This window comes from Blastomonas sp. SL216, from assembly GCA_026625625.1.
GTDB lineage: Bacteria > Pseudomonadota > Alphaproteobacteria > Sphingomonadales > Sphingomonadaceae > Blastomonas.
The window spans coordinates 805,243-1,257,058 of the sequence record CP113055.1; the positions used below are offsets into that span (position 1 = coordinate 805,243).

Sequence of the window (451,816 nt, forward strand, 5' to 3'; positions counted from 1 at the left end):
CGGGATTGCCCGGAAAGACTTCGTTCAACACGGTGAAGGGCTGCGGCATCGGTCATCCTCTCGGCTTTGTTCTGCGCGGGAGGCTATATATTGACACATTTGATGTCAATATATCAGGCGTGTTCCTGAAGTACCCGCAGGAACGCCTCGCCATAGGCCTCGAGCTTGCGCGTGCCGATGCCCGATATGCGCGACATGGCGTCCAGGCTTTGCGGCATTCGTTCGGTCATCTCGCGCAGCGTACTGTCGTGGAATATGACATAGGGCGGCACGCCTGCCTCTTGTGCCAGATCGCGGCGACAGGCCCGCAAGGCCTCGAACAGCGGATTGCTCACCGGATTGGCAGCGTCCCCGCCGCGCTTGCCGCGCCGCGCGCGCCTGGGCGGCAGGACTAGGGGCAGCTGGACCTCATCGCGCAAGATAGCGCGCGCTTCCGGACCCAGCATCAGCCCGCCGTGCTCGTTGGTCGCCAGCGCATCGCGCACCTGCAGCGCCCGCGCGACCGGCTTGATCAGCAGCGCTTCCTCGCCATCGATTATGCCAAACACGGAGAGCCGGTCATGCCCGCGCTGCTGCACCTTGTCGGTGTTCTGGCCGCGCAGCACCGCCTCGACATGACCAAGGCCAAAGCTCTGGCCGGTGCGATAGACGGCAGATAGCAGCTTGCGCGCGGTCTGCGTCGCGTCGACACTGTCGGGCGGGCTCAGACAATTGTCGCAATTGCCGCATTGCTCTGGCGGAGTTTCGCCAAAATGGCGCAGCAGCACCGCGCGCCGGCAACCCCCGGTTTCGACCAGCGCGCCGAGTGCGGAGATACGGGTACGCTCGCCCGCCTGGCGTTCGGCCTCGATTTCGGCAATCCGCATCCGCGCGCGCGCAAAATCGTCAGCCGCCCAGAACAGATGCGCCTCGGCAGGCTCGCCATCGCGGCCCGCGCGGCCCGATTCCTGATAATAGCCCTCGATCGACTTGGGCAGCCCGGCATGGACGACAAAGCGCACATCGGGCTTGTCGATCCCCATGCCGAACGCGACGGTGGCGACCATCACCATGTCTTCGCTGGCGATGAACGCATCCTGGTTGGTGCGCCGCTCCTCGGGCGGCATTCCGGCATGATAGGCGCGCACCGGGCGGCGTCCGTCGCGGCCCAGTTGCTCGGCAAGCTTCTCGGTCCCGGCGCGGGTCTGGGCATAGACGATGCCGGGGCCCGGATTGCTGGCGACGAGATCGCCGATCTGCCGCACCAGCCCATCGCGCGGGTGCACGGAATAGCGGATATTGGGCCGGTCGAACCCGGCAATCACCATGCCTTCGGGCGTGATGCCGAGCTGCTTGAGAATATCCTCGCGCGTATGCGCATCGGCGGTGGCGGTGAGCGCCAGCCGGGGACAATTAGGATAGCTGTCGAGCAGCGGCCGCAGCAGACGGTAATCCGGACGGAAATCATGCCCCCATTCGGATACGCAATGCGCCTCGTCGATGGCGAACAAGGCAATCGGCGCGCAGGACAGGAGGCTGCGGAAGCCTTCCGAACTTGCGCGTTCGGGTGCGACATAGAGCAGGTCGAGCTCGCCCGCACGGAAGCGGTCCTGTGTCTGCTGCCAGTCGGCATCGACCGAGGTCAGGCTGGCCGCGCGGATGCCCAGCGCCTGCGCCGCGCGCAGCTGGTCGTGCATCAACGCAATCAGCGGCGAGATGACGACACAGCACCCATCCAGCGCGACGGCGGGGAGCTGGTAGCAGAGCGACTTGCCCGCCCCCGTGGGCATGATCGCCAGCGTATCCTGGCCCGCCAGCACGCGGCTCACCACCTGCTCCTGCACCCCGCGAAAGGCGGAAAAGCCGAAAGTTTCCTGCAGGACGTCTAGCGGGGCGCGGGTCATCCGCCCGCTCTTATGAGGGCGGGCCGATACAGGGAAGGGGGAAAAGGTCGCGCCAGCGCGCGATCAGGCCGCGTTGTCGATGCCCAGCTCGGTCAGCTTGCGGTACAATGTCGAGCGCCCGATGCCGAGACGGCGCGCAACTTCGGTCATCCGACCGCGATAATGGCCGATCGCCAGCCGGATCACGTCGGCCTCGATTTCTTCGAGGGGGCGCAGATTGCCGTCTTCGGCGTAGAGCGTAATGCCGATGCCGTCATGGCTGGCAGAGGCGCGGCGCGGCTCCTCCTCGCCCAGCATGTTGGTGAGCTGCGGAAATTCCGCGGTGGTCAGCGCATCGCCGTCGCAGAAGATCGCTGCGCGGAACAAGGCGTTCTGCAGCTGGCGCACATTGCCCGGCCAGTCATAGCTCGACAGCAGCGACAGTGCTTCGTCCGTAATGCCCAGTCCGCGCAGGCCCGGTTGTTCGGCAATGCGCGCCAGGAAATGGCGGACCAGTGCGGGAATGTCGCTCGACCGGTCGCGGAGCGCCGGGATGGTGATCTGGACGGGCGCGATGGCGAAATACAGGTCTTCGCGGAACGTGCCTTCTTCAACCATCGGCTTGAGCGGCATGTTGCTTGCGCAGATGAAGCGGACGTCGCAACGGAAGCTGTGTCGTGCGCCCAGCGGACGCACTTCGCCCGAACGGATCGCATCGGCGAGCTTGGCCTGCGATTCGAGCGGGAGCTGATCGACCTCGTCGATGAACAGCGTGCCGCCCTCGACCCGCTGGATGATGCCGAGATGCCGGTCGAATGCCCCGGGAAACGCGCCGCGTTCATGCCCGAACAGCTGCGATTCGATCTGGCCGCTCGAGGCCCCGGCACAGGTGACCAGGCGCAGCGCCAGCTTGGCACGCGGGCTTGATGCATGGATCGCGCGTGCAATCATCTCCTTGCCCGTGCCGCTTTCGCCTTCGATCAGCACCGGGGAGTGCGTGCGCGCGGACTTGGCGGCGACCGCCAGAGCCGCACGAAAACGCGGTGACGATCCGATCATTTCGTCGAAATCAAGCGGAGCTGCGATCTTCTCGGTCAGTGGGCGAAGCTCGTCCGCATCGTCCTTGCGCGCGGCGGCGTTGAGCGCGGCCACCAGCCGGTCGGGTGCGATCGGCTTGATGAGATAGTCGGTGGCACCTGCGCGCATCGCTTCCACCGCCAGCAGCGGCGAGGTGCTGGTGGTCAGCATCAGGATGGGCAGGGCAGGGCGGCGCGCCTTGAGTTCCTTGATCAATTCGGCTGCTTCGTCGCCCGGCACCCATTGGTCGAGGATGATCGCATCGAGCATCATCCCTTCCTGCGTGCCGAGCATGGCGATGGCGGTCTCCGAATCGTGCGCAAACACCGTCCGCCAGCCCGCCTTTGCGGCGAGCGCGGCGACAAGCCGGCATTGCGCCGGTTCGTTGTCGATCAGCATCACCCGGCGGATCTGCTGGTCTGCGTCTGTGCGTTCCTTGGCCATCACAGGCGCTTCTACCGGCATGTGGTAAAAACCCGATTAAAGCTAATAAAGTTAAGCTTGGCGGCTCCCTAGCGATTTGAAGCTTGCGGGATTGAGCGACACCCGGCATTCGGTTAAGGCGAACCGATATCAACTTCGGCACCAATAACGGGGAAGGCTCTGACCATGGCCAACGACACGTCCAACAACATCGAATATGCACGCCAGACCTATGAAGGGTTCATGGGCCTGCTGAAGACCGGAACGATCGTCGCATCGCTCGTGACGGTCTTCGTCGTCGTCCTCATCGCCAGCTGACCGGCGGCGGCATGAAGATCGCGGTCCTCAAGGAGCAGGCATCGGGCGAACGGCGCGTTTCGGCGAGCCCTGAAACCGTCAAGAAGTTCATCGGATTGGGAGCGACCGTGGCGGTGGAAGCCGGTGCGGGCGAATTTGCGTCGGTCTCCGACGCGGATTTCGCGGCTGCCGGTGCCAGCGTGGGTTCGCGCGCCGATGTTCTCGGCGATGCGGACATCATTTTCGGCGTCCAGGGTCCCGACCCTGCCAGCCTTGCAGGCGCAAAGCCCGGCGCGATGATCGCGGCCTCGCTGAACCCCTTTGGCGAGCGCGCACGCATCGACGCCTATGCGGCTGCGGGCTTCCAGGCCTTGGCGCTGGAATTCATGCCGCGCATCACCCGCGCCCAGTCGATGGACATCCTGTCCTCGCAATCGAACCTGGCCGGGTACAAGGCGGTGCTCGATGGCGCTGCAGAATATGGCAAGGCCTTCCCGATGATGATGACCGCCGCGGGCACCGTGTCCGCCGCCAAGGTGTTCATCATGGGCGTCGGCGTGGCCGGTTTGCAGGCGATCGCGACGGCTCGCCGTCTGGGCGCGCAGGTTTCTGCCACCGACGTGCGTTCGGCGACCAAGGAACAGATCCAGTCGCTGGGCGCCAAGCCGATCTTCGTCGAGAATGTCGCCGGTATCGAAGGTGAAGGCGCAGGTGGCTATGCCACCGAAATGTCCGATGAATACAAGGCGGCTCAGGCCGAACTGGTGTCTTCGCACATCGCCAAGCAGGATATCGTGATCACCACCGCGCTGATCCCGGGACGGCCTGCACCGCGGCTGATTTCCGACGCGCAGATTGCCAGCATGAAGCCGGGCAGCGTCATCGTCGATCTTGCGGTGGAGCAGGGCGGCAATGTCGAAGGTGCGGTCGCGGGCGAAGTGGTCGTCAAGCACGGCGTCAAGATCGTCGGCCATCGCAATGTGCCCTCGCGGCTTGCCACCGATGCCTCGGCGCTGTTCGCGCGCAACCTGTTCAACTTCTTCTCGGCCTTCTGGGACAAGGAAGCCAAGGCGCCCGTGTTCCCCGATGACGATGAAATCGTCCAGGGCGTCCGCGTGACCATGGGCGGCAAGGTCGTCAGCGAGAGGCTGCTGGCCTGACAATCGAACATCTGACCGGCCTGGCCCGGACCCCTCCCGCAGCACGGCAAGGCCGATCTGGCGGGGCGAATGGAGAATGTGAAGATGGACTTCATCTCAATCCTCTCGATTTTCGTGATGGCCTGTTTCGTGGGCTATTATGTCGTCTGGTCGGTGACGCCCGCGCTGCACACGCCGCTGATGGCGGTGACCAACGCGATCTCGTCGGTGATCATCGTCGGTGCGCTGGTGGCCAGCGCCGAGGCTGTGTCGCCGGTGGCGAAATATCTGGGGCTGCTCGCGGTGGTGTTTGCCGCGGTCAACATCTTCGGCGGTTTTGCCGTCACCGAGCGCATGCTTGCGATGTACAAGAAGAAGGAGCGCAAGTGATGGCTCTGGGGGCAGCAATGAACATCAACCGCCATTCTTTCCGCCAGCATCCGCTGACCTTCGCCGCCGCTGCGTGCAGCGCGCTGACCTCGGTGCCTGCGTTCGCCTCCGGCGGCGATGCCGCGCCAGTAAGCCCCTGGGTCTCACTGGCCTATCTCGTCGCGGGCGTGTTCTTCATCCTGGCGTTGCGCGGCCTTTCCAGCCCGGAAACGAGCCGCAGCGGCAACCGCTTCGGCATGATCGGCATGGGCATCGCGGTCATCACCACGCTGCTGACGCATCAGATCGCCAATATCGTCGAGATCCTGATCGCCATCGCGATCGGCGGCGTCGCCGGGTTCGTGATCGCGCGCAAGATCAAGATGACCGACATGCCGCAGCTGGTCGCGGCCTTCCACTCGCTCGTCGGCCTGGCCGCCGTGCTGGTGGCGCTCGCTGCATGGCTCAATCCTGAAGCGTTCGGCATTCTCGATGCCAACGGCCAGATCCTGATGGTCAGCCGTATCGAAATGGGCCTGGGTGTTGCCATCGGTGCGATCACCTTCTCCGGTTCGGTCATCGCGTTCCTGAAGCTCAACGGCAACATGTCGGGCGCGCCGATCATGCTGCCGGGCCGCCATGTCATCAACCTGGGCGTGCTTGCCGCGATCCTCGGCATGATCGCGGCCTATACCGTATCGCCCGAGGGCGGCGCAGGTGAAGGCTGGCTGTTCCTGGCAATCACCCTGCTGTCGTTCATCATCGGCTTCCTGCTGATCATTCCCATCGGCGGCGCGGACATGCCGGTCGTCGTCTCGATGCTCAACAGCTATTCGGGCTGGGCCGCCGCAGCGATGGGCTTCACCCTGTCGAACACCGCGATGATCATCACCGGTGCGCTGGTCGGCTCGTCGGGCGCGATCCTTTCGTACATCATGTGCAAGGCAATGAACCGCAGCTTCATCTCGGTGATCGCTGGCGGCTTCGGGGCAGAGGCGAGCGGCGGCGGCGATGGCGCGGCCAAGGTCGATCGCCCGTGGAAGCGCGGCAGCGCCGAAGACGCAGCCTATATGATGAAGCAGGCCGAAAGCGTGATCATCGTTCCCGGCTACGGCATGGCCGTCGCCCAGGCGCAGCACGCGCTGCGCGAAATGGGTGACATGCTCAAGAAGGAAGGCGTCAGCGTCAAATACGCCATCCACCCGGTGGCAGGCCGCATGCCCGGTCACATGAACGTGCTGCTCGCCGAAGCAAACGTGCCCTATGACGAGGTGTTCGAGCTCGAGGACATCAACAGCGAGTTTGCGCAGACCGACGTCGCGTTCATCATCGGTGCGAACGACGTCGTAAATCCGGCAGCGAAGACCGACAAGTCCTCGCCGATCTATGGCATGCCGGTGTTCGATGTGGACAAGGCCAAGACCGTGTTCTTCATCAAGCGCTCGATGGGCGGTGTCGGCTATGCCGGCGTCGATAACGATGTCTTCTACATGGATCAGACGATGATGCTGCTCGCTGACGCCAAGAAGATGGTCGAAGATATCGTCAAGAATCTGGGGCACTAAGCCGGATGCGCAAGATTGGCCTGATCGGTGGCATGAGCTGGGTTTCGACCGAAACCTATTACCGCCTGATCAATCGCGAGGTGCAGAAGCGCGCCGGATCGCTGTGCAGCGGTCCGATCGTTATCGAGAGCCTCAACTTCTGCGATCTTGCGCAGATCCGCACGGCAGAGGGCTGGGACCATGCCGCCGAGAAGCTGACGGCGGCCGCGCGCTCGCTGGAACAGGCGGGCGCGACCGCGATCCTGATCTGCGCCAATTCGATGCACAAGGTCTATGACCGGGTGCAGGGCGCGGTCAGCGTGCCGATCATCCATATCGCCGACTGCGTTGGTGAGAAGATGCAGGCCGATGGCATCAAGCGCGCCGCGATCATCGGTACGCGCAATGTGATGCTGGAAAGCTTCTACCGCCAGCGGCTGGTCAAGCATGGCATCGGCCTGCTCGCACCCGAGATGGAGCGAGTCGAGGAGATTGACCGGATCATCTACGAAGAGCTGATGGAAGGCCGGGTCGTGCGCGAATCCGAGCGGACGATGAAGACCTTCCTCACCAACATCGCCAAGGAAGACGTGCAGGCGGTGGTACTCGGCTGTACCGAGCTGGAGATGATCGTCGATACCAAGGCGAACGTGCTGCCGATCTACGACGGTACCGAGATTCACGCTCATGCCGCGGTCAATTGGATCCTGGGCGAGGCTTGATCTTTTAACCCATGTAGGCGAGGGCAATCCTGTTTTCCGGCGAAAGCCGGAATCCAGAATAATTTCGCACAATCTGACCCCTGGGCTCCGGCTTTCGCCGGAGAACGATTCGGCGCTTTTGGAGTCTTCCGATCAGCATGCACCCCCGCGCGCCTTATGCCAGTGACCCCTCACGTTCGCGCGGTCGGCAATATGCCGAGGGCGGGGCACCGACACGCGGTCCGCGCAGCGCATTCCAGCGCGACCGCGACCGGATCATCCATTCGATCAGCTTCCGCCGCCTGCGCCACAAGACGCAGGTTTTCGTCGCACCCGATGGCGATCATTACCGCGTCCGCCTGACCCACAGCCTTGAGGTGGCGCAGATCGGCCGCACCATCGCCCGTTCGCTGGGGCTGGACGAGGATCTGACCGAAGCCTTGTGCCTGGCGCACGATATCGGCCATCCGCCCTTTGGCCATGCGGGCGAGGATGCGCTGGAAGCGGCGATGACGGGGCAGGGCGGGTTCGATCACAACGCGCATACGCTGCGCGCGCTGCACGTTCTCGAATCGCCCTATCCGCGCTGGCAGGGGCTCAACCTCAGCTGGGAAGTGCTCGAAGGCCTGGCCAAGCATAATGGCCCGGTCACGCAGGCCCCCTGGGCGCTGGCGGAAATCGACGCCGGGTTCGACCTGGACCTGCGGCGCTTTTCGTCGCTCGAGGCGCAGGTGGCGGCGGTGGCGGACGACATCGCCTATGACAATCACGACATTGACGATGGCCTGCGCGCCGGTTTCCTGTCGTTCGACGACCTGCTCACTCTGCCCTCGGCGGCGCGGCAATGGGATGCCATCCGGACGCGCTTTGCCGATGTGCCCGAGGCTCGGCTGCAATCGGAGTTCGTGCGCGACCAGATCGGCCTGATGGTCAATGACGTCATCGCCGCGACCCAGGCGCGAATCGCCGCGCTGGGGATCGGCGATGGCGAGGATGTCCGCGCGGCGGGGCAGATGATCGCCGGTTTCTCGGAGGCGATGGCCGAACAGGAACGCGCTCTCAAGGCGTTCATGTACGCCCGGGTCTATCATCATCCCCGCCAGCTGGAAGCGGCAGAGCTCGCCAGACAGGTGATCTCGGCGCTGTTTGCCGCCTATCGCGATGATCCTTCGCTGCTGCCGGACGATTGGCGCGCGCGTCTGCCCCAAGATGAGCCTGACAAGAGCCGTCATATCGCCGATTTTCTGGCCGGCATGACCGATCGGTTCGCGCTGTCGCAGCATCGCCAGATATTCGGCGACGCGCCCGAGGGGCTCAGCCACGTTTGAACAGGATATTGTGCGGCGCAGCGCAATTTGATTGACAGCCCCGATGCGATTGCCCATTCCCAAGCCGTCGATGGGGAGCGATCCCCATGAGACGACACGGGAGAGTGCGGAGGCCAGCCTTCGCCACCGAAGGAGCAACCGCCCCGGAATCTCTCAGGTCATCGGGACCGTGTCGTTGATCGGCGCTCTGGAAAGCGGGTGGCCCCGAAAGGCCGCTCCACCGAAGGGGTAAATGGGAGGCTCAGCGCAGCCCATGAAAGCTCTCAGGTTCAAGTGACAGAGGGGGTTGGAAGCCGGGCAGGGCCTTGTGGGCCATGCGTGGTGATCCGACTCACCTTGCCGGAGTGCCCCAATGACCGATTCAATTGCCGATATGATGGAACGCGTTGCCGAACGGCTGTTGCCGCTCGACGCATGGCACCGCGCGCGCGGCGGCCGCATGGTGTCGTTTGCCGGATACCAAATGCCCGTTCAGTACGAAGGCGTGATGGCCGAGCATCTGTGGACCCGCGAACATGCAGGCCTGTTCGATGTCAGCCATATGGGCCAGGTTCTGCTGACCGGCGATGCGCCCGATGTCGCGCTGGAAGCCATCGTTCCGGGTGAAATCCAGAAGCTTGGCGTTAACCGCATGCGCTATTCGGTGCTGCTCAACGATGAGGGCGGCATTCTCGACGACCTCATGGTGACCCGGCGCGAGCGCGACCTGTATCTGGTCGTCAATGGCGCCTGCAAATATGACGATCTGGCGCATATGCGCGAGACTTTCCCCGACGAGGTGGTGATCACCCTGCTGGATGAGCGCGCGCTGTTCGCGCTGCAGGGTCCCCGGGCGGGCGAGGCTCTGGCCAGCCTGATCCCGGACGTTGCCTCGCTCTATTTCATGCAGGCCGGTGCCTTCACGCTCGACGGCATGTCGCTGTGGATCAGCCGCTCGGGCTATACCGGCGAGGATGGTTTTGAAATCAGCGTGGACTGCGATCACGCCGCCGAACTGGCGGACCGGTTGTGCGCGCTCGAGATGGTCAAGCCGATTGGCCTGGGTGCCCGCGATTCGCTGCGGCTTGAAGCTGGCCTGCCGCTTTATGGGCACGACCTTGATGAAACGGTGAGCCCGGTCGAGGGCGATCTCGCCTTCGCCATCAGCAAGCGCCGCCGCGCCGAGGGCGGCTTCGCCGGGGCTGAACGCATTCTGGAAGAACTGGAAGAAGGCACCGACCGCAAGCGCGTCGCGCTGACCGTCGAGGGCCGCCAGCCCGTGCGCGAAGGCGCAGAGCTCTATGTCGGTGACCGCATGGTCGGCAAGGTGACATCGGGCGGCTTTGCCCCCACGCTGGGCGCGCCGATCGCGATGGCGCTGGTCAAATCGGCCTTCGCCCCGCTCGACACTGCGCTGGAAGCCGAGGTGCGCGGCAAGCGCATCCCGGTCAAGGTGACGACGATGCCGTTCGTCCCGCACCGCTACCACCGCGCCAAAACCGCCTGATTATCTCACGTTCCGATGGAGTGACACCATGAGCCGCTATTTTACCGAAGAACATGAATGGGTTGAAGTCGAAGGCAAGATCGCCACGGTCGGCATCACCGAATATGCACAGCAGCAGCTGGGCGATGTGGTGTTTGTCGACGTGCCCGGTGAAGGCAAGCAGTTCGACAAGGGCGATGAAGCCGCTGTCGTGGAATCGGTCAAGGCTGCCAGCGATGTCTACAGCCCGGTGTCGGGCACGATCGTCGAAGGCAATGACGTGCTCGCCGACGAACCCGGCCTGGTCAATTCGGACCCCGAAGGCGATGGCTGGTTCTTCAAGCTGGAACTGACCGATGCGGGCGAACTCGACAATCTGATGGATGAGGCTGCGTACAAGAAGTTCGTCGCAGGTCTCTGATTCTTCACAATTCTCCTGAGCCAAGGACATAAGCCGCAATGCGCTATCTCCCCCTCAATACGCAGGATCGCAGCGCGATGCTCGCCACCGTTGGCGCAGCATCGATCGATGACCTGTTCATCGATATTCCCGAAGAAGCCCGTCTGACCGGTCCGATCCATGGCCTGCCCATGCATGCGCCTGAAATGGCGGTGGAACGGCATATGAAGGCGCTGGCGAGCCACAACCTGGTCGCCGGCGAGTTGCCCTTTTTCATGGGCGCAGGTGCCTATCGGCATCATGTCCCGGCTTCGGTCGATCACCTGATCCAGCGCGGCGAGTTCCTGACCGCCTACACGCCCTATCAGCCGGAAATCGCGCAGGGCACGCTGCAGATGCTGTTCGAGTTTCAGACTCAGGTCGCGCGCCTGCTGGGCTGCGATGTGGCAAATGCGTCGATGTACGACGGCTCGACCGCCTGCTGGGAAGCGATCAGCATGGCCCGCCGCATCACCAAGCGCGCCACCGCCCTGCTGTCGTCCGGCCTGCACCCGCATTATGTCGGTGTCGCAAAGACCATGGCGCGCTTCACCGGCGATGCGCTGGTGCACAGCGCCCCCAGCCTCAACGCAGACACCGATACTGCCGATCTGATCGCGCAGATCGACAAGAACACCAGCTGCGTCGTGGTGCAATATCCCGACATTCTGGGCCGGATTGATGACCTTTCGGCGCTGGCCAGCGCTGCACAGGCGGCAGGTGCGCTGCTCATTGCGGTGGTGACCGAGCCGGTCGCATTGGGTGCTCTGCGCAGCCCCGGCGAAATGGGCGCGGACATCGTGGTCGGCGAAGGCCAGTCGCTCGGCGTCGGGCTGCAGTTCGGCGGGCCCTATGTCGGCCTGTTCGGCTGCAAGCAGAAATATGTCCGCCAGATGCCCGGACGTCTGTGCGGCGAGACTGTGGACGCAGAGGGCAAGCGCGGGTTCGTGCTCACCCTGTCCACGCGCGAGCAGCATATCCGCCGCGAAAAGGCGACCAGCAACATCTGCACCAATAGCGGTCTGTGCGCGCTGGCGTTCAGCATCCACATGACCTTGCTGGGCGAAAAGGGTCTGCGCGGACTGGCCGAGATCAACCATGGCATGGCGGTGACGGCTGCAGACCGGTTGGCGAAGGTTCCCGGTGTCACGCTACTGAATTCCAGCTTCTTCAACGAGTTCACCCTCGTTCTTCCCAAGGATGCGCGCTCGGTCGTCCGTGCGCTCGCCGATCGGAAGATCCTGGGCGGTGTCTCGCTGGGCCGTCTGTATCCCGAGGATGCAGAGCTTGCCAACGGACTGGTCGTCGCGGTGACCGAAACCGCCACCCATGAAGATATCGAAGCCTTTGCCACGAACCTTGAGGAGCTGCTGGCATGAGCATGAACAACCAGGGCCGCCCGACCCGTCCGGTCGATGATGCGGTGGTATCGTCCGCCATGGCCACCAGCACCGGCAACCGTGCGCTGATGCTGGAAGAGGCGCTGATCTTCGAGATCGGCGACAGGGGCCGCACCGGCGTCGACCTGCCCGAAGCGCCGAAGGTGGCGTCGCGTCTCGGCGGGCTGGAGCGCAAGGCGGCTATCGGCCTGCCCGGCCTGTCCGAGCAGGAAACCGTGCGTCACTACACACGCCTCAGCCGCCAGAACTATGCGATCGACCTCGGCCTGTTCCCGCTGGGATCGTGCACGATGAAGCACAACCCGCGCCTCAACGAGAAGATGGCGCGCCTGCCTGGGTTTGCCGATATCCATCCGCTGCAGCCGATCCACACCGTGCAGGGTGCACTGGCGGTGATCGACGAGCTGGGCGATTGGCTGGTCAAGCTTACCGGCATGGCCGGCGTTGCCATGTCGCCCAAGGCCGGCGCGCATGGCGAGCTGTGCGGCATCCTGGCGATCCGTTCGGCGCTCGAGGCGCGCGGTGACAAGCGTTCGGTCATCCTGGTGCCCGAAAGCGCGCATGGCACCAACCCCGCCACCGCCGCATTCGTCGGCTATCAGGTCGAAGACATTCCCGCCAAGCCCGATGGCCGCGTTGATGTCGATGCGCTGAAGGCGCGGCTCGGTCCCGATGTTGCGGGTGTGATGATCACCAACCCCAATACCTGCGGCCTGTTCGAGCGCGATCTCAAGATCATCTCGGATGCGGTGCACGAGGCGGGCGGTTTCGTCTATTGCGACGGCGCGAACTTCAACGCGGTGGTTGGCAAGGTGCGCCCGGGCGATCTCGGCGTCGATGCCATGCACATCAACCTCCACAAGACCTTCTCCACCCCGCACGGTGGCGGCGGACCCGGTTCCGGCCCGGTGGTGTTCTCCGAAGCGCTGGCCCCGTTCGCGCCACTCCCCTTCGTGGAACGCGCCGATGATGGCAAGCTGGTGCTGATCGAGGAAGAGAGCATGGAGGACCATCACGCCTCCAGCTTTGGCCGCATGGTCGCCTTCCATGGCCAGATGGGCATGTTCACCCGCGCGCTGACCTATATCCTCAGCCACGGTGCCGACGGTCTGCTGCAGGTCGCCGAGGATGCGGTGCTCAACGCCAATTACGTGCTGCGCTCGCTGGAGGACGTGCTCGACGCGCCCTTCGGTGCAGCCGGGCCGTGCATGCACGAGGCGTTGTTCTCGGACAATGGCCTGGCAGAGGGCTTCTCGACGCTGGATATCGCCAAGGGCCTGATCGACGAGGGCTTCCACCCGATGACGGTCTATTTCCCGCTGGTCGTCCACGGCGCGATGCTGGTCGAGCCGACCGAGACCGAAAGCAAGGTTGCGCTGGATCAGTTCATCGGTGCGCTCCGCTCGGTGGCGCTGAGGGCCAAGCAGGGCGATCCGTCGCTGCACAGCGCGCCGCATTTTGCGCCGCGCCGTCGCCTCGACGAGACGCTTGCCGCGCGCAAGCCGGTGCTCGTCTGGACCGAACCGGTCATCGAACAGGCCGAAGCCGCAGAGTGATCCCTTCGGAACCCGCCCGGTCGCAAGCCGGGCGGGTTTTTCACATCCAGCGACGCACCTGCGCGCAGTAATCTTCAAACGCCTTGCCAAATTTGCCGCGCAAATACTTCTCTTCCTTGGCAATGACCGCACGATCGATGGCGATGAAGGCAAAGGGCACGAACGCCAGCACGCCCATGCTGGCATCCCAAAGAGCATAGCCGAACTGGATCATCAGCATCCCCAGATACATGGGATTGCGGCTGTGCCGATAGGGACCGCGCGCAATGATCGCCTGGCTGGGCGTCCAGGGTTCGGGGTTCTCGCCATAGGCCTTGAACAGGCCGAGCGAGACGATGATCAGCGCGATCCCGCCGATCATCAGCGCAAAGCCGACCCATTCGAGCGATCGCCCCATCGGTATGGGCGGCAGGCTTGCAAGGCGGTCGAGCAACAGGCCAAGCAGCAGAAAGCCTAGATAGACCAGCGGCGGCGGGAAGCCGACCGAAGGCGCGATGCTGGGGTCGATCCGGGGGAGTTGAGGTGGTTCGTCGTCCATGGCGGCCAAGCTGGCCTCTCCGACTACATGATGCAAGGCGTCAGATGATTGCTCTGGCCAAGGCTTCACGCCATGATGCTGTCATGACCGGACCCAAGCCATGGCTGATCGACGAGGCGGGCGAAGACGTGCGCCGCCATGCCCCTGCTACCTTGCGCAATCGCGATGCCATCACCGCGCTATTGCGGCAGGTCCTGCCAGAGAGCGGGACCGTGCTGGAAATCGCCAGCGGCAGCGGCGAGCATGTAGTGCATTTCGCACAGGCGTTCCCGCAGCTTGGCTGGCAGCCGAGCGATTGCGAGCCTGCGGCATTGCGGTCGATCGCGGCCTGGGCGGCAGAAGCGGGCGTCGCCAATATCCACCCGCCTGTGCTGATCGATGTCGAGCAGCCCGATTGGCCGGTGGGTGATATGGATGCGATCCTGTGCATCAACATGCTGCATATCAGCCCCTGGAGCGCGACGCTGGCGCTTTTCCGCCATTCTGCCGGCCTGCTCGGTCCTGACGCGCCGCTTTATATCTATGGGCCATTCATCCGTCATGACGTCATGACGGCAGAGAGCAACCTGGCGTTCGATGCGTCGCTCAAGGCGCGCAATCCCGCCTGGGGGCTGCGCGATGTGACCGAAGTTGACGCCATAGCTGCCGAAAATGGCCTTGTCCGGTCCGACCTGATCGAGATGCCCGCGAACAACCTGTCGCTGGTCTATCGCCGGGCCTGACGCAAATCTATTGTCAAGCGCGCGGCTTTCCGCCTAGCCTGCTCTCGACAGGGCAGGGCCGCAAAGGTCCGCCCCCATGCAAGCATTGTGGGAGAGAGACATGCTGGCCAGCACGACCAATGCGCGTACCGATCTTGGTTCGACCATCCGCTACTGGGCAGAGGAACGCCCCGATGCCATCGCGCTGGATGATGGCCTTGCCCGGATCAGCTATCGTCAGCTCGACGCACAGGCCGATCGCTACGCCCGCGCCTTTGTCGCTGCCGGGCTGGAGCCTGGCACGCGCATCGCCTGGCTGGGCAAGAATGCCAGCCTGTATTTTACGTTGCTGATCGCGGCGAGCCGCGCAGGCCTTGCCATGGTGCCGGTGGGCTGGCGCCTGGCGGTGCCCGAAGTGCGCTATATCCTCGCCGATACCGGGGCGGCCATGCTGGTCTGCCAGCCGTTCTCCGCCGAAACCGCCCAGGCCGCTGCCGAGGGGCTTGATAGCCTCGGGACCCTGCTCATCGATGAAGACGACAGCGCATCGGGTCTGCAGACGCTCGATGGCTGGGCCGAAGCGCAGGGCGATGCCGCGCTGCCGCAGGTCGATCCCGAACGCGGGGTGCTGCAGCTCTATACCTCAGGCACCACCGGTCACCCCAAGGGCGCGGTGCTCTGCAACCGCAACATGTTCGGGCTTCGGCCAATCATCGAGGCTTCGGATGTCGACTGGTACAAGGTCGGCAGCGAGGATTCGATGCTGGTCATCATGCCGGTGGCGCATATTGCCGGATCGGGCGTGGGCACGATTGCCTTTTACAATGGCTGTCGCGCGGTCATCCGCGCCGAGTTCTCGCCCGATGCAGTGCTCGATTGCGTGAGCGATGGCGTCACCCACATGTTCCTGGTGCCTACCGCGCTGCAGATGGTGGTCAATCATCCGCGCGCCGCATCGACCGACTGGTCGAAGCTCAAGCTGGTGATGTACGGCGCTGCACCCATTCCACTGGAACTGCTGCGCCAGTGCATGCAGGTCATGGGGGCCGAGTTCTGCCAGCAATATGGCATGACCGAAACGACCGGCACTTTCTGTGCGCTGCCGCCCGAGGATCATGATCCGCAGGGCAACCAGCGCATGCGCTCTGCCGGCAAGGCGCTTCCGGGCGTCGAGATCCGCATCATTGATGCCCAGGGCAATACCGTGCCCAATGGCACCATCGGCGAAATCGCCACGCGCTCGCCGCTCAACATGACCGGCTATTGGCGCAATGAAGCCAAGACGCGCGAGACGGTGGACGGCGAGGGCTGGCTGCGCACCGGCGATGCCGCCTATATGGACGATGACGGCTATGTCTATATCCAGGACCGGGTGAAGGACATGATCATCTCCGGCGGTGAGAATGTGTATCCGGCAGAGGTCGAGAATGCCATCTTCGGCCATCCCGATGTGCTGGAAGTCGCAGTGATCGGCATTCCTGACGAGAAATGGGGCGAGGCGGTCAAGGCCGTGGTCGTGCCCAAGCCGGGGCATGAGGTCGATTCCGCTTCGGTAATCGCCTGGGCGCGCGAGCGTATCGCGCCGTTCAAGGCGCCCAAGAGCATCGATGTCATTCCGGAGATGCCGCGCAATGCCACGGGCAAGATCCTGCGGCGTGAATTGCGTGCGCCTTATTGGGAGGGGCGCGAGCGCGCGGTGGGTTAGGCTCGCCGTTTCGCCAGCTTGTTCTCGCGCCAGGCGATGTACAGGCCCGATCCGATGATGAGCGGTGCCCCGATCCAGGTCGCGGGCACCGGCCAGTTGTCCCAGATGAACCAGCCGAGCAGCGCCGCCCAGATCAGGCTCGAATAGTCCATCGGCAGCACCACCGATATCGGCGCCAGGCGCAGCGACCAGGTAATGCCGAGTTGCGCGCCCGCGCCGAACAGGCCCATCAACGCGATCAAGCCCCAGGTGTGCGCGTCGTGCACCTGGCCGACGAACAGCATGGCGATGCCCAGCGGCACCATCGAGCTCAGCGAAAACCAGAACATCGTGGTGATCGGGTTTTCGGTTTCGCCGAGCTTGCGGATGATGATGCTGACAAAGGCCGTTACCGCGACTCCTGACAGCGAGACAATCGCACCGATCAGCGGGATATGGCCATCGCCCGGTTGCGCGACGATGACCACACCGATCAGCCCTGCAGCAATCGCGGTCCAGCGATGCACGCCAACCGTTTCCTGGAGCAACACGATCGACAGCAATGTGGCGACGATGGGAACCATGAAACCGATCGCGGTCGCCTCGGCAATTGGCAACAGGGCGAAGGACAGGAAGTTGAGCGACATCGCGACCATGCCGATCACCATTCGGCTGACATGCGCCCATGGCCGCTTCGTCTTGAGTGCGGCAAGGCCGGGCCCAGCGAGCGCAATCGGGATCAGCACGATGATGCCTGCCAATTGCCGGTAGAACACGCTCTCCAGCACATGCACGCCCCGATCCGAGGCGAGCTTCACGCAAGCGAACATCGCCGTGATCGACACGGCAGCGAACAGCCGAATGACGATGGCGGATAGCGACTGGTTCCGGTGCTCGGCAGGCGCGGGAGTCGGTTCGGGCAGATCCATCGGAGCCCTGCTAACAGCAGCAATCTCGCGCGTCATCCCGTCATAGAGCAAATTCGCTGCAAACTTCTGGCAGGATGCAAAGATTCCTGCATTTTCGCATCAAGCGTGGCCAAAAGGGCAGGGGTGACCACTCTGGCCAAAGCCGAGCAGTTCGATTAATCGCGAGGACAATCCGGCGGCATTTCCCGCCACAAAGCCACAGGACAACCATGACCGACCAGTTCGAGCTCACCGAAGATCAGCTTGCGATCCAGGAAGCGGCGCGCAAGTTCACCGCCGACCGGATCACGCCCTTTGCGGCGGAATGGGACGAGAAACACATCTTTCCGCGCGACACCATCAAGGAAGCTGCCGAACTCGGCTTTGCCTCGATCTATGTCAGCGAGGAAAGCGGCGGCATCGGCCTGGGCCGGCTGGAAGCGGCGTTGATCATGGAAGCAATGGCCTATGGCTGCCCGTCGACCAGCGCGTTCATCTCGATCCACAACATGGCCGCCTGGATGATCGACAGCTTCGCCTCGGACGAGCTCAAGGCGCGCTACCTGCCCGACCTGGTCACCATGGACAAGATCGCGAGCTATTGCCTGACCGAGCCGGGCTCCGGATCGGACGCCGCGGCGCTCAAGACCAAGGCGGTGCGCGATGGCGATCACTATGTGGTCAACGGCTCCAAGCAGTTCATCAGCGGCGCGGGCGCGAACGACGTCTATGTCACGATGGTCCGCACCGGCGAAGATGGTCCCAAGGGCATCAGCTGTCTGGTCATCGACAAGGACACGCCTGGCGTCAGCTTCGGTGCGAACGAGAAGAAGCTGGGCTGGCATAGCCAGCCGACCGCGCAGGTGATTTTCGAGGACGCGCGTATTCCGGTCGCTAACCGGGTGGGTGCCGAAGGCGATGGTTTCCGCTTCGCGATGATGGGGCTGGACGGTGGTCGCCTCAATATCGGCGCATGCTCGCTGGGCGGCGCGCAGCGCTGCCTGGATGAGGCGATTGCCTATACCCATGACCGCAAGCAGTTCGGCAAGCGGATCAGCGATTTCCAGAACACTCAGTTCATGCTCGCCGATATGGCCACCGATCTGGAGGCGGCGCGCGCGCTGCTCTATCTTGCCGCCGCCAAGGTCACCGCCAATGCGCCCGACAAGACCAAGTTCGCCGCCATGGCCAAGCGCCTGAGCACGGACAGCGGTTCGAAGATTGTGAACGATGCGCTGCAACTCTTTGGTGGTTACGGCTATTTGCAGGATTACCCGATCGAGCGTTTCTGGCGCGACCTGCGCGTTCATTCGATCCTGGAGGGCACCAACCAGGTGATGCGGATGATCGTCGCGCGCGAAATGCTGCGCCAGTAAGGGAAACGTCATGACCAGCGATATCCTCACCCGCGTCGAAGGACGCACCGGCATCATCAGCCTCAACCGCCCCGGTGCGATCCATGCGCTGACCACGCCGATGTGCCAGGCGATGACCGAGGCGCTGACCGGCTGGATGGCCGATCCCGCAATCGACGCGGTGATGATCGACCATGCCGAAGGCCGCGGCTTTTGCGCCGGCGGCGATATCCGCATGCTCGCGACCAGCGGCGCGGCGGATGGTGCAGAGGCGCGCGAGTTCTTCTTCATCGAATACCGCCTGAACCATCTGCTGTTCGTCTATCCCAAGCCTGTCATCGCGTTCATGGATGGCATCACCATGGGCGGCGGCGTGGGACTTGCGATGCCGTCGCGCTATCGCATCGCGACCGAGAACACGCGCTTCGCCATGCCGGAAACGGGCATCGGCCTGTTCCCCGATGTCGGCGGCGGCTGGTTCCTCTCGCGCCTGCCGGGCCGCGTCGGGCCGTTCCTCGCGCTGACAGGAGCGCGGCTCGATGGCGCGGAATGCCATGCGCTGGGCCTCGCGACGCATTATCTGCCCGCGCAAGCGCTGGCCGATGCCAAGCAGCGGATCGCTGCCGCGCCGCAGGATCTGGAAGCGATCCTCGCCGAGCTTGACGTGGCACCGCCGCCCGCGCGCATTCTGGGCAATCGCGAGCAGATCGACCGCCTGTTTGCATCGGATCGCTATGAAGACATTCTCGCGGCATTGACCGCCGATGGTTCGGAATGGAGCGAAAAGGAGCTCAAAACGCTCTCCACCAAGTCGCCCCAAACCTGCAAGGTGGCGCTGCGCCAGCTCAAGGAAGGCGCACAAATGCCTGATTTCGCGTCCGAAATGCGTCAGGAATATGCCATCGGTGCGCGCGTTGTGCAGATGCACGACTTTATCGAGGGCGTGCGCGCGCTGATCATCGAAAAGGACAATGCGCCGCGCTGGAATCCGCAGAACGCCGAGGGCGTCACCGATGCGCTGCTCGATACGATCTTTGCGCCGCTGCCTGAAGATCAGGCCTGGACCCCATTGGAGATTGCACGATGACCTATGAAACGCTTCTCGTCGAACAGCGCGGTGCCGTAACGCTGATCACGCTCAACCGTCCGCAGGCGCTCAACGCGCTGAACAGCCAGGTGCTGGCCGATCTCATCGCCGCATTGGGTGCGTTCGATGCCGATCCGTCACAGGGCTGCGCGGTGCTGACCGGCAGCGAAAAGGCCTTTGCCGCGGGCGCGGACATCAAGGAAATGGCAACGCAGAGCTTTGCCGACATGTACGGCGGCAATTTCTTCGCCGGCTATGACCGCGTCACCGCGACGCGCAAGCCGGTGATCGCTGCGGTCGCCGGCTATGCGCTCGGCGGTGGCTGCGAACTGGCGATGATGTGTGATTTCATCATTGCAGGCGATAATGCCAAGTTCGGCCAGCCCGAGATCAAGCTGGCCGTCACGCCGGGCATGGGCGGATCGCAGCGCATGGCGCGCGCGATCGGCAAGGCCAAGACCATGGACATGTGCCTGACGGGCCGGATGATGGACGCTGTCGAGGCCGAGCAATCGGGCCTGGTTGCGCGCGTCGTGCCGGTGGCCGATCTGGTCGATGAAGCGGTCAAGGCGGCTCAGACGATTGCGGGCATGGCCCCGCTCGCCACGCTGGCGGTCAAGGAAATGGTCAACGCTGCGTTCGAAACGACGCTGCAGCAGGGCGTGGTCTTCGAACGCCGCCTGTTCCACGGTCTGTTCGGCAGCGAGGACCAAAAGGAAGGCATGGCCGCTTTCGTCGAGAAGCGCTCCGGCAACTGGACCGGACGCTGACCGGGGCCCGCCTGCGGGCTCTTTAGCCGCACTTGCCCTGCAAGCGCATTGTGTTAGCCTCCCTCCCTCGGCGTGACCGGCTTCAGCCGGCGCGCGGTCCTTGGGAGGGGAATGGCCATGCGGCAATTGCAGGGGATGGACGCATCGTTCGTCGCATTGGAGCAGCGCAACGCGCCGATGCATATCGGCTCGATCCTGATCTACGATCCGTCGACCGCGCCGGGCGGGTTCGTGCGCTTCAAGGACATATTGAACTTCTTTGAATCGCGCATGCACCTGTCGCAGACCATGCGGCAGCGGCTGGTCAAGGTGCCGCTCAACCTCGATTATCCCTATTGGATCGAGGATCCGGATTTCGACCTTGAATATCATGTGCGTCATGTGGCGCTGCCCAAGCCGGGTGACTGGCGGCAATTGTGCATCCAGGCCGCACGTATCTTCTCGCGCCCGCTCGACCTGACGCGACCGCCCTGGGAATTCTGTGTCGTGGAAGGGCTCGACAATATCGAGGGCGTGCCCAAGGGCAGCTTCGCGATGATCACCAAGGTCCATCACGCCGCGATTGACGGCATGTCGGGCATCGACCTGATGGATGCGCTCCACACGCTGCGCCCTGAGGATCCGCCGCCACCGGCGTCCAGAGCGTGGCGGCCTGATCGCGTGCCCGATCCGGTTGGCCTGTTCCTGAAGGGCTATGCCCGCGCGTGGCTCAACCCGTGGCGGCAGACCGGCGTCATCGCCAAGGCCGCCCCCGGCCTGTACCGCGCCGCCAAGGGGCTGGTGACCAACGAATTCAGCCTCAACACCGCCATTGCCGCGCCGCGCACCAGATTCAACGTGCCGGTCTCCCCCAATCGCGTGGTCGAGGGGCGCACCTTCACCCTGGCCGATATCAAGGCGCTGCGTGCGCTTTCGCCTGGCTGCAAGATCAACGATGTGTTCCTCGCCATCATCGGCGGCGGTCTGCACCGCTATCTGACGGCACATGCAGAGCTGCCCGAGAGCAGCCTCACCGCCATGGCACCGATCTCGGTGCGGGCGGAGAAGGAAAAGAACACCATGGGCAACCAGGTGTCGGCGATGATCGTGCCGCTGGGCAGCCATATCGCCGATCCCGTCGAGCGCCTCGCCTATGTCCACGAGCAGACGCTGCGTTCCAAGGCGATGACCGATGCGCTCGGCGCGCGGCAGATGACCGAGATGAGCAAGGTGTCGCCTGCACTGTTCATGGCGCTGGGGGCACAGCTCTACACGCGGCTTGGGCTGGCCAATTACGTCAAGCCGCCCTTCAGCACGGTGGTGACCAACGTGCCGGGTCCGCCGGTGCCGATCTATTCGACCGGCGCGAAGATGATCAGCATGCACGGGCTGCTGTGCCTGACCGATGGCCTTGCGCTCGGGCATGTGGTGCAAAGCTATGTCGATCAGGCGACGATCGGCTTTACCGCCTGCCGCAAGGCGATGCCCGATCCGGAATTCTATTCCGAATGTCTGCAGGCCTCGTTCGAGGACCTGATGGCGGCGCTGGCGGCAGGGGTGTCGATCCCCGCCGACAAGCCCGCAGCCAAGCGGAAGGGCAAGAGCAAGGCCGCTGCTGCCGCCGCGTGATGGGGCTGGTATTCGCGGGCTGATGCTCCATATTGTGTGACAGATCGGAGACATTGATGACCGCCACCGCTACCCAGTCTGCCAAGCCGCCGCACCTGTTCTGGACCCTGGCAGAAGGCCGGGCCGTGGTCGAACTGGGCGCGTTCTATGCTTTTCGCGGCGCGCTCTCGATGCTGCCCAAGGGCGATGGCCATAGCGTGCTGGTGCTGCCGGGGTTCCTGGCCAGCGACCGGTCGACCAAGCCGATGCGCAATCTGCTGACCAGCCTGGGGTATGACGCGCATGGCTGGGACATGGGCCGCAATATCCGGATCGACAATGCGCGCGAGGCGCAGATGAACGATCTGCTCCACCGCATTCACGACCAGTCGGGCCGCAAGGTGTCGATCATCGGTTGGAGCCTGGGCGGCGTGTTCGCGCGCGAGATCGCCAAGAATGCACCCGACAAGGTCCGCCAGGTCATCTCGCTGGGCAGCCCGATTTCCAACGATCGCGGCCATACCAATGCCCGCCGCCTGTTCGAGCGGCTCAACGGACCCGAACCCGAGCCGCTGCAGCAGGGCCGCTTCCGCAATCTCGACGAGGCACCGCCCGTTCCGACGACGTCCATCCTGACGCGCACCGACGGCATCGTCGCCTGGCGCGGATCGGTTCAGAAGCCGGGACCGCAGACCGACAATATCGAGGTGCACGCCAGCCATTGCGGGCTCGGCGTCAACCCGATGGTGATGTACGCGATTGCGGACCGTCTGGCGCAGGGTGAAGACGCGTGGAAGCCGTTCGATCGCTCGGGCTGGCGCAGCATGCTGTTCGGTTCGGTCAAGGCTGATTGAGCTGCAGAAATAAGCGCGACGGCTAGCGCACCCGCGCCATCAGCTGTTCCGCCGCCAGCCGTCCGGTCTGTGCAGCGCCGTTCATATAGCCGGTGTGCGCATCTGACAGATGCTCGCCCGCAAACAGGATCGGGCCCGAGGGCAGCGGCGGGGTGACCTTGCCGTCTTCCTCCTCTATCCAGAAGTGCTGGGCAAAGCGGGTCAGCTGGCCCGGCAGGAAGCGCGAATAGGCGCCTTGCGCGAACGGGTCCCTGGCCCAGGCGGTGCGCCGGACGCTGCGCGCAGCAAGCCCCGGCACGGCAGGCGCAATCTCGCGTTCGCAGGCGCGCAGCATCGCTTCGGGCGACAAATCCATCAGGCTGGATGTCTGGTTGCCCCCAAAGAACCAGGTGAGCACGCCAGCAGGCACCGCATCCTGTCCGGCGCTGGCACCCCAGAACTCGCTGAACAGACCCGGGCTGCCCCCGGTCCGTACCGCCCAGGCGGCCCCGCCCGCGCCGACCTTTGCTTCCCACGGCCGCATAGCATAGCCCGCATTGATCTTCTCGTTGCGCCCGCAGCTTAGCTCGCGGGTCAGCGCCTGCCAGGCGGCGGGCAGGCTGGTGCCGAAATCGATGGTGCGCAGCACCTGTGCTGGCACGGTGATGATCACCCGGTCGGCGGTCACGACCGCGCCATTGGCAAAGCTCAGCTCCACCGCCTTGCCCTTGCGCCGCACGGTGGTCAGCGCTTGGCCGGTCTTGATCCGCTCCATCAGCGGCTCAGCCAGCGCGCGCGGAATGGTCGAGGAGCCGCCTGCCAGGCTGTAGCGCTCGTCGCTGCCGGAAATCAGCGCGACCCTGTCCTCGTTGATCGCGGGCAGGTTGAAGAACAGCTCGAGCGCCGAAACCTCGCCCGGTTCCGATCCGAATTCGGTGCGGATGGTCGCCTCGACCAGCGCGCGTGCCTTCGGGCTGGCGGCTGCGCCTGCCGCATCGAGATATTGCCGCACCGACATGCTGTCGAACCGGGTTCCATGGCGATCGAAATCGGCATCGACCGCAGCCGCGTCCTCGGCAATGCGCGCGGCGAGCGGCCTGAATTCGGCGATCAGATCGGCCTCCGTCAATTCCGCCCCATCGACCACGAACCGTTCGCTGGTCGGCATCGCGCCGCGATCGATCAGGCCGATATTGAAGCGCTCGGCCAGCGCCAGAATGTCGGCATGGTTGGTATTCACCAGATGCGCGCCATCCTCGATATACAGGCCCGGTTCGGGAAGCCCGTTCGAGGTCAGCACCCGTCCCCCGATACGCCCACGCGCCTCATAGATCGTGGCGTTGAAGCCAGCCGCCACCAGCCGATCGAGTGCCACCAGCCCGGCAAGTCCTGCGCCGATGATCGCGATGCGGCTGCGCTTGCTGATCGCGGCTTCGGCCGTGTCGATCAGGGCAGGGGAAAGCCCCATGGCCGCGATGCCGGCAAGCACCTGTCGTCGGTCGAGCCCTGGCCCCTGGCCCCCTGTGGTTTCCGGCGCAGCCTTGGCGAGCAGTCCCCAGACGATACCCGATCCGCGCATTGGCCATGTCTCCCCACCAGAGCCGCTACGGAACGGGAGGGTGATGCCAATGCGCCGATGCGTCAAGAATAATGGCGTTGGGTAACGCCAGGGGCTGGACTTTGCTGCGCCAGGCCCCAAATGACGCCCACATCAAGGAGCGCTCATGTTTCACAGTCTTTGGGGGCAACTCGCCCTTGTCATGTCGGCTCTCGCCGGAACCGCCGCCTTTGCCGATGCGCAGCGGATGCGCCGCAGCGATTTCGACCGTGTCGGGTTCATGCCCTGGACCGGCATTGCGATGATCTCAGTGATGGTGGCGGTGTTCGCCACCGCCTTTGCGCTGAAAGGCCTGTAGTTACAGACAGGCCTCGAGAAATGCCTGTTCGAAGCCGAACTGGCGCGCCTTTTCCAGCGTATAGGGGCGAAGACCGGTCGAGCGATATTCGCCGATGATCTTTCCGTCGCTGCCCTCGTCCATATATTCGAACTTGAACAGTTCCTGGGTGACGATCACCTCGCCCTCCATGCCGATCACTTCAGTGATATTGGTCACGCGGCGCGAACCATCGCGAAGACGCTTCACCTGAACGATAAGATCGACCGACTCGGCAATCTGGCGGCTGATCGCTTCCTTGGGGATCTTGATGTCGCCCATCAGGATCATGTTTTCCATACGGCCCAGGGCTTCGCGCGGGCTGTTGGCGTGGAGCGTACACATCGATCCGTCATGGCCGGTGTTCATCGCGGCGAGCAGGTCAAAGCACTCCGCGCCACGAATTTCGCCGAGGATGATGCGGTCAGGACGCATACGCAGCGCGTTCTTGACGAGGTCACCGATGCTGATCGCGCCCTTGCCTTCCAGGTTCGGCGGGCGCGTCTCGAGCGGCAGCCAGTGCGGCTGCTGCAGACGCAGTTCGGCCGCGTCTTCGATCGTCAGCACGCGCTCGCCCGGATCGATCATCTTCGACAGGGCATTGAGCATGGTCGTCTTACCCGAACCGGTACCGCCCGAGATGACGACGTTGAAGCGGCATGCACCGGCGATCTTGAGCGCGGTCGCCATCTTTTCCGACATCGCGCCCCAATCCTTCAGATTGTCGAGCGTGATCGGCTTTTCGGAAAACTTACGAATGGAGATCGCGGTGCCGCGCAGCGACAGCGGCGGGATGATGACGTTGACGCGGCTGCCGTCCTTGAGGCGGGCGTCGGCCAGCGGCGTGGTCTGGTCGATGCGGCGGCCAACCTGGTTGACGATGCGTTGCGCGATCTGCAGCAGATGCTCCTCATCGCGGAACTGGATCGGCGCAATCTGCAGCTTGCCCTTCTTTTCGATATAGGTCTGTTCCGGCCCGTTCACCATGATGTCGGTGATTTCCGGGTCGTTGAGCAACTCTTCAAGCGGGCCGAAGCCAAGCAGTTCGTCGATCAGCACCTTTTCCAGCGCGAACTGTTCGCGCCGGTTGAGGGTGAGCTTCAGTTCGGCGAGCACTTCCAGGATGATCGGGCGAAACTCTTCGGCCAGCTCATCCTTGGTCAGCGTGGCGGCGGCTTCCGGGTCAACGCGTTCCAGCAGGCGCGGCAGCACCTGTTCCTTGATCTTGTGGACCGAGGCTTCGAAACCTTCGACCTTGGGGCCGCTGTCCGCCACCGAATTGGCGCGATCGGACAACCGCGTCATCGCGTCGTTGAGCGCCGCGCTTTCGGGCGTCATGTCGATCATGTCCAGCGTGGGCAGATCGACCGAGTCGAGATCGGGGAACTGATCGCCGCCCATGTCGAGCGACAGGCCAAGCCGGGCTTCGGGAGTCGGCGCGCCTGCTGCGCCGCCCTTCATCGGGCGGGCGACACCGAAGCTCGGCCTGGCGCCGGGCCCTATCTGTCCAATCCCATTCCTTCTGCCAAACGCGCTCATGGTGACCGATTATCCCGGAATATGTCGCAGACAGCCGGTAGAAGCCGTCCAGATTGTGCATGGTGAATAGCCCGGAAACTTTGACAATGTCCTAACAGGCTGATCTGTCAGGCCGTTGTTGCGCCGGCGGATTCCCGATGGCGCTTGCATCCGTGCCGATATTGGGCATTAAGCCCGGCAAAAGTTAACAACACCCCAGCAGGCGCGACGACTTGGCCGAAAATGCGATGAATGCCGGTTCGACCGCGAAATCCCGTCAGGGTCTGGGGCAGGGCATGCTGTTTGCGCTGGCCGGTTTCGCGCTGCTGTCGTGCGGCGACGGGCTGATCAAGTCGGCCGCAGGGCAGTGGCCGGGCATGGCGGTGGCGGCGCTGCGCTTCACGCTGGGCGCGATCGGGCTGGGGCTGGTGCTGCTGGTGCGCGAAGGCCCCAAGGGCTTCCGGTTTCCGCGCCCCAGGGTGCAGCTCGCGCGGGGCTTTTTCCTCGCTGGCGCTACGGTCACCTTTTTCTCCAGCATCTTCCTGATGCCACTCGCGACCGCCACCTCGATCCAGTTCATGGCCCCGCTGCTGACCGCAGTCATTTCCTCGATCCTGTACAAGGAGAAGCTCAGCGCAGGGCGCTGGGTGGCGACATTGATCGCCTTTGTCGGGGTGATGATCGTGCTGCGGCCGAGCTTTGCCGATCTCGGCTGGGCGGCCCTGTTGCCGCTCGCGGCTGCGTTCGGGATGAGCGGGCTGATGATGAGCAACGCGCGCGCTGCCGGATCGGGCAGCGTTCTGCTGATGCAGTTCCTGGTCGCTGCGCTCGCAGCGCCGCTGCTGATCCTCTACGCGACGCTGGGCCATCTCTCGGGCGTGCCGTCGCTGCAGATCGGCTGGCCGAGTGCCTATGTGGTGTTCGTCTGCGCCACCGTCGCGGTCTCGGCCAGTTTCAGCCATATGTTCGTCTATCTTGCCACCGCGCGCAGCTCCGCTGCCACGGTTGCGCCGATGGTCTATGTGCAGATCATCGTGGCGATTGCGATTGGCGTTGTCTTCTACCGCGATTATCCTGACCTGGTCGCGCTGGCGGGGACCGGCGTGATCATCGCCAGCGGCATCTACCTGCTGCGCGATGGCCGCAAATAGGGAAGGGCGATCATGGCGCTGACGGGATGGATTATCGGTATGGCGATGCAGATGGCCAGCCTGCCTGCGGCTCCGCAGCTGCCGTGCTGGATCGAGGGGCGCTGGGTGTCCGAAGAGACCGAGGGGCGCTGGACCGAGGAAAACTGGACCGGCTGCCGCGCCGAAACGATGCTGGGGACGGGTCGTGGCGGGCGCGGCGATGCGGTCACCAGCTATGAGTTCATGCGGATTGCGCGCAACGAAAATGGCGACCTGATGTTCTACGGCGCGCCGTTCGGCAACCCTGCAGCCGCGTTCCGTGCGGTCAAGGCGGGACCGAAAGAGATCGTCTTCGTCAATCCCAACCACGAATATCCGCAGCGCATCCGCTACTGGATGGAAGGCGACATGCTGCTCGCCGAGGCGAGCATGCGCGATGGCAGCAAGCCCCAGGCCTGGCGGTACAAAAGGGTGACGTTGAAATAGGCGGGGCAGCCGGCTGCCGACCGGGCATGGCTGACCGGCGAAGGCTTAGCCCGAAACGCGCTCGGCCAGTATGGTGAGGCCCTTTTCGTTGACCTCGGCAAAGCCGCCCTCGATGGCGATGGTTTCCGGCTGCGCGCCTTCGCTCTTGTAGATCGACACAAGGCCGTCACGGACGGTCGACATCAGCGGCGCATGGCCTTCGAGCACGCCAAACTCGCCCTCTGCGCCGGGCACGACGACCATGTGGACCGCTTCAGAGCGAACCAGCTTTTCGGGGGTTACGAGTTCAAAATGCAGTGCCATTTCGATTGTCCTTCAAGCCCTCTCCCCTTGAGGGGAGAGGGTTGGGAGAGGGGAATACGCCATCCCCTCTCAACTTCAGCTAGCGAGCAGTCTCGCATGCCTTCGTATCTCTCCCCCGTGCGGGAGAGAGCATTGTCAGTTTAAGCAGCTTCAGCCAGCGACTTGGCCTTTTCCACGGCTTCGTCGATGCCGCCGACCATGTAGAAGGCTGCTTCGGGCAGGTGGTCATATTCGCCATCGACCACGGCCTTGAAGCTCTTCACGGTGTCTTCGAGCGAGACGAACTTGCCCGAGATGCCGGTGAACACTTCCGCAACGTGGAAGGGCTGCGACAGGAACTTCTGGATCTTGCGCGCACGCGCAACGGTGAGCTTGTCCTCTTCCGAAAGCTCGTCCATGCCCAGAATGGCGATGATGTCCTGCAGCGACTTGTACTTCTGCAGCGTCGACTGGACCGCACGGGCGGTTTCGTAGTGCTCCACGCCGACAACGCGGGGTTCCAGAACGCGGCTGGTCGAATCGAGCGGGTCAACCGCCGGATAGATGCCGAGTTCGGAGATCGCGCGGTTGAGCACGGTCGTCGCGTCAAGGTGAGCAAACGAGGTGGCAGGCGCAGGGTCGGTCAAGTCATCTGCGGGAACGTAGATGGCCTGCACCGAGGTGATCGAGCCCTTGTTGGTCGAGGTGATGCGTTCCTGCAGCTGGCCCATGTCGGTCGACAGGGTCGGCTGATAGCCCACGGCCGAAGGAATACGGCCGAGCAGAGCCGACACTTCCGAACCCGCCTGGGTGAAGCGGAAGATGTTGTCGACGAAGAACAGCACGTCCTGGCCTTCCTGGTCACGGAAATATTCCGCGATGGTCAGGCCCGACAGCGCGACGCGGGCGCGGGCGCCCGGGGGCTCGTTCATCTGGCCGTACACCAGAGCCACCTTGGAGCCTTCGCTGATCGCTTCGCCAGCTTCGTTCTTGGCGATAACGCCGGCGTCGAGGAATTCGTGATACAGGTCGTTACCCTCGCGGGTACGCTCACCCACGCCAGCGAACACCGAGGTACCGCCATGGCCCTTGGCGATGTTATTGATCAGTTCCTGGATGAGCACGGTCTTGCCTACGCCGGCGCCGCCGAACAGGCCGATCTTGCCGCCCTTGGCATAGGGAGCCAGCAGGTCGATGACCTTGATGCCGGTGACCAGAATTTCCGATTCGGTCGACTGATCGACGAATTCCGGAGCCTTGGCGTGGATAGGTGCCGATGCCTTGGCGTTGATCGGGCCACGCTCGTCGATCGGCTCGCCGACGACGTTCATGATGCGGCCCAGCGTTTCGGGGCCGACGGGCATGCGGATCTGCGCACCGGTGTCGGTGACGTTCTGGCCGCGGACCAGGCCGTCGGTGCCGTCCATGGCGATGGTGCGAACGGTGTTTTCACCCAGGTGCTGGGCGACTTCGAGCACCAGACGCTGGCCGTTGTTCACGGTTTCAAGCGCGTTCAGAATGGCGGGGATTTCGCCGTCAAAGGTCACGTCGACGACCGCGCCGATAACCTGGCTGATCTTGCCGATATTGTTGGTGGTTGCCATGAGCTGTTTCCTGCTTTCGGACGGTTAAAGGGCTTCGGCGCCCGAGATGATTTCAACGAGTTCGGTGGTGATCGCGGCCTGGCGGCTGCGGTTATATTCGATGGTGAGCCGGTTGATCAGATCGCCCGCGTTGCGCGTGGCGTTGTCCATCGCGGTCATCGATGCACCCTGTTCGGACGCTGCATTTTCCAGCAGCGCACCGAAAATCTGTGTCGTGACGTTGCGCGGCAGCAGCTCGGCAAGGATTTCTTCCTCATCGGGCTCATATTCCACCGCAGCATCGCTGGTCACAGCGCCGCCTGCCGGAATGGCGACAGGGATGATCTGACGGCCAACCGGTTCCTGCAGCAGTGCCGAACGGAACTTGGAATAGAACAGGTGGGCGACGTCGAATTCGCCCTTTTCGTACATCGCGATCAGCTCTGCCGAAATCGCCTGCGCTTCGGCAAAGCCCTGGTTCTTCAGCGCGGTGGTGTCGAAATAGCGCACGATCTGCTTGGGATATTCGCGGATGATCATGCCGCGGCCCTTGCGGCCGACGAGATAGAACAGCACGGTCTTGCCCGCTGCTTCCAGCTCGCGCGCCTTCAGCTTGGCGGCCTTGACGATGTTCGAGTTGAACGCGCCGCACAGGCCGCGATCCGACGACGTCACGATCAGCAGATGGACCTGGTCCTTGCCGGTACCGGCCAGCAGCTTCGGACTGGAATCGCTGATCGCGATCTTCGATCCCAGCGATGCCATCACGCGCTCAAGCCGCTCGGAATACGGGCGCGCAGCTTCTGCCGCGGCCTGCGCCTTGCGCAGCTTGGCGGATGCCACCATCTGCTTGGCCTTGGTGATCTTCTGGGTCGACTTGACCGAGGCGATCCGGCCCTTGAGTTCTTTCAGACTGGCCATGGTGTCCTAACTTCAAACCCTGTTCGGTCTCCCCCGTTCAACCGAGGGGCCATTTTCTGCCGTGTCAGCCCGCGCATCTGGCGGGCGATAGCCCCCTGCTTGCGCAGGGGACCAGCAGTTTACGCAAACGTCTTGGCAAATGCGTCCAGCGCAGCCTTCAGGCTGGCCTTGGCATCGTCACCCAGATCCTTGGTGTCGCGGATCGTGGTGAGCAGATCAGCATGATCGGTGCGCAGGAAGCTGAGCATCGCCGCTTCATATTCGTTCACCCGGTTCACCGGCAGTGCATCGAGATAACCGTTGGTGCCGGCGAAGATCGAGGCAGTCTGCTCTTCGAACGGCAGCGGGCTGAACTGCGGCTGCTTGAGCAGCTCGGTCAGGCGCTGGCCGCGGTTGAGCAGCTTCTGGGTCGATGCGTCGAGGTCCGAACCAAACTGCGCAAAGGCCGCCATTTCGCGGTACTGCGCCAGCTCAAGCTTGATCGAGCCCGAAACCTTCTTCATCGCCTTGGTCTGCGCCGCAGAACCCACGCGCGACACCGACAGACCGACGTTAATGGCCGGACGGATGCCCTGGTAGAACAAGTTGGTTTCGAGGAAGATCTGGCCGTCGGTGATCGAGATCACGTTGGTCGGAATATAGGCCGACACGTCGCCAGCCTGGGTTTCGATGATCGGCAGCGCGGTCAGCGAGCCCGAACCATTGTCCGAGTTCATCTTCGCGGCGCGTTCCAGCAGACGCGAGTGGAGATAGAACACGTCGCCGGGATAGGCTTCACGGCCCGGAGGACGACGCAGCAGCAGCGACATCTGACGATAGGCAACGGCCTGCTTCGACAGATCGTCATACACGATCAGGGCGTGCATGCCGTTGTCGCGGAAGAATTCGCCCATGGTGCAGCCGGTATACGGTGCCAGGAACTGCAGCGGAGCGGGCTCCGAAGCGGTGGCGGCGACGACGATGGTATATTCCATCGCGCCCGATTCCTCGAGCTGACGCACGATCTGCGCAACGGTCGAACGCTTCTGGCCGATGGCGACATAGATGCAGTACAGCTTCTTGCCCTCATCGTCGCCGGCATTGGCGCCCTTTTGGTTGATGAAGGTGTCGATGGCGACAGCGGTCTTGCCGGTCTGACGGTCACCGATGATCAGCTCGCGCTGGCCACGGCCGACGGGAACGAGTGCGTCGATCGCCTTGAGGCCGGTCTGCACGGGCTCGTGCACCGAGGTACGCGGGATGATGCCCGGCGCCTTGGTTTCGACGCGCATGCGCTTGTCTGCAACGATCGGGCCCTTGCCGTCGATCGGGTTGCCCAGACCGTCGACCACGCGGCCCAGCAGGCCCTTGCCGACGGGGACGTCCACGATGGTGCCGGTGCGCTTGACGACGTCACCTTCCTTGATCTCGGCGTCCGAGCCGAAGATCACGACGCCGACATTGTCGGCTTCGAGGTTCAGGGCCATGCCCTGCACGCCGTTGGAGAACTCGACCATTTCACCGGCCTGGACATTGTCCAGTCCGTGGATGCGCGCGATGCCGTCGCCGACGCTCAGCACGCTGCCCACTTCGGATACTTGCGCATCCGTGCCAAAATTGGCGATCTGATCCTTGATAACCTTGGAGATTTCTGCGGCACGAATGTCCATGAGAATGTTAGCCTTTCATCGCTTGGCTGAGCGTGTTGAGACGGGTCTTGATGCTGGAGTCGATCATCTGGCTGCCCATGCGGACAATCAGGCCGCCCAGGATGGACGGATCGACTTTCGCGGTGATCTTGATGCTGTGACCGGCACGGTCCTTCAGCTGCTTGCGGATTTCATCGAGCTGCGCTTCGGACAGCGGGAAGGCCGAGGTCACTTCGGCGGTCACTTCGCCGCGATGCGCCGCAACCAGCTGGTCGAACGCAGCGAGGATCTGCGAGAGCTGGCCAAGGCGACGATTGGTCGCCAGCACGCCCAGTAGATTGCCGGTCATCTTGTCGAGCTTCAGCGTGTCGCCAAGCGCAGCGACGATCTTTTCGGCAGCGGCGCGGCTGATCGTCTGGCTCTTGGTGAGCGTGGCGAAATCTTCCGACTCATTCAGCGCAGCGCGCAGCGTCGCAACGCTCGCTTCCACTTCGGCAAGCTGCTTGTCGTCACGCGCCAGCGAAAAAAGGGCAGAGGCGTAACGCCCTGCCAGACTGGCCTGTATCCCGCCGGAAATGTCCACGCGAATGCTTTCCCTTGCCATTATGATAATGCAGCAGGCGGATGCGGAAAGGCGCTGCCCTCCCTCACCTGTCGGCGCGGCGGTTAGCACTCATATTGCTGCATTGCAAGACAGGCGGCAAACATCGTTGCCAGGCCCGGTTGCCCCATAAAATCCGGGGATTTCTTTCGTCATCCTAAACGGAACGTTTACCAAATTTTCGCATCACCAAGGCATTGCTCGAGGGAAACAGTCCATCTTGGGCCAAGCATGGAATCGCCTTGCCGATGCAAAAAATCAAACATTTGCGCTCCGAATGGCTCAAGGGGTTTGCGGGCATGGGCGTCGATGCCAAGGTTCGCTTCAGCCTGACTGCCATGCTGGGCATGCTGGCGGCGCTGGCTTTTGCCGCCATCGCGGTGGTGGGTGTGACCCAATACATGACCCATCACCTGGTGACCGATCGCATCCAGCCAGTCATGCACATGCAATCCTTGGTGGATGGCTATCGCGAAAGCATGCGTCTGGCGACGAAAGTCCGTTGGGGCCTGGCCAGGGGCGAAGAGGCGCTTGCCGAACTGGACGGACGCGAGCGCGCCATCAGGGAAGACTGGGCGAGAATAGAGAACGGTGCCTTTGGTCAGGAATTTCCCGCAAGGATGGCTCAGTTGAACCAGGCCAAGGTTCCGGCGGATCAGGCGATCAAGGAACTGCGCGGACAGATCAAGGCTTTCATCAAGCAGGGGAGGCGGGTCGACCCCCCGATAGTCCTGCATCGCAAGATAGACCCGCTGCTGGCGCAGAGCCAGACTGCGGTTACAGAAATGCGCGGTTTGGCTCGCAAAACACTGATCCGCATGAATATTGTTCATATCGCAGGGTTGATCTTCTGTTCCCTGTTGATGCTGGCGGCTGGCTTTTTTGTGCGTTGGTGCATCGGCTATGCGTCGCGCGATTTCCTGGTTCCGCTGATGGCCCTGGCAAAATATGCCCTGCCTGAGCGGCGGGACAGCGTTCATGCCCATGATCTTGGCTTGCGGCGGCGCGACGAGATCGGCGCGATTGCCCGCGCGATCCACCGTTCGCATGGCAAGGCGGAGCGGGCCCTCAAGGCGGAGCAGGAGCGGCGCAAGGCGGAGCTGGAACTGCAACGCGAGCAGCTGCAATGGCAGGAGGAACGCCATCGCCGGGCGGAGACGATCGACGAACTTTTCGCCAGCTACGAGGCCAAGCTGTCGCTGCTGTCGGAGCAATTGACCAAGGCGGCCATCGGCATGCGCGAAGGCGCGCAGGACATGCAGCGCAACGCCGCACAGCACCAGATGTTCAGCCAGAATTTCGCCGACAGGGCGATCCGCGCAGCAGAATCGATGAAGGTGATCGACCGCCACGGACGCCGCCTGCAGGACACCGGCGGCGGTGTGCGCGAACTCGTCGCCGACAGCTCGCGCAACATTTACGATGCCCATCACGCCAGCCGGCTCAGCCGCGAGACCGCCGATCATCTGCACGAGGTAGCTGGCGAGATTTCAGGCATCCTGGCGATGATCACGCATATCGCCAAGCAGACCAATTTGCTGGCGCTCAACGCGACGATCGAGGCAGCCAGGGCAGGCGAGGCTGGCCGTGGATTTGCGGTTGTGGCGCAGGAGGTCAAGAATCTTGCCAGCCAGACGCAGGCCGCCGCAGCCTCGGTCGAACAGCGACTGGGCAGCATCGCCTCGATGACCCAGCAGGTGTCGCAGACGGTGATCTCGGTCGACGGGCATGTCGACATGATCCGGCACAATGCCGATCGGATCGACGAGGCCGTGTCCGAACAGCATGACGCGAGCCGCGATATCCTGGATGCCCTGCGATCGCTGATGACCAACAGCCAGCAGGTGATGGGCCAGGTCGCCGAGCTGACCGACAAGTCGAATCACGCGCATGTCTCCGCCGAAGCGTTGAGCCAGACGGCGGAGGACGTCGCGCGCCAGTCGCAGGAACTGCGCCAGCAGATGCAGCAGCTTGCGAAGGCCGTCCGCGCCGCCTGACGCTGCCTTTTCGGTTTTGAGCGCATGATCCGGGACGCCTGCGGAGCAGCCGCCGCTTAAGCTCGCGAACATCACCACCTTCCTGGAGATGTTCGATGACCTATCGCATTGCCGGCCTCGATGCCGATGCCTTTCAGCACCTGTTCGATCTGACCGATGCGGCATTGGCGGACCACGATGCCATCCGCGTGACGGCCACGCATGCACCCGGCTTTCCCTGCCGAATCTCGCTTCGTGATGCGCAAGTGGGCGAGCCGCTGGTCCTGGTCCACCATGTCAGCCATGATGTCGCCACCCCCTATCGCAGCGCCTATGCGATCTATGTCAGCAAGGCAGCCCAAGCCGAAGAGTTTCACGATGCCATCCCGCCGGTCATGCAGCACCGACCGCTTGGTCTGCGCGGTTTCGATGCAGCTGGCATGCTGCGCGGGGCACGGCTGGCGGCGGCGGGCGACGCGGATGCCGCCATCCGCGATCTGTTCGCCGACGCGGCCATAGCCTATATCCACGCGCATAATGCAGCGCATGGCTGCTTTGTCGCCAAGGTGGAACGGTCATGATCACGGAGCAAGCGCCAGACGAGGAGACGGCTTGGGCGGCTGTTCTGCGCCGCGACCGTGCGTTTGATGGCCATTTCGTGACCGGCGTGCTCAGCACGGGCATCTATTGCCGCCCATCCTGCGCAGCGCGGCATCCGGCCCGGGCGAATGTGCGCTTCTTTGCCGATGGATCGGCGGCGAAGGCGGCGGGGCTGCGCGCTTGCAAGCGCTGCCTGCCCGATGACGTGGCGCGCGACGAGAAGGCGGTGCTGGCGGCGATCCAGGCCATCCGGGCGAGTGAAGAGCCGCTCGCGCTGGCGGCGCTGGCGGCGGAATGCGGCTATTCGCCTGCACACTTCCAACGTGTGTTCACCCGCCATACCGGGCTTTCGCCTGCCGCCTATGCCCGCGCATTGCGGACCGAAAGGGCGCGCGATGCACTTTCGGACAGCGACCGCGTCGTCGATGCCATTTATCAGGCGGGGTTCAGCGCGCCCTCGCGGTTCTATGACGGAATGAAAGGACGGATGGGCATGCAAGCCTCGGCATGGAAGAAGGGCGGGCAGGGGGTGGTGATCCACTGGACGCAGAGCGAGACGTCGCTTGGCCGCATGCTCGTCGCCTGGACTGAACTCGGGGTCTGCCGCCTGTCGTTCGAGGAAGGCGCAGAGGCGCTGGCCATGCGCTTTCCCGCCGCGCAGTTGCAGGCCGCAGGTGAAGAGGCCGCGCAATTCGTCGCCGCCATCGTGGCCGAGGTGGAGAGCCCGCGCACCGGCGCGGACATTCCCGTCGATGTCCGGGGGACCGCTTTCCAGGAGGCAGTGTGGAAGGCGCTGTCCGAAATCCCGCCGGGCGAGACTCGCAGCTATGCGCAGATCGCTGCCAGTATCGGCAACCCGGCTGCGGTTCGCGCCGTGGGCTCTGCCTGCGGGGCCAATCCCGTCGCAGTGCTGATCCCGTGCCACCGCGCCTTGCGCACCGATGGCACGCTGGGCGGCTATGCCTATGGCTTGCCGATCAAGGTCGAACTGCTCAAGCGCGAGGCCGATTGACCGGACGTTCGCCCTATTCGGCGGGCTTGGCAGCCTTGGCGGTGCAGCTATAGGTCAGCACCTCATTGGGCTGGGCGGGCAGAGCCAGACGCAGCGCCTTCTGCATATCCTCCAGCTCCGCCATCCGGTCGGGCTCGGTCGTGCAGCTCTGGCTGGTATAGCGTGCGCGGATCTTGCGCGCGCTATCCATGGCGGTGAGACCAAGCTGGAAATTCTCGGTGCGGAACTCGCGCGTGTCCGGGTTGAACTGGTTGATCGCCACCAGCTGATCCTCGTTGCGCACGAACACGCGGGTCCAGCCATCGGCATCCTGGCCATATTGCGTGCGTCCGTTGACGCAGCCGCTGGCGGTCCAGGCAATCTCGACCGGCTCGGGGCTCGAGGCGCTGATCTTGCTGCGCTCGGGAACGATACGGCACATATAGGTACCATCGCTGCCGCCAGCGAGCGCGTCCTTGCCGCCCAGTTCCTTCTTGACCGCCGCCAGCGCCATTTCCTCGGCGCGATCGAAGCCGGGCCGCAGCACGAAACCGAGCACCGCGGTGACCGCCAGCACAGCGGTGATCCCGCCTGCGATCTTGCGCCGCTGCATGTCTTCGCGCTCATGCAGCGTCCAGGTGGCCGCGCCCGCGACTCCTGCCAGCACCAGCATCAATGCGGCAAAGAACAGGTGATTTTCGCGCGCACTGATCACCGCGTGTTCGGCATCACGCAGCGCCCGCTCTTCCAGATCGCGCCGCTCGGCCTTTTCGGCCTGCTGGCGCTCGCGCGCATCTTCGGCTGCCTGGGCAGAGCGCGCGCGTTCCTCGGCGGACAGCTCTGCTACCGACCGACAGGGAGAATCGGCGAGCTGATAATCGACCTTGGCCGACCGCAGGAAGCCGAACAGCTCGCGGTTTGAGACGGCAAAGCCATATTCGGCATCATTGCCATCGGATAGCGACCCGAAGCTGTTGACGCCCGCCACGCGCCCGCACAGATCGACCAGCGGACCGCCGCTATTGCCCTTGGCGAGCGCGGCGGTGTGCAGGATCGTATCGAAATCGCGCGTGGTGCGGCCCCCGGAAATCACGCCCGGTGTCTTGACCGGCGCCATGGGGGCCACGGTTTCGCGCGCGTCCAGGCCTTGCGCGCGGTCAACGGCGGCGGGATAGCCGATCGCCATCACCGATGCGCCATCGTCGAGCGGGGTCGAGAGCAGCGCCAGGCTGGGCAGGCGGCCCTTTTCCATCTGGATCAGCGCCAGATCGTTGCGCGGAGAAATGGCCACCAGCCTGCCGCCATAGGTGGTCGTGCCTTCGGACGGGATGATGCCGATGCGGATGCTGGCATCCTCGCGCAGGGGGGCGACGAGATGCGCATTGGTGATGATCTTGTCGGGCGCGACGGCAAAGCCGCTGCCATGGCCGACATAGAAGGTTTCGCCATCCTCTTCCGCCACCAGCACCACGCGCACGACCGACCGGCTGGCGGCCTGGATATCGGCGGGATCTGCGGTGAGAGGCGCTGCCATCAGCGCGGCGCAGGCGGTGATCAGCAGGGCGATAAGGCGCATGGGGTTCATGGGCCCCATCTCATAGCGTGGCCATCACACAAAGCTATAGGGATCGACATCCACCGCGACGCGCACCCCCGGTGCCCAGCGCATCGGCTGAAGCCATTCGCGGATGATGCGCTGCATCTCGACATTGCGCCGGGCATGGACCAGCAGGCGGAAGCGATGGCGCCCGCGCAGCAGCGAAAGCGGCGCAGGGGCAGGGCCGTAAACGGCAAAGCCATCGAGTTCCGGAGCGATGGCACCGGCCTGACGCGCTGCCTCCTGCGCTTCTGCCTGATCCTCGGACGAGATGATGATCGCGGCCAGACGGCCGAACGGCGGCACATTGGCGTCGCGCCGCGCCTGGGTTTCGGCGGCGTAAAAGGCCTCGCGGTCACCCTGGACGAGCGCATCGATCACCGGCGCATCGGGGTGGCGGGTCTGGATGAAGACTTCGCCCGGCTTGGCGGCACGGCCTGCGCGCCCTGCCACCTGCGCGATTTGTTGGAACGTGCGCTCGCCAGCGCGGAGGTCGCCGCCCTCGAGCCCGATATCGGCATCGATCACGCCCACCAGCGTCAGATCGGGAAAATGATAGCCCTTGGTGACAAGCTGCGTGCCGATGATGACATCGATCGCGCGCGCCTCGACCGCTGCGACGAATTCGGCTGCCTTGTCGGGCGACCAGATCGTGTCCGATGTCACGATGGCGCGGCGCGCCTGGGGCATCAGCGCTGCGACTTCATCGGCGATCCGCTCGACGCCGGGGCCGCAGGCGACCAGGCAATCGGTCTCGCCGCATTCGGGACAGGCGCTGGGCGAGGGTTCGGCATGGCCGCAATGGTGGCAGGCAAGACGGCCCGTCAGCCGATGGTCGACCATCCATGCGCTGCAGTTCGGGCATTTGAAGCGATGCCCGCAATTGCGGCACAAGGTCAGCGGGGCGTAGCCGCGCCGGTTGAGGAAGAGCAAAGTCTGCTCACCCCTCGCCAGCCGCTCCTGCATCGCCTCGAGCAGCGGCGGCGCGATCCACTGGCCGCGCGGGGGCGGGTCCTGGGTAAGGTCGATCAGGCTGATGCGCGGTAGTTGCGCCCCGCCATAGCGGTGCGTGAGGGTGAGCGGTTCGTAGCGACCTGCTTCGGCCATCACCCGGCTTTCGAGCGCGGGCGTGGCGCTCGACAGCACGACCGGGCAGCCTTCGAAGCGTCCGCGCATCACCGCAACGTCGCGCGCATTGTAGCGCACGCCGTCCTCCTGCTTGAAGCTGGTCTCGTGCGCCTCGTCGACGATGATGACGCCAAGGTCCGCATAAGGCAGGAACAGTGCCGAGCGTGCGCCGACGATGATCTTTGCATCCCCGCCGATGATCGCATTCCACGCCCGCCGCCGCTCGGTCTGCTTCAGGCCCGAATGCCAGGGGACGGGTGCAGCGCCGAAGCGTGCCTCGATGCGGGTGAGGAAGGGCTGGGTCAGCGCGATCTCGGGGAGCAGCAGCAGTGTTTGCCGCCCATGGCGCAGCGCCTCGGCCACCGCCTCGAAATAGACTTCGGTCTTGCCCGATCCGGTCACGCCATCGAGCAGGAACGGCACCGGCTCTGCCTGCCGCACCGCCTGAGCCAACCGGTCCGCTGCCTCGCGCTGTTCGTCGTTCAGCGCCGGGGTGATGTAATCGGGGTCGGGGCGGGGCCAGGGGCGGTCGGTCGGCACTTCGACCGCTTCGAATGCGCCCGACTGGACCAGCGAACGGATCACCCCTTCGGACACGCCGGCCATGGCCGCGAGTTCGCGCACCGTGGCCTGTGCATCGCCCAGCGTGTCGTACACGACCTGACGCTGCGGCGTCATGCGGGCAGGGGCTTCCCCGGTCAGCCGATATTCGGTGATCGAGCGGCCCGGCCCTAGCAGCGAGCCGCTGGGCAGCGCCATGCGGGCCACGGCCGCCGGGCTGGCGAGATAATAATCCGCCGTCCATTCGATGAGGCGGCGCAAGGCTGCCGAAAGCGGCGGCATGTCGTAACGGGCGACCACCGGACGCAGCCTGCTCGCCTCGATCTCTTCTGCGCCAAAGCTGCCCGAATCCCAGACGATCCCGTCAATCCGGCGCGGGCCCAGCGGCACCTGCACGACGCTGCCTGTGGGCAGGTCCATGCCCTGCGGCACGCTGTAATCGAACGGGCCAACGGCAGAATTGAACAGAAGGACACGGACGCGGGTCATGGTGCCATCCCACATAGGGAGTGCAGGGCGGCGCGTATAGGCGTGCGTTACTTCACCCAGCCAAGGCCGATGGTCTCGTAAATCTCGCGGTCTTCGTCCCAGCCTTCCTGCACCTTGACGTGGAGGAAGAGATGGACGTTGACGCCCAGCACGCGGGCGAGCTCCGCGCGCGCCTTTTCTCCGATTTCCCGGATGCGCGCACCGCCCTTGCCCAGAACTATCGCGCGCTGGGTGTCGCGCGCGACCAGGATCTGCTGGTGGATCTCGATCGATCCGTCCTTGCGCGTGAGGTACTTTTCCGGAACCACCGCGCTGGCATAAGGCAGCTCGGCATGCAGCTGGTTGAACAGCTGCTCGCGGGTGATTTCGGTGGCGAGCAGACGCTCGCTGGCATCGGAAACCTGATCTTCGGGGAAATGCCACTGGCCTTCGGGCATGGCGGCGGCGAGCCAGGCCTTGAGCTCCTCGATTCCGTCGCCGGTCAGCGCGCTGATGAAGAACACCTCGTCAAAGCCCCCCGCCGCGTGCAGGTGCTGGGCCTGGACGAGCAGCTTGTCCTTGGCGGCGATATCGACCTTGTTGAGCACCAGGATCTTGCGTTCGGGCCGCATCGCGACCTGTTCGACCAGACGTTCGAGCCGTTCGGAACGCTTGGCCTTGGCATCGACGACGAGCGCGATCACATCGGCCCCGTCCGATCCTTCCCAGGCGGCGTTGACCATCGCACGGTCGAAGCGGCGATCGGGATCGAAAATGCCCGGCGTATCAACCAGCATGATCTGCGCCGGACCAGCGAGCGCAATCCCCAGCAGCCGCGTCCGCGTGGTCTGCGCCTTGGGGCTGGTGATCGCCACCTTCTGCCCGACCAGCTGATTGACCAGCGTCGATTTGCCCGCATTGGGCGCGCCCAGCACGGCGACAAGGCCGCAGCGGGTGGGGTTGGTGTCTTCGCTCATCGTCCATGCTCCGCCAGAAACTGCTTTGCGGCCAGAGTTTCGGCCTCCTGCTTGCTGGTGCCGGTCGCCTCGGCGATGCCCAGCCCCTTGATCTCTACCTGCACCGTGAAGCGCAAATCATGGTCCGGCCCCGATTTGCGCAGCAGCGTGTAGACGGGCGTCTTGCGATTGCGCGCAGCGGCCCATTCCTGCAGCTCGGACTTGGGGTGACGCGGCGCTTCGCTGATCGCGTCGATCCGGTCCGACCAGTGCCGCTCGATAAAGCTGCGTGCCGCATCGATGCCCCCATCGATATACAATGCCCCTATCAGGGCCTCGACGACATCGCCCAATATGTTGGTGCTGCCCGCCCCGCCATCGTCGCGCGCCTGCTTGCCCAGCCGGATCAGCGGGCCGAGGTTGCTCGCCCGCGCGATTTGCGCGCAGCTTTCACGCGATACCAGCCGGTTGAGAAACGCCGACATCTGGCCTTCGGCGGCCTTGGGAAAGCGGGTGTACAGCAGGTCAGCCATCACCATGCCCAGCACCCGGTCGCCCAGAAACTCGAGCCGCTGATAATCGGGCGTGATGCCGGTGCTGCCATGAGTCATCGCCTGGATGAACAGAGCAGGTTGGCGCGGCTGGTAATCGGTGATGGGCAGCAGCGCCGAAAGGTCTACCTCTGCGCTCAAAACCCTTCCCCGATCCGGTCCCAGCGCGCGGCGGTGAACCAGGTCCAGGGCAGGAACCAGCTGGCAGAACCATCGGTCGAGAACACCGTCACCAGCGCGCGGCCGACCAGATATTTCTGCGGAACGATGCCGATGCCTTGCCCTTCGACTGCGGGGAACCGGCTGTCGAGGCTGTTGTCGCGATTGTCGCCCATCAGGAACATATGGCCTTGCGGCACGATGATCGCTTCGGTCGTATCGCGCGGTGCATCGATCAGGTCGAGCACGTTATAGCTCTTGCCATTGGGCAGCGTCTCGCGAAAGCGCGGATAGCTGCACACCGCCGTACCATCGGGCTGGGGCAGTTCGAAACTGCGGTCATAGCAGCGCGTGTTGGGCGAGACCGGAATGACGAAATCGGCGATCCGCTTCTTCTCGATCGGCTTGCCGTTCAGCCAGACCACGCCATCGCGCATCTGGATGGTGTCGCCGGGCAGGCCGATGACGCGCTTGATATAGTCGGCACTGGCGCCCGGGGGCGCCTTGAACACCACGACATCGCCGCGCTCGGGCTGGCTAGCAAAGACACGTCCGGGGATCAGCGGCAGGTTGAACGGCAGGCTGTAGCGCGAATAGCCATAGGACCATTTCGACACGAGCAGATAATCGCCCACGACCAGCCGCGGCTGCATCGATTCCGACGGAATGTTGAACGGCGAGACGATGAAGCTGCGCAGAATGAAGAAGAAGATCGCGAGCTTCACCAGAAACTGCAGAAAGTCCGCCGTTTCCGACTTGGGTTTGGGCGATGTGGCGGCGGCTTCGGTCATCTGCCTCCTTTGCTGACCGCGCTTTGCGGCGTCAAGCCCCATCAAGCGCCGGGAAAGCCTCTCGCCAAGCCCTTGCCGGGCCGCTAAACCCGGCCCCGCGCTATCAGCCTGAAAGGTTATCCATGTCCGTCAATGCCGAAACGATTTGGCAATCGATTGCAGAATTGCCCCGTCCGACACTGTCCACGTTGTTCGAAAACGATCTCGCGCGGGTCGATGGCCTGTCGCACCGTGTGCCGCTGGCGGGTACCGATATCCTGTTCGATTTCTCCAAGACCCACCTGGATTCGGCGCTGATCGGCCAGTTCGAGCAACTCGCCGCCGCGATGCATCTGGCGGGCATGCGCGATCAGTTCCTGTCGGGCGCCAAGATCAACACCAGCGAGGACCGGGCGTCCGAGCATCCCGCCGAGCGCGGCTATGGTGCCACGGATTCGGTCGAGAATGCGGCGCGGCTGCACGAGCGGATGGCAGCGCTGGTCGATGCCATCGACCAGGGTGTGTTCGGCGAGATCAAGCATGTGCTGCATATCGGCATCGGCGGATCGGCGCTGGGGCCCAAGCTGATCATCGATGCGCTGTGCCGCGACAGCGACCGTTATGACGTTGCCGTCGTCGCCAATGTCGATGGCGAAGCACTGTCCGAGGCGGTCGACCGCTTCGATCCCGCCAAGACGCTGGTGGCGATCGCATCCAAGACCTTCACCACCACCGAGACGCTGATGAATGCCGAAAGCGCGATCGACTGGTTGCGCGCCGGTGGGGTCGAAGACCCCTATGGCCAGCTTGTCGCGCTGACCGCAGCGCCCGAAAAGGCGGCCGAGTTCGGCATCGACGAGACCCGCATCCTGCCGTTTTCCGAAACGGTGGGTGGGCGCTATTCGGTCTGGTCTAGCATCGGCTTCCCGGTGGCGATGGCGCTGGGCAATCATGGTTTTGCCGAATTCCGCGCAGGCGCGCTCGCCATGGACCGGCATTTCGCCACCGCGCCGCTCGCGGCCAACATGCCGGTGCTCGCCGCCTTTGCCGACCTGTATTATGCGCAGATCCGCCAGTGCCAGACCCGCGCCGTCTTCGCCTATGACGAGCGGATGCGCCTGCTCCCCGATTATCTGCAGCAGCTCGAAATGGAGAGCAACGGCAAGGGCGTGCGCCGCGATGGCTCGCCGCTGGGCCGGGCGAGTGCGCCGATCACCTGGGGCGGGGTCGGCACCGACGCCCAGCACGCGGTGTTCCAGCTGCTCCACCAGGGCACGCATCTGGTCCCGGTCGAGTTCATTGCGTCGCGCCTCAGCGCGCACGAGTTCGACGAGGCGCATCACCGCGCACTGCTGACCAACTGCTTTGCGCAAGGCGCAGCGCTGATGCAGGGCAAGGCCAGCGACGATCCGCAGCGCAGCTATCCCGGCGACCGGCCTTCGATGACCATCCTGCTCGACAATGTCGATCCGCAGAGCCTGGGCGCGCTGATCGCCTTTTACGAACACCGCACCTTTGCCAACGCCATGCTGCTGGGCATCAATCCTTTTGACCAGTTCGGTGTTGAACTGGGCAAGGAAATCGCCAAATCCATGGGCAACCGCCAATCCGGCGATTTCGACCCTTCCACCGCTGCGCTGATCGAGGCGGCGGGCCTGTAAGGGGCACGATATTCAAAGTTCCCGGGAGTTTGATTGATGAGTGATTATGATTACGACCTGTTCGTCATCGGAGCAGGATCGGGCGGGGTGCGCGCATCGCGCATCGCTTCGTCCTATGGCGCGAAGGTCGCGGTGGCCGAGGAATATCGCGTCGGCGGCACCTGCGTCATCCGCGGCTGCGTGCCCAAGAAGCTGCTGGTCTATGGATCGCACTTCGCCGAGGACCTTGAAGATGCGCAGAATTACGGCTGGGAGATCGAGGGCACCAAGTTCAGCTGGCAGGTGCTGCGCGACCGCGTGCTGGGCGATGTCGACCGGTTGAATGCCGCGTACAAATCGACGCTCAACAATCATAACGTCACGATCATCGAGGAACGCGCGACGATCATCGCGCCGCACCGGGTGAAGCTGGCAAGCGGGCAGGAAATCAGCGCCAAGTATATCCTGGTAGCGGTCGGTGCTCGGCCCTATGTGCCCGAATTCCCCGGCTCAGAGCATTGCCTGACGTCGAACGAGATGTTCCATCTCGATGCCTTGCCGCGCCGTGCGGTTATCGCAGGCGGTGGCTATATCGCCAACGAGTTCGCCGGCATCCTCAACGGGCTGGGCACCCGCGTCACCGTGGTCAATCGCGGCGACACCATCCTGCGCGGTTATGATGAATCGTTGCGCGACCGGCTGCTGCAGATTTCGATGACCAAGGGCATCGAGTTCAAGTTCAAGGCGCCGTTCGAGAAGATCGAGAAGCGCGAGGACGGCACGCTCGACGTGTTCCTCAAGGGCCAGGACCCGATCAACACCGATATCGTGATGGTCGCGACCGGTCGCGTGCCCAATGTCGAAGGGCTGGGGCTCGAGCATGCCGGCATCACCACCGACGATCAGGGCGCGATCCCGGTCGACGAATACAGCAAGACCGTGTGCGACAGCATCTATGCGGTGGGCGACGTCACCAACCGGGTGCAGCTGACCCCGGTGGCGATCCGCGAAGGCCAAGCGTTCGCCGACACGGTGTTCGGCGGCACGCCCAGGACGGTGGACTATAACTGCATTCCCACCGCCGTGTTCTCGCAGCCGCCGATCGCCTCGGTGGGCCTCACCGAGGGCGAGGCGCGCAATCGCTATGGCAATATCCGCGTCTATTCGGCGGATTTCCGCCCGATGCGCAATGTCTTCGCGCACCGCGCCGAACGTGGCCTCTACAAGATGATCACCGAAGAGCCCTCGGGCAAGATCCTGGGGCTGCACATGATCGGCCCGGATTCGCCCGAGATCCTTCAGGCCGCAGCGATTGCGGTCAAGGCGGGGCTGACCAAGCAGGCGTTCGACGATACCGTTGCCCTGCACCCCAGCATGGCCGAAGAGCTTGTGCTGATGAAGTAAGCGCCGTTGCGCTTTTGATCGTTACCCGATCCGGTACGGCACCATGCCGCGCCGGTCGGGGTCGATCACCAGCGGTCGGTCGGTGGGCGGAAAGGCGCGCTGATCACAATTGTCGCGCGGGCAGGTGCGGCAGCTGATGCCGATCGGCGTCACTGCGCCTGCCGCCGCCGTGTCCAGCCCGTCGGCGTAGATGAAGTGCCGGGCATGCTCTACCTCGCATCCCAAGGCCACGGCATAGCGGCGCGGCTTGCGGCCATAGCTGCCCGAGGGCTTGACCAGTCCCTTGGCCATCGAGACATAACGCACGCCATCGGGCGTCTCGGCGAGCTGCACCAGGATACGGTCGGGGATCGCGGCGGCCTCGTGCACCACCCATAAGGGGCATGCACCGCCGAAGCGGGCGAATTGCAGCCGCGTCGCGCTGTGCCGCTTGGTGATGTTACCCGCCATGTCGACCCGGCAGAAGAACACCGGCAGGCCGCGCGCGCCGGGGCGTTGCAGCGTCGAGAGCCGGTGGCATGCCTGTTCGAAGCTGACCCCGAAGCGATGAGTCAGCTGGTCGATATCGTGCCGGCATGCCATCGCTGCCTCGCGAAAGCGCGCATAGGGCATCACCAATGCACCGGCGGCATAGTTGGCCAGGCCCACCGAGACAAGCTTCTGCGCCTGCTCGCTCTTCAGCTTGGCGTTGGCGGCGAGGATGGCGATGGCAAAGCGCATTTCCAGCGCCATCAGCCGGTGGGCGAGCATGAAATAGCGCGATTCGGGGGCAACGCCATCGGCCAGGTACAGGGTGCGGGTGGCTGCGTCGAACTGGCTGAGCGGCGCGTTGGGATCACCCGCACGCAGCGGCTTGACGCTGATGCCGTGGTCGCGCTGCAGCCGCGCGGCGAGGCCGTCGGGGTTCAGGTCTTCGCCCAGCTCGCCGGCAATCTCTTCGGCGGTCCGATCGAGCTGGTCGATATAATTGCCCGCCTCGTGGAACCAGTCGCGCACCTCTTCCCAGGGCAGGCGGGCATTGTGCTGGCCGGTGGCGGCGAGGCTGTCGTCGAGCATCGCCGAACGCTCCTGCGCCTGGCGATAGCCCTGGTAGAGGTTGGTGATGATGTGCGACAGCTCGGGATGGCTGTCGCGCAGCCGCGCAAAGCGCACCGGGTCCACCTCGATCCCGGCGAGCACCGGATCGTCGAGCAGCGTCTGCCAGTTGAGCGAAGGCCCGCCCTCGGGGGCGTCCTCCAGCTCGAAGGCGAAATGGCGTGACAGTGCGGTCAGCACCTGCGGCGTGATCGGCCGCTCGTCATTCTCGATCTGGCTGAGATAAGAGGTTGAAATGCCCAAAGCCTCGGCCATCGCGGCCTGGTTGAGACCCGAGTGGCGGCGGACGGCGCGGACGCGCTGGCCCGCATAAAGGCGTTTGCGGCGTGACATGGTCCTTGCGGACTAGTTTGCAAACTGGCGGTTTGCAAGTTCGCTATTTAACATTTGCTTGTGGGGGCAAAGGCTGGAAAAGAAGCCTCCCGAACTCACCACAAGAGGATGCGATGCAGGCCATATTGGAAGAACTGGCAGCCCGGCGCGACAAGGCGCATCTGGGCGGGGGCACCAAGCGGATCGAGGCGCAGCACGCCAAGGGCAAGCTGACCGCGCGCGAGCGGATCGACGTGCTGCTTGATCCGGGCAGCTTTGAAGAGCTCGACATGTATGTCGAACACAATTGCGTCGATTTCGGGATGCAGGATCAGATCATCCCCGGCGATGGCGTGGTCACCGGATCGGGTACGGTCAATGGCCGCCTGGTCTTCGTGTTCAGCCAGGACTTCACCGTGTTCGGCGGTTCGCTCTCCGAACGGCACGCGCAGAAGATCTGCAAGATCATGGACATGGCGCTGAAGGTCGGCGCACCGGTGATCGGCCTCAACGATTCCGGCGGCGCGCGCATCCAGGAAGGCGTGGCGTCGCTCGGCGGTTATGCCGAGGTGTTCCAGCGCAATGTGCTGGCATCGGGCGTCGTGCCGCAGCTTTCGGTGATCATGGGCCCCTGCGCAGGCGGCGCGGTGTACTCGCCCGCCATGACGGACTTCATCTTCATGGTGAAGGATTCGAGCTATATGTTCGTCACCGGTCCCGATGTGGTGAAGACCGTGACCAACGAGGTGGTGACGCAGGAAGAACTGGGCGGCGCGGTGACGCATACCGGCAAGTCGGGCGTCGCCGATGTCGCGTTCGACAATGACATCGAGGCACTGCTCGCCGCGCGCGACCTGATCGATTATCTGCCGCTGTCGAACCGCGAGGCATTGCCCGAGCGCCCGACCGCCGACCCGTTCGATCGGATCGAGAACAGCCTCGACACGCTGATCCCGGCCAACCCGAACATGCCCTATGACATGCACGAGCTGATCAGGAAGACGCTCGACGAAGGCGAGTTTTTCGAGATCCAGCCGACGCATGCGGGCAATATCATCACCGGCTTCGGCCGCATCGAGGGTCGCACCGTGGGCGTCGTCGCCAACCAGCCGATGGTGCTGGCAGGCTGTCTCGACATCAACTCGTCGAAAAAGGCCGCGCGCTTCGTGCGCTTCTGCGATTGCTTCGACATCCCGATCATCACCTTTGTCGATGTCCCCGGCTTCCTGCCCGGCGTGGCGCAGGAACATAGCGGTATCATCAAGCACGGTGCGAAACTGCTCTTCGCCTATGCCGAGGCGACCGTCCCGAAGATCACCGTGATCACCCGCAAGGCCTATGGCGGCGCGTATGACGTGATGGCCTCAAAGCATCTGCGCGGCGATTTGAACTACGCCTGGCCCACCGCCGAAATCGCGGTGATGGGCGCGAAGGGCGCGGTCGAGATCATCTTCCGCGGCAAGACGCCCGAAGAGATCGCCGAGCGCACCAAGGAATATGAAGCGCGCTTCGCCAACCCGTTCGTGGCGGCGAGCAAGGGGTTCATTGACGAGGTGATCATGCCGCACTCGACCCGGCGCAGGATTGCGCTGGGGCTTCGGAAGCTGCGGAACAAGCAGTTGGAGAACCCCTGGAAGAAGCATGACAACATTCCGTTGTGAGTGCGAAATATCGATCATTCTCCCGTCACCCTGAACTTGTTTCAGGGCCCATTTCGCCGGATTGAGCCAAAGCGCGAGACGAGAAATGGGTGCTGAAACAAGTTCAGCATGACGGAATTGGAGCAAGCGTGATGAAACTAGGCCGTCTCAACCATATTGGCGTCGCGACGCCCTCCATCGCGGACAGCATTGTCTTCTACCGCGATGTCATGGGTGCGACCAAGATTCATGATCCATTCGACCTGCCCGAGCAGGGGGTGAAGGTGTGCTTTGTCGATACGCCGGGCGCGGATGGCACGCTTAATGGCACTCAGATCGAATTGATCGAGCCGCTGCCGGGCAATGCCTCGATTGCGTCGTTCCTTGAGAAGAACCCGAACGGCGGGCAGCATCATGTCTGCTATGAGGTGCCCGATATTCACGCGGCCAAGGCGGAGTTCGAAGGCTTGGGCAAGCGCGTGCTGGGCGAGCCGCGCATCGGTGCGCATGGGACGTTGATTTTCTTCGTGCACCCCAGGGATATGGGCGGAGTGCTGACCGAGATTATGGAGACGCCGAAGCCGGGCGAGGGGCACTGATATTGCTCCTCCCCGCAACGCGGGGGAGGATAGGGGAGGTTGCCGACGTGTCGGCTACCGGACCTTGGAGAGGGGGCAGCCACCCTCTCCCAGCTTCGACTAGGTGCTTTCAGCACCAAGTCTGCGCAACCCTCTCCCGTCAAGGGAGAGGGAAGAATCACAGGAGAGAGTTGCGACCATGACCTACGAAACCATAAAACTCGACATCGCCGACCAGATTGCCACGATCACATTGAACGTGCCCGAGCGGCTCAATGCCTGTTCGCTGCCGATGGCGGGCGAGATCAACGATGCGCTCGACCGGCTCGGCGATGCGCGGGCGCTGGTGATCACCGGCGCGGGCAAGGGTTTCTGTTCGGGCGCAGACCTTTCCGGCGGGCGCGACAGTTCGATCTCGGGCGGGCAGGGCAGCTACAAGGCGCTGACCCAGCATTACAACCCGATGCTGCTCAAGCTGCACAGGCTGCACATCCCGACGATCAGCGCGGTCAACGGCCCCGCTGCCGGCGTCGGCTGCTCGATCGGTCTTGCGCCCGATTTCGTCGTGGCGAGCGAAAAGGCGTATTTCCTGCAGGCGTTCGTCAATATCGGCCTGGTGCCCGATGGCGGCGCGAGCTGGATGCTCACGCGCCTGATCGGCAAGGCCCGCGCGACCGAAATGATGATGCTGGGCGAAAAGATCCCCGCCGCCAAGGCGCATGACTGGGGCATGGTCTACAAGGTGGTCGAGCATGACAGCCTGATGGACGAGGCGATGGCGCTGGCCAAGCGGCTCGCCGCGATGCCCACCGTCGCGCTCGGCATCATGCGCAAGAACCTGGTCGAGGGGCTGGAATGCGATTTCCACACGGCTCTGGCGCGCGAGGCCGAGGGCCAGCGGATTGCAGGCGACACCAACGATGCACGCGAAGGCGCCATTGCCTTCCTGCAGAAGCGCAAGCCGAACTTCACCGGCAGCTGATCACACACACGGGAACCATGGAATGACCGATACACCCACCACCGCAGACTGGCAGGCGCTGGCCGACAAGGAGGTCAAGGGCAAGGACCTGACCTGGCAGACGCCCGAAGGCATTGCCGTCAAGCCGCTCTATACGGCGGAGGACGTATCGGTCGATCCCGGCCTGCCCGGCTTTGCGCCGTTCACTCGCGGCGTGCGCGCCAGCATGTACGCGGGCCGCCCTTGGACGATCCGGCAATATGCGGGTTTCTCGACCGCCGAGGAATCGAACGCCTTTTATCGCCGCAACCTGGCCGCCGGGCAGAAGGGGCTGTCGGTCGCGTTCGACCTTGCGACCCATCGCGGCTATGACAGCGATCATCCGCGCGTCACCGGCGATGTCGGCAAGGCCGGCGTGGCGATCGATACGGTCGAGGACATGAAGATCCTGTTCGACGGCATCCCGCTCGATCAGATGTCGGTCAGCATGACCATGAACGGTGCGGTGATCCCGATCCTCGCGTTCTTCATCGTCGCCGGCGAAGAGCAGGGCGTCGATCGCAAGCTGCTCGACGGGACCATCCAGAACGACATCCTCAAGGAGTTCATGGTCCGCAACACGTACATTTACCCGCCCGAGCCCTCGATGCGGATCATCTCGGACATTTTCGGCTATACCAGCCGCGAGATGCCCAAGTTCAACAGCATCTCGATCTCCGGCTATCACATGCAGGAAGCCGGCGCGACGCAGGTGCAGGAACTCGCCTTCACCATCGCCGACGGCATGGAATATGTGAAATACGGCGTCGCCTCGGGCCTCGACATCGACAAATTTGCAGGCCGTCTGAGCTTCTTCTTCGCCATCGGCATGAACTTCTTCATGGAAATTGCCAAGCTGCGCGCCGCGCGCGTGCTGTGGCACCGGGTGATGACCAGGCTGGGCGCGCAGGACGAACGCTCCAAGATGCTGCGCACGCACTGCCAGACCAGCGGCGTGTCGCTGACCGAGCAGGACCCCTATAACAACGTCATCCGCACCACGATCGAGGCGATGGCCGCGATGCTGGGCGGCACGCAATCGCTGCACACCAATGCGCTCGATGAAGCGATCGCGCTGCCTACCGATTTCTCGGCGCGCATCGCGCGGAACACGCAGATCGTCATCCAGGAAGAGACCGGGATGACCAAGGTCGTCGATCCGCTGGGCGGCAGCTATTATATTGAGAGCCTGACGCAGGAACTGGTCGACAAGGCGTGGGAGATCATCGAGCGGGTCGAGAGCGAAGGCGGCATGGCGAAAGCCGTGGCAGCAGGCTGGCCCAAGGCGATGATCGAGGAAGCCGCCGCCGGACGCCAGGCGCGCGTCGACCGCGGTGATGACGTGATCGTCGGAGTGAACAAGTATCGCCTCGCGAACGAGGATCTGCTCGAAACGCTGGAGGTCGACAACGCCAAGGTTCGCGAAGGCCAGATCGCGCGGATCAACGCGGTGAAGGCCTCGCGCAATGCGGCGGCGTGTCAGGCCGCGCTCGATGCCTTGCGTGAAGGCGCGAAGGGCAATGGCAACCTGCTCGCGCTCGCGGTGGACGCCGCCCGCGCCCGCGCAACGCTGGGCGAGATCAGCCAGGCGATGGAAGATGTGTTCGGCCGCTATGCCACGCGCCCGACCCCGGTCAAGGGCGTGTACAGCGCGCCGTACGAGGATGACAGCCGCTGGGCGCAGGTAGTCGATGGCGTAAAGGCTGTCGAGCGTCGCCTGGGCCGCAAACCCAAGCTGCTCGTCGCGAAGATGGGCCAGGACGGCCATGATCGCGGCGCGAACGTGATCGCATCGGCCTTTGGCGACATGGGCTTTGATGTCGTCTCGGGCCCGCTGTTCCAGACCCCCGATGAGACCGTCGTGCTGGCGCTCGAAACCGGCGTCGATGTCGTCGGCGCCTCTTCGCTTGCCGCCGGGCACAAGACGCTGGTCCCCGAGCTTATCAGGGGCCTGAAAGAAGCCGGACGGAACGACATCAAGGTGATTGCGGGCGGCGTTATCCCGCCTCAGGACTACGATTATCTGCGCGATGCCGGCGTCCAGGGCATCTACGGCCCCGGATCGAACGTCGTCGAATGCGCGGCCGATGTGCTGCGCTTGCTTGGCCATAACATGCCCCCTCTTCAGGAAGCTGCCGAATGACTGAAATGCGTACCGACTGGACCCGCGAGGAAATCACCGCGCTGTTCGATCTGCCCTTCAACGACCTGATGTTCGAGGCGCAGAGCGTGCACCGCGCGAATTTCCCGCGCAACGAGGTGCAGCTATCCACCCTGCTGTCGATCAAGACCGGCGGTTGCCCGGAGGATTGCGGTTATTGCAGCCAGTCCAAGGATGCCGATAGCGGCGTCAAGGCGACCAAGCTGATGGACGTGCAGGCGGTGTTGCAGGCCGCAGCCCAGGCCAAGGACCATGGCTCGGGCCGGTTCTGCATGGGCGCAGCCTGGCGCAACCCCAAGGACAAGGACATCCCCAAGCTCGCCGCCATGGTCAAGGGCGTGCGCGAGATGGGCATGGAAACCTGCATGACCTTGGGCATGCTCACCGCGAGCCAGGCCAAGCAGCTCGCCGATGCTGGGCTGGACTACTACAACCACAATATCGACACCGCGCCCGAGAACTACGCCAACGTCATCACCACCCGCACCTTTGAGGACCGGATGGAGACGCTGGACAATGTGCGTTCGGCGGGCATCAACGTGTGCTGCGGTGGCATCGTCGGCATGGGCGAGACCCGCGCCGACCGCATCGGCTTTATCCACGCGCTGGCGACCATGCCGCACCCCGAAAGCGTACCGATCAATGCGCTGGTGCCTGTCAAGGGCACGGTGCTGGGCGACATGCTCGCCGATACGCCGCTGGCGAAGATCGACGAGATCGAGTTTGTCCGCACGGTGGCGGTCGCGCGCATCACCATGCCGCGATCGATGGTGCGCCTGAGCGCGGGCCGCGAGAGCATGTCCGAAAGCTGCCAGGCCCTGTGCTTCATGGCGGGCGCGAACAGCATCTTCACCGGCGACAAGCTGCTGACGGCGCCCAATGCCGGCGACGACAAGGACAGCGCGCTGCTCTCCAAGCTGGGCATGAAGGCGATGGCCGCCCAGCCGCGTGGCCATCTGGAGGCTGCGGAGTGAAATCCGCTTCTCTTCTTCTTCGTCATGCTGAACTTGTTTCAGCACCCATCGTGCCCCAGCAGCCGAAGCTGCGTGGGGAGAAATGGGCCCTGAAGCAAGTTCAGGGTGACGATTTTTGTGGGGCAGGCGTGGCCGCGTGATCCGAACGTTCTTCACTTTGTTTTTGATCGCACTCGCCTGCGTGGCACCCGTCGCCGCGCAGCCGGTGCCGATCATCATTGGCGAGACGCACATTCTGGCATCGAAGCCGCTGGCGCAGGAGCGCGTCGTCAACGTCTATCTCCCCGCCGGTTACGCGACATCGGGCAAGAGTTATCCGGTGCTTTATCTGATCGACGGCGGGCTGGATCAGGACTTCCTGCATATCGCTGGCACCAGCGCGCTGGGTGCGCTTTGGGCGCGGTCGCAGGATGTGATCGTGGTCGGGATCGCCACCAAGGATCGCAGGCGCGAACTGACCGGGCCGACGCAGGACGCGGCGTTGCTCAAGCAATATCCGACTGCTGGCCAATCCGCCTTGTTCCGCGCGTTCATCCGCGACGAGGTCATGCCGTTGGTGGGCAAAAGCTATCGCACCTCAGGCCAGACCGGCGTGATCGGGGAATCGCTCGCCGGGCTGTTCATCGTCGAGACCTATTTGACCGAGCCCGACCTGTTCGATCATTACGCCGCGATCAGCCCCAGCCTGTGGTGGGATGACCAGAGGCTGGCCAAGGCGTCATCTGGCCTTCTGAATGCTCCGGCAGCCAAAGCGCATCGACTTTACCTGACGATCGCCAATGAAGGCCGCGAGATGCAGTCGGGCGTCGATCAGCTGGTCAAGGCGCTCACCGCCAACCCGAACGAAGGCCGCAGTTGGTGCTATGCACCGCACCAGCAGCTCACCCATGCCACCATTTACCACAGCGTCTCGCCTGAAGCATTGCAGTTCCTGTTTCCCGGTAGCGAGGCACCTGCACCGGACAGTGGATTCAATGTGCCATGTGTGACGGGGCACTGACGATGCGCAGTGTGACCGTCGCCCTTGCCGCCGCCGCTGCGATGATGGCTACATCGCCGGCGTTGGCGTGCTCGTTCAGCTGGGGACCGGGCCAGTCGCCAGCCGAAATCAGGAAACGGGCGGATGTCCGCAAGATCGAGGGCGTGTTCCGTTATGGCAGCGGGCAGGGCGTCCTCAACGAACAGGGCGAGCTTTATCGTGGCCGGATCACCGGGCGGGTCGAAGCGCGCACCGGCTGGGTCTGGAATACGATTCAGTTGTTTGACCAGCTGCTGGTCGAGTGCGCTGCATATCACAAGCCGGTGGCGGATGCGCGCGGCACCTTCTGGATTTCCCGCCATAAGTCTGACGGGCGCTACCATATGCTGTTGTGGGAGGGCGAATATCTGCCCCGCCGCAATGTTGAAACCATCCAACCAGATGAGAGTGAATGATGATCACCAAAATCCTGATTGCCAACCGGGGCGAGATCGCCTGCCGCGTCATCCGCACCGCTCGGCTTATGGGCATCAAGACGGTGGCCGTCTATTCGGACGCCGATGCGCGCAGCCCGCATGTCGAGATGGCGGACGAGGCCGTGCATATCGGCCCTTCGCCCGCCGCGCAGTCCTATCTGCTGGCTGACAAGATCATCGAGGCGTGCAAGGCGACCGGCGCGGATGCGGTGCATCCCGGCTATGGTTTCCTGTCCGAACGCACCAGTTTTGCAGAGGCGCTGAAGGCCGCCGGCATCACCTTTATCGGCCCACCTCCGGGCGCGATCGCCGCCATGGGCGACAAGATCGAATCCAAGAAGCTGGCTCTACAGGCGGGCGTCAACGTCGTCCCCGGCTTTGTCGGCGAGATCGAGGATACCGAGCATGCGGTGCGCATTGCCAGCGGGATCGGCTATCCGGTGATGATGAAGGCCTCGGCAGGGGGCGGCGGCAAGGGCATGCGCCTGGCCTATAGCGAGCAGGATGTGCGCGAAGGCTTCGAGGCGACCAAGCGCGAGGGTCTGAACAGCTTTGGCGATGACCGCGTGTTCATCGAGAAGTTCATCGAACAGCCGCGCCATATCGAAATCCAGGTGCTGGGCGATCAGCATGGCAATATCGTCTATCTGGGCGAACGCGAATGTTCGATCCAGCGCCGTCACCAGAAGGTGGTCGAAGAAGCCCCGTCGCCGTTCGTGACGCCCGAGATGCGCAAGAAGATGGGCGAGCAGGCAGTCGCACTGGCACGGGCCGTCGGTTATTACAGCGCGGGCACGGTCGAACTGATCGTCTCGGGCGCGGATACCACCGGCGACAGCTTCTACTTCCTTGAGATGAACACCCGGCTTCAGGTCGAGCATCCTGTCACCGAACTGGTCACAGGGGTCGATCTGGTCGAACAGATGATCCGCGTCGCCAATGGCGAGCCGCTCGCCTTCACCCAGGACGATATCAAGCTGACCGGCTGGGCGGTGGAAAACCGCGTCTATGCCGAAGACCCGTATCGCGGCTTCCTGCCCTCGATCGGGCGTCTGGTGCGCTACAATCCGCCCAAGCAGAAAAAGGGCGTGCGCGTCGATGACGGCGTGGAAGAGGGCGGCGAGGTCTCGATCCATTATGACCCGATGATCGCCAAGCTGATCACCTATGGCGAAACGCGGCTGGATGCGATCGATCGGCAGATCACCGCGATCGACCGGTTCGAGCTGGAAGGCCCGGGGCATAATCTCGATTTCGTCTCGGCGCTGATGCAGCACGAACGTTTCCGCTCGGGCAATATCACCACCGGTTTCATCGCCGAGGAATATCCGGACGGCTTTCACGGTGCCCCGGCTTCGCCCGAACTGCTCCGGCGTCTGGCCGCGATGGCGGCATTTATCGCGACTGCGCAAGCCGACCGCGCGCTGCGCGTCAGCGATCAGCTGGGCAACCGGCTCACCCCGCCGTCCGAATGGCGCGTGCGCAAGGGCGATATCGCGATGGAGGTCTCGGTCAGCGAGGACGCGATCGTCGTCGATGGCGAGGTGGTCGATCTGTCGATGGGCTATACCCCGGGCGACCGGCTCGCGGTGGCTGATTTCGGCGACGAGGAAGAGAGCGACGAACTGGCAGTGAAGGTGCAACGCACCCGCACCGGCTTTGCGCTCACTGCGCGCGGCGCGACCCACAGTTTCGAAGTGCTGCCTGGCCATATCGCGCAGCACGCCCGGCACATGATCGAGAAGGTGCCGCCTGATCTGTCGCGCTTCCTGCTTTGCCCGATGCCGGGCCTGCTGGTGAAACTGCACGTGGCCGAAGGCGAGAAGGTGCAGCCTGGCCAGCCGCTGGCGATCGTCGAGGCGATGAAGATGGAAAACATCCTGCGCGCCGAAAAGGCCGCAACGGTCAAGACGATCAGCGCGGCCGAAGGTGACAGCCTGGCGGTCGATGCGGTCATTCTGGAGCTGGAATAATCCGTTCACCGGATATGTGATCGCTGTCCGGTCAGGGAACGGGCTGGACAGTTGATTGCGCCGCAAATCCTCTCCATAGACTGACGCCCTAGGGACTGGATGGGGAGAGTGCTGGATGGCCGCAACGGCTGCAGCAGACGGGCAGGAGTTTGACGCAGGCCGTGACCGGCTGGTGATCGTCGCCTCCTCGCTCGGCACGGTATTCGAATGGTATGATTTCTTTGTCTACGGGATCCTGGCGACGCTGATCGGCCAGCTGTTCTTCCCGTCGGACAACCCCACGGCGGCGACGCTCGCTTCGCTGGCGATCTTCGGCGCAGGGTTCGGTGTGCGCCCGCTCGGCGCGGTGCTGTTTGGCTATCTGGGCGACAAGGTCGGACGCAAATACACGTTCCTTGTCACCATCTCGCTGATGGGCGGCGCGACCGCATCGATCGGCCTGCTGCCGACCTTTGCCACGGCGGGTATCTGGGCGGCGGCGCTGTTGCTGGTGCTGCGCTGCCTGCAGGGGCTGGCGCTGGGCGGCGAATATGGCGGCGCGGCGATTTATGTCGCCGAACATGCCCCGCCGGGCAAGCGCGGCCAGTATACCAGCTGGATCCAGGCCTCGGTGGCCGGGGGCTTCCTGCTCGCGGTGATCTGCGTGCTGGCCACGCGCAAGCTGATGAGCCCCGAGGATTTCAACGCCTGGGGCTGGCGCGTGCCTTTCCTGATCTCGATCCTGCTGCTCGCCATCTCGCTCTATATCCGCCTGAAGCTGTCCGAAAGCCCGGTCTTCCAGGCGATGAAGGCTGCGGGCGCGACGTCCAAGAACCCGTTCATGGACAGCCTGCGCTATCCGGGCAATATCAAGCGGGTGATGGTGGCGCTGTTCGGCGTCGCCGCGGGGCTGACGGTAATCTATTACACCTCGCAGTTCGGTACGCTGTATTTCCTCACCGGCACCGCGCGCGTCGCCGAAGAGGATGCGCTGGTCTATATGGCCGCAGGCGCCACGCTGGCCGCGCCGCTTTATGTGTTCTTCGGCTGGCTGTCCGACCGTGTCGGGCGCAAGCGGCTGCTGCTGATCGGTTATGGCCTCACCGTCGTGCTGCTGTTCCCGCTGTTCCACCTGATGGCGCAGGCGGCGAACCCGGCGCTGGAAGCCGCGACCAAAAGCTCGCCGGTCACGCTTGCCATGCCCGAATGCGCCTTCAACGCCCTGCAGCGGACCCAGACCACCGAATGCGCCAAGGCGCTCAATTTCCTCAGCAAGCGTGGCATCAGCTATACCAAGGTCGATGGCGACGCCGTGGTGCTCAGCGTCGGCAACGATGTCGTGCGCGGCTTTGACGACAAGGCCTATGTCGTGGCGCTCGAAAAGGCGGGCTATCCCGACAAGTCCGATCCGGCGCAGCGCACGCCATGGCTGATCATCCTGTCGGTGGCGCTGATGGTGGCCTTGTCGGCGATGACCTATGGCCAGGTCGCCGCGATCATGGTCGAGCTGTTTCCGGCCAAGATCCGCTACACCTCGATGTCGATCCCCTATCATATCGGCACCGGCTATTTTGGCGGCTTTCTGCCCTATATCTCGCAATATGTCGTCGCGCGGACGGGCGATGCCTATTCCGGACTGTGGTACACCATTGCAGTGGTGGTGATGGCGTTCATCGTGTCGCTGATCTGGCTGCCGGAAACATCAGGGCAGGACGATATTGGCTGAAGCCTCTCCAATGCTGGCGAATATGCGGCTGGTGCTCGATGGCGGGGCACTGGTCGCCAACTGGCGCACGCTGGATCAGCTGAGCGGCAGCGCTGGTGCCGGCGCAGCGGTGAAGGCCGATGGCTATGGCCTGGGTGCCCGCGAGGTTGTCCGGCGGCTGTCGGCGGCGGGCTGCCAGGACTTTTTCGTGGCGCATTGGGGCGAGGCGCAGGCGCTGACCGGATGGATCGATCCGGCACGATTGGCGGTACTGCATGGCATTGCACCGGCCGAGGAGGCTGCTGCGCTTGCTGGTCTGGCGGTTCCTGTGCTCAACAGCGCCGAGCAGGTTTCCCGCTGGAAAGCCGCTGGCGGCGGACGCTGCCATGTGATGATCGATACCGGCATGAGCAGGCTCGGCATCGACTGGCGCGACGATATCTCGGCGCTGTGTGCCGGGCTGGATGTCGACCTGTGCCTCAGCCACCTCGCCTCCGCCGATGAACCAAGCGCGCAGAACGAGGCGCAGCGCCAGCGGTTCGAGCAGGTGCGGCATCAGGTCAAGGCGCGGCGCTACAGCCTGGCGAACAGCGCCGGGATCGCGCTGGGCAATGGCTATCATTTCGACTGCACCCGGCCTGGTCTAGCGCTCTATGGCGGGGTGCCGTGCGATGCGCTGGCTGGCCATATCCGCCCCGTGATGCGGCTGGAGGCGCGCATTTTGCAGGTGCGCCAGGTGCGTGCGGGTGACAGCATCGGCTATGGTGCCACGTTCACGGCTGAACGCGACATGCGCACCGCGACGCTCTCTCTCGGCTATGCCGACGGTTTCAAGCGGGCCCTGTCCTCGATAGGTGCGTTTCGCAGCGGCGATGTGCATCTGCCGCTGCTGGGCCGGGTGTCGATGGACCTGACCTGTATCGATCTGACCGCAGCGCCGGAACTGGGCGAGGGCGACTGGATCGCTGCGGATGTCGTGCTGCCCGCTGTCGAGGCGGCCACCGGGATCAGCCAATATGAATGGCTCACCCAGATCGGCCGACGCTTCGACCGGATCTGGGTGGATTGAAAGGTTCCCCTGCCTTGGCGGGGGCGATAGATTACCGCTCGACGGTCAGCGCAATGCCCATGCCGCCACCGATGCACAGCGTGGCCAGGCCCTTTTTCGCATCGCGGCGGCCCATTTCGTAGAGCAGGGTGGTCAGCACGCGCGCACCGCTGGCGCCGATGGGGTGGCCGATGGCGATCGCGCCGCCATTGACGTTTACCTTGTCCGGATCCCAGCCCATTTCCTGCGTTACCGACAGCGCCTGCGCCGCAAAGGCTTCGTTCGATTCGATCAGGTCGAGGTCCTCGACGCTCCAGCCAGCCTTGGCGAGCGCGCGGCGGCTCGCCGAAACCGGGCCGATGCCCATGATCGACGGGTCGACGCCCATCGATGCCCAGCTGGCGATCCGCGCCAGCGGGGTCAGGCCGCGCTTGGCGGCGTCTTCCTCGCGCATCAGAACCAGCGCGGCGGCGCCATCGTTGAGGCCGCTGGCATTGGCGGCGGTAACCGTGCCGTCCTTCTTGAAGGCGGGCTTGAGGCCAGCAACGCTATCGTAGGTCGCGCCAGCGCGGATATATTCGTCCTGATCGACGATGGTATCGCCCTTGCGGCCCTTGATGGTGACCGGCGCGATCTCGTCGGCAAAGCGGCCCTCGGCGCGGGCAGCTTCGGCCAGGTTCTGCGAGCGAACGGCAAAGCGATCCTGGGCTTCGCGGCTGATCTGGTACTTTTCCGCCAGGTTTTCGGCGGTGATGCCCATGTGATATTGGTTGAACACATCGGTCAGGCCATCATAGACCATGGTGTCGACGAGCTTCAGGTCGCCCATCTTCTGCCCTGCGCGCAGCATCTGGCAGTGCGGCGACATCGACATGTTTTCCTGCCCGCCGGCGATCACGACATCGGCATCGCCATTGGCGATCGACTGGAAGGCCAGCGCCACCGCGCGCAGGCCCGATCCGCACACCTGGTTGACCCCATAGGCCGGCACTTCCTTGGGGACGCCTGCATTGATTGATGCCTGGCGCGCCGGGTTCTGGCCCTGGCCCGCCGTCAGCACTTGGCCCAGGATCACCTCGGATACCTCTTCGGAAGACAGGCCCGATTGCGCGAGCGCTGCCTCGATGGCGATCCGGCCAAGCTCGTGCGCAGGGGTGGAGGCATAAGCGCCCAGAAAGCTGCCGACCGGCGTGCGCTTGGCAGCAGTGATGACGATGCTCGACATGATCGCGTTCTCCGAAAAGGCTGGAAGGAATTGCTACGCTAGATAGAGCCTTCGTGTGACAATATCCACCGCCTCAGCATCGGCCACAGTATCTCGGGCGCGCTGCCGCCGATGACCATGCCGACATGGCCCGATGCCAGCACCTCGCGGCCTGGGACGTCGGGCGAACACGCCAGCGGGACGATCGCATCGCTGGCCGAGGCGAATTCCATGACCGGACCCTGCACCTGATCAAGCCCGATCCGCACGCCGCCGACGGTCCATTGCCCGCTGCCGGTCGTGTCATCGCGATAGAGTCCCTCGAAAAGCTGCTCGCCCAGCGCGAAGGGCAGGGGCTCGCCGCCATTGGCCCAATCCTCGACCGCGACAAATCGGCGCGCTGCGGCGCTGCCCTCGGGCATCGCGCCGAATTTGAGGTATTTTTCCATCAGCTTGTCGGGCGAGAGCGTCCAAAAACCGTGCTGCATGACTTCCATCGGTACGAGGCCCATAGCCTCGCATTGCGGACGGTGGTGCTGCCACATAGTGGTGAGCTCGGCGCGGCGCGGCGCCGGATAGCCGCTGAAATGCCAGGGGGTGGCAATCAGCGTCAGGCTGCGCACCGGGATGTGACAGGCCGCAGCGAGCGCGATCAGCCCGCCCAGGCAATAGCCGACCAGGTGCACAGGTTCGTCCAGCGTGCGCAGCATCGGCAGCAGCAGGTCGCTCGCCAGCCGGTCGATGCTGTGGTCGCGGTGTTCTGCCGTCGTCACGCCCCAATCGACCAGCGCCGATGACAGGCCGTGGGTCGCCAGCCAGCCCATCAGCGAACAATCGGCATCCATGTCGAGCACATGCGGCGCATTGATCGGCGAAGGGACGAAAACGATGCGCGGCGGGCTGCTGGCGGCCACCGATTCCGGCTCCAGCCCTGCTGCACTGCGCAACATCGCCTTGCCGTGTTGCAGCAAAACTGTCCCGGGCTGACGCACAAAGCTGCGATCGGCGCGCTGATAGCGGTCAAGCGCTTGCAAAAGCTGGACGAGGCGCTGCGGATCGTCCGCGAGCTGCTGACGCGCCAGCGCAAGGAAAAGTGGTAAAGGGCGGGGTGCATGTTGCGGTGCACTATGCTGCGGTGCTACAGTGCGGTGGGATTGAACGGGAGATGCACGCATGGCCAAGACAGGCACCTCGGATTCGGATGATGTCATCATCATCAAAAAATACGCCAACCGCCGTCTGTATAACACCCGGTCGTCCAGCTATATCACGCTCGATTATCTGGCCAAGCTGACGCGTGAAGGCAAGGATTTCCAGGTGGTGGACGCCAAGACCGGCGACGATATCACCCATAATATCCTCACCCAGATCATCATGGAGGAGGAATCGAGCGGTCAGCAGATGCTCCCCGTCGGCTTCCTGCGCGAGCTGATCTCGATGTACGGCAACTCGATGCAGTCGATGATCCCGCAATATCTCGAAGCGTCGATGGAGGCCTTCCGCAAGAACCAGGAAAAATTCCAGAGCGCGATGGAAGGCAGCATCAAGAACAGCCCGTTTGCGCAGCTGGCGCGGCAGAATCTGGCGATGTTCGAAGCGGCGTCCAGCGCCTTCAGCCCGCGCAAGGACAAGCAGGCAGGCCCGGCCCAGCCAGCCGCCGCATCGTCCGATGATGAAATCGCCGCGCTCAAGGCTCAGCTTTCGGCCATGCAGCGGAAGATCGACGATCTGGTTGAAAAGAAGTAACCGACCGCCAGCGCCCATCCTGTAAAACAGGTGATTGCCTGATGGTCCGCTTGGGCCTAGGCACGCGGGCCTTGTTTGTTTGCAGGACGTAAATTCACGTGAGCCAGAAAAACGCGCTGCCCGTCACCCGGCAGGAAGATTTTGCCGCCTGGTATCAGGCTGTCATCCAGGAAGCCGATCTCGCCGAGGAATCGGGTGTCCGCGGCTGCATGATCATGCGCCCTTGGGGCTATGGCATCTGGGAACGCATCCAGATGCTGCTGGACCGCAAGATCAAGGAAAGCGGCCACGAAAACTGCTATTTCCCGCTGTTCATTCCCTTGAGCTATTTCGCCAAGGAAGCCGAGCATGTCGAAGGCTTTGCCAAGGAAATGGCGGTCGTCACGCATCACCGGCTGAAGATGGAGGACGGCGCGCTGGTCGTCGATCCCGAGGCGAAGCTGGAAGAACCGCTGGTTGTGCGCCCGACATCGGAAACGGTGATCGGCACCGCCTTCTCGCGCTGGCTGCAGAGCTGGCGCGACCTGCCGATCATGGTCAACCAATGGGCCAATGTCGTGCGCTGGGAAATGCGCACCCGCATGTTCCTGCGCACGTCCGAATTCCTCTGGCAGGAAGGCCATACCGCGCACGAGAATGAAACGGATGCGATGGCCGAGACGCTGACCATCCTCGGCATGTACCGCGATTTTGCGCAAGGTCCGCTCGCCATGCCGGTGATCGCCGGCGAGAAGCCGGAGAACGAGCGTTTCCCCGGCGCAGTCGCCACCTATTCGATCGAAGCGATGATGCAGGACGGCAAGGCGCTGCAGGCCGGTACCTCGCATTATCTCGGCCAGAATTTCGCGCATGCGCAGAACATCCGCTTCCAGGACCGCGAGGGCCAGTTCCAGTTTGCGCACACCACCAGCTGGGGTGTCTCGACGCGTCTGGTCGGCGGCGTCATCATGACGCATGGCGACGACGATGGCCTGAAGGTGCCGCCGCAGATCGCGCCGCACCAGATCGTCATCGTGCCGATGCTGCGCGAAACGCCCGAGGATGAGGCGCTGCTCGCCTATTGCGCCAAGATCCGCACCGCGCTGATCGACGCATCGGCCTTTGGTGAGCCGCTGCGCGTATTGATCGACAAGAAGGCGGGCAAAGCCGGTCCCAAGCGCTGGGGCTGGGTCAAGAAGGGCGCGCCGATCATCCTCGAAATCGGTGGCCGCGATGCCGCCGGCGAACAGGTCACGATGCTGCGCCGCGACTCGCTCTATGGCGAGGATGGCAAGCTTGCCAACCAGGCGATGCACTGGGAATCGTTTGTCGCCCAGGCACCGGCGCTGCTCGACCAGATCCAGACGCTGATGTTCTGCTCGGCCAAGGCGCGGCTCGATGCGGAAATCCGTTCGGACATTACTGACATGGATGGGCTGAAGGCGCATTTCGACGACAGCAAATATCCCGGCTGGGTCGCAGTCGACTGGTGCCGCCCGACCGGCGAGGCGCTGGACAAGGTTGTCGAGCAGTTGAAGGCATTGAAGCTTACGATCCGCAATACGCCCGAAGGCTCGGCCCCGGCAGGCGCGACCTGCTTCTTCACCGGCGGTCCTGCGGTCGAGCGCGTGCTGCTCGCCCGGGCCTATTGAGCCCCAGGTGGCAGGCTCTCGCTCAACCAAGTCCAAGCCGGAACGTGCGGCGGCAGGCATGCCCAGCCGCGATGAGGTCCTGAAATTCCTGAGCGAGAGCCAGGACCCGGCGGGCAAGCGCGAGATTGCCAAGCATTTCCGCCTGCGCGGAGCGGAGAAGATCGCGCTCAAGGCGCTGCTCAAGGACATGGCCGATGAAGGCCTGATCGACAGCGCGCCTGGCCGCGCGTTCCACAAGATGGGCGGGCTGCCCAAGGTCACCGTGCTCAAGATCATCGAGGCGGATGGCCGCGAGCTGATTGCCATTCCCGACAACTGGCAGGCCGAGGGGCTGCCGGTGCCGCGCGTTCGCCTGTCCGAGCGCGGTCGTTCGGGCGCGCTGGCGGTGGGCGACCGCGTGCTGGCGCGCACCGAAGAGGCAGGCGGCGGCTATCGGGCGTTCGTGATGAAGAAGATGCACCGCGCCAGCGAGCAGTTGCTGGGCGTGGTCGAAAAGGGCGAGGGCCGCAAATTGTGGCTCAAGCCGGTGGACAAGCGTGTCCGCCGGATGGTGCCGATCTCCGACCCCGGCAATGCCGAGCCGGGCCAGCTGGTGCTGGCCGAGCAGCATGGCCAGCGCGATCGCATAAGCGCGAAAGTGACCGAGGTGCTGGGCGAGCCCTTTGCGCCGCGTTCGTTCAGCCTGATCGCGATCCACAAGTTCGGCATTCCCCATGACTTTCCGCCCGAAGCCATCGACGAGGCCCAGCGCGCCGCAAAGCTGCCGCTGTCCGCCGATCACCGTGAGGACCTGCGCCACCTGCCGATCGTCGCGATCGATCCGGTCGACGCGCGCGATCATGATGACGCGATCTGGGCAGTTCCGGACGAAGACCCCGCCAATGCGGGCGGCTATCGCGCTATCGTCGCGATTGCCGATGTGAGCTATTATGTCCGGCCCGGCGGCGCTATCGACCGCGCGGCGCGCAAGCGCGGCAACAGCGTGTACTTCCCGGACCGCGTGGTGCCGATGCTGCCCGCAGTGCTTTCGGCGGACATGTGTTCGCTCAAGGCCGGGCAGGACCGCGCCGCGATGGTCTGCCATCTGGTCATCGATGCGCACGGCAAGCTCAAGAGCTGGCGCTTCACCCGCGCGCTGGTCCGGCTGGCGGCCAACATCGCCTATGAAGATGCCCAGGCGGCAATCGACGGGGCAAAGCCCCACGAACTGACAGACACCGTTTTGCGCCCGCTCTGGGCGTGCTGGAAGCTGCTGTTCAAGGCGCGCGAAGCACGCGAGCCGCTCGACCTGGACCTGCCCGAACGGCGTATAGTGCTCGATGATGCAGGTCGTATCGTCAGCGTTGCCGTGCGCGAACGGCTCGATGCCCACCGGCTGGTCGAGGATTTCATGATCGCGGCCAATGTTGCCGCCGCAAAGGCGCTGGAAGCCAAGAAAGCACCCGTGGTCTATCGCGTCCACGAACCGCCCTCGCGGGAAAAGCTCGTCGCGCTCAAGGACTATCTCGAGACGTTCGAGATTTCGTTCGCGCTCGGGCAGGTCGTGCGCCCGGCGACATTCAACGCGATCCTGAGCAAGGTGCGCGACGAAACCGTCAAGCCGCTGGTGATGGAACAGGTTCTGCGCAGCCAGACCCAGGCTTATTATGGCCCGCGCAACATGGGGCACTTTGGCCTGTCGCTGGCTTCCTATGGTCATTTTACCAGCCCCATCCGTCGCTATGCCGATTTGCTGCTGCACCGCGCGCTGGTCGATGCGCACGGGCTGGAACAGCCGCCTGCACCCAAGCTGGACCTGCCGCCGACCACCGGGCTTGCCCAACAGGATGCCGCATCGCTCGACCGCATCTGCGAGCAGATCAGCGGGTTCGAGCGGCGCGCTATGGAGGCCGAGCGCGAGACGGTGGACCGCTATGTCGCTGCCTTCCTGGCGACCCGGGTCGGCGAAATCCACAAGGTGCGGATCACCGGCGTGCAGAATTTTGGCTTCTTCGCGACGATCGAGGAATTCGGCGGCGATGGTCTGGTCCCGGTTTCGACCCTGGGGGCGGAACGCTTCTGGTATGACGAAGCATCACAGACGCTGACCGGCGAAAGCAGCGGCGAGCAATATGCCGTCGGCCAGCGGCTGGAGCTCCGTCTGGCAGAGGCCGATCCCGTCACGGGTGCGATCAAGTTCGAACTTCCCCATGGAGGCAATTACATGCCGGGACCGCCGCCGCGCGGCAAACCGGGCGGTGGCCGTCCTGGTGGTCGCCCGCCAATCAAGCGGCGCGGGCGGCCTGCCAATATCCGTCACCAGAGCCGCTGACGCGGTCAGGACATCCGGTCGATCTGCTCGTCGGTAAGGCCACCGGGCACGATGGTGACGGGGCAGGGGAGTGCGCCGGCATCGGCTCCTGCAAAATGGGTGATCAGCGGCCCGGGCGCGCCGGTCGCCGCCGCCCCCAGCACCAGCATGGCGAGGTCCGGGCATTCCTGCATATAATTGCGGATCTCCTTGGTGGCATCGCCCATGCGCACGGTAATCATCGGGCGCTGGCCCATATCCTCGAACAGCGCGCCTGCCGCATCGGTGACCAGTGCCTCGGCGCGGCTGCGCGCCTCATCCTCGATCGTGGCCTGCACGCCACCCCAGGCGACGAAATCCTGCTTGGGCACCAGCGCCAGGATGTGGACCTGCCCCCCGGTATGCTGGGCGCGCCGCGAGGCAAAGCGCAGGGCGGTCAACGCCTCGCTCGTCTCATCCATGATGACCAGATATACCCGCATTTTTGTGCTGCCCCGTTTGCTGCGCGGCAGACTGCGCCAAAATGATAGGTGTGGCAAGGGTCTGCCCCCTTGACCCTACGGCTTGAAGCGTCGAGAACGGCCCCGGTCACTGAATCGGGGGAAGAACACCCAATGCCTATCAATCTGAAAATGCCCGCCCTCTCGCCCACGATGGAGGAAGGCACACTCGCCAAATGGCTGGTCAAGGAAGGCGATACCGTCGCATCCGGTGACCTGCTGGCCGAGATCGAGACCGACAAGGCGACCATGGAATTCGAAGCCGTGGACGAAGGCGTCATCGCCAAGATCCTGATCCCCGCTGGCACCGACAATGTGAAGGTCGGCGAGGTGATTGCGATCATCGCGGGCGAAGGCGAAGAGGTGGGTGATGCGCCTGCCGCTGCTGCGCCAGCACCGGCCCCGTCGCCTGCAGCTGCGCCTGCGGTCGAAGCCAAGGCCGCTCCGGCTCCGGCTCCCACGCCCGCTCCTGCTGCGGCTGCTGCTTCGCCGAGCGATGACCGGGTCAAGGCCAGCCCGCTCGCCAAGCGCATCGCCGCTGCCAAGGGTATCGACCTTGCGACTGTCAAGGGCACCGGCCCCGGCGGCCGCATCGTCAAGGCCGATGTCGAGGATATGGTGCCCGGTGAAGCCAAGCCCGCCGTCGCGCCGCAAGCCGCTGCACCCGCTGCTGCCCCTGCGCCGACGCCCGCGCCTGCCGCAGCAGCCGCGCCGTTCACCACCGACATTCCGCATGAAGCGTCCAAGCTGTCGAACATGCGCAAGACGATCGCGCGCCGCCTGACCGAGGCGAAGCAGACGATCCCGCACATCTATCTCACCGTCGATGTTCAGCTCGACAAGCTGCTGAAGCTGCGCGGCGAGCTCAACAAGGCGCTCGAGGCGCAGGGCGTGAAGCTTTCGGTCAACGATCTGCTGATCAAGGCGCTGGCCAAGAGCCTGATCCAGGTGCCCAAGTGCAACGTCACCTTCGCGGGCGACCAGCTGATCAGCTATCATCGCGCGGACATTTCGGTCGCAGTCAGCACGCCTGCGGGCCTGATCACCCCGATCATCGTCGGCGCGGAAACCAAGGCGGTGGGCGCGATCTCGACCGAGATGAAGGAACTCGCCGGCCGCGCCAAGGACGGCAAGTTGCAGCCTCACGAATATCAGGGTGGCACCGCCAGCCTGTCGAACATGGGCATGTTCGGCATCAAGCATTTCGAGGCCGTCATCAATCCGCCCCAGGGCATGATCATGGCCATCGGTGCGGGTGAAAAGCGCCCCTACATCGTCGACGACGCGCTCGGCATTGCCACGGTGATGAGCGCCACCGGCAGCTTCGACCACCGCGCCATCGACGGCGCCGACGGCGCGCAACTGATGGCGGCATTCAAGGATCTGTGCGAAAACCCGCTGGGGATGCTGGCATAGTTGAGCGGGCTCTATAGCCCCTCTCCCCTTGCGGGAGAGGGGGTGGGGAGAGGGGGCATGCGGGACGGTTCCAGTCAAGGCCAACAGCAGTTCCTGCGCACGCGTGCAAAGGCCATGCGCAGCGAACCGACTGATGCCGAACTGAAGCTCTGGCAAATTCTGCGCGGCAAACGTCTTTCGGGTTACAAGTTCAAGCGCCAGGTGCCGATCGATCGCTACATTGCCGATTTCGTGTGCTTCTCCCACAGGCTGATTATTGAGGCAGATGGCTCACAGCACGATGAAAGCCCGCATGACAGTGTTCGCGACGCCTATCTGCGCCACCAGGGTTTCGCCGTCCTGCGTTTCTGGAACTACGATATTCTCACCAACGATGAAGGCGTTGCAGACATGATCTTGGCAGAGATGGCACGGATTGAAGGTGGTCAGAGCTTGCTCCCCCTCTCCCCAACCCCTCTCCCGCGGGGGGAGAGGGGCTTTCAATGACCATCCTCACCTTCATCCTGCGCCGCCTGCTGCTGCCCACCTGCATTTCCACACTGGCCAGCCGGTTCATCTTCACGCTGTTCCAGGAAGGCTCGGCGGACCTGGGCGACATGTTTGTCGGCACCGAGGATGCCTATTACACCTTCATCATGGTGTTCGTGGTGCTGTGCTGCATGACTGCGGTCGCCTACGCGCTCGATCGCAGCCGCGCGCCGACCTGGCTGCGCGCGCCGTTGCTGATCGGCATCGCGGCGGAGAGCGGGTTCCTGCTCGTCCTGTTCCTGACCGAAGTTGTCGCCTATGCTGAGCTGGCATACGCGCCCGCTGTTGCCGCGGGCATCATATGGATGCTGTGCAATCTTGATCTGCTCAAGCGCGGCCAGAAACTGTCATCCTCCCCATCCGATAGCCCGTCTGCGGGCGTATCGACCCACTGAAGACCGGAAAGAAAGAGACCGCTCATGGCTGAAACCTTTGACCTCATCGTGCTGGGCTCCGGCCCTGGCGGCTATGTTTCGGCGATCCGTGCGGCGCAATTGGGCCTCAAGGTCGCGATTGTCGAGCGCGAGCGGCTGGGCGGCATCTGCCTCAACTGGGGCTGCATCCCCACCAAGGCGCTGCTGCGCACCTCGGAAATCTTCCACTACATGACCCATGCGGGCAATTACGGCCTCACCGCCGAGAAGGTCGGGTTTGAGCTCGAAAAGATCGTCGCGCGCAGCCGCGCCGTCTCCGGCCAGCTCAACGCAGGCGTCAAGGGCCTGATGAAAAAGAACAAGATCACCGTGGTCGAAGGCACCGGCAAGCTGACCGGCAAGGGCAAGCTGACCGTGACCCAGGGTGACCAGACCCGCGAGCTGGAGGCCAAGGAGATCATCGTCGCCACCGGAGCCCGCGCGCGTGACCTGCCGTTCGCCAAGGCCGATGGCAAGCACATCTGGACCTATCGCCACGCGATGACCCCGACCGAAATGCCCAGCAAGCTGCTGGTCATCGGATCGGGTGCGATTGGTGTCGAGTTCGCCAGCTTCTACAGCGACATGGGCGCCGAGGTGACCATCGTCGAGATGCTCGACCGCATCCTGCCGGTGGAAGACGCCGATGTCAGCGCGTTCATGGAAAAGGCGCTGAAGAAGCAGAAGATGACGATCCTGACCGGTGCAGGCGTCGAAGCGCTGGCCGATAACGGAAAGGGCGTCACCGCCAGGATCAAGACCAAGGACGGCAAGAGCGAGGAGCATCAATTCAGCCACGCCATCGTCGCGATCGGCATCGTGCCCAACACCGAGGATATCGGGCTGGAGGCGCTGGGCGTCGAGACGAACCGCGGCCATATCGTCGTCGACGGCTTCGGCCAGACCAACGTGCCCGGCATCCGCGCGATCGGCGATGTCACCGGCCCGCCCTGGCTGGCGCACAAGGCGAGCCACGAGGGGATCATCGCGGTCGAACATATCGCGGGCAAGAATCCGCACCCGTTCGAAACCTGGAACATCCCCGGATGCACCTATTCGCGCCCCCAGGTCGCCAGCGTTGGCCTCACCGAGGCCAAGGCCAAGGAAGCTGGGCACGAGGTCAAGGTCGGCAACTTCCCCTTCATCGGCAACGGCAAGGCGATCGCGCTGGGCGAGGCCGAAGGCTTCATCAAGACCGTGTTCGACGCCAAGACCGGCGAACTGCTGGGCGCGCACATGATCGGCGCGGAAGTGACCGAACTGATCCAGGGCTATGTCATCGCCCGCCAGCTCGAAACCACCGAGGAAGAGCTGATGCACACGGTCTTCGCGCATCCGACGCTGAGCGAGATGATGCACGAGGGTGTGTTGTCAGCTTATGGGAGGGCGATCCATTTTTGATGTGCCATGGAACGTGATTTTTGCTGCGTCATTCTGTGGTAAACCGACGGTGCATCCGGATCGGAGACAGTTGTTTCGTTGATTTTCGTAACAACGCTTGCCTTTTCTTAACAGCAAACAGATAATTTTATACTGTGCAGCTTTGGAAGGGCCCCTAGTGTTACCTGAATTTGGCTTGGGCGAAGTTCTACCTCCGTTTGTCGGAACCGATGTAACCGGGGGGGCGTTGCTTCCCCGATCGCCATATCCAGCTTCAATGTTTGAGCTAGTTCAACGATTTTGCACCTCTGCGCAGCGGGCTGCTATCCTGCGCGGGCTTCTAAGGTTTAGATCAGACCTTCGGTCGGATGGATTTAGTGAGGGCTTTCAATGGATTGATGGCAGCTTCGTGGAGCACTGTGAAGCATTTAGGGGTCGCCCTCCGAATGATGTGGATGTTGTCTCGCTTTTACGCCGACCTACCTGTGTTACCAGTGATGAGGCCTGGAACGATTTCGTAATGGCCCGGCGATCGACCATTTTCGATCCTAGTTGGACGAAGGCGAATTATCATTGTGACAACTATTTTGTAGATCTCGACATGGACCCCGTCTCAGTGGCTGAGCAGTCAGCTTACTGGATTGGTTTGTTCTCACATCAGAGGGATACCTTTCGATGGAAAGGCATGGTAAAACTGGAGTTTCTGCCAGAGGATGATGAGGGGGCATTTGCCTTAATTCAGGAGAGGGAAGCGACATGGTGACAAAGGTACACCTAGACGCCCTCAAGAGTGAGGCGGCCTCGGTCGAGGCGCTGCTCGCCCGCATTAGCGATAAAGACATCGTAAGCCGCCTCTCACTTGCCCACCGTCTGGAAGCGTTGCAACAGGAAATTACGGAGCACGCAAACGAGAATAGTACGCTCGCGGGTGTCGCCCTAATTTTTGATGGTGATCCTGTAACAGGCTCATCTTCAATAGACGCTGAATTCGCTGGAAAGACGCTTCAGAACTATCAAGAGCTTATTTCAAAGCAAGTTGCCTTTTCTGCGGGAATGTTGGGGCCTCGTGGGCCTGTTCCTATTGAGGCTCAAGAAGCCGCACGAATGCATGTCAAATCACTCATTCATGGGTCCTTCGGCTTCGTTCTCGAAGAAGCCCGTGCTGATGAGCCAGGTATGTTCGATTCACCTGTTAAAATCGCCATATCACAAATCTCCGATATCATGATTGACGTTGCAGCTACAAATCTTAATGCGTTCAATCATCGCCTTGAAGATATGGATTTTCGTGTATTTAACACGTTGAAGAAGTTTGTGAGTGTTATTTACAAGGCCCGAGCCACAGTAAGAGTTGCTGAGAGGGAACGCGAAGTCCGCTTCGATCTCGCAGGCTTGGGGCGAGCTTATGAGAGGCTGAGAGAAACCGATGTTTCGGAGACGGAAGAAATGGTGGAGGGTGAGCTGCTTGGGATAGTTCCCATTCAGCGGCGTTTTGAATTCCGTCGTGGAGACACATTTGAAGTCATTAAAGGGCGTGTTTCCCAGATGCTAAGTGCAGACTATCTCGAACGCCTAGAGCGTGACGGTATTATGGCTGGGCTACGTTGGAGAGCGACCATCCGAACCAAGTCGGTAGAACATCCCGATGGCCGACACGCGAGCAAAATGGATACGTTGATCGACCTCGTCCAAATTTAAGGGCACGTACGCGGAATATATATTGTTTGCGAGGGATGAGAGAGGGCAGGTCAATGCCCTCCCTCCGCTGCTAAGACGATCTCACCCTACCGTAACCCCCACCACGACCCACTTGCCATCCTCGCGGTCGAGCGTCACCGTTTCCACCGCCTGCTGCTTGTTCGCATAGACCGTGCGGAACTTGACGACTTCATAGCCTGCGGGCGGGGCGGGGAGTTTTTGCTGGCTGAGCAGGGTGCGCGAGACGGTGGCACCGTAGCGGGCGTGGACCTCTTCGGAGACCTGGGTCCAGACCTGCAGCGTGTTGAGCTTGCGGAAGGCGGTGCCGGTGGCGGCGTAGCTGGCTTGCCAGTTCTTCTGTTCGATCAGTGTAAGGAAGGCGCGGGCGGCGTTGACCACTTCGGGGTTCACCGGCTCCGACGTCGCATCCTGCCCCGCATCCTGAAATGCCACCTGGGTCGGGGCAAGGGTGCCGGTGCTGAGGGTGGCGGTGTTGAAGGGCAGGGTGGCGAGGGCCAGCAGGCCGAGGGCGAGGGTCATGAGAACTCCTGTGAGGATCGGAAAGCGGGCCCGCCGCTCCGCACCGGGGATCGGAGCTGTGTCCTGATCGGCGGTCGGTGCGCGGAGATCATCCCCGATTGCGTTGTCCCCCAGGTTTTCGGGGCCCGGCACCAGAGGCGCTTCGCCGCCTTCCGCCGCCAGCAGCAGGCGCGCGGCTTCGCGGCTGCTCGATACTGCCATCTTGCGCCGCGCGTCGCGCAGCCGCTCGTTGATCGTGTGCACCGACAGGTCGAGCGCGCGGGCGATCGACTTGGCGTCGTGCCCGCGCACGATCAGCCGCAGCGTCTGCTTTTCCTTCTCGGTCAGCGACCAGGGATCATCCGTCATCAGCGTTGCCATGGGACAAAGGTTAGGCCCGGCACGCCCGGGCAGCCACCCCCAAAAATTTGTGGCCGCAACGGCCCGCCCGGTTTCGCTTGCCTGGGGGCCATGTCGCTGTAATCGTTGCGCGCATCAATCCGGCAGGGGCCGGTCAGGGGACTATCATGAAGACATTTGCTCAGTTGATCTCGGCGGCGCTCGCCGCGTCGGCTCTCACGGTTTCGGCTTTGGCCGTTTCGGTCGCTGCGCAGGAGGCTCCCAAGCGGACGGTGATCACCGCGGCGAAGATGATCGATGTCGCCACCGGCAAGGTGACCGAGTTCCCCGCGATCTTCACCGAGAATGGCCGCATCACCGGAATCGCCGATGCGCGCACGGTGCGCTGGGGGGCGGACGTGAGCCATATCGACCTGTCGGGCAAGACGCTGTTGCCCGGGCTGATCGACATGCACGTGCATCTCGACAGCTCGCCCACCTATGGCGGCTATAACAGCCTGCAGTTCACCGACCGCTTCTGGAGCTTCGTTGCCGCCGCGAACGCGCGCGCGATGCTCGATGCCGGGTTCACCACGGTCCGCAATGTGGGCTCCGAAGGCTATAATGATGTCGCGCTGAAACAGGCGATCGGCGAGGGCTGGGCCGTGGGGCCGCGCGTTGTTCCTGCGGCGCATGCCTTGGGCGCGACCGGCGGGCATTGCGACCAGACCTATCTTCCTCCCTCGTTCGCGGCCAAATCGCCTGCGGTCGGCGACGGCCCGGTCGAGCTGCGCCAGAAGGTGCGCGAGCAGCGCAAGTACGGCGCTGAGGTGATCAAGGTCTGCGCCACCGGCGGGGTGTTCTCGCGCAATACCGAGCCGGGCCAGCAGCAGCTTTCCGAAGAGGAACTGCGCGCGATTGCCGATGAGGCGCATCAATGGGGCCTGCGCGTCGCGGCGCACGCGCATGGCGCGGCGGGCATCAAGGCGGCGATCCGCGCAGGGATCGACACTATCGAGCATGCGAGCCTGGTCGATGACGAGGGCATCCGCCTGGCGGCAGAGCGCAAGCAGCCGGTGTGGTTCTCGATGGATATCTTCAACACCGATTACACCCAGGCCGAAGGCGCGAAGAACGGTGTGATGGAAGACAATCTGCGCAAGGACCGCGAAGTCGCGCAGATCCAGCGCGACAATTTCCGCAAGGCGCACCGCGCGGGCGTGAAGATGGTGTTCGGCAGCGATGCAGGCGTGATGCCGCATGCCACGGCGGGCGGCCAGTTCAAGGTGATGGTCGAATATGGCATGACCCCGCTGGAGGCGATCCGCGCGGCGACGATGAACGCCGCCGAGGCGCTGGGCAAATCCACTGATGTCGGGGCGATTGCGGTGGGTCGCTATGCCGATATCATCGCGGTGGATGGCGATCCGCTGGCCGATGTCCGCGAGCTGGAAAGCGTCGATGCCGTGGTGCAGGGCGGTGTCCGGATTCGCTGACCATTTGTGCGGTAAATTGCCGCAACACTGGTGGAAATCCGCTTCCACGCGTTGAAGCGCAGTGCTAATTGCTGCGCACAATCTGCTTTCTGGGGAGAAGAGCATGAGTCTCACTGTTATGATCGCCATGGCGATGACCATGGCCGCTGCGGATCCTGTCGATACGGCGCGCAAGGACTTCAACGATTGCCTGACCAAGTTCACCAATGCGAGCCTGGACGCCAAGAAGCCGCAGTCTGACTTTACCAAGGAATCGGAAACGGCCTGCCCTGCGGAAAAGGCGAAGCTGATCGAGCTGATGGTCAAGTCCGAGATGCAATATGGCGGCAAGAAGGCCGAGGCCGAAAGCTATGCCAGCGAGGAAACGCAGATGATGATCGACAGCTTTGTCGGCAGCTATGGCGATTTCCTGGCCAGCAATTCGCGCCACGGCAAGTAACGCGGCCACCGCTGCCGGTGCGCGCGCTCTACCCGCCGATCGAACCCTATGCCAGCGGCATGCTGGATACCGGCGATGGCCATCAGGTCTATTGGGAACGGGTGGGCACGCCGGGCGCCAAGCCTGCGGTCTTCCTGCACGGTGGTCCGGGTGGCGGTTGCTCGCCCGACCACCGGCGGCTGTTCGATCCGGCGCTGTATGACGTGCTGCTGTTCGATCAGCGCGGCTGCGGACGTTCGACGCCGCACGCGTCGCTCCATGCCAACACCACCTGGCATCTGGTGGCCGATATCGAGCGGCTGCGCGATATGGTCGGCGCGCCCGACTGGCTGGTCTTCGGCGGCTCCTGGGGATCGACGCTTGCGCTGTCTTATGCCCAGACTCATCCGACCCGCGTTTCGCAGCTCGTGCTGCGCGGTATCTACATGTGCACAAAGGCAGAACTGGACTGGTTCTATCAGTTCGGCGTCTCGCAGATGTTCCCGGACAAATGGGAGCGGTTTACGGCGCTGATACCCGATGAGGAACGCGGCGACATGCTGGCGGCCTATCACCGGCGGTTGACCGGAGATGATCCGGAGCTGCAGGTCAAGGCGGCCCGGGCCTGGAGCCTGTTCGAGGGCGAAACCGTGACGCTGCTGCCTGATCAGAGGCTCAGCGAGCAGCATGACGACGGCCATTATGCGCTCGCCTTCGCGCGGATCGAGACGCATTATTTCGTCAACGCATGCTGGCTTGAGCCCGACCAGCTGCTGCGCAATGCGGCGCGGTTGAGCGGCATTCCCGGCGCCATCGTGCATGGCCGCTATGACATGCCATGTCCGGCGCATTACGCCTGGGCGTTGCACAAGGCGCTGCCGCATATGGACTTTCATCTGATCGAAGGCGCAGGCCATGCCTATTCGGAGCCCGGCATTCTGGATCAGCTGATTACCGCGACCGATCGTTATGCAGGCAAGGCCTGAGGCCTTGGCGCCACCCCGTCAGTTCCCGTGCTTGCGCACCAGTTCGCGCATGGCATCGTCGAGCCCTTCGAGCGTCAGCGGGTACATCCGGTCCTTCATCAGGTCCTTGATCATCCGCACCGACTGCGAATAGCCCCACTGGTTTTCGGGCACCGGATTGAGCCAGGCCGCTGCCGGATAGGTGTTGGTGACGCGCTGCATCCAGACCGCGCCGGCCTCATCGTTGAAATGCTCGACAGAGCCACCCGGATGGCTGATTTCATAGGGACTCATCGAGGCATCGCCGACGAAGATGACCTTATAGTCATGGCCATATTTGTGCAGGATATCCCAGGTGTTGGTCCGCTCGGTGAAGCGGCGGCGATTGTCCTTCCACACGCCTTCGTACAGGCAGTTGTGGAAATAGAAGAATTCGAGATTCTTGAACTCGGTCGTCGCGGCGGAGAACAGCTCCTCGCACAGCTTGATGAACGGGTCCATCGATCCGCCGACATCCAGGAACAGCAGCAGCTTGACCGCATTGTGCCGCTCGGGCCGCATGCGGATATCCAGCCAGCCCTGCCGCGCGGTGCCATCGATCGTGCCATCGATATCGAGCTCGTCGGCTGATCCTTCGCGGGCGAAGCGGCGCAGCCGGCGCAGCGCGACCTTGATGTTGCGCGTGCCCAGCTGCCGGGTCGAATCGAGATTCTGGTACTCGCGCTTTTCCCATACCTTGATGGCACGCTTGTGCTTGCTCTCGCCGCCGATGCGGACGCCTTCGGGGTTGAAGCCGGAATTGCCGAACGGGCTGGTACCGCCGGTGCCGATCCATTTGTTGCCGCCCTGATGGCGCTCTTCCTGCTCCTCGAGCCGCTTCTTCAGCGTCTCCATGATCTCTTCCCATGAACCCAGCGACTTGATCTTTTCCATCTCCTCTTCGGACAGGAACTTCTCGGCCACGGCCTTCAGCCAGTCTTCGGGAATGGTCGCCGAATCATTGCCCTGAAAGGTCATGTCGAGACCCTTGAACACCTTGGCGAACACCTGGTCGAACCGGTCGAGCAGCCCCTCATCCTTCACCAGCGTGGCGCGCGAGAGATAATAGAATTCCTCGGGGCTCTGTTGGATCACTTGGGCATGCAGCGCCTCGAGCAGCAGCAGATGTTCCTTGAGCGACACCGAAATTCCGGCGCTGCGCAATTCGTCCATGAATGAAAAGAACATCGGTTGTCCCTGCTGCTTTACGTTTCCGTCAGGTCAGACGATGCAGATCAGGCGGCTGTCTGGCAAGCGGGAACCTTCCGGACGGGGCATTTTACCCAAGATTAACCATGTGCCACTAACCCTTTGCGCTACCAGCCAGCCTGAAGGTCCTTGATGGAGCAGCATCGCATTATCCCGCCAGACAGCGATGCCGTCCAGCAGATGGCGGAAAGCTGTGGCGAGTCGGTCATCGGCGCTTCGCGGGTCGGCGGTATCGTCAGCGCCGTGCGCGGTCGCATGGCTTTGCTCGGCGAAAAGCGCTCCTATCTCGAACAGATCGCGCGCAATCTCTCGCAAGAGCAGGAACAGGTCGTCATCGCGACCGCTAGCGCCCAGCGGATGAGCCAGGAGGCCTATCGCAACCTCGCCGAAAGTTCGGAAACCATGCAGGTTTCCGCGCTGGAACTGCACGACCTGATCTCGCTGATCCAGGGACTGGGCGAGGATGTGAAGCGCTTTTCCCATGCGATGGACGATGTGATCCTGGCCAGTCGCACCATCGATGCCATCGCACGCTCTACCAACATGCTCGCGCTCAATGCGGCCATCGAGGCGGAACGGGCAGGGGCAGCGGGGGCAACCTTCGCGGTGGTCGCTGCAGAGGTCAAGAAACTGGCGCAGGATACCCGCCAGGTGACCGACCGGATTGCCGGCACGATGAATTCGCTGAGCACCGAGGCCGGGCATTTCATGGCACAGGTGGAAAAGGGCGTCGATCAGAGCCGCAGCGCGCAGCGGCACCTCGAAACCATCGACGCGGCTGTCCGCCAGGCAGGCGACATGATGCGCGAGGTCGCCAGCAAGGCCGATGCCATCGCCGATTCCAGCAACGGGGTACGATCGGATACCGGCGAACTGTGCGACAATCTGTTCGTGTTCATGGAGGATGTCGCCGGCTGCAGCAACCAGCTGGAGGACGCACTCGGCCAGACCAATGCGCTGGAGGGGCTGTCCAATGTCGTCTTCAACCAGCTGCTGCACACCGGCCTATCGCACCGCGACAATCCGTTCGTCGAACTCGCTGTTTCCACATGCGACGAGATCAAGGGTGTGATCGAAGCGGCGATCGATTCCGGGCAGCTGGCCGAGATCGACGTGTTTGATCGCGACTACCGCCCGCGCGGCGAGCCTGGGCTCGACCGGTTCGACATCCGCTTCAACGATTTTGCCGATGCCCGCATCCGCCCGATTCTCGACCGCTTCTGGGGCCAGGACAATCATACCTATGGCGCGGTGATCTCGAACGAGGACGGCTATCTGCCAACGCATATTTCCGAACGCTCGCACACCCCCACCGGGGACTTGCAGCACGATGCGGCGCATTGCCGCAACCGCAGGATCGTGCTGGACCATACCACCAGAGGCGCCATCGCGCACAAGCATGACCGCTATTATGCGGCGGTCTACCGCTTTGAACCGACCGCCAGCGACGGCTGCATATTGCGCAACATCTTCGTGCCGTTGTGGATCAAGGGCCGCTATTGGGGCAATTTCGAGCTGGCCTTTATCCGCTAGCAACGGTCAGCCATGGCCGATCCGCTCACGCGCGAACGCCGCAAATTTCGGGCCAGCATCATTGCGATTGTCGATGCCGCGAATGGTTCGGCGCGCGCCATCGTTGAGCGTGAAGACGATGCGATGGTCGAGGCCGCGCTTGGCATAGCAGACATCGCTGATGTCGCTCCACGGCACGGCGCGCAACAAGGTGGAGCCTTGGGGTGTTGCCCTGATCGCGACCTGATCCGCCCAGCGCCACGCGCTGCGAAACACCTCCCAGGCAAGATACAGAGCCAGCACCGCCAGCGGCACATTCACCCCCGCCAGCGTCATGTCCTGCGTCAGTTTCAAAATCCCGCCGCGCCGCGTATCGGCCATGTCCTGCGCCAATGAAGGATCAACGGCGGCAAAGCCGAACAGGACGCAGGCGACGATCATGAGCGGCAGAAGCCAGGCAATCAGCCCGGTTCGCCAGCGCAGCTCGGTGACCAAGCGATCAGCTGTTGCGGCGCGCCATGAAGGCCAGCCGTTCGAACAGCATCACGTCCTGCTCGTTCTTGAGCAGCGCGCCGTGCAGCGGCGGGATGGCCTTGCTGGGATCGCGCGATTGCAGCACTTCCAGCGGCATGTCCTCATGCAGCAGCAGCTTCAGCCAGTCGAGCAGCTCGCTGGTCGAGGGCTTCTTCTTGAGCCCGGGCACCTCGCGCACGTCGTAGAAAATCTCGAGCGCCTTCTGGACCAGGATCTTCTGGATGCCGGGGAAGTGCACGTCGATGATCGCCTGCATCGTCTCGCGATCGGGAAACTTGATATAATGGAAGAAGCAGCGGCGCAGGAACGCGTCGGGCAGTTCCTTCTCGTTGTTCGAGGTGATCACCACGATCGGGCGCTCCTGCGCCTTCACGAGCTCCTTGGTCTCGTAGACATAGAATTCCATCCGATCGAGCTCTTGCAGCAGATCGTTGGGGAACTCGATATCGGCCTTGTCGATCTCGTCGATCAGCAGCACGGGAAGCTGCGGCGCGGTGAACGCCTCCCACAGCTTGCCCTTCTTGATGTAATTGCCGATGTCATGGACGCGCTCGTCGCCAAGCTGGCCATCGCGCAAACGTGCGACCGCATCGTATTCGTAGAGGCCCTGCTGCGCCTTGGTGGTCGACTTGATGTTCCATTCAATCAGCGGGGCATTGGCGGCCGCAGCGATCTGATGCGCCAGCACGGTCTTGCCGGTGCCGGGCTCGCCCTTGACCAGAAGCGGGCGGCGCAATGTCACCGCAGCGTTCACCGCCACCTTCAGGTCGTCGGTTGCCACATAATCGCTGGTGCCTTCAAAACGCATGAGAATGGCCTTCCTGCCGCTGTTAACTGTTCGTTTAAGCGATAAGGGGCTTGATGCGGCTTGGCAAGCGGCGACAGCGATTGAGCTTTACGTTTACGTTTGCGTCAGTTCGCGAAGACGCGGCGGATGGCGCGGAAGGGTCAGAACCCGTCCTGGATGCGGCGCAGTTCCGCGCGCTCCGCCAGCATGTCCCAGAAATTGCCGTGCTGGACCAGCATCTGCGATGCACCAAAGCCCATGGCGCGACCGACCGAGCGGTCGGCACCGATCTCGGCTGCCAATTCGAGCGTTTCCTCGCGTGTGGGCAGGCTGCTGGGGCGGGGTTCGAGCCCGGTGCGCTGAGCGATCACGTCGAGCACGGCGCGAATGATGTGCCAGTCAAGCACCAGTGCAAAGGCCGCACCGAGTGCGCAGCCCTGCCGGTCCGATTGCGACAGCGCATTGAGCGCGCCGCGCAGATTGATGATTGCAGGCGTGCACTTGTCCTGGCCCGGCGTGCTGGTGATGGGGCCGGCAGCGACGGTCAGCTTGGTCAGCAGCGCCCGCTCTCCGACGAAGGCCTCGCAGGCGCGGGCCAGCCATTTGCCCACCTGGGGGTCGGCGCTGCGCGTGGCGGCATAATCGATCAGCCCCGGATAGCGGCCGTGCAACAGGCAGAGGAAATGCGCAGCATCAGCCAGATCGACTGCCTTTGCCGGTACGGCGCGGTCTGCCAGCCGGGCGACAAACGCGTGCGTATCGCTCATGCCCAGGGCGAGCGCGGCCTCCAGCGAGCGCGGCGGTGCCGCCTCTGGCTGTGCGCGGTCAAAAGCTCCAGGCTGGATGAACGACACTAGGTTGCAGCTCCGGTTGCAGGTGGACAAGGTGTGGCAGGCAGGCGCGCGGCCTGCCCCCACCAGCCTCCCTTAGCGGATCGTCCTAAAGAGAAGGTTTACGACTGCGGACTTGGTCGCATTATGCGCCGCGCCGGTGTTCCTCGTCGAGGAACCGAGCGACATCGTCCAGATCGACGTCATGCGCGACATAGGTCTGGCCAATGGCATGCAGCAGAAGAAAGGGCAGGGTGCCGCCGGTCATCTTCTTGTCGTGCCGCATGTGATCGACCAGCTCGGCCCCGCCCGCTGTCACGCCGGCGGCAGAGAGGCTGGTCGGCATGGCACAGGCCCCAAGATGACGGGCCACGCGCTGGGCATCGGCCGCATCGCACAGGCCGCGCCGCGCAGAATAGCGCAGCGCCAGCACCATGCCGACGCCGACCGCCTCGCCATGCAGCAGGCGCTCACCAAACCCGGTATCGGCCTCCAGCGCATGACCAAAAGTGTGGCCCAGGTTGAGCAATGCGCGCTTGTCCTTGGTCTCGCGCTCGTCCTCGCCGACGATACGCGCCTTGGCGGCGACCGAGGTGACGATGGCGTGCTCCAGCGCTGCCGGCTCCTGCTTCAGCACCTGGCCGCCATTCGCCTCGCACCAGTCGAAAAACGGCGCATCGTCGATCAGGCCGTATTTGACGACTTCGGCATAGCCGGCTCGCATTTCGCGCGCGGGCAGGGTGGCCAGCACCTGCGGATCGATCAGCACGAATTTGGGTTGATAGAAGGTGCCGACCAGGTTCTTGCCCGCGGCGGTATTGATGGCGGTTTTGCCGCCCACCGAACTGTCGACCTGCGCCAGCAGAGTGGTTGGGATCTGCACGAACTCGCAGCCGCGCTTGACGATCGAGGCGGCAAAGCCGGTCAGGTCGCCGATCATTCCGCCGCCCAGCGCGAATATGGTGTCGCTGCGCTCGACGCCCATCGCGAGCAGCCAGTCGATCAGCCGTGCCAGCTCCGCCCACCTCTTGCTCGCCTCACCAGCGGGCACCACATGCAGATGCGCTTCGACTCCGGCAGTGGCGAGCTGCGCCTCCACCTTCGGCCAATGGTGCTGGGCGACATGGGAATCGCTGACCCACAAGGTCCGCCCGCGCCGTGTCCAGGGCGCGACATGCTCTGCAACCTGGCCAAGCGCGCCGGCCTCGACAAGAATGTCATAGCTGCGCTGGCCCAGCGCGATGTTCAGGCGTGCCATTGGGCCAGTCCTTCCAATATTGACAATACGGTGCGGTTATGGGGACCATCCTTGCTGCGCACATGGACCTGCGCTTGGGCATAGATGGGGTTGCGCTGCTCGGCGAGCCGGGTCAGCACCTCTGCCGGATTGCCGTTGCGCAGCAATGGCCGGGTATTGCGGCGACTGACCCGTTCGACCAGCGTGCGGATATCGGCATCCAGCCAGATCGCCACCGCGCCTGACAGGATGAGCCCGCGTGTCTCGTCGTTCATGAACGCGCCGCCGCCGGTGGCGATGACGCGGGGCTGGCCATCGATCAGGCGCGAGATGACGCGGCGCTCTCCATCGCGGAAATAGGGTTCGCCAAAACGTTCGAATATCTCGGAGATCGTCATGTGCGCGGCTTTTTCGATCTCTTCGTCGGCGTCGACGAAACCAATCCCCAGATCATGCGCCAGACGTTTGCCCACGGTGGATTTGCCCACGCCCATCAGCCCCACCAGCACAAGGGGCCGGTCGAGCCATCGCATGATATCCCCGGCCAGCCGCGCAGGGTCTGATTTTCGGTTCTGCAGCATTGCCGTGCAGCCTATAAATGGGCTAGGCGATGGCGCAAGTTATCTTCAGTTGTGCAGGGAATATCCTGGCTATGGCCATTATCGGACAGAATTACGGGCGACGCAGGCGGCCGATCGGGCCCTTCATCCTGGTCGGGCTGGCCGTGGTTCTGGTCGCCCTGCTGGCGCTGGCCTGGTCGCGCGGCGGTGAGGTTCCCACCCAGCGCGTCGAAAAGTCGATCCCGCTGCCCGCAGCCGCCAAGAGCGGGGCCGGTGCAGGCTCTACCCAGTCCGAGGGCTGAAGACCATGCGGCGGAGGCTGGTTCTGGGCTGTGCAAGCCTGTTGGCGATAGCGTTCGTTTCCGCGCCGGTCATCGGTCAGAACGAGGCACCGGAATCGCTGCTGCCGCCCGGTTTCAACGATCCAGCGCCTGCGCCATCGCAATCCGAACCACCGCCGCCGCCCGAACCTGGCCGGACGGTGCAGCCGGTTCCGGGCGGTGCACTTCCGCTGCCTCCCTCGCCTTTGCCTTCACTGGCCGGCCAGGACGCGTCGACGGATCAGGAGTTGAGCGAGGAGCTCGCCAAGCTGCAGGAAGAGCTGGAGGCGCAGCTGGCGCTGACCCAGTCGCTGCCGCCGAGCGCGCGCCGGTCGCTTGACCTGATCGGTCCGCTGACCGAGGCGAATGGCGGTTTTGCTGCATCGTCGCTCGGTAATATCGGCGGTCAATATGCCCAGACCCTGGTGCGCAAGACCAGCGGGCGCATCGTCTCGCGCTGGGCGGCCATGGGCCTGCAGAAGCTGTTGCTGAGCGAACTGGCCACGCCGCAGGGGCTTAACGGTGCCAATTGGGCAGCCGAGCGGGCAGCGCTGCTGCTGCGGATCGGATCGGCCGATGGCGCGGTGCGCATGGTGCAGGCGATCGACCCTCCGGCGGCTACCCCGCGTCTGCTCAACGTCGCGCTCAGCAGCTATGTGGCGTCGGCCGACCCGCTGGGCATGTGTCCGCTGCTGCCGTTCGCGGGCGAAAGCGCCAAGGGCAATGAATGGCAGCTCGTCCGGGCCATCTGCTCGGGCTTTTCGGGCGAAGGCAGCTCTGCACGCGAGCAGATCGACCGTGCGCGCCGTCAGGGCGCGATGGACCGGATCGACGTGGTGCTGGCCGAGAAGATTGTCGGTGCCAGCATGAACGGCAGGCGTGCGGTGACGGTGCAATGGGATGACGTGGAGCAGCTCACCCGCTGGCGCTTCGGCCTGGCGCTGACCGCTGGGCTCGAACCGCCCGAAGCGCTCTATGCGCGTGCCGACCGCAATTTCCAGGCCTGGCGCGCGCGTGCGCCGATGGCACCGCTGGCCTCGCGCGTCCAGGCTGCCGATGTCGCAGCAGCCATGGGTGTGATGTCGAGCGCCGATATGGTCGATCTGTACGGCGCGACCTTTGACGATCCGGGCACCGAAGAGGCGCTGCGGGATCGCACCGCGTTGCTGCGCACCGCCTATGTCGCCAGCGACGTCGACGATCGGGTTCGCGCGATGCGCAGCCTTTGGAATCGCTCGGAAAATGCTTTCGTGCGCTATTCCGCGCATATTCTGACCGCGCATGCCGCAGCGCGCGTGGTGCCTTCCGAGGATCTGGTCGACTATGCCGACGACCTGATCGTCTCGATGATCTCGGCAGGGTTCGATACCAGCGCCGCCCGCTGGCGCCAGGTCACGCCGCAGGGCAGCCTGGGCTGGGCGGTGCTGTCGGTCGGGCTGCCCGCGCGCACGCAGCTTTCCGCATCGGATGTCAGCGAGTTTTTTGACAACGACCAGAGCACTGAAGCCCGCAAGAGCGCCTTTCTTGTGGCGGGGCTGGCCGGTCTTGGCCGTCTGAGCGCTGCCGACCGGGATTCGCTGGCCGATGATCTTGGCATCCGGTTTGGCGGGGAATCGCGCTGGAGCCGGGCTATCCGCGACGCCGCTTCGGCGGGCAATGACGGGCTCGTGACGCTGCTGGTCGGCATGGGCATGCAGGGCAATGACTGGTCGGCGATGACGCCGCGCCAGCTGTACCATGTCGTCGCTGCGCTGCGCACTGTGGGCCGGCAGGCCGAGGCCCGGATGATCGCTGCAGAAGCCGTCAGCCGCGCCTGATCGATGACTGGCGATGATGCCCGGCTGATCGATCGGTTCCTGGAGATGATGGCGGCGGAGCGGGGGGCTTCGGTCAACACGATCCTCGCCTATCGCCGCGACCTGGAACAGGCCTCCGAAGCCCTGGGCGGACGCCTTGCTGAGGCCGATGACGCGGCAAGGGCAACGCTCGATCATCACTGGCGGACGCTGGCGGCCAGCACGCTGGCCCGCAAAAGCTCCGCCCTGCGCGGCTTTTTCGCGTTTCTGAAAGACGAGGGCCTCGCTGATCAGGCGAGCAAGGCCAGTGCGATGCTGGCAAGGCCCAAGGTGCAGCGACCGCTGCCCAGGATCCTGAGCCACGAAGATATCGCGCGGATGTTCGCCTTGGCCGAGGAACGCGCGGCAGCGCCCGAGGCGCGTTCGTCCGACATCCGCCTGCTGGCGCTGATCGAGCTGCTCTATGGATCGGGCCTGCGCGCGAGCGAACTGGTCAGTCTCCCGCGCAGCGCCGCTCTGGCCGGTCGCCCGTTGCTTGCCATCACCGGCAAGGGCGGCAAGCAGAGGCTGATCCCCATATCGACGCGCGCGCGTGAGGCGCTGCAACGATGGCTGGCCGTCCCAGCATCGAATCCGCGCTGGCTGTTCCCTTCGCGCACGGGGCATATCAGCCGCATCCGGCTGTATCAGCTGATCAAGGAATTTGCCGCCAGCGCCGGAATCGATCCGACCAGGGTCAGTCCGCACGTGCTGCGCCATGCCTTTGCCACGCATCTGCTCGAGGGTGGGGCCGATCTGCGGACGTTGCAGACCTTTCTGGGCCATGCCGATATCGCCACCACGCAGATTTATACGCATGTCGACAGCCGCCGTCTGGTCGAGCTGGTCAATCGTCGCCATCCCCTGGCGCAGATGAATCTTGCCGACAGGCGGCGGCAGAGCTAGGCGGTTGTGTCATGAGCATGACAAGCTATCTGGAATTCGAAAAGCCGATCGCCGCGCTGGACGCGCGTATCGCCGAGCTGCGTGAAACCGCCGATACCGGCGAGATCGACATCGAGAGCGAGATCGAACGGCTGGCCGCCAAGTCGCGCAAGCTGCTGGCTTCCACCTATGCCGGGCTGACCCCGTGGCAGAAGACTCAGGTCGCGCGCCACCCGGCACGCCCGCATTTCAAGCATTATGTCGCGGGCATGTTCGACGATTTTCTGCCACTGGCGGGCGATCGCGCATTCGGCGATGACAAGGCGATCATGGGCGGTTTTGCGCGCATGGGCGAGCAGCGCGTCGTCGTGATCGGCCATGAAAAAGGCGACACGACCGAAAGCCGCATCCGCCACAATTTCGGCATGGGCAAGCCCGAAGGCTATCGCAAGGCGATCCGCCTGATGGACCTGGCCGATCGTTTCGGCCTTCCGGTCGTCACGCTGGTCGATACGTCGGGCGCATTTCCGGGCGTGCAGGCCGAGGAGCGCGGCCAGGCCGAAGCGATTGCGCGTTCGACCGAGCGCTGCCTGACATTGGGCGTGCCGATGGTCGCCGCGATCGTCGGTGAAGGCGGATCGGGCGGTGCGGTGGCGCTGGCCTCCGCCGAGCGCGTGCTGATGTTCGAACACGCCGTCTATTCGGTGATCTCGCCCGAAGGCTGCGCATCGATCCTGTGGCGCACGGCGGATCGCGCTGCCGATGCGGCCGAAGCCATGCAGGTGACGGCTGCGGACCTGAAGCGGCTCAACGTCATTGACCGGATCGTCAAGGAACCGGTGGGCGGTGCGCATCGCGACCAGGCTCAGGCGATTCAGGAGCTGGGCAAGGCCATCCGCGAGGAGCTGGAAGGCCTGAAGAAACTGAGCCCTGCAGAGCTGAAATCGGCGCGCGAAGCCCGCTTCCTGGCGATCGGCTCGCTCTGACGCTTCTGTAAAATCATCGCAACCGCTTGCACCTCCTGTCGTTGTGCGGGCATCGCCATTTGATCCTGCAGGCGCTTGACGGCATCATGCAGGCAAAGGGCGATACCCTGCGCAATGAGGAGAGCATGATGACGCTGCGTTTGAAGCAACTGGCGGTACTGGCAGTGGCGGGGGTGAGCGCAATCGCCCTGACCGGCGAAAGCATGGCACCCAGGGCCGAAGCGCTGGCGATGCAGGCGCAGGCGATCACTGCGCGTGAAAAAAGCCAGGGCGCTGAAGCGCATCCCAAGCTGCTCGAGGAATTCGGCGGGGCCTATCAGGTGCCGCAGACCAGCTATGTCGTGCAGGTCGGCAAGGGCATCGCCGTCCAGTCGGGCCTGGGCAACGCGCGCGACGATTTTACCGTGACGCTGCTCAACTCGCCGGTGAACAACGCCTTCGCGATTCCCGGCGGCTATGTCTATGTCACCCGCCAGCTGCTGGCGCTGATGAATGACGAGGCCGAGCTGGCCGGCGTTCTGGGCCATGAGGTCGGCCATGTCGCGGCGCGCCATTCCGAAAAGCGGCAAAAGGCGGCGCAACGCAACAGCATCATCGGCTTGCTCGGGCAGATCGGCGCAGCGGTTCTGCTCGGCGATGGCACCGCGGGCCAGCTGGGCCAGCAGCTTTTCGGTACCGGCAGCCAGCTGCTCACGCTCAAATACTCGCGCAAGCAGGAGGAAGAGGCGGACGATCTGGGCGTGCGCTATCTCAGCCAGGCCGGCTATGATCCGCAGGCACTGTCGTCGATGCTGGCGTCGCTCGCTGCGCAACAGGCCATCGACGCACGCGCACAGGGTGGTGACGCCCGGTCGGTACCGGAATGGGCGAGCACGCACCCCGATCCAGCGCGCCGCGTCAGCCGGGCCGCGACAATCGCGCAGAAATTCGGTGGAACTATGCGCAACCGCGATGCCTTTCTGAGCCGACTCGATGGGCTGCTCTACGGCGACGATCCCAAACAGGGCATGGTCCAGGGCAGGGAGTTCGTGCATCCGGAACTCGGCCTGAAATTCGCCGTCCCCCAGGGCTTCGGCATGCAGAATGGCACGAGCGCGGTGACGATCAGCGGTCAGTCCGCCCAGGCACAGTTCACGATGGGCAATTATAGCGGCGATCTGTCACGCTATGTCGATCAGGCCTTCGCCGCAATCGGCGGCAACCAGCGGATCGATTATGGGCAGATCCAGCGCACGACGGTCAATGGCCTGCCCGCCGCTTACGCAACGGCGCGGGTCACGGCCAATCGCCAGATGGTCGATGTGACGGTGTTCGCCTATCAGTTCGCCAATAACCGCGCCTATCATTTCGTGGCGCTGGCACCGGCGGGGCAAGGCGGGGTGTTCACGCCGATGTATCAGAGCGTCCAGCGACTGTCGGGCGCCGAGGCTGCGCAGATCAAGCCGCGCCGCGTGCGCATTGTCACCGTGCAGCGCGGCGACACTATTCAGCGGCTGTCGGCGCGCATGGCCTATGACGATCTGAAGGCGGAGCGCTTCATGGCGCTCAACGGGCTTGCAGCAAACAGCACCCTGACGCCCGGCCAGAAGGTCAAGGTCGTGACCTACTGACGCAAAAAGGGCCGACGGTTCCCCGCCGGCCCTTTCCAATAGGTTAGTGTCAAGTATCAGACGATACTTAGTTGCCCTTGGCCACTTCCGAGCCGACCTTGTTGAAGGTGCCCGACAGCTTGGTGCCCAGGCTGCTCATGGCAGTGATGGCGGCGACGGCGATGAGAGCGGCGATCAGGCCGTATTCGATGGCGGTCGCGCCCTTGTTGTTCTTGATCAGGTTACGAATCTTGGTCATGTCAGGTCTCCTTGAGCTATCTTCACTTCCCCGCTGGTTCCGGCTGGTTTCCGGTTGAGCCTCGTCGGGATACTTCAGATTGGTTTTGAATTGGTTAAGACGGATCGCGTATAAAAATTTCCGACAGTCAGCAGTTCAATTATTGTTCACTTCAGATCCCACCTTGTTCCACATCTTCGTCGATTCCGAAGCGACGCCCTGAATGGCCACCATCGCGGCGACCGCGATCAGGGCAGCAATCAGGCCATATTCGATGGCTGTCGCACCGGCTTTCGACTTCACAATCTTGACGAAGGTCTGGAGCATGGTGATCCCGAAGCTTGTGCGGGGCCCGTTCACCCCGGGACCCAAAATCGCCTGAAACTCTTGCCAATTCGTAAAAATCGGACCGCACTATGGAAATTTATCCGACACTTTTCCCCGTTGTGGCGGCATTGATGGCCGATGCCCAAGGGCGCATCCTGGTCCAGCAGCGCCCGGAGGGGACGGCGATGGCCGGGCTTTGGGAGTTTCCGGGCGGCAAGATCGAGCCCGGCGAGACCCCGGAAGCCGCGCTGGCGCGGGAGCTGGCGGAGGAACTGGGCATTGCGGTCGATCCCGCCGATTGCGTCCCGATGACCTTTGCCAGCGCAGCCCTGGGCAAGAAGCACCTGATGCTGCTGCTGTTCCGCTGCGTCCGCTGGCAGGGAGAGCCGCGCGCACTGCATGCCAGCGACCTGCGCTGGGCGACGGTCGATGCGCTTTACGATCTTCCGATGCCGCCTGCCGACCTGCCGCTGCTGCCCATCATCGCGCATATGCTGGGGCAGATCGGTCCGCGCGCATGAATCTTCTGCAAGCCACAAAAAGGTGTTGCCAAGCACAACGCCGCTGACTATTGGCAGCCCTCCAACGCGCCCGTAGCTCAGCTGGATAGAGCATCAGACTACGAATCTGAGGGTCGGACGTTCGAATCGTTCCGGGCGCGCCATTTTCCAAAAAGCATGATCAGGTGAACCAACCCGCATTGCGGGACCCGCTTCTGCGTGCGCTTGCGACATGGTCAGATGGTTTCATTTGACACCAGTTTGGCGGCTGGCTATCTTCCGGGCAAATCTGGAGATAGCAGGAGTGCGCGGTAATGGCTGATCTGTTCGAAAACCCCCTGGGCCTGGACGGCTTCGAATTCGTCGAGTTCTGCGCGCCGGAAAAGGGCCTGCTTGAGCCGGTCTTTACCGCGATGGGCTTCACCCGCATCGCGCAGCACCGGTCGAAGGATGTGCATCTGTGGCGTCAGGGCGATATCAACCTGATCGCCAATTACGAGCCCGCCAGCCCCGCTGCTTATTTCGCTGCCGAACATGGCCCCTCGGCCTGCGGCATGGGTTTCCGCGTGAATAATGCGCGCGCCGCCTACAAGGAAGCGCTGGAGCGCGGCGCGGAGCCGGTGGAAACGAAGACCGGCCCAATGGAACTGCGCCTGCCGGCCATCCGCGGCATCGGCGGCGCGATCATCTATCTGATCGATCGTTATGCCACGCTCGACAATCCCGATGCGCTGTCGATTTATGATATCGATTTCGAATATCTGCCCGGCGTTGACCGTTTCCCCGTGGGCGCGGGCTTCCGCATGATCGATCACCTCACGCACAATGTCTATGGCGGTCGCATGGACCATTGGGCGAAGTTCTACGAGCGCGTGTTCAACTTCCGCGAGATCCGCTTCTTCGACATCAAGGGCGAATATACCGGCCTGACCAGCCGCGCGATGACCGCGCCGGATGGCAAGATCCGTATTCCGCTGAACGAGGAAGGCGCCAAGGGCGGTGGCCAGATCGACGAGTTCCTGCGCGCCTATAATGGCGAGGGCATCCAGCATATCGCGTTCATCTGCGACGATCTGATTGCCTGTCTCGACCGCATCAAGGCGCTGGGCGCGCCGCTGATGACCCCGCCGCCGGGCACCTATTACGAGGCACTGGAAGAGCGTCTGCCGGGCCATGGCGAGCCGGTCGAGGAACTGCAGTCGCGCGGCATCCTGCTCGACGGATCAACCGAGAACAACGATCCGCGCCTGTTGCTGCAGATTTTCGGGCAGCCGCAGATCGGCCCGGTGTTCTTCGAATTCATCCAGCGCAAGAAGGATGAAGGCTTCGGCAACGGCAATTTCACGGCGCTGTTCAAGTCGATGGAAGAAGACCAGCTGCGCCGCGGCGTGCTGAAGGTCCAGGAACCGGCGGAATGACCGCGCCTTTCGCGCTCTCGCGCATCCACCATGTCGCCTATCGCTGCAAGGACGCGAAGGAGACGGTGGAATGGTATGAAAAGGTGCTGGGCATGACCTATACCAGCGCCTTTTCAGAGGATTACGTGCCGTCGACCGGCGCGTACGATCCGTATATGCACGTGTTCCTCGATTGCGGCGGCGGCAATGTGCTGGCGTTTTTCGAGCTGCCCGAGCAACCCGAGATGGGGCGTGATCCGAACACCCCGGCCTGGGTTCAGCATATCGCCTTCGAGGTCGCCGACCTCGATGCGCTGCTGGCGGCCAAGGCGCATATCGAGGGGCTGGGCATCGACGTGCTGGGGCCGACCTTTCACGGCATCTTTCGCTCGATCTATTTCTTCGACCCCAATGGCCACCGCGTCGAGCTGGCCTGCAATATCGGCAAGCCCGAACATTATGCCGAGCTCAAGCGCGTTGCACCGTTGATGCTGGACGAATGGAGCCAGACCAAAAAGGCCCCGCGCCATGCGGACTGGTTGCACAAGGATCCTGATGCGGCGTAAGGGTCCTGCCGATGACCTTTGAAGACCAGCTCGAACGCTATTTCGGCACGCGCGATCCCTCCGCCATCGCCCCGCAGGCGGTGCCGGCGGCGCTCGAGCGGATGCAGGTCGATCTGGGGCTGGCGACGGTGCCCGGTGAGCGCTTTGCCATCTGGTGCATGCTGTTCATGTTCGGCCAGGCCCCCGATATCGACGAAACCTTTGCCGACCGATCAGAGCGCGATCTGGCGCGCGATTTCATCGAGATGTCCGAACAGGCTGGGCAGGGGACTTGACCATGGCCGAGATCATCAATCTGCGCCAGGCGCGCAAGGCGGTGAAGCGCAAGCAGGTAGAAACCATAGCCGCTGCCAACCGCGCGAAATTCGGTCGCACCAAGGCGGAGCGTCTGGCGCAGGCGAACGAGCAGGAGCGGGCGGCGCGGTTGATCGAAGGCGCGCGGCGGGAAACCGACTGATGCGCTCGACATCCGATCAGGTCAGCGTCCGGCTCTATCATCTCGATGGCGAGGCCGAAGGCGGCGCGGCATCCACCCTGTTCTACGGCCCGCTCTCCGAAGCGCTGCGTCGGGCAGAGCTGGAGCCTGCAGAGGTGCAGGAAGGCCTGTTCATCGCGACCGACAATGATGTCGTGGCCTATCTCGACCTGATCGAGGGCTGAAGCTGCCCTGAGCCCAGGCGCAGAGGCTGCGACCGGTCCTGTCCACTGGCCTTGTCCAGGTTGCGTGTTTCCTAATCGTCCAGGATGAGGCATAGCTGCGGCCATGATTGCGTTCGGGCCGATGAGCATCACGCTGTTGATTTGCGCGGTGCAGGGTCTGCTGCTGGCGACATTGTTATGGCGTGCACCGGTCAACCGGGCGGCGAATCGCTGGCTGGCCTTGCTGATCGTCTCGGTGGCCGCGCTGATGACGCCGTATATCATTGGCTATGCCGGGTTCTACGAGCTCTGGCCCTGGCTCAGCTTTGCGCCCTTGTCGTATACGCTCGCCTTCGGGCCATTGCTTTACCTGTATGCATCGACGCTGACCGGCACCCGGCCGTCGATGGTGTGGCCGCACTTCGTGCCGGTGTCGGTGCAATTTTTGGCCTATGCGCTGGTGTTTCCGTTGCCGCTGCCGACCAAGAACTGGTGGAACACCGTGGCGCATGGCGTGTTCATCGATCCCGCGTTCGATGTCGCGGCGCTGATCAGCATCGCTGCTTATGGTGTGGCGGCCTATCTGCGCTACCGCGCCTATCGCGCCTGGCTGGGAGACAATCGAACCGACGGCGCGGTGTTCGAGCCCAGTTGGATTCGCAATTTTCTCGCCGCGCTCGCCTTGATGGCGGCGGTCTGGACGGGGTTTCTGGTCGCCAAGCAGATCGATCCGTCGCGCGACTATTTCGATCAGTTTCCGCTCTATATCGGGTTTTCGATGCTGGTGCTGTATCTTGGCATCGGTGGTTGGCGGCATTCGTCCATGGCCTTTCCGGCGATGATCGCGCCGCCGTCGCCCGAGCTATCAGAGCCAGCCGAGCCTGTGACACCGGGCCGCGATTGGGCTGGGCAGGGCAACACCTGGCTGGAGCGCATCGATGCCGAGCAATTGTGGCGCGATCCCGGGCTGACGCTCGCGGGACTGGCGCGCATCCTTGGCACCAACACCAGCTATCTGTCGCGTGGGCTGGGCGCGGCGGCGGGCGAGAATTTCAACGCGATCATTAATCGCCGCCGCGTCGCAGAGATGCAGCGGCTTCTCGCGGTCCCCGGTGAACAGCGCGACCTGCTGACCCTGGCCTTTGAGGTTGGGTTCAATTCCAAGGCCAGTTTCAACCGCGCCTTTCAGGATTTCGCCGGCACCAGCCCCAGCCAGTGGCGTCTCAAATCACAAAAATCGCTCGCCGCCTGATCATTGAGGCGCGCAGTTCTGCGATCCTGGCCAGAAGGGCGGTAACACCTGCCAACTGGAGCAACCCCATGAAAAGCCTCTATCTCGCCGCCGCCGCCCTGCTCGCCCTGCCGCTGCCGCTGGGCGCGACCACTGCCCAGTCTGCCCCTGCCGAGACACCTGCGGCACCGGTTTATGCTGTACGCATGCTGAGCGCCGAACAGGCGACCGGCGATGTCACCCTGCTGCGCCGCGCGCTGGAGACGGTCCATCCCGGCCTCTATCGGTACAGCAGCAAGTCCGATATCGACGCAGCCTTTGCGCAACTGGAAGCGTCGGCAAGCAAGCCGATCAGCGAGCTGGCGCTGCACGGCGAGATCGCGCGCTTGCTTGCGGCGATCCATTGCGATCACAGCAAGGCGGAAATGTCGGATGGGTTGAGCGCATTCCGCAATCAGAACCCCACCCACATGCCGCTGCGCTTCCAGCTGATCGAAGGGCGCATGATCGTGCTGTCGAACGACGGCCAGCCGGGTGCGCCGCCGGCAGGAAGCGAGATCCTTGGCATCAATGGCATGGCGGTACCGGCGTTGCTGCTCAAGCTTGCCCCGCTGGTGTCCTATGACGGCACCACGGATCAGGCGATTGCCGCCAAGCTGGCCGATGACAGCGACCTGATGGGCGATGATTTCAACGAGAACTATCCCGCGCTGTTCGGCTTTCCCTATAGCTGGCAGGTGGTGTGGAAGCCGGTTGGCGGCAGTGACAAGTCGACGGTTGTCCTGAAGCCGATCCGGTTCGCGCAATGGACCGCGCTGGCCGGACCCGGCGCGAAATATCGCAGCGAATTCTACAACGCGATCACATGGCGGCTGAATGGCAAGGTCGCGCGGCTGGGGATCGATACCTTCGTCAACTACCGCAACCCGGTGCAGGCCACGGCATTCCTCAGCGGCTTTTTCGCCGCGATGGCGGAGGCGGGCACCGAGCACCTCGTGCTGGACCTGCGCAAGAACGGCGGTGGTTCCGAGGACGTGTCGGTCGCGCTTGGGCGCTATCTTATCAACCGCCCCTTCACCTGGTCGCAGCCGATCCGCTACAAGGCCGTGCGCTATGGCGACCTGCCGCAGTATTTCGAGACCTGGGGCGACCGCGAGGCACGTTTCAACCCGCCTCTTGCAGCCTTTACCCGATCCAATGACGGTTGGTATGATCGCATACCGGTGCTCAGCGGAGCGCAGCTGAGCGATGCAGATACGACCTTTCAGCAGCAGCCCATCGGTGCGCTCGGGTTTTCGGGTCGAATTACGATCCTGAGCGGCCCGCGTAATGGATCGGGCGCAACGCGGACCATCGCCCAGCTGAAGGAAAAGGCGGGTGCCGTCGTGATCGGTGAAGACAGCGCCGGGAGCGCAGAAGGGCCGACTTCGGGCAGCATCTTCCTGATGAAGCTGCCTGAAAGCGGGATCAAGGTGCGCATCCCCGAAGCCTGGAACCGCACCGCAATCGCCAGTTTCACTCCGGGCAAAGGGGTCGCGGTTGACCAGCTGGTGGTCCCCACGCTTGCCGATTTCGAGGCAGGGCGCGATCGGACGATCGCCGTGGCCCAGGGGCTGCTCACCGCACCTGTCGATACCGGAGCGGCGGTGGCCAAGGCGCTGGCAGGCGATTGGAGCGGCACGCTCGACTACCGCGACTATTGCAAGGATAGCCGGGTGACGCTGCCCACCCAGATGCAAAGCGACGGCCGAATGCTCGCATGGACGTTCGATGATGGCCCGGGCAAGACCGTGCGCTCGTCCGAGACCTGGGTTTTCAGCGCATCCGGCCAATCGCTGATCATCACGGCGGGCAAGAACGCTCCCGAGCCATGGCGTGTTGCGGAATCGCGGGCTTCGGCGGATGGCGCTTCGTACACCCTGGTGCTCGAAGGCGAGAGCATCGAGAACGATCGCAAGGTGCTCGCCCGCAAGATCCTGACCCGCGACGGCAATCGGCTGCGCATCACCAAGCAGACCCGCGTTGCAGGCGAACCCTTTCTGATGCGGCAAAGCTATGAACTGCGGCAGTGAGGCTGGGCAGGCGAGGTCGCTGACCTGCGCGGCTGCCCGATCAGGCTAGCCTCTCGATTGTCCCGCAACATCCAGGATGCACCGCACGAACCCTTGCGGATCGTCCTCCTGGATGAAGTGGCTGCCGCTCAAGGTGCAGTGGTTCTGCCCCGCAGTCCCCGGCACACGGCCCACGAACAGTGCATCGCCGCCGCGCGTGATTGGATCGCGGTCGCTGAAGCAGCACAGGAAGGGCTTGGTCCACTGGTCCAGCACTTCCCACGCCTTCAGCTGATCGGGCACCGCGACATTGGGGCCCAGCGGCACGAAGCTGGGGAAGATGCGCGCGCCAGCCTTGTAGCTGCCATCGGGGAAGGGGGCGTCATAGGCGGCGATCTCGGCCTCGGAAAGCGTGCGTGCGGTGCCCCGGGCGATGATCTTGCCGATCGGGAAGATCGGGCTGTACTTGGAGAACGCCCGCCAGATGGCAAAGGCGCGCGGCGCGTCCTGGCCGGCGGGCAGGCCGCCATTGGACAGGACGACGCCGTTGAACCGCTCGGGCATTTCAGCGACAAGGCGCAGGCCGATCAGCGAGCCCCAGTCCTGGCAGGCGAGCGTGATGTTCTTGAGATCGAGCTTCTCGATCCAGCGGCGCATCCAGGCGACATGGCGGGCATAGCTATAGTCGCTCTTGCGCGCGAGCTTGTCCGATTTTCCAAAGCCGATCAGATCGGGCGCGAGCACGCGATAGCCGGCATTGGCAACAGGGCCGATCATGAAGCGGTAGAGATAGCTCCAGCTCGGCTCGCCGTGCATCATCAGCACGACCGGGGCATCGAGCGAGCCTTCGTCGACATAATGCACGCGCATCCTAGTGCCATCGTCCGGATCGGCAATCTCGGCATAATGCGGGGCGAATGGAAAGTCGGGAATCCCTGCAAACCGGCTGTCCGGCGTTCTCAAAACCCGCATAAACCCTCCGCTGCCATCATCTTATGGCATAGCGTATGACATATGATTGGTGCGCGCGCAACCGGGCGATGTTTACCAGTCAGGCTTGGCCGGTGCGAAAGGCTTCGCGCACGGCGTCGCTGCGCGAGTTCACCTCTAGCTTGCGGTAGATGGATTTGACATGCGTGCCGACGGTATGGGGCGAAATGCCCAGCGTGCGTGCAGCCTCCTTGTAGCTCTGCCCCTTGGCAAAGGCCTGAAGCAGTTCGGTTTCGCGTTGTGACAAGCGGTTTTCCGGATTGGTCGCAATCGGCCCTGGAGCCTCGGCTTCGGCGCGCAGAAAGCCGAGCAGATAGATGGCCGCTGCCGGGCTGACCGGTGCGCCGCCTTCCAGCGTGGCGGCGATGCCATCAAGGATGACCTGCGGCGTGCTGTCCTTGAGCAGATAGCCATCCGCGCCCGCCATGATGGCTTTGACCACGGTGTCGCGATCACCAAAGGTGCTGATGATCAGCGCCTTGGCCGATGTCTGCGCCTTGATCCTGGGCACCAGATCATAGCCTAGCCCATCGGGCAGGCCGATATCGAGCAGGAACAGGTCGGGCGACTGGGTGAGCAGCGCGTCGGCACTGGCGATATCGGGCGCCATCCCCAGAATTTGGTAGCTGGGCTCCATCGCGATGATGCCCTGAAAATACTGACGCACCATCGGATCGTCCTCGACAATGGCGATGCGCGCTGCGGGGCGTTCGGTTCCGGTCATGCGGTCTTATCCCCCGGAACCGATGCGATGCGAAGATACCATGATATGGGATGTCATTCGGCAGCCACCGTCCCGCGCATTGGCAGCGACAGGGTGATCCGCGTGCCTTTGCCGCCTGCGCCCGGTTCAACCGCGACATGGCCCTGCACCGATGCGGCGCGCAGCTGCATGTTGGTGAGGCCTCGTCCGGCCTCGCCGGTGGTGTTGATGCCCTTGCCATCATCGTCCACGGTCAGCACGAGCCCTTGACCCTCGCGCACCGCACGGACAGCGATGCGCGACCCGCCGGCATGTTTGAGCGCATTGGTCACAGCCTCCTGCAGCACGCGGAAGATCTGCAGCACGTCGCGCGGGCCGAAATCGGCGACGTCGGCGATGGCCGGGTCCTCGTGCCATTCAAAGGCGATTCCGGTCGCCTCGATCCGCGGCTGCACGCGCGCCTTGAAGGTGGCCAGCGCGGAGCTGAGCGATTCGCCGACCGAATCCATCGAATCGACCATCAGCCGCATCTCGTCGATCACCGATTGCAGGCCTTCGGCCACCACTGCCGGCTCCGCAACGCCGACGCGCGCGGAAAGCATGATCGACATGAGCTGGCTGCCCAGGCCGTCGTGCAGATCGCGCATGATGCGGCGGCGTTCCTCGTCGAGCGTCTGCTGACGGATCAGCGCCTGCTCGCGCTGCGCGGCTTCGGCGAGCTCCGCCTCGCGCTGTTCGACCTTGGCCTGCAGCATGGCGTTGAGCGCGCCCTGCGACTGGAAAAGCCGGAAATTGCGCGCCAGAAATGCTGCAGTCATCGCCAGCAGCAGGAAAACCGAGCTGTTGAGCAGATTGCCTTCGCCCAAGCCCCATTGCGGAAACCAGCTGCCAAAGGCATCGAACGCCAAGGCGGTCGCCATCACGGTCAACAGCACGCTCTCGATCAGCCTGTCTTCCTTCTGGCTCGCGAAATGCCAGATCAGCCGGGCGATGACGAAGATCGTCGATCCCATCAGATACCAGATCCAGATCGACGTGGGGGTATCGAACCCTTGCGGCATCGGCACGCGATAGATGTGCCACGCGATGACCGCCATCGTGGTGCCGTAGAGTGTCAGCATCACCGGTTGCAATCCCCGCATCGGTTGCCGCGTCCAGCTGTCGATGAAGCACAGCAAGGCTGTCGGGATGAACAGGTAGATTGCAAAGAATGCCAGCATTCGCCCCCAGCCATCGACGGGAGGATCGAGCCAGAGCGAATAGGTCATATAGGCGACGAAGGCAGCGCACAGCGCGCTGAGCCAGGCGGCAAAGCGCCAGTCATCCGAGCGGAAGATCATGATCGCGGCAAGCAGGCCCAACATCCCGAGCACCGCTGCCGAAAGACCGTAAAAGCCGTTGATGAGAAACAGCCGCCGCGAGCTGAACCGTTCGAGCGCGCCGAATTCAGAAATGATCGGCGGATAGATATCGGTATAGGGATAGCCGTTGCGTACGGTGACATAGTTGAGCTGGTTGACGCCCGGCCGCAACAGTCCGGCAGGAATACGCGTCAGGAACGTGGTCTGGCCATCGAACGAAACCCTGCCCGGCTGCATTCTGCCGCGGGCATAGAGCGTCGAGCCATTGACCGCCATCCGGTAGTTGTCGACCTGCAATGTGGAGATGATGCCCAGGCCATCGGCGGGGACCTTATCGACCTTGAAGGCGATGCGGACGCTGAATATCGCGGTGTCGCAGCAATGGGTCCAGGGCAATTCGATCGGCTTGTAGTCGCCCTTCGCAGCGGCCTCCAGCGTTGGTTCGGCAATGCGGGCAACGCTCGTTTCGACGATCTCCATCGGCGGCGGAGCCTGGCTTCGGTCTGCATGCAGCCGCGGATCGATCAACAGCCAGTAGATCAGTTGCACGCCGATGATCGCCAAGCCGAAAACGGCAAGCTGCCGCCAGTAAGCGCTACGCAAAGCCCCTTGCATCCATATTCCCCCCCCATTTTAAGGGAGGGATGCAACATATTCTTAACCGTGAAAAGGGGTAACGCGAAGGCCCATTTTTGCGCCATGCCAAGCACCGGTGGCGCATAAGGCCGGTTGGCGGGTCAGCAGCGCGGATTGCTTGTGCGTTGCAATGCTTGCATGAAGCGCAAGACAGATCACCAGACGGGTATGGGTCTTGGCAGGATATCACGTATCGCATGGCGGACTATATGATGCGAACGCTCAGCCAGGCTGCGCGAATGAGGGGGACAAAGATGAAGCAAATGCTGTTCTGGCCGCTGGCATCGGCTGCCCTTGTGCCGCTGCCGCTATGGGCGAATGATAGCCAGGCCAGTGTCACCATGGGTGGCCTCGTGCTCGAACAGAACGAGCAGATCAGCATGGACAGCGAGGACCTGTACCTGTCACTCGATCGCGTGCGCGTTCGCTACACCTATACCAACCATAGCGATAAGCCGGTCACGGTGCTTGTTGCCTTTCCGCTTCCTGATGTGCCGCTGGAAGGCAGCGATTCCGAATGGCTGGAGGCAGGCTATCCCGATTGGGATGTGATCGACATGCAGACGCTGGTCGATGGCCAGCCCGCGAAGCTGTCACGCATCGATATCGCCAGGGTGAACGGCAAGGACATTGGCAAAAGGCTGAAGGCGCTGGGATGGCCGGCTGTCCATTGGACCGATCCGGATTTCAACGCCCGCCTGAATGTGCTCTCGGCCGATCAGAAGGCTGCGCTGATCGCCGAAGGCCTCCTGACCACCGAATATGTCTTCGAAGGCGATGTCCGGCCGGCATGGACGGTGTCCACCAGCTTTGTCCGCACGCAGACATTCGCACCTGGCGTGCCGATCATCGTCGAACACAGCTATGCGCCGATGCTGGGCGGCACCGTGGGCAGCGGGCTTGGCCGTGATGCGCGGGTGGCCCCGGGTGGCCGGCTGGATCCGGAGAGCGATTATATCAAGCGCTATTGCGTCGATGATGCCTTCCTGCGCGGATTTGATCGCAAGCGTTATCTGCCTTCGGGCGAAGAGAACCCGAAGGTCTACCCGATGGAACAATGGATCGGCTATGCGCTCAAGCCCGGCGCCAACTGGAAGGGCAAGATCGGGCGCTTTCACCTCACTATCGACAAGGGCGAGCCCGAGCGGCTGGTCAGCCTGTGCATGGACGGGCTGCGCAAGGTGAGCCCGACCCGGTTCGAGGTCACCAAGACCGATTACGAGCCCGATCGCGATCTCGACCTGCTGTTTGTCTCCATGTCGCGGCTCGAAGGCGAACCGTAATGCCTGGCTATCCCATGATATGGGACCCATCCCGCATGGGATACCGCGCCTGAAGCGCCCCGTCTAATCCTGCTACCAGCAAACCGCATGGTAACAGGAGAAGACAATGCCCAAGACCCAAAACCGCAAGAAGCTGCTGATCGGCGCAGGCCTGTCGCTCGCCAATCTGGCGCTGATCGGCGGCATGGCCATGGCCACCATGAACATGCCTGCACAGGCGCAGGGCCAGAACCGCGAAACGATCGTCAAGCCGAACCGCGCGGTGGCGTGCCCCTCGGGCTGGCGCACCCCGGATGGCGATACCTCGCTTTGCGAACCCATGGGAACCACCGCACCCAAGATCTATGCCAAGAAGGAAAAGGAGACCTGCGCGGACGGCTATTACGAAGTCTATCGCCTGTGGTGCTCCACCAAGCGGCCCTGATCGGCTTTGTTCGGCGGGCTCTGGCTGGCGACCGGGCCATTGCCGTGCCGTCATGGCCTGCTCGGGCGGGGCAGCCGATCGTGCCCGCCGGGCTGCTCCTCCCGACCAAGGGATGTTGATAGCACTGGCCATTGCGACCCGTGCCAGTGCGATCAACCGGGAGCGCGGGACACCCCCCGCGCTCCCAAATGCATGCATGGGGCATGCCCGCATATGCACGCATGGCAGGTTCGCCGCTCTTTACAGGGCCGGATGCTGGTTTTGGACGAGCGATCACCCATATTCTGCAAGGCGGCGAACGCGTCCGGCCCGGTAACGCGGCCGAGACGCGGGGGGTGCCGATGCGGACAGGGAACAGCCAATGCCAAGATCGTCGATGCCACGACCGCCGGTTCACGCAGAAAGCCATCAGATCGCACGGATCGGGTGGCTGCGTGCCGCCGTTCTGGGCGCGAACGATGGCATTGTTTCCACCGCTAGCCTGATCCTGGGGGTAGCCGCATCCGGTGCGGACCGTCAGGCGCTGCTCGTCGCGGGCACGGCCGGGCTGGTCGCAGGCGCGATGTCGATGGCGGCGGGCGAATATGTTTCGGTCAGCAGTCAGTCCGACACCGAAGCGGCTGACCTCGCCCGCGAGCGCACCGAACTGGCCGAAGACCCCGAATTCGAACGCGCCGAGCTGGCCGCGATCTATGTCGGGCGCGGTGTCGATCCGGCAACGGCGGATGTGGTCGCGGCGCAGATGATGGCGCATGATGCACTTGGCAGCCATGCGCGCGACGAGCTGCATATCAACGACATAACCGCCGCGCGCCCGTTGCAGGCGGCGCTGGCATCGGCGCTCACCTTCACCGTCGGGGCGGCTCTGCCCTTGCTGCTCGCAGCGCTGCTGCCGATGAGCTGGATGGTTCTCGGCGAGGGCACGGGATCGATCCTGTTCCTGGCCCTGCTGGGCGCGGTGAGTGCCCGGGCGGGCGGGGCAGCTGCGGCAAGGCCTGTGATCCGCGTCGTCTTCTGGGGCGCGCTCGCCATGGCGCTGACTGCAGGCATTGGCCGCCTGGTGGGCACCGCGATCTGACGCGCTGACCGGTGCGATCTCGCTGCGGTTGCGGCGCGGTCCTGATCCTGCGCGTAGGGGATGCGCCGCGTTGGCGGCTTCATGACGGCCAACAGCACCGATTGTTGCAGCCCTGGCGGAAGAGGTGGTATGATTAAGTTAGGTGTATTTATTTGATCGATAATCGAAATAAAAATTCGTGATATTCCTTATCACGTTCAGTTCCCTGCGTATCAAAACGCCGTTCTCAGACCGTGCCTTTGCTATGCTAAAATACACTATTGGTAACGACGATTCTCTTATCCCGCCGGTGAGGCCTCCGGCTTCGGAATTATTGGGCGGCTCGCCTTCAGCGATCAGCGGCTGACATTGCTTTTCTCGATGTTGCGCAGTGTCCAACGATTATCTTGCTTTCGAACAATCGCCGGAGCGCCAGATCGGCAACCGGAAACACGGCTTCGCCATGCGCGAGCGTGCCCGAAGGAAACAACAGAAGATGCCAACTAGGGTATCGATCGCATGGCCGCCCCAGACGTCGTTTGCGGCGATGAGGGGGCTGTCACCCCCGCAAGGCAGCCTTTCGTATCCTTGTCGAAATAGGCGCGCACCAAGGCGGATCGCTGAGCGCCAATAGCGTCAATTTTGCAAATGATACTGCTTTCGGGTCGCTTTATCCCAAATCATGGCTCTTCAAAAACCAGGTGCAATTTTCGCCGCCTCTCTGGCAATCGAATGACGGTCCTTCTGGTGCCGGACGAAGATCGACGGAAAACAGCCCTCGATACAAGCAAACAGTATCGGCAGCTCTCGACCCATAGTCGGTCATTCCATGCGGCTGTCATCGCTATCCGCATTCGTCAAAAGCTGCCCCTGAGCGATCACCTGAGTGCACTGTGAACGAGCGCATCTAGAGATGCTTGACTGGGATCAGCCTCCGCATGGCGCGGCTTGCATAAACCTATTCGCGGAATGCCTCGTCGGCCACCCGTGTGATGGGGGTCAGGATGTAGCTCAGCACGCTGCGCTTGTCGCCGAGCAGGCTGACCGAGGCGACCATGCCCGAGCCGATCGGTAGCTTCTTGCCGCGTTTGTCGGTCAGCGCGGCGGCGCTGGTCACGACGCGGACGAGATAAAAGGACTCGCCCGTGCGTTCATCGATCACCGCATCGGGCGAGATGCTAGCAACCTTGCCCTCGAGCGAGCCGTAGATGGCCGAATCATAGGCGGTGACATCCACTTTCGCGCGCTGGTTGATATGCACGCTGCCGATATCCTGCGGGCGGACCCGGGCCTCGATCTGCAACTGGTCGCGCAGCGGCACGAGCTCGACCAGTGGCTGGCCCGGCGCGACGCTGCCGCCGATGGTGGTCACCAGCACGCGGTTGATGCGGCCCGCGACCGGCGCGCGCACGGTGGTGCGCAGCACCCGGTCCGCCAGTACAGGGGTTGAAGGGGTACGCGCGGCAAGTTCTGCCTGGACGCCTGCAAGCTCGGTCGCCGCGCGGGCGCGCCATTCCTGCCGGACGCGGTTGGCCTCGGCAGCCGCTTCCGAGGCGGCGGCGCGCGCGCGGCCCAGCGCCTCGGTCTGCGCCAGCGCTTCGCTTGCGGAGATGCGCGCGGCATTCTGCGCCTGGACCAGCGCCAGGCGCGGTTCGATTCCGCGCTCGACCAGCGGTCGGATCATCTCGAGCTCGCTCGCGGCGGCCTCGCGTGCGGACTGGCGCGCGGCAAGCATCGATTGCGCTTCCAGCACCGCGCGGCCCGCCTGTGCCTGGCGTGCCCCCGCCCCGGCGAGCAGGCTGGCGAGCTCGGCCATGCGCGCATCGTGCAATGCGCGCTCGATCCGTACCTGCGCCGTATCGGCCCCGGCAGGATAGACGGGCTCACGACCGTCCAACTCCGCCTCGAGCCGCGCGATCTTGGCCGAGAGCGCCGCCGTGGCCGCGCTGTTGCTGCCGAATTCGGCACGGGTCTGGGTGGGGTCGAGCTTCAGCAACACCTGCCCCGCCTTCACGTCCATGCCGCCGCGCACCAGAATCTGCGCGATCAGCCCGCCCTCGAGGTTGGAGATGATCTGCAACCGTGAACTTGGCACCACCCGGCCTTCGCCGCGCACGGTGCGATCAATTTCGGTAAACGCCGCCCAGAGCACGAAAATCGCAAGAAACGCCAGGATAGCCCAGAGAAGCAGGTTCGACGCTTTGGCCGGACGCAACCGGTCGAGTCGCTGTTCGATCGTCGTCTCGTCCATCGTCACACCGCCCGTACCGTCGGGGCGCTGCCCTGAACGGCTGATGCCGCGCCCGAGGCCGCGCCCGCCTTGTTCAGCACTTCGTCGCGCGGGCCGTCGGCGACGATCTTGCCGCCTTCCATGATGATGACACGATCGACCAGCCGCAGCATCGGCGGGCGATGGGTGATCAGCACCAGCGTCCGCTCGGCCAATTCGGCGGCGAGCCGCTTGATCAGCCGCGCCTCGGTCTGCACGTCCATGGCACTTGTCGGCTCATCGAACACCAGCAGCGGCGGCGATCCGGCGAGCGCGCGCGCCATCGCGATCGCCTGGCGCTGCCCGCCCGAAAGGCTCTCGCCGCGATCGGCGAGCACGAGGTCATAGCCATTGGCCATCACCCCGATGAAATCGTGCGCGCCAGAGACATGCGCCGCGCGCAGCATCTCGGCATCGTCGACGCTTTGGCGCCCCAGAATGATATTGTCGCGGATGCTGCCGCTCAGCAGCACGCTCTCCTGCAGTGCCACGCCCATCCGCGCGCGATAGGCGGCGGGGTCGATCTGCTTCATGTCAGTGCCATCGATCAGGACCAGCCCGTCGGCGGGCGCGTACAGCCCCATGATCAGCCGCGCGATGGTCGACTTGCCCGACCCCATGCGGCCCAGGATCGCGACCTTCTCGCCGGGGCGGATGCGCAGCGAGACATCGCTCAGCGCTGCTTCGGCCTGGCCGGGATAGCGGAAGCTGACGTTGCGCAGCTCGATCTGGCCTGTCACCTTTGGCGCGATGGCCTTTTCCGCCGGACCCTCGGGCGGGTGCTCGAGCATTGCGTTGATCTGCGCATAGGCGGTGCGCGCCTGGGTCAGCCGAGTCATCAGTTGCGCGATCTGGCCCAAAGGGGCAACCGCGCGCCCGGCGAGGATCGAACAGGCGATCAGCCCGCCCATCGTGAGGTTCTGGCTCGCGATCATGCCGACGCCCGAAACAACGACGCCAGCATAGCTGATCGTGTTGGCGATCACCGCGACATTGACCGCGAGGGTCGAGACCAGCCGCTGGTTGAGCGAGATATGCGAGTGCTTTTCCATCGCCGCCTGCCAGCGTGCGCCCAGCAGCGGCGCGGCATTGTTCGCCTTGACAGTCTCCAGCCCGCCGATCGCCTCGACCAGCACCGCCTGCTTTAGCTGCGCCTGCTGCATCGCGCGCGCAGAAAGCCGGTCGAGCGCGGGCTGGGCGAGCAGCGAGACGATGATGACCAGCGGCACCATCAGCATCGGCACGAAGACCAGCGGACCGCCGATGATCGCGATGACGGCAAGCGTCACCAGGATGAACGGCAGGTCGACCAGTGCGGTCAGCGTCATCGAGGCGAAGAAGTCGCGCAGGCTTTCGAGTTCGCGCATCATCGCGGCGAGCGATCCGGTCGAGCCTGAGCGCACGTCCATGCGGATCGCCAGCAGCCGGCGGAACACCGTGTCGCCGATCTCTTCGTCGATGCGGGCTCCTGCGATATCAGCAAAATAGGCGCGCAGGGTCCGCAGCACGAAATCGAAGATCACCACGATCGCCAGGCCGATGGTGAGCGCGATCAGCGACGAGGTCGCGTTGTTGGGCAGTACGCGGTCATAGACCGTCATCGTGAACATGGACGTGACGATGCCGAACAGGTTGATGACCGTCGCGGCGAGCGCAACCTTGGCATAGATCGCGCGGTTGCGCTGCATCGGTTCGGTCAGCCATCGGGCAAAGCGCGGGGGGCGTTCGACGATATTCACCGGACGGCCTCCCAGGTGGTGGGCGAGAGCCGGTCCAGCCCCAGGGCCGGGAGCAGCCCGCCGGTGCGCGCGAGCAGGACGTAGCGCGCCAGATCGAGATCGACAATGCCCTGGATATAGGCGGTAGCAGTGGCGAATAAGGCGTCCTCGGCGCTCAGCACGTCGAACAGCGATCCGCGCGCGACGCGGAAACGCTCGGTCAGCACATCGCGCGAGATACGCGTGGCGACATAATTGTTGCGCAGCGCGACCAGCTGCTCCTCGAGCGCGCGGACATCGGAGGCAGCGATGCTGGCCTCGCGCAGCGCCTCGTCGCGCACCCGGTCGGCGCGGGCGCCATCGGCCATGGCGCGGGCTGCCGCCTGGTCGGCGCGGGCATCGCCGCCGCCGAATAGCCGCAGTCGCACATTGAGCCGCGCGCGCACGTCGTAATCGATATCGGTCTCGAAAACGCCATAGCGTCCGGCGTCGACGCTGGCCGAAATGCTGGGCAGAAGGTCGGCGCGCAGCGCCTGGGCATCGCGGCGCGAGGCCTTGGCTTCGGCCTCGACCGCGCGCACCGCTGGCGTCGCCTCGATCGCCTGGGCGATGGTCTCGGCATCGGGAACGTGCACCGGCGTCGGCAGTGGGGCGCGTTCGATCCTTTCGGGCGGCACGCCGAGCAGCTCGGTAAAGCGCGCGACGGCCCCGGCCTCGGACCGGCGGAACCCTGCGAGCCTTGCCCTCGCCGCCGCGATTGTGCCGTCGATGCGGATCCGGTCGGCGCGGGCGGACACCCCTTGCGCAATGCGCTGATCGATCGCCTCGCCGAGCGAGACATGGCTGGCATCGAGCGCCTCGCCTAGCGCAACCAGCGTCCGCGCCGCGAACAGATCGTACCAGGCGGAGATCGCGCGCAGGCCGACATCCTCGGCGACGCCGGTAAAGCGCGCTTCGCTGCTCGTCACGCGCTCCTCGGCTGCAGCGATGCGATCGCCGCTCGCGCCGAAATCGATCAGCGGTTGGGTGAGCGAGATCAGCGCGTCTGTGCGTTGGCGCGCGCGCGAGCGTTCGATGATGTTCTGCGGATCGTTGGAAAATTCGCGGCTGAGCGTGCGGAAGCTCGAGATGGAGAGTTCGCCCGCCGGCAATTGACCCGCCTTGGCCAGCCTGCGCCCGGCGACTGCCTCAAGGTTGCGCGCCTCAGCCTCCGCAATCGCCGGGCTTTCCGTGGCGGCCTCCTGCAGCCGCTGCTTGAACAATGCCAGCCCGCCATCCTGCCGTTCGAGCGCGAGCAGCGGATCCGAATCCATGTCGATCGAAAGCGGATCCGATTCGGGGATAGGCAGCGCTGTCGGCTGGGCACAGGCTGGCTGGCCGGTCAGAACCAGCCCGATCAGTCCCGATGCCAGAAACACGCGCAATGCAAACCCTCGCTGCTTGAGGTCGTACGGAGCCAGGGTGCCGTCGGCCAGAGGGGGGCGTTGGCGCAATTCGATGGCGTTTTCATGACAACCAGGATCTGTCTCAAAAATGGACATGCAGCCGCCTTCATCCACAGAAATTTCGCCTATGCCATTAGATTTTCACGGAAGCGTCATGCAGGTTCTCTACGCCAGCGCGGCTTCGGGGTCTCGCCCCGCAAAAGGGGCGCGCCTGCCCGCCAGAAGAGGAAAGACCCATGCCCAGCCTGACCACCCTTGGCTCTGCCTTGAACCAGAATTTCGACACGCTGGCGAATTCCGGCACCAGCAGCGCGCTGCCCAGCGGCTGGTTCATCAGCGAATCGGGCACCAGCGCGACGGTGAACGGCCAATATGCAGCCGGGACCGGCTCGGGCAATGGCGGGGATACCTATAGCTTCGGCGCCGCCGGCAGCAGTGACCGCGCGCTGGGTTCGCTGCGCAGTGGCACCAACGCCCCCACCATCGGTGCGCAGTTCACCAACGACACCGGTGCCGTCATCTCTTCGCTGCAGATCGCCTATACCGGCGAACAGTGGCGTCTGGGCACCGCAGGCCGCGCCGACCGGCTCGATTTCCAGATCAGCTTCGACGCGACCAGCCTGACCACCGGCACCTGGATCGACGTCAACGCACTCGACTTCAGCTCGCCGGTCACGGCAGGAGGGCTTGGCGCGCTCGACGGCAACGCGGCGGCCAACCGCACCGCCGTTTCGGCAACCTATGACATTCTGGAAGGCATCCCCGCCGGCGCAACCTTCTGGATCCGCTGGGTGGATTCGGACGCCACCGGTGCCGATGACGGTCTGGGCATTGACGATTTCTCGATCACTCCGGTCGGCCAGGCCGCCAATCCGGGCACCTTCTCGGTCGCCTCGGCATCGGCCAGCGAAGCCCAGGGCTTTGTCGACCTGCTGGTCACCCGCACCGGCGGCAGCAGCGGCGCGGCAACGGTAAGCTACACGCTTGCCGGTCTCACCGCGACGGGGGGAACTGATTTCAACGCCACCGCAGGCACCATCAGCTTTGCCGATGGGGAAACGCAGCGCGCAATCCGCGTTGCGGTCACCAACGACACGCTGTTCGAGGGCGACGAGACCTTCGAGGTCACGCTGACCGGCACCACCGCCGGCACCATTGGTACTGCCACGGCTACCGGCACGATCATCAACGATGATGCCTCGCCGCTGCCGCCATCGCTCTCGATCGCCAATGCGAGCGTCACCGAAGGCAATAGCGGTGCCACCCAGATTCGTTTTGAAGTGACCCGCAGCGGCAGCGGCAGCGGCGAAGCCTCGGCGGACTATACGGTCAATTTCGGCAACGCCAGTGCAGCCGACTTTGTATCCGGCAGCGCCTTTGTCGGGCGCGTCACGCTGGTCGATGGTGAATGGGTCGATGTTATCACGCTCGATGTGCTTGGCGACACAGTTGTCGAGCCCGACGAGACCTTCACCATCACCTTGTCGAACGCCAATATGGGCACCCAGATCGGCACCGCGACGGCGACCGGTACGATCCTGAACGACGATGTCGCGCCCGCGCCCATCGCCAATGTGTTCGTCAACGAGATCAATTACGACACCGCCGGTGCCGATGTGAACGAGACGATCGAGGTCGCGGGTGCTGCGGGCACCAATCTCGCAGGCTGGCGCATCGTGCTGTACAACGGCAATGGCGGCGTCGCCTATGCCGCAACCGGCGGATCGGTGAACGGCATTGCACTGTCGGGTACCATTCCCGACCAGAACAATGGCTTCGGCACCCTGTCGTTCCCCGCACCGGGCATTCAGAACGGCGCGCCCGACGGCTTTGCGTTGGTCGACAATCTGGGCCGCGTCGTCCAGTTCCTGTCCTACGAAGGCACGTTCACCGCGACCAATGGTCCGGCTGCAGGCCTGACCAGCACCGATATCGGCGTCGCGCAGGATGGCGACCCGGTCGGCACCTCGCTGCAGCTTATCGGCACCGGATCGAGCTATGAGGATTTCACCTGGGCTACGGCGCAGACCAACACCTATGCCGGCGTGAATACCGGCCAGAGCTTCCTGTCGCCCAATGCGCCCGGTGAACTGCGCATTCTCGACACGTCGGTGGTCGAGGGCGATGCGGGCACCCGCAACCTGGTGTTCACCGTGCGCCGCGCCGGGGCCAGCGGTCTCACCACGACGGTCGATTACACGATCAACCTCGATGGCACCGCCAACGCAGCCGATCTCGGCAGCGGTGCCGTGCTCTCGGGCACGCTGACCTTCGCGCCTGGCGTCAGCAGCCAGCAGATTGTCGTTCCGGTTCAGGGTGACACGCTGGCCGAGCTGAACGAAACGCTGAGTGTGACGCTGGCCAATGCCAGCAACGCGACGATCATCGATGGCAGCGCCACCGGCACGATCACCAATGACGACCCGGTCGACCTGGCGATCTACACCATCCAGGGCCTCGGCCATCGTTCGGACTATGTCGGCCAGACCGTGATCACACGCGGTATCGTCACCGCGGTCGATGCCAATGGCTATTATCTGCAGGACGCGACCGGCGACGGCGATGCCCGCACCTCGGATGCGGTCTTCGTGTTCACCAACGGCGCGCCGGGCCGCAGCGTCGGCGATTCGGTCGAGGTGCGCGGCACCGTCGCCGAGTTCCTGCCCGGCAACAACACCACCAATCTCACGATCACCCAGATCAACCAGTCGGCCGCGACGCTGGTTTCGACCGGCAACGCCCTGCCGACCGCGACGCTGATCGGCGCTGGCGCCGGCGGCGTGCTGCCCCCGAGCGCGGTGTTCGATGACGACAATTTCCAGACCTATGACCCGCAGAACGACGCCGCCGATTTCTATGAATCGCTCGAAGGCATGCGCGTCACCATCGATGCTCCGCTGGTAACCGGCAACACCAACGAGTTCGGCGAGACCTTTGTCGTCGCCTCGGGCGGCACCGGTGCGACCGGCGTCAACAGCCGTGGCGGCATCACCATCTCGGGCGATGCCAACAATGTCGACGATTACAATCCCGAGCGTATCCAGATCGATGATAACACCAATCTGTTCGCGGGATTCAGCCCCAATTACACCCAGGGCGACGTGCTTTCGAACGTCACCGGCATCATCAGCTACAATTTCCAGTCCTACGAACTGCAGGTGACCGAGGCGGTGGCCGTGACGACCGATGCCGGTCCACTGACCCGTGAGACGACCAGTCTGTTCGGCACGCCCGACCGGTTGACCATCGCGACCTACAATGTCGAAAATCTCGACCCCAGCGACGGCGCGATCAAGTTCAACCTGCTCGCCAGCGACATCGTGTTCAACCTGCGCGCGCCCGACATCATCGCGCTGCAGGAAATCCAAGACGCCGATGGCGCCGGCAGCGGATCGAACCTGTCGGGCACCGTCACCGCCAATCTGATCATCGAGGCGATCAACGCCGCCGGTGGTCCGCAATATGCCTATGTCGAAGTGGCCCCGAGCGCGCCCAACACCACTGGGGGCGAGCCCAACGGCAATATCCGCAACGGTTACCTGTACCAGATCAACCGCGTCGATTATGTCGAGGGCAGCGCTGCGCTGGTGCCGGGTGCGGCGTTCAACAACAGCCGCTCGCCGCTAGCCGCGACTTTCACCTTCAACGAACAGACGATCACCACGATCAATGTGCACTCGACCTCGCGCGGAGGCAGCAGCCCGCTGTTCGGCGCGCAGCAGCCGCCGGTGAACGCTGGCGAGGGCGCGCGCATCGCCCAGTCCGAGGCGATCCGCGCCTATGTCACCAACATTCTGAGCAACAACCCTGGCGCGAATATCGCCGTGCTCGGCGATTTCAACGGCTTCTATTTCGAGGACTCGCTGGAACTGCTCGAAGCCGGCGGCATCCTGTCGAACATCCTGCGCGAACTGCCGGAAGCCGAACGGTTCAGCTATTACTTCGGCGGCAATGCGCAGGCGCTCGACAATTTCCTGGTGACTCCGGGACTGCTCGCCAATGTGATCGTCGATCCGGTGCACATCAATTCGGAACAGCCCGATGGCCCGAACCGCGTCTCCGATCACGATCCGCTGCTCGCCTCGTTCCTGCTGCCGCTGCCCAATGCCGCGCCGACCAACCTCGTGCTGGGTAATGCCAGCGTGGCTGAGAACAGCGCGGCGGGCACCGTGGTCGGCACACTGAGCGCCACCGACCGCGCCAGCGACACGCTGCGCTATGAACTGGTGGACAATGCCGGTGGCCGCTTCGCCGTCGATGCGGTGACCGGTATCGTCACCACGACCCGGGGCTTTGACTTCGAGGCAACCCCGAATTTCGCGATCACCGCCAAGGTGACAGATCAGGGTGGTCTCAGCACCGAAAAGGCCTTCCAGGTCGGCGTCACCAATGTCAACGAAGCGCCCGTCGCGGCGAATGACACCGTCTCGGTCAACGAGGATGGCACCACCGACAATCTGTGGTCGCTGCTGCTGGGCAACGATGCCGATCCCGATGCGGGCACCACGCTGACCATCTCTGCGGTCAATGACAGCCAGACGCTGGGCACGCTGGTGTTCGATCCGACGACGCAGAGCCTGCGCTATATCGCCGATGACGACAGCTTCGACGATCTCGCACCGGGCGAGGTGGTGACCGACCGCTTCACCTACACCGTGCGCGATGCCGGCGGCCTGACCAGCACGGCGACGGTCGAGGTTCGGGTCACCGGCATTGCCGATGGCATCACCCGCTATGGTTCGCTCTTCTCCGACATGCTCAACGGCACGGCAGGCGAAGACACGCTCTACGGCCTCACCGGCAACGACACGCTCAATGGCCTGGGCGGTCATGACGAATTGTGGGGCGGTCTAGGCAATGACAAGCTGTTCGGCGGCGATGGCAATGACCTGCTTTCCGGCGGGCTCGGCAATGACACGCTGAACGGCGGCATCGGCAACGACCGGCTGTCTGGCGATGGCGGCAACGACACGCTGACGGGCGGCGCCGGACGCGACAGCTTCACGTACAGCTTCTTCGCGGGCAACGATACCATCACCGACTTCAATACAGCGGAAGACTCGATCCTGCTCGATAGCGGAATCGACATCCTGCGCACCCGCGTGCGTGACGTGAACCGCGATGGTGTCAACGATCTCGAACTGACATTGTCATTCGGCGGATCGGTGACACTGCTGGGCGTCAGTGATTTCAGCGCGGTGAATGTGAGGCACGAGAACCTGCCCTTCTTCTCCGAAACGCTGTTCTGACGAAACCGATAGCCGGGTGGGCAGACCTTGCCCTCCCGGCACATTGCCCTGCCTGTGCTTCTACTGAAAGTCGCTATCCTGACGTCCGCTTTGTTCTGACGCAGTCGTTCGCTGATGTTGGCAGCGACGCCCACTTTTGGCGAAACCGGTCATTCAAGGAAGTGCTTTGGGTAGGCAGATTTGTCCCATGAACCGTCATTTCGCTTCCGGCAGCACGCGCCCCAGAGCCGGTTGTTCATGACAGCCACGATGAATGTGTGCTCCTGGCAGAAACTGCCTATTGAAAGCCCCGAAGTAGACGGTCAGCGAGGCGCCCTAAAGTCGGTCATAAGAGTTCATACGCGAACTCCCGAAAGCGGACTAGAAACGCCACAGCCATGTGCGTCGCGCGATGGTGATCGGACGTGCTAATGCTTAATTGCTGCGTCAACTTTTTGATGAACGCATGCAGCGGTCCGGGCGCAGTCCACCTCTCTCCCCTGGATTTTTGGCCGAGTTTTGGTCGGTGCGACCAAAAATTACTGCTGGCCGTCGCCTATAAAACTAAACGGTGCCCAAGCATCAGGATGTCTTGGGCAACAAGCAATGGGTTGCTAGGCCGAAGGGTATCGCGCTGCGGCGGCTGATTGATGCTTTGGCGGCGACTGGCGTGCACATCAAGGCGTCCAGTTTCGACGCGCTCGCGGTGCCGCCCGATTTGGACGCCAGTGACATTAGTTCGGTTTGCGCGTGTCTCTCAGAGATAACGTTCATCGAAATAAAGACCGCAAACCAGCCGCGGGTGAAGGCAGGGTTCGACGGCTTTTTCTTTGCTCTGACAGAGAACGAGATCGCTGCCGCAGATGCTCTCGGCGCGAGGCATCGGGTAAACCATTCCGAGTTTATAGATGAACGAAATGGTCTCTATCGACGTTATGGTCATGCGCGAAGTTCCAAATGTGTTGTCGATCCTGGTGAGGCCTACCCTGGATTGATCGACCGAACGCGTCCGTTTGCACGAAGCTTCCCAGCGTCATGGTAGCCATCTCAATGGATACCAAAGTCCGATTGGCAAATGCCAATAGCGGTGAAACCAATGGCCCTTCCGCGGCGAATAACGCTCCGTGGTGAGTGCAGGGGGAAGGTCATCGAGATGAGCATTGGCCAACCTTACGGGCCGCTGACCTGCTCGCTGTCGGCGAGTTCGGAATACATGGGTAGGCAATTGTCGTGCTGCTGATTGCTCTTGTTGCGTGTGCCTTTCTTGTCGGCTTGTCGATCGGAAGGGGCAGCACCTGTGCCGTAACAGCCGCCAAGGAGGTGGTGTTCAAACGGCATGGAACGATGCTCATAGGCTTCGTCTTGGCGGCCAGCGCGGCTGGGCTTGTGACCTATCCGTTGGGCTGGCTGTCAGGATCGACATTTCATGTCACGGCTGATGTCCCGGTTTCTGCGGCATTAGTCGTCGGCGCGGTGTTGATCGGCGTCGGGGCAGTGATTAACGACGCGTGCCTGCTGGGGACCCTAGCCCGCATCGGGCAGGGCGAAATCCACTTTCTCGCTTTGCCAGTGGGTTTGGCGCTGGGTTTCGGAATTGCCGATCAACAGGCCATTCTCGCTGCCGGAGTTCCAATCGAAAACCCGCATGCGATGCCCTCGCTTGCTGGCGGATTGATAGTGGCAGTGTTCGGCGGGTTGTTGATTGCAGGCTGGTGGTATCTGGGCCGTCAGCGCAAAGTGCGCCCTGACGCGCGCACGTGGTCGCGAGGCGTGATGGTGGTGATGGGAGTTTGCGGCGCTCTGCTTTTTGGCCTCGAACCGCATTGGTCCTATCCGGATGCGGTGCACGCTGCCGTTGCGCGCAACAGGATGGACCTGCATCTCGATATACGCGCGCTGGCCATCGCGCTGGCTCTTGTGGCTGGCTCGGTCTGCTCCGCTGCACTTTCCGGGGCATTCGTTCTGCAAAAGCCCACATTCGCCCTGATAGGGCGCTCGATCTTGGGCGGGGCAGTGATGGCCTTTGGCGGTACGCTGATTCCCGGCGGCAACGACAGCCTGCTCCTGGCCGCAATACCGAGCGGCACGCTCAGTGGTCTCGCTGCCTATGGCATCATGACTGTAACCGTACCTGCGGTCCTATGGCTTTCCCATGCCAGACGTTCTCCGGCGTTATTTCCCGCGCGTTAAAGGTGGATCCGGGCAGGCTCTTCGAGCCAGCAATCCTCCGAATCGAACTGCCATGTCATGCACCAGCGCTGGCAAGAAGACTGTCTGAAGCAAATTCGCGGCTTAGAAACTCGACAAGCGCACGGGTTCGTGCGGAGATGTAGCGGCCCGGCGGCAAGACGATGTGGATAGGCATGGGGACAGGCTCGTAACCGGGAAGCACGATTTCCAGGCTGCCATCCGCAATCTCGCTCTCGAAAAGCCAGCGGGCGTTGACTGCGATCCCGATTCCACCAAGCGCGGCTGCACGCAGCAAGTTCGGACTGTCCGCTCTCAGATTGCCGGAGATATCGACCGCTTGCCCCTCCCGAAATGTCCACCGCGTGCCAGCGCCCGACAGCGAGTAGGAGATGCAATTGTGCTGCTCCAGGTCAGAGGGGTGATTGGGGCGTCCGGCCTTGTCCAGATAGGCGGGCGAGGCCACGGCGATGCGACGCGCCAGACCGATCTTGCGCGCGACCAGGCGGCTGTCGGTTAGCTGGCCGACGCGGATCGCCAGATCGAGATTGTCGGCCACAAGGTTGAGGGCATGGTCCGAGGCGGTAAAATCGATCTCGATCTTGGGATTGTCCGCCAGAAAGCGCGTGAGCATTGGGATCACCCGGCTTTCGGCCAGCGTTAGAGGTGCGGTCATTCGCAGCACGCCCTCCACCTCTCCCGCAAGGCCAACAGAGGCTTCGGCAGCCTCTATCGCGTCCAGCACGCCTAGTGCCTTCTCGTACAGGCGAGCGCCATCGGTGGTCAGGATGACCGACCGTGTGGTGCGATTGAACAGCCGCGTCTTCAAGTGCGCTTCGAGTGCGGCGACATGCTTGGAAAGCGTGGACTGGCTGCTCCCGAGCCTGTCTGCTGCAGCGGAAAAGCTGCCTGCCTCGGTGACGGCCGCAAAACTCTTCATCCAGATCGAAATGTCTGCCATGCATCTTTACTCTAATCTTGGATGGGATCGCCACCCATGGCACGATTAAGTCCGTTGCCGACTAAATGAAAGTCTAATGGTTGCAATTGACGCTGGTCATTCGTTAGATCAATCTGTGCTGCAGCTGCGAGACGGACCGGTTGGCTGGCGGAAAATTGGGGTTTTTCCGACGTCGTGGCCTGGAGCACCTGACAATGGAAATGCATCAGGTTCGATATTTCCTGGCGGCCGCCCGGACGCTCAATTTCACGCGGGCAGCAGAAGAGTGCAATGTCACCCAGCCATCGTTGACGCGTGCCATTCAGAAGCTCGAAGAGGAGTTTGGCGGCCTGTTGTTCCGCCGCGAGCGCTCGCTCACCCATTTGACTGAGCTTGGCCGGCAGATGGTACCGCATCTGCAGCGTACCTATGATGCTGCCCAGGCGGCCAAGATGTTGGCGAAAGGAATCGGCAAGCAGACCCAGGCTCCCATGACGCTGGGCATCGCTGGAGCTATATCGCCGCAATTAGGTGTCGCGCTCAGTCAGGTGGCAGCAGCCCTGCCTGGCTTCGAGCTATCCGTGGTGAAAGCGGATGCCGCGGTCTTGCTGAAAGACATGTTCAAGGGCGAGATCGATGCCGCCGTGCTCCCTGAACCGCGAGACCTGCCAGAACGGATCGACACGATTGCGTTCGCACGGCAGCAGTTCACGATCATCGCGCCGCGCGATGGACCGCTAGCAGCACTGGACTATATCGGCTGGCAGGATCTGTTGCGGGTGCCGTGGATCGAATGCGACAGCGATGTCGTTAGCGAATTCCGCGATCTATGTACGATGGCCGGGGTCGAACCTGAGTTCCGCCATAGCGCACGACTTGACAGCGATCTGGCCGATCTTGTGGCAACCGGGCTCGGATGCGCGCTAGTTCCCGAGATGCAACCACTGCCAGACACCGTCCGTCGTATTGCCTTGGAAGGGTTCAAGATCGAGCGCATGATGGTGTTCGCCACAGTTTCGGGCCGGAAACGATCTGCGGCGACCGATGCACTGGCCCGCGCTATCCGGGCGCGGGGCTGGAACTGAAATCATTCATCTGACAAACGCTTTCAGGGTGTGCGGCGCAATGCCTCCACTGCTGCGATCACAACGGCTGGATCGGCGCGGACGCGAAAATCTGGATCTGCAAAAGCATAGCGAACAATGCCGTTGCGATCGATGACATAGGTTGCGGTGATCGGCAGGATGCGTCCGGAATTGCCGAAGATAGCTGCAAGGTCCAGCCCCGCATCGACGTATCTCCGGTGCAGGTCATCGCCGATAGGGAAGGCCAACCCGAGCAACATCGCCAACCCGTGGTCTACATCGCACAGCATCTGCGCACCTGGTGCTATCTCCTCGCGGAAGCGGTCTGCCAATCCGCCGGTTTCGGCACTGACGGCGACGAACCGGCCGCCTTGCGCTTCCAGCTGGGGCAGTGCATCGTGCCAGTCCGCAAGCTCCCGGGCGCAATAAGGGCACCAGCGCCCACGCAAAAAGCTCAGCACAAGGGGCCCGCGGCCGATTAGATCGGCCAACGAAACGTGGCGACCTTGGGTATCGGGCAGCATGAAATCAGGGAACGGCTGGTTCAGCCGAGGCGCGGTTGATCCCGCCTTCCGCGCGCGCAGCTGCGCAACCAGCGCATTGGTCGGTGCCTCCCAAAGATCGGAAGGCAAGGGCATGGACGGGTGGGGCTTCATGCCCTGCATCATGCACGCCTCGGCCGCTGATGCAAACAGGCCTTGGGCGCATGGGTTCTATAGCGATTGGCCATCATGCGGTCAGAAGATCATTCGACCCCGACCAGTACGCCTTCTGCGATCCAGCGGCCCAGCATGGCTCCGGCCAGGCTCGCAGCCGCATCGGCGTCATGGCTCCCCTCGGCCAAAGTCGCGCATATCTCGCCGAATGCCATACCGTCTGCCGCCATGACCAGCGCGCGATACTCGTTCGCGGCCACGGTGTGGAAGCGCGGCATCAGGGCGTGCCGCCAGACCGTGAGAATTGCATGCACATCGAGCAATTCTGCCGGGGGCGGTGCCGCCCCGCCAGTGTCGAGTGCATGCCACAGGGCGGCGACATTCGTGCCGATCTTGCGCCACGCGAGGGTCGGGGCAAGGCGCAGCACCGCATTGTCCCAGTCCACCCCTGCAAGGCTTCCCATATCCAGCTCTGGAGCATCCGGCCCATTGAAGGCGGTGCGCAAAGACCAATCGAGCCATGCCAGCTCGGCAACCTCAGGGTTGGACGGAAATAGCCGGCCAAGCGTTTGATCGAAGCTCAGACCATAGTCTGCAAGGGTCCAGCTTCTCGGAGCGTGGCCCGCAATATGCGACTGTGCGGCAGCATCGAAGCGGTCGTCGCCCAGCCAGGCATGCGTGCGCTCGAACACATCGCGTAGAGTGGCCATCAGTGTGGCGCGATAGGCATAATGATATACTGGCAAACCACGCTGCGCGGTCGGCGTCACGCTGCAGATGGTCTGGCTGCCGTCCCCGCGCAGAAATGCGCTGAAGTTGCGCTGCAGTTCGGCAAGGCTCATGCCGCCACGCTTTCCGTCGTCGCCGCAAGACGGCGTGCGATGTCGAGCTCGGCAAGCAGCTCTTCCAGCGGCGGAATGTCATCGTCACGCTCGATCATGACCGCAACATCGCCAAAGCGGTGGATCGCGCTCGCATAGAGCGCCCAGACCGGATCGGGCACAGCGTGGTCGTGCGTATCGATCAACAGTCCATCGCGCCCGGCGCTGTGCCCGGCCAGATGAATCTGGCGAACACGGTGAGCGGGGATGTCATTGATGTAGGCCAGCGCATCAAAGCCGTGGTTGGTCGCACTGACAAAGATGTTGTTGATGTCGAGCAACAGATAGCAACCGGTGCGCTCGGACAACTCGGTCAAGAACGTCCATTCGGGCATCACATCATCGGCAAAGGTGATATAACTCGAAGGGTTTTCGATCACCAGAGGCCGGCCTAGCAGGTCCTGCGCCAGCGCAATGTTTGCCGCCGCAATGTCCAGCGCTTCGTTCGTGTAAGGCAGAGGCAGCAGGTCATGCGAGTTGAAGTCTTCGATGCCCGTCCAGCACAGGTGATCGGACACCCACAAGGGGTCAATACGGTCGGCCAGCCTCCTGAGTCGTGCCAGATAGTCGGCGTTGAGCCCGTCAGCCGATCCGATCGACATAGAAACGCCGTGCATTGCGACCGGGTAGCGCTCGCGCACCTTGTCGAGCGTATGCAGCGGACGTCCGCCTGCACCCATGAAATTTTCGGAAATGACCTCGACGAAATCAACTTTGGCTTCACCCGACAGATACGCGGGATAGTGCGGCGTGCGCATTCCCAAGCCAAAGCCTCTGAACGGCGGAAGATCGGGCTGGGTCATGCGGCTGGGCTTTCCGGCGCTGGGGGGATGGGAGTTCTGCTAACGCAAAAGGCCCGGCAGTGCGGGGGGGCACCGTCCGGGCGTCTTGCTGCAACCCAGCTTACTTGGGTTCGGTCAGGCTTCCGCCCATGGCAGTGCACTTCTTGGCGGTCGTGGCGATAAAGCCGCTGCCCTTGCATTCGTTCTGGCCCTTGCACGAGGTCTTCGCGGTGGCGCAATCCGAAGTGCCCTTGCAGGTGTTGACGCCATAGCAATGGACCAGGTCCTTTGCGCCCTTGGCACCTTCTGCCGCATGGGCTGCAACGCCAAAGCCCGACATTGCCAGCATGGCAGCGGTCGCAGCTAGACTGATGGTTTTCTGAACGGTGGTCATGGAAATGTCTCCGGATAGTTCGTCTAAAGGGATGTGCCTGACTGGCAGGATAGTCTTCGTCCGGAGGGCCAGGCGAGTTACAGGCCCGGGCAAGCTTACCAGCGCAACAAATGCGGCCCGGCCAGCGCGCCGATGGCGCTGGCACCAGCGATGCCCAGCGAATACCAAAGCAGCACAAACCCTGCGGATGGCTCGCTACAAGCCAAGGCATAGATCGCGGCCGACAGAGCACCGGCTGCAAGGCCGCATACCGCCCCGGCCTGAGCCAAGTGTACCGGAGCCTGCCGGCGCACCGCCCAGCCGATTCCTACAATCAGTGGCAGCGACAGCGCAGTGATGCGCAATGAACAGGCCTGCCACGATGCGCCGAACCAAGCCATCGCTTCTGCCTGCGGTGGCGTGCTGCGCGACTGACCGAGAGCAATGGCCAGAACAATGAGTGCGACCATGCCGATCGGTGCAAGCAGCGGCTCTGCTGGCCTGCCAGGCCTTGCGAGCGATCGCATCGCTCGCAAGGCAATGGCAGCGATCGCCAGCATGCTGCCAAGCTTCACCGCGAGGGGGACGATGACAGACAAGTTGGCAAGGCCTTGCTGTACGCCCAGTGAAAACAGCAGGATGCCCATCGACGCAAGGCCGCCAAGACCGATGCCGCGTCCCAGCTGCTGCTCGAAGCTGGCCGTCTTCACCGGGGTCAGGTCGTCGCACAGCGCTTGAATAAGGGCCTGGTGGTTCATTGCGTTCTCATTTGTGGCTAGGCAGCGCAACGTCACCGCGCGGACCGAAAGGGACTTTCCCGTTGGCATGGCATTACGCGGGGTTTCGGTCTGCGGTTACAGAACGGGCTCCGAAAGCTGCTCGCCCATATCGCCGTGCTGGGCGTAACCGTAGCGATAAAGGCAGCGAATGGATTTGTGTGGCCGGAGCCCTGATCCGATCACCATGCGGCAGCCCCGGTTGCCCCCCGATCCTCCCCCAAGGCCGGGCTGTCGCATGATCGGATATGCCCCGGAAGGACCGCCATGATGCCGAGATTTGCACTTGCTTTGGCCGCAAGCGTCCTAGGCATGTCTGTTCCGGCGGCCGCTGCGGCGCAGTGCCCCGGCTCGATAGCCGTCCAGATTCTGGGCTCAGGAGGACCGATCGCAGAAGGCGCCCGCGCCGGATCATCCGCGATCATCTGGATCGATGGCAAGGCCGTCGCGCTGATCGATGCGGGCAGCGGCGCGTTTGTGCGATATGGAGAGGCCGGTGTGCGGTTCGAGGATCATCGCGTGATCGCGCTGACCCATTTCCACGCCGACCATGTCGCCGATCTGGGGGCGATCCTGAACAGCGGCAGCTTTTCGGACCGCAGCGAGGATTTGCCCATCCTCGGGCCGCAGGGCAGCGAGTATTTCCCCGGGGTCACCGAACATCTGAAGGCACTGTTCGATCCAAAATCAGGGGCGTTTCGCTATCTGTCCGGGTTTCTGGATGGCTCCGCCGGCAAGCCAAGGATTGTCCCAGTGGAAATCGCGTCCGAAGGTCAGGCACAGCCTTTTATCGATGCCGAGACCGGTCTCACTATCACACCTATTCCCGTGCAACACGGCGTGGTTCCCGCGCTTGCCTATCGAATCGAGGTTCGCGGCAAGATGATCGTGTTTGCCGGAGACCAGAATGAGTTCAGCGACGCGTTTATCGCTAACCTAGCAGGTCGCACGCCCGATCTGCTGATCGTCCACAACGTCATTCCCGAAGGCCAGGGCCAGCCGCGCGGCCTGCATCGTCCGCCATCATCTCTGGGCACGATGGCGGCCGCCATCGACCCGCGGCTGCTGGTGCTGTCGCACAACATGCAGCGCGCGCTGGTCCGGCAGCCCGAGGGTGAGGCCGCGATCCGGGCATCTTATGCCGGGCCCATGACCATTGCAGATGATCTTGCCTGCTACGCGCTTTGAAGAACGTCTGCGTCTGGCGCATTGGCAAAACCTGAAAGGCGGGCGAGGCCGCGATGAATGTTCACCTTGACCAGCGATTCTGATTGACCCGTCATGGCGGCCGCTTCTTCGATGCTGAACCCCTGGATCTTCACGAGTCGAATGACCGAAACTTGTGCAGGCTTCAGGCGGCCGAGCAATTCCTCCAGCACAATGGCGCTGGTCACGCATGCCTCGTGTCCATCCACCGATGGTTCGAACAGCTCGTCGTCCAATGAAACCGTGGGCTTGCGCCCCATGGCACGCAGCCGGTCAATCCACTTGTACCGCGCAATCGCTGCCAGCCACGGCCTGAAGGGGCGTCCAGGTTCGTAGGTATGCCGCCTCTGGTGCACTGCCATCAGGCATTCCTGGGTGGCATCATCGGCCATGCTCATCGGCAGACGGCGGAGAAAATAGCGTTGGAGCCATTGCTGGATCTCACCGAGCAACCGGTTGTACGCGCCGCCATGCCCCGCGAGCGCCGCTGTCATCAGCCGACCCCATTCGTCATCCTGCAGGGCAGCTGCATTGGGGGCGGCGGGCTGGCTGGCGATCGACATGGCAGGTCTCCGGACCGGCGCGAAAATGCCGCGCTGGGATGATCCGTTATTGTCCGGGCCGGTGCCTGCGTGAACGTATCAGGCAGGAATGAAATCGATACGTACCGCGCATGTAACAGGCAGGCAGCTATCGGCGAACTCCATCATGACGCTGATATGCGTCACTTTCCTGATCGCGCTCACAGGCTCGCAGACCCTGTGTCAAAGCGCTTCCTGTCATGCCCAAAAAGGATCGACGCCATGAAGAAGTCCAGCACGCTCGCCAATGCCGACAAAGCCCGTGCACTGCTTCCGGTGGCAGGGACCAGCCTTGCCTTCGTCATCCTCACTGTGCTGGGTGTTATCGGCGCGGCCGGGGTCGCGATGACGATGATGATGTAGCCGGACGCGAAATCGACGTCGGCCGGTCAGTTGGAACCACCGCCAGAGCCGAGTTCCTGTACCACCGAAATCACATCGAGCGGTTCTGCGCGAACACGAAAGTCCGGGTCGACAAAGGCATAGCGAACTACCCCTTGGGGATCGACAACGAAGGTCGCCGGAACCGGCAGAATGCCACTATCGGTGCCATAGATGTCGGCAAGGTCCAAGCCGGCCTGCAAATAGCGCTGCACCAGTTCAACCCCGGCATGGAAAGCCAGGCCGAGGTCCAGCGCTGCGCCATGATCGATATCGCACAACACCATGGCCTTGCCATCGAGCATTGACTCGATGCGGTCTGCACGCCCGGCAACCTCGCCGACGATGACGACCAGCCGCCCTCCAACCGCTTCCAGCGCAGCCAGGTTCTCGTTCCAGCTGTCCAACTCGCTGCGGCACCAGGGGCACCATCCGCCACGGATGAACGTGATGACCACGGGCCCATCCGCTTGGACTGCAGTCAGTTTCTGATAACGGCCAAGATGATCGGGCAAGACCAGGTCGGGGAAGTCCATCCCCAGCCCAGGCGCAGAATGGCCGGTTTCCAGCAGGATCAGCCGCCCCACAAAGGCATCGTAGAGGGCGTTCCATTCGGAATTTTCGAGCGTGCAGCTTTGCAGCTTTTCGTAAAGTCGCGTGGTCTGTTCCATTGACGGCTTATGCACTCGCCTGACGCACGGCGAAAGGGGCATGGGCGTATCTAGTCGATACACGGCGCGCATGGCAGTGTGCATCACGCCATGCATGGAACCGATGCGCAGGCGGCATTTTCCGCAGCTGACGGTGTGGACTAGCATGGCGTCATGCTCAAAATCTCCTCACCGCATCAGCCCGCTCGCAAGCCCCGGATCGTCATCGTCGGCGCAGGCTTCGGCGGCCTTTCAGTGATCAAAGGGCTCGGATCGGTCGATGCCGAAATCACGTTGATCGACCGTCAGAACCATCACCTGTTCCAGCCATTGCTGTATCAAGTGGCCACCGCTGCGCTGTCACCTGCAGATATTGCCGCACCCATTCGCAGCATCGTCAGGCGACATCGCCATATGCATGTGCTGCTCGACAGCGTTTGCGGCATTGACCGGGGCCGCCGCATGGTCCGGCTGCAAAGCGGGGCCACGGTGGATTACGACATTCTCGTGATCGCCACCGGCGCGCAGCACAGCTATTTCGGCAATGACCACTGGGCCGAATTCGCCCCGGGTATCAAGACGATCGACGACGCCACCAGGGTAAGGCGCAAGATTTTGCTGGCGCTGGAGAGCGCGGAAACCAACCGGCAGGAAAATGTCGCCGAACGGAAGGAGTTCCTGACGTTCGTGATCATCGGCGGTGGCCCCACCGGGGTGGAGATGGCGGGTGCGATCGCCGAGTTGACCCGCCATGCGACAGCGATGGAATTCCGTTATATCACCCCAAAATGCGTTCGCATCGTCCTGATCGAGGCGGGAAGTCGCCTGCTCGCAAGTTTTCCCGAAGACCTAGCCGACAGCGCACGGCGCTCGCTGGAGATGCTGGGAGTTGAGGTGCGCCTGGGCGGCCGGGTAAACCACATTGATGCCACAGGCGTTATCGTCGGCGACGACCGCATCAAGGCAGCCACCGTAATCTGGGCGGCTGGTGTGCAGGCCTCTCCCGCCGCGCAATGGCTGGAGGCCACTGCAGACAAGGCGGGCCGCGTGTGTGTCGAACCGGATATGAGCGTCACCGGCCATCCCGAGATATTCGTGATTGGCGATACCTCGGCGATTGCGCGCGACGATGGCCGCCCCGTGCCCGGTATCGCACCGGCCGCCAAGCAGCAGGGGCTGCATGTCGGGCGTACCATTGCCGCCCGGCTGGCTGGGCGGCACGAACCGGGGCGCTTTCGCTATCGCGATTTCGGCACATTGGCGACGATCGGGCGCAAACGGGCGGTGGTGGATTTTGGCTGGACCCGTCTGAAGGGTTTTTCTGCCTGGCTCCTCTGGTCGACCGCGCACCTCTATTTTCTGGTGGGCTTTCGCAACCGCTTTGTCGTCGGGATGACCTGGATGTGGAACTACCTCACGTTCGATCGCGGCGCTCGGCTGATCACTGGATTGACACCCGGTACGATGGCGTCCCCTCAGCCCCCCGTAATCACCCTTACTCCGGCTGCTGCGCCGCTTAAGGCCGTCAGCGCAGAAAGGTGACCATCGGCCAGGTCGCACCGGGCAAAGCTTACAGTCCCAGATCACTTAATCCGGGGTGATCGCCTGGCCGGGTTCCGGTGGGCCAAATGAACAGCCGCTCACCAGGCGCGATATTGTGTTCGTTGATGCTGGCGATGCGCCGTTCCATCAGACCGTCAGCATCGAACTGCCAGTTTTCATTGCCATAGGCACGGTACCAGTTTCCGCTGTCGTCGCGGTATTCGTAGGCAAACCGCACCGCGATCCGGTTTTCGGAATGCGCCCAGAGTTCCTTGATCAGCCGATAATCCAGCTCTCGCGCCCATTTGCGGGTGAGAAAGGCCGCAATCTCCTGTCTTCCGCCCAGGAATTCGGAACGGTTGCGCCATTGGCTCGCTGGCGTGTACGCCAAAGCCACCCGCGCCGGATCACGGCTGTTCCAGGCATCTTCTGCCAGCCGCACCTTCTGCACAGCGGTCTCATCGGAAAATGGAGGCAAGGGGGGACGGATCATGGCTTTGCTCCTTTCTGGCGTTTCAAGACGGTATTTTCTGCTTCCAGTTCGGCAATCCTCGTCTCCAGCCGGGCCAGTGCGGCGGAGACATCGCTGGCATTGATCTTTTGCGGGATGTGCTGCGGGCAATTGACGTCCCAGGCGGCGATGTCGAGGACCACTGCCTGTTCGCCTTTTGCACGATAGGCTGGCGGCATAAGCTGCGCGATCATTGCGGGGTCATCGCTGGTTGTCGCCCGACCCCAGATCTTGATGCGGCGCGGCCTGGCATAGTCCATCAGGATCAGGAATGCCTTGTCGTTGTCGGCAAGGTTCCCGGTGGAGATATATTGCCGGTTGCCGGTGTAGTCGGCCCAGCCGATGCGGGCGGAGCCAAGCACCCGTATAAACCCGGGCGGGCCTCCGCGGTGTTGGGCATAGGGCTGGCCCGCAGCATTTGTCGTGGCAAGAAACGCGGTGTCTACGCCGGTCAGAAACTCCGCCAATGTCTCGTCGACCTGCGTCCTGAAACCACCACGATCTTCCATCCTGGCATAGGCATCTCGTGATCCCCGCACAGACTGGATGGCCTTGATCGTGGGGGTGAAGGCGATGTCACTGGAAGCGGGCATGGCTAGATTTCCTTTCGGTTTCAGGACGCAGTCCAGTTTTTCGACCTCGTCAGTCGGCAAAGCTCGCCTTGATCTCGGCAGCAACGGTCGCGGCGTTCTCATCCAGGACGAAGTGACCGGCATCGAGCCAGACCAGCCGGGCCTGCGGCAGATCATCCAGAAAAGCCTCCGCGCCCGCTGCGATGAAGAACGGATCGTGCTTGCCCCACACGATCAGCGTCTTGGGGGCGTGCATGCGGAGCGCTTCGTGCCAGCTGTCATAGGCGGCAAGGTTGGTCTTGTAGTTTTCCAGCAGGTCCAGATGTGCCGCATCATGGCCCGGCCGGTCGAGCAAAGCCTGGTCACGGGTCCAGTTATCGGGGCTGATCGCTTCCACGTTCCGTGCGCCGACTTCATATTGAAACCGGGTTGTTTCGGCAGAAAGGAAGGCGCGTGCGCCCGCCTCGCTGGCTGAATCGCGCCGTTCCCACAGGGGCAGGAAAATCTGGGCGGGCGCTTCACCAACACCAGCCGTGTAGGCATTGGCATTCTGGAAAACCAAACCCGATACTGCGCCGGGGTTCTGCAGGAACAGACGCATGCCCACCGGGCCGCCGTAATCCTGCATGTACAGGATGTAGGCGCCGAGGCCGAGCTGTTCGAGCAATCCGCTGACATGGGCGGTCAGATTGTCGAAGCTGTATTCGAAGGCATCTGCGGCAGGAGCATCCGAATGCCCGAAACCGATATAGTCGGGTGCGATAACGTGAAACCGGTCCGCCAGCAGCGGGATCAGGTCGCGGAACATGAAGCTGCTTGCCGGAAAGCCGTGGAGCAGCACGATGGTCGGGTGCGATGGGTCGCCAGCTTCGCGGTAAAAGACCTGGCGGTGGTGGACTGTGGCAAATTTGTGAAGGGTCATGGTGGGGTTCCTAGAATAAATGGGGATCGATGGAGCAACAGGGCCTGACGGGGGCCTGACAGGGGAAGGCAGGCACCCCGCCGTCCGTTGTTGCCGCGATGCGAAGGATCAGGCCGCTTTGCGGGCTTCGACGACTGGAAAGTCGATCTCGGTTTGGAACACTTCGTTGAAGTAATTGGTCCAGGTGTTCAGTGCGACGTGCTGGACGATCTCGACGATTTGCGCATCGGTATAGCCAGCGAGCCTGACGGCAGCAAAATCGGCGTCGGCAATCTGTCCGCGCTGACGCGCAACTGTAGCGGCGAAACGGACGGCGGCATCGGCATTGGGGTCGTTCGAAGCGCCATTGCGGTTGGCAGTGATTTCGGCATCATCCAGGTGCGCCAGGTTGCGACCCAGATAGGTGTGCGCCGAGAGACAATAGGTGCAGCCGTTGATCTCGGCGACCGCCAGCGCAATCCTTTCGCGGGTCGCTGCGGGGAGGCTGCCCTTGGAGAGTGCACCAGCCATGGCGAGATGGCCGTCGAGCGCTTGCGGACTGTTGGCGATGGTGCGGAACATGTTGGGGGCGCTGCCCAGCTGCCTGGCAACCGAATTCAGGGCGGTATGCGAAGCGGCGGGGGCATCAGTTATGGTGGCAAACGTGGTGATGCGGGTCATGGTGGTGGCTCCTTCTGTCGGTTCAGGCCGGTTCGGCCGGTGGCACCGAAATAGACGCTTCCACATGTGCGCAGTAGTCGCTTATGTTGGCAGCCTCCCTTCCATAATATGGGAATCAAGATGGATCGCTTCGAAGCCATGCGCACGTTGATCGCCGCTGTCGATGCGGGTAGCCTTTCAGCTGCATCGCGGGCATCGAACACGCCGTTGGCCACTGTCAGCCGCCGCATCTCCGACCTCGAAGCGCATCTGGGCGCGCAGCTTCTGTTGCGGACGAGCCGCAAGCTGATCCTGACCGAGGCGGGCGAAGCCTATGTGGCGACGGTCCGCAAGCTGCTCGACGAGCTGGGCGATGCCGAGCGCATGGCAATCGGCGAATATCGCGCCCCACGTGGTGAATTGCTGATTACCGCGCCGATCATGTTCGGGAAACTGCACGTCGCGCCGCTCGTCCATGCGTTTCTGGCGGCCTATCCTGACGTCAGCGTTCGATTGGTTCTGGCAGATCACGTGATCGATCTTGTCGAGGCGCATATCGATGTCGCAATCCGCATCGGGACCTTGCCGGACAGCGATCTGGTCGCGCGGCAGGTGGGGAGGGTGGCGTGGACACTGGTCGCCAGCCCCGACTACCTCGCCGTCAGCCCTCCGCCGCTGAGGCCTTCAGATCTGATCGAACACAGCTGCATCGCATTTGAAGGGTTGCAGCGCCATCGCGACTGGGGCTTTGGCAGGGGCACAACGACCGAAATGGTGCAGATACGCCCTCGGCTGTCGATCAACACGGCCGATGCCGTGATCGCGGCAGCGCTTGGGCGCATGGGCATCGCGCGCGTGATGACCTACCAGGCAGCTTCAGCGGTGGATAATGGCCTGCTGATCCCGCTGCTCCGCGAGTTTGCCCCTGAGCCATTACCCGTCAGCCTGGTCCACCGGCCGCAGAGAAGCCAGCCGCTGAAGCAGCGTGCGTTTCTGGATTTCATTACGCCTCGTCTGCAGGCGACGCTGGAGCAGATCGAAAGGATCATGGCCTGATCAGATGTACGCGCGGCTGGCAGCGCCGCCTGGCTCTAGCCCAGGTGCGCATCGCCGCGTACCTCGTTGGCCAGGAAATCCGAAAAAGCCCTGACGCGCGGGGCCAGCAGACGCCTGGACGGCATCACCGCCTGTACCCGCCTTGGCGCAGCCTGGAAATCAGCGAGAACCTCCACGACCTCGCCGGTCGCCAGCTCCTTGCGGAAGAACCATGAGGGCGTGATGCTCGGGCCCATGCCCAGAAGCACGGCTTCGCGCAGGGCGTCGGAAGTACTCATCGTCAACCGACCATGGATTGGCACGGCGATAGGGCCGGTGGCGCTGTCGAACGTCCAGCTGCCCTGTTCGTGCAACCCAGTGAAGATCAGGCACGCATGCTGCGAGAGCTGGGAGGGATGTTCTGGCACGCCCGTTCGCTGCCAATAGTCGCGGTGCGCCACCACGATGCGGCGCGTCTGACCGATGTTGCGGACGATGAACCCTGCCTGCTCCACCGAGCCGATGCGGATAGCAAGATCGATGCCGTCTTCGACCAGATCGACAAACCGATCGGTCAGCGCCAGATCGATCTCGATTTCCGGATATTTCTCCATGAACCGGCCCAGCCTGGGCAGAAGTTCAAGTCTGCCGAACACGATCGATGCTGCAATGCGGACCCTGCCGCGGATGTCGCGCCCGCGCGCGACCAAGCTCGCCTCGACATCGTCAGCAGCGTCGAACAGCTTTTGGGCATGGCCATACACCATCTGCCCGTCCTCGGTGGCACGGACGCTGCGGGTCGATCGCTCCAGCAGCCGCGCCTGGTAGCGGTCTTCCAGCGCTGCGATCTGGCGACTGATGCTCGGCTGGGTGAGCCCCAATTCCGCAGCGGTGCGGGTGAAACTGCCGGTTTCCACGACACGCGCAAATATCCGCAACTGCTCAAGGATACCATTATTCATGCAATTGGCGTATCAATGATATTCAATAATGCAAGATTATCTTCATCTGCGTGCAGGGCTAGATCCTCTCCATCGGTACCGAATGGTTCGGCTGCCAGCACGATCGGAGAAGCCTCATGTCGCAGTTCACCATCCACACCCCCGCCAGCGCTCCTGAAGGCTCGCGCCCCATCCTGGGCAGCGTGCAGCAGGCGTGGGGCTTCGTTCCCAATCTGCACAACGTTCTCGCGGAAAGCCCGCAGGTACTGGAAGCCTATGCTGACACTTGGGCGTTGTTCGACAAGACCGCGTTTTCGCCGGTCGAACGGAACATCGTCTATCTGGCGATCATCTTCGAAAATGAATGCAGCTATTGCATGGCCGGGCATACCGGGCTCTCCAGGATGGCGGGCGTCAAGCAGGCCCATGTCGATGCCATGCGCGCCGGTACACCGCTCGACGATGCGAAGCTGGAAGCACTTCGCAAGTTCGCCCAGCAGGTCACCCGTCAGCGCGGTCATTTGTCCAGCGCCGATACTCAGGCGTTTCTCGATGCAGGATATGACAACCGCGCGATCCTCGATGTTATCCTTGCCGCCGCCGTCAAGCTAATCTCCAACTATACCAACCACTTCGCCGATACCCCGCTCGATGCCTTCATGGTCGGCAACGAATGGACGCCGCCGGTCTCGATCGCCCAGGCGGCCTGATCTGCTGTTGCGCTCATTCGCGCCCACCCCCTTTTCCCGGTGGCTAATGTTGCCCCAGAATCAGGTCACCGGGACACCGCTTGAATCGCTATGCCGCCTTGGAGACATCAAGATGATCGAAGTGTACGCCTTCGCCACGCCCAACAGTATCAAGGTACCAATTGCGCTTGAAGAAGCTGGCCTCGAATACACCCTTCACAGCGTAAACGTTCGCGCCGGGGATCAAAAGCTGCCAGGTTTTCTGGCCCTCAATCCCAATGCCAAGGTGCCTGTTCTGGTCGACCCACATGGTCCAGACGGCGACACGCTGTTGCTGACGGAGTCCGCCGCCATCCTGGTATATATCGCAGAAAAGTCGGGCCAGATGTTGCCCGCCATCGGTACCGAACGCGCTCGCGTGTTCGAGCAGTTGTTTTTTCACGCTTCGGCACTCAGTCCATCTTTCGGGCAGGCAGGCTATTTCCAGAGATTCGCACCCGAACCGATGCCACATGCCATCGGCAGATTTCTGGGTGAGGCGAACCGGCTCGTGGACCTACTTGAAGCCAAGCTCGAAAGGCACAGGTTTGTCGCCGGCGAGGAGATAACAATTGCCGACATCGCTCATTATGGCTGGCTTTGGCGACGTGAATTCATCGGCATCGATTTTGAGAATCGTCCCAATCTTGCGCGTTGGTTCGAGGCGCTGGCCGCCCGGCCTTCATTTCAGCGTGCCGAGCATCGGCTCAGCGCTCTGGCCCCCACATGACCCGGCCAAACATCATCACCGGTGCCTCAAAGAATATTGGTCTTACAGGCGGATGACGTGGCTTTTCATGCTGGGTAAATTTCCCTGCCAAGGCGATGACCCGCGCAGTCTGGGCGCTTGGGGGATACATCTTTAGCCAAGGGATCATCGCTCCTTGGCAGGAAACCACAACGGGCCCACCAGGATCAGGAGCACAGCGATGTTGAACAGCGCATTCACAGCAAAGCCCGAGGCAATCGACCCTAGGCTGTCGAGCACGAACCAGGCCAGCAGGCCGGCAAGGACGGCCTGGCGCACCGGTTCGGGCGCAACAGTATGGACCCGGGTCGCCAGGAACCAGATCATCACGCCCCAGCCGAGCAGAAAGCCCCCGGTCAACGCCGCAAGAAAGCGGGTGGTGGGGGTGGTGAATTGTTGCGCTCCGTCAACCGGCCAGGCCAGCACGTCCAACGACCAGCGCGCCGGCTCGGCGATGCTCTCCACGCTGCCAAGCGAAAAGATCGGGCCGAAGATGGCCACTGAAAAGGCGGTAAACTTCATCCAGGCCCGCTGCTGTGTCACAGTCATTGACCCACTCCGTCGGCTTGCACATTTCAGAAATGTAGTAGTCACTACATAAAAGCGCGCGGGAAGGGAAGGCTTTATGTGTGCGAGCGCTTCAGGTGAAACGCAGATGGCGCAAGGCCGCCTGCGCCGCGTCGGCCTCGTCGGTGCCGCCCGTCATGTCGAACAGGGCGATCCCGTCGACAAGTGCCAGCAACAGGGCCGCGTGGCGCCGGCGGTCGCTCCCCGGTTCGCCCTCAAGCCGCGCCTCCATCCATTCCATCAACTGCCGCAAGACGGACGTCGAAATGGCCTGGAAGGGGGGCTCCTGCCGCGCGGCCGCGGCGACCATCTCCAGCCACAACCGCATGATCGGCCGCATCGCCGGCGAGCGGATCAGTGTGCTGGTCTGCATCAGCAGTTGCTCTGCAGGCAGGCGATCGGCGGGCATCGCCAGATTGAGCGCACCGGTAAATTGCTCTGCGACACGGCCCAGCACCGCCGTCATGATGTCGATCTTGTCGGCAAAATAATAGAGCAGCATGCGATCACTGGTGCCTGCCGCCACTGCCAGCTGCTTTAGGCTTGTGCCAGCCAGGCCATTGCGCAGCACGTGATCGGCGAGGGCCTCTATCACTCGTTCGCGCTGAATTTTCTTGCTGGCCATCACAATCCTTGTAATAGACACTACATTTCTATAGACCTGATTCCGCAAGGGACGCAAGGCCTGCCGGGGTCTGGAGGGACCGTGGCAACATGAGGGGCAATTTGCAAATGCACTGTGTCACCGATGCATGCCGGACAGGATCAGACTGCGCGCGCCAGCCTATGGCTCCTGGCGAAACACGCTAGCCGTGCGGACCGCGGGCAAGGTCAGCGGCGTCGCCTGGATTGCTTCGGGGGAAGCGCGACCCTCTGTTCCCAGCCTGATGCTGATCCACGGAGCGGGCGGCAACAGCAGCGGCTGGTGGCAGCAATTCGAACGCTTCGCGCCGGCGCGGCATGTCATTGCGCTGGACCTGCCGGGCTTCGGACTTTCTGATCCGCCGCCAGCCGATGTAGGCATCGCCGACACACTCGCGCGCGGCGTGATTAATGTGCTTGCCGAGCAACAGGTTCAACGTGCAGATTTGGTGTGTCAGTCGCTTGGCGGATGGGCAGGGGTGCGGGCCGCAATGGCCCGACCGGATTTGATCAGCTCGCTTGTATTGTGCTGCACATTGGCGGGGATCGACCATCCGCCAGGTGTAGAGGCCTTCCGCAGTGCGGCCAAACAGATGGATACGCGCGGGCCTGCCGCGTTGGGCCTGCAGCCAGCGTTCGAGGCGGCGTATCCTGCAAAGGCCCGGCTCTACCGACAAATTGGTGCGGCCAATCCGCCGCCTGATCCGGCCTGGGGGGCCCAGTTGTTCGCACGCGATGCCCTTGTTCGCCCAGACCAGCTGGCAGACCTGACGATGCCCGTGACGCTGATCATGGGAGAAAATGACCCGATATGGCCGCCAGCCAGCCTTGCCGGGATGCTGGCCCCGGCCAGAGCACGCGAGATCATCCTGCCGGCCGCCGGGCATTCGCCCTATTTCGAGCATCCTGACGCGTTCAACGCCGTTTTGGCGGAGGTGCTCGGGATCGGCGCATCGTGATAGTCTGGCCAATCGATCCGGAATGGTGCGCTTAGGTATGGAGATGCATCAGGTCCGATATTTTCTGGCAGCGGTGCGAACACTCAACTTCACGCGCGCAGCGGAGGAGTGCAATGTCACGCAACCGTCGCTGACGCGCGCAATCCAGAAGCTGGAGGAGGAGTTTGGCGGGCCTTTGTTCCGGCGCGAGCGGTCCTTGACCCACTTGACCGAGCTGGGTCGCCAGATGGTGCCGCATTTGCAGCAAACCTTTGATGCGGCGCAGGCGGCCAAGCTGCTGGCAAAGGGCATCGGCACGCAATTGCATGCGCCTGTCACGCTGGGGCTGGCCGGGCCTGTATCTGATCAACTGGGAACAGCGCTCTCGCGAGTGGTTCAAGGCCTGCCGGGATTTCGGCTGTCGCTGGTCAAGGCCGATACCGCGGCGATCGTGCAGGGTCTGCTAAAGGGTGATATCGATGCTGCGATCCTGCCGGATCCGTGCAATCTGCCCGACCGGCTCAATACCTTCATCCTGTCACGCCAACAGCTGGCCGTCATTGCTCCGGCGACATCTGCGTTGGGAGGTCCGGAGCCAGCCAGGGTGCAGGATCTGGCGACAATGACCTGGATCGAAGCCGACCCCCATGTCGCTGCCGAGTTTTGCGCCCGGTGCAGCGAAATCGGCATAAGACCCGATTTTCGCCATCACGCAAACCTCGAGGTTGATCTGGTTGACCTGGTCGCAAACGGCCTCGGGTGCGCCTGGGTGCCTGCCGGGCTTGCACTGCCTGACAAGGTTCGTTCGGTTGCGGTTGCTGACATGTCGATTGCTCGCACGACGGTGTTTGCAACTGTTGCCGGACGAAGGCGGTCTGTGGCCACGGACACACTTGCGCGCGCCCTGCGTGTGCTGGCCTGAAGATCCTGAAACCAGGATCCCCTGATTAATCCAAGCGGGCCGATCATTTCGAACTTGTCTCGGCGCTGGCCTTGTAGGGTGCGGGTTAGTCCGTCTGATCGGCGGCTTTTGTCAGGAGCGGACCTTCATGATGACAGAGGCGAACGACCGAAACTGGATCGCTTTCTGCCGTTGCCGACTGCTAGATCGGGCGGTCGCTTTTTGCCAATCGCTACTCGCTATCTGCCATCCGGCAAACGAAGTCAGTCACAATTTCGGACTCGAACACACTCTAAATCAGATGGTTAGATGAATTTTGGGGGCATGATCGGGGGCAAAATCGACAATGTGAGCTGATTAAATGCTTGAATTCAATTACCTAAGATGGCTGTGAGGGTCCCGTAAGCGGCTTGTCGTTAACGATGATCAGCAGATCGAAGTCTGAGCGATAGCCTTTGGCCGTATGCGGCTCATCGACCCAGCCACCACGCGCATAGCTGCCGTAAAGGATGAGCTTCTCGATCCGGCGCTTCTTCTTCCACGTGTTGGTGGCGAGCGAGAGCGCGTCCTCGAACTCCTCGAAGATGATCTGCTTCACGCGCTCAAGCTCGCGCTGCTTGTTGGCAGGAAGATGGTCGAGGTCGGTTCGCATGGGCGGCGGCACCCGGTAGAGATGAAAGACGATTGGCAAGGTGGAAGCGGCATCACCAGCGCCAGTACTGCCAGCAGTCTGGTGGCTTCTCGGTCGGCATCTGCATTAGCACGGACAGGGCATTGACAAAATGCTGCTCGATCTGTTGCAGGGTCATGCCGTGCTTTGTTGCAGGCTGGCGGTAGCTCAGCTCATCGACGTGGATGCCGAGGAAGATTTCCCGGTCAAGCGGCTCCATCCGCTCGACCGCCTTCTCGAACTTGTGCAAGCGCCTGCGCTCTTGGCGCGACAGGCGGGACAACTCAGCTCTCCTTGTCGCAATAGGCGGCCCATTCGGCCATCATGATCCGGCGCTTCTCTAACAGATTGCCGCGTCGGCAGGCTGCCTCAGTCTTGTTGGCGACCATATGGGCAAGGGCAGCTTCCGCCACATCGCTGGGGTGGTTCGTCTCTTCGCTCACCCAGTCCCGGAACGATGATCGGAACCCGTGTGGGGTATAGGGCTGGAGCATCTCCTTCATGAGCTTGGACAGCCTCATGTCCGACAGTGGCCGATTGTTCTTGAAGCCGGGAAAATGTCGGTCTGGACGACGTGGGACACACAGGGATCCGAATCACCAGCGTAACCCGCAGGGAAGCTGGACTTCGGAACCGATCAGGGATGTTGTGGGATTAGTGCCTGGCGGAAGAGGTGGGATTCGAACCCACGGAGAGCTTGCACCCTCGCCGGTTTTCAAGACCGGTTCCTTAAACCACTCGGACACTCTTCCATTGGCTCCGCGCCGGGCGCGTTATGGGCGGGCCGGGCGTGCGGCGCGCTTGTTAGCCGAGGTGGTAAAATCTGGAAAGCGAAACTTGCGGTGGCGCGCCGCGCGTGGTTCAGCGCCGGTCAAGCGTGGCCATGGCGGGATGGGTGACCGATGTTCGCCCTTTCCCCCGCACCGCCTTGGTGGCACAACCGCCCTGGGAGTATCGCATGGATTTCAATACCGTAAACAGGTTTGCGCTGCGTTTGGGCGCGACCTTCAGCACCGTGGCTCTGCTCGCCTGCGGATCACCGAGCACCGCGCAGCGCGAGATCGTGCAGCCGCTGCCGGGGATCAATATCGAGGCACAGACCGGCTTTCGCGCCTATCTGGAGAGCGTTGCCACGCGCGCACGGCGCGAAGGCGTTTCGCAGCGCACCATTGATGCGGTGCTGCCGACGCTGAGCTTCGACGAGAGCGTCGCTGCGCTCGACCGGCGCTTCGCGCCGACGCCGGCGGGCCAGTCCTTCCCGTCCTTCGGCCCGGAAATGGCCAAGCGCATCAACGCGGCCAAGATCCGGCAGGGCAGGCAGGTCTATGCCGACGAGGCCGCCCGCCTTGTCGCGATCGAACAGAAGACCGGGGTGCCCGGATCGATCATGGTCGCGATCTTCGGGCACGAAACCAACTATGGCACGCTGCTCGGCAGCACCGATCTGCCTCGGGCGCTGGCAACGCTGGCCTATGAAGGCCGCAGGCGCGACCTGTTCGAGGGCGAGCTGATCGCGGTGCTCAAGATGGTCGACATGGGCGTGCCGCGCACGGTGCTGCGCGGCAGCTATGCCGGAGCCTTTGGCTATCCGCAGTTCCTGCCATCGGTCTATCTCAAGCTCGCCAAGGATGGTGACGGCGATGGCAAGGCGGAAATCTGGTCGAGCCGCGCCGATGCCTTTGCCTCGATCGCCAATTACATGGTGGCTGCCGGATGGCGGCGCGGTGAGCCCTGGGGCTTTGCCGTCTCGGTGCCCGCGACGCTCAATGTCGCGGCGATCGCCAGTCGCGAGCGGGTCGCCAAATGCGCCCGCGCGGTCGAGCGGCACAGCGAGTGGAAGACCATCCGCGAATGGAAGGCGCTGGGCGTGGCGCCTTATGGCGGCGTCTGGCCCAATGACGACAAGATCGAGGCATCGCTGCTGCTCACGCCGGGATTGGACGCGCAGGGCTATCTGCTGACGCGCAATTACCGTGCAATTCTCGACTATAACTGCTCCAACTATTACGCGATGTCGGTAGGGCTGCTGGCGGACGGCGTGCGCAACTAGACACCGGATAAAGGGGGAAGGCTGATGAGGACATGGATGATCGCAGGCGCGGGGCTCTCGCTGCTGGCGAGCGGCTGCGGCGGTGGCGGCAGCGTCAGCCGCAGCCTGGAAACCGCGCCCCCCAAACTGGCGGGCGGCGTCACCGATTATCCGGTCAAGCTCGGCGAACCCTATGTCATGGGCGGCAAGACCTATACGCCATCCGACGCCTTCAATTATGACGAGACCGGCTATGCCAGCTGGTATGGCCAGGAACTGGAAGGCCGCGCCACCGCCAATGGCGAGACCTTCGTCTCCGATGCGATCAGCGGCGCGCATCGCACCCTGCCGCTGCCCAGCTATGTCGAGGTGACCGCGCTCGATACCGGCAAGACCATATTGGTCCGCCTCAACGACCGTGGCCCCGCCACGCCCGACCGGCTGATCGACCTTTCGCAAGGGGCAGCGCGGCAACTGGGCGTGCTAGGGCAGGGCGCTTTCCCGGTGCGCGTGCGGCGAGTCAATCCGCCCGAAGCGGAACGCGCGATGCTGCGTCAGGGCCAGCCGGTCGCCGCGCGCATGGAAACGCCCGAATCGCTGCTTGTCCCGCTCCGGCGCAAGCTGGACGGCAAGCCCAGGCCAGCCAATGCAGCAGTTGCGGCAGAACCCGCATCGGTCCCGGCCAGCCCGGCGCCGGTCAAGCCCAGCGAAGGGCCAAAGGCCAAGCCCGCGCCCGCCAAGCCGGTGCCCGCCAAGCCTGTACCCACGGCTGCCGCCCCGAAATTGCCCGCGCCAACCCCGCGCACCCAGGGCGGCGATCGGTTCATCGTCGAAGGCGAGGACGGACGGCCCCGGATGGCGCAGAACAGCACCGGCGACAATCGCGCGACGCTGAACCCTGCTCCGGTGGCTCCAGCCAGTGGCGGCAGCTATTTTGTCCAGGTGGCGGCATTCTCCTCCAAGGCGCGCGCGGACGAGCTCGCCAAGCGGATTGGCGCCAAGACCGTGGGCAGCGCCGATGGCAAGGTCTACCGCGTCCGTTATGGCCCCTATCCCGATGCGAATGCTGCGCAAGAAGGGGTTACGCTTGCGCGGCGGAAGGGCTATCAGGGGGTACAGATTCAGCAGGACTCCGGTCGCTGACACAGACGGGCCAGCTAAAGGCCTGCGTCCCTGCAACACGCATAACATGGATAGTGCATGAAAACCCCGATTCTCGGTCTTACCCTGTTTTCGCTGCTGGCGACGCCGGTGGTGGCGGCTGCCCCCAGCTATGTTTCCGAAGCCCCGATCGCCTATATGACCGACCTGTCATCGGGCGCAGTGCTTTTTTCGCGCGATGCGGACAAGCAGATCCCGCCCGCCTCGATGGCCAAGATGATGACGGTCTATGTGGCGTTCGACCTGATCAAGAAGGGCGAACTCAAGCTGGACCAGACACTGCCGGTTTCGGCCGAGACCTGGACCAAGTGGAACAATCAGGGGTCGAGCATGTTCCTGGCGGTCGGCAGCAAGGTCACCGTCGCCGATCTGCTCGATGGCATCGTCACGCTGTCGGGCAATGATGCCTGTGTCGTGCTGGCAGAAGGCATTGGCGGGTCCGAAGAGGCGTTCGTCGACATGATGAACAAGAAGGCCAAGGAAATAGGCCTCAACAACAGCCGCTTCGGCAACAGCAATGGCTGGCCCGATGAGGGCGTGACCCAGGTGACCGCACGCGACCTGGCGACGCTGGCAACCGCGACGATCCGCAACCATCCCAAGCTGTACAAGCGCTTCTACAGCAAGGGCAGCTTCACCTGGAACGGCATCACCCAGCCCAACCGCGATCCGCTTCTGGGCAAGGTGCAGGGCGCCGACGGCCTGAAGACCGGCCATACCGATGAGGCGGGCTATGGCTTTACCGGATCGGCCGTACAAAATGGCCGCCGGCTGGTGATGGTCGTGGCCGGGCTGGACAGCTTCAATGGCCGGGTCAATGAATCGGTGCGGTTCATGAACTGGGGCTTCAAGGCGTGGAAATCGGTGCCGCTGTTCGCCAAGGGCAAGACCGTCGATACCGCGCCGGTGCAGCAGGGCGGCACCCGTGAGCTGCCGCTGGTCGCCCCGCGCGATCTGGCGCTGACGCTGCCGCGCACGTCGGATACCGACAAGGTGTCGCTCAAGGTCGTCTATCAGGGTCCGCTCAAGGCCCCGATCGCCAAGGGCCAGCAGGTCGCCAGCCTCATCGTCACCGCGCCCGACATGCAGCGCCAGGTAATGCCGCTGGTGGCGGGCGAAGCGGTCGAGGAGGCCGGCTTTTTCGGACGGATCTGGGCCGGAATTCTCTCCTTCTTCGGCGCCTGATCCGCGATGCGGGGGCGCTTCATCTCGATCGAGGGCGGCGAGGCGGTGGGTAAGTCGACCCAGATCCGCCTGCTGGCAGATTGGGTCGAGGCGCAGGGCCGCAGCGCGACGGTCACACGCGAGCCGGGCGGTACCGCCAGCGCCGAAGCCATTCGGGCGCTGCTGCTGGAAGGCGGTGCGGATCGCTGGAATGCGCGGAGCGAGGCGCTGCTCTTTGCCGCCGCGCGCGCCGATCATGTCGCCAGGCTGATCCGTCCGGCAGTGGATGCCGGAGGCTGGGTGATATCCGACCGTTTCGTCGACAGCAGCCGCGCCTATCAGGGCGTGGCAGGCGGGCTGGGCGATGACGCGATCATGGCGCTGCACCGGTTCGGGTCGCAAGGCTATCTGCCCGACATCACCTTGCTGCTGGAGCTCCCGGCAGACGAGGCCGCGCGCCGCGCCGAGTTGCGTGACGGGGCGCGCAGCGACCGCATCGGTGGCCGCGATGCCGCCTATCATGCCCAGGTCGTCGCGGCATTTCGAAGGTTTGCTGAAGCGGAGCCGGAGCGCTTCCGGATCATCGATGCCAGCGGCACAAGCGACGCCGTCCACGCGCGCATCGTCGCCGCGCTGCAACCGCTGATGGCATGACGTCATGAAGCCATCCACCGCACTCTGGAAAGGCCATGCGGAGCCAGAAGCCACGCTATTGCGGGCGTTTCAGGCGCGCAGGCTCCATCACGGCTGGCTGCTCGCCGGCCCTGAAGGCATTGGCAAGCGCAGCTTTGCCCTGGCGGCTGCGGCGCATCTGCTGACCCGGGGGCCGGATCAGGAAGGCGATCGGTTCGATGGCGATCTCGACAGCACATCGGGCCGCCTGCTGCTGCAGGGCAAGCATCCCGACTGCCATTATGTGACGCTGGGGCCCAAGGATGACAAGGAAGCGCGCAAGGCGGAAGACGGCAAGCCGTTCGAGGTCGCGCGCAACATCAAGGTCGACCAGATCCGCGCGCTGCAGAAGCGCCTGACAGTGCGCCCAAGCCTGGCCGACCGCCGCGTGATCATCTTCGATTCCGCCGATATGCTGGAGCGCAACGCCGCCAATGCGCTGCTCAAGAGCCTGGAAGAGCCGCCTGCGGATACCGTGTTCCTGCTGATTGCGCATAATCCCGGACGGCTGCTGCCGACGATCCGCTCGCGCTGCCTGGTGCTCGATTTTCCGGCCCTGAGCGATCCCGAAATGGCCGACGCCTTGCGCGCGGCGCGGCCCGAACTGCCCGAGGCAGAGATTGCCGCGCTTGTCCGCCTGGGCCAGGGCGCGCCGGGTCAGGCGCTCAGCTTTGCCGGGCTGGACATGGCCAGGATCGATGCCCTGCTCAGCGAGATCGCCGATCATGGCGATCATACCCACCGCGCGCGGCTGGCGCTGGGGACACTGGTCGCCAACAAGGCCAATCGCGATCGCTTCCAGGCGCTGCTCGCTTATGCTCCGCGCTTTGCCGCCCGGCGAATCCGCCTCTTGCGCGATGACCGCTTGCCCGGCGCGATCGCCGCATGGCGGGAAATCGGCGCGCTAGCCTCGCGCGCGGTGGTGCTCAACCTTGATGCATCGGCCGTGGCGTTTCAAATTGGCGGCTTGCTGGCGCGGCTGGCCCCGCCTAGATAGGCCCTCATCCAGTACGGCCAAACTTCCACACGAAACGGCAGACACGCACGCCATGGGCGAACCCTATTATATCACCACCGCGATCAGCTATCCCAACGGTCGCCCGCATATCGGCCATGCCTATGAGGCGATTGCCGCCGATGTCATCGCGCGCTTCCAGCGGCTGATGGGCCGCGACGTGCGCTTCCAGACCGGCACCGATGTGCATGGCCTGAAGATGCTGCAAAAGGCGCGCGAGCTGGACACCACACCGCGCGCGCTGGCAGATGAAATGTCGCAATATTTCAAGGAAATGTGCGACAGGCTTGATGTCAGCTATGATCGTTTCATCCAGACATCCGAAGACGATCACCACCGTGCCAGCCAGGCCATCTGGCAGGCGATGGAGGCCAATGGCGATCTGTATCTCGACCGCTATGAAGGCTGGTACTCGGTCCGCGACGAGGCCTATTATGCCGAGGATGAGCTGGTCGATGACGGGCAGGGGGGCAAGGTCTCTCCGCAGGGCACGCCGGTCGAATGGACGGTCGAGGAAAGCTGGTTCTTCCGGCTCGACCAGTATCAGGACAAGCTGCTTGCGCTGTACGAGGCACATCCCGAATTTCTCCAGCCCGACAGCCGCCGCAACGAGATAGTCAGCTTCGTCAAGTCGGGCCTGCGCCCGCTATCGGTCTCGCGCACCAGCTTCGACTGGGGCGTCAAGGTGCCCGGCAGCGACGGCCATGTGATGTATGTCTGGGTCGATGCGCTGACCAATTATCTCACCGGCCTGGGCTATCCCGATGCGGATAGCGCGCTGATGAAATACTGGCCTGCAGACCTGCACCTGATCGGCAAGGATATCGTCCGCTTCCATGCGGTCTACTGGCCCGCCTTTCTGATGAGCGCCAATATCCCGCTGCCCAAGCAGGTGTTCGGCCACGGCTTCCTGCTCAACAAGGGCGAGAAGATGTCCAAATCGGTTGGCAATGTCGTCGATCCGATGGCGCTGGCCGATGCGTTCGGCGTCGATCAGCTGCGCTATTTCCTGCTGCGCGAGGTCAGTTTCGGCCAGGATGGAAGCTATTCGCCCGAGGCCATTGCCCAGCGTGCGAATGCTGACCTTGCCAACAGTTTCGGAAATCTTGCGCAGCGGATCTTGAGCTTCATCGCCAAGAATCTCGACGGTTACCTGCCTGCTGTGCATGGCCACACGCCCGCCGATACGGCGCTGTTCGCAGTGCTGGAAGAGGCCTTGCAGCGCGACATGCCCAAGGCCTTTGCCGAGCTTGCGCTGTCGCAAGGGCTGGAGGCATGGATGCGCGCGGTGTTCGCCTGCAACGCCTATGTCGACGAACAGGCCCCCTGGGCGCTGAAAAAGACCGATCCCGAGCGGATGCAGACTGTGCTCGCGACGCTGTATATCGCGATTGCGCAGCTGGCGATCGCGATTTCTCCGGTCATTCCGGGCAGCGCCAAGGCCTTGCTCGACCATATAGGCGTGCCCGACGATGTGCGCAGCATCGCCGGCATGGGCAGCCACTGGTATTCGCCCCTGGCCGAAAGCGATTTCCGCATGGCCGTGCCCAAGCCGCTGTTCCCGCGCATCGAACTTCCGGCGGAAGACGCGGCCTGATGCTGGTCGATTCGCACTGCCACCTCAATTACAAGGGCATGGCCGAACAGCAGGCCGTGCTGCTAGAGCGCGCACGCGCATCGGGCGTCACGGCGATGCTCAACATCTCGACCCGCGCCAGCGAATGGGATGACGTCACCGCCACCGCGCACCGCGAGGCCGATGTCTGGGCTAGCATCGGCATTCATCCGCATGAAGCCGACGCGCATGCCGATATGGACACCGCCCGGCTAGTCGACCGCGCCGAGCGCGACGAGCGCGTCGTCGGCATCGGCGAAACCGGGCTCGATTATTATTACGACAAGTCGGATCGCGACGAGCAGCGCCGCTGTTTCCGCGCGCATATTGCGGCGTCCCGCGCAACCGGCCTGCCGCTGATCATCCACACCCGCGATGCCGAGGAGGACACGGCGGCAATCCTGGCCGAGGAAACGGGGAAGGGGGCCTTCCCCGCGCTGATCCACTGCTTCACGGCCAGCGCAGATTTCGCCGCCAAGGTCTTGGAAATGGGGCTTTCGATCTCGATTTCAGGCATTGTGACGTTCAAGAACGCCAAGGATCTGCAGGCCGTCGCGCGGGACATTCCGTCCGATAGGCTGCTCGTTGAAACCGACGCTCCGTTTCTCGCCCCGGTGCCGCATCGCGGAAAGCAGGGCGAGCCTGCCTTTGTCGCCGATACAGCGCGCTTCCTCGCCGAGCTGCGCGGCGAGAGCTATGAGCAGCTGTGCGAGACAACCTCTCGCAATTTCTACACTTTGTTCAACCGGGCGTTGCCGTGAAGGCGATCCTGCTCGGTACCGGAACCTCGGGCGGTGTTCCGCGGATCGGCAATGACTGGGGTGCGTGCGATCCTGCCAATCCGCGCAATCGGCGGACGCGCGTATCGATCATCGTCGAGCATCAAGGCCAGCGCATCCTGGTCGATACCTCGCCAGACCTGCGCCAGCAGCTGCTCACGCAGGAAGTCGACGCACTCGACGCGGTCATCTGGACGCACGACCATGCCGACCACACGCACGGCATCGATGACCTTCGCGCGCTTTATCATCGCACCCGCAAGCCCGTCGCCGGCTATGCAAAAGACTATACGCTGCAAAGTCTTGTCAGCCGTTTCGACTATGTGTTCGATGGTGGTGACGGCTATCCGGCAACCGTCGCCGCGACGGCGTTGGGCGACGAGCAGACGATCTGCGGGCTGACGGTCCGCACCGTCGACCAGCCACACGGATCGGTTCTGTCCACCGGATTGCGGTTCGATCACCACGACCTGTCGATCGTTTACGCGACCGATTTCAGCCATGTCACCGACGCGATGGTTAGGCTGTATTCCGGCTGCGATCTGCTGATCACCGACTGCCTGAGGCACGAAAAGCATCCGACCCATGCCAGCCTGCCGATGGCGCTCGATCTCGCCGAACGCTGCGGTGCGCGGCATACGGTGCTGACGCACATGGACAAGACGCTGGATTATGCCGCGCTGTGTCTCGAATTGCCCGGCGGCGTGGAGCCCGGTTATGACGGCCTGACCATCGACCTGGCGAGGCTTGCTGCATGAGCGAAGGCGATACCGCCAGCCTGGTCTACAGCCTGTTGCTGCTGGTCCTAGTAGGCAGCGCGCTGGTATCGCGGACCTTGCCAATCGGCCAGACGCTCAAGATGGCGTTGGGCTGGATCGGCATTTTCGCGCTGATCTTCCTGCTGGTCAGCTTCCGTCCGGAAATGAAGCTGATCTGGCAGCGCGTGACCGGCGAACTCGGGCTGGCCAGCGCACCGGCCATATCGGGAACGCCGATGACGATCCGCAAGAGCGATGATGGTCATTTCTGGGTCACGGCCGACCTCAATGGCCGCCCGGTCCGGTTTCTGATCGACAGCGGCGCTACATTCACCGCGCTATCGGCGGACGCGGCTCGTCAGGCCGGGGTCGAAGCGGACAGCCTGCGCCTCAAGACGGTCATCGAGACCGCCAATGGCACGGTCGAGGCCGAGCGCGGCACGATCGGGAAACTGGACGTTGGATCGTTGACGATGCGAGATCATGATGTCGTCATTTCGGATACCTTTGGTGATACCAACGTGCTGGGAATGAACTTCCTGTCGGACCTGGAAAGCTGGCGTGTCGAGGGAAGCAGCATGATCCTGACCCCGAGGCCCCAACGCACCGACTGACGCGCGCCGACTGATTTTATTTAACATAATATATATTATCGGACTTACAGATATGGCCAATCCGACCGATGAGACCACCCAGTCCACGCACTCCCCCGATGCAGCCGTGCCGCTCGACCGGCTGGTGGCAATCATGGCGCGGTTGCGCGACAAGGATCATGGCTGTCCATGGGATATCGAGCAGGATTTCTCCACGATCGCGCCTTACACGATCGAGGAAGCCTATGAGGTCGCCGATGCCATCGCGCGCGATGACATGGCAGCGCTCAAGGACGAACTCGGCGATCTTCTGCTCCAGGTCGTGTTCCACAGCCGCATGGCCGAGGAAGCTGGCCATTTCACTGTCGCCGACGTCATCGCATCGATCAGCGACAAGATGGTGCGGCGGCATCCGCACATCTTTGCAGACCAATCGGTCGAGAGCTGGGATTGGGAAGCGATCAAGGCGGCAGAACGCAGCGATGGCGGCGCTGAGAGCGCGATGGACGGCGTCGCGGTGGCGTTGCCCGCGCTGATGCGCGCGCAGAAGCTGCAGAAGCGCGCTGCACGCACCGGGTTCGATTGGCCCGATGTCATGGGTGCGGTCGAAAAGATCGGCGAGGAAATCGAGGAACTGCTCAATGCCGAAACCGAGGCGGATCGGGCCGAGGAAGCCGGCGATCTTTTGTTCGCAGCGGTCAACACGGTCCGGCATATGGGCGTGACTGCCGAGGACGCGCTGCGCGCCGCCAACGCCAAGTTCGAACGGCGTTTCCGCATGATGGAAGCGCTTGCCGGTCAGGGCTTTGCCGACTTGTCGCTCGAGGACAAGGAAGCGCTGTGGCAGCGCGCCAAGCGTGGCGAGGGCGCGCTATAGCGCCTGGAACCGGCCCCAGTCCTTGTCCGAGAGGCGCACCGAAAGTGCCACATCGTCCCCCTGCTCGCGGCTGTGCAGCACCTCCCCATGGGCATGCAGCCAGGCGATCCGCTGGCCATCATGGCGCGCGAGCGTGACATCGTGGACGCGGTGACCGATGACGAGCGCTGCTGAGGCTGCGCGCAGGAGTTCGCTCACGCCTTCGCCAGTCAGGGCGGATATCGGGCACACCTTGCGATCGCGCGGCGCGGTGTCGATCAATCGTTCGCGGGTCTCCGCGTCCAGCGCGTCCCATTTGTTCCAGGCTTCGATCAGCGGGATGGCCATCCCCTGCCCGGCCAGCACCGGATCCAGTTCCAACCCCAGATCGGCCAGGATCGTTTCGACCGATTGCGCCTGCATGTCTGCATCGGGATGCGACATATCCCGCACGTGAAGGATGAGATCGGCGGAAAGAACCTCTTCCAGCGTGGCGCGGAAGGCGGCGACCAGCTCGGTCGGCAGGTCCGAGACGAACCCCACGGTATCGGAGAGGATCACCTTCTCGACCCCATTGAGCCGGATCGCGCGCATGGTCGGGTCGAGTGTTGCAAACAGCAGGTCCTCGGCCATGACGCCTGCGTGCGTCAGCCGGTTGAACAGGGTCGATTTGCCCGCATTGGTATAGCCGACCAGCGCGATCACCGGCCAGGGCGCTTTTTGCCGCCGTTCGCGGTGCAGGCCGCGCGTGCGCTTGACCTGTTCGAGTTCGCGGCGCAGCTTGGCCATGCGATCGCGGATCATGCGGCGGTCAGCCTCGATCTGAGTCTCGCCAGGGCCACCCAAAAAGCCGAATCCGCCACGCTGGCGCTCGAGATGGGTCCAGCTGCGCACCAGCCGCCCCGCCTGATAGTCTAGATGCGCCAACTCGACCTGCAATCGGCCCTCGGCGGTTGCTGCGCGCTCGCCGAAGATTTCCAGGATCAGGCCGGTGCGGTCGATGACCTTGACCTTGAGACGCTCCTCGAGGTTGCGTTGCTGGATCGCGGACAGGCTGCCATCGACGATCAGCAGATCGGCCTTTTCGTCTTCCAGGCTATGCGCAATGATCTCGACCTGCCCTCCCCCGAACAGCGTCGCAGGCCGCGCGGTGCGGATGCGGAAGGCATGCGTCGCGCGCACTTGAATGCCGATGGCGAGCGCCAGACCGCGCGCTTCTTCAAGGCGCGCGTCGGCGTCCACCGATCCACGGCGTCCAAGATCCGGATAGGCGATCACGGCGCGCGCGCCGCGAGCGAATTCAAGAGTCTGCGGGTCGTTCAAACGTCAATTCAATCCTTGTCCGCCCCCGCAACCATGGCGTCAGTCATCATCGCCTTCGGCATCGCCCCAGTCACCGGTCAGGTCGACCGGTGCATTGGGCTGCACGGTCGAAACCGCGTGCTTATAAGCCAGCTGCGCCATGCCTTCGCGTTCCAGCAGCATGCAGAACAGGTCATAAGCGGCCACCTTGCCCTGCAGCATCACGCCGTTGATCAGGAACATGGTCACCGGCACGCCGGTTTCCTGAACCGTGCGCAGGAAGACTTCCTGCAGATTGCGGTTCTTTGCGCTCTTGGCCCCCATCAGGCCGGCGAACATGCCGAGATCGATCGGCTGCGCGGGCATCACGGTGGATATGGCGTGCTTGTACACCAGCTGCGACTGTCCGTCGCGCCGCAGCATCACGGAGAAATTGTCAAACCAGGTGACGATCCCCTGAAGCTTGACGCCCTTGACCAGAAACATGGTCACGGGAATTTTCGATTTTCTCAGGGAGTTGAGGAAAACATCCTGAATGTTCTGGGCCTTTTCGGTCATTTTTTGACCCCCGGTCTTGGTGGCGACGTTGCGCCACGGTTCATGAAAAGCCGGTGCGACACATCCCGCCCCGGCTGCGCTTGGAGGACGCGCCTTTATACATAGTGCGAATGCTGCACCGCGCCAATGGCCAGTTGTGGCTTTCTTGCGGTTTATCGCCTGGCAATCAGCGGTCGTGCAGTCCCAGCAGCTTGAGCTTGCGGTGCAGCGCCGAGCGTTCCATGCCGATGAACTCTGCCGTCTTCGAGATATTACCTGAAAAGCGGCGGATCTGGATCTTCAGATATTCGCGCTCGAAGCTCTCCCGCGCCTCGCGCAGCGGCACACCCATCAGGCTGGAAATGCCCGCCGCACGCCCGCCATCACCCTGCACCAGCTCGGGCGGCAGCATGTCGATATCGATCTGGCTGAGCCTTCCGCGCGGAGCGAGAATGATCGTCCGCTCGATGACATTGCGCAGCTGGCGGACATTGCCCGGCCAGTTGTAGCTCTGCAGCGCCGCCATCGCCTCGCTGCTCGTTTCAGGCGGGGTGATGCCGTGTTCGCTGGCAAAGCGCGCGACATAATGCTCGACCAGCGCTGGGATATCATCGCGCCTGTCGGTCAGTGCGGGGATTTCCACCGGGACAACGTTGAGCCGGTAGAACAGATCCTCGCGAAACCGTCCCTCGGCAATCTCGTTCTCCAGGTTGCGCGATGTCGCGGAGACGAAGCGGACATCGACCTTGATCGGCCGCGTCGAGCCAACCCGCGAAAAGCTCTGGTCGGTCAGCACGCGCAGGATCTTGGCCTGGGTGGATTCGGGCATGTCGGCCACTTCGTCGAGGAAAAGCGTGCCGCCATGCGCGCGCTCGAGCAGTCCGGGGGTCGCCATGCGCCCCTGATCCTCCTCGCCGAACAGTTCCTGCTCGAACCTGTCCGGTGTCATCCGCGCCGAATTGACCGTGATGAACGGGCCTGATGCGCGCCCGCTCCAGCTGTGCAACAGCCGCGCCGCCACTTCCTTGCCGACGCCTGCGGGACCGGTAATCAGCAGGCGGCTGCCGCTGTTGGCGACGCGCTTGAGCGTGGCTCGCACGGCATTGATCGCGCTCGAATTGCCGGTCAGCTCATCCGAAATGCCCAGCTTTTCGCGCAGCTGGGCATTCTCGCGCCGCAGCCGGGCGGTTTCGGTGCCGCGTGCGACCATGTGGATGAGCCGCTCTGCCTCGAACGGCTTTTCGATGAAATCCATCGCCCCGCGCGAGATGGCGGAAACGGCGGTGTCGATATTGCCGTGGCCGGAGAAAATGATCACCGGCAGGTCGGCATCGCGCGCCTTGATCTCGTCGAGCAGCTCCAGCCCGTCGAGCCGGCTGCCCTTGAGCCAGACATCGAGCAGCACCAGCGAAGGGCGGCGCTCGTCGATCGCGGCCAGGGCTTCGTCGCTCCCGCCAGCCGTCCGACAGTGATAGCCCTCGTCCTCCAGCACCCCGGATACCAGCTCGCGGATATCGCGCTCGTCATCAACGATCAGAATTTCCAAGGGCATGGCTTAATTGCTTTCCTCATCCTGAGCGGTTGGGCTCATCTCGCTTTTCGGGCGTGCCGCACGTGCGGTGATCGCCGCCAGCTTTTCGGATCCATGGCGCATCGCCTCTGATCCATTATCCTGCAGCGAACCTGCGTGGAGCAGCACCGTGTCCATCCTGATGGTCACGCGCGTGCCGCCCTGGTCATTGGGTTCGAAGGCCAGCTCGCCATAATGCTCCTCGACGATCTTCTTGACGATGGCGAGGCCCAGGCCGGTGCCTTTCTCGCGCGTCGTCATATAGGGCTCGACGATCCGGTCGCGGTCTGCGGGCAGGCCGATGCCGTTATCGTCGAGTGTCAGAATGACAAACGGTTCCTGACGCGAGACGGTTGCCGTAACCACGCCCTGATAGCCTTCCTGGCCCTGCTGCCGTGCTTCGATCGCTTCAACCGCGTTCTTGAGGATGTTGGTCACCGCCTGGCCGATCTGGCGGCGATCGCAGAACATGTCGCTGCCTTCGTGCGCGCCCTCGGCAGCAAAGCGGATGGCCGGGTGCGCGACCTCTTGCAGGAAGATGGCCTGACGCACGAGGTCGAAGAAATTCTCCTCGCGGAACACCGGCTTGGGCATCCGCGCGAACGACGAGAATTCATCAACCATGTTTCGCAGATCGCCGACCTGACGGACGATGGTGTCGGTCAGCTGGCCAAATGTCGCATCGTCTGCGCTGACCTTGCTGGCATAGCGGCGCTTGAGCCGCTCGGCGGCGAGCTGGATCGGGGTCAGCGGGTTCTTGATCTCATGCGCGATCCGCCGCGCCACGTCGGACCAGGCTGCCTGGCGCTGATCGACGAGCTGCTGGGTAATATCCTCGAAGGTGATCACGATGCCATGCGGCTCGCGCACCACGCGCACAGCCAGCGTCAGCAGATCGTTGCCGCGCGAATACTGGATGACGGCCTTCTCGGTCCCCTCGCCCACCAGCCGCGCAAAGGGCGGCGCGATGCTGGACAAGGTGCAGCCCAGGCAGCGCTCGACATTGACCTGCAACAGTCGCTGCGCGGTGCTGTTCATCAGCCGCAAAATGCCCATCGGATCGACCGATATGACCCCTGCGCTGACCGATTCCAGCACGGCCTCGGTGAACGCGCGCCGATCGTCGAGCTGGCTGTTGGCGCGGATCAGGGCAGAGGTCTGCTCGGCCAGCCTGCTCGCCATGCGGTTGAACGCCCGGCCGAGGACGCCGACCTCGTCGGTACGATTGGCGGTGTCGACACGGATCGCGAAATTGCCGGTGCTGATATCGCGCGCCGCGCCTGCCATATCGGTCAGCGGGCGCACCATCCGGTCGGCGAATTTCAGCGCCGCCCAGAGCGCGACCGCCACCAGCAGCAGCGATACGACGAACAGCGCGATGTTGAAGCGCACCTGCAGGTTCTGCGAGCGGGAAAAGAGCGCCTTGTAATCGGTGAGCACGGTCTGCGCGCGCTCCCACTGGCTGAGCGCCAGCTGGTTGGATGCGCGGGCAACATAGAGATAGATTTTCGCCTGGCGGTCGATCGGGGTCACCACCTCGATCCGGTCGGCTTCGGCAGAGACCACCGCTGTCTCGCCCTTGTCGAGCTGCTGGATGATGGCGGGGCTGACCCTATCCGAGGATGTCCGGTTGTCGGGATCGACGATCGCGGCGGTGCGCAGAACGCCGTCATTGCCCACCTCGACGATCGCCGATTCGTTCATCTTGCGCCCGGCGACCTGGAAGACATAGGCCTCGGCAAATTCGGGGCTGTCGATGCGCGCCTGTTGCAGATATTGGCGCAGGTCGCTCGCCATTGCGACCGTCTCTGCCGAAACGTCGCGCCGTCCCTCCTCGTAATAGCCGCGCGCCAGGTCATTGGCATTTTCCAGCATCGCGCGCGCGCGATCGGAGAACCAGAACTCGACGCCATATTGGAACAGCAGCGAAGTGATCACCACGACGAGCAGCATCGGGATCGACGATATCAGCGAGAACAGCGCCACGAACCGGACGTGGAGCTGCCCGGTCCCCTGCTCGCCGCTCGCATTGGCCCGGCTGATTGCAACGCGGCGCCCGATCAGTGCCAGCAACGCCATGGCGGGGACGAGATTGGCTACCAGCAGCGTTGCCGTCACCGGGGCAGGCACCATTGCCGCACGCCCCTGATAGCTGCCGACCAGCCACCACGACATGGCGATCATGCCGATCAGCAGCGCCACGCAGCCGATCTCCAGCGCCGGAAACAGGCTGCCACGGCGCATCATCACGGTGAAGCGGCGAGCGAGTCGACTCTTTCTGGCGGGGGGCAGTGCGACAGACGCGGGCATAGTGTTCAGTTTACAACAGTTGCGTTGCCAGAATACAAGAGCTTTCCTGTTATGACGCGAAGGTTACCGCAATTGGTAACCGTTTCAGCGCAGCTCGCCGCTGCCCAGCCCGTGCTCGACCAGCTTCTTGCGCAAGGTGTTGCGGTTGATGCCCAGCATCGCCGCGGCCTTGACCTGGTTGCCATCGCATCTGCGCATGATCGCCTGAAGCAGCGGAATCTCGAACGCCGCCAGTGCCTTGTCATAAACCAGGCCATGTTCGGGCCGCTCGGTCAGCAGGAAGCGGCTGACGGCCTGTTCGAAGTCGCTTTCCTCGCGCCGGGTCTCTCCGGTGCCCAGCGCCGGTTCGTCGAAAATGCCGCCCAGGGCATCGGCAGTGATCAGGTCATCGCGGCTCATGATCACGGCGCGGAACACAAGGTTGCGCAGTTCGCGCACGTTGCCGCGCCAGTTGCGCCGCTGCATCGCCGCGATCGCGCTGTCGTCGAAGCTCCGGCGTGGCAGCCCTTCGTGCACCGCCAGCGCCAGGAAATGATCGACGAGCGCGGGGATATCGCTCAACCGGTCGCGCAGCGGCGGCAGGTCGATCGGCACCACGTTGATCCGATAATACAGATCCTCGCGGAACAGCCCGGCTTCGATCAGCGGCCCGAACGGCTTGTTGGTGGCCGCGACGAAGCGCACGTCCAGCTCGATCTCGCGATGCCCACCGACCCGGGTGATGCGCCCGGTCTGCAACGTCCGCAACAGGCGGGTTTGCGCCTGCATCGGCATGTCGCCGATCTCGTCGAGAAACAGCGTGCCGCCATGCGCCTGTTCGAACTTGCCGATGGTCTGCGCGACGGCGCCCGTGAACGCGCCCTTTTCATGCCCGAACAGCTCGGATTCGATGAGCTCTGCCGGGATCGCCGCCATGTTGACCGCCACGAACGGCCCCTGCTTGCGATGGCCCAGCTGGTGGATCGCCTCTGCCACCAGCTCCTTGCCGGTGCCCGATTCGCCCAGGATCAATACTGACAGGTCGTTGCGCAGCACGCGCGTGATCATGCGGTAGACATTCTGCATCGGCGCGCTGCGGCCGACCAGCGGCAGCCCGCTATCGGCAGGGTCGGCATCGGCATTGCCCGATACATCGCCGCTGCGCGCAATCGCCTGCAGCACGGCGCGGATCAGTTCGTCGAGATCGAACGGCTTGGGGAAATACTCATAGGCCCCCGCTTCGCTCGCGCGCACCGCCGTATCGAGCGTGTTCTGGGCCGACAGCACGATGACTGGCGTGTCGGGATGACGATCGAGCACGGTGCCCAGCGTCGCGATGCCATCGCCGTCTTCCAGCATCACATCGGTGAGGATTGCGGCATAGCGCTTGTTCGCGATCAGCGCGTTGCGCCTGGCGATCGAGGTGCAATGGTCGACGCTGCAGCCCTCGGCCTCGAGCGCGGCCATGATCACCTGACCGATCGAACGGTCATCTTCGACCAGAAGAACCGATTTGGCCATGATGCGTCAGCCCTCCTGGGGTGCCAGCGGCAGGAACAGGCGGAAATGGGTGAGGCCCAGCGCCGTATCGCGGTCGTGCACGATCCGCCCGTTCATGTCGCGCACCAGTTTCTGCACCAGCGCGAGGCCAAGACCCTGGCCCGTCTTCTTGGTGGTGACGAAGGGCGAGAAAATGTCTTCGGCAATGGCGGTATCGATGCCCGGGCCGTTGTCGGTGACGCGGATTTCCACCGGCAGCCGGATATAGCGATCATCGCGCGACAGCCGCAGGCGCACGCCGCTGACGAACTTGGTGGTCAGCGTGATGCAGGCATCGTCCTGGCCCTCCATCGCCTCACGCGCATTGGTGATGAGGTTGAGCAGGATCTGCACAAGATTGTCGGCATCGGCGAGAACCGGCGGGATCGACGGATCGAACCGTTCGACAAACTGGACGGTATCGGGATGCGCGGTCTCGACGATCTCGCGCACCCGGCCCAGCGGTTCATAGATATTGCACGGCCGCATCGGGGCTGCGGTGCGCCGGGTGAGCGACTGCATCTGGTCGATCAGCAGCGCGATCCGGTCGACTTCCGCCGTGATCAAGCCGGACAGCCTGCGACCGGCGCCATCGAGCTGGCGTTCGATCAGCTGCGCGGCCCCCTTGATCGCGGCGAGCGGGTTCTTGATCTCGTGCGCCAGAATGTCGGGTCCGCGCACCGCAAAGCCTTCGGTCCCGGCCTCGCTGTCGAACAGCGGCGATCCTGCGCCCGATTCATTGAGCACCAGCAGCTGCCAGCCCTCGCCCTGCCCCACCGGGCTCAGCGAGATATCGACCTTGCGCACGCTGCTACGGCCAATCTGCACGCGCATGCCATGCGCTGCCAGATTGGTGTCGGGCTGGTTCAGCGCGGCTCCGATCCGCGCATCATCGAATTGCAGGAACTCGGCGAGCGGCCTGCCGACCAGGCGGCGCGCGCTCTGTTCGAGCAGGTTTTCAGCTGCGGCATTGGCCGCCGCGATCGTCCGGTCGGCATGCAGCATCAGCACCGCCATCGGCAGGCTTTGCAACTGCGCGGCGGCATCGGGCGCCGTGCCGGACATGGCCTCCATCAGGCAGCGGCGCGGCGCAGCCACGGGCGATAGAATTCGCCCAGCATGCTCAGGACCACATCCGGATTGTCGATCTGGTTCATCTTGTTGCGCAGCTCTGCAGAGCCGGGCAGTCCCTTGGTGTACCAGCCCAGATGCTTGCGCGCCATCTTGACGCCGGTTTCAGCGCCGTAATGGTCCAGCATCGCCTGATAATGCTCGACGATGACGCCATATTGTTCGTCGAGGTCAGGATCGGGCAGCGTCTCGCCAGTGCGCAGTGCATGCATCACCTGGCCCAGCAGCCAAGGCTTGCCATAGGCCCCGCGCCCGATCATCACGCCGTCGGCCCCGCTCAGCTCCAGCGCCTTGCGGGCATCGTCGATGCTGCAGATATCGCCATTGACGATCACCGGCAGCTTCACCGCCTGCTTGACGCTGGCGACGAACGCCCAGTCGGCGCTGCCCTTGTACATCTGGTTGCGGGTGCGGCCGTGCACCGTGATCATCTTCGCGCCCAGATCCTCGGCGATCCGCGCAAGCTCGGGCGCGTTCAGGCTGTCATGGCACCAGCCCATGCGCATCTTGACCGTGACCGGTACCTTGACCGCGTTGACCGTCGCTTCGATCAGCTTTGCCGCCAGCGGCAGGTCGCGCATCAGCGCGGAGCCGGCGTCGCCATTGACCACCTTCTTGACCGGGCAGCCCATGTTGATGTCGATGATGGCCGCGCCGCGATCCTCGTTGAGCTTGGCCGCTTCCGCCATCTCCTTGGGCCCGCACCCGGCGAGCTGCATCGATACGGGTTCCTCGACCGGATGCCAGGCGGCTTTCTGCAGCGACTGGCGCGTCTCGCGGATCATCGCCTGGCTGGCGATCATTTCGGTGACGTTGAGCCCCGATCCATAGCGGCGCACAAGCGTGCGGAACGGCATGTCGGTCACGCCGGTCATCGGCGCGAGCAGCACCGGTTCGTCGATCTGGAGCGGGCCGATCCGGATCGGCTTGAGCGCGGGAACATGGGTCATGGGGATATGATGCCTAATATTTAGGCAGCGCACATAATCGCAAAGCCGCTGGCGAGCAAGCGGCACTTGGTCTATGCGCCCTGCCCGATGAACGACACACTGTCCCGTCCTGGCGAGCCCGCCCCCCGCCGCACCGCGCTGATCGTCGCGGCAGGCAAGGGGCTGCGCGCCGGCGGCGATCTTCCCAAGCAATATGCGCTGCATCAGGGCAAACCGCTGCTGCGCCACAGTGTCGAAGCGTTTCAAGCATGGCAGCAGGATTGCGCCGTCGTCGTCGTGATTGGCGAAGGGCAGCAGGCTCTGGCCGAGCAGGCGCTGGCGGGACTTGCGGGCATCACCTTTGTCACCGGAGGCGAAGAGCGCAGCGACTCCGTGAGGCTCGGGCTGCTCGCCATCGCAGCGCTGGGCGGAACCGAGCGGGTGTTCATCCATGATGCCGCCCGCCCGCATCTGTCGTCCGCCGTTCTGAAACGGCTCGACAAAGCGCTGGCCGTCCACCCCGGCGCGGTGCCTGTCCTCCCGGTGGTCGACAGCCTGGCGCGCGGCCAGGCGGAGCTGATGGGTGCGAGCGTCGACCGTGCGGCGCTTTGGCGTATCCAGACCCCGCAGGCTTTCCGGTTCGATGCCATCCTCGCCGCGCATCTTGCCTGGCTACAGGGTGCCACTGCTACCGACGACAGTCAGATCGCGCGCGCCGCCGGGCTGGACGTGGCGCTGGTAGAGGGCGATGAAGCGCTCAAGAAGATCACTTTTGCCGAGGATTTCGCGATGGAGGCACCCCGCCCCGTGATGATGACCCGTACTGGCCTTGGCTATGACGTCCATCGCCTCGCCACCGGCGAGGAGCTCTGGCTGGGCGGCATCCGGATCGCGCACGACAAGGGCCTGGTCGGGCATAGCGATGCCGATGTCGCGCTCCACGCGATCACCGATGCGTTGCTAGGTGCGATGGCGCTGGGCGATATCGGCGAACATTTTCCGCCCAGCGACCCGCAATGGCGCGGCGCGGACTCGGCGCGCTTTCTTGAGCATGCCGGCTCGCTGGTGCGCGCCAAAGGCGGCGTGATCGCCAATATCGACCTTACCATCATCTGCGAGGCCCCCAAGATCGGCCCGCACAAGGCCGCGATCCAGCAACGGATCGCCCAAATCCTCGGCCTTCATGCCGATCAGGTGGGGGTCAAGGCCACCACGACCGAAAGGCTCGGCTTTACCGGGCGCGGCGAGGGCATTGCGGCCCAGGCCGTTGCCAGCGTCATGGCCCCCCTTCCCTCACCACCAGCACAGGATGAAAGCGCATGATCCGTTCCCTTCCCGGCCTTCGCATCCTCGCCGCACTCGCCGCCATCGGCACGCTGACCAGCCAGGCCGCTTATGCGGCCCAGGCCGGCAAGTGCCTGACCCCGGCTGAGGCGGAATCGGTTGCGGTCAGCGCGCTCCCCAATGCGCTTGCCAGTGCGCAAAAGGCGTGCACCCCGCATCTTCCGGCGCGGTCGGCACTGCGCAACGCCTCGACGCGCATCACGCAGGTGTATCAGCCAGCCGCCGACAAGGCCTGGCCGAGCGCCGGTCGTGCCTTCCTGTCGGCGTTCGAACTGCCCTTGCCCGAAGGGACCAGCCCGGATGTCGTGCGACCGCTCTTGCTCGCGACGATCAGCGCGCTGGTGGAGCAGGAGATCAAGCCCGAGGATTGCGGTACGGTCGACGAGTTCTACGCCGCATTGGAACCGTTGCCGCCCGCGAATGTAGGCAAGCTGCTGGTCGCGTTTCTGAAACTGGGCGATGACGGCAAGAAGCCGGGTCAGGCCAAGAGCAACCCGTTCACCCTCTGCGAGGATCCCAAACGATGAACAGCCTGTTGCCGCAATCGCTGACGGAGTTGGCCGCGAGGGTCGTCGCGGAAAATGCTGCTGCCGGACGCAAGGTCGCCCTGGCAGAAAGCTGTACCGGCGGGTTGGTCTGCGCGGCCATTACCGACATTCCGGGTAGCTCCGAAGTGCTCGAGCGCGGCTTTGTGACCTATTCGAACGAGGCCAAGATCGAATCGCTGGGGGTCAGTGCGGAGCTGATCGACACGTTCGGCGCGGTTTCGGTCGCCGTGGCCTGGGGCATGGCGCGCGGCGCGCTCAAGCATTCGGATGCGGATGTTGCAGTCGCGATTACCGGCATTGCCGGGCCCGGCGGCGGTACGGAAAGCAAGCCGGTCGGCACCGTCGTCTTTGCCTGCGCGCTGCGCGGTCAGAACGAGAATGACATCAGCGCCGAGCAGAAGAATTTCGATCCCTCGCTCAGCCGTGCCGAGATCCGTCAGGAAGCGGCGCTCGCGGCGCTGGAACTGTTGCTGCCGTAAAGCTCTGCCGCGCGCGTTTCGAACGCGCTGACCATCTTGCGGAAGGCGCGGTCGAAATACTGGCCGGCGAGCGATTCAAACAGCCGGTTCTTGAAATTGAACGATACGTAGAAATCGACCGTGCAGCCGCCCTGCCCATCGCTGGCAAACTGCCAGACATTTTCCAGGTTCTTGAGCGGCCCGTCGAGATATTCGACCTCGATCTTCTCGCCCGGCACCTTGCGCACCAGCGAGGTGAATTTCTCGCGCAACTGCTTGAAGCCCACCACCATATCGGCAACCATCTCGGTCGGGCTGTCCGACTTCACCCGGGTGGCAATCACCCAGGGCAGGAAATCGGCATAGTTTGCCACATCAGCGACCAGATCGTACATCTGATCGGGCCTGAAGGGCAGATGCCGGGTTTCGCGGTGCGAGGGCATCGTGCCTCAGCGTGCCGCCTGCTTGGCGAGCTTTGCCTCGCGCGCGGCGCGCATCTGGGCGAAATCTTCACCGGCATGATAGCTGGAGCGCGTCAGCGGGCTGGATGCGACCTGCAAAAAGCCCTTGGCGCGCGCGATGGCAGCATAGGCATCGAACGCCTTGGGGGTCACGAAATCGATCACCTTGGCATGGCGCGGGGTCGGCTGCAGATACTGGCCCATGGTGAGGAAATCGACATCGGCCGAGCGCATGTCGTCCATCACCTGGTGCACTTCCAGCCGCTCTTCGCCCAGGCCCAGCATGATGCCCGATTTGGTGAAGATCGACGGGTCGAGCCGCTTGACCATCTCCAGCAGCCGCAGCGAGGCATAATAGCGCGCGCCGGGCCGAATGGTCGGGTAGAGCCGGGGCACGGTTTCCAGATTGTGGTTGTACACATCGGGCCGCGCCGCGACGATCGCCTCGACCGCTGCTTCGTGCTTGTTGCGGAAATCGGGGGTCAGGATCTCGATCGTGGTGCTGGGCGTGGTGCGGCGGAGAGCCTCGATCACCTTGACGAACTGGCTCGCGCCGCCATCGGCCAGGTCATCGCGGTCGACCGACGTGATGACGATGTGCTCGAGCCCCATCGAGGCTGCGGCATCGGCGACATGCTGGGGTTCGTTCACATCGACCTTGCGCGGCATGCCGGTCTTGACGTTGCAGAACGCGCAAGCGCGAGTGCAGACATCGCCCAGGATCATCACCGTGGCATGCTTCTTGGTCCAGCACTCGCCGATATTCGGGCAAGCCGCCTCTTCGCACACCGTATTGAGATTGAGGTCCCGCATCAGCTTGCGAGTCTCGTTAAAGCCCTTGCTGGTCGGCGCTTTGACGCGAATCCAGTCGGGCTTGCGGACACGGGCCGGACGACCTTCTGGCGTCTCGATGGGAGTGATCTCGTTCATGCAGCGCGCTTTAGCGCAGGGGGAAGCGCACTTCCACTGGTAAAAAATTGGCCAGGGACTAGATCGGCTTTCCTGAATTGGATGAGGCCGGGCGATGAATGCGAACGACGATGTGATCGACGATCTGGATGCGGTGCGCGCTGACATATTCCGCAGGCTGGGCCGTGCCGCCAAGGATCGGCGCAGCGCGATGCACACGCCGGTTGTCGGCACCGTTCGGGCCGATGGCACGCCCAGCCAGCGCGTCATGGTGCTGCGCGCCTTCGATCCGGCTACCGCGACGCTGCGCTTCCACACCGATGCCCGCGCCGCCAAGGTCGATGAGCTGCGCGATGGTGCCCCTATCTCGGTGCTGGCCTATGATCCGGGCGCCAAGCGCCAGTTCCGCCTGTCCGGCACGGGCTTCATCGACGCAGCGGGAGAGACTGCCGACCGCGCCTGGTCCGCCTCCACGCTGTTCGCGCGCCGCTGTTATCTGGCCGATCCTGCGCCGGGTACGGTTTCGGAACACCCCATGTCAGGGCTTGCGGCCGATATCGAAGGCCGCAAGCCTGACGACGAAGCCGAGGTCGCACCGGGACGCGCCAATTTTGCCGTGCTGCTGGCAACGATCGACAGCATTGAATTCCTGCACCTCGCCCATACCGGCCACCGCCGCGCGATCTTCCGGTTGAGTGCGGACGGCACATGGCAGGGCGAATGGCTGGTGCCCTGAAGGCACCTGATCGAGAGCGGCAGATCGACAGAGGCTTGGCAGCATTCGCGGCCGCCACTCAAGGCGCGCGTTCAGCGCCTTCGCGTGTCAGGACTTCATCCAGGCGCCTCGCCAGCCAGGGCTCGAACCGTGCTATGCCGGCGACCGATAAATGGCTCTGGTCGATGATATAGGGCTCACCCCTGGCACTGAAGAGCGCGCACTGCTTCTTGCGTTCCAGGCAAAATGCATCAAACCCCTCGATCGTCGGAATTCTGAGCTTCTGCGCGGTGGATTCCAGAACGGCATTCGCCATCACCGTTCTGCCGTGCTTGTTCAGATATACGAATTCGGCAAAACCAGATTCTGAAAACGATTGGTCATCGCCGTTCAACGACAGGATCAGCGAGTCTGCCGGGGCAAAGGCATGAGTCTTGTAGACGATGACACGCTTTTGGCGAAACTCGGGGCGGCCGAGCAGCGTATCGAGGAACTCCGCGTTGGACAGCCAGGCCTGAGCCAGCACGATCACCTCTGCTCGCGCGAACAGATCCGACTGGAGTGTTTCGGGCACGGCCAGCGCGCACAATCTCCCATCATGGTTGAGTTCGTTGCCGCGTGTCGCGAGATGCCTGGCGCAATTGTCGTCCAACGGCATCTGCCGAACATCGGCCAGTGCCGCAATTCGGGACGAGCGGCGAGCAACCACATAAAGGTCTGCAGACAATGAGTCGCCAAGGAACAGCATGCGCAACTTGCCATCCTGCGGCCAGTCGTCACGCGCAAAAGCCAGCTCGCGCTTCCACACGCCGTCTCGCGCCGTTCTTTGAACTTCAAGCTTTTCTACAAGGTCTCGGGTTGCCGGAGGCATCAGGGCCATCTTGATGGCATTCAGTCCATTGGTGAAATGCATGGCCAGGCCAAACGTGCCCAGCACAAAAAATGGCAGGGCCATCAACAGGATTAGGCGAGGCTTTCTGATCTTGCCTGCTGTTCTGAAAGGCTGCTCAACGAACCCGTGGGAAAAATAGGCGATGATGAAGGTGGCGAAAACGATGAGCAGCTTCGTCGTGACTGCCATATCGACGCTGGCGTTGGAAACCCGGAACAATGCCAGGAGCGGTTGATGCCACAAATAGGCCGAATAGCTGATCAGGCCGATCAGCACGAGCGGCCTAGCGCTCATCAGCCGGGCAGCCCAGGTTTCCTTGCCGGCAAACAGGATCAACAGTGATGTCCCGACAACGGGCACGAGAGCGTAGAGACTGGGGAATGGCGTTGTCGGCTCATAGGCCAGAACGGCAATGACAATGGCCCCGAGGCCGACCATGGAAAGCGCCTCGCTGTTTTGAACGCCCCGCTTCTGAACGATCAGCGCGGCGATGGATCCGGCGAGCAGCTCCCATGCCCGCGTTGGTGCGAGATAGAAATTGGCCGCAGCATCGTGTCTCCAGCCCCATTCGCTCAGACACAGGCTCGCAATTGCGAGCACAATGATCGGTGCAAGAATTCGGTCCCTGCCAAAACGCCAGATCAAAGCAAGGAGCAGCGGAAACAACAGGTAGAATTGTTCCTCGACGCCGATGCTCCACAGATGCACAAGCGGCAGGAATTCGGCCGATTGCGACCAATAGTCGGTTTTCAGATAAAAATAGACATTGGGGACCAGCCCGACCGACGCGACCACGCTCTGGCCGAAATCCTTGAGCTGCGAAGGCAGCATGATGATCGTGGCGAACACGCTGGTGCACAGGATCATGAAATAGAGCGCAGGTAGAATGCGCCGTGCGCGGCGCTCATAGAAATTCAAGAGGCTGAATTTCCGATGTTTCAGGTCGTCGACCAGGATCGACGTGATGAGGTATCCACTGATGACGAAGAAGATATCGACGCCGACAAAGCCGCCCTTGAACAGATCAAAACCGGCATGATACAATATGACCGGAACGACGGCCAGCGCCCGCAGTCCATCTATTTCCTTCCGGTGCTCCATCGGGCGCGGCCTGCCTCAGCTTGTGTCACTTACCTCGTAACCGGAAGGACGGGCCGGAACCGCCTGGGATCTGTACGATATCGGCCACAGTCATTGCAGCAGGCCGAAGATCACTCCCACTCGATCGTGCCGGGGGGCTTGGACGTATAGTCGTACACGACGCGGTTGATGCCCTTGACCTCGTTGATGATGCGCGTCGCGGTACGCTGGAGGAAGCTGGCGTCGAACGGATAGATATCCGCGGTCATGCCGTCGGTGCTGGTCACGGCGCGCAGCGCGCAGACGCTGTCATAGGTGCGACCATCGCCCATCACGCCCACCGTTTTCACGGGAAGCAGCACGGCAAAGGCCTGCCAGATCGCATCGTACAGCCCGGCATTGCGGATCTCGTCGAGATAGACGGCATCGGCCTTGCGCAGGATGTCGCAGCGCTCGCGGGTCACCTCGCCGGGGATGCGGATGGCAAGACCGGGGCCGGGGAACGGGTGACGGCCGACGAACACATCGGGCAGGCCAAGCTCGCGGCCCAGCGCGCGGACTTCGTCCTTGAACAGTTCGCGCAAGGGTTCGACGAGCTTCATGTTCATCCGCTCAGGCAGGCCGCCGACATTGTGGTGGCTCTTGATCGTCACCGACGGTCCGCCGGTGAACGATACGCTTTCGATGACATCCGGATAGAGCGTGCCCTGCGCCAGGAACTCCGCGCCGCCGATCTTGCGCGCTTCGCTCTCGAACACGTCGATGAACGTCTTGCCGATGAACTTGCGCTTCTGTTCGGGGTCGGTGACCCCCGCCAGACCGCCCAGAAACAGTGCCTCGGCCTGCACATGCACCAGCGGGATGTTGTAATGGCCCTTGAACAGGCTGACGACCTGATCGGCCTCGCCCATGCGCATCAGGCCGTGATCGACGAACACGCAGGTGAGCTGGTCACCGATCGCCTCGTGGATCAGCACCGCGGCAACCGCGCTGTCGACACCGCCTGAAAGGCCGCAGATGACCCTTGAGGAGCCCACCTGCGCACGGATTTCGGCGATCTTGGCGGCCTTGAACTCGGCCATCGACCAATCGCCGCGACAGCCGCAGACATGGCGAACGAAATTGGCGATCAGCTTGCCGCCATCGGGCGTGTGCACCACTTCGGGATGGAACTGCATCGCATAGAAACAGCGCTCGTCATCGGCGATCACCGCATAGGGCGCGCCGGGCGATGAGGCGACCGACCGGAAGCCCGGAGCGAGCGCGGTGACCTTGTCGCCATGGCTCATCCACACCTGATGCGCCTCGCCTTCCTTCCACAGCCCGTCGAACAGGCGGCAGCGGTCGGTAATCTCGATGAACGCGCGGCCAAACTCGCCGCCCTTCTCGCCGCCGCCCTCGACCATTCCGCCCAGCTGCTGCGTCATCGTCTGTTGGCCATAGCAGATACCCAGGATCGGCAGGCCCGAGTTGAGAATGGCGTCAGGCGCGCGCGGGCTGCCATCTTCGGTCACCGAGGCGGGGCCGCCCGACAGGATGATACCTTTGGGCTTCATCCGGTGGAACGCGGCTTCGGCGCTGCTGAACGGGGCGATTTCGCTATACACCCCCGCTTCGCGCACCCGGCGGGCGATAAGCTGCGTTACCTGGCTGCCGAAATCGACAATCAGCACGGATTCGTCATGGGCAATGGTCATGGTTGAGCCGATAGTTGCCCTGTCCTGCCAAGTCTAGCCTGCAGTCTCCGCCAGCATCGCGCGCAGATCGGTTTTCAGGATCTTGCCGATATGGCTGCGCGGAAGTTCGTCGATCGGGTAGAGCGCGGACAGGCGCTGGGTCTTGCCGAGTTCCGCGTTGACCGTACCCAGCAGCGCATCGAGATCGAGCGCCGTTCCGGATGCGGCAACGATGAAGCCGACGGGGGTTTCGCCCCAGCGCTCGGACGGCATGCCGACCACCGCCGCATCGGCGACGCCGGGTTGCTGCATCAGCACCTCTTCCAGGTCCTTGGGGTAGATGTTGAACCCGCCGGAGATGATCATGTCCTTGGCGCGGCCGACAATCTGGACGAAGCCGTCTTCATCCATGATGCCGATATCGCCCATCTTGAACCACAGCTGGCCATCGGCATCGCGCCATTCCATCTCGCGGGTCTTTTCGGGCTGGTTCTTGTAGCCGCTCATCATGGTCGGCGAACGCCCGACCATCTCGCCCTTGGAGCCGGGTGGCAGCTCGTTGCCCTCCTCGTCGATCACCTTGAGCTCGTGGCCCTTGACCGGCTGGCCGACGGTATGGAGCTTGTCCGGAAAGTTATGCGCCTGCAGCATGCAGACGACGCCGCCTTCGGTCATGCCATAGATTTCGACCAGGCCGCCGGGGAAGCGGCGCAGCGCCTCGGCTTTCAGCTCCGCACTGAACGGTGCGCTGGTGCAGAACTTGATCTGCATCGACGAAAGATCATGCGCGTCGAACGACGGGTCGGAAAGCAGCCGCTGATATTGGACAGGCACCAGCATGGTGTGCGTGGCGCGCATCGCTTCAGCCGCCTTCAGCCACTGTCCGACATCGAACTTGCCCATCAGCCGGGCGAGGCCGCCATGCACCATGGTGGGAAGAAAGACCGCGAGCGTCGTGTTCGAATAGAGCGGGGTCGACAGGATCGACCGGGCATTCTCGCTGTAGATCGCCTGAAAGCCCGCGACCGACTGGCGCCAGCGCATGGCATGCGAATGGACGATGCCCTTGGGCGTGCCGGTGGTGCCGCTGGAATAGATGATGTTGAACGGATCGCCGGGCTGGGGCGGTGCGACATCGGGCACGCTGCCCTCTGCCGCCATCCAGCCATCGATCGCGGGCTCCTTCCCTTGCGCGCCATCCAGCATGATGTGCCGCGCGCTGCCGAGATCGATGCCGCTGGCGACAAGTTCGGCGCGCTTTTCGCGGTCGATGAACAGGTGGATCGCGCCTGAATCGGCAAGCATGTTGGCGAGCTGGCGCGGCGTTGCGCTGGTGGTCAGCGGCGCGGCGCAGCCCCCTGCCCTGATCGCGCCGAGATAGACCAGCGCATAGGCCACCGATGTTGTGCCGAGGATCGCGACAGCCTGGCCGCGTTGCAGGCCATCGGCCAGCAGCTGCGCGGCGATGCGATCAACCCTGGATGAAAGCTCGCCCCAGTTGATCTGCTGAAGACCGTCATCGAGCGCCGGCGCGTCCAGGCGCGCGCTACCCCATGCGGCCACAATACCGGGCCAGTTGCCGAATTCCTGTTCCAGCTCCGCGCGTATGTCGATCAATGTGCCTCTCCCGTTGCGCCGCTCGGCGTCTGTCTGGCCGGACTATGCCCAGACCATCAGCGGGAGGAAAGAGGTTATCGGAAACGTAAACTGCGCGACGCCCTGACGGCTAGCGCGCGACCACCGCGACAAAGGTGCTTTCGACCCAGCCGCTGAGGCAGGGTCCGGCATAGGGCCGCTTGCCGCGAACCGGGGCGGTAACGCCGCAATCGACCCCCGGGCTTGCCGGCGCTGAGGCGGCCTCTGCCGCCTCTTCGGGCTCCTGCGTTTCTTCTGCCACCGGCTGGGGGGCGGTCGATGGCTTGGTGCCATCCTCCGTCGCCACCACGACACCCAGCCATTGCTGGTCGAGACTGCGGGTGCAGATGAAGACATGCGCGTCCTCGCCCAGTTCGCCGATCTGCTTGGCATCGTCGAACGGCGCATCGCGCACGACCAGCATTGCGCCGCGCAGATTGCCCACGCGCCCCCTGCCCTGGCATGCCGCAAAACGCGTGCCGCCTTCGCCGATCTTGACCGGGCGTGCGGTGGGGCTGGGTTGCGCGACATCTACGCGTTCACTGGCGCTGACACCGCCTGGCGCACGCTTCTCCGCGGGCTCCGGATCGGCGCATCCGGCGAGCGTCAGGGCAGCGGCGAGAGGCAGCAGGGCAGCTTTCATGGGTTCTAGCTATAGGGTTAGGGTCATGCATTCAAGCAAGCTGGTGCCATGCGGCACGCGCTTTGCGGCATGGGGCGCTTCCGGGCACGAAAACGCGTACGAAAATATGTGCAAAACTGACCGGTTATGCTTGGGTTTCCCGAGGGGCGCGGCTATGGCAAATTCATGACAGATACCAGCAATAGCTCTTCGGAAAACAACCAGAACCCCGCCAACACCAATGCCTATGGGGCGGATTCGATCAAGGTCCTCAAGGGCCTGGACGCCGTGCGCAAGCGCCCCGGCATGTACATTGGCGATACCGATGACGGATCGGGCCTGCACCACATGGTGTTCGAGGTTTCGGACAATGCGATCGACGAAGCGCTGGCCGGGCATTGCGACCGGGTGCTGATCACGCTCAACCCTGACAATTCGGTGACCGTGGAAGACAATGGCCGCGGCATCCCCACCGGCATCCACTCGGAAGAAGGCGTGTCCGCGGCCGAGGTCATCATGACCCAGCTGCATGCGGGCGGCAAGTTCGAGAATACCAACGACGACAATGCCTACAAGGTCTCGGGCGGTCTGCACGGCGTGGGCGTCAGCGTCGTCAACGCGCTCTCCGAATGGCTGGAACTGCGCATCTGGCGCGACGGGCAGGAACATTGGATGCGCTTCCGCCACGGCGATGCCGAGGCACCGCTGGCGGTCATGGGGACAGCGCCCGAAGGCAAGAAGGGCACGCAGGTCACCTTCCTGTTCTCTCAGGACACGTTCAAGAACGTGCAGGAATATGATTTCGAGAAGCTCGAGCACCGCTATCGCGAACTCGCGTTCCTCAATTCGGGTGTGCGCATCATCCTGCGCGATGAGCGACACGCCGAGGCGAAAGAGCATGACCTGTATTACGAGGGCGGCATTGCCGCGTTCGTGAAATGGCTCGACCGCAACAAGCAGCCGCTGATGCCCGATCCCATCGCCATTTCCGGATCGCGCGACGATGTGACCATCGACGTCGCGCTGGAATGGAATGACAGCTATTACGAAAACGTCCTGTGCTTCACCAACAACATCCCGCAGCGCGATGGCGGTACGCACCTAGCCGCGTTCCGTGCAGCGCTGACCCGCACGCTCAACGGCTATGCGGAAAAATCGGGCCTGCTGAAGAAGGAAAAGGTCTCGCTGACCGGCGATGACATGCGCGAAGGCCTGACGGCGATCGTGTCGGTCAAGCTGCCCGACCCCAAGTTCAGCTCGCAGACCAAGGACAAGCTGGTCAGCTCCGAAGTGCGCCAGCCGCTCGAAAGCCTGATGGCCGACAAGATGGCCGAATGGCTGGAAGAGAACCCCGCGCACGCCAAGGCGATCGTTGCCAAGATCATCGACGCTGCAGCGGCGCGCGAGGCCGCCCGCAAGGCACGCGAACTCACCCGGCGCAAGGGCGCGATGGATATCGCCTCGCTGCCGGGCAAGCTCGCCGACTGCCAGGAGCGCGATCCGGCCAAGTCCGAACTGTTCCTGGTCGAGGGTGACTCGGCAGGCGGATCGGCCAAGCAGGGCCGTGACCGTCACTATCAGGCGATCCTGCCGCTCAAGGGCAAGATCCTCAACGTCGAGCGCGCGCGCTTTGACCGGATCATCTCGTCCAAGGAGGTCGGCACGCTGATCCAGGCCATGGGCACCGGCATCCGCGACGACTTCAATCTCGACAAGCTGCGCTATCACAAGATCGTGATCATGACCGACGCAGACGTCGACGGCGCGCATATCCGCACGCTACTGCTCACCTTCTTCCACCGCCAGATGCCGGACATCATCCGCGCCGGGCACCTCTACATCGCTCAGCCGCCGCTGTACAAAGTGGCCAAGGGCAAGAGCGAGGTGTACCTGAAGGACAATGAAGCGCTCGACCAGTATCTTGTCGACGCCGGGCTTCAGGGCCGTGTGCTCGAGACCAGCGGCGGTGCGCGCGGCGGTGACGATCTGCGCACATTGATCGAACATGCCCGCCGGATGAAGAGCCTGATGGCCTATATCCCGCGCCGTTATGATCCGCTGATCATCGAAGGGCTGGCGCTGGCCGGTGCCCTTTCGCCCGACATGCCAGAGGGCGATCGCAAGGCAGCGGTCGATATCGCCGCCCTGTGGATGGGCGGGGCTGACCCCGAAGCGCGCTGGCAAGGCGATATCTCGGCCGAGGGTGGATACCATCTGCAGCGCTTCTGGCGCGGGGTGACCGATCACCATGTCGTCGATCTTGGCTTCCTCAACAGCGCCGAGGCGCGCAAGCTGCACCGCGTGGCGGGCGAGTTTGCCGAGGTCTATCTGACGCCGAGCCGGCTGGTAAAGGCGGGTGCAGCACCTGTTGCATCGACCGAGGGCGGCGAGGAAGAGGCCGAAGAGGCCGTTGTCGCCACCGGGCTGGTCATCAACCGTCCTTCCGCGCTGCTCGATGCCATCCTCGCCACCGGGCGCAAGGGTCTGGCGATCCAGCGCTACAAGGGTCTGGGCGAGATGAACGCGGAGCAGCTGTGGGAGACCACGCTCGATCCCAATCACCGCTCGCTGTTGCAGGTGAAGGTGGAGGATGCCGACGTGACTGACGAGGTGTTCACCCAGCTGATGGGCGATATCGTCGAACCGCGCCGCGAGTTCATTCAGGAAAACGCGCTGAACGTGGCGAACCTGGACGTCTGATGATCGGCGCGGCGTGACCCCGCTCAGGCTCGCCTATATTGTCGCGCACCGGGTGCGGCTGGTCTTTCGCCGCCTGTTCCAGATCCGGACGCGCGGCGTGAAGGCGGTGGTGCTGCGCGATGGCGAGGTGCTGCTGATCCGGCACAGCTATCATGCCACCGATCGCTTCATGCTGCCGGGCGGCGGCGTGGGTCACGGCGAAACGGCGCTGCAGGCAGGCATTCGCGAGGTTCTGGAAGAGACCGGTTGCCGGCTTGCCGACGCGCGTGAGCATGGCACCTTTCTCTCGCGCCACGAGGGGTTTCCCGACGAGATCACGATCATCACCGGCACCACGCAGGATGAACCCAAGGCGGATCGTGGGGAACTACTCGAAGCGCGGTTCTTTCCGCTCCGTGCCCTGCCCGACGCGCTGACCGATGCATCGCGGCGGCGGGTGATCGAAATTCGCGACGGCCTGCCGCCTTCCGACGCCTGGTGATCAGGCGAAGGGCAGCTCGGGCTGCCGTTCGTCAGTCTCCTCCCCCTCCCCGGCCTGGCTCAGGCCCGACAGCGTCAACCCCAGCAGCCGCACGCCGTTATGCAGGGGCAGGATCTGGTCGATCAGCGCGTGGCCGATCTCGCCGAACATGGCGCGTCCGGGGACCGGCTGACCCAGCGACCGCGCTCGGGTGATGGTGTGGAAATCGGCAAAACGCGCCTTCAGCGTCACCGTGCGGCCCTGTGCCTCGGCACGTTCGACCCGTTCCCACACGATATCGGCGACATGCTCCAGCGCGGTCCGCAGACCATCTTCGGTCCAGATATCCTCGCCATAGGTCCGCTCGCCGCCGATCGACTTGCGGATGCGGTCGGCGCGGACCGGGCGGTTGTCGATGCCGCGCGCCGCGCCGAACAGATAGCTGCCCCAGCTGCCGAAATGCTGGAGCAGCCATTGCTCGGGCTTGGCCGCCAGGTCAGCGCCGGTGACGATGCCCAGCGCCGCCATCTTTTCCGCCGTGCGCGGCCCTACGCCATGGAAGCGCTTGACCGGCAGACCGGCGACAAAGACTGGCCCCTGTTCCGGACGGATGACGCACAAACCATCGGGCTTGTTCTGGTCGCTCGCCAGCTTGGCAATGAACTTGTTGTACGAGACGCCCGCGCTTGCCGTGAGCCCGGTCTCGCGCCGAATGTCCGCGCGGATCATTTCGGCGATCACCGTCGCCGAGGCAATCGCCTGATGGTTGCTGGTGACATCAAGATAGGCCTCGTCGAGCGACAGCGGTTCGATCTGATCGGTATGCTGCGCAAAAATGGCGCGGATCTGCCGCGATACCGATTGGTAGACATCGAAGCGCGGCTTGACGAAGATCAGATCGGGGCATCGCCGCTGTGCGGTCACTGACGGCATCGCCGATCGCACGCCAAAGGCCCGCGCCTCATAGCTGGCCGCCGCCACCACCCCGCGCCGCGACGATCCGCCAACCGCCACCGGACGACCGCGCAGGGCCGGATTGTCGCGCTGTTCCACGCTCGCAAAAAAGGCATCCATGTCGATATGGATAATCTTGCGCGGACGGGGATCGGCTGTGTCGTCCATGGGTAGGGACAAAATAGAAATCACGCGCGCGGTTGGCAATCGCCGGACAAGCGCCCATTATGGTGCAATGCACAATGAGAACACCATGAAGACCGCATCGCTCGAAGCGACCCGCGATGCCTCCGCCTTCCCGCTGGGAACGCGCGAACTCGTGGCCATGATGGCTGCGCTAATGGCGCTGAATGCGCTCGCCATCGATTCGATCCTGCCCGCCTTCCCGGCTCTGGGCGCCGCATTCGATGTCGCCAGCCCCAACGACCGTCAGTTCGTCATCAGCAGCTATCTGATGGGCATGGGCATCGGCTCGCTCTTCTACGGGCCGATCGGCGACCGCGTCGGGCGCAAGCCGGTGCTGCTGGGGTCGCTGGTCTTCTACGTGATCTTCGGGTTCGCCTGTGCCTTTGCGCCCGACTTCCAGACATTGCTCGCCATCAGGTTCGCGCAGGGCTTTGCGGCGGCAGCGATGGGCGTGCTGGTTGTCTCGGTAATCCGCGACATCTTTTCCGGCGACCGGATGGCGAGCTTCATGTCGATCATCTTCATCGTCTTCATGGCGGTGCCGGTGATCGCGCCGACCGTGGGCCAGCTGATCCTGTATTTCGCGCAATGGCAGTTCATCTTCATCCTGCTCGCGGTGATGGGCAGCGCCGTCGGCGTCTGGGTGTGGCTGCGCCTGCCCGAGACGCTGCGTCCAGAGAACGTCATCCCGATCCGGCTCGACGCGATTGGCAGCACCTGGTTCAAGGTGGTGTTCAACCGCACCGGCTTTGGCCATGTCGCCGCTGGCGGCTTGCTGATGGGCGCGATGTTCGGCTTCCTCAACAGTTCGCAGCAGATCTTTTCCGATGTCTTCGGCGCGCCGGATATCTTCCCCTATGCCTTTGCCGCGGTGGCAGGGGCGATGGCGGTGTCGAACTGGTTCAACAGCCGCATCGTCGAACGCTTCGGCGCGCGGCGGGTGTCGCAGTCGGCCCTGCTCGCCTTTCTGGTCCTATCGAGCGCACAGATCGGCGCTGCGCTTCTGCCGGGCGAACCGATGGCGCTGTTCCTCGTCATCGTCGCGCTGAACATGGCGATGGTGGGCTTTATCGGTGCGAATTTCGGGTCCATCGCCATGGAGCCTTTCGGCGCGATGGCCGGCGCGGCCTCATCGTTCCAGATGGCGTTTCGCACGGTGCTGGGCACGAGCATCGGCGCTCTGGTCGGCCAGGCGTTCAACGGCACGACGCTGCCGATGGCGATCGGCTTCTTGAGCTGCGGTGTGCTGGCGCTCGGCGTCATCTTCTGGGCAGAGCGCTGGCAGCTCTTCCGCCGCCCCGGCACCTGCCCCAAATCGCCGATGTAAACGGTACGCAAAGAAAAACCCCGGCGGATCGCGCCGGGGTTTTGTCTTTCTGCGTCAGTGCGAGACGACGCCCGGATCATCCTCGGGCACCTCGACAATGCCCTTGCCCAGATGGCTCGCCTTGTAGCCATAGAGGTAATAGATCACCAGGCCGATCGCGCCCCAGGCGGGCAGCACGATCATCGCTTCGAACGGCAGGTTGAGGAACAGGAAGATACAGCCTGCAATGGTTGCCGGGCCGACCAGCCACAGCATCGGCGTGCGGAACAGCCGCTCGCGGTGCGGATCGGTCTTGCGCAGCATCATTACCGCAATCGCGACCATCATGAACGCATAGAGCGTTCCGGCATTGGCGATGTCGGCAAGCTGACCCACCGGCAGGAAGGCTGCGGCAAAGGCTACGATACCACCGGTGATCGCGGTGACGACATAGGGCGTCTTCCACTTGGGGTGGATCTTCGACAGGCCCTCGGGCAGCAGGCCGTCGCGCGCCATCACGAAGAAGATGCGGGTCTGGCCGAACAGCAGGATGAGGATCACCGAAGGCAGCGCTACGAAAGCCGCAATACCGAGCATGTTGCCCACCGCGCTGAAACCGATCTTGCGCAGAACATGTGCGAGTGCCTCGTTCGAGCAGACCAGCATATCAGCATATTGCGGCAGCGCGCACTGGCGGGCGAGTTCTTCCGAACCGGCGGGGAACGGAATGCCGTTCGGACCGAGGATCGGCTGGCCCCCGATGGTGCCCACGGCACCGGCGGCCACCAGAATGTAGAACACGGTGCAGAAGCCCAGGCTGCCGATCAGGCCGATCGGCACGTTGCGCTGAGGGTTCTTGGTCTCTTCTGCCGCCGTCGAAACGGCATCGAAGCCGACATAGGCGAAGAAGATAGTCGCCGCTGCGCCCACTGCGCCGATGCCCGATCCGAAGCCGCCGAACACGCCTGCCGGCAGGAACGGGTTGAAATTGGCCATGTCGGTCTTGGGCAGCGTCAGGATGATGAACGCGGTCAGCGCGGTGACCTTGATCGCCACGAGCACTGCGTTGACCTTGGCCGATTCATTCGTGCCGATCATCAGCAGCCAGGTCACCAGCAGCGCGATCACGATGGCGGGCAGATTGACGAAACCACCCGGCGCGCCACCGAGCCACAGCGGTCCGGCGGTGAGATAGGTTGGCAGGGTTATCCCGAAAAACTCGTTCAATATCGTGCCGGTGAAATAGCCGGACCACCCGACCGACACCGCGCTCGCCGCGACCGCATATTCGAGGACAAGGGCCCAGCCCACCGTCCAGGCGAGCAGTTCGCCCATGACCGAATAGGTATAGGTATAGGCAGAGCCTGCGACCGGGATCATCGCGGCGATCTCGGCATAGCACAAAGCAGCGACGATGCAGATCAGGCCGGCAATGGCAAAGGCCAGCATCAGGCCGGGTCCGGCCTTTTGCGCACCTGCCGATGTCAGAACGAAAATACCCGTACCGATGACACAGCCGATGCCGAACAGGGTCAGCTGGAACCAGCCCAATGTCGGATGCAGCGATTTCTTCTTGGCTGTCGCCAAAATGGCGTCCAGCGGTTTGACACGCGCAAATTTCATGATGTGTACGATTTCCCACCCTTGGCAGGCCCGTGGCCAGCCGGTTGCGTCCCGGGGTTATCCCCCTGTGGAGGACAGGATTAGCGCCTTTTCACGCGCAAGCAACCGGCTTGTCACCCATCTGTCGCATGCGCGACGGGGTCATTGTTCCATATCGGCCCTCGCGGCATAGCTTTTGAGCACTTCGGGCGGCAGCGCGATCCGCCGCATCGGACCAAAAGCCGCGCGTGCGCCGCAGCTTGCATAATCGGCCGATCCTTCGGCACCCTCGCCATAAGGGTGCCCGTTGGCAAAGACGCGCAACCAGTCGCGGTCGATCTGGACGATCCTGATCCAGCGGTTGCTCTCGTCGTCCCTCAATCCGTACCAGCCGCTGAGGGGATCGAGGCTGAGCCCTGACGCACCCAGCGTGCAGGTGTGCGCGTTGGCGCCGATGGATTCGCCGCTGGTCTGGTAACGCCCATCGGCCGTCCGCTCGACATAGGCATAGCCCATCGACGCCTGCGCCAGCAGCGGCGCAATGCGCGCGAACAACGGCGATGCCCGCATCGCATCGCTCACCGGCAATTCGTCATCGATGAACAAGGCGCCTTCGCCGGGCTTCAGCCAGTTGCCTTCACCCAGAGCCCCCAGCAGTTGCCCCTGCCGCTCGGCATAAGCGGTCCGCAGACAGTCGGAGGGGAACTCCTGCGCCATGCAGCCATCGCGCTGCCTGAGCCATTGGCGCTGCTCGGCCACCAGTTGGGGACGCACCTTGCGCGCCTGGCTGAAGGTTTGCGCTAGTGTGCGATCGGCTGAAGCCAGGTCGCGGTTATCGGGCAGGCACAGCATCTTTTCCGCAGGACTGGCGGCACGGGCGCAGTCGAACGATGGCCCCTGGTCGCCGCTATCGGCAATGGCGGCATCATCAGCGAGCGTCTGCGCCTCTGCTGCGGTGAGTTCGATCCTGCTATCGCCGCCCACCAGCACCAGCGGGTGAGAGATCATCCGCCCCTTCAGGCTCGCGAGCTGTGCGGGCGAGATTTCGGTTCGGTCGAGCAGCGCGCCAACCAGCGCAATGTCGGAAAGGCTGTAACGGTGAAAGCTGCTGAGCTTCGCCCGGCTGAGATTGGCACCCCGCGCCGAAATGCCCTTGTCGCTGCCATAGAGCGGGCAACCATCGGACAGGGTGATGCCGCAGGAAAAGGCAAAGCCGGAAAGGTTCGCCCCGTCCAGGTCGAGGCCATCTACGCTGCCGTCAAACCAGCCGCCCTCCAGCATGCCGCCGCTGAAATCGGCCCTCCCCGCCTTCACGTTGGTGAGATTGGCGTCGCGCAGCAGAATTCCCGGGGCCTTGATGCCGACCAGCGAGGCATCGGTCAGGTTCGACTTGATGAAGCCGATTCCGGGAACGCGTGCGCCATCCCATTGGCTTGCCTTCAGATCGGCTTCGACGAAACAGGCGTTGGTCAGCGCGGCGCGGCGGAAATCCCATCCCGCAAAATTGCCGCCCTGGATGATCGCGCCCTTGTCCACCGCCTTGGCGAGCTCGGCAGGCGAGCGGATCGTCGTGCCGTCAATCGTCGGGACATTGGCCTGAGGCTCTTTCTCTCCCCAGAAATCGCCCAGCATCGTCTCGCACGGAACGTCCGACTGGGCATAGGCGGGCGCGGTTGCCAGCACGGCAGCGCACAGAACGGCCAGAGTCCGCAACATATCATCCTCCCTCAGGCCCGCTATCGGCCAGTCTAGACCCGGCGCGCAGGCTTGAGAAGAGGTGGACGATCAGCCGCGCATCAGCATCGGCCCCAGCGGGCGACCGGCGAACAGATGGACGTGCAGGTGCGGCACTTCCTGATGCGCATCCAGCCCGATATTGGCGAGCAGCCGATAGCCCGGCTCGACCAGCCCGAGCTTGCGCGCGACCTCGCCGACGCCGCGGACAAAGGCTGCGATCTGTTCATCCGTGCCGCGCGCGGAAAAATCGTCCCAGCTGACAAACGGCGCCTTGGGGATCACCAGCACATGCGTCGGTGCCTGGGGGTTGATGTCGTGAAAGGCCAGCACATGGTCATCCTCGTGCACCTTGCTGCAGGGGATTTCGCCTCGCAGGATCTTCGCGAAGATATTCTGATCGTCATAGGGCAAAGTCGGGTCGATCGGCATGATCGTTACTCCTTGGGACGGGACTGTTTCTCGGCAATGCCGGATGTGCCTTCACGGGCATCGAGCTCGGCCAGCACGTCGGACCAGCTCAGGCCCATATCGGCGAGCAGCACGAGCAGGTGGAACAGCAGGTCGGCGCTTTCGCTGACCACGCCCTTGCCATCGCCCTGGATCGCGGCGATCACCGCTTCGACGGCCTCTTCGCCGATCTTCTGCGCAATACGCGGGCGACCGCGTGCAGTCAGCTTGGCAACATAGCTGCTGTCGGGCGATGCCGTGCGCCGCTCGGCGATGACGGCTTCGAGCCGTTCGATGATTGGGTCTGCCATGGGCAACGCTCTGCGCCGGTGATCGGCACGCGTCAAGACAGGCTGAACCGCCTACAGCCCTGGTGGTCCGCCGCGTTTGCGTCCTGCAGCCCAGCGCCCGATCAGAAGCCCGGCAATGCCCATGCACAACAGCCCCAGGCTGCCAGGCTCGGTAATCTCTATCCAGCTGCGAATGCCCTCGGCGCGGGTCAGCCCGTCCAGCGTCACCCGGGACAGCGGGCTCGCCTCAAGCGGAGCGGAAAGCACGGTTCCCGCCACCAGCACCACGCTGGCGCGCATGGCCTGCAACCGTCGGCTGATGTCGGGTTTCATTCCGGGACACTTCATGTTGATTGGTTAAGCAAGCGCTTTGCCAAATCGGGCAAAGCCGCAGAAATGCTTGCGTTCAGTGGTTAACGCTCCAGACGCACTGGGCCCACTTGTCAAGCTTGCCGACAATCGGTCTGGCGCAAATGCTGTAAAATCAGTGCGAGCGCGCTGGAAGTCCCGCCTCGGCCAGTGCGCGATGGGCGTCGGCGATGCTCGCTTCACCGAAATGGAAGATCGACGCCGCCAGCACCGCGCTGGCATGCCCCCTGGTCACGCCCTCGACCAGATGGCCGATATGCCCAACCCCGCCGCTGGCAACGATAGGGATGTCGACCTGATCGGCAATGGTCCGGATCAGCTCGAGGTCATAACCATCGCGCGTTCCGTCGCGGTCCATCGAGGTGACAAGCAGTTCGCCTGCCCCCAGCCGGGTGAGGTTGAGCGCGTGGTTGATCGCATCGATCCCTGTCGCCTTGCGGCCGCCATGGGTGAAGATTTCCCAGCCCTCGCCATTCTCGCGCCGCCGCGCATCGATCGAGGCGACGATGCACTGGCTGCCGAAGCGCTCGGCGATATCGGCGACCACTTCGGGCCGCGCGACCGCGGCGCTGTTCACCGCCACCTTGTCCGCGCCTGCCAGCAGCAGCGCGCGCGCATCTTCGGCGCTGCGCACGCCGCCGCCGACCGTGACCGGCATGAAGCAGACCTCTGCGGTCTTGCGCACCACATCGATGATCGTCCCGCGCGCCTCGTGGCTGGCGGAAATGTCGAGAAAGCAAAGCTCATCGGCACCGGCAGCGTCATAGGCGCGTGCCTGCTCGACCGGATCGCCCGCATCGCGCAGGTCCACGAAATTCACGCCCTTGACCACGCGGCCATTGGCGACGTCGAGACAGGGGATGACGCGGACCCGGACGCTCATCCGCGCGTGGCCATGGCAATGGCGGTGGCAAGATCGAGCCGGCCATCGTAAAGCGCGCGGCCCGTGATGACGCCTTCAATGCCGTCTTCGGCATGCAGGCTGAGCAGATGGATATCATCCAGTCCCTTGACCCCACCGCTGGCGATCACCGGGATGTCGGTGGTACGCGCCAGCGCCACGGTCGCATCGATATTGCAGCCCTTGAGCAACCCATCGCGGCCGACATCGGTGAAGAGAAGGCTGGCGACACCGGCGTCCTCGAACCGGCGTGCCATGTCGGCAACGGGCACGTCGGAAACATCGGCCCAGCCATGCGTCGCGACCATCCCATCGCGCGCATCGACCGCAACGACGATGCCGCCTTCATAGGCCTTGGCCATGTCGCGCACGAATTCGGGATCGGTGAGCGCCGCGGTGCCGATGACCACGCGCGCCACGCCCAGATCGAACCAGCTCTCCACCGCCGTGCGGGTGCGGATGCCGCCGCCAAGCTGGAGATAGCCGGGAAAGCTCCTGATGATCGCCTCCACCGCGGTGCGATTGACCGCCTCGCCCGCGAACGCGCCATCGAGATCGACAACATGCAGATGCTGGGCACCGGCTTCAGCGAACAGCGTCGCCTGGGCTGCCGGGTCGTCGCCATAGACGGTGGCGCGGTCCATATCACCCTCGGCCAGGCGGACGACCTGGCCGCCCTTCAGGTCGATGGCGGGAAAGACGATGATGCTCATGAAACGGTCCAGTCGAGGAAGCGGCGGAGCAGGCCGAGCCCATAGGCCTGGCTCTTTTCCGGATGGAACTGCACGCCCAGAATGTTGCCGCGCGCCACGGCGGCGGTGACAGGCCCGCCATGATCGGTCACGGCTGCAACATCCGCGGCTTCAGCGGCGATGAAATGATAGCTGTGGAGGAAATAGGCCTCGCCCTGCTCGACCAGTGGCGCGCCATCAGACGGGGTCACATCGTTCCAGCCCATATGCGGGACCTTGATCTCGTGCGTCGGCTGCATCGCGCGCACTTCGCCGGCGATCCATCCCAGCCCCTGGTGCGTGCCGTGTTCCAGCCCGCGTTCGGCAAGCAGCTGCATGCCGACACAGATGCCCAGAAACGGCACCTTGTCGCCAAGCACCCGCGCTTCGAGCGCATCGATCATGCCCGGAATGGCGGCAAGGCCGTTCATGCACGCGGCAAAGGCGCCGACACCGGGCAGGACGATGCGATCCGCACTATACACCAGCGCCGGATCATCGGTGACTGCGATATCGGGAGCTCCGGCGGCTTTCAGCGCATTATGCACGCTGTGCAGGTTGCCCGCGCCGTAATCGATCAGCGCGACGCGATCAGCCACCCAATATGCCCTTTGTCGAAGGCACCGCGCCTTGCTTGCGTGGATCGATCTCCACCGCGGCGCGCATCGCGCGGGCGAAGCCCTTGTAGATGCTCTCGCAGATATGGTGATTGTTGGCACCATAGAGCAGCTCGATGTGCAGCGTCAGGCCGGCGGTCTGCGCGATCGAATGGAACCAGTGTTCGAACAGCTCGGTATCCATTTCGCCGAGGCGCGGCTGGCTGAACGCGGCCTTCCAGACCATGTAAGGGCGGCCCGAGATATCGACGGCCACGCGGCTCAGCGTCTCGTCCATCGGCGAATAGGCATGGCCATAGCGGACGATCCCACCCTTGTCGCCCAGCGCCTGGGTAAGCGCCTGGCCGATGGCGAGCGCGCAATCCTCCGTCGTGTGATGCTGATCGACATGCAGATCGCCCCTGATCTTGCAGGTCAGATCGATCAATGAATGGCGCGAAAACTGCTCCACCATATGGTCGAGGAAACCGATGCCGGTCGACACGTCGAACTGGCCTGTCCCGTCGAGGTTCAGCTCGACGAAAATGTCGGTTTCATGGGTCTTGCGTTCTATCCGGGCGGTGCGCATGGTGCGCCCTATAATCACCTTGCCGGGGCGCGCAACATTTTTGCCGCTGTTTGCCGGATGCTGTCGTGCGGGGCATTAGCGCCTTGACCCTGAACGATTGTCAGTCCAACAAATTGGACATGAGTGACGATGCACCCGACAGCCTGATTCCCTATGACGAGATCGTCCAGGAAGCCCTGCGCGCGGTCGTGGGCCGTGTGCTTGGCGAAGTCGAATCGAACGGACTGCCCGGCAACCACCATTTCTACATCACCTTCAAGACTCGCTCGCCCGGCGTGGACATCCCGCGTCATCTGGTCGAGCGCTTTCCGGACGAGATGACGATCGTCCTGCAGCAGAAATTCTGGGACCTGAAGGTCGAGAAGACCGGCTTTTCCGTCGGCCTCAGCTTCAACCGGGTGCCCGCGCACCTGTTCATTCCGTTCAGCGCGATCACCGCATTTGTCGACCCGGCGGTCGATTTCGGCCTGCAGTTCCAGGTTTCGGGTGATACGCCGCCGCCAGAGCCGCATGAAGCGGCCGAAAATGATCACCCCGGCGGCGATGGTGACGGCTCGAATGTCGTCAGCGTGGATTTCGGCAAACGCAAATAGCGGCTGAATGGCCGCCTTCAACGGAAGATGGCCCTTGGCAGATTCGGACATGCGCATGGAAAGCGACTCGCTGGGCGAGATCGCGGTCCCGGCTTCGGCTTATTGGGGCGCGCAGACGCAGCGCAGCCTTGAGAACTTTCCCTTCGCCCCGCAGGAACGCATGCCCATCGGCATTGTCCATGGCCTGGCCGTGGTCAAGCAGGCGGCGGCGAGGGTCAATCGCGGCCATGGCCTGCCCGGCGAAATTGCCGACGCGATCGAAGCGGCTGCGGCCGAAGTCGCATCCGGCGCGCTGGACGATCAGTTTCCGCTGACCATCTGGCAGACCGGCAGCGGCACCCAGAGCAACATGAACGTCAACGAGGTGATCGCGGGGCGTGCCAACGAGCTGCTCACCGGCACGCGCGGCGGCAAATCGCCAGTTCACCCCAACGACCATGTCAACCGCAGCCAGTCCTCGAATGACGCCTTCCCCACCGCGATCCATATTGCCGTCAGCCTGGCTGTGCAGGCCCGTCTCCGCCCGGCGCTCGACCGGCTGACGGAGGCGCTGGCCGAAAAAGCGGCGGCTTGGGACACTATCGTGAAGATCGGCCGCACCCATTTGCAGGATGCAACGCCGCTGACTCTGGGCCAGGAATTTTCGGGCTATGCCAACCAGCTCTATCGCTGCGGGCGCAGGATCGAACCAGGCGTGGTTGCGGGCACCTATCGGCTCGCCATTGGCGGCACGGCGGTGGGTACCGGGCTCAATGCACCCCAAGGTTTCGCGCAGGATATGTGCGCAGCGATTGCCGACATTACCGGCCATCCCTTCCACCCGGCGGAAAACAGCTTCGAGGCGCTGGCCAGCAATGACCCGCTGGTGCACTTGTCCGGCACGCTGAACACGCTGGCCGTCGCGCTGACCAAGATCGCCAACGACATCCGCCTGCTCGGCTCGGGCCCGCGCTCGGGCCTGGGCGAACTGGATCTGCCCGCGAACGAGCCGGGAAGCTCGATCATGCCGGGAAAGGTCAACCCGACCCAGTGCGAGATGCTGACGATGGTGTCGGCCCAGGTGATCGGCAACCACCAGGCGGTGACCATCGGCGGGATGCAGGGGCATCTGGAGCTGAACGTCTTCAAGCCGCTGATCGGCGCGAACGTGCTGCGCTCGATCGATCTGCTGGCAACCGGCATGGAAGGCTTTGCCGAACGGTGCATCGACGGCCTTAAGCCCAACGAATCGCGGATAGCCGAGCTGGTAGACCGGTCGCTGATGCTGGTGACCGCGCTTGCCCCGGTGATCGGCTATGACAATGCAGCAAAGATCGCCAAGCACGCGCATGCGCACGATCTGACGCTCAAACAGGCGGGCATCGCGCTGGGTCTGGTCGATGAAGCCACCTTCGATGCGCATGTGCGGCCCTCCGACATGATCGGGCGAGGCTGACGGCGGAACGATTGGCGCATCGAGCGCGTTTGAGGTCGAAACCCAGATCAGCTATGGATAACCCATGACCAGCCCAGTGAACGACGCAAACACCCCGCCGCCTGCCACCACCCCGGTGGTCAGTGCTCCTGCTCCTGTCGAGGGTACGGGCGTCACCGCCAATCCCCCGGCTGCCCGTGCGCACTGGACACGCGGCGCGTGGAACGGCGCAAGCCGCATCATCACCACGGCAGCCAATGACGAACTGGTGCGCAACATGATCGGCCAGAAGGCGCGCAGCCAGGTTGCTGCGACCGTCTTTGGCGGAACGGTGATGGGGGCCATCGCCGCGCGCATCGCGACTCGCTCGGTACCGGGCGCGCTGCTCGTCGGCGGCGCATTGCTCGCCAAGGCGATCTATGACCAGCGCAAGACCAAGGACAATCCGCCCAAGGCGTGATCCGCACGCGCTTCGGCGCACAAACAGGTTGACCTTTGGCGGCGGCTTTGGCCATGAGCCGCCATGGTCAATACCGTCCTTCAAGCGCCTCTGGCCCGCCGCGGCCTGCTGTTCATCCTGTCCTCGCCCTCGGGCGCGGGCAAATCCACGATCGCGCGGATGCTGCTGGAAGCGGACAGCCAGCTGGCCTTGTCCGTATCGGTGACCACGCGCCCGCCGCGTCCGGGCGAGATCGACGGCACCCATTATCATTTCATCGACGAGGCCGAATTCCACCGTCTGGTGGAAGACAATGCGCTGCTCGAATGGGCCAAGGTGTTCGGCCATTATTACGGCACGCCCAAGGCGCAGGTGAAGCAGGGTCTGCGCGAAGGCCAGGATTTCCTTTTCGACATCGACTGGCAGGGTACGCAGCAGCTGTATCAGCGCGCCGAGGGCGATGTCGTGCGCGTGTTCATCCTGCCGCCCTCACTCGAAGAACTGCACCGACGCCTGCGCAGCCGCAACACCGACAGCGAGGATGTGATTGCCGGGCGCATGGCGCGTGCCCAGGACGAGATCAGCCATTGGGACGGCTATGACTTTGTCGTCATCAACGACAATGTGACCAGCTGTTTCGAAAAGGTCAGCCATATCCTCAATTCAGAGCGCATGCGCCGCGCACGCCAGACCGGTCTGATCGGTTACGTCCGCGATCTGATGAACAGCCCCTCGCCCTGATATCTTCCGGGCTGGCAAGGCCCGGTCACATCACCCGGTCGAGCAGCTTCTTGCCTGATTTCAGCGGGTTCTTGCGGAAATTGGTCTCTTCGCGCCCGATATAGGTGAAGATGCCCGACATCGCCTGATCGGTCACGCTGTCGATCAGTCCATCGCGGCTGAGATCCACGCCCGCCAGCGCCCCCAGGACACCGCCTGTTCCGCTGGTCGCCAGTGCATCAAGCTGCTTGAACGCGCCGGTCCTGCCCAGAGCGTTGCTGACCAGGGGGCGCATCTTCTGGCGCAGCACTTCGCCAGAGGTGCGCCTGAGATATTGCGTACCGGCGGTATCGCCCCCGGCAACGATGCCCACGGCATCGGCCAGGGTCATCGAGTCGATGGCCGAACGGAACACGGGCTTGGCCTCTTGTGCGGCCAGGCCCGCGGCATCGTTCAAGGACTTGACGAGATTATTGGTGATGCCGGCCTTGTCGGTCAGGCGCATCAGCTTGGTCGCCTTTTGCAGCGGCCCCGGCAGCAGGATGCGCACCGCCTGATCGGCATAAAAGGCACCGGGTTGGGCGAGCTGGTCAAGCGCGCTGTCCGAAGCATTGCCGAGCAGGCCCTTCATCGATCCGCCGACCGACGGCGCAGCCTTGCGGCTTTGCGCCTCGGCAGGGGCCGCGATCGCCACCACTACGACGCTGAGTGAAACGGCCAAAGCCAGGTCGCGGAAAGCCATTACACATCCCTCCAAAGTTATTGGACGGGAGTGTGCCGTAATCCGGCGCGCGCCACCAGTGCGCGCGCCGGAGATTTTACGTCTGAAGACAGGCGATCAATGGCCTTCGGGGTCGTAGCCGCCCTGCGGGACCGAGGCATTGACGATGCCGCCATCCACCGGAATGGTCGTGCCGATGACATAATCGCCTGCCCGGCTGGCGAGGAAGATCACCGCGCCCGAGATATCCTGCCAGTCGCCGACGCGCTTGTTGGGGATGCCGCTGGCGACCTTGTCACCATAATCGCGCGCAGCCTTGTTCATGTCCGACGGAAATGCGCCGGGGCCGATGCCGGTGACATAGATATGGTCGCGCAGCAGGCGCACAGCCATGCGCTTGGTCAGCTGGATCAACGCCGCCTTGCTCGCCTGATAGCTGTACGTTTCCCAGGGATTGACGCGCATGCCATCGACCGAGGAAATGTTGATGACCTTGGCCGGGGTCTCGGCGCTTGCACCGGCCTTGAGCAGGCCATGCAGTGCTTGGGTCAGGAAGAAGGGCGACTTGACGTTGAGGTCCATCACCTTGTCCCAGCCGATTTCGGGGAAATCCTCGAACTCGGCACCCCAGGCGGCGCCTGCATTGTTGACCAGGATGTCGAGCCGGCTTTCGTGCTCGGCAAATTGCGCCGCCAGTTGGCGCGCACCTGCGACGCTCGACACATCAGCCGGCAGCGAAATGCAGTTCGGGCCCAGCTCTTGTGCGGTCGCATTGCAGGCATCGGCCTTGCGCGCGGAAATATAGACCTTGCAGCCCGCGGCGATCAGGCCCTGTGCGATCATCTTGCCGATGCCGCGCGACCCGCCGGTGACCAAAGCCACCTTGCCCTTGACCGAAAACAGGTTCTCAATGCTCATGTTCATCCCTCCGAACGCAAGGCTTCCCTTGCGATAATGGTCCGCTGAATCTCGCTGGTTCCCTCATAGATGCGGAACAGGCGGACATCGCGGTAGAAACGCTCGACGCCGTAATCGGCGATATAGCCGGCACCCCCGAAAATCTGGACGGCACGGTCGGCAACGCGGCCCACCATTTCCGACGCGATCAGCTTGGCACAGGCGCAGTCCTCGGTGATCCGTTCGCCACGGTCCTTGGCCTTGGCGGTCTGCAGCACCAGCGCCTTGGCCGCCTTGCACTCGGCCACCGAGTCGGCGATCATCGCCTGGATCAACTGGAACTCGGCAATCGGCTTGCCGAACTGCTGGCGTTCCTTGGCATAGGCAATGCTGTCGGCGATCAACCGCTCGGCCGCGCCCACGCAGACCGCCGAAATGTGCAGCCGCCCGCGATCCAGCACGCGCATCGCCACCTTGAAGCCATCGCCCTCCGCGCCGAGCCGGTTTTCGGCGGGAACGCGGACATTGTCGAAAATGACATCGCAGACATGCGCGCCCTGCTGCCCCATCTTGCGCTCGGGCTTGCCGACCGACAGGCCCGGCAGATCGCGCGGCACCAAGAACGCAGTCACGCCCTTGGGCCCCGGCCCGCCGGTGCGCGCCATGACGGTGAACAGGTCCGCCTTGTCGGCATTGGTGATGTAGCGCTTCGACCCGTTGAGCACATAGGCGTCGCCGTCGAGCTCGGCCCGGGTCTTCACCGCGCCACTGTCTGATCCGACATCGGGTTCGGTCAGCGCGAACGAGGTGATGATCTCACCGCTGGCGATCAGCGGCAGATATCGTGCCTTCTGCGCATCATTGCCGTCCATCACCAGCCCTTGGCTGCCGATCCCGACATTGGTGCCGAAGGTGGAGCGCATCGCGGGCGACGTCCGCCCCAGTTCAAAGGCGATGCGGACCTCTTCCTCCATGTTGAGGCCGAGGCCGCCATAATCCTCGCTGATCGACAGGCCGAACAGCCCCAGTTCCCGCATGTCCTGCACCAGGTCATCCGGGATTTCGTCCGTCTCGGACACCTGTGCCTCGAGTGGGCGCAGGCGTTCGGTGACAAACCGGCGCACGCCTTCCAGCAGGGCTTCGAAAATATCGGGATCGAGTGCCATTTTTCTCAAGTCTCCACTATCGTGGCGGGGCGGTTCCGGGCGTCAGTACCCGAATATCTCCGCGACCCTGCCAGCGTGGAAATTGGCATCGCCCATAAATTCGTTCAGCGCACGATCACGCTTCATATAGAAGCCAATATCATATTCATCTGTCATGCCGATGCCGCCGTGCATCTGAACGCCCTCGCGGACCGAGAGATTCGCAGCGCGCCCCGCCTTGGCCTTGGCGACCGAAACATAGATATCCGCGCTGTCCTTGCCTTCGTCGAGCAGCTGCTGCGCCTTGAGGACGGTCGCGCGGGCAATTTCCATCTCGCTATAGAGATGCGCGGCGCGATGCTGCAGTGCCTGGAATTCACCGATCAGGCGGCCGAACTGCTTGCGCTGCTTGAGATAATCGACCGTCATGTCCATCGCACCCGATCCCACGCCGACCAGCTCTGCAGCAGAGCCTGCACGGCCTGCGCGCAGCAGCGCGGAGAGAACCTGCCAGCCCTGATCGACCTCACCGATCACCGCATCGCCATCGACCTCGACGCCATCGAGCGTGACATGCGCGGCCATCGAGCTGTCGACCAGCCGCGTATTGTCGAGCGACAGGTTGGCCGCATCCTTGTCGACGGCAAACAGCGTGATGCCATCGGTTTCGCCCGGGGCACCGGCGGTGCGCGCGGCAACGATCAATGCATCGGCGCTGGCACCCTGGACCACGAACTGCTTCTTGCCGGTGAGCTTGAAGCCATTGCCCGATTTCTCCGCCTTGGTGGCAATCTGCGCCGGGCGGTGCTTGGCATGCTCGTCGATCGCCAGCGCAAGGATGGTCTCGCCAGCCAGAATGCCGGGGAAGAACTTGTCCTTGAGGTGCTGGCTGCCATGGTTCAGCGCGGAAACGCCGGCCACCGCCGTGGAAAGGAACGGAGACGGCGACAGGTTGCGGCCGATTTCTTCCAGCACCACGCCGGCTTCGACATGGCCGAGGCCCAGGCCACCATCATCCTCACCGATCAGGATGCCGGTAAAGCCCATCTCGCCGAACTGCTTCCACAGTGCGTGGCGGAAACCATCCTTGCAGCCTTCGTCGCGCAGCTTGCGCATATGGCTGACCGGGGCTTCGGATTTGAGGAATTCGCGCGCGCTGTCGCGCAGCATCGCTTGGTCTTCGTTGAGGTAGAGTGGCATTTTAAGTCTCCCTCTCCCCTTCAGGGGAGAGGGCCGGGGAGAGGGGAACGAAGCCCTGCCCGGCCCTTTGAATGATATGAAAAACGAGAAGGCACGCCCTTCCCCCAACCCTCTCCCCTCAAGGGGAGAGGGCTCAAAGGCGGCTCACGCCCCCGGCAGGTCGAGGATACGCTTGGAGATGACGTTGAGCATCACCTCGCTGGTGCCGCCCTCGATGCTGTTCGCCTTGGTGCGCAGCCAGTTGCGGGCCTTGGCGCCGCCCTTCGAGGCTTCGCTTTCCCATTCCAGCGCGTCCGATCCGTTGCCCGCCATCACCAGCTCGTGGCGACGCTTGTTGAGCTCGGTTCCGGCGTATTTCATCATGTTGGGCTGGGCCGGATGTCCCTTGCCCGCTTTCATCTCGTCGCCGAAGCGTTCGGCCATCGCCTTGAACGCCAGTGCGTCAACATCGAACTGCGCCAGTTCCGCACGCAGGATGCCGTCATCAAGCTGGCCAAGGCCATTGGTGCCGATCGAGTGCTTCAGCTGCGCGCCCAGCGACGGCGCGCCATCGCCCAGGCCGCCGCCCGAGATCATCTCGCGCTCATGGCCCAGCAGATACTTGGCCACATCCCAGCCGCGGTTCAGTTCGCCGACGATCTGGTGCTTGGGCACCACGACATTGTCGAAGAACGTCTCGCAGAACGGCGAATTGCCGCTGATCAGCTTGATCGGCTTGGTTGTGACACCCGGTGTTTCCATGTCGAACAGCAGGAACGAGATGCCCTGATATTTGTTCGTCTTGTCGGTGCGGACCAGGCAGAAGATCCAGTCGCACTTGTCGGCATAGCTGGTCCAGATTTTCTGGCCGTTGACGACCCAATGGTCGCCCTTGTCTTCGCCATAAGTCTGGAGGGACACCAGGTCCGAACCCGAACCGGGCTCCGAATAGCCCTGGCACCAGCGGATTTCGCCGCGAGCGATCTGGCCGAGATAGTGGACCTTCTGCTCTTCGGTGCCGAAGTGCAGCAAGGCGGGGCCAAGCATCCAGATGCCGAAGCTCGACAGCGGCGGACGAGCGCCGATCCGGGCCATTTCCTGACGCAGAACCTTGGTTTCGGGGCCGGACAGGCCAGCGCCGCCATAAGCCTGGGGCCAATCGGGCACGGTATAGCCCTTGGCAACGCAGCGATCGAGCCACAGCTTCTGCGCCTCGTTCTTGAACTGCCAGTTGCGTCCGCCCCAGCAGATATCGTCATCGCCGCGCACCGGCTCGCGCATTTCGGCGGGGCAGTTCTCCTCCAGCCATGCGCGCACTTCTGTCCTGAACTGATCGAGATCGCTCATCGTCATCCTCTCTGCGCCTGTATCCCTGAAACGGGTTCCATATGGCCCGGACCGGGAAGCTTTTCCTGCGGCCAAAACCATCCATCGCAGGCCAGTCTATGGTGGACGCAAGGCCGCTGCAAGCCTGTTGAATCCTTGTGTGGATGCCGTAACGTCACCCTGTCTGGAGTTGACGTTTACGGTAGCTGCCATATGGTATCGCCCCAAGGACAAGGACGGGAGAGAATCAATGCAGCGGGCCAGCAAGGCCATCGCATCGCGGGTGCATTGGCACCGTGCGACTGATCCGCGCGGCGGAAAGCGCAGCTGCATCGCATGACCGGTCCCGGCGTCTCTCCTGCATCCGCGCCCGCTGCCAGGGTCACGATGGGCACCAAGCTCGCGTTCGGCTTCGGATCGGTCGCCTACGGCATCAAGGACAATGGCTTTGCGGTCTTCCTGCTGATCTATTTCAACCAGGTCATAGGGATGCCGGCCGAGCAGGTCGGCCTGGCTGTCGCCCTCGCGCTGGTCGCCGATGCGTTTTTCGATCCGTTTGTCGGGCACAGGTCTGATGCCACCCGCAGCCGCTGGGGCCGCCGTCACCCCTGGCTCTATGGCGCGGCGCTGCCAATTGCGCTGTCCTGGCTGTTGTTGTGGAATCCGCCCGAATGGAGCAACGGCGCACTGTTCTTCTACCTGATTGCGGTCGCCATGGCGGTGCGCTTCTCCTTCTCGGCTTATGAAGTGCCCGCGCTTGCCATGCTGCCGGAGATGACGCGCGACTATCACGAACGGACCGAGGTGCTGCGCTATCGCTTCCTGTTCGGCTGGCTCGGCGGACTGGTGATGCTCTATGCCGCCTATGCGCTGCTGCTGGTGCCCGAACCCGGCTATGCGAACGGCGTGCTCAACCCGAATGGCTATCACCGTTATGCGCTGGTCGGTTCGGCGGTGATGATCGTGTCTGTGGTCGTCTCTGCGCTCGGTACCCACCGGTTGCTGGCGCGCCCCAATACCGATGCGCCTGCCGCGCATAGCCATGGCCTCAAGGATTTTGCCGCAGCGCTGCGTTTCCGTCCGTTCCAGCTTCTGCTGGCCGCCGGGGTGTGCGCGTTCGCCAATCAGGGGCTGTTCTTCGCGCTGACCAATTACCTCATGCTCTACGTATGGGAGTTCGAACAGAGCGTGTTCAACATCTACCCGTTCGTGCTGTTCCTGGGCGTTGCAGTCGCGTTCTTCATCGTCGGACCGGCATCGCGGCGGCTGGAAAAGCCGCGCACCGCCTCGATCGCGGCGTTGCTCTCGCTCGTGTTCGCCACCCTGCCCTATTGGTTGCGCCTGGCGGGGCTCTTCCCGCCAACGGGCAGCGGGGTCACCACGATACTGATCCTTTCGCTCATTGCGCTTTCGATCACCTTCGGCATCTGTGCGATGATGATGATCAGCTCGATGATTGCGGACGTGACCGATGCCAGCGAGGCCGAGACGGGCAAGCGCACCGAAGGCATTTTCTTCGCCGGCTTTTTCTTCATGCAGAAATGCGTCGGTGGGCTGGGCATCCTGGCCTCGGCGCTGATCCTCGCGATTGCAGGCTTTCCCGACAATGCGGAGCCAGGCAAGGTCGCGCCGGACGTCATCGACCGGCTGGCCATTACCTTCGCCATCGCCACGACGCTGATCGGCCTGAGCTGTGCCTGGTTGTTCAGCCGCTTTCCCCTGGGCCGTGCCGATCACGAGGCGCGTCTGGCCCAGATCGCCCGACCTTGAGACTTTCATGAAAGGAACCATAGCTCATGGATTTTGACCTTACCGAACGCCAGGCCTATTGGCGCGACCGCGTCCGCGCGCATATCGAGGCGCATGTCCGTCCGCGGGTGAAGGACTATTACGCGCAGCAGGCCGAAGGTGGTCGCTGGAAGGTGCTACAGGTCATCGAGGACGAGAAGGCCAAGGCCAAGGCTGCAGGCATCTGGAACTTGTTCATGCCGCCGTCGAACCCCAACCTGCCGCATGTCGACGACAGCTTCGAATTCGACGGCCCCGGGCTCACCAACCTGGAATATGCGCTGTGCGCCGAGGAAATGGGCCGGGTCGAAATGGCCAGCGAGATCTTCAACTGCTCCGCGCCCGATACCGGCAACATGGAAGTGCTGCACCGCTATGGCACGCGCGAGCACAAGGATCGGTGGCTGGGTCCGCTGATGAACGGCGAGATCCGTTCGGCCTTTCTGATGACCGAGCCGCAGGTCGCTTCGTCCGATGCGACCAACATCGAAACCTCGATCCGGCGCGAGGGTGACGAATATGTCATCAACGGCCGCAAATGGTGGTCGTCGGGCGCTGGCGATCCGCGTTGCAAGATCGCGATCGTCATGGGCAAGACCGATTTCGAGGCCAAGCGGCATGCGCAGCAGTCGATGGTGCTGATGCCGCTCGATGCGCCGGGCGTGAACATCCTGCGTCATCTGCCGGTGTTCGGCTATGACGATGCGCCGCACGGCCATATGGAAATCGAACTCAAGGACGTGCGCATTCCGGCCAGCAACATGCTGCTGGGTGAAGGCCGCGGTTTCGAGATCGCGCAGGGCCGCCTTGGCCCGGGCCGTATCCATCACTGCATGCGCACCATCGGCGTTGCGGAAGAGGCGCTGGCCAAGATGGTCCGCCGCCTCCAGTCGCGCGTCGCCTTCGGCAAGCGGATTTCGGAGCACTCGATCTGGGAACAGCGCATCGCCGAAGCGCGCATCGATATCGAGATGACCCGCCTGCTCTGCCTCAAGGCGGCTGACATGATGGACAAGGTCGGCAACAAATACGCCAAGGCCGAGATCGCGATGATCAAGGTCGCCGCCCCGCGCATCGCGCTCAAGGTCATCGACGATGCCATTCAGGCCCATGGCGGCGCAGGCGTCAGCGAGGATTTCGGTCTGGCCAAGGCCTATGCGCACATGCGCACGCTGCGCCTTGCCGATGGTCCGGACGAGGTCCACAACCGCACCATCGCGCGGCTGGAAATGGGCAAGCATGGCGTCAATGCCGAGGAAGGCTTCAGCTCGGGCGATCTGGGCGTGGCGCGTTGAGCTTTACCCTCTCCCTTCAGGGGAGAGGGACAGCTTCGCATCAGCGAAGCAGGGAGAGGGGCTGGTCGCCACCAAGACGCCATCCCCTCTCCAACTGCGCCTAGGCAGTCAACTGCCAAGGCTTCGTATCCTCTCCCCTGAAGGGTGAGGAAAAGGGAGAGCATCAATGAGAGCTGCCATCTGTTTCGAACCGGGCAAGCCGCTCGAAATTCGCGATGTTACCGTCGATAAGCCCGGCCCGCGCGAGGTGCTGATCCGCACTGCCGCGACCGGCGTCTGCCGGTCCGACCTGCATTTCGTCGATGGCAGCTATCCTGCCCCCCTGCCCTTCATCCCGGGCCATGAAGCAGCGGGTATCGTCGAAGCAGTCGGGGACGGCGTTTCGACGGTGAAGGTCGGCGATGCCGTGGTCACCTGTCTCAGCGCCTATTGCGGCCATTGCGAGTTCTGCGTCACGGGCCGCATGGCTTTGTGCATAGGCCAGGATACCAAGCGCGGGCCGCACCAGCATCCCCGGCTCAGTCTGGACGGCGCACCGGTCAATCAGCTGCTCAACCTGTCGGCTTATGCCGAACAGATGCTGGTGCACGAACATGCCTGTGTCGCGATCAATCCGGAAATGCCGCTCGACCGGGCCTGCGTGATCGGCTGTGCGGTGACGACAGGTGCAGGTGCGATCTTCAACGCGGCCGATGTCGTGCCGGGTGAGACCGTCGCCGTGGTAGGCTGTGGCGGCGTCGGGCTGGCGGCGGTCAACGCGGCCAAGATCGCTGGTGCCGGGCGGATCATCGCGATCGACCCGGTGGCCGACAAGCGAGCCCTCGCGGCCAGGGTGGGCGCGACCGATTGCATCGATGCGGGCGCGGACGGTGCGGCTGAACAGGTCATCGAGCTGACCAAGGGCGGCGTTCATCACGCGATCGAGGCGGTGGGACGTCCGGCATCGGCGAACATGGCGGTGAAGGTGCTGCGGCGTGGTGGCACCGCCACGATCCTGGGCATGATGCCGCTGGCCGAAAAGGTCGGCTTGAGCGCCATGGAACTGCTGCAGGGCAAGAAGCTTCAGGGCTCGCTGATGGGCAACAACCGTTTTCCGGTTGAAATCCCGCGCCTGGTCGAGTTCTACATGCGCGGGATGCTTGACCTCGACACGATCATTGCCGAACGCTTGCCGCTGGAACGTATCAACGACGCCTTTGACGCGCTGCGGGTCGGCGACTCCGCGCGGTCAGTGATCGTCTATAATTGAACTGGGTGGGGATAATAACTGAGATGGAACAGATCGACGCACAGGCGACGATGACCGGCACCATGGAGGTGCCCGAGCAGGACCGGCTCGACGAGGCCAGCCTGACCCGCTGGTTCGAAGCAAATGTCGAGGGCTTTGCCGGGCCCCTGGCGCTTTCCAAGTTCAAGGGCGGACAGTCAAACCCGACCTACAAGGTGACGACTCCGACCGCCGCCTATGTGCTGCGGCGCAAGCCGTTCGGCCCGCTGCTTCCTTCGGCGCATGCTGTGGACCGCGAATACAAGGTGCAGGCGGCGCTTTACGAACAGGGCTTCCCGGTCTCGCGGCAGTTCGGCCTGTGCGAGGATGACAGCGTCATCGGCTCGATGTTCTATGTGATGGGCTTTACCGATGGTGCCAGCTATTGGGATGGTACCCTGCCCGGCAAGACGCCTGAGCAGCGCACAGCCATCTACAATGCGATGATCGATACGCTGGCGCATCTGCATAGTTTCGACCCCGTGGCGATCGGCCTGGAAGATTATGGCAAGCCGGGCAATTATTGCGCGCGCCAGATCTCGCGCTGGACCAAGCAATATCGTCTGTCAGAGACCGAGACCATTGCGGAAATGGAATGGCTGATCGCATGGCTGGAAAAGACAGTGCCCGAACAGCGCGGCTTCGGCATCGCCCATGGCGATTTCCGCATCGACAACATGATTTTCGCCCATGATGAACCGCGCGTGATTGCGCTGCTCGACTGGGAGCTGTCGACGCTGGGCGACCCCATTGCCGATCTCGGATACTTTCTGATGAGCTGGGTTCAGCCCGCCGAGGGACGCAACGGCCTGCTGGGTGTCGATGTCAAGGCGCTGGGCATCCCGACGCTGGAAGAGGCGCTCGCCCGCTATGTCGACAAGGCCGGACTGGACTATGTGCCCGATATGGACTGGTATCTCGCCTATAACCAGTTCCGCATCGCCGCGATCCTGCAAGGCATCAAGAAGCGCGTCATCGACGGTACGGCCTCGAGCGCACAGGCCGCGCAGATGGCGCAGCGCGTCATCCCGCTAGCCCAGGCGGCGTGGGAATATGCCAAGAAGGCCGGCGCGCAGTGACTGACGGCAGTTTCGATCTGACCGGAAGGGTGGCGATCGTCACCGGCTCTTCGCGCGGCATCGGCGAGGCGATTGCCCGCAAGTTCGCGGCGCATGGCGCCAAGGTCGCGATCTCCAGCCGCAACCAGGACGCCTGCGATGCCGTCGCGGCCGATCTGAACGCGCAATTTGGTGCGGGCACAGCCATCGCGGTCGCGGCCAGCATCTCGCGCAAGGAAGATCTGGAGCGGTTGGTGGATCGGGCGCGCGACGAGCTCGGGCCGATCGACATCGTCGTCTGCAATGCGGCGAGCAATCCCTATTACGGACCGATGGCAGGGATCAGCGACGATCAGTTCCGCAAGATCCTGGACAACAACATCCTGTCCAACCACTGGCTGGTGCAGATGGCGCTGCCCGACATGCGCGCCAAGGCACGCGGGTCGGTGATCATCATCTCGTCGATCGGCGGGATGCAGGGATCGGGCAGCATCGGCGTCTACAATATTTCCAAGGCGGCCGACTTCCAGCTGGCCCGCAACCTCGCCTATGAGCTGGGGCCGGACAATATTCGCGTCAACTGCATCGCGCCGGGTTTGATCCAGACCGACATGGCCCGCGCGCTCTGGGAGGATGACAAGGTGATGGGCTATGTCCGCCGCATCACCCCGCTGCGCCGCATCGGCCAGCCGGACGAGATTGCAGGGGCAGCGGTGTTTCTGGCATCGGATGCTTCGACCTATATCACCGGCCAGTCGATCGTCATCGACGGCGGCACAACCATAGCAGCGGCCCTTTAAGGTTCGCGCGACAGAGAGAGGACATTTCATGGATCTGCAGGGCAAGGTTGCAATCGTTACCGGGGCAGGCAGCGGCATCGGCCGCGCCAGTGCGCTGCTGTTTGCGAACGCTGGCGCGAAGGTCATCGCGACCGACATCACCGGCAAGCAGGACGACACTGCAGCACAGAACCCGGATGCCATCACCGCCGTGCAGGCCGATGCCAGCAGCGAGGCCGATGTGCAGATGCTGGTGGCAAAGGCGCTGGAGCTGCACGGTCGGCTCGACGTGTTCTTTGCCAATGCCGGGGTTTCCGGCGGCTTCGAAGGCATTTTCGACCAGACGGTGGAAGAATGGGAACGGATCCTCAAGATCAACCTGATCGGCCCTTTCCTCGCCATCAAGCATGCGGGCAAGGCGATGGCCGATGCCGGCAATGGCGGCTCGATCATCTGCACCGCTTCGGTCGCAGGCCTGCGTTCGGGCGCGGGCGGCCCTGCCTATACCGCGAGCAAGGCAGGCGTGATCAACCTGGTGCGCATCGGTGCGCAGCAGCTGACTGGCAGCAACGTGCGCTGCAACGCCATCTGCCCGGGCCTGATCGAAACCGGCATGACCGAGTTCATCTACACCAAGGCGCGTGAAAAGGGCTTTGAGGACAAGATCGGCCAGCTCAACCCGATGCAGCGCGGCGGCGTGCCGAACGAGATCGCCGAGGCGGCTTTGTTCCTGGCCTCGGACCGGTCGAGCTATGTCAACGGTCATGCCCTGGTCGTCGATGGCGGCCTCACCAGCTCTCACCCCTATGCGCGCCAGCGCTTTGGCCAGACGGCCACCTGACCTTGAACCCCAACGGAGCGACGAAAGTTTCCTGATGACCCTGTCTGTGTCTGATCCTGCCGATCTCGGCTTCAACCACGACCTGCTTGCGCGCATTCCCGCCCATATCCGCGCCAAATATCTCGATACGGGCCGTCTGCCGCATGCCGCGCTGCTGATCGGCCGCGGGCGTGAGCTGGCGCATCTGTCGCTGCAAGGCGATGCGCGCGAGGGCCAACCGCTCCAACAGGATGCGATCTTCCGCATCGCCAGCATGACCAAGCCGATCACATCGGTCGCATTCATGCAGCTCGTCGAAGAGGGGCGTATCGCCCTGTCCGATCCGGTCCATCGCATCATTCCCGAATGGAAGGACCTGGGCGTGTTCGTCTCAGGCGGCGGCGCACAGCCTTTCGTCACGCGCCCTGCCACCCAGCCGATGCGGATGATCGATCTGCTGCGCCACACATCGGGCCTGACTTATGGCTTTCAGGAGCGAACCCCGATCGATGCCGCCTATCGCGCGCGCAAGCTGGAGGCGTTTGCCGGGCCCGATCTGGAGGAGTTCATCAAGATCCTCGCGCAGATTCCGCTCCAGTTCGATCCTGGCACCGCATGGAACTATTCGATCTCGACGGATATCCTGGGTGCGATTCTGCAGCGGATGGACGACAAGCCGCTTGACGAGGTGATCGCAGATCGTGTCACAAGGCCGCTCGGCATGATCGACACGCACTTCCAGATCCCTGAAGACAAGCTGGACCGCGTGCCCGATTGCTATGTCTTCCATCCGACCGAGAAGATGAAGCTCTACGACCCCGGCGCGACCACTGCCTGGGGCCGCAAGCCCGTGCAGCTGTCGGGCGGCGGCGGCATGGCATCCACGCTATCCGATTATCACCGCTTCTGCCGCATGCTGCTCAATGGCGGACGGCTTGATGGAGCGCGTATCCTGGGGCGCAAGACGCTCGACCTGATGGTGGCGAACCACCTGCCCGGCGGCGGCGACCTGACCCAGCACAGCAAGGCATTGTTCAGCGAGGCTGAAAATGCCGGCGCGGGCTTTGGCCTGGGCTTTGCCACCACCATCGACAATGCTGCGACCGGCGTCGCAGGCTCGAATGGCGATTTCTACTGGGGCGGCATGTTCTCCACCGCCTTTTTCGTCGACCCGGCAGAAGATGTGATCATGATCTTCATGACGCAGCTGATGCCGTCCAGCACCTACCCGATCCGGCGGGAGATCAAGTCGATGCTCTACGCCGCCGTCGAATAAGCCAAAGGAACCTTCCATGACAGATTCCCCCATCTCGACCGCGAAACATGGCGACATTCTCGTCATCACCTCGGACAGCCCGCCGGTCAACGCGCTGGGCGCTGCGGTGCGCATCGGGCTCGACAAGGCGTTCACCGAAGCGGCAGCCGATGACAGCATCAAGGCTGTGGTGCTGATCTGCGCAGGCCAGACCTTCTTTGCCGGCGCTGACATTACCGAATTCGGCAAGCCGCCGGTCGAGCCGATGCTGCCTGCAGTCATCGCCAAGATGGAAGCGCTCGACAAGCCGGTGATCGCCGCGATCCATGGCACCGCGCTTGGCGGTGGCCTCGAAACCGCGCTGTGCGCGCATTATCGCGTCGCGGTGCCTTCAGCCAAGCTCGGTGTGCCCGAAGTGAAGCTCGGCCTGCTGCCCGGTGCTGGTGGCACCCAGCGCCTGCCGCGCGTCGTCGGCGTAAAGGCGGCGCTGGAAATGACCGCCAAGGGTGACCCAATCCCCGCCAAAACCGCCAATGCCTGGGGTCTGGTCGATGAGGTGGTGGAAGAAGGCAAGCTGCTCGAAGGCGCGATCGCCTTTGCCGAAAAGGTCAAGGCGGTGCGCCCGATCCCCCGGATCAGCGAGCGCGAGGCCAAGCCTGATGCAGAAGCCATCGAGGCGTTCAAGAAGGAAAATGGCCGCAAGTTCCGTGGCTTTGACGCACCTGCTGCGAATATCGCCTGCGTGGAAGCCGCGACCCGCCTGCCCTTTGCCGAAGGTCTGGAGTTCGAGCGCGGCGAATTCATGAAGCTGATGTTCGGATCGCAATCGGCTGCACAGCGCCACATCTTCTTTGCCGAGCGCAAGGCGAGCAAGATCGACGGTATCGCCAGCGATATCGCGCTGCGTCCGATCGCCAAGGTTGGCGTGATCGGTGCCGGCACGATGGGCGGCGGCATCACAATGAACTTCCTGTCCGCAGGCATAGCGGTGACCATCGTCGAACAGGCGGAAGAGGCGCTGCATCGCGGTGTCGGCGTGATCCGCAAGAACTACGAGGCCAGCGCCGCCAAGGGCCGCCTGACCACCGAGCAGGTGGAAAAGGCCATGGGCCTGCTCACGCCTTCGTTGACGCTCGATGATCTTGCCGATTGCGACCTCATCATCGAGGCGATCTTTGAGAATATGGACGTCAAGAAAGAGGTGTTCGGCAAGCTGGACGCGATCGCGAAGCCGGGCGCGATCCTGGCGAGCAACACCAGCTATCTCAACGTCGACGAGATCGCCGCATCTACCAGCCGCCCGCAGGACGTGCTGGGCATGCACTTCTTCTCGCCCGCCAATGTCATGAAGCTGCTGGAGGTGGTGCGCGGCGCCAAGACCGCCGATGATGTGCTGGCCACCGTCATGGCGCTGTCGAAGAAGATCAAGAAGGTCGCGGTGGTCGCCGGGGTCTGTCACGGCTTTATCGGCAACCGCATGCTGATGCCGCGTCAGGTCGAGGCGAACAAGCTGCTGATGGAAGGGGCAACACCCGAGCAGATCGACCGGGTGCATGTCGAATTCGGCATGCCCATGGGGCCGTTCCAGATGAGCGACCTCGCCGGGGTCGATATCGGCTGGCACCGTGATCCGAGCCGGATTGAGAGCATCCGCGACGCGCTGTGCGCCGAAGACCGCTGGGGCCAGAAAAAGGGCGCGGGCTTCTATGACTATGACGAGAAGCGCAACCCGACGCCCAGCGCCCGCGTCGCCGAGATCATCGAGGATTTCCGCTCACGCTCGAACATGCCCAAGCGCGAGATCAGCGATCAGGAAATCATCGAGCGCACGCTGTACACCATGGTCAACGAAGGCGCGATGATCCTGGAAGAGGGCATGGCGCAGCGCGCATCAGACGTCGATGTCGTGTGGATCTATGGCTATGGCTGGCCGGTCTACCGTGGCGGCCCGATGTTCTGGGCAGGCCTGGAAGGCACGCCCAAGATCGTCGAGGGCCTGAAGAAGCACGGCTTTGCCGTCTCGCCGCTGCTGGCGGAAAAGGCGGAGAAGAACGAAGGCTTCTGATGGCCGCCTTGCGCTAAACACGAAAAACCCCGCCGGATCGCTCCGGCGGGGTTTTTCTTTGGGCATGGCGGTTTTGATTATGCGGCGCCGAGGATGGCGTCGACGGCAGGCTGGTTAGCCGCGCTGACAATGCCCTTTTCGCGCAGTTCCGCGCCCACCGGCTTGGCCGCTTCCAGATAGCTTGCCTCACCCGTCGACTGGTTGAGGCCGATCAGGCTGGAAAATTCGGCATTGGCCAGATCTGCCGATGCCGGGTCGGTAGCACGGCCTTCCTTGGCGATGGCGAGCGCCTGTTCGAAATTGGGCTTGGCTGCGGCCTTGTCCTGCTTCGACAGGTTGAAATTGCCCAAGTTCACCAGAATGGCGACCAGCGTGTTGCGGACACCGGCATTGGCCTTGTCGGCTTCATAGACCTTGGTCCATTGCGGCGCGGCTTCGGCATAAAGCGGCGCGATGGCGTCGATCTTGCCCAATGCGCCCTGTGAATTCGCGGTGATGGTCAGCGCGCTGGCTAGGAAGCCGGCGTTCTGGACGTTCGCCGGATCACGGCTGGCAATTTCGCGGATGGTCGGCAGCGCCGGTTCCAGCTTGGCGATCACCTCAGCGTGGTTGCCAGCGGCCTGCGCCTGCTGGGCAGCGGTGAAATCGGCGATCGCCTTGTTCTGGGCCTCGGCCTGCTCGGGCGTCAGCGCGGGGGCAGCGGTCGCAGGCGCGGCGGCTTCCTGCGCAATGGCAGGCGCGGACAGTGCGGCTGCGGAAAGAAACAGGGCAGTAATGGCAGACTTCGTCATGGGGGATGTTCTCCTTGATTGGGTGCGGCGCAGCCCGGTCATTCCTCGCGCTTGCGGCGCGTTGGATGGGTTGGGCTGCCTCACCTGGAAAAGCGGGCGTAACGTTTCAAAAAACGCCGGTGCCGCGCCATCGTTCCGGGCTTAGCCTTTGGCAGTACAGCAAAACCGCCAGGCAGCGTCAAATGCCGCCCGCCGATGTTCGCGCGCCGCGAGCGCCTCGGCATCGGCGCCCCAAAGCTCTTCCTGCCACAGCTCTTCAAGGCAGATCGCGCGCCAGACTGCCCCGGAATCCAGGGCTTCTTCCCATAAAGCCAGCGCGCTGACCAGCGAGCCGCCAATCCCGGTCAGCGTCGAGAATGCGGCGAGCGTGAAGGGATCCATCGCACTGACGACGTTTTTGAGGCGGGACAGGCTGTGCGTCGATTGCGGCTGATGGATGATGCCTGCAACGCGGATGAGCCTGATATCATAGCGATTTTCCGCCCATTGCAGGATCGGTTCCCACTCCTGGTTCTGGCGTTCGGCCAGCGGATCGCCGGGGTCGGCACGGTAGCACAGGGTGTCGGTCTCGCCATAAGCAGCGATATCGTCAATGAACCGCGCGCGCTGCGGGGTCACCTGATCGATCGCGGCATTGGCAAAGCCGGTCAGTGGCATCGAGGCGATGACAATCTCCTCGCCCTGCCCTGCCCATTCTTCGGCCACAGCATCGGCCATGGCGCGGGTGGGGAGGACCAGGGGCAGCCGCATCGGGGTTTTCACGCCGCGGCCATCGAGCAGCAGGGCGTGGCCGTTCTCGGCGGCTTCGGTGGTGACGGTCTTATAGAAGCGTTTCATCAGTCTGCGATCATTCGGAAGGCGGGCTTTTCCAGCGTTTGACCAGGATCTGTGGCACGATCACCATCTCCAATATGCCGACGAGCAGCAACGCATAGCCAAACGCGTTCGGAACCCCGGAAATGCGCCCATAGGTGATCGCGACGGCCAGTGCGATCGTCACGGCCCCGGCGAGGCGGACCGCGCCGATGGTGAAGAAGCGCGACCTGGCGCGCTGCTCTTCAGGGCTCACCGGTTGCTCCCGGTGATCTGGTCGAACAGCTGATTCATGTCGAACGCGATCGAGGCCGCACCTGCCGCTTCCAGCTCATGCGCATCATGATAGCCCCAGTCGACGCCGATCGCGCGCACATTGGCCGCAACGCCCATCGCCATGTCATAGCTGGTATCGCCGATCATCACCGCGCGCCCAGGCTCTGCGCCCGCATCGGCCAGCGCCTCGTAAATCATCGACGGATGCGGTTTGGACGGGTGCCGGTCGGCGGTCTGCAGCGAGACGAAACGCTGCTTGATGCCATGATGCGTCAGGCACAAATCCAGGCCGCGGTCCGATTTGCCGGTCGCAACGGCCAGCAGCCAGCCTGCTGCATCGAGCCGGTCGAGCAATTCGGGCAGGCCGTCGTAGAGCGGTTCATGCTGCAGCGTCCCGTTGCCGCGCAGTTCGTGAAACGCGTTCTTGTAATGGTCGGCGAGCACGACGTGAAACGCCGGATCGGCATCGGGCACCATGATCCGCATCGCTTCGACCAGCGACAGGCCGACAATGCGCCGCACCTGATGATGATCAGGCTGGCCCAGCCCTTCGGCAGCAAAGGCCAGTTCCATCGCACGGCAGATATTGGCCTGGCTATCGACCAGCGTGCCATCGCAATCGAAGATCGCAAGCTGAACGCTCATGGCTTTCTGGGGCCGCTCTTCGGGGCCGTGCGCGGCTTGACGGGCCTCGGCTTGGGTGCGCTTCCCGCAGATTTCGGCTTGGGCTTTGACGAAGGCTTGGCCGGAGCAGCTCTGCTGCGCCGCTCGCCGCGCCGTTCCTTGCGCAGCGTCTTGGCATGCGCCTTGGCCTGCTGCTTCTTCACCTCTCGCGTGGCGGGCGGCGGACCATCATCGGCAAAGACCGCATCACCCAGCGACAGATCGAAGCCCAGCTGTTCCATCGAATCGGCGAAATGTTCGGGCAGATCGGCGATGACGTCGATCGGCGGACCATCGGGATGCGCGATTTTCAGGCGGCGGGCATGCAGGTGCATCTTGCGGCTGATGGTGCCGGTCAGAAACGCATTCTGGCCGCCATATTTGCCATCGCCCACAATGGGATGTCCGATCGCCGCCAGATGGACGCGCAATTGATGCGTGCGTCCGGTAAACGGCTGCAGCGCGACCCAGGCCGCGCGCGATCCGGCACGCTCGACCACCTGATAGGCCGTGCGCGAAGGTTGGCCGTTTTCCATGTCGACATGCATCTTCTCGCCGCCGGTGCCCGGCTGCTTGGCGAGCGGCAGTTCGATCAGGCCCGAATAGATGTCGGGCACGCCGACGACCAGCGCCCAGTAGATCTTCTTCGCGCTGCGTCCGGCAAAACGCTTGGAGAAATAGGCGGCGCTGCCCGGCGTCCGTGCGAGCAGCAGCGCGCCCGACGTATCCTTGTCGAGCCGGTGGACCAGCTTGGGACGCACCGGGCTTTCGTACATCAGGGCTTCGGTCAGCCCGTCGACATGCGCATGGGTGCGCGTTCCGCCCTGCGTGGCAAGACCCGGAGGCTTGTTGATTACGATCGCGGCGCGATCCTGGTGAATGACCAGCGACTGCGCAAACGCGACCTGATCCTCGCTCAAGGTGCGCGGGGCGGACTTGGCGGCGGGGCGCTCCATGTCGCCATCGGCAGGCGGGATGCGGATCGTCTGGCCGGCGACGATCCGGTCGCCTGGACCGACGCGCTTGCCATCGAGCCGCACCTGCCCGGTGCGCGCCCAGCGCGAGACGAGGTTGAAATTCACATCGGGAAGGTGGCGGTGGAACCAGCGATCAAGCCGGATGCCATCATCATCGCCATCGACAGTGAACTGGCGGGCTTCGGCCGAGGCCTTGGCGATCGCGGCTCCAGCTTCGGCAGGGCGAGCGCGGCCAGGCGCTGCCCGGCGCGGGCCAGAGGGCTTGCGTCCCGGCGCCTTGCGCACAGTCGGGCGGGCTGGCGGCTTCATGCGATCGACCTTGTAAGAGCAAATCCGGCAGCGACCGCCGCCAGCGACAGCAGCACCGATGCCAGCACATAGCCCAGAGCGCCCAGCAGCTCACCGCGCTCCATCATCTGGAACAGCTCGAGCGAGAACGCCGAAAAAGTGGTGAAGCCGCCGAGCACGCCCACGCCGAGGAACAGCCGATAGGGCTCGGTCACATGGCCCTTGAGCACCAGCGCGGCGAGCATGCCCATCAGCAGGCCCCCCAGCACGTTGACGCCGAGTGTTGCCACGGGATAGCCGGTATGCCCCAGCCTGATCGCGATCTGTGTCGCCTGAAAGCGCAATGCAGCGCCCACAGCGCCGCCCGCCATCACCAGACCGGTGGCCTTGAAAGTCAAATGCGCATCCATCCCGCTGCCTTAGCGGGATTGGACGCGCATTGGGAAGGGTTATTCGGCGATGCGCCGCGGGTCAGGCCGCGTGGCCATCGCGCGCAGCGGCTTCGGCCTGCTCAAGCTCTTCGGCTTCAGCACCATCCAGCGCGTCAGCCGCTTCGCGGGCCTTCGCCTCGACCTGCTGCTTGTCGGCTGCAAACTCTTCCTGCGCAGCGCGGAAATTCTGCGCCGCCTTGTAATTGCCTTCGCCGAACTCCTTGCCGGCATTGGGGTTCTCAGCATTCTCGGCCATGTGCGTGCTCCTTTGGCAGGGTTTTCCTGCCATCGGTTACGCCAGCCGGTGCAAGCGGTTCCCTCAGCGCTTCAGCAGCGCCGCAAACCAGCCCGCATCCGCCCTGGCGACATGCCGGGGCGGCAGCGCGCCCGAGCATTCCAGGCACCAGGCCTGCACGCCCTGCACTCCGCTCAACACATTGAGATCGCCCAGCACCTGGCCGAGGGCCGCGCGCTGCTGCCATGCCAGCCGTGCAACCAGCCCGTGCGCCTGCTTCTCCTGCTCTGCCGGAGCGAACATGCCCGAGACGAACTGCTCGAACGGATCGGGCTCGGTCTCCAGATATTTCACGCTATAGCCGTCCTTCGCGAGCTTTGCTCGCTTGGCTGCCTCTGCAATGGCGTCCTCGATTCCGCCGAAGCGATCGACCAGCTTGATCTGGCGCGCCGTGCCGCCATCCCAGACGCGGCCCTGCGCGATATTGTCGACCTGCTCGACACTCATCCCCCGCGCCTTGCCAACCAGCGCCAGGAAGCGGCGATAATCATGCTCGATCGTGCCCTGGATGAAGGTGTCCACGGTGCTGTTGAAACCGCCGAACACATCGGGCTGGCCCGAAAGCGGGGTCGTCGCGACGCCGTCCGCCTTCACGCCATAATCCGCCAGCGCCCGTTCAAAACTCGGCAGCACGGCAAAGATGCCGATCGATCCGGTAATCGTCGAAGGTTCGGCGAAGATGGCATCGCCTGCGGTCGAGACCCAATAGCCGCCGCTTGCCGCGACATTGCCCATCGAGACGATGACCGGGATCTTGCGCTTGCGATATTCCTCAATCGCGCGGCGGATCTGTTCGGAGGCAAATGCCGAGCCGCCAGGCGAATCGACTCGCACCACCAGGGCCTTCACATTGTCGCGCTGCAATCCGTCGTGCAGCAGTTCTTCGATCCGGTCGCCGCCAGCGGTGCCCGGGCCGGCATCGCCATCGACAATCGTGCCGGCAATCGTGACGACCTGAACCTCGTCCCCGCCAGTCTTGGCCGGGTTCGCCGCGGTCCAGTCCTTCAGGCTGGTGTGCTTGAAAGCACCTGGACCTTCGTCTTCATCCACCCCCGCGAGGGCGGCCACGCGCTTGCCGAAGGCGGTGCGGTCTCCGACCTTGTCGATGATCTTGCGATCGGTGGCGAGCTTGACGAGGTCGCCATTGGCGGCCGTAATGGCGGCACCGGGATCAGCGATATAGCTGGCAAGGTCCGCCTTGGGGCGCGCCTTTTTCACGGTCGCCTGCCAGTTCTCCCAGATCGGGCGATAGACCGCGAGCAGCGCCTGTTCGGCTTCCGGCGACTGGTCAGAACGCAGATAAGGCTCGACCGCGCTCTTGAAGGTGCCGACGCGATAGACATGCGCGGTCACCTTGAAGCGATCAAGGAAATCCTTGTAATACAGGCGGGTGCCGCCCGGGCCGGTAAAGGCTGCGCCGCCCATAGGGTCGACCCAGATTTCGCTGCCATGCGCTGCCAGCAGATAGGCCGCATCGCTGTAGAAGGTCGCAAAGCTGTAAACCGGCTTGCCCTTGGCCTTGGCCCGTCCAATCGCCGCGCCCACCTGTTCGAGCGAGACCTGGCCGCCGCCCATGAAGCTGTCGAGATCGAGCGCGATGACCTTGATCCGGTCATCCTGCGCCGCCGTGTCGATCGCCCGGATCAGGTCGCGTTCGCGGAACTGCTTGAGCGGCGCCTGGCCACCGAGCAAAGCGGCAACGGGATCGCTGTTTTCGGGTTCCTCGACAATCACCCCGTCGAGTTTGACGAGCAGCGCGCCTTCGGTCACCGCCGCCGGATTTGGCCGCCACGACAAGGCTGCCAGGATCAGGCCAAAGAACATCAGCATGGCGAGCAGGACCAGACCATCCTTGATCGCCACCAGCACCTTCCAGGCGCCTTTTACAAAACCCATTATCTGCTCCGCTTCGGGCGGACGTGCCCCAGGCACCCTATCTAGGCGAGACTGGGCTGCAATGCCACTGCCCGACGCGACAGACCGTCCATGCGCTTCGACCGCCGACTTGACGACCTGTCAACGCGGCGCATTCGGTGTCAGGCCTCGGTCGAAAAGCCGGTCGAACGCAAACAGCCCGCCGCCCCGCGCGACCAGGATCAGCGCCAGGCCAAACCACATCACATGCGGGTTCCAGAACGCTTCGGGATAGACGAACAGCTGGATCACGCCGGTCATCACGAACAGGCCCGCTGCGCCAAACCGCGTCGCCAGGCCCAGCATCACCAAAACGGGCAGCATGTGCTCGGCATAGGTCGCAATCGTGCCCGTGATCTCGGGGGCGGGCATGTGATATTCATCGCGGAACAGATCATAGGTAATCGGGTTGATCGTCAGCCAGCTCCCCTCCTCCACCTTGGTGCGCGCCGAGCGCCAGAATTGCGCAGCCAGCGCAAGGCGAACGACGAGAAGGGCAAGGCCGTTGAAGATGCGGCTGTCGAGCAGCGCAAGTCCGCGCTGGATAAGATCGGTCATCGGTGAAGGTTCCGCCAGGTTATCAGGGACAAGGCTGGGACGCCACCAAAGGGGCGCAAGCCGTGCAGCCTGGCCTTACCCTTCCGGCTTCGTCAGCATTCCCGCGCCGATCAGCGCAAAGATCGCGGACAGTGCATCTGCCTCTCCGGCGCTTTCGATGGCCGCACCCAAAAGGTTACGGAACCGGGTGGGTTGGGCGACCGTCGCGGCAAGATCGGCCTGCAGTGCCGATAGGGGATGCAGCAACACCTCGGCCTCTGGGCGAGTGATCAGGACGTGGCGCATCGCTTCCTCTGCCCGCTCGGCCAGCTCTGGCAGCAGCGCGGATATGGGACCCTGCACCGTCACCAGCCGAATTGCGGGATGCGCGGCCAGTTGCAGATCGAGCAGGCGATCTTCATCCAGACCCGCAAGATCGGTCAGCTGCAGCGGCCGTGCTTCCGCGGAGTGATAAGCCTGCAGCCATGCCCATTCGATCTGTGCGAGATCGCAGGCAGCGGTACCTTCCGCTTCATCCGCGAGAAACTGCGCAAAGCCCTGCCCCAGCTGCATGAGCTTGCGCGTGCGCACCTCTGGTCGTTCGATGAATCGGCGCGATGCGCTGTTGAAGGCAGCGTCTCCCATGAGCGCGCGCGTGCGCGGATAGCTGTCCTCGAGTGCAACCAGCCGCGCATGGCTGATCGTGTTGGCGTGCGCCTTGAGGCCCAGCAGCGCGCGATCGGTGCCATCCGCAAACAGGCCATCCGGAAAGGCCGAGGGCCCTTGTTGGAGCACCGCGATGAAGCGCGCCTGGTCTTCGGCAAGATCGCCCATCGGCCTAGGCGGCCTGTGGGGCTGTAGCGCGCGCCATGATCGCAGCAGCGCGGCCCGCTTCTGCCATCAGGACGGCATAATCGGGAACATTGGTATCCCATTCGATCAATACTGGTCTTGGCCCGGCGCGAGCCATGAACCGCTCGAACAGCGACCAGGTGAGGTCGGTGATGGCGCTGCTATGATCGTCGATCAGCAAAGGCCGGCCGCCATGCCATTCGGTCGCATGGCCCGCGAGGTGAATTTCACCAACATAGGCTGGATCGATGGCGTCGATGACGGCCACGGGATCGAACTGCAAATTGGTGCAGCTGACTTCGACATTGTTGATATCGAACAATAGGCCGCATCCGCTGCGCCGACACAGCGCGTGGATGAAGGCGACCTCATCCATCTCGTCATGCGCGAAAGCCAGGGTGCGCGAGGGATTTTCGATCAGGATCGATCGCTGCAACCTGTCCTGCACTTGCCCGATCTGCGCCGCCATATGGTCGAGCGCGGCCTGGGTATAGGGGATGGGCAGCAGGTCGGGATAGCGGTCGCTGGCATTGCCCGACCAGCTCAGGTGATCGGAGACGCTGGCCGGCTTATAGCGGGCGCAAAGCACTGCAAGCTGGTCGAGCTCGTCTTCGTCCAGCCCTTCGGCGGTACCGATCGACAGGCCGACACTGTGGAAGCTCAGCGGATAACGCTCCGCGACCGCCGTCAGCCAGCGATGCGGGGGCCCACCATCGACGAAATAGTTCTGCGGGTGCACCTCTACCCATGCGGGAAGCGGGGTGCCCGGCTGGGGGTCCAGAACATCGCGATAGTGGGCCGGCTTCAGCCCTATGCCTGTATCGGGGGGAAGCATCGGCTGAGGGATCCGCCGCATCAGCGTGGCGATGCCAGGCGCGCCTTGGTGCGCCGGGCATCGCAATCGCAGAACATCAGCCGCGCGGTGTCGGCTTCTTGGCGCCCTTGTGGGGTGCCAGCGATCCGCCGAGCTTCACGCACTCGCCCTTGGCCACGTACTTCCAGGCATCGCCCTGATAATCGGTGGTCGAAGTGCCCGCGCACGAGGTGCCGGGTCCGGCTGCACAGTCATTCTTGCCCTTCAGCGAGATGCCGTAGCATTTTTCCTTCTCGCCAGCCGCAGCAGCAGGCGTGGCGGCAATCGTGGCTGCGGCCAGCACGGCAGCGGCAGCAGCGCCCAGGGTGATCATCGAATTCGACATCGGTCATTCCTTATTGAACAGGGTGGCAAGTTGGACAGCGCGGCTGTCCAGCCTGCCTGTCAGTGCGATCGTTCGCACGGCGCTAGGGCGAGGTTACTCCGAAATACGACGCGGGGCAAAAAATTCCTTGCCTTACGGGTTGACCCGTTTCGCACCTGCGCTATCTAGCCCCTCGTTAGCACTCACCCCGACCGAGTGCTAATCGCGAATGCAGGCGCAACATCCTGTGCCAGCCGCGAAGGGGGTTTCACTAATTTCAGTGACGCAAGGAAAGGCTTAACGCATGACATTTCGTCCGTTGCACGACCGGGTTCTGGTGCGCCGCATCGAAGCCGAAGAAAAGACCGCTGGCGGGATCATCATCCCCGACGCCGCCAAGGAAAAGCCCTCCGAAGGCGAAGTGATCGCCGTTGGTGAAGGCACCCGTGACGAAGCGGGCAACCGCATCGCGCTCGACGTCAAGGTTGGCGACAAGATCCTGTTCGGCAAGTGGTCGGGCACCGAAGTGAAGATCAACGGCGAAGACCGGATCATCATGAAGGAAAGCGACATTCTGGGCATTCTGGGCTGATTTTCAGCTTTCTGACCCACCGACCTCATTCGACAAGAAGGAACATTTCTCATGGCAGCTAAAGACGTAAAGTTTGGCCGCGACGCACGCGAACGCATCCTGCGCGGCGTGGATATCCTGGCTGATGCCGTCAAGGTGACCCTGGGCCCCAAGGGCCGCAACGTCGTCATCGACAAGAGCTTCGGCGCCCCCCGCATCACCAAGGACGGCGTCAGCGTCGCCAAGGAAATCGAACTGAAGGACAAGTTCGAGAACATGGGCGCGCAGATGGTCAAGGAAGTCGCTTCCAAGACCAACGACATTGCCGGTGACGGCACCACCACCGCGACCGTTCTGGCCCAGGCCATCGTGCGCGAAGGCATGAAGTCGGTTGCCGCCGGCATGAACCCCATGGACCTCAAGCGCGGTATCGATCTGGCGGTGACCAAGGTCGTCGAGAACCTGAAGAGCCGCTCGAAGGACGTGGCCGGTTCGAACGAGATCGCCCAGGTCGGCATCATCTCGGCCAATGGCGACCGTGAAGTCGGCGAGAAGATCGCCGAAGCCATGGAGCGCGTCGGCAAGGAAGGCGTGATCACCGTCGAGGAAGCCAAGGGCCTCGAGTTCGAACTCGATGTCGTCGAAGGCATGCAGTTCGACCGCGGTTACCTGTCGCCCTATTTCATCACCAACCCGGACAAGATGACGGTCGAACTCGACAATCCGTACATCCTGATCCACGAGAAGAAGCTGTCGAACCTGCAGGCGATGCTCCCCATTCTGGAAGCTGTCGTGCAGACCGGTCGTCCGCTGCTGATCATCGCTGAAGACATCGAAGGCGAAGCGCTGGCTACTCTGGTGGTCAACAAGCTGCGCGGTGGCCTGAAGGTCGCAGCCGTCAAGGCTCCGGGCTTCGGTGACCGTCGCAAGGCGATGCTGGAAGACATCGCGATCCTGTCGAAGGGCGAGATGATCAGCGAAGACCTGGGCATCAAGCTCGAAAACGTCACGCTCGGCATGCTCGGCCAGGCCAAGCGCGTTTCGATCGACAAGGACAACACCACCATCGTCGATGGCGCCGGTGAAGCCGATGCGATCAAGGCCCGCGTCGAAGCGATCCGTACCCAGATCGACAACACCACCAGCGACTATGACCGTGAGAAGCTCCAGGAGCGTCTCGCCAAGCTTGCTGGCGGCGTGGCCGTGATCAAGGTCGGCGGTGCTTCGGAAGTCGAAGTGAAGGAAAAGAAGGACCGCGTCGACGATGCGCTGCACGCAACCCGCGCAGCTGTCGAAGAAGGCATCGTCCCCGGTGGTGGTACGGCGCTGCTGTACGCAACCTCGGCGCTCGAAGGCCTGACCGGCGAAAACGACGACCAGACCCGCGGCATCGACATCATCCGCAAGGCGCTGTTCGCCCCCGTCCGTCAGATCGCGCAGAACGCCGGTCATGATGGCGCGGTGGTCTCGGGCAAGCTGCTCGACGGCAACGATCCGACGCTGGGCTTCAACGCTGCGACCGACACCTATGAAAACCTGGTGGCGGCTGGCGTTATCGACCCGACCAAGGTCGTGCGCGCTGCGCTGCAGGATGCTGCCTCGGTCGCTGGTCTGCTGATCACCACCGAAGCCGCGATTTGCGACGCTCCGGAAGACAAGGCAGCTGGCGGCGGCATGGGCGGAATGCCCGGCGGCATGGGCGGCATGGGCGGCATGGATTTCTGATCCGCACCGCCTGGCCACAAGCCAGAGCAAGAAACGGGGCCGGAGGGGAAACCTTCCGGCCCTTTTTCATGGTGTCAGGCGGTGGCGTTGAGCGCGGCTTCCATCTCGGTCGCCCGCGCATCGTAGAAGCGCTGGCGCATCAGCTCGACAATCGGCTGAGGGCTGGTCGCAGGCGTGCCCCCGGCAAAGGGCGGCGCGGGATCATATTCGAGGCTCAGCTGGATCGAGCGTGCCACATCCTCGCCATGCAGATGGGCGATCACCGCCAGTGCAAAGTCGATGCCCGACGTTACGCCGCCTGCGGTGATGACATGGCCATCGAACACCGTGCGGCCTGGTTCATGGATCGCCCCCACCAGCGGCAGCTGCGCGGTGTAGCCCCAATGGGTCGTCGCGCGCTTGCCCTGAAGCAGCCCGGCACGGCCCAGGATGAACGCGCCGGTACACACGCTCGTCACCCATTGTGCTGCCTCACCATGGCTGCGGACGAAATCGATCAATGGCGTGTTCGACAAGGCTGCCGGAACACCCAATCCGCCCGGAACGCACAGCAGATCCGCCTGCGGACAATCTTCGAAACTGACGGTCGGCACGATCGCGAACCCGGCATCGGTCATCACAGGATGGAGCGTTGCCGCCGCTACATGCAGCCTTGCGCCAGGCATGCGGCAGAGAAACTGGGCTGGCCCGGTAAAGTCGAGCTGGGTGATCCGGTCAAAGATCGCGAATACGACGTGGAAATCAGGCGCATCGGTCATCGGGCATTCCTTTCGCTTCAGGAAGGTTGCCCAGGCGCGCGACCGGTTCAAGCGCCCGCTCCCCGATGGTGATCCATCTGATGCGCCAGTTACGGGCAGGCGAAGAATGCAAAGTCCGGCGCATGAAGGCAAGGCGTTTTGCAGCGCGGCTACAAGAGACAGAGATGCGGCGCAGGGCGTCGGGGCTCGTCCATGGCTTCGGAAGCCCGAAAGGACTGGCCAAAAGCCGAATCTTATGTCACATAGGATGCCATAATATTCCGGGGAGGAAATTGCCATGCGCCGCGTGATCATCGGGCTGCTTGCCATTATCGGGCTCGTGACTGGCCTGGCCTGGTTGTCGCGCGATAGGCTGGGCGAGATGGTGTTCAACCGCGCCGTTGAAGCGAGCTACGGCAAGGATGCAACCGCAGGCCTGCCCGATGGCCTGCATGTCATCCTGTGCGGAACAGGGTCCCCCCTGCCCGATCCGGGCCGGTCGGGGCCTTGCACGATGGTGCTGGCCGGCAAGCAGCTGTTTCTGGTCGATGCAGGCGCGGGCGCCGGGCGCAGGATCGGGGAGATCGGTGTCCCGCTGGGCAAGATCGACGCCACCTTCCTCACCCATTTCCATTCCGACCATATCGACGGGCTGGGCGAGGTGCTGATGCTGCGCTGGGCCGCGAGCGGGCGCAAGCTGCCGATGCCCGTTCATGGTCCCCAGGGCGTGGACAAGGTCGTGAGCGGCCTCGATACCGCCTATACCGCAGATTATGGCTATCGCATCGCGCATCACGGCGCTGACATCATGCCGCGCAGCGGTGCTGGCGCGCGCGCATTCACCATCGCCCCAGGCAATGGCCCGCACGTCGTCTACAATCGGGCTGGGGTGAAGATCACGGCGTTCACGGTCAAGCATGACCCGGTCGAACCAGCGGTGGGATATCGCTTCGATTACAAGGGGCGCTCGGTCGTCATCAGCGGCGATACCGCGCCGACCAGAGCGGTCTCGCGCATGTGCAACGGGTGCGATGTGCTGGTGCACGAGGTGCTGAACCCGGCGATGGTGGGCAAGATTTCGGCGACCGCCAAGGCGCATGGCGACCGGCGCATTGCCAAGATCATGTCGGACATTCCGGGCTATCACAGCTCCCCGGTGGCCGTGGCGGGCATAGCGCGCGAGGGCAAGGCCAGGATGCTGGTGTTCACCCATATCGTGCCGCGCATGCCCTCCAGATTGCTGCACCCCTATTTCCTGCGCGGCGTTGCCCAGGCCTATAGCGGCACGGTCGTCATGGGTGAGGATGGCATGCGGTTCAGCCTGCCCGCCCGATCAGAAGCGATCGAGCAGGCAGAGCTTCTTTAGGTTCGAAGAACGGCTTACTGGGCTTCTTCCTTGGCCTCGGCCTTGGCTTCGTCCCATTCCTTTTCAATCTTGTCGCCGGCCTTGTCGGCTTCGGCGTCAAGGTCCTTGGCTGCCTTGTCGACGCCGGCTTCGACGTCTTCCATCGCATTGTCGACGACCTGGCCAGCGGTATCGATATTCTCTTCGATATCATCACCGGCGGCATCGGCGGCGGCTTCGGTCTTCTGCTCGGTTTCGTTCGAACAGGCGGCCAGGCCCATGGCAAGCGCAGCGGCGCTAACGATGGCAAGATAACGCATAAATGAGCTCCTTCATGACGGCGCCGGGTGCGGCACCTTCCCCGAGCCGCTTACGCACCATGGCAGCGGCAGTTCCAAAATTGCATGACCCTGCCTGATGGCGCTGCTATCGCTGCGGCCATGTCACAGCAGAACCATCTCTATCTCGTCGACGGATCGTCGTACATCTTCCGCGCCTATCACCGCTTGCCCCCGCTGACCAACCCGGAAGGCACGCCTGTCGGCGCGGTCTATGGCTATACCACGATGCTGTGGAAGCTCGCCGACGATCTGCACAAGGCCGATGGCCCGACGCATATGGCGGTGATTCTCGACAAGAGCTCGCAGAGCTTCCGCAACGAACTGTACGACCAGTACAAGGCGCATCGTCCCGAACCGCCCGAGGACCTGCGGCCGCAATTCCCGCTGATCCGCGATGCGACCCGCGCCTTTTCGATGCCTTGCATTGAGGAAGACAATGTAGAGGCGGACGATATCATCGCCAGCTATGCCGTCGATGCGCTCGCCAAGGGATGGAAGGTCACCATCGTCAGCTCCGACAAGGACCTGATGCAGCTCATCCAGCCCGGTCTCGACATGCTCGACACGATGAAGAACGTGCGGCTCGGCCCGGAAGCCGTGATGGAAAAGTTCGGCGTGCTGCCCGAGCAGCTGGGCGATGTTCTCGCGCTGATGGGCGATGCCGTCGACAATGTGCCCGGCATTCGCGGCATCGGCCCCAAGACGGCATCCAAGCTGATCGTCGAACATGGCGATCTTGAAAGCGTGCTCGCGGCAGCCCCGTCGATGAAGCCCTCCAAGATGCGCGACAGCCTGATCGAACAGGCGGACATGGCACGCCTCAGCAAGGTGCTGGTCACGCTCAAGGACAATTGCCCGCTGCCCAATGAACTTGACGATTTCCTGCTCAAGGACATTCCGCCCGAGCCATTGGCCGCATTCCTGAACAAGCACGGCTTTACCAGCCTGCTGAGGAAGCTCGGCGCGAGTGGTCCGGCAGACGCCTCCCCTGCCCCGCGCACCACGACCGAAGGTGAGCCGCGCAGCGACAATGCCATTGCGCCGCTGCCTCTGGCGATGCCGCCCATCAATCTGGAGGACTATGTCTGCATCCAGGATATCGAAACGCTCGATGCCTGGATCGCTCGCGCACGGGCAGCCGGCATGGTGGCTGTTGATACCGAGACGGACTCGCTCGATTCGATGCAGGCGGCGTTGGTCGGGGTGAGCCTGGCGGTTGCGCCTGGCGAGGCGTGCTATATCCCGCTCGGCCATGGCGGTACCGACATGTTTGCCGAGAAGCCGAAGCAGATCGCGCTGCAGGATGCCATCGCGCGGCTCAAGCCGCTGCTCGAGGACGACAGCATCCTCAAGATCGGCCAGAACCTGAAATATGATCTCAACGTGCTGGCGCGCTATGGGATCATGGTCTCGCCGATCGACGACACCATGGTGATGAGCTTCAACCTGGATGCCGGGCACGAATTCGGCAGCGGCGGGCATGGCATAGATGCGCTCGCCGAACGTCATCTGGGCCATAGTTGCATCAGCTTCAAATCACTGACCGGCACCGGCAAGAAGCAGATCGGCTTCAACGAGGTGCCGCTTAGCGATGCCACGCGCTATGCCGCCGAGGACGCGGATGTCACGCTGCGCCTGTGGCATGTGCTGCGCCCGCGCATGCCTGTGGAAGGCGTGACCCGAGTCTACCAGAACGTCGACCGCCCGCTGATCCCGGTGGTGGCGGGCATGGAGCGCAACGGCATCAAGGTCGACCGCGAACAGCTCGCCGCGCTCAGCCAGGATTTCGCCACCCGCATGGCAGCGCTCGAGGCAGAGATCCATGCGCTGGCCGGCCAGAGCTTCGCCATCGGCAGCCCCAAGCAGCTCGGCGAAATCCTGTTCGAGAAAATGGGTCTGAAGGGCGGCAAGAAAGGCAAGACGGGGCAATATTCCACCGATGTCACCGTGCTCGAGAAGCTGGCGATGGAGGGATCGGACATCTCGCGCAAGGTGCTCGACTGGCGTCAGCTCGCCAAGCTCAAGTCCACCTATACCGATGCGCTGCAGGAACAGATCAACCCGAAGACGGGCCGCGTCCATACCAGCTACAGCCTGGTCGGTGCGCAGACCGGACGGCTCTCGTCCACCGAACCCAATCTGCAGAACATCCCGATCCGCACCGAAATCGGCCGGCAGATCCGGCATGCGTTTGTGGCTGAACCGGGCAATGTGATCCTGGCGGCGGACTATAGCCAGATCGAGCTTCGCCTGGCTGCCGCCATGGCCGATGTCGAAACGCTGCGTGATGCCTTTGCGAAGGGCGAGGACATTCATAATCGCACGGCGCAGGAGCTGTTCGGCGAGGTCAACCGCGACACCCGCGGCCGTGCGAAGACGATCAACTTTGCGATCCTCTACGGCATCTCGCGCTGGGGGCTGGCGGGCCGGCTGGAAGTGAGCGCCGATGAAGCGCAGGCGATGATCGACACCTATTTCCAGCGCTTTCCGGGGATCAACCGCTATATCGCCGAAACCATGGAAAAGGCGCGCGAGTGCGGCTTTACCGAAACACTGTTCGGCAGGAAGACCCATTTCCCGCGGATCAATTCGAAAAACCAGGCCGAGCGCCAGGGCAGCGAGCGCGCGGCGATCAATGCCCCGATCCAGGGCACCAGCGCCGATATCATCAAGCGGGCCATGGTCCGCATGGGCCCGGCGCTGGACGCCGCAGGCCTCGGCCATGTGCGCATGCTGCTGCAGGTGCATGACGAACTGGTGTTCGAACTGCCTGAAGGCGATGTCGAGGCCGCATCTGCCGTCATCCGTTCGGTCATGGAAAATGCGGCGGAACCGGCGGTAACGCTCAGCGTACCTTTGGGAGTTGAGATCGGCACCGGGCCGAGTTGGGGTGCTGCTCACTGATGATCCATAGCTTCCGCCAGATCGTCGTCCCCAGGACCCCCGATCTGGATGTGACCGCCTTTACCGACCCGATGTTCACCAGCGTGGTTGGTCAGTTTCTGCTGGAACATTACAAGCTGTGGCTGCTCGGTATCGGCATCGTCGTGTTGCTGGTCGCCTGGCTGCCGCTGCTGCTCAAGAAGCTGCCCTTGTCGCTGCCGATCATCTTTGTCGGCTTCGGCATGGCGATGTTCGCCTACACGCCGCTCGGCCAGTTCTCCCCGCACCCCGTCGAGTCGCCCGTCCTGATCGAGAAAGCGACCGAGTTCATCGTCATCATCTCACTGATGGGCGCGGGGCTGAAGATCGGCAGGCCGTTCAGCTGGGCGGGCTGGCAGATCACCCTGCGGCTGCTGGCCATCGTGATGCCGCTTACCATCGGCCTGATTGCACTATCGGGACTGTGGATCCTGGGGCTGCCGCTGGCGTCTGCGCTGTTGCTGGGCGCGTGTCTGGCACCGACTGACCCGGTGCTGGCATCCGATGTCCAGATCGAGAGACCTGACGGCGAGGACAGCGACGAAGCCCGGTTTGCGCTGACCTCTGAGGCCGGGCTCAACGATGCGCTTGCCTTTCCCTTCGTCTATCTTGCGCTCGCCGCCAGCGCCGCTGGGCTTGGCTGGTCCACGCTGGGCCTGTGGGCATGGCAGGATGTCATCTGGCGGCTGGGCGTCGGCGCGCTGGTGGGAACCGCTGGCGGCTGGATTCTCGGCCAGATCATCTACCGCCTTCCGCAGGATACCCGCCTGTCGCGCACCGGTGACGGCTTCATCGCGGTCGGAGCGACGCTCGCCATCTATGCGCTGACCGAATTCGCGCATGGTTATGGCTTTCTAGCGGTGTTCATTGCCGGGCTTATCCTGCGCCGATCGGCCGATGGCGACGATTTCAATTCCGAACTGCACGATTTTGCCGACGAAACCGAACGGCTGGTGATGATGGTGCTGCTGGTCCTGTTCGGCGGCATGCTGACCGGCGGCGAGCTGCTGTCGAACATCGGCTGGACCAACGTGCTTGTCGCCGCGCTGGTGTTGCTCGTGATCCGCCCGGTGATCGGTTATCTGGCGCTGATCGATATCAAGCGTCCTCCGCTGGAGCGGTTCGTGATCGCCTTTTTCGGAATTCGCGGGCTGGGTTCGGTCTATTATCTCGCCTTCGGCCTCAACCATGGCAGCTTCGAAAGCCAGAACGTGCTGTGGGAAACGCTGGGGCTGATCGTGCTGGGCTCGATCCTGCTGCACGGCCTGACGGTGACCCCGGTGATGCGTCTCCTCAACCGGCGGATCGGCAAGCCCGCCGACTGATCGCCCCCGATACGGCCCGGTTATTCGCGCGACATGGCCTGGGGATAGCTGCCCAGAATGCGCACCCATTTGCTGTGATAGCCGAGCACTTCCAGCGCACGATCGACCGCAGGCTGGCCCGGCATGCCCTCGATATCAGCATAGAATTCCGCCGCTGCAAAGCTGCCGTCGCGGATATAGCTTTCCAGCTTGGTCATGTTGATGCCGTTGGTGGCAAATCCCGACAGGGCCATGAACAACGCTGCGGGGATGTTCTTCACCTCGAAGATGAAGGTGGTCATCACCTTGGCGACATCGGGCATCGGATCATCGCGATGCGCCGCCAGCACGACAAACCGGGTCATGTTATGTGCTGCGTCCTCGATGCCCTCGGCCACAACCTTCAGGCCGAACACCTCGCCCGCCAGCCTCGATGCGACCGCGCACAGGCCCGGCTCTGTCGATTCGGCAACGAATGCGGCCGCGCCTGCGGTGTCCGGATAGCTGATCGGTTCAAGCCCCTGCGCGCGCAGATAATGGCGCGTCTGGCCCAGGGCCTGCGGGTGGCTGACCGCCGAATGATAGGGCCCGTCGTCCTTGGCCAGCAGGCAATGACGGACGGGGAGGAAATATTCCGCGACGATCGTCAATCCGCTTTCCGGCAACAGGAAATGGATGTCGGCCACCCGGCCATGCTGCGAATTCTCGATCGGGATGATGGCCCGTGTCGCGCGCCCGTCCTTCACCGCATCCATCGCATCCTGAAAGGAAAAACACGGCAAGGGATGCCAATCCGGCGCAAAGGCGCGCGCAGCGATGTGCGAATAGGCGCCCGGCGCGCCCTGATAGGCGATCGACCGCTCCGGTTCGACGGCGGCGATTCGGGCCATGTCCTCAACCATCTGGCGGGCGATCTGCGGATAGCTTTGCATGGGCAGGGCGCATAGGCAGGCCCAGCCGTAACGACAAGGCGAAATCGCGCGTCTCGGGGCTTGCAGAGCGCCCGGACGATGATTACAGGGGGGCGGCTGACCGGCCCTGTTGCGACGCGGCAACGGGGTCTTTCAACAGGGCGAAAGGACAGGCGGCTATCGCCGGTCCTATTCGGATGACGACCGTTCAGGGCGCCGTGCCGACATGGCGTCCGCATCAAAGATGAGGCAACAGGGCATGCAGGACAGCAAAAACACGATTGCAGGTTGGGTTCTTGCAGGGGGCATTGTCGCCCTTGGCCTTTCGATCGTCAGCGGCAAGGTGTTCCACGCCGACAAGCCCGAGCGCCCCGAAAAGCTCGGCTATGTGATTGAAGGCGTCGTGTCGTCCGAAGGTGACGGTGCTGCGGCTGAAGTTCCGATCGAAACGCTGCTCGCCAGCGCCGATCCGGCCAAGGGCGAAAAGATTTTCGCCAAGTGCTCGTCGTGCCACAGCATCAACAGCGGCGGCGCAAACGGCATTGGCCCCAACCTGTATGGCGTGCTGGGCAAGCCGCATGCTTCGGTCGCCGGCTTTGCCTATTCGGACGCGCTGAAGGGCAAGTCGGGCCCCTGGACGTTCCAGGAAATGAACAAGTGGCTCACCTCGCCCAAGGCCTATGCCGATGGCACCAAGATGAGCTTTGCAGGTCTCGGCAAGGCCGAAGACCGCGCCAATCTGATGGCTTGGATGAACACCCAGACGGGTAGCCCGCTGCCCCTGCCCGCAGCGCCCGCTGCTGAAGCGGCTCCTGCTGCCGAGGGTGCTCCCGCCACCACCGAAGATCCGGTCAAGGACGCCGCTGCTGAAGATCCGGCAGCCGCAGGTGCAGTCGCTGCCCCCAGCGGCGACTGAGCGCAGCCAGTCTTGCTGAAACCCAAAAGGGCCCTGCCAGCGATGGCGGGGCCTTTTTCGTTCAGTCGTCGTCCAGCCTGAGCAGCTTTTCCTCGATCCGGATCGTATGGGTCGCCATGCGGATTTCGGCAACGAACAGCAGCAGTCCGACGACCAGAAACACCATCGCCAGAATGAAGCCGCCGGCCACGAACAGCCCGAAGCGATAGCCGGTGAGCGACAGCACGAAGATGGCGGCGATGACGACGCCGACGGTAATCGCGCTCAACGTGCCCATCAGGATCGCCCGGTTGATGACGTCCGCGCGGCGATCGAGCATCCGCAGTTCGTTGACCACGCGGACATGCGCCTCGCCCTGGGTGCGGTGAAACTCCGCCATCTGAACACGCTCGCGATCCACCACGCGGGCCAGCCGGTTGGCGAACATCTGCAGGATATTGCCGGTGGCCAGCAGCAGGAAGGCAGGGGCCATGGCGATCTGGATCAGTTTCCCGATCTGCCCGATGTCGAAATCCGTAATCAGCATGCCGCCCCCGCCCTGTCGTCGCAGCGGGAACTATAGCCCGGCGCGCAGGCCCATCAATTGCTTATCGGCACGCGAAAACACCGATCGGGCGTGCATGGGCGTCGCGGAAGCGGCATCGGTCGCATGATGCTGCGGGTTGACGAATGCCTGGCGGCGTGCAGAGTTTGCCTGGCACTTCACAATCGTCGTCCGACAACCGGCACCCTCACGAATCGAGCCAGCTTCATGACCGACCCTGCCCCAGAAACCGCCACGCAAGGCGGCGGCTTTGACCCCAGCGCCTTTGAAGGCATCCTTTCGAGGCTGGGCCATGGCGGACATCTGGGCATGCGTTATCGCGCGCACGGCGTCGGCTGGGTGGAGATGGAACTGCCCTATTCCGAAAAGCTGATTGGGGATGTCGAGAGCGGGATCATCGCCTCTGGCCCGATCATCAGCCTTATGGACAATGCCACCAGCCTTTCGGTCTGGACCGCGATCGGCGAGTTTCGCCCGCAGGTGACGCTGGACCTGCGGGTCGATTACATGCGCCCCGCAACACCCGGCAAGGCGGTGATCGGGCGCGGCGAGTGCTACAAGGTCACGCGATCCATGGCGTTTGTGCGCGGCGTGGCGCACGATGGCGATGCTGACGATCCGGTGGCGCATGTCGTCGGCACCTTCATCCGCGTCGACAATTTTCTGGGCTGAGCGATGAACACCGAACACGATATGGCGATGGTCATGGACTTCATGCCGCCCTTTGCGCACGAAATGGGCATGACGGTCGACCATATGCAGGGCGGCTTGCCCGTCATCGCCTTCGATTATGGCCCGCATGTGATGGGCCGTCCCGGCTTTCTGCACGGTGGCGCGATGAGCGGGCTGATGGAGATCGCGGCGATTGCCGCACTGCGTGTCACCCTGTCAGGCGACGAGCCGGCGTTGCGGATCAAGCCGGTGAACATCACGATCAACTTCATGCGCGGCGGGCGCGAGGCGCGCACCTATGCGCTGGGCGAAGTCACGCGGATCGGGCGGCGGGTCGCCAATGTCGAGGCCAAGGCCTGGCAGGACGACGCGGCCAAGCCCATCGCGACGGTGTTCATGAATTTCCTGCTGTCCCCGCCCAAACCAGCCTGACAACGACACCGGCTTGGGCAACGCCCTGTCCGTCGCCATCGACCTGGATCGCGGCATCGGCCCGCGTGCGCGCCAGGATCGCCTTGGGCATGTCGGCGGGGTGCAGTACCAGTTCCGCGCTGCCCAGCAGGCGTACCTGGCGCAGCGTCAGGTCGTCAGGATCAGGCGAAGCGATGGCGATCGTGTAAAGGCCGGAACCCACCCCAGCGGCGCCATGCGCCAGCCAGGCCGCAACGGCATCGTCACCCTGCTCCGCCAGCGGATCGAGCGCGCCGCCGGGGGCGAGCGCTGCGTCGATGGCGCGCCTGCGCTCCGGACCACCGGGCCAGCGCGCGCGGATCGCATCGCGTGCCGCATCGAGCGCGCGGGCGAGACTGCCCAGCTGTGCCGGCAGCATCGCCTCGAAACGCTGCCGCAGCGCCTTGGCTAGGCCCGCCGACGCGCCGCCGGTGCCGATGGCGATCAGCACCGGATCGCGGTCGATGATCGCAGGGGTAGTGAAATCGCATAGCGCAGGCCGGTCGACCGCGTTGACCAGCAATCCGCGTGCCTTGAGCCGCTCGACCGCCACCACCGCCTCGCCTTCGTCTTCCAGCGCAACGATCGCAATCCGCGCGGCGCGATCATCCTCGCCGACGCACAGCCCGCCTGCCCGCTCGATCAGCCGCCGTTTGGCATCCGCCATCTCGCCATCGCCGAGCAGGATGACCGGCATCCCGCTGAGGTTCACGAAGAGCGGAAGCTGGTTCACAGCCAGTCGGGTACCTTTTCCGCCGCCATGATCTCGGCGGGGCTGATGCGATCGGCCACCACGGCATAGCGATCGCCATCGACCAGCACCTCGGCAACGATGCCGCGGCTGTTATAGCTGCTCGCCATGGTCGCGCCATATGCGCCAGCCGTGCGGAAGATCGCGAGATCGCCTGCGGCCACCGTCTCGATATCGCGCCCCATGGCGAAGGTATCGCCGCTTTCGCAGACAGGACCGACGATGTTCGCCATCATCCGCGTGCCATCGGGGCGCACCGCCTCGAAATCGTGCCAGGCATCATAGAGCGCGGGCCGTGCCAGATCGTTCATCGCGGCATCGACCACCACGAACGGGTCGCGGATGCCCGGCTTGACCCGGATCACGCGGGTCAGCAGCACGCCGGCATTGCCCGCGATCACGCGGCCCGGCTCGAACTGGATAACCGCGTCCCAGCCCCTGGTCGCCCGAGCAACCAGCGCGCCATAATCAGCAGGCGAAGGCGGCTCGCTGTTCGCCTGATAGGGTACGCCCAGGCCCCCGCCCAGATCGACATGGGTGATGGCATGGCCCTCGCTGCGCAGATGGCCGACCAGCTCGCCGATCTTGGCAAAGGCGGCCTCGAGCGGATCGAGGCTGAGCAGCTGGCTGCCGATATGCACCGCGACACCGCGCAGCGCGATGCCGGGCAGCTGCGATAGCCGCTGGTAGATGCCGGGGCCGACATGCAGGCCGACGCCGAACTTGTTGTCCGCCTTGCCGGTGGAAATCTTGGCATGCGTGCCCGCATCGACATCGGGGTTGATGCGCAGGCTGGCATGCGCGGTCAGGCCCATCGATGCCGCGACCTCGGCCAGCATCTGGCCCTCTTCTTCGGATTCAATGTTGAACTGGCCGATCTGTTTGGCCAGCGCATGGCGCATCTCCGCCTCGGTCTTGCCGACACCGGAAAACACGATGTCCTGCGGCGCGATGCCAGCAGCGAGTGCGCGGTCAAGCTCGCCGCCCGAGACGACATCAGCTCCATAGCCGCGCTTTGCCAGCACCTTCAGCACCGCCAGATTGGGGTTCGCCTTGACCGCAAAGGCCAGATGCTTGCGCTCGACACCGGCCAGTCCTTCGCGGAACACATCGGCATGGCGCTCCAGCGTGGCACGCGAATAGACATAGACCGGCGTGCCCACCTCTTCGGCGATGCGCGCCAGCGGCACCTGTTCGGCAAACAGCTGCCCGTCCACCAGGGAAAAATGGTCCATTGGTTTGTCGAAACCTTGATTATTCGGGGGGAAGATCGAAGGGGTCGTCGGTGCGCGCCTCGGACTTGCGGCGCAGTTCGACATTGCGTTCGGGGCGCGCCTGGGTGCTCGGCTCAAGCAACTGGTCAGGCGCCGCCGCGCCGACCGCACCATAAGCGGGCGGCACCGGTTTCATGCCCTCGACCGCCGTCAGCTTCTGCCGGCTGCCGCATCCGGGCAGTGCGATCAGCGCGGCCAGGGCGGCACCGGCAAGCAGAACAGAGGAACGCGGCATCATCATTCTCCCGCCAGCGCGGCACGGGCGCGGGCTACCTGATGCCTTACCTGATCGGGCGCGGTGCCGCCATAGCTGTTGCGGCTGGCGACCGATGCGTCGACCGACAGCGCAGGGTAGACGGCATCGGTGATGCGCGGATCGATGGCCTGCAGGTCCCCGATAGGCAACGTGTCGAGCGCCACGCCCCGGCCCTCGGCCAGCTTGACCACCGCGCCGGTGATATGGTGCGCCTCGCGGAAGGGAATGCCCGCCTGACGCACCAGCCAGTCGGCCAGATCGGTCGCGGTGGCAAAGCCGCGTTCGGTCGCCTTGCGCATCGCGGCGGTATCGAAACCGCTTTCCGCGACCATGCCCGTCATCGCGGCCAGGCTCAGCATCAGCAGGCCCTCGCATTCGAACACGGGCGGCTTGTCGTCCTGCATGTCCTTGGAATAGGCGAGCGGCAGGCCCTTCATCGTGATCATCAGCGCGGTCTGGCAGCCGATGATCCTCCCGGCATGGCCGCGGACCAGTTCGGCTGCATCAGGGTTGCGCTTCTGCGGCATGATCGAGGAGCCGGTGGAAAAGCTGTCGGGCAGCTTGACGAAGCCATAAGGCTGGCTCGCCCAAATGATGAACTCTTCGGCCAGGCGCGACAGGTGCAGCGCGCATTGCGCTGCGGCACCCAGATAATCGAGCGCGAAGTCGCGATCCGAAACCGCGTCGAGCGAATTCGCGGTGGGCCGCTCAAAGCCGAGCGCCCCAGCCGTCGCATCGCGATCGATCGGGAAACCGGTACCCGCAAGCGCCGCCGAGCCGAGCGGGCACTGGTTCATCCGCGCGCGTGCACTGGCGAACCGGTCACGGTCGCGCGCGAACATCTCGTAATAGGCAAGCAGATGGTGGCCCAGCGTCACCGGCTGGGCGATCTGCAGATGGGTGAAGCCCGGCATGATCGCGCCGATATGCTGCTCGGCGCGGTCGACCAGCGCGGTCTGCAGCGCCTTGAGCGCCGCATCGGTGGCATCGCACGCATCGCGCACCCAAAGGCGGAAATCGGTCGCGACCTGGTCGTTGCGCGAGCGTGCAGTGTGCAGCCGGCCCGCCGCAGGGCCGATTAGCTCGGCCAGCCGCGCCTCGACATGCATGTGGATGTCTTCGAGCGCCCAGTCCTCGGCCACGCCATTGGCGGCATATTCCTCGGCAATCTGCTTGAGACCGGCAGTGATGGCTTCGGCATCGGCAGCGGGGATGATGCCCTGCTTGCCCAGCATCGCGACATGCGCCAGCGAACCGTCAATATCCTGCCGCCACAGCGCCTTGTCGAACGGGATGGAAGCATTTATGGCCCGCATCACGTCGGACGGCCCGGCGGCAAAACGTCCGCCCCACATGCTGTTGGAGTTGTTTCCCATGCCTATCGCCCATCTTTCCAGCCCCCGCCTCTGGCCGATATTGGCCCTGGCCGCGCTGGCAATCGGCGGCTGCGATAGGCAATCGCCCGCCGGGGAGCAACCCGCGGGCAAGGAAAAATCCGCTGAAAAGGCCGGAGCCGATGTGCCGCTCTCGGGCACGCTCGATATTTCTCAGCGGGGCAAGGCTGCGCCCGACGTCACCTTCAAGGATCCGGATGGCAAGACCACCAGCCTTGCCGCGTTCAAGGGCAAGCCGGTGCTGGTCAATCTATGGGCGACCTGGTGTGGCCCCTGCGTGGTCGAAATGCCGACGCTCGATGCCCTGGCCGCGCGCGAAAAGGACCGGCTGGTCGTGCTGACCGTGTCGCAGGACATGCAGAATCTCGACATGATCAAGCCGTTCTTCGCCGACAAGGGCTTCAAGAACATCCAGGCCTTCACCGATGAAGAGAATAATCTGGGGTTCAGCTACATGACCGGCGTGATGCCGACGACCGTGCTGTATGATGCGCAGGGCAAGGAAGTGTGGCGGATGATCGGCGGGATGGACTGGAACGGTCCGCGTGCCTCGGCGCTGATGGAAGAGACTCTCGCCAGCAAGGGCTGAGCCGGGTTTACATCAGGATCGGGGCGATCACCTGACAGCGCTTACGCCCCTGCTGCTCGCGCTTGGCGCGCGTCGGCACCGTCGGGATCTTGCGCTTGGCGCTGCAATCCACCTGGATCGGGATACCGCGTTCGAGCGCGGCGAGGCTCATGGGTGCCATCGGCGCGGCACTTCCCAGGAGTACGGCAAGGATGATGGTGCTCGGCATGCGAGCGTCATGAATTTACAAGCCTGACCGGTAGCTGAACGAAACCGTTCAGGCTGCATTATCCTGACGAGATGTGGGAATTCGGCAACAGCCGCAGCGGCGCGGGCGGGACCATGGTGGGCGATGACAGGCTCGAACTGCCGACCCTCTCGGTGTAAACGAGATGCTCTACCAACTGAGCTAATCGCCCATGGTCCGGTGCGGAAGGCGGCCCTCTGCCATTTTTGCCGGGCGCTGGCAAGAGGGCGATCTCAGGCTTGGCGCTTTCCAAGCGCGCGGCCGCCCGCTATCGGCGCTTCCAACGCTAGACCGAATGCAATCTGGAGAATCACCTTATGCGCCCATCAGGCCGCGCCCCCGACGAAATGCGCACCATCAGCATCGAAACCGGCTTTACCAAGCATGCCGAGGGCAGCTGCCTGATCGGCTTTGGTGACACCCGCGTGCTGGTGACCGCCAGCATCGAGGAGCGCCTGCCCCCCTGGCTCAAGGGCAAGGGCGAAGGCTGGGTGACGGCGGAATATTCGATGCTGCCGCGTGCCACGCACACGCGCGGCCAGCGCGAGGCGGCCAAGGGCAAGCAATCGGGCCGCACCCAGGAGATCCAGCGGCTGATCGGCCGCTCGCTGCGCGCGGTCGTCGACCTGAAGAAGCTGGGCGAACGCCAGATCACCGTCGATTGCGACGTGATCCAGGCCGATGGCGGCACCCGCACGGCGTCTATCTCCGGTGCCTGGGTGGCGCTGCGGCTCGCGGTCAACGGACTGATGGCACAGGGCCTGATCAAGGAAGACCCGATCACCGCCAAGGTCGCGGCGATCAGCTGCGGCATCCATCAGGGAACGCCGGTGCTAGACCTCGACTATATCGAGGATTCGAATGCCGATGCCGATGCCAATTTCGTGCTGATCGAAGGAGGCAACATTGCCGAGGCGCAAGCGACGGCCGAGGGCGCGCCCTATGACGAGGAAGCGCTGCTGCGGCTGCTGCGCCTCGCCCGCATGGGCTGCGCGCAGATTTTCGAAGCCCAGGCCAAGGCGGTCGGTTGACGTCATGACGGCGCGCAGGCTGGAACCGGGCAGGCTGGTCATTGCCAGCCACAATCAGGGCAAGGTGCGCGAGATCCGCGCGCTGCTCGAGCCGTTCGGCATCGAGCCGGTCTCGGCAGGCGATCTTGGCCTTCCCGAGCCCGAAGAGACCGGCACCAGCTTTGCCGAAAACGCGCTGCTCAAGGCGCATGCCTCGGCCAAGGCGGCGAACTGCGTCGCTTTGGCTGATGACAGCGGCCTGTGCGTCGCGGCGCTGGGTGGCGCGCCGGGCGTCTATACCGCCGACTGGGCCGAGCGGCAGTGGTTCGAGGGCGCACCCGGGCGCGACTGGTACTTGGCGATGGGCAAGGTGGAAGGCAGGCTCGCCGAGCTTGGCCCCGATGCCGACCGCAGCGCCTATTTCATCTGCACGCTCGCTCTGGCCTGGCCCGATGGTCATGCCGAAGTGTTTGAGGGGCGCGTCAACGGATCGCTGACCTGGCCGCCGCGCGGGACGCTCGGCTTCGGTTACGACCCGGTCTTCGTGGCCCAGGGCTTCGACCAGACCTTTGCCGAGCTCGACCCCGAACACAAGCACGCCATCAGCCACCGCGCCGATGCCTTTGCCAAGCTGGTCAAAGCCTGCCTTGATAGCTGAACTGCCTTCCTCTCCCTTTAACCCTGATGGGAATGACGACCCGCTGGCGCTTTACATCCACTGGCCATTCTGCGTGTCCAAATGCCCCTATTGCGACTTCAACAGCCATGTTCGTGACACGGTCGACATTGCGCAGTGGCACCATGCGCTGCTGGCCGATCTGGCGCATGAGGCCGCACTGCTGCCAGGCCGCACGCTGGGTTCGATCTTCTTCGGCGGCGGCACGCCATCGCTGATGCCACCTGCCCTGGTCGAGACATTGATTGGGGCAGCAACGACCCATTGGGCAGCCAGCGACACGATCGAGATTACCCTCGAGGCCAATCCCTCGTCGGTCGAGGCCGCACGCTTTGCCGATCTGGCCCGCGCCGGCGTCAACCGCGTATCGCTGGGCCTGCAGGCGCTCGACGATGCGACGCTCGGCTTTCTCGGCCGCGCGCACGGTGTCGACGAGGGGCTGCGCGCGCTGGCCACCGCGCAGCAGCATTTCAGCCGGGTTTCCTTCGACCTGATCTATGCTCGGCCCGGCCAGTCGCCCGATCAATGGGAGGCTGAACTGAGGCGCGCCCTGGGCTTCGGAACCGGCCATCTGTCGCTCTATCAGCTCACCATCGAACCGGGGACTCGCTTCGAAACGCTGGTGCGGCGGGGTGAGCTGATCCCGGCGGATGACGATCTGTGCGCCGATCTGTTCGATCTGACCCGCGACATCACCGCATCGGCGGGGCTGCCCGCTTATGAGATCAGCAACCATGCCCGCCCCGGCGAAGAGAGCCGCCACAATCTGACCTATTGGCGTTATGGCGATTATGCCGGCATCGGGCCGGGGGCGCATGGGCGGCGCGGTGCGCTGGCGACCGAGCGCCACCGCAAGCCGGAAAACTATCTGTCCGCGATGGATCGCAACGGACATGGCCTCGCCATCGAACGGCCGCTCGACCCTGCAACCCGCGCGATGGAGGCCCTGCTGATGGGGCTGCGGCTTGCCGAGGGCGTCGATCTCGCCCGGATCGCGGCGCGCAGCGGCGTGGCCCTCGATGCGCTGATTGACGGCAAGGCGGCTGAGCGGCTGGTTGGGCTGGGTCTGGCGCGGCGCGATGGCGACCACATCACCGTGACCGAAAAGGGCATGCCGCTGCTCAATGCCATTCTGGCCGAGATCGTGGCGATTGAGCCGCCTGCCGCGCTCTGATACCCTGACGGGCATGACCCAGGTGCACACTGCCGCATCGCTGATTGGCCTGTGGCGCGCGCACCTTGCCGACAACCGCCGCCGATCCTTGCATACGGTGCGCGCCTATATCGCCACGGCAGAGCGGCTGACCGAGTTTCTGGCCGAACACTGGGGCGAGCAGGCCAATGCGGCGCGTCTGTCCAGGGCCAGCCAGGCGGACCTTCGCGCCTATCTTGCCGCCCGGCGCGGCGACGGACTGGCCAATCGCAGTGCCGCGCGCGAGCTGTCGGCGATCCGCGCGTTTCTGGGATTTGCCGCGAGCCAGTCGGGCAACGACGCCGCGCCGCCAAGGCTGAAGGGCCCCCGGCTCAAGCGCAGCCTGCCCCGGCCCATCGCGCCCGATGACATCATGGCACTGGGCGATGCGATCGCTGGACGCAACGGCCCGGTCTGGGTGCAGGCGCGCGACTGGGCGGTGCTGCTGCTGCTCTATGGCGCGGGCCTGCGCATCAGCGAAGCCACCGGGCTGACCGGCGATGTGCTGCCGGTGGGTGAAACGCTGCGCATCATCGGCAAGGGCGGCAAGCCGCGCGTGGTGCCGGTGCTGCCACAGCTTCGCGAGGCGCTCACGCATTATGCCGCGCTGGTGCCCTTCCCGCTCGACCGCGATAAACCGTTGTTCAGGGGTACGCGCGGCGGACCTTTATCGCCTGCGCTGGTCCGCCGCGCGATGATGAACGCGCGCCGCCTGCTCGGCCTGCCCGAGGATGCGACACCGCACGCCTTGCGCCACAGCTTCGCCACGCACCTGCTGGCGGGTGGGGCGGATCTGCGGTCGCTGCAGGAACTGCTCGGCCATGCGAGCCTCTCGTCAACCCAGATCTATACCCAGGTCGACGCGGCGCATCTGCTCGACGTGTACGAGAATGCGCATCCGCGCGCCTGAACGGCTCAGTCCTGCTGAACAGGCTCAGGATGCGGCCGCCAGAAGATCACCCGGATGATGTAGACCAGCACGATGATGCCGATCACTGCGGTCGAGGCGGGTCCGGTATATTTGTCGATCTCCTCGAACCGCGCGCCGAGCTGAAAACCGATCCCTGCGAACACGACGTTCCACACGCCTGCACCGGCAAAGGTCCAGATCAGGAACTTGGTGCGGCTCATCTCGAAAATGCCGGCAGGCAATGAGATCAGCGTCCGCACCGTCGGGACCATGCGCGCGAAGAACATCGTCGCGCCGCCATAACGGTGGAACAGCATGGTGAACCGGTCGATCTCGTGCCGGTCGAGCGTGAACCAGCGGCCCCAGCGCGCAACGAAATGGTCCAGCCGCTTCAGCCCGAAGGCACGGCCGATAGCGTACCAGAAATAGTTGCCAGCAACCGATCCGATGGTTCCGGCAACGATCACCCCCCACAGGTTCATGTTGCCCTTGCCCGCCTCGATCCCGGCGAGCCCCATGATCACCTCGGACGGGATCGGCGGAAAGACATTTTCCAGCGCCATCAGAAAGGCGACGCCCCAATATCCGCCGCGCGCCACCAGATCGATGATGAAATCACTCATGCCTTGTTCTCCAGGCGCGCCTCGATCGCGTCCCAGATCATCCCTGCGACATCGCTGTTGTTGAACGCGCTGATCGCGACGATCCCGGTGGGTGAGGTCACGTTGATCTCGGTCAGCCATTGGCCGCCGATGACATCGATACCCACGAACAGCAGGCCGCGTTCCTTGAGCTCGGGCCCCATGGCGTCGCAGATTTCCTGCTCGCGGTCGGTCAACGTTGCGGATTCGGCATAGCCGCCGACTGCCAGGTTGGAGCGGAACTCGCCCTCGCCCGGCTTGCGGTTGATCGCCCCTGCGACCTTGCCGTCGACCAGAACGATGCGCTTGTCGCCTTGCGCGACTTCGGGAAGAAACGGCTGGACCATGAACGGTTCACGCCAGATCTGGCCGAACAGCTCGACCAGGGCGGAGAGGTTCGCCCCATCCTCGCCGATCAGGAACACCGCCTTGCCGCCATTGCCGTGCAACGGCTTGACCACGATCGCGCCGTGCCGTGCCTGGAAGCGCTTCACCTCGTCGAGCGAGCGGGTCACCAAGGTCGGTGGCATGAAGCGTTCGAAATCGAGCACATAGACCTTTTCCGGCGCATTGCGCACCGATGCGGGGTCATTGACCACCAACGTCCGCCCCTTGAGGCGCTCGAGAATATGCGTCGCGGTGATATAGCCGACATCAAAGGGCGGGTCCTGGCGCATCAGGACGACATCGACATCTTCGCCAAGGTCCAGCCGCACCGGATCGCCAAAGCTGAAATGGTCGCCGGGCAGGTTGCGCACCGTCACCGGATGCGCATGCGCCGTCACCTGCCCCGCCTCGTAAGTGAGTGTCGCGACGTCATAGTGATAGAGCGTGTAGCCGCGTGCCTGGGCAGCGAGCATCAATGCGAAGCTGCTGTCGCCCTTGATGTTGATGCCGGGCATCGGGTCCATCTGCACCGCGATTTTCATGGGGAAAGCCTTTGTTTGAACCAGAATGGGGGCAGCGCGGTCAGTCGCCCTGCCAGACGTGCGTCAGATGGCGCGGCAAGCGGCCCGGCGCAAGCAGGATCACGTCGATGCGTGCATCCTGCCCGTCGCGCACGAACCGGGGCATCAGCGCTTCCGCCGCAGCGGCCACCCGCCGCAGCCGATGGTGATCGATGGCTTCATCGAGTTCGCGCACGCTCTGCCGGTGTTTGACCTCGACAAAGGCGACGATGCGCCTGCGCCGGGCCACCAGGTCCACCTCGCCAAAGGGCGTGCGGACGCGCGAGGCCAGGATGCGCCACCCCTTGAGCCGTAGCCACCAGGCCGCCAATGTCTCGGCGCGCCGACCCGCAGCTTCAGCCCGCCTGCGCCGTGCCTCAGGCATCGCGCTCCGCCATGATCCGGGCATAGAGCGCCTTGCGATCGAGCCCGAAGCGTCGCGCGACCTCGCCCGCAGCCTTGCCGGGCGGCATGGTGGCGAGCGCTTCTTTCAGCGCCGCCTCGACAGCATCTTCATCTGCCTCGCCATCGTCCTCCAGCGGCGGCCCGACGACGATCACGATCTCCCCCTTGGGCGCGGCATCGGCATAGCTTTCGGCCAGCTCGGCCAGCGTGCCCGTGCGGGTTTCCTCGAATTTCTTGCTGATCTCGCGCACCACCGCAGCTTCACGGTTGCCAAGGCCGGCGTGCAGCGCCGCAAGGCAGGCGGCGAGGCGCTTGGCGCTTTCATAGAATACCAGCGTGGCGGGGATCGCGGCGAGCGCGGCAATCTCCTTGTCGCGCGCGCCCGCCTTGTTGGGCAGGAAGCCGTGAAAGTAAAATCTGTCGGTCGGCAATCCGGCAAGCGTCAGCGCGACGATCACCGCAGAGGGACCAGGCACCGAATGGATGGCCACGCCTGCTGCGCGGGCCTCGCGCACCAGCTTATAGCCCGGATCGGATATCAGCGGCGTGCCCGCATCGCTGACCAGAGCGACAGGCCCTTGTAATGCTGCGGAAATCAGCCGCTCGCGGTCCGCAGGCCGGGCGTGGTCGTCATAGCGCATCAGGGGCCGCTTGAAGCCCAGGTGATGCAGCAGGCCGCCGGTCACCCGGCTGTCCTCGCAGGCGATCAGGTCAGCCTGTTCCAGCACCTTCCGGGCGCGCGCGGACAGATCACCAAGGTTGCCGATTGGTGTCGCGACGATATACAGGCCGGGTTCGGGATCATGAATCACGCGGATGTTCATGGACCGGCAGGGCGGGAGCGACAAGCAGTGAAACACCTATACCGGAAATGGCAGGCCATCCTCATGCTGGTGCTGGGCACCATGTTCCTGGCTGCGTGCCAGACGATGGTTCCCAAGACCGCACCCCCCAGCACGCCCAGCCAGCAGCCGGACCAGCCCGTCACCCGCCCCGATGACGGTGCCATCACCGGCGTGCTGCCCAGCGACGAGACACGCCACCGCATCGCCCTGCTGCTGCCGCTCTCGGGCAAGGATGCCGCTGTCGGCCAGTCGATCGCCAATGCCACGACGCTGGCGCTGATGGACACCAAGGCCAGCAATATCCGCATCACCAGCTATGACACCGCCAAGGGTGCGCAGGTCGCTGCGCAGCGCGCCATTGCCGATGGCAACCGCCTGATCCTGGGCCCGCTGTTCGGCGATGATGTTGTCGCCATCGCCGCTGCTGCCAACGCCGCGCGCGTGCCGATCATCAGCTATTCCAACGATGTCGGCATCGCCGGCAACAATGTGTTCGTGATGGGCTATGTGCCCGCGCAGTCGGTCGACCGCGTGGTGCGCCATGCCCGTGCCCAGGGCATCACCCGCTTCGCCGCGCTCGTCCCCGCCGGCACCTATGGCCAGCGCGCCTCATCCGCCATGCTGGCCTCGGTCAAGGCCGCAGGCGGCACCGTCGTGTCGATGCAGAGCTATGGCGCGGGCAATGCAGCGATTACCGCTGCGCTCAAGAAGATGCAGGGCGACAGCGCCTATGAGGCCATCCTGATCGCCGATAGCGGCGCAGCCGCGATCCGCATCGTGCCGCTGATCCGCGCCAATGGCGGCACCGACGCCCGCATCCTGGGCACCGAATTGTGGAACACCGAACGCACCCTGTCCGCCTCGGCCGCGATGCGCGGCGCATGGTTCGCCAGCGTTTCAGACGGCTTGTACCGCCAGTATGCCGCCAAATACCGCGCGCAGTTCGGCACCGACCCGTTCCGCCTCTCGACCCTGGGCTATGACAGCGTGCTGCTAACCACCCGCATCGCCCGCGACTGGAAGCCCGGCACCCCCTTCCCGATGGACCGCCTGCGCGATCCCGGCGGCTTTATCGGCCTCGACGGAGCCTTCCGCTTCGGCGGCAATGGCGTGGCGCAGCGGCTGCTCGAAGTGCAACAGGTGGGCGCAGGCGTGCTGACAATCGCCTCTCCCGCGCCGAAGAGCTTTGCGGATTGAGAGCTGAGCAGACGCTTCTTCTTGCGTCTGCGGCCTGTAGAAAAAAGAAAGCGCCGCCTCGAACATATCGAGGCGGCGCTTTCTTTTGAGGTATCTTCAAGGCGACGGCTTGGTCAGCCGATCGACTGCCCCGTCTTGGCCCAATCGGCCATGAAGCCCTCAATCCCCTTGTCGGTCAGCACATGCTTGAACAGGCCGCGGATCACGCTGGGCGGCATGGTGGCGACGTCAGCGCCGATGCGGGCGGATTCGAGCACGTGGATCGGGTGGCGGATCGAGGCGACGAGGATTTCGGTGTCGAAGGCATAGTTGTCGTAGATCAGGCGGATGTCCTCGATCAGCGCCATGCCGTCAAAGCCGTTGTCGTCATGACGGCCCACGAACGGCGAGATGAAGGTCGCGCCGGCCTTGGCGGCGAGCAGCGCCTGGTTGGCGGAGAAGCACAGCGTCACGTTGACCATCGTGCCGTCGTCGGTCAGCTTCTTGCAGGTCTTGAGGCCATCGAGCGTCAGCGGCACCTTGATCGCGACATTGTCGGCGATCTTGCGCAGGATCTCCGCCTCTTTCATCATCGTTTCATGGTCGAGCGCGACGACCTCGGCCGAGACCGGACCTTCGACCAGCGCACAGATTTCCTTCGTCACTTCCAGGAAGTCCCGGCCCGACTTGGCGATCAGCGACGGGTTGGTGGTCACCCCGTCGAGCAGGCCGGTCGCGGCAAGGTCGGCGATTTCAGCGGTGTCTGCGGTGTCGACAAAAAACTTCATGCTGGGCTCCTGCGCATGGGGTGCGATTCTTGGAGCCGCCTATAGCGCGTGGGGGTGCCAGCGTTAACGGAAATCGGGTGAGCATCTCCGATCCCGCTGGCGGGAAGGGAGATGTTCCCCTCAGCCCTCGGTCTTCGCGGCCTTCTTCGCCGGTGCCTTCTTCGCTGCCGGTTTCTTGGCCGGAGCCTTTTTCGCGGCGGGCTTCTTCTCTGCAGCCGTCTTTTTGGGCGCTGCCTTTTTCGCCGGAGCCTTTTTGCCCTTCTTGGCCGGTGCCTTGGCGGCGCGTTCGGCGATCAGCAGCAGCGCCTCGTCCAGCGTCAGCTCGTCCTTGTTCTTGTCCTTGGGGATGGTCGCATTGACGCTGCCATCGGTGACATAGGCGCCATAGCGGCCATCCATGACCTTCACATCGGTATCGGTGGCCGGGTTCTTGCCCAGTATCTTGAGCGGTTCGGGCGTGCCGCGCCGTGCACGTCCGCCACCGGCAGCCGCTTCGGCGAGCTTGACGACCGCCGCGTTCATTCCCGTCTCGAACACCTCCATGGTGCCGGAAAGCCGGGCATATTTGCCGTCATGCGCCAGATACGGGCCATAGCGGCCAATGCTCGCGGTGATCGGCTTACCGGTCTCGGGATGCTCACCAATCTCGCGTGGCAGCGACAGCAGCTTCAGCGCCCATTCGAGGCCGAAATCCTCGCCCGGAACGTCCTTGGGGATCGACGCGCGCTTGGCTTCCTTGCCATCGCCCAGCTGCACATAGGGGCCGAAACGCCCGCTGCGCTTGCTCACCGCCTCGCCGGTTACAGGATCGGTACCCAGCTCCTCGGGGCCGTTATCGCCCTGGTCGCCCTCGCCGCCCCCCTGGGCAAAGCGCCGGGTGAACCTGCATTCGGGATAGTTCGAACAGGCGACGAACGCACCAAACTTGCCTCCGCGCAGCGCCAGCCGCCCTTCCCCGCATTTCGGGCAGAGGCGCGGATCGCCGCCATCGGCCTTTTTCGGGAAGAGATACGGTTCAAGAAACTTGTCGAGCTCGGCGGTGATCTCGGACGGCTTCTGCTCCATCACCTCGGCGGTCTTGGGCTTGAAATCGCGCCAGAACGCCTCGAGCACAGCGCGCCATTCCGCGCGCCCGCCGCTCACATCGTCGAGCTCTTCTTCCAGCCCCGCGGTAAAGTCATAAGCGACATAGCGTTCAAAGAAGCGTTCAAGAAAGCCTGTCAGCAACCGACCCGATTCTTCTGCAAAGAAACGATTTTTCTCGACCTTCACATAGGCGCGATCCTTGAGCACCTGAATGATCGAGGCATAGGTCGAAGGCCGCCCGATGCCGAGCTCCTCCAGCCGCTTAACCAGCGATGCTTCGGAAAAGCGCGGCGGTGGCTGGGTGAAATGCTGGACCGCATCGACCGATTTCTTCGCCGGACTGTCGCCCTTCGACATCAGCGGCAGCAGGCCGCCATCTTCGCTATCGGCATCATCGAGCCCTTCCTCGTACAACGCGAGAAAGCCCGGGAACTTCACCACCTGACCGTTGGCGCGCAGCGCGGTGCGCCCGGTACCGTCGACCAGTTCGACCGTCGTGCGTTCGAGCAGCGCGGTCGCCATCTGGCTGGCCAGCGCGCGCTTGAAGATCAGATCGTACAGCCGGCCATGGTCGCCCGACCCGGCGCGATCGCGGCTGAAATCGGTGGGACGGATCGCCTCATGCGCTTCCTGGGCGTTCTTGGCCTTGGTCTGGTACTGGCGCGGAGTCTCGGGCAGATAATGGCCCGAATAGCGCTCCGAAATCGCCTTGCGCGCCTCCTGAATGGCGCCCGGATCCATCTGGACACCATCGGTACGCATATAGGTGATCGCACCGTCTTCGTAGAGCGACTGGGCGATGCGCATCGTGTGACTTGCGGAAAAGCCCAGCTTGCGGGCGGCTTCCTGCTGCAGCGTCGAGGTGGTGAACGGCGGCGGAGGGTTGCGCTTGAGCGGCTTGGTCTCGACCGTCTCGACGGTGAAATGTCCCGCCACGACCTTGGCCTTGGCGGCCTCGGCGGCGCCGGCATTTCCAAGCGAAAGCTTGTCGAGCTTTTCGCCCTCGAGCCGCACCAGCCGCGCGGTGAAAGGCTGGCCGTCCTGCTCCATCTGGGCGCTGACCGACCAGTATTCCTGCGCGGTAAACGCCTCGATCTCGCGCTCGCGCTCGACGATCAGGCGCAGCGCCACCGACTGCACGCGGCCAGCCGATTTCGCGCCGGGAAGCTTGCGCCACAGCACCGGCGACAGCGTGAAGCCCACCAGATAATCGAGCGCGCGGCGGGCGCGATAGGCATCGATCAGATCGGTATCGAGCTCGCGGGGGGCTGCCATCGCCTCGGTCACCGCCTTTTTGGTGATCGCGTTGAAGGTCACGCGTTCGACCGCCTTGGGCAGCACCTTGCGCTTGGTCAGCACCTCCAGCACGTGCCAGCTGATCGCCTCGCCCTCGCGGTCAGGGTCGGTCGCAAGGATCAGGCGGTCGGCCTTTTTCGCCTCGTCGGTGATCGCCTTGAGCTGGCGCGTCTTGTCGCCATAGGCTTCCCAGACCATGTCGAAATCATTGTCCGGATCGACCGAGCCGTCCTTGGGCGCCAGGTCGCGGATATGGCCATAGCTGGCCAGCACCCGGTAGTCGGACCCGAGATACTTTTCGATGGTCTTGGCCTTGGCGGGCGATTCGACGATAACCAGCTGCATTATATGGATTTCCCAGAAGCTCTCGCGTGTGCGTATAAGCTGGGGCGCACTATCGGCATTCGTCAAGGCCGTCCAGTGATGGGTTAACGCTCATACCAGCGACACCCTTCCCGCTGCGTGACGCTCGATCATTCCCGCCAGTTCGAGGTCGAGCAGGATCATTTGCACCGCCCCGCTGTCCAGCCCCGATTGACGCACCAGTTCGTCAGTACCGATTGGCGAACGGCCGAGCAGACCGACCAGCACGGTGCGCGCTGCATCGTCGGGAACGCGGCTCGGTTGGGGAGCATAACGCTGTTGCGGGGCGGCAACGTGGCGTGGCCGTTCGCCGGCAAAGGGCGCGATCAGTTCGAGCACATCATCCACGCCCTGCACCAACGTCGCCCCGCCGCGGATCAGTTCGTTGCAGCCGCGCGAGCGCGAATCGAGCGGGGAGCCGGGGATCGCCATGACGTCGCGCCCGGCCTCTGCCGCCAGCCGTGCGGTGATCAGCGAGCCAGATTTCGGCGCGGCCTCCACCACCAGCGTGCCCAGCGCGATCCCGGCAATGATGCGGTTGCGATAGGGGAAGTGGCGGGCCAGCGGCTCGGTCCCCGGCGGCTGTTCGGCGATGACCAGCGCCCGCTCGCCCATTTCCCGCTGCATGTCGCGGTTTTCGGGCGGATAGCTGATATCGATGCCCGATGCGATCACGCCAGCGGTGCTCGCCTGCGCCTTGCCCGCGATCCGCAGCGCGCCTTCATGCGCGGCGGTATCGATGCCTCGCGCCAGGCCGGACACGACGAGAATTCCCGCCTCGGCCAGCTCGCCCGCGATCTGACGGGCAAAGCGGCAGGCGGCGGCAGAGGCATTGCGCGCGCCGACCATGGCGATGGCCGGGCGCTGCATCAGCGCGGTGTCGCCGCGCACGGTCAGCACTGGCGGCGCGTTGTCGATATGGGGCAGCAGCGCGGGATAATCGGGATCGTCGGCAAACAGGTATCGCGCGCCTGCAGCCTCCACCCGGCGCGCCTCCTGTTCTGCCTGGTCGAGCGTGGCAACGCGCAGGGACCGCCCCCCTGCCCGCCGGACAAGGTCGGGCAAAGCCTCGAGTGCGGCACTGGCGCTGCCAAAACGGGTGAGCAACTGGGCAAAGCTGATCGGGCCGATCCGCTCGCTCCGCAAAAGTCGGATGCGCGCCAGATGCTCAGGCCCCAGCATGGGCGATCCTCAGGCGGTAGCGGATTTGCCGATCTTGGGTTCGGTCCCCGCCATCAGGCGCTGGATGTTGCCACGATGCTTCCACAGCACCAGCACCAATGTCGCGACGAACACCCACAGAGCCTGCTCCATGCCAAACCACCATGCCGCCACCGGCATCGCCGCCGCCGCCATGATGCCGCCCAGCGACGAGAAGCGGAAGGCGAAGGCCACGCCAAGCCATACCAGCGCGAACACCACACCCAGCGGCCAGTAGAGCGCAATCGCGATGCCAAGCAAGGTCGCAACGCCCTTGCCGCCGTTGAACTTGAGCCAGATCGGATATAAATGCCCCAGGAACGCGCCAAAGCCTGCCAGCGGGCCGCTGCCTGGCGCAACCGCCTCGGCGATGACGATCGCCAGCGCCCCCTTGCCCAGATCGAACAGCAATGTCGCCGCCGCCAGCCCCTTGCGGCCCGTCCGCAGCACGTTGGTGGCGCCGATATTGCCCGATCCGATGCTGCGCAGATCGCCCGCGCCTGCCAGCCGCGTCAGGATGATGCCGAACGGGATCGATCCCAACAGATAGCCCATCAGCAACAGGCCGCCCAAGGTCGCCACGGCGATTCCGGCCAGATCGTTCATCATCGCTCCATTCCCGTCCGAGTGCGTATCGCAGATAGGAACGCGTGATAGGCCGGGCAGCGTTTTTGGCAAGCATGGTTGATCGCCGCCCCGGCGGTGCTAAGCGTGCGGCATGACGCAAAGCCTGTCGCCTGCCAGCGGAACCGACCCTCATGCCCCGCTACTGTTCTTCGATTCCGGGGTCGGCGGGCTGACCGTGCTCGATGCGGCGCGCAAGCTGCTGCCCGATGCCCCCATTGTCTATGCCGCCGATTTTGCCGGCCTGCCTTATGGCGAAAAGACCGAGGCGGAGATCGGCGCACGGGTGCCCGCGCTGCTCGGGCGGCTGGTCGAGCGCTATCGGCCGCGGTTGATCACCATCGCCTGCAACACCGCATCGACCATCGCCCTGCCCCAGGTGCGCGCGGCGCTCGATCTGCCGGTCGTGGGCACCGTACCGGCGATCAAACCCGCATCGGAAATCTCGCAGAGCCGCGCGATTGGCGTGCTCGGCACCGAAGCAACGGTGCGCCAGCCCTATGTCACCAATCTGGCACGCGAATTTGCCAGCGATGCGACGATCATCCGCTATGGCGCGCCCGAACTGGTGCGCGCAGCCGAGATGAAGCTGCGCGGCGAACAGCCCGATCCGGCGATCTTCGACCGGGCCGTCGCCGGGCTGACCAGCCAGGAACGCGCCGTCGCCATCGATACCGTGGTGCTCGCCTGCACGCATTTTCCGCTGGTGCAGGAAGAGCTTGCCCATGCCTTTGGCCGCCCCGTGACGTTCGTGCACGGCGCCGATGGTATCGCCCGGCGCATCGCCTGGCTGACCCGCGATCAGGCTTTTGTCGGCAATGGCCTGCGCTTTGTAGCAACCGGCCCGGCAGATGGTATCACCCCCTATCTGGCTGCATTGCGCGCGCGGGGTTTTACGTCGTTCGAAAGCCTTTGATCGACAGGCGCGATCAATCTGATGCCGAATTTCCATTGGCCGCACGCCAGGACGAATGCTTAACCCGCATCGGCTATAGGACGTTTTGTCCCATCACTTGCGAGCCGTTATCGCTGGAAATGCGGGATTTAGTTGCTATTAAGACGGCAGCAGATGCGCACGCAGATGGTCGCGGAAGAGGTGGGGCGCAACGGCTTGCAACATCATATGTCAGGACCAGGGTGGCTGCGTGAACTACGACCAGATTTTCGAAGCGGCGATTGATCGGCTGCACGCCGAAGGCCGCTACCGGGTCTTTATCGACATTCTGCGCAACAAGGGTGCCTACCCCAATGCGCGGTGTTTTCATGGACATAACGGCCCCAAGCCGATCACCGTCTGGTGCTCCAACGACTATCTTGCGATGGGCCAGCACCCCAAGGTGATCTCCGCCATGGAAGAGGCGCTGCACAATGTCGGCGCAGGCTCGGGCGGCACGCGCAACATTGGCGGCAATACCCATTACCATGTCGAGCTGGAGCATGAGCTGGCCGATCTGCACGGCAAGGACAGCGCTCTGCTGTTCACCTCGGGCTATGTCTCGAACGATGCGACGCTCTCCACGCTGGCGCGCATCCTGCCCGGCTGCATCATCTTTTCCGACGAGCTCAACCATGCCTCGATGATCGCGGGCATCCGCAATTCGGGCTGCGACAAGCGCGTCTTCCGCCACAATGATGTCGAGCATCTGGAAGAGCTGCTCGCGGCCGAAGACCCGAACGTGCCCAAGCTGATCGCGTTCGAAAGCGTCTATTCGATGGATGGCGATGTCGCGCCGATCCACGCCATCTGCGATCTGGCGGACAAGTATAACGCGCTGACCTATCTCGACGAAGTCCATGCGGTCGGCATGTACGGTACGCATGGCGGCGGCATTTCCGAACGCGATGAAGCCTCGCATCGGCTGACGATCGTCGAAGGCACGCTGGGCAAGGCCTTTGGCGTTATGGGCGGCTATATTGCGGCCGATCAGAAGATCATCGACGTGATCCGCAGCTATGCGCCCGGCTTCATCTTCACCACCTCGCTGTCGCCGGTACTGGTCGCGGGCGCGCTCGCCAGCGTGCGGCATCTCAAGCAGTCGGCCGAAGAACGCGACGGGCAACAGGCCGCTGCGGCCAAGCTCAAGCAGCTGTTTGCCGAAGCCGGTCTGCCGGTGATGAACACCACCACGCACATCGTTCCGCTGATGGTCGGCGACCCGGTCAAGGCCAAGCGGATCAGTGATATGCTTCTGGCCGAATATGGCGTATACGTGCAGCCGATCAACTTCCCCACCGTGCCGCGCGGCACTGAACGGCTGCGTTTCACACCTGGTCCGGCCCATGATGAAGCCATGATGCGCGATCTGACGGCGGCGCTGGTGGAAATCTGGGACAGGCTGGAGCTTCGCAAAGCAGCCTGACATCATGACACCACAACGCTACAGCCTGGGTTCGATCGTTCTCCATTGGCTGATAGCCTCGGCGCTCGTCTTCCAGATCGTCTTTGCAGAATCGCTGGAAGGCCCGCGTGGGCCGGATCTGTTCGCGCGCTACCAGCTGCACAAATCGGTTGGCATCACCATCCTGCTGCTCAGCCTGTTGCGGCTGGCGTGGCGCTACATCGCACCGCGCCCTGCCGCCGTCCCAGGCCCCAAATGGGCGATGACGCTGTCTAGCCTCGTACATTTCGGCTTCTACTTTTTCATGATCGCCGCGCCCGTGACCGGCTGGATCATCGTTTCGACATCGAAGATCAAGGTCGAGACGCTGCTGTTCGGGATCGTGCCCTGGCCGCACCTGCCGGTGCCGGCAAGCTGGGGCGAGCCTGCCGAATTCCTACACCATTTCATGCCCAATGTGGCGATTGCACTGCTCGTCCTTCATGTCGCGGGCGCATTGCGGCACCAGTATCTGCTGGGCACGCCCATCCTGTCGCGGATGCTGCCGGGTGGAAAGGGCAAGGCGATTGGCGCGCTGCTGACCGCTGCCGCAATCATGCTGGCCGGGCTGGTACTTGCCAAGGTGGTCGATCCCAAGGGCGCAACGCCACCCGCCAAGGCGGCAGCCGTGCCCGCCGAGCAACTTTCCGCCCCCGCCCCTGCCAGCACTACACCGGAACCAAGCGAGGAAGCCGCCAAGCCCAATGAGACCGCCGAGGCCACGGACGAAGCCGCCCAGCCGCGCGACTGGGCCGTGAGCAAGGGCGGCAGACTTGGCTTTACCGCACGCTGGAACGGCGAGCCGGTCGAAGGCAGCTTCACGCGCTGGACCGCCGACATCGCCTTTGCTCCCGAAGCGCTCGACGCATCGACGATCGAAGTCAGCATCGATCTCGCGTCGGTCGATACCGGCGACGGACAGCGCGATGGCACGCTGACCGGCAGCGATTTCTTCGACACCGGGCGCTTTGCGCGGGCCACCTATCGCGCCACGCGGTTTCGTGCTGAAGGCGGCAACCGCTACCGTGCCGATGGCACCTTGACGCTGCGCGGCGTTGCCAAGCCGGTGCCGCTCAGCTTCACGCTCGACATCGATGGAGACAAGGCCCGCGCCAGGGGCAATGCCAGCATCGACCGAACCAGCTTTGGCGTCGGTCAGGGCGATTATGCCAGCACGGCGGAGATCGCAGGGCCGGTGGCGATCAGTTTCGACTTCCGGGCGACCGCGCGCAATTGAACCTGCCAAGGGGCGACTCCATATCGCCCCCATGAATGCTGCTGCGCACTGGATCGAACCCTTTCCCCATGGAATCTATGTGCGGCCTGCCGATGCCTGGATCGATCCGTCGCGCCCGGTACCGCGCGCGCTGATCACGCATGGCCATGCCGATCACGCGCGTGGGGGACATGAAGCGGTCTGGGCAACGCCCGAGACGCTCGACATCATCAATCTGCGCTATGGCCGTTACGCGGGCGAAAATGCAGTGGGCTATGGCGAAGCGGTCGACCTGAACGGGGTCCGGCTATCCTTCCACCCCGCCGGGCATGTGCTCGGCTCGGCGCAAATCCGGCTTGAATATCAGGGGGAAACCGTCGTCGTCACCGGCGACTTCAAGCGCCGCCCTGACCCGAGCTGCGCCCCGTTCGAACTGGTGCCTTGCGACATCTTCATCACCGAGGCGACCTTCGGGCTGCCGGTCTTCCGCCATCCTCCGACGCCGGAGGAGATCGCCAAGCTGCTGGCGATGCTTTCAGCAAACCCGCAGGGCTGCGTGCTGGTGGGCGCCTATGCGCTGGGCAAGGCGCAGCGCGTGATTGCCGAACTGCGCGACGCGGGTTTTGACGACCCCATCTATCTGCACGGCGCGCTGGAAAAGATGTGCGCGCTTTATGCGGACCATGGCGTCGATCTGGGCGAATTGCGCCCGGTGGCAGGCACCGACAAGAGCGAGCTGATGGGCCGCGTCATCCTGGCGCCTCCCTCGGCGCTGGCCGATCGCTGGAGCAGGCGTCTGCCCGATCCGGTAACCGCCATGGCCTCTGGTTGGATGCGGGTGCGCGCCCGTGCCCGCCAGCGCGGTGTGGAACTGCCGCTGATCATATCCGACCATGCCGACTGGGACGAACTCACGCAGACGATCCGCGACGTCGCCCCGCGCGAGGTCTGGGTGACGCATGGACGCGAAGAGGCGTTGCTGCGCTGGTGCGAGCTGCATCAGATCAAGGCGCGCGCACTGGCCCTGGTCGGGCGCGAAGACGAGGATGACGCCTGATGCGGGCCTTTGCCGCGCTCGTCACCCAGCTGGGGTACACCCGGTCGCGCAACGCCAAGGTGGCGCTGATTGCGGACTATCTGCGCGCGACGCCTGATCCCGATCGCGGCTGGGCGCTGGCCGCGCTTACTGGCGAAGCGGATTTCTCGGCGGTCAAGGCATCGGCAGTCCGCGCGATGGCGATGGAGCGGGTCGATCCCGAGCTTTTTCGCCTCAGCCGCGATTTTGTTGGCGACACCGCCGAGACGGTTGCGCTGATCTGGCCCGAGACGGCCGCGCCGACCAATGACCTGCGCCTCGCCGATGCAGTCGACAGCTTTGCCAGTGTCAGCCGCGCCCGCGCGCCCGCGCTGCTCGCCGAATACATGGACCGGCTCGACAGCGATGGCCGCTATGCGCTGATCAAGCTTGCCACCGGTGCGATGCGCGTCGGCATTTCCGCCCGGCTCGCCAAGACTGCCTTTGCGCAAGGGTTCGGGCTGGATGTCGATGCGGTCGAAGAGGTGTGGCACGCGCTCGCCCCGCCTTATGTCAGCCTGTTCGCCTGGGGCGAAGGCGGGCCGCGTCCCGATCCCGAAGGAACGCCTTATTTCCGCCCCTTCATGCTCGCGCATCCGCTCGAGGATGGCACGGTCGACCTCGCCGATTATGTCGCCGAGTGGAAATGGGACGGCATCCGCATCCAGATCGTGCGGATCGGCGAGCAGGTGAAGCTGTTCAGCCGGGGCGGCGACGACATTACCGCAGCGTTTCCCGATATTGCCCAGAGCATTCCGATCGAGGGTGTGTTCGACGGCGAGCTTCTGGTCCGGGGTGATGCCCAGATGGGCGAGGCGGCGAGCTTCAACGCGCTGCAGCAGCGATTGGGCCGCAAGACGGTCTCGGCCAAGATGCTCGCCGAAGCGCCAGCCTTTGTGCGCCTCTACGACCTGCTGATCGACGGGCGCGAGGATTTGCGCGCCCAGCCCTGGACGCTGCGGCGCGCGCGCCTGGAACAGCGCATGGCGGCGCTGCCCGCCGATCGGTTCGATCTGTCGCAGATCATCGAGGCGGCCGATTTCGCAGAGCTGGGCCGCATCCGCGATGGCGCGCGCGATGCCGCGATCGAGGGCGTGATGCTCAAGCGGCGCGACAGCCTCTACGTGCCGGGGCGCCGCGTGGGGCTGTGGTACAAATGGAAGCGCGATCCGCTGACCGCCGACTGCGTGATGATGTATGCCCAGCGGGGCAGCGGCAAGCGCTCCAGCTTCTACAGCGATTACACCTTCGGCTGCTGGAACGACGACGGCGAACTGGTTCCGGTGGGTAAGGCCTATTCGGGCTTTTCCGACAGCGAACTCAAATGGCTCGACCGGTTCGTGCGGCAGAACACGCTCAACCGTTTCGGACCGGTGCGCGAGGTGGAAAAGTCGCTGGTGCTCGAAGTCGCATTCGATTCGATCCATGAATCGAAGCGGCACAAATCGGGCATCGCCATGCGCTTTCCACGAATCGCCCGGCTGCGGCGGGACAAGCCAGCGGCAGAGGCAGATACGGTGGCCGCGCTCAAGGCATTCATCACTTAAGGCAAAGCAGCGCGTTACCCGCCGATCACCGAGTATTGCGCATAGCCGCGATAAAGCGGGCGGTGATCGACCCGCAGGCCCGCAGCAGCCGCCACGTTTCTGGCCACCAGCTCCAGATCCTGCCGCGGGGTGACCTGGAACCGGTCGAGCCATGCGTACAAACCCCTGGCAAACCAGCGCGGCAGATCGTCCTGTCTGCCGAAATCGACAAAGTGCACGCGCCCGCCCGGTGCCAGCGATGCGGCCGATGCTGCAATCGCCCGTTCCCAGCCGGGTATCATCGACAGCGTGTACGAACAGAACACGCGGTCGAACCCGCTCAGCCCGAACAGATGCTGCGCACTGAACGCGGTCGCATCACCCCGCGTCAGGAAAATCCGCTGCTGCAGCCCTGCCTTGCGTACCGATTCGCGCGCTGCTTCCAGCATCGCTTCGGAAATGTCGAAGCCGAAGAAGCGCGCGTGCGGATAGCGCCTGGCGGCGACGATCAGGTTGCGCGCGGTGCCGCAGCCCGGCTCGAGCACCGTGCCGCCCGGTGGCGGTGCGAGGTCCGCAATCAACCGATCGCGGCCCAGCAGATAGTATTTGCGCGTCAGGTCATAAATGTGCCGCTGCGTGCGGTAAATGGCATCCATCGCCTCGGCGTGGCTTGGCTGAGATGCGCCCGCCTCATTTGAGGACATAGAGATGCACCCCGCCATAGATCGAGGAGCGGTCCCGCGCGGTGAAGCCGAGCGATTCATCCGCGCGATAATCCCAGCGGGCCAGCAGATCGTCGGGTATACGGCCCGGCAGCAGGCTAGGCTCGGCTGCGGTGCGGAACAGCACGCGGGCCCCGGGGCATGCGGTGCGGGTGATTTCGGACCACAGGGTGGTGAGCTGCTGGTCGCTCATCCAGTCCTGCGCGTCGAGCAGGATATAGCGGTCAAGGCTCGCATCGCCGCTGGCCTGAAGTCGCTCGACGAAATTGGCATGCTCGAAACTTACCCGGTCGACACGGGCCTGCACCGCATCGTAATGTTGCGCCTGCAGATAAGGCGGCAGCGGCTGGTCCGGACCCTTGCCATAGCCGCGGCCAAAGGCCTGCCAGGCGAAATAATTTTCGCGAATCTCGAAATCGCACGCCAGCTTCTCGAGCCGCTTGCGCAGCACATCGGCCATTTTCTCATCACCAGCCAGCGCATCGAACTGCGCCGGCGGGATGCCCAGACCGAACAGGGCGGGCGGCTGGTCGGTCAGCCAGCGGATGAACTTCTTGTCGAACACCGGCGCGAGATGCTGCTCGAAAATCGCACGCTGCTCTTCGAGCGACCGTGCCCCCAGCATCCGTTTCAGGTCGATCTTGTAGAGCCGTGCGAGCAGATGCGCCGTTCCGATAAAGCCACCCAGCAGTCCGCGCTTGTACAGGCCGCTGCCAAAGCCACCAATCCGGCGACGCCCGGCGAGATCGCGGCCTTCCCAATAGCGGCGGCTGGTCTCATCGAGATGCGGGCGGATATGCTGGTTGTAGACGCGGATATTCTGCTTGCTGTCCGCTTCGGCAAAGAAGCGGTGGAAATGCGCGTGATCGGGCAGATGCTTTGCCGCCGCGATCTTCAGCTTGCCAAGGGCGACATGCGCGGTGTTGAGGTCGACCGCGATGATCTGGGCCGGATCGGCGACCAGATAGGAAAGGACGTTGCAGCCGCCCGAGGCGATGGTGATGATGCGGCTGTCGGGCTGGATCTGCAGCGCTTCCATGTCGACCACCGGGTCTTCCCATATCTGCGCATAGACCAGGCCCTTGAAGGCGAAGGCAAAGGCACGGTCGAGAAGCCCCTGCTTTGTCGTCGTGCCCGATTGCGTGACGGCTTCGACGATCTTGGTGTTGCGCATCGGTCCGGCCATGCTGCCCATCCCCCTCATCCAGTGTTGCGTGAAACGGTCGTTCCAATCGCGCCGCTAGGACGGTTGCGTGACCCGTGCATGACGGAACCGCGTCAATCGCTGTCACAATGCAGCGAGGATCGAATCAAAAGGCCCGCTGGTCTGGGGGGACCAGCGGGCCTGTGATGTGCCGGGAAAATGGAGGGGATCAGCCCGGCATCACCACGGTGTCGATCACATGCACCACACCGTTGCTCTGCATGACATCGGTCTGGGTTACGATCGACTTGCCGCCCTTCGCGTCGGTCAGGACGACATTTTGACCCTGCAGCGAGGCTGTGAGGGTTCCACCCTGCACGGTCTTGATCTGGGCCTTGCCACCGCCCTTCTTGATGAGCGCGACGACATCGGCCGCGGTCACCTTGCCGGCGACGACATGATAGGTGAGGATCTTGGTCAGCGTGGCCTTGTTCTCCGGCTTCACCAGCGTTTCCACGGTGCCGGCGGGCAGCTTGGCAAAGGCGTCATCTGTAGGCGCAAACACGGTGAACGGTCCGGGCGAGGCGAGCGTCTCGACCAGGCCAGCTGCCTTGACGGCGGCCACCAGGGTCTTGAGGTTCGGTGCGGCGCTGGCATTCTCGACGATGTTCTTCGCAGGGTACATCGCAGCACCACCGACCATCGAATGGCCCTCATGGCCACCCTTGTGGTGGTTGGCCATGGCAGGGCCGGCCAGCGCGAGGGTCGCAGCTGCGGTGGCGGCAAGAAGGCTGGGGGCAAGAGTCTTCAGCATCAGTTTCTCCGTAATTCTGTCGTATCCTCATGGGGAAGTCCGGATACGGGAGCAGCTACGGAGCCGGTTCGGGGCCGGATGCGGCAGAGATTAACAAAAGTGGAATAGGGGGCAATCCCCTACGGTTTTTCTTCAAACTTCGCTGAAAAGCGGGGTTCCCGCGTTCGCGGGAATGACGAACAACACGGTCAGGGCGAAGCCTGGATCAGATCCGCTGCAGGCGCCCCTGCGCCACGGTGGGCGCGCTCGGCTTGTCCGGATCGGGCAGCGTCTTGGGTTCCATCGTCAGGATGAGGTTGCTCAATGGATCGATGAACTTGCGATGGCCTGCCGGAATCTCGATCCGCGTCACACCACCGCGCATCAGCCGGCCCAGGCGGCGCGGCTGGCCATCGGCGGGGACGATCCACAATTCGGGCTCGGTATCGGTGACAGGCATGCCCTCGACCCGCACCAGCATCTGCGAGGTGCGGCTGTCATAGCGCGCGGTGAGCAGCAGCCCTTCGATCGGCCCGGTCAGCTGCGCGACGGCCATGTCCGGATTGCCCTGCGGCGTCGGCTTGTTCTCCGGGCTGGGCCAGACCAGCGCCAGTGCGAGCATGGCGGCGACCGCCGATGCAGCGAAGGTCGCGAATTTCCATCCGCCGCCGCCGCTCGGCACTGTCGCCAGCGGCACCACCGAAGCGGGTCGTTCGGCTGCCTGTTCGGCGTCAATCAGGCTGTCGATCCGGTCCATCAGACCGGCAGGTGCCGGCATTTCGGCAAAGCCATCGTACAGCGGGGCCAGCCGCGCGCGCCAGCCATCGACCTCGGCCGCAAAGCCGGGATCGGCGAGCATCAGGCGCAAGGCTTCGGCCCGCTCGGCGCCTTCCAGCAGACCCAGAGCGAGTTCGGCGGCCATGGCAGACCGGTCAGGCATGGCATCACTGCTCACGCGACAGGCACTCCTTCAACTGCATCAATCCCCGGCGAATCCAGCTTTTCACGGTGCCCACCGGCTTGTCCATCGCCTCGGCAATCTCGGGATAGCTGAGACCCTGATAAAATCCTGCCTTGATCGCGCTGGCCCGCGCCGGTTCCAGCTCTTCCAGGCAGCGAAAGATCTGCGCGCGCTCGCCATCCTGCGCCAATGCCGCCGAAGGGTCGGCATCGTCGTCGACAAGCGTTTCGGCAAGGTCGGCGGGCAGCGGATCTTCATAACGTTGGCTTCTACGCCAATCGATCGCCGCATTGCGTGCAATGGCGCACAGCCAGGCGATGGCGCTCGCCTTGGCCGGATCAAACGATCCGGCACGCTGCCACACCTTCAGATACACGTTCTGCAATACGTCCTCCGCCGCGCCCCTGTCGATGCAGATACGGAGGCAAACGCCGTGCAGTTTCGCGGACGTCATTGCATAAACCGTACGCAGAGCGTCGCGGTCCTGCTGCGCCACCCGCAGCAGTGCGGCCTGAAGATCGGCCCGGCGTTCAAGGCTGGCTGGTGTCACCTGTGGCTCACGATGCCAGAGCGCGCGAGAACAGCGCCGGTTCGACATTGCCGCCCGAAAGGATGATCAATGTGCGATCGTCGACTTCGACCTTGCCCGCCAGCACCGCCGCCAGCGCGACCGCGCCGCCCGGTTCCAGCACCAGCCGCAGCCGTTCGTGCGCATGGCGCATCGCGCGGAACACTTCCTCATCGGATACGCTGACCGCATCGGCCTTGCGCTCCTTCAGGATGTCGAAGGTCAGCGGCGAGACCACCGGTGTCTGCAGCGCATCGCATACCGTGTCCGGGGCGTCAGGCTCGACAGGCAAGATCTTTCCCTTGCGCAGCGAGCGACCCATGTCGTCCCAGCCATCGGGTTCGACCACGGTCATCTTCGCGCCGGGCATGGCAAGCGCGATCCCGGCGGCAAGTCCGCCGCCGCCGCAGCACGATACCACACGGTGCGGATTGATGCCTGCCTGCGCGATGATCTGCACCAGCGCTTCGAGCCCGGTGCTGCCCTGGCCTTCGATGATCCACGGATCGTCGAAGCTGGGTACCACGACAGCGCCGCTTTCGCTGGCGATGCGGTTGGCGATGGCGACCCGGTCCTCGGTCCGGCGATCGTAGGTGATCACCTCGGCCCCATAGCCGCGGGTCGAATCGATTTTCCGCTTTGGCGCATCGAGGGGCATCACGATGGTCGCCCTAATCCCCAGCCTTTTCGCGGCCCAGGCGACGCCCTGTGCATGGTTGCCGCTGGAAAAGGCCACGACGCCGCGCCCGCGCTCTTCCTCGCTGAGGTCGGACAATCGGTGCCATGCGCCACGGATCTTGAACGCGCCGATGGGTTGCAGGCATTCTGCCTTGCACCACAATGTCATCCCCTCATGCTTGAGCGGCATCAGCGGCGTCGGCGGCAGGATCGCCGAGATCTTCTTCGCGGCGCGCTCGATGCCTTCGCGGCTGGGTTTGCGGTCCGGGGATAGGGGATCACTTGGTTCTGTCATGCAGAGCCTCTATATGCACCCGCTGACAGCAATTCCAGCAATAAGGAAGACACGGCTTTGGGCAAGATTCTGGTTATCGGTGCGGGCGGCGTTGGTTCGGTCGCGGTGCACAAGATGGCGATGAACACCGGCATTTTCAGTGAGATCACGCTGGCCAGCCGCCGCATTGCCAAATGCGACGCGATCGCCGAATCGGTGCTGAAGCGCACTGGCGTGAAGATCGCCACGGCCGAGGTCGATGCCGATGACGTCGAAGCGACCGCAGCGCTGATCGAGAGGGTGAAGCCCGATCTCGTCTGCAACCTCGCCCTGCCCTATCAGGACCTTGCCATCATGGATGCCTGCCTGAAGACCGGCGTGCACTACATGGACACCGCCAATTACGAACCGCGCGACGAGGCGAAGTTCGAATATGGCTGGCAATGGGCCTATCACGACCGCTTCAAGGACGCAGGGCTGATGGCGCTGCTGGGTTCGGGCTTCGACCCGGGCGTGACCAGCGTGTTCGCCAGCTATATCAAGAAGCACCTGCTCGACCGGATCGACACGCTCGACATTCTCGACTGCAATGGCGGCGACCATGGCCAGCATTTCGCGACCAATTTCAATCCGGAGATCAACATCCGCGAAGTGACCGCGCCGTCGCGTCACTGGGCGGATGGTCAGTGGGTCGAAGGCCCCGCGCTCAGCCACAAGCAGGTCTTCGATTTCGAGGGCGTAGGCGAGAAGAACATGTACCTCATGTATCATGAGGAGCTGGAATCGCTTGCCAAGCACTATCCCGAGATCAAGCGCATCCGCTTCTGGATGACCTTTGGAGATGCGTATCTCAAGCATCTGGAAGTGCTGCAGAATGTCGGCATGACCCGGATTGATCCGGTGATGTACGAAGGCCGCGAGATCATCCCGCTGCAATTCCTCAAGGCGGTGCTGCCCGAACCCGCCTCGCTGGGCGAGACGACCAGGGGAAAGACCAATATCGGCGACATCGCGACCGGCGTGAAGGACGGCCAGGAAAAGACCGTCTACGTCTACAATATCTGCGATCACGAAGAGGCCTTTGCCGAAACCGGCAACCAGGCGGTGAGCTACACCACCGGCGTTCCGGCGATGATCGGCGCGGCGATGATCCTGACCGGCGCGTGGAAGGGAGAAGGCGTGTTCAACATCGAACAGTTCGATCCCGATCCGTTCATGGACATGCTCAACCAGCACGGCCTGCCCTGGCAGGTGAAGGAACTGGACGCGCCGCTGGCGTTCTGATGCAACCAAAAGCCCTCTCTCCTGCGAGGGAGAGAGTTAGAAGAGGGGCTGCGCAGTCAACTGCGATGACCTGGGTCGGTGAGCGGGTATTCCCCTCTCCCCGACCCTTTCCCGTTAAGGGCAGAGGGAGTGATTTAATGGAAACCAAGGCCGGTGATCCCGGTGCCTTTCGGCATTTCGACCTGAACCGCGTTCCCTCGCCCGCCTTTGTCGTGGACGAGGCTGCGGTGCGGCGCAACCTGGCGGTGCTCGCCGATGTCCGCGACCGCGCAGGCATCAAGATGCTCGCCGCGCTCAAGGCATTCTCGTTCTGGCAGCTGGGCGATGTGGTCAGCGACTATCTCGACGGCACCTGCTCGTCTGGCCTGTGGGAGGCGCGGCTGGCGTCGCATCACTATCATGGCGAGATCGCGACCTATTGCGCCGGATACAAGGCCGAAGACCTGCGCGAGATCCTGACGCTGTCGGACCATGTCATCTTCAACAGCCCCGGTCAGATCGCACGATTCGCCCCGCTCATCGCCGAAGCACGCGCCGCGGGTCAGAGCTTCGACATCGGCCTGCGCATCAACCCGGCCCTGCCGCTGGGCGAGACGGCGAAATACGACCCCAGCCAGCCGCACAGCCGGCTGGGTCATCCGATCGACCAACTGCGACCAGAACATCTGGAGGGCGTATCCGGCATCCATTTCCATTCGCTGTGCGAGCAGGATCTGGTGCCGCTGCAGCAGATCTGGGCCAAGCTAGAACCGTTGCTGGAACCCTATTTCAACCACTTGAAATGGCTGAATTTTGGCGGCGGACACCATATCACGCGTGCCGATTATCAGCGCGAAGAGCTGGTCGAGTTCCTGATCGCGGTCAAGGCGCGCACAGGGTGCGAAATCTATCTCGAGCCCGGCGAGGCAGTCGCGCTCGATGCCGGCATTCTGGTCGGCGAGCTGCTCGATGTGTTTGACAATGGCATGAAGGTGGGAATCACCGATATCTCGGCCACCTGCCACATGCCCGATGTCATCGAGGCACCCTATCGCCCCGCGATGCTTGACGAACGGTCTGACGCAGAGCTGATACGGCTCGGCGGGCCGTCGTGCCTCGCCGGAGACATTATCGGCGACTATGGCCTGCCCGTCCCGCTTGAGCCGGGGCAGCGCTTCGCCTTTCTCGACCAGGCGCATTATTCCATGGTAAAGACCAACACTTTCAATGGTGTACCGCTGCCTTCGATCTGGCTGTGGAACAGCGATGACGACAGCCTGCGCGAGATAGCCTCGTTCGGATATGAGACATTTCGGGACCGGCTCGGTTAAGAAACCGGTGATAATTTTTCCCTTTACACAGGGGGCTGTGGACCCTATTTCGACGGTCCGCTGCCCCAGGGGGACTTCCAATAACCGCAAGGCAGCCTTGTTGTTTGACTGTTTTTTTGGGGGTCCCTTGAGTTGCACGAATATCTTGATGCGCTGGAGCTGATTCAGGCTCTGAACCCGGCACAACCGGTTACGCTGAACCGTCCGCAAGCGGCCACCCGCGCGGCTAAGTTCTTTGTTGATCGCTTTCCTGGCAAGTCGCTTTACGCGGTCAAGGCGAATCCGTCGCCCGATCTGCTGCGCGTGCTGTGGAGTGCGGGAATCACGCATTACGACGTTGCCTCGATCGCCGAGGTGCGGCTGGTCGCCGGCACGCTCCCCGATGCGACCCTGTGCTTCATGCACCCGGTCAAGACCCCCGAAGCCATTGCCGAAGCCTATCACATCCACGGCGTGCGCGTGTTCTCGCTCGACAGCCGCGAAGAGCTCGACAAGATCGTTGCCGCCACCGGCGCGCCCGATGATCTGACGCTGTGCGTGCGGCTGCGCGTCTCGTCCGAGCATTCGGAACTGAGCCTCGCGTCCAAGTTCGGTACCGAGTTGACCGATGCCCGCGACCTGCTGATGGCCACCCGTCAGGCAGCCGACAGCCTTGGTATCTGCTTCCATGTCGGCAGCCAGGCGATGAGCCCGCATGCCTATGTGCAGGCGCTGGACCGTGTCCGCGCGGCAATTGTGGATGCATCGGTCACCGTAGACGTCATCGATGTCGGCGGCGGCTTCCCGTCGGCCTATCCAGGCATGCAGCCCCCGCCGCTGGAAGACTATTTCGCGATCATCGAGCGCACCTTCGAAAGCCTGCCGATCAGCTATTCGGCGGAATTGTGGTGCGAGCCTGGCCGCGCGCTGTGCGCCGAATACAACTCGATCATCGTGCGCGTCGACCGTCGCCGCGGCGAGGAGCTGTACATCAACGATGGCGCTTACGGCGCGCTGTTCGATGCCGCGCATATCGGCTGGCGTTTTCCGGTCCGGTATCTGGGCAACCAGCGCAGCAGCACGACCGAGGATTTCAGCTTCTTCGGCCCGACCTGCGATGACATCGACTATATGGCCGGTCCCTTCCCGCTGCCTGCGGACATTAAGGCCGGCGATTATATCGAGATCGGTATGATCGGCGCTTATGGTGCCGCGATGCGCACCGGCTTCAACGGCTTCGGCGTGAGCGAGCATTATACCGTCGCCGACGAGCCGATGCAGTCGATGTACACCGGCGAGGCCCGCCCGCACTGGCGCGCGGATAATGTGGTCAGCATCAACCGCTGATCGCCACAATCAGTTGCGATTGACAATCTATCAGGGCTGACGCAGTTTCCTCCCGCAAAAGCAGGGGAGGAAACTGCAAATGTCTGCCAATGTTCTGACGCCAGCCGCTGTGCTGGTGCTCTGGTCGCTTGTCATGCTGTTCTGGATGGCGGGCACCCGGCTTCCCAATGCCAAGAAACTGGGCATCGATATTTCCAAGGCCGTAGGCGGCCGTGGCAGCGATCTCGATCCGGCGCTTCCGCCGCAGGTCGCGTGGAAATCGCACAATTATGCGCATCTGATGGAACAGCCGACCATCTTTTACGCGACGATCGCAATCGTGGCCCTGGCCGGTGCCGGTGGTGACACCATCAACGTGGCGCTTGCCTGGGGCTATGCGCTGATCCGCATCGTCCACAGCATCTGGCAGGCCACTGTCAACAAGGTGCAAATCCGCTTCCTCCTGTTCCTGGCTTCCACCCTGTGTCTCATCGTGCTCGCCATCCGCGCACTTCTCGCCACGCTGTAACGGAGACAGCATCATGATTCAGTCCATATTGCAGCCCGTCGTCATCCTTCTTGCCTGGACCATGGTCATCTGGCTGTGGATGTACGTCACCCGTATCCCGGCGATGCAGCAGGCGAAGATCGATGTCGCCAATCTGAAGGGCGGCACCGGCAAGGATCTGGACGCCGTCCTGCCCGCCAGCGTTCAATGGAAAGCTCATAATTACAATCATCTGCTCGACGAACCGATGATCTTTTATGCAGTGTGCATCGTGCTGGCCGTTATCGGGCATGGCGAAGGCATGAATGTGATGGTCGCATGGCTCTATGTTGCGCTGCGCATCGCCCACAGCCTGGTGCAGGTAACGGTCAACCGGGTCGCGATCCGCTTTCTGCTGTTCGCCTCGTCCAGCCTGTGCCTGATGGTGCTGATCTTCCACGCCGCCATCCCGATCTTCGACCTGCATCTGCATGGCTGATGGTCGCTGCGTCCGCGCTGCCGTGGTACAGGCAGCGCCTGTGCCATTGGCAGTCACCGCCGGGATCGCGGCCCTGCCGGGGTTGATCGAACCGGCGCTGGACCAGGGCGCTCACATTATCGCGTTTGGCGAGACATTTCTGGGCGGCTACCCGCTCTGGCTCGACGAGGCACCCGGCGCGGCGCTGTGGGACCATCCCGGAACGCGCGCCCTGCATGCCGTGCTGCTCGACGAAGCTGTCCGTATCGGCGATCCCCGGCTTTCGCCCGTGCAGGAGCTGGTCGATCGTTCGCGCATACTCATCAGTATCGGCGCACATGAGCGGGTCCGTTCGAGCCTGTACAACTGCCAGTTGCTGCTGCGACCCGGTCAACCGCCGCTGATCCATCGCAAGCTGGTCCCCACCCATGGCGAGCGCCTGATCTGGGGACGCGGCGATGGTTCGACGCTTCGCGTGCATGACGATGACGCCATCGGCCCAGTGGGCAGCCTGATCTGCTGGGAGCACTGGATGCCGCTCGCCCGGGCTGCGATGCACAACCAGGGGGAAACGGTCCACATCGCCGCCTGGCCCACCGTGCGCGAGACCTATGCCATGGCGTCGCGCCACTATGCCTTCGAGGGGCGCTGTTTCGTTCTGGCTGCGGGTACGATCCAGTCCCGGGACGATATGCTGCTGGGGCTGGATCAATGCCGGATGGCGCCGGAAGCGCGATCAGCCGCGCAGGGATTGATCGAGGCAATGCCCGATGGCCAGCTCCAGTTCGGCGGCAGCATGATCATCGCCTCCGATGCCACGATATTGGCCCAGGCTGGCAGCGCGTCGGAAACACTGGTCGCCGATCTCGATCTCGACCAGATCAACCAAGGGCTGACGTCGCTCGATACCGATGGCCATTATGCCCGGCCCGATGTGTTCGAGCTTCGGGTCGATACGCGCCCGCAAACCGGCGTAACCTGGGGCGATCAGTCCTGACGAACGAACAGGCTGGCGAGTTCGACATGCGTCGACCAGCGGAACTGGCCGACGGGCCATAGCGTGTCGAGCACGAAGCCTGCGTCACACAGGATGCGCGCATCGCGGGCGAAGGTGGCCGGGTTGCAGCTGACATAGCAGAGGCGCTTCAGGCGCGAGCCGGCGATGGCCACCACCTGTTCCTCCGCCCCGGCGCGCGGCGGATCGAGCACCAGCCCGTCAAATCGGTCGAGCATGTCGCGCTGCACCGGATTGCGGAACAGGTCGCGATGTTCGATGAACACCGGCAGCTGGCGCGCATCGGCGGCGGTCTTGAGCGCCAGGATGGCATCGCGCGCCGCCTCTGCGGCATAGATGCGGCGTCCAGGCGCGCCGAGCTGCAGCGCAAAGCTGCCCAGTCCCGCAAACAGGTCGGCAATCATCCGGCAGCCATCGAGCGCCTCGCGCGCCGCGGCGGCAAGCGCCGCCTCGCCATCGCGCGTTGCCTGGAGAAAGCTTGCATGCGGAAAGCGCACCGGAACCTCACTGAAGCTGACCGTCGCGGGAACGGGCTCATATTGGGTTTCCGGGCCGAAGCCCTGGTCGATCGACAGCCTCGCGAGCGCATGAACCTTGGCGAATTCGGCGAGCAATTCGTGGCTGGCCAGCGAAGACGGCACGAGGCCGGTGAGCAGCACATCGACGCCCTGGTCGATCTCGGCCAGCTCGACCTGCCCTGAAACCCTGGATTCGGGCCATTTCGCGATCAACCCGCGCACCGCCATCATGACGTCATGCAGTCTTGGCGTCACGATCTCGCAGGCGCGGATATCGAACAGCTGGTGGCTACCCTGCCCGGCAAAACCCAGGGTCACCCGCCCGCCCTTGCGCACAAAGCGCAGCGAGGCGCGCCGGCGGCTGCGCGGGGGGGAAAGGTGCACGGCGCGCACATCGCGCGCGAAAATAGCCTTGGCAGCCAGCGGCCCTGTTACCCGATCGCGCACGAATTCGGCCAGCGCCGCCTCGTCCAGATGCTGCAGCTGGCAACCTCCGCACGGCCCGAAATGCGGGCATGGCGGTGTGACGTGATGTGGCCCCGGCATGATACTCCCATCGGGCGCGATCGTGTCCCCGGGAGCCGCTCCGGCGACATGACGGCCCGACGCGGTGACACCATCGCCACGCGCCGCGATCCGGACGATCAGTTCATCGCTCAAGACAGGCCTCCATCGCGCGCGGCAGCGCCGCCGCCAATTGCAGCGCGGCAAAAGAAGGCCCGGCAAGACGCGCCGCGCGGTCATGCAGCCATACCGCCTCGGTCATGGCGTCGAACGCTTTCCCATGTCCCGCCAACCGCGCAGCCATACACCCGGAGAGCACATCGCCGGTCCCCGCGACGGACAACCACGAGCAGCGCCGGTCGGCCAGCACGGCCCGGCCATCGGGCGCCGCCATGATGCTGTCTGCCCCCTTGTAGAGCACGAATGCGCCTAGTTCGGCGGCAAGTTGCTGTGCCCGGATGACCTTGTTTTCCGAAACAAGGCTGAGGCCCGCTGCCAGCACCTCGAACTCGCCGTGATGCGGTGTCAGCAGCACCGGCGGGGTACGCTTCTGCATAGCCTCGCGCTGGCTGGGGAGCAGGTGCAGGGCATCGGCATCGATCACCAGCGGATGGTCGCTGGCAAGGGCAGCGGCGAGCAGCGCGGCCGAACCGGACGACCGTCCCAGGCCAGGCCCGACCACGACCGCGCCGATCCGCGCATCTGCCAGCGCCTGCAGCACCGATGCCGCATCGTCCGCGCGCTGCCATACGATATCGGCGGGGAGCAGCGGCGGCGGCGCGCCCACTCCGATCAGCTTTACATAGCCTGCGCCAGCACCCTGCGCAGCATGGGCCGCAAGCAGTGCTGCGCCGGGCATCTCGCCGACCAGCACCGTCACCAGCCCGCGCCGGTATTTGTGCGATGTCGAATCGGGTGGCGTAATCTGCGGCCTAGCGATCCTTCGGACCGGGATGGCGCTGGAGTCGACGCCAATCTCGACCAGGCTCAACGCGCCGCAATCGCTCGCCACCGGTTCCAGCAAATTCGCATATTTGAACGCGCCCAACGCCAGCACATGGTCAAAGCGCAGCGGTGCATTCAGCCATACCGCATAATCGGCATCCGCACCGCTCGGCAGATCAACGGCAAAACTACGCTGGGCCGCGTTGACCAGACGAGAAAAGCGCTCCCACAGCGGCGCATCGAGCGGCCGTGTCAGCCCGCTGCCGAACAGGCAATCCACCAGCTGGACCGTGGGCTGCGCATCGGCCAGATTGATCACCGCGCCACGATAAAGCGCCCGCGCGTTGCGTGCGGCGTCGGTGCGCGGATCGCAAAGCGCCGCAACTGTCACAGGCACGCCCTTCGAACGCAAAAACTCTGCGATTACATAGCCATCACCGCCATTATTGCCGGGACCGCACAACACGAGCGTCGGCGCTGTGCCGCCGATGCGCCAGATCATTGCGCCAGCGCCCTCGCCCGCGCGCTGCATCAGCGCATCGACCGAGACGCCGCTGTCAAACACTGCCTGTTCGGCCGCCACCATCTCGGCGACCGTCAGCACGGCTGAAGCCCCGTCAACCACCGCCCGCGCCGGGCCGGATCGTGGCCGGAATGCGGTAACGATCATCACCGACCGAAAGCTGGATGCGGCCATCGGCCAGCGGCGTCACCACTGCCTCTTCGGCACCATCGGCAGACACCAGCCCGCGCCCGTCGGTCACGATCTCGAACCGGCGAAAACCGCCGTCGGGATGGCGCATCACCAGCTCGCGCCGGTCGCCATTCTGGACGCGTTCGACATCGCATTTGTCGGTAAACTCGGTCTCGCCCGACAGCGCGCAGGAGACGCGGCTGTCATCGCCTGTCGCCAGCGGATCGGCAGCAGGCTCGCTCGAACAGCCAGACAGCAGCGCCAGACCTGCAACCAGGATCAGGCTGTCAGATATCCGCATAGACATGCTTTTCCGCCTGAGCGCCAGGATGCGTCACCGCGCCCTTGCTCGCAGGGCCGACATTCTGCGCATAGCGCCACAAGGCCCCAGACTGGTAATCACTGGTGCGCGGCTGCCAGGCCTTGCGCCGCTCGGCCAGCACGGCGCCATCGACATGCAGGTCGATGGTGCCGGTTTCGGCATCGATCTCGATGATATCGCCATCCTCTACCAGCGCGATCGGGCCGCAGTCCGCCGCTTCCGGACCGACATGGCCGATGCAGAAGCCGCGTGTCGCGCCCGAGAAGCGGCCATCGGTGATCAGCGCCACGCTCTCGCCCATGCCCTGGCCATAGAGCGCCGCGGTGGTGGACAGCATCTCGCGCATGCCGGGGCCGCCCTTGGGGCCTTCATAGCGGATGACGATGACCGATCCCTCGCGGATTTGCCGTGCCTCGACCGCCGCGAAACAGTCTTCCTCGCAATCGAACACCTGGGCGGGGCCGCGGAACTTCAGCTTGCTCATCCCCGCGACCTTGACGATCGCGCCTTCGGGCGCAAGCGAACCCTTGAGGCCGACGACACCCCCGGTCGGGGTGATCGGCGTCTTTACGTCGTAGATGACCTTCTGGTCCGGGTTCCAGGTGACCTCATCGATATTCTCGCCCAGCGTCCTGCCGGTCACGGTCATGCAGTCGCCGTGCAGCAGGCCGTTTTCCAGCAGCGTCTTCATCAGCATATAGACGCCGCCCGCCTCGTACATGTCGCGCGCGACATAGCGTCCACCGGGCTGGAGATCCGCGATATAGGGCGTCGTCTTGAAGATCTCGGCAACGTCGAACAGATCGAACGAGATTCCCGCCTCGCTCGCCATCGCGGGAAGATGCAGGCCGGCATTGGTCGACCCGCCGGTCGCGGCGACAACACGTGCAGCATTTTCAAAGGCTTCGCGGGTACAAATGTCACGCGGCCTGATATTCTTTGCGAGCAGTTCCATCACCTGTTCGCCCGCCGCCACCGCGATCTCGGCGCGATTGGCATAGGGTGCGGGCATCATGTTGCTGTTTGGCAGCGACAGGCCGATCGCCTCGCCGACGCACGCCATCGTGTTGGCGGTATACTGGCCGCCGCACGCGCCGTGACCGGGACAGGCCACCTTTTCCAGCGCGATCAGGTCCTTGAGCGGACAATTGCCTGCCGCGTGCTTGCCAACGGCTTCGAACACGTCCTTCACCGTGACGTCGCGGCCGTCATACTGGCCCGGCAGGATCGACCCGCCATAGACAAAGATCGACGGAACATTGAGCCGCAGCATCGCCATCATCATGCCGGGCAAGGACTTGTCGCATCCGGCAAAGCCGATCAGCGCGTCGTAGCAATGGCCGCGCATCGACAGTTCGATAGAGTCCGCGATGACCTCACGGCTCACCAGCGAGCTTTTCATCCCCTGATGGCCCATGGCAATACCATCGGTGACGGTGATGGTATTGAACCGGCGCGGCATGCCGCCTGCATTGTTCACGCCATCGCGGCAGACATCGGCCTGGGCATTCAGCGTGGTGTTACACGGGGCGCTGTCATTGCCGGCGCTCGCGATGCCGACGAAGGGCCGGGCGATTTCTTCCTCGGTCAGACCCATGGCATAATAATAGCTGCGGTGCGGAGCGCGCTCCGGACCCACCGAAACGTGGCGGCTGGGCAGTTTCGACTTGTCGAACGAATATGTCATGTCAGGGCCTTTCTGTCGCCGCGCTCTTTCCAAAAACGCGCGCGTTACGCAAGGCTATTGCGGCATGCCAGCACAACCGGCGCCAATATCTCCGCCATCCGGGCAGCACCTTGCGCATCGCCGACATGGTCCTGCCGCATCTCGATGCCAAGATACACCCGCCCGGGCGTTTCCGCATGGCGGTTCATCGTCGCGTTGAGCAGCGTGCCCGAATAGGGCAGCTGATCGCCGACATTGAGCCCCGCTGCCTGCAAGGCCGGGATGGCGATGCGCGCGGCGCGATCGTCGCGATTGTACAGGATGCCCATATCCCAGGGGCGCGCCTCGTCGGGCCGGCTGGCCAGACGCGGCGTGAAGCTGTGCAGCGACAGGATGAACGGCTGTGCCATGCCCGCCAGCATGTGCGCCACGGCGTCATGATAGGGCCGGTAATAGGCTGCGAGCCGCGCCTCTGCATCGACGCCATGATTGCCGGGAATGGGAATACCATCGCTCGAAAGCGGGATCAGCCCCGGTGCGTCCTCTTCCCGGTTGAAATCGATCACGAGCCGCGACACGCCCGCCAGCACCGCGCCGCAACCGATCTGCTCGCACAGCCGCCGCGTGACCTCTGCGACCCCGATATCGATCGCGACATGCTGCGTCATCACGTCGGGGGCGACGCCCAGATTGACGCCTTCGGGCACATGGTTGCTGGCATGATCGGCAACAATCACAATCGATTCGCCGGGTGCGCCTGTAACCGGCGCAATAATTTCATAGGGTTGAAAGCCATTCATCGCAGCGATCCTGACATGGTCCACCAGCCCGGTTGTTCAGCCGCGATCACCGCCTCGGCGGCCCTGCAGGCTTGCATGGACTCGAACAGGCCAAAGCAGGTCGCACCGCTGCCCGACATGCGCGACAGCGTGATGCCGGGGATGTCAGCCAGCCGGTCGAGCACCACGCCGATCTGCGGCACCAAGCCGCGCGCCGATGCCTCGAGATCGTTGCGGCCATCGTGGATGATGGCGTCAAGACTGGAACTGTCCAGCGCCCCGCGATCGACCCGGTCCCATCCCTTGAACACCGGCGCCGTGCCGAGCGGGATGCCCGGATTGACCAGCAGGATCGCGGCACCGCTGATGCCGGGAAGGTCCAGCGGTTCCAGCGCCTCCCCCCTTCCCTCGACGCGCAGGGTGCGGCTGACGACACAGGCGGGAATATCCGAACCCAAGTTCTCGGCCATGGCACAAAGCGCGCTATCGGGCAGTTGGCAGTCCCACAGCCGGTTGAGCAGGCGTAACGCGGCGGCCGCATCGGCAGAGCCTCCGCCGATTCCCGAAGCGATCGGAAGATTCTTGGTGAGGCAAAGATCTGCGCCAGGCCGCGCGCGCGCCCCGTCCGCGTTCTCGACAGAAGTCGGAGGGCGAACCGAACTGGCCAGGCATGCAGCTGCCCGCAGCACCAGGTTCTCTGGCCCGTTGTCGAGCCCGGCGGCAAACGGCCCGTCAATGCTGAGCATCAACGCGCCATCGTCGCGCGAACGGGCGCGCAACGTGTCGCCGGTATCGACGAAAACGAACAGGCTCTCGAGATCGTGATAGCCATCCTCGCGCCGCCGCCGGACGTGCAGCGCGAGGTTGACCTTGGCATGAGCGGTTTCGGTCAGCACCAGTGAGGGTTCCCGCGAAAAGCCCCTCTCCCGCCGGGAGAGGGTTTGGACCGCTTACATATTGGGATAGTTGGGGCCGCCGCCCCCTTCGGGCACCACCCAGTTGATGTTCTGGCTCATTTCCTTGATGTCGCAGGTCTTGCAGTGGACGCAGTTCTGGGCGTTGATCTGGAAGCGGGGATTGCCCTCCTCCTGGCCCACCACCTCGTAGACACCCGCCGGGCAGTACCGCTGCGCAGGCTCGTCATAGAGCGGCAGGTTGACCTGGATCGGAATGCTCGGGTCCTTGAGCTGCAGATGGACCGGCTGATCTTCCTCATGATTGGTGTTCGACAGGAACACCGAGGACAGGCGATCGAAGGTGATCACGCCATCGGGCTTGGGATAATCGATCGGCTTGTAAAGGTCCGCGCGGCCCATGTGCTTGTAGTCGGGATCGTGCTTCATCGTGATCGGCAGGCCGATGCCCAACTGGCGCATCCACATGTCGATACCACCCAGCACCGTGCCGATGGTGCCGCCGAACTTGTCGACGCAAGGCTCGACATTCTGCACCTTCTTGAGCTCTTCGGCGATCCAGCTCGCGTTGAGATTTTCCTGATAATCGGCGAGCTCGTCGGACGTGCGATCGGCCTGGATCGCGCGGAACGCGGCCTCGGCGGCGAGCATGCCCGACTTCATCGCGGTATGGCTGCCCTTGATGCGGGGCACGTTGACGAAGCCGGCGCTGCAGCCGATCAGAGCGCCGCCGGGGAAGGCCAGCTTGGGTACCGACTGCCATCCGCCCTCGTTGATCGCGCGCGCGCCGTAGGAAACGCGCTTGCCGCCCTCGAGAATCTTGCGGATTTCCGGATGCGTCTTCCAGCGCTGGAATTCCTGGAAGGGCGACAGATGCGGGTTCTGGTAGGATAGCGCGACCACGAAGCCGAGCGCCACCTGGCCATTGGCCTGATGATACAGGAAACCGCCGCCCCATGCATCGTCAAGCGGCCAGCCCTGGGTGTGGATCACCCGGCCCGGGACGTGCTTCTTGGGGTCAATGTCCCACAATTCCTTGAGGCCGATGCCGTAAACCTGGGGCTCGCAATTGGCTTCAAGGTCGAACTCGCGCTTGAGGATCTTGGTCAGATGGCCGCGCGCGCCCTCGGCAAAGAAGGTGTAGCGGGCGTGCAGTTCCAGACCCGGCGTATAATCCGCCTTGTGCTCGCCATCCTTGCCGATGCCCATGTCACCGGTCGCCACGCCCTTGATCGAGCCGTCCTCATTGTACAGGATTTCGGCGGCGGCAAAGCCAGGGAAGATCTGCACTTCGAGCTCTTCGGCCTTTTCGGCCAGCCAGCGGCACAGATTGCCCAGGCTTCCGGTGTAGGTGCCCTTGTTGTGCATGAACGAAGGCGTCGCAATGTGCGGGATCGCCATCTTGGCGCTCTTGGTCAGCACCCAATGGTGATTCTCGGTCACCGGCGTTGCCGCCATCGGGCAGTCCTGATCGCGCCAGTCGGGGATCAGCTCGTCCAGCGCCCTGGGATCGAACACCGCACCCGACAGGATGTGCGCGCCGACTTCCGAGCCCTTCTCGATAACGCAGACCTCGATCTCGGCGTTGTTTTCCGCAGCCAGCTGTTTGAGCCGGATCGCCGCGGCAAGCCCGGCAGGGCCTGCGCCGACAATCACGACGTCAAATGGCATGGATTCGCGTTCACTCATCTTGTGTTCCCCGTTGCTCCGGACCGGCCCTGTGCCATAAGGCGTGTTGCATGGACCTTCCCGTTCACTCCAATAGCGCCACAGCGCGCAAGTCAACCCGCTTTGGGGTTTCAACGTGCTAAGCCAGGCTTCCGATCCCCTGCGCGAGGCGCAAAGCCTGGTCGACTGGTGGCATCTCGCCGGGGTCGAATGGGATTTTGCCGACACGCCCAATGACTGGCTGGCCGATGATGCGCCAACTGCTCAGCCCATGCGCGCGGCTACAACGCCCCGCGCAGCCCAGCCGCTTCCAGCCCCGGCTCAGGCCATGGTGCCCGCCATCGCGGCTCCGGCCCCGGCACCGCTCGTCCTGCCAGACACGCTGGAAGCATTTCAGGCGGCCTGGCGCGATGGTGCGCTGGCGTCAGATGGCGGGCATGGCGACCATATCGGGCCGATGGGTGCCCAGGGCGCAAAGCTGATGATCATCACTGGCGCGCCCGAGCGCGATGACGGCGCCCATGTCCTGTCCGGTCAGGCTGGCAGGCTGCTCGACAATATCGCCCGCACCTGCGGCTTTGCGCCCGATGCCGTGTACCGCGCCTCGCTCTTTCCCCGGCTGGTGCTGGACAACCAGGCCGCGCTTCCGCACCTTGCTGCCTGGGTGAAGATTGCGCATCACCATATCGGCCTGGTAGGCCCGGAAATGCTGGTGGTTGCGGGAGAAAACACCGCCAGAGCGCTGCTGAAACACGATCCATCGCAAAACCCAAGCGATTTGCATTTTCTTAACCATGGTGGCCGAACTGTCAAAACGGTTGTCACGCGCAAGCTCAGCCTGATGTTTCATCGCATCGCGCAAGAGAAAAACCTGGCGTGGCAGCAATGGCAGCAGCTGCTCGTGGAGTAAGACCTTGCTGAAGAAAGCGCTGATCATCGCCGGGGGTGCGGCCCTGATCTCCTGCCAGCCAGCCTTGGCCGAAGATACATCCTATAGCTATTTCTCGACCCGGGTCGCCAAGACCCAGGTCCCCGATCTGCTCTCTACCGCCGACCGGCAATATTATACTGAGGTGTTCGCCGCGATCCGTGGCCAGAACTGGACCAAGGCGTCGGAACTGCTCGACAGCCACGAAAAGGGCCTGCTGCACGACATCGCCCGGGCCGAACTGTACCTGGCTGCCAGCTCACCCCGGGTCGAGATGGGCCCGCTGCTCAGCCTGCTCAACGCCGCGCCCGAACTGCCGCATGCAGAGCGGCTGGCGACGCTGGCCACCAAGCGCGGCGCGACGATCCTACCCGACCGTCCGCAGACGGTGCGGATGGCAAGCTTTGCCGGGGTCACCCGCCGGGGCAAGCCGCGCAGCGTCTCGGATGGCACCGTCCCCTCCTCGCTCGCCGCGAAAATCCAGGAACGCATCGTTGCTGACGATCCCGCCGGGGCCGCGGCCGCGCTCGCCGAACAGGCCGATTTCCTGAGCCCGCAGGCGCGCACCGAGCTGCAGCAGCGCGTGGCCTGGTCCTATTATCTGGAAAATCGCGATCAGGAAGCGCTCGACACGGCGCGCGCCGCCACGCTGGGTTCGGGCGAATGGCTCGGCGAAGCGCACTGGACCGCTGGGCTTGCCGCCTGGCGGCTGGGCAATTGCGGTGCCGCGCTGCAGGGCTTTGAAGGCGCTGCCGCCAACGCCTGGAACGAGGAACAGCGTGCCGCCGGCTATTACTGGGCCTCGCGCGCCGCCACCCGCTGCCGACGTCCCGACCTGGTCCAGGCGAATCTGCGCGCCGCCAGCCAGTATGGCGAAACGCTTTATGGCGTGCTTGCTGCTGAACAGCTCGGCCTGGCCGATGCGTCGGTGCGCGCGCCCGATTTCAGCGATGGCGACTGGAAGACGCTGAAGGATCGCCCCAATATCCGCCGCGCGATTGCGCTGGGGCAGATCGGCGAATCGACATTGGCCGATCAGGTGCTTCGCCATGAGGCGCAGATTGCCGGAGACAGCGCGCATGATGCGATGCTGCGGCTTGCGCGCGATCTTTCCATGCCGCAGACGCAGATGTGGCTGGCGCATAACGGACCGCAGGGCAACCGCCCGGACAGCTTTGCCCGCTTCCCCTCGCCGCGCTGGGTGCCGCTGGAAGGCTGGCGTGTCGATCCTGCGCTGGTCTATGCGCACACGCTGCAGGAATCGAACTTCCGCAGCGATGCGCGCAGCCCTGCCGATGCACGCGGCCTGATGCAGGTCCGTCCCGGCACCGCGCAGGACATGGCGCGCGCGCGCGGTCAGTCGCTCGATGCGGGCGCGCTGTACCAGCCTGCGGTGAACCTCGAATATGGCCAGCGCTATCTCGAATTCCTCAACACCCGGCCCGAAACCCAGGGCCTGCTGCCCAAGATCATCGCCGCCTATAATGCGGGCCCGCTGCCGGTCAGCCGCTGGAACGAGAAGGTGCGCGACAATGGCGATCCGCTGCTGTTCATCGAATCCATCCCCTATTGGGAAACGCGCGCCTATGTCGGCATCATCCTGCGCAATTACTGGATGTACGAGAAGCAGGCCGGCATAGCCTCGAAGAGCGCCACCGGGCTGGCCCAGGGAATGTGGCCGCGTTTCCCGCATGCAGGCGGTATAGAGCTTGTCCGGCTCGACACGGTGCAGCACAACTGAGCGATGGCCATTGACGAATCGCGGGTCTTCAAGCCCATCAACATCGCGCTGCTGACCGTATCGGACACGCGCACCGCCGCCGACGACACATCGGGCGATATCCTGGCCGGGCTGATCACCGGCAAGGGCCACAAGCTGGTCACCCGCGCGATCGAGCGGGATGATGTCGAGCGGCTCGTCGTTCGGCTGAACAACTGGATCGATGATCCGGAAATCGACGCGATCATCTCTACCGGCGGCACCGGGCTGACGGGGCGCGATATCACGCCCGAAGCGCTCGACCGGGTGAAGGAAAAGGACATCCCGGGCTTTGGCGAGATGTTCCGCTGGCTCAGCTATCAGACCATCGGCACCAGCACCGTCCAGTCGCGCGCGTGTGCCGTGCTCTCGCGTGGCACCTATATCTTCGCGCTACCCGGCTCGAACGGCGCGGTGAAGGATGGCTGGAACGGCATTCTCAACGAACAGCTCGACAGCCGCAACCGGCCCTGCAATTTCATCGAACTGATGCCGAGATTGCGCGAGAAATAGGCCCAACGGCCGAGCAGTTACAGCGCTCGCGCTCGCGCTCCAGCTTGACCGAACACACGATCGCTGGCATTTGTTCTTAATATGTTCTAGTGTGGGCGAATGGCTGCGAACCCGCCCCTTCCCCCGGTCAAAGGCCGTGGTGCACCCCTGAACCGCGAGTCCGCGCGCTTCAACCTGCCGGTGCGCGAAGCCGATGGCGAGTGGCTCGACCAGCGCAGTGCCATTGACGACGATCCACCGCCGCTGCGAACAACCGTTACCATTGAGCACCCTCGTTCGATCATCTCGCGCAACACGTCGCCCGATCTGCCGTTCGACCAGTCGATCAACGCCTATCGCGGCTGCGAGCATGGCTGCATCTATTGCTATGCGCGGCCCACCCATGCCTGGCTGGACCTGTCGCCAGGGCTAGATTTCGAAAGCCGCCTGTTTGCCAAGCCCGATGCGGCCAAACTGCTCCGCGCGACGCTGCGCAAGCCCGGTTATGTGCCCCAGGTGATTGCGCTCGGCACCAACACCGATCCCTATCAGCCAATTGAGGGCGAGTACCGCATCACCCGGTCCATCCTGGAGGTGTGCCTGGAGGCACGCAATCCGGTATCGATCACCACCAAGTCCGACCGGGTGCTGGGTGATCTGGGCCTGCTGACAGAGATGGCGCGGCACGATCTGGTCGCCATCGCGTTATCGGTCACGTCGCTGGACGGGGCCATGGCGCGCACGCTCGAACCAAGGGCCGCCACACCGCGCAAGCGCCTCGCCGCCATCCGGGCGCTGGCCGAGGCGGGGGTGCCCGTTCATATCAACGTGTCGCCCGTCATCCCGGCGATCACCGACCACGAGATCGAGGCCCTGGTCGCTGCAGGCGCAGAGGCCGGCGCGCTGTCCGCCTCCTATATCCCTGTCCGGCTGCCCCACGAGGTAGCACCGCTGTTCCGCGCCTGGCTCGACGCCCATTTCCCCGATCGCGCCGCCAAGGTCATGGCCATCATCCAGCAGATGCGTGGCGGCCGAGACAATGATCCGGATTTCGGCTCGCGCATGCGTGGGATCGGTCCCTGGGCGGACTTGATCCGCACCCGCTTTCGCCTGGCGGTCAAGCGCGCAGGGCTGAACCAGCACAAATGGCTGCTGCAAACCGCAAACTTCCGACCGCCCGCCGACGGGATGCAGGGGGAACTTTTTTGAGTGGATGAGGCTATTGGCTGCCGGGTGTGATCATCAAATCGGTGTAGAGGAATTCGCCCGTGGAGCAGATGATCCTCACCGCAGACATGGGTTTGCTGACGGCAACCCTGGTTTCAGCGCCACCGATGGCCATGGCAACCGCCTTTCCATCGTAGCGCAAACTGAAGTCCATTGCCTGCATTGCCGGTTGAATGGCGAAAGGCTCGGACTCGGTCTGTTTGCCGGCCTGATTTTCCTGCCATTTCACGAATTGAACAATGCCCTTCCCGGCGCGTTTGTCGATCATCTTGGCCGGCAGCGCCAAGATAGTGAAACCCGCACCATCATCTGGCACAGCTCCGGCATCGGCCAGACGGCTGACAATGGTCAGACGCGTTGCCGGGGTCCATTTGCCAATATCTGCCAATGCCCGGGGCTGGACTTTGCCTTGCACAGTAAAACTGCCCGGAGGGACCGGCAAAACCAGCGACGAAAAGTGGCCCGAAGCAGTATCGCAATCATATGTAATGCCTTGGGAGGCAGGTTCTGGTGCGGTATTGGCTATCAAGACCAGCAACAATGGCACGAATTTTTTCATGGCTGACTTATTCAACAGCCCAAGATCATTTTCAACGGCATAATTCTCCCCATATTTAGGGATTTAGGCGGCATCCATTGTCTTCTGATTACCGGTAAACGACATTACTCACTGCGAGCTTTGTCGGCAGATTGGCTACCAAGCTTGATCCATTGTCGCTGGCTGGTCTCGCTCACCCCTTATAACCGAACGCCTCTTTCGCCATGGCCACCAGCGCGGGGTCCGGATCGGGCAGCGATTTGGGAACGCTGGCTTCCAGCCGCTCGGCGATGTGGGTCAGCACCGCGATGCGCGCCGCTTTCTTGCTGTTGCCGTCGAACACCTTCCAGGGGGCCCAGCGGGTGTCGGTCTGGCGGAACATGTCGTGCATCGCGTCGAGATAATCCGCGCGTCTGGCCCGGTTGCGGAAATCATCCGCCGTCACCTTCCAGCGCTTTTCGGGCACCGACAGCCGATCGGCCAGGCGCTTGTCCTGGGTGCTCTGGGTCACGTGCAAAAAGACCTTGATGATCGCGGTGCCGGCATCGGCCTGCTGTGCCTCGAACTCATTGATCTCGTCATAGCCGCGCTTCCATTCGCGCTCGCTGGCGAACTGCTCGACCCGCTCGACCAGAACGCGGCCATACCAGGAGCGGTCGAAGACGCAGATTTCGCGCGCCCCCGGCAGCTTCTGCCAGAAGCGCCAGAGGAAGTGCCGGTCCTTTTCATAAGGCGTCGGCGCACTGATCGGCCAGACCTGGAAATAGCGCGGGTCCCATTCGGCGGTCATCCGCTTGATGATCCCGCCCTTGCCCGCCGCATCCCAGCCCTCCATCACGATGATCGCGCGGTGGCCGTGCACGATATGCCGCGCATGCGCGTGCGACAGCCGCTCCTGCAGCGCCTTCAGCATGGCATCATAATCGCCATCGAAGCTCTCGCCCTTTTCATAGTCGCCCAGCTTGATGCTCATGATCCGCTTCCCCCCAATCGCGCCTCGCGGGCGCCATAATCTGCCTCGGCCGCCTGACGCGCGGCGATGCGGTCAAAGGCTGCACGGATCGCAGGTTCGCGGGGCAGCAGCGTCTGGGCCTGGCGATAGCGGGTGACCGCCTCGTCCAGCTCGCCGCGCTGTTCGGCGCACAGGGCAAGGTTGAAGACGACCGAACTCTGCCCCGGCGCCTCGCCATCCAGCGCCTGCCAGATGTCGCACGCGGCCTGCGGATTGCGGAACGTCGCCTTGAGCGCATCGCGGAAGCGGTTGGATTGGTCCTTGTCCAGCCCCTTGCGCCCTTCAAGCACGCGGATGGCATCGCTGCGGAAATCGGGCGCGATATCCGATCGAACCTCATCTGCCACATTCTGGATGAGGAACGAGACCGTATCGGCCAGGCTGCGGCTGGCCTGGCGATCGGGACAGACCACCACCTGGTCGCTCTGGAAAATCTGCCGCTGGTAGATGACCGCCCCGTCATCGATCCGCGCCATGCGCAGCGAGGGGTTGAGCGACACGACACGACGCTGGCAGCGGATCTTGACGTTCTCCTCGCGCACGCACTTGTCGTTGTCATCGCGCTCCACGCATTCCTTGCGGTTCTCTTCAACCGGCTGATTTTGCACCTGCGCATTGGCGATGCCGGACAGGATCGCGTCAGCCGGCGCGCTCGAGCGTTCGGCGACGACCTTGAAATAAGGCTGGCCATAAACGGTGACCTCGGCCAGTACGCCTTCCAGCGCGAAGGACAGTTCGCCGCCATCGCGACCGCCGAACCGTTCGACCACCAGCGACCCGACCTGCGCGGCATCGCGGTCGCGCGCCGGGTAGAGCGCATCGATCGTCAGCGTTTCAGCCTGGGCGGATCCCATGAATGGCCCTGCAACCAGCACTATCGCCAAGCACGCGCGCCATGCGCGTGCGCCGAAATTTGTCCCCATGAGCGACGCCCCATATGCTTGCGCGGCTGACGCAGCGCGATTCTGTTGAAATGTAACACAATCCTTGCCCAAGTCATGCGGCAAAGCTGTGCGACCGGTCACTGGCAGGCCAGGTTTCAGGCGGGGATGCAGCGGACGCCGTAAGGAGGAAAAGCGGCATCGTCGGTGATGACGGCGCATTGCTCGGCCAGTGCATGGGCAATGATGAGGTGGTCGAACGGATCACGGTGGATTGGCGGCATGGCCTCCAGCACGCGCATATGGGCCGGATGGAGATCGAGCAGGCTGATCCCTGGTCGCCCATCGCGGCCATCACCACCGCGCCGCTTTCCGCCACCTTGCCGATCCGGTGCTTCACCGCAATCTCCCAAGGGGGAGGCGATGCTGACCATCAGCTGATGATCGGGGTCGGCAATCAGCAATCGTGCCATCTGACCAAGCCGGGGGCTGTCCTGCAGCCACCATAGCAGCACATGGGTATCGAGCATCAAACGCATCTGCCGGGCAGCCCGATCAACCCTGAGGCCAGGGTTTGTCGCTATCCTTGCCCTCCATGGCGTCAATCAGCCATTGCGGCGTTTCATGGAAGTCATCGGCCATATGGATCTTCCCCCGCAGCGCACCGGGTTGCCGGGGCTTTTTCAGCGGTACGAAACCCTCTGAGGGGGCCACTACAAAGGGCACCGACATTTCGCGCATTCCGGGTTCCGGCGCTGGCACAGGGCTGCCGCCGGTGGCGATGCCCTGCAGATACGCCTTGACCATGGCGGACAGCGGCGTGCCCAGCTCGGCCGCGCGAATGCGGGCGAACCGATGCGTCTCGTCGTCCAGCGCGATGGTCACGTTCTTCATGACCATCGCAGTATCACAGTTTTCGCAATCAGCCCTGCGTCAGCCCTTCTGGGGCTCGACAATGCGGATGTTGAGTTCACGCAGCTGCTTGAGGTTCACCGGCGAAGGCGCGCCCATCATCAGGTCTTCGGCCTTCTGGTTCATCGGGAACAGCACGACCTCGCGAATATTGGGCTCATCGGCCAGCAGCATGACCATGCGGTCGACACCTGGTGCAGAGCCACCATGCGGCGGCGCGCCGAACTTGAACGCGTTGAGCATGCCGGAGAAGTTCTTCTCGACATCTTCCTTGGTGTAACCGGCGATCTCGAACGCCTTGTACATGATGTCTGGACGATGGTTCCGGATCGCGCCCGAGGACAGCTCGACGCCGTTGCAGACGATGTCATACTGCCAGGCCAGAATGTCGAGCGGGTCCATCGTTTCCAGTGCTTCCATCTCGCCCTGCGGCATCGAGAAGGGGTTGTGGCTGAAATCGACCTTCTTGGCGTCCTCGTCATATTCGAACATCGGGAAGTCGACGATCCAGCAGAACTTGTACACGCCCTGCTCGATCAGGTTCAGCTGCTCACCCACCCGGGTGCGCGCCGCGCCTGCCAGCTTGGCGGCCTGAAGCTCCTTGCCGGCGGCGAAGAACACGCCGTCATTGGGGCCGAGGCCGAGTTCGGCGATCAGCTTGGCGGTGCCTTCCTCGCCATGGTTCTTGGCGATCGGGCCACCGGGCACGCCATCCTTGATGTTGATATAGCCCAGGCCCGCATGGCCTTCGCTGCGCGCCCAGTCGTTCATGTCGTCGAAGAACTTGCGGCTCATCGCGCCCGCGCCCGGAGCCGGGATCGCGCGGACCTTGCCGCCGCTGCCGACGATCTTGTCGAACAGGCCAAAGCCCGATCCGATGAAATGATCAGTGACGTCGCTGATCACCAGCGGGTTGCGCAGATCCGGCTTGTCCGAACCATATTTCAGCATGGATTCGCGATACGGAATGCGCGGGAAGGTGCCCGCCGGGGTCACGTGCTTGCCGCCCGAGAACTCCTCGAACACACCCGCCAGCACCGGCTCTAGCGCTGCGAACACGTCGTCCTGCGTCACGAAGCTCATCTCGAGGTCGAGCTGGTAGAATTCGCCAGGGCTGCGGTCGGCGCGCGCGTCTTCGTCGCGGAAGCAGGGTGCGATCTGGAAATAGCGGTCGAAGCCCGCAACCATCAGCAGCTGCTTGAACATCTGCGGTGCCTGGGGCAGCGCATAGAACTTGCCGGGATGCACGCGGCTGGGGACCAGATAGTCGCGCGCGCCTTCGGGCGAGGATGCGGTCAGGATCGGCGTCTGGAACTCGGTAAAGCCCTGTTCCACCATCCGGCGGCGCAGCGAGGCGATGACCTGCGAGCGCAGCATGATGTTGCGGTGCAGGCGTTCGCGGCGCAGGTCGAGGAAGCGGTAGCGCAAGCGGATGTCTTCAGGATATTCCTGCTCACCCGCGACCGGCATCGGCAGCTCTTCGGCGGCGGACTGGATGACGACATCGGCAGCGCGGACCTCGATCTCGCCGGTTGGCAGATTGGCGTTCACCGTCTCGGCCGAGCGCGCGACGACGGTACCGGTAACCGTGACCACGCTTTCGACGCGCAGCCGCTCCAGCGCGGCAAAGGCCGGGCTGTCGGAATCGGTGACGATCTGGGTCAGCCCGTAATGATCGCGCAGGTCGATGAACAGCAGGTTGCCATGGTCGCGCTTGCGGTGGATCCAGCCCGACAGGCGAACCTGCTGGCCAACATCGGAAGCGCGAAGCGCGGTGCAGCTATGGGTGCGATATGCGTGCATGAAAACCGTCGATCCTGATCGTGACAATGGGGGCTGCGAACCTGCGGGAATGCAAGGCCAGCCGATAGCGCGGCTAACACAGTGCCGCCGGGCTTTTGTCAAGCTTTGAGCGTTGGCGGTGACACCGGCGCGTCAGTCAATCAACCCCAGATGCACCAGCGGATCGCTGCGGAACACCGCGATATCGGCTGGATCGGCCAGCAGCCGGCGCTGCGCGATGCGAAAGCGGCGATAATCATCGCCATAATCGCTGGCGACCCGGGCCGCGTCCAGATCGTTGGTCTTGCCCCAGTGGCGGGTGAAGCGGATTCCCATCGCGTCCAGACGCGCCACAACGGCGCGATAACTGCGATGGCTGACATCGCTGCGCGGCCCATCGAAGTCGATCACCACATTGTCGGCAAAGCGCGCGGGTGCCAGCAGCCCTGCGGCGCGCTTCATGAAGCGCAACGTGACCACCGTGCCGCCGCCACCGCTCAGGAACGCATCGATCAAAGGATCGAACGCCCGGTCGAGATCAGACCGCTGCAAGGTGACCGATCCGTTGAACAGATTGGCGATCGGGTTGTGCGGCTCGGTGGTGTTGCCCCAGGTCGCAATGGCTTCAGGATCGTCGATGTCGCGCTGCACCGCATAGCCGGCGCGCATCGCCAGCTGCAGGATGTCGGCGCGAAAAAGGTCAACGCCCGCCATCGCCTTGCCGATCAGCGTCAGCGCATCATAGCCCGCACCGGTCAGCGGCCTGGGCGGCGGAGGAATCGCGGAGTCGAAATCGCGCAAATACAGCAGCCGCAGCAGCGCATCCTTGCTGAACGGCGCGAACGGGTTGAGGATGACCTGCAGGAAATGCGGCGGCTCATCCAGCGCGTAACGCTGCGAGAATGCGCCAAAATCGCCCCTGGAGAGCGATGCGATATCGTCGCGCGTGATCCGCGCGCGCTTCTGGATATTGCGCACCATGAACAGCGGCACGCATTCGATCACCATCGCGGTAACGAACCCCATCGCGCCGACGGCGACCAGACAGGCCGCAAACACGTCGTCGTCGCGGAAGATCGTGCTGCCGGTCTGTGCAACAAAGGCGGGCGACATGACCGGCTGATGCGGCTCGACCCAGAACACGCCCGAAGGTGTGACCACCTGCAGCGCACGGACATGATCCTGAATGCCGCCTGCGCCAAGCACGCTGCCATGCGTTCCGGTGGCGCACGCACCTGCCCAGGTCTGGCCGTTGCTGGCACCGCCGGTCCGCAGGCTCAGCCCCAGTTCTTCGGCGCAATCATTGACCTCGTCGACGGTCGCCCCCGCCTGGACCAGCATCAGCCGCGACGGATCGGTGCCGGGCGCGACATCATCGGCATCCAGCCCGAAACAGCGGTTGATCCGCCGCGTTTCGACCAGCCACCCGCCTTGCGCGATCGCGATCGGCGAGGGCGACCAGCCTGCCCCCAGCGGGCGCACCCGCGCGCCTTCAGCCGATGCCTTGCGGAGCAGCGACAGCACATCGTCCGCCACCTCGCGCAGCACCGCGCGCCCGCCCGATTCCCGGCTGTTGCACAGCTCGATCAGGTCGCCCAGATCGGCCGATTCGGTGCCATGGTAGTTGACCCAATGTCGCGGGCCGTGATGCAGGGGTGCGGGCATTACGCGCCCCCCACCGGGCTGTTGCCTGCATGCAGCCGGTAATCAATGTTCACCCGGCGCACAAAACCCAGCGTCACCAGCGACAGCAGGATCTGACCAAGGCCCATCGAAAAACGCATGTCGTTGATGCCGCAGCCGGTCAGGTCACGGATGCAGGCGCTGCGCCCTGCCCGGGTGGCAAAGCCCCAACCCAATATTGTCAGCACCTCACGGTCACCCCCGACGGGCCGGGAATTTTCCAGAACCAGAAAGGCATCACCACCCTGTGCGAGCAATTGCCCAAACAGGGCCAAGGCCAGAACAACGATGACAATATGATACACCAGCATGCTTGCCCCCAGTCGATACGTAACTGAACGTTACATAGCGGAGGGGATATTGATTCTCAAAGACACCAATGTGTTATTTTATCCGATACCGATTAATTCGTCCGCAGCGCGATGGTTTGCGACGCCCGGCACAGGCTGTATAGGTTGCCCATGAAAATCCATCCGTTGATAACCGACACCGATTCCCTCGAGCGCCTGTGCGAACGCTTGGCGCAATCAGACTTTGTCGCGGTCGATACCGAGTTCATGCGCGAAAACACCTATTGGCCGGAACTGTGCCTGGTGCAGATCGGCAATCTGGAAGAGGCCGCAGCGATCGACCCCAAGGCCCCCGGTATCGACCTTGGCCCGCTGCTCGACCTGCTCACCGAAAATCATGATGTGCTGAAGGTCTTCCATGCCGGGCCGCAGGATATCGAGATCATCTTCAACCTCACCGGCAAGACCCCTTCCCCGCTGTTCGACACGCAGGTCGCGGCAATGGCGCTCGGCCAGGCCGAACAGATCGGCTACGCCAATCTCGTCGAAAGCTGGCTGGGGCTGACGGTCGACAAGGGCGCGCGTTTCACCGACTGGTCGCGCAGGCCACTGGAAGCCCGCCAGATCGATTATGCGATCGGCGATGTCACGCATCTGGCCAAGATCTTCCCCAAGATGCTTGACAAGCTGCGCCGCACCGGACGCGGCGCATGGCTGGACATCGAGATGGAAAAGCTCGGCGATCCGCGCCAGTACAAGCCCGATCCCGACACCCTGTGGCAGCGCATCCGCCCGCCGGGCCGCAGCGCGCAGATCCTGGGGCGCATGCGGGCACTGGCCTGGTGGCGCGAGACCGAAGCGCAGGACAAGAACCTGCCGCGCGGCCGCATCATGAAGGACGAGACGCTGGCCGATATTGCCGCGCATCCGCCTTCGACCCAGTCCGATCTTGGCAAGGTGCGCGGACTTTCGGCGGCCTGGCGCGAAAATGACATCGGTGCACGGATGATGGACGCGCTGTTTGCGGCGCGCCCGCTCTCTGCGGCGGAAATGCCGCCCAAGAGCCCGCGTGGTCCGGCGCTGGGAAAGGAAGGCGCGCTCGTCGCTGACCTGCTCAAGCTGCTGCTCAAGATTCGCTCGCGCGAGATCGACGTCGCCGCCCGGCTGCTGGCGCGCAGCGATGATCTGGAAGCCCTGGCCGCAGGTGTCCGCAAGGGACTGCCGATCCTGGAAGGCTGGCGCTTCGAACAGTTTGGCCGCGATGCGCTGGCGCTGGTCGAAGGCCGCATGGCCTTTGCCATTGCCGATGGCCGCATCAAGATGACCCGCACCGAACTGGTTGCCGAGTCTGACGAACTGGTCATCGCAGCGCTGGCGGAGCAGCCATGACATCCTATCTGCCCACGCTCAAGCAGCTGCAATATCTGGTCGCGCTGGAGGAGCATGGGCATTTCGGCAAGGCTGCCGATGCGTGCTTCGTGACCCAGTCGACACTCTCGGCGGGCCTGCGCGAGCTGGAGACGCTGTTGGGCGTGGTGCTGGTCGAACGCACGCGACGCGTGGTGCGGTTCACGCCGCTCGGCAACAAGGTCGTTGCCAAGGCCCACCGCATCCTGCGCGAGGCCGAAGAGCTCGCCGATCTGGTCCGCTCTTCGGGCAAGCCCCTGTCCGGCGACTTGCGGATGAGCGTCATCCCGACCATCGCCCCATTCCTGCTGCCGCGGCTGTTGCCGGGCCTCCGGCGCGAACAGCCCGAGCTCAAGCTGTTCCTGCGCGAAGAGGTCAGCGGTGCTGCAGTCGAATCGCTGCATCATGGCCAGGTCGATTGCGTGCTGCTTGCGCTGCCCTTTCCGGCAGGCGATGTGGAGCATGAAATCCTGTTCAGCGATGCGCTGTATGTCGCCTTTCCAAAGGACGATCCGCGCGATCCGCCGGAAAAGGTCGCGCCCGAGCTGATCGACGAATCGCGGTTGCTGCTGCTCGAGGACGGCCATTGCCTCAAAGACCATGCGCTCGCCGCCTGCAACCGGCCCGAACTGCGCGCCAGCGCGATGATGTTCGGCACCTCGCTCCACACGCTGGTCCAGATGGTCGACAACCGGCTGGGGTTGACGCTGCTGCCGCAGATCGCGATCGATGCGGGCATATTGAACAATACCGATGTCGTGGCGCGCCCGCTGCTGGCCGACCACGCCTCGCGCGATATCGCCATCATCTGGCGGCGCAACAGCCCGCGAGCAGAGGAATTCCGCATGCTCGCAGACATCCTGCGCCGCGGCCATGCCGAAGGCAAATGCGCAGGCTGACGGGGAATCGCTCCCTTCGCCCGCGCAGCCGCGCTCAATCCATGTGCTTGATTCCGACGCGCAGATAATCCCAGCCCGTGACCAATGTCAGCAGCGCTGCCGTCCATAGTGCGGCAAGGCCCAGCTGCTCCATCCAGACCTGATCGGGAAAGCCGCCCGAAAAGATCAGCGTGCCGAGCGCCAGCAGCTGCAGCGTGGTCTTCCATTTGGCCAGCTGCGATACAGGCACCGACACCTGCAGCCCGGCAAGAAACTCGCGCAGGCCCGATACGGTAATCTCGCGCAGCAGGATGATCAGCGCGGCGATGACGTGCAGGCCGTGGATATTGCCGTTGGCGCACAGAATCAGGATGACCGCAGCGACCATGATCTTGTCGGCAATCGGATCCAAAAAGATGCCGAGTTTCGACACCGCGCCCTGCGCGCGCGCCAGATAACCGTCGAAATAATCGGTGATGCCCATCAGGCAATAGACCACAAAGCCCAGCAAATAGCCGGTGGCCCATTCCGGCCACCACAACAGGGCAGCCAGCAAGGGCACGGTCACGATCCGCGAAAGCGTCAGTATGTTGGGCACGGTGAGCATAAGCTGCCCGCCTCATAACCGCATTCGTCGTCAATGGAAATGGCTTGACCGGTTGGGCTTCCAACCCGATACGACGGCCAGCACCTGTCGCCGACGGATCGCTGCCGAAACCGGCGGTGCGCTGGCACAGGGCTGGCGGGAAAACCACCGAGGAACTTGCAGCATGGCTTCAGCTGGCGCGCTTTTGAACAAGAGGCGCTTTCTTCCCCTGTTCGTGACCCAGTTGCTCGGGGCGTTCAACGACAATCTGTACAAGAACGCGATGGTGCTGTTCGTCGTCTACAGCGTCTATAATGACGAGACGGCGGAAACCTGGTTCAGCGCGATTGCCACGGCAGTGTTCATCCTGCCGTTCTTCCTGCTGTCCGCGCTGGCCGGGCAGCTGGCCGATACGCGCGACAAGGCCGCGATCATCCGCATCGTCAAATTCTGCGAGATCATCATCATGCTGATCGGCGGGACCGGGCTCTACATGGCCTGGGCTGGCGCTGCCGTGCACACTGTCGCGATTCCGCTGATGATGCTGGCGCTATTCGCCATGGGCATCCATTCGACCTTTTTCGGCCCGATCAAATACGCCATCCTGCCGCAGCATCTGAAGGATGACGAGGTGCTGGGCGGTACCGGGCTGGTCGAGGCGGGGACCTATATCGCCATCCTGCTCGGCACCATCCTGGCGGGCTGGATCCCGGTCGAAGTGGCGGGCATCGCTGTCGTCGTCACGGCAGGGATCGGCTATGTCACTGGACGGCAGGTTCCGTCAGCCCCGCCGATGATCGAACCCACCAAGCTCGACTATAATTTCATCCGCGCCTCGATTGCGCTGATCAAGGCCACGACCCGGGTCCGGCGTGTATTCCTCGCGATTGTCGCGATCAGCTTTTTCTGGACCATCGGCGCGGTGCTGTTCATCCAGTTCCCGCCGCTCGCCAAGAATGTGCTGACCGCCAGCAAGGAAGTCGCCAGCCTGTTCCTGGTGGTCTTCTCGGTCGGCGTAGCCATCGGCTCGGTGGCGATCAATGCGCTGCTCAAGGGGACCGTCTCGGCGCGCTATTCGCCGATGTCGGTGATCGTCATGGGGCTTTTCGTTGTCTCGTTCTTCTTCGTCTGCCGCCAATGGGTACCGGATGAGCCGGGCTCATTGTTCACCGTCGGCGAGTTCGTGACCCATCCGATGGCCGTGCCGCTGCTGCTGTCGCTGCTGGGCATTGCGGTGGCTGGCGGCATGTTCGTGGTGCCGCTCTATGCGTTCCTAACCACGACCGTGCACAAGAGCGAGGCGGCACGCACGATCGCAGCCAACAATATCGTCAATTCCGGCGCGATGGTCATCGGCTCGCTGATCGCCATCGGCCTCAGCGTCGCGGGCGTCGACGTGATCTATCAGCTGCTGCTGAGCGCGGCGATGTGCGTGATTGCGGCCTGGCTGGGCCAGCTGCTGCACAAGGCCAGCCTGGAGCCGCATGGCGAGCATGAATTCGACATGTGACTGCGCGCGCGACGCCGGATCAGTCGACGACGCGGACCAGCTTGCGCTCGAGCGGGGCGAGCACCCCTGAAAGCTCATGCCCGCGCTTGAGCACCGCGCCGCCTTCACCCACCAATGCCCATTGACCCTGCTTGCGCCGCAGCGCAGGCCGTTTTTCAATGCGATATTCGGGCCGCTCGGTCGCACGGCGGAAGCACGAGAAGACCGCCGCATCGCGTCCGAGGTCCATGGCATAATCGCGCCACAGGCCGGCGGCGACCATGCGGCCGTACAGATCGAGAATGCGGCTGAGTTCTTCCCGGTCAAAAGCAACCTGTCCGGGAGCGCCCGGCACGGGAAAGAGCGAGACGTTGCTGCCGACGCTCAAGCCGGTACCCCGTCATATGGCAGCGAAACCATCAGGCAGCGGTCCCGCTGTCACGGTCAGGCTCGACCGCTGCGGGCCGGGCGGCGCGTCGGGCTTCATCGCGCTCGTCAATAAGCTGGGCAATCCGCTCCTGCATCTGGCGGATTTCGCACTGGAGCAGCTCGAGCTTCTGGGTGTTCGGATCGAACGTCTGGCTGCACGGCGTGCCATATTGCACGAAGCCGCGCTGCTTTTCCGCCGCATCGACAGGAGTGGGGCGCGCGGGAATGCCGACCATGACCGATCCGGCGGCGACATCCTTGGTGACCACGGCATTGGCACCGATCCGCGCCCCCTTGCCGACGGTCAGCGGGCCCAGGATCGCCGCGCCCAGGCTGATGATGACATCATCCTCGATCGTGGGGTGGCGCTTGCCGCCCACGCCATCGGTGGGGTTGCGCCCGCCCAGCGTTGCGCCCTGATAGATGGTGACATTATCGCCGATCACCGCCGTCTCGCCGATGACGACAAAGCCGTGATCGACGAACAGGAACCGACCGATCTCTGCGCCGGGATGGATATCGATCGCGGTGAGAAAGCGGGAGATATGGTTGACTAGGCGCGCCAGGAAATACAGTTCGCCCTTGAACAGCCAGTGCGCCACGCGGTGCAGGCCCAGTGCCAGCACGCCCGGGTATAGCAGGATTTCCCAACGCGAGCGCGGAGCAGGGTCGCGCGCGCGGATCGAGTCCAGATATTCGCTCAGTGCGCTGAACATGCGCCATCCCTTTGAAACCGTGTTTGCGTCTAAATAGACCCTGGCCAGCGGTTTTACCAGTAGGACTGGTCAGATTGCCGCAGCGCGCAGCCCCAGAAACTGTGCCAGGCGGCGGTGGCGGCGTTCGACCACCTCGCCCATCAGCGCCCGCTCCCCTGGTTCCAGCACCAGCTCGAGCGTATCGGCGGTGCGTCGCAGCCGCGATCGGCGCAGCACATCGTGCGTCCCTGCCGCAAGCCGCTGGGCCAGGCGCATGGCCAGCCCCCAACCGATCGCGCGGTTCAGCATCGCTTCGGATGCCACATGCCGATCCAGCGGGAAAGGCCGCGGACCGCCGCCGAAATTGGTGTACAGTGCCTGCCCGATCATCGAGCGTCCGACCACGTCGATCCCCACCCAATTGCCGTGCAGGGCGATCTCCAGCCCGCGCTCGGCCCGGAAATCGGGGCTGGCTTGCCACGCGACGTCGGACAGATGGCAGGCGGCCATCAGCCAGCGCTGCCATTCCACCGGGTCATCGGCAAAGACCGGTGCAATCCAGTCGAACAAGGGCCTGGCGTCCTCGCCAAAGCGCGACTGCAGCTGGCCAAAGCGATCGGTCGCGACCAGCAGCGGATCGCGCTGACGTACGTCCTCGTCCATCCGCGCATAAAGCAGGCCTTCACGCAGGCCGAAGGACGAAATGACAAAGGCGCTGGGCTGCAGATGGTCGCGCATCATCCGCAACAGCGCGATCGCATCGGGCAAAGTCTCGATACGCGACGGCGCGAGCCCCGTCGCCTGGCGCAGCGCATCCTTGTCCATGCTGCGGAACCCGGCGAGCACCTTTTCGGGCCGCGTGACATCCATCTGATACTGGTGGAGCACCTTGAGCGGATAGGCGGTCAGATGCATGTCGAGCCGACCGAACGCGCGCCACGACCCGCCGACCAGATAGAAGGGCTTGCCCGGATGCGCGGCCAGCCAGGGGTAAGCCGACACCATCTGCTTGAACGTGCGGCTCAGCGCCGCCGAATCGCCGCGCCGGATCGCCGCGGCGCGCAGCACGCCGAGCGGCAGCGTAGCGGTTTCCAGCACCTCGCCACCGGCGATAAGCGCGAGGTCCAGGCTGCCGCCGCCCAGATCGCCGACAATGCCATCGGCTTCGGGTATCGCCGAGAGCACGCCCATGCCTGCGGTCCGCGCTTCATCGTCGCCCGACAGGATGGTGATATCCAGCCCCAGCGCCTCGACCTTGCGGGTGAATTCGTCGCCATTGCTGGCATCGCGCACCGCCGCCGTGGCGACGCAGACGGTTTCGTCCACGTCCATCTCGCGCGCGACAATGCGGAAGCGTTCAAGCGCCTGGATCGCGCGCGCCATCGACGGTGCATCGATCGCGCCGGTCTCTGCCAGCGACCGCCCCAGGCCCGCCATCACCTTCTCGTTGAAGATCAGCGCAGGGTTGCGCCGGGGGCCGGAAAACACCACCAGACGTACCGAGTTCGATCCGATATCGATGATCGCGGTGCGATAAAGGTGAACCGGCTGGTTCTGCTTGCGGACAAAGAAGTTCATGGGCCTTGGCCGTTCAATCCTCTTTCGCGGTGCGGCGGTGGAGGCTGAGCTTGGGCACATCCTCGCTGTTCTTCAGCGCTGTGCCGCGACCCGAAAGCGACGGGTTGGTCATGAAATAACGGTGAAGATTGAAAGGCTTGTCGGCCGCTTTTATCCGGCTGTATCGCCCTTGGCCGTCCAGTTCCCAGCTCTGTTCATTGTCGAGCAGATTGGCCACCATCACCTGTTCGAGCACCTGGTCGTGCACCGTCGGATTCTCGATCGGCAGCATGTATTCGACGCGGCGGTCGAAATTGCGCGGCATCCAGTCAGCCGAGCTGATGAACACCTTCGCCTTGTCATTGGGCAGTGCATCGCCATTGCCGAACGCCCAGATGCGGCTGTGTTCCAGAAAACGCCCGACCACCGACTTGACGCGGATATTGTCTGACAGCCCGGGCACGCCCGGCCGTAGGCAGCATATGCCGCGGATAATCAGCTCGATCTGCACCCCGGCACTGCTGGCGGCATAGAGCTTTTCGATCATCGCCGGATCGACAAGCGAATTCATCTTCGCCCAGATCGCACCGGTGCGGCCTGCGCGGGCCTGATCCATCTCATGGTCGATCAGCGCGATCAGCTCCTGTCGCAGGTCGCGTGGCGACATCGACAGCAGCTCGAGCTGCTCGGGCTCGACATAGCCGGTGATATAGTTGAACAGCTGCGCCGCATCGCGTCCGGCACGCGGATCAGCGGTGAAGAAGCTCAAATCGGTGTAGATCCGCGCCGTGACCGGGTGGTAATTGCCGGTTCCGAAATGGCAATAGGTGCGAAAACCCTCGGGCTCTCGCCGCACGACCATCGATATCTTGGCGTGGGTCTTCCACTCGATAAAGCCGTAGACGACCTGCACGCCGGCCCGTTCGAGCGCGCTGGCCCAGAGCAGGTTCTGCTCCTCGTCGAAGCGCGCCTTCAGCTCGACCACGGCGGTCACCGACTTGCCAGCCTCTGCCGCCGCGATCAGCGCGTTGATCACCGCCGATTGCTTGCCCGCGCGGTACAGCGTCTGCTTGATCGCCACCACATCGGGGTCCTGCGCCGCCTGTTTCAGAAAGGCGATCACCACCTCGAAGCTCTCATACGGATGGTGGACGATGATGTCCTTGCTTCGGATCGCTGCGAAACAATCGCCGTTATGCTCCCGAATTCGTTCGGGAAACCGCGGAGTATAGGCCGGGAATTTCAGGTCGGGCCGATCTTCGTCGACCAGGGCGGCCAGGTCGCCAATGCCCAGAAAGCCATCGTCCGACGATTTGGTGCCGCCTTCATGCAGCAGGTTGTCGTCGAGCAGCTGCGCCAGCCCCTTGTCCATCAGCCGCGAGGTTTCGAGCCGGATCACCTGGCCCCGTCGCCGCCGCTTGAGTGCGGTGCGGAAATAGAGCACCAGATCCTCGGCCTCTTCCTCCACCTCGATATCGCTGTCGCGGATGATGCGGAACAGGCCTGATCCGCGCACGTCATAGCCAGGGAACAGCTTGTCGGCGAACGCGACGACAATCTTCTCCAGCGCGAGATATCGCCCTTGATCGCCCGAAATGCGCAGGAAGCGGGGCATGGTGGCGGGCAGCATCACCAGTTCGCGCACCGTCTTGCCATCAGACCGCCGCTTGAGGTCGAAAATGAGGCTGAGGCCCTTGTTGGGAATGAACGGGAAAGGATGCGCCGGGTCCAATGCCTGCGGGGTCAGCACCGGGAAGATCTGCGTCACGAAATGCTCGCGCAGCCAGGCGCGGTCGGTCTGGCTCAGATCCTCGACATTGGCCTCGACGACATCGCTGGCCGCCAGCTCGGTGCGCAGCTCGCTCCACACCCGCTGCTGCTGCGCGTTGAGCCGGTCGACTGCGCGCTCGATCGCGGCGAGTTGCTGCACCGGGGTGCGCCCATCGGCAGAGCGTTCCTCGACATTCTCCGAAACCTGGCCGACCAGTCCGGCGACGCGAACCATGAAGAATTCATCGAGATTGTTGCCGGAAATCGACAGGAATCGTAGCCGTTCGAGCAAAGGATGCTTGGGATTGCACGCTTCTTCCAGAACGCGGTCGTTGAACCCGAGCCAGCTCAGTTCGCGATTGAAATAGCGTCGCTCCGAATCGGATTGGCTTGCAGAAACTGCATCGATTTCAGTCGGTTGAGCCGCCATCATGTCCTGCCATTGTCGCCAGTGCCTCGCGCACCAGTCTTTGGCCGATTGGGCGCTGCATTGCCAGCGCCAACTCATCGATGCTGCGCGCCAGGGCGTGAATGGCGGGGTAGGACCGCTCCATGCGCACGGCGGCGTAGCTGGCGAGCGAATCGGGAAAGGCCAGCCCTGCCCGCGCCAGCAGCTTCTGCAGCAGCAACGCCGCCATCTCCTCGTCCGGGGGCGGGATTTCGATCAGCAGTGATGCTCCAAGACGCGAGAGCAGATCGGGCAGCGCAATGCCCCATTGCGACGGCGGTCGGCTGGCTGCGAACAGCACGGGCACGCCCTGTGTCTGCGCCCGGTTCCAGGCGTGGAACAGGGTCTCGTCGCTTTCGTCAGCGGCATTGTCGATGAACCCGCCGCCCGAGCCGCCGGCAAAGGCACGGCCGATCACGGTCTTGCCCGATCCGGGCGGGCCGACAAGGACGGCTGCACCGAACGGAAGCCGGGTCCAGTCGAACAGCCGGTCGATAGCCGCGCGGTTGGATGCGGTGACCAGAAATTCGCTGTCACCGTCCGGTCCGGCTGCCGCGAAGGGCAGAGCGAACTGGCGCGTCATGATTATCCCCCGCCGCCGGGCGCAGGCGCAGCGGCCGCAGCGCGCGAGATGCGCAGCACCCCTGCCCCCTGCTGGACACGATAGCCCCTTGCCTCCAGCGCGCCGCGCAGCGCGTCGATATCGATCTGCGCGTTGACCTGCATCACCGACGTCCCGCCAAGCGCCAGGCTTGCGGTGCTGGCCGAAGTGACGCCAGGAATGCTGCGGACCAGCCGCTCGCCAGCCTGAACCGCTGCGACATCGGGCGTGTCGAACTGGATGGAGATGATCTGCGCACCGGTGGTCAGGCCACCAGATTCCACCGGCATGTCTTCAGCCACGGTGTCATCGAGCATCTCCTCGACGATCTCGACCGGCTTTTCGATGATCAGCGACGAATCGGGCCTCAGCTCGCCGGAACGGACGGCACCGGCATAGATGCGGTCGAGCCGCCTGATGCCCTGATCGAGCATTGCGGCAAGTCCGTCGCTATTGCGGGCACGCAAGGTGAAGCTGCCCAGCAGGCGGCTGTCCGGACCGAAGCGCGCGGCAAAGCGCCCGGTAATCGGCCCGCCGGGATATTGCCGCTCGATATGCACCACCGGAACCACAACATCGGCCGCGCCGAACTGGTCGAGAATCAGGCGCCACCAGGTCCGGCTGCGCCGCCCGGTCTGCGCGGCATTGACGAGCAGCGATTCTGCGCCCGATCCATAAGGCCGGATGTAATCGACGATGCTTTCTGCGGTCCGATACCGCGCCCAGGCGGCCTGCCAGGGCGTGCGATTCTCGAAGGTCTGGGCAGAACCGCCGCTGATATAGATGGGTACCACCAGCATCGGTGCGGAGCGCAGGATCGATCCGCTGACACCCAGAAGCTCACCGGCGCGCGCGCGGTCGAACAATACACCTAGTGTAGCAATATAACGGCGCGGGCCGATCTGTTCGTTTTCGACCACGATGGCGGAGACAATGCCGTCGAGCGCCGAATCGCTGAGTTTGGGCGCTGCGCCCGAGCGGTTCATCTGCGACCAGAGCTTTTGCCAGCCCTTGCGCTGGGCATCGCGCCAAGCATTGGAGCGCGCCTCGTCGGCGTTCTTGCCCGAGCCATCGACCTTGACCCCGCTCACTTCGAAATCGCCGCCGCTGGCAATGGGCGGAATGCCGCGATCGCCCTCGATCTGGGCATAGACCAGCGCGCCCACGCCAAGCAGCAGCGCGAACAGGGCGAAGGCGATCCAGACGCGGGACAGAATCGGCGCCGGACGTTTCAAGGGGAGGCTGGTGGTCAACGTATCCTAGCTTCAAACAACCGCGCAAAATTGAGCTGCTGGCCCCCTGCCCGTCTCCGGTGGCGGCGTGGCCGCTCTTTTGGCGACAATGGCGTGGAAATCCAAGCGAGAAGTCGCTAACCGCTCAGGCCATGACTGACAAGACCGGCGATGCGCCAAATCCGACATCTTACAGCTATGCTCAGGCGGGCGTCTCGATTGCTGCGGGCAACGCCCTGGTCAAGGCGATCGGCCCGCTCGCCAAGGCCACCGCACGCCCGGGTGCCAATGCGGAGCTGGGCGGCTTCGGCGGCTTTTTCGACCTCAAGGCCGCCGGGTTTCGCGATCCGCTGCTGGTCGCGGCCAATGATGGTGTCGGTACCAAGGTGAAGCTGGCGATCGACCATGACCGGCATGACGCGATCGGCATCGATCTGGTCGCAATGTGCGTCAACGATCTGATCGTCCAAGGCGCCGAACCTCTGTTTTTTCTCGATTATTTCGCAACCGGCAAGCTCGACACCGGCATTGCCGAACGCGTCGTCGCGGGCATTGCCGATGGCTGCAAGCTGGCCGGCTGCGCCCTGATCGGCGGCGAGACGGCCGAGATGCCGGGAATGTATGCGGCGGGCGATTATGACCTGGCGGGCTTCTGCGTCGGCGCCGTCGAGCGCGACGAGGTGCTGACCGGCGACCGGGTCAGGCCGGGCGATGTGCTGCTCGGCCTTGCCTCGTCGGGTGTCCATTCCAACGGCTATTCGCTGGTCCGCAGGCTGGCTGCCGACAAGGGTTGGAAGATGAACCGGCCTGCGCTGTTCGATCAGGAGATTTTACTTATCGACGCGCTGATCGCGCCCACGCGAATCTATGTCGCCTCGCTGCTTCCGGTGGTGAAATCGGGCCGTATCGCCGCAATGGCGCACATCACCGGCGGCGGCCTGCTGGAAAACATTCCGCGCGTGCTGCCCGATGGCGCGCACGCGCATGTCGATGCCGATGCCTGGACGCAGACCCGGCTGATGGCGTTCCTGCAGGCACAGGGCAATATCGAGCCGGAAGAAATGGCGCGGACCTTCAACTGCGGCATTGGCATGGTGCTGGTGGTGAAGGAGCAGGACGTCGTATCGGTCACCGCCGATCTGGAAGCGGCCGGCGAGACCGTCCATCGCATCGGCCGAATCGAGCCAGGCGACAAGGGCTGCACCGTCAGCGGATCGACCGAGACCTGGAGCGCAAAGGCGGCCTGGAGCGCGACCCATGCGGGGTAAGGCCCGTGTCGCCATCCTGATCTCGGGCGGCGGCACAAATATGGCCGCGCTGCTTTATGCGTCGCGTGCGCCCTCCTGCCCCTATGAGGTGGTGCTGGTTGCCTCGAACAATCCCGATGCCGGCGGTCTGACACTGGCCGAGGCCGAAGGCGTGCCGACCTTTGCCCTGTCGCACAAGGGCATGGACCGCGAGAGCCATGATGCGGCGATGGACAGGGCCATCCGCGCCAGCGGCGCCGATCATGTCGCGCTGGCAGGCTATATGCGCATCCTGACCCCCGGTTTTGTGCGCGGCTGGGAGGGGCGGATGCTCAACATTCACCCCTCGCTTCTGCCCAAGTACAAGGGTCTGCACACGCACGAACGCGCCATCGAAGCTGGCGATCAGGTCGCCGGATGCAGCGTGCATCTGGTCACTGCAGAGCTCGATGACGGACCGGTGCTCGGCCAGACCGAGGTGGCCATCCTGCGCGGAGACACCGCCGACACATTGGCCGCACGCGTCCTGATCGCCGAGCATCAGCTCTATGCGCGCACTCTGGCGGACTATGTCGCGCGCGAGAGCGATCCCGACTGGATCGTCGCCAAGGTGGGCGAGCTGGCGCTGGCGCTACCCGAAACCGATTCCCGCCCCTCGCACGGCGCACCCGGCTGGCGCGTGGGCGGCGAGAAAACCGGCAAATATTTCGCCTATGTCTCGGTCCACCATCATGGCGAGGAAGCGATTGCCCTGCTGGTCAAGACCAGCGGCGCGGACGAGCAGGCCGCCCTGGTCGATCAGGACCCCGAGCTGTATTATCTGCCCAAATTCTACGCGCCCTCGGGCTGGATCGCGATCCGGCTGGATACAGGCCGCACCGATTGGGAGCATATCGCCGACTGGTTGCAGCGCAGCTGGCGCAGTGTCGCACCCAAGCGGCTGACGAAGTTCATGGATATCGCTGCAGACTTCTAGCGTCGCCCTAGCCAGCGCAAAACCCGCCGTTTCAGGATTTTGGGCAACCATTCCAGTGCCATCGACACGCCGGTGCGGCGGCTCTCGACCCCCTCAAAGCGATATTGGCGCGGTTGGCTGTCCACGAAAATCTCGCGCGCAACAAATTGCGCCGGATCGCGGAACAGACCTGCGGATATGGCGAGTTCGGGTCCATCGATCGGTCGATGGAAAATGTGGCTGCCGCACGTTCGGCAGAAGCCGCGTTCGGCAAAGCTGGAGGACCGGAACACCGCAAGATCGTCGCCTTCGACGTTTGCTTCCGGAACCTGCAGCGCCATCCAGGGTCCGCTCGTCCAGGCCCTGCAGATATGGCAGTGACACACGCCCACGTCATGCACCGGGCGTGGCAGAGTGACCCGGACGCCGCCGCAAAGACAGCGCCCGGTGACACCATTTTCCGTATCAGCCGACAATTTCTTCCGGCTTGAAGAAGTATGCGATCTCGATCGCGGCGTTCTCGTCGCTGTCCGATCCGTGCACCGAATTGGCTTCGATGCTCTCGGCCAGTTCCTTGCGGATGGTGCCGGGTTCGGCATTGGCGGGGTTGGTGGCGCCCATGATGTCGCGATTGCGCTGCATGGCGTTTTCGCCTTCCAGAACCTGAACGACGACGGGTCCGGAGATCATGAAGTCGACCAGTTCACCAAAGAAGGGACGCTCGCGGTGCACGGCGTAGAAGCCTTCGGCCTGTTCGCGGGTCATGTGGATGCGCTTGGAAGCGACGACGCGCAGGCCGGCTTCTTCCAGCATCTTGGTGACCGCACCGGTCAGGTTGCGACGGGTGGCGTCGGGCTTGATGATCGAAAAGGTCCGAGTGACGGCCATTGGGGTGCTCCTGCTTTATATGATGAGGTCTCGCGCACGTGCGGCACGATTCGCCGCCGCCCCTAGCGGGCTGCCTTGTGCGCTGCAAGAAAAACCGCCGTAGCGCCCTGCTTGCGGACCCGGTCAGCTGTCGCCGGCGATCAGCGTGATCGACGATCCCGCCTCTGCCGGCACCACCTGGAGCGAGAAGGTGCCGCTGTCCTTGGTGCCCGTGATGGCGCGCAGATCCTGCGTGGTGATCTCGCTTTCGATCTTGAAGCCCTTGCCCTCGACCGCCTTGCGATACCAGGCCAGCACCGCATCGGGCTTGGCCGCGCTTTCCATCACCACCATCGCCCCGGTCTTGCCATCGGAATTGCTGGCCATGGTCGAGACAACCTTGGCGCCCGGATAGAGCTGGAGCCCGAACGGCAGTTTCGCACTGTCACCATCGCTGCTGATATTGACGGTGGCAGACCCATCGGCGCTGGTGATCTTCACCTCGGACGCCTCGCCATCGCCTTCGCGCGTGACCTTTACCTCATTGCCCTCGGCATCGCTGTAGACGGTCTTCTCGCCGCCGCAGCCTGCCAACAGGGCAAGGGCCGCGATCGCTATCACAGAATTGCGCATTCCACCGTCTCCTTAAGGTTCGCGCGCATCCTGACGCTTGCCCGGGGTCTGTTCAACCCATTTGCCGCCGTCCTGCTTCCAATAATGCCGTTCCAGCCCGTCGCGTTCGCCCAGCGCGACCCAGGCCTTGCGCGCCCCTGCGATGGTAGCCTCGCCGAAAAGCAGGAAGACCCGATCGAATTCGAGCGCCGCATCGCGCCAGACACCATCGGCGAGCGCAATGAAACGCGCGCCATTGGCGGGTTCGACCCGGTCAGCGAGCAGGATCGGCTGGACCTGTGGGTTGGCCCCATCCAACGCGCCATGCGCCAGAAAGCTTTCGGGGCTGTGCGTCCAAAGTGCATGGCTCAGCGCCTCGCGCTGCCCCGCATCCTCGGACAGCACCAGCATACGCTGACCCAGCGCCAGCGTGCGTGCCGCCAGAGCGGGCAGAACCCGCTCGGCGGAATCGCGCGTCAGGTGGTAGAAATCGACCTGCACGGTAATCTACGCCTCGCCAGCACGAGGGGAAAAGCTCAGATCAATTCTCAAAATTGTCTGCAATCCACTGATTTAAAAGCCGAACACCATATCCGGTCGCACCCTTGTCCCAGACCGGACCGGGCTTGTCGGCCCAGACCATGCCCGCGATGTCGAGATGCGCCCATTTCACGCCCGGCTTGATGAAGCGCTGGAGGAACTGCGCCGCAGTGATCGAACCGCCGCCGCGCGCCCCGACATTCTTCATGTCGGCAATCGGGCTGTCGATCATCTTGTCATAGGCCTTGCTGAGCGGGAAACGCCACAGCGGGTCACCCGACAGCTTGCCTGCTGCGGTCAGCTTTTCGGCAAGGCCATCGTCATTGCTGAACAGCCCGGCATGCTGGTCGGCCAGCGAAATGATGATCGCGCCGGTCAGCGTCGCCAGGTCGACGATATATTCGGGCTCGTAATTCTCCTGCGCCCAATGCAGCGCATCGCACAGCACCAGACGGCCTTCCGCATCGGTATTGATGACCTCGATGGTCTGACCCGACATGCTGGTGACGACATCGCCGGGGCGCTGGGCATTGCCATCGGGCATGTTCTCGACCAGCCCGCAAATGCCTACGACATGCGTCTTGGCCTTGCGCCCTGCCAGCGCCTTCATCGTGCCCGCAACCGCGCCTGCACCGCCCATGTCCCACTTCATGTCTTCCATGCCGGCAGCAGGCTTGATCGAAATGCCGCCGGTATCGAAGGTCACGCCCTTGCCGACCAGCACCACCGGCTTGGCCTTGGCATCGCCGGTGCCGTTCCAGCGCATCGCCAGCATCCGGGGCGGGCGAACCGAGCCCTGCGACACACCGAGCAGCGCGCCCATGCCCAGCTTTTCCATCTCTTCCTGGCCCAGCACGGTGATCTCGACGCCCAGCGACTCCAGATGCTTGCACCGCTCGACGAAGCTTTCGGGGTAGATGATGTTGGCAGGCTCGGTGACGAGCTCGCGCGTGAGGGCGACGCCCTCGGCAATCGCGGCCTGATCGGTCCAGATCGCGCCCAGCCCGGCAGGTCCGTTGACCACGCCGATTTCGGTGAGGCTCACCTTCTGCTTGACGGGCAGCTTGGTGCGATACTGGTCATGCGACCAGCTGCGCAGCACCGCGCCGAACAGGAACTGCGCCGCGCCTTCGCGATTGTGCCCCAGCGCGCCCAGCCCCATGTCCACCGCCAGCGACTCCACTCCCGAGCGCTGATATTTCGCCACCAGCTGACCGCCCGCGCGCTCCAGATCGGTGCGCGACTGGCCGCCGGTGCCAATGAGCGCGATGCGCAGCGTCTTGCCGCCCTGGCTCACGAAAATGTCGAACACCTCGCCTGCGCCGCCTTCGAACCGCGCCGCTTTCGCGCCTTCGACCACCACAGCGCCGGACTCGAGCGGCAGGCTGAGGCTGGCCAGCTCGTCCTTGGCGACCGGAAAGGCGATCGTGGCGTAACTATCTGCGGAAGCGTCGAAAACAATGTTCATCAAAGGGTCCCCGAAAGGCGGGCCATTGGGCCGGTTAATCGATTGTGAACCATGTTGGCCCTATGGCTGGTGCGCTCATTGGGGTGACAAGGTTCCGCCTGCCATATTGGTGGCATGGCCGTGCTTGCAAGCGATAGGACAGGTTCGGTTTGTTTGCCAGCATTTGCCGCAGCCTTGCACGGACCATCGAAAGCGGTTTGCGCTCGGGCTTTTGCAGTGCAATAGGCGCGATTCTGGCGCGTGGACGGCCCGTGATTCTGGGCCATGACAACCACCGCATGAATCGACGGATGGCTGGTTTGCGCATTTCACGGACAGGTCTGATGCTGGGCTCGGCGCTGCTGGCTGCGCAAGCCGCGCCCGCGCTCGCCGCCGATCAGGCCGTCTGCACCCGCACAAGCTATCTGTTGGGTGAAAACCTCACCTTCTCCCGCAAGGACATCGTGCAATATGCCGATGACCAGGCCCCCGCCGCCCCCGGTGCTGCGGGCGAGGAGCCGCAGGTCATCGAATTCACCGCCGACCGGCTGGATTATGACAGCAATGCCGATGTCGTCACCGCGACCGGCAATGTTCTGCTCGTTCGCGCCGATCAGTCGCTGGTCGCCGATACCGTCACCTGGGACCGCAAATCGGGCGAAGTGCGCGCCGCAGGTGGCGTGCAGATCACCGACCCGGACGGCAACAAGCTGTACGGCGATTCGATCGAGCTGACCGAGTCGATCCGCGATGGCGTGATCGAGAACATCCTGGTGGTGCTGGAGGCCGGCGGCCGCATGGTCGCGACGCGCGGCACGCGCGACGATGGCGTCATCACGCTGGAAAACGCGGCCTATTCGGCCTGTCTGGTGGAAACGCCCACCGGCAAGCCCAAGCGCCCCAGCTGGCAGCTGCGCGCGATCAAGGTGGTCTACAACCCTGCCGACAAGCGCGTGCGCTATGACGGCGCACGGCTCGAGCTGTTCGGCCTGCCGGTCATCCCGATGCCGGGGCTCAGCCATCCGGTCGGTGAAGGCAGCGGCTCGGGCCTGCTTGTGCCCGATATCCGCTTCAGCCAGGCCAATGGCGTCCAGCTCAGCCTGCCTTATTATGTCAGCCTCGCGCCCAATCGCGATCTGACGGTTACCGGATCGGTCTTTACCGAGGCACTGCCGATGGTGAATGCCACCTATCGCGCGCTCACCGATCGCGGAGCCTATCAGATTACCGGCTATGCCACGGCGGGGTCGCGCATTCCCGTCGGTGCGGGCAATGTCGCGCCCGATAGCCAGAATGACTTTCGCGGCTATTTCGATGCCACGGGGCGTTTCCAGCTGAACGATGCGTGGAGCATTGGCGGCTCGATCCGGGTCGTGACCGACCGCACGTTCCTGCGCCGTTACGATGTCAGCCGCGACGACCGGCTGCGCTCGACCATCGAGGCCGAGCGGATCGGCCCCAACAGCTATTTCTCGCTGGCGGGCTGGGCGACGCAGACGCTGCGGGTCAACGATCCGCAGGGCCAGGTGCCCATCGCGCTGCCGGTGGTCGATTGGCGCTATCGCATGCCGGACCAGGTTGCGGGCGGAAAGGTCGAGTTCCAGGTCAACACGCTGGCCATCGGCCGCACCTCTGGCCAGGACACACAGCGCGCCTTTGCGCAGGCGCGCTGGGACCTGCGCCGCCTGACCAGCATGGGCCAGGAGGTCACGCTGACCGCGCTGGCCCGCGGCGATGTCTATAACAGCAGCGAAAATGCGCTGACCAACACGCTGATCTATCGTGGCAAGTCCGGGCTGCAGGCGCGTGGCAGCGGATCTGTCGCTGCCGATATCCGCTGGCCTTTCGTCGGCGAGGCCTTTGGCGGCACGCAGGTGATCAGCCCGCGCGTCCAGGTCGTGGCGACGCCGACCACGGGCAATCTTGAGGTTCCCAACGAGGATTCGCGTGCGATCGAGCTTGAGGACAGCAACCTGTTCGCGCTCAACCGCCTGCCCGGCTATGACCGGATGGAAGAGGGCGTGCGCGTCGTCTATGGCATCGAATGGTCGCTTCAGCGTCCGGGCATGCAGTTGAATGCGGTGGTCGGGCAGAGCTATCGCTTCGACGACGAGCGCGATTTTCTTCCCGAAGGCACCGGCCTTGGCAACCGCACCTCGGACGTGGTCGGCCGGGTTGACCTCAAGCTGCGCAATTTCATCCGCTACACCCACCGTTTCCGGCTCGACAAGGACAATCTGGCCGTGCGCCGCAACGAGGTCGATGTCACGATTGGCGGGCGGCAGACCTATGCGCAGATCGGCTATCTGCGGCTCAACCGCGATATCGGCCCGGAGATCGAGGATCTGCAGGATCGCGAGGAATTGCGCGTGGCAGGCCGGGTGCGCGTGGCGCGCTATTGGTCGGTCTTCGGCGCGGCTGTGGTCGATCTCAGCAACCAGGAAGAGGACCCCCAGCTGCAGTCAGACGGCTTCCAGCCCATCCGCACACGGCTGGGCGTCGCCTATGAGGATGATTGCCTGGAACTCGGCATTACCTGGCGCCGCGATTACATTCCGGTGGGTGATGCGCAGCGCGGCGACACCTTTCTGCTGCGCGTGGCCTTGCGCAACCTTGGCTTTTGAGCGCAAAGACGATATTCACCGCCCCGCTCAGCCACGGTTAAGCCGATATTGGGCAGGGGGTCGCTTTTCCCCAATCAGGAAGATATGAGCTTGCAAGCATTGAACACTCTCGCGATCCGCACCCGCAAGCTGGCCCGGACCACGCTGGCCGTTACGCTGATGGCCGGCCTTGCCCTCCCCACGATGGCTCAGACGGTGAAGGACGATGAGGCCATGCCGGATACGGCGCTCAACGTGCCCGAGGGCCTGACCATCTTCGGCAAGCAGGATCCCAATGTCCGCCGCGCCACGGCGATCGTGAACAGCGAGATCATCACCGGCACCGATATCGACGAGCGCGTTGCGCTGATCCTCGCGGCCAATGATGCGCCGGTTTCCGAAGAGGAACGCCAGCGCCTGCGGCTGCAGGTGCTCCGCAATCTGATCGACGAAACGCTGCAGATCCAGGAAGCTTCCGCCAACGACATCACCATCGACGAAAGCCAGGTCGAGCGCACCTATGCGCAGGTCGCCCAGCAGAATTTCCGGCGCGATACGTCCGCGCTCGACAAGTATCTCGCCAGCATCGGCTCGTCGCCGCGCTCGCTCAAGCGCCAGATTCGCGGCGAACTTGCCTGGCAGCGCCTGCTGGGCCGCAATGTGACCCCCTTTATCAACGTCTCCGAAGAGGAGGTGAAAGAGGTCATCGAGCGGTTGAAGGCGTCGAAGGGCACCGAAGAGTTCCGAATCGGCGAAATCTATCTCTCCGCCAATTCGCAGAACCGCGCCGAAGTGGCCAAGAATGCCGCGCAGATCATCCAGCAGCTGCAGCAGGGCGGGTCGTTCGTCGCCTATGCCCGGCAGTTCTCCGAAGCGTCGACAGCGGCGGTCGGCGGCGATCTGGGCTGGATCCAGCTCGGCCAGCTTCCGTCCGCTCTGGGCGTGGTCGCTCGCGACATGCAGGTGGGCCAGCTTGCCGGGCCCATCGAAATTCCGGGCGGCTTCTCGCTGATCTATCTGATCGACAAGCGCAAGATCCTGACCGCCAACCCGCGCGATGCCCTGCTCGGGCTCAAGCAGCTGTCGATCGCCTTCCCGCCCGGCCTCAGCGAAGCCGAAGCGACGCGGCGCGCATCCGAATTTGCTACCGCCACCCGCCAGATCAAGGGCTGCGGCGCCGCCGACGAGGTTGCCAAGCGGCTTGGCGCGACCGTCACCAACAACGATCAGGTTCCGGTGCGCGAGCTCCCGGCCCCGCTGCAGGACACGCTGATCGCGCTGTCGGTCGGTGAAGCGACCCAGCCTTTCGGTTCGGTCAAGGATGGCGTGCGTGTGCTCGTCCTCTGCGGCCGCGACGATCCGGCAGCCGATGGCGGCCCCAGCCCCGAACAGCTGATGGCGAACATGGAAGAGGAAAAGGTCAACCGCCGCGCACAGATCTATCTGCGCGACCTTCGCCGCGACGCCGTGATCGAGTATAACTGATGCAGACGGGCCGGTTCCTGGCGTGACACAGTTGCTGGCCATATCGGCTGGTGATCCCGCCGGTATCGGACCGGAAATCATCGGCAAGAGCTGGGACGCGCGCGAGGCCGAAAGCCTTACGCCATTCTTTGCGGTGGGCGATCCGCGCGCCTTTGCAGCGGTGTGGACCGGGCCGGTGAAGGTCATCGGCGATCCCGAAGAAGCGCGCGATGCCTTTGCCACCGCGTTGCCGGTGCTGCCGGTCATCGACAGCGGTATCGTGGTCCCAGGCGAACCCGACCTTGATGGCGCGCGCTGTGCGTTGCAGGCGCTCGAAATGGGCGTAGGGCTCGCACGCGCCGGCACGACCTGCGGCATCGTCACGGGTCCGATCTCGAAAATCCAGCTGCAGAAGGTCGGTTTCAACTTCCCCGGACAGACCGAATTCATCGCCGAAGCCTGCGGCGTCTCGCGCCAGAATGTCGCGATGCTGCTCGCCGGGCCCGAATTGCGCGTGATCCCGATCACGGTGCATATCGGCATCGCCGAGGTTCCTGCAGCGCTTTCGATCGACCTGATTGTCAACCGCGCGCGCGCCGCTGCCAAGGGCATGGCGCGCAATTTCGGCATCGAGCGCCCGCGCCTCGCGATTGCCGGGCTCAATCCGCATGCGGGCGAACAGGGCAGCATGGGCCGGGAAGAGATGGAGATCATCCAGCCTGCGATCGATATCCTGCGCGAAGAGGGCTTTCTGGTCTCAGGCCCCCTGCCTGCCGACACGATGTTCCACGCAGCGGCGCGGGCGCGCTATGACGTGGCATTGTGCCAGTATCACGATCAGGCGCTCATCCCGGTCAAGGCGCTGCACTTCGACGATGCGGTCAACATGACGCTGGGCCTTCCGATCGTGCGCACCTCGCCCGATCATGGCACCGCCTTCGACATTGCCGGCAAGGGGATTGCCAGCCCGCGATCGATGATCGCCGCGATCCGCATGGCGGGTTCGGCCTGGACGCATCGCCAGACCTACGACGGCTGATGCGCGCGCCCGTCACCGCCCTGCCCCCGCTCCGCGATGTCATCGCGCGCCACGGTCTTGCCGCCAGCAAGGCGCTCGGCCAGAATTTCCTGCTCGACGAGCAGCTGCTCGACCGGATCGCGGCGGTGCCCGGAGAGCTGGACGGGCAGGATGTGCTCGAGATCGGCCCTGGCCCCGGCGGGCTGACGCGAGCGCTGCTCCGCGCCGGGGCGAACGTCACAGCGATCGAACGCGACCGGCGCTGCCTGCCTGCACTCGCTGAGCTGGCCGAAGCCTTTCCCGGTCAGCTCAAGCTGATCGAGGGCGATGCGCTGGAGCTTCCGCTGGCCAACGTGATGCCTGGCCCGTGCCATATCGCGTCCAATCTGCCCTATAATGTCGGTACCGCACTGCTGATCGGCTGGCTGAGCGGTCAGGCCTGGCCGCCGCAATGGCTGTCATTGACGCTGATGTTCCAGCGCGAGGTGGCGGAGCGGATCGTGGCTGCTCCCGATGGCGATGCCTATGGGCGCCTCGCGATCCTCAGCCAGTGGCGGGCCCACGCGCGGCTGGCGATGAAGGTCCACCGCAGCGCCTTCACGCCGCCGCCTAAAGTGATGTCCGCCATCGTCCATGTGACCCCGGCGAATATGCCCGAGGGGATCAAGGCTGCACGGCTCGAGGCGATCACCGCCGCCGCGTTCGGCCAGCGCCGCAAGATGCTGCGGCAGAGCCTCAAGAGCCTGCCCGGCGCGCTGGCCGCACTCGAAGCGGTGGGCATTGATCCCGCGCGCAGGGCAGAGACGCTGAGCGTCGAAGAGTTTCTCGCAATAGCCCGCGCGATGGAGCAAGCCTGACCGGTTGCGCAATCATACCGCTTCCCCCTTTCCTTTCGCCAAGAGTAGCGTAGCATCGCTCCCCGAACCGCATGACAGCCCGGCACCAGACCCGGCGCAGCGGCAAGGATGAGGAGCCTGAACCCATGTACGATCTGATCATTCGCGGCGGCACCATCTATGATGGCCTGGGCGGCGCGCCTTATATCGGCGATATCGCCATCAGCGGCGATACCATCGCTGTCGTGGGCAAGGTGAACGGGCCTGGCCGCGAGGAAATCGATGCAGATGGCCTGATCGTCACCCCCGGATTTGTCGATGTGCACACGCATTATGACGGCCAGGCAACCTGGGATGACGTCATGGCGCCATCGTCCTGGCATGGCGTGACCACGGTCGTCATGGGCAATTGCGGCGTCGGTTTCGCGCCTGCCAAGCCCGACAAGCATGAGTGGCTGATCGGCCTGATGGAGGGGGTCGAGGACATTCCCGGCACCGCCTTGGCCGAAGGGATGAGCTGGGACTGGGAGAGCTTCCCCGAATATCTCGATTCGCTCGAGCGGCTGCCGCGCACCATCGATATCGGAACGCATGTCCCGCACGGCGCAGTGCGCGCCTATGTGATGGGCGAACGCGGTGCAGCCAATGAAGAGCCGACCGATGCCGACATCACCGCCATGTCGCGGATCGTCGAGGACGGCTTGCGCGCGGGAGCACTGGGCTTCTCGTCCTCGCGCACGGTGCTGCACAAGTCTGTCGACGGCGAGCTGGTCCCCGGCACCACGGCAACTGCGCGCGAGCTGATCGGCATCGGCCGCGCGATGGGCAATGTCGGCTATGGCGTTTTCGAAATGGCATCCGATCTCGTTCCCGAATGGAAGGAGTTCGACTGGATGACCGCGCTGTCGAAGGAAACCGGGCTGCCGGTCACCTTCGCCATGCTGCAATCGCCGATGAAGCAGATGCACTGGACCGAGCAGATGGCGGCCTGCGAAGAGGCCAACCGAACCGGCGGTCATGTCGTCGCGCAGATCTCACTGAGGGGCACCGGCGTCGTGATGGCCTGGCGCGGCACGGTCCATCCGTTCGTCCAGCGGCCAAGCTGGCAGGCGATCGCTGGCCTTTCCTGGGAAGAGCAGCTTGCCCATCTGAAGGACCCGGCATTCAAGGCGAAGCTTCTAGCGGAAGACAACCTCCCGCCGCCCTCGATGGATACCGCCGCCCTGTTCATGCTGGTCACCAGCGGATGGGCGCTGCAGTTCGAGCTGGGCGAGAATTTCAGCTATGAGCCGACGCGCGAGGAAAGCATTGCGCTGGTCGCCGATGCGGCGGGCCGTGATCCTGCCGAATATGCCTATGATGTGCTGATGGCCGATGATGGCAATGGCTTCATTTATCTGCCCATCCTCAACTATCAGGATGGCAATCTGGAATTCATCAAGGGACTGCTGCAGCGCGACGATACGGTGGTTTCGCTGTCCGATGGCGGCGCGCATTGCGGCACCATCTGCGATGCTGCTGCGCCGACGTTCCTGCTCAGCTACTGGGCGCGCGACCGCAAGGCCGGCACGATCCCGGTCGAGCTGGCGGTCAAGCGCCAGTGCCATGATACCGCGCGCCTCTATGGCCTGAACGATCGCGGCGTCCTCAAGCCCGGTTATCTCGCCGATCTCAACATCATCGATTTCGCTCGGCTGCGCCTGTCGCGTCCCTGGCTGGCCTTCGATCTGCCAGCAGGGGGCAAGCGCCTGCTGCAAAAGGCCGAGGGCTATGTCGCCACGATCAAGTCCGGCGAAATCACCTTCCGCGACGGAGAGGTCACGGCAGCCCGACCAGGCTCGCTGATCCGTGGTCCGCAAAATGTGGAGCAGCGCGTCGCCGCCGAATGACGCATCGTTGACCATGCGGCCAGCGGCGGGGTGGGATGGCTGCCCCGCCGCTTGCATATCGTCTCTTTCGGAAAGGCCCGACTTTCCCAGAAGGCGCGTTCAGCCCTCGGGCTCGCTCCGCAGGATTGCGCCGGTCGGCTCCAGCCCGGCATCGCGCACGATCTGGACAGCTTCGGCAAGGCTGCGCACCCCCAGCTTGTGCATCAACTGCGCGCGATAGGCTTCCACCGTCCGGGTAGAGAGGCCAAGGCGATAGGCGATGATCTTGTTGGCCAGGCCGAGTGCCATGCCGCACAGGACATCGCGTTCGCGCTCGGACAGTCTTCCGATCTGCTCTTCCGCCTGGCGACGCCGCGCGTCTTCCTGCACCTCCTGCAACTGGCGATTGACCGCGCTGCCGATGGCTCGGACCAGATCATCGATGTGGAAGGGCTTTTCCAGAAAGTCGATCGCCCCGGCATGCATCGCGCGCACCGCGGTTGAGACCGATCCTGCGCCTGTCAGCATCACGATCTTGTGATGGCTGGCACTGTCGACCAGCGCCTGCTGAACCTCGATGCCCCCCATGCCGGGCATGTTGAGATCGAGCACGACACAGCCCGGATCAAGCTCTGCCTCGCAGGCGAGAAAGGCCTCGCCACCGTCGAAGGTGCCGGCGACAAACCCACGCAGTTCGAGTGCCTCGGCAAGCTCGGAACGCACTTCGGCATCGTCATCGACGATATAGACATGACGTTTGTCGCGCATATCCATCGCTCAGTATCCCCCGTGCACCGGGAACCGCAGGGTCAGGCTTGCCCCGGGCGCATCAGCATTGTCGGCAATTGCGATCGAGCCGCCCACTTCGTCCATGATCTGCCGACAGACGAACAGACCAAGCCCTGTGCCCTTGCCCTCGGGCTTGGTGGTGCAAAAGGCGTTGAACGCATTGCTGCGGATTGCAGGGTCCAGCCCCGCGCCATTATCGCGCACAAAGAGCTCGATTCCATCATCGCCCTGTATCACTTCAAGCAGGATCAGGCCCGCGAGTTCCGCGCCTTCGGTCTCGCGCCGGGCATCGATGGAATCAGCGGCATTTTGCAACGCATTGACGATGATCTGCTCGATGCCGACCTTGGGCAACAGCATGGTGGGCAGATCGTCCGGAATCGAGAGTTGCATATCGACATGGCGCTCGGTCATCACCGGGCGCATGAAGCGGACCGCATTGTGCACGGCCTGGCCCAGCTCCATCGCGACGCGCTCATCGCGCTCGGTGCGCGTATAGGCCGATGTGTGCTGGATGATGGCATTGGCGCGCGCGACCTGCTCGACAATGCGCCCGAACTTTGCCGCGAGCCGCTCGGGGTCGGAATCGCCCTTCTCCAGCAGCAGCAGCGCATTTTCGGCCGCCAGCGAGATGGTGAACAGCGGTTGCCGCAGCTCATGGCTGAGCGCGGACGCCATGCCGCCCAGCTCCATCAGCCGCGCGCCGTGCCGCATCTGCGTCTGGAACGCCTTTGCGGTGCGCAGGCGGATAAGACAGCCATAACGCCAGCTGCCGCTCTCCTCGTCATAGTCGCGTGCCAGCAGCAGATACCAATGATCGCCATGGTCGCGCCCACGCCGGAACTCGACCATGATCTCGTTCTGTCCGGCCAGCGTCTCGAAATGTGCCGCATCGGCAGAATGGACGGCCAGGCTCGATCCCCGCCGCCCCATGGCGGGATCGACCTTGGCATAGCGCAGTTCATGCCGTGTCGCATCAAAGCGGATGTCGCTGAGCAGCTTCAGGTCGATCGCCGAGCGCAGCTCTTCGACCGTCCGCATCAGGTGCTCTCGTTGCCGCTCGAAGGCGACGAACTCGTTGTTTGCGGCAATGAATGAACCGAGTAGCTGGTCCGCTTCGCGAAACGGTGCGGTCGGCCGCGTGCTGACATAGCCCCTGCCAAAGCCATGAAGCGCCTGACTGAGCACGTGTGTCGTCCGTCGCACTGCGTTCCCGAAAACCAGCAGACCGATCTGGGCGAATGTGAGATACGCCATGAGCGGCAGGACCCCGCGCAGGATCTGCTGGTACAGCGTGATGACATGGTTTTTCGGGGAGACGATGATGGTCTTTGCCGCGGAGACGGGCACGGCATAGCACATGTTCAGCCAATAGCCGATCCGGTCGCGATCGCCGGGGTCAGCCTGCCCAGCATCAAGCCAGCGGCATCCCAGCCCCTTTGCGGCAGGGCCAAGCAGACCGTTGGATGTCTCGACAAATGACATCGGTGCATCGACACCATGCATCTTCAACTTGTAGACATGCTCCGGTTGCAGCGTGCGCAAGTTCGGAATCGCCATCACGGCTGCACCGACATCCTTCTGATGCAGTTCCAGCCGATCGTTGACATGGTTGAGTTCGCCCAGAAGGAAAAGTGCGGCAGCCCCGGCCACGGCCAGCGAGACGACCGCCTCGAGTATCTGCTGCAATCCCAGATTGCGGGCGCGCCGCACCTTGCCTCGCGATGGGTCGATCAACACCGCAAGCACGATGATATCGGCCAATGCGGCCAGCAAAGTCTCACACAGCACCCGCCGCAACATCATGACCACGGCAACCTCGACCGGGGTCTGATAGGACGAGAGCATGAAGAACAGGCCGATCAGCAGGCCAATGGCGGACTGATAGAAGAAGGTAACCGTCGACAGGCCCCGGCCCTCGCCCGAAAACAGCCGGATAGCCAGAACGTGGCCGAGCGAGAACAGCATGGCTGTCGGCTGCCCCCACCACCAAAGCGTCGGTATCGTGGTCACAACTGCCGTCAGCACCCCGGCCCTGACGCCGAACCACCGATATGCGAGCAGGTAGAACAGCGGGCCGAGATAAAAGTCGAACCCGGGGGCCGCGACCAGCCTGACCGACGATGCGGCCATGGCAAGCATCAGCGCGACCATTGCAATGGGCCACAGGAAGGGCATGACCACCCTGAAGCCTTGCGGATAGTTGACGCTCAGCATCGCCTTGCCTCCGCCGCGACCGCTGCGGCCACCAGTGTGCGCAGCGTTGCGCCACCGATCGGCTTTTGCAGCAGGCCGCCCATCGTTGCGGCCATATCGCCCTGGCCGGACATGGTGATATCCCTGTGCGCAGACATCAGAAACAGCTGCGATGGATCAGGCGCGGATGGCAGCGCCGAAAGCGCGGACAGCACATCCAGCCCGTTTTCCGCCTTCAGCTTGTAGTCGCACAGCACCAGATCAAAGCTCTGTTCGCGGCTGGCATCCATCGCCCCCTCGCCATCTGCGACGGACGTCACCCCGGCCCCGAGCGCCCTTAGCAGCTCTACCAGTTCGCCGCGCACGGCGTCGTCATCTTCGACGATCAGGATATGGGGCCTGTACACGCGTCAACCCTTGCCCAACATGGTTGACCAAAGGTTAATCCAGCGCCTGTTCCAGCCGTTCACGCAACTGTTCCAGCGGGGTTCCGGCGATGGCGGCCTGCGGGTCTTCCGCGCGCAGGATGGCGGCCAGCGCCAGTTGCTGCTGCCCGATCATGTCGAGCGCCTGAAGGCTGGTCATATGCGCGGCGACAAGCGCGGGATCGCTGCACAGCAACCCGCCCAGCCGCTCGATCTCCTCGCGGGCGCAATCGAGCTCATCGGCGATCTGCAGCCGCAGCTTTTGCGACAATGCGGCCCGGCTCATGCTGCACCTGCTGTTGCGGCAGGCGATTGCAGCGCCATAGTTTCGATGTTGCCCCTCAGGTCCGCGCAAGCAATCTGGCGCATGGATCAGCCTTCCCTTTCAACCTGACCGTCAAGCCGCCTCAGACAGGCCGGCAATCGCGGCTCCGGCCCCGATATAACGCAGCTTCAGCACCATTGCCATGCGGTCCTCGACCGTCGCCAGCCCCTCGAGCAGGCTTTCGCCGCCGGTATCGGGTGGCGGCTGCAACCCGCCTGCCTCAATGGTGGCAATATCGTTGACGCAATCGACAGTCAGTCCGACCAGCTGACCATCAATCTCGACCACGATGATGACATGGCGTTCGGAAGGTTCGACTGCCCCCCAGCCCAGCCTTTCGGACAGATCAACCACTGGCAATACGGTTCCGCGCAGATTCACCACTCCGCGGACATAGGGCGGCGCATGTGGGATCGGTGTCACCGGGGTCCAGGCCCGGATTTCGCGGATCGCCATGATGTCGACGCCAAGCATCTTGTCGTCGATCTGGAAGGTGATGATCTGGCGCTGCATGGTTCGCTCCAAGTTCAATGCATGACGCGGCGAACCGCGCTGTTCAGCTTGATTGGGTCAAATGGTTTAAGAATCCATCCAGTCGCCCCCGCCGCACGCGCCTGTTCCTTCTTTTCCGGTGCACTTTCTGTCGTCAGCACGAGAATGGGGATGTCGCGATAGCGGGGATCCGCGCGCAGTTCGGCGATCAGACCAAGGCCATCAAGGCCGGGCATGTTGATATCGGTGATGACCAGCGAGGGCTCGTTGGCACCCAGCCATTCGAGCGCAGCCATGCCATCCTCGGCCTCGGCCACGGCATGTCCGTCATCGCTCAGCGCCGCGCGCAGCAACATCCGCATGCTCAGGCTGTCGTCCACGGTCAGGATCGGTTTCGTCATATGGTCTACCTCGTTCAGAAGAGCTCGACATCGCCCGAAGGCACCGGCACTCGCGCCGCCTGGATCGAAGGGAAGTCGCCCTGCACCGATCGGCAGCGGACCCGCCCGGTGGCGGGCTGGAGATCCAGCCGCCGCGCCTGCACGCCCCCGGTATCAGAGCGCACAAGCTGGATGCTATCAGCCTTTAGAAAGCCCTCTGCGAAGCGCGCATTTTCCGTGCCGATCGCCCGCATGCCGCTGTGCAGATTTGCTCCGCCATAAAGATGCGCGCGCATGGTGGCGCGCACCGCGCCCTGTTTGATCATCTCGTTGACCAGCAGCTCCATCGCATAAAGCCCATAGCGCCGGGCATCGTCGCCCAGGCCGTTCATCCCATTGGGCGGAGAGGCGAGCAGGAAATGGTTCATGCCGCCGACCTTCGCGACCGGGTCGAACAGGCAGCAGGCGATGCAACTGCCCAATACGGTGGTGAGCACGAGGTGCGGATCGCGCGACACCTCGAACTCGCCCTGCAGCACATTGTGGCGGATGGTCATCGGGTCCCTGCCGAGGTCGGTCAGCATTGGCATAGCGCGAGTATCCTCTCCCCGATCCTGTTTAGTGGCAGGACCTCTTCCACCGCTCCCCGTTCCGCCGCGACGCGCGGCATGCCATAGACCAGCGCGCTGGCGCGATCCTGGCCGATCGTGTGCATGCCCTTGCCGCGCAGCTGCAGCATCCCCTGTGCGCCATCGTCGCCCATTCCGGTCAGGATGACGGCCACCACCTTGCCGGTCGGCAGAGCGGCAAGCGAGTGGAAGAGCATATCGGCCGAGGGACGGTGTCCGGCGACCGGCGCGGCATCCACGAGGCAGCACCGCAGCGGGTCACCGGGGCCGACGGTCAGATGCCGCTTGCCACCCGGGGCGATATAGACCGTCCCCGGCGCGATCGGCATGCCATCGGCCGCTTCCACGACATGCGGCTGAAGATGCCGGTCGATGCGGTCGGCAAACAGGCCCGTGATCCCGCCGCCCGGCATATGCTGCACCACCAGCACCGGCGGGCCATCGGACGGAAACGCCTCCAGCACCCGGCTAATGGCCTCCACGCCGCCGGTAGAAGCCGCCAATGCTGCAATGCATCCGTTCCAGCGATACGGCGCGGGGGAAGGCCTGGAGGTCATCCTTGGCTCAGCCCTGCCGCGCATGCGCCCTGCCCCCGTTAGCTTGCCTAGAATTCGGACCAGTCTTCGGACGCGTCGGTGTTGATCGCCACTGCCAGATTGCCGCGGACCATGGGCCGGGGCGCAGCTCTGGGATGACGCCGCGCAGTGGGCGCTGCCCTTGGCATTTCGTGCACGGTCGAGCCAAGGCCCGAACCACCACCGCCAAGCGAGAAGCGCGAGACCAGCCCGCTCAGCTGATCGGCTTCGGTGGCCAGGCTGCGTGCTGCAGCGGTCGATTCCTCGACCATCGCCGCATTCTGCTGGGTCATCTTGTCCATTTCGCTCACCGCCGTGTTGACCTGTTGCAGGCTGTTCGACTGCGCGGCGGCGAGTTCGGAGATATTACCCGCCAGGCTTGCGATTTCGGCGACCTTGCCAACGATGCTATCCAGCGCCTCGCCAGACTGGCCGACCAGCTCGACCCCGCGCGACACCTGGCGGGAGCTTTCGCTGATCAGTTCCTTGATATGCTTGGCCGCATCGGCCGAACGCTGCGCCAGCGCGCGCACTTCATTGGCGACAACGGCAAAGCCCTTGCCGGCATCGCCGGCACGCGCTGCCTCGACCCCGGCGTTGAGCGCCAGCAAGTTGGTCTGGAAGGCAATGCCGTCGATGACGTTGATGATCTTGGCGATTTCCTGCGCTGACCGCTCGATATCGTCCATCGCCGCGACCGCTTCCTTGACGACCGCGCCGCCATGCGTCGCATCGGCATGCGCTGCGGCCACGGACCGGTTCACATGCGCCGCACCATCGGCGGTTTCGCGCACGCCGCCGGTCAGCTGATCCATTGCTGCTGCGGTCTGCTCCAGCGAGGCCGCCTGCTGTTCGGTGCGCGACGACAGGTCGTCCGACGCCTGGCTGATCTCGATCGAGCCGGTATTGATGCTGTCTGCCGTCTCGGCCACCTGAGCCAGCGCCTCGCTGATGCGGCTGCGCATGAATTCAAAGTCCTGCTCCACCTTGGCAAAGGCAGGCGGCAGGCCTTCGAGACGGACGGTGAAATCCCCTTTCGCGAGGGATTCCAGCGCCTGGCCGACTTGGGAGATGACGGCCAGGCGCTGGGCTTCCTCCGCGCGGAAGTAGCTGGAAAGGGCGATGTCCATGTCGAGCAGTGCGCATTTGACCAGCGAGCCGATGACCTTGCCCAGCCGGTTTCCGGCCAGGCGGTTCACCGGAGAACTCGCCGCCTCATGGATCAGCTGTTCAAGCACCATGGCATAGCCGCCGATATACCAGGTCGGCGCAAGGCCGATCTTGGCATGCACGCTGCCGATCTGCTCGGCCTTTCCGAAATAGCTCTCGCCGATCTCGCGCGAGAACAGTTGAACCCAATGGTTAAGCTGCTTGTCGCGCGCATGGTCCATATTCTCGCGCGACCGGAAAAACTTGGCGACGTCGGGCGTGGCACCGATCTTGTCGTAGAAATCGGCCAGCGCCGCCGGGGCATGCTTTTCCAGCAGCTTCAATATGCGCGGAAAACTGCGATAGTCCTTCTGGCCGATACCGAAGAAAGAAAGCCTGTCCTGATTTGCCGATGCCGTATCCATGGCCTGGTCCCCATTTGTCTATGGGGTGAGTAAGTGCTTGTGCCGTAAACAAAACCCTAAATACGGTATATCTACGGTAACGCCCCGGAAAGCAGGTTGTTGGTTAACAAACAGCATCACCGGGGCGCATTTCCAGTAACGGTTCAGAACGGCTTGACCGTTCCCAGGAAACAGATTCCGGCGATCGTGATCCAGTAGACATAGGCCATCAAGCGACCATATCCGATCTCGCGCTCCAGCGCTGCCTCCTGCACGGGATCGGGGCCCAGTGCCAGCACACGGAAGCGGGTGGTCCAGCGGCGCATGATCCATCGCAAGCCCAGACCGATGCAAAGCGTGAAGCCATAGAGCGTCAGTTTGGTGGCGTACCAGCGCATCCCCTCGCTGGCTTCGAACGGACCATGGCCAAGCAGCGAGGATATGCCGGTCGCGAAGATCGCCGGGATCAGCAGATAGCGGATCGCCTCGTCCATCTTGGTGAGGGTGATGCCGATATCGGTCTCGCGGCGGAAGAACGCGCCCCAGCACAGGCCAAGCCAGCCTGCGACGAACAGCCACATTGCCGTCAGATACCCGCCACCAAAGGGCTGCAGACCATAGATATGGCCCATATGCAGCCCCAGCGGCAGCAACAGGATGATGCCGGTGCGCGCCAGAATGTCGATGCGATAGGCGGTTTCCATATGCCGCTTGCGCTCTTCCAGCGACAGCGCGGGGTTCGTGACATTGTAGCTGGACTGGAACACGCCCCATTCCCCGCCCAGCCAATAGACCATCGCCAGGATATGCACCCAGCGCAGCACCAGAACCTCTTCGATCACCTATAGTCCCCCCATGATTGTGTGCAGACCCGCCTGCCCCCGCGATCAGCGCGCGGAAAGCTCTGCGACGATATCCATGATCGGCGGGTCGGGCTGTTCCATCGCCTCGACCTCCTGCTGGAAGCCGCGCATCACCCGGGCGATATAGGCTCGGGTGTCCTCCCCCCGCTCCTGGCCCGCCGCGCGATCGGGCGCATAGTCCTCGATATCCTGGCGCCTCAGGCTGCCGCCGGCCTCGAGCAGCCGCTCGACCGTATCCAGCCGCTCGCGCGTTGCCGAAAGTTCGGCCATCAGCGCCAGGCTGAGCGAGTAGAGGCGGTCGACCGCAGGCTCATCGAAAAAGGCGGGGCGGCGGCCCTTGGCGCGTGCCCCCGATCTAGCGATCCAGTCCATTCCTTCGGTCATGCTGCCATCTCCTGTGCAGGCGCAGCCTTCCACGCGCCATAAGCGTTCCAGATCGCGGCGCGGCCATAATCCTCCTGGCCGCCGTCAGGCGACGGCGGAAAGACAGCGGGATCGACCACTGCGCGCACGCCGATGGAAAACTGCTCGTCGCGTGCGAAGCCCGCCTGTTCCATCACCTCGGTCATGCTCACGCCGTGCATCGCGGACCAGAATGGCTCATTGTTGTTGAACGCGTCCCAATCGCGCATGAACTGTTCGAACAGCGGCATATCGGGGCCATATTGCGGCTGCTCGACATGCAGCATCAGCCCGCCGGGCTTGAGCACGCGCCACGCCTCGGCCAGGATGCGCGGCATCGCAGCGGCGGACAGTTCGTGCAGGAACATCGTTGTCTGCACCCAGTCGAAATGATCGTCGGGGAAGCGCGACAGGTCCTCGCCGTCGGCCTGGATGAAGGTGATGTTCCGCACCCCCAGCCCCGCTGCGCGCGCCGCGCCATAGCGCAGGCTCGCGCCTGCCGTATCGATCGCGATCATCTCGGCTTCGGGATAAGCCTGCGCGATCGGCACCGCATTGTGGCCGATCGTGCAGCCGATATCGAGGATCCGCCGGGGCGACCAGCCGGGCCGATTGGCCTTGGCCCAGGCGACCACCGCCTGCCCGCCGCCATCGTTGAGCGCACCCAGCGCACCGCCGGTGGTGGCGAACAGGCCGACATCATAATTCGCGCCGACCGTCACATCGCCAGGGCGCTCCTCCGAGTGATAGCCACCGGGCTGGCAATGGATGTCGACACAGGTCTGGTAATAGGGCTGCGCGATTGCCGGATCGAGCTGCAACTGGCCGCTATGCTCGTTGAACTGGCGGGCGAGCGCGTCCAGCTCATCGAGCTGGCGCAGCACCGTCTGGCGACCGTTCATCTGCCGCATTTCCATCGCGTTGCGCTTGAGCGCTGACCATGTGCGGTGGAACGGATCACGGTTCATAGCATCGCGGATCTCGTCGCGATGCACCGGATCGCGGCCATGTTCGGCGCGGAAGCCGGGCAGCACACGGATATCATAGGCAAGCTGGTTGCCCCGGCCCAGGCTGGCCGAGACATAGCGGTTGAAATGGGTGAGAAAGTTGAACCGCGCAGCCTCATCGTGCCGGGTACGCGGCATCATCGGGTGGCGGGCCAATGCAGTATAGGGCGGCGGCAAGTCCTGGGTCATCGTCTTGAGGCCTTTCCGTTGCCGGCAGGGCTGGTGCCTTGCCGGAGATGAGAGGCCGAATGCGGCCAGTGCTGCATCCGGAGACGATATTTGTACGGACAACTTACGCCGCTGAATTGATCAGGATCAAAATCCCGGCAAAAAATTGCGCGGCAGCCTGTCTGCTCGAGGCGCAAATGGGGTTGCACCCGATACACCAGCCATCGGCACTCTCATGACTGCCGGATCGGCTCCGGGTGCCATGCTCCATGCGTAGAATCCGAGTCTGGCGGTCGTGCCGTTCAGGCGCACGATGCCCCTTGGTTCCTGACCCTGAATGGTCTTGGACGGCTTCGGGCATCGCGCCGGAAGGAAAGGGTCTTGATCATGCCAGACACATCCAATCCCGCTGCCAGCGCTTCAGCCGAACAACCGAAGATGTTGCGTGCCCGGACCTGGCGGCGGCACGTCGTGCGGACGGCATGGGTTCTGCTGGCGGTGGGTGCGGGGAGCCTGGGTCTGGTCGGAGCGAACGAGGTCCAACGGCAACTGGCGCGCAATGCACTCCAGTCCGAGATGCTGGATGCGCACAATGCTGCACGGCGCGATGTCGGCTTCCCGCCACTGGTGTGGAGCAAGCGGCTGGAAGCGAATGCCGCTGCCTATGCAGGCACCATGGCCCGCTCGCGTCGCTTTGCGCACAGCGCAAACCTCGACGGAGCCCCGGCACAGGGCGAGAATCTGTGGATGGGGACGCATGGTGCCTATAGCTATGCCGACATGGCCGGGGCGTGGGTCGAAGAACGGCAGTTCTACGATGGCGGATCGATCGATGATGCGTTCGCCGCGGGGAATTTTGGTGATATCGGGCATTACACCCAGATCATCTGGCGCAGGACCACCCATGTCGGCTGTGCCATCTCCACCGATACCAACGATGACTATCTGGTCTGCAGATACATGCCTGCCGGGAATGTCCTTGGCGGAAGTCCGGGCGATTGATCTACCCCCCGGCCCGGGAGGACCCGTCGCAGGACTTCAATAGGTGATGGTTGCGACGACGGTATCGGCATAGGCCCCCGGCGTGACGCGCTGCTGGGCGGGCAGTCGGCCATAGACATAGACGCTCTGGTTTGCGCCGCTCCCGGTCCCAGTACCGGTATCGGTGCCGATCGTGTTGCCCCAGTTGATGGTCCGCCCGGCATCGCGGAACAGGTTGTACCCCAGCAGCGCCGCGCCGGGCCCGGTCATCTTTCGCGTCGAGACGGTTGCGCCGGGCGCTGTGCCCGCATTCAATCCGACATTATAGGGCGTGCCGTTCGAGCACCTGACCGTGATGATGGCGGACGCGTCGCGGACGATGCCGATATAGGTGCCGAAGCTCAGGCTGGCCGATGTGATCGTGCAGCTTGGCAGGATGGTTGTGGTCACGATGAAGCTGGTGACCGTGTAAACCCCATTGCCTGACACGGCCATGTTCACCTGGTCGGTATAGGTCCCGGGCGGCCCCGACTGGCCGACCGGGAGTCGGGGGTAGATCGAGAAGGTCTGCGCTCTTCCTGTACCTGTCGCGTTGATCGTGTCTGTGCCGATGGTCTGGCCCCAGTTCAGCGTTCGGGTTGAATTGCGGAACATGTTGTATTGCAACGTGTTCGAACTTGGTCCGGTGACCCTGTGGTTGGTCTGCGTCGCCCCGCTTCCGCTGCCCAAGCCCATCAGGATGCTGTAGTTGAAACCCTGGGTGCATGTCACCGTGACGGTTGTCGTACCGGTCGTCGAAAGCGCGCCCGTGTAGACGCCAAGGTTCATCGCAGCCACCGAGATCGTGCAGCTCGCGGCCTGGGCCATAGCGGGACGGCACAGGACCAGACAAAGCAATAGCATCGCGATGGCCCATCGTACCAGGCGAGCCCGCCGGGGCCGAGATGCCGCCACCAGACGGGCACCGCATGCGCCAGGCAGATCGCCGGTCATGACAGCCGCGCGGCTCAACGGCGCGGCCCAGTGCAGGCCAGCGGACCGATGACCGGGATGTTGCCAGGCATACGGAGATAATCGAACCTGGCCGAACAACGGCTTCCGTCCGGCTGGACGATATCGACGACATTCGTCGGCTCGAGGTTCAGTATATAGGCCTCGCCATCATAGCCCACCGGGCTGACGACACCGGTACTCTGCAGAGTTGCAGTGCTTCCGGCAGGCACGGCGACACCGTTTTCATCAACCAGCCGCAACAGCGCGGCGCGGCTGACGCTGGTCGGGAATGTCACGATCACCCCCGATCGATCCTGCGGGCGGACGTCGCGGACATCCTGATCCAGCGTCACATCGATCGGAACATCGCTGGGCGCGATGGCGAGATGGTTGATCGTGAAGGCCTGAAGGTCGGTGACGAGATAGAGACCGCGCGCATTGGTCTTTCCGACCAGCCGGTTCTCATGCAGCACCGAAACGTCAGCCAGCCCATCGGTATCGACGATCGCGAAGCTGTCGTAGATCGTGTTGGAGGCAAAGACCGCGTCGTCGATGAACGAAAGCGCACCGCGCGCCTCCAGCCGGGCGGTGGTCTGGTTGCCGGCATGATCAATACCGCCTGAAAGCAGCGCCCAGGGGGCCTTGTACTCGATCTGGGCGAACGCGCGCGTGCCCGCGCCGGTCGAAGCAAAGAGCTGATAGCCGAAATCGTCGATATCGGTCGCTGAACGGGACGCCTGCAGCTGGGCATATTCGCCCCCCGGTCCGGTTCCGGCGCTGGCATTGGCCGATGCGGTTCGCCCCAGCGGGATGCTGAGCCCCACGACCAGGCCTGTATTCGTTTCGCTGGAAACGCTGCGAAACCCGGTTGCATACAGCGTCAGCGCGCCGAGCTGGACCGAATAGCTTGCCGAGAGGATCTGGGTGCGCTGTGCGGGCAGGATCTGGCTGACATCAGCCGGTGATCGTGGGACGACAACCGGGCGCGGAAAGCGGGGGAAGTCTTCGTCGCTGGAAGTGGCGCGGCGATCGATCTGCGCATAGGCCAGCCCCACTGAACCCAATCGGCCCATCGACAACCCGATGCTGCCGTTGATCTGGCGCTTGGGCACAGGTTCACCATTGGCCGCGGCGATATCGCTATAGCCCCGGCTTGCCAGCGTTGCCGATGCCGAAAAGCTCAGCACCTGGGACAAGCGCTGCACACCCAGTCTCACCTGCATGCCATGGCGGCCCCCGCCCGTGCTCGCGGACACCGCAGTGTTCAGGATGGCCAGGTCCGCGACATTCACGACGATTCCGCTTCCCGCCATGATGGTGCCCCGGGTGGCCTCGCCTGCGGTCTCGAACGTCAGCCGATCCGAAAGTCCGCGCCTGTAGCTGGCCCGGGCGGCGAGCGTCCCGTAATCGTTGCTCAGCACGCCCCAGTTGCGCCGAACCGCACCGAGTTCGATCGCAAAGGTCTGGAATGCCGGCGCAAGCAGCTCCGAACTTGCGTAATAGGCCATGTTGGTTGTCACCTGCTGCCCCAACGCATTGGTCACCGTCATCAGGATGGTGCCTGCGCCGGTCACGACCGGAAGCTGCGGGACTTCAAACGGGCCAGCATCGATCTGCCGCGATACCAATGGGCTGCCATTGACGAGCACGTCGATGGTGGAAGGCGTTGTCACGCTGCTGCTGATTACGGGCAACGGAAACGTGATCAGATCGGGCCGTGTGCTGAAATCGGCCACGACCTGCACTCCGCCCATGCGGATCGGCCGGGTCCAGCCCAGCCCGCCGGTGATCACGTCGCCAACGCTGTAGCGCCGTCCTGTCTCGCCGTCGGCATAGGAATAGGTGGTATCGAGCCGGATCACCCGTCCGCTGGGTCTGGATCGGGCGTCATCGGCGGACGATCCCAGAAAGCTGGAACTGATGATGCCGTAGGGAGAGAAAGCTCGCAGCTCGACCAGGCCGGTGACCGCCGTGCTGCCCTGCGATGCAATGCCGACAATGTCGTAGTTGAGCGTGACGCCGCTGCCGCTCTCGATCCTGGGCGATGGTTGTTGTGCGCGCGAGCCGAGGTCGAGCGTCAGCGGTATCAGGCCATCGTTCGCGATGGTGATGAACAGCGTCTGGCTCGGCTGGTCGAGCCGCCAGACGATACCGGGCAGCGCGGCCAATGCGATCGGCGTCTCGGCATCGATCACGGTTTCCGGCGGCAGACGCAGACCGAGGGCAGCAAGCTCGTCGGGCTGCGCAAGCAGCATTGCATCGCGCAGCACGAACTGGCCGATCTTGCCGCTGGGCTGGCCGTTGATCCTGACCTCCAGCAACAAAGTCTCCTCGGCCGCCCAGCCGGTTTGCGGCCAGGCCATCAAAATCAGTCCGGCTAGGGCTGCAAGGCTGGACCGGCTGCGGATAGCTGCGCCTGCTCAGGGACGCTGGACGACAGCGACTGAGCGCTTGAGCGGCTTGGTGTTGGTCGTCGCTGTCAGATTATAGGCACCTGTGATCGGGGCCGCCCCTTCAGCCCTGCCAATCGGCCACCGCCGCCTGGCACCTGCCAGAACATAAGGAGAGACCGTGCTGTCGATCGTCAGGTTCGCGCCGTTCCTGGCTTCCAGCGTGACGTCGCGGATCACCTCATGGCGGCCACCATTGTTGACGGCGACGAGATAGGCCTGCTCGTTTTCATGCTCGATATGAAAACTGAGATCGGGCGCGACCCGCGTTGCGGGCTCTGCAAAGACAGGCAGCGACATGCGCAGCGCCACCCGGACGACACCCGGCTCGGCAGGCGGCGGAATCTGGTCGAGCAGGACGCGATAGGTCCCTTCGCGCCCGACGACCTGGTTGCGCAGCACAAGCCGGACGATCTGCGTGCCTCCCGGCTGGATCGTGGCGAGTGGCGGACTGACCATGATCTCGTCCGAGCTGACGAGTTGATCGCTGCCATCGTCCTGATGCCACGAAAAGGCGCGGATCTGCACAGCGGTTTCGACCGGACCCTGGTTGATGACCGTCAGCAAGGTCGCCATCTGGCCAGGCTCCATCTGGATCGTCACCGGCAGGACTGCCAGTGACTGTGCCGACGCGCCTGTAGTCGCAAGGCCCCCCAGCGCCATGGCGACGGCGGCAAGGGGACTGCGCAGGCGCAGCCTGTGGATCAAGGTGCTCATGGGTTTGGTCTCCGGAATCAGAAGGTTATGGTTGCAGTCACCGTGTCGGTGTAAGCGCCCGGTGCGACGAACTGGCTGCCGGCAATCCGGCCATAGACCGTGAGCGGCTGCGCTGCGCCTGAGCCGGTTCCGGCAGTGGTATCGGTGGAGACGGTGGTGCCCCAGTTGATGGTGCGCCCGGTATCCTGAAACAGCGCGTAGGACAGCAACCCTGCGGTGGGTCCGGTCATCTTGCGCGTCGTCACGGTGGCTGCGGGGGCGGTCCCTGCGTTGATTCCCACATTATAGGGCGTCGTGTTGGTGCAGGTGACGGTGAGGGTCGATGTGCTATCGAGCTGGACCCCGGTATAGACCCCGAAAGCCAGGCTGGTTGAACTGATCAGGCAGGTGGCCTGGACCGTGGCGGTCACGCTGACCGAGGTCGTCGCGGTCGCCGCATGTGCGGCCGATCCGCCCAGTCCGGCCAGCCCTGCACCAGCCAGGGCAGCCGCTCTCAGTATCTGGGTCCAGCGAAGAGCGCGCGGCCGATCGGGCAGCGATGCGGGAAGCACAGCGGTCATCATGGTATTTCCTTTGGAAAGCGCGCAACGACCGGGTGGCTAGAGAGAATGAACGCGGCACGCGATGAGGCCACTGCGGTGGCGGCCCCGGTCAGGGGGACGCCATACGCAGCCTAAGTTCAGCCAGAGCGTGTATTTGCCGGATTGCCGGGTTCGCGGACAGGATCGGAATCTACCTAGGCAGCCGATCGCCTAACGTCCGCGCGGGCCTGAAGGCCGGATTGTCAGGCCATAGTTTTCAAGACCTATCTCTTCAAGGCCACCTTCAAGTCTCTGCCCAAGTACTCAGCGCCATCCATGGCGTCCACTGCGGCCTGTGCCTCCGCCAGCGTGGCCATGGTAATGGATGCATACCCTCTCGACCGGCGCGGCGGGGCATCCGTCGGGATTTTGATGGCAACGACGGTACCATATAGTCCGAATTCCTTACGAAACGCCTGCTCGACCTCAGCAGGGGACTCATAGGTGGAGAAGTTTGTTACGATGATCTCCGTTTTTGCCGCGACGCGAGCCGGCGGACTGGACTTGCTCTTGGGCGGAGCGCCAGACTGTGCGGCTGCTGGCAACCCTTGCACGGTTGCAGCGAGGATGGCGGCAGCCAGGGCAATGACTGGCGCAGACCGTAAAAGCTTCATCATGGCCTCCTGTTGGCAAGGCTGGCGACACACATACACCCCGAGCACCACCGATGCAGACCGGGCAGAGTGTCGCTGCCTGTCGGAGAATTCACTCAGGAATGCAGGATTGGTCAACTTGGACGCATGTCCAGTCGTCTACCCCCGGACACCGTCCGCAATCATGGGTGCGGTGGTGCATGAATGCGTCCCAGGCCGATGTCGCGGCAATGTTCGTCGAGGGAAATGGTGCGCCCGACAGGATTCGAACCTGTGGCCCCCAGATTAGGAATCTGATGCTCTATCCTGCTGAGCTACGGGCGCGCACGGCGCGGGTTTAGCCAAGGCGGTGCAGCAAGGCAACGGCCTTGGCTGCAATCAATCCGCTATCAGTTCTTGATGTCGGGCGGGACTACCGGAAATGGTAAGGGCGCGACGGCCACGCCTTCCTCGATCAGCGCGGCGGCTTCTTTCGCATCGGCCTGGCCGTGGATCAGCGCGTGGTCTTCCTCGCCATAATGCATCGCGCGGGCACGGTCGGCGAAACTGCTGCCGACCCAGGTGGATTTTTCCAGCGCCCTCGCCTGTACCTCTGCCAGGGCCTGGAGCACGGCCTGCACCTTGGCGATATCGGCCGGCGCGGGGGCGTTGCTGACGCTGACCGGAGCCGGATCGCTGGCTGGCGCTTCGATCGTCGCCGGCAGTTGCGCTGCGCGCTGATTGCCCTTGGCGTTGAGCCTGGGCGCCATCACCGCCTTGCTGACCTTGGTCGAACCGCAAAAGGCGCAAGCGACCAGGCCGCGCGCGCGCTGCTCTTCATAAGCCTGGCTCGAGGCGAACCAGACCTCGAACACATGGTCGCTCTCGCACTTCAAGTCATAAACGATCATGGCCGTACCGCTTCGGCCACCGGCCTGCGGTTGGCGATCACCGGAACCCGCGCGCGGACATCGGCGATGCGCGCCAGATCGAGCTCGGCAAAGCCCAGGCCGGGCACCTCGCCCATGTCGAGCAGCACATCGCCCCACGGGTCGATCACCAGGCTGCGGCCATAAGTGCTGCGGCCATCGGCATGCGTCCCGGTCTGCGCGGCAGCAACGACAAAGCATGCGCTCTCGATCGCCCGCGCCCGCAGCAGCACATGCCAGTGCGCCTGACCGGTGGGCACGGTGAACGCCGCCGGTACCGCAACAATGTCCGCCCCTGCCCGGCTCAGCGCCGAATAGACAGCGGGAAAGCGGATGTCGTAGCAGATCGACAGACCGAGCACCGCGCCGGGCAGTTGCACCGCCACAGCCCTGTCGCCGCCTTCATAGACTGAGGATTCGCGCCAGCTTTCTCCGCTCTGCAGATCGACATCGAACAGATGGATCTTGTCATAGCGTGCCGCGATGCTGCCATCGGGTGCGATCACGACGCCACGGTTGCGCCATTTAGCGTCGGGCAAATCGCCTTTCACGGCAAGCGAACCCAGATGTACCCATATTCCCGCCTCAACCGCCGCAGAACGGATCGCTGCCAGCACCAGGTCTTCGTCTTCGCTGCGGATCGTCTCCGCCGCCCTCACCCGATTGCGGTCGAGCATGTTCGACATTTCAGGCGTGAACAGCATGTCCGCCCCGCCCGCCTTCGCATCGCGCACGGCCTGGGCCAGCACGGCCGCATTCTCCGCAGGGTCGAACCCTGCGGTCATCTGCAGGACAGCGATTTTCATCAACGTACCGCCTGTGCTCACAGTCCCAGCAGCGGATCGAGCTTGCCCGCCCGATCGAGCGCGGCAAGATCATCGGACCCGCCGATATGCTGTCCATCGATGAATATCTGCGGCACGGTCGTGCGGCCACCGGCGCGGCGGATCATCTCGGCCTTGGGATCACCGCCCATCGATACCTCGACCTCGTCGAATTCCACGCCCTTGCCGCTCAACAGCGACTTGGCCCGGAAACAATAGGGGCAGGTAAATTTGGTGTAGATTTCGACCTTGGCCATGAATGCGTCCTCCGCCTTCGATATTTGGAGGTTTTGCGCGGAAATGCAACCGTCACGCCACAGGTCTGTCACATGGCGAGCCCCTCATCGCCGTCGCGCAGCACCCGTGCCCAGCAGAAGATCGTCACCTCCGCGGCGCCTGCCTGTTTCAACAGCCTGACACAGGCGCGCGCGGTGGCACCGGTGGTATAGACATCATCGATCAGCAGCACGTGCCTGCCCTCGATGCGATCGCGCCGGTCGGCGGGAATGGCGAACACCCCGCGCACCGCCTGCCCGCGCTGCTTGCGCGTCATGCCCTTGAGCGGCGGCGTCGCGCGGACGCGGCGCAGCAGATTGGTTTCCACCCGAAGGCCGCGCGGTCGCGCCAGTTCTCGCGCGATCAGGATCGACTGGTTGAAGCCGCGTCGCCACAGCCGCCAGCGGTGCAGCGGAACCGGGATCAGCACGACATTGTCGGCTTCCTCGGGCAGATACCGCTGGAGATGCTGCGCGACCAGCCGCGCCAGGCCGATCTTGCCGCCATGCTTGAGCTTGAGCACGATCGACCGCGAAAGGTCGTCATACAATACCGCCGCCCGAATGCCGTCGTGCAGTGGCGGGTCGGCCAGGCACTCGGCGCAGACCAGATCGTTATCGCGCCCTTCCGAAAACGGCTTGCCGCAGGACCGGCAGCTCGGATCGCTGATGAAGCGCAATGCATTCCAGCAGTCGCCGCAGAACTGCAGGTCGTCGTCGACCAGCACGCCGCACCCGGGGCAGCGCGGGGGCAGCACCAGATCGACCAGCGGGCGGAAGGCAGAGCCAAGCGTCATGCCCTCTTGTCGCGCGGCGCGCGCCCCGGCACAAGGCCGCGATGAGCCAGGATACCGCGCCCCGCATGCTGTTTTCCCCCACCCGCCGCCGCCAGGCGATGGCGCGCGGACAGCGGCTGGCAGAGCGGCATGGAGCGTTTCTGGCAGAGCATATGGCCGAAGAGGTAATCGAGCGGCTGCAATGGGTTACGCGCGATTTTGTCGATGTGCTGGTGCTGGGCATGGCCCCGCCAGCGCTGCTTGCCGCGCTGCACGCCAAGGGCATGCGGGTGACCCATGCCGGCCCGGCGGGCCGCGACCTCACTTGCGACGAAGACCATCTGCCCTTCGATCCGGCAGGGTTCGATCTGGTGATCGCGCTGGGCACACTCGACAGCGTCAACGACCTGCCCGGTGCGCTGATCCAGATCAACCGCGCGCTGCGCCCCGATGGCCTGATGATGGCCGCGATGATCGGCGCAGGTTCGCTGCCCAGGCTCAAGGCGGCAATGCTCGCCGCTGATGAGGCCGGAGGGCGCGGTGTTGGTGCGCGCATCCATCCGCAAGTCGATGTGCGGGCTGCGGGCGATCTGCTGCAGCGTGCCCGGTTCGCGATGCCGGTGGCCGATAGCGATACGTTGACCGTGCGCTATTCGTCGCTGCCCGCACTGATCGCCGATCTGCGCGCGCATGGCTGGACCAACACGCTCGTCTCGCCTGCACCGCCGCTGGGCAAGGCCGGACTGATCGGTGCGCTGCAGGCCTTTGCCGAAGCCGCTGATGCCGATGGCAAGACAGCGGAGCGCTTTGAAATCCTGTATCTGAGCGGCTGGGCCCCCTCGCCCGATCAGCCCAAACCGGCCCGGCGCGGCAGTGGGTCTGCATCGCTGGCCAGCGTGCTAGGCAAGGCGAAAAAGAATGAGGCCGGGGGCTGACCCCCGGCACCGGTCGCGCCGTTTATTCGGTGCCGAAGCCGACCGAAAGGAAATCCGGCATCGGTCCGTTCCAGCCATCGTCTGGACCATCGTCCCTGTCGTCGCGGCGGGTGCGCGAACTCGGCTTGCGACGATCGTCGCGCGGCTTTTCGGTCCGCGGCTTCTCGTCACGGGCCTTATGGTCGCGCGGCCTGTCTTCGCGGGGCCTGTCGTCGCGAGGCGTCTCTTCGCGGGCCTTGCGCGGCGCGGGCTTGCGCTCTTCGCTGCTCCGGCTGCTGCGACCCTTGGCGGGGCGTTCGCGCGGCCTTTCGTCCTGCGGCGCGGCTTCGACACCTTCGACCACCACTTCGGGAATGGTCGTGCCGATCAGCTTTTCGATATTGGCCAGCGCCTCGGCATCTTCTTCGGTGATGAAGGTATATGCCTTGCCGGTTGCGCCTGCGCGACCGGTGCGGCCGATGCGGTGGACATAATCGTCCGGATGCCAGGGCGCATCGAAATTGAACACATGGCTGACGCCCTTGATGTCTAGCCCGCGCGCGGCAACGTCCGATGCCACCAGGATGTTGATCGTGCCGTCCTTGAACCGGTCAAGCTCGGCGATGCGGGCGCTCTGTTCCATGTCGCCATGAATCTCGCCCGAATCGAACCCGCCCTGCCGCAGCGCCTTGTTGAGATCGCGCACCGTGGACTTGCGGTTGCAGAAGATGATCGCGTTCTGCACGCCGGCATCCAGCATCTGGAACAGCGTGTCGCGCTTGCGCCGCGACGAAACGCGCACCTTGCCCTGCTCGATCGAGGCATTGGCGCTCGCGGGCCGGGCAACCTCGATATATTTCGGGTTGGACAGGAACTTGTCCGCCAGCTTCTTGATCGGCGGCGGCATGGTCGCCGAGAACAGCAGCGTCTGCCGCGTCGCGGGAAGGCGGGTACAGATCGTCTCGATATCGGGGATGAAGCCCATATCGAGCATGCGGTCGGCCTCGTCGATCACCAGCAGTCCGCAACCGGTCAGCAATATGTTGCCGCGGTCATAGAGATCCATCAGGCGTCCGGGCGTCGCGATCAGCACGTCAACGCCCTTTTCCAGCGCCTTGACCTGATCGCCCATCGACACGCCACCGATCAGCAGCGCCATCGATAGCTTGTGATACTTGCCGTATTTTTCGAAATTTTCCGCGACCTGCGCGGCCAGTTCGCGCGTCGGCTCCAGGATCAGCGAGCGCGGCATCCGCGCGCGGCTGCGACCCTCGGCCAGGATGTCGATCATCGGAAGCACGAAGCTTGCCGTCTTGCCGGTCCCTGTCTGCGCAATGCCGATCAGGTCGCGCATCATCAGCACGGGAGGGATCGCCTGCGCCTGGATCGGCGTCGGCGATGTATAGCCGGAATCGGTCACCGCCTGTATCAACTTGTCGGAAAGGCCGAGATCGGCAAATATCATAGAATATCCGAAATAAAGGCAGTGGCGCGGCACATTTCGTCACGCCATCGTTGCCGGGCCATTGGCCACGCACGCGCCATGCGCAAACATCGCCGGAAAGTCAACCTTAGTGCGCCGAACGGCGGAGCGACAGTCAGTCCTCTGGGACAAGCTGGCGCAGCTTGTTGACCTCGCATTTGCTGCCCGACCGGGCCTGCAGCAGATCGCGGTCGACGCACAACCGTCCATCGCCGCTGCGCTCCATGTAAAAGCCCTGATAGAATTCGCGCGCGCTGCACGACCGCTCGAGCTCCGCTTCGATCATCCGCTGATCGCGCATGAACAGCACCAGCATGTCATCGTTGATCACACGCACGCCCGAGACATCGCGCATCGCAAGGCACTTGCCGACCTTGCGCCGTTCGAATTTCTGCGGTTCGGGTCGGGGCGCGCGACGCGGCGGCGGCGGCGCGGGCATCAGCGCGGATCGTGAGAAGGACTGGCGCGGAACGCGGATGATGATCCGCTGCTCGATCCGGACCTGCGCAGCAACCTCGGGCGCCGGGTCGAGCACATCGCCGACCAGTGCGGGCACGGCTGTCTCTGCGTCGCGCGCAGCAACGGGAGGCTCGTCTGCCCATGGCAGCGAGCTGAGCAACATCAACCCCAGCAAGGTTTCGACATATGCCATGGCCGCGCGCGGCGATCCTCCAGACCCGTTTACCCCGTCGCTCCCGGGTTAGCCCGGGCGATTGAACCGCCGATTAACGATGGCGGGGCAGCGCGCGCAAGCCCCGTTTTGTCGCTGACTGTGCCATTTCTGCCACCACGTTTGCGCAGGCTGCACGCGATTGTCGCTCCGGCTTCGGCGGTGTAACAGACGGTCATGACCGAGACTCTTTCCAACCCTGACCTGATCGACCGCCTTGCATCCCTGCTGGGACCCAAGGGCGTCACCACCGACGCGACCGATCTGGCGCCCTGGCTGACCGATTGGCGCGGGCGCTATCACGGGGCCGCGCTGGCGATGATCGCCCCTGCCAGCACCGCAGAACTGGCGGATGTCGTCAAGCTCGCGGCAGAAACCGGTACGCCCATCGTACCGCAGGGCGGCAACAGCGGCATGGTCGGCGGCGCCACGCCCGACGCCCATGGCGGCGCGCTGCTGCTCAGCACGCGGCGGATGATCACCATCCGGTCGATCGATCCCGCCGCCCGCACCGTGGTCGCCGAAGCAGGCGTGGTGCTGCAGACGCTGCATGAGGCGGTCGCGGCGCAAGGCCTGCGCTTCCCCCTGACGCTGGGCGGCAAGGGTTCGGCAACGGTCGGCGGCCTGGTCTCGACCAATGCGGGCGGCACGCAGGTCCTGCGCCATGGGACGATGCGTGCGCTGGTCGAGGGGCTGGAGGCGGTGCTGCCCGACGGTTCGATCTATCGCGGCCTGGCGACGCTCAAGAAGGACAATCGCGGCTATGACATCCGCCACCTGCTGATCGGCGCGGAAGGCACGCTGGGCATCGTGACCGCCGCAACGCTGAAGCTCGTGCCTGCGCTGATCGACCGCGCAGTGGTGTGGGCCGGGGTGGAATCGCCGCTGGCCGCACGCGCGCTGCTGCTGATGCTGGAGGCGCGCGCGGGCCGCGAGATGGAGGGGTTCGAGATCGTGCCCCAGCGCTGCCTGAACAATGTGCTGCACCACATCCCCGGCACCCGCGCGCCCCTGGCCAGCGCGCATCCCTGGCATGTGCTGATCGAATTTGCGCGCGACGACGCTGCGGCCAGCCCGCCGCAGGAACTGGCAGAAGCGCTGATGGCCAAAGCGTTCGACAAGGGCCTGGTGCAGGATGCCGCGATATCCTCAAGCGAATCGCAGGCCGAGGCCTTCTGGAAGCTGCGCGATTCCATTTCGGAAGCCGAGCGTGCGGAAGGCGCGGCGATGCAGCACGATATCAGCGTGCCGGTCGCCGATATGCCGCGCTTCATCATCGAGGCGGGGGCCGAGGTGGAAGCCCGCTTCCCCGGCACCGAGGTAGCCGCCTTCGGGCATATGGGTGACGGCAATGTCCACTTTCATGTTGCAGCCCCCAAGGGTGCGGATCGCGCCACCTGGCCGGACAATCCTGGCAAGGAAATCAGTGGCTTCGTCCATGATCTGGTGGTGGCTGCGGGCGGATCGATCAGCGCCGAGCACGGCATCGGCCAGATGAAGCGCGACGAACTGGCCCGGCTCAGCGATCCTGCACGCACCATGGCGCTGCGCGCGATCAAGCAGGCGATGGACCCCAGGGGCATCATGAACCCGGGCAAACTTGTTCCGCTTTGATCTGCGCCGAACGTGCAGTCCCTCTTGCGCAGGGCCGATGCGCAACTTAAGGCGCTTTTTCCGGTTTTACCGATAAAATCACAATGTCAGCGGAGAATAATTCATGGCCAGTGCGCCGCAAGCCACCAACCTGCCGGTCCTTTTCAACGACCTGGTGCCGCTCAATTCGCAGGACCATGCAAAGTTCCGCTCGCGGACGCTGGAAGGTGCGCATTTCCTGAAGAACCAGCACGCCATTCCGCTGACCGCCGAGGAATTCTCGCAGGCCCAGCGTCATTATCCGATCATCTTCTCGGCTGGCCCCGATCCCGTGCCGCTGGCGCTGATGGGCATGAACGAAGGCGTGAACGTCTATCTCGACGATGACGGCAAGTACCGCAAGCCGGCCTATGTGCCTGCCTATGTCCGCCGCTACCCCTTCATGCTGGCGCGCCTGCGTCCGGATTCGCAGGAGCTGTCGCTCTGCTTCGATCCGACCTGCGAAGCGCTGGGTGAATTCGAGGAAGGCGAAGCGCTGTTCGACGGCGACCAGCCGAGCGAGACCACCAAGAACATCCTGTCGTTCTGCGAAGATTTCGAGCGCGCCGTTCAGGGCACCGCCTTCTTCATGGAAGAGCTCAAGAAGCACGACCTGCTGATGGACGGCGAACTGAAGATCGAGCACCCCACCCTGGCCCAGCCCTTCGTCTATCAGGGCTTCCAGATGGTGAACGAGGAAAAGCTGCGCGAACTGCGCGGTGACGAGCTGCGCAAGCTGAACCAGAACGGCGCTCTGCCGCTGATCTATGCGCACCTGTTCTCGCTGCAGGTGATGCGCGACCTGTTCGCCCAGCAGGCTGCCGACGGTAAGGTACCGAACCTGCCGGCACAGGCTGGCACGGTCAACTGATCGCATGCAATGCTCAGCGGGCGCTGATCGATCAGCGCCCGTCTGACGGATGATCCCACCGCGCGGCGTCGGCATAGTCCGCGTCGCGCGGTTCGATCCACGTCTTCCCGCCTGCGCCAGTTTCGCTTTTCCAGAACAGCGCGCGGCTCTTCAGGTAGTCCATCAGATAGTCCGCTGCCTCGAACGCGGCGCGGCGATGTGCGCTCGCAGTCGCGACCAGCACGATCGGGTCATGCGGCGCCATGTCCCCCACCCGGTGGATGACCAGCACCGCCTCCAACGCCCAGCGCTCCGCGGCATCGTCCAGCATCGCCTCGATCCCGCGTTCGGTCATGCCGGGATAATGCTGCAGGCTGAGCGTGCTGACCTGGCCGTCTTCGCTCGACGGGCGGACCTGCCCGGTAAATGTCACGACCGCGCCCGATTGCGTCAGTGCACTGCGGAACGCTGCAATCTCGGCCTCGGGATCAAAGGCTTGGTCGGCAATGCGGACTTGCCTCAGCATGTCAGCCGCCACTTACCGGGGGCAGAAAGGCCAGCTCGTCATCCTGTTCGACCAGCGCCTCGGCATCGACGATCATCCCGCCCAGCGCATAGCGCACGCGGCTCTCCAGCAGCGCGCTGCCCAGCAGCGGATCGCTGGCTTCCAGCACCGCGATCAGCTCGCGCACCGAATGCGGATGCGACAGGTCCAGGGTCCGTTCGATGCCGCCGGCCAGATCACCGAGCCGCCCGAAAAACAGCAGTTTCGCCATGGCGCAATCAGCCGCCCGTCATCGACATGTGCCGCGCAAGCGCAGGCGCAGCGCCCGGCGCATCGATGCGGAATTCGTGCCGTTCGGGCTTGGCGCGGATCGCACGGGTCAGCGCGGCATCCAGCGCGGCATCGCTATCGGGTCCGCGCATCGCCGCGCGCAAATCGACCCGGTCGTTCTGCCCCAGACACATGTAGATCTGCCCGGTCGCGGTGACTCGAACACGGTTGCAACCCGCACAGAAATTGTTGGTCAGCGGCGTGATCAGACCCAGCCGCCCGCCGGTTTCAGCGACATCGAAATAGCGCGCAGGCCCGCCGGTCCTGTGGTCGCTGGGGCTGAGGGTCCAAAGCTTCTCGAGTCCGTCGCGCACCTCGGTCAAGGGCAGATAGTGGTCGAACCGGTCTTCCTCGACCTCACCCAGCGGCATCACCTCGATTAGCGTCACATCATGCCCGCGCGCATGCGCCCAGCCGATCAGTGCCGGCAGTTCGGCCTCATTCAGGCCCTTGAGCGCAACCGTGTTGATCTTGACCTTCAACCCGGCGCGGTCCGCCGCCTCGATTCCTGCCAGCACCTTGTCGAGCGCATCGCGCCGCGTCAGCTGCGTGAACAGCGCGCGGTCCAGCGTGTCGAGCGACACGTTGATCCGGCGCACCCCTGAATCGGCGAGCGCGGCGGCATGCTCGGCCAATTGGGTTCCGTTGGTGGTCAGCGTCAGCTCGTCGAGCCCCTGCCCGATTTCGCGACCCAGCCGGCTCACCAGCGTCATCAGATCGCGCCGCACCAGCGGCTCGCCACCGGTGAGCCGGATCTTGCGGACGCCGCGTTCGATAAAGGCCAGCGCGAGCCTGTGCAGTTCCTCGAGGCTCAGCACCTCGGCCTTGGGCAGAAACTGCATGCGTTCGGGCATGCAATAGGCACATCGCAGGTCGCACCGGTCGGTCACCGACAGGCGGACATAGCTGATGCGGCGAGCAAAGCTGTCGATCAGCGGGCGGTTGGCGACCTCGGTCATGACCGCAGGACTAGCGCACTGGCCATGGAGTTCCCACCCTCAATTTTGAGACGGCTCGCTGCCGGGCATCTTGTTGGGCACCGGCACGATCAGCGGCGCATGCCGCCAGCGCACCAGCAGCCGTACCAGATCGAGCCCGGACAGTCCGAGGGTCGCGGTGTTGCGCAGCGGATGGACATTGACGCGCGGCTGCGCGGCCAGCACCTCGTCCAGCACCAGTTGCACCTTGCCCGCCTTGTCGTTGAACGCCGCAAGCGGGGTCACCGAACCGGGGGTGATGCCGAGCAGCGCGACCATGTCGTCGCCCGAGCCAAAGCTGAAGCGCCCGGCCCCCACCAGATGCCTGAGCGCGCCCAGATCGACCTGCTTTTCCGCGAGCACGGTGACCAGATAGAACTGACCGCCCGCATCCTTGAGGAACAGGTTCTTGGTATGCGCGCCCGGTATCGCGCGTTCGATCGCGCTGCTTTCCAGCACGGTGAAAACCGCCTCATGCTCGACCTGGTCGAAGGTGATCCCTGCCGACTTGAGTTCGGCATGAAGGCGGCTGTCATCGATCACGCAAGGCCTCTCAATTCGCCGCCATGGCGAGCTTCTGGAAGAACTGCAGTTGGGGAATGCGCAGGTCCGCGCCGCTGGCCTTGGGCCAGTTGCTCACCACCGCCACGACAAGATTCTTCTGCGGCACGATCAGGATCGCTTGGCCGAAAATGCCCTGCCCGCCCCAGGCACCGCCGGGATAGGTCCACCACTGATAGCCATAGCCAAAGCCGGGAAGGCCGATAGGCGCCTGTTCCTTGCCCGCCTCGGCGAACCAGCCTTCGGGCACCTGGCCCTTGCCCCCTTCGAGCGCGAAAAGACCCATCCGGGCATAGTCGGCCAGCCGGATCGACAGACAGCAGCCGCCGACATTCTGTCCGGCGGAATCGACCATCCAGAACAGGTCGCCTTCAAAGCCCGCCGGCTTGACGATCTTTTCCTGGGCATATTCGCTCAAGGTCTTGCCGGTGGCGCGCTGCACGATCACACCAATCAGGTTGGTCTCACCGGTCTTGTAAACCCATTTGGTACCCGGCTCCGCCTCGCGCGGCAGTGTCTTCAGATAGGCGGTATTGGGGTCCTCGCCCGGTCCGACGGGAACCGAGAGCATCTTGACCACATCGCTATTGGGGTCGGTATAGTCCTCGTTCCACTTGACCCCCGAGGTCATGGTCAGGATCTGCTTGACGGTGACGCCGTCATAGCCGCTGCCCTTCAGTTCGGGCACATATTTGGTCACCGGGTCGTCGACCGATGCGATAAGGCCATCCTTGACCGCCGCGCCGACGAGCGTCGAGGTGAACGACTTGGCCACCGAAAAGCTGGTCCAGCGGTCTTCGGGCTTCATGCCGAGGCCGTATTTCTCAAGCCGCACCTTGCCGTCCTGAATCACCATCAGCCCGGCGACATTCTGCGCCGCCATGAAGGCATCGATCTCGGCATCGGTGATGCCGAGCGGTTCGCCCTTGGGCAGCGCGCGCGGAGTGCCTGCCTTTGCGGTCGTGCCGGGGAACTGCGCCTCCATCGCGCGGAAGTTGGCGGCGCGCTGCGCATCCGACCAGAACAGGATCTGCGCGCCTGCCGTGCGAACCTTTTCGAGCTCAGCAGGGCTCATCTGCGTGATCGACTTGACCGCAGGCGCAGCCTCATCCTTTGCGATGGCAACGCCGCCCGCACCGATGGCCAGCGCACAGGCCGCCGCCAGAGTTTTCCAGACCCGCATAACCTTCTCTCCTCTCATGTTTTTATGGTCGCGTGTGCGGCCAGCGCCCGTTCTCGGGCTTCCTTGTGGCCGATAATCTTCCTGGGATAGCCCTTCACGAACTTGCCCGCCGACTCCGGATCGTGGATCGCGCTGTCGGACAGCGCAGCAAGCTCGGGCACCCATTGCCGGATATAGCCCGCCGCATCGAACTTTTCCGACTGGGTAAGCGGGGCCATGATCCGCACGAACATGTTCGAATCGACGCCCGTGCCCGATGTCCACTGCCAGTTGGTGGCGTTGCTCGCATAATCGGCATCGACCAGCGTGTCCCAGAACCACTGCTCGCCGACACGCCAGTCGACCAGCAGATGCTTGATCAGGAACGATGCGGCGACCATGCGGACACGGTTGTGCATCCAGCCGGTCGCCCAGAGCTGGCGCATTCCGGCATCGACCAGCGGATAGCCGGTGCGCCCCTGCTGCCAGGCCTTGATGTCGCGCGCCACGGCCTCATCGGACGGATCGCGCCATGGAAAGCGGTCAAACCCGTCGCGGGCGTTGGCCTTGCCGTAATCGGGGTACTGCGCGATCACGTTCTGCGCATAATCGCGCCAGACCAGTTCCTTGAGGAAGGTCTCGACCGATCCCCCGGCATCCATGGTCGCATGCCAGACCGTGGCAGGGGAAATCTCGCCGAAATGCAGATGCGGCGACAGGCGCGAGGTGCCTTCGCGCGAGGGCAGGTTGCGCTGCTCCTCGTAGAGCCGGGCGCGCGACAGGAATGCATCGAGCCGGTCCGCCGCCCCCGGCTCGCCCGGCTTCCATTCCTCGGCAAAGCCCTTGGCCCAATCCGGACTGGTCGGCAGCAGCGCCCAATCGGCGAGACTATCGGATTCGGGCCAGACATCGGGCGCGTCCAGCACCTTTGGCGCGGCCCCAGGTTTGCCCGGCGGCATGTGCTGCGCCAGCGCGCGCCAGAAGGGCGTGTAGATCTTGTACGGCTGGCCGCTACCGGTGGTCACCGATCCGGGCGGCATCAGGTAATTGCCGTCATGCCGTTCGAGCGTGCACCCTTCGGGCAGCGCGGCCTTCAGCGCCTTTTCGGCGTTGCGCCACCAGGGCTCGTAATGGCGCAGACAGTGAACCGCCGCCGCGCCGGTTTCCCGCGCGAGATCTGCCAGCACGTCGGCTGCAACGCCGCGCTTCAGCACCAGCCTTGAACCCAGCTTTTCCAGGTCCGCAGCAAGCGAGGCCAGGCTGTGGTGGAGCCACCAGCGCGAGGCTCCGCCCATCCTGCGATGCCGGGGCGTCTCGTCATCGAGCACATAGACCGGGATCACCGGGCCAGATTTGGCGGCGGCGGCAAAGGCCGACTGATCGGCGAGCCTGAGGTCTCGGCGCAGCCAGACGATGACGGGGCGGGTCATGGTTGTTCCTTCACATCGACAATGACCGTGAACCGGTCGGCTATCGGTGAACTGTCAAACCGCGCGTCGCGCAGCACCACCCTTTTGCCTCCCGATATGTCGGTCAGCCGTGCATATGGCATGCGCGCCCAGAACAAAAAGGCCTGCGCATCAGAGTTTTGTGCCGCCGCCCGCGCGACCCAGGGGCTGGTCATGTTGTTTGCGGCGCTTACCGGCTGCAAGGTCAGCGCGGGAGCGCCAAGCGCATCATAGCCACCGCGACCGATCAGCCCATCGGCGCGCCACAGCATCGCGCGCTGCCAGAACAGCACCGGCACGGCATTGGCGACGACAAGCTCGGGCTTCAGCCCGCGCTCAGCCTCGATCCTGGCGGCGGTCTGCTGCTCGGCATGCGCGGACAGCGCGAAATTGCCCGCGATATAGATGAGCGCAAAGGCCAGCGCGGCCTGTGCAGGCCGCTCCCAGCCTGTTTTCCCTGCGGCCTCCCGCTTGCGCGACAGCCAGATGCCAAACGGCAGTACGGTCCACAGCACCGCATCAACAATGAACAGCGTGTCGCCATAGAACCAGCGCGGCGAGAACGGCTCCAGCAGGCGGATGCCGTAATTGTTGAGGAAATCGAACGCGGGATGCGAAAGGGTGCCGATATAGGCGAGCAGCAACAGCGCGCCCGGACGCACCGGCAGCCGATCACGCGGCCGTTTACGCCTTCGCACCTGCCATCGATCGAACCAGACCATGGCCACGGTCAACAGCAATGGCAGCACCAGCAGCGCAATCGGACCATGGGTCAGACCACGGCGCAATGCCAGCGACTGCGTGCCCAGCACGCTCAGCACCGCGTCGATATCGGGCAGGTTCGCGCCGATGATCAGCGTCGGCACAGCAAGCCCGGTCAGCCGCTTCAGCCCTGCCTGGCCCAGCGCCCATCCGGCGAGGCTGTGGGTGAAATTGTCCAAGCGCCTAGTCCTTCATCGCCGGAAAGCGGGCGAAGCGCACATTTTCCATCACCGCGCGGTCACACGAGCGATGCCCTTCGGAAGGATCGATCACCGTGATGGTGCCTGAACCCACGGGGTGACCTGTCTCGTGCCCGATGTCGAACACGAAGCCGGTATCCTCGTCGACGCCCACGCCGGTCACTGCCTGAGCCTCGATACAGGCGACCGCGCGCACCAGCCGGGGCAGCCGGCCCCGCTCGCTGAAATGCTGGTCGAAGACGATGCCCGGCAGAAAGCCCAGCCCGCGCCCAAGCACCAGCGGAACCTGGCCTGCATCCTCTTCCTTGCCCTCGCAGCCCTGAAGATCGCGGGAGACTGGCGCGGTCAGCGCAACATCGGGACTGCCGCAGGCGATCATGTGCTCGCCCATCACCGCAGCGCCTGCGCTGGTGCCGCCAACCACCGCGCCGTCTTCCAGCCGCTTGCGGATGGTCGCCAGCATCGGGCTATCGCTGCCATCGGGATTGAGCAGAGCCGCGATGATCCGCAGCTGATCACCGCCGAGGAACCAGATGAGCCCGGCATCGGCTAGCTTGGCGATCTCATTGGAATCGCTCGCCCCAGAGGCCCAGCGCGATTCATCCAAATCTGCGGTGTCGGGGTCATCGACCATGGCCACATGGGCGGTGCGAATACGCGAAGGGGCGATACCGTGCGCGACAAAGGCCTGGGTCGCGCGGGGGACGGAGCGTCCGATAATGCCCGATGCTGCAGGGATGATCACCACATTTCCGGTGCCCTTGGGCATCGCATCGATCATCGCGCGATAAACAGTGGCATTGTCATCCAGAAGCGCGCCGCCGACGACCACGACCGTCCCCGGATCCGCCAGCGCAGGAGCCGCCATCAAACCCAGACACAGCGCCCCCCAGAGCCGCATCAGCCGGGCCATGGTTCGGCACGGCCCAGCAACGCGCGCAGATCGGCAAGCGCCTGCGCCTCCTCCGTCACCTTGATCGCGGCCATGCCAAGCGCGGCGGCGGGTTTGCAGTTCACGCCCAGGTCGTCGAGATAGATACAGGCATCAGGGGCAATATCGATGGCCTCGCACATCATCGCATAGATGCGCGGGTCGGGCTTGCGCACACCCGCCTTGCTGCTTTCGATGACATGATCGAAGCGGGCCATGATCGCAGCAATTTCAGTTGCGCGGGCATCATCGAACACCATCGCCGATCCCTTGCCTGCGCGGACGTTGTTGGTGATGCACCCGATGGTCAGACCTTCCGCCTTCAACGCATCGAGCGCCGCAACCATCCGGGGGCGGACATCGCCAGCCAGGCAGGAAATGACATCGCTGCCGCTGATCGCCAAGCCCAGCGCCGCGGCCTCTTCGGCAAAGGCGGTGTCGAACGCCGCAGCATCGATCTCTGCGCGCTCGAACCTGGCCCAGGCATTGTCGTCCTGATTGGTGGCGTTGATCCGGCGGATACAGTCGCGCGGCAGGCCGCGTTCGGCCTCCATCCGGTTGAACGCCTCAAAGGGCGACGAAGTAATGACCCCGCCGAAATCGAAGATGACAGCCTGGAAGCTCATGGAACGATGACCAGCCCCGTCTTCGCATCGGCCTTGCCTGCGACCGTTTCATCATAAGCGGCGAGCGCCGCATCGGCCCCGGTGCGCTTGTCGATCGCAAGCAGCCGCGGTGCCAGATCGGCAAAGCCCAGCCAGGCCGCTTCCAGCTTCTGGCGGAAGCCATCGGGACCCCATTCGCCGATCCGCTTTTCGCTGCGGCCCGGCGCGAAGAACATCTGGCGCGGCGGGCCCGCCAGCTGTCCGGCATCGTCATTTGCATCCCAATGCGATTTGCCCACGACGATCGAAGCCTTGAGCGCATCGCCGAAATGGTTGTGGACGGATGCTGCGACCTGCGGGTTGCCCGCCATATCGACCATGGCGCTCGGCACCGCGCTATCCATGCTGCCCACCGCATCATAGGGCACGACTTCATCGTACAGGCCCAGCTGCTCGACATAGGCGACATTGCCAGCGCTCGTCAGACCGATGACCCTGGGGCGATCGGCGCGCTGCTGAAGCGCATGCGCCAGGCCGATGGCGGTCTTGCTCGATGCGCTTGCGACCAGAATTTGCTGCGCAGCATAATCGCCCTCATCCTCCAGCTGATCGGCGATAAGCCAGCCGGTCAGGAACAGCGGGCGGAAGACGGGCCAGTAGTCATGGTCCTCGGCGCGATAGTCGCCCAGGGCATCGACGCGCTGATACTGGTTGTAGATGATCGGCAGCGTCGACCGGCGCGGCGTCATGTCGGTAAAGCCATGCGCGCTGACCCGGCCCGGGTGCAGCACCGCATGGCTGGCCATCGGGTAATAGCCGTAAAGCTGGGTACCTACCGGCACGCCTTCATGATTGCTGCGGCTCACCGTGGCAAAGCCCCAGACCGGCAGGCGACCGGGCGCTTCGCGCTCGGCAAAGAAATCCCAATAGCCCTGGTCGTTGCCGAACAGGCCGAGCGGCTTGCCGAACACGGCATAGGTCACGTTGTTGGCCGTCATCGCATAGAGGTTGATCGCAACCTCGATCGCGCCTTCAGGCAGCGTGGTTTCGGCCTCGTCGACAATGCGCGCCTCAGTGATCTGATCGCGGTCGATATCGATGGCCCAGCGTGGATTGGTCATTCAGTGCTCCCTCAATTCTTCCATCTCATTCGTCGGCACCCCGGCGAAGTCGGGGGCGCCGCTCGTTTCGCCTTGCACTGCGCAGAAGCGGGGTTCCCGCGTTGGCGGGAAGGAGGTTCAGGCGTTCAGGTAATTCAGCTTCGCCCCGCTGCGCGGCCAGTCCATCTTCACCAGCCTGCCGGTTCCCGACAGCGTGATATAGGCCGTTTTCAGGTCCGGCCCGCCAAAGCAGATATTGGTGGTGAAGGGATCATCGGTGGCCACGAATTCGACCAGTTCGCCTTCGGGCGATACCACCGAAATGCCGCTCTGGCCGATAGTGGCCACGCAGACATTGCCCTCACCATCCACGCCCAGTGAATCGAAAAAGGTGTAGCCCGGCGGGCTGTACAGGAACGTACCGCTCGGCCCGAGCAGGCCCTGGCTGAACGCGATCTCGCCGGGTCCGGCAATGTCATAGGCCCAAAGCTTGCAGGTATAGGTTTCGGCGACATAGAGCCGCTTGCCGTCGGGCGAAAGGCCGATGCCGTTGGGATTTTCCATCGGGAAGATCACTTCCTTGAGCAGCGATCCATCGGCCCGGGCATAGAAGACCCCGGTCACATCGCGCTGGCGTGGCCGGGTCTTGCCGTGATCAGTGAACCAGAAGCCGCCGGCATTATCGAACACGATGTCATTGGGGCCGCGCAGGGTGCACCCGAAATCGCCATCCTTGTACAGCGTCTCGACCGCGCCGGTTGCCAGATCGACCCGCTCGATCCGCCCGCCAGAATAATTGTCCGGCTGGCCGTGCGGGACGAGCAATCCGGCACGCTCGATATAATGGAAGCCGCCATTGTTGCAGACATAAAGCTTGCCATCGGGACCGATTGCGGCGCCATTGGGCCCGCCACCCAGTTCCGCCACGACCTGCTGCGTCCCATCGGGCAGGACGCGCGTCACGCAGCCGCGCTCGATCTCGACCAGCACCACGCTGCCATCGGGCATCGCCACCGGACCTTCGGGAAAGCGAAGACCGTCGGTTACCAGTTCCATCCAGAATCCCTCCCGCTTACATTCTTGTCAGCGCGCATCATTGCGGCAGTCGCGCCGCCTGTCCACCGCCAAAACCGCCGTGGGTTCGTCAGGCAAAACACGCCTTGAGCCAAAGCCGATTCGGTCCTAGACGCTCGCCTTTAATGACATCGCCAGACACGCCTTCCGCCCGCCGCCCTGCCAGCGATTATCCGCCCGGCAGCATGGCCTTTCCGCACCGGCACCTGCTGGGAATCGCAGGGCTTCAGCCCTGGGAGATCGAGTTCCTGCTCGACGAGGCCGAACAATGGGTCGATCTCAACCGCCAGGCGAGCAAGCATGACGACCGCCTGGCCGGGCTGACGCTGATCAACGCGTTTTTCGAAAACTCGACGCGCACGCTGCTGTCGTTCGAGATCGCGGGCAAGCGCCTCGGCGCGGATGTGGTCAACATGCACGCGGCGCAATCGAGCGTGAAAAAGGGCGAGACGCTGATCGACACGGCAGTGACGCTCAATTCGATGCGCGCGGACGCCATCGTCATCCGGCATGGCAGTTCCGGCGCGGTGCAGCTGATCGCCGACAAGGTCGGCTGCCCGGTGCTGAACGCAGGCGATGGCACGCACGAGCACCCGACCCAGGCGCTGCTCGACGCGCTGACCATCCGTCGCCGCAAGGGGCGTATCGCGGGTCTTCGTGTCGCGATCTGCGGCGACATCCTGCACAGCCGCGTGGCGCGATCGAACATGATCTGCCTGTCCACCCTGGGCGCTGACGTGCGCGTCGCGGGGGCGCCGGCGCTGATGCCGCCTGCGGTTGAGTCCATGGGCGGCACCCCCTGCCGCAGCTTTGCCGAAGCGCTCGACGGCGCCGATGTGGTGATGATGCTGCGCCTGCAGAACGAACGGATGCAGGGCCAGTTCATCCCCTCCCCCCGCGAATTCCGCCACCTTTACGGCCTTACCGATGCCAAGCTGGCGCTCGCCAGGCCCGACGCACTGGTTATGCACCCCGGCCCGATGAACCGGGGGATCGAGATCGACAGCCATATCGCCGACAATGTCCAGCGCTCTGCAATCACCGATCAGGTCGAAATGGGCGTTGCCATGCGGATGGCATGCCTCGACGTGCTGACGCGCAGACGGCGCGGCGTGGAGGGCTGGGCATGAGCAAGACACCGCACACCCCGCTGAGCATCATCAACGGCCGCCTGGTCCTGCCAGGCGAGGCCGAGCCCGTCCCCGGCGGCATCCGCGTGCTGGGCGACCGCATTGCCGAGATCGGCGCGATCACACCCGGCACGGACGACCGTATCCACGACGCCAGGGGCGCTCTGATCGCCCCGGGGCTGGTGGACCTGGGCGTGTTCGCGATCGATCGCCCCGCCTTCCATTTTGGCGGCATCACCCGAGCTGCGCTGATGCCCGATCAGAACCCGCCGCTCGATCATCCGGCGCGGGTGCGCTTTGCTGCCTATTCGGGAAAGCCCGATTTCTGGGTCCACCCGCTCGCCGCAGCGACACGCGATCTGGCCAGCACCGAAATGGCTGAGATCGCGCTAATGCAGGAGGCTGGCGCGCGGGCTGTCGCCACTGGACGGCGCTGGATCACCGATACCGGTGTGATGCACCGGCTGATGCAATATTGCGCGATGCTCGATCTGCCACTGATCGTGCACAGCCAGGACCACGGCCTGTCGGGCAATGCGGTCGCGACTTCAGGCGAGATGGCAACCCGGCTGGGCCTGCCGCAAGCCCCTGCCGAGGCTGAGAGCATCGCCATCGCGCGCGATCTGGCGCTGGTGCGGATGACGGGCGCGCGCGTCCATTTCCGCCAGGTGACGACACGCGCCGGGCTGGCGCTGATCCGGGCGGCCAAGGCCGAAGGGCTGAGCGTCACCGCCGGGATCACGCCTGCCCACCTGTTCCTGTCGGACGTCGCCCTGGGCGGCTTTCGCACCTTTGCACGGCTTTCGCCGCCGCTGCGATCCGAAGACGACCGTCAGGCTGCGCTGCAGGCGGTGAAGGACGGCACGATCGATATCATCGCTTCGGGCCACGATCCGCGCGGTCCCGAAGACAAGCGCCTGCCCTTTGCCGATGCCGCGCCCGGCATGGCGGGAGCGGAAACGCTGCTGCCGTTGTCGCTGGGGCTGGTGCGCGATGGCCTGATCTCGACCGAACGGCTGTTCGACCTGATCGCGGCCAACCCCGCCCGGCTGCTCGGCGTGCAGGCAGGGGCGCTGCGGACGGGACATGAGGCGGACATCGTACTGGTCGATCCCGACCGGCCCTGGCAGGTGGATTCGGCGAAGATGGCGGCAAGCGCGGGCAATACCCCGTTCGACAAGCTGCCGGTCCAGGGTCGCTGCGTCGCGCTGTTCAAGGGCGGAAGGCTGGTCGACCAGATCAGCGGCTGATGCCGCGCCGGCCTAATGCAGCTTGAGCTTGGGCCGCACGATCTGGTTCACATGGCCGATGACGATCAGCGATATGCCGCGCCACCAGCCGTGGATCGCGATCAGGTGCATGCGATAGAGCGACTGGTATGCCCAGCGCGCCAACCGGCCCTCCACCGCCATGCGCCCGCCGACCAGATTGCCCATCAGGCTGCCCACGGTCGAAAACCGGCTCAGCGACACCAGCGAGCCATGGTCCTTGTAGACAAAGTCCTTGAGCGGCTTGCCCGCCTGCATCCGGCACAGATTGTCGAAGATATGGGTCGCCATCTGGTGCGCCGATTGCGCGCGCGGCGGAATGGGTCGATCCTCCCCCGGCAGCAGGCATGAGGCGCAGTCGCCCAGCGCGAAGATATGGTCGTCGGCCGTCGTCTGCAGCGTCGGCCTGACCACGAACTGGCTCAGCCGGTTGAGTTCCAGATCGCTCATCTCGGTGACGCCGTCCGCACCCTTCACGCCTGCCGCCCAGACGATCAGGTCGGCGGGGATCACCTCGCCCAGCTTGGTTTCGACCGAATGTTCGGCGACGCTGACAACCTGCGTGTTTTCGCGAACGCTGACTCCCAGCTGCTCCAGCTCGTGCTTTGCCACGCCAGCAAGTTCAGCATCGATCTGCGGCAGGATGCGCGGGCCTGCCTCGACCAAAGTGACCTCGAGCTTGGATTCGTCGAACACCTCCAGCCCATAATTTCTCAGCGCCTTGGCCGCGTTGTACAACTCGGCTGAGAGCTCCACCCCGGTCGCGCCGCCACCGATGATGCAGATGCGCACGCGGGCCTCGGGGTTACCGGTATTGTGCTCGTGATTGGCGCGCAGACACGCATTGAGCAGCCGCTGGCGGAAGCTGTCCGCCTGGGCCCGATGTTCGAGGAACTGAGCATTCTCGCGCACCCCGGGGGTGCCAAAATCATTGGATACGCCGCCAAACGCCAGCACCAGATAATCGTAGCGGATCTGGTGCCGCCCAATCACTTCGCGGCCCTGATCGTCGATCAATGGCGCAGTGGTGATATGCCGTGTCGTGCGGTCGATGCTTTCGAGCGCGCCGTTGAAGAAGCGATACCCCCATCGCACCGCATGGCCGCCATAGCCGACCTCATCGAGATTGGCGTCGAGCGACCCTGCCGCCACCTCGTGCAGCAGCGGCTTCCAGATATGGGTGAGGTTACGATCGACCAGAATGATGTCGTGCTTTTCGCGGCCGTACTTGCTGCCGAGACGTCGTACCAGCTCGAGCCCGCCAGCGCCTCCGCCCACCACGACTATCTGCGTCTTCTGGTCGCTCACGCCGTTCCCCCGAAAAAGTGTCAAGCAAAGTTAACACATATTGCCCCGGCACCAAGCGTTTTGGCGCGATGGTGCCGATTTATGCGTCAGGCGCGGGCAAAAGGCCGATTGAGCTGCACGATCTTGGCGTTGAGCATCGCGGCAAAGCTGACCCAGGCGAGATAGGGCACGATCAGCCAGCTCGCGAGCTCCGAATAGGGCCGCAGCCACACGCACATCGCGAACACCGAAGCCCAGAGGAACACCACCTCGATCAGCGCCAGATCAGGCCGCTTGAACTTGAAGAACAGCGGCGACCAGAGCAGATGGAAGACGAAATTTGCGACGTAGAGCGCAATGACGATCATCCGGTCGCCTTCGGTTTGCGTGCCGTTCCACGCCAGCACCGCGGCCCAGGCGGCCAGACCCAGAATGATCGTCCAGGCCGGGCCGAACAGCCAATCGGGTGGCTGCCAGCTCGGCTTATTGAGTTGCTTGTACCAGGCGCCGATTTCCGTCAGCAGCCCTCCAGCCCCGCCCAACAGAACGGCCCAGGCGATTGCGGCGATGACGGGGGTGCTGAACATGGGTCAGCACATGGGGTCCATTGGATAGAATAACAATGCCGCGCAGCCGCGATGGCCATATCTGTACTTGCCGCGTTGATGCCAGGCTGCTGATATGGTTGCCATTGTTACGAAGACAAAAGGGGTTTCCAGATGCCTATCCATCACCTGTTGCTGGCCAGCAGCCTCGCCGCCATGACCGTGCCAATGCCGCAGGCCGCGCACGCGCAGGAGGTGGTCAAACCGTCGCTGACGATCAAGGCGGCCAAGGCGCAGTTCCGCCCCGTCAGCTTTGCCGCTACCCTTCCCGCCGCCTCAGGAACTTTGGTGCTGCCACTTGGCAGCGAAGCGGATCTCGCCAGCCGCGCGAGCGTGCTCCCTGATGCCGAGCGCGCAGCGATCTCACGAGCCCTTGCCGCAGCGGAATTCGATTACAAGACCGGCGCGCTCAGCCTGCGCGGCATCGGCGGCTGGGACCGCATCCACGTGATCGGCACGGGCAAGGACTTGAGCGCCGCGGCAGTACAGAAGCTGGGCACCATCGCCGGGCGCGCGCTGATGAAGGACAAGGGGCCGCTTGCGGTTCTGGCCACCGGCCTGCCGGCAGAAGCCGTTGCGGAACTGGCCACCGGCATGGGCATCGGCGAATATCGATCGGACCTTTACCAGGCCAAGGCGCGCGAGGCGTCTGCCATGGCCGGGACGACAATCGTCTCCGAAAACGGCCAGGCTGCGCGCGCACTGTATGAAGGCCGGGGCAAGGCGTTGATCGAGGCCATGGCCTTTGCGCGCGATCTCTCCAACGAGCCCGCCAATGTCATCTATCCCGAAAGCTTTGTCGAGCGCACGCGCGCAGCGTTTGCCGGCGTGGCGGGCGTCAGCATCGAGGCGCTCGATGTTCCTGCAATGGAAAAGCTCGGCATGGGCTCAATCCTCGGTTCGGGCCGGGGCTCGGCGCGCCCGCCGCGCATGCTGATCGTGCGCTATACCGGGCGCGGCGCACCATCTGCCGGGCCGGTGGTGCTCGCAGGCAAGGGCATCACCTTCGATAGCGGCGGCATTTCACTCAAGGCGGGGGCGGGCATGGGCGACATGAAGTTTGACATGTCGGGCGCGGCCAGCGTGGTGGGCGCGGTGCTTGCGCTCGCCAGGTCGCAAGCGCCGGTCGACGTCGTCGCCATTGCCGCGCTGTCGGAGAACATGCCCGATGGCAATGCCGCGCGCCCGGCAGACGTGCTGCAGGCAATGAACGGCAAGACCATCGAGATCAACTCGACCGATGCCGAGGGTCGGCTGGTGCTGGCCGATGCAGTTGCCTATGCCGATGCCAGGCTCAACCCCGCAGCGATCGTCGACATGGCCACGCTGACCGGATCGATCATGACCGCGCTGGGCGATGATTATGCCGGGCTGTTCAGCCGTCACGATCCGCTGGCCGATCAGCTGGTCAAGGCAGGCGATGTCAGCGGCGATGCGCTCTGGCGGATGCCGCTGCACCCGAGCTATGCCGAGGACACCAAGTCGACCATTGCCGATATCAAGAATTCCGGCGCCAGCGGTGCAGGCGCCGGAGCGGGCGCGCATTTCATCGGCGCGTTCGTGAAGCCCGAAACACCCTGGGCGCATATCGACATTGCCGGCATGGCCTGGGGCGGCGCGAACGATCTCAAGCCGGCTGGCTCGACCGGCTACGGCGTGCGCCTGCTCGAACAGTTCGTCCGCAATTTCCAGCCGGTGCCCAAGGTGGCGGGCGAATAACCGATCGGAATCTGCGCGTCACCCCCGTGAAAGCCGGGGTGACGCTTCATTGCGCAGCCCTGGACAATCCAGCGTCACACCCGCTCGATCAGCATCGCAATCCCCTGCCCGACGCCGATGCACATGGTCGCGATGGCATAGCGCGCGCCGGTGCGCTGCAGTTCCTCGGTGGCAGTCAGCGCCAGACGCGCGCCCGACATGCCAAGCGGATGGCCCAGCGCGATCGCGCCGCCATTGGGGTTCACATGCGGGGCATCATCCGCAAGGCCGAGCTGGCGCAGCACCGCCAGCCCCTGCGCGGCAAAGGCCTCGTTGAGCTCGATCACATCGACCTCGCCCAGCGTCACGCGCGCCCGCGCCAACAGCTTCTGGACCGCAGGTGCCGGGCCGATCCCCATGATGCGCGGAGGCACGCCAGCCACAGCGGTGCCGATGATCCGCGCACGCGGGGTCAGCCCGTGCCGCGCAGCGGCAGCTTCGGACGCGACGATGAGCGCCGCCGCTCCATCATTCACGCCGCTGGCATTGCCTGCGGTGACCGTGCCGCCGGGGCGGACAATCGGCTTGAGCGCGCTCAGCGCCTCGATCGAGGTCATGCGCGGATGCTCGTCGGTATCGATCACCAGCGGCTCGCCCTTGCGCTGCGGGATGCTGACCGGCACGATCTCCGCTGCCAGCCGTCCCGAGGCTTGCGCGGCTGCCGCCCTCTGCTGGCTGCGCAGCGCGAAGGCATCCTGGTCGGCGCGCGCGATGCCGAAATCCTCGGCAACATTCTCGGCCGTCTCGGGCATCGAATCGACGCCGTGCACCGCCTTCATCAGCGGATTGACGAAACGCCAGCCGATGGTGGTGTCATAGACCGCATTGTCGCGCGCAAAGGCGCTGCCCGCCTTGGGCATCACGAACGGCGCGCGGGTCATGCTCTCGACTCCGCCAGCGATCATCAGATCGGCATCGCCTGCGCGAATGGCGCGCGCGGCGCTTCCTACCGCATCCAGCCCTGATCCGCAAAGCCGGTTGATGGTCGCGCCGCCCACCGTCTCGGGCAGGCCGGCGAGCAGCGACGCCATGCGTGCGACATTGCGGTTGTCCTCACCGGCCTGATTGGCGCAGCCCATCAACACATCATCGATCGCGGATGCATCCAGCCCGGGATTACGGCTGGCCAGCGCGCGCAGCACGACAGCGGCCAGATCATCGGGCCGCACAGTGGCCAGCCCGCCGCCATAGCGCCCGATCGGCGTGCGCACTGCGTCGCAGATAAAGGCTTCGGTCATGGGAAATCCTCTCAACTCTTGACGCCGGTGGCCTGGGTTCAGCCCCGGAAATTGTCCTTGGCGGCGCGACGCTCGGCGAGTTCTTCGGCAGAGCGTGCACGCATGAACGGGTTGGTCGCGCGTTCGAGCGCAATCGTCGTCGGCACAGTCGGCTCACCACGCGCGCGCATGGCCAGCACCTGCTCCATCCGCTTAGCCAACGCCTGATTGTCCGGCTCTGCGACAAGCGCATAGCGGCCATTCGATTCGGTATATTCGTGCGCACAATAGACTGCAGTGTCACCCGGAAGCGCCGCCAGCCGCGTCATATTGTCGAACATCTGCTCCGCCGTCCCCTCGAACAGCCGACCGCAGCCCATGGCAAACAGCGTATCGCCGACAAAGATCGCCTGCTCATCGGGCAGATGATAGGCGATATGGCCGGCGGTATGCGCAGGCACATCGATCACCTGTGCCCTCAGGGACCCCAGATGCACGACATCGCCGCCCTTTACCGTGGTATCAAAGGTGGCGATCCGTTCACGTTCAGCCTCGGGGCTGGTGATCGCGCAGCCGGTGGCGGCCTTGATGCCGGCATTGCCGCCAACATGGTCGGGATGCCAGTGCGTGTTCCAGATCTGCGTGATCGTCCATCCGCGCGCGCTGGCTTCGGCCAGCACCGGCTCTGCTTCGGCAGGGTCGATGACCACTGTCTCGCCGCTGACCGGCTCATGCACCAGCCAGATGTAATTGTCGGACAGGGCGGGGATGCGGGCAATCTCTATCATGCGCGCGTTGTGCCCAATCGCACCTTGATTGCCAAGCACCCTGTGGGGCGCAAGGCCCCAATCCTGTATGGAAAGAAAGGGGGTGGTGGACAGGGATGGACTGGAGCAATTCAGGTTAGCCAAAGGCTTAGGCTGGCTAACCCCCGTTTGCGCCCTACGCAAAACCTTGGCTGTACAGGGGGCAAAGGCTAACCATGCGCACGCCCCCGAGCCTCGCCAGCCTGTCGCCAGACAGTGCCAGACAGTTCCTACGCCCTGCGGGCTTCAAATGGCGTCCATCCCTCCCGATTGGAGCTGATCGAACGCCCCCGCCAGGGCGGGGTGCGGGGTGGCGAGCCTCAAAACTGTCTGACTGTCTGAAATCACCAGACAGTTCGAACCGCAGAAATCTGCGGCTTGGGGACGGTTGCCAGACAGTCAGAACGTTTCTGCGCTTTCCGGTCATGCGTGCGCCTAGGTGCATATGCGTAGTTCCGCAAAAACTGTCTGACTGTCTGAAAACTGTCTGATTGGGGATATTGAGAGGGAAGCTAAATGGTTGATTTTTCGTCGCCGACCCTTCCACGGAAGGCTGGCAGAATGCCTCAAAATCCAAAATGGAAGGATGAAAAGCGCAAGTTTTTCAATGCCTTCCTGCGTCTTTGGAAGGATGGAAGGCGTTTGCGTACCCCTATATATATTCGCGTACCAAACGACACATGCGAGAGAGTATCAGATTTCCCTTCCATCCTTCCGTTTCTTCCAAAGGAAGAGAGGATTATGGAAGGTATATATCTGTATCTTCTAGGTTTTTCGCATTTTTTGCAAAACCTCCAAAACCTTCCGATCCCTGAAAACCGCCCTTTCCGCGCATTTTTGCGCGGAAGGATGATCTTTGTTCGAGCTGTAGGAGACTGAAATGGGCAAGGTTGTTGCCGTAGTTGCTACCATTGCGCTGGCCGTCGCTGTCGCCGCGTTCGCCCCCGCGCTGGGCACTGCCTTCCTGACAGCAGTAGGAACACAAGCCGCCACCACTTTGGCCACCGCTGCAGCTACTGGATTGGCCGCTAGTGTCATGTCGCTAGCCGGTGGCTTGCTGATACAACAGATCGGCAGCAACCCGGCACGCCTGCCCGATGGCAGGCATTGCCCGAGCTGGACCCCCACGCAGGCCCGTTCAGCTATCCGCGTGCAAGAGAACTGGCGCTGGAAAGACATTCCGCAGCCTGCCCCCGCGCCGCTGCCTATCGGCCCGGTGCAGATCAACCCATTCCGTACCCCGTTACTGGCACTGGTGATTTGGGGCGCGACGTGGCTTTACGGCACGCGGTTTTGGCTGGTGCTCAACGCTGGCGACTGCATGGAACCGATGCTGCCCAAGGGCCATTGGGTGCTGATCGACAACGCCAGGGCAGCCCAGCCCGGCGATGCTATCAGCTTCATGACCGATGACCTGTTCATCAACTGGACTGAAGACCTGTCACTTGCCGAACGGTTGCGGTCTTGCGGCATGATCAAGCAATATCTTGGACTGGCTGACGACGGGCAGGTGATGGTCTTTCGATCGATGAATGACCCTGTGACCGGCCATACTGGCATAGCGCGCCTGCAATATCTGCACGTGGTGCGCTCGACGCACGCCACGTGGTTCGCCGCCATCGGCGCGCTGATCAAGGCCGCGTGCCGTGGCTAAGTGGCCGTACAACACCACGGCATGGCGCAAGCTGCGCGCATTGCACCTTGCCCTGCACCCGTTCTGCGAAAATTGTTTGTCGATCGATAGGCATGTGGTGGCCAATACCGTCGACCACCGTACGCCTATCAGCCAGGGCGGCGCACCCTTCCCCGGCCATGATGGCTTGGCCAGCTACTGCGCATCCTGCCACTCGGCCAAGACAGCGCGCGGCCCCGAGGCTGGCAGCGCCAAGACGTGGAAGCCGCGCAAGGGCTGCAACGCCGATGGCACGCCCCTTGATCGCCGCCACCCTTGGCACGAAAAATCGCTCAGAGCTAAGCGGCCAAAACCGCCGTCGAAAGTCGGAATATAGTTAGTTGGGTTTGGAAAATGGCAGAAAACCGGGGTTTTTATGGGTAAGCGGGGACCGGGAGCGGGTAGGCAGAACGCGGTTGCGAAGCTGGCGCAGACGCCAGGGCGCGACCTTTTCAACCTCAACCCCACCGCGCCAGCGGTGCACCCTTGGGAGCTGCCAGGCCTGACCCGTGGCGAGCGCGTGGTGGCGTTTATCGAGAGCCTGCCGGTCACCAAGGGCTTTGGCGCGGGCGAGACAATCTGCCTGGAGCCGTTCCAGCGCGACTGGCTGCTGTCGATCTATGCGGACGGCCCCGACCAGCTGCGCCAGGTGCGCACCGCACTGCTGAGCGTGGCACGCGGCAATGGCAAGACAGTGCTATGCGCAGGGCTGGCGCTGGCGCACCTGATCGGCCCCGAGAGCGAACCGCGCGGCGAATGCTACAGCGCCGCCGCCACCAAGGAACAATCCGCCCTGATCTTTGCGGAAATGGACGCGATCATCATGGCCACCCCCTGGATGGCCCAGCGCCTGAACGTGAAGGCGTTCCACAAGGAAATCACCGACCACCAGACTGGATCGATCTACCGCGCACTCGCCAGCGACGGCAAGAGCGTGCACGGGCTGGCGTCGTCGTTCGTCGTCTGCGACGAGCTGGCGCAGTGGAAGCGCCGCGAGCTATTCGACGTGCTGCGCACGTCGATGGGCAAGCGCGAGCAACCCCTGTTGCTGGTGATCGGCACGCAGAGCCCGCACGCTGAAAACGTCATGTCCGAGCTAGTCGATTACGCGGCCCGGATCGAATCGGGGGAGATCGAGGACAAGAGCTTTCACGGCGCGGTCTATGCCGTGCCCGAGGACATGGACGCATTCGACCCGGCCAACTGGAAGCTCGCCAACCCCGCGCTAGGCGTGTTCCGCAGCGAACGCGAGCTGGCGGAGGAGGCCGAACGCGCCAAGCGGATGCCGACATTCGAACCGGCCTTCCGCAACCTGTATCTTAACCAGCGTGTCGATGCCGAGCCGAAGGCGATCAACCCGGCGGAATGGGCGCTATGCGGGGATCCGGTCGAGCGCCGGGCGTTGGCCAAACGCAAGTGCTTTGCGGGGCTGGACCTGTCGAGCACACGCGACCTTTCCGCGCTGGCGCTGTACTTCCCCGATGACGGCGGCGCGGTGCTGCTGCACGCATGGTGCCCGAAGGACAACATGGCCGAGCGGGAAGAGAATGACCGCGTGCCCTATCGCCTGTGGGCGCAGCAAGGGCTTATCGAGCCGACGCCGGGCAAGGCGATCGACAAGCAATTTATCGCCGCCAGGCTGGCGCAGATCGCCCAGGAGTTCGATTTGCAGGGCGTGGCCTATGACCGATGGGGGATCAATGACCTTCGCGTGATCCTGAACCATGAAGGGGTGCAGCTGCCCCTGATCGAAATGGGCCAGGGCTATCGCGATATGGGACCGGCGGTGGACGCGTTCGAAACCGCCTTGCTATCCGGCAAGATGCGCCATGGCATGAACCCGCTGCTGCGCTGGAGCGCGGGCAATCTGGTGTTCGAGATGGACCCGGCGGGGGCGCGCAAGCCCAGCAAGAACCGTTCGATCGACCGCATCGACCCGATGGTGGCGCTGATCATGGCAATCGGGCTGGCGGCGCGCGACACCGGCCCGCCGGTCTACATGGGCACGGGTATCAGCTGGCTTTAGATGGGATCGCCAAGGCGCGACGGAAGTTCTTTGATGCCCCGCGAGGCCACCGTGCGGCCCCAAGCGTGTTCCAGCAATTGCCGAATTGCTTCAGGCCGGGAGAATCGCCCCCCGTCATCCTCAATCCATTGGTCTAGCCGTTCGAGCTGATCGGGCTGCAAGCGGACACTGATAGGCACGCCCTTGCCGGTGGCAGGCCTGCCTTTTCTTTTTGTGGTGGCACGAATTGACATAAGGATTTTATGCTGCCATAAAATGCGAGCCGACGCAAGGATTAGGCCCCTTGCGTCAGCTCTAACCGCTAACCGTCACTAGGAGACGATTATGGCTTCCCGAGCTTTAGGGCAGGATTCTGCCCGCAGCAATGTCATTCCCCTTCGCCCCGCAGCGCCATCGCTGCCCCGCGTTCCGCGCTTCGACCCTTCCAATCCGCAGCACGTGCAGTTCTGGGAGGCGGCTTGGGACGTGGCGTTCAACATGGGCGATATCTACCGCCCCCGCATCGAGCGCCAGGTCGAGCGCGGCATTGCCTTGCTGGACGCGATCGATGGCGACCCCGACCTAGAGGACGGCGACGAGGACAGTTGCCCCGCCTATGATGACCATGGCGGCGCGCCGCTGATCGGTCGCTTTGCGACGTTCGGCCCCGGCGACCCCGAGGACGCCGAGGACGACGCAGCGTGAGACTTGTCACGCATTGCAAATCGTGATAGCTATCACGTCATGAGCATGACCTTGACCCTGACCACGTTCACCCCGGCAGAGGCAGAAGCCATTACCGGCGTTTCCACCGCGTCCCAGCGTGATTGGCGACGCCGAGGCTTTCTAGCGTCCGGTGATGGTCATGCGCGGTTCGACGCCTTCGACCTTGCACGAATGCTGGTGATCCGGCTGCTGTCTGATCGGGGAATCGGCCCCACACAGACCGCGCAAGCCCCTTCACTTGCTTTCGGAGACATTGCCTCGATTTGCGCAGTCGGTGCCTTGAGCAACGCATTTTCTTGGGTCGATGCTTGGGAAGGCGATTTGGACGAAATACCGACATCCATGACAATTCCCGAGGATGCCGAGGCAGAGTCATTCGTTCTGGAAATTATCAGCAGCAACCGAAGCGAAAACATCGCGACCGTTTTTCACAAGCAGTCAGTGCCCCAATGGCGCGCCAAGAAACGATACCTAATCAAGCAACTTTGGCGGGAGCGTTCAATTCCGCTGGTTACGCCAGGCAGCATGTTTATTTGGTGGGCGAACGGAGAACACAAGTTTGCCAATTCTCTTGAAAGTGAGATGGCGCAGATGTTCAGTTCTGACCCGCGCACTTGCGGACCTATCGTAGTGCTTGACTACAATTCGCTGGCTTCAATGCTGATTGAACGCAGCGGGCGCGCCTTGTGTCACGTCGAGATCGCGAGCGATCGATGAATCCGCCCACCCCTGAGGCCGCGCCGCGCGGCCAAGAACAGACAGCCCGAGGCACGGGCGGCGCACCCGCTCCTTTGGGTGGACCGATGTGCTTCGCATCGGGCAACGCGGCAATCCTTTCGCCCGAAAATGAGGCTGCGCCGCGCGGCCAACAGCGGGAAGCCCGAGGCCAGGGCGGAGCGGCTGACATTCCGTTTTCCAAGGGCTTCGCATCGGGCAACGCGGCACTTCGACGCATGGGGCCTACCAGCCACCTGTCTTTCGAAGAGCAGGAGGCCGAGTCGAGGCGCTTTGAAGGGGTGCCGCTGATGCGGATCGCAAGGCCAGTGGACGAGGCGCGCCTGCAAGAGCTAGCCCTGCTGCAAGCGGCTGCGCTGGACGCCCAGCGCATCGCTCGCCACGAGGGGAACGACGCCACCTATATCGAGGCGGGGCGGGACTATGGCGGCTATGAGGCCGAAATCCAGTTGTTGCTGCCCGATGACCCGGACCAGCGCCGATATCTGCGCCAAGTTACCACCCGCCAGATGAATGCGGAACGCGAGCGCCTGCGCCTTGTGGACAGGATGATGCGCGCCGCCGCACGAGCAACAACCGAACAACCAACGCCGCGAGGCAGTGGGCAATCTCAAGCCGGGGCATGATGCCCCGGCGAGTTAGAAGGATGGTACGTCATGACCAAATTGAGTGAGCTTCTGGAACGCCGCAGTGCCGCAGTGGCAGCGATGAAGGCCGCCGAGGAAACCGGCGGCGAAGCGTTCGACAAGGCCAAGGCCGACTATGACGCGGTGCAACCGCTGATCGAAAGGGCACAGGTGATCGACCAGGCCGAAAGACAGGAACGCGGACGCCAGGTGCATGGCGACCCGAAGCTGACGGGCGAGCTGCGCAGCAAGTTCAGCATCGCGCGTCTGATCGCCGGGCACATCAACCCCGGCAGCGTCGATGACGGCTTCGAGCGCGAAATGCAGGGCGAGCTGGCACGCCGCGCGGGCAAGGCAGCGCAAGGCCTGTATATCCCGATGGAATGCTTCGAAAAGCGCGTCCTGACCAGCACGGGCGACGGCTCGGCAATCGTGCCCACCGACCACCGCCCCGAGCTGTATATCGACGCCCTGACCGCCGCGACGATCGTGCGGACGCTTGGCGCAACGGTGCTGACCGGACTGACCGGCAATGTCGAAATCCCGCGCGAGGCCGATTCGCCCAATGTCGGATGGGTGGCGCAGAATGCGGCTATCAGCGCCAGCGACCCGGACTTCGACCAGGTAACGCTTTCGCCCAAACACGCGGGCGCGATTACCGAGTACAGCCGCAACATGGTGATGCAGTCATCGCCGCAGATCGAGGCGCTGGTACGCCGGATGATGGCGCGCGATTTGGGCATTGCGATCGACCGCGCCGCGATCAAGGGCGGGGGCACGAATGAGCCGGTCGGCATTCTGTCGACCAGCGGAATCCAGACCCAGGCCTATGCCGCCAGCCTGCACAACACCTCGGCGGAAATGATCGCCAAGGCGCATATCGCCAATGTCGATCCTGCCAGCGCGTTCCTTTCAACGCATGGCGTCGAGAAGATCGCCATGAAGGCGCTGGACCTGAACAACCAGCCGGTGCCGCTGGCCAGCATCTTCCACAACAAGCCCACCAATTTCAGCAACCAGGTGCCCAGCAACCTTGGCACGGGCACGGATGAATTCGGCCTGATCTATGGCGACTGGTCGGAGCTGCTGATTGGTATCTGGTCCGAAATCGACGTGCTGGTGAACCCGTACGAATCGACGGCCTATAGCAAGGGCAATATCAGCATTCGCGCCATGGCGACGGTGGACTGCGCACTGCGCCACCCCACCGCGTTCGTATCGGCAACCGGGGTGGATGCGGACAGCATCGCCCTTCCGGCAGCTGCCTGATGACGGCGGCGCACCTTGAACGCCGCACCTTTAGCGAGTTCCGGGCGGACCCGTCCGCCCGGAAACTTGAAGGCTATGCGGCCACGTTCGGCAGCGAGGCGAACCTTGGTTCGATCATCGAGACGATCGAGCCGGGCGCGTTCCGCGCGTCATTGTCGGGCGATATCGTCGCCCTGATGGACCATGACCAGGCGCTGGTTTTGGGGCGGACGCGATCGGGCACGCTGCGCCTTTCCGAAGACTCGCGAGGGCTGGCCTTCAGTCTGGATCTTCCCGACACCCAAGCCGGGCGTGACGTGCTGGCGCTTGCAGCGCGCGGTGACCTTGGCGGCATGTCGTTCGGCTTTCAGGTGCCCAAGGGCGGTGACCATTGGAGCGGCAACCGCCGCGCCTTGCGCAGCGTCAACCTGTTCGAGATATCCGTGGTGTCGGCATGGCCTGCCTATCCTGACACCAGCCTTGCCCTGCGCAGCCGTATGCCGCTCGACGAACGCGAGCGCCGCCGCCGGGCGATCATCATCGCGGAGGCGCAGCTATGAGCCTGCTGGACCGCATTCTTGCCCCCTTGGGCTATGAGCGCCGCAGCATCGATCCGAGCTGGTCGGCGGTCGGCGCCAATGTCGGCTTTCCCGTGGCGCTGTCCGCACGCGCCGCAGAGAACCTTAGCGCGGTGCTGGCCTGTTCCAGCGCCATTGCATCGGCCCTGTCGTCCATCCCCGCGCTGATCTACCGCCGCCAGGGCGGGCAGCGCATCGAGGCTGAAAACCACCCGCTGACGCAGCTGACGCGATCGGGCTGGAATGAAGGGATGACATGGCCCGAGGGCATGGAGCATCTGGTGGCGTCAACGCTGCTGACCGGCAACGGGCTGGCGGAAATCATGCGCGGCCCGAACGGGGCGCTGACCGGCCTGCGCTTCATTCCGTGGCAGTGGGTGACGGTGAGCGAGCTGCGCAGCGGACGGCTTGCCTATGACGTATCGGACGGCAAAGGCCGGTCATGGCGGTTGCTACAGGGCGAAGTGATCCATTTGCGCGATCGAACCGACGATGGGCTTATCGGTCGATCGCGCCTTAGCCGTGCGTCGCGGACGGTGGAATCGGTGAGCGCCGCGGCTGAATTCGCCAGCCAGTTCCTGCAGAACGGTGCCCAGCCCAGCGGAGTGATCAAGTCGCCTACGCCGCTGTCGCCTGATCAATTCGCCATGCTGCGCGAGCAATTCAATAGCCGATATTCGGGCGCGAAGAACGCGGGCAAAACGTTGGTGCTGGACGCCGGGCTTGAATGGGCAGCGGCGCAAATCTCCCCCGAGGATGCCGAGCTGCTGGAAACCCGCAAATTTGGCGTCGAGGAAATCTGCCGACTGTTTCAGGTGCCCCCGCCGCTGGTGCAGGATTACAGCCACAACACGTTCACCAATAGCGAAACCGCCGGGCGATGGTTTGCCATGTTCTGCCTGACCCCGTGGGCGCGCAAGATCGAAGCCGAATTCGCCCGCAGCGTGTTCCCGACCGGCGGGCCCTTCGAAATGGAAATGGACCTGTCGGGCTTCCTGCGCGGGGATCCAGCCACCCGGTGGAATGCCCACGCGATCGCGCTGGCAAATGGCGTGCTCGACCCCGACGAGGTGCGCCAGGTCGAGGGGTGGAATCCCCGAGCGGTGCCGAACGTATGACCAGCCCGCGCCGCGCCACCTTCAAGCAGATCGACATTACCAGAGCGATCCGTGGCGCGCGCGCGGGTGGCGCAGAGCACGTGCGCATTGAGCTGTCCCCTGATGGCCGCATGATCCTTGAAACCGTGCCCAGCACGGCCCTGCCCAAGGGCTTCGAGAACGAATGGGATGAAGTGCTGCAATGAGCCGCACCCTGCCCCGATATGTGACCGAATTTGCAGATCGGCACGGCAAGTATCGCCTGCGCTTTCGACGGAAGGGGCAGGCGACACATTATTTTCGCGCCAGCTTTGGCAGCGATGAATTCTGGCAGGAATATGCCGCCTGCCTCAAAGGTGAGCTTGCGCCCAAGGTGCAGCCCAGCCTGCCCCGCTTCCCCGTCGGTTCGATCGATGACCTGTGCGAGCGGTTCTATCGATCGCCAGGCTGGCAGGGCATGACGAAGGAAAGTTCGCGCCGCACATACCGCAGCATCATCGAGCGATTCCGCAAGGCGCATGGCAGCAAGCGCGTGGCGACCGTGAAGGTGGAACACCTGGACGCGATCCTAGGCAAGATGCGCAGTACGCCGGCGGCCGCGAACAATCTGCGCAAGGTGCTAAAGCGCCTGTTCGCCTATGCCGTGAAACTTGGCTGGCGGCGCGACAACCCCGCCGAGCTGACGGACGCATTCAAGATCGAGGGCAGCGGCTTCCACGCTTGGACCGAAGCCGAGATCGAGCAATTTCAGGCGCACCACCCCATAGGCAGCAAGGCCCGGCTGGCCATGGAGCTGATGCTGTGGACCGGGCAGCGCCGCAGCGACATTATCCAGTTAGGACGCCAGCACGTCGAGGCAGGCCGAATCCGCATCCGCCAGACCAAGACCGGCGCTGTCGTGCTGGTGCCTATATCCCCCCAGCTGCAACGCGTGCTCGACCGCGTGCCAGCGGGGCAGCTTTGCTTTCTCGAAACCGAATTCGGCAGACCCTTCACCAGCGCCGGTTTTGGCAACTGGTTTCGCGATCGATGCGACGAAGCGGGCTTGCCGCAGTGCAGCGCGCACGGCCTGCGCAAAGCGATGAGTCGCCGCCTAGCCGAGAGCGGCGCGACGCATATGCAGGGTAAAGCCGTGACCGGCCATAAGACCGATCGCGAGTATTCCCGCTATGCCGCGTCAGCCGATCAAGTTGCTATGGCGGACGAGGCGGTGGCTAACGTATCCGCAAAATTCGTGGCTAACCCCGACAAATCAACGGAAAACCGTTGATTATGGGCGGGGGTGGTGGACAGGGATGGATTCGAACCACCGTTCGGCATTACCCGGGCAGATTTACAGTCTGCTGCCTTCAACCACTCGGCCACCTGTCCACGCGCTTAAACCCAGTGCGTTGACCCCTTGGAGGGGGTCGTTCTTGCCGAGAGGCGGTCCCTTGAACAATTCGCGCTTGCCTGTCAATGGCGACAGGACGAAAAGCTGAAAACTATCAACACCGGCGTTACCCGCGCCCAAGAAAGACATACACACCATGGCAAAACGCGGCGCACGCAACCGGAACCGCAAGGCCGGACTCGAGGGCGGCAAGTTTCCGCGATTCTGGGGCACCCATGCCTGCGAGGCCGCGTTCAACAATCCCGAACGACAGATTCGCTGGATTCGCGGCACGCGCGAAGCGCTGGCACAATTCGAACTGCCGCAGGGCGTTCCGGTGGAATTCGCCGATGTCGCCGATCTCGCCCGGCTGGTTGCGCGCGACGCGCCGCACCAGGGAATCGTGATCGAGGTCGAGCCGCTCGACGACATGCTGCTCGACGATGTGCTGTCGGGCGATCCGCTGCGGCCGCTGGTGGTGCTCGATCAGGTGACCGATCCGCACAATGTCGGCGCCATCTTCCGTTCCGCTGCCGCCTTCGATGCCGCCGCGATCATCACGCAGGACCGGCATGCGCCGCCCGAATCGGGCACCGTGGCCAAGGCCGCGTCGGGCGCACTGGAAATCGTGCCCTGGGTGCGCGTGGTGAACCTGTCGCGTGCGCTCGAGGAAATGGCCAGCGCCGGCTATTGGCGCATCGGCCTGGCAGGGGAAGCCGAAGACACGCTGGCGCAGGCGCTGGGCAGCGGCCCGGTCGCGCTGGTGCTGGGCGCGGAAGGCGAAGGCCTTCGCCATAATGTTGCGGGGCATTGCGACGCCCTTGCCCGGCTGCCGATCAGCAGCGCTATGGAAAGTCTCAATGTGTCGAACGCAGCAGCAATTTCGCTCTATGCGATTCGGATGGACCGGGGAGAAGGCTGATGCGCATGCGGGGGCAAATCGGATTGCGGATCATCGCGGTGGCAGCGGCCGCCTGCATGCTCACCGGCTGTCTGTTATCGCCGGGCAAGTTCACCGCGGACATGACAGTGATGCGCGGCGGCGGGTTCAGCTTCGCCTACAAGGGCGAGATCCATCTGCTGGGCCTGTCGCAACTGATCGCGATGGGCGCAGCGCTCGATGACAAGGACGCAGAGTTCACCCCGAGCCACTGCTATGGCGAACCTGCCGAGGTCGACGCAGCGGTGCTGAAGACGGCCGTCGTGCAGGAAGAACAGGAAGAGCAAGGCGAAGGCTGGGCCGAGGAGGCGCTCGAGCGCGAGTGCACGACGGCCGAGATCGAAACGCAGAAGGAAGCCTGGGAAGAAGGGCGCGCCGCCAAAAAGGCAGAGGACGCGCGCAACATCGAACTGGTCAAGGCGCTGCTCGGCGGCATCGACCCCACCTCCCCCGATGCGATCGACGAGTTCATCGTGCGGATCAAGAAGCAGAAGGGCTGGCGCGAGGTGGTGCACAAGGGCGACGGCCTGTTCAGCGTCGATTATGCCATATCGGGCCGCATCGACCAGGATTACAGCTTCCCCACGCTGGAGAAGGTGCAGGGCATCACGCCGTTCATCGTCGCTACGGCGCGGACCAACAACGCGGTGCGCATCGATGCGCCGGCCTTTGCGGCAGGCGGACAGAGCAGCTTCATGGGCGGCAACATGGGCGGCCTGATGTCGATCTTCCAGGCAGTGGGCGCAGCGGGCAGCAGCGAGGAAGCCAAGGTCTTCGCCAACCTGCCCAAGCCCGACGGCGTGTTCATCATCCGCACCGATGGCGAAATTCTGACCAACAATACCGAGGACGGCCCCGGTGTTGCGGGCGCCATGCGCGTGCTCGAATGGAAGGTCAACGCCCGCCGCGACCGCGCGCCCGAGGCGCTCATCTCGCTCAACCCGGCCTGACACAGGCTGCATACCGGACCAAACGGGTCGCACCTCGAAAGGACCGAGACATGAAGATGATACGCCTGATCGCCGCGTTGGCGATACCCCTGCTGCTGACGGGCTGCCTGCTGTCGCCCGGCAAGTTCAATTCCACGCTGGACCTCAAGCGTGATGGCAGTTTCACCTTTACCTATGTCGGCGAAATCGTGGTGAGTGACCTGTCGCCGCCGCCTGCCGAGTTCTCGGCGAGCCCGTGTTTCAGCGACGAGACCGGCGACGAGCGCGAATGCACCGAGGAGGAACTCGCCCAGCAGCGCAAGGACTTTGACGAGGCCCAGGCCGCGAACAATGGCGATGCTGGCATGGCGGCCAGCGCGATGGGCGGCGAAATGGGCGGGCTGGGCAGCGATGAAGGCATCGCCGAACTGGTCGAGCAGCTCAAGAAGCAGGAAGGCTGGAAGAAGGTCAGCTATCGCGGCAATCGCATCATCGATGTCGAATATGCGATCACCGGCACCAATGCACATGGCTTTGCCTTCCCGCTGGTCGATGGCGGCGCTGCGATCATGCCGTTCGTCACCATAATCAAGCGCAAGGATGGCAGCGTGAAGGTATCGGCACCGGCTTATTCGGGCGAGGCTCCCGGCGGCGAGATGGCTGCGCTGGGCGCGATGGCGGGCGCCGGTGACGCCAAGGGCAAGGCGGCACAGCCCAAGCCCGAAGGCAGTTTCACCATCTCCACCGATGGCCGCATTCTGACCAACAACACCGAAGACGGCCCGACCACGGCCGGAGCGACCTCCACCCTCAAATGGGTGGTCAACAGCCGCCTGCCGAAGGGCCCCGAGGCCCTGATCGGGCTTGCCGGTCAATAACCCATCGCGTAGCGGTCCGCGCATGAGCGGACCGCGACACGCAATCCTGGCGCTGGCGGCGCTGGCCATTTTCGCAACATCGGGATGCATCGAGCGTCCCGACGAGGAAATGCTGCGCCCGCCACCCCAGATCACCCGGGCACTCGAGGCACTGGGCAATCGCTCCGCCGGACAGATCGTGCAGGAGGCTCGCAGGGGTTCGGAGCAGCTGGCGCGCCGCTCGGCCACGCTGACGGCCCCTGTCCTGGCCCGCGCAATCCGCCATGGCGAGGCGCAGGCGGTGCGTGCAGGTGCCAAGCCGATACCGCCCGCCATGCAGCAGCTGCTCGCCCCCTATTTCAAGCGCGACACGCTTGCATCGACGCGCTGGACGGTGGGCACAGGCCGGGTGGACCTGGGAACCATCGTCACCGAGCAGTTCATGGATGAAGGCGCGGTGGCGCTCAACCGTCAGGTCGTGTTCTCCAGCGCGCGGCTGACCGAGAATGTGTGGATGTGGGCGCATGAACTCGCCCATGTAGAGCAGTATCGCCGCATGGGCATCGACCGCTTTGCTGCGGCCTATGTTGCAGACTGGCGTGCAATAGAACGCGAAGCCTCCGAGCGCGCCGACAAGGTCACTGCCGCTATCCGCAAATCGGGCTGAGGCCCGTTTGGCGAAACAAAAAAGGCGGCGCTGTGGGCGCCGCCTTTTCCATGTATCTAGCATATCAACCGGGGAGGGTAATATTGCGACCCCTGCCCGCTCAAAGCATGCGTCTCGCCCGCCCTGCCGGACGGGCGCAAGCGATCAGTTGACCGCGTCCTTAAGGCCCTTGCCGGCCTTGAACTTGGGCTGGGTCGAGGCCTTGATTTCCATCTTTTCGCCGGTGCGCGGGTTGCGGCCGGTCGATGCCTTGCGCTTGCTCACCGAAAACGTCCCGAAGCCGACGAGACGCACTTCGCTGCCCTTGGCAAGTGCACCACTGATCGAATCGAACACGGCTTCCACCGCCTTGCTTGCATCTGCCTTGGTGATACCGGCCTGTTCGGAAACAGCCGAGATAAGATCGTTCTTGTTCATGCCGTGGGAACCCCCTGATTTTTGTTGAATATTGCTGAATCGCGGCTTTGAGGGGGTTAAGTAAGGACCGATTTTATCTCACTGTCAAAGGGAAAAGCGCGCAATTCCGGGCGTTTTGTCGCAATGTTACCGTAATGCGACCTCGGTTGCGCGCTCTCCCAACAGATGCTGCAGTGCATCATTACTTCTCAATGCTTGACGGCTGCCTCGGGCATGTCGGCATTGGGAACCGGCGGCTGGGCTGCGAGTTCGTCCGCCTCGGTCCAGTCGATCGGCTGCAGCGGATCGACCAGGGCGACCCGCAACACTTCATCGACATGACTGACAGGGATGATCTTGAGACCCTGTTTGGCGTTCTCGGGGATCTCGGCCAGGTCCTTCTCGTTCTCCTGCGGGATCAGCACCGTGGTGATGCCGCCGCGCAGCGCCGCGAGAAGCTTTTCCTTGAGCCCACCGATCGGCAGCACGCGCCCGCGCAGCGTGACCTCGCCGGTCATCGCGACATCGCGGCGCACCGCATTGCCGGTCAGCGTCGAAATGATCGACGTGACCATGCCGATGCCTGCCGAAGGACCATCCTTGGGCACCGCCCCTTCGGGCAGGTGGATATGGATGTCCTTGCGCGCAAAGATGCTGGGCTTGATGCCGTAAGACGGTGCCCGCGCCTTCACGAAGGAAAATGCCGCCTGCACCGATTCCTGCATCACTTCGCCGAGCTTGCCGGTCGTCTTGATCATGCCCTTGCCGGGCACGGTCACCGCCTCGATGGTCAGCAGTTCGCCGCCCACCTCGGTCCAGGCCAGGCCCGTCACCGCACCGATCTCGTTCTCCGCCTCACCGATACCGTGGCGGAATTTGCGCACGCCGGCAAAATCGGACAGGTTCTCGGGCGTGATCACCACGCCCTTGTCCTTGCCTTCCAGGATCCGGCGCAGCGACTTGCGGGCTAGCCGGGCAATCTCGCGTTCCAGCGTACGCACGCCAGCCTCGCGGGTATAATAGCGGATCAGATCGCGCAGACCTTCTTCGGTCAGTTCGAACTCGCCCTGCTTCAGGCCATGCGATTCCACCTGCTTGGCGATCAGGTGCCGCTTGGCGATTTCGACCTTCTCGTCCTCGGTATAGCCTTCAAGCCGGATGATCTCCATGCGGTCGAGCAGCGGCTGCGGCAGGTTGAGGCTGTTCGCGGTGGTCACGAACATGATGTCTGACAGATCGATGTCGATCTCGAGATAATGGTCCTGGAACTTGGTGTTCTGTTCCGGATCGAGCACCTCGAGCAGCGCCGAGGCCGGATCGCCGCGGAAATCCTGACCCAGCTTGTCGATCTCGTCGAGCAGGAACAGCGGATTGCTGGTTCCGGCCTTTTTGAGATTGTTGACGATCTTGCCCGGCAGCGAGCCGATATAGGTGCGCCGGTGTCCGCGGATTTCCGCTTCGTCGCGCACGCCGCCGAGCGACTGGCGCACGAACTCGCGCCCCGTCGCCTTGGCGATCGAGCGTCCCAGCGAGGTCTTGCCGACACCCGGAGGGCCGACAAGGCACAGGATCGGGCCCTTCAGCTTGTTGGTACGCGCCTGAACCGCCAGATATTCGATGATCCGGTCCTTGACCTTTTCCAGTCCGAAATGGTCATCGTCGAGCACCTTCTGCGCCTCAGCAATGTCCTTTTTCAGCTTCGACTTCTTGCCCCAGGGCAGGCCCAGCAGCACGTCGAGATAGTTGCGCACGACAGTAGCTTCGGCCGACATCGGTGCCATGCCGCGCAGCTTCTTCAGTTCCGCCGTCGCCTTGGCCTTGGCCTCGGTGGAAAGCTTGAGCTTCTCGATCTTCTCGGCAAATTCGTTGACGCCATTGCCGTCATCGCCGTCGCCATTGCCCAGCTCGGACTGGATCGCCTTGAGCTGCTCGTTCAGATAATATTCGCGCTGGGTCTTTTCCATCTGGCGCTTCACGCGGCCACGAATCTTCTTCTCGACCTGCAGCACGCCGAGCTCGCCTTCCATGAAGCCGAACACCATTTCCAGCCGCTTGACCGGATCATCCTCGGTCAGCAGGCTCTGCTTGTCGGCGACCTTGACTGAGATGTTCGCGGCGACCGCATCGGCGAGCTTCGAGGCATCGTCGATCTCGGCCAGCTGCACGGCCGTCTCGGCAGGCAGCTTCTTGTTGAGCTTGGCGTAATTCTCGAACTGCTCGACCACCGACCGCATCAGCGCGTTGACATCGGTACCGCTGACAGCACGCGCCTCGATGGGCTCGACTTCGGCCAGCACATGGTCGCCGCTCGCCTCAAGCCGATTGAGCCGCGCACGATCGCCACCCTCCACCAGCACGCGCACGGTGCCATCGGGCAGCTTCAGCAGCTGGAGCACGGTGGCGATCACGCCGATATCGTAAAGATCATCGCGGTCGGGATCGTCGCGCGCCGGATCCAGCTGCGCCACGAGGAAGATTTCCTTGTCCTGCTCCATCGCGCGCTCGAGCGCCGCGACAGATTTGTCGCGACCGACGAACAGCGGCACGATCATCTGCGGGAACACCACAATGTCGCGCAGGGGCAGCAGGGGATAGGTCTGGAACATGGTCAATTCGGTTCAATCCATCTGGGGTTGGTCACCGGACGTCCGGTGGCATCTCGCCGGCTTATATGGTTGCCGGGTCTATCCACGACAAGCGATCCTGCACCCACCCAGGTTAACGCATTCAGAACGGCAGCTTGAATCCTGCCGGTAGCGGCAGGCCCTGGGCCATCTTGCTCATCTCTTCCTCGCTGGCACGATCCGCCTTGGTACGCGCGTCGTTGAACGCTGCAGCGATCAGGTCTTCCAGCATCTGCTTGTCGGCCGGCACCATCAGGCTGTCGTCGATTGACACGCCCAGGATGCGGCCCTTGGCGGTCGCGCGAACCTTGACCAGGCCGCCGCCCGCCGCGCCTTCGACCTCGATCGATTCCAGCTTGGCCTGCGCCTCATTCATCTGGCGCTGGACGGTCTGGGCCGCTTCCTGCGCGGCCGCCATCATCTCTTCCATGCTTTTCATGCCTTGGCACTCCGTGTTGGCAGGGTTTCCTCTCCATGTGGGGAGATTTCCGCCGCAGTCCAGTCTATTTCCGCATCGGGAAAGGCCGCTTGCGTGGCCTTGACCAGCGGGTGGTTGAGGATTTCATCGCGCATCGCCTCTTCGGCGCGCTTCTCCTGCTCGGCCAGGCTCGGCTGGGCCTCGCCCTCGCCGCGTTCGATCTCCCAGCGCCGCCCGGTGATCGCCATCAGCGCCTCGCGCAGCAAAGGCACATAATCGTCGCGGCCCGTGGCGGACTGGTAGATCAGCCGGTCCTCGCCCAGCTCGATCAGCCGCATGTCGGTCTTGACCTGCGCCGCGATCAGCCATTTGTTGGCGTGGTCGAGCATGTCGACCAGATCGGCAATGCTGCGCGGAGTATCGGGAACCTGGGCCGCGACAAGCTCTGCCGGTGCCGCATTCCAGGGCGGGCTTTCCTCGGCGTGCGGCGCTGCGGGCGGCGGCGTCTCGACCGGCGCGGGCGCAGAGACGGGCGTGCCAGCAGGCGCATCGGCGAGCCTGCGGGCGAGAGTACCGGGATCGGGCAGCGTCGCCGCATAGAGCGCGCGCAGCAGCGCCATCTCGCACGCCTCGCGCGGGACAGGCGCGCTCTCGATCTCGTCATGGCCCTTCAGCAGCAGCTGCCACAGCCGGTGCAGGCTGGCATGGCCAAGCTTGCCCGCCCAATCAGCGAGCGCTGCGCGATCTTCCTCGCCATGCACGGTGCGCACGCGGCCTGCCGACTTGTGCAGCGTGATCGCATGGACCATCGCCAGCAACCCGCGCATCACGCTGACCGGATCGACACCCAGGCTGTGCTGCGCGTCGAGATCGACCAGCATCGCATCGGCATCGCCGGCGATCAGATGCGCGAACAGCCGCCGCATCGCGCCGCGATCCGACAGGCCGAGCATGCTGCGCACCTGTTCGGTGCGCACGGCAGGCGCGCCCTCGCCCGCATCACCGCCGAGGTCAGCATGGGCAATCGCCTGGTCGAGGATCGACAGGCCATCGCGCACCGATCCTTCGGCAGCATCGGCGATCATCGCCAGCGCATCGGCCTCTGCCGTAATCGCTTCCTTGACGCAGATCTCGGCAAAATGGCTGGCGAGCAGTTCGGACGGAATGCGCTTCAGGTCAAACCGCTGGCAACGCGACAGCACAGTGATCGGCACCTTGTTCACCTCGGTCGTGGCGAACAGGAACTTCACATGCGGCGGCGGCTCTTCCAGCGTCTTGAGCAGGCCGTTCCACGCCTGTTTCGACAGCATGTGCGCTTCGTCGATGATATACATCTTGTAGCGCGCGGATACGGCGGCATAGCGCACCGCTTCGGTAATCTCGCGGACATCGTCGATGCCGGTATGGCTGGCGGCGTCCATCTCGATCACGTCGATATGGCGGCCTTCGGCGATGGCAACACACGGTTCGCATATTCCGCAGGGCGAGATGGTCGGGCCGCCCTGCCCGTCCGGGCCGATGCAGTTCAAGGCCTTGGCGATCAACCGCGCGGTCGAGGTCTTGCCCACCCCGCGCACCCCGGTCATCAGGAACGCATGCGCCAGCCGCTCGCGCCGGATCGCATTGCCCAGCGTCTGCACCATCGCATCCTGGCCGATCAGTTCGGCAAAGGTCTGCGGGCGATATTTACGCGCGAGTACGCGATAGGCCTGGCCAGTCGCGGCTGGTGCAGCCGCGGGCGGCAGGTCCAGCCCCAGCCCGGGCATGTCTGCCGCATCATTATCCAAGTCTTGGGGCCGGGAATCGTCCATGCAATGCTGATTAGCCGCTGGCGCGCGCGGATGGAAATGAAACCGCCAGCCTGTTCAAAACGGGCGGCAGTTGATCGGCGCGGTGATAAGGGATGGTAGGAGCCGGACGACCCGCGGCGAAAATCGTTGTGGCTGCTTCCTTCCGGACCTGACCAGATTGGCGACGGCTACGTCCGCCCGACTCCCGAGCGCCATATGGCGAGTTGATGACAGAAAAGCAAGCAGGGCTGAAAACGCCGTCACACGCCCTGCATGTCGTAGCTTTCGGCGGGGACCCGGCAGGTCAGGCTGCCCCATTCCTCCCGCAGGAATATCTGGCACGACAGGCGGGAAGTGCGAGTCACCGCGACCGCGAGGTCCAGCATGTCCTCTTCCATCTCGACCGGATCGGGCAGCTTGGCGAAATCGGCAGGATCGATGATCAGATGGCAGGTCGAGCAGGCCATCTGCCCCTCGCACGTCCCTTCGAGCGGCTGGCCGTTGGCCTGCGCGACATCGAGCAGCCGGTCGCCCTCCTTGGCCTGAACCGTCTGGCGGCTCTTGCCGTCCGCGCTGATGAACGTCACCTCGACCATCGATCACCCTATCTGCCTGTCGGCCGCATCCAGGATCAAATGCGCGGCGCGGTCGATTTCGTCAACACTGGTGTAGCGACCAAAGCCCAACCGGATCGACGAACGCACGGCGGCGCTCGGCAGACCCAGTGCCGTCAGCACATGGCTGGGCCGCCCCGATCCGCTGGCACAGGCGGAACCGGCAGAAAAGGCGACACGGCGCACATCGGACATCAGCCGCGCGACATCCAGCCCGTCGCGGCGAAGGTTGAGATTGCCGGCATAGCGATGTTCGAGCGATCCATTGACCTGCCAGCCTGCGAACAGCTCAAGCGCCCGCTTCTGCAGCATCGCCACATGCGCCAGATCGCGCTCCATCTGCTCGCCCGCCAGCCGTGCCGCAGCGCCGAAGCCCGCGCACAAGGCAGGCGAGAGCGTACCCGATCGCAACCCCTGTTCCTGCCCGCCGCCATGGATCAGCGGCTCAAGCGCGACGCCGTCACGCCGCCACAGCGCTCCGATGCCCTTGGGGCCATGGATCTTGTGCGCGCTGATCGCGATCATGTCGGCCGATTGCGGCAGGCTGGCGCGGCCAAAGCCCTGCACCGCATCGCACAGGAACAGCGCGCCTGCCTGATGGGCCATCTGCGCAAGCGCTTCGACAGGCTGGATCACGCCGATCTCGTTATTGACCAGCATGGCAGCAACCAGCGCGGTATCGGTGGTGATCGCGGCGCGCGCCACATCCAGATCGACCAGCCCGTCGCCGCCCACGGGGAGCAGCACGACCTCATGGGCCTGGCTTTCCAGCCAGAGACAGGTATCACGCACAGCGGCATGTTCGGTTGCCAGCGTGACAATGCGCCGGCGCGGAGCCAATGCCGGCAGCGCGCCCCGGATCGCGAGGTTGAGCGCCTCGGTGGCACCGCTGGTAAAGATCAGCTGCCCCCCCGGCGGCATCAGCGCTTCGATCTGCCCGCGCGCCACCTCGACCGCCGCTGCCGCCCTGCGCCCCGGGCCATGCGCGCTGTGCGGATTGGCCCAACCGCTGATGCTTTCGGGCCCGCCCAGCCAGGGCTGCATGGCAGCCAGCGATTCGGGCGCAAGCGGGGTCGTGGCCTGGTAATCGAGATAGATGGGCTGGGCCGCCATCAGCGCCGGGCCCTTGCCGCCATCTCGCGCCACAACTCGATGAAGCGATAGACATGCGCGCGCGTTGTCGAGGGGCCGAAGCTTACGCGGACCACCTCGCCTGCGGCCTTTTCGTCCCAACCCATCGCGGTCAGCACCGCGCTGGTCTTGAGTGTTCCCGACGAACAGGCACTGCCCGCCGATACCGAGACACCGGCGAGATCGAACTGGATCAGCTGCGCATTGGCGGGCACGCCGGGCATGCGATAGCTGCCGATGCTGGGCAAGCGGGCCGCGTCCTGCGCAACCAGCTCTCCGCCCGATCCGCGGATGGCACTATCGAGTTGGTGGCGCAGGTCTGCTGCGCGATCGATCCAGTAGCGCGCATGGGTCAGCGCGGCGGCAAAACCCATCGCAGCGGGGACATTCTCGGTCCCGCCGCGATAGCCCTTTTCCTGCCCTCCAGCAGGATCAAGAAGCCCCAGATCACGCACCAGCAGCGCGCCGATGCCCGGCGGGCCGCCCAGCTTGTGCGCCGACACCACGATCATGTCCGCATCGGGCAGCGGCATCTTGCCCACGCTTTGCGAGCAATCGCACAGGGTGATCGCATGGCCCTGCCGCGCCAGATCGGTGATGCTGGCATTGTCCTGGATCACCCCGGTTTCGCTGTTGACCGACTGCACCACGACCAGCGGCCGCCCGCTGCTGGCCTCGAGCGCACGCTGCAGGCTCGCCAGCACCAGCCTTCCGTCGAGATCGACGGCCAGCCGCATCAGCGATCGGCCTGCGGGGATACGCGCGGTCAGCCGTAACACTGCGTCATGCTCGGTCGGATTGACGATCCAGCCATCGGTCTTGCCTGCCATCATGGCCAGCGTGATCGCCTCGCTCGCCCCGCTGGTCAGGATCACCTCGCCATCCCAGCCGAGCGCGCCAGCGATCTGCCGCCGTGCCTCTTCGAGCGCCGCGCGGGCTGCACGGCCATCGCCGTGCGGAGACGACGGGTTGGCCCACTGCTCCATGCCCGCGATCATCGCGGCGCGCACCTCGGGCAGCACCGGCGTGGTGGCAGCATGGTCAAGATAGATGCGGGGCTGGGTCATGCGGCCGATCGGCAGGTACGGTCAGGACAACGGTTCATCGCATTCCTCTAACCGCAGCCAGCGCCAATTCCACGCATTTTGTTGCTTTTCGCGTCAGGGATTGCGTATAGGCCCCCTTCTTTGGCGGGGGTTCGGCCTTATCTGAAACCCCTGCCACCGCATTTTTCAGACAGCCGCCACCCAATTCACATCCAGCCGAAAGAGCGCAAAACATGCCCGCCGTCATCTTTCCCGGTCCCGAAGGCCGTCTTGAAGGACGCTTCAGCCCTGCCCCTCGTCCGCGCGCACCGGTGGCGATGATTTTACATCCGCACCCGCAGGGCGGCGGCACGATGAACGACCGCATCACCCAGGCGCTCTACAAGACTTTCGTGCGCCGTGGCTTTGCAACGCTGCGCTTCAACTTCCGTGGCGTCGGCCGCAGCCAGGGTACGTTCGACAACGGCATCGGTGAACTGTCCGACGCCGCCGCCGCGCTCGACTGGGTGCAGAGCTTCCATCCCGAAGCGCAGACGACCTGGGTCGCAGGATTCAGCTTCGGCGCGCTGATCGCTATGCAGCTGCTGATGCGCCGTCCGGAAATCCGCGGCTTCATCTCGGTCGCGCCGCCGGCCAACATGTACGATTTCAGCTTCCTCGCGCCCTGCCCCGCATCGGGCATCATCGTGCAGGGTGCCGCCGATACCGTGGTGACGCCGGGCGCGGTGCAGAAGCTGGTCGACAAGCTGCGCACGCAAAAGCACATCACCATCCACCATGACGAGATCAGCCGCGCCAACCATTTCTTCGAGCATGAACTCGATGATCTGATGCACTCGGTCGACAATTATCTCGACATGCGGCTGGCGCCGGATTCGCCGATCCGCTGAACATCCATGTAACGCAGGCGCGTTACTGACGACCAAATGAATTGCAACGAAGAGGGATTGAGTATAGCCTTTAGATAACACCAATATGGAGGCAAACGATGTCGGGTTTCTCCAAGTGTTACAAGGCTATGCTCCTGGCGGCTGCGACGTGTGGCGCAGCCCTTCCCCTGTCTGCCCAGCAAGCCGATCCCAACCCTGGCGTATCCGCTGCGGAAATCGAAGTCATCGGCCGGCGGCAGACGGAAGCAGAGGTCCGCGCAGAGGCTTTTGATTATGTTCGGCGCTCTGGCGTCATCAAGGGCGATAGCCCAATCGCGCGGTGGCATAGTCCCGTCTGTCCCAAGTTGATTGGCATCAAGCCGGAATATGCCCAGATTGTTGAGCGCAAATTCCGCGCCATCGCTGCGATTGCGGAAGTCGAGCTGGCAGATCGCAAATGCGATGCCAATGTGGTCATTGCCTTCACGACCAGCGGCGCCGATGTCGCCAAGGAAATCGTCAAGCACTCCCCGCTTCAAATCCAGGAAATTCCTCTGCCTCAGCGCCGGGAGTTCCTGGAAGGAACTGCCCCTGTGCGCTGGTGGTACAGCACGCAGCTCGCCACCAGCGAAGGGATGATCACCGGGTTGGACGGACTCATGGTCGCCGACTACGGATCCTCGGAAGGTGGCGGATCCGTCGTTTCTGACGAATACCCCATGGTGCGGGTCTACCATTCAAGCCTGATACGGACGCAAGTCATCCGCGTGCTGCGGAGCGCCACTATTATCGTCGACGTGAACCGGGCCACGGGCGAATCGCTCGACGCTGTCGCCGCTTTTACGGCGATGGTCGGGCTGGCGGAAATCCAGCCGATCACGATGACGCCGCCAAATTCCATTCTTGGCCTGTTTGATCCGGATGCAAAGATCGGGTCGGCGACTGAATGGGATATCAGCTTCCTCAAGGCTCTTTATGCCATCCCACCCGCACGTTTCGGATGGAAGCAGAAAAAGATGCTCGCCAACCGCATTGTCCGTGCGGCCGACGCCGCAGGGCAGATTATCGACGAGTAAGAATTGCTCCAGGGCTTTCCATGATTGCCGATGGATCGAGAAGAAAAGTCACCAGACGCACCCATGTGCTGCACATGTCCAACAGCATTTATGATCGCCCGCTTTTGGCTTCGAAGTCATTCAGCGCCGATGCCCCAGCGGAGATGAGGCAATGATGCGGAAATTCGGCAAGATTACAGGGGCTACCGCGCTGGTCGCGATGATGAGCAGCAGCCCTGTGGGTGCACAATCGGGCCCTGCATCGGTGGCAACAGGACGTGGGCCGGAAATCCGCGTCATCGGCCGCTCGGTCACCGAGGCCGAATTGCGCAAACAGGCCAATGATTTCGTCCGGCGCACCGGCGTGGCCAATCGTTCGGACCCGGTCGCGCGCTGGATAGACCCGGTTTGCCCCAAGGTTGTCGGCATCAAGCCCGAATATGCCGAAATCGTCGAGACACGCATGCGAGACATCGCCGCGCTGTCGGGGATCGCAACCGCCCCTCCTGGCTGCCAAAGCAACATCGCGGTGAGCTTCACCACCGACGCACGCGGCGTGATGGAGCAGATTGCCAGGAAGTCGCCCAGCCGGCTTTCCGAACTGCAACCGCATCTGCGTGATCGTCTGGTGAACGGCGATGCGCCGATCCGGTGGTGGTACAACAGCCGCAGCCAGGGCGCGGACTCGATGCGCGTGGGCAATTCGGATTCGCTGCTCATCGGCGCCAGCCCTACCGATGGCTACACATTCAGCAGCGGCATTGGCGGAGAATCCGCTGTCGGCAATGGCACCCAGTCGATCCAAGCGTATCGATCCACATTGATCGGCACCTTGGCGGTCCGCGCGCTGTTCAAGGCAACGGTCGTGATCGACGTCAATCTGGCTCAGGGCCAGTCGCTCGATGCCGTGGCCGCCTATGCAGCGATGGTCGCCTTTGCCGAAACCACGCCGGTCGATCAGCCCATGCCCAATTCGATCCTCGGCCTGTTCGACCCGGACAATCTCTATTCAGCCCCCACCGATTGGGACATTGCCCTGCTGCGCACCTTGTACGAAATGCCGCACGACCGGGCCGGCTGGAAACAGCGCCGCATGCTTGTCAGTGGCGTTGTCGGCGCATCGGCTGCACCGGAAGGGCAGCAATAGCCCGCGCCTGCAACCGCAACACCAGCATAACAAATCAGCGGTTCAGCCGACCCGAACGGTCTGCTCGATCGCGCCGAAGATCGTGTGTTCCTTGTCGTCATGCACGTCGATGCGGACAGTATCGCCATGCTTCAGGAACGGGGTCTTCATCTCGCCGGTGGTGATCTTCTCGACCATGCGCACCTCGGCAATGCAGCTATAGCCCAGCCCGCCTTCGCTCACCGGGCGGCCCGGGCCGCCATCGCTGTCGCGGTTGGAGACGGTGCCCGAACCGATGATCGATCCGGCCCGCACCCGCCGCGTCTTGGCGAGGTGCGCGATCAGCACGCCAAAATCGAAGGTGCAGTCATCCGATGCGACCGCACGGCCAAAGGGCTTGCCGTTCAGATCGACCATCAGCGTGCGGTGCAGCTTGCCGTCCTTCCAATAATCCCCCAGCGCATCCGGGGTCACGAAGACAGGCGAAAACGCGCTGGCCGGCTTGGACTGGACAAAACCAAAGCCCTTGGCGAGCTCGTCCGGGATCAGGTTGCGCAGCGACACATCGTTCACCACCCCGACCAGCCGGATATAGCTGCGCGCCTCTTCGGGCGTCACGCCCTGCGGGACATCACCGGTGACGACGACAATCTCCGCTTCCAGATCGCAGCCCCAGGCTTCGTCCTTGAGGCTGATGGCATCGCGCGCGCCCATCATGTCGTCCGAACCGCCCTGATACATCAGCGGATCGGTCCAGAAGCTTTCGGGCAGTTCGGCCCCGCGAGCCTTTCGCACCAGTTCGACATGGTTCACATAGGCCGAACCGTCCGCCCATTGATAGGCACGCGGCAGCGGTGCTGCGGCATCATGTTCATGAAAGCGCTCGCGCGGGATCGCGGCATGTTCCAGATCGCGCGCCAGCACCTCCAGATACGGGGCCATGCGATCCCAATCGTCGAGCGCTGCCTGCAGCGTGGGCACGAGATGGCTGGCATCCGCATACCAGGCCAGGTCGTTGGAAACGACGACGAGATGACCGTCACGGCCGCTCTTGAGGGATGCAAGCTTCATGGGATGCGGCTACCTTTTGCTGTTGCCGGAAAGGGAATTTGCTGCGCGCAGCATAGTATCATTTGAAACTTGAATGCAAGACCCGGAGGCTGCGGGTCAATCATCGGTCAGATCGTCCGCACGCGCCAGCAACTTGCCGAGCAGGCCGGCGAGCTGCGACCGTTCACGCTCGTCGAGCACCGCCATCACCTGCGCCTCCATCTGCAAGGCGAGCGGCATGATCTCGCCATATAGCGCCTGGCCGGCGGCGGTCAGCGCCAGGTGGTGCGAGCGACCATCGGCCATGTTGGGCGCACGCTGGATCAGCGCGCGTTCGCCCAGGGTCTTGGTGGCGCGGTTGACGGCGACCTTGTCCATCCGGGTCGCGGCGACCAGCTCGCGCTGCGTTGCTTCTCCGACATCGCCGAGCACCGCCATCACCCGCCATTCCGGAATCTTGAGGCCGAAGCGCGTGCGGTATTCGCGCGCGATCAGATCGCTCACCGCGTTCGACGTGATCGAAAGGCGATAGGGCAGGAAATCGGCAAGGCGGGTGATGTTGCGGGTCATGTTCCGGATGTCAGGCTATTCAATGTCCAGTTTCACGCCAAGCCAAATCGTGCGCGGCGTTGCGCGTTCTATGATGCCCGGCCCGCTGATACCCGCCTGGACAGTGGTATCGAACAGGTTTTCCCCGCGCAGTTCGACCAGCAGATTGCGGCTGAGGCGATAGGCGGCGCGGGCATCGAGCGTGATGGCATCATCGAGCGAGAGCTGGCCCAGATCATCCTCGAACTGCGCGCCGACATAGCGCGCCGTGAGGTTGAGGCCGCTATCGCCGCCTTGCGGGAACCAGCCCAGCGAGCCGGTGGCAAAGTGCCGCGGCACCTGCGCCGGTCGCCGCCCGTCGATTGCCGCCTGGGCCACGTTACCGCGCACCTCGGCATCGACATAGCTATAGGCCGCGACCAGATCGAAATCGCCGATATCGGCGCGCGCCTCCAATTCGATGCCCCTGGCTTCCACGGCCCCCAGATTCTGCCGCTGGCTGAACGTTCCCGCCGCCGACACGAAGCCGACCCCGGGAAAGGTGCCCGGTCCGCGCGCCAGCGTGACATTGGCAATCGCATTGTCCAACCGGTTCCAGAACAGCGTTGCGCCCAGCTGGATCGTGTAGATCTCGTAATCGAGTCCCAGTTCCGCCCCTCGGAGGCGTTCCGGCGACAGCGCCGCATTGGCGGCCGTGGCATCGGGGCCGACACGAAACGGGCGATACAGCTCGTTCAGCGTGGGCAGTCGCCAGCCGAGATATCCCGCACCGCGCAGCTTGAGCAGCCCGGCCGCATCCCAGGCAAAGCCGGCGCGACCCGTGCCTTCCCAGCCGCTGCGATCATTGAACAGCGATGTGGTCACCGGGGCGCCGGTGGCCAGCACCGTTTCGCGCAGCCGGCCATTGCTCAGCCGCCAATGGTCCAGCCGCCCGCCGCCGGTCAGCAGCAGATCGGGCGATGCCTGCCAGCTCGCTTCGGCAAAGGCGCCAATCGTCTCGCTCGCCCCGCCTGCACGGCGCAGTCGCGTCGGCGCACCGGCCACGAATGTGAACAGCTCGCGCGTCTCGCCGGTGGTGCGACGCCATTCCGCCCCCAGGCGCAGTTCGGAGCCGCTGCCGAGCGAAGGGCGGATTTCGGCCCGCGCCCCAAGGCCCGTCGAGGGCGTGTTATACTGGTCCAGGCTTTGCGTTGCCGTCCTGCGATCCGCGCTGATCGCGGCAAAGCTGCTCTCGAAACTGCGGATCTGCACATAGGCCAGCGCCGACCAGGGCAATGTCCCGCGTCCGACCAGCCGGATGCTGGCATCGGCGCCGTCGTTGCGGTTGTCGCTAAAGGCAAAGCCGCGCTCGCGCTCGTCGGTAAACGCCCGGGCGCTGGCCTGAAGCTCGGTGGTCGCATTCAGCGGAGCGACGAATCGCAGGTTGACGCCCAGCTGCTCGTAGGGGGCGGGCCGATCGACCGGGCCGCGTTGCGCCGCGATCACCGGGGTGAAGCCGTCGCCGCGCGCATATTGGGCGGACACGGTCAGCCCGCCCTGCCCCAGCGACTGGCTGGTGCCGAGGCTCGCCTCGAGCGAATCGCGGCTGCCATAGGCAAGATCGGCATAGACATTCGACTGGTCGGGCGTGATGCCGGCGCTGTCGAGCTCGATCGTGCCAGCAAGCGCGCCGGGGCCATCGCCGCCTGTGCCCCCGCCACGCCGTACGCGGACCGAGGCCAGGTTGATCGCGTCATAACCGGGAAAGCTGATCCAGCCGCCGAACGGATCGCTCTGAGGCACCCCGTCGAGGATCATCAACGCGCGGCTGGAAGCATTGCCGCCCAGGCCGCGCAGGGTGATGCCCTGGCTGGTGGGATTGGCGCTGCGTGCATCGGAGCGGCGGAACTGCTGCAGGCCGGGCACCAGCCGCAGCGCGTTCTCCAGCCGCTGGCTGGGCTCGTTGGCGAGCATATCGGGCGACAGGACGGTGACGCTATAGGCGCGATCTCCAATGGGTGCGTCCAAAGGCTTGCCGATGACCGTGATCGGCGCATCGGGCCAGCTGATCGTGTCGCCGGTGCTGGAGCTGTCGGCGGACTGCGCAAGCGCAGGGCCAGCCATCAGGGCGATCATGCCAGCGCCGGCCGCCAGATTCCGGGCAAGCCTTGTCACGCCGGCTTGACCCTTTCGGGATGGGCGGCGGCAAAAGCCGGGATGTCCTGCAATTGGGCGTCGATCCGGCTCAGGCGCGGATAGGGCGTCATGTCGAGATCGAAGCGCCGCGCATTGGCAACCTGCGGCACCAGGCACACGTCAGTCAGATCGGGCGCATCGCCGCCGAACAGCCCGGATTCGGGCGCGAGCGCTTCCAGCGCGACAAAGCCCTCTGCAATCCAGTGGCGATACCAGCTGTCGATGGCCCCCTGGTCCTGCCCCATCTCGTTCTTGAGATAATGCAGCATCCGCAAATTGTTGACCGGGTGGATATCGGCAATGATGATCATCGCCCGCGCCAGCATGGCGGCGCGTGCTGCCGGATCGGCGGGGATCAGGCGCGGTTCGGGCCGCGTCGCATCCAGATAGTCGATGATCGCCAGCGACTGGCTGAGATCATGCCCGTCGATGTGGAGCATCGGCACCAGCCCTTGCGGGTTGCGCGCGACATAATCGGGCGCCTTTTGCTGGCGGGTGAGCAGATCGGTCGGCACCGCCTGATAGGCGATACCCTTGAGATTGAGCGCGATGCGCACGCGGTAGCTGGCGGATGAGCGCCAGTAATCGAACAGAATGATGTCGGACATGCCGATGGCTCCTTGGGGGCAGGTTGGCCGGGCCGCGCACCATATGGCCAAGGGGCGCCGATGCAAGGCTTGTTTCCCTGTGGCGGCGCGCATAAGCCTTGGCTCATGCCCGTGCTGCCCGACCTTGTGCTGTTCGCCAAATATCCGCTGCCGGGCTATGCCAAGACGCGACTGATTCCGGCGCTGGGTGCAGAGGGGGCAGCGCAGGTCCACCGGCATCTGGCGCGGCGCACGGTCGATCTTCTGCTGCAGAGCGGTGCGCCGACTGAAGTCCACTATGCAGGGGCAGAGGAAGCTGCTTTTCGCGACTGGCTGGGCGATGGCCCAGCACTGGTGGCGCAGGCCGAAGGCGGGCTGACCGAACGTCTGGTCGATGCGTCCAGACCGCACCCGCACGTGTTTTTCGGCGCGGACACGCCCGATCTCGATGCTGGCATGATCGCCGCCGCCATGACCGCGCTCGCCAACCATGATGTCGTGATCGGCCCGGCGGAAGATGGCGGCTATTATCTTATCGGGATGCGGACGGCGCGGCCCGAACTGCTGACCGACATGCCGTGGAGCACCGAGCAGGTCTTTCCCGAAACGCTGCGCCGCTGCGAGGCTCTGGGCCTTGCCATCGCGCTGCTGCCGATGCTCGCCGATTGCGACCGGCCGGAGGATCTGGAGCGCTGGCCCGATCTCAGGGAACTGGCCCGATGCGCGTAACCCTGATGATCCCGGCGCTGAACGAGGCCAAGGCGCTACCGGCAACGATCGCCAATGTCGCAGCGCTGGTCCCGCAGCCCGACGAGATCCTGCTGGTCGATGGCGGCAGCGAGGATGACACCGTGGAACTGGCAAGATCGGCAGGGTGGTGCACCACGGTCTCGCCCGAACGCGGACGCGGGCCGCAGATCAATTTCGGCGTGGCCGAGGCGACCGGCGATCTGGTGTGCATCCTCCATGCCGACAGCCTGCTGCCCCCCGATGCGATAGCGCATATCCGCCAGGTGCTCGGCGACCGCCGCATTGCGCTGGCCACGTTCCTGCCGATCATAAGGGGGGAAAAGACGCGCTGGTTCACGACCGCGCACAACTGGTGGAAGACCTATTATCCGATCATCACCCATCCGCATCTGTTCGTGCGCGGGGTGCGGTTGCTGTTCGGCGACCATGCGATGTTCTTCCGCCGCGCCGACTATCTGCGGATTGGCGGCATTCCGGCCGATGCAACGATCATGGAAGAGGCGGACCTGTGCATTGGCTTTGCCAGGATCGGCAAGCTGAAGATGACACGCAAGCCGGTCATCACGTCCGACCGCCGCATCGCAGCATGGGGGCCGCTCAAAGCGAACTATATCTACCTCAAGGTCGGCCTGGCCTGGACCTTCGGAATGCGCCACCGGTTGAAGGACATGTATCCCGATATCCGCTGAATGGGCCGATATGGACTCAATGGACCCATCGCGCCGCGCCAGGCGGATTTCGCAACTTTCGCCGCCGAAATGGGGCCAAGCCTCTATTTCGCACTTGCAACATGAGAGCTTTTGTGCCATCTGATAATTGAACGAAAACACTCCTTCTGGGGAAATATCAAAATGAAGATGTTCAAAGCCACTGTGGCCGCGATCGCCCTGACCACCATGGTCGGCGCTCCGGTTCTCGCCCAGGCCGCCGGTCGCGTATCGGCTGCTTCGAGCGAAGAGAGCGAAGCTGAAGGCAGCACCGGGATCATCATCGGCGTTGTCGCTGCTGCAGCCGTCATCGGCGGCATCATCGTCATCGCTGACGACGATGAGCCGAACAGCCCCTGATTTCATCAGGCGCAAGCTAAACGAAAAAGGGCGGCTCCCAAGGGCCGCCCTTTTTTGTTGTGCCTGGCAAGGGTGATGCGAAGTTGGTGAACCCACGGGCCAGACTCTACCGGAATCCGCCCTTCCCCGCCCAGTGCTTACCGGTTTTTTAACCGGGACACGGCTAAGGCGGAGGACTAAGGGTTCTGGGCGTTGCGCCGCACAGGCCAATCATATCCGGGGATTGAGCATGCTGTCCGAGAAAAAGCCTGAAGTTTGCGTGTTGGGTCTGGGCTATATCGGCCTGCCGACCGCAGCGATCATCGCGCGCTCGGGCTGCCGCGTCCTGGGTGTCGATGTGTCCGAACATGTCGTCAGCACCATTGCCGAAGGCCGCATCCATATCGAGGAGGTCGATCTCGACGGGCTGGTTCAGGGCGTGGTTGCGCGCGGCATGCTGCGCACCTCGCTTCAGGTCGAACCGTCGGATGTCTTCGTCATCGCGGTACCGACACCGTTCGACGAAAATCACGCGCCCGATATCAGCTACGTCCTCCAGGCCGCGAGCAGCATCGCTGCCGTTCTCAAGGCTGGCGACTGCATCATCCTCGAATCGACCTCGCCCGTCGGCACGACCGAGGAAATGCGCGACCTGATTGCCAAGCTGCGGCCCGACCTGAAGGTTCCCGGCCTGACCAGCGACATTCCCGATATCGCCATTGCCTATTGCCCCGAACGCGTGCTGCCCGGCCGCATTCTGGAAGAGCTGACCAACAATGACCGTTCGATCGGCGGCATCACGCCCCGCTGCGCGCGCAAGGCGCTGACCTTCTATCGTCGCTTCGTGCGCGGCGAGTGCATCACCACCGATGCCCGCTCGGCTGAAATGACCAAGCTGGTCGAAAACGCCTATCGCGACGTCAACATCGCCTTTGCCAACGAACTGTCGATCGTCGCCGACCGCATGGGCCTGGACGTCTGGGAGGTGATCCGCCTCGCCAACCGCCATCCGCGCGTCAACATCTTGCAGCCCGGCCCCGGTGTCGGCGGGCATTGCATCGCAGTCGATCCGTGGTTCATCATCCACGGTGCGCCGGACGAAACCCCGCTGATCCGCACCGCCCGCTGGGTGAATGACGGCAAGGTCGACCATGTGCTGGCCAAGGCCGGAGCGCTGATCGAAGCGAACCCCCAGGCGCGAGTCGCCTGCCTCGGCCTCGCCTTCAAGGCGAATATCGACGATTTCCGCGAGAGCCCGGCCAACAAGGTTGCGCTGGCGCTGGCCGGGAAATTCGGCGAGCGCATCGCGATTGTCGAGCCTTATGCCCAGGCCCTGCCCCCCGCCTATGACGGCCTGGGCGCGCGGCTGATCGATGTCGACGATGCGATCGAAAGCTGCGACCTGTTCATCGTGCTGGTCGATCATGACGTGTTCAAGTCGATCCCGCTGGCCGAACGCGCAGCAAAGATCGTTTACGACACGCGCGGCATCTGGCCCGACCAGCCGGCTTCGCCCGAGCGTCCCAGCGGCCATTTGCGTCTCGCGGGCTAATCGGGCACATCCTTTACTCATGACCATTCTCGTCACCGGAGCCGCCGGGTTCATCGGCCATGCCCTCACCGCCAGGCTGATGCAGCGCGGCGAGCATGTCGTGGGGATCGACAATCTCAATCCTTATTACGACCCCGCGCTCAAGCACGCGCGGCTGGCCAATCTTGCGACGATCAACGCCGGGCGGTTCGACTTTATCGAGCTCGACTTCGCCGATCATGACGCGCTGGACGCGGCGCTCGCACCCTATGAGCTGAACCAGATCGTACATCTCGGCGCGCAGGCCGGGGTACGCTACAGCATCGACAATCCGCGCGCCTATGTGCAGTCGAACCTGGTCGGGCATCTCAACCTGCTCGAACTGGCGCGGACACGGCAGTCCGAGCATTTCGTCTACGCCTCGTCCTCCTCGGTCTATGGCAACAGCGCCGATGCACCTTTCCGCGTCGATGCCCGCGTCGACCATCCGGTATCGCTCTATGCCGCGACCAAGAAGGCCGACGAGCTGATGAGCGAGACCTATGCCCATCTCTATCGCCTGCCGATGACGGGCCTGCGCTTCTTCACCGTCTACGGGCCCTGGGGCCGGCCGGACATGGCGCTGTGGAAGTTCACCAGCGCGATCCTGCAGGGCAAGCCGATCGATGTGTACAACCATGGCGATATGCGGCGCGATTTCACCTATATCGACGACATCATCGCTGGCGTGCTGGCGGTGATCGATCATCCCCCGGCGGATGATGGCGCGGCCAAGCCCGGCGGTAGCGTGTCGCCGCACAGCCTCTACAATATCGGCAACAACCAGCCCGAACCGCTGGGCAGGATGATCGAGGTGATCGAGGAAGCGTGCGGCAGGCCTGCGATCCGCAACATGCTGCCGATGCAGCCGGGCGACGTCTACCAGACCTATGCCGATATCAGCGCGATCCAGGCCGATCTTGGCTATGCGCCGACCACCGGCATCGACATCGGCATTCCCCGGTTCGTCGACTGGTATCGTGCCTATACCGGCAGCTGACTTGCGGGCTTCACACAAGCACCGTAACCCTGTGGCGGCACCGGACGACGCTCCGGCAAGGCAGGAGACCATGCGACATGCTCATCATCGAAGGCTGGCTGCATTTCGCGCCGGGTGAAATCGACAAGTTCAGCGAGGCCGCAAAGCAGATGGTCGAGGCGACCCGCCAGGAAGAAGGCTGTCTGCATTATGCCTTTGCCCGCGACATGAACGATCCTGACATCATCCGCATTTCCGAACGCTGGGCCGATGATGCCGCGCTCGAAGCCCATTTCCAGTCGCCGCACATGGCAGCTTTCGGCGCCGGGCTGGCGCAGGTCGAGCGGCTGGGTTCGGACGTGCGGCTCTATGCGGGCGATGAGGTCCGGCGCATCATGTAGGTCTTGCAGCGCCTGCGCCGCTCCACCATATCGCGCCGCATGAGCAAAGACAGCAGCAGCATGCCGGTATGGCATGGAACCACCATCGTCGGCATCCGCAAGAACGGCAAGGCAGTGATCGCCGGCGATGGCCAGGTATCGATGGGCCAGACCGTGATGAAGCCCAACGCGCGCAAGGTGCGGCGCCTGGGCGACGGATCGGTGATCGGCGGGTTTGCAGGCGCGACCGCCGATGCGTTCACCCTGTTCGAGCGGCTCGAAGGCAAGCTGGAGCGGCATTCCGGCCAGCTGATGCGCGCTGCGGTCGAGCTTGCCAAGGACTGGCGGACGGACAAGTATCTGCGCAACCTGGAAGCGATGATGATCGTTGCGGACAAGGAAGTGACGCTGATCCTCACCGGCAATGGCGACGTGCTGGAGCCGGTCGATGGCGTCGCCGCGATCGGATCGGGCGGCAATTTCGCGCTCGCCGCTGCCCGCGCACTGATGGAATATGAGCAGGACGCGGAAGTGATCGCGCGCAAGGCGATGAAGATCGCCAGCGACGTATGCGTCTATACGAACGACCAGCTGACGATCGAGACGCTCGACACCGCAGCCTGACCGCCTAATCTGCCCGCCATGCTGTGGCAGACGGACAGGCGGGGGATGGTGACGGGCGGCAGTGCCGCGCTGTTGCTGGGTGGATGCGCCACGGGGGCCGCTACGCGTCCGGCAGCCGCGATTCGCCAGGCCCCTGCGTGCCTGGCCAAGGTGCTGGCTGATCCCAATCGCGTGATCCGCACGGTGGCAGGCCTGCGCCCGTTTCGACCCTCGGGCTTTGTCGTGCGCGCGCAGGCGCTGGGCGATACGCGGCTGGTGCACAATTACGGCCATGGCGGCGGCGGTATTTCGCTCAGCTGGGGCAGCTCGCGCCTTGCGACCTCGCTTGGCCTGCCCAGCCATGCAGGACCGGTCGCCGTGATCGGTGCTGGCATCATGGGGCTGACGACGGCGCGGCTGGTCCAGGAGGCGGGCTATGCCGTGACCCTCTATACCGAGGCGCTGCCGCCCGACACGACATCGAACATCGCCGGCGGCCAGATCTTTCCGACCGGCTATTTCGACGATGATGTCGCGACGCCCGAATTTCGCGCCCAGGCCGATGCCGCGGCGGATTACAGCCGGCGCAGGTTCCAGATCATGGCAGGCGATGATTATGGCATTCGCTGGCTGCCGACCTATGACCAGACGCGCGGATCAGGTCCGCTGACGCCCGACCCGCGCTTTCCGGGCAGGGTTCGGCTGACACCGGAAGAGCACCCCTTCCCCGCGGAAAACGTGGTGCGGTACAGCACCATGTATGTCGAAACGGGCCGGTTTCTGGAGCGGCTGTTGCGCGACATCCGCGTTGCTGGCGGCAAGGTCGCGCTGCGCAGCTTCCATTCTCCAGCTGACGTTGCGGCACTTCCCGAAAAGCTGGTGTTCAACTGCACCGGCTTGGGCGCGGCAAAGCTGTTCGGTGACACCGAGCTGGTGCCGGTGCGCGGCCAGCTGGCGGTGCTGATCCCCCAGCCGGAGCTGCAATATGCCTATGCGCTGAGGGCCGGGTACATGTTTCCGCGCGGAGATGGCGTGCTGCTGGGTGGCACCTATGAGCGCGGCGAATATCTTGCCCAGCCGCAGCCGCAGGATATTGCCGATATCGTCGAATCGCACCGCAGCCTGATGGCCGGTTGGCACTGCGCTTGAAGGCAGGCGGCGCAGCCCCCAATTTGGGCGCGACACCCTTGGGCCATGTTGGCCCGTCCATAGAAGAAGCTGAATGACCGAAACGCTGACTCCCAAATCGATCGTCGCCGCGCTGGATGCGCATATCATCGGGCAGCAGGATGCCAAGCGCGCCGTCGCCGTGGCGCTGCGCAACCGCTGGCGCCGCCAGCGTCTGCCCGCCGAGCTGCGCGACGAGGTGACGCCCAAGAACATCCTGATGATCGGCCCCACAGGCTGCGGCAAGACCGAGATTTCGCGTCGCCTGGCAAGGCTCGCCGATGCGCCTTTCATCAAGATCGAAGCGACCAAGTTCACCGAGGTCGGCTATGTCGGCCGCGATGTCGATCAGATTGCGCGTGATCTGGTGGAAGATGCGGTGCGGCTGGAAAAGGAGCGCCGCCGCGAGAAGGTGCGCGAGGCGGCGTCCGAAGCGGCGATGGAGCGGCTGCTCAACGCGCTGGTCGGCGACAATGCCAGCGAAGCCACCCGCCAGAGCTTCCGCCAGCGCATCACCGACAACCACATGAATGACACCGAGGTCGAGATCGAGGTCGAGGCCACGCCCAACATGCCGATGGAAATCCCGGGCATGGGCGGCCAGGTGGGCATGATCAACCTGTCCGACATGATGGGCAAGGCGTTCGGCCAGAAGCGCACCAAGCCGCGCAAGATGCGGCTCGCCGATGCGTGGGACAAGCTGATCGAGGAAGAATCCGAAAAGCGCATGGACCAGGATGATGTCGCCCGCGTGGCGCTCGCCGATGCCGAGGCCAACGGGATCGTCTTCCTCGACGAGATTGACAAGATCGCGGTGTCCGATGTGCGCGGTGGCTCGGTCAGCCGCGAAGGCGTGCAGCGCGACCTGCTGCCGCTGATCGAAGGCACGACGGTGGCCACCAAATATGGGCCGATGAAGACCGACCATGTGCTGTTCATCGCATCGGGCGCGTTCCACATCGCCAAGCCGAGCGACATGCTGCCCGAGCTGCAGGGCCGCCTGCCGATCAGGGTCGAGCTGAAAGCGCTGAGCGAGGAGGATTTCTTCCATATCCTTACCCAGACCAAGGCCAATCTGGCGCAGCAGTACAGCGCGCTGCTTGGCACCGAGGAACTGAAGCTCGAATTCACCGAAGAGGCGCTGCGCGAAGTCGCCCGGATTGCCGCTTCGGTGAACGAGACGGTCGAGAATATCGGCGCGCGGCGCTTGCAGACGGTGATGGAAAAGCTGCTGGAAGACATCAGCTTCAATGCGGAAGACCATCGCGGCGAGACGGTCAGCGTCGATGCCGACTATGTGAAGCAGCACCTGAATGGCATCGCCAAGAATACCGATCTCAGCAAATACGTGCTCTGATCGTAACGCCGCACACAGGCCCGCCGAAATTGCAGCGGCGGGCCTGTGCAGCGCGGTCATCCGGCGCTAGTCTGGCAAGGCCTGCCCGGTTTTTCAGCGGCGGTTCATCCACGCTGGGCCAGGGGCCCGGGTGCGAGCGAGGGAGTATCGACACATCGCACAGTCAGTGCCAGACGCGCACCGCCCTGCCTTGCCGCAGGTGATTACCCGGATGGCGGCGCGCCTGCTGGCGCTTTGCGCGGCTGCGATGCTGGCAATCCAGCCTGCTGCCGCACAATCGATCCTGCGGGACGCTGAGACCGAGGCACTGCTCGCCGACATGTCGCGCGATCTGATCCTCGCCGCCGGCCTGCTCCCTTCCAACGTCAATGTCGTCGTCATCAACGATCGCAGCATCAACGCCTTTGTGGCGGGCACGCAGGATGTCTATATCCATAGCGGGCTGATCGAGGCGGCGGACAATGCCAACGAGGTTCAGGGCGTGATCGCGCACGAGCTCGGCCATATCGCGCTGGGTCATTCGATCACCCGGTCCGAAAATGCCTCCAAGGCGGGCAATATCACCATCCTTTCGATGCTGCTCGGCCTGGCCGCCGTCGCGGCAGGCGCGGGCGAAGCCGGGCTCGGCATCATCGGTGCGGGCCAGCAGGCGGCGATGGGGAATTTCCTGGCGCACACCCGCGGCGAGGAAGCCGGGGCCGATGTCGCCGGTGCGAAATATCTGTCGATGGCAGGCCTGACCGGCAAGGGCTCGATCGAGTTTTTCAAGAAGCTGCAAAACCTGGAGTTCCGCCTCGCGATCCCGCAGGAGGACAGCTACAACCGCTCGCACCCGCTCTCGGGAGAGCGCATCACGCTGCTGCAGGAAATCTACCAGAACGACCCTGCTTATGAAGCCCCGCTCGATCCGCAGCTTGAGCAGCGCTTTCAGCGGGTGAAGGCCAAGCTGGTCGGCTATGTCGCCGAGCCCACCGAGACGCTGCGCGACTATCCCGAAAGCAACCAGAGCGTTCCGGCGCGCTATGCCCGGGCCTATGCCTGGCACAAGAGCGCCTATCCGGAAAAGGCACTGTCAGAGATCCGCTCGCTGCTCGCCGAATCTCCGGACGACCCCTATTTCCTCGAAATCTACGGTCAGATCCTGCTCGAATCGGGCCGCCCGAAAGAGGCGATCGCACCGCTGCAAAAGGCGGTGGCAACCACCAAGGCGCAATCGCTGATCGCAGGCGTCTATGGCCATGCGCTGATTGCCAGCGAGGATCCGGCCAACCTTCCCGAGGCCGAACGCGTGCTCAAGGCCGCCGTGGCGCGCGATGCAGAAAATCCGTTCGCCTGGTACCAGCTGGGCGTGGTCTATGCCAATCGCGGCGATACGGCGCGCGCCGCGCTCGCCAGCGCGGAACGCTATGTGCTGCAGGGCAATGCCCCGCTGGCGCTGCAAAGTGCCGAACAGGCCATGGGCAGCCTGCCCGAGGGCAGCGCCGACTGGATCCGCGCGCAGGATATCGCGATCCTCGCCCGCGATGCGGTTGAACGCGAACGCCGCCGCCGCTAAGCCCTGCCACCAACACCTGATTTCACCAACCAAAGGCCCGCCATGACATCGCAACCGTCTTCCTCAGGCGAGGCCCGTTCAAGGACATGGATATTCATGGGCGCAGCCGCTTTTCTCACCATCGCCGCCGGCGTCGGGACGCTGTTGTGGCAGAGCGGCGCAACCGTCACCTCGGGCGGAGCCTTGGCGCAGGATGCCGACAAGGCGGCCGCCGCTGCCGGATTTGACACCAGGGACAAGGCCGCGATCGAGGCGATCGTCCGTGCCTATATCCTCGAAAACCCGGAGATCATCCCCGAAGCGGTCGAAAAGCTGCGCGGCAAACAGGCAGCCAAGCGCATCGGTTCGGTGCGCAGCGAAATCGAGACGCCCTATGCCAGCGCCTTTGCCGGCAACCCCAATGGCGATGTCGTCCTGGTCGAATATTCGGATTTCGCCTGCGGTTTCTGCCGCCAGAGCGTGGCGGATGTCGCGCGGCTGGTCGGCGAGGACAAGAACCTCAAGATCGTCTTCCACGAGCTGCCGATCCTGTCGGACGAAAGCCGTGTCGCAGCAGCCTGGGGCATGGCCGCAGCGCAACAGGGCAAATATTACGCATTCTACAAGGCGATGTTCGCGGCTGGTCGTCCCAGCCAGGCGACGATCGAACAGGCGGCCAAGACCGCCGGGCTGGATATGGCGTCGGCGCGCAGCTTCGTTGCTTCCAAGCAGGCCGAAGAGGTTCTCGATGGCAATATCCGCATCGCGCAGCAGCTCGAATTCAGCGGCACGCCCAGCTGGGTCGTCGGCAACCAGATCCTCAACGGCGCTGTCGGCTATGACGAGCTGAAGTCTGCGATTGCCGACGCGCGCTCGGCGAACAAGACCGCCGGCTGACCTGTGCGCAAGGCGGCGCGCGCGTGGCTGGCTCTGGCGCTGCTGGCCGGCTCGGCCGCGCCATTGGCAAGTGCCCCGGCCAAGCCCGCGGCCTCGGCCGACATGTCGCTGGCACAGCTGCGCGCGTCGGACGTTCGGGTATTGAGCGTCGGCTATCGCCTCGCCACCGCCAATGCGCCGTTTTGTCGCACGGTCGAGAACGCAGCAGGCCTCACGCTCCACCATATCGGCCAATATCCCGATGCCACAGGCGCGCGCGCCACATTCGGTTTTGCCAGCGACTATGCGGTGCTGGCGCTGGTGCCCGATGGACCGGCAGCGCGCGCCGGGCTACGCACCGATGACGCGATCACGTCGCTGAACGGCGCCCCCTTCGCCCCATCCGACGCAGAGCTGGCCGCGATCGACCAGGTCCCGGCCTATCGCCCGATCGCCTGGGCGGATGCACGCTTGCGCGCTGCGCTCGACAAGGGGCCGGTGACGCTTGGCATCCTGCGCGGCGATCAACCCAGCACCTTGACGGTCGAAGGCACAGCCGCGTGTCGCAGCCGCTTCGAACTGCGCCCCAGCGCGTCCTATGGCGCATCGGCGGACGGCGACATTGTCGGCATTACCGTGCCGATGCTGAGCTTCATGGCCGATGACGATGAACTCGCCGCGATCCTGGCGCACGAACTGTCGCACAATCTGCTCGAACACCAGCGCAGGCTCAACGAGGCGGGCGTACAACGCGGCCTGATGCAGCAGCTCGGCCGCAATGCACGGCTCACGCTGGCGACCGAGATCGAGGCGGACCGGCTGTCGATCTGGCTGATGGCCAATGCAGGCTATGATCCCCAGGGCGCGATCCGGTTCTGGACCCGTTATGGCAAGCAACGCGGCAAGGGCATCTTCTCCGCCCCGACGCATTACCGCTGGAAAAAGCGCGTCGGCCTGTTCGGGGAAGAAATGGCCAAGCTCACCGCCGCGACGAGGGGACCGCAAGGCTGGCATCCCCCGCTTCTGGCAGAACCGCTCGCGCCGCTGCAATAGACTGCCCGTTGCAGGCCCATCGCGGCGCGGGTGTTCGGCTCGCCGCATTCTCCGGGTCATCTCGCCGCACCCAGAGCGTTGCGCCGGGAACAGAATCCTTCGCTCGTCAGTCTCCGGGAAACAGGGGCAATTTTCTTTTCCTCAAGGAGCAACTGAATGCATTTACGTGCCAAGCCCCCGGGCATTCCCATGGTGATGGCCGCGATGGCTCTCTCGGCATCCACCGCTGTCTTCGCGCAGCAGGCCGGGCCGCTGCGCGCCGATGTGGCGAGCGAAGCCGAAGCCCTGCCCGATCCCGCCAGCATGACCAAGGGTCCCGAGATCAAGGGCGTGCTCACCGCGCGTCAGGGAAACCGCATTCAGGTCGAGACCGCCGATGGCAGCCGCACGGTCCTTTATGTCAGCGACACGACCCAGGTCCGGGCGACCGGCGGACTGTTTGGTGCCAGCCGTACGACGCTCGACACCGGCGCGCTGCTCAACGGCCTGCCGCTGACGATCAAGACGCTGCAATCGGGCGATACCCTGCTCGCCAGCCAGATCACCTTCAAGAATACCGATTTCAAGACGGCCTCGATGATCCGCACCGGCACGTCGCAGCAGTTTGCCGAGCAGTCTGCGGCGACCGAAGCGCTGCGCGGACGCATGGGCGATATCGACCAGTATAACGTCAAGGCGACGACCAATGTCTATTTCGACACGGCTCAAGCAAAGCTGAGCGACCAGGCCAAGGCCGAGCTCTGCTCCGCTGCGGGCTCTGCCGAACAGATGGACAACGCGCTGCTGCTGGTGGTCGGCTATACCGATGCCGATGGCGACGAAGAATTCAACCAGACGCTCAGCGAAAAGCGCGCCGCCAGCGTGATCAACTATCTGCAGCAGGTCTGCAAATGGAAGCCGTATCGCATGCTCACCCCGGCAGGCATGGCGGAAGCCGACCCTGTCGCCGACAACATGACCGAAGAGGGCAAGGCGCAGAATCGCCGCGTTGCGGTCAATGTGCTCGTCAGCAAAGCTGTCGACGGGCTCTACGCAGACAACGCACCGCGCTAAGAGGCTTAAAGCCGCACCGCGATAACAAGGGGCGTCAGGCGTCTACGCGCCGGACGCCCCGAGATATCACCTAACAATCTCTTGGAAAGCTCAGTCCCTCGATGCGCTGAGCGCGATTCTGTTGCCTTCGCTGTCCTCGATCTCCGCCACGAAACCCGCCTCGCCAATATCCTTTTTGGGGTAGAGGATCGCGGCCCCCGCCGCCTTGGCCTTGGCCAGTGTCGCGTCGATATCGGCAACATCGAAATACAGCACCGGCCCCGCCTTGGCTGGCACGTACACATCACCCTTGGCCAACGCGCCGCTGGCACCTGGCTGGCCATCTGCACGCGGGAAAAAGGCCATGGGATAGCCGTCGACGGTTTCTAGACGCAGCCTGTATCCGAACACCACCTCATAGAAGTGTACAGCCCGGTCCATGTCGGTCACGGGAATTTCGAAGTGCACGACGGGATTGATCACGGCCGACTGCCTCGCTTGTGATCGCGCCTGATCGGCCTGCGACGCCGGGCTGCACGCCGCCAGCGGGACAAGGCCCAGTGCCCATCCCTGCCCGTGCCGCACGGCTCAGGCCTGTTCCGCAACCTTCGCGTACATCGAGTTGATCGGCCGGGCCATCACGCGGCGCAGCATCGGCTCGAAGAAATCGAGCGGTTCGCTGTCATAATCGGGGTCGAACGCGGCCTGATCATATTTCTCACAGAATTCCGCGCAGGCCTCGAAATAGGGCGAGCTGCGGAAATTCTCGCGCACATCGCGGTCGCCGCCGATGAAGTGGAAATAATAATAGCCCTGGAACGCACCGTGATTGGCGCAGATCCAGTGGACTTCCTCCGACACGAACGGCTTGATGATGGCCGCGGCGACATCGGGATGGTTGAAGCTGCCCAGCGTGTCGCCAATGTCGTGGAGCAGCGCCATCACGACATAGGCCTCGTCGCGCCCATCGCGGTGCGCGCGGGTCGCGGTCTGCAGGCTATGCTGCAACCTGTCGATCGGAAAGCCGCCGAAATCGCCGTCCAGCAGCCGCAGATGCGCGAGCACCCGGTCGGCCAGCCCGCCGGCGAACTCGCGATACTGCCCGGCGATGATCGCCCAATCCTCTTGCGTGCCATTGGTCATCGCGGTGAACTTGGCCCGTGCCTCGGGTGCCAGCGTGTCGGTCATGGGGCATCCTCTCCTGCCTGTTTTGCCGGAAGGTAACGCAGCTGCGCACATGATGCAAAAAGTTGTGGGGACAAGGCCCGATTCCGGCTAAGCCCCGTTTCATCATGGCTATGCTGCCCATCAAGCCGACACCGTTCTTCGCCAACAAGAACCGGGCCTTCTGGAACCTGCAGACCCTGGGCTGGGCAGGCGCCTTGGCGCTGCGCGGCATCTCGGGCCTTGCCAATGGCCAGCCGATCTCGTTCCTGGTGCCGATCATCATCGCGACGATTACCGGCTATTCGGTGTCGCTGGTGATGAGCGTGATCTACCAGACGCTGATCGACCGCAAGCCGCTGGTCACCTGGGGCGTGACCCTGATCGTGCTGCTGACAGGGTCGGCGCTCTATGCCTTTGTCGATGCCTGGGTGGCGACGCTCTATCGACCCGGTACCGACAGCAATTTCACCGCGATCCTGCTCGGCGCCTTTTATCTTGACCTGACGCTGCTGGGCGCATGGTCGGCGCTCTATTATGCGATCAACTTCTTCCTGCGGATCGAGGAACAACAGGACCAGATGCTGCGACTGGAAAACCAGGCGACCAGCGCGCAGCTGGCGATGCTGCGCTATCAGCTCAACCCGCATTTCCTGTTCAACACGCTCAACAGCATCTCCACGCTCGTTCTGCTCAAGCAGACCGAGCCGGCGAACGCGATGCTGTCGCGGCTGTCCTCGTTCCTGCGCTATACATTGGCCAACGAGCCAACGGCGCGGGTCACGCTGGAGCAGGAGGTGGAGACGCTCAAACTCTATCTCGACATCGAGAAAATGCGTTTCGAAGAGCGGCTGCGTGCACATTTCGACATCGAACCCAATGCCGCAAAGGCGCTTCTGCCATCGCTGCTCTTGCAACCTTTGGTCGAGAACGCCATTAAATATGCGGTGACGCCCAAGGAAGATGGTGCCGATATCAACATTTCGGCGCAACTCATCGGACCTTTGCTGCGTATCACCGTAACCGACACAGGGCCCGGATTGAAGAAGCAGGGCGAGAAAGCCAATGCATCAACCGGGGTCGGGCTGGCGAATATCAGGGACAGACTGTCCCAGGCATATGAAGACAATCACCGGTTTGAGACACGATCATCACCCGGGGGCGGCTATAGCGTGATTATCGAAATTCCGTTTGAAACACGCGAACAAAGGCAATTACAGGCATGACCATCCGCACCATCCTGATCGACGACGAGAAACTCGCCATTCAGGGAATGCAGCTCCGGCTGGAAAAGTTTGAAGACATCGAGATCATCGACACCTGCCTCAACGGACGCGAGGCCATCCGCAAGATCAAGACGCTGAAGCCCGATCTGATCTTCCTGGACATCCAGATGCCCGGATTTGACGGCTTTTCGGTCGTGCAGGGGATCATGGATATCGAACCTCCGCTGGTGGTGTTCTGCACCGCTTATTCCGAGCACGCGATCAAGGCGTTCGAGGCGCAGGCCGTCGATTACCTTCTCAAGCCCGTCGAGGACGTGCGTCTGGCGGATGCCATCGACCGCATCCGCGAGCGGATTCGTGACAAGAAGGGCCGCGAAGAGGCGGTCAAGCTGATGAACGTCCTCAACGAGGTCGCCCCCGACGCGGTCGGGAATCTCGACCTTGGCGAAGAGGATGAGGCTGCGGCGTCGAACCGCTACGAAAAGCTCATCAACATCAAGGATCGCGGCCAGATCTTCCGCGTCGATGTCGACACGATCGAGCGGATCGATGCCGCCGGCGACTATATGTGCATCTATACTGGCGACAATTCGCTGATCCTGCGCGAGACGATGAAGGACCTGGAAAAGCGGCTCGACCCGCGCAACTTCCAGCGCGTGCACCGTTCCACCATCGTCAATCTGGGCCTGGTTCGCCAGGTCAAGCCGCACACCAATGGCGAATGCTTCTTGGTGCTGGAATCGGGCGCGCAGGTGAAGGTGTCGCGCAGCTATCGCGACGTTGTTGCGCGCTTCGTCCATTAAGGGCTGCCTTAGTTTCGCCATAATTAGCCATTTCAATCCATTCTCGTTGCTTTGCTGAATTAAATCAGGCCTTTGGTCCAAACTGGATCAAAGGCCTCGATTGTTAGTCATATTTGAGTTGCGATTGTGATTTTTTCTCCTAAATTGCAGGTCGTTTATTTGGTATCAACCAAAGTGAGGCATGCAGGTGGCACGGCAACTGGCGAATCATTGGTTGAGGCACACTCCCGAGGTCTCCGATGACGCGGAAGTTGAAAGCGCTGACGCAGCTCATCGGAGGGACGATATGGCAGTTGAGGAAATTGCGCTCGATCTGCACCGGGCAGTACGGCTGATCGATGAGTTGGCGAACAACGCGCCGGTAAACGAGGATGTCAGAAGCGGACACCCGATTGATCGCGCCAGAAAGCGGGCACAGGCGATTTACAAGAACCCTCCGCCCAAATACCGTGCTGCCATCACGACGATCACAACCGAAAAAAGCGAACAGGCTGTGCTCGATCTGCTGACCGCCGCCAGCCTCCTGCCCAGTAACAGCCCTTTCATATCTGCCATTAAGAGCGCCGATCGAAACCCGATCGCGTCCGAATTTCTCAGTCATCGCCTGAATATTCCTATTGGATACATCGCACTCAGGCAACTTCTTCTGCGCGACTGACGCATCGAGTCATGCGCGACTGACGTTCTGGCATAATCATTCGACCGATAGAGGGGTATCGGGCAGATGAACTTCAAGCTTGTCAATTGTCGGGATTGGGGAAAACTTCCCCGCTTCAAGCTGTTCTTCGGCGCAGACATCGTCGGCTCGACAGCGCTGAAACAGCCCTTCGATCCAAGCGAGATCGAACGAAGCATCGAACGCTCGCGCGCGTGGGAAACCATAGCGACCAAATTCTATTCGGATGTTCAGGACACGCTCGCGGTCGAGTGGCAGGACATTCTATCGATCCTGGAAGATCGCCGATCGCGCGCGCTTGGTCATATAGACACACTTGACCTATTCTGTGGGCCGAGACCCAATTTCTGGAAGTCTCTCGGCGATGAGGTCCTGTTCTGGAAGGAATGCACCCATCCCTTTCAGGTGCGAACCACCGTCATATGCTGGATGAACACGATAGCGAAGGTCCGGACCGGCCTCGACACCTTGCGCAAGCTGCAGAAGCAGGAAGAAGACGACTGGCGCCGATATGCCACCAGCCAGGGGACCGATTCCCCATTGCCTAACAATTCGGTGCGCAAGGCCCCCATCCCTAGCTCGCTCGACATCGAAGGTCTCGACATCAAGTCTTGCATCTGGAGCGCCGAGTTTCCCGTTCGCAACCGAATTCTGCCTGCAAGCTCCGGTGTCCGCATCCTCTACGATAGCCAGCAGGCAGATCACCGTATCGAGCCTTCGTTCGAAACCATCGACAAGGTGAGCGACCAGGTCATCTCGGCAGCCTATTATCGAATGCACACCGAGTACCAGCGGACGGCGAAGAAGTTCGAGGAAGCGTCGGCTGGTTCTTCTGTCGGGTCCGAACCGACCGAAGACGTCAATGCTGCCGCAGAATCGGCGCACCAGTTCAGCTCGGACGACGCACTCAAGCTCGATTTCATCGGCCCGGGCATTGACACCGGCTTCCGGGTCTCCAGTTTTGCCTCCAATCGTAAAATGGCGATCAGCGTCGATGTCGCCTATCTGTTGGCATCGAACGATAAATGGCAGAGCGACGCCAAGGATTCTGACGACGAAGTTACAAAATATATCGATAGTTGCTTCAATTTAATTTTGATCAAGCCTGGGTTCAATGCATACGATAAAAAGAACGACAATGATAAAAAAGTGGATCGCTATTTGAACCCCAAGATACACTATAGTGGCACGGATTACCTGAAAGGCGTCTTGGGCGGAATCAAATATCCACGCCTATGGATCGACACGACGCGAACTAATACTTATGATGCTTTCAAGGAAGCTCTCTACATTGGAGAAAGTCGCACCCCGCTTTCATCAACCAACCTACGCCGATTTTGTGAGGGCTTTTACAAAGACAGGAAAAAATACATTCTTCCGCCACAGACATTTTCTTTCAAGATCAATGACGATAGCGAAGGCCGGTCATTCAATGCGGAATATGTGCCAGCCCCGTTCATGACCGATGCCTATGTTGCCGAGGCCGAGAAAAGCCAGTGGGTTTACGTGGAAGCCTGGAAGGCTCTCGTTCCAGACGTAGCGAACCCGTAACCCGTCCCAGACCTAAGCTCGCCTTGCTGCAAAAAAGCCCCTGAGCAGCACCGATGCCTCCTCCTCGCCCACGCCGGCATATACCTCCGGCTTGTGCAGCACCGTTGGCTGATGGAACAGGCGCGGGCCGTGTTCCACTGCACCGCCCTTGGGGTCGCTTGCGGCATAATGCAGGTGCGCAATCCGGGCATGCGCGATGGCGCCCGCGCACATGGCACAGGGCTCCAGCGTCACCCACAGCGCGCATCCGGTAAGGCGGTCGCTGCCCAGCGCAGCGCACGCCTCGCGGATCGCCATGATCTCGGCATGGGCGGTGGGATCGTGCAGCGCCCGCGGCTGGTTATGCCCCTGGCCGATGATTTGGCCCTTGTGGACAACGATCGCGCCAACCGGCACCTCGCCCAGCGCGGCAGCCTTGCGAGCCAGGTCGAGCGCGTGCGCGGCATAATGTCGGGCGGTTTCCAGCGTCATCCCGACCGCATTGCCGCAAAGCCGCTTGCGCTGCCAGTGGTTTCCGTCCAAACAGGCTCTATCGGCGCGCAGGCGGTTGACTTGCAGGTCATCTGACGCTAACCGCCCCGTTCTTCTAGCAAACCTATTGCATCAGGATTCTTTATCATGTCGCGCATCTGCGAACTGACCGGCAAGGGCCGGATGGTGGGCCACAATGTGTCTCACGCCAACAACAAGACCAAGCGCGTGTTTCTGCCCAACCTGCAGAACGTCACGCTGATGAGCGAAAAGCTGGACCGCAGCTTCAAGCTTCGCGTTTCGACCGCCGGACTGCGTTCGGTCGAACATGTCGGTGGCCTGGACAACTGGCTGCTCAAGACCAGCGAAGACAAGCTGTCGGCGCGCGCTGCCAAGATCAAGCGCGAACTGCACAAGGCTGCGGCCTGATATGGCCTGCCAGCGCACCGTGCTGATCGCCGGTGCGCTGGGCCTTGCAGCGCTGGCGCAGCCCGCACTGGCGGGTACGCGCACCACGGCTGAAGTTCTCTACTCCGAAGACCCGCAGGAACGCGCCTTTCAGGAGAGCGCGGGTTATAGCGATGCCGTTATCCTGCGCGACGGAACCATCTATCTTTCGGGCGTCGTTGTCGGTCCCACGGCTGACAAGGCTGCGTTCGAACGCACCTATCGCCGGATCAGCGATATCCTGGTGCGCGCTGGCGCGACCTGGGAAGACGTGGTCGATATCACCAGCTATCACACCGACATAGAGCCCCAAGTTGCGGCCATGTCTGAAGTGCAGAAGCAGTTCATCACGCCGCCCTTCGCTGCCTGGACTGCGGTTCAGGTCAGCCGGCTCTATTCACCCGGCGGCGTGACCGAAATCAAGATCGTGGCGAAGAAGCCGGTTCGCTGAATTCGAACTTGAGCAGCAGGCTGCGCTGCAATGCCATGTAATTGTCGTCGGAGATGATCCAGAGGATCGTCCTGCCGCTCTCGCGGTCCACCGCGATCCCTTCCATATTGTCGACCGGCAAAGGCGGCTTGAGCGTTGCGATGATCCGCGGGCGGACCAGTGCCTTGCCCTTCACCGTATCCGCGTCGATCAGGCCGATCGTCGCACTGACCCCCTCGACCAGGCTGAAGCGACGATGCAGCGCCACCAGCCGTCCATCGGGCAGCTGGGCGATATCGGTAATGCGATAGCCCCTGGGCGGCTGATAGGCGAACGCGCTGGCCTTGGCGCCCGGTTCAGCAGGATCAGAATCGAAGATCAGCCCGGCGGTCACGCCAGGGCGTAGCGAGCGCGATTCGGCAAAGACCAGGAAGCGACCGTCGCGCAGCCGCACGATGGCCTCTGCGCCGCCATTTTGCGGCCAGTCGCGCATCCCCGCAGGCCTGCCGGTCGCCTCGGCCCGGGCAAAGCCGGGGGCATAGCGGCGAATGCGGTGCAACTGCTCGAACCCCACCCAGAAGCGGCCCGACACCGGGTCGAAGGTCAGGCTTTCGGAATCCTGGTCCTTCTTGGTGCTCCGTTCGCCCTTGCGCACCGGCAGCGGCGCGATGAAGGTCTTCTCGGCGCTGCCTTGCCGCGTGATCGTGAACCCGGCCAGGACGGCGGCATCGCTCAGGGCCAGCAGTCGGCCCCGACCCATCGCGTGCAGCGCGGAAAAGCCGCCGAAATCGCTGTTGTCGCTGAACAGCTCCCACCCGCCGACCAGAGCCAGGGAACCACCGCCGATGCGGTATGGCAGAACCGGCAGGTCGCGCGGCGTGCGCACGGTGATCTGCTGGCTGTCATTGCCGGGGATCGGCGAATCGGCGACAAAAGCGCCCGTACCCAGGAAGAACAGCAGCGAGGTGAGCGCCAGGGCGCGCCGCACTGCCGCACGCCGGGGCGATTCATCGTCCACAGGCTCCACGGCCCGGTCCTCCCCGTCACTCGGCAGCGAGCGGCCCCTCGGTAAACTGCAGCGCCGAAAGCCGCGCATACAGGCCGTTGCGCGCTGAAAGCTGGTCGTGCGTGCCTTCCTCGACAATTCCGCCGTCGCTCATCACGACGATACGGTCAGCCGAGCGGATGGTGGCGAGCCGGTGTGCGATCACCAGCGTCGTGCGGCCCTGCATCAGCCGTTCGAGTGCGTCCTGCACCAGCTTTTCGCTTTCGGCATCGAGCGCCGAGGTCGCCTCGTCGAGCAGCAGGATCGGCGAATTGCGCAGCAGCGCGCGGGCGATCGAGATACGCTGGCGCTGGCCGCCGGAAAGGCGCGCGCCGCCCTCACCCAGATAGCTGTCGAGCCCTTCGGGCAGCTTGCGCAGGAACTCTTCCGCATTGGCCGCGCGCGCCGCCTCCCAGATCTGCTCGTCGCTGGCTGCCCAGTTGCCATAGCGCAGATTGTCACGCGCACTCGCTGCGAACAGCACGCTGTCCTGCGGCACAAAGGCCATGCGCTGGCGGATTTCCTTGGGATCGGCGGACGACAGCGCGACGCCATCAATGCGCACGGAGCCTGCCTGCGGATCGTAGAAGCGCTGCGCCAACTGGAACAGGGTCGATTTGCCCGCGCCCGAAGGGCCGACAATCGCAACCGTCTCGCCCGGCGAGACCTGAAGCGAGAAATCCTTGAGCGCCAGCGTTTCGGGCCGGGTCGGATAGGCAAAGCTGACATTCTGGAAGCTCAGCTGGCCGCGCGGCGGCACCGGCAGCACGATGGGATTGGCGGGCGCCTTGATCTCCGGCTGTTCGTTGAGCAGCTCGTTGAGCCGTCCAGCCGCACCGCCTGCGCGCAGCAGGTCGCCATAGACCTCGGTCAGCGCACCAAAGGCCCCTGCGACCAAGCCGCCGGTCAGCACGAATGCAGCGATATCGCCACCCGAAAGCCGGCCTTCGATCACATCGATCGCGCCCTGCCACATGATCGCGGTGATCGCCCCGAAGATGAGGGTGATCACCACGGCGGTCAGGCTCGCGCGCAGCGTGATGCGGCGGCGCGCGGTGGCGAAGGTCGTCTCGACCGCCTCGCCGAAGCGGGCCGCCTCGCGCTCTTCCTGCCCGAAGGCCTGAACGATCTTCATCGCCGCCAGCACTTCGGTGGTCGTCGCGCCGACATTGGCAACGCGATCCTGGCTCGACCGGGCGACTTTTTCCAGTCGCCGCCCGATGAACACGATCGGCAGCACCACCAGCGGAATGCCCAGCAGCAGCATGCCGGTGAGCTTGGGCGCGAGCGAGAACAGATAGGCGATGCCGCCCACCCCGACGACGAGGTTGCGCAGTGCGACCGAGACGGTGGTGCCGACCACCTGCTCGACGATCGCGGTGTCCGACGTCATCCGCGAGGCGATTTCGGAAGGACGGTTGGTCTCGAAAAAGCTGGGGGCCAGGCCGAGCAGATTGCGCTGTACCGCCAGCCGAATGTCGGCGACCACGCGCTCGCCGAGCCACGACACGAAATAGAAGCGCAGCGCGGTGGAAATGCCCAGAATCATGGTGATCATGAACAGATAGCGGAACCAGCGGCCGATATCCTCGGTGCTGCCGCCCTCGCCGCCAAAGCCGCGATCGATCACCAGCTTGAACCCGGCAGGAATGGCGAGCGTTGCACCGGCGGCCACGGTGAGCGCGAGCAGTGCGAATGCAATCTGGCGCGGATAAGCCGAGGCGAACTTGCCGATCATCGCCAGATTGCCGAGCTGGCGCGGATTGCCACGCTTGCCCTTGCCGGAATCGGCCTGCCCCGCCTCGGGTGCATCAATGACCGCAGGATCGTTTGCAGCCGCCGGAGCTGTCGCTGGATTATGTGTTTCCGCCATGGCTGTGCGCCTAGCAGGCCAGCCGGTTGCACTCAACGATTTTGGGGCGATCGTGGCTGGCCGCATCACCGTTTCGGGACGCTAAGTTTACATATGGCTAAGCGCCTGTAACCGATTGATTAACCCCTGCATGCAATGATTTTGCCTGGCAACCCGGAACGCTGCACCTGCGTTAATTGCTTGTATTTTCGGTGGTGCAGCGCAACATTGGCAGGCGAGAGGCCGCCGGACAGAGCCGCACCAAGCGGACACGGCGGTTTGCAGGGGAATAGAATGCTTTACCACGCCTATGAACTTCAGCGCTCGTTCCTGTCGAGCGCGAGCGCCATCGCGACGATGGGCGCGAACATGCTCAACAGCCCGCTCAACCCGATGACGTTTTTTGGCGGCGAGCCGATCATGGCTTCTGCCCTGGAGGTGTTTGCGCACGCGTCCGCGCCCTATGGGAAGCCGGCTTTCGGACTCGCCAGCGTCGATATCGATGGCACACCGAGCGCGGTACACGAGGAAGTCGTTCTCAAGCGCCCGTTCGGTGACCTGATCCGCTTCCGTCACGAGAAGCTGGCCAAGGATGCCCCTCGGCTGCTGATCGTCGCGCCGATGTCGGGCCATTATGCCACGCTGCTGCGCGGCACGGTCGCGCGGATGATCCCCAAGCATGAAGTATACATCACCGACTGGGCCGATGCGCGCGACGTGCCGCTGAAGGAAGGCCGTTTCGATCTCGACGACTATATCGACTATCTGGTCGGCTTTCTCGAGCATGTAGGCCCCGGCGCGCACATGCTGGCCGTGTGCCAGCCCTCGGTGCCGTGCTTTGCCGCCGCCGCGCTGATGTCGGCGGACCAGCACCCTTGCCGCCCCAGGACTCTGACGATGATGGGCGGCCCGATCGACACGCGCGAGGCGCCGACGGCGGTCAACACCATGGCCACGCAGCGTCCGCTGGCATGGTTCGAGCATAATGTGATCGCCAAGGTGCCCTTCCAGTACAAGGGCGCGGGCCGCAAGGTCTATCCGGGCTTCATGCAGCTGACCGGTTTCATGACCATGAACCTGGGCAATCACATGATGAGCCATTGGGAAATGTTCAAGCACCTGGTCAATGGCGACGGCGAAAGCGCCGATGCGACCAAGGACTTTTACGACGAATATCGCTCGGTCTGCGACATGACCGCGGAATTCTATCTCCAGACCGTCGAAAACGTGTTCCAGACGCACAGCCTGCCCAAGGGCGAGTTCATGCATCGCGGCAAGCGCATCGATCCCGGTGCGATCACCGATATCGCGCTGCTGGCGATCGAGGGCGAGCGCGACGATATCAGCGGCCTCGGCCAGACGCGCGCCGCACTGACGCTGACGCCCAAGCTGCCCAAGGCGAAGAAGAAATATCTGATGGCCGAAAGCGTCGGCCATTACGGCATCTTCAACGGCAGCAAGTGGCGCGATCGCATCGCACCTGTGGTCGAGGAATGGATAGCCAGCCACAATTGATCGCAAGCAGGCACCGGGGACGGCTTTTGTGGCTTGCCGCCCCGGCCCCTGCATCCTATCGCCGCGCGCATGATCAAGTTGAAGACCGTGCGCGTCGAGCGCTTTGCCGTTGACGGCAGTTTCATCATCAGCCGTGGTCCCAAGACCGATGTCGATGTCGTCTATTGCGAGGTCACCGACGGCACCCATGTCGGTCGCGGCGAAGGCACGCCGATCTATTATGAAGGCGAAACGGCTGATCTGTGCGCAGAAGCCATCGACATGCGCGCCAAGCAGAACCGCCCGCTGACCCGCGAGGATCTGCTCAAGACCATGATGGAAGGCGCGGCGCGCAATGCGCTCGACGCGGCCTTGTGGGACCTGGAAGTCCAGGCGACGGGCAAGCCGCTCTGGCAGCTGGCCGGCCTGCCGCAGCCCAAGCCGCTCGTCACCGCCTATACCATTTCGCTCAACGAGCCCGAAATCATGAAGGCCGACGCCAAAAAGGCCGCCGCCAAGGGCTATCCGCTGCTCAAGCTCAAGCTGAATGGCGAGGATGACCTGCTGCGCGTGGCCGCTGTCCGCATCGGTGCGCCCGATGCACGGCTGATCGTCGATGCCAATGAGGCGTGGGAAGAGGTCGATCTGGAAGAGATCACGGGCGCGCTCAAGAAGCTGGGCGTCGAGCTGATCGAACAGCCGGTTGAGGCGGGCTTTGAAGAGGATCTTGAAGGCGTGGCGAGCGCGCTGCCCTTCTGCGCCGACGAAAGCTGCCATGTCGCCGAGGATATCGATCGCGTCGCCGCGACCTTCCAGGCGGTCAACATCAAGCTCGACAAGGCCGGCGGGCTGACCGAGGCGCTGCGGCTGAGCGAGGCGGCCAAGGCGCGGGGGCTGAAGACCATGGTCGGCTGCATGCTGTCGACCAGCCTGGGCATTCACCCTGCCTTCCACCTGGCCCAGACCGCCGATTGGGTCGATCTGGATGGACCGGCACTGCTGAAAAAAGATCGTCCGGGCGGCTTCCGCTTCGAAAACGGCATCATCAGCCTCGCCTGAGGCATGGCTATCCACCGCCTGCCGGGACGCGATTGGCAGGCGGCGGAATGATCGGGCTTAAAGCGCAGTTTCGACGTGCTTGCCCTCAAGATCCTTGGGCGACATCGTGCCGCCGAACATCATCTTGATCTTGCCCATCAGCGACATGTCGGCCTGCCAGATTTCAATATGGCTGGGGTCGAAGCGCAGCATAACCAGATCGGGATCGGCCTTGCCCTGTTCGTACCAGGCTTCCACCGCGTTCGACCAGAACTTGTCGATGATCGCAGGGTCATTGTCGATGGTGAGCATGCCCGCCACGCAGGCGAACAGCTTGTGCCCCTCGCCCACATATTGCGCCATCGCATCGTTGGTGGAGCTGAGCCCTTCCACCAGGCGGCTGGAACGCGAGCCATAGAACCAGATCGGGCCATGGCGGCCATCGAACTGGGCGGTCATCGGCTGGCTATGGGCAACCTGCGCCGGCAGGCCCAGCATCAGGAACGGGCTGCTTTCCAGCGCGCTCCAAAAGGCGTCGAGCGCCTCATAGGTATCCGAAGTCGAACCGGTAGTGGTCGTGGGGGTCATGTCGTGCTCCTGTGAAAGACACAGGATGTTACGAGGCACGCGCCCATGCGTTCCCTGCCCGTGCCCGCATCACCAATCGGCATTCTCGCCGCGCGTGTCGACATGCGCAAAGCTGGGATACAGCCCGACACCACCCTTGAAGAGCTTTTCATCGTTGCGCATGCCGCGCAGCGTGCGCACCCATTGCGCCGGGGTGCTGCCGCCTTCGACCACGAAGTCGAGCGCGTTGAACTCGACATGCAGGCTCGATCGCGCACCGCCGATCGCCTTGTTATATTCGGGGCTACGATAGGCGTTGGTGATCCGAACCGGAGCCCCGATGCGCAGGCGGAAGGCATCGAGGATCTGCGCCGTGCGCATCATCCGGGGCCACAGCTCCTGCGGTGGTAGCCGGTTCTTGCCGAAGGCCGGGCTCTGCGGGTCGTTGTGACGACCACCCAGGATCAGGAACTCATAAGGCTTGAAGAACTTCAGGTTCCAGCTGGTAACCTGATCTGCGAATGCGGCATGATCGAACGACATACTCCCCTCCTCTGCACCTGCCATCAAGGCAGGCGCAGAGTATCAGGGAGGCTGTCGCCGACCGCAGTTCAGTCTGGACCGAAACGGACCAGATTGTCAGCGCGTCAGAAGACTTCGAACAAGCCTGCAGCGCCCATGCCGCCGCCGACGCACATCGTGACGATCACGTGCTTGGCACCGCGACGCTTGCCTTCGATCAGCGCGTGGCCGGTGCAGCGCGCGCCGGTCATGCCATAGGGGTGGCCGATCGAGATCGAACCGCCGTTGACGTTGAGCAGCTCGTCAGGAATGCCCAGCACGTCCTGGCAGTACAGCACCTGCACCGCGAACGCCTCGTTCAGTTCCCACAGGCCGATATCGTCCATCTTCAGGCCGAAGCGCTTGAGCAGCTGCGGCACGGCAAAGACAGGGCCGATACCCATCTCGTCAGGCTCGGTACCGGCAACGGCCATGCCGACATAGCGGCCCAGCGGCTGCAGGCCCTTCTGTTCGGCCAGCTTGGCCTCCATCAGCACCGCCGACGATGCGCCGTCGGACAGCTGGCTGGCATTGCCCGCGGTGATGTTCATGCCCGGACCCATGACCGGCTGCAGACCCTTCAGGCCTTCCAGCGTGGTGTCGGCACGATTGCCCTCGTCCTTGGTCACTTCGACATCGGTCATCGTGACTTCGCCGGTTTCCTTGTTCTTGAACGCCATCTTGGCCTTGACCGGTACGATCTCGTCGTCGAACTTGCCGGCAGCCTGCGCCGCAGCGGTGCGCATCTGCGAGCGGTAGGCATATTCGTCCTGGCGATCGCGGCTGATATTGTAGCGTGCGGCCACCGTTTCGGCGGTCTGCAGCATCGGCATGTAGATGTCCTTGTGCATCGCCAGCAGCTCCGGATCGGGGCCGACGCGCATTTCGGGGGTCTGCACCATCGAGATCGACTCGACGCCGCCGGCAACGACAACGTCCATGCGATCGACGATGATCTGCTTGGCGGCGGTCGCGATCGACATCACGCCCGACGAGCACTGACGATCGATCGACATGCCGGCCACGGTCACGGGCAGACCGGCGCGCAGCGCGGCGGTGCGGCCGATGGTGTGCTGAACGCCCTGCTGGAGCGCGGCGCCCATCACGACGTCGTCGACTTCAGCGCCTTCGATACCGGCACGCTCGACAGCAGCGCGGATCGAGTGCGCCGCCAGCGTCGGCGACGGGGTGGCATTGAAACCGCCGCGATAGGCCTTGCCGATCGGCGTGCGGGCGGTGGAAACGATAACTGCATCACGCATGGAAATTCTCCTCGATTGGCCCGCCTGTGTTCGTCGGCGGGCCTTTATGGGTCACACGAAAAACTGGCTGATCCACTCGGCCATCACGGCAGGCTTGTCTTCGCCTTCGATCTCGACCGTGAATTCGAGCGTCTGCTGCCACTGGCCGGGGCGCTTTTCCTCCAGGTCCAGCAGCTTGAAATGGCCGCGCACCTTCTTGCCCGAGCGGACAGGTGCGAGGAAACGAACCTTGTTGCCGCCATAGTTGACGCCCATTTTCACGCCTTCGACGCGCGGGCAGTCAGACTTGGCCATCAGCACCGGGAAGAGCGACAGCGTGAGGAAGCCATGGGCGATGGTGCCGCCGAACGGCGTCATCTTGGCCATCTCTTCGTTCACATGGATGAACTGGTGGTCGCCGGTCGCATCGGCGAACTTGTTGATCATGTCCTGATCGACCAGCAGCCATTCCGACGTGCCCAGCGTCTTGCCGACCATGTCCTTCATTTCCTGCGGGGAAATTGCGCTCATTCCTGCTCTCCTGTCGCTGTTCGGGCTGCGGTCTTTGTGACCTGCCGCGATATGGAATGCGCGTCTTTTGGCGCTTTTCCGCCGTTCATACAAGGCAAGACTGCACGCCGCTACGGCATGCAGGCTGTCAGCGGCAGTTTACGGAAACGGAAAGCGCTTACACCCCCTTTCGACTCGGCCTCGGCTCACTCGTGCTCGGCCATGGCCACCTGAAAGCCGCCCTCGGGATAAGGCATGATAAACCGGCCATCGGGGGCGGCGGTGAACGATGTCTGGGTGGGATAGGCGAATTCGAGCTTCTCGGCGTTGAACCTTTCCAGAATGGCGATGCCGACCCGGTGGCGCGTCTCGAACACCACCTCGAAATCGCTGCTCATCACGTCGAAATCGAGTTCGAAATCGATCGAACTCGCGCCGAAGCCGACAAAGCCGCAGCGGATGAAGATGCCGCTGGCCTGCTCGACGATCTCCTTGAGCATCCCCGGCACCAGCCGCGCGCGGTCGGGTGCGGTCTGATAGACCAGACCGATGCGATAGCGCGTCCGCCGGCGATTGAGCCGCGTGTAGTTGATGATCTGCTTGCCCAGCAGATTGGTGTTCGAGATGATGATCTCCTCACCATTGACCGAGCGCAGCCGCGCGCTTTTCAGCCCGATCTTCTCGACCGTGGCGGTGGTGGTATCGAAGCCGATCGTCTCCCCGCGCTTGAACGGCTTGTCGAAGATGATCGACAGCGCGGCAAACAGGTCAGAAAATATGCCCTGCGCCGCCAGACCGATGGCGATACCGCCGATACCCAGACCCGCGATAAGGCCGGTGACATTGACGCCCAGATTGTCGAGCACCATGATCGAGGCGATGGCGAACAGCACCACCGTCACCAGCAGGCGGATCAGCGACATCGCATTGGCCAGCGTCTCGCTGCCGGCATCGTCGCTGCCCGATGCGCGCCGCTCGATCATGCCCAGGATGATCTCGCGCGCCCAGATCGCCACCTGGAATACGGCTGCGACGGTGAACAGGAAGGTCACCACCCGGACGATGCCATCGGGTGCCTCGGAAAAGCCGACCACCAGCCGCGCGGAGATCATGATCAGGAAATACTGCTTGGTCTTGGACAAGGTACGCCCGATGATCGCGGCGAGCGACAGCCGGTCGGGTTGCTTGTCGGCATAGATGCGCGCGCGCCGCTGCAGATAGGCCAGCGCGAAATAGATCGCCGTGCCCACGCCCACCGCAATCGCAATCTCGATGGCATGGTCGCTGATCCAGGCCCAGAGGCTGGCAAGCCGCTGCTCGACATTCTCTGCGGTGATCGGTTCAGGAAGGACGGGGGGCGCGTCTGCGGTCTTTTTGGTCGTCATGCCGCCCGAATTAGGCAGCGCAGGCCGATCATGCAACCTTGGGCGCGGCGCGGGCATCGACCAGGGGACGGAAAGCCGCCTCCTTGCGACGACGCGCCAGATAGGTATCGAGCCCGATCTGCATCGCTATCAGCATGTAGACGAACGGCTGGAAGGCGATGCCGACAAAGGCCGAGCCGACCATGAAGACGATCTGACCGTTCTGCAGCGCCAGCGCCAGCGGGACCACCCAGGTCTCGTCCTCGCGGTTGCGCTTGCGATAGATGCGCTGGATGATCTCCATCCGCACCACGCCACCCAGATGGATCACCAGCCACATGAACAGGCCGGGAAAGCCCTGCTCGCCCAGCATCTCGAAATAGCTCGAATGATAGGCGCGGCCCTTGTCGGTGATTTCCTGCTTCTCGATCTGGGTGTTGGGGCCATCGCCCTTGGCCGCGACGGTATCGAATTTCACCTTGTTCTGCAGATAGGCCTCAAAGCCTCCGCCCAGCGGGTGCTGCTGCACATATTTCCAGGTCCAGGCCCAGACCGCGACGCGGGTCGAGGCGGACTGGTCGGCCTTGTATTCGCCGATCGTCGCCATGCGGTTGGTGAAGCTGGAGGGCAGGAACGGCACCGCCGCCACCGCCAGCGCCATCGCCAGCCCGGCATAAAGAAAGCGGTAGCGCACGAAGCGCAGCATCAGCACCGCGAGCACGCCAATGCACACCAGGCCGGTTCGCGCCTGCGTCCCCACCGGGATCAGCAGACAGGCAAAGATCAGCGCATAGGCAAAGCCCTTCACCCGCCAGTCGGGCGTGAACACCGTGCCGTAATTGGCGAGCCACAGGATCAGCGGAATGATGCAGATCGCGACGGTCGAGATGATCGAGCCCTCGTACAGCCCGCTATTGTCGGAAATCAGCAACTGCATCACGCCATAGCCGCCGCCGGAAACCAGCGTCTTGATGCCACCGGTGATGATGATCGAGCTGGCGCACAGCACCATCATCAATCCCAGCGCCTCGATCCGCAGCTTGGTTCGCAGCGTCAGCGGAAGGAACATCGCGAAGATCAGCGCCTTCCACACCCATTCCCATTTGCCCTGCGCATCGATCGGAAAGTCGGCCGTGCGCGTCGTATAGGCGCACCACATGAACAGCAGCAGCATCATCCCCTGGCGGAACGAGACGCGCATGTCCTTCTTGTCGTCAGCAATGAGCCAACCGAGAAACGCCAGCCCGAAGACAATGAGCGAGATCGGCACCGCGTTGAGCATCCAGTAGGACAGGCGCTGCGGCGCGACGATATCGACATAGGCATAAGCCAGCACGAAGATGAACGGCCGCTTGAAGCCCAGCGCGAGGAACGCGGCCAGAAAGCCGACAAAGGCAAGATCACGCATCGCCGCGGTCTCCCGGGGCGCGCCTGGCCGGTCGCTGGAAGAAACCGCTGCCGGTCGTGTCCTTGGCGGGCGGCTCTTCCTTGTCCAGATCGGCACGCCACACCAGCCGCCAGGCGGCCAGCGCCACCAGCAGGTGCGAGATCGCAATGGCAAAATTGTCGACCATGAACCTGCGGCCCTGCCCTGAACATTGAACTACCCGACTATGCACAAGCCGCGTTGCGGTTTACAGCCATAAGCGCAATGGGTTGACGCGGCGTTAATCCTTTTGCGCCATAGGCTTGCGCGCCATGACCCGGATCCTGCACGTTCTCGACCATAGCCTGCCGCTCCACAGCGGCTATAGTTTCCGCACGCGCGCGATCATGACCGCGCAGCAACGCGCCGGGCTGGACGTGCGCGGCGTCACCAGCGTGCGGCATCAGGCCTCGCTTCCTGCAGGCGCTGAGGTGGAGGCGGTCGAGCAGCATGACGGCCTGACTTTCCACCGCACGATGGAACCCGTCTCAGGGCCGCCGGGCCTGCGCGAATGGCGCGATATCGCCGCGCTGGCGCGCGCAACCGAGGCCACCGCCGCGATCTGGAAGCCCGACATCCTGCATGCCCATTCGCCCGCGCTCAACGGGCTGGCCGCGATCCGCGCCGGGCGCAAACTCGGTCTGCCCGTCCTTTATGAAATCCGCGCCTTCTGGGAAGATGCCGCGGTCGGCAACGGCACCGGCAGCGAGCATTCGGCCAAATACTGGCTCACGCGCCAGATGGAAAACCGCGCGGTAGCCCAGGCCGATGCGGTCGCGGTGATCTGCGAAGGCTTGCGCGAAGACCTGATCGCGCGCGGCTTTCCGCCCTCCAAGATCATGGTCTCGCCCAATGGCGTGGACATGGAGATGTTCGGCACCCCGGTGCCCGCCGACCCCGCCCGCGCCGAAGCGCTCGGGCTGACCGGCAAGACGGTGCTGGGCTTTATCGGCAGCTTCTATCCCTATGAAGGGCTCGACGACCTGATCGCCGCGATGCCGCTGATGCTGGAACGCGATCCCGATATCCGCCTGTTGCTGGTGGGTGGCGGCCCTGCCGAGCCAGCCTTGCGCGCCCAGGCGGAAAGCTCGCCAGCCGCGCACGCCATCTGCTTTGCTGGCCGCGTGCCGCATAGCGAGGTGGAGCAGTATTACAGCCTCACCGATATTCTGGTCTACCCGCGCAAGGCGATGCGCCTGACCGAGACGGTGACGCCGCTCAAGCCCCTGGAAGCGATGGCGCAGGGCCGCCTGGTCGCAGCATCCAATGTCGGCGGGCATCGCGAGCTGATTGCCGATGGCATGACCGGCACGCTGTTCGCACCTGACGATCCCGCCGCCATGGCGCAGGCGCTGGCCGGATTGGTCGCGGCGCGCGATAGTTGGGATGAGCGACGGGCCACCGCCCGGGCCTTTGTTGCCGAGGAACGCAACTGGGCGCGGAATGTTCAGCGTTATCAACCCGTTTACCAACGCATGCTAGAGCATCATGCGGGCAGGCGCGTTTCCAGCGCTGCCTGATCATGATGGCACCAGGGTTGAAACGACATGGCGACACCGCAAGCGGATGAACAGGCAGGGACCGGCAATGCCGGCTCCAGCGTCCTGTCGCGCTATCCCGCAGCGATCGCGCTGGGTGGCGGCGTCGCGGCCGCCTTTGGCAGCAGCTTCATCCCGATGAACGCCATCGAGGGCTTTGTCACCGCTTATGGCATTGCCGAACTTCTGCCCGCGGCCGCCCCGCCGCTGGGCGACACCGCCAGGCTCGCGCTGAGTGCGGGCATTGGAACACTGACTGCAGGAGCGCTGCTGGCGCTGCTGCCACGTGCGGAGAGTGACGATATGGGTTTTGAAACCGCCATCCGGAAAGCCGATGACGCCCGCAAGGACGATGGCCAGGGCATCGCGCCTGCGGCCAAGAGCGGCAAGCTTGCCGGCTGGCTGCGCACGCTGCGCTTCGGCAAGGCCGAGGCAGCGCCCGGCACGATCACCGATTTTTCGGATCTGGCCCCGGTGCGGATCCGCAATGGCGACCAGCATCCCGATGCTCCGGTGCGCGCGCCGATCCGCGCCAGCGAAGACCTGGGCGAACCGCTCGATGCTCCCGAGGCCGCGATGCCGGTCATCGCACCGCCGCCGCTGGAGCTTGGGTCCGACATGGCTTTCGCCGCGCCCGCCGTCGATGCGCCCGCACCTTCGCTGCGCTTCGCTCCGCCACCGCCCAATGCGCCGGCGATGAGCGCACCGGAAGAGCCGGAGCCCCTTGCATTCGAGCCCGAGCCCGCACGGCTCGCCGCCAGCGATCCGCTGCCGCTTGACGAGCCGGTGCTGGACGAGGTTCCGATCTCGCTCGATGAGACCAACGAGATGATCGCACCCGACCTGCCCGTTCCGACCGCGAGCGAAGAGCCGCTGGCCGTGGCCGATGTGGCGGGTGATCTGGACGGGCTGAGCACTGCAGAGCTGCTCGCACGGCTGGAAGCTGGCCTTGCCCGGCGGCGCGCGGCAACGGCACGCCGCCCCGCATTCGGCTCGGTCGAAGACGCCAGCGCGCGGGTATTCTCGCTCGCCAAGCCTGCTCTGCCCACCGTGGAGCGTGCGGAATTTCCTGCTGAGGATCCGGCACCGCCTGCACCGTTCAAGCTGCGCCTTGACGAGCCCCAGGCGGTGACGCCTGAAGCACCCGAAGACGATAGCGCCCCGATGCCCTTGGCGACGGACAGCGCAGAGCCGGCGCCTGCCGGTGAAGCCTTTGGCGCACGCCCGATCTGGGATGAGGACGTTGAATATCTGCCGCCTTCAGTTTCCGGCTATGCACCGGAAACCGCCGAACCTGCGGCCAGCGCGCCGGCGGACATGCCGGAGCCTGCACCGGCAGCGCAGGACGACGACATGGATGCGGCGCTCCGTGATGCGCTCGCCACATTGCGCCAGCTTTCTGACAAGCAGCGGGGCGGCTGAACGCCCTATACCCCAGACAGCAAAAAGGGCGGCGTATCGCTACGCCGCCCTTTTTTTGTGCCCTGAACGGGTCGGAACGATCAGCTGCCCGGGGGCTTCTGGAACGTGCCATACTGTTCGTTACCCACGAAGCCCAGCTTGGTGACGCCACTGCGCTTGATCACGGCGAGAACCTCGTCGGTGATCTGGTAGCGCGAACGGGCATCCGGCTGGAACTGCAGTTCGGGCTCCGGATCCATGTTGCGGGTCTGGGCCAGAATGCCGGCCAGCTGTCCCTGCGATACCGGCGTGCCATTCCACGCGATGGTATCGTTGGTATCGACAGTCAGCTTATTCTTGACCGGTTCGATCTGGACGTCCGGCGGGGTCTGGCTGTCCACCGGAAGGTCGATCTTCACCGCATGGGTCTGGACCGGGATGGTGATGATGAACATGATGAGGAGCACGAGCATGACGTCGATCAACGGCGTCGTGTTCATCTCCATCATCGGCTCGCCATCGTCCTTGCCGCCACTCATTGCCATATCAAGCTACTCCAATTCCTGTTTGCGCACCGAAGCGCTTAACCTGCTTCAACCAGCGCGATGGGCGAGGAAATAAAGCCCACCTTGGCGAAACCGGCCCGCTGCACGGTGAAAATCGCGCCGCCGATGCAACGATAGGGTGCATTGACGTCACCGCGGATGTGCACTTCAGGAAGATCTTCTTCCTTCAGATTTTCCACGCCACCGGCATTTTCAATGATCGATTCCAGACGCTTCACAGCGAGTTCCTGGAGCTCGGCATTGTCCACCGGCGTGACGTTCACGTACACGCGGCACTCGCCGTTCGGGCTGGCGCCCGCAAAGCCATCGTCACCGGGGCTGAGGCCATTGGCATCAGTCGAGGAAACCGAAAGCAGGATGTTTTCGTTCTTCGTCTCGGTCGGTTCGAACTCGACCACCGGGATTTCCAGATCGTCCACCGTCTGGATCACGACCGGAATCGCGATCAGGAAGATGATCAGAAGCACCAGCATCACGTCCACCAGGGGCGTGGTGTTGATGTCGGACATCGGCTTCTCTTCGCCGCCGCCGCCTCCAACGCTCATTGCCATCGCAACAAATCCTATTCTGTCATGCCACATGCTCCTAGGAGCGGTGGCTGTGTCACCGAGCGGATCCTATGCTGGATCAGCTGCAGTGCATCCGAAAGAGCAGCTTGGCTGCCCGGAGGGGATGCGAGCACCTTGAAGGGTGATCGCATCCCTACCTGGTATCGGATTACTTCTTGATCGGTGCGGCGGCGGGAGCAGCAGGCTTGGCAGCCGGAGCGGCAGCCTTGACAGCCGGAACCACGGCGCCGTTCGAAGCCATATAGCCCAGAACGTCGGTCGAGAAGGCGCTCAGCTGGGCAGCGATCAGCTTGTTGCGAGCCTGCAGCCAGTTGTAGGCAAGCACGGCGGGAACAGCCACGCCCAGACCCAGTGCGGTCATGATGAGTGCTTCACCCACGGGACCTGCCACCTGGTCGATCGAAGCCTGACCGGCGATGCCGATCTTGATCAATGCGCGGTAGATACCGATAACGGTACCGAACAGACCGATGAACGGCGAGGTTGCACCCACGGTTGCCAGGAACGGCAGACCACCAGCCAGCTTGGCGTTGATGGCAGCTTCCGAACGGCTCAGCGAACCGTGCAGCCAGTCATGTGCTTCGACGGGGTCAGTCAGCTTGGCATGCTCTTCCTGAGCCTTCAGGCCGTCGTCGACGATCTGACGGTAGGCAGTGTTCTTCTCGAGCTTGTTGGCGCCTTCCTTCATGCTGCCAGCGCGCCAGAAGGTTTCACGAACCTTGGCACCCTGCGAAAGCACCTTCTGCTGTTCGAACAGCTTGGTGAACAGGATGAAGAACGAGCCGAACGACATGATACCCAGGATAACGACGGTGGCGTAAGCGATCACACCGCCCTGCTCGAGAGCTTCCGCAAAACCGAAAGCGTTTTTCGGCGCCTCACCTGCAGCCGCAGCAAGCATTTCAATCAACATCAAAACTTCCTCTCAGAAAATAGATAGAGCGCCGTCACAAAACCGGTGCATCTAGAACCAAAACCCAATCCGCCGCAGCGGCATCCAGTCCAAACTTACTTCGGAATTTCCCAGCGAACCGCGTTCGAATAGGTATCCGAGATCGCATTACCTGCGGAGTCCAGGGCGGGCTTGAAGCGCGCTCTGCGGCTCACGTTCTTGCAGGTCGCCTCGTCGAGATCGGCATGGCCGCTCGATCCGGTGATCTGGCAATCCGTCACACGGCCATCAGGGCCAATGGTAACACGGAACCGGGTGGTACCGGCACGCTCTTCACGAAGCGCACGCGCCGGATAGTCGTTGGTGGTTGCCCAGCTTCCCGGGTTACCGCGAGGCGATGCACCCGAAGCCTTGGAAGGCGGCGGAGGCGCAGCCGGCGGCGGCGGCGGGGGAGCCACGACCGGCGTCGGCGTGAATACCGGCGGCGGCGTGTTGGTGGTGGTGATGACCGGAGCCGTGGTTGGCGGCGTCCGAACGATCGGCGGCGGCGTTACGACCGGCGGCGGCGTGATCGGCTGATCAGGCGGAGGTGGCGGCGGCTCTTCCGGCTCAATCACCTCTTCCTCAACGTCAACGACGTTCAGCTTCTCTGCGACCGACTTGACCGCACTATATGCAAGTCCTGTCACCAGGGCATAGATGACCACGATGTGGATCAATGCCACGATAACGAGGGAAACTATCTTGTTTCCGCTTGCCTGTTGATCAGCATAGGCCATTCAGAAACGACGCTCCTTACCCTATTGAAACCCGTCATCCGGGGAGCGCCGATAATGCAATCCACGACACCCGGACAAACCAGCTGATGACCGCAGCTGGCGCAGGAAACACACGGATTGCGGAATGCAACCTGTTCAGGTTGCCCCCGTTCCCCAGCCGTGTTCCAGCCTCTGGTTTGTTTTTCTCTTGCCCGAAAGGGGATTTAACGCGCAACTTATCAGCAGGCAATCGCTTAAATGGATTCAGTTTGAATTAACCTTTGAGCCCCGACAGCCGCCTTCCCGGACCCTGAAAACGAGGATACTCGACGATGCCTCATGCGCTGAAATCCATCGCTGCTGCGCTGACTTTAACCATCGCAATTCCCGGCACTTTTCCGTTCGTATACGGCGTGAATGCACAGGTTTCATCCGAAACGGACGGACCGGGATATGTCACCCTCGCCCGCCTCGCCGATGCCGCTCCGCAGGTCATGCGCGTGCAGGTCAAGAAGGCAACGATGGTCGAAGCAGAGCGTGCGCCGGACCTCGCTCCCGGAATGGCACGGCTGTTTGTGGAGGCACAGGTATTGAATCTCATTCGCGGGAAGCAGGGTGTCAGCGAATCGATTCGCTATCTTGTCGACGTGCCCCGCGATGGCCGCGGCAAGGTGCCCAAGCTCAAGAAGCAGCAATTCCTGCTCTTCGCGCGGCCAGGTACGCGGCCCGGCGAGGTCCAGCTGGTCGCCAAGGAAGGGCAGATCGCATGGAGCGCTGCGGCCGAGCAGCAGGTCCGCGCGATCGTCACCGAACTGGTCGCAACCGGCGCGCCGCCCGCGATCCGCGGCATTCGCGAGGCACTGCACGTGCGCGGCAACCTTCAAGGCGAAGGCGAAACCCAGGTGTTTCTGGCGACATCGACCGGCGATCCGGTTTCGATCACCGTGCTGCGGCGCCCGGGCCTCGCGACACGATGGGCGGTATCGCTGACCGAAATCGTCGATGAAGCGGCAGCCCCGCCGCGGCGCAACACGCTGTTGTGGTACCGGCTCGCCTGCTCGCTGCCGCGCGAGCTTCCGGCGCGCACTCTGGTATCGGACACGCCTGCGGATAACGACCTCGCGCGGCGCGACTATAATTTCGTGCTGGAGCAGCTGGGCCCCTGCCGCTGACCGATGTGCCCGGGCCGGGCGCCATCGCCCTGCCCCGGCCCGGATTGCGGATTACTGGCCGGCCATGCCCATCTGCCAGAGGATGAAGGCGAACTCTTCCGCCGTCTCCTTGAGCGAATCAAACCGGCCCGACTTGCCACCATGGCCCGCGCCCATATTGGTCTTGAGCAGCAGCGCGTTGTCGTCAGTCTTGGTCAACCGCAGCTTGGCGACCCATTTGGCGGGTTCCCAATAGGTCACACGTGGGTCGTTGAGCCCGGCTGTGACCAGCAGCGGCGGATAGGCCTGGCGCTTCACATTGTCATAAGGGCTGTATGAGCGCAGCAGATCGAACGCCGCCTTGTCGGTGATCGGGTTGCCCCATTCGGGCCATTCGCCCGGCGTCAGCGGCAGGCTTTCGTCCAGCATGGTGTTGACCACATCGACAAACGGCACGTGCGCCACGACCGCGCCCCACAGGTCGGGATCGGTGTTGACGACCACGCCCATCAGCTCGCCGCCTGCCGAACCGCCGCTCGCGGTGACCTTGCCCTTGGCGGTATAGCCCTTGGCGATCAGCCCCTTGGCGACATCGACAAAGTCGTTGAACGTGTTGGTGCGCTTGGTCAGCTTGCCATCGAGATACCATTTGCGCCCAAGATCATCGCCGCCCCGGATATGCGCGATGGCATAGGCAAAGCCGCGATCGACCAGGCTCAGTCGGGTGACCGAGAAGCTGGGCGGTATCGCATAGCCATAGGCACCATAGGCATAAAGGTGCAGCGGCGCGCTGCCGTCCTTCTTGAAGCCCTTGCGGTAGATCACCGATACCGGGACCTGCGTGCCGTCGCGCGCTGCGATCATCAGCCGCTCGGTCTCGTAATCGGCGGCATTATAGCCGGAAGGCACTTCCTGCACCTTCAGCACGGTCAGCTTTTGCGACGCGACATCATAATCATATACCGTGTCGGGCGTGACCATCGATTCATAGGCCAGGCGCAGCACCTTCATGTCCCATTCGGGATTGTCGCCGAGCGAGGCCGAATAGCTGGCCTCGGGGAAGGTGATCGGCTGGACCCTGCCGGGGTCCGCGTAATCGCGGATCTCGATCTGATCGAGGCCGTCCCGCCGCCCTTCGACGACATAGAAATCCTTGAAGGCCGCGATATCGGTCATGTAGAAATCGTCGGAACCGGGGATCAGCGTGGTCCACTCGTCCGGCTTGTCCAGGCTGGCCGTGGCAAGGCGGAAATTGACGTGATCGTCATTGGTGTGGATGAACAGCGTGCCGTCGCGTTCCTCGACATCATATTCGCGGCCCTTCTTGCGCGGGCTGACAAGGATCGGCTCGGCCAGCACATTGTTGGCGGGCAGCAGGCGGATCTCGCTGGTCTCGTTGTCGCCGGTCGCGATGACGATATATTTCTCGTTCGACGTCACCCCCACATCGACGCGAAAGCCCTCGTCGGCCTCCTTGTACAGCTCGACATCCTCGGCCAGCGGCTTGCCCAGCACGTGCAGCCGCGCATTGTCGGTGCGCCAGTTCTCATTGGCCAGACCATAGATCAGCGCCTTGCCATCGGCGGTCCAGACCAGGCTGGACAAGGTGCCAGGGATGACGTCGGGCAGGATCTGTCCGGTGGTCAGGTCCTTGAACCGCGCCTCGAACCGTTCCGACCCGTTGTCATCGACCGAATAGGCGAGCAGCCTGCCATCGGGACTGACCGAAAAGGCGCCGAGGCGGAAATAGTCCTTGTCCTTGGCCAGCTCTGTCTCGTCGAGGATAAGCTGACGATCGCCGCCGGCGACGGGCTTGCGATACCATTTCTTGTATTGCGCGCCCTTGTCATATTCGACCCAGTAGAGCCACTCGCCGTCCTTCTGCGGAACCGAGCTGTCATCCTCCTTGATGCGACCCTTCATTTCCTCGAACAGCGTCTGCGTCAGCGCCTCATGCGGCTGCATCGCGGCCTCGAACCAGCGGTTCTCTGCCTCCAGATAAGCGAGCACATCGGCGTCATCGACCTTGGGATAGCCGGCATCGCGCAGCCAGTGCCACGGGTCCTCGACCGTCACGCCATGGCGTTCGAAGCTATAGGGCCGCTGTTCGGCAATGGGCGGCTTGGCGGTATCGGGCATGGAAGCACTTTCGTTGGTTGAACCGGGGGCCTCGGCAGAAGCCCTGGTGGGAGATGTCATCGCCAGCGCCACAATCAAGGCGGCAGAGGCGATGGCAGATGCGGTGCGCGGTCGGATCGGCATGAACGTTTCCCTTAGAACGTGTTCGTGGCAGGACGCTCCGGTAGCCGCGCCGGACTGGCGCAGGGCGCGGATTATCTCTATCTTGCCGCCCAACCGCTTTTGCAAGGAGTTGATACCCCGCCATGCTGATGTCCACCCACGAAGCCCGCCTCGCCGCCCTGCGCGAAGAACTGAAGCGTCAGGGGCTGGATGGCTTTGTCGTTCCGATCTGTGACGAGCATATGAGCGAATATATCGGTGCCTATGCCCAGCGGCTGGAATGGCTGACCGGTTTTGGCGGATCGGCGGGGGCTGCAGTGGTGCTATCCGACCGGGCGGCGATATTCGTCGACGGACGCTATACCATCCAGGTGCGCGATCAGGTCGATGGGCGGCTGTTCGAATATGTCGGGACGGCGCAGCAGTCGGTCGCCGAATGGTTGGGTGCGAACGCCTCCGAAGGTGCCGTGATCGGCTATGATGCATGGCTGCACACGCGGGAATGGGTGAAGCAGGCCACGGGCAAGCTCGCCAAATCCGGCGCTTCGCTCAAGTCCGTCGCCAGCAACCCGGTCGATGCCGTGTGGCACGATCAGCCTGCGCGCCCCGATGCGATCATGAAGCCGCATGGCCTGGAATATGCGGGCCGTGACGCGGGCGAAAAGCGCGGCGACATCGCCCGCTGGCTGACGGAAGAAAAGCTGGACGCCGCCGTCATCACCGCGCTCGATTCGGTCGCCTGGGTGTTCAACGTGCGTGGCGGCGATGTCACGCATACGCCGGTGACGCTGTCTTATGGCGTGGTCCATCAGGACGGCAGCGCCGACCTCTATGTCGCGCCTGAAAAGGTGACCGATGATCTGCGCGCGCATCTGGGCAATCAGGTGGCGCTGCACGGCTATGACAGCTTCCCTGCCGGGCTGGATGCACTGAGCGGCAAGGCGGTGGCGGTCGACCCCGAACGGGCGGTGGCCGCCATCTTCTCGCGGCTGGAAACGGCAGGCGCGAAGATCGTTGCCCGGCGCGATCCCAGCGTGCTGCCGCGCGCGATGAAGAATGAAACCGAGATCGTCGGCCATCGCGCGGCTCAGGCCCGCGATGGCGCTGCCGTCAGCCGTTTCCTCCACTGGCTGTCGATCGCGGGCCCGGCGGGCGGCCAGACCGAGCTTTCGGCCGCCGCCAAGCTGCTGGAATTCCGCGTAGCGACCGGCAAGCTCATCGACACATCGTTCGACACGATCTCCGGTGCGTCATCCAATGGCGCGATCTGCCACTATCGCGTGTCGGAAGAGACCAACCTGCCGATCGTGATGGACAGCCTGTACCTCGTCGATTCCGGCGGCCAGTATCTGGATGGCACCACCGACATCACCCGCACCATCGCCATTGGCACGCCGACCGTGGAAATGAAGCGCCGCTTCACTCAGGTGCTCAAGGGCCATATCGCGCTTGCCACCATCCGCTTCCCCAAGGGCACCACCGGCGGTCAGCTCGACACGCTGGCGCGGCAGTTCCTCTGGGCCGATGGCGTCGATTACGCGCACGGCACCGGCCATGGCGTGGGCAGCTTCCTGGCGGTTCATGAAGGCCCGCAGCGCATCGCGGCCTTTGGCGGCCAAGGCGAACCTCTGCGTCCCGGCATGATCTGCTCGAACGAGCCCGGCTATTACAAGGCCGGCGAATTCGGCATCCGCATCGAAAATCTGGTGCTGGTCGAGCCGCTGGAGATCGACGGTGCAGAGCTCGACATGCTGGGCTTCGAGACGCTGACCTTCGCGCCGATCGATCGCACCTGCATCGATCCGCAGCTGCTCAGCCCTGCAGAACTCGCCTGGCTGAACGCTTACCATGCCAAGGTGATGGACATTGTCGCGCCGCAGCTGGAGGGCGACGCCCTGGCCTGGCTGGAACAGGCCTGCGCGCCCATCGATTGACGCGGACGGCAAGTCTTCGGTTACCCTCAACTTGACGCAAGCGGAATGCTGCGACGCACAATTGCCTGGCACGCAATTGACGTCGCGGTAATGGTAAATTGCGTTGCAATAATGTCACGCAAGCGCTGGAATCGCTTGGGTTTCCTAGCTTTTCAATTGTGACAGCCGGGTGTCAGACATAAGGACGATCCAAAGCCATAACAGGCCCGGGGACAGGGCCATTTTGTCAGCCACATTAGGGGAGAACACCCAATGACCATCACAGACACCCGCCTGAAAACGATTCTGCTTTCGGGCGCAGCACTTGGCACGCTTGCCATGCCCGCATCCGCTTTCGCGCAGGACGCCGCGCAGGATGCCGAAAACGCAGACAGCAACGTCATCATCGTGACCGCGTCCAAGCGCGAAACCACGCTGCAGGAAATCCCCATCGCCGTGTCGGTGACCAGCGGTGAGGACATCGAGGACGCACAGATCCGCGACCTGATCGACCTGCAGACCCTGGTCCCCTCGCTGCGCGTCTCGCAGCTGCAGAGCTCGGCCAACACCAACTTCATCATCCGCGGCTTCGGCAACGGCGCGAACAACCCCGGCATCGAACCGTCGGTCGGCGTGTTCATCGACGGCGTCTACCGTTCGCGCTCGGCAGCCCAGATCGGCGACCTTCCCAATATCGAGCGCGTCGAAGTGCTGCGCGGCCCGCAGTCGACCCTGTTCGGCAAGAACGCATCTGCTGGGATCATCAGCATCGTGACCGAGCGTCCGCAGTTCGAATTCGGCGGCCAGGTCGAAGCGACCTATGGCAATTTCAACGCCCGCATCCTCAAGGCCGACGTCACCGGCCCGATCAGCGAAACGCTGGCCTTCAGCCTGGCTGGCAACATCAACAAGCGTGACGGCTATGCCCGCGACCTGAATCTGGGCATCAAGTTCAACAACCGCGACCGCTGGGGTGTGCGTGGTCAGCTGCTTTGGGAGCCCAGCGCCGACCTGTCGTTCCGCCTGATCGGCGACTATGACAAGATCGACGAGAATTGCTGTATTGCTGCCAACGTTCGCGAGAACCCGGCCATCACCGCCGCGCTGCGCGCTGCCAGTGGCCAGGCGCGTCCGCTGGAAGCCGCCGATCCGTTCTCGTATCGCGTCCGCAACAACATTCCTTCGACCAACGAGATCGAAAACTACGGCGCATCGCTGCAGGGCGACTGGAACATCGGCGCGCTGACCGTCACCAGCATCACCGCCTATCGCGAAGTGCGTTCGACCACCAACCAGGATTCGGACTTCACCAGCGCCGACCTGATCGGCCAGAACCTGGCCAACACCTCGATCGACACCTTCACGCAGGAAGTGCGCGTCGCATCGGACTTTGACGGCCCGCTGAACTTCCTGGTCGGTGGCTTCTACTTCAACGAAGACATCAAGTTCACCAACGACCTGCTCTTCGGCCGTGACTTCCGCGGCTATGCCAGTGCGCTGATCGGCCCCGGTGTAGGTGGTGCTGCCGGCGTCGAAGCGCTGCTCGGCGTGCCCAACAACACCTTCTTCCGTCAGGGCCAGGGCATTTTCGACGACTTCACCTATGGCAACGACGCGTTCTCGCTCTTCGGCCAGTTCGACCTCAAGCCGACCGACCGCCTGACCTTCACCTTCGGCTTCAACTATACCGAAGACAAGAAGCAGGTCCGCTCGAACGTCGTCAGCACCGATCCGTTCTCGGCGCTTGATTTCGTCGCCATCGGCAACACGCTGATCACGCAGCAGGGCATCGCCACCACCGTCGGCCAGGCACTGCGCCTGCCCGGACCGGCAAATGCTGCTCAGGTGGCTGCTTTCGCCGCCGCTCAGCCCGCTGCCTTTGGTCAGATCCAGAGCGGTGCGGCTGCCTTTGCCCGCGCCAACAACACCAACCCGGCAGTCAACCCGCTGCTCGGCCTTCGCGCGCTGCAGTTCCTGCCGCCCTTCCTCAACTTCCCGAATGCTGTGGAAAGCGGCCGGACCAAGGACGACGATTTCTCGTACACCATCCGTGCGAACTACGAGATCACCGACAATCTGAACATCTACGCCACCTATGCCACCGGCTTCAAGGCGACCTCGTTCAACCTGTCGCGTGACAGCCGTCCGTTCCCGACCGACTTCATCCCGGGCTCGCCGGTCAACAACCCGGCGGCATCGCCGATCCGCAATGCAGGTCTGGCTCTGCCCAACCTGACCACCGGTTCCCGCTTTGCCGGTCCCGAGGAATCGGAAGTCTACGAAGCCGGTATCAAGGCGCAGTGGCCGCTGGTCGCGTTCAACCTCACGGTGTTCAAGCAGTCGATCAAGGGCTTCCAGAGCAACGTGTTCACCGGCACCGGCTTTGCCCTCGCCAATGCGGGCAAGCAGTCGACCTTCGGTATCGAGTTCGACGGAACCGTCCGCCCGACCGACGGCCTCAACCTGTTCGTCGCCTTCACCTATCTCGATCCGAAATATGACAGCTTCGTCAACTCGGCAGTGGGTGACCTGTCCGGCGCGACGCCTGCGGGCATCCCTGCCCTGTCGGCCTCGATGGGCGGCTCATACACCTATGAATTCGCTGGCGGCACCAAGTTCACCGTTCGCGGCGACTATGCGTATGAAAGCGACGTCCAGATCGCCGAAGGTCTGCCGGGCTTCATCGTCACCAATGCCAATGGCACCCGCAACTTCCAGCCTGCGCTGGACGTTGCCCGCCAGTTCCGTCGCCAGACCGACCTCGTCAACGTCTCGGCAACGCTGGAGCTCACCAACGGTCTGGAACTGACCGCCTGGGCGCGCAACCTGCTCGACGACCGCTTCATCTCGACGGTGTTCGACTCGGTGGCCCAGTCGCAGAGCGTTTCGGGCTATCCCAGCCTGCCGCGCACCTATGGCGGTTCGGTCCGCTTCAAGTTCTGATCCAATCACGGTTTGACCGGGCTTGGTCACGATCAGGTTGGCGAGAGACCCAACCGATTGAAAACAGGGAAATGGGGGGCTTCATGCCCCCCTTTTTTTGTGTATGCGGATCGGGATTTCCGGAACGGACACAATGAGGGGAAAACAGCATGACGGACGCGCCGATCCGCGCCCATTTCCGCAGCATCGCGCCCAAGCGCGTGCGCTATCATGAGGTCGATATGCAGAATATCGTCTTCAACGCGAACTATCTGATGTACGCCGATGTCGGCATCACCGAATATTTCCGTGCGCTCAACCTGGCGAGCGGCAAGCCGGAAAGCACCGGGTTCAACCTGTTCGGTCCCGACCATGACATGATGGTGCGCCATGCCGAAGTCGATTTCCGCGGCAGCGCCGTGGCCGACGACATCATCGATCTGGCTGTGCGGATCAAGCGCTTCGGCAGCAGTTCGCTGACCAGCGAATGCGCAATCTTCCGCGGCGACGAGCTGCTGACCGTGGTCACGATCAGCTATGTGCATTTCGCGATCGAAACGCGCCGCCCGGCTCCGCTGCCGCAATGGTTCAAGGATATGGTCGCCGCGTTCGAACCGGTCCGCCCCGAAGGCGCCTGACCCGTCTCGCCATCGCAGCCCAAACAAAAAAGGCCGGTGCAATCACCGGCCTTTTTCATGTTAGCATCAGTTGCCCGGCATGCCCGGCGGGGGCGCGCCCGGAGGACCACCCGGCGCACCCTGGCCCTGCAGCTGCTGCTGCATGGCACGGAGCTGCACTTCGGGGATGAATTCGACCAGGTCGACATCGAAGACCAGCAGGCTGTTGGCCGGGATCACGACTTCGCCGGTCTGCGGGTTCTTCTTTTCCTCAGCGCCATAGCCAAGCTCGGGCGGGATCCACAGCCGGTATTTGCCACCGCGCTGCATCCGCTTCAACGCCTCGGAGAAACCGGGGATCGAACCTGCCACAGGCATAGGCACGCGCTGGTTGGCATCGAACGGCGTGCCGTCCATCAGCGTGCCCTGATAGTTGATCAGCGTCACGTCCGCATCGGTCGGCGACGGGCCGGTGCCCTTGACCAGTTCCTTGATCTGCAGACCGCTTTCGGTCGTCACCACGCCCGGTTCGTCGGCATTGCTGGCGAGGAACCCGGCAGACGACTGCGGCACAGTCTGCAATCCGGCCCAGGCGGTGCCCCCTGCAATTGCAACAGCGGCAGCGACGCCGAACCACAATTTGGTGAGCGAGCCTTTGGCCAGCGGCGGAATGGGAACGCGGGTTACGGACATGGCAGCCTCCGGTTATCGTACCACAAACCCCTGAAAAGCACCGCAAGGCTCTCACCTTGCAGTCCCATCAGGGGCCGTTGCGACGAATCGGCGTCCCCGATCCGTCAGGTTAGCGATGCTATAACCGGCTTATTTCGCGCCGTCACGTTCCATGCGCTTGCGCTCCAGCTTGCGTGCGCGACGCACTGCAGCGGCCTTTTCACGGGCGCGCTTCTCGCTGGGCTTCTCGAAATGCCGACGCAGCTTCATTTCGCGATACACACCTTCGCGCTGCAGCTTCTTCTTGAGCGCCCGCAGCGCCTGGTCAACATTGTTATCGCGTACGAGAATCTGCATAAACTTACGTCAGCTCCATTTCGATTCACGGCCTGCAAATCCGCTCGCGCCACGCCAAGGGGCGCGGAAAACGGGCAGCAGGGCCAAAGCTAAAAGGCCAATAAAAAAGGGCACGCCAGCCAACAGGCTGTCGGTCACGCTCGCGCCGTTACCAGCGTCACGTGGCATTTTCAAGGAATTTCGCCCCGTTTCAGCCGAAAAGACCGGGCAGTGACCCATGTGCATCGGCAGGGCGCTCACTCGCCAGCGCGATCATAGCATCGTCAGGGAACGGCCGAACCAGCGCCTCAGCGGCCACCCAATCCGCACCCAGCCAGCCCGCAAGCGCATCCCCGGTCAGCATCACCGGCATCGCCTTGGGATGCACCGCACCTACAGTTGCATTCGGTTCGCAGGTCAGGAACGCAAAGCGTGCCCCCTCCTCTACCGGGCGCCAGATGCCCGCAAAGGCAAAGGGCTCGCCAGATGGCAGTGCAAACCAGTGCTGCGGCTTGCGCTTGGTCACCGGATCGGGCGCTGCACCATATTCGCAGAACGCAGTCACCGGCACCAGGCATCGCCGCGCCGGATCACGCAGGGCCGCCCGCCACATCGGCGATGCCAGGTTGCGCACATTGGTGATCGGGCGCTTGATATCGCCAAAGGGCGGCCAGCCCCAGCGCATGGTCGCCAGCCGCGCGTCATCACCCGCTGCGACCACCACCGGGGCATCATGGTCCGGATAGATGCCCTCGAACGCGGGCAGATTGGCGCCGCCCATATCGATGCTCCCCAGCGCCGCGCCGAACAACTGGCGGATTGCATCGGCGTTGCTTGTCATGCGATACAGGTTGCACATAGCCACCAAAGATAGTGACAGGAGAGCGCGATGGCCACCGCATTGAAGCCGACCCCCCAGATGACCACCGAAGAGCATGAGGCCCGCAAGCTGCTCGCCTCCTGCTACCGCGTGTTCGACATGATGGGCTGGTCGGAGATGATCTACAACCATATCACGCTGAAGGTCCCGGGCGAGGAAGACGCATTCCTGATCAATCCCTATGGCCTCCACTTCAGCGAGGTCTGCGCCTCCAACCTGGTCAAGATCAACTCCGAGGGCGAAAAGCTCGACGGATCGCCCTATCCGGTGAACAAGGCCGGCTTCACCCAGCACAGCGTGTTCCACAAGCAATTGCCCGACATGCACTGCATCATCCACACGCACACCACCGCGACCATGGCCGTGTGCTCGGTCGAAGGCGGATTGCAGCCGACCAATTTCTATGCCTGCAATTTCATCGGCAATATCGGCTATCATGATTTCGAGGGCGTGACCGTCCGCGCCGAAGAGGGCGAGCGGCTGGTCGAGGCCGTCCGAGGCAAGCGCATCCTGATGCTCAAGAACCACGGCCCGGTCGTCATGGGCCGCACCCTGCCCGAGGCGTTCATCACCTATTGGGCGCTGCAGCGCGCGTGCGAGATCCAGCTGGCCACCATGTCGATGGGCAAGCCGATCGTGATTTCGCAGGATGTGATCGACGTCCACCAGCGCGATCTCAGCCAGGTACAGCTGCCGATGGGCGCTGGCGTCCCCGATTTCGCCGCGATGGTGCGCAAGGTCGACAAGATCGACCCGAGCTGGCGCGACTGATCGCGATCAGGGCGGTCGGTGTGCTGGTGACTTGCGGGCTCAGCTCGGATAAGCGCGTGCAGCCATGACCAAGTTCACCGTCAACGACCGCCCGGTCCAGTACCGGCTCGACCCGACAACGCCGCTGCTCTGGGCGCTGCGCGATGCGTCCAACCTCACCGGCACCAAATATGGCTGCGGCAATGGCGATTGCGGCGCGTGTATGGTCGTCATCGATGGCGAGGCGATCCGCTCGTGCCTGGTCAGCATTGCCGAGGTCGAAGGCCGCTACGTCACCACCATCGAGGCGCTGAGCCGCGACCGCAGCCATCCGGTACAGCAGGCCTTTGTCGCCGAGCAGGCGGTACAGTGCGGCTTCTGCACACCCGGCATGATCATCGCGGCCAGCGTGCTGCTGCGCAAGAACAGCGACCCCAGCGATGCCGAGATCGACGACGCCATCCGCAACCTGTGCCGCTGCGGCACCTATCCGCGCGTGCGCGCCGCGATCAAGCGCGCGGGCCGGGTGATGCGCCGGCAGGAAACGATCGCTGCCGCGCCGCCGCCCGGCATATCTCCCGAAGATGCCGCCAAGGACGTGCCCGCGCTTACGCCGCCGGACTGAAGCGCTCTCGCTCTGCCAGGGCAGCGGCGAACACCGCGTCAAACATCTCCGCCGTCAGCCGCCCGGTATTGGTGTTGTACCGGCTGCAATGATAGCTGTCGATCAGCACCCGCCCCTCGCCCAGATCATGCCGCACCCCATGGCCGAACGGGAAGGCTGCGGCGCGCAGCCCCAGATGGCGCAGAAAACTGTCATGCCCGATGCGGCCGAGCGCGATGAATATCCTGAGCTGCGGCAAGGCTTCCAGCTGCGCCGAAAGGAACCGGCGGCAGGTATTGATTTCCTGCGGCGTCGGCTTGTTCTGCGGCGGCAGGCATTTGACCGAATTGATGATGATCACGCCGTCGAGCGTCAGCCCGTCATCAATCCGCGCATCATAGCGTCCCCGCGACAGGCCGAATTTGGCTAAGGTCGCAAACAGCAGGTCCCCGGCATAATCGCCGGTAAAAGGCCGCCCGGTGCGGTTTGCACCATGCATGCCGGGGGCAAGACCGACTATGCCGAGCCACGCATTGGGATCACCAAAGGCCGGGACGGGCGCGTTCCACCAATCGGGGTGCCTGGCCTGGCATTCATGGCGCAGCGCGACCAGGCGCGGACACAAAGCGCAATCGACCGGCGGCTCGGTATGCGCAATGGGGCTTAACTCCATCATCCTGCCGCGCTAGGCGCTGGTCATGGCCGAGGCAAGCATGCACCATTATCTGATCGCATTGGGATCGAACCGGCGGCACCATCGCATCGGCCGCCCGGACAAGGTGCTGGCCGCCGCGCTTCTGGCGCTGGCAGCCGATGGCCAGGATGTGCTCGCGGTCGCGCCCGTCATCGAAACCCCGCCGATCGGCCCCTCGCTGCGCCGCTATGCCAATGGCGCGGCGATCATCGCCAGCCCGCTTCGGCCCGATGCGCTGCTCGCGCTGCTCAAGCGCCTAGAGGCACGCTTCGGGCGGAGGCGCGGGCAGCGCTGGTCCGCGCGCACGCTCGATCTCGACATCATCCTGTGGTCGGGCGGAAGCTGGCATTCCCCCTCCCCGCTGCTGATCGTGCCGCACCCGGCCTATCGCACGCGCGACTTCGTGCTGCGCCCAGCCCTCGCCATCGCACCGCATTGGCGCGACCCACTCACCGGGCTCACCATCGCCCAGCTTCATCATCGCGCCACACGGGGTTGACCAGGCCAGCCTGCCCGACTAGGGGGATGCCCGCACCCGGGCACGCCCGGCCACCGATGGCGCACTATGATCGCCACCCCAAGGGGCCCTTAGCTCAGTCGGTAGAGCAACTGACTTTTAATCAGTAGGTCGCTGGTTCGAACCCAGCAGGGCTCACCATTCCTTTAAAATCAATCACTTAACGGCCATCAGCGGGCATTGTATCGCATCATTGTATCACAGCGTGACTGGGCCTAACCGCTTGGTTGGACAACGAGCGCACCGTGGTAGCTCGGCCATGAGCGGCACACGCCCTGCCCTGCTTTGACCGCTCGGCAAGGTCGGCTGCTCCCCGCCGCATTACCAGCCGCTGGCAGTGCCCTCATGTCAGACGGTCCAACGAGAAGGACTGGACCACGAGGCAGCAATCTGCTTTTGGCTGGCGCCCAGCGCCGTCCGCTCGGCGTCGAGCCTCGCGGATGTGACAAACCGCCGCGATCCAGGGCCTTCAGCCCGACAAGAAATGTTCCCCTGAGCGCACCGAATCAGCGCTGGTATTCGCCCACCATAGGGCGCGAGGAATCTGTCACCGCCGTGCCATCGACCAAGAAGCTCGTCCATTATCGCGCCGCGCAATTCTCCGGGCCTCGCCGCCTCAGACCTCCGGTGAGATCGCTGAATCGCTCCATCGAGGCCCGCGTAGAATACGAGCAGTCGCTCATCGATCAGCTGGTGAAGGATGCCGATACGCGGCGCGCTCTGCTGGCCAGCCCGTTTGGCCCTGTGGACCCCTTGTCAGTATGGCACGATTTTGACCACCTGAGCCACGACTACACGGAGCTGACGCCCGAACGCCTACCTCGCTGGAAAGACGTCGGCGAGTTCCTCAAGTTCCACGCTCTCTTCCAGGTGGCACTCATATTCGGCGGATACTCATTCACGGTGCGGGTCAGGCCGGATCTGGAAGCACGATGGATCAGGGATGGCAAGGACCCCATGGATCGCATCCGCAGGGAAACACGGAAGGCACTGGAAGCTCAGGGGCTCAAGGACCTTGCATACTGCCTTGTGGTCGAAAACAGGACGCGGCGTGGCAGCCGGACGAAACTGCATTTCCATGGCTTCCTTTTGGCAGAGCATCCGATTGTCGCCACGAAATTCAAGGTCGCCATGGAGCGCGCGGTAGCGAAGCACCCTCTCGGTCGTGCTGCTGCCGGTGTTAGCCCCAAGGCCGGACCTGAAATCGATCTCGTGCCATGCTACGATGTAGACGATGGCAGCAAACGTGGTCGTGGCCGGTGGGTCAGCTACATCGCCAAGAACGCGCTCAAAGGCGACAAGCAGCTGAAGCGTAAGACATTCATGTCGCTCGAAGGCATCCAAACCGCACGGGAGTTCTGGGCCTTGCTCCGCGAAGAACCGCCAGAATGACAGGCCGGGAATGCTGATCGTCTGCACTGATCGTCAGGCCGCTAAACACCGAGCGCCCAGCGCATTTCCCACCCGCATGCCAAACGGGACCGTGTCACACCGAGTCATCGACAACAACGACGAGGTCAACGACATGAAACTGTTCAACGTTCGCAACGACAACACCGGCGAGGAGATGTGCGTCGCCGCCACCGACATGGACCACGCATCGGCGGTCTACGTCACCTTCTGGATCGCGAGGTCCGGCGACGCGCCAGGCAGGTTCTCGATCGGCAAGGGAGCTCCCGCCGACTTTAACGACGACTTCACGGTCAAGACCGTCGAGCGTGGCGACGTCGCCGGCGTGATCGTGCAGCAGCTGGACGGATCGATGCTCTTCGAGGCGGCATCGGCGTGAGCGTCGTCGGCTTTCCTGGTGGCATCCGTGGTGGCGACAGCTATCGCACCTACCGCATGACCAGCCGATCGCACGCTCCGGTAATCGTCCTCGCCACCCAGCTGCCCGAAGCGATCGGCGTGCTGATGCGCTGGCGGGCCAAGCATGGGATCTATGAGGTCAGTCTGTCGATCGAACCCGGCTGGGGCAAGTCCCTCACGACCGTCGGCCGCACCCATGTCGAGGAAGCGCTCGCACGGTGCAAGGGACCATGCGTGGCGCACCGTTATCGGGCAGACATCGGTTGGGAGCTGGCGTCCCCTGAAGGCGCTACGAGCGGCTGGTAGCGGCCCTGGGGAGCATTATGCTGATCGGCACTCATGGTGCTCCCTCCTGGGGCTGGGCTGTCCACGTTCCCGTCTCGGCGGTGTTCGGTGCATCCGTCAGGTTTGCGACAAAATCTCGGGCTCACAGATTTCTGCAATACACCTTGCCTCGCGCTAAGCCGCAGAAATGCTCGATAGGACCAAAGCGGCCCCAGTTGAATGGATCAACCGACGCGCAGACGTCAAGTTGAATCTTGTTGGTAAAAAATTGACCCGATTCGGCCCTTTTTCGAATTATTTTTCAACCTGGCGCGCCTTGGCGGCATCAAGCTTACCGGTTCGAGCTTGTATCGAAACGGTATTCCAGTTCGATGCAAGGTCTGGGCGCTCGCCGGTGCCGACCGTGCCCGGCACCGCCGTCGCCGATCCACGAGCCGTCATGCGATCGCGATGTCGATCTGCCTACTGACGCCACCGTCGCGGTCACGCTCAGCCCAAAGGAAAACCACCTGCCCCTGGCTCACCTCCTGCAAACGCGCGCCTATGTTGCGCTTCTCCAGGCTGTCGCGGTTATCGGTGCGATCGGCACCCTTGTATTCGACGATCAGCTTGCGGCCGTCCTTCAGCTCGGCAACGAAGTCGGGGTAGAACAGGTCGGTCGAGGTCGGCAGCGCATAAGACCATGCGGTGCGGTCCACATTGCGCACCCAATGCTTCACGGCAGGATGATCGTCGATCTGCATGGCGGCTTCCCACTCCTCGCCGCCATGGCGGAGGTCACCGACCTTGGCGAACAGGTGGTTTCGTGGCTTCCAGGGGCCGACATAGGGGTTGCGCGGGTCATAGCCGCGCTTCGAGAAGCTGAACCCATTTTCGCCTAGCGCCAGCACCGGCGCAATGTCGGTCATCAGCATCTGCACGCCGCGAAGACCGGCCTGCTCGCGCAGATGCTTGACCCGCGCGGTGATCGCACGGCGGAGCGCGAACTTGCCGCGCACCAGTTGGGCCAGCGGGATGCGCTCGGTGAGCCCAGCCACCACACGGCGGCAATACTCGAGATATATCGGTTGGGCCACATCGCGCTGCGGCGTGGTGCGATCGAGCCAGCGGGACAACGCTGCGACGTCCCAGTCGGTGGCATCGTCCAGGGCCAACTCGGCGGTCGCGTCGATCCGGGTATAGACCACCTGATCGCCCTCGACATCCATCTCGAACGTGTCGGGTCGCTCGGTGAGCGCGAAGCCCGGCAGACTGGTATCGACCTTGCTCAGATCCCAGCCGCCGACATCGACCAGCGTCTCGGGGAACACGATCTCGATCTGGCCATCGTCACGCTCGATGGCGAGCCGCGGAAGCGTCAGAACCTCGCCCTTCTCGGCTGGCGACAGGCTCTCGGCCCGACGCGCGATGAATGCCTCGACCGCTGTGCTCGGATTGGTCTGAGTGGTCGAGATCGCCGCTGCCACCTTGCGCAGCACCTCGTCGGGCGCGTCGGCATTGAAGGTGATCGCCACCCCGCCCTCGCCATTGTCGGCGATGCGCGTCGCCTCGACCATCTCCGGCGTCCAGTCGCTCTGGTCGGGCCGCTCGTGCACGCTCAGCACCGGCAAAGTCGGCGCGGTGAACAGCGGCTGGTTCTCGGTCCACTCGAAAGCCTGAGGCTGCTCGACAATCGCTTCCAGCGCGGTGCGCTCGTCAAAGCCCATCTCGGTCAGCCGGTCCTTCAGCCCCTCTGCCGCCTCGAAGAAATTGCGCTCGGACACATGGGCATAGGCCCGGTTCAGCTCTTCGGACGACCGGCGCGTGGCGAACGGCATGCGCAGCACGCGGCCCAGCAACTGCTCCACCGCTCCGCCGCTGCGGATGCTGGCAAGCGAGCAGAACACATAGGCGAACGAACAGTCCCAGCCCTCCTTGAGCGCCGCGACTGTGATGACATGCTCGATCTTGCAGGCAGGGTCGAACAGGTCGATGCCGTCAAGTTCGCGCTGGCTGCCGGTGGCGATGGCGATCCGCTCTTCGGGGATGCGGCAATCCTCCATCAGGTGGCGCTTGACGACCTCGACGGTCGCCTCAGCCCCCTCGCTCGCAGGCTGGGCCTGATAGAGCGCGATCGGCCGGATGCCGCCGCCGTCCTTCTCGGCAATCCCTTCCAGCCACGCGCGATTGTCCACGGCATGCGCGATGGCCTGCTGCCAGCTCGCATGCTGCGACAGGTGGATCGGCAGCTTGATCATGTCCGCCGCCTTGAGCTCGGCCGCGGTGGCCGAGACGATGACGTTGGAGCGCACCGGCGTCGCGGTGAACTCGACCACGGCGGCGGGGGCCAGGCGACCGAAGGTCTCGCCCGACAGCGTCGAGGTGAAATTATGCGCCTCGTCCACGATCACCAGCGGCCGGTGCAGCTTCATGAGGTTGGCGAAGCTGGCGATAGGCTTGCCCTTGCGCGCCCCTGCCTCGTGCCGCGCCAGATCATGGCTGGCAGGCAGCGCAGCGAAATGCGGCTCAAGCTCCTCGTCATCGCGATAGACGTTGCGATCAGCGACGTTGCTCACGCGGAACGCCTGCACCGTCGAGACGATCACCGTCGCGGCATCGGCCATGTCCTGCGGGCGCAACTGACGGCGCTCGTCGACGCCATAGACGCGCACCGCGCCGCCGAAGCTCGCCTCCAGCGCCTGACGATAGGGATGGCCGATGGCCTTCAGCGCACCCAGCGTCTGTTCGGCGATGGTGGCCGAGGTGACCAGCCACAGCACCACGGGGTAGCGCCGCGCCAGATAGGTATCGCGCGCGATGCCGATGGCATGCGAGGCGAGCAGCGTCTTGCCGCCGCCGGTGGGCAGGCGCAGGCAGCAATAGGGCACGTCGGGCAGGTCCTTGAGCGGCTTGTAGGCCGCACCATAGGCTCCGGGCTGGCCCACCGCGCAGGCCGCTGCATAGGCCGCCGCATGGTCGCGGATCGCCGCCTGGTCGAGGAATGTGCGCAGCGCATCGAGCGCGCGGCGCTGATAGTCCTTCAGCTCCATCAGCGTGCCCTCACGTCATAGGGCGTCTGCTTGAACGTGACGCCCGCCGCTTGCAGCCGGTCGTTGCCCAGCTTGCTCCATTCACCATAGACGGTCATCGGCCCGTCCCAGCCGCTCTCCCCGCGCAGCCGATCGAGCAGCGCGGCGGTCAGCACATTGCCGCCGCTGACCGACCGGTCGCCCAATATGCCGTTATACAACAGCGCATAAGCCATGCCCTCGTGCACGCCGAGCACAGGCGCGTCCGCCGCCCCGGCATAGGGCGTGCCCGTCTCGCTGAACCAGATATGCGCGGCGAGCGTCGGGAAGCGGATGCCGTCGGTGATATGGCCGTCGGCGTCGAACACCGGATCGCCCAGCCGATAGAAGCGATAGCCGCCGCCACCGGTCCAGCCGACCGCTTCGGACACACCGCCCTGTTCGCCGTCGATCACCTTGTCGAGCCGGGGCTTGCAATGCGTGACCGCATGGTCGCCCATCTCGATCCCGATCCACCGCCGCCCCATCTTGTGCGCGACCGCAGCGGTGGTGCCAGAGCCGAGAAAGCTGTCGAGGACGAGGTCGCCGGGGTTGCTGGCGATGTGGAGGATGCGCTGCATCAGGCGTTCGGGCTTCGGCCCGGAAAAAATTGGCAACGGGTTTGCTTTATCTATCAGCTCTTTCGCTTCGCGGGTCGCCTCTCGATTTTCACCGACATCGGTATAAGGCCACCAGGTCCACGGAACGACCTGTTGCTCGGATTCCTTCCAGAACTTTTTGCGCTGCGCCATACCGCTGCCGTCTTTGCCAAAATATATTCTATTGTCTGCAAGCAAAGCTTCAAATGCTTCCTTCGTGGTGCTCCAACAACGACCAGCTGGAGGCATCAAAATACGGCCGCTGGGTGTTTCAATGGGATATGTCAAATTAGGTCGAATATTTGGTGCATGAAATGGCACAGCGAGCCAATCACCTCGCGGATCGTCATCTCTATTTGTGTAGGTAGCTCGCTGACGCTCATCGGCTTGCAATCTGTTCACAACAAAGCGATTTATATTCGCGGCATATGCAATGACGTAATCGTGGGCCACAGACATTGACGTCGCATCGTTACGTCGTGTCAGAGTCCGTTGGGTAACGTTCGTCGCAATAAAATTCCGCCTCCCGAACACCTCGTCCATGATGACCTTGAGGTAGTGCGCTTCGTTGTCGTCGATCGACACCCAGATGCTGCCATCCTCCGCCAGCAGCTCGCGCAGAAGCACCAGCCGCGGGTAGATCATCGCGAGCCACTGGCTGTGCTCCAGATTGTCGTCATAATGCTCGAACGCCGAGCGCGTGTTATAGGGCGGGTCGATATAGATGCACTTCACCGCCCCCTTGTAATAGGGAAGCAGCGCTTTGAGCGCGTCAAGATTGTCGCCCTGGATCAGCATGTTGCCCAAGGCCGAATCTCCGCCATCGAGCGACGGCACCGCTTCGAGCAACCGATACGGCACCTGCGCCGCCGCGCGCACATCTTCACCGCGCGTCATCCAGTCCAGTATCGGCACTCGCCCTCCTCAATCACGCCATGGTGTCACCCCAGCCTTAGCCGCCGCACCCCCGCCGCGCCAAGCAAGAAGCGCAACCCACCCCTCGCCATGTCGCAGCGGGCCGCCCCAACGCGAAAGATGCGGCGCTGATTCCGTAATGCTGCCCGCCCTTGGGACGCCAGAGCAAGAAGCCCTAGATATTCCGCGTCTCCCGCACCCGGATGCCGCCTATCAGGCGCGTGCCGGTAGCAAGAGCCATCCACCGGCACTGCTGAAGCGGCTCATCGCCGCGCCCACAATTCCTTGGTCGCCTCCACGCACATCGCGTCCGCCGGAAACGGCTGGTCGAACTGATAGAGCTCTTCGAGCGGCGCGGTGAGCCAGGTCTGCCACTGGTCGGGCGTCAGGATCACTGGCGACCGGTCATGGATGTGCTCCAGCTCCGGCGCGTTCTCGGTCATCACGCCGGTATAGACCTCGCCCCACTCGTCCGAGGCGCGCCAGAGGCCGGCCCAGGCGAAGACCGGCGTGCCCTTTACCGACAGCCAGGTTTCGGTCATCTTGCCCGGCATGCCGACGGCCTCTGCATAGCGGGTGGCCGGGATCAGGCAGCGGTGCTCGGGCAGCACTGCCCAGCGCTTCCAGAAGGCACCCAGCTTGTCGAAACGGGCATTGTTCACCGGCTTGGGCTTGAGCGGCTGGCCCTTCTTGCCGCGCAGCACGACCGGGAATCCCCAGGTCATCTGCTCGAGCACCATCTGGCCGTCCTGCTGCCGCACCACCCAGCCGGGCTCCCTGGGGTGCACCGTCGCCGGACCCTCGTTGAAAGCGCGCAGCACCCTGGCCGAGAAATGGTCCTCTATGCGCTGCCGTTCGCCCGGCTGGTAGCGGTTACACATGCACGGAAGCTGCGGGGTGCCACTGCCCATGTCAATGTCGGGAGCATAGGCCCGCGCCCACCGTCCCCGCATCTGGAGCGACGGGCGCGGCTGTCGCAGCGTCAGATACCAGGTGTCGAGCAGCCCCATAAGAATGGAGATGCGGTGATCGTGACCACCCTGCTCGGAATAGGCCCATGCGACCGGATCGTCGATCGTCTGCCAGAAGGTGCTTGCCTGCCAATCGGCCGCCACGCCGCTGCGCACCAGCCAGCTCAGCGCCAGCCGGTGGCCCCATGTGCGATGGGCAGCCCCGCATTGCGCCTGCGCGACGACGTCCTCGAGCGTGCGCATGGCGATGGCGGTGACGGGATCATGGGTGGGCATGGGATGAGCAGAATCGCATCGCCTCATTAGAACAAATATGGAACGACTCTGTCAATCGATGTGCTGATCCGCTGCCTCTACGACTGCACCGGACGCTGGATAGCCGGCGGTGAATATGTATATCATGCCGCCCACGGCTCGCCGGAGAGAAGCCCTAGGATTCGCCGAGCACTCACACCCGGATGGAGGCAATCAGGCGGGCATACGCATTAGATGCCATCCACCGACAGGACTATGCCCTGGCGCATCGATTGTCCATCGGTTGATGGTCACCGATGCAACGCTCGTGGGCAGGGTCAAAGGTCTATGTGCACACCAAAGCCTGGGCGCGGCATAATCGTCGCTCGTCCTGAATGCGCCGCAACGATCGCTGCAACCATCGCAAGCCCCAGACCATGACCGGGCGTCGAACGGCTACGCTCGACGCGCGCAAAGCGGTTGAAGAGTTTGGGTGCTTGATGGGCCTCGACGCCGGGCCCGTCGTCGGTGACCGTCAACTGAATTGTGCTGGCGGCAGCCTCAAGGCCGACATGAACGGTCGTTCCCTGCGGGGTGTGCTGCGCCGCGTTGTCGAGCAGGTTCGTCAGCATCTGTTGCAGCAGTCTGCGATCGCCGGACAAGGTCAGGCCCGGTGAGATACGGCTGACAAGCTGGTGGCCGCTGCTCTCCATCGCGGGCCGAAAAGCCTCGACCACGTCGGCCACGACGGCGCTCAAGTCCACCGTCTGGAAATGGGCACGGGCTGCCAAGCCTTCGACCTCGGCGATCCGCAGCAGGGCGGAAAAGACCTCGAGAAGCTCACCGGCCTCGCTTGCGGCCGCTTCGATCGCCTCGCGTTGCAGTTCGCTATCGCGCTCGCGCAGAGCCTCGTCGAGCCGGTTTTGCAGCCTGGTCAGTGGCGTGCGCAGATCGTGGGCAACATCGCTCGATACCTGACGGAGGTTTTCCATCAGGCCCGCAATGCGGTCGAGCATCCGGTTTAGCGTGGTGGCCACACCGTCGAACTCGTCGCCGCTCCCGGCCAGCGGCACGCGGCGCGACAGATCGCCCGCTATGATTGCAGCCGCTGTCTGATCGATACGGGCCAGACGGCGCCGGGTGACCAGGCCCACCAGCCAGGCAGCAGCGATGCCCAGCAGCAGCATCGCGCCAAAGGCTCCAAGGAACAGCAGGATGAAACGATTGTCCATTTCGTCGATCGCGGCGCGATCGGCTGCAACCAGCAGACGGTAGCCGCCAGGTATCGCCGTTGTCAGCGATTGCGCGATCCGGTCCTCGCCATGGGCCTTGTAGGGCAGCAATTCGACATAGCCCGGTTTGGACGGGACAATGGCGTCAAGCGAACCGGCAACGGGATTGTTCGCGACATCGACAAGGCGATAGCCTAGGCTCGCCGTGCTGCTTGCCGCCTCGCGTCGGCGGATAGCTGCGGCCACGCCCTGATAGCCGTCCTGCCCTTCATCGATCAGCGCCTGCGTTTCGATGGCGATGCGGTGGTCAAGTTGGAGCTCAAGCGCCTCATGCGTGGATTCGAAAGCGACCACGCCGATTGCCAGGGTCGCCAGTGCAAAGCCTAAAGCGACCGCTGCCACCAGACCGAAGGTGCCGCGCCACCAGCGCCTCACCGGTCATCCCTGATGAGATAGCCCGCACCCCGCACCGTCTCGATCGGGTCGCTATCGAAGTCGGCGTTGAGCTTGGACCGCAAGCGGCTAAGATGGGTCTCGACGATATTGGTCTTGGGGTCGAAGTCGAAATCCCACACACGTTCCAGCAGCATGGTGCGGGTCATGATGCGGCCCGGATTGCGCATCAGTTCTGCCAAAAGGGTGAACTCGCGAGGCTGGAGCGCAATCTTGCGGCCTGCGCGCGTGACGGTCCGGCGGTGCAGATCGAGCACGATGTCACCTGCCGTCAACCGCGCTGGCTCGGCTGCCGCAGAGGGACGACGACCCAGCGCATGGAGGCGAGCCGCCAGTTCGGTAAAGGCAAAGGGCTTCACCAGATAATCGTCAGCCCCGCCTTCGAGCCCTTCAACCCGGTCGGCAATTCCGCTGACAGCGGTCAGCATCAGCACGGGGGTTGTGTTCCCGGCGGCGCGCAGAGCCTTGACCAGCGACAGTCCATCAAGTCCCGGCAGCATCCGATCGACCACCATGGCATCGAAGCCGCCATCGGTCGCATGGAACAGCCCGTCGCGGCCGTCGCTGCTGATCACCACCTGATGGCCCAGTTCGGTCAAGCCGCGGGCGATGAACTGGTTCGTATCGGTATCGTCCTCGACGATCAGGATTCTCATGGGTTCATTCTAGCGGCTTGGGACTGCCGCGCCAGCCACCGCCAAGCGCCCGGAACAACGCAACCTGTGCCTGCGCAATAGCGAGTTCGGACTGAGCGAGCGACAGTTCGGCCTGTGCCAGCGCGCGGTCGGCGTCGATCCTCAAGAGAGGTGCCGCATCGCCAAGCCGGACGCGCGCCTCGGCGCGCCGAGCGTAGAGGCGTCCTTCATCGCGGGCTTCAGCCAGTGCCTGGTTGCGGCGCACTTCGCCGTCATAGGCCGCAAGCGCCGTTTCAACATCGCGTAGCGCCCGGAGCACCACGACGTCCCATCCGGCCAACGCGGCCCGTTCGGTTGCCTCGGCCTGAGCGATCCGTGCACGGACCGGGGCCTGATTGGGGAAGGCCCAGCTCACCAGCGGCGAGCCGGTCACGACCAACCCACCGCTCAGCAGGCCCAGCGCCCCGCCAAGGTTGATGCGGGGGTAGAGATCGGCACGCGCCACGCCGATCCGCGCCGTGGCGGCCGCAAGGCGCCGTTCGGCCTCTCGAATATCTGGCCGGCGCAGCAGCAAGGCGGTGCCATCGCCCACGGGAGCCGCAGTGTGAAGTTTCGGCGGTGCGTTGCAAGTCACGGGATTGCTGCGGGCCTCTCCCGCCGGGCGCCCTGCGAGCGTGGCGAGGCGATAGCGCGCATTAGCCTGCGCTGCCTCCAGCGGTGCTATGGTCGCCCTGGTCGCAGCGACAACGTTAGCGGCCTGAGACACTTCCAGCGGTGAGACCTCGCCTGCTGTCAGCTGGCTGCGGGTGAAGATCAGCGCGCGGTCCTGAAGCGCGACCTGTTCCTGCACAACGGTAAGGCTGCGGGTTGCGCCGCAAAGATCGACATAGGCCAGGACCGTATCGGCGACGACCGCGACCTTGACTCCATCGAGCGCAGCCGCCTGCGCCTCGGCATCCGCGCGGGAGGCGAGAGCACCCGAACGGAGCCGTCCGAACAGGTCTGCGTCCCAGCTTGCGGTCACCGCCAGATCGTAGTCGGTGGTCGGCACATTGCCCGAAGCGCTCGGCTGATTGGCGGGATTGTCGATGCCGAGACTGCTCTCGATCGTGGTCTGAGGCAGCCGCGCCGCTTGCGCCTGACGCAGCGCGGCGCGCGCGCCATCGAGATTGGCATAGGCAGCCCTGAGATCGGCATTGGCCGCAAGGCTGGCTTCGACCAGGCGGTCAAGCACAGGATCATCGTAGAGCCGCCACCAATCATCGGGCACAGGCTCGATCGAAGCGACCGGCAAGCTCGCGAACGGCCCGGCAGCCATCGTGGAATTGATTGCAGATGCCGTCGGCGGCGACGGGGTCGCACAAGCGGTCACCATCAGCGCCGCGCAGGAGACAAATCGCTTCATGCCACCGCCTCCGCCAGTTGAGCATCAGGCTCCGGGCGTTCCTTGCCGAAGCGGGCGTAAAGCGCGGGCATCAGGAACAGGTTGAGCGCAGTCGATGAGATCAGGCCGCCGAGGATGACGATCGCCATGGGATGCTCGATCTCGTGACCCGGCTTGTCGCCCGCGATCACCAGCGGCACCAGCGCAAGCCCTGCGCACAGTGCGGTCATCAGGATGGGCACAAGACGTTCCTGCGCGCCGCGAAGGATCAGGGCTGGGCCGAACGCCTCGCCCTCGAACCGCCGCAGATGATCGTAATGCGAGAGCAGCATGATCCCGTTGCGCGCCGAAATCCCGATCACGGTGACAAAGCCGACCAGCGATCCCAGCGACAGAACTCCGCCAGTGAGCGCGACCCCGATGACCCCGCCGACGAGCGCAAAGGGCAGGCTGAGGCCCACCAGCGCCGTGATCCGGGCGGAGCGGAACTCGAGCCAGACGAGCAGCAGGATACCGACGAGGCAGGCAAGCGCCACCGTCCACAGCCGCGAACGCGATTCCTTGAGCGCGGCATATTCGCCGAGGATTTCGGGGTGGTAGCCTGTCGCAAAGGGCACCTCGCTCACCGCCGCCTCGACACCTCGCGCCACGGCACCGAGATCGGCATCGCTGGCGATGTTGAGCGTGACATCGAGACGGCGCTGGCCGTCCTCGCGCTTGATCTCGTTGGGCGCGGGCACGATCACCACATCGGCAACGTCGCGCAGGCGGACGGGCGCACCGACCGGGGTCTGGATCATCAGATCGGCAAGCGCGTGCTGGTCGCCGCGAATAGCCGGCTCGCCCCACAAGGCGACATCGAATGCCTTCTGATCGCGGTAGATCTCGCCCAGCTTCTCGCCCGCAACGAGAGTCTGGGCCTGGCGCCGCACTTCGCCGGGCGTGAGGCCCAGCGTGACCAGATCGGCCGCGCGCGGGCGGATCTGGATCTGCGGCACGAGCACCTGCTGTTCGACCTTGAGGTCGGTCACACCGGGGATGTTGGCGACCTTGCCGCGCACCCGTTCGGCTGCGGCGCGCAGTTCGTCCTGGTCGGGGCCGTAAATCCGCACAACCACGGTCGCGCCTGCGCCCGAGAGCACCTCCTTGATGCGTTCGCGCAGATAGGTGAGCACGTCGCGGTAAAGGCCGGGATAGCCTTCGACCACTTCCTTGATGCGGGCGACGCTGGCGTCGTAATCGACCCCGTCATCCAGGCTGATCCACAGCTCGGTGAAGTTCGGGCCAACCACTTCGTCAGCAGCTTCGGCGCGCCCGATATGCGCACCGAAGTTGCGCACGCCGGGGATTGCGCGCAGTTCCTTCGAGGCGCGGATCGTGATGCGGTCCATCGCATCAATGCCCACCCCCGGCTTCTCGACGAAGTGCATCAGGAAGTCGGTCTCGCGGAAGTCGGGCAGGAACTGGTCCTTGAACCCCAGATAGCCCATGCCGGAAAGCAGCAACCCGCCCGCGACGATGCCCATGGCAAGGCGAGGCCGGTTGATCAGCCGGGGCAGGACGCCGAGATAACGCTGCTTGAGCAAAGCGACAAAGCGCGTGTCGCGATGCTCCTTCATCGGCGCATTCGGCAGCAGCATCAGGCACATCGCAGGTGTCACCACCAGCGTGACTAGCAGCGAGGCGGCAATCGCCAGCACATAAGCAATCGCCAAGGGACGAAAGAACGTCCCCGCCACCCCGCCGAGGAAAAAGATCGGGAGGAACACCAGCATGACGATCAGCGAGGCGAAGACCACCGCCGTGCGCACTTCGAGCGAGGCTGATAGCACCACGGCAAAGGCCGAGCGCGGATTGCCCGCCTCACGGTTCAGGCGGAGACGGCGAGCGATGTTCTCGACATCGATGATCGCATCATCGACCACCTCGCCAAGCGCGATAACCAGACCGGCGATCACCATCGTGTTGATCGTCGCCCCGCTCCACAGCAGCACGAGGCCCGCCGCCAGCAGTGACAGCGGGATCGCGACAAGGCTGATCGTCGCTTGCCGCCAGTCACGGGTAAAGGCGAACAGCACGATCGCTACCAGCAGGCAGCCGATCATCAGCGCGCGGGTCAGGTTGTCGATCGACTTCTCGATGAAGGTTGCCGGGCGGAAGATCGTGGTGTCGATCTTCACGTCCTTGAGGCCGGGCCGCAGCTCTTCGACGGCTGCCTCGACATCGCGGGTCAGCTGGAGCGTATTGCCGGTGGGCTGCTTCTCGACGATCAGCATGATGCCGGGGCCGTCGTCGATGATCGCATTGCCAATGGGAGCGGCAAAGCCATCGGTCACCCGCGCGACATCCCCCACCCGCACCGGCGCATCGCCCGCGATCTTGATGACCGTGCGGGAAAGATCCTCGGCGGTCTGGATCGCACCCGCCTGCTGAACCGGCAGCCGCTGGTTGGGCGTATCGACGAAGCCGCCGCCGCCGACCAGCACCGCATCGCCGGTCGCCGCGCGCAGCTCGGCCAGCGTGACGCCCGAAGCTTGCAGCCGGTCGGGATCGGCCAGCACCTGCAACTGCCGATCGCGATAGCCCCAGACGGCGACATTCGCGACGCCCGGCACCGACATCAGCTTGGGCCGGATCGTCCAGCGAACCAGCTCGGATAGTTCCATCTGATCGAGCTTCTTGGAGGAGATGCCGATCTTCATCGCCCGGCTCGTGGACGACAGCGGCGGCAGCATCACCGGTGGGCGGGCAGCGGCAGGCAGTCGCGCCTGCACCTGCGCCACCCGCTCCTGCACCAGCTGGCGGGCGCGGATCACATCTGTGCCGCGCTCGAACAGGATCGTCACGGAGGACAGCCCCAGCACCGACTTCGAGCGCAGGGTTGCCAGATCGGGCACGCCGTTGACCGCAGTCTCGATGGGCACGGTGATCAGGCTTTCGACCTCCTCGGTCGACAGGCCTGGCGCTTCGGTCTGGATCTCGACGATAGGCGGAGCGAACTCGGGGAATACATCCAGCGGCACATCGGCAGACGCGCGCAGGCCAAGCACCACCAAGAGCGCCGCCATTGCGAGCACCAGCACGCGCTGCTTGAGCGCGGAGCGAACCAGCCAGGCCAGCATCAGTGCGCGACCCCGAACTCGGTGCCGAACAGCTCGGCAGCGCCTGCGGTCACCACCAGCATACCAGGGCGCAGCCCCCGTGACAGGATCGCGCGGCCATCTTCGGTTGCTGCTACCTCGATCCTTTGGCGCACATAGGTATCGGCCTCGGTCTTGGCATAGACCCATTCGCCGCCATAGATGTCGCGCAGGATCGCGGAGGTCGACACGGACAGCCCTTCGCTTCGCCCACCAGCGAGCGGGAGCGCGACGCTGACCCGCTGGCCGACACGATAGGCCCGATCACGATTGTCGAGCGCGAAATAGAGATCGACGGTGCCAGCGACTGCGTTCGCCGATGGCGGCGCATCGACGGGCCGCGCCGATCGTTTCGCGCCGTCCTGCCCAAGCGGCGAAATCAGAGCTGATTGGCCTTGTTGCAGCCCGGCAAGATCGCTTCCAAACACCGGGACCCGCACCCATACGAAGCGCTGGTTGCCAAGACCCGCCACCGCCGGCCCGAGCAGGCGGCGCTGGGCCGCAGCCGCATCGGCAGCAGCCTTGGCCGCGCCGAGCGCCGCCGTCGCCTCATCACGCGCGCGAATGCTTCCGGCTTCCTCATCAACCAGAGCCGAGGCACGATCATAGGCGATGCGCGCCAGAGCCAGCTGCGCACGTGCCCGCGCCAGTTCACCCTCGGCGGCGACCTGCTGTGCACCTAGCTGTTGCAAGTTGCTGGCCGAATTGATCGGCGCGCCTCCGACGCCTGCGGGAATTACGATCTCGCCGCTGGTCATGCGCATGGCAGATGCAGTGCCCGTTCCCACCCGCTCGGTCACAATCCCGAGCCGCTTTTGCGCTTCTGGCGTGAGCTTCAGGCGGACAAGTTCGATCTCATGAGCGACCGCTTCGCTGTGAACGGAGGCCTTGGGGGGAGCCGTCGGCTCGCTCCCGCAGGCGGTCAGGAGGACGGCAGGGATGAAAGCGGCAAGGGCGAAGCGGTTCAGCATTCCAGCCGCATACAGCGCTTCCATTGGGGCAATGTTGGCGCTTCTATACAATTCCCCAATGTTAGCCTGGCGGCGTAATGAGAACAGTTGGGCGTTTGAAAACGGATGGTCTCGCAACTTCTAACTTTTAAGACCCCCTCACAGACATCGCCAGAGCACATCAAAAGATATCTTGTTGACTTTTGATACCGTCTCGATATTATCATGTATCTTATGAGACACAATAAGGAGCGATAATGAGCCGCTTGGCATATTTCCGGGTCAGCACCGGTGATCAGAGCGTTGAGGCACAACGGCAGGCACTTGGCGGCCATTTCGACAAGGAGTTCGTAGACGAAGGCATCAGTGGTGCGACGCCTGCGGCGTCCCGTCCAGCCTTCGCCAAGCTGCTGTCGTATGTCCGTGAAGGTGACACGATCCACGTCTATGCGCTCGACAGGCTCGGTCGCGACGCTCTCGACGTCCAGGCCATGGTCCGCAGGCTGCTCGATATGGGCGTCGCGCTCGACGTCCATGGGCTCGGTGCTATTGGTCGCGGCGTCGGCGAGCTCATCGTTGCCGTGCTGGCGCAGATCGCCGACATGGAGCGCATGCGCATCAAGGAGCGGTGTGACAGCGGACGAGCAGCTGCCAGAGCAGCGCTGGAGGCGACTGGTCGCACGCATCGGGGCAAGGCGAGCTTGGGCCGTCCGAAAGCCGCAAACGCCGCAGAAGTCGTCGCATGGCGGCGAGAGAATGGAGCTTCGATAACAGCTACCATGGCGCATTTCGGCATTAGCAGGGCAACAGTGGCCCGCTACTGCGCCACCGCGTAAACCCAAGCGGTCGCGATACCAGCCTAGCGATCACGCGCCGTAAAATTCAGGCTTGTCCCTAACGCTGGACAGCTTCCCAAAACCATATGCTACCCTGAGAAAAGCGAGAAACGTCCACACGAACAGGGCAAACCAGGCGAGCACGATGAAAAACATCGGCGAGTAAGCTGTCGTAATCGGCGGGTTCGCGATGGTTAACGGCAAGGACGTCACCGTCAGCAAGAACCCACCGACATTGGCGCGCCGGACATAGGCCAGGAAGCGCCGCATCGCGAGCTTGTCCCGAATCTCCTGCACGAATCCGTCATTCTTCCCGACCACAAATCCGTAGACCCCGAATGCAAACCCAGTCTGAATCGCCGACCAGTTGAAGATCGCGCCATACAGGTTTACCACCGACCAGCCGCCCTCCGGCGTGAATTGATCGACGATGCTTGGCGCCCACAACGATATTGCGATCGCCGATCCTACAGACAGGACAAGCGGCGCCCACTGCTCGATCACGAGCGCTATGCTCCAGCGGCGCTTGCGTTCATCAGCCATGGTCGTCCAGCTTTAATCGCACGAACGCCGACGTAGCCGAATAGACATCGTCGGGTGCATCGCTTGCGGGATTCACCTCGCCCTTCTCCGACAGAAGGCTGTCCAGCAGATTTATGTCCTCGTTTTTCAAGCCTTCGCCAGCATCAGGTGTGACGTGCAACGATCGGACATCAGCACCTTGCCCAAACAGGACCAGGAACTGCTCCACCATGGCCTTCGCAGCGAGGCCCAAAGAGCCCTTGTTTCGCCCCATGCTCAACTCGACGGTGATCTCGGGCGCTTCATATGCTTCACCCATGGCCTGAATCGCTGCACCGGCTGGTGCAGCCTCGTCATCCAAGGCATCGAGATTTTGAGGGCGAGCAAGCCTGACCTTGAGCTTCCGCAGCGGCTGCTCTTGGAACCTGGCGAGTGCATCCCCGTCCATCACAGGCTCCATCACGAACTGTCCTGCATGGTGCATTTGCACGAGATAGTCATTGAACCTGCCAGGCGAAAGGACACGCGGATCATAGTGTATGGCGAGGGTGTGATCTGCTTCACGAAAACAAAAGGCTACACCGTCGCCAATAGGCACATCGATACCAAGCGCCCTGGTCCCATCAGGATGGACCTCGCACGGTAAGTCGGTATCACGCACCCTCATCATTTCCCCGGAAACGTATCCCGGCTCAAGCACTAATCGCTCCAAGCGACAGACGAATCCGCCAGCCAATTGCCGCTGACGCGCTGCTGGCTCGCCGAGATCGTAGATCGCCTGAAGCGTAGTTCGCAGGCTGGGGCCTTGCGCAGCGAGCTTGCCAACAGAATAAAACCGCACCGTGATAGATTTCGCCATACCGCCCCCGTCCACACTGTTCGTAGCAGCAGCAAACAATGTATGCGATTCGTAATACTGCTGAAGGCCATGAATGTATCATTGACACCAAGACATGAGAAGCGGACAGGCATGTGAGGCTGCGATCGTCAAGAAGATCCAATTTGAGGAAATTAGCCTGACTGACTCTGAAATCGGCGTGCAATTTTATTTCTGACGGCCAGTGAATGCGGACATCCGGTGTCAACAACGCAATTTCCCGTTACTTTGGTCGGGGAAGGACCAGCCCCTCATAGCGACATGCTCTGATCGCCGGATAGGTTTCGGCGAGCGGGATCTCGCCGATATATCGTGCATCCAGGTTCGACTTTTCGTGCCCGACAACCTCATGGACGTAGTTCGGCTGGATGCCGTATTTGTTCCTCGTCAGCAGCGTCTTGAAGGCCCCTCGAAAGCCGTGGAAGGTGACGGCTCGGCGCGCGCCCTCCACTAGGAGGCCCTCGAGCGCGGTAGGGATAAGGGTCTGGTTGAACGAACGGATCACCGCCGAATTCGACCACGCAGCGGAGCATTCATGCTCAGGGCCACCCGGCGCGATCCAATCCTGAAACAGCCTTTCATCGCCTCGAGCGCGTGCGCGTGAAACGAATGCAGGGAATCCAAGTTCGATCAGCTGGTCGAGCAACGGGACCTTGCGCTGGTAACGCTTCTTCGTGCTCCGAAACTTGTTGTCGCGGATCACAATGTGCGGAAATCGATCATCCAGACGCACCTCGTCAAGCATTAGGCCGCCGAGTTCGCCTGCACGGCATCCTGTCATTAGCGCCACCACGGGCACCCAATAATGCATGCCAGTCAGCCGGTGGTCACCGGGACTGTGAATGTTCTCCGGTGAGGCGCACCCAGTGAACCATGGGTAGGCAAATACCCGGTTCAGCTCCTCGAGCTCGAAGGGACGCTTGTCCGGCATTATCTCCGCAGACTGCGGCATGGTGAAAACCGAAGCCTTGATGCCCGCGAACGGGTTCGGCCCCTCGAAGCCAGACTGCTGGGCAAAGCGATTGACTGCTGCGCGAAGCAGGCCGACCTTCTTATCGAGGTTCGCGCTCGACATGGGACGAGCTATGCTGTTTCGCGACCGACCGCCGATCGTCTTGGAGCCTTGGTGTTCGCAAAAGCTCCTAACGTGCGCCTTGGTGAGTTCGTCGATCGGGAGATCGCCGACGTGGGCAACGAAGTCTCGGAGTGCTGTCTTGATCTCACCCTTGGTGCGACGGCTCGGCACCACATCCACATGCTTCATGACGATCTCAGAGAGCCGGGGCTGCTTTGTCCGCTTCCCCTCATCCGCGGCGGGCAGGACTGACTGCTTCCCGCTCATCAGGTCGCCGATCTCGCGATAGCCGTCGATAAGCCCCTCTCGCACAGCCTTGATGATGAATGAGCGCTCGGAGCTTCCCACTGGTGCGCATATAGCTTCATGCGCGATGATCCGATCAGCGATCGACGCTGCATCGAGACGCGGGTCATCGGTGGGCTCCATGTCGATCAAGACGCGCCGGATGCCCTCGGCATCGGTTTCAAACTGCTCAAACATGCGCTCGACTTCGGCATGATGCGCCGCGTCCTGCTCACGATGGATGATGTGCAGTCGATACGGCCTCGTGACCAGGCTCTTCTGCTCGGCCCTGATCGCCTGCAAGAGGTTCGACGTTAGTCGTCGCTGCGGTGCCGTCATTAGCGCCTTGCCCAAAGCCTGCTGGACACGGCGTTCAAAATCGAGCTCGACCTCGTGCGCGGCGATCAAGGCATCGGCCTGGTCCTTCGTGCGGAGCGAACGGCGAAACGGAGTGATGCCTCCGAATAGCGCCTCGAATTCTGCCGGTCGGTCCACGACCTGCTGGGGAACCCGGCGCACATACTGGTAGACGCCTTGGCGTTTTGTGACATGTCTGATCGCGTTGGCCATGGGTCGCACCTCTTTGTATCACAGAGATGTATCACACCCCGACGAAGAAAACCGCGATATATGAGAACCTTACGCAGAACAAGCGTTTAGAGCATGTGCGGTTCGAACCCAGCAGGGCTCACCATTTCTTCCGTTCCCGCAGGCTGTGCCTGGCCGCCCGGTTCAGGGCTTGATGATCAGCCTGCCGGTAAAGTCTATCCGGGACATGAACGGGCGGTGGGCCAGGTTACCGAAATACGCGTCGACGGCGCGGCGCGCTCCGGTCCAATAGCCGTAATCATCGATGATCAGCACGCCCCCCGAGCATAAGCGGGGATAAAGCGTCTCGAGCTCATGCAGCGTCGAATCATACCAATCGGTATCAAGGCGCAACAGGGCAATCCGCTCGGGCATGGTCCCGGGCAGGCTTTCCAGCACATTGCCTTCCACCAGCTTCAGCCGCTCCGCAGGCCAGCCCGTCGCCAGCATATTGGTCTCGACGGTTTTGCGGGGCGCCACGCCCCAGAACGGGTTTTCCTCGTCGCGGGGATTTTGCGCCATGATCGTCGCCGCTGCCTCGCCCGACATCGCCTGGCGGTCATGATCGCCCGGCGCGGTCATCCCGCTGAACGTATCGTACAGCCATATATCGCGATCGGCATCGCCGCAGTCGAGCGCGGTCAGGGCCATCATCATGGCCGACCCACCCCGCCAAACGCCGCATTCGACAAAATCGCCGTCCAGCCGGTTGTCGATCAGATAGCGCACCGCGGTATGCAACGCGTAGGTGCGCTCGATCGACGTCATCGTCATCGGCGCACAGCGCTGGTGCAGCGCCAGGAATTCGGGCTCCAGATCAAAATGCATTGTTCGCCCTAACGGATTCAAACTCGCCGCAGATAGCCATCGAAATTCCAGGTCATGTTGTGACCGAACCAGTCACAGAATGTGCGGTCGATCTCGAAACGTCCCTGCTGTTCGGCGAGAAACTGATGAACGGCGGCGAGCGGCCCGCCGCCATAGGCATCCGCGACCCGCATCTGGGTCAGCACGCCGTCTTCGACGACGAGATAATCGCCCGAGTGCAGATGCGGCGCGAAAAAGCGCAGGTGTGACAACACCGTGCCGCACAAATGGTCGGCATCTTCCACCACCAGCCAGGGGCGCGGAAGTTCCGCCAGCAGCTGCGCGCTCAACGTGTTCGCCAGATCGCTGCCATCGGCCAGGTAAAAGCTGATCCTGGGATCGGAAATTCCGGTGACGGGAAGCACATCGACCGAGTGGACATGGCAGTCGAGGCCGCGCACCGACATCTGATCGGCAAACCACAGGGCGCTCCCGCCCTTGTGAGCGCCGATTTCGATGATCGTTCGCGGCCGCAGCTGCTCAAGCAACAGCGGGTAGATCGCGAGATCAAAGGGGTTCTTGAACGTCTCGATGCCGCGATAGCGATAAGCCATGGTACCCGACTGAATCGCCATCAGTTCGGGATATGGCAGTCCGTTAAGGCTGGCGGTCATAAGGGAAAACCTCAAGAAAATTGGCTTTGGAACGGCGCATCAGGTCCAATTGCTCGGAACTCCAGTGCGAAGCGGCGCGGTCGAGCAGCGCAATATGCTGTTCGCGCGACATGTTCGCCACCAGATCAGGCTGCAACGCTCCGGGCGGGAACGGGCGCGTCAGCAGATACACGACGGAATTATATTCGGTATCGCACAGACGCTCGAAATGATCGGAATAATATTCCATCGTGATGTGCAGCCACGCATTCCACCAATGGCAGAGATAGTCCTGCTGGACGACGATGGATTTGCCAGGGATCAGGTGCTGGAACAGGTTACTGGTGATCCAGTCGCAGACCGACCAGTGCTTGGCGATATCGATGAACAATATCTCGATAGGCTCGCCGCACCATGCCTCATTCTGGATATCTCCCTCATGGACAACGACCAGATCGGCAAAGTCTGCGATGTTGTGATCGAACAGATGGCGCGTTGAGGCGCCCGCTTCCATGGTTTTGGGTATATGCTGCCCCCGCGTCCAGTCCTCGACGCGGAACAGATCGAACGAATGGATGATACGCCTGTCGGCGATGCCCCTGTTGCGCAGGCCGGAGGCCATGGCCACGGTCGATCCCCCCAGGAAGCAGCCGGCATCGACGATCAGACCGCTGTCGCTCCAGTAATCGTCGGTCAGCGATTCGAGCAGTCGCAGCTCGTCCAGCATCAGCATCGTCTGCACATTGGCACTCGGGCCGGGTACTGGCCGGAATGCCCAGAACTTCTGGCGCAAACGCTCGATCGGCGTTGCCGGCACGCGGCGAGCAGGACGCCAGCGGACGACCTGCTGCAGCCTTGCCCGCACCTGGCGTCGCCATTGGCTCATGGCTTGGCGAATACGATCTGATAGGTGTTGGCATTGCGCTTGATGCGCCAGTCGGTCGCGAGCGAAAGCCGCGTCCAGGCGTAGACCCAGGGCCAGACCAGCGCCCGGGCCAACCTGCCCTTTTCCTTGGCGATTTCCCACGCAATCCAGCCGAGCGTCTGCGCGCTGGAGTGCACCGGATTGATGGCCACGGGTTGCAGCCCTGCCTTGCCACCCATCGCTGCCAGTCCCTCGGCGGTGAAGCGGCGGAAGTCGGCGGGGCATTCGTGATAGGGCTGGAGAAACGGCACCGCGAGTATCGCATGGCCGCCGCTGGACAGCACGCGGGCCAGCTCGCCCATCACCGCCTCGGCATCGCCGACATGCTCGAGCACGGCGTTGCACAAGATGGCGTCAAAATGATTGTCCGGAAACGGCATGTCTTCCAGCTTGCCGATCACGGCATCGGGCAGCGCGGAGGCGACATCATAGTTGACCACGCGCTGCACCCCCTGGGCCATCAGCCAGGGCCCGATATCGCGATTGCCGCAGCCGGCGTTGAGCATCACGCCGCTGAAATAGCCCTGCACGGGTGCAAGTTCCGCTTCCAGCGATTGGAAGTGGACCGGCCCGACCCGTGTAATCTGCTTCTGCAACGCACTCTGGCTCATGCCAACGAATTGAAGGCTTATGCATGGCTTGTCAAACGCGTCGGCGTCCGCGCGGCTCGCATTTGCGCATCCATTCCGGCGGCAAAAAAGGCGCGACAGTGGCGAGCCCTTCAACTAGTGAACAGGGCATGGCCACGCATCCATCCAGCGCACAGAACCCTGCAGATCAGCACGCCGCGCTCCGGGATTATGTATCCCCTGGCCTTACGCCCGTCCGGGCCGATGGATTTTTCCCGCACATGGTGAGGGGCGATCGCAACGCGAACGACTGGGTCTATCTGCGCCGGGAAATTCCGCATATCTGGTATGTCGATGACCGTTTCCCCACGATGGGTTTCATGAACCGCGACGAAGCGACCTTGCTGCACAATATTGCGCTGCAGTTCCGCGGAAAGGCTGCGGTGGAAATCGGGTGCTGGATGGGATGGTCGAGCTGTCATCTCGCGCTCGCCGATGTGACGCTCGATGTCGTCGACCCGGTGCTCGCAGACCCCATATTCCACCAGTCGGTGTCGTCGTCGCTCGCAGCGGCGGGGGTCGCCGGCAAGGTCACGCTGCACCCGCTGCCCAGCCCCGAAGGCGTTTCCGTCGCGGCTGCGCATCGCGCTGCGCCATGGAGCCTGCTGGTCGTTGACGGCGATCATGAAAGGGCGGCACCGGCACGCGATGTCATGGCCTGTCTGGACCATTGCGCAGACGACTGCGCCTTCGTGTTTCATGACCTCGCCTCGCCCCATGTCGCCGAAGGGCTGCGCATGCTGGAGGCGAAGGGCTTTCTGGTCACGCTCTACCAGACACAGCAGATCATGGGCATCGCGTGGCGCGGGAATGTGAACCCGCCGCGCCACACGCCCGACCCCGATGTGTTCTGGCAGATGCCGCACCATCTGCTCGGCCTGCCGGTATCCGGCCTGGCATCCCCCGGGCATAGTGCGCTGCTGTACGAAAAGGTCCTGGAGCAACAGGACCGGATCGCCACGCTCGAACATGAACTGGCCGAAATGCGGCATGGCCTGTCCTATCGCATACGGCGGCGGATGCGATCATGGGCGCGTTCGCAATGAGGCAATTTCCGGCATTCCCGCCCCTGGGAACACCGGCTGGCGCCAGCCTGCCTTCGGTTTGCATCGTCACCAACGAACTTGTCGGATTGTTCAAGAATGGCGGCATCGGCACGTCGATGACGGGGCTGGCGCAATGTCTGGCGCGGGCCGGCTTTCCGGTCACGGTGCTGTATTCGGCCAGCCACCGGATGGCACCGGACGACAGGCGCAGATGGACTGCAGAATATGATGCAAGCGGGATCAGGCTTGAATGGCTGGATCCGGCCGTCGAGGCCCAGTTGGTCGGTCCTGTTGCGGACATGGGCTTTACTGCCCCGATGCGGGTGTGGTTGCACCTGCGAGACCGGCAGTTCGATGTCATCCAGTTCAACGATTGCCTGGGCGATGGCTATCTGTGCCTTGCCATGGCCCGATTGGGGCTGGCCTTCCGCAACACCCATCTGCTGGTGGGGCTGCACAGCCCCAGCCAGTGGATATTCGAGATCAACCGTACAAGTCCCGGCTGGCTGGCGACCAGTGCCTATAGTTTTGCCGAACGCTTCAGCGTGGCGCACGCCGATCTGCTGTGGTCGCCCAGCCATTATCTGCTCGACTGGGCGGTCAGCGCCGGCTTCGAGATCACAGGCGCGCATTATGTCCAGCAATATGCCTTGCCGGCCAGACCGACCGAAACCCTCACCCAAGCCAGCGCGCAACAGTCCGACCGGATCAGGGAAATCGTTTTCTTTGGCCGTCTGGAAGAACGCAAGGGGCTTCGCCTGTTCTGCGCCGCCCTGGGCCAGATCGACGGCTTCTTGCAGCAGAACGGGATCAAAGTCACCTTTCTGGGGAAGATCGCCAATATCGGCGGTCAACCCGCAGACGGTTTTCTGAAGGACCAAGCCCGCGCCTGGGGCTTTGCCTGGCAGATCAAGGCGGATCTCGGCCAACGCGAGGCGATAGCGCATCTCAAGTCCGGCCAGACCCTGGCGGTGATGGCTTCACCTGCGGACAACTCGCCCTGCACGGTCTACGAAGCGCTGGACGAGGGATTGTGCTTCATCGCCGCCCGAACCGGCGGCATTCCCGAACTGATCGATGCGCAGGACAGGGACAGGGTGCTGTTCGACTATGACGCGGATGCGCTGGCCGCCAAGCTCATCCAGTCGCTGACCCAGGGCTGCGCGCCCGCGCTGGCAGCCAACAGCCAGGATGCCTGCCGCGCCCGGTGGGTTGACGCCTTTGCCGCCCTGCCCGACCTGGTCGGCAGCAGGGCCGTGGCTGCGACCGGCGAGCATCCATGGCTGGCGCTGGTCGATCATCATCAGGGCGACGATCTGGCTGCCACGGTGGCAAGCCTGGAGGCGCTGGATCAGGTTCGGGATGTCATCATCCTCAACCATGGTCCCTCGCCCCTTGCCGGAGATCAAGGCCGGGTCGCCGTGAAAACGGTGAACCTGATGGATCAGGGGTGCCGGCAGCTGCCCGGTCTCCTGAACTTGGAAGACGACGAACGCGTTCTGATGCTGCGATCGGGATGCGCGGTACGACCGGAGGGCTTTGCCATGGCGGATGCTGCCCTGCAGGCTGAGGGCGTCGACGGCGTCCTGCCCGCCGGTCTGACCGCCGAAGGCAAGCTGCTGGTCCCCCTGGGAGGGAGCCCAAGCTTTGCCTTTTGGCACGGTGTCGATCTGGGTGGCGGCATGGCGCTGAAGGCCGATCGCTTGAAACCGCTGCTGGGCGCGGACTGGCTTGCACCGAACAGCCCCTATTGCAACATTGCAGACATCGCGGTGAGCCAAGGACTGGTGCTCTGGCCATTGCCCGAGCCTCTGCTGAGCCATGCCGGCAAGCAGAGCTTCACTGCGAAACCCTTGCCGGTGCCGGAACGCGTGCTGCGCTATTCAGCTGTTTCGGACATCGAGCGCTATTATATCCAGGCACAGTCGCTTGCGATGAGCTCCCGGAAACCGGGATTGTCGCGGTCGGCCCTGGTACGGGCAATCTACCACCGGCTCGCCTCGGGCCGGGCCGCCCGGCCGACCATCTGGCTGAGGAGCAAGATGCCCGCCGGCCTGCTGAGGCGCATCATCGGGTCGTGAGGCCAGGCCAGCGCGGCCCAGCTGCTCTCGCAGCTATCCCTTCTTCGCTTGAGCGCATCGCATGACGCTCAGCCAGCGGGCGCCTGCAACCGGCGCAAAGCTTTGCGAATGTTGATATGGCGTGCATCGGGGAAAAGCCTTGCCCGCACTTGCCGCAACGCGCTGCCGCTCGTTTTCTCGATGCGCTCCACATCGTCGACGACCGATGCCAGCCTGTCGAGGAAAGCGCGATTTCGGTCGGTCAGGCCATCATCATCGATGCTGCCTGTAGCGGCGAGCGATGCAGCCCGTTCGACCAGCGACACAGTCTTGGTCCAGTCGGGATAGGCGTGGCGCGCGGCCTGTTGCGGGTCCTGCCAAATCCGGTCGAGCAGCAGTTCCGCCATGTCCAGATGCGATGCCAGCGTGCGATATTGCTGGTCCAGCATCCGCAGTTCGTGGTGACCGACCATGGGGTCGTCAAAGCCCCCCACCGCTTCTATCTGCGCGTGCAGCGCGTCGAGGGCAGCCTTGTCATAATCCTCGAACATGTTGCCCTGGGTCCGCTGCAGCGTGCCCGAATGCGGGATCAGGCGGATGGTGTCGAAGCCAAGCTCTCGCGCCATGGTGATCGCCGCGCCGACATCCGATATGTTCGCCAGCTGAACCGTATAATTCCATTGCAGGTGGCGGATCAGGCCGCGCTGGCGCAGTTCTCCCAGAAACGCGATCCTGGGCTGCATATCGACCCAGCACGAACCAACCCGCACCCGGTCGTACACCTCGGACGACGCACCGTCGATCGACATGAAAACATTGTCGAACCGGTTGTGCTGAATGCGGCTCCACATCTTCTCGGAGAAATTGGTCGCATTGGTGGTCAGTGAAATGCCGATGTCTCGCGCCGACAGAACATCGCTTTCGATGAACTTGACCATGTCGCGCATGATAAGCACTTCGCCGGCCCCTGAAAACGACACTGCCTCAAGGCTGCCCATCGCCACGACTTCGTTGATGGTGCTGACCGCGGCACCGATCTTGGCACGCTCGGGCAGTATCCTGGTGTCCCGGCACATCGTGCATTCCAGATTGCAGCCATAATCGATGTCATGGTGCATCCCTGCAGGGCCGAAGGACAGTTCGGTCAGCCCGTCATTGACAGCGGCGATGATATCTTCGCTCAGCAATCCGTCGTCCGCCGGAATATGCGTTTTTGCAGGCGGCGATTGCAGTTTCGGGCAGACCTCTGGGCGACAGCTGGTCGCATAATCGCCAGCCAGAAACTGCTGACGCATCGCCTGGTAAACCGGCCCGTTCCAGACGTCCTTCATCGAATCCGAGGCAGCATGTCCGGCGAGCATATTGGGCTTGATCCACGCCAGGCAGCAGCAGGGGTAGATCGACTGGTCCGCAAACACGGTGGTATAGCTGAACGGAAAATAGCACTTCAGGCGTCGGCGCTGGCCACGCCCCCATTGGACCGACTGCCATATCCGGCTGAACGCGAACCCGCCTGCAGGCTGACCCTGCTGATCGACAACGCGCAATATCGCCTGGCTGCCAGGGGTCAGCCCGGTCAGATCGACCGCGGCATTCTGCCAGCCAGACACCAGATCGGCACGGTCGATCAGCGCTTCGCCGCTCCAAAGCTCAAGAAACGCTGCAGGTCCATTGGGCTTCACCAGGCACTGCAGATATCGGCCACCTTCACCGGTCTCGATGACCAGATCGTCTTCCACCGTGCACAGGCAAAGCGAAGCCGCGTCAACATCCAAGACGCCGATATCACTGGCCATCGCCACAGCGTCCGGTTTCATATCCAGGGCAACGAAGCCCGCCAGCAGGGTCACTTGATCCTCTGTCAAAGCATGTCACCCAATTGTCGCCTGAACGCCTTTGTCACCAGCATGGCTGTAGCAGACAGCAGCAGCACCATGGCCCAGAAGATCAGGGTCTCGCGCGCCGACGGCAGCGATGCACTGTCGCCCAGCAGAGCATAGCGATAGGCATTGACGATATGTGCGCCGGGATTGAGCTCGACCAGCCAGCGCAGATCGCCCGGTATCCGGGACACGGGCCACACGATCGGCGTCAGCCAGAACCAGAGCGCCAGCAGCGGGACAACAGCCTGGGCGACATCGCGGAACGCGGCGTTGGCGACCGAACAGATGATACCGAGCGGCAGCGCGAAAGCGCACAGGCATGCAATCGCATAGGGCAGGACGAGGATCGTCAGGCCTGGGGGATAGGCGGCCACCGCGAGGCCGATCATGACCAGCGTCAGGATGATGGCATGCGTGACCAGCGCCGCGCACAGGCTTGCGGCCGGGAAGACTTCGACCGGCAGCGCAGAATTGCGCAACAGCGTGGAGTTGGCCGATATCGCATGGGTCATGTTGACGACCGCTTCGGTCAGGAATGCCCAGGCCACGATCCCTGCGGCCAGCGCCACTGCCAGGGGATAATCGCCGCGCGCGGTCACGCCCAGGCCGACCTGGAGAACGAGCAGAAATGTGGCCATTTGCGCGAGCGGGAAAGCCACGCTCCACCACCAGCCCAACAGACTTCCGGCGAAACGCCGTTCCAGTTCCCTCATGGAAAGGAACCCGATCAATCTGCTATGTGCGCAAACCAGTTCCCAACGTCTTGCCACGACAATTTCCGCATCCCGCTATCTGCCGCAAAAAGGCCAGGACATTCGGGGGTTGCCGCTGCCTGGCTATGGCGGTTAATAGCGGCGGATGAAGATGTCAACGTCCGCACCTGGCTCCTCGGCGCCCCCGATTGTCATGGACGTCCAGAACGTTTCCAAGCGTTATAATCTCTATCGTTCGACCGGGCACCGGCTGGCGGGCATGCTCGGCCTGGCCAAGCCGCTGGATGTCAAATCTGCGCTGCGCGATGTCAGCTTTTCGGTCCGCAAGGGCGAGATGATCGGCCTGATCGGTGGTAATGGCGCAGGCAAATCCACCCTGCTCAAGCTTGTCGCCGGGGCGACCACCGCCAGTTCGGGCAAAATCACGCGCAGCGGGCGGATCGCGGCGCTGCTGGAGCTTGGTGCCGGGTTCCATCCTGAATGGACCGGGCGGCAGAATGTGGAATATTATCTGCGCCTGCAGGGTCTCAGGCGAGCCGAAGTCCAGGCATTGCTGCCGCAGATCGAGAGCTTTGCCGATATCGGCGCCTATTTCGATCAGCCGATCCGAACCTGTTCGACCGGTATGGCCATGCGCGTCTCGTTCGCCGCCGCAGCGCTGCTTCCGTGCGAAACGCTGATCATCGATGAAGCTCTGGTGGTGGGCGACAACCGGTTCGCGCACAAATGCTTCCAGCATATCGCCCAGCTGCGCGAACAGGGCATCACGATCTTTCTGGTCACGCACCGCCTCGATCTGGTGACGCAGCTCTGCTCGCGCGCGCTTTATCTTCAGCACGGTCAGCTGGTGTTCGACGGAAGCCCCGATGAGGCTCTCACGCTGTATTATCAGCAATATACCACCTCGCCCAACGCGAACGACGGAGGAATTCCCGCAAAGATCGAGAAGCCGGATACCGAATATGGTTCGCGTGAGGCCAATATCCGCGCGGTTCGGTTGAGCGACAACAGGCTGAGATCGGGTGCCAACGCGGTCGTGGCCGTCGACTTGCACTTCGCGAAGGCATGCAACCATCCCGTACTGATGTTTGCGCTCAAGACGACCGAGGGCATTTTGCTCTATCAGACCGATACCGATCAGCTGGGAGCATCGATCGGCGCGGTAGCCGCCGACAGCCATGTCACGGTCGAAATCGCGATCCCCCTGCCCTTTGCGACGATGAGCGTGTTCGTCAATCTCGCCCTGACCGAACAGCGCAGCGACGGCCTGCATGTCCTGCACGCCAGGGCGTCGTGCGTCGAAATCGAGGTCGACGGCCCTCCGGGTTTGCTGGGCCTGGTCGATGTGGGGGCCGCGATGACCTTGATCGGGACGGAAATGGTGGCTTGACCATGACCTGTCCGCCCAAAGTCAGCGTGATCATCCCGGCGTACAACGCCAGCAGGACACTTGCGGCAACGCTCGACAGCGTGAGGGCCCAGACCTTCACCCAGTTCGAATGCTGGATCGTCGATGACGGGTCGACCGACGACACCGCAGCCATTGCCGAGCTTTATGGCAAGGCCGACCCGCGTTTCCGCCTGTTGCGTCAGCCCAATCGCGGGGTCGCGCTGGCCCGCAATACGGCCTTGGAGCAATCACAGGGCGAGTTTGTTGCCGCGCTGGATGCGGACGATGTCTGGCACCCGGATTATCTCAGGGCCCATGTCAGCGCCCTGACCGAGAGTTCACCGCATGTGGGGTTTTCCTATTGCTTCGCGCGCGCAATCGACGAGCATGGCTGGGTGAAGAGCACCATGCAGACGCATGGCATCAGCGGCCGGATCGGCCAGGCTTTGCGCTATCACAACGCGGTGGGAAATCCGAGCGTGGTGGTGTTCAGGCGCGACCATATCATCGGGGCTGGCGGCTATGATCCGCGCCTTCAACAGAGCGGCAGTGTCGGGTCCGAAGACTGGTTGCTGCTGATGAAAGTGGCAGCGACGTCCGAGGCGACGGTCATTCCGCTCTACCTTGTCGGATACCGGGTTTTGCCGGACTCGATGTCGGCGGACCGCATGCGCATGGTCAAGTCCTCGCTTCTGGCCGAGCAGATCTACATGGCAGAATTGCCGGAAGCCGCGACGCCCGAACGGGTTGGCCGCTGGCGGTCGGCGCTATGGGCGTTGGAGCGGGGGCGCGATGCCATGCGTTCCGGCAAGATTGTCCGCGCCGCCTGGGCATTGGGCCTTGGCGCGCTGCTCGATCCCGCGCGGCTATGCGCCCGTCTGGCGGATATCCCGGTGTCGATCTATCTTCTGTCGCGAAGGCAAGACATGCGCGACTGGGCTCAGTTGAGGCCCGACGAGGATTTCTTCAACCATCACCAGAGCAGGCCATTTTCCTCCCGATTGATGAAAAGCAGATTGCAGCGACTGTCATCCACCGCCGGCCCTGATCCGCAGCGGCTTTGGCCGACACGCTGATCCGGTAAGGCGCGCGCAAGCGTCCGGGCCTTTATGGTGGAAAGGCCCTGTTGCATCCCCGTTGGCCAATTCCGGCACCTGCGGCCGCCCTATCGGTCCAGCCCGAGGCGCTGGGGCGACTGGTTGCCGCTGTACGTGCCGAACATCCGGTCCCAGACGATCAGGCCATTGCCGAAATTGCTGTCATGTTCGGACCGATCGGCCGAATGGTGGCGGCAATGGATCGCAGGGGTTGCGATCACTCCGCCCAGAATGCGTTCGGCCATGGGCGGCAAGTGGACATTGCTGTGCGCCGCCAGGTCCAGCGCCTGCAATACGATCAGCGCTCCGGCAACGGCCAGTTCGTCGAGACCGGTCAATGCCGTTACGAAAGCAAGGCTGGCCGCCGACAGAATGGCCTCGCCCGGATGCGTGCGAAAGCCGGTCGAGAAATCGAGATGCACGTCACCGTGATGGACGCGGTGCCATCGCCAGAGAAGATCGGAACGGTGCATGAGCCGGTGCAGGCTGTAGCTTGCCAAGCTGAAAAGCGTCAGCGCGATAGCTCCTTCGCTGACCAGCGGCAGGCTCGCCGCCCAGCGGCTGTTCAGCAGCCCCCAGCCGTGCTCTGCGGCCAGTATCGCAGCGGCCATCGGCCCGATCCAGGGCAGCAAGCCGATCAGCATGGCGACGATCCCCAGACCGAAATTGATCAGCAGCCGGCGATCATCCGAAATCCCCTTTCGCGCAGGCGAAAGCGCCTCGCCGAGACAGGCCAGCATGAACACCAGAAGCAGTACGACCAGATGGATGGAGCCTGTCATGACAGCACCATTCCTAGCCAATCGGCAGGTGCTTGACACCCCTGAACTGCAACGCCAGTGTCGCATGCAACGATGGCCCCGTTCGGCCGGGTCCAGGCTTTCGATCTTCAGGGGACATGACATGACACTCGACCGTATCGCCACCGCCTCGCTGTTCGCTGCCATGCTGATGAGCGCGGATGCAGCAATGGCCGGCGTTGCCGTGCCCGCTCCGGTTGCAGGCGTGGGCATCGGCGCAGTGCTGCTGATCGGCCTGGGTTATCGCGCCTTGCGCAACCGCATCGGGAACTGAACCGCATCGGGCGCCTGTCCTTCGTACGTTTCCGGCCATGACAGCAGCATTGTCGCCGGCGGGCGCCAGGGCACCGCGCGCGGTGTGGCTAACGCTTGCCGGCATCGTAGCTGCGGTCAACATGAACGCGGCCTATATCATCGGCAGCGTCCAGCTGCAGGGGCTGGCCATCGCTGCCACCAATCTGTTCGGCCTCAACGCCGCCATGCTGTTTGCCCTCTACGGGCTGTGGGAAATCGGGCAGAAGGACACTGCCAACGCCCAGGCAGTACCTGGGTCGCGGAGCGATATGGTGGTGATCGCCGCAACCCTTGGCCTTTCGCTGATCCCCTGGAATGCCGCCAGCCTGGTGGCACTTCTCGGCATTGGCTTGTGGTGCATTGTCACTAGCGCAGCCGAAACGGCTGAACGCCGCGCCGGACTGATCATGCTGACCATGGGCGGCAGCATCCTGGTCGCACGTCTGCTGCTCAACAGTGTTGGCGACAGCGTCGTCAATCTCGATGCGCAGTTTGTCGGCTGGCTGGCCGGGGTCGCTGTCGAGGACAATGTTGTCGATTTCCGCAATTTCGGTGAGCGCAGCTTCATCATCGGCCTGGGCTGTTCATCGGTGCACAACATGTCGCAAGCGGTGCTGCTATGGGCCACGACCACCCAGTTGCTGCGATTGAAGATCGATGCACCGCTGGTCCTCTTTGCCCTAATGGCGATGGCCGGAATGTTTCTGGTCAATGCCGCCCGGCTGACCGCCATTGCCTGGTATCCGCAGCATTTCGACACGATCCACCAGGGCTGGATCGCCGAGCTGTTCGGCCTGATCAGCCTGATCGTCGCAGCCCTGATCATTGCGGCAGGGGCATTGCATGCTCACCGTCGCCAGGCTTAGCGCGGTGCTGCTGGTCGTGGCGCTGACAGCGACCATGGCGCCCAAAGCGCTGCTCACCGAGTTCAACGCGACCGAAGATCAAGCCCGGCTTGAGCGCGACATTGCGCGCCGGCTCGAGGATCGGGGATTTTCGGTTACCCGCAGCACCGAGATTTCCCGCCCTGCGACCTTCTATGCTCAGCGCGCAGACTGCCGGGTCATGATCCGGCATGCGACAGACCCCGCCGGATTTGATCGCAAATACAGGCAGAATTCCCGCGCCATAGGGATGCTCCGCTATCGTATCGGATCGAAGAGCTACGATGCACCGCCACTGCTGGACCTGTGGGTGGCCGAAAAGCTGCATCAGGCGAAAATTCGGCTGCGCATCGGTAATGCGCGCGCAGCTGCACTGGCGATCGCCATGAACGCGGACTGCCCGCCCGATGCACTTCCGACCGATGACCTGCTGATCCATCCCCAGGCCTCAAGCTGAGCCGACTGGTCATTGGTGAATGGCCTTGCGGGGACCAGTGTGCGACGCGGATCGACATTTTCGTATACCACTCGTCGCTCCGGGGCTTCCCGCTTTGCAATCATGCACTTATGGTTCGCGCCAAACCAAGGGGAATCATCATGAAGCCTGTCATCCGTACCGCCGTGTCCGCGCTTGCGCTGGCGTTTGCTCTTCCAGCCGCTGCCGCCTTTGCCGAGGTGGCTCCTGCGCCGGCATCCCCCTCGACCGAAGATGCCGCGCTGACCGCGTTTCTGGATGCCGAGTTCGAGACATGGGTGCAGATGCAGCCGCAGCTCGCCACGCGGCTGGGTCGCAAGGACAATGGCGACAAGTGGAACGACCCCAGCGAGGTTGCAGCCGCAGCGCAGCTGGCCTGGCGACAGCAGAGCATTGCCCGGATGAAGGCGAAGTTCGACCGGGCAAAGCTTTCGCCCGAGGCGCAGGTCAATTACGATATCTGGGAGCTGGAGGGCGAGCGCGCGGCACTGTCGCATGCCAACCGCGTCTATCGCCCGCCTTTCTATTCGCGGCTCTATTCGGCGCACAGCCAGTTGCCCGATTTCCTGATCAACACCCACACCGTCGCGGACGTCACCGACCTCAGGAACTATATCGCGCGGCTGCGCGGCATGCCGGCGGTGCTGGATGTGGCGATCGAGCGCACCAGGGCAAGCGAGACGGCGGGCATTCGCGCGCCGAAATTCCAGATCGAAACGATCATCTCGGGCAGCGAGAAGCTGAGCAGCGGCGCGCCCTTTGGTGACGGGCCCGACACTGCGCTCTGGGCCGATGTGAAGGCCAAGACCGAAGCGCTGGTAAACGCCGGCAAGCTGCCGCGCGCCGAAGCCGACGCGCTGCTCGCCGAAGCCCGTGCGGCCATTGTCGCGCTCAAGCCCGCTTATGGCCGCGTCATTGCCTGGGCGAAGGAAAGCCTGCCGCTTGCCCCCAGCGGCAAGGTCGGTGCGCTCACGCTGCCCGACGGCGCGGCCTATTATGCCAATGAGCTCAAGCTCAATACCACCAGCGATTACACGGCAGAGCAGATCCACAGGATCGGTCGGACCGAAGTTGCGCGGATCGAGGCGGAGCA

General features: G+C 63.6%; 443 protein-coding genes, 6 tRNA genes, 1 other RNA gene, 1 pseudogene and 2 riboswitches (2 of these 453 running past the window's edge). Of the genes and pseudogenes, 213 read left to right on the top strand and 238 right to left on the bottom strand.

What is annotated here, in order from left to right:
• From OU999_03800 to OU999_03810, 3 genes are all read right to left on the bottom strand, one after another.
• Positions 1–49 carry the 5' end (the start) of a DUF1330 domain-containing protein gene (locus tag OU999_03800; protein ID WAC24327.1) on the bottom strand. 434 nt of this gene lie to the left of the window's left edge, so only the first 49 of its 483 coding nucleotides appear in the window; the start codon lies at positions 47–49; the stop codon falls past the left edge of the window.
• 64 nt (positions 50–113) lie between these two features.
• The gene (gene recQ, locus OU999_03805) at positions 114–1,883 is read right to left on the bottom strand and encodes a DNA helicase RecQ (GenBank protein ID WAC24328.1); all 1,770 of its coding nucleotides are present in this window, start codon (positions 1,881–1,883) and stop codon (positions 114–116) included.
• Between the two features lie 63 nt (positions 1,884–1,946).
• On the bottom strand, positions 1,947–3,383 hold the full coding sequence (locus OU999_03810) for a sigma-54 dependent transcriptional regulator (GenBank protein WAC24329.1): 1,437 nt from the start codon (positions 3,381–3,383) through the stop codon (positions 1,947–1,949).
• A 165-nt stretch (positions 3,384–3,548) separates the two neighbouring features.
• Here OU999_03810 and OU999_03815 point away from each other — a divergent pair, with 165 nt between their 5' ends.
• From OU999_03815 to gcvPB, 10 genes are all read left to right on the top strand, one after another.
• Positions 3,549–3,680, top strand: a complete 132-nt coding sequence (locus tag OU999_03815; GenBank protein ID WAC24330.1) for an aa3-type cytochrome c oxidase subunit IV — start codon at positions 3,549–3,551, stop codon at positions 3,678–3,680.
• An 11-nt stretch (positions 3,681–3,691) separates the two neighbouring features.
• A complete protein-coding gene (locus tag OU999_03820) occupies positions 3,692–4,819 on the top strand; it encodes an NAD(P) transhydrogenase subunit alpha (protein ID WAC24331.1) in 1,128 nt (375 codons plus the stop codon).
• Between the two features lie 84 nt (positions 4,820–4,903).
• Positions 4,904–5,188 (top strand): NAD(P) transhydrogenase subunit alpha, encoded by a 285-nt coding sequence (locus tag OU999_03825; GenBank protein ID WAC24332.1) that lies wholly within the window; start codon positions 4,904–4,906, stop codon positions 5,186–5,188.
• Positions 5,188–6,732, top strand: coding sequence for an NAD(P)(+) transhydrogenase (Re/Si-specific) subunit beta (locus OU999_03830; protein WAC24333.1), 1,545 nt, complete (start codon positions 5,188–5,190; stop codon positions 6,730–6,732). The genes OU999_03825 and OU999_03830 overlap by 1 nt, the downstream gene beginning before the upstream one ends.
• Positions 6,733–6,737: 5 nt before the next feature.
• Complete coding sequence (locus tag OU999_03835; protein ID WAC24334.1) at positions 6,738–7,433, top strand: amino acid racemase; 696 nt, start codon at positions 6,738–6,740, stop codon at positions 7,431–7,433.
• Between the two features lie 137 nt (positions 7,434–7,570).
• Positions 7,571–8,740: a deoxyguanosinetriphosphate triphosphohydrolase gene (locus tag OU999_03840; protein WAC24335.1), complete on the top strand. Its 1,170-nt coding sequence runs from the start codon at positions 7,571–7,573 to the stop codon at positions 8,738–8,740.
• An 87-nt stretch (positions 8,741–8,827) separates the two neighbouring features.
• Positions 8,828–8,920, top strand: a riboswitch (glycine riboswitch).
• 172 nt (positions 8,921–9,092) lie between these two features.
• Complete coding sequence (gcvT, locus tag OU999_03845) at positions 9,093–10,226, top strand: glycine cleavage system aminomethyltransferase GcvT (protein WAC24336.1); 1,134 nt, start codon at positions 9,093–9,095, stop codon at positions 10,224–10,226.
• Positions 10,227–10,254: 28 nt separating this feature from the next.
• Positions 10,255–10,626, top strand: a complete 372-nt coding sequence (gene gcvH / locus OU999_03850; GenBank protein WAC24337.1) for a glycine cleavage system protein GcvH — start codon at positions 10,255–10,257, stop codon at positions 10,624–10,626.
• 38 nt (positions 10,627–10,664) lie between these two features.
• Positions 10,665–12,023: an aminomethyl-transferring glycine dehydrogenase subunit GcvPA gene (gene gcvPA / locus OU999_03855; protein ID WAC24338.1), complete on the top strand. Its 1,359-nt coding sequence runs from the start codon at positions 10,665–10,667 to the stop codon at positions 12,021–12,023.
• The gene (gcvPB, locus tag OU999_03860) at positions 12,020–13,600 is read left to right on the top strand and encodes an aminomethyl-transferring glycine dehydrogenase subunit GcvPB (protein WAC24339.1); all 1,581 of its coding nucleotides are present in this window, start codon (positions 12,020–12,022) and stop codon (positions 13,598–13,600) included. The genes gcvPA and gcvPB overlap by 4 nt, the downstream gene beginning before the upstream one ends.
• Positions 13,601–13,640: 40 nt before the next feature.
• Here the strand turns inward: gcvPB and OU999_03865 are convergent, their stop codons facing one another.
• Positions 13,641–14,138 carry an isoprenylcysteine carboxylmethyltransferase family protein gene (locus OU999_03865; GenBank protein WAC25340.1) on the bottom strand — a complete coding sequence of 166 codons (498 nt, stop codon included), beginning with the start codon at positions 14,136–14,138 and terminating at the stop codon, positions 13,641–13,643.
• A gap of 83 nt (positions 14,139–14,221) precedes the next feature.
• Between OU999_03865 and OU999_03870 the strand changes: the two genes are divergently transcribed.
• Both OU999_03870 and OU999_03875 read left to right on the top strand, forming a co-directional pair.
• A complete protein-coding gene (locus OU999_03870) occupies positions 14,222–14,860 on the top strand; it encodes a DUF938 domain-containing protein (GenBank protein WAC24340.1) in 639 nt (212 codons plus the stop codon).
• Between the two features lie 100 nt (positions 14,861–14,960).
• Positions 14,961–16,544 carry a fatty acid--CoA ligase gene (locus OU999_03875; GenBank protein WAC24341.1) on the top strand — a complete coding sequence of 528 codons (1,584 nt, stop codon included), beginning with the start codon at positions 14,961–14,963 and terminating at the stop codon, positions 16,542–16,544.
• Here OU999_03875 and OU999_03880 read toward each other — a convergent pair.
• Positions 16,541–17,452 carry a DMT family transporter gene (locus tag OU999_03880; protein WAC24342.1) on the bottom strand — a complete coding sequence of 304 codons (912 nt, stop codon included), beginning with the start codon at positions 17,450–17,452 and terminating at the stop codon, positions 16,541–16,543. The genes OU999_03875 and OU999_03880 overlap by 4 nt on opposite strands.
• A gap of 209 nt (positions 17,453–17,661) precedes the next feature.
• Between OU999_03880 and OU999_03885 the strand changes: the two genes are divergently transcribed.
• The 5 genes from OU999_03885 (at position 17,662) to OU999_03905 (ending at position 23,084) form a co-directional block, all read left to right on the top strand.
• Positions 17,662–18,807, top strand: a complete 1,146-nt coding sequence (locus OU999_03885; GenBank protein WAC24343.1) for an acyl-CoA dehydrogenase family protein — start codon at positions 17,662–17,664, stop codon at positions 18,805–18,807.
• Positions 18,808–18,817: 10 nt separating this feature from the next.
• On the top strand, positions 18,818–19,873 hold the full coding sequence (locus tag OU999_03890) for an enoyl-CoA hydratase/isomerase family protein (GenBank protein WAC24344.1): 1,056 nt from the start codon (positions 18,818–18,820) through the stop codon (positions 19,871–19,873).
• Entirely contained in the window at positions 19,870–20,643 is a 774-nt protein-coding gene (locus tag OU999_03895; protein WAC24345.1) for an enoyl-CoA hydratase, read from the top strand. The genes OU999_03890 and OU999_03895 overlap by 4 nt, the downstream gene beginning before the upstream one ends.
• A gap of 117 nt (positions 20,644–20,760) precedes the next feature.
• Positions 20,761–22,251 (top strand): wax ester/triacylglycerol synthase family O-acyltransferase, encoded by a 1,491-nt coding sequence (locus OU999_03900; protein WAC24346.1) that lies wholly within the window; start codon positions 20,761–20,763, stop codon positions 22,249–22,251.
• A 56-nt stretch (positions 22,252–22,307) separates the two neighbouring features.
• Positions 22,308–23,084: an alpha/beta hydrolase gene (locus tag OU999_03905; GenBank protein ID WAC24347.1), complete on the top strand. Its 777-nt coding sequence runs from the start codon at positions 22,308–22,310 to the stop codon at positions 23,082–23,084.
• 22 nt (positions 23,085–23,106) lie between these two features.
• Here OU999_03905 and OU999_03910 read toward each other — a convergent pair whose 3' ends face one another.
• Entirely contained in the window at positions 23,107–24,642 is a 1,536-nt protein-coding gene (locus tag OU999_03910) for an NAD(P)/FAD-dependent oxidoreductase (GenBank protein ID WAC24348.1), read from the bottom strand.
• A 145-nt stretch (positions 24,643–24,787) separates the two neighbouring features.
• On the opposite strand from OU999_03910, the gene OU999_03915 reads away from it, so the two are divergent.
• Positions 24,788–24,979 carry a hypothetical protein gene (locus OU999_03915; GenBank protein ID WAC24349.1) on the top strand — a complete coding sequence of 64 codons (192 nt, stop codon included), beginning with the start codon at positions 24,788–24,790 and terminating at the stop codon, positions 24,977–24,979.
• Here the strand turns inward: OU999_03915 and OU999_03920 are convergent, their stop codons facing one another.
• Positions 24,980–26,536, bottom strand: a complete 1,557-nt coding sequence (locus OU999_03920; protein WAC24350.1) for a CpaF family protein — start codon at positions 26,534–26,536, stop codon at positions 24,980–24,982. It lies immediately after the preceding gene.
• Between the two features lie 212 nt (positions 26,537–26,748).
• Here OU999_03920 and OU999_03925 point away from each other — a divergent pair, with 212 nt between their 5' ends.
• Complete coding sequence (locus OU999_03925) at positions 26,749–27,666, top strand: DMT family transporter (GenBank protein ID WAC24351.1); 918 nt, start codon at positions 26,749–26,751, stop codon at positions 27,664–27,666.
• A 12-nt stretch (positions 27,667–27,678) separates the two neighbouring features.
• Positions 27,679–28,131: a DUF6265 family protein gene (locus OU999_03930; GenBank protein ID WAC24352.1), complete on the top strand. Its 453-nt coding sequence runs from the start codon at positions 27,679–27,681 to the stop codon at positions 28,129–28,131.
• A 45-nt stretch (positions 28,132–28,176) separates the two neighbouring features.
• On the opposite strand, the gene OU999_03935 is transcribed toward OU999_03930, so the two are convergent.
• From OU999_03935 to OU999_03955, 5 genes are all read right to left on the bottom strand, one after another.
• Positions 28,177–28,434: an ATP synthase F1 subunit epsilon gene (locus OU999_03935; protein WAC24353.1), complete on the bottom strand. Its 258-nt coding sequence runs from the start codon at positions 28,432–28,434 to the stop codon at positions 28,177–28,179.
• Positions 28,435–28,574: 140 nt separating this feature from the next.
• Positions 28,575–30,017 carry a F0F1 ATP synthase subunit beta gene (atpD, locus tag OU999_03940; GenBank protein ID WAC24354.1) on the bottom strand — a complete coding sequence of 481 codons (1,443 nt, stop codon included), beginning with the start codon at positions 30,015–30,017 and terminating at the stop codon, positions 28,575–28,577.
• A 24-nt stretch (positions 30,018–30,041) separates the two neighbouring features.
• Positions 30,042–30,917 (bottom strand): F0F1 ATP synthase subunit gamma, encoded by an 876-nt coding sequence (locus OU999_03945; GenBank protein ID WAC24355.1) that lies wholly within the window; start codon positions 30,915–30,917, stop codon positions 30,042–30,044.
• 119 nt (positions 30,918–31,036) lie between these two features.
• Positions 31,037–32,566 carry a F0F1 ATP synthase subunit alpha gene (gene atpA / locus OU999_03950; protein WAC24356.1) on the bottom strand — a complete coding sequence of 510 codons (1,530 nt, stop codon included), beginning with the start codon at positions 32,564–32,566 and terminating at the stop codon, positions 31,037–31,039.
• A 7-nt stretch (positions 32,567–32,573) separates the two neighbouring features.
• Complete coding sequence (locus tag OU999_03955) at positions 32,574–33,128, bottom strand: F0F1 ATP synthase subunit delta (GenBank protein ID WAC24357.1); 555 nt, start codon at positions 33,126–33,128, stop codon at positions 32,574–32,576.
• A gap of 215 nt (positions 33,129–33,343) precedes the next feature.
• Between OU999_03955 and OU999_03960 the strand changes: the two genes are divergently transcribed.
• The 3 genes from OU999_03960 (at position 33,344) to ada (ending at position 36,734) form a co-directional block, all read left to right on the top strand.
• Positions 33,344–35,143 carry a methyl-accepting chemotaxis protein gene (locus OU999_03960; protein WAC24358.1) on the top strand — a complete coding sequence of 600 codons (1,800 nt, stop codon included), beginning with the start codon at positions 33,344–33,346 and terminating at the stop codon, positions 35,141–35,143.
• A 95-nt stretch (positions 35,144–35,238) separates the two neighbouring features.
• Positions 35,239–35,703: a DUF1203 domain-containing protein gene (locus OU999_03965; GenBank protein WAC24359.1), complete on the top strand. Its 465-nt coding sequence runs from the start codon at positions 35,239–35,241 to the stop codon at positions 35,701–35,703.
• Positions 35,700–36,734 carry a bifunctional DNA-binding transcriptional regulator/O6-methylguanine-DNA methyltransferase Ada gene (ada, locus tag OU999_03970; protein WAC24360.1) on the top strand — a complete coding sequence of 345 codons (1,035 nt, stop codon included), beginning with the start codon at positions 35,700–35,702 and terminating at the stop codon, positions 36,732–36,734. The genes OU999_03965 and ada overlap by 4 nt, the downstream gene beginning before the upstream one ends.
• A 13-nt stretch (positions 36,735–36,747) precedes the next feature.
• Here the strand turns inward: ada and OU999_03975 are convergent, their stop codons facing one another.
• From OU999_03975 to lepB, 5 genes are read right to left on the bottom strand one after another with little or no spacing between them, the layout of a single operon-like run.
• The gene (locus OU999_03975) at positions 36,748–38,298 is read right to left on the bottom strand and encodes a serine protease (GenBank protein WAC24361.1); all 1,551 of its coding nucleotides are present in this window, start codon (positions 38,296–38,298) and stop codon (positions 36,748–36,750) included.
• A gap of 24 nt (positions 38,299–38,322) precedes the next feature.
• Entirely contained in the window at positions 38,323–40,488 is a 2,166-nt protein-coding gene (locus OU999_03980) for a primosomal protein N' (GenBank protein ID WAC24362.1), read from the bottom strand.
• Positions 40,489–40,535: 47 nt separating this feature from the next.
• Positions 40,536–41,444 (bottom strand): GTPase Era, encoded by a 909-nt coding sequence (gene era, locus OU999_03985; protein ID WAC24363.1) that lies wholly within the window; start codon positions 41,442–41,444, stop codon positions 40,536–40,538.
• Complete coding sequence (gene rnc / locus OU999_03990; GenBank protein WAC24364.1) at positions 41,441–42,115, bottom strand: ribonuclease III; 675 nt, start codon at positions 42,113–42,115, stop codon at positions 41,441–41,443. The genes era and rnc overlap by 4 nt, the downstream gene beginning before the upstream one ends.
• Positions 42,112–42,924: a signal peptidase I gene (gene lepB / locus OU999_03995; GenBank protein WAC24365.1), complete on the bottom strand. Its 813-nt coding sequence runs from the start codon at positions 42,922–42,924 to the stop codon at positions 42,112–42,114. Before lepB ends, rnc begins: the two co-directional genes overlap by 4 nt.
• Before the next feature lie 122 nt (positions 42,925–43,046).
• On the opposite strand from lepB, the gene pgi reads away from it, so the two are divergent.
• The gene (pgi, locus tag OU999_04000; protein ID WAC24366.1) at positions 43,047–44,564 is read left to right on the top strand and encodes a glucose-6-phosphate isomerase; all 1,518 of its coding nucleotides are present in this window, start codon (positions 43,047–43,049) and stop codon (positions 44,562–44,564) included.
• A gap of 36 nt (positions 44,565–44,600) precedes the next feature.
• Complete coding sequence (gene gor, locus OU999_04005; protein WAC24367.1) at positions 44,601–45,947, top strand: glutathione-disulfide reductase; 1,347 nt, start codon at positions 44,601–44,603, stop codon at positions 45,945–45,947.
• A gap of 21 nt (positions 45,948–45,968) precedes the next feature.
• Here gor and OU999_04010 read toward each other — a convergent pair whose 3' ends face one another.
• The gene (locus OU999_04010; protein ID WAC24368.1) at positions 45,969–47,375 is read right to left on the bottom strand and encodes a short-chain fatty acyl-CoA regulator family protein; all 1,407 of its coding nucleotides are present in this window, start codon (positions 47,373–47,375) and stop codon (positions 45,969–45,971) included.
• Between the two features lie 113 nt (positions 47,376–47,488).
• On the opposite strand from OU999_04010, the gene OU999_04015 reads away from it, so the two are divergent.
• From OU999_04015 to alr, 10 genes are all read left to right on the top strand, one after another.
• Positions 47,489–49,015: an acyl-CoA carboxylase subunit beta gene (locus OU999_04015; GenBank protein WAC24369.1), complete on the top strand. Its 1,527-nt coding sequence runs from the start codon at positions 47,489–47,491 to the stop codon at positions 49,013–49,015.
• Positions 49,016–49,146: 131 nt separating this feature from the next.
• A complete protein-coding gene (gene mce, locus OU999_04020; protein ID WAC24370.1) occupies positions 49,147–49,593 on the top strand; it encodes a methylmalonyl-CoA epimerase in 447 nt (148 codons plus the stop codon).
• 178 nt (positions 49,594–49,771) lie between these two features.
• Positions 49,772–50,554, top strand: a complete 783-nt coding sequence (locus OU999_04025; protein ID WAC24371.1) for an enoyl-CoA hydratase-related protein — start codon at positions 49,772–49,774, stop codon at positions 50,552–50,554.
• A 22-nt stretch (positions 50,555–50,576) separates the two neighbouring features.
• Entirely contained in the window at positions 50,577–52,715 is a 2,139-nt protein-coding gene (gene scpA / locus OU999_04030; protein ID WAC24372.1) for a methylmalonyl-CoA mutase, read from the top strand.
• A gap of 5 nt (positions 52,716–52,720) precedes the next feature.
• A complete protein-coding gene (bioB, locus tag OU999_04035) occupies positions 52,721–53,707 on the top strand; it encodes a biotin synthase BioB (GenBank protein WAC25341.1) in 987 nt (328 codons plus the stop codon).
• A 211-nt stretch (positions 53,708–53,918) separates the two neighbouring features.
• Complete coding sequence (locus OU999_04040; GenBank protein WAC25342.1) at positions 53,919–54,707, top strand: alpha/beta hydrolase-fold protein; 789 nt, start codon at positions 53,919–53,921, stop codon at positions 54,705–54,707.
• A gap of 2 nt (positions 54,708–54,709) precedes the next feature.
• Positions 54,710–55,141, top strand: a complete 432-nt coding sequence (locus OU999_04045; GenBank protein ID WAC24373.1) for a hypothetical protein — start codon at positions 54,710–54,712, stop codon at positions 55,139–55,141.
• Entirely contained in the window at positions 55,138–57,135 is a 1,998-nt protein-coding gene (locus OU999_04050) for an acetyl/propionyl/methylcrotonyl-CoA carboxylase subunit alpha (GenBank protein ID WAC24374.1), read from the top strand. The genes OU999_04045 and OU999_04050 overlap by 4 nt, the downstream gene beginning before the upstream one ends.
• Before the next feature lie 115 nt (positions 57,136–57,250).
• Positions 57,251–58,840 carry an MFS transporter gene (locus tag OU999_04055; protein WAC24375.1) on the top strand — a complete coding sequence of 530 codons (1,590 nt, stop codon included), beginning with the start codon at positions 57,251–57,253 and terminating at the stop codon, positions 58,838–58,840.
• A gap of 10 nt (positions 58,841–58,850) precedes the next feature.
• Positions 58,851–59,888, top strand: a complete 1,038-nt coding sequence (gene alr / locus OU999_04060; GenBank protein WAC24376.1) for an alanine racemase — start codon at positions 58,851–58,853, stop codon at positions 59,886–59,888.
• 31 nt (positions 59,889–59,919) lie between these two features.
• On the opposite strand, the gene OU999_04065 is transcribed toward alr, so the two are convergent.
• Both OU999_04065 and OU999_04070 read right to left on the bottom strand, forming a co-directional pair.
• Entirely contained in the window at positions 59,920–61,092 is a 1,173-nt protein-coding gene (locus OU999_04065) for an acetyl-CoA C-acetyltransferase (GenBank protein ID WAC24377.1), read from the bottom strand.
• 38 nt (positions 61,093–61,130) lie between these two features.
• Complete coding sequence (locus tag OU999_04070) at positions 61,131–62,021, bottom strand: alpha/beta hydrolase (protein ID WAC24378.1); 891 nt, start codon at positions 62,019–62,021, stop codon at positions 61,131–61,133.
• Between the two features lie 9 nt (positions 62,022–62,030).
• Between OU999_04070 and OU999_04075 the strand changes: the two genes are divergently transcribed.
• From OU999_04075 to rnr, 4 genes are all read left to right on the top strand, one after another.
• The gene (locus tag OU999_04075) at positions 62,031–62,171 is read left to right on the top strand and encodes a hypothetical protein (GenBank protein WAC24379.1); all 141 of its coding nucleotides are present in this window, start codon (positions 62,031–62,033) and stop codon (positions 62,169–62,171) included.
• A 73-nt stretch (positions 62,172–62,244) separates the two neighbouring features.
• A complete protein-coding gene (gene phaR / locus OU999_04080) occupies positions 62,245–62,817 on the top strand; it encodes a polyhydroxyalkanoate synthesis repressor PhaR (GenBank protein WAC24380.1) in 573 nt (190 codons plus the stop codon).
• A 98-nt stretch (positions 62,818–62,915) separates the two neighbouring features.
• Entirely contained in the window at positions 62,916–64,448 is a 1,533-nt protein-coding gene (gene proS / locus OU999_04085) for a proline--tRNA ligase (protein ID WAC24381.1), read from the top strand.
• 58 nt (positions 64,449–64,506) lie between these two features.
• Entirely contained in the window at positions 64,507–66,759 is a 2,253-nt protein-coding gene (gene rnr / locus OU999_04090) for a ribonuclease R (protein WAC24382.1), read from the top strand.
• Between the two features lie 5 nt (positions 66,760–66,764).
• On the opposite strand, the gene OU999_04095 is transcribed toward rnr, so the two are convergent.
• On the bottom strand, positions 66,765–67,220 hold the full coding sequence (locus OU999_04095) for a universal stress protein (protein ID WAC24383.1): 456 nt from the start codon (positions 67,218–67,220) through the stop codon (positions 66,765–66,767).
• Positions 67,221–67,352: 132 nt separating this feature from the next.
• Between OU999_04095 and OU999_04100 the strand changes: the two genes are divergently transcribed.
• The 5 genes from OU999_04100 (at position 67,353) to OU999_04120 (ending at position 72,673) form a co-directional block, all read left to right on the top strand.
• On the top strand, positions 67,353–68,654 hold the full coding sequence (locus tag OU999_04100; GenBank protein WAC24384.1) for a pyruvate dehydrogenase complex dihydrolipoamide acetyltransferase: 1,302 nt from the start codon (positions 67,353–67,355) through the stop codon (positions 68,652–68,654).
• Between the two features lie 57 nt (positions 68,655–68,711).
• Entirely contained in the window at positions 68,712–69,140 is a 429-nt protein-coding gene (locus OU999_04105) for a DUF559 domain-containing protein (GenBank protein ID WAC24385.1), read from the top strand.
• Complete coding sequence (locus tag OU999_04110; GenBank protein WAC24386.1) at positions 69,137–69,577, top strand: hypothetical protein; 441 nt, start codon at positions 69,137–69,139, stop codon at positions 69,575–69,577. Before OU999_04105 ends, OU999_04110 begins: the two co-directional genes overlap by 4 nt.
• Before the next feature lie 24 nt (positions 69,578–69,601).
• Positions 69,602–70,996: a dihydrolipoyl dehydrogenase gene (lpdA, locus tag OU999_04115; protein ID WAC24387.1), complete on the top strand. Its 1,395-nt coding sequence runs from the start codon at positions 69,602–69,604 to the stop codon at positions 70,994–70,996.
• A 735-nt stretch (positions 70,997–71,731) separates the two neighbouring features.
• Positions 71,732–72,673: a hypothetical protein gene (locus OU999_04120; protein ID WAC24388.1), complete on the top strand. Its 942-nt coding sequence runs from the start codon at positions 71,732–71,734 to the stop codon at positions 72,671–72,673.
• Between the two features lie 81 nt (positions 72,674–72,754).
• Here the strand turns inward: OU999_04120 and OU999_04125 are convergent, their stop codons facing one another.
• Positions 72,755–73,573, bottom strand: a complete 819-nt coding sequence (locus OU999_04125) for a DUF4019 domain-containing protein (GenBank protein ID WAC24389.1) — start codon at positions 73,571–73,573, stop codon at positions 72,755–72,757.
• Positions 73,574–73,719: 146 nt separating this feature from the next.
• Here OU999_04125 and OU999_04130 point away from each other — a divergent pair, with 146 nt between their 5' ends.
• The 3 genes from OU999_04130 to pip all read left to right on the top strand — a co-directional run bounded on the left by OU999_04130 (position 73,720) and on the right by pip (position 76,431).
• Complete coding sequence (locus OU999_04130; GenBank protein WAC24390.1) at positions 73,720–75,027, top strand: amidohydrolase family protein; 1,308 nt, start codon at positions 73,720–73,722, stop codon at positions 75,025–75,027.
• Positions 75,028–75,130: 103 nt separating this feature from the next.
• Entirely contained in the window at positions 75,131–75,466 is a 336-nt protein-coding gene (locus OU999_04135) for a hypothetical protein (GenBank protein ID WAC24391.1), read from the top strand.
• A 17-nt stretch (positions 75,467–75,483) separates the two neighbouring features.
• The gene (pip, locus tag OU999_04140; protein ID WAC24392.1) at positions 75,484–76,431 is read left to right on the top strand and encodes a prolyl aminopeptidase; all 948 of its coding nucleotides are present in this window, start codon (positions 75,484–75,486) and stop codon (positions 76,429–76,431) included.
• An 18-nt stretch (positions 76,432–76,449) separates the two neighbouring features.
• Here the strand turns inward: pip and OU999_04145 are convergent, their stop codons facing one another.
• A complete protein-coding gene (locus tag OU999_04145; GenBank protein ID WAC24393.1) occupies positions 76,450–77,637 on the bottom strand; it encodes a VWA domain-containing protein in 1,188 nt (395 codons plus the stop codon).
• Positions 77,638–77,790: 153 nt separating this feature from the next.
• Between OU999_04145 and OU999_04150 the strand changes: the two genes are divergently transcribed.
• Positions 77,791–79,191 (top strand): methyl-accepting chemotaxis protein, encoded by a 1,401-nt coding sequence (locus OU999_04150; GenBank protein WAC24394.1) that lies wholly within the window; start codon positions 77,791–77,793, stop codon positions 79,189–79,191.
• Positions 79,192–79,197: 6 nt separating this feature from the next.
• Here the strand turns inward: OU999_04150 and OU999_04155 are convergent, their stop codons facing one another.
• The 5 genes from OU999_04155 to OU999_04175 form a co-directional block, all read right to left on the bottom strand.
• On the bottom strand, positions 79,198–79,665 hold the full coding sequence (locus OU999_04155) for a hypothetical protein (GenBank protein WAC24395.1): 468 nt from the start codon (positions 79,663–79,665) through the stop codon (positions 79,198–79,200).
• 4 nt (positions 79,666–79,669) lie between these two features.
• Positions 79,670–80,512, bottom strand: coding sequence for a MoxR family ATPase (locus OU999_04160; GenBank protein WAC24396.1), 843 nt, complete (start codon positions 80,510–80,512; stop codon positions 79,670–79,672).
• A 140-nt stretch (positions 80,513–80,652) separates the two neighbouring features.
• Positions 80,653–81,408: a hypothetical protein gene (locus tag OU999_04165; protein ID WAC24397.1), complete on the bottom strand. Its 756-nt coding sequence runs from the start codon at positions 81,406–81,408 to the stop codon at positions 80,653–80,655.
• A 58-nt stretch (positions 81,409–81,466) separates the two neighbouring features.
• Positions 81,467–82,579: a 3-dehydroquinate synthase gene (gene aroB, locus OU999_04170; GenBank protein ID WAC24398.1), complete on the bottom strand. Its 1,113-nt coding sequence runs from the start codon at positions 82,577–82,579 to the stop codon at positions 81,467–81,469.
• Positions 82,567–83,139 carry a shikimate kinase gene (locus tag OU999_04175; protein WAC24399.1) on the bottom strand — a complete coding sequence of 191 codons (573 nt, stop codon included), beginning with the start codon at positions 83,137–83,139 and terminating at the stop codon, positions 82,567–82,569. The genes aroB and OU999_04175 overlap by 13 nt, the downstream gene beginning before the upstream one ends.
• 71 nt (positions 83,140–83,210) lie before the next feature.
• Here OU999_04175 and OU999_04180 point away from each other — a divergent pair, with 71 nt between their 5' ends.
• From OU999_04180 to OU999_04200, 5 genes are all read left to right on the top strand, one after another.
• Positions 83,211–83,420 (top strand): hypothetical protein, encoded by a 210-nt coding sequence (locus OU999_04180; protein WAC24400.1) that lies wholly within the window; start codon positions 83,211–83,213, stop codon positions 83,418–83,420.
• A gap of 5 nt (positions 83,421–83,425) precedes the next feature.
• Complete coding sequence (locus OU999_04185; GenBank protein WAC24401.1) at positions 83,426–85,255, top strand: hypothetical protein; 1,830 nt, start codon at positions 83,426–83,428, stop codon at positions 85,253–85,255.
• Between the two features lie 3 nt (positions 85,256–85,258).
• A complete protein-coding gene (locus tag OU999_04190) occupies positions 85,259–86,179 on the top strand; it encodes a tyrosine recombinase (protein WAC24402.1) in 921 nt (306 codons plus the stop codon).
• A gap of 17 nt (positions 86,180–86,196) precedes the next feature.
• Positions 86,197–87,144: an acetyl-CoA carboxylase carboxyltransferase subunit alpha gene (locus OU999_04195; GenBank protein WAC25343.1), complete on the top strand. Its 948-nt coding sequence runs from the start codon at positions 86,197–86,199 to the stop codon at positions 87,142–87,144.
• A gap of 125 nt (positions 87,145–87,269) precedes the next feature.
• Complete coding sequence (locus OU999_04200; GenBank protein ID WAC24403.1) at positions 87,270–88,754, top strand: M48 family metalloprotease; 1,485 nt, start codon at positions 87,270–87,272, stop codon at positions 88,752–88,754.
• Positions 88,755–88,821: 67 nt separating this feature from the next.
• On the opposite strand, the gene OU999_04205 is transcribed toward OU999_04200, so the two are convergent.
• Both OU999_04205 and OU999_04210 read right to left on the bottom strand, forming a co-directional pair.
• Positions 88,822–88,992: a Flp family type IVb pilin gene (locus tag OU999_04205; protein WAC24404.1), complete on the bottom strand. Its 171-nt coding sequence runs from the start codon at positions 88,990–88,992 to the stop codon at positions 88,822–88,824.
• 135 nt (positions 88,993–89,127) lie between these two features.
• Positions 89,128–89,298, bottom strand: coding sequence for a Flp family type IVb pilin (locus OU999_04210; GenBank protein WAC24405.1), 171 nt, complete (start codon positions 89,296–89,298; stop codon positions 89,128–89,130).
• Positions 89,299–89,387: 89 nt separating this feature from the next.
• On the opposite strand from OU999_04210, the gene OU999_04215 reads away from it, so the two are divergent.
• The 9 genes from OU999_04215 (at position 89,388) to OU999_04255 (ending at position 95,703) form a co-directional block, all read left to right on the top strand.
• Positions 89,388–89,819, top strand: a complete 432-nt coding sequence (locus OU999_04215) for a (deoxy)nucleoside triphosphate pyrophosphohydrolase (GenBank protein WAC24406.1) — start codon at positions 89,388–89,390, stop codon at positions 89,817–89,819.
• Between the two features lie 66 nt (positions 89,820–89,885).
• Positions 89,886–89,962: transfer RNA gene (locus OU999_04220), tRNA-Arg, on the top strand.
• A gap of 150 nt (positions 89,963–90,112) precedes the next feature.
• Positions 90,113–91,216, top strand: coding sequence for a 4-hydroxyphenylpyruvate dioxygenase (hppD, locus tag OU999_04225; GenBank protein WAC24407.1), 1,104 nt, complete (start codon positions 90,113–90,115; stop codon positions 91,214–91,216).
• Complete coding sequence (locus OU999_04230) at positions 91,213–91,761, top strand: VOC family protein (protein ID WAC24408.1); 549 nt, start codon at positions 91,213–91,215, stop codon at positions 91,759–91,761. The genes hppD and OU999_04230 overlap by 4 nt, the downstream gene beginning before the upstream one ends.
• 11 nt (positions 91,762–91,772) lie before the next feature.
• Positions 91,773–92,036: a hypothetical protein gene (locus OU999_04235; GenBank protein ID WAC24409.1), complete on the top strand. Its 264-nt coding sequence runs from the start codon at positions 91,773–91,775 to the stop codon at positions 92,034–92,036.
• Positions 92,037–92,038: 2 nt separating this feature from the next.
• Complete coding sequence (locus OU999_04240) at positions 92,039–92,218, top strand: DUF4169 family protein (protein WAC24410.1); 180 nt, start codon at positions 92,039–92,041, stop codon at positions 92,216–92,218.
• On the top strand, positions 92,218–92,421 hold the full coding sequence (locus OU999_04245) for a hypothetical protein (GenBank protein WAC24411.1): 204 nt from the start codon (positions 92,218–92,220) through the stop codon (positions 92,419–92,421). The genes OU999_04240 and OU999_04245 overlap by 1 nt, the downstream gene beginning before the upstream one ends.
• A 121-nt stretch (positions 92,422–92,542) precedes the next feature.
• A complete protein-coding gene (locus tag OU999_04250; GenBank protein WAC24412.1) occupies positions 92,543–93,652 on the top strand; it encodes an AraC family transcriptional regulator in 1,110 nt (369 codons plus the stop codon).
• Between the two features lie 68 nt (positions 93,653–93,720).
• A complete protein-coding gene (locus tag OU999_04255) occupies positions 93,721–95,703 on the top strand; it encodes a S41 family peptidase (GenBank protein WAC24413.1) in 1,983 nt (660 codons plus the stop codon).
• Between the two features lie 45 nt (positions 95,704–95,748).
• Here OU999_04255 and OU999_04260 read toward each other — a convergent pair whose 3' ends face one another.
• From OU999_04260 to OU999_04270, 3 genes are all read right to left on the bottom strand, one after another.
• Positions 95,749–96,654: a haloalkane dehalogenase gene (locus OU999_04260; protein ID WAC24414.1), complete on the bottom strand. Its 906-nt coding sequence runs from the start codon at positions 96,652–96,654 to the stop codon at positions 95,749–95,751.
• 79 nt (positions 96,655–96,733) lie between these two features.
• A complete protein-coding gene (locus tag OU999_04265) occupies positions 96,734–97,396 on the bottom strand; it encodes a response regulator transcription factor (protein WAC24415.1) in 663 nt (220 codons plus the stop codon).
• A 53-nt stretch (positions 97,397–97,449) separates the two neighbouring features.
• Positions 97,450–99,351 carry an ATP-binding protein gene (locus OU999_04270; protein ID WAC24416.1) on the bottom strand — a complete coding sequence of 634 codons (1,902 nt, stop codon included), beginning with the start codon at positions 99,349–99,351 and terminating at the stop codon, positions 97,450–97,452.
• Positions 99,352–99,626: 275 nt separating this feature from the next.
• On the opposite strand from OU999_04270, the gene OU999_04275 reads away from it, so the two are divergent.
• The 3 genes from OU999_04275 to OU999_04285 all read left to right on the top strand — a co-directional run bounded on the left by OU999_04275 (position 99,627) and on the right by OU999_04285 (position 102,157).
• The gene (locus tag OU999_04275) at positions 99,627–100,655 is read left to right on the top strand and encodes a DUF4424 family protein (protein ID WAC24417.1); all 1,029 of its coding nucleotides are present in this window, start codon (positions 99,627–99,629) and stop codon (positions 100,653–100,655) included.
• Positions 100,656–100,761: 106 nt separating this feature from the next.
• Positions 100,762–101,079: a hypothetical protein gene (locus tag OU999_04280; protein ID WAC24418.1), complete on the top strand. Its 318-nt coding sequence runs from the start codon at positions 100,762–100,764 to the stop codon at positions 101,077–101,079.
• A gap of 361 nt (positions 101,080–101,440) precedes the next feature.
• Complete coding sequence (locus OU999_04285; GenBank protein ID WAC24419.1) at positions 101,441–102,157, top strand: VIT family protein; 717 nt, start codon at positions 101,441–101,443, stop codon at positions 102,155–102,157.
• Between the two features lie 937 nt (positions 102,158–103,094).
• On the opposite strand, the gene OU999_04290 is transcribed toward OU999_04285, so the two are convergent.
• Genes OU999_04290 through OU999_04300 form a run of 3 tightly spaced genes read right to left on the bottom strand, consistent with a single transcriptional unit; the run spans position 103,095 to position 107,541 of the window.
• Entirely contained in the window at positions 103,095–104,387 is a 1,293-nt protein-coding gene (locus tag OU999_04290; GenBank protein ID WAC24420.1) for an HlyD family type I secretion periplasmic adaptor subunit, read from the bottom strand.
• A gap of 2 nt (positions 104,388–104,389) precedes the next feature.
• Positions 104,390–106,144 (bottom strand): type I secretion system permease/ATPase, encoded by a 1,755-nt coding sequence (locus tag OU999_04295; protein WAC24421.1) that lies wholly within the window; start codon positions 106,142–106,144, stop codon positions 104,390–104,392.
• Positions 106,141–107,541: a TolC family protein gene (locus OU999_04300; protein ID WAC24422.1), complete on the bottom strand. Its 1,401-nt coding sequence runs from the start codon at positions 107,539–107,541 to the stop codon at positions 106,141–106,143. The genes OU999_04295 and OU999_04300 overlap by 4 nt, the downstream gene beginning before the upstream one ends.
• Before the next feature lie 263 nt (positions 107,542–107,804).
• Here OU999_04300 and OU999_04305 point away from each other — a divergent pair, with 263 nt between their 5' ends.
• From OU999_04305 to OU999_04315, 3 genes are all read left to right on the top strand, one after another.
• Positions 107,805–112,817 (top strand): Ig-like domain-containing protein, encoded by a 5,013-nt coding sequence (locus tag OU999_04305; GenBank protein ID WAC24423.1) that lies wholly within the window; start codon positions 107,805–107,807, stop codon positions 112,815–112,817.
• A 550-nt stretch (positions 112,818–113,367) separates the two neighbouring features.
• Positions 113,368–113,838, top strand: a complete 471-nt coding sequence (locus OU999_04310) for a hypothetical protein (protein WAC24424.1) — start codon at positions 113,368–113,370, stop codon at positions 113,836–113,838.
• Positions 113,839–114,026: 188 nt separating this feature from the next.
• Entirely contained in the window at positions 114,027–114,986 is a 960-nt protein-coding gene (locus OU999_04315; protein ID WAC24425.1) for a YeeE/YedE thiosulfate transporter family protein, read from the top strand.
• 55 nt (positions 114,987–115,041) lie between these two features.
• Here OU999_04315 and OU999_04320 read toward each other — a convergent pair whose 3' ends face one another.
• Complete coding sequence (locus tag OU999_04320; protein ID WAC24426.1) at positions 115,042–115,944, bottom strand: LysR family transcriptional regulator; 903 nt, start codon at positions 115,942–115,944, stop codon at positions 115,042–115,044.
• A gap of 194 nt (positions 115,945–116,138) precedes the next feature.
• Here OU999_04320 and OU999_04325 point away from each other — a divergent pair, with 194 nt between their 5' ends.
• Complete coding sequence (locus OU999_04325) at positions 116,139–117,008, top strand: LysR family transcriptional regulator (GenBank protein WAC24427.1); 870 nt, start codon at positions 116,139–116,141, stop codon at positions 117,006–117,008.
• 23 nt (positions 117,009–117,031) lie between these two features.
• Here the strand turns inward: OU999_04325 and OU999_04330 are convergent, their stop codons facing one another.
• From OU999_04330 to OU999_04350, 5 genes are all read right to left on the bottom strand, one after another.
• Complete coding sequence (locus OU999_04330) at positions 117,032–117,676, bottom strand: peroxiredoxin-like family protein (protein WAC24428.1); 645 nt, start codon at positions 117,674–117,676, stop codon at positions 117,032–117,034.
• 77 nt (positions 117,677–117,753) lie between these two features.
• A complete protein-coding gene (locus OU999_04335) occupies positions 117,754–118,506 on the bottom strand; it encodes a DNA-binding domain-containing protein (GenBank protein WAC24429.1) in 753 nt (250 codons plus the stop codon).
• Positions 118,503–119,348 carry a DUF692 domain-containing protein gene (locus OU999_04340; GenBank protein WAC24430.1) on the bottom strand — a complete coding sequence of 282 codons (846 nt, stop codon included), beginning with the start codon at positions 119,346–119,348 and terminating at the stop codon, positions 118,503–118,505. The genes OU999_04335 and OU999_04340 overlap by 4 nt, the downstream gene beginning before the upstream one ends.
• A 100-nt stretch (positions 119,349–119,448) precedes the next feature.
• On the bottom strand, positions 119,449–119,721 hold the full coding sequence (locus OU999_04345) for a hypothetical protein (GenBank protein ID WAC24431.1): 273 nt from the start codon (positions 119,719–119,721) through the stop codon (positions 119,449–119,451).
• Positions 119,722–119,816: 95 nt separating this feature from the next.
• Positions 119,817–120,458, bottom strand: coding sequence for a DUF1109 domain-containing protein (locus tag OU999_04350; protein WAC24432.1), 642 nt, complete (start codon positions 120,456–120,458; stop codon positions 119,817–119,819).
• 330 nt (positions 120,459–120,788) lie between these two features.
• Between OU999_04350 and OU999_04355 the strand changes: the two genes are divergently transcribed.
• A complete protein-coding gene (locus OU999_04355) occupies positions 120,789–121,664 on the top strand; it encodes an MBL fold metallo-hydrolase (GenBank protein WAC24433.1) in 876 nt (291 codons plus the stop codon).
• Here OU999_04355 and OU999_04360 read toward each other — a convergent pair.
• Positions 121,652–122,245 carry a sigma-70 family RNA polymerase sigma factor gene (locus tag OU999_04360; GenBank protein WAC24434.1) on the bottom strand — a complete coding sequence of 198 codons (594 nt, stop codon included), beginning with the start codon at positions 122,243–122,245 and terminating at the stop codon, positions 121,652–121,654. The two genes, OU999_04355 and OU999_04360, sit on opposite strands and share 13 nt — an antisense overlap.
• A 240-nt stretch (positions 122,246–122,485) precedes the next feature.
• On the opposite strand from OU999_04360, the gene OU999_04365 reads away from it, so the two are divergent.
• Positions 122,486–122,626, top strand: a complete 141-nt coding sequence (locus OU999_04365; protein WAC24435.1) for a hypothetical protein — start codon at positions 122,486–122,488, stop codon at positions 122,624–122,626.
• 26 nt (positions 122,627–122,652) lie between these two features.
• Here OU999_04365 and OU999_04370 read toward each other — a convergent pair whose 3' ends face one another.
• Entirely contained in the window at positions 122,653–123,462 is an 810-nt protein-coding gene (locus tag OU999_04370; protein WAC24436.1) for a peroxiredoxin-like family protein, read from the bottom strand.
• 6 nt (positions 123,463–123,468) lie between these two features.
• On the opposite strand from OU999_04370, the gene OU999_04375 reads away from it, so the two are divergent.
• A complete protein-coding gene (locus OU999_04375) occupies positions 123,469–124,836 on the top strand; it encodes an NAD(P)/FAD-dependent oxidoreductase (GenBank protein WAC24437.1) in 1,368 nt (455 codons plus the stop codon).
• 28 nt (positions 124,837–124,864) lie between these two features.
• Here the strand turns inward: OU999_04375 and OU999_04380 are convergent, their stop codons facing one another.
• The 4 genes from OU999_04380 to OU999_04395 form a co-directional block, all read right to left on the bottom strand.
• On the bottom strand, positions 124,865–125,329 hold the full coding sequence (locus OU999_04380) for a nuclear transport factor 2 family protein (GenBank protein ID WAC24438.1): 465 nt from the start codon (positions 125,327–125,329) through the stop codon (positions 124,865–124,867).
• Entirely contained in the window at positions 125,326–125,940 is a 615-nt protein-coding gene (locus tag OU999_04385; protein WAC24439.1) for a pyridoxamine 5'-phosphate oxidase family protein, read from the bottom strand. Before OU999_04385 ends, OU999_04380 begins: the two co-directional genes overlap by 4 nt.
• Before the next feature lie 49 nt (positions 125,941–125,989).
• Positions 125,990–126,841: an alpha/beta hydrolase gene (locus OU999_04390; GenBank protein WAC24440.1), complete on the bottom strand. Its 852-nt coding sequence runs from the start codon at positions 126,839–126,841 to the stop codon at positions 125,990–125,992.
• Between the two features lie 108 nt (positions 126,842–126,949).
• A complete protein-coding gene (locus OU999_04395; GenBank protein WAC24441.1) occupies positions 126,950–127,501 on the bottom strand; it encodes a peroxidase-related enzyme in 552 nt (183 codons plus the stop codon).
• Between the two features lie 66 nt (positions 127,502–127,567).
• Between OU999_04395 and OU999_04400 the strand changes: the two genes are divergently transcribed.
• Positions 127,568–128,536: a LysR family transcriptional regulator gene (locus OU999_04400; GenBank protein WAC24442.1), complete on the top strand. Its 969-nt coding sequence runs from the start codon at positions 127,568–127,570 to the stop codon at positions 128,534–128,536.
• Positions 128,537–128,571: 35 nt separating this feature from the next.
• Here the strand turns inward: OU999_04400 and OU999_04405 are convergent, their stop codons facing one another.
• Positions 128,572–129,477, bottom strand: coding sequence for a LysR family transcriptional regulator (locus tag OU999_04405; GenBank protein ID WAC24443.1), 906 nt, complete (start codon positions 129,475–129,477; stop codon positions 128,572–128,574).
• Positions 129,478–129,593: 116 nt separating this feature from the next.
• On the opposite strand from OU999_04405, the gene OU999_04410 reads away from it, so the two are divergent.
• Positions 129,594–130,166 carry a carboxymuconolactone decarboxylase family protein gene (locus OU999_04410; GenBank protein WAC24444.1) on the top strand — a complete coding sequence of 191 codons (573 nt, stop codon included), beginning with the start codon at positions 129,594–129,596 and terminating at the stop codon, positions 130,164–130,166.
• A 112-nt stretch (positions 130,167–130,278) separates the two neighbouring features.
• A complete protein-coding gene (locus tag OU999_04415; GenBank protein ID WAC24445.1) occupies positions 130,279–130,914 on the top strand; it encodes a glutathione binding-like protein in 636 nt (211 codons plus the stop codon).
• Positions 130,915–131,058: 144 nt separating this feature from the next.
• Here the strand turns inward: OU999_04415 and OU999_04420 are convergent, their stop codons facing one another.
• Together OU999_04420 and OU999_04425 are read right to left on the bottom strand one after the other, a co-directional pair.
• Positions 131,059–131,454 carry a hypothetical protein gene (locus tag OU999_04420; GenBank protein WAC24446.1) on the bottom strand — a complete coding sequence of 132 codons (396 nt, stop codon included), beginning with the start codon at positions 131,452–131,454 and terminating at the stop codon, positions 131,059–131,061.
• Positions 131,455–131,572: 118 nt separating this feature from the next.
• Positions 131,573–132,124, bottom strand: coding sequence for a TetR/AcrR family transcriptional regulator (locus OU999_04425; protein ID WAC24447.1), 552 nt, complete (start codon positions 132,122–132,124; stop codon positions 131,573–131,575).
• Positions 132,125–132,311: 187 nt separating this feature from the next.
• Here OU999_04425 and OU999_04430 point away from each other — a divergent pair, with 187 nt between their 5' ends.
• Both OU999_04430 and OU999_04435 read left to right on the top strand, forming a co-directional pair.
• On the top strand, positions 132,312–133,100 hold the full coding sequence (locus tag OU999_04430) for an alpha/beta hydrolase (GenBank protein WAC24448.1): 789 nt from the start codon (positions 132,312–132,314) through the stop codon (positions 133,098–133,100).
• A gap of 37 nt (positions 133,101–133,137) precedes the next feature.
• Positions 133,138–134,001, top strand: coding sequence for a LysR family transcriptional regulator (locus OU999_04435; protein ID WAC24449.1), 864 nt, complete (start codon positions 133,138–133,140; stop codon positions 133,999–134,001).
• A gap of 379 nt (positions 134,002–134,380) precedes the next feature.
• Here the strand turns inward: OU999_04435 and OU999_04440 are convergent.
• The 4 genes and pseudogenes from OU999_04440 to OU999_04455 form a co-directional block, all read right to left on the bottom strand.
• Positions 134,381–134,632 (bottom strand): annotated as a pseudogene (locus OU999_04440) (nucleotidyltransferase domain-containing protein).
• Between the two features lie 52 nt (positions 134,633–134,684).
• Positions 134,685–134,933, bottom strand: a complete 249-nt coding sequence (locus OU999_04445) for a hypothetical protein (GenBank protein ID WAC24450.1) — start codon at positions 134,931–134,933, stop codon at positions 134,685–134,687.
• Position 134,934: 1 nt separating this feature from the next.
• A complete protein-coding gene (locus OU999_04450; GenBank protein WAC24451.1) occupies positions 134,935–135,153 on the bottom strand; it encodes a hypothetical protein in 219 nt (72 codons plus the stop codon).
• Between the two features lie 159 nt (positions 135,154–135,312).
• Positions 135,313–135,402: transfer RNA gene (locus OU999_04455), tRNA-Ser, on the bottom strand.
• A gap of 206 nt (positions 135,403–135,608) precedes the next feature.
• On the opposite strand from OU999_04455, the gene OU999_04460 reads away from it, so the two are divergent.
• From OU999_04460 to mazG, 10 genes are read left to right on the top strand one after another with little or no spacing between them, the layout of a single operon-like run.
• Positions 135,609–136,700 carry a lytic murein transglycosylase gene (locus OU999_04460; GenBank protein WAC24452.1) on the top strand — a complete coding sequence of 364 codons (1,092 nt, stop codon included), beginning with the start codon at positions 135,609–135,611 and terminating at the stop codon, positions 136,698–136,700.
• A 24-nt stretch (positions 136,701–136,724) separates the two neighbouring features.
• Positions 136,725–137,822, top strand: a complete 1,098-nt coding sequence (locus tag OU999_04465; protein WAC24453.1) for a septal ring lytic transglycosylase RlpA family protein — start codon at positions 136,725–136,727, stop codon at positions 137,820–137,822.
• 57 nt (positions 137,823–137,879) lie between these two features.
• Positions 137,880–139,025, top strand: coding sequence for a D-alanyl-D-alanine carboxypeptidase (locus OU999_04470; protein ID WAC24454.1), 1,146 nt, complete (start codon positions 137,880–137,882; stop codon positions 139,023–139,025).
• Positions 139,026–139,031: 6 nt separating this feature from the next.
• Positions 139,032–139,658, top strand: coding sequence for a dTMP kinase (tmk, locus tag OU999_04475; GenBank protein ID WAC24455.1), 627 nt, complete (start codon positions 139,032–139,034; stop codon positions 139,656–139,658).
• Between the two features lie 4 nt (positions 139,659–139,662).
• Entirely contained in the window at positions 139,663–140,673 is a 1,011-nt protein-coding gene (locus OU999_04480; protein WAC24456.1) for a DNA polymerase III subunit delta', read from the top strand.
• A 52-nt stretch (positions 140,674–140,725) separates the two neighbouring features.
• The gene (metG, locus tag OU999_04485) at positions 140,726–142,288 is read left to right on the top strand and encodes a methionine--tRNA ligase (GenBank protein ID WAC24457.1); all 1,563 of its coding nucleotides are present in this window, start codon (positions 140,726–140,728) and stop codon (positions 142,286–142,288) included.
• The gene (locus OU999_04490; protein WAC24458.1) at positions 142,288–143,067 is read left to right on the top strand and encodes a TatD family hydrolase; all 780 of its coding nucleotides are present in this window, start codon (positions 142,288–142,290) and stop codon (positions 143,065–143,067) included. The genes metG and OU999_04490 overlap by 1 nt, the downstream gene beginning before the upstream one ends.
• The gene (locus tag OU999_04495) at positions 143,064–143,843 is read left to right on the top strand and encodes an MBL fold metallo-hydrolase (GenBank protein WAC24459.1); all 780 of its coding nucleotides are present in this window, start codon (positions 143,064–143,066) and stop codon (positions 143,841–143,843) included. The genes OU999_04490 and OU999_04495 overlap by 4 nt, the downstream gene beginning before the upstream one ends.
• On the top strand, positions 143,840–144,457 hold the full coding sequence (locus tag OU999_04500; protein WAC24460.1) for a TIGR02281 family clan AA aspartic protease: 618 nt from the start codon (positions 143,840–143,842) through the stop codon (positions 144,455–144,457). Before OU999_04495 ends, OU999_04500 begins: the two co-directional genes overlap by 4 nt.
• 52 nt (positions 144,458–144,509) lie before the next feature.
• Positions 144,510–145,313, top strand: a complete 804-nt coding sequence (gene mazG / locus OU999_04505) for a nucleoside triphosphate pyrophosphohydrolase (GenBank protein ID WAC24461.1) — start codon at positions 144,510–144,512, stop codon at positions 145,311–145,313.
• Here the strand turns inward: mazG and hflX are convergent.
• The 7 genes from hflX to dusB all read right to left on the bottom strand — a co-directional run bounded on the left by hflX (position 145,308) and on the right by dusB (position 154,610).
• Entirely contained in the window at positions 145,308–146,615 is a 1,308-nt protein-coding gene (hflX, locus tag OU999_04510; protein WAC24462.1) for a GTPase HflX, read from the bottom strand. The genes mazG and hflX overlap by 6 nt on opposite strands.
• Positions 146,616–146,654: 39 nt before the next feature.
• The gene (hfq, locus tag OU999_04515) at positions 146,655–147,251 is read right to left on the bottom strand and encodes an RNA chaperone Hfq (GenBank protein ID WAC25344.1); all 597 of its coding nucleotides are present in this window, start codon (positions 147,249–147,251) and stop codon (positions 146,655–146,657) included.
• A 67-nt stretch (positions 147,252–147,318) separates the two neighbouring features.
• Entirely contained in the window at positions 147,319–148,683 is a 1,365-nt protein-coding gene (locus OU999_04520; protein WAC24463.1) for a sigma-54 dependent transcriptional regulator, read from the bottom strand.
• 3 nt (positions 148,684–148,686) lie between these two features.
• A complete protein-coding gene (locus tag OU999_04525; GenBank protein WAC25345.1) occupies positions 148,687–150,948 on the bottom strand; it encodes an ATP-binding protein in 2,262 nt (753 codons plus the stop codon).
• Positions 150,949–151,095: 147 nt separating this feature from the next.
• Positions 151,096–152,511, bottom strand: coding sequence for a sigma-54 dependent transcriptional regulator (locus OU999_04530; GenBank protein ID WAC24464.1), 1,416 nt, complete (start codon positions 152,509–152,511; stop codon positions 151,096–151,098).
• Between the two features lie 6 nt (positions 152,512–152,517).
• Positions 152,518–153,594, bottom strand: coding sequence for an ATP-binding protein (locus tag OU999_04535; protein ID WAC24465.1), 1,077 nt, complete (start codon positions 153,592–153,594; stop codon positions 152,518–152,520).
• Positions 153,595–153,602: 8 nt separating this feature from the next.
• Positions 153,603–154,610, bottom strand: a complete 1,008-nt coding sequence (gene dusB / locus OU999_04540; protein WAC24466.1) for a tRNA dihydrouridine synthase DusB — start codon at positions 154,608–154,610, stop codon at positions 153,603–153,605.
• 87 nt (positions 154,611–154,697) lie between these two features.
• On the opposite strand from dusB, the gene OU999_04545 reads away from it, so the two are divergent.
• From OU999_04545 to OU999_04555, 3 genes are read left to right on the top strand one after another with little or no spacing between them, the layout of a single operon-like run.
• On the top strand, positions 154,698–155,912 hold the full coding sequence (locus OU999_04545; GenBank protein ID WAC24467.1) for a bifunctional 2-C-methyl-D-erythritol 4-phosphate cytidylyltransferase/2-C-methyl-D-erythritol 2,4-cyclodiphosphate synthase: 1,215 nt from the start codon (positions 154,698–154,700) through the stop codon (positions 155,910–155,912).
• A complete protein-coding gene (locus tag OU999_04550; protein WAC24468.1) occupies positions 155,909–156,460 on the top strand; it encodes a hypothetical protein in 552 nt (183 codons plus the stop codon). Before OU999_04545 ends, OU999_04550 begins: the two co-directional genes overlap by 4 nt.
• Positions 156,457–156,960 (top strand): CinA family protein, encoded by a 504-nt coding sequence (locus tag OU999_04555; protein ID WAC24469.1) that lies wholly within the window; start codon positions 156,457–156,459, stop codon positions 156,958–156,960. The genes OU999_04550 and OU999_04555 overlap by 4 nt, the downstream gene beginning before the upstream one ends.
• On the opposite strand, the gene OU999_04560 is transcribed toward OU999_04555, so the two are convergent.
• Both OU999_04560 and lipA read right to left on the bottom strand, forming a co-directional pair.
• A complete protein-coding gene (locus OU999_04560) occupies positions 156,918–157,382 on the bottom strand; it encodes a type II toxin-antitoxin system RatA family toxin (GenBank protein ID WAC24470.1) in 465 nt (154 codons plus the stop codon). The two genes, OU999_04555 and OU999_04560, sit on opposite strands and share 43 nt — an antisense overlap.
• A gap of 6 nt (positions 157,383–157,388) precedes the next feature.
• Complete coding sequence (gene lipA, locus OU999_04565) at positions 157,389–158,330, bottom strand: lipoyl synthase (GenBank protein WAC24471.1); 942 nt, start codon at positions 158,328–158,330, stop codon at positions 157,389–157,391.
• A gap of 94 nt (positions 158,331–158,424) precedes the next feature.
• On the opposite strand from lipA, the gene OU999_04570 reads away from it, so the two are divergent.
• Positions 158,425–159,045 (top strand): pyridoxamine 5'-phosphate oxidase family protein, encoded by a 621-nt coding sequence (locus OU999_04570; GenBank protein WAC24472.1) that lies wholly within the window; start codon positions 158,425–158,427, stop codon positions 159,043–159,045.
• A 58-nt stretch (positions 159,046–159,103) separates the two neighbouring features.
• Here OU999_04570 and OU999_04575 read toward each other — a convergent pair whose 3' ends face one another.
• The 4 genes from OU999_04575 to OU999_04590 form a co-directional block, all read right to left on the bottom strand.
• Positions 159,104–161,017: an acyltransferase gene (locus tag OU999_04575; GenBank protein ID WAC24473.1), complete on the bottom strand. Its 1,914-nt coding sequence runs from the start codon at positions 161,015–161,017 to the stop codon at positions 159,104–159,106.
• A 110-nt stretch (positions 161,018–161,127) separates the two neighbouring features.
• The gene (gene guaA, locus OU999_04580) at positions 161,128–162,693 is read right to left on the bottom strand and encodes a glutamine-hydrolyzing GMP synthase (GenBank protein ID WAC24474.1); all 1,566 of its coding nucleotides are present in this window, start codon (positions 162,691–162,693) and stop codon (positions 161,128–161,130) included.
• Between the two features lie 33 nt (positions 162,694–162,726).
• A complete protein-coding gene (locus tag OU999_04585) occupies positions 162,727–164,286 on the bottom strand; it encodes a class I adenylate-forming enzyme family protein (GenBank protein WAC25346.1) in 1,560 nt (519 codons plus the stop codon).
• A gap of 112 nt (positions 164,287–164,398) precedes the next feature.
• Positions 164,399–164,950: a hypothetical protein gene (locus tag OU999_04590; protein WAC24475.1), complete on the bottom strand. Its 552-nt coding sequence runs from the start codon at positions 164,948–164,950 to the stop codon at positions 164,399–164,401.
• Between the two features lie 165 nt (positions 164,951–165,115).
• On the opposite strand from OU999_04590, the gene gyrB reads away from it, so the two are divergent.
• Together gyrB and OU999_04600 are read left to right on the top strand one after the other, a co-directional pair.
• Positions 165,116–167,629, top strand: coding sequence for a DNA topoisomerase (ATP-hydrolyzing) subunit B (gene gyrB / locus OU999_04595; GenBank protein ID WAC24476.1), 2,514 nt, complete (start codon positions 165,116–165,118; stop codon positions 167,627–167,629).
• Positions 167,630–167,642: 13 nt separating this feature from the next.
• Positions 167,643–168,110 (top strand): NUDIX domain-containing protein, encoded by a 468-nt coding sequence (locus tag OU999_04600; GenBank protein ID WAC24477.1) that lies wholly within the window; start codon positions 167,643–167,645, stop codon positions 168,108–168,110.
• Here OU999_04600 and dinB read toward each other — a convergent pair whose 3' ends face one another.
• The gene (gene dinB / locus OU999_04605) at positions 168,111–169,211 is read right to left on the bottom strand and encodes a DNA polymerase IV (GenBank protein ID WAC24478.1); all 1,101 of its coding nucleotides are present in this window, start codon (positions 169,209–169,211) and stop codon (positions 168,111–168,113) included.
• Between the two features lie 85 nt (positions 169,212–169,296).
• Between dinB and OU999_04610 the strand changes: the two genes are divergently transcribed.
• Positions 169,297–170,556: a multidrug effflux MFS transporter gene (locus tag OU999_04610; GenBank protein ID WAC24479.1), complete on the top strand. Its 1,260-nt coding sequence runs from the start codon at positions 169,297–169,299 to the stop codon at positions 170,554–170,556.
• A gap of 54 nt (positions 170,557–170,610) precedes the next feature.
• Here the strand turns inward: OU999_04610 and OU999_04615 are convergent, their stop codons facing one another.
• From OU999_04615 to hisB, 9 genes are all read right to left on the bottom strand, one after another.
• Positions 170,611–172,158 (bottom strand): amino acid permease, encoded by a 1,548-nt coding sequence (locus OU999_04615; GenBank protein WAC24480.1) that lies wholly within the window; start codon positions 172,156–172,158, stop codon positions 170,611–170,613.
• Between the two features lie 141 nt (positions 172,159–172,299).
• Positions 172,300–173,853 (bottom strand): pentapeptide repeat-containing protein, encoded by a 1,554-nt coding sequence (locus OU999_04620; GenBank protein WAC24481.1) that lies wholly within the window; start codon positions 173,851–173,853, stop codon positions 172,300–172,302.
• 69 nt (positions 173,854–173,922) lie between these two features.
• On the bottom strand, positions 173,923–174,303 hold the full coding sequence (locus OU999_04625; protein WAC24482.1) for a histidine triad nucleotide-binding protein: 381 nt from the start codon (positions 174,301–174,303) through the stop codon (positions 173,923–173,925).
• Positions 174,304–174,308: 5 nt separating this feature from the next.
• Positions 174,309–174,632 carry a phosphoribosyl-ATP diphosphatase gene (locus tag OU999_04630; protein WAC24483.1) on the bottom strand — a complete coding sequence of 108 codons (324 nt, stop codon included), beginning with the start codon at positions 174,630–174,632 and terminating at the stop codon, positions 174,309–174,311.
• Between the two features lie 51 nt (positions 174,633–174,683).
• Positions 174,684–174,944, bottom strand: coding sequence for a hypothetical protein (locus tag OU999_04635; GenBank protein WAC24484.1), 261 nt, complete (start codon positions 174,942–174,944; stop codon positions 174,684–174,686).
• Positions 174,945–175,095: 151 nt separating this feature from the next.
• Complete coding sequence (gene hisF / locus OU999_04640) at positions 175,096–175,863, bottom strand: imidazole glycerol phosphate synthase subunit HisF (GenBank protein ID WAC24485.1); 768 nt, start codon at positions 175,861–175,863, stop codon at positions 175,096–175,098.
• On the bottom strand, positions 175,860–176,594 hold the full coding sequence (gene hisA, locus OU999_04645) for a 1-(5-phosphoribosyl)-5-[(5-phosphoribosylamino)methylideneamino]imidazole-4-carboxamide isomerase (GenBank protein WAC24486.1): 735 nt from the start codon (positions 176,592–176,594) through the stop codon (positions 175,860–175,862). Before hisA ends, hisF begins: the two co-directional genes overlap by 4 nt.
• Positions 176,591–177,211 (bottom strand): imidazole glycerol phosphate synthase subunit HisH, encoded by a 621-nt coding sequence (gene hisH / locus OU999_04650; protein WAC24487.1) that lies wholly within the window; start codon positions 177,209–177,211, stop codon positions 176,591–176,593. The genes hisA and hisH overlap by 4 nt, the downstream gene beginning before the upstream one ends.
• Positions 177,204–177,797 (bottom strand): imidazoleglycerol-phosphate dehydratase HisB, encoded by a 594-nt coding sequence (hisB, locus tag OU999_04655; GenBank protein ID WAC24488.1) that lies wholly within the window; start codon positions 177,795–177,797, stop codon positions 177,204–177,206. Before hisB ends, hisH begins: the two co-directional genes overlap by 8 nt.
• Before the next feature lie 119 nt (positions 177,798–177,916).
• Here hisB and OU999_04660 point away from each other — a divergent pair, with 119 nt between their 5' ends.
• The 4 genes from OU999_04660 (at position 177,917) to gmk (ending at position 180,984) form a co-directional block, all read left to right on the top strand.
• On the top strand, positions 177,917–178,390 hold the full coding sequence (locus OU999_04660; protein ID WAC24489.1) for a ClpXP protease specificity-enhancing factor SspB: 474 nt from the start codon (positions 177,917–177,919) through the stop codon (positions 178,388–178,390).
• A 49-nt stretch (positions 178,391–178,439) separates the two neighbouring features.
• A complete protein-coding gene (gene fumC / locus OU999_04665; protein WAC25347.1) occupies positions 178,440–179,825 on the top strand; it encodes a class II fumarate hydratase in 1,386 nt (461 codons plus the stop codon).
• Positions 179,826–179,889: 64 nt separating this feature from the next.
• A complete protein-coding gene (locus OU999_04670; protein WAC24490.1) occupies positions 179,890–180,264 on the top strand; it encodes a hypothetical protein in 375 nt (124 codons plus the stop codon).
• 63 nt (positions 180,265–180,327) lie between these two features.
• The gene (gmk, locus tag OU999_04675; protein WAC24491.1) at positions 180,328–180,984 is read left to right on the top strand and encodes a guanylate kinase; all 657 of its coding nucleotides are present in this window, start codon (positions 180,328–180,330) and stop codon (positions 180,982–180,984) included.
• A gap of 25 nt (positions 180,985–181,009) precedes the next feature.
• Here gmk and OU999_04680 read toward each other — a convergent pair whose 3' ends face one another.
• The 5 genes from OU999_04680 to OU999_04700 form a co-directional block, all read right to left on the bottom strand.
• A complete protein-coding gene (locus OU999_04680; protein WAC24492.1) occupies positions 181,010–181,705 on the bottom strand; it encodes a DUF4197 domain-containing protein in 696 nt (231 codons plus the stop codon).
• 96 nt (positions 181,706–181,801) lie between these two features.
• A complete protein-coding gene (locus OU999_04685; GenBank protein ID WAC24493.1) occupies positions 181,802–182,602 on the bottom strand; it encodes an SDR family oxidoreductase in 801 nt (266 codons plus the stop codon).
• A 2-nt stretch (positions 182,603–182,604) separates the two neighbouring features.
• Positions 182,605–183,747, bottom strand: a complete 1,143-nt coding sequence (locus tag OU999_04690) for an acyl-CoA dehydrogenase family protein (protein ID WAC24494.1) — start codon at positions 183,745–183,747, stop codon at positions 182,605–182,607.
• A gap of 42 nt (positions 183,748–183,789) precedes the next feature.
• Positions 183,790–184,926, bottom strand: coding sequence for an acyl-CoA dehydrogenase (locus tag OU999_04695; protein WAC24495.1), 1,137 nt, complete (start codon positions 184,924–184,926; stop codon positions 183,790–183,792).
• Positions 184,927–185,070: 144 nt separating this feature from the next.
• Positions 185,071–186,252, bottom strand: coding sequence for an acyl-CoA dehydrogenase family protein (locus OU999_04700; protein WAC24496.1), 1,182 nt, complete (start codon positions 186,250–186,252; stop codon positions 185,071–185,073).
• A 315-nt stretch (positions 186,253–186,567) separates the two neighbouring features.
• Here OU999_04700 and OU999_04705 point away from each other — a divergent pair, with 315 nt between their 5' ends.
• The 8 genes from OU999_04705 (at position 186,568) to OU999_04740 (ending at position 196,558) form a co-directional block, all read left to right on the top strand.
• Positions 186,568–188,001 carry an MFS transporter gene (locus OU999_04705; GenBank protein ID WAC24497.1) on the top strand — a complete coding sequence of 478 codons (1,434 nt, stop codon included), beginning with the start codon at positions 186,568–186,570 and terminating at the stop codon, positions 187,999–188,001.
• Positions 188,002–188,027: 26 nt separating this feature from the next.
• Positions 188,028–189,314, top strand: coding sequence for an acyl-CoA dehydrogenase family protein (locus tag OU999_04710; GenBank protein ID WAC24498.1), 1,287 nt, complete (start codon positions 188,028–188,030; stop codon positions 189,312–189,314).
• A 166-nt stretch (positions 189,315–189,480) separates the two neighbouring features.
• Positions 189,481–190,563: a Zn-dependent alcohol dehydrogenase gene (locus OU999_04715; protein ID WAC24499.1), complete on the top strand. Its 1,083-nt coding sequence runs from the start codon at positions 189,481–189,483 to the stop codon at positions 190,561–190,563.
• Between the two features lie 23 nt (positions 190,564–190,586).
• The gene (locus tag OU999_04720; protein ID WAC24500.1) at positions 190,587–191,660 is read left to right on the top strand and encodes a phosphotransferase family protein; all 1,074 of its coding nucleotides are present in this window, start codon (positions 190,587–190,589) and stop codon (positions 191,658–191,660) included.
• Positions 191,657–192,439 carry an SDR family oxidoreductase gene (locus tag OU999_04725; protein WAC24501.1) on the top strand — a complete coding sequence of 261 codons (783 nt, stop codon included), beginning with the start codon at positions 191,657–191,659 and terminating at the stop codon, positions 192,437–192,439. The genes OU999_04720 and OU999_04725 overlap by 4 nt, the downstream gene beginning before the upstream one ends.
• A gap of 28 nt (positions 192,440–192,467) precedes the next feature.
• Positions 192,468–193,259, top strand: a complete 792-nt coding sequence (locus OU999_04730) for an SDR family oxidoreductase (protein WAC24502.1) — start codon at positions 192,468–192,470, stop codon at positions 193,257–193,259.
• Positions 193,260–193,293: 34 nt separating this feature from the next.
• The gene (locus tag OU999_04735) at positions 193,294–194,514 is read left to right on the top strand and encodes a serine hydrolase (protein WAC24503.1); all 1,221 of its coding nucleotides are present in this window, start codon (positions 193,294–193,296) and stop codon (positions 194,512–194,514) included.
• A 16-nt stretch (positions 194,515–194,530) separates the two neighbouring features.
• Complete coding sequence (locus tag OU999_04740; GenBank protein ID WAC24504.1) at positions 194,531–196,558, top strand: 3-hydroxyacyl-CoA dehydrogenase NAD-binding domain-containing protein; 2,028 nt, start codon at positions 194,531–194,533, stop codon at positions 196,556–196,558.
• Between the two features lie 77 nt (positions 196,559–196,635).
• Here the strand turns inward: OU999_04740 and OU999_04745 are convergent, their stop codons facing one another.
• The 12 genes from OU999_04745 to OU999_04800 all read right to left on the bottom strand — a co-directional run bounded on the left by OU999_04745 (position 196,636) and on the right by OU999_04800 (position 205,594).
• Entirely contained in the window at positions 196,636–197,349 is a 714-nt protein-coding gene (locus OU999_04745) for a hypothetical protein (GenBank protein ID WAC24505.1), read from the bottom strand.
• A 141-nt stretch (positions 197,350–197,490) separates the two neighbouring features.
• On the bottom strand, positions 197,491–198,186 hold the full coding sequence (locus tag OU999_04750; protein WAC24506.1) for an ATPase: 696 nt from the start codon (positions 198,184–198,186) through the stop codon (positions 197,491–197,493).
• A gap of 10 nt (positions 198,187–198,196) precedes the next feature.
• On the bottom strand, positions 198,197–198,418 hold the full coding sequence (locus OU999_04755; protein WAC24507.1) for a hypothetical protein: 222 nt from the start codon (positions 198,416–198,418) through the stop codon (positions 198,197–198,199).
• Positions 198,415–199,083, bottom strand: coding sequence for an HAD-IA family hydrolase (locus OU999_04760; protein WAC24508.1), 669 nt, complete (start codon positions 199,081–199,083; stop codon positions 198,415–198,417). The genes OU999_04755 and OU999_04760 overlap by 4 nt, the downstream gene beginning before the upstream one ends.
• Positions 199,080–200,387: an RluA family pseudouridine synthase gene (locus OU999_04765; GenBank protein ID WAC24509.1), complete on the bottom strand. Its 1,308-nt coding sequence runs from the start codon at positions 200,385–200,387 to the stop codon at positions 199,080–199,082. The genes OU999_04760 and OU999_04765 overlap by 4 nt, the downstream gene beginning before the upstream one ends.
• Positions 200,384–200,776, bottom strand: coding sequence for a fluoride efflux transporter CrcB (gene crcB / locus OU999_04770; protein WAC24510.1), 393 nt, complete (start codon positions 200,774–200,776; stop codon positions 200,384–200,386). Before crcB ends, OU999_04765 begins: the two co-directional genes overlap by 4 nt.
• A gap of 61 nt (positions 200,777–200,837) precedes the next feature.
• Complete coding sequence (locus OU999_04775; protein ID WAC24511.1) at positions 200,838–201,053, bottom strand: hypothetical protein; 216 nt, start codon at positions 201,051–201,053, stop codon at positions 200,838–200,840.
• Positions 201,054–201,116: 63 nt separating this feature from the next.
• Positions 201,117–202,988 carry a signal peptide peptidase SppA gene (sppA, locus tag OU999_04780; GenBank protein ID WAC24512.1) on the bottom strand — a complete coding sequence of 624 codons (1,872 nt, stop codon included), beginning with the start codon at positions 202,986–202,988 and terminating at the stop codon, positions 201,117–201,119.
• A gap of 120 nt (positions 202,989–203,108) precedes the next feature.
• Positions 203,109–203,564: a DoxX family protein gene (locus OU999_04785; GenBank protein WAC24513.1), complete on the bottom strand. Its 456-nt coding sequence runs from the start codon at positions 203,562–203,564 to the stop codon at positions 203,109–203,111.
• 75 nt (positions 203,565–203,639) lie between these two features.
• On the bottom strand, positions 203,640–204,377 hold the full coding sequence (locus OU999_04790) for a putative DNA-binding domain-containing protein (protein WAC24514.1): 738 nt from the start codon (positions 204,375–204,377) through the stop codon (positions 203,640–203,642).
• A 4-nt stretch (positions 204,378–204,381) separates the two neighbouring features.
• The gene (locus OU999_04795; GenBank protein ID WAC24515.1) at positions 204,382–205,251 is read right to left on the bottom strand and encodes a DUF692 domain-containing protein; all 870 of its coding nucleotides are present in this window, start codon (positions 205,249–205,251) and stop codon (positions 204,382–204,384) included.
• 55 nt (positions 205,252–205,306) lie between these two features.
• Positions 205,307–205,594: a DUF2282 domain-containing protein gene (locus tag OU999_04800; protein WAC24516.1), complete on the bottom strand. Its 288-nt coding sequence runs from the start codon at positions 205,592–205,594 to the stop codon at positions 205,307–205,309.
• Positions 205,595–205,877: 283 nt separating this feature from the next.
• Between OU999_04800 and groES the strand changes: the two genes are divergently transcribed.
• A complete protein-coding gene (groES, locus tag OU999_04805; GenBank protein ID WAC24517.1) occupies positions 205,878–206,165 on the top strand; it encodes a co-chaperone GroES in 288 nt (95 codons plus the stop codon).
• A gap of 51 nt (positions 206,166–206,216) precedes the next feature.
• Positions 206,217–207,869 carry a chaperonin GroEL gene (gene groL / locus OU999_04810; GenBank protein ID WAC24518.1) on the top strand — a complete coding sequence of 551 codons (1,653 nt, stop codon included), beginning with the start codon at positions 206,217–206,219 and terminating at the stop codon, positions 207,867–207,869.
• Positions 207,870–207,943: 74 nt separating this feature from the next.
• Here the strand turns inward: groL and OU999_04815 are convergent, their stop codons facing one another.
• A complete protein-coding gene (locus OU999_04815) occupies positions 207,944–208,627 on the bottom strand; it encodes a DJ-1/PfpI family protein (protein WAC24519.1) in 684 nt (227 codons plus the stop codon).
• Between the two features lie 21 nt (positions 208,628–208,648).
• Positions 208,649–208,730, bottom strand: a riboswitch (ZMP/ZTP riboswitch).
• A gap of 174 nt (positions 208,731–208,904) precedes the next feature.
• Between OU999_04815 and OU999_04820 the strand changes: the two genes are divergently transcribed.
• A complete protein-coding gene (locus OU999_04820) occupies positions 208,905–209,972 on the top strand; it encodes an MBL fold metallo-hydrolase (protein ID WAC24520.1) in 1,068 nt (355 codons plus the stop codon).
• Between the two features lie 14 nt (positions 209,973–209,986).
• On the opposite strand, the gene OU999_04825 is transcribed toward OU999_04820, so the two are convergent.
• Positions 209,987–210,271, bottom strand: coding sequence for a hypothetical protein (locus OU999_04825; GenBank protein WAC24521.1), 285 nt, complete (start codon positions 210,269–210,271; stop codon positions 209,987–209,989).
• 120 nt (positions 210,272–210,391) lie between these two features.
• Here OU999_04825 and polA point away from each other — a divergent pair, with 120 nt between their 5' ends.
• Together polA and OU999_04835 are read left to right on the top strand one after the other, a co-directional pair.
• Entirely contained in the window at positions 210,392–213,196 is a 2,805-nt protein-coding gene (polA, locus tag OU999_04830) for a DNA polymerase I (GenBank protein ID WAC25348.1), read from the top strand.
• On the top strand, positions 213,196–214,539 hold the full coding sequence (locus OU999_04835) for a cation:proton antiporter (GenBank protein ID WAC24522.1): 1,344 nt from the start codon (positions 213,196–213,198) through the stop codon (positions 214,537–214,539). Before polA ends, OU999_04835 begins: the two co-directional genes overlap by 1 nt.
• A 20-nt stretch (positions 214,540–214,559) precedes the next feature.
• On the opposite strand, the gene OU999_04840 is transcribed toward OU999_04835, so the two are convergent.
• Positions 214,560–215,450 carry a prephenate dehydratase gene (locus tag OU999_04840; GenBank protein WAC24523.1) on the bottom strand — a complete coding sequence of 297 codons (891 nt, stop codon included), beginning with the start codon at positions 215,448–215,450 and terminating at the stop codon, positions 214,560–214,562.
• A 238-nt stretch (positions 215,451–215,688) separates the two neighbouring features.
• On the opposite strand from OU999_04840, the gene OU999_04845 reads away from it, so the two are divergent.
• The gene (locus tag OU999_04845; GenBank protein ID WAC24524.1) at positions 215,689–216,345 is read left to right on the top strand and encodes a cytochrome c family protein; all 657 of its coding nucleotides are present in this window, start codon (positions 215,689–215,691) and stop codon (positions 216,343–216,345) included.
• A 61-nt stretch (positions 216,346–216,406) separates the two neighbouring features.
• On the opposite strand, the gene OU999_04850 is transcribed toward OU999_04845, so the two are convergent.
• Positions 216,407–216,871 (bottom strand): DUF2721 domain-containing protein, encoded by a 465-nt coding sequence (locus OU999_04850; protein ID WAC24525.1) that lies wholly within the window; start codon positions 216,869–216,871, stop codon positions 216,407–216,409.
• A gap of 327 nt (positions 216,872–217,198) precedes the next feature.
• On the opposite strand from OU999_04850, the gene OU999_04855 reads away from it, so the two are divergent.
• A complete protein-coding gene (locus tag OU999_04855) occupies positions 217,199–217,561 on the top strand; it encodes a PaaI family thioesterase (protein WAC25349.1) in 363 nt (120 codons plus the stop codon).
• Positions 217,562–217,564: 3 nt separating this feature from the next.
• Positions 217,565–217,993, top strand: coding sequence for a PaaI family thioesterase (locus tag OU999_04860; GenBank protein WAC24526.1), 429 nt, complete (start codon positions 217,565–217,567; stop codon positions 217,991–217,993).
• Here the strand turns inward: OU999_04860 and OU999_04865 are convergent.
• From OU999_04865 to argH, 4 genes are read right to left on the bottom strand one after another with little or no spacing between them, the layout of a single operon-like run.
• Positions 217,956–218,744 carry a siroheme synthase gene (locus OU999_04865; protein ID WAC24527.1) on the bottom strand — a complete coding sequence of 263 codons (789 nt, stop codon included), beginning with the start codon at positions 218,742–218,744 and terminating at the stop codon, positions 217,956–217,958. The two genes, OU999_04860 and OU999_04865, sit on opposite strands and share 38 nt — an antisense overlap.
• The gene (lysA, locus tag OU999_04870) at positions 218,741–219,997 is read right to left on the bottom strand and encodes a diaminopimelate decarboxylase (protein ID WAC24528.1); all 1,257 of its coding nucleotides are present in this window, start codon (positions 219,995–219,997) and stop codon (positions 218,741–218,743) included. The genes OU999_04865 and lysA overlap by 4 nt, the downstream gene beginning before the upstream one ends.
• Before the next feature lie 19 nt (positions 219,998–220,016).
• The gene (locus OU999_04875; GenBank protein ID WAC24529.1) at positions 220,017–220,277 is read right to left on the bottom strand and encodes a hypothetical protein; all 261 of its coding nucleotides are present in this window, start codon (positions 220,275–220,277) and stop codon (positions 220,017–220,019) included.
• The gene (gene argH, locus OU999_04880; GenBank protein WAC25350.1) at positions 220,274–221,647 is read right to left on the bottom strand and encodes an argininosuccinate lyase; all 1,374 of its coding nucleotides are present in this window, start codon (positions 221,645–221,647) and stop codon (positions 220,274–220,276) included. The genes OU999_04875 and argH overlap by 4 nt, the downstream gene beginning before the upstream one ends.
• Positions 221,648–221,666: 19 nt before the next feature.
• On the opposite strand from argH, the gene OU999_04885 reads away from it, so the two are divergent.
• A complete protein-coding gene (locus OU999_04885; protein WAC24530.1) occupies positions 221,667–222,275 on the top strand; it encodes a TlpA disulfide reductase family protein in 609 nt (202 codons plus the stop codon).
• Between the two features lie 7 nt (positions 222,276–222,282).
• Here OU999_04885 and OU999_04890 read toward each other — a convergent pair whose 3' ends face one another.
• Together OU999_04890 and OU999_04895 are read right to left on the bottom strand one after the other, a co-directional pair.
• The gene (locus OU999_04890) at positions 222,283–222,483 is read right to left on the bottom strand and encodes a hypothetical protein (protein WAC24531.1); all 201 of its coding nucleotides are present in this window, start codon (positions 222,481–222,483) and stop codon (positions 222,283–222,285) included.
• A 114-nt stretch (positions 222,484–222,597) separates the two neighbouring features.
• A tRNA-Val gene (locus tag OU999_04895) sits at positions 222,598–222,673 on the bottom strand.
• A 145-nt stretch (positions 222,674–222,818) separates the two neighbouring features.
• Between OU999_04895 and rph the strand changes: the two genes are divergently transcribed.
• From rph to OU999_04915, 4 genes are read left to right on the top strand one after another with little or no spacing between them, the layout of a single operon-like run.
• The gene (gene rph / locus OU999_04900; protein ID WAC24532.1) at positions 222,819–223,532 is read left to right on the top strand and encodes a ribonuclease PH; all 714 of its coding nucleotides are present in this window, start codon (positions 222,819–222,821) and stop codon (positions 223,530–223,532) included.
• Positions 223,533–223,536: 4 nt separating this feature from the next.
• Entirely contained in the window at positions 223,537–224,169 is a 633-nt protein-coding gene (gene rdgB, locus OU999_04905) for an RdgB/HAM1 family non-canonical purine NTP pyrophosphatase (GenBank protein WAC24533.1), read from the top strand.
• 43 nt (positions 224,170–224,212) lie between these two features.
• Positions 224,213–225,361 (top strand): radical SAM family heme chaperone HemW, encoded by a 1,149-nt coding sequence (gene hemW / locus OU999_04910; GenBank protein WAC25351.1) that lies wholly within the window; start codon positions 224,213–224,215, stop codon positions 225,359–225,361.
• 13 nt (positions 225,362–225,374) lie between these two features.
• Positions 225,375–226,289 carry a tyrosine recombinase XerC gene (locus OU999_04915; protein ID WAC24534.1) on the top strand — a complete coding sequence of 305 codons (915 nt, stop codon included), beginning with the start codon at positions 225,375–225,377 and terminating at the stop codon, positions 226,287–226,289.
• A 5-nt stretch (positions 226,290–226,294) separates the two neighbouring features.
• On the opposite strand, the gene OU999_04920 is transcribed toward OU999_04915, so the two are convergent.
• The 4 genes from OU999_04920 to rsmI are packed head-to-tail and all read right to left on the bottom strand — an operon-like array spanning position 226,295 to position 229,106.
• Complete coding sequence (locus tag OU999_04920; GenBank protein ID WAC24535.1) at positions 226,295–226,912, bottom strand: DedA family protein; 618 nt, start codon at positions 226,910–226,912, stop codon at positions 226,295–226,297.
• The gene (gene gshB / locus OU999_04925; protein WAC24536.1) at positions 226,909–227,859 is read right to left on the bottom strand and encodes a glutathione synthase; all 951 of its coding nucleotides are present in this window, start codon (positions 227,857–227,859) and stop codon (positions 226,909–226,911) included. Before gshB ends, OU999_04920 begins: the two co-directional genes overlap by 4 nt.
• Positions 227,860–227,899: 40 nt before the next feature.
• Positions 227,900–228,262: a YraN family protein gene (locus tag OU999_04930; protein ID WAC24537.1), complete on the bottom strand. Its 363-nt coding sequence runs from the start codon at positions 228,260–228,262 to the stop codon at positions 227,900–227,902.
• Complete coding sequence (gene rsmI, locus OU999_04935; GenBank protein WAC24538.1) at positions 228,255–229,106, bottom strand: 16S rRNA (cytidine(1402)-2'-O)-methyltransferase; 852 nt, start codon at positions 229,104–229,106, stop codon at positions 228,255–228,257. Before rsmI ends, OU999_04930 begins: the two co-directional genes overlap by 8 nt.
• A gap of 63 nt (positions 229,107–229,169) precedes the next feature.
• Between rsmI and OU999_04940 the strand changes: the two genes are divergently transcribed.
• The gene (locus OU999_04940) at positions 229,170–230,324 is read left to right on the top strand and encodes a penicillin-binding protein activator (protein ID WAC25352.1); all 1,155 of its coding nucleotides are present in this window, start codon (positions 229,170–229,172) and stop codon (positions 230,322–230,324) included.
• Between the two features lie 113 nt (positions 230,325–230,437).
• Here the strand turns inward: OU999_04940 and fsa are convergent, their stop codons facing one another.
• The 4 genes from fsa to plsY all read right to left on the bottom strand — a co-directional run bounded on the left by fsa (position 230,438) and on the right by plsY (position 235,642).
• Positions 230,438–231,091 carry a fructose-6-phosphate aldolase gene (gene fsa / locus OU999_04945; protein WAC24539.1) on the bottom strand — a complete coding sequence of 218 codons (654 nt, stop codon included), beginning with the start codon at positions 231,089–231,091 and terminating at the stop codon, positions 230,438–230,440.
• A 120-nt stretch (positions 231,092–231,211) separates the two neighbouring features.
• Entirely contained in the window at positions 231,212–233,818 is a 2,607-nt protein-coding gene (topA, locus tag OU999_04950; protein WAC24540.1) for a type I DNA topoisomerase, read from the bottom strand.
• Between the two features lie 90 nt (positions 233,819–233,908).
• A complete protein-coding gene (gene dprA, locus OU999_04955; protein ID WAC24541.1) occupies positions 233,909–235,018 on the bottom strand; it encodes a DNA-processing protein DprA in 1,110 nt (369 codons plus the stop codon).
• A gap of 9 nt (positions 235,019–235,027) precedes the next feature.
• Positions 235,028–235,642, bottom strand: a complete 615-nt coding sequence (plsY, locus tag OU999_04960; protein WAC25353.1) for a glycerol-3-phosphate 1-O-acyltransferase PlsY — start codon at positions 235,640–235,642, stop codon at positions 235,028–235,030.
• A 112-nt stretch (positions 235,643–235,754) separates the two neighbouring features.
• Here plsY and murI point away from each other — a divergent pair, with 112 nt between their 5' ends.
• The 5 genes from murI (at position 235,755) to OU999_04985 (ending at position 241,876) form a co-directional block, all read left to right on the top strand.
• Entirely contained in the window at positions 235,755–236,576 is an 822-nt protein-coding gene (gene murI / locus OU999_04965) for a glutamate racemase (protein WAC24542.1), read from the top strand.
• 229 nt (positions 236,577–236,805) lie between these two features.
• Complete coding sequence (hemA, locus tag OU999_04970; GenBank protein WAC24543.1) at positions 236,806–238,020, top strand: 5-aminolevulinate synthase; 1,215 nt, start codon at positions 236,806–236,808, stop codon at positions 238,018–238,020.
• Between the two features lie 4 nt (positions 238,021–238,024).
• The gene (locus OU999_04975; protein ID WAC24544.1) at positions 238,025–239,275 is read left to right on the top strand and encodes a YceI family protein; all 1,251 of its coding nucleotides are present in this window, start codon (positions 238,025–238,027) and stop codon (positions 239,273–239,275) included.
• 31 nt (positions 239,276–239,306) lie between these two features.
• Positions 239,307–240,311 (top strand): ligase-associated DNA damage response exonuclease, encoded by a 1,005-nt coding sequence (locus OU999_04980; protein WAC24545.1) that lies wholly within the window; start codon positions 239,307–239,309, stop codon positions 240,309–240,311.
• Positions 240,311–241,876, top strand: coding sequence for a cisplatin damage response ATP-dependent DNA ligase (locus tag OU999_04985; protein WAC24546.1), 1,566 nt, complete (start codon positions 240,311–240,313; stop codon positions 241,874–241,876). The genes OU999_04980 and OU999_04985 overlap by 1 nt, the downstream gene beginning before the upstream one ends.
• Positions 241,877–241,890: 14 nt before the next feature.
• On the opposite strand, the gene OU999_04990 is transcribed toward OU999_04985, so the two are convergent.
• The 6 genes from OU999_04990 to OU999_05015 all read right to left on the bottom strand — a co-directional run bounded on the left by OU999_04990 (position 241,891) and on the right by OU999_05015 (position 247,016).
• Complete coding sequence (locus OU999_04990) at positions 241,891–242,511, bottom strand: class I SAM-dependent methyltransferase (GenBank protein WAC24547.1); 621 nt, start codon at positions 242,509–242,511, stop codon at positions 241,891–241,893.
• A 34-nt stretch (positions 242,512–242,545) separates the two neighbouring features.
• The gene (locus OU999_04995) at positions 242,546–243,763 is read right to left on the bottom strand and encodes a DUF3419 family protein (GenBank protein ID WAC24548.1); all 1,218 of its coding nucleotides are present in this window, start codon (positions 243,761–243,763) and stop codon (positions 242,546–242,548) included.
• Between the two features lie 187 nt (positions 243,764–243,950).
• Positions 243,951–244,535: a fasciclin domain-containing protein gene (locus tag OU999_05000; protein WAC24549.1), complete on the bottom strand. Its 585-nt coding sequence runs from the start codon at positions 244,533–244,535 to the stop codon at positions 243,951–243,953.
• Between the two features lie 205 nt (positions 244,536–244,740).
• Positions 244,741–245,454, bottom strand: a complete 714-nt coding sequence (locus OU999_05005; GenBank protein WAC24550.1) for an anti-sigma factor — start codon at positions 245,452–245,454, stop codon at positions 244,741–244,743.
• A 4-nt stretch (positions 245,455–245,458) separates the two neighbouring features.
• Entirely contained in the window at positions 245,459–246,073 is a 615-nt protein-coding gene (locus OU999_05010; GenBank protein ID WAC24551.1) for a sigma-70 family RNA polymerase sigma factor, read from the bottom strand.
• Positions 246,033–247,016 carry a threonine/serine dehydratase gene (locus OU999_05015; GenBank protein ID WAC24552.1) on the bottom strand — a complete coding sequence of 328 codons (984 nt, stop codon included), beginning with the start codon at positions 247,014–247,016 and terminating at the stop codon, positions 246,033–246,035. Before OU999_05015 ends, OU999_05010 begins: the two co-directional genes overlap by 41 nt.
• Positions 247,017–247,073: 57 nt before the next feature.
• Here OU999_05015 and OU999_05020 point away from each other — a divergent pair, with 57 nt between their 5' ends.
• The 6 genes from OU999_05020 to OU999_05045 all read left to right on the top strand — a co-directional run bounded on the left by OU999_05020 (position 247,074) and on the right by OU999_05045 (position 252,856).
• Positions 247,074–248,279 carry a saccharopine dehydrogenase family protein gene (locus OU999_05020; GenBank protein WAC24553.1) on the top strand — a complete coding sequence of 402 codons (1,206 nt, stop codon included), beginning with the start codon at positions 247,074–247,076 and terminating at the stop codon, positions 248,277–248,279.
• A 137-nt stretch (positions 248,280–248,416) separates the two neighbouring features.
• Positions 248,417–249,589, top strand: coding sequence for a carboxynorspermidine decarboxylase (locus OU999_05025; GenBank protein ID WAC24554.1), 1,173 nt, complete (start codon positions 248,417–248,419; stop codon positions 249,587–249,589).
• 132 nt (positions 249,590–249,721) lie between these two features.
• Complete coding sequence (locus tag OU999_05030; GenBank protein WAC24555.1) at positions 249,722–250,915, top strand: type III PLP-dependent enzyme; 1,194 nt, start codon at positions 249,722–249,724, stop codon at positions 250,913–250,915.
• A 79-nt stretch (positions 250,916–250,994) separates the two neighbouring features.
• Positions 250,995–251,423 carry an MAPEG family protein gene (locus OU999_05035; GenBank protein ID WAC24556.1) on the top strand — a complete coding sequence of 143 codons (429 nt, stop codon included), beginning with the start codon at positions 250,995–250,997 and terminating at the stop codon, positions 251,421–251,423.
• A 13-nt stretch (positions 251,424–251,436) separates the two neighbouring features.
• Positions 251,437–251,880: an MAPEG family protein gene (locus OU999_05040; GenBank protein ID WAC24557.1), complete on the top strand. Its 444-nt coding sequence runs from the start codon at positions 251,437–251,439 to the stop codon at positions 251,878–251,880.
• Entirely contained in the window at positions 251,873–252,856 is a 984-nt protein-coding gene (locus OU999_05045) for a carbon-nitrogen hydrolase family protein (GenBank protein ID WAC24558.1), read from the top strand. Before OU999_05040 ends, OU999_05045 begins: the two co-directional genes overlap by 8 nt.
• Here the strand turns inward: OU999_05045 and OU999_05050 are convergent.
• The 7 genes from OU999_05050 to OU999_05080 are packed head-to-tail and all read right to left on the bottom strand — an operon-like array spanning position 252,847 to position 260,905.
• Positions 252,847–254,052 (bottom strand): class I SAM-dependent RNA methyltransferase, encoded by a 1,206-nt coding sequence (locus OU999_05050; protein WAC24559.1) that lies wholly within the window; start codon positions 254,050–254,052, stop codon positions 252,847–252,849. The two genes, OU999_05045 and OU999_05050, sit on opposite strands and share 10 nt — an antisense overlap.
• Complete coding sequence (locus tag OU999_05055; protein WAC24560.1) at positions 254,042–255,445, bottom strand: NAD(P)H-hydrate dehydratase; 1,404 nt, start codon at positions 255,443–255,445, stop codon at positions 254,042–254,044. Before OU999_05055 ends, OU999_05050 begins: the two co-directional genes overlap by 11 nt.
• Positions 255,446–255,458: 13 nt before the next feature.
• Positions 255,459–255,836 carry a hypothetical protein gene (locus tag OU999_05060; protein ID WAC24561.1) on the bottom strand — a complete coding sequence of 126 codons (378 nt, stop codon included), beginning with the start codon at positions 255,834–255,836 and terminating at the stop codon, positions 255,459–255,461.
• Positions 255,823–257,544 carry a dihydroxy-acid dehydratase gene (gene ilvD / locus OU999_05065; protein ID WAC24562.1) on the bottom strand — a complete coding sequence of 574 codons (1,722 nt, stop codon included), beginning with the start codon at positions 257,542–257,544 and terminating at the stop codon, positions 255,823–255,825. The genes OU999_05060 and ilvD overlap by 14 nt, the downstream gene beginning before the upstream one ends.
• Before the next feature lie 44 nt (positions 257,545–257,588).
• Entirely contained in the window at positions 257,589–258,323 is a 735-nt protein-coding gene (locus OU999_05070) for an N-formylglutamate amidohydrolase (protein ID WAC24563.1), read from the bottom strand.
• Positions 258,320–259,198 carry a 4-(cytidine 5'-diphospho)-2-C-methyl-D-erythritol kinase gene (locus OU999_05075; GenBank protein WAC24564.1) on the bottom strand — a complete coding sequence of 293 codons (879 nt, stop codon included), beginning with the start codon at positions 259,196–259,198 and terminating at the stop codon, positions 258,320–258,322. The genes OU999_05070 and OU999_05075 overlap by 4 nt, the downstream gene beginning before the upstream one ends.
• Positions 259,199–259,252: 54 nt before the next feature.
• Positions 259,253–260,905 carry an electron transfer flavoprotein-ubiquinone oxidoreductase gene (locus OU999_05080; protein ID WAC24565.1) on the bottom strand — a complete coding sequence of 551 codons (1,653 nt, stop codon included), beginning with the start codon at positions 260,903–260,905 and terminating at the stop codon, positions 259,253–259,255.
• A gap of 307 nt (positions 260,906–261,212) precedes the next feature.
• Between OU999_05080 and OU999_05085 the strand changes: the two genes are divergently transcribed.
• The 4 genes from OU999_05085 to OU999_05100 all read left to right on the top strand — a co-directional run bounded on the left by OU999_05085 (position 261,213) and on the right by OU999_05100 (position 265,272).
• Positions 261,213–261,794 (top strand): hypothetical protein, encoded by a 582-nt coding sequence (locus OU999_05085; protein WAC24566.1) that lies wholly within the window; start codon positions 261,213–261,215, stop codon positions 261,792–261,794.
• A gap of 4 nt (positions 261,795–261,798) precedes the next feature.
• Positions 261,799–263,553, top strand: a complete 1,755-nt coding sequence (locus OU999_05090; protein WAC24567.1) for a lytic transglycosylase domain-containing protein — start codon at positions 261,799–261,801, stop codon at positions 263,551–263,553.
• Between the two features lie 3 nt (positions 263,554–263,556).
• Positions 263,557–264,084, top strand: a complete 528-nt coding sequence (moaB, locus tag OU999_05095) for a molybdenum cofactor biosynthesis protein B (GenBank protein ID WAC24568.1) — start codon at positions 263,557–263,559, stop codon at positions 264,082–264,084.
• Positions 264,085–264,183: 99 nt separating this feature from the next.
• Positions 264,184–265,272 (top strand): PA0069 family radical SAM protein, encoded by a 1,089-nt coding sequence (locus OU999_05100; protein WAC24569.1) that lies wholly within the window; start codon positions 264,184–264,186, stop codon positions 265,270–265,272.
• 10 nt (positions 265,273–265,282) lie between these two features.
• Here OU999_05100 and OU999_05105 read toward each other — a convergent pair whose 3' ends face one another.
• The 8 genes from OU999_05105 to OU999_05140 all read right to left on the bottom strand — a co-directional run bounded on the left by OU999_05105 (position 265,283) and on the right by OU999_05140 (position 272,409).
• The gene (locus OU999_05105; protein WAC24570.1) at positions 265,283–265,849 is read right to left on the bottom strand and encodes a hypothetical protein; all 567 of its coding nucleotides are present in this window, start codon (positions 265,847–265,849) and stop codon (positions 265,283–265,285) included.
• Between the two features lie 172 nt (positions 265,850–266,021).
• On the bottom strand, positions 266,022–266,801 hold the full coding sequence (locus tag OU999_05110) for a polyphosphate kinase (protein ID WAC24571.1): 780 nt from the start codon (positions 266,799–266,801) through the stop codon (positions 266,022–266,024).
• Positions 266,798–267,694, bottom strand: a complete 897-nt coding sequence (locus OU999_05115; GenBank protein WAC24572.1) for a hypothetical protein — start codon at positions 267,692–267,694, stop codon at positions 266,798–266,800. The genes OU999_05110 and OU999_05115 overlap by 4 nt, the downstream gene beginning before the upstream one ends.
• Positions 267,695–267,879: 185 nt before the next feature.
• Positions 267,880–268,251 carry a type II toxin-antitoxin system VapC family toxin gene (locus tag OU999_05120; GenBank protein WAC24573.1) on the bottom strand — a complete coding sequence of 124 codons (372 nt, stop codon included), beginning with the start codon at positions 268,249–268,251 and terminating at the stop codon, positions 267,880–267,882.
• A 25-nt stretch (positions 268,252–268,276) separates the two neighbouring features.
• On the bottom strand, positions 268,277–268,606 hold the full coding sequence (locus tag OU999_05125) for a hypothetical protein (GenBank protein WAC24574.1): 330 nt from the start codon (positions 268,604–268,606) through the stop codon (positions 268,277–268,279).
• Between the two features lie 48 nt (positions 268,607–268,654).
• Positions 268,655–270,436 (bottom strand): aspartate--tRNA ligase, encoded by a 1,782-nt coding sequence (gene aspS / locus OU999_05130; GenBank protein ID WAC24575.1) that lies wholly within the window; start codon positions 270,434–270,436, stop codon positions 268,655–268,657.
• A 132-nt stretch (positions 270,437–270,568) separates the two neighbouring features.
• Positions 270,569–272,080 carry an FAD-binding oxidoreductase gene (locus tag OU999_05135; GenBank protein ID WAC24576.1) on the bottom strand — a complete coding sequence of 504 codons (1,512 nt, stop codon included), beginning with the start codon at positions 272,078–272,080 and terminating at the stop codon, positions 270,569–270,571.
• On the bottom strand, positions 272,080–272,409 hold the full coding sequence (locus tag OU999_05140; GenBank protein WAC24577.1) for a hypothetical protein: 330 nt from the start codon (positions 272,407–272,409) through the stop codon (positions 272,080–272,082). The genes OU999_05135 and OU999_05140 overlap by 1 nt, the downstream gene beginning before the upstream one ends.
• A 150-nt stretch (positions 272,410–272,559) precedes the next feature.
• Here OU999_05140 and rnd point away from each other — a divergent pair, with 150 nt between their 5' ends.
• Entirely contained in the window at positions 272,560–273,777 is a 1,218-nt protein-coding gene (gene rnd, locus OU999_05145; protein ID WAC24578.1) for a ribonuclease D, read from the top strand.
• Positions 273,774–274,694 (top strand): hydrogen peroxide-inducible genes activator, encoded by a 921-nt coding sequence (locus OU999_05150; GenBank protein ID WAC24579.1) that lies wholly within the window; start codon positions 273,774–273,776, stop codon positions 274,692–274,694. The genes rnd and OU999_05150 overlap by 4 nt, the downstream gene beginning before the upstream one ends.
• Before the next feature lie 34 nt (positions 274,695–274,728).
• Here OU999_05150 and pgsA read toward each other — a convergent pair whose 3' ends face one another.
• The gene (gene pgsA, locus OU999_05155) at positions 274,729–275,280 is read right to left on the bottom strand and encodes a CDP-diacylglycerol--glycerol-3-phosphate 3-phosphatidyltransferase (GenBank protein ID WAC24580.1); all 552 of its coding nucleotides are present in this window, start codon (positions 275,278–275,280) and stop codon (positions 274,729–274,731) included.
• A gap of 163 nt (positions 275,281–275,443) precedes the next feature.
• Here pgsA and OU999_05160 point away from each other — a divergent pair, with 163 nt between their 5' ends.
• Complete coding sequence (locus OU999_05160; GenBank protein ID WAC24581.1) at positions 275,444–276,769, top strand: MFS transporter; 1,326 nt, start codon at positions 275,444–275,446, stop codon at positions 276,767–276,769.
• Between the two features lie 19 nt (positions 276,770–276,788).
• On the opposite strand, the gene OU999_05165 is transcribed toward OU999_05160, so the two are convergent.
• The 6 genes from OU999_05165 to OU999_05190 all read right to left on the bottom strand — a co-directional run bounded on the left by OU999_05165 (position 276,789) and on the right by OU999_05190 (position 283,501).
• Complete coding sequence (locus OU999_05165; protein WAC24582.1) at positions 276,789–277,136, bottom strand: DUF2794 domain-containing protein; 348 nt, start codon at positions 277,134–277,136, stop codon at positions 276,789–276,791.
• Between the two features lie 31 nt (positions 277,137–277,167).
• Complete coding sequence (locus tag OU999_05170) at positions 277,168–277,893, bottom strand: serine O-acetyltransferase (protein ID WAC24583.1); 726 nt, start codon at positions 277,891–277,893, stop codon at positions 277,168–277,170.
• A gap of 69 nt (positions 277,894–277,962) precedes the next feature.
• A complete protein-coding gene (locus OU999_05175; protein WAC24584.1) occupies positions 277,963–279,450 on the bottom strand; it encodes a Ppx/GppA family phosphatase in 1,488 nt (495 codons plus the stop codon).
• A 13-nt stretch (positions 279,451–279,463) separates the two neighbouring features.
• The gene (locus OU999_05180; GenBank protein ID WAC25354.1) at positions 279,464–281,629 is read right to left on the bottom strand and encodes an RNA degradosome polyphosphate kinase; all 2,166 of its coding nucleotides are present in this window, start codon (positions 281,627–281,629) and stop codon (positions 279,464–279,466) included.
• Positions 281,610–282,230, bottom strand: a complete 621-nt coding sequence (locus OU999_05185) for a DnaA/Hda family protein (protein WAC24585.1) — start codon at positions 282,228–282,230, stop codon at positions 281,610–281,612. The genes OU999_05180 and OU999_05185 overlap by 20 nt, the downstream gene beginning before the upstream one ends.
• Positions 282,231–282,232: 2 nt before the next feature.
• Positions 282,233–283,501 (bottom strand): heavy-metal-associated domain-containing protein, encoded by a 1,269-nt coding sequence (locus OU999_05190; GenBank protein ID WAC24586.1) that lies wholly within the window; start codon positions 283,499–283,501, stop codon positions 282,233–282,235.
• Positions 283,502–283,632: 131 nt separating this feature from the next.
• On the opposite strand from OU999_05190, the gene purM reads away from it, so the two are divergent.
• Both purM and purN read left to right on the top strand, forming a co-directional pair.
• On the top strand, positions 283,633–284,748 hold the full coding sequence (purM, locus tag OU999_05195; protein ID WAC24587.1) for a phosphoribosylformylglycinamidine cyclo-ligase: 1,116 nt from the start codon (positions 283,633–283,635) through the stop codon (positions 284,746–284,748).
• Positions 284,738–285,703, top strand: a complete 966-nt coding sequence (gene purN / locus OU999_05200; GenBank protein WAC24588.1) for a phosphoribosylglycinamide formyltransferase — start codon at positions 284,738–284,740, stop codon at positions 285,701–285,703. The genes purM and purN overlap by 11 nt, the downstream gene beginning before the upstream one ends.
• Here the strand turns inward: purN and OU999_05205 are convergent.
• From OU999_05205 to OU999_05225, 5 genes are all read right to left on the bottom strand, one after another.
• Positions 285,700–286,083 carry a GFA family protein gene (locus OU999_05205; GenBank protein WAC25355.1) on the bottom strand — a complete coding sequence of 128 codons (384 nt, stop codon included), beginning with the start codon at positions 286,081–286,083 and terminating at the stop codon, positions 285,700–285,702. The genes purN and OU999_05205 overlap by 4 nt on opposite strands.
• Before the next feature lie 64 nt (positions 286,084–286,147).
• Positions 286,148–286,570: a nucleoside-diphosphate kinase gene (ndk, locus tag OU999_05210; GenBank protein WAC24589.1), complete on the bottom strand. Its 423-nt coding sequence runs from the start codon at positions 286,568–286,570 to the stop codon at positions 286,148–286,150.
• Positions 286,571–286,693: 123 nt separating this feature from the next.
• Positions 286,694–287,182: a hypothetical protein gene (locus tag OU999_05215; protein ID WAC24590.1), complete on the bottom strand. Its 489-nt coding sequence runs from the start codon at positions 287,180–287,182 to the stop codon at positions 286,694–286,696.
• Positions 287,183–287,194: 12 nt separating this feature from the next.
• Entirely contained in the window at positions 287,195–287,662 is a 468-nt protein-coding gene (locus tag OU999_05220; protein WAC24591.1) for a DNA polymerase III subunit chi, read from the bottom strand.
• Positions 287,663–287,702: 40 nt separating this feature from the next.
• Positions 287,703–289,169 carry a leucyl aminopeptidase gene (locus OU999_05225; GenBank protein WAC24592.1) on the bottom strand — a complete coding sequence of 489 codons (1,467 nt, stop codon included), beginning with the start codon at positions 289,167–289,169 and terminating at the stop codon, positions 287,703–287,705.
• 323 nt (positions 289,170–289,492) lie between these two features.
• Between OU999_05225 and lptD the strand changes: the two genes are divergently transcribed.
• From lptD to OU999_05250, 5 genes are all read left to right on the top strand, one after another.
• Positions 289,493–291,772 carry an LPS assembly protein LptD gene (lptD, locus tag OU999_05230; GenBank protein WAC24593.1) on the top strand — a complete coding sequence of 760 codons (2,280 nt, stop codon included), beginning with the start codon at positions 289,493–289,495 and terminating at the stop codon, positions 291,770–291,772.
• A gap of 183 nt (positions 291,773–291,955) precedes the next feature.
• Complete coding sequence (locus OU999_05235) at positions 291,956–293,236, top strand: peptidylprolyl isomerase (protein ID WAC25356.1); 1,281 nt, start codon at positions 291,956–291,958, stop codon at positions 293,234–293,236.
• 22 nt (positions 293,237–293,258) lie between these two features.
• Entirely contained in the window at positions 293,259–294,254 is a 996-nt protein-coding gene (gene pdxA / locus OU999_05240; GenBank protein WAC24594.1) for a 4-hydroxythreonine-4-phosphate dehydrogenase PdxA, read from the top strand.
• Entirely contained in the window at positions 294,254–295,090 is an 837-nt protein-coding gene (gene rsmA, locus OU999_05245; GenBank protein ID WAC24595.1) for a 16S rRNA (adenine(1518)-N(6)/adenine(1519)-N(6))-dimethyltransferase RsmA, read from the top strand. Before pdxA ends, rsmA begins: the two co-directional genes overlap by 1 nt.
• A gap of 125 nt (positions 295,091–295,215) precedes the next feature.
• Positions 295,216–296,958, top strand: coding sequence for a D-aminoacylase (locus OU999_05250; GenBank protein WAC24596.1), 1,743 nt, complete (start codon positions 295,216–295,218; stop codon positions 296,956–296,958).
• A gap of 99 nt (positions 296,959–297,057) precedes the next feature.
• Here the strand turns inward: OU999_05250 and OU999_05255 are convergent, their stop codons facing one another.
• The 12 genes from OU999_05255 to OU999_05310 all read right to left on the bottom strand — a co-directional run bounded on the left by OU999_05255 (position 297,058) and on the right by OU999_05310 (position 306,762).
• Positions 297,058–297,705, bottom strand: coding sequence for a response regulator (locus OU999_05255; protein WAC24597.1), 648 nt, complete (start codon positions 297,703–297,705; stop codon positions 297,058–297,060).
• Between the two features lie 9 nt (positions 297,706–297,714).
• Positions 297,715–299,943 carry an ATP-binding protein gene (locus OU999_05260; GenBank protein ID WAC24598.1) on the bottom strand — a complete coding sequence of 743 codons (2,229 nt, stop codon included), beginning with the start codon at positions 299,941–299,943 and terminating at the stop codon, positions 297,715–297,717.
• The gene (locus OU999_05265) at positions 299,937–300,329 is read right to left on the bottom strand and encodes a response regulator (GenBank protein ID WAC24599.1); all 393 of its coding nucleotides are present in this window, start codon (positions 300,327–300,329) and stop codon (positions 299,937–299,939) included. Before OU999_05265 ends, OU999_05260 begins: the two co-directional genes overlap by 7 nt.
• Before the next feature lie 34 nt (positions 300,330–300,363).
• Positions 300,364–300,633 carry a hypothetical protein gene (locus OU999_05270; GenBank protein ID WAC24600.1) on the bottom strand — a complete coding sequence of 90 codons (270 nt, stop codon included), beginning with the start codon at positions 300,631–300,633 and terminating at the stop codon, positions 300,364–300,366.
• A 111-nt stretch (positions 300,634–300,744) separates the two neighbouring features.
• A complete protein-coding gene (locus OU999_05275; GenBank protein ID WAC24601.1) occupies positions 300,745–301,185 on the bottom strand; it encodes a chemotaxis protein CheW in 441 nt (146 codons plus the stop codon).
• A 14-nt stretch (positions 301,186–301,199) separates the two neighbouring features.
• The gene (locus OU999_05280; GenBank protein WAC24602.1) at positions 301,200–301,565 is read right to left on the bottom strand and encodes a response regulator; all 366 of its coding nucleotides are present in this window, start codon (positions 301,563–301,565) and stop codon (positions 301,200–301,202) included.
• Positions 301,566–301,579: 14 nt separating this feature from the next.
• Positions 301,580–302,134, bottom strand: a complete 555-nt coding sequence (locus OU999_05285) for a chemotaxis protein CheD (protein ID WAC24603.1) — start codon at positions 302,132–302,134, stop codon at positions 301,580–301,582.
• On the bottom strand, positions 302,122–302,730 hold the full coding sequence (locus OU999_05290) for a CheB methylesterase domain-containing protein (protein WAC24604.1): 609 nt from the start codon (positions 302,728–302,730) through the stop codon (positions 302,122–302,124). The genes OU999_05285 and OU999_05290 overlap by 13 nt, the downstream gene beginning before the upstream one ends.
• Before the next feature lie 47 nt (positions 302,731–302,777).
• On the bottom strand, positions 302,778–304,322 hold the full coding sequence (locus OU999_05295; GenBank protein WAC24605.1) for a globin-coupled sensor protein: 1,545 nt from the start codon (positions 304,320–304,322) through the stop codon (positions 302,778–302,780).
• A 143-nt stretch (positions 304,323–304,465) separates the two neighbouring features.
• The gene (locus OU999_05300; protein WAC24606.1) at positions 304,466–305,143 is read right to left on the bottom strand and encodes a hypothetical protein; all 678 of its coding nucleotides are present in this window, start codon (positions 305,141–305,143) and stop codon (positions 304,466–304,468) included.
• A 45-nt stretch (positions 305,144–305,188) separates the two neighbouring features.
• Positions 305,189–305,548: a hypothetical protein gene (locus OU999_05305; GenBank protein ID WAC24607.1), complete on the bottom strand. Its 360-nt coding sequence runs from the start codon at positions 305,546–305,548 to the stop codon at positions 305,189–305,191.
• Positions 305,545–306,762: a class I SAM-dependent methyltransferase gene (locus OU999_05310; protein WAC24608.1), complete on the bottom strand. Its 1,218-nt coding sequence runs from the start codon at positions 306,760–306,762 to the stop codon at positions 305,545–305,547. The genes OU999_05305 and OU999_05310 overlap by 4 nt, the downstream gene beginning before the upstream one ends.
• 366 nt (positions 306,763–307,128) lie before the next feature.
• Between OU999_05310 and OU999_05315 the strand changes: the two genes are divergently transcribed.
• Complete coding sequence (locus OU999_05315; GenBank protein ID WAC24609.1) at positions 307,129–307,743, top strand: CAP domain-containing protein; 615 nt, start codon at positions 307,129–307,131, stop codon at positions 307,741–307,743.
• A gap of 36 nt (positions 307,744–307,779) precedes the next feature.
• Here OU999_05315 and OU999_05320 read toward each other — a convergent pair whose 3' ends face one another.
• The 10 genes from OU999_05320 to OU999_05365 form a co-directional block, all read right to left on the bottom strand.
• Positions 307,780–308,589 (bottom strand): spore coat protein U domain-containing protein, encoded by an 810-nt coding sequence (locus OU999_05320; GenBank protein ID WAC24610.1) that lies wholly within the window; start codon positions 308,587–308,589, stop codon positions 307,780–307,782.
• 140 nt (positions 308,590–308,729) lie between these two features.
• On the bottom strand, positions 308,730–311,078 hold the full coding sequence (locus OU999_05325) for a fimbria/pilus outer membrane usher protein (protein WAC24611.1): 2,349 nt from the start codon (positions 311,076–311,078) through the stop codon (positions 308,730–308,732).
• Positions 311,079–311,135: 57 nt separating this feature from the next.
• Entirely contained in the window at positions 311,136–311,882 is a 747-nt protein-coding gene (locus OU999_05330; GenBank protein WAC24612.1) for a fimbria/pilus periplasmic chaperone, read from the bottom strand.
• A gap of 17 nt (positions 311,883–311,899) precedes the next feature.
• Positions 311,900–312,445, bottom strand: a complete 546-nt coding sequence (locus tag OU999_05335; GenBank protein WAC24613.1) for a spore coat U domain-containing protein — start codon at positions 312,443–312,445, stop codon at positions 311,900–311,902.
• A gap of 242 nt (positions 312,446–312,687) precedes the next feature.
• Positions 312,688–313,080, bottom strand: coding sequence for an RNA-binding protein (locus OU999_05340; protein ID WAC24614.1), 393 nt, complete (start codon positions 313,078–313,080; stop codon positions 312,688–312,690).
• A gap of 223 nt (positions 313,081–313,303) precedes the next feature.
• A tRNA-Arg gene (locus OU999_05345) sits at positions 313,304–313,380 on the bottom strand.
• 65 nt (positions 313,381–313,445) lie between these two features.
• Positions 313,446–313,946 (bottom strand): DUF1178 family protein, encoded by a 501-nt coding sequence (locus OU999_05350; protein ID WAC24615.1) that lies wholly within the window; start codon positions 313,944–313,946, stop codon positions 313,446–313,448.
• Positions 313,943–314,770 carry a carbon-nitrogen hydrolase family protein gene (locus tag OU999_05355; protein ID WAC24616.1) on the bottom strand — a complete coding sequence of 276 codons (828 nt, stop codon included), beginning with the start codon at positions 314,768–314,770 and terminating at the stop codon, positions 313,943–313,945. The genes OU999_05350 and OU999_05355 overlap by 4 nt, the downstream gene beginning before the upstream one ends.
• Before the next feature lie 17 nt (positions 314,771–314,787).
• Positions 314,788–315,045: a glutaredoxin 3 gene (grxC, locus tag OU999_05360; GenBank protein WAC24617.1), complete on the bottom strand. Its 258-nt coding sequence runs from the start codon at positions 315,043–315,045 to the stop codon at positions 314,788–314,790.
• A gap of 68 nt (positions 315,046–315,113) precedes the next feature.
• A complete protein-coding gene (locus tag OU999_05365; protein WAC24618.1) occupies positions 315,114–315,860 on the bottom strand; it encodes a ComF family protein in 747 nt (248 codons plus the stop codon).
• A gap of 65 nt (positions 315,861–315,925) precedes the next feature.
• Here OU999_05365 and OU999_05370 point away from each other — a divergent pair, with 65 nt between their 5' ends.
• Positions 315,926–316,774: a methyltransferase domain-containing protein gene (locus OU999_05370; protein ID WAC24619.1), complete on the top strand. Its 849-nt coding sequence runs from the start codon at positions 315,926–315,928 to the stop codon at positions 316,772–316,774.
• A gap of 22 nt (positions 316,775–316,796) precedes the next feature.
• Here the strand turns inward: OU999_05370 and OU999_05375 are convergent, their stop codons facing one another.
• Both OU999_05375 and OU999_05380 read right to left on the bottom strand, forming a co-directional pair.
• Complete coding sequence (locus OU999_05375) at positions 316,797–318,218, bottom strand: DEAD/DEAH box helicase (protein ID WAC24620.1); 1,422 nt, start codon at positions 318,216–318,218, stop codon at positions 316,797–316,799.
• 133 nt (positions 318,219–318,351) lie between these two features.
• Positions 318,352–318,888, bottom strand: coding sequence for a hypothetical protein (locus tag OU999_05380; protein WAC24621.1), 537 nt, complete (start codon positions 318,886–318,888; stop codon positions 318,352–318,354).
• Positions 318,889–319,083: 195 nt separating this feature from the next.
• Between OU999_05380 and OU999_05385 the strand changes: the two genes are divergently transcribed.
• Both OU999_05385 and OU999_05390 read left to right on the top strand, forming a co-directional pair.
• Positions 319,084–320,520: an FAD-binding oxidoreductase gene (locus OU999_05385; GenBank protein ID WAC24622.1), complete on the top strand. Its 1,437-nt coding sequence runs from the start codon at positions 319,084–319,086 to the stop codon at positions 320,518–320,520.
• Positions 320,521–320,623: 103 nt separating this feature from the next.
• Positions 320,624–321,409 (top strand): SapC family protein, encoded by a 786-nt coding sequence (locus OU999_05390; protein WAC24623.1) that lies wholly within the window; start codon positions 320,624–320,626, stop codon positions 321,407–321,409.
• Between the two features lie 31 nt (positions 321,410–321,440).
• Here OU999_05390 and OU999_05395 read toward each other — a convergent pair whose 3' ends face one another.
• From OU999_05395 to OU999_05445, 11 genes are all read right to left on the bottom strand, one after another.
• On the bottom strand, positions 321,441–321,914 hold the full coding sequence (locus OU999_05395; protein WAC24624.1) for a molybdenum cofactor biosynthesis protein MoaE: 474 nt from the start codon (positions 321,912–321,914) through the stop codon (positions 321,441–321,443).
• Position 321,915: 1 nt separating this feature from the next.
• Complete coding sequence (locus tag OU999_05400) at positions 321,916–322,164, bottom strand: MoaD/ThiS family protein (GenBank protein ID WAC24625.1); 249 nt, start codon at positions 322,162–322,164, stop codon at positions 321,916–321,918.
• 7 nt (positions 322,165–322,171) lie between these two features.
• Positions 322,172–323,182: a GTP 3',8-cyclase MoaA gene (gene moaA / locus OU999_05405; GenBank protein ID WAC24626.1), complete on the bottom strand. Its 1,011-nt coding sequence runs from the start codon at positions 323,180–323,182 to the stop codon at positions 322,172–322,174.
• Between the two features lie 39 nt (positions 323,183–323,221).
• Entirely contained in the window at positions 323,222–323,743 is a 522-nt protein-coding gene (locus OU999_05410) for a prolyl-tRNA synthetase associated domain-containing protein (protein ID WAC24627.1), read from the bottom strand.
• A gap of 10 nt (positions 323,744–323,753) precedes the next feature.
• Entirely contained in the window at positions 323,754–324,944 is a 1,191-nt protein-coding gene (locus OU999_05415) for a serine hydrolase (GenBank protein ID WAC24628.1), read from the bottom strand.
• 14 nt (positions 324,945–324,958) lie between these two features.
• Positions 324,959–326,353 carry a deoxyribodipyrimidine photo-lyase gene (locus tag OU999_05420; protein ID WAC24629.1) on the bottom strand — a complete coding sequence of 465 codons (1,395 nt, stop codon included), beginning with the start codon at positions 326,351–326,353 and terminating at the stop codon, positions 324,959–324,961.
• Positions 326,350–327,312 (bottom strand): metal-dependent hydrolase, encoded by a 963-nt coding sequence (locus tag OU999_05425; GenBank protein WAC24630.1) that lies wholly within the window; start codon positions 327,310–327,312, stop codon positions 326,350–326,352. The genes OU999_05420 and OU999_05425 overlap by 4 nt, the downstream gene beginning before the upstream one ends.
• A 4-nt stretch (positions 327,313–327,316) precedes the next feature.
• Positions 327,317–328,234 carry a cyanophycinase gene (locus OU999_05430; GenBank protein ID WAC24631.1) on the bottom strand — a complete coding sequence of 306 codons (918 nt, stop codon included), beginning with the start codon at positions 328,232–328,234 and terminating at the stop codon, positions 327,317–327,319.
• Complete coding sequence (locus tag OU999_05435; GenBank protein WAC24632.1) at positions 328,234–328,890, bottom strand: HAD-IA family hydrolase; 657 nt, start codon at positions 328,888–328,890, stop codon at positions 328,234–328,236. The genes OU999_05430 and OU999_05435 overlap by 1 nt, the downstream gene beginning before the upstream one ends.
• Entirely contained in the window at positions 328,887–329,990 is a 1,104-nt protein-coding gene (locus tag OU999_05440; GenBank protein WAC24633.1) for a DUF2855 family protein, read from the bottom strand. The genes OU999_05435 and OU999_05440 overlap by 4 nt, the downstream gene beginning before the upstream one ends.
• 117 nt (positions 329,991–330,107) lie before the next feature.
• Positions 330,108–331,025, bottom strand: a complete 918-nt coding sequence (locus tag OU999_05445) for an SMP-30/gluconolactonase/LRE family protein (protein WAC24634.1) — start codon at positions 331,023–331,025, stop codon at positions 330,108–330,110.
• A gap of 203 nt (positions 331,026–331,228) precedes the next feature.
• Between OU999_05445 and OU999_05450 the strand changes: the two genes are divergently transcribed.
• Complete coding sequence (locus OU999_05450) at positions 331,229–332,173, top strand: aspartate carbamoyltransferase catalytic subunit (protein WAC25357.1); 945 nt, start codon at positions 331,229–331,231, stop codon at positions 332,171–332,173.
• Complete coding sequence (locus OU999_05455) at positions 332,170–333,423, top strand: amidohydrolase family protein (protein ID WAC24635.1); 1,254 nt, start codon at positions 332,170–332,172, stop codon at positions 333,421–333,423. Before OU999_05450 ends, OU999_05455 begins: the two co-directional genes overlap by 4 nt.
• Before the next feature lie 12 nt (positions 333,424–333,435).
• Here the strand turns inward: OU999_05455 and OU999_05460 are convergent, their stop codons facing one another.
• Positions 333,436–334,749, bottom strand: a complete 1,314-nt coding sequence (locus OU999_05460) for an NAD(P)/FAD-dependent oxidoreductase (GenBank protein WAC24636.1) — start codon at positions 334,747–334,749, stop codon at positions 333,436–333,438.
• Between the two features lie 86 nt (positions 334,750–334,835).
• Positions 334,836–335,315: a tryptophan-rich sensory protein gene (locus OU999_05465; GenBank protein WAC24637.1), complete on the bottom strand. Its 480-nt coding sequence runs from the start codon at positions 335,313–335,315 to the stop codon at positions 334,836–334,838.
• A gap of 132 nt (positions 335,316–335,447) precedes the next feature.
• On the opposite strand from OU999_05465, the gene OU999_05470 reads away from it, so the two are divergent.
• Positions 335,448–337,052 (top strand): leucyl aminopeptidase, encoded by a 1,605-nt coding sequence (locus OU999_05470; protein WAC24638.1) that lies wholly within the window; start codon positions 335,448–335,450, stop codon positions 337,050–337,052.
• Between the two features lie 74 nt (positions 337,053–337,126).
• On the opposite strand, the gene pcaF is transcribed toward OU999_05470, so the two are convergent.
• Positions 337,127–338,329, bottom strand: a complete 1,203-nt coding sequence (pcaF, locus tag OU999_05475; protein ID WAC24639.1) for a 3-oxoadipyl-CoA thiolase — start codon at positions 338,327–338,329, stop codon at positions 337,127–337,129.
• A 38-nt stretch (positions 338,330–338,367) separates the two neighbouring features.
• Positions 338,368–339,096, bottom strand: a complete 729-nt coding sequence (gloB, locus tag OU999_05480; protein WAC24640.1) for a hydroxyacylglutathione hydrolase — start codon at positions 339,094–339,096, stop codon at positions 338,368–338,370.
• A gap of 534 nt (positions 339,097–339,630) precedes the next feature.
• Here gloB and OU999_05485 point away from each other — a divergent pair.
• The 11 genes from OU999_05485 (at position 339,631) to OU999_05535 (ending at position 349,071) form a co-directional block, all read left to right on the top strand.
• Positions 339,631–339,993, top strand: a complete 363-nt coding sequence (locus OU999_05485) for a hypothetical protein (GenBank protein WAC24641.1) — start codon at positions 339,631–339,633, stop codon at positions 339,991–339,993.
• Between the two features lies 1 nt (position 339,994).
• Positions 339,995–340,768, top strand: a complete 774-nt coding sequence (locus tag OU999_05490; GenBank protein WAC24642.1) for a hypothetical protein — start codon at positions 339,995–339,997, stop codon at positions 340,766–340,768.
• Positions 340,769–341,162: 394 nt separating this feature from the next.
• Complete coding sequence (locus tag OU999_05495) at positions 341,163–342,812, top strand: terminase large subunit (protein WAC24643.1); 1,650 nt, start codon at positions 341,163–341,165, stop codon at positions 342,810–342,812.
• A gap of 324 nt (positions 342,813–343,136) precedes the next feature.
• Complete coding sequence (locus OU999_05500) at positions 343,137–343,496, top strand: hypothetical protein (protein WAC24644.1); 360 nt, start codon at positions 343,137–343,139, stop codon at positions 343,494–343,496.
• A 51-nt stretch (positions 343,497–343,547) separates the two neighbouring features.
• Positions 343,548–344,234 (top strand): hypothetical protein, encoded by a 687-nt coding sequence (locus OU999_05505; protein ID WAC24645.1) that lies wholly within the window; start codon positions 343,548–343,550, stop codon positions 344,232–344,234.
• Positions 344,235–344,320: 86 nt separating this feature from the next.
• Entirely contained in the window at positions 344,321–344,878 is a 558-nt protein-coding gene (locus OU999_05510) for a hypothetical protein (GenBank protein WAC24646.1), read from the top strand.
• 30 nt (positions 344,879–344,908) lie between these two features.
• Entirely contained in the window at positions 344,909–346,147 is a 1,239-nt protein-coding gene (locus OU999_05515; protein WAC24647.1) for a phage major capsid protein, read from the top strand.
• A complete protein-coding gene (locus OU999_05520; protein WAC24648.1) occupies positions 346,147–346,686 on the top strand; it encodes an HK97 family phage prohead protease in 540 nt (179 codons plus the stop codon). The genes OU999_05515 and OU999_05520 overlap by 1 nt, the downstream gene beginning before the upstream one ends.
• A complete protein-coding gene (locus OU999_05525) occupies positions 346,683–347,822 on the top strand; it encodes a phage portal protein (GenBank protein ID WAC24649.1) in 1,140 nt (379 codons plus the stop codon). Before OU999_05520 ends, OU999_05525 begins: the two co-directional genes overlap by 4 nt.
• Positions 347,819–348,007 carry a hypothetical protein gene (locus OU999_05530; GenBank protein ID WAC24650.1) on the top strand — a complete coding sequence of 63 codons (189 nt, stop codon included), beginning with the start codon at positions 347,819–347,821 and terminating at the stop codon, positions 348,005–348,007. The genes OU999_05525 and OU999_05530 overlap by 4 nt, the downstream gene beginning before the upstream one ends.
• A complete protein-coding gene (locus OU999_05535) occupies positions 348,004–349,071 on the top strand; it encodes a tyrosine-type recombinase/integrase (protein ID WAC24651.1) in 1,068 nt (355 codons plus the stop codon). The genes OU999_05530 and OU999_05535 overlap by 4 nt, the downstream gene beginning before the upstream one ends.
• 13 nt (positions 349,072–349,084) lie before the next feature.
• On the opposite strand, the gene OU999_05540 is transcribed toward OU999_05535, so the two are convergent.
• Positions 349,085–349,172: transfer RNA gene (locus tag OU999_05540), tRNA-Tyr, on the bottom strand.
• A gap of 158 nt (positions 349,173–349,330) precedes the next feature.
• On the opposite strand from OU999_05540, the gene rlmB reads away from it, so the two are divergent.
• From rlmB to OU999_05560, 4 genes are read left to right on the top strand one after another with little or no spacing between them, the layout of a single operon-like run.
• Positions 349,331–350,095, top strand: a complete 765-nt coding sequence (rlmB, locus tag OU999_05545; protein WAC24652.1) for a 23S rRNA (guanosine(2251)-2'-O)-methyltransferase RlmB — start codon at positions 349,331–349,333, stop codon at positions 350,093–350,095.
• Positions 350,096–350,100: 5 nt separating this feature from the next.
• Entirely contained in the window at positions 350,101–351,063 is a 963-nt protein-coding gene (locus OU999_05550) for a hypothetical protein (GenBank protein WAC24653.1), read from the top strand.
• 50 nt (positions 351,064–351,113) lie between these two features.
• Positions 351,114–351,920 carry a hypothetical protein gene (locus tag OU999_05555; GenBank protein WAC24654.1) on the top strand — a complete coding sequence of 269 codons (807 nt, stop codon included), beginning with the start codon at positions 351,114–351,116 and terminating at the stop codon, positions 351,918–351,920.
• A gap of 22 nt (positions 351,921–351,942) precedes the next feature.
• Positions 351,943–352,566: a DUF4157 domain-containing protein gene (locus OU999_05560; protein ID WAC24655.1), complete on the top strand. Its 624-nt coding sequence runs from the start codon at positions 351,943–351,945 to the stop codon at positions 352,564–352,566.
• A 144-nt stretch (positions 352,567–352,710) separates the two neighbouring features.
• Here OU999_05560 and OU999_05565 read toward each other — a convergent pair whose 3' ends face one another.
• From OU999_05565 to OU999_05600, 8 genes are all read right to left on the bottom strand, one after another.
• On the bottom strand, positions 352,711–352,983 hold the full coding sequence (locus OU999_05565) for an HU family DNA-binding protein (protein ID WAC24656.1): 273 nt from the start codon (positions 352,981–352,983) through the stop codon (positions 352,711–352,713).
• A 188-nt stretch (positions 352,984–353,171) separates the two neighbouring features.
• On the bottom strand, positions 353,172–355,568 hold the full coding sequence (gene lon / locus OU999_05570) for an endopeptidase La (GenBank protein WAC24657.1): 2,397 nt from the start codon (positions 355,566–355,568) through the stop codon (positions 353,172–353,174).
• Between the two features lie 121 nt (positions 355,569–355,689).
• Positions 355,690–356,025, bottom strand: coding sequence for a YbaB/EbfC family nucleoid-associated protein (locus OU999_05575; GenBank protein ID WAC24658.1), 336 nt, complete (start codon positions 356,023–356,025; stop codon positions 355,690–355,692).
• A complete protein-coding gene (locus tag OU999_05580; protein ID WAC24659.1) occupies positions 356,022–357,770 on the bottom strand; it encodes a DNA polymerase III subunit gamma/tau in 1,749 nt (582 codons plus the stop codon). The genes OU999_05575 and OU999_05580 overlap by 4 nt, the downstream gene beginning before the upstream one ends.
• 137 nt (positions 357,771–357,907) lie before the next feature.
• Positions 357,908–358,003: signal recognition particle sRNA small type (gene ffs / locus OU999_05585), an RNA gene on the bottom strand.
• A gap of 51 nt (positions 358,004–358,054) precedes the next feature.
• Positions 358,055–358,390 (bottom strand): 2Fe-2S iron-sulfur cluster-binding protein, encoded by a 336-nt coding sequence (locus OU999_05590; GenBank protein WAC24660.1) that lies wholly within the window; start codon positions 358,388–358,390, stop codon positions 358,055–358,057.
• A gap of 3 nt (positions 358,391–358,393) precedes the next feature.
• Positions 358,394–359,521: a cysteine desulfurase family protein gene (locus tag OU999_05595; GenBank protein ID WAC24661.1), complete on the bottom strand. Its 1,128-nt coding sequence runs from the start codon at positions 359,519–359,521 to the stop codon at positions 358,394–358,396.
• Complete coding sequence (locus OU999_05600; GenBank protein WAC24662.1) at positions 359,521–360,606, bottom strand: aminotransferase class V-fold PLP-dependent enzyme; 1,086 nt, start codon at positions 360,604–360,606, stop codon at positions 359,521–359,523. The genes OU999_05595 and OU999_05600 overlap by 1 nt, the downstream gene beginning before the upstream one ends.
• Positions 360,607–360,818: 212 nt before the next feature.
• On the opposite strand from OU999_05600, the gene OU999_05605 reads away from it, so the two are divergent.
• The 3 genes from OU999_05605 (at position 360,819) to OU999_05615 (ending at position 363,656) form a co-directional block, all read left to right on the top strand.
• Complete coding sequence (locus OU999_05605; GenBank protein ID WAC24663.1) at positions 360,819–361,475, top strand: alpha/beta hydrolase; 657 nt, start codon at positions 360,819–360,821, stop codon at positions 361,473–361,475.
• Positions 361,476–361,573: 98 nt separating this feature from the next.
• Entirely contained in the window at positions 361,574–362,530 is a 957-nt protein-coding gene (locus OU999_05610) for a hypothetical protein (protein ID WAC24664.1), read from the top strand.
• Positions 362,531–362,681: 151 nt separating this feature from the next.
• Positions 362,682–363,656 (top strand): hypothetical protein, encoded by a 975-nt coding sequence (locus OU999_05615; GenBank protein WAC24665.1) that lies wholly within the window; start codon positions 362,682–362,684, stop codon positions 363,654–363,656.
• A 42-nt stretch (positions 363,657–363,698) separates the two neighbouring features.
• On the opposite strand, the gene OU999_05620 is transcribed toward OU999_05615, so the two are convergent.
• The 4 genes from OU999_05620 to maiA form a co-directional block, all read right to left on the bottom strand.
• Positions 363,699–364,706 carry a fumarylacetoacetate hydrolase family protein gene (locus tag OU999_05620; GenBank protein ID WAC24666.1) on the bottom strand — a complete coding sequence of 336 codons (1,008 nt, stop codon included), beginning with the start codon at positions 364,704–364,706 and terminating at the stop codon, positions 363,699–363,701.
• Between the two features lie 96 nt (positions 364,707–364,802).
• A complete protein-coding gene (locus tag OU999_05625; protein ID WAC24667.1) occupies positions 364,803–365,255 on the bottom strand; it encodes a MarR family winged helix-turn-helix transcriptional regulator in 453 nt (150 codons plus the stop codon).
• 15 nt (positions 365,256–365,270) lie between these two features.
• Entirely contained in the window at positions 365,271–367,349 is a 2,079-nt protein-coding gene (locus OU999_05630; GenBank protein ID WAC24668.1) for a TonB-dependent receptor, read from the bottom strand.
• A gap of 35 nt (positions 367,350–367,384) precedes the next feature.
• Positions 367,385–368,017, bottom strand: coding sequence for a maleylacetoacetate isomerase (gene maiA / locus OU999_05635; GenBank protein WAC24669.1), 633 nt, complete (start codon positions 368,015–368,017; stop codon positions 367,385–367,387).
• 105 nt (positions 368,018–368,122) lie between these two features.
• Here maiA and OU999_05640 point away from each other — a divergent pair, with 105 nt between their 5' ends.
• The 13 genes from OU999_05640 to OU999_05700 all read left to right on the top strand — a co-directional run bounded on the left by OU999_05640 (position 368,123) and on the right by OU999_05700 (position 380,364).
• Positions 368,123–368,725 (top strand): TIGR04282 family arsenosugar biosynthesis glycosyltransferase, encoded by a 603-nt coding sequence (locus OU999_05640; protein ID WAC24670.1) that lies wholly within the window; start codon positions 368,123–368,125, stop codon positions 368,723–368,725.
• Complete coding sequence (locus OU999_05645; protein WAC24671.1) at positions 368,716–369,435, top strand: glycosyltransferase; 720 nt, start codon at positions 368,716–368,718, stop codon at positions 369,433–369,435. The genes OU999_05640 and OU999_05645 overlap by 10 nt, the downstream gene beginning before the upstream one ends.
• A gap of 162 nt (positions 369,436–369,597) precedes the next feature.
• Positions 369,598–369,813 (top strand): hypothetical protein, encoded by a 216-nt coding sequence (locus OU999_05650; protein WAC24672.1) that lies wholly within the window; start codon positions 369,598–369,600, stop codon positions 369,811–369,813.
• Positions 369,814–370,042: 229 nt separating this feature from the next.
• The gene (gene wecC, locus OU999_05655) at positions 370,043–371,344 is read left to right on the top strand and encodes a UDP-N-acetyl-D-mannosamine dehydrogenase (protein WAC24673.1); all 1,302 of its coding nucleotides are present in this window, start codon (positions 370,043–370,045) and stop codon (positions 371,342–371,344) included.
• A 19-nt stretch (positions 371,345–371,363) separates the two neighbouring features.
• A complete protein-coding gene (locus OU999_05660; protein WAC24674.1) occupies positions 371,364–372,362 on the top strand; it encodes an SDR family NAD(P)-dependent oxidoreductase in 999 nt (332 codons plus the stop codon).
• A gap of 77 nt (positions 372,363–372,439) precedes the next feature.
• The gene (locus OU999_05665; GenBank protein ID WAC24675.1) at positions 372,440–372,742 is read left to right on the top strand and encodes a putative quinol monooxygenase; all 303 of its coding nucleotides are present in this window, start codon (positions 372,440–372,442) and stop codon (positions 372,740–372,742) included.
• 60 nt (positions 372,743–372,802) lie between these two features.
• Complete coding sequence (gene hslV, locus OU999_05670; protein WAC24676.1) at positions 372,803–373,345, top strand: ATP-dependent protease subunit HslV; 543 nt, start codon at positions 372,803–372,805, stop codon at positions 373,343–373,345.
• 18 nt (positions 373,346–373,363) lie between these two features.
• The gene (locus tag OU999_05675) at positions 373,364–374,473 is read left to right on the top strand and encodes an FAD-dependent oxidoreductase (GenBank protein ID WAC24677.1); all 1,110 of its coding nucleotides are present in this window, start codon (positions 373,364–373,366) and stop codon (positions 374,471–374,473) included.
• Between the two features lie 73 nt (positions 374,474–374,546).
• Positions 374,547–375,848, top strand: coding sequence for an ATP-dependent protease ATPase subunit HslU (hslU, locus tag OU999_05680; protein ID WAC24678.1), 1,302 nt, complete (start codon positions 374,547–374,549; stop codon positions 375,846–375,848).
• 211 nt (positions 375,849–376,059) lie between these two features.
• Positions 376,060–377,403, top strand: coding sequence for a M48 family metalloprotease (locus OU999_05685; protein WAC24679.1), 1,344 nt, complete (start codon positions 376,060–376,062; stop codon positions 377,401–377,403).
• 96 nt (positions 377,404–377,499) lie between these two features.
• Positions 377,500–378,279, top strand: a complete 780-nt coding sequence (locus tag OU999_05690) for a DsbA family protein (protein WAC24680.1) — start codon at positions 377,500–377,502, stop codon at positions 378,277–378,279.
• A gap of 3 nt (positions 378,280–378,282) precedes the next feature.
• Positions 378,283–379,311 (top strand): M48 family metallopeptidase, encoded by a 1,029-nt coding sequence (locus OU999_05695; protein WAC24681.1) that lies wholly within the window; start codon positions 378,283–378,285, stop codon positions 379,309–379,311.
• Between the two features lie 156 nt (positions 379,312–379,467).
• Entirely contained in the window at positions 379,468–380,364 is an 897-nt protein-coding gene (locus tag OU999_05700) for an OmpA family protein (GenBank protein WAC24682.1), read from the top strand.
• 90 nt (positions 380,365–380,454) lie between these two features.
• Here OU999_05700 and OU999_05705 read toward each other — a convergent pair whose 3' ends face one another.
• Together OU999_05705 and OU999_05710 are read right to left on the bottom strand one after the other, a co-directional pair.
• Positions 380,455–380,826 carry a VOC family protein gene (locus OU999_05705; GenBank protein ID WAC24683.1) on the bottom strand — a complete coding sequence of 124 codons (372 nt, stop codon included), beginning with the start codon at positions 380,824–380,826 and terminating at the stop codon, positions 380,455–380,457.
• A 105-nt stretch (positions 380,827–380,931) separates the two neighbouring features.
• The gene (locus tag OU999_05710; protein WAC24684.1) at positions 380,932–381,531 is read right to left on the bottom strand and encodes an HD domain-containing protein; all 600 of its coding nucleotides are present in this window, start codon (positions 381,529–381,531) and stop codon (positions 380,932–380,934) included.
• 104 nt (positions 381,532–381,635) lie between these two features.
• Between OU999_05710 and OU999_05715 the strand changes: the two genes are divergently transcribed.
• The 4 genes from OU999_05715 to OU999_05730 all read left to right on the top strand — a co-directional run bounded on the left by OU999_05715 (position 381,636) and on the right by OU999_05730 (position 385,763).
• Positions 381,636–382,733: a histidine kinase gene (locus OU999_05715; GenBank protein WAC24685.1), complete on the top strand. Its 1,098-nt coding sequence runs from the start codon at positions 381,636–381,638 to the stop codon at positions 382,731–382,733.
• Complete coding sequence (locus tag OU999_05720) at positions 382,730–383,536, top strand: LytTR family DNA-binding domain-containing protein (protein ID WAC24686.1); 807 nt, start codon at positions 382,730–382,732, stop codon at positions 383,534–383,536. Before OU999_05715 ends, OU999_05720 begins: the two co-directional genes overlap by 4 nt.
• A 286-nt stretch (positions 383,537–383,822) precedes the next feature.
• Positions 383,823–384,194, top strand: coding sequence for a hypothetical protein (locus OU999_05725; GenBank protein ID WAC24687.1), 372 nt, complete (start codon positions 383,823–383,825; stop codon positions 384,192–384,194).
• A gap of 66 nt (positions 384,195–384,260) precedes the next feature.
• Complete coding sequence (locus tag OU999_05730) at positions 384,261–385,763, top strand: hypothetical protein (protein ID WAC24688.1); 1,503 nt, start codon at positions 384,261–384,263, stop codon at positions 385,761–385,763.
• Between the two features lie 12 nt (positions 385,764–385,775).
• Here the strand turns inward: OU999_05730 and OU999_05735 are convergent, their stop codons facing one another.
• Entirely contained in the window at positions 385,776–386,234 is a 459-nt protein-coding gene (locus OU999_05735) for a nucleoside deaminase (protein WAC24689.1), read from the bottom strand.
• Between the two features lie 147 nt (positions 386,235–386,381).
• On the opposite strand from OU999_05735, the gene rpmB reads away from it, so the two are divergent.
• Positions 386,382–386,663, top strand: a complete 282-nt coding sequence (rpmB, locus tag OU999_05740) for a 50S ribosomal protein L28 (protein WAC24690.1) — start codon at positions 386,382–386,384, stop codon at positions 386,661–386,663.
• 1 nt (position 386,664) lies between these two features.
• A complete protein-coding gene (locus OU999_05745) occupies positions 386,665–387,132 on the top strand; it encodes a Rid family hydrolase (GenBank protein WAC24691.1) in 468 nt (155 codons plus the stop codon).
• On the opposite strand, the gene OU999_05750 is transcribed toward OU999_05745, so the two are convergent.
• Together OU999_05750 and OU999_05755 are read right to left on the bottom strand one after the other, a co-directional pair.
• Complete coding sequence (locus tag OU999_05750) at positions 387,101–388,138, bottom strand: esterase-like activity of phytase family protein (GenBank protein WAC24692.1); 1,038 nt, start codon at positions 388,136–388,138, stop codon at positions 387,101–387,103. The two genes, OU999_05745 and OU999_05750, sit on opposite strands and share 32 nt — an antisense overlap.
• A gap of 16 nt (positions 388,139–388,154) precedes the next feature.
• Positions 388,155–390,029, bottom strand: coding sequence for an ABC transporter transmembrane domain-containing protein (locus tag OU999_05755; protein ID WAC24693.1), 1,875 nt, complete (start codon positions 390,027–390,029; stop codon positions 388,155–388,157).
• A gap of 273 nt (positions 390,030–390,302) precedes the next feature.
• On the opposite strand from OU999_05755, the gene phaZ reads away from it, so the two are divergent.
• Both phaZ and OU999_05765 read left to right on the top strand, forming a co-directional pair.
• Positions 390,303–391,523, top strand: coding sequence for a polyhydroxyalkanoate depolymerase (gene phaZ / locus OU999_05760; protein ID WAC24694.1), 1,221 nt, complete (start codon positions 390,303–390,305; stop codon positions 391,521–391,523).
• 69 nt (positions 391,524–391,592) lie between these two features.
• Positions 391,593–392,561, top strand: a complete 969-nt coding sequence (locus tag OU999_05765; protein WAC24695.1) for a dipeptide epimerase — start codon at positions 391,593–391,595, stop codon at positions 392,559–392,561.
• Positions 392,562–392,618: 57 nt separating this feature from the next.
• Here OU999_05765 and OU999_05770 read toward each other — a convergent pair whose 3' ends face one another.
• From OU999_05770 to OU999_05800, 7 genes are all read right to left on the bottom strand, one after another.
• Complete coding sequence (locus tag OU999_05770) at positions 392,619–393,128, bottom strand: pyridoxamine 5'-phosphate oxidase family protein (GenBank protein WAC24696.1); 510 nt, start codon at positions 393,126–393,128, stop codon at positions 392,619–392,621.
• A 69-nt stretch (positions 393,129–393,197) separates the two neighbouring features.
• Complete coding sequence (locus tag OU999_05775; protein WAC24697.1) at positions 393,198–393,650, bottom strand: D-Ala-D-Ala carboxypeptidase family metallohydrolase; 453 nt, start codon at positions 393,648–393,650, stop codon at positions 393,198–393,200.
• Positions 393,651–393,754: 104 nt separating this feature from the next.
• Positions 393,755–394,930 carry an acetyl-CoA C-acyltransferase gene (locus tag OU999_05780; GenBank protein WAC24698.1) on the bottom strand — a complete coding sequence of 392 codons (1,176 nt, stop codon included), beginning with the start codon at positions 394,928–394,930 and terminating at the stop codon, positions 393,755–393,757.
• Positions 394,931–394,981: 51 nt separating this feature from the next.
• Positions 394,982–395,440 carry a MaoC family dehydratase gene (locus OU999_05785; GenBank protein ID WAC24699.1) on the bottom strand — a complete coding sequence of 153 codons (459 nt, stop codon included), beginning with the start codon at positions 395,438–395,440 and terminating at the stop codon, positions 394,982–394,984.
• Between the two features lie 185 nt (positions 395,441–395,625).
• On the bottom strand, positions 395,626–396,804 hold the full coding sequence (locus OU999_05790) for a mechanosensitive ion channel (GenBank protein WAC24700.1): 1,179 nt from the start codon (positions 396,802–396,804) through the stop codon (positions 395,626–395,628).
• 28 nt (positions 396,805–396,832) lie between these two features.
• A complete protein-coding gene (locus OU999_05795) occupies positions 396,833–398,191 on the bottom strand; it encodes a putative O-glycosylation ligase, exosortase A system-associated (GenBank protein ID WAC24701.1) in 1,359 nt (452 codons plus the stop codon).
• Positions 398,184–398,357 carry a hypothetical protein gene (locus OU999_05800; protein WAC24702.1) on the bottom strand — a complete coding sequence of 58 codons (174 nt, stop codon included), beginning with the start codon at positions 398,355–398,357 and terminating at the stop codon, positions 398,184–398,186. The genes OU999_05795 and OU999_05800 overlap by 8 nt, the downstream gene beginning before the upstream one ends.
• A gap of 124 nt (positions 398,358–398,481) precedes the next feature.
• Between OU999_05800 and OU999_05805 the strand changes: the two genes are divergently transcribed.
• Together OU999_05805 and OU999_05810 are read left to right on the top strand one after the other, a co-directional pair.
• Complete coding sequence (locus OU999_05805) at positions 398,482–399,729, top strand: glycosyltransferase, exosortase A system-associated (protein WAC24703.1); 1,248 nt, start codon at positions 398,482–398,484, stop codon at positions 399,727–399,729.
• Positions 399,730–399,756: 27 nt separating this feature from the next.
• Complete coding sequence (locus OU999_05810; protein WAC24704.1) at positions 399,757–401,169, top strand: hypothetical protein; 1,413 nt, start codon at positions 399,757–399,759, stop codon at positions 401,167–401,169.
• 80 nt (positions 401,170–401,249) lie between these two features.
• Here the strand turns inward: OU999_05810 and OU999_05815 are convergent, their stop codons facing one another.
• The 4 genes from OU999_05815 to OU999_05830 form a co-directional block, all read right to left on the bottom strand.
• On the bottom strand, positions 401,250–401,693 hold the full coding sequence (locus OU999_05815) for a biopolymer transporter ExbD (protein WAC24705.1): 444 nt from the start codon (positions 401,691–401,693) through the stop codon (positions 401,250–401,252).
• Positions 401,694–401,731: 38 nt separating this feature from the next.
• Positions 401,732–402,265, bottom strand: a complete 534-nt coding sequence (locus OU999_05820) for a biopolymer transporter ExbD (protein ID WAC25358.1) — start codon at positions 402,263–402,265, stop codon at positions 401,732–401,734.
• Between the two features lie 166 nt (positions 402,266–402,431).
• Positions 402,432–403,196 (bottom strand): MotA/TolQ/ExbB proton channel family protein, encoded by a 765-nt coding sequence (locus OU999_05825; protein ID WAC24706.1) that lies wholly within the window; start codon positions 403,194–403,196, stop codon positions 402,432–402,434.
• A 95-nt stretch (positions 403,197–403,291) separates the two neighbouring features.
• Positions 403,292–403,954 carry an energy transducer TonB gene (locus tag OU999_05830; protein ID WAC24707.1) on the bottom strand — a complete coding sequence of 221 codons (663 nt, stop codon included), beginning with the start codon at positions 403,952–403,954 and terminating at the stop codon, positions 403,292–403,294.
• 311 nt (positions 403,955–404,265) lie between these two features.
• Here OU999_05830 and OU999_05835 point away from each other — a divergent pair, with 311 nt between their 5' ends.
• On the top strand, positions 404,266–405,105 hold the full coding sequence (locus OU999_05835; protein ID WAC24708.1) for a hypothetical protein: 840 nt from the start codon (positions 404,266–404,268) through the stop codon (positions 405,103–405,105).
• A gap of 51 nt (positions 405,106–405,156) precedes the next feature.
• Here OU999_05835 and OU999_05840 read toward each other — a convergent pair whose 3' ends face one another.
• Positions 405,157–407,223, bottom strand: a complete 2,067-nt coding sequence (locus tag OU999_05840; protein ID WAC25359.1) for a S9 family peptidase — start codon at positions 407,221–407,223, stop codon at positions 405,157–405,159.
• A gap of 251 nt (positions 407,224–407,474) precedes the next feature.
• On the opposite strand from OU999_05840, the gene OU999_05845 reads away from it, so the two are divergent.
• The 3 genes from OU999_05845 to OU999_05855 all read left to right on the top strand — a co-directional run bounded on the left by OU999_05845 (position 407,475) and on the right by OU999_05855 (position 412,798).
• A complete protein-coding gene (locus tag OU999_05845) occupies positions 407,475–409,259 on the top strand; it encodes an aminopeptidase P family protein (GenBank protein WAC25360.1) in 1,785 nt (594 codons plus the stop codon).
• A gap of 252 nt (positions 409,260–409,511) precedes the next feature.
• A complete protein-coding gene (locus OU999_05850) occupies positions 409,512–412,181 on the top strand; it encodes a TonB-dependent receptor (GenBank protein WAC24709.1) in 2,670 nt (889 codons plus the stop codon).
• Positions 412,182–412,330: 149 nt separating this feature from the next.
• On the top strand, positions 412,331–412,798 hold the full coding sequence (locus OU999_05855) for a thioesterase family protein (protein WAC24710.1): 468 nt from the start codon (positions 412,331–412,333) through the stop codon (positions 412,796–412,798).
• Positions 412,799–412,864: 66 nt separating this feature from the next.
• Here OU999_05855 and OU999_05860 read toward each other — a convergent pair whose 3' ends face one another.
• The 4 genes from OU999_05860 to OU999_05875 all read right to left on the bottom strand — a co-directional run bounded on the left by OU999_05860 (position 412,865) and on the right by OU999_05875 (position 414,644).
• Positions 412,865–413,470 (bottom strand): FKBP-type peptidyl-prolyl cis-trans isomerase, encoded by a 606-nt coding sequence (locus tag OU999_05860; protein ID WAC24711.1) that lies wholly within the window; start codon positions 413,468–413,470, stop codon positions 412,865–412,867.
• A gap of 129 nt (positions 413,471–413,599) precedes the next feature.
• Positions 413,600–413,806 carry a 30S ribosomal protein S21 gene (gene rpsU, locus OU999_05865; protein WAC24712.1) on the bottom strand — a complete coding sequence of 69 codons (207 nt, stop codon included), beginning with the start codon at positions 413,804–413,806 and terminating at the stop codon, positions 413,600–413,602.
• Positions 413,807–413,815: 9 nt separating this feature from the next.
• A complete protein-coding gene (locus tag OU999_05870; protein WAC24713.1) occupies positions 413,816–413,944 on the bottom strand; it encodes a hypothetical protein in 129 nt (42 codons plus the stop codon).
• Positions 413,945–413,996: 52 nt separating this feature from the next.
• Positions 413,997–414,644: an SOS response-associated peptidase family protein gene (locus OU999_05875; protein WAC24714.1), complete on the bottom strand. Its 648-nt coding sequence runs from the start codon at positions 414,642–414,644 to the stop codon at positions 413,997–413,999.
• A 30-nt stretch (positions 414,645–414,674) separates the two neighbouring features.
• Here OU999_05875 and OU999_05880 point away from each other — a divergent pair, with 30 nt between their 5' ends.
• Both OU999_05880 and OU999_05885 read left to right on the top strand, forming a co-directional pair.
• Positions 414,675–415,436, top strand: coding sequence for a class II aldolase/adducin family protein (locus OU999_05880; GenBank protein ID WAC24715.1), 762 nt, complete (start codon positions 414,675–414,677; stop codon positions 415,434–415,436).
• A 64-nt stretch (positions 415,437–415,500) separates the two neighbouring features.
• Positions 415,501–416,040 (top strand): (2Fe-2S)-binding protein, encoded by a 540-nt coding sequence (locus OU999_05885; GenBank protein WAC24716.1) that lies wholly within the window; start codon positions 415,501–415,503, stop codon positions 416,038–416,040.
• Here the strand turns inward: OU999_05885 and OU999_05890 are convergent.
• On the bottom strand, positions 416,024–416,695 hold the full coding sequence (locus tag OU999_05890; GenBank protein ID WAC24717.1) for a uracil-DNA glycosylase: 672 nt from the start codon (positions 416,693–416,695) through the stop codon (positions 416,024–416,026). The genes OU999_05885 and OU999_05890 overlap by 17 nt on opposite strands.
• 22 nt (positions 416,696–416,717) lie before the next feature.
• On the opposite strand from OU999_05890, the gene folK reads away from it, so the two are divergent.
• From folK to OU999_05915, 5 genes are all read left to right on the top strand, one after another.
• Positions 416,718–417,212 carry a 2-amino-4-hydroxy-6-hydroxymethyldihydropteridine diphosphokinase gene (gene folK, locus OU999_05895; protein ID WAC24718.1) on the top strand — a complete coding sequence of 165 codons (495 nt, stop codon included), beginning with the start codon at positions 416,718–416,720 and terminating at the stop codon, positions 417,210–417,212.
• A gap of 83 nt (positions 417,213–417,295) precedes the next feature.
• Positions 417,296–417,371 (top strand) — tRNA-Lys (locus OU999_05900).
• 414 nt (positions 417,372–417,785) lie between these two features.
• Positions 417,786–418,622: a hypothetical protein gene (locus tag OU999_05905; protein WAC24719.1), complete on the top strand. Its 837-nt coding sequence runs from the start codon at positions 417,786–417,788 to the stop codon at positions 418,620–418,622.
• 10 nt (positions 418,623–418,632) lie between these two features.
• Positions 418,633–419,019: a hypothetical protein gene (locus tag OU999_05910; protein ID WAC24720.1), complete on the top strand. Its 387-nt coding sequence runs from the start codon at positions 418,633–418,635 to the stop codon at positions 419,017–419,019.
• A gap of 56 nt (positions 419,020–419,075) precedes the next feature.
• Positions 419,076–419,345 (top strand): hypothetical protein, encoded by a 270-nt coding sequence (locus tag OU999_05915; GenBank protein ID WAC24721.1) that lies wholly within the window; start codon positions 419,076–419,078, stop codon positions 419,343–419,345.
• 416 nt (positions 419,346–419,761) lie between these two features.
• Here OU999_05915 and OU999_05920 read toward each other — a convergent pair whose 3' ends face one another.
• From OU999_05920 to OU999_05955, 8 genes are all read right to left on the bottom strand, one after another.
• The gene (locus OU999_05920; GenBank protein WAC24722.1) at positions 419,762–422,353 is read right to left on the bottom strand and encodes a DEAD/DEAH box helicase family protein; all 2,592 of its coding nucleotides are present in this window, start codon (positions 422,351–422,353) and stop codon (positions 419,762–419,764) included.
• A complete protein-coding gene (locus OU999_05925; GenBank protein ID WAC24723.1) occupies positions 422,353–423,885 on the bottom strand; it encodes a site-specific DNA-methyltransferase in 1,533 nt (510 codons plus the stop codon). Before OU999_05925 ends, OU999_05920 begins: the two co-directional genes overlap by 1 nt.
• A gap of 263 nt (positions 423,886–424,148) precedes the next feature.
• On the bottom strand, positions 424,149–425,132 hold the full coding sequence (locus OU999_05930) for an SOS response-associated peptidase family protein (protein ID WAC24724.1): 984 nt from the start codon (positions 425,130–425,132) through the stop codon (positions 424,149–424,151).
• 296 nt (positions 425,133–425,428) lie between these two features.
• Positions 425,429–426,757 (bottom strand): ATP-binding protein, encoded by a 1,329-nt coding sequence (locus tag OU999_05935; GenBank protein ID WAC24725.1) that lies wholly within the window; start codon positions 426,755–426,757, stop codon positions 425,429–425,431.
• Entirely contained in the window at positions 426,754–427,431 is a 678-nt protein-coding gene (locus OU999_05940; GenBank protein ID WAC24726.1) for a response regulator transcription factor, read from the bottom strand. Before OU999_05940 ends, OU999_05935 begins: the two co-directional genes overlap by 4 nt.
• A gap of 4 nt (positions 427,432–427,435) precedes the next feature.
• Entirely contained in the window at positions 427,436–428,815 is a 1,380-nt protein-coding gene (locus OU999_05945) for an efflux transporter outer membrane subunit (protein ID WAC24727.1), read from the bottom strand.
• A complete protein-coding gene (locus tag OU999_05950) occupies positions 428,812–431,916 on the bottom strand; it encodes an efflux RND transporter permease subunit (protein ID WAC24728.1) in 3,105 nt (1,034 codons plus the stop codon). The genes OU999_05945 and OU999_05950 overlap by 4 nt, the downstream gene beginning before the upstream one ends.
• Entirely contained in the window at positions 431,916–432,929 is a 1,014-nt protein-coding gene (locus OU999_05955; GenBank protein WAC24729.1) for an efflux RND transporter periplasmic adaptor subunit, read from the bottom strand. Before OU999_05955 ends, OU999_05950 begins: the two co-directional genes overlap by 1 nt.
• A gap of 212 nt (positions 432,930–433,141) precedes the next feature.
• Between OU999_05955 and OU999_05960 the strand changes: the two genes are divergently transcribed.
• Complete coding sequence (locus OU999_05960) at positions 433,142–433,720, top strand: recombinase family protein (GenBank protein WAC24730.1); 579 nt, start codon at positions 433,142–433,144, stop codon at positions 433,718–433,720.
• 30 nt (positions 433,721–433,750) lie between these two features.
• Here OU999_05960 and OU999_05965 read toward each other — a convergent pair whose 3' ends face one another.
• The 7 genes from OU999_05965 to OU999_05995 form a co-directional block, all read right to left on the bottom strand.
• Complete coding sequence (locus OU999_05965) at positions 433,751–434,263, bottom strand: hypothetical protein (protein ID WAC24731.1); 513 nt, start codon at positions 434,261–434,263, stop codon at positions 433,751–433,753.
• Entirely contained in the window at positions 434,256–435,101 is an 846-nt protein-coding gene (locus OU999_05970; GenBank protein ID WAC24732.1) for a hypothetical protein, read from the bottom strand. Before OU999_05970 ends, OU999_05965 begins: the two co-directional genes overlap by 8 nt.
• A 241-nt stretch (positions 435,102–435,342) precedes the next feature.
• The gene (locus OU999_05975; protein WAC24733.1) at positions 435,343–437,049 is read right to left on the bottom strand and encodes a tyrosine-type recombinase/integrase; all 1,707 of its coding nucleotides are present in this window, start codon (positions 437,047–437,049) and stop codon (positions 435,343–435,345) included.
• A gap of 162 nt (positions 437,050–437,211) precedes the next feature.
• Positions 437,212–437,895 (bottom strand): class I SAM-dependent methyltransferase, encoded by a 684-nt coding sequence (locus tag OU999_05980; protein WAC24734.1) that lies wholly within the window; start codon positions 437,893–437,895, stop codon positions 437,212–437,214.
• A 17-nt stretch (positions 437,896–437,912) separates the two neighbouring features.
• Positions 437,913–438,548, bottom strand: a complete 636-nt coding sequence (locus tag OU999_05985) for a CmcI family methyltransferase (protein ID WAC24735.1) — start codon at positions 438,546–438,548, stop codon at positions 437,913–437,915.
• The gene (locus tag OU999_05990) at positions 438,532–439,413 is read right to left on the bottom strand and encodes a hypothetical protein (GenBank protein ID WAC24736.1); all 882 of its coding nucleotides are present in this window, start codon (positions 439,411–439,413) and stop codon (positions 438,532–438,534) included. Before OU999_05990 ends, OU999_05985 begins: the two co-directional genes overlap by 17 nt.
• The gene (locus tag OU999_05995) at positions 439,410–440,063 is read right to left on the bottom strand and encodes a class I SAM-dependent methyltransferase (GenBank protein WAC24737.1); all 654 of its coding nucleotides are present in this window, start codon (positions 440,061–440,063) and stop codon (positions 439,410–439,412) included. Before OU999_05995 ends, OU999_05990 begins: the two co-directional genes overlap by 4 nt.
• Positions 440,064–440,302: 239 nt before the next feature.
• Between OU999_05995 and OU999_06000 the strand changes: the two genes are divergently transcribed.
• Together OU999_06000 and OU999_06005 are read left to right on the top strand one after the other, a co-directional pair.
• Complete coding sequence (locus tag OU999_06000; GenBank protein ID WAC24738.1) at positions 440,303–441,127, top strand: class I SAM-dependent methyltransferase; 825 nt, start codon at positions 440,303–440,305, stop codon at positions 441,125–441,127.
• The gene (locus OU999_06005) at positions 441,124–443,208 is read left to right on the top strand and encodes a glycosyltransferase (protein ID WAC24739.1); all 2,085 of its coding nucleotides are present in this window, start codon (positions 441,124–441,126) and stop codon (positions 443,206–443,208) included. The genes OU999_06000 and OU999_06005 overlap by 4 nt, the downstream gene beginning before the upstream one ends.
• A gap of 68 nt (positions 443,209–443,276) precedes the next feature.
• Here OU999_06005 and OU999_06010 read toward each other — a convergent pair whose 3' ends face one another.
• Both OU999_06010 and OU999_06015 read right to left on the bottom strand, forming a co-directional pair.
• Entirely contained in the window at positions 443,277–444,983 is a 1,707-nt protein-coding gene (locus OU999_06010; protein ID WAC25361.1) for an SPASM domain-containing protein, read from the bottom strand.
• Between the two features lie 65 nt (positions 444,984–445,048).
• Positions 445,049–445,840: an ABC transporter permease gene (locus OU999_06015; protein WAC24740.1), complete on the bottom strand. Its 792-nt coding sequence runs from the start codon at positions 445,838–445,840 to the stop codon at positions 445,049–445,051.
• Between the two features lie 136 nt (positions 445,841–445,976).
• On the opposite strand from OU999_06015, the gene OU999_06020 reads away from it, so the two are divergent.
• Both OU999_06020 and OU999_06025 read left to right on the top strand, forming a co-directional pair.
• Positions 445,977–447,173: an ABC transporter ATP-binding protein gene (locus tag OU999_06020; protein WAC24741.1), complete on the top strand. Its 1,197-nt coding sequence runs from the start codon at positions 445,977–445,979 to the stop codon at positions 447,171–447,173.
• 2 nt (positions 447,174–447,175) lie between these two features.
• Complete coding sequence (locus OU999_06025; GenBank protein ID WAC25362.1) at positions 447,176–448,249, top strand: glycosyltransferase family A protein; 1,074 nt, start codon at positions 447,176–447,178, stop codon at positions 448,247–448,249.
• Between the two features lie 89 nt (positions 448,250–448,338).
• On the opposite strand, the gene OU999_06030 is transcribed toward OU999_06025, so the two are convergent.
• On the bottom strand, positions 448,339–449,052 hold the full coding sequence (locus tag OU999_06030; GenBank protein ID WAC24742.1) for a sterol desaturase family protein: 714 nt from the start codon (positions 449,050–449,052) through the stop codon (positions 448,339–448,341).
• 121 nt (positions 449,053–449,173) lie between these two features.
• On the opposite strand from OU999_06030, the gene OU999_06035 reads away from it, so the two are divergent.
• The 4 genes from OU999_06035 to OU999_06050 all read left to right on the top strand — a co-directional run.
• Positions 449,174–449,344: a hypothetical protein gene (locus OU999_06035; GenBank protein WAC24743.1), complete on the top strand. Its 171-nt coding sequence runs from the start codon at positions 449,174–449,176 to the stop codon at positions 449,342–449,344.
• A gap of 37 nt (positions 449,345–449,381) precedes the next feature.
• Positions 449,382–450,230, top strand: coding sequence for a hypothetical protein (locus OU999_06040; GenBank protein ID WAC24744.1), 849 nt, complete (start codon positions 449,382–449,384; stop codon positions 450,228–450,230).
• The gene (locus OU999_06045) at positions 450,208–450,705 is read left to right on the top strand and encodes a hypothetical protein (protein ID WAC24745.1); all 498 of its coding nucleotides are present in this window, start codon (positions 450,208–450,210) and stop codon (positions 450,703–450,705) included. Before OU999_06040 ends, OU999_06045 begins: the two co-directional genes overlap by 23 nt.
• Before the next feature lie 140 nt (positions 450,706–450,845).
• Positions 450,846–451,816, top strand: partial view of a DUF885 domain-containing protein gene (locus tag OU999_06050; GenBank protein WAC24746.1) — the 5' portion only. 862 nt of this gene lie beyond the right edge of the window; the window shows 971 of its 1,833 coding nt (coding positions 1–971); the start codon lies at positions 450,846–450,848; its stop codon lies off the right edge, out of view.

What these genes read in the sequence shown, in the direction of transcription:
- recQ (WAC24328.1), bottom strand. Translation starts at nt 1,883, where the DNA reads ATGACCCGCGCCCCGCTAGACGTCCTGCAGGAAACTTTCGGCTTTTCC.
- OU999_03810 (WAC24329.1), bottom strand. Translation starts at nt 3,383, where the DNA reads ATGGCCAAGGAACGCACAGACGCAGACCAGCAGATCCGCCGGGTGATG.
- OU999_03815 (WAC24330.1), top strand. Translation starts at nt 3,549, where the DNA reads ATGGCCAACGACACGTCCAACAACATCGAATATGCACGCCAGACCTAT.
- OU999_03820 (WAC24331.1), top strand. Translation starts at nt 3,692, where the DNA reads ATGAAGATCGCGGTCCTCAAGGAGCAGGCATCGGGCGAACGGCGCGTT.
- OU999_03825 (WAC24332.1), top strand. Translation starts at nt 4,904, where the DNA reads ATGGACTTCATCTCAATCCTCTCGATTTTCGTGATGGCCTGTTTCGTG.
- OU999_03830 (WAC24333.1), top strand. Translation starts at nt 5,188, where the DNA reads ATGGCTCTGGGGGCAGCAATGAACATCAACCGCCATTCTTTCCGCCAG.
- OU999_03835 (WAC24334.1), top strand. Translation starts at nt 6,738, where the DNA reads ATGCGCAAGATTGGCCTGATCGGTGGCATGAGCTGGGTTTCGACCGAA.
- OU999_03840 (WAC24335.1), top strand. Translation starts at nt 7,571, where the DNA reads ATGCACCCCCGCGCGCCTTATGCCAGTGACCCCTCACGTTCGCGCGGT.
- gcvT (WAC24336.1), top strand. Translation starts at nt 9,093, where the DNA reads ATGACCGATTCAATTGCCGATATGATGGAACGCGTTGCCGAACGGCTG.
- gcvH (WAC24337.1), top strand. Translation starts at nt 10,255, where the DNA reads ATGAGCCGCTATTTTACCGAAGAACATGAATGGGTTGAAGTCGAAGGC.
- gcvPA (WAC24338.1), top strand. Translation starts at nt 10,665, where the DNA reads ATGCGCTATCTCCCCCTCAATACGCAGGATCGCAGCGCGATGCTCGCC.
- gcvPB (WAC24339.1), top strand. Translation starts at nt 12,020, where the DNA reads ATGAGCATGAACAACCAGGGCCGCCCGACCCGTCCGGTCGATGATGCG.
- OU999_03865 (WAC25340.1), bottom strand. Translation starts at nt 14,138, where the DNA reads ATGGACGACGAACCACCTCAACTCCCCCGGATCGACCCCAGCATCGCG.
- OU999_03870 (WAC24340.1), top strand. Translation starts at nt 14,222, where the DNA reads ATGACCGGACCCAAGCCATGGCTGATCGACGAGGCGGGCGAAGACGTG.
- OU999_03875 (WAC24341.1), top strand. Translation starts at nt 14,961, where the DNA reads ATGCTGGCCAGCACGACCAATGCGCGTACCGATCTTGGTTCGACCATC.
- OU999_03880 (WAC24342.1), bottom strand. Translation starts at nt 17,452, where the DNA reads ATGGATCTGCCCGAACCGACTCCCGCGCCTGCCGAGCACCGGAACCAG.
- OU999_03885 (WAC24343.1), top strand. Translation starts at nt 17,662, where the DNA reads ATGACCGACCAGTTCGAGCTCACCGAAGATCAGCTTGCGATCCAGGAA.
- OU999_03890 (WAC24344.1), top strand. Translation starts at nt 18,818, where the DNA reads ATGACCAGCGATATCCTCACCCGCGTCGAAGGACGCACCGGCATCATC.
- OU999_03895 (WAC24345.1), top strand. Translation starts at nt 19,870, where the DNA reads ATGACCTATGAAACGCTTCTCGTCGAACAGCGCGGTGCCGTAACGCTG.
- OU999_03900 (WAC24346.1), top strand. Translation starts at nt 20,761, where the DNA reads ATGCGGCAATTGCAGGGGATGGACGCATCGTTCGTCGCATTGGAGCAG.
- OU999_03905 (WAC24347.1), top strand. Translation starts at nt 22,308, where the DNA reads ATGACCGCCACCGCTACCCAGTCTGCCAAGCCGCCGCACCTGTTCTGG.
- OU999_03910 (WAC24348.1), bottom strand. Translation starts at nt 24,642, where the DNA reads ATGCGCGGATCGGGTATCGTCTGGGGACTGCTCGCCAAGGCTGCGCCG.
- OU999_03915 (WAC24349.1), top strand. Translation starts at nt 24,788, where the DNA reads ATGTTTCACAGTCTTTGGGGGCAACTCGCCCTTGTCATGTCGGCTCTC.
- OU999_03920 (WAC24350.1), bottom strand. Translation starts at nt 26,536, where the DNA reads ATGAGCGCGTTTGGCAGAAGGAATGGGATTGGACAGATAGGGCCCGGC.
- OU999_03930 (WAC24352.1), top strand. Translation starts at nt 27,679, where the DNA reads ATGGCGCTGACGGGATGGATTATCGGTATGGCGATGCAGATGGCCAGC.
- OU999_03935 (WAC24353.1), bottom strand. Translation starts at nt 28,434, where the DNA reads ATGGCACTGCATTTTGAACTCGTAACCCCCGAAAAGCTGGTTCGCTCT.
- atpD (WAC24354.1), bottom strand. Translation starts at nt 30,017, where the DNA reads ATGGCAACCACCAACAATATCGGCAAGATCAGCCAGGTTATCGGCGCG.
- OU999_03945 (WAC24355.1), bottom strand. Translation starts at nt 30,917, where the DNA reads ATGGCCAGTCTGAAAGAACTCAAGGGCCGGATCGCCTCGGTCAAGTCG.
- atpA (WAC24356.1), bottom strand. Translation starts at nt 32,566, where the DNA reads ATGGACATTCGTGCCGCAGAAATCTCCAAGGTTATCAAGGATCAGATC.
- OU999_03965 (WAC24359.1), top strand. Translation starts at nt 35,239, where the DNA reads ATGACCTATCGCATTGCCGGCCTCGATGCCGATGCCTTTCAGCACCTG.
- ada (WAC24360.1), top strand. Translation starts at nt 35,700, where the DNA reads ATGATCACGGAGCAAGCGCCAGACGAGGAGACGGCTTGGGCGGCTGTT.
- OU999_03975 (WAC24361.1), bottom strand. Translation starts at nt 38,298, where the DNA reads ATGAACCCCATGCGCCTTATCGCCCTGCTGATCACCGCCTGCGCCGCG.
- OU999_03980 (WAC24362.1), bottom strand. Translation starts at nt 40,488, where the DNA reads ATGACCCGCGTCCGTGTCCTTCTGTTCAATTCTGCCGTTGGCCCGTTC.
- era (WAC24363.1), bottom strand. Translation starts at nt 41,444, where the DNA reads ATGAGCGAAGACACCAACCCCACCCGCTGCGGCCTTGTCGCCGTGCTG.
- lepB (WAC24365.1), bottom strand. Translation starts at nt 42,924, where the DNA reads ATGACCGAAGCCGCCGCCACATCGCCCAAACCCAAGTCGGAAACGGCG.
- pgi (WAC24366.1), top strand. Translation starts at nt 43,047, where the DNA reads ATGTCCGTCAATGCCGAAACGATTTGGCAATCGATTGCAGAATTGCCC.
- gor (WAC24367.1), top strand. Translation starts at nt 44,601, where the DNA reads ATGAGTGATTATGATTACGACCTGTTCGTCATCGGAGCAGGATCGGGC.
- OU999_04010 (WAC24368.1), bottom strand. Translation starts at nt 47,375, where the DNA reads ATGTCACGCCGCAAACGCCTTTATGCGGGCCAGCGCGTCCGCGCCGTC.
- OU999_04015 (WAC24369.1), top strand. Translation starts at nt 47,489, where the DNA reads ATGCAGGCCATATTGGAAGAACTGGCAGCCCGGCGCGACAAGGCGCAT.
- mce (WAC24370.1), top strand. Translation starts at nt 49,147, where the DNA reads ATGAAACTAGGCCGTCTCAACCATATTGGCGTCGCGACGCCCTCCATC.
- OU999_04025 (WAC24371.1), top strand. Translation starts at nt 49,772, where the DNA reads ATGACCTACGAAACCATAAAACTCGACATCGCCGACCAGATTGCCACG.
- scpA (WAC24372.1), top strand. Translation starts at nt 50,577, where the DNA reads ATGACCGATACACCCACCACCGCAGACTGGCAGGCGCTGGCCGACAAG.
- bioB (WAC25341.1), top strand. Translation starts at nt 52,721, where the DNA reads ATGCGTACCGACTGGACCCGCGAGGAAATCACCGCGCTGTTCGATCTG.
- OU999_04045 (WAC24373.1), top strand. Translation starts at nt 54,710, where the DNA reads ATGCGCAGTGTGACCGTCGCCCTTGCCGCCGCCGCTGCGATGATGGCT.
- OU999_04050 (WAC24374.1), top strand. Translation starts at nt 55,138, where the DNA reads ATGATGATCACCAAAATCCTGATTGCCAACCGGGGCGAGATCGCCTGC.
- OU999_04055 (WAC24375.1), top strand. Translation starts at nt 57,251, where the DNA reads ATGGCCGCAACGGCTGCAGCAGACGGGCAGGAGTTTGACGCAGGCCGT.
- alr (WAC24376.1), top strand. Translation starts at nt 58,851, where the DNA reads ATGCTGGCGAATATGCGGCTGGTGCTCGATGGCGGGGCACTGGTCGCC.
- OU999_04065 (WAC24377.1), bottom strand. Translation starts at nt 61,092, where the DNA reads ATGTCGAGCATCGTCATCACTGCTGCCAAGCGCACGCCGGTCGGCAGC.
- OU999_04070 (WAC24378.1), bottom strand. Translation starts at nt 62,021, where the DNA reads ATGTTGCGCAGTGCAGCAGGGCTGGAGCCGGAATCGGTGGCCGCCAGC.
- phaR (WAC24380.1), top strand. Translation starts at nt 62,245, where the DNA reads ATGGCCAAGACAGGCACCTCGGATTCGGATGATGTCATCATCATCAAA.
- rnr (WAC24382.1), top strand. Translation starts at nt 64,507, where the DNA reads ATGCCCAGCCGCGATGAGGTCCTGAAATTCCTGAGCGAGAGCCAGGAC.
- OU999_04095 (WAC24383.1), bottom strand. Translation starts at nt 67,220, where the DNA reads ATGCGGGTATATCTGGTCATCATGGATGAGACGAGCGAGGCGTTGACC.
- OU999_04100 (WAC24384.1), top strand. Translation starts at nt 67,353, where the DNA reads ATGCCTATCAATCTGAAAATGCCCGCCCTCTCGCCCACGATGGAGGAA.
- OU999_04105 (WAC24385.1), top strand. Translation starts at nt 68,712, where the DNA reads ATGCGGGACGGTTCCAGTCAAGGCCAACAGCAGTTCCTGCGCACGCGT.
- OU999_04110 (WAC24386.1), top strand. Translation starts at nt 69,137, where the DNA reads ATGACCATCCTCACCTTCATCCTGCGCCGCCTGCTGCTGCCCACCTGC.
- lpdA (WAC24387.1), top strand. Translation starts at nt 69,602, where the DNA reads ATGGCTGAAACCTTTGACCTCATCGTGCTGGGCTCCGGCCCTGGCGGC.
- OU999_04120 (WAC24388.1), top strand. Translation starts at nt 71,732, where the DNA reads ATGGTGACAAAGGTACACCTAGACGCCCTCAAGAGTGAGGCGGCCTCG.
- OU999_04125 (WAC24389.1), bottom strand. Translation starts at nt 73,573, where the DNA reads ATGGCAACGCTGATGACGGATGATCCCTGGTCGCTGACCGAGAAGGAA.
- OU999_04130 (WAC24390.1), top strand. Translation starts at nt 73,720, where the DNA reads ATGAAGACATTTGCTCAGTTGATCTCGGCGGCGCTCGCCGCGTCGGCT.
- OU999_04135 (WAC24391.1), top strand. Translation starts at nt 75,131, where the DNA reads ATGAGTCTCACTGTTATGATCGCCATGGCGATGACCATGGCCGCTGCG.
- OU999_04145 (WAC24393.1), bottom strand. Translation starts at nt 77,637, where the DNA reads ATGTTCTTTTCATTCATGGACGAATTGCGCAGCGCCGGAATTTCGGTG.
- OU999_04150 (WAC24394.1), top strand. Translation starts at nt 77,791, where the DNA reads ATGGAGCAGCATCGCATTATCCCGCCAGACAGCGATGCCGTCCAGCAG.
- OU999_04160 (WAC24396.1), bottom strand. Translation starts at nt 80,512, where the DNA reads ATGCGTTTTGAAGGCACCAGCGATTATGTGGCAACCGACGACCTGAAG.
- aroB (WAC24398.1), bottom strand. Translation starts at nt 82,579, where the DNA reads ATGGCACGCCTGAACATCGCGCTGGGCCAGCGCAGCTATGACATTCTT.
- OU999_04175 (WAC24399.1), bottom strand. Translation starts at nt 83,139, where the DNA reads ATGCTGCAGAACCGAAAATCAGACCCTGCGCGGCTGGCCGGGGATATC.
- OU999_04180 (WAC24400.1), top strand. Translation starts at nt 83,211, where the DNA reads ATGGCCATTATCGGACAGAATTACGGGCGACGCAGGCGGCCGATCGGG.
- OU999_04185 (WAC24401.1), top strand. Translation starts at nt 83,426, where the DNA reads ATGCGGCGGAGGCTGGTTCTGGGCTGTGCAAGCCTGTTGGCGATAGCG.
- OU999_04190 (WAC24402.1), top strand. Translation starts at nt 85,259, where the DNA reads ATGACTGGCGATGATGCCCGGCTGATCGATCGGTTCCTGGAGATGATG.
- OU999_04195 (WAC25343.1), top strand. Translation starts at nt 86,197, where the DNA reads ATGACAAGCTATCTGGAATTCGAAAAGCCGATCGCCGCGCTGGACGCG.
- OU999_04200 (WAC24403.1), top strand. Translation starts at nt 87,270, where the DNA reads ATGATGACGCTGCGTTTGAAGCAACTGGCGGTACTGGCAGTGGCGGGG.
- OU999_04205 (WAC24404.1), bottom strand. Translation starts at nt 88,992, where the DNA reads ATGACCAAGATTCGTAACCTGATCAAGAACAACAAGGGCGCGACCGCC.
- OU999_04210 (WAC24405.1), bottom strand. Translation starts at nt 89,298, where the DNA reads ATGCTCCAGACCTTCGTCAAGATTGTGAAGTCGAAAGCCGGTGCGACA.
- OU999_04215 (WAC24406.1), top strand. Translation starts at nt 89,388, where the DNA reads ATGGAAATTTATCCGACACTTTTCCCCGTTGTGGCGGCATTGATGGCC.
- hppD (WAC24407.1), top strand. Translation starts at nt 90,113, where the DNA reads ATGGCTGATCTGTTCGAAAACCCCCTGGGCCTGGACGGCTTCGAATTC.
- OU999_04230 (WAC24408.1), top strand. Translation starts at nt 91,213, where the DNA reads ATGACCGCGCCTTTCGCGCTCTCGCGCATCCACCATGTCGCCTATCGC.
- OU999_04235 (WAC24409.1), top strand. Translation starts at nt 91,773, where the DNA reads ATGACCTTTGAAGACCAGCTCGAACGCTATTTCGGCACGCGCGATCCC.
- OU999_04240 (WAC24410.1), top strand. Translation starts at nt 92,039, where the DNA reads ATGGCCGAGATCATCAATCTGCGCCAGGCGCGCAAGGCGGTGAAGCGC.
- OU999_04245 (WAC24411.1), top strand. Translation starts at nt 92,218, where the DNA reads ATGCGCTCGACATCCGATCAGGTCAGCGTCCGGCTCTATCATCTCGAT.
- OU999_04250 (WAC24412.1), top strand. Translation starts at nt 92,543, where the DNA reads ATGAGCATCACGCTGTTGATTTGCGCGGTGCAGGGTCTGCTGCTGGCG.
- OU999_04255 (WAC24413.1), top strand. Translation starts at nt 93,721, where the DNA reads ATGAAAAGCCTCTATCTCGCCGCCGCCGCCCTGCTCGCCCTGCCGCTG.
- OU999_04260 (WAC24414.1), bottom strand. Translation starts at nt 96,654, where the DNA reads ATGCGGGTTTTGAGAACGCCGGACAGCCGGTTTGCAGGGATTCCCGAC.
- OU999_04265 (WAC24415.1), bottom strand. Translation starts at nt 97,396, where the DNA reads ATGACCGGAACCGAACGCCCCGCAGCGCGCATCGCCATTGTCGAGGAC.
- OU999_04270 (WAC24416.1), bottom strand. Translation starts at nt 99,351, where the DNA reads ATGCAAGGGGCTTTGCGTAGCGCTTACTGGCGGCAGCTTGCCGTTTTC.
- OU999_04275 (WAC24417.1), top strand. Translation starts at nt 99,627, where the DNA reads ATGAAGCAAATGCTGTTCTGGCCGCTGGCATCGGCTGCCCTTGTGCCG.
- OU999_04280 (WAC24418.1), top strand. Translation starts at nt 100,762, where the DNA reads ATGCCCAAGACCCAAAACCGCAAGAAGCTGCTGATCGGCGCAGGCCTG.
- OU999_04285 (WAC24419.1), top strand. Translation starts at nt 101,441, where the DNA reads ATGCCAAGATCGTCGATGCCACGACCGCCGGTTCACGCAGAAAGCCAT.
- OU999_04290 (WAC24420.1), bottom strand. Translation starts at nt 104,387, where the DNA reads ATGGACGAGACGACGATCGAACAGCGACTCGACCGGTTGCGTCCGGCC.
- OU999_04305 (WAC24423.1), top strand. Translation starts at nt 107,805, where the DNA reads ATGCCCAGCCTGACCACCCTTGGCTCTGCCTTGAACCAGAATTTCGAC.
- OU999_04320 (WAC24426.1), bottom strand. Translation starts at nt 115,944, where the DNA reads ATGGCAGACATTTCGATCTGGATGAAGAGTTTTGCGGCCGTCACCGAG.
- OU999_04325 (WAC24427.1), top strand. Translation starts at nt 116,139, where the DNA reads ATGGAAATGCATCAGGTTCGATATTTCCTGGCGGCCGCCCGGACGCTC.
- OU999_04330 (WAC24428.1), bottom strand. Translation starts at nt 117,676, where the DNA reads ATGATGCAGGGCATGAAGCCCCACCCGTCCATGCCCTTGCCTTCCGAT.
- OU999_04335 (WAC24429.1), bottom strand. Translation starts at nt 118,506, where the DNA reads ATGAGCCTTGCCGAACTGCAGCGCAACTTCAGCGCATTTCTGCGCGGG.
- OU999_04340 (WAC24430.1), bottom strand. Translation starts at nt 119,348, where the DNA reads ATGACCCAGCCCGATCTTCCGCCGTTCAGAGGCTTTGGCTTGGGAATG.
- OU999_04345 (WAC24431.1), bottom strand. Translation starts at nt 119,721, where the DNA reads ATGACCACCGTTCAGAAAACCATCAGTCTAGCTGCGACCGCTGCCATG.
- OU999_04350 (WAC24432.1), bottom strand. Translation starts at nt 120,458, where the DNA reads ATGAACCACCAGGCCCTTATTCAAGCGCTGTGCGACGACCTGACCCCG.
- OU999_04355 (WAC24433.1), top strand. Translation starts at nt 120,789, where the DNA reads ATGTCTGTTCCGGCGGCCGCTGCGGCGCAGTGCCCCGGCTCGATAGCC.
- OU999_04360 (WAC24434.1), bottom strand. Translation starts at nt 122,245, where the DNA reads ATGTCGATCGCCAGCCAGCCCGCCGCCCCCAATGCAGCTGCCCTGCAG.
- OU999_04365 (WAC24435.1), top strand. Translation starts at nt 122,486, where the DNA reads ATGAAGAAGTCCAGCACGCTCGCCAATGCCGACAAAGCCCGTGCACTG.
- OU999_04370 (WAC24436.1), bottom strand. Translation starts at nt 123,462, where the DNA reads ATGCTAGTCCACACCGTCAGCTGCGGAAAATGCCGCCTGCGCATCGGT.
- OU999_04375 (WAC24437.1), top strand. Translation starts at nt 123,469, where the DNA reads ATGCTCAAAATCTCCTCACCGCATCAGCCCGCTCGCAAGCCCCGGATC.
- OU999_04380 (WAC24438.1), bottom strand. Translation starts at nt 125,329, where the DNA reads ATGATCCGTCCCCCCTTGCCTCCATTTTCCGATGAGACCGCTGTGCAG.
- OU999_04385 (WAC24439.1), bottom strand. Translation starts at nt 125,940, where the DNA reads ATGCCCGCTTCCAGTGACATCGCCTTCACCCCCACGATCAAGGCCATC.
- OU999_04390 (WAC24440.1), bottom strand. Translation starts at nt 126,841, where the DNA reads ATGACCCTTCACAAATTTGCCACAGTCCACCACCGCCAGGTCTTTTAC.
- OU999_04395 (WAC24441.1), bottom strand. Translation starts at nt 127,501, where the DNA reads ATGACCCGCATCACCACGTTTGCCACCATAACTGATGCCCCCGCCGCT.
- OU999_04405 (WAC24443.1), bottom strand. Translation starts at nt 129,477, where the DNA reads ATGAATAATGGTATCCTTGAGCAGTTGCGGATATTTGCGCGTGTCGTG.
- OU999_04410 (WAC24444.1), top strand. Translation starts at nt 129,594, where the DNA reads ATGTCGCAGTTCACCATCCACACCCCCGCCAGCGCTCCTGAAGGCTCG.
- OU999_04415 (WAC24445.1), top strand. Translation starts at nt 130,279, where the DNA reads ATGATCGAAGTGTACGCCTTCGCCACGCCCAACAGTATCAAGGTACCA.
- OU999_04420 (WAC24446.1), bottom strand. Translation starts at nt 131,454, where the DNA reads ATGAAGTTTACCGCCTTTTCAGTGGCCATCTTCGGCCCGATCTTTTCG.
- OU999_04425 (WAC24447.1), bottom strand. Translation starts at nt 132,124, where the DNA reads ATGGCCAGCAAGAAAATTCAGCGCGAACGAGTGATAGAGGCCCTCGCC.
- OU999_04435 (WAC24449.1), top strand. Translation starts at nt 133,138, where the DNA reads ATGGAGATGCATCAGGTCCGATATTTTCTGGCAGCGGTGCGAACACTC.
- OU999_04450 (WAC24451.1), bottom strand. Translation starts at nt 135,153, where the DNA reads ATGAAGGAGATGCTCCAGCCCTATACCCCACACGGGTTCCGATCATCG.
- OU999_04460 (WAC24452.1), top strand. Translation starts at nt 135,609, where the DNA reads ATGGATTTCAATACCGTAAACAGGTTTGCGCTGCGTTTGGGCGCGACC.
- OU999_04465 (WAC24453.1), top strand. Translation starts at nt 136,725, where the DNA reads ATGAGGACATGGATGATCGCAGGCGCGGGGCTCTCGCTGCTGGCGAGC.
- OU999_04470 (WAC24454.1), top strand. Translation starts at nt 137,880, where the DNA reads ATGAAAACCCCGATTCTCGGTCTTACCCTGTTTTCGCTGCTGGCGACG.
- tmk (WAC24455.1), top strand. Translation starts at nt 139,032, where the DNA reads ATGCGGGGGCGCTTCATCTCGATCGAGGGCGGCGAGGCGGTGGGTAAG.
- OU999_04480 (WAC24456.1), top strand. Translation starts at nt 139,663, where the DNA reads ATGAAGCCATCCACCGCACTCTGGAAAGGCCATGCGGAGCCAGAAGCC.
- metG (WAC24457.1), top strand. Translation starts at nt 140,726, where the DNA reads ATGGGCGAACCCTATTATATCACCACCGCGATCAGCTATCCCAACGGT.
- OU999_04490 (WAC24458.1), top strand. Translation starts at nt 142,288, where the DNA reads ATGCTGGTCGATTCGCACTGCCACCTCAATTACAAGGGCATGGCCGAA.
- OU999_04500 (WAC24460.1), top strand. Translation starts at nt 143,840, where the DNA reads ATGAGCGAAGGCGATACCGCCAGCCTGGTCTACAGCCTGTTGCTGCTG.
- mazG (WAC24461.1), top strand. Translation starts at nt 144,510, where the DNA reads ATGGCCAATCCGACCGATGAGACCACCCAGTCCACGCACTCCCCCGAT.
- OU999_04520 (WAC24463.1), bottom strand. Translation starts at nt 148,683, where the DNA reads ATGCCCTTGGAAATTCTGATCGTTGATGACGAGCGCGATATCCGCGAG.
- OU999_04525 (WAC25345.1), bottom strand. Translation starts at nt 150,948, where the DNA reads ATGATGCGCCGTGGCAGCCTGTTTCCGGCGCTGGAGATCGGCTGCGTG.
- OU999_04530 (WAC24464.1), bottom strand. Translation starts at nt 152,511, where the DNA reads ATGGCCAAATCGGTTCTTCTGGTCGAAGATGACCGTTCGATCGGTCAG.
- OU999_04535 (WAC24465.1), bottom strand. Translation starts at nt 153,594, where the DNA reads ATGTCCGGCACGGCGCCCGATGCCGCCGCGCAGTTGCAAAGCCTGCCG.
- dusB (WAC24466.1), bottom strand. Translation starts at nt 154,610, where the DNA reads ATGACCCATGTTCCCGCGCTCAAGCCGATCCGGATCGGCCCGCTCCAG.
- OU999_04545 (WAC24467.1), top strand. Translation starts at nt 154,698, where the DNA reads ATGAACGACACACTGTCCCGTCCTGGCGAGCCCGCCCCCCGCCGCACC.
- OU999_04550 (WAC24468.1), top strand. Translation starts at nt 155,909, where the DNA reads ATGATCCGTTCCCTTCCCGGCCTTCGCATCCTCGCCGCACTCGCCGCC.
- OU999_04555 (WAC24469.1), top strand. Translation starts at nt 156,457, where the DNA reads ATGAACAGCCTGTTGCCGCAATCGCTGACGGAGTTGGCCGCGAGGGTC.
- OU999_04560 (WAC24470.1), bottom strand. Translation starts at nt 157,382, where the DNA reads ATGCCCTCGCACCGCGAAACCCGGCATCTGCCCTTCAGGCCCGATCAG.
- lipA (WAC24471.1), bottom strand. Translation starts at nt 158,330, where the DNA reads ATGAACGAGATCACTCCCATCGAGACGCCAGAAGGTCGTCCGGCCCGT.
- OU999_04570 (WAC24472.1), top strand. Translation starts at nt 158,425, where the DNA reads ATGAATGCGAACGACGATGTGATCGACGATCTGGATGCGGTGCGCGCT.
- OU999_04575 (WAC24473.1), bottom strand. Translation starts at nt 161,017, where the DNA reads ATGGAGCACCGGAAGGAAATAGATGGACTGCGGGCGCTGGCCGTCGTT.
- guaA (WAC24474.1), bottom strand. Translation starts at nt 162,693, where the DNA reads ATGACCATTGCCCATGACGAATCCGTGCTGATTGTCGATTTCGGCAGC.
- OU999_04590 (WAC24475.1), bottom strand. Translation starts at nt 164,950, where the DNA reads ATGAAAGCTGCCCTGCTGCCTCTCGCCGCTGCCCTGACGCTCGCCGGA.
- gyrB (WAC24476.1), top strand. Translation starts at nt 165,116, where the DNA reads ATGACAGATACCAGCAATAGCTCTTCGGAAAACAACCAGAACCCCGCC.
- dinB (WAC24478.1), bottom strand. Translation starts at nt 169,211, where the DNA reads ATGGACGACACAGCCGATCCCCGTCCGCGCAAGATTATCCATATCGAC.
- OU999_04610 (WAC24479.1), top strand. Translation starts at nt 169,297, where the DNA reads ATGAAGACCGCATCGCTCGAAGCGACCCGCGATGCCTCCGCCTTCCCG.
- OU999_04615 (WAC24480.1), bottom strand. Translation starts at nt 172,158, where the DNA reads ATGAAATTTGCGCGTGTCAAACCGCTGGACGCCATTTTGGCGACAGCC.
- OU999_04620 (WAC24481.1), bottom strand. Translation starts at nt 173,853, where the DNA reads ATGTTGCGGACTCTGGCCGTTCTGTGCGCTGCCGTGCTGGCAACCGCG.
- OU999_04625 (WAC24482.1), bottom strand. Translation starts at nt 174,303, where the DNA reads ATGCCGATCGACCCGACTTTGCCCTATGACGATCAGAATATCTTCGCG.
- OU999_04630 (WAC24483.1), bottom strand. Translation starts at nt 174,632, where the DNA reads ATGGCAGACCCAATCATCGAACGGCTCGAAGCCGTCATCGCCGAGCGG.
- OU999_04635 (WAC24484.1), bottom strand. Translation starts at nt 174,944, where the DNA reads ATGAAACCCGACATCAGCCGACGGTTGCAGGCCATGCGCGCCAGCGTG.
- hisF (WAC24485.1), bottom strand. Translation starts at nt 175,863, where the DNA reads ATGAGCGTCCGGGTCCGCGTCATCCCCTGTCTCGACGTCGCCAATGGC.
- hisA (WAC24486.1), bottom strand. Translation starts at nt 176,594, where the DNA reads ATGAGCATCATCGTCTTTCCCGCCATCGACCTGAAGGGCGGCCAGGTC.
- hisB (WAC24488.1), bottom strand. Translation starts at nt 177,797, where the DNA reads ATGCGCACCGCCCGGATAGAACGCAAGACCCATGAAACCGACATTTTC.
- OU999_04660 (WAC24489.1), top strand. Translation starts at nt 177,917, where the DNA reads ATGAGTGACGATGCACCCGACAGCCTGATTCCCTATGACGAGATCGTC.
- fumC (WAC25347.1), top strand. Translation starts at nt 178,440, where the DNA reads ATGCGCATGGAAAGCGACTCGCTGGGCGAGATCGCGGTCCCGGCTTCG.
- OU999_04670 (WAC24490.1), top strand. Translation starts at nt 179,890, where the DNA reads ATGACCAGCCCAGTGAACGACGCAAACACCCCGCCGCCTGCCACCACC.
- gmk (WAC24491.1), top strand. Translation starts at nt 180,328, where the DNA reads ATGGTCAATACCGTCCTTCAAGCGCCTCTGGCCCGCCGCGGCCTGCTG.
- OU999_04680 (WAC24492.1), bottom strand. Translation starts at nt 181,705, where the DNA reads ATGGCTTTCCGCGACCTGGCTTTGGCCGTTTCACTCAGCGTCGTAGTG.
- OU999_04685 (WAC24493.1), bottom strand. Translation starts at nt 182,602, where the DNA reads ATGAGCATTGAGAACCTGTTTTCGGTCAAGGGCAAGGTGGCTTTGGTC.
- OU999_04690 (WAC24494.1), bottom strand. Translation starts at nt 183,747, where the DNA reads ATGGCACTCGATCCCGATATTTTCGAAGCCCTGCTGGAAGGCGTGCGC.
- OU999_04695 (WAC24495.1), bottom strand. Translation starts at nt 184,926, where the DNA reads ATGCCACTCTACCTCAACGAAGACCAAGCGATGCTGCGCGACAGCGCG.
- OU999_04700 (WAC24496.1), bottom strand. Translation starts at nt 186,252, where the DNA reads ATGAGCGATCTCGATCAGTTCAGGACAGAAGTGCGCGCATGGCTGGAG.
- OU999_04705 (WAC24497.1), top strand. Translation starts at nt 186,568, where the DNA reads ATGACCGGTCCCGGCGTCTCTCCTGCATCCGCGCCCGCTGCCAGGGTC.
- OU999_04710 (WAC24498.1), top strand. Translation starts at nt 188,028, where the DNA reads ATGGATTTTGACCTTACCGAACGCCAGGCCTATTGGCGCGACCGCGTC.
- OU999_04715 (WAC24499.1), top strand. Translation starts at nt 189,481, where the DNA reads ATGAGAGCTGCCATCTGTTTCGAACCGGGCAAGCCGCTCGAAATTCGC.
- OU999_04720 (WAC24500.1), top strand. Translation starts at nt 190,587, where the DNA reads ATGGAACAGATCGACGCACAGGCGACGATGACCGGCACCATGGAGGTG.
- OU999_04730 (WAC24502.1), top strand. Translation starts at nt 192,468, where the DNA reads ATGGATCTGCAGGGCAAGGTTGCAATCGTTACCGGGGCAGGCAGCGGC.
- OU999_04735 (WAC24503.1), top strand. Translation starts at nt 193,294, where the DNA reads ATGACCCTGTCTGTGTCTGATCCTGCCGATCTCGGCTTCAACCACGAC.
- OU999_04740 (WAC24504.1), top strand. Translation starts at nt 194,531, where the DNA reads ATGACAGATTCCCCCATCTCGACCGCGAAACATGGCGACATTCTCGTC.
- OU999_04745 (WAC24505.1), bottom strand. Translation starts at nt 197,349, where the DNA reads ATGACGAAGTCTGCCATTACTGCCCTGTTTCTTTCCGCAGCCGCACTG.
- OU999_04750 (WAC24506.1), bottom strand. Translation starts at nt 198,186, where the DNA reads ATGAAACGCTTCTATAAGACCGTCACCACCGAAGCCGCCGAGAACGGC.
- OU999_04760 (WAC24508.1), bottom strand. Translation starts at nt 199,083, where the DNA reads ATGAGCGTTCAGCTTGCGATCTTCGATTGCGATGGCACGCTGGTCGAT.
- OU999_04765 (WAC24509.1), bottom strand. Translation starts at nt 200,387, where the DNA reads ATGAAGCCGCCAGCCCGCCCGACTGTGCGCAAGGCGCCGGGACGCAAG.
- crcB (WAC24510.1), bottom strand. Translation starts at nt 200,776, where the DNA reads ATGGATGCGCATTTGACTTTCAAGGCCACCGGTCTGGTGATGGCGGGC.
- OU999_04775 (WAC24511.1), bottom strand. Translation starts at nt 201,053, where the DNA reads ATGGCCGAGAATGCTGAGAACCCCAATGCCGGCAAGGAGTTCGGCGAA.
- sppA (WAC24512.1), bottom strand. Translation starts at nt 202,988, where the DNA reads ATGGGTTTTGTAAAAGGCGCCTGGAAGGTGCTGGTGGCGATCAAGGAT.
- OU999_04785 (WAC24513.1), bottom strand. Translation starts at nt 203,564, where the DNA reads ATGACCGATCTTATCCAGCGCGGACTTGCGCTGCTCGACAGCCGCATC.
- OU999_04790 (WAC24514.1), bottom strand. Translation starts at nt 204,377, where the DNA reads ATGGGCGATCTTGCCGAAGACCAGGCGCGCTTCATCGCGGTGCTCCAA.
- OU999_04795 (WAC24515.1), bottom strand. Translation starts at nt 205,251, where the DNA reads ATGCGGCGGATCCCTCAGCCGATGCTTCCCCCCGATACAGGCATAGGG.
- OU999_04800 (WAC24516.1), bottom strand. Translation starts at nt 205,594, where the DNA reads ATGTCGAATTCGATGATCACCCTGGGCGCTGCTGCCGCTGCCGTGCTG.
- groES (WAC24517.1), top strand. Translation starts at nt 205,878, where the DNA reads ATGACATTTCGTCCGTTGCACGACCGGGTTCTGGTGCGCCGCATCGAA.
- groL (WAC24518.1), top strand. Translation starts at nt 206,217, where the DNA reads ATGGCAGCTAAAGACGTAAAGTTTGGCCGCGACGCACGCGAACGCATC.
- OU999_04815 (WAC24519.1), bottom strand. Translation starts at nt 208,627, where the DNA reads ATGACCGATGCGCCTGATTTCCACGTCGTATTCGCGATCTTTGACCGG.
- OU999_04820 (WAC24520.1), top strand. Translation starts at nt 208,905, where the DNA reads ATGCGCCGCGTGATCATCGGGCTGCTTGCCATTATCGGGCTCGTGACT.
- OU999_04825 (WAC24521.1), bottom strand. Translation starts at nt 210,271, where the DNA reads ATGCGTTATCTTGCCATCGTTAGCGCCGCTGCGCTTGCCATGGGCCTG.
- polA (WAC25348.1), top strand. Translation starts at nt 210,392, where the DNA reads ATGTCACAGCAGAACCATCTCTATCTCGTCGACGGATCGTCGTACATC.
- OU999_04835 (WAC24522.1), top strand. Translation starts at nt 213,196, where the DNA reads ATGATCCATAGCTTCCGCCAGATCGTCGTCCCCAGGACCCCCGATCTG.
- OU999_04840 (WAC24523.1), bottom strand. Translation starts at nt 215,450, where the DNA reads ATGCAAAGCTATCCGCAGATCGCCCGCCAGATGGTTGAGGACATGGCC.
- OU999_04845 (WAC24524.1), top strand. Translation starts at nt 215,689, where the DNA reads ATGCAGGACAGCAAAAACACGATTGCAGGTTGGGTTCTTGCAGGGGGC.
- OU999_04850 (WAC24525.1), bottom strand. Translation starts at nt 216,871, where the DNA reads ATGCTGATTACGGATTTCGACATCGGGCAGATCGGGAAACTGATCCAG.
- OU999_04855 (WAC25349.1), top strand. Translation starts at nt 217,199, where the DNA reads ATGCGTTATCGCGCGCACGGCGTCGGCTGGGTGGAGATGGAACTGCCC.
- OU999_04860 (WAC24526.1), top strand. Translation starts at nt 217,565, where the DNA reads ATGAACACCGAACACGATATGGCGATGGTCATGGACTTCATGCCGCCC.
- lysA (WAC24528.1), bottom strand. Translation starts at nt 219,997, where the DNA reads ATGGACCATTTTTCCCTGGTGGACGGGCAGCTGTTTGCCGAACAGGTG.
- OU999_04875 (WAC24529.1), bottom strand. Translation starts at nt 220,277, where the DNA reads ATGATGATGCCGCGTTCCTCTGTTCTGCTTGCCGGTGCCGCCCTGGCC.
- argH (WAC25350.1), bottom strand. Translation starts at nt 221,647, where the DNA reads ATGTGGGGCGGACGTTTTGCCGCCGGGCCGTCCGACGTGATGCGGGCC.
- OU999_04885 (WAC24530.1), top strand. Translation starts at nt 221,667, where the DNA reads ATGCCTATCGCCCATCTTTCCAGCCCCCGCCTCTGGCCGATATTGGCC.
- OU999_04890 (WAC24531.1), bottom strand. Translation starts at nt 222,483, where the DNA reads ATGCCGAGCACCATCATCCTTGCCGTACTCCTGGGAAGTGCCGCGCCG.
- rph (WAC24532.1), top strand. Translation starts at nt 222,819, where the DNA reads ATGCGCCCATCAGGCCGCGCCCCCGACGAAATGCGCACCATCAGCATC.
- rdgB (WAC24533.1), top strand. Translation starts at nt 223,537, where the DNA reads ATGACGGCGCGCAGGCTGGAACCGGGCAGGCTGGTCATTGCCAGCCAC.
- OU999_04915 (WAC24534.1), top strand. Translation starts at nt 225,375, where the DNA reads ATGACCCAGGTGCACACTGCCGCATCGCTGATTGGCCTGTGGCGCGCG.
- OU999_04920 (WAC24535.1), bottom strand. Translation starts at nt 226,912, where the DNA reads ATGAGTGATTTCATCATCGATCTGGTGGCGCGCGGCGGATATTGGGGC.
- gshB (WAC24536.1), bottom strand. Translation starts at nt 227,859, where the DNA reads ATGAAAATCGCGGTGCAGATGGACCCGATGCCCGGCATCAACATCAAG.
- OU999_04930 (WAC24537.1), bottom strand. Translation starts at nt 228,262, where the DNA reads ATGCCTGAGGCACGGCGCAGGCGGGCTGAAGCTGCGGGTCGGCGCGCC.
- rsmI (WAC24538.1), bottom strand. Translation starts at nt 229,106, where the DNA reads ATGAACATCCGCGTGATTCATGATCCCGAACCCGGCCTGTATATCGTC.
- OU999_04940 (WAC25352.1), top strand. Translation starts at nt 229,170, where the DNA reads ATGCTGGTGCTGGGCACCATGTTCCTGGCTGCGTGCCAGACGATGGTT.
- fsa (WAC24539.1), bottom strand. Translation starts at nt 231,091, where the DNA reads ATGAAGTTTTTTGTCGACACCGCAGACACCGCTGAAATCGCCGACCTT.
- topA (WAC24540.1), bottom strand. Translation starts at nt 233,818, where the DNA reads ATGCAGCTGGTTATCGTCGAATCGCCCGCCAAGGCCAAGACCATCGAA.
- dprA (WAC24541.1), bottom strand. Translation starts at nt 235,018, where the DNA reads ATGCTGGGGCCTGAGCATCTGGCGCGCATCCGACTTTTGCGGAGCGAG.
- plsY (WAC25353.1), bottom strand. Translation starts at nt 235,642, where the DNA reads ATGAACGATCTGGCCGGAATCGCCGTGGCGACCTTGGGCGGCCTGTTG.
- murI (WAC24542.1), top strand. Translation starts at nt 235,755, where the DNA reads ATGACGCAAAGCCTGTCGCCTGCCAGCGGAACCGACCCTCATGCCCCG.
- OU999_04975 (WAC24544.1), top strand. Translation starts at nt 238,025, where the DNA reads ATGACACCACAACGCTACAGCCTGGGTTCGATCGTTCTCCATTGGCTG.
- OU999_04980 (WAC24545.1), top strand. Translation starts at nt 239,307, where the DNA reads ATGAATGCTGCTGCGCACTGGATCGAACCCTTTCCCCATGGAATCTAT.
- OU999_04985 (WAC24546.1), top strand. Translation starts at nt 240,311, where the DNA reads ATGCGGGCCTTTGCCGCGCTCGTCACCCAGCTGGGGTACACCCGGTCG.
- OU999_04990 (WAC24547.1), bottom strand. Translation starts at nt 242,511, where the DNA reads ATGGATGCCATTTACCGCACGCAGCGGCACATTTATGACCTGACGCGC.
- OU999_04995 (WAC24548.1), bottom strand. Translation starts at nt 243,763, where the DNA reads ATGGCCGGACCGATGCGCAACACCAAGATCGTCGAAGCCGTCACGCAA.
- OU999_05000 (WAC24549.1), bottom strand. Translation starts at nt 244,535, where the DNA reads ATGCTGAAGACTCTTGCCCCCAGCCTTCTTGCCGCCACCGCAGCTGCG.
- OU999_05005 (WAC24550.1), bottom strand. Translation starts at nt 245,454, where the DNA reads ATGCCTGACCGGTCTGCCATGGCCGCCGAACTCGCTCTGGGTCTGCTG.
- OU999_05010 (WAC24551.1), bottom strand. Translation starts at nt 246,073, where the DNA reads ATGTCGAACCGGCGCTGTTCTCGCGCGCTCTGGCATCGTGAGCCACAG.
- OU999_05015 (WAC24552.1), bottom strand. Translation starts at nt 247,016, where the DNA reads ATGACAGAACCAAGTGATCCCCTATCCCCGGACCGCAAACCCAGCCGC.
- OU999_05025 (WAC24554.1), top strand. Translation starts at nt 248,417, where the DNA reads ATGGAAACCAAGGCCGGTGATCCCGGTGCCTTTCGGCATTTCGACCTG.
- OU999_05035 (WAC24556.1), top strand. Translation starts at nt 250,995, where the DNA reads ATGTCTGCCAATGTTCTGACGCCAGCCGCTGTGCTGGTGCTCTGGTCG.
- OU999_05040 (WAC24557.1), top strand. Translation starts at nt 251,437, where the DNA reads ATGATTCAGTCCATATTGCAGCCCGTCGTCATCCTTCTTGCCTGGACC.
- OU999_05045 (WAC24558.1), top strand. Translation starts at nt 251,873, where the DNA reads ATGGCTGATGGTCGCTGCGTCCGCGCTGCCGTGGTACAGGCAGCGCCT.
- OU999_05060 (WAC24561.1), bottom strand. Translation starts at nt 255,836, where the DNA reads ATGCGGATATCTGACAGCCTGATCCTGGTTGCAGGTCTGGCGCTGCTG.
- ilvD (WAC24562.1), bottom strand. Translation starts at nt 257,544, where the DNA reads ATGACATATTCGTTCGACAAGTCGAAACTGCCCAGCCGCCACGTTTCG.
- OU999_05070 (WAC24563.1), bottom strand. Translation starts at nt 258,323, where the DNA reads ATGAATGGCTTTCAACCCTATGAAATTATTGCGCCGGTTACAGGCGCA.
- OU999_05080 (WAC24565.1), bottom strand. Translation starts at nt 260,905, where the DNA reads ATGAGTGAACGCGAATCCATGCCATTTGACGTCGTGATTGTCGGCGCA.
- OU999_05085 (WAC24566.1), top strand. Translation starts at nt 261,213, where the DNA reads ATGGTGCCCGCCATCGCGGCTCCGGCCCCGGCACCGCTCGTCCTGCCA.
- moaB (WAC24568.1), top strand. Translation starts at nt 263,557, where the DNA reads ATGGCCATTGACGAATCGCGGGTCTTCAAGCCCATCAACATCGCGCTG.
- OU999_05100 (WAC24569.1), top strand. Translation starts at nt 264,184, where the DNA reads ATGGCTGCGAACCCGCCCCTTCCCCCGGTCAAAGGCCGTGGTGCACCC.
- OU999_05105 (WAC24570.1), bottom strand. Translation starts at nt 265,849, where the DNA reads ATGAAAAAATTCGTGCCATTGTTGCTGGTCTTGATAGCCAATACCGCA.
- OU999_05110 (WAC24571.1), bottom strand. Translation starts at nt 266,801, where the DNA reads ATGAGCATCAAGCTGGGCGACTATGAAAAGGGCGAGAGCTTCGATGGC.
- OU999_05115 (WAC24572.1), bottom strand. Translation starts at nt 267,694, where the DNA reads ATGGGATCCGCCCAGGCTGAAACGCTGACGATCGATGCGCTCTACCCG.
- OU999_05120 (WAC24573.1), bottom strand. Translation starts at nt 268,251, where the DNA reads ATGCTCGATACCCATGTGCTGCTATGGTGGCTGCAGGACAGCCCCCGG.
- aspS (WAC24575.1), bottom strand. Translation starts at nt 270,436, where the DNA reads ATGCACGCATATCGCACCCATAGCTGCACCGCGCTTCGCGCTTCCGAT.
- OU999_05135 (WAC24576.1), bottom strand. Translation starts at nt 272,080, where the DNA reads ATGCCCGCACCCCTGCATCACGGCCCGCGACATTGGGTCAACTACCAT.
- OU999_05140 (WAC24577.1), bottom strand. Translation starts at nt 272,409, where the DNA reads ATGCTGGTGTATCATATTGTCATCGTTGTTCTGGCCTTGGCCCTGTTT.
- rnd (WAC24578.1), top strand. Translation starts at nt 272,560, where the DNA reads ATGAAAATCCATCCGTTGATAACCGACACCGATTCCCTCGAGCGCCTG.
- OU999_05150 (WAC24579.1), top strand. Translation starts at nt 273,774, where the DNA reads ATGACATCCTATCTGCCCACGCTCAAGCAGCTGCAATATCTGGTCGCG.
- pgsA (WAC24580.1), bottom strand. Translation starts at nt 275,280, where the DNA reads ATGCTCACCGTGCCCAACATACTGACGCTTTCGCGGATCGTGACCGTG.
- OU999_05160 (WAC24581.1), top strand. Translation starts at nt 275,444, where the DNA reads ATGGCTTCAGCTGGCGCGCTTTTGAACAAGAGGCGCTTTCTTCCCCTG.
- OU999_05170 (WAC24583.1), bottom strand. Translation starts at nt 277,893, where the DNA reads ATGTTCAGCGCACTGAGCGAATATCTGGACTCGATCCGCGCGCGCGAC.
- OU999_05175 (WAC24584.1), bottom strand. Translation starts at nt 279,450, where the DNA reads ATGAACTTCTTTGTCCGCAAGCAGAACCAGCCGGTTCACCTTTATCGC.
- OU999_05180 (WAC25354.1), bottom strand. Translation starts at nt 281,629, where the DNA reads ATGGCGGCTCAACCGACTGAAATCGATGCAGTTTCTGCAAGCCAATCC.
- OU999_05185 (WAC24585.1), bottom strand. Translation starts at nt 282,230, where the DNA reads ATGACGCGCCAGTTCGCTCTGCCCTTCGCGGCAGCCGGACCGGACGGT.
- purM (WAC24587.1), top strand. Translation starts at nt 283,633, where the DNA reads ATGACTGACAAGACCGGCGATGCGCCAAATCCGACATCTTACAGCTAT.
- purN (WAC24588.1), top strand. Translation starts at nt 284,738, where the DNA reads ATGCGGGGTAAGGCCCGTGTCGCCATCCTGATCTCGGGCGGCGGCACA.
- ndk (WAC24589.1), bottom strand. Translation starts at nt 286,570, where the DNA reads ATGGCCGTCACTCGGACCTTTTCGATCATCAAGCCCGACGCCACCCGT.
- OU999_05215 (WAC24590.1), bottom strand. Translation starts at nt 287,182, where the DNA reads ATGCGCAATTCTGTGATAGCGATCGCGGCCCTTGCCCTGTTGGCAGGC.
- OU999_05225 (WAC24592.1), bottom strand. Translation starts at nt 289,169, where the DNA reads ATGAACATTGTTTTCGACGCTTCCGCAGATAGTTACGCCACGATCGCC.
- lptD (WAC24593.1), top strand. Translation starts at nt 289,493, where the DNA reads ATGCTGGGCTCGGCGCTGCTGGCTGCGCAAGCCGCGCCCGCGCTCGCC.
- OU999_05235 (WAC25356.1), top strand. Translation starts at nt 291,956, where the DNA reads ATGGCTCAGACGGTGAAGGACGATGAGGCCATGCCGGATACGGCGCTC.
- rsmA (WAC24595.1), top strand. Translation starts at nt 294,254, where the DNA reads ATGCGCGCGCCCGTCACCGCCCTGCCCCCGCTCCGCGATGTCATCGCG.
- OU999_05250 (WAC24596.1), top strand. Translation starts at nt 295,216, where the DNA reads ATGTACGATCTGATCATTCGCGGCGGCACCATCTATGATGGCCTGGGC.
- OU999_05255 (WAC24597.1), bottom strand. Translation starts at nt 297,705, where the DNA reads ATGCGCGACAAACGTCATGTCTATATCGTCGATGACGATGCCGAAGTG.
- OU999_05260 (WAC24598.1), bottom strand. Translation starts at nt 299,943, where the DNA reads ATGCTGAGCGTCAACTATCCGCAAGGCTTCAGGGTGGTCATGCCCTTC.
- OU999_05270 (WAC24600.1), bottom strand. Translation starts at nt 300,633, where the DNA reads ATGAGCCGGGCCGCATTGTCGCAAAAGCTGCGGCTGCAGATCGCCGAT.
- OU999_05275 (WAC24601.1), bottom strand. Translation starts at nt 301,185, where the DNA reads ATGCAGCGCCAGATCATCACCTTCCAGATCGACGACAAGATGCTTGGC.
- OU999_05280 (WAC24602.1), bottom strand. Translation starts at nt 301,565, where the DNA reads ATGACGAAACCGATCCTGACCGTGGACGACAGCCTGAGCATGCGGATG.
- OU999_05285 (WAC24603.1), bottom strand. Translation starts at nt 302,134, where the DNA reads ATGCCAATGCTGACCGACCTCGGCAGGGACCCGATGACCATCCGCCAC.
- OU999_05290 (WAC24604.1), bottom strand. Translation starts at nt 302,730, where the DNA reads ATGACCTCCAGGCCTTCCCCCGCGCCGTATCGCTGGAACGGATGCATT.
- OU999_05295 (WAC24605.1), bottom strand. Translation starts at nt 304,322, where the DNA reads ATGGATACGGCATCGGCAAATCAGGACAGGCTTTCTTTCTTCGGTATC.
- OU999_05305 (WAC24607.1), bottom strand. Translation starts at nt 305,548, where the DNA reads ATGACCGAAGGAATGGACTGGATCGCTAGATCGGGGGCACGCGCCAAG.
- OU999_05310 (WAC24608.1), bottom strand. Translation starts at nt 306,762, where the DNA reads ATGACCCAGGACTTGCCGCCGCCCTATACTGCATTGGCCCGCCACCCG.
- OU999_05315 (WAC24609.1), top strand. Translation starts at nt 307,129, where the DNA reads ATGCCAGACACATCCAATCCCGCTGCCAGCGCTTCAGCCGAACAACCG.
- OU999_05320 (WAC24610.1), bottom strand. Translation starts at nt 308,589, where the DNA reads ATGGCCCAGGCCGCGAGCTGCACGATCTCGGTGGCTGCGATGAACCTT.
- OU999_05325 (WAC24611.1), bottom strand. Translation starts at nt 311,078, where the DNA reads ATGGCCTGGCCGCAAACCGGCTGGGCGGCCGAGGAGACTTTGTTGCTG.
- OU999_05330 (WAC24612.1), bottom strand. Translation starts at nt 311,882, where the DNA reads ATGAGCACCTTGATCCACAGGCTGCGCCTGCGCAGTCCCCTTGCCGCC.
- OU999_05335 (WAC24613.1), bottom strand. Translation starts at nt 312,445, where the DNA reads ATGATGACCGCTGTGCTTCCCGCATCGCTGCCCGATCGGCCGCGCGCT.
- OU999_05340 (WAC24614.1), bottom strand. Translation starts at nt 313,080, where the DNA reads ATGATGAAGCTTTTACGGTCTGCGCCAGTCATTGCCCTGGCTGCCGCC.
- OU999_05350 (WAC24615.1), bottom strand. Translation starts at nt 313,946, where the DNA reads ATGATCGTTTATGACTTGAAGTGCGAGAGCGACCATGTGTTCGAGGTC.
- OU999_05355 (WAC24616.1), bottom strand. Translation starts at nt 314,770, where the DNA reads ATGAAAATCGCTGTCCTGCAGATGACCGCAGGGTTCGACCCTGCGGAG.
- grxC (WAC24617.1), bottom strand. Translation starts at nt 315,045, where the DNA reads ATGGCCAAGGTCGAAATCTACACCAAATTTACCTGCCCCTATTGTTTC.
- OU999_05365 (WAC24618.1), bottom strand. Translation starts at nt 315,860, where the DNA reads ATGACGCTTGGCTCTGCCTTCCGCCCGCTGGTCGATCTGGTGCTGCCC.
- OU999_05370 (WAC24619.1), top strand. Translation starts at nt 315,926, where the DNA reads ATGCTGTTTTCCCCCACCCGCCGCCGCCAGGCGATGGCGCGCGGACAG.
- OU999_05375 (WAC24620.1), bottom strand. Translation starts at nt 318,218, where the DNA reads ATGATATTTGCCGATCTCGGCCTTTCCGACAAGTTGATACAGGCGGTG.
- OU999_05380 (WAC24621.1), bottom strand. Translation starts at nt 318,888, where the DNA reads ATGGCATATGTCGAAACCTTGCTGGGGTTGATGTTGCTCAGCTCGCTG.
- OU999_05385 (WAC24622.1), top strand. Translation starts at nt 319,084, where the DNA reads ATGACCGAGACTCTTTCCAACCCTGACCTGATCGACCGCCTTGCATCC.
- OU999_05390 (WAC24623.1), top strand. Translation starts at nt 320,624, where the DNA reads ATGGCCAGTGCGCCGCAAGCCACCAACCTGCCGGTCCTTTTCAACGAC.
- OU999_05395 (WAC24624.1), bottom strand. Translation starts at nt 321,914, where the DNA reads ATGCTGAGGCAAGTCCGCATTGCCGACCAAGCCTTTGATCCCGAGGCC.
- OU999_05400 (WAC24625.1), bottom strand. Translation starts at nt 322,164, where the DNA reads ATGGCGAAACTGCTGTTTTTCGGGCGGCTCGGTGATCTGGCCGGCGGC.
- moaA (WAC24626.1), bottom strand. Translation starts at nt 323,182, where the DNA reads ATGACCGAGGTCGCCAACCGCCCGCTGATCGACAGCTTTGCTCGCCGC.
- OU999_05415 (WAC24628.1), bottom strand. Translation starts at nt 324,944, where the DNA reads ATGCGGGTCTGGAAAACTCTGGCGGCGGCCTGTGCGCTGGCCATCGGT.
- OU999_05420 (WAC24629.1), bottom strand. Translation starts at nt 326,353, where the DNA reads ATGACCCGCCCCGTCATCGTCTGGCTGCGCCGAGACCTCAGGCTCGCC.
- OU999_05430 (WAC24631.1), bottom strand. Translation starts at nt 328,234, where the DNA reads ATGCGGCTCTGGGGGGCGCTGTGTCTGGGTTTGATGGCGGCTCCTGCG.
- OU999_05435 (WAC24632.1), bottom strand. Translation starts at nt 328,890, where the DNA reads ATGAGCTTCCAGGCTGTCATCTTCGATTTCGGCGGGGTCATTACTTCG.
- OU999_05440 (WAC24633.1), bottom strand. Translation starts at nt 329,990, where the DNA reads ATGACCAATCCACGCTGGGCCATCGATATCGACCGCGATCAGATCACT.
- OU999_05445 (WAC24634.1), bottom strand. Translation starts at nt 331,025, where the DNA reads ATGGAACTGGTAACCGACGGTCTTCGCTTTCCCGAAGGTCCGGTGGCG.
- OU999_05450 (WAC25357.1), top strand. Translation starts at nt 331,229, where the DNA reads ATGGCCTTTCCGCACCGGCACCTGCTGGGAATCGCAGGGCTTCAGCCC.
- OU999_05455 (WAC24635.1), top strand. Translation starts at nt 332,170, where the DNA reads ATGAGCAAGACACCGCACACCCCGCTGAGCATCATCAACGGCCGCCTG.
- OU999_05465 (WAC24637.1), bottom strand. Translation starts at nt 335,315, where the DNA reads ATGTTCAGCACCCCCGTCATCGCCGCAATCGCCTGGGCCGTTCTGTTG.
- OU999_05470 (WAC24638.1), top strand. Translation starts at nt 335,448, where the DNA reads ATGCCTATCCATCACCTGTTGCTGGCCAGCAGCCTCGCCGCCATGACC.
- pcaF (WAC24639.1), bottom strand. Translation starts at nt 338,329, where the DNA reads ATGACCGAAGCCTTTATCTGCGACGCAGTGCGCACGCCGATCGGGCGC.
- gloB (WAC24640.1), bottom strand. Translation starts at nt 339,096, where the DNA reads ATGATAGAGATTGCCCGCATCCCCGCCCTGTCCGACAATTACATCTGG.
- OU999_05485 (WAC24641.1), top strand. Translation starts at nt 339,631, where the DNA reads ATGGTTGATTTTTCGTCGCCGACCCTTCCACGGAAGGCTGGCAGAATG.
- OU999_05490 (WAC24642.1), top strand. Translation starts at nt 339,995, where the DNA reads ATGGGCAAGGTTGTTGCCGTAGTTGCTACCATTGCGCTGGCCGTCGCT.
- OU999_05495 (WAC24643.1), top strand. Translation starts at nt 341,163, where the DNA reads ATGGGTAAGCGGGGACCGGGAGCGGGTAGGCAGAACGCGGTTGCGAAG.
- OU999_05500 (WAC24644.1), top strand. Translation starts at nt 343,137, where the DNA reads ATGGCTTCCCGAGCTTTAGGGCAGGATTCTGCCCGCAGCAATGTCATT.
- OU999_05510 (WAC24646.1), top strand. Translation starts at nt 344,321, where the DNA reads ATGTGCTTCGCATCGGGCAACGCGGCAATCCTTTCGCCCGAAAATGAG.
- OU999_05515 (WAC24647.1), top strand. Translation starts at nt 344,909, where the DNA reads ATGACCAAATTGAGTGAGCTTCTGGAACGCCGCAGTGCCGCAGTGGCA.
- OU999_05520 (WAC24648.1), top strand. Translation starts at nt 346,147, where the DNA reads ATGACGGCGGCGCACCTTGAACGCCGCACCTTTAGCGAGTTCCGGGCG.
- OU999_05525 (WAC24649.1), top strand. Translation starts at nt 346,683, where the DNA reads ATGAGCCTGCTGGACCGCATTCTTGCCCCCTTGGGCTATGAGCGCCGC.
- OU999_05530 (WAC24650.1), top strand. Translation starts at nt 347,819, where the DNA reads ATGACCAGCCCGCGCCGCGCCACCTTCAAGCAGATCGACATTACCAGA.
- OU999_05535 (WAC24651.1), top strand. Translation starts at nt 348,004, where the DNA reads ATGAGCCGCACCCTGCCCCGATATGTGACCGAATTTGCAGATCGGCAC.
- rlmB (WAC24652.1), top strand. Translation starts at nt 349,331, where the DNA reads ATGGCAAAACGCGGCGCACGCAACCGGAACCGCAAGGCCGGACTCGAG.
- OU999_05550 (WAC24653.1), top strand. Translation starts at nt 350,101, where the DNA reads ATGCGGGGGCAAATCGGATTGCGGATCATCGCGGTGGCAGCGGCCGCC.
- OU999_05555 (WAC24654.1), top strand. Translation starts at nt 351,114, where the DNA reads ATGAAGATGATACGCCTGATCGCCGCGTTGGCGATACCCCTGCTGCTG.
- OU999_05560 (WAC24655.1), top strand. Translation starts at nt 351,943, where the DNA reads ATGAGCGGACCGCGACACGCAATCCTGGCGCTGGCGGCGCTGGCCATT.
- OU999_05565 (WAC24656.1), bottom strand. Translation starts at nt 352,983, where the DNA reads ATGAACAAGAACGATCTTATCTCGGCTGTTTCCGAACAGGCCGGTATC.
- lon (WAC24657.1), bottom strand. Translation starts at nt 355,568, where the DNA reads ATGTTCCAGACCTATCCCCTGCTGCCCCTGCGCGACATTGTGGTGTTC.
- OU999_05575 (WAC24658.1), bottom strand. Translation starts at nt 356,025, where the DNA reads ATGAAAAGCATGGAAGAGATGATGGCGGCCGCGCAGGAAGCGGCCCAG.
- OU999_05580 (WAC24659.1), bottom strand. Translation starts at nt 357,770, where the DNA reads ATGCCCGGGCTGGGGCTGGACCTGCCGCCCGCGGCTGCACCAGCCGCG.
- OU999_05590 (WAC24660.1), bottom strand. Translation starts at nt 358,390, where the DNA reads ATGGTCGAGGTGACGTTCATCAGCGCGGACGGCAAGAGCCGCCAGACG.
- OU999_05595 (WAC24661.1), bottom strand. Translation starts at nt 359,521, where the DNA reads ATGGCGGCCCAGCCCATCTATCTCGATTACCAGGCCACGACCCCGCTT.
- OU999_05600 (WAC24662.1), bottom strand. Translation starts at nt 360,606, where the DNA reads ATGACCCAGCCCCGCATCTATCTTGACCATGCTGCCACCACGCCGGTG.
- OU999_05605 (WAC24663.1), top strand. Translation starts at nt 360,819, where the DNA reads ATGCCCGCCGTCATCTTTCCCGGTCCCGAAGGCCGTCTTGAAGGACGC.
- OU999_05610 (WAC24664.1), top strand. Translation starts at nt 361,574, where the DNA reads ATGTCGGGTTTCTCCAAGTGTTACAAGGCTATGCTCCTGGCGGCTGCG.
- OU999_05615 (WAC24665.1), top strand. Translation starts at nt 362,682, where the DNA reads ATGATGCGGAAATTCGGCAAGATTACAGGGGCTACCGCGCTGGTCGCG.
- OU999_05620 (WAC24666.1), bottom strand. Translation starts at nt 364,706, where the DNA reads ATGAAGCTTGCATCCCTCAAGAGCGGCCGTGACGGTCATCTCGTCGTC.
- OU999_05625 (WAC24667.1), bottom strand. Translation starts at nt 365,255, where the DNA reads ATGACCCGCAACATCACCCGCCTTGCCGATTTCCTGCCCTATCGCCTT.
- OU999_05630 (WAC24668.1), bottom strand. Translation starts at nt 367,349, where the DNA reads ATGATCGCCCTGATGGCTGGCCCTGCGCTTGCGCAGTCCGCCGACAGC.
- maiA (WAC24669.1), bottom strand. Translation starts at nt 368,017, where the DNA reads ATGTCCGACATCATTCTGTTCGATTACTGGCGCTCATCCGCCAGCTAC.
- OU999_05640 (WAC24670.1), top strand. Translation starts at nt 368,123, where the DNA reads ATGCCCGTGCTGCCCGACCTTGTGCTGTTCGCCAAATATCCGCTGCCG.
- OU999_05645 (WAC24671.1), top strand. Translation starts at nt 368,716, where the DNA reads ATGCGCGTAACCCTGATGATCCCGGCGCTGAACGAGGCCAAGGCGCTA.
- OU999_05650 (WAC24672.1), top strand. Translation starts at nt 369,598, where the DNA reads ATGAAGATGTTCAAAGCCACTGTGGCCGCGATCGCCCTGACCACCATG.
- wecC (WAC24673.1), top strand. Translation starts at nt 370,043, where the DNA reads ATGCTGTCCGAGAAAAAGCCTGAAGTTTGCGTGTTGGGTCTGGGCTAT.
- OU999_05660 (WAC24674.1), top strand. Translation starts at nt 371,364, where the DNA reads ATGACCATTCTCGTCACCGGAGCCGCCGGGTTCATCGGCCATGCCCTC.
- OU999_05665 (WAC24675.1), top strand. Translation starts at nt 372,440, where the DNA reads ATGCTCATCATCGAAGGCTGGCTGCATTTCGCGCCGGGTGAAATCGAC.
- hslV (WAC24676.1), top strand. Translation starts at nt 372,803, where the DNA reads ATGCCGGTATGGCATGGAACCACCATCGTCGGCATCCGCAAGAACGGC.
- OU999_05675 (WAC24677.1), top strand. Translation starts at nt 373,364, where the DNA reads ATGCTGTGGCAGACGGACAGGCGGGGGATGGTGACGGGCGGCAGTGCC.
- hslU (WAC24678.1), top strand. Translation starts at nt 374,547, where the DNA reads ATGACCGAAACGCTGACTCCCAAATCGATCGTCGCCGCGCTGGATGCG.
- OU999_05685 (WAC24679.1), top strand. Translation starts at nt 376,060, where the DNA reads ATGGCGGCGCGCCTGCTGGCGCTTTGCGCGGCTGCGATGCTGGCAATC.
- OU999_05690 (WAC24680.1), top strand. Translation starts at nt 377,500, where the DNA reads ATGGGCGCAGCCGCTTTTCTCACCATCGCCGCCGGCGTCGGGACGCTG.
- OU999_05700 (WAC24682.1), top strand. Translation starts at nt 379,468, where the DNA reads ATGCATTTACGTGCCAAGCCCCCGGGCATTCCCATGGTGATGGCCGCG.
- OU999_05710 (WAC24684.1), bottom strand. Translation starts at nt 381,531, where the DNA reads ATGACCGACACGCTGGCACCCGAGGCACGGGCCAAGTTCACCGCGATG.
- OU999_05715 (WAC24685.1), top strand. Translation starts at nt 381,636, where the DNA reads ATGGCTATGCTGCCCATCAAGCCGACACCGTTCTTCGCCAACAAGAAC.
- OU999_05720 (WAC24686.1), top strand. Translation starts at nt 382,730, where the DNA reads ATGACCATCCGCACCATCCTGATCGACGACGAGAAACTCGCCATTCAG.
- OU999_05725 (WAC24687.1), top strand. Translation starts at nt 383,823, where the DNA reads ATGGCAGTTGAGGAAATTGCGCTCGATCTGCACCGGGCAGTACGGCTG.
- OU999_05730 (WAC24688.1), top strand. Translation starts at nt 384,261, where the DNA reads ATGAACTTCAAGCTTGTCAATTGTCGGGATTGGGGAAAACTTCCCCGC.
- OU999_05735 (WAC24689.1), bottom strand. Translation starts at nt 386,234, where the DNA reads ATGACGCTGGAAACCGCCCGACATTATGCCGCGCACGCGCTCGACCTG.
- rpmB (WAC24690.1), top strand. Translation starts at nt 386,382, where the DNA reads ATGTCGCGCATCTGCGAACTGACCGGCAAGGGCCGGATGGTGGGCCAC.
- OU999_05745 (WAC24691.1), top strand. Translation starts at nt 386,665, where the DNA reads ATGGCCTGCCAGCGCACCGTGCTGATCGCCGGTGCGCTGGGCCTTGCA.
- OU999_05755 (WAC24693.1), bottom strand. Translation starts at nt 390,029, where the DNA reads ATGGCGGAAACACATAATCCAGCGACAGCTCCGGCGGCTGCAAACGAT.
- phaZ (WAC24694.1), top strand. Translation starts at nt 390,303, where the DNA reads ATGCTTTACCACGCCTATGAACTTCAGCGCTCGTTCCTGTCGAGCGCG.
- OU999_05765 (WAC24695.1), top strand. Translation starts at nt 391,593, where the DNA reads ATGATCAAGTTGAAGACCGTGCGCGTCGAGCGCTTTGCCGTTGACGGC.
- OU999_05770 (WAC24696.1), bottom strand. Translation starts at nt 393,128, where the DNA reads ATGACCCCCACGACCACTACCGGTTCGACTTCGGATACCTATGAGGCG.
- OU999_05775 (WAC24697.1), bottom strand. Translation starts at nt 393,650, where the DNA reads ATGTCGTTCGATCATGCCGCATTCGCAGATCAGGTTACCAGCTGGAAC.
- OU999_05780 (WAC24698.1), bottom strand. Translation starts at nt 394,930, where the DNA reads ATGCGTGATGCAGTTATCGTTTCCACCGCCCGCACGCCGATCGGCAAG.
- OU999_05785 (WAC24699.1), bottom strand. Translation starts at nt 395,440, where the DNA reads ATGAGCGCAATTTCCCCGCAGGAAATGAAGGACATGGTCGGCAAGACG.
- OU999_05790 (WAC24700.1), bottom strand. Translation starts at nt 396,804, where the DNA reads ATGACGACCAAAAAGACCGCAGACGCGCCCCCCGTCCTTCCTGAACCG.
- OU999_05795 (WAC24701.1), bottom strand. Translation starts at nt 398,191, where the DNA reads ATGCGTGATCTTGCCTTTGTCGGCTTTCTGGCCGCGTTCCTCGCGCTG.
- OU999_05800 (WAC24702.1), bottom strand. Translation starts at nt 398,357, where the DNA reads ATGGTCGACAATTTTGCCATTGCGATCTCGCACCTGCTGGTGGCGCTG.
- OU999_05805 (WAC24703.1), top strand. Translation starts at nt 398,482, where the DNA reads ATGACCCGGATCCTGCACGTTCTCGACCATAGCCTGCCGCTCCACAGC.
- OU999_05810 (WAC24704.1), top strand. Translation starts at nt 399,757, where the DNA reads ATGGCGACACCGCAAGCGGATGAACAGGCAGGGACCGGCAATGCCGGC.
- OU999_05815 (WAC24705.1), bottom strand. Translation starts at nt 401,693, where the DNA reads ATGGCAATGAGTGGCGGCAAGGACGATGGCGAGCCGATGATGGAGATG.
- OU999_05820 (WAC25358.1), bottom strand. Translation starts at nt 402,265, where the DNA reads ATGGCAATGAGCGTTGGAGGCGGCGGCGGCGAAGAGAAGCCGATGTCC.
- OU999_05825 (WAC24706.1), bottom strand. Translation starts at nt 403,196, where the DNA reads ATGTTGATTGAAATGCTTGCTGCGGCTGCAGGTGAGGCGCCGAAAAAC.
- OU999_05830 (WAC24707.1), bottom strand. Translation starts at nt 403,954, where the DNA reads ATGGCCTATGCTGATCAACAGGCAAGCGGAAACAAGATAGTTTCCCTC.
- OU999_05835 (WAC24708.1), top strand. Translation starts at nt 404,266, where the DNA reads ATGCCTCATGCGCTGAAATCCATCGCTGCTGCGCTGACTTTAACCATC.
- OU999_05840 (WAC25359.1), bottom strand. Translation starts at nt 407,223, where the DNA reads ATGCCCGATACCGCCAAGCCGCCCATTGCCGAACAGCGGCCCTATAGC.
- OU999_05845 (WAC25360.1), top strand. Translation starts at nt 407,475, where the DNA reads ATGTCCACCCACGAAGCCCGCCTCGCCGCCCTGCGCGAAGAACTGAAG.
- OU999_05850 (WAC24709.1), top strand. Translation starts at nt 409,512, where the DNA reads ATGACCATCACAGACACCCGCCTGAAAACGATTCTGCTTTCGGGCGCA.
- OU999_05855 (WAC24710.1), top strand. Translation starts at nt 412,331, where the DNA reads ATGACGGACGCGCCGATCCGCGCCCATTTCCGCAGCATCGCGCCCAAG.
- OU999_05860 (WAC24711.1), bottom strand. Translation starts at nt 413,470, where the DNA reads ATGTCCGTAACCCGCGTTCCCATTCCGCCGCTGGCCAAAGGCTCGCTC.
- rpsU (WAC24712.1), bottom strand. Translation starts at nt 413,806, where the DNA reads ATGCAGATTCTCGTACGCGATAACAATGTTGACCAGGCGCTGCGGGCG.
- OU999_05875 (WAC24714.1), bottom strand. Translation starts at nt 414,644, where the DNA reads ATGTGCAACCTGTATCGCATGACAAGCAACGCCGATGCAATCCGCCAG.
- OU999_05880 (WAC24715.1), top strand. Translation starts at nt 414,675, where the DNA reads ATGGCCACCGCATTGAAGCCGACCCCCCAGATGACCACCGAAGAGCAT.
- OU999_05885 (WAC24716.1), top strand. Translation starts at nt 415,501, where the DNA reads ATGACCAAGTTCACCGTCAACGACCGCCCGGTCCAGTACCGGCTCGAC.
- OU999_05890 (WAC24717.1), bottom strand. Translation starts at nt 416,695, where the DNA reads ATGATGGAGTTAAGCCCCATTGCGCATACCGAGCCGCCGGTCGATTGC.
- folK (WAC24718.1), top strand. Translation starts at nt 416,718, where the DNA reads ATGGCCGAGGCAAGCATGCACCATTATCTGATCGCATTGGGATCGAAC.
- OU999_05910 (WAC24720.1), top strand. Translation starts at nt 418,633, where the DNA reads ATGCTGATCGTCTGCACTGATCGTCAGGCCGCTAAACACCGAGCGCCC.
- OU999_05915 (WAC24721.1), top strand. Translation starts at nt 419,076, where the DNA reads ATGACCAGCCGATCGCACGCTCCGGTAATCGTCCTCGCCACCCAGCTG.
- OU999_05920 (WAC24722.1), bottom strand. Translation starts at nt 422,353, where the DNA reads ATGGAGCTGAAGGACTATCAGCGCCGCGCGCTCGATGCGCTGCGCACA.
- OU999_05930 (WAC24724.1), bottom strand. Translation starts at nt 425,132, where the DNA reads ATGCCCACCCATGATCCCGTCACCGCCATCGCCATGCGCACGCTCGAG.
- OU999_05940 (WAC24726.1), bottom strand. Translation starts at nt 427,431, where the DNA reads ATGAGAATCCTGATCGTCGAGGACGATACCGATACGAACCAGTTCATC.
- OU999_05945 (WAC24727.1), bottom strand. Translation starts at nt 428,815, where the DNA reads ATGAAGCGATTTGTCTCCTGCGCGGCGCTGATGGTGACCGCTTGTGCG.
- OU999_05950 (WAC24728.1), bottom strand. Translation starts at nt 431,916, where the DNA reads ATGCTGGCCTGGCTGGTTCGCTCCGCGCTCAAGCAGCGCGTGCTGGTG.
- OU999_05955 (WAC24729.1), bottom strand. Translation starts at nt 432,929, where the DNA reads ATGGAAGCGCTGTATGCGGCTGGAATGCTGAACCGCTTCGCCCTTGCC.
- OU999_05960 (WAC24730.1), top strand. Translation starts at nt 433,142, where the DNA reads ATGAGCCGCTTGGCATATTTCCGGGTCAGCACCGGTGATCAGAGCGTT.
- OU999_05965 (WAC24731.1), bottom strand. Translation starts at nt 434,263, where the DNA reads ATGGCTGATGAACGCAAGCGCCGCTGGAGCATAGCGCTCGTGATCGAG.
- OU999_05970 (WAC24732.1), bottom strand. Translation starts at nt 435,101, where the DNA reads ATGGCGAAATCTATCACGGTGCGGTTTTATTCTGTTGGCAAGCTCGCT.
- OU999_05975 (WAC24733.1), bottom strand. Translation starts at nt 437,049, where the DNA reads ATGGCCAACGCGATCAGACATGTCACAAAACGCCAAGGCGTCTACCAG.
- OU999_05980 (WAC24734.1), bottom strand. Translation starts at nt 437,895, where the DNA reads ATGCATTTTGATCTGGAGCCCGAATTCCTGGCGCTGCACCAGCGCTGT.
- OU999_05985 (WAC24735.1), bottom strand. Translation starts at nt 438,548, where the DNA reads ATGACCGCCAGCCTTAACGGACTGCCATATCCCGAACTGATGGCGATT.
- OU999_05990 (WAC24736.1), bottom strand. Translation starts at nt 439,413, where the DNA reads ATGAGCCAATGGCGACGCCAGGTGCGGGCAAGGCTGCAGCAGGTCGTC.
- OU999_05995 (WAC24737.1), bottom strand. Translation starts at nt 440,063, where the DNA reads ATGAGCCAGAGTGCGTTGCAGAAGCAGATTACACGGGTCGGGCCGGTC.
- OU999_06000 (WAC24738.1), top strand. Translation starts at nt 440,303, where the DNA reads ATGGTGAGGGGCGATCGCAACGCGAACGACTGGGTCTATCTGCGCCGG.
- OU999_06005 (WAC24739.1), top strand. Translation starts at nt 441,124, where the DNA reads ATGAGGCAATTTCCGGCATTCCCGCCCCTGGGAACACCGGCTGGCGCC.
- OU999_06010 (WAC25361.1), bottom strand. Translation starts at nt 444,983, where the DNA reads ATGGCCAGTGATATCGGCGTCTTGGATGTTGACGCGGCTTCGCTTTGC.
- OU999_06020 (WAC24741.1), top strand. Translation starts at nt 445,977, where the DNA reads ATGGACGTCCAGAACGTTTCCAAGCGTTATAATCTCTATCGTTCGACC.
- OU999_06025 (WAC25362.1), top strand. Translation starts at nt 447,176, where the DNA reads ATGACCTGTCCGCCCAAAGTCAGCGTGATCATCCCGGCGTACAACGCC.
- OU999_06030 (WAC24742.1), bottom strand. Translation starts at nt 449,052, where the DNA reads ATGACAGGCTCCATCCATCTGGTCGTACTGCTTCTGGTGTTCATGCTG.
- OU999_06035 (WAC24743.1), top strand. Translation starts at nt 449,174, where the DNA reads ATGACACTCGACCGTATCGCCACCGCCTCGCTGTTCGCTGCCATGCTG.
- OU999_06040 (WAC24744.1), top strand. Translation starts at nt 449,382, where the DNA reads ATGACAGCAGCATTGTCGCCGGCGGGCGCCAGGGCACCGCGCGCGGTG.
- OU999_06045 (WAC24745.1), top strand. Translation starts at nt 450,208, where the DNA reads ATGCTCACCGTCGCCAGGCTTAGCGCGGTGCTGCTGGTCGTGGCGCTG.